The sequence below is a fragment of the Pseudomonas sp. GNP013 genome (genome assembly GCF_054343995.1).
Genome location: NZ_JBTGUT010000001.1, coordinates 1,774,007 through 2,235,379, shown reverse-complemented (window position 1 = coordinate 2,235,379; position 461,373 = coordinate 1,774,007). Strand labels below are relative to the sequence as shown.

The 461,373-nt window shown below is 61.7% G+C and carries 375 protein-coding genes, 1 tRNA gene, 12 pseudogenes and 1 riboswitch (2 of these 389 only partly in view); of the genes and pseudogenes, 177 read left to right on the top strand and 211 right to left on the bottom strand.

What is annotated here, in order from left to right; translation table 11 throughout:
• Both gorA and galU read right to left on the bottom strand, forming a co-directional pair.
• Positions 1–1,254: the 5' portion of a glutathione-disulfide reductase gene (gene gorA / locus ACXX81_RS09975; protein ID WP_458571601.1), read on the bottom strand. Its footprint begins 105 nt before the window's first position; only the first 1,254 of its 1,359 coding nucleotides appear in the window; its start codon is at positions 1,252–1,254; its stop codon lies off the left edge, out of view.
• A 107-nt stretch (positions 1,255–1,361) separates the two neighbouring features.
• On the bottom strand, positions 1,362–2,201 hold the full coding sequence (gene galU, locus ACXX81_RS09970) for a UTP--glucose-1-phosphate uridylyltransferase GalU (protein WP_003230743.1): 840 nt from the start codon (positions 2,199–2,201) through the stop codon (positions 1,362–1,364).
• Positions 2,202–2,442: 241 nt separating this feature from the next.
• Here galU and ACXX81_RS09965 point away from each other — a divergent pair, with 241 nt between their 5' ends.
• The 3 genes from ACXX81_RS09965 to ACXX81_RS09955 all read left to right on the top strand — a co-directional run bounded on the left by ACXX81_RS09965 (position 2,443) and on the right by ACXX81_RS09955 (position 4,372).
• Entirely contained in the window at positions 2,443–2,628 is a 186-nt protein-coding gene (locus tag ACXX81_RS09965; protein WP_209982057.1) for a hypothetical protein, read from the top strand.
• 106 nt (positions 2,629–2,734) lie between these two features.
• Positions 2,735–3,957 (top strand): IS3 family transposase gene (locus ACXX81_RS09960; protein ID WP_231423853.1). Its coding sequence is split into 2 segments (ribosomal slippage): positions 2,735–3,086 and positions 3,086–3,957, totalling 1,224 coding nucleotides; the frame shifts between segments, so codons are not numbered across the junction.
• A gap of 133 nt (positions 3,958–4,090) precedes the next feature.
• Complete coding sequence (locus ACXX81_RS09955; RefSeq protein ID WP_458571600.1) at positions 4,091–4,372, top strand: YgdI/YgdR family lipoprotein; 282 nt, start codon at positions 4,091–4,093, stop codon at positions 4,370–4,372.
• A gap of 22 nt (positions 4,373–4,394) precedes the next feature.
• On the opposite strand, the gene ACXX81_RS09950 is transcribed toward ACXX81_RS09955, so the two are convergent.
• Entirely contained in the window at positions 4,395–4,625 is a 231-nt protein-coding gene (locus tag ACXX81_RS09950; protein WP_209982060.1) for a hypothetical protein, read from the bottom strand.
• A gap of 91 nt (positions 4,626–4,716) precedes the next feature.
• Positions 4,717–5,067 (bottom strand): hypothetical protein, encoded by a 351-nt coding sequence (locus ACXX81_RS09945; protein ID WP_209982062.1) that lies wholly within the window; start codon positions 5,065–5,067, stop codon positions 4,717–4,719.
• Positions 5,068–5,279: 212 nt separating this feature from the next.
• Here ACXX81_RS09945 and ACXX81_RS09940 point away from each other — a divergent pair, with 212 nt between their 5' ends.
• The 11 genes from ACXX81_RS09940 to ACXX81_RS09890 all read left to right on the top strand — a co-directional run bounded on the left by ACXX81_RS09940 (position 5,280) and on the right by ACXX81_RS09890 (position 15,104).
• Positions 5,280–5,582, top strand: a complete 303-nt coding sequence (locus ACXX81_RS09940; RefSeq protein WP_003230751.1) for a DUF1883 domain-containing protein — start codon at positions 5,280–5,282, stop codon at positions 5,580–5,582.
• A 25-nt stretch (positions 5,583–5,607) separates the two neighbouring features.
• Positions 5,608–5,775, top strand: a complete 168-nt coding sequence (locus tag ACXX81_RS09935; RefSeq protein WP_458571599.1) for a hypothetical protein — start codon at positions 5,608–5,610, stop codon at positions 5,773–5,775.
• Positions 5,776–5,779: 4 nt separating this feature from the next.
• Entirely contained in the window at positions 5,780–6,445 is a 666-nt protein-coding gene (alkB, locus tag ACXX81_RS09930; RefSeq protein ID WP_209982066.1) for a DNA oxidative demethylase AlkB, read from the top strand.
• Between the two features lie 75 nt (positions 6,446–6,520).
• Complete coding sequence (gene ada / locus ACXX81_RS09925; RefSeq protein WP_458571598.1) at positions 6,521–7,552, top strand: bifunctional DNA-binding transcriptional regulator/O6-methylguanine-DNA methyltransferase Ada; 1,032 nt, start codon at positions 6,521–6,523, stop codon at positions 7,550–7,552.
• A gap of 70 nt (positions 7,553–7,622) precedes the next feature.
• Positions 7,623–8,681, top strand: a complete 1,059-nt coding sequence (locus ACXX81_RS09920; protein ID WP_231421306.1) for an NAD(P)H-dependent flavin oxidoreductase — start codon at positions 7,623–7,625, stop codon at positions 8,679–8,681.
• A 96-nt stretch (positions 8,682–8,777) separates the two neighbouring features.
• Positions 8,778–9,530, top strand: coding sequence for a molybdate ABC transporter substrate-binding protein (modA, locus tag ACXX81_RS09915; protein WP_458571597.1), 753 nt, complete (start codon positions 8,778–8,780; stop codon positions 9,528–9,530).
• Positions 9,531–10,211, top strand: a complete 681-nt coding sequence (gene modB, locus ACXX81_RS09910) for a molybdate ABC transporter permease subunit (RefSeq protein ID WP_458571596.1) — start codon at positions 9,531–9,533, stop codon at positions 10,209–10,211. It abuts the gene before it with no gap.
• 5 nt (positions 10,212–10,216) lie between these two features.
• Positions 10,217–11,296, top strand: a complete 1,080-nt coding sequence (gene modC / locus ACXX81_RS09905; RefSeq protein WP_458571595.1) for a molybdenum ABC transporter ATP-binding protein — start codon at positions 10,217–10,219, stop codon at positions 11,294–11,296.
• 73 nt (positions 11,297–11,369) lie between these two features.
• Positions 11,370–12,386 carry a DNA topoisomerase IB gene (locus ACXX81_RS09900; protein ID WP_458571594.1) on the top strand — a complete coding sequence of 339 codons (1,017 nt, stop codon included), beginning with the start codon at positions 11,370–11,372 and terminating at the stop codon, positions 12,384–12,386.
• 124 nt (positions 12,387–12,510) lie between these two features.
• Positions 12,511–14,145 carry an ABC-F family ATP-binding cassette domain-containing protein gene (locus ACXX81_RS09895; protein ID WP_458571593.1) on the top strand — a complete coding sequence of 545 codons (1,635 nt, stop codon included), beginning with the start codon at positions 12,511–12,513 and terminating at the stop codon, positions 14,143–14,145.
• Positions 14,146–14,399: 254 nt separating this feature from the next.
• Complete coding sequence (locus ACXX81_RS09890) at positions 14,400–15,104, top strand: YoaK family protein (RefSeq protein WP_322213618.1); 705 nt, start codon at positions 14,400–14,402, stop codon at positions 15,102–15,104.
• Between the two features lie 148 nt (positions 15,105–15,252).
• On the opposite strand, the gene ACXX81_RS09885 is transcribed toward ACXX81_RS09890, so the two are convergent.
• A complete protein-coding gene (locus ACXX81_RS09885; protein ID WP_209982084.1) occupies positions 15,253–15,606 on the bottom strand; it encodes a hypothetical protein in 354 nt (117 codons plus the stop codon).
• Between the two features lie 86 nt (positions 15,607–15,692).
• The gene (locus ACXX81_RS09880) at positions 15,693–15,908 is read right to left on the bottom strand and encodes a hypothetical protein (protein ID WP_209982087.1); all 216 of its coding nucleotides are present in this window, start codon (positions 15,906–15,908) and stop codon (positions 15,693–15,695) included.
• Between the two features lie 252 nt (positions 15,909–16,160).
• On the opposite strand from ACXX81_RS09880, the gene ACXX81_RS09875 reads away from it, so the two are divergent.
• The 5 genes from ACXX81_RS09875 (at position 16,161) to ACXX81_RS09855 (ending at position 19,440) form a co-directional block, all read left to right on the top strand.
• Positions 16,161–17,444: an arsenic transporter gene (locus tag ACXX81_RS09875; RefSeq protein ID WP_209982090.1), complete on the top strand. Its 1,284-nt coding sequence runs from the start codon at positions 16,161–16,163 to the stop codon at positions 17,442–17,444.
• 39 nt (positions 17,445–17,483) lie between these two features.
• Entirely contained in the window at positions 17,484–18,095 is a 612-nt protein-coding gene (locus tag ACXX81_RS09870; protein ID WP_209982092.1) for a LysE family transporter, read from the top strand.
• Positions 18,096–18,135: 40 nt separating this feature from the next.
• Positions 18,136–18,663, top strand: coding sequence for a DinB family protein (locus tag ACXX81_RS09865; RefSeq protein WP_458571592.1), 528 nt, complete (start codon positions 18,136–18,138; stop codon positions 18,661–18,663).
• 134 nt (positions 18,664–18,797) lie between these two features.
• Positions 18,798–18,884 (top strand) — tRNA-Leu (locus ACXX81_RS09860).
• A 109-nt stretch (positions 18,885–18,993) separates the two neighbouring features.
• Positions 18,994–19,440, top strand: coding sequence for an NUDIX hydrolase (locus ACXX81_RS09855; RefSeq protein WP_458571591.1), 447 nt, complete (start codon positions 18,994–18,996; stop codon positions 19,438–19,440).
• 198 nt (positions 19,441–19,638) lie between these two features.
• On the opposite strand, the gene ACXX81_RS09850 is transcribed toward ACXX81_RS09855, so the two are convergent.
• Together ACXX81_RS09850 and ACXX81_RS09845 are read right to left on the bottom strand one after the other, a co-directional pair.
• A complete protein-coding gene (locus ACXX81_RS09850; protein ID WP_169793821.1) occupies positions 19,639–19,797 on the bottom strand; it encodes a hypothetical protein in 159 nt (52 codons plus the stop codon).
• 441 nt (positions 19,798–20,238) lie between these two features.
• Entirely contained in the window at positions 20,239–20,604 is a 366-nt protein-coding gene (locus ACXX81_RS09845; RefSeq protein WP_231421315.1) for a histone-like nucleoid-structuring protein, MvaT/MvaU family, read from the bottom strand.
• 470 nt (positions 20,605–21,074) lie between these two features.
• Here ACXX81_RS09845 and ACXX81_RS09840 point away from each other — a divergent pair, with 470 nt between their 5' ends.
• The 9 genes and pseudogenes from ACXX81_RS09840 (at position 21,075) to ACXX81_RS09800 (ending at position 29,705) form a co-directional block, all read left to right on the top strand.
• Positions 21,075–22,283 (top strand): methyl-accepting chemotaxis protein, encoded by a 1,209-nt coding sequence (locus tag ACXX81_RS09840; protein ID WP_458571590.1) that lies wholly within the window; start codon positions 21,075–21,077, stop codon positions 22,281–22,283.
• Between the two features lie 10 nt (positions 22,284–22,293).
• On the top strand, positions 22,294–22,662 hold the full coding sequence (locus ACXX81_RS09835; RefSeq protein ID WP_024076566.1) for a response regulator: 369 nt from the start codon (positions 22,294–22,296) through the stop codon (positions 22,660–22,662).
• A 25-nt stretch (positions 22,663–22,687) separates the two neighbouring features.
• On the top strand, positions 22,688–22,975 hold the full coding sequence (locus ACXX81_RS09830; RefSeq protein ID WP_458571589.1) for an STAS domain-containing protein: 288 nt from the start codon (positions 22,688–22,690) through the stop codon (positions 22,973–22,975).
• 41 nt (positions 22,976–23,016) lie between these two features.
• The gene (locus ACXX81_RS09825) at positions 23,017–25,050 is read left to right on the top strand and encodes a chemotaxis protein CheA (protein WP_458571588.1); all 2,034 of its coding nucleotides are present in this window, start codon (positions 23,017–23,019) and stop codon (positions 25,048–25,050) included.
• 30 nt (positions 25,051–25,080) lie between these two features.
• Complete coding sequence (locus ACXX81_RS09820) at positions 25,081–26,736, top strand: methyl-accepting chemotaxis protein (RefSeq protein ID WP_458571587.1); 1,656 nt, start codon at positions 25,081–25,083, stop codon at positions 26,734–26,736.
• A 36-nt stretch (positions 26,737–26,772) separates the two neighbouring features.
• Positions 26,773–27,312 (top strand): chemotaxis protein CheW, encoded by a 540-nt coding sequence (locus ACXX81_RS09815; RefSeq protein ID WP_209982108.1) that lies wholly within the window; start codon positions 26,773–26,775, stop codon positions 27,310–27,312.
• A gap of 9 nt (positions 27,313–27,321) precedes the next feature.
• A complete protein-coding gene (locus ACXX81_RS09810; protein WP_209982110.1) occupies positions 27,322–28,131 on the top strand; it encodes a CheR family methyltransferase in 810 nt (269 codons plus the stop codon).
• Positions 28,128–28,660 (top strand): annotated as a pseudogene (gene cheD / locus ACXX81_RS09805) (chemoreceptor glutamine deamidase CheD). The gene ACXX81_RS09810 and the pseudogene cheD overlap by 4 nt, the downstream one beginning before the upstream one ends.
• Positions 28,623–29,705, top strand: coding sequence for a protein-glutamate methylesterase/protein-glutamine glutaminase (locus tag ACXX81_RS09800; protein WP_209982114.1), 1,083 nt, complete (start codon positions 28,623–28,625; stop codon positions 29,703–29,705). The pseudogene cheD and the gene ACXX81_RS09800 overlap by 38 nt, the downstream one beginning before the upstream one ends.
• Here the strand turns inward: ACXX81_RS09800 and ACXX81_RS09795 are convergent.
• From ACXX81_RS09795 to pstS, 6 genes are all read right to left on the bottom strand, one after another.
• Positions 29,694–30,242: a hypothetical protein gene (locus ACXX81_RS09795; RefSeq protein WP_209982115.1), complete on the bottom strand. Its 549-nt coding sequence runs from the start codon at positions 30,240–30,242 to the stop codon at positions 29,694–29,696. The genes ACXX81_RS09800 and ACXX81_RS09795 overlap by 12 nt on opposite strands.
• Positions 30,242–30,940, bottom strand: a complete 699-nt coding sequence (locus ACXX81_RS09790; RefSeq protein WP_209982118.1) for a hypothetical protein — start codon at positions 30,938–30,940, stop codon at positions 30,242–30,244. Before ACXX81_RS09790 ends, ACXX81_RS09795 begins: the two co-directional genes overlap by 1 nt.
• Before the next feature lie 97 nt (positions 30,941–31,037).
• On the bottom strand, positions 31,038–31,799 hold the full coding sequence (gene pstB / locus ACXX81_RS09785; RefSeq protein ID WP_057010279.1) for a phosphate ABC transporter ATP-binding protein PstB: 762 nt from the start codon (positions 31,797–31,799) through the stop codon (positions 31,038–31,040).
• A gap of 76 nt (positions 31,800–31,875) precedes the next feature.
• Positions 31,876–32,769 (bottom strand): phosphate ABC transporter permease PstA, encoded by an 894-nt coding sequence (gene pstA, locus ACXX81_RS09780; protein WP_057010278.1) that lies wholly within the window; start codon positions 32,767–32,769, stop codon positions 31,876–31,878.
• Positions 32,766–33,734, bottom strand: a complete 969-nt coding sequence (gene pstC, locus ACXX81_RS09775; RefSeq protein WP_209982120.1) for a phosphate ABC transporter permease subunit PstC — start codon at positions 33,732–33,734, stop codon at positions 32,766–32,768. The genes pstA and pstC overlap by 4 nt, the downstream gene beginning before the upstream one ends.
• Before the next feature lie 74 nt (positions 33,735–33,808).
• A complete protein-coding gene (gene pstS, locus ACXX81_RS09770; RefSeq protein WP_209982122.1) occupies positions 33,809–34,837 on the bottom strand; it encodes a phosphate ABC transporter substrate-binding protein PstS in 1,029 nt (342 codons plus the stop codon).
• 187 nt (positions 34,838–35,024) lie between these two features.
• On the opposite strand from pstS, the gene ppk2 reads away from it, so the two are divergent.
• Complete coding sequence (gene ppk2, locus ACXX81_RS09765; protein WP_209982124.1) at positions 35,025–35,942, top strand: polyphosphate kinase 2; 918 nt, start codon at positions 35,025–35,027, stop codon at positions 35,940–35,942.
• A gap of 69 nt (positions 35,943–36,011) precedes the next feature.
• On the opposite strand, the gene ACXX81_RS09760 is transcribed toward ppk2, so the two are convergent.
• Positions 36,012–37,865, bottom strand: coding sequence for an ABC transporter ATP-binding protein (locus tag ACXX81_RS09760; protein ID WP_458571586.1), 1,854 nt, complete (start codon positions 37,863–37,865; stop codon positions 36,012–36,014).
• Positions 37,866–37,949: 84 nt separating this feature from the next.
• Positions 37,950–38,678 (bottom strand): hypothetical protein, encoded by a 729-nt coding sequence (locus ACXX81_RS09755; RefSeq protein ID WP_231421322.1) that lies wholly within the window; start codon positions 38,676–38,678, stop codon positions 37,950–37,952.
• Between the two features lie 873 nt (positions 38,679–39,551).
• Here ACXX81_RS09755 and ACXX81_RS09750 point away from each other — a divergent pair.
• Positions 39,552–39,785 carry a glutathione S-transferase family protein gene (locus tag ACXX81_RS09750; protein WP_458571585.1) on the top strand — a complete coding sequence of 78 codons (234 nt, stop codon included), beginning with the start codon at positions 39,552–39,554 and terminating at the stop codon, positions 39,783–39,785.
• A 22-nt stretch (positions 39,786–39,807) separates the two neighbouring features.
• Here the strand turns inward: ACXX81_RS09750 and ACXX81_RS09745 are convergent, their stop codons facing one another.
• On the bottom strand, positions 39,808–39,930 hold the full coding sequence (locus ACXX81_RS09745) for a hypothetical protein (protein ID WP_003230191.1): 123 nt from the start codon (positions 39,928–39,930) through the stop codon (positions 39,808–39,810).
• A gap of 153 nt (positions 39,931–40,083) precedes the next feature.
• Between ACXX81_RS09745 and ligD the strand changes: the two genes are divergently transcribed.
• Entirely contained in the window at positions 40,084–43,452 is a 3,369-nt protein-coding gene (gene ligD, locus ACXX81_RS09740; RefSeq protein WP_458571584.1) for a DNA ligase D, read from the top strand.
• An 8-nt stretch (positions 43,453–43,460) separates the two neighbouring features.
• Positions 43,461–43,775 (top strand): annotated as a pseudogene (locus tag ACXX81_RS09735) (hypothetical protein).
• A gap of 28 nt (positions 43,776–43,803) precedes the next feature.
• Here ACXX81_RS09735 and treS (ACXX81_RS09730) read toward each other — a convergent pair.
• From treS (ACXX81_RS09730) to ACXX81_RS09720, 3 genes are all read right to left on the bottom strand, one after another.
• Positions 43,804–45,870: a maltose alpha-D-glucosyltransferase gene (treS, locus tag ACXX81_RS09730; RefSeq protein ID WP_458571583.1), complete on the bottom strand. Its 2,067-nt coding sequence runs from the start codon at positions 45,868–45,870 to the stop codon at positions 43,804–43,806.
• A 164-nt stretch (positions 45,871–46,034) separates the two neighbouring features.
• Complete coding sequence (locus ACXX81_RS09725) at positions 46,035–47,309, bottom strand: glucarate dehydratase family protein (RefSeq protein WP_458571582.1); 1,275 nt, start codon at positions 47,307–47,309, stop codon at positions 46,035–46,037.
• Positions 47,306–48,697 (bottom strand): MFS transporter, encoded by a 1,392-nt coding sequence (locus ACXX81_RS09720; RefSeq protein WP_458571581.1) that lies wholly within the window; start codon positions 48,695–48,697, stop codon positions 47,306–47,308. Before ACXX81_RS09720 ends, ACXX81_RS09725 begins: the two co-directional genes overlap by 4 nt.
• Positions 48,698–48,804: 107 nt before the next feature.
• On the opposite strand from ACXX81_RS09720, the gene ACXX81_RS09715 reads away from it, so the two are divergent.
• Positions 48,805–49,713 carry a LysR family transcriptional regulator gene (locus ACXX81_RS09715; RefSeq protein WP_003230182.1) on the top strand — a complete coding sequence of 303 codons (909 nt, stop codon included), beginning with the start codon at positions 48,805–48,807 and terminating at the stop codon, positions 49,711–49,713.
• Between the two features lie 6 nt (positions 49,714–49,719).
• Here the strand turns inward: ACXX81_RS09715 and ACXX81_RS09710 are convergent, their stop codons facing one another.
• The 3 genes from ACXX81_RS09710 to ACXX81_RS09700 form a co-directional block, all read right to left on the bottom strand.
• A complete protein-coding gene (locus ACXX81_RS09710; RefSeq protein WP_231421328.1) occupies positions 49,720–50,163 on the bottom strand; it encodes a hypothetical protein in 444 nt (147 codons plus the stop codon).
• A gap of 67 nt (positions 50,164–50,230) precedes the next feature.
• On the bottom strand, positions 50,231–51,514 hold the full coding sequence (locus ACXX81_RS09705; RefSeq protein ID WP_458571580.1) for an ATP-binding protein: 1,284 nt from the start codon (positions 51,512–51,514) through the stop codon (positions 50,231–50,233).
• Positions 51,511–52,194 carry a response regulator transcription factor gene (locus tag ACXX81_RS09700; RefSeq protein ID WP_231421330.1) on the bottom strand — a complete coding sequence of 228 codons (684 nt, stop codon included), beginning with the start codon at positions 52,192–52,194 and terminating at the stop codon, positions 51,511–51,513. The genes ACXX81_RS09705 and ACXX81_RS09700 overlap by 4 nt, the downstream gene beginning before the upstream one ends.
• A 154-nt stretch (positions 52,195–52,348) precedes the next feature.
• Between ACXX81_RS09700 and bamA the strand changes: the two genes are divergently transcribed.
• Entirely contained in the window at positions 52,349–54,715 is a 2,367-nt protein-coding gene (bamA, locus tag ACXX81_RS09695; RefSeq protein ID WP_458571579.1) for an outer membrane protein assembly factor BamA, read from the top strand.
• Positions 54,716–54,735: 20 nt separating this feature from the next.
• On the opposite strand, the gene ACXX81_RS09690 is transcribed toward bamA, so the two are convergent.
• Positions 54,736–55,500, bottom strand: coding sequence for a PAS domain-containing protein (locus tag ACXX81_RS09690; RefSeq protein WP_458571578.1), 765 nt, complete (start codon positions 55,498–55,500; stop codon positions 54,736–54,738).
• Between the two features lie 203 nt (positions 55,501–55,703).
• Between ACXX81_RS09690 and ACXX81_RS09685 the strand changes: the two genes are divergently transcribed.
• The 3 genes from ACXX81_RS09685 to ACXX81_RS09675 are packed head-to-tail and all read left to right on the top strand — an operon-like array spanning position 55,704 to position 58,874.
• Entirely contained in the window at positions 55,704–56,651 is a 948-nt protein-coding gene (locus ACXX81_RS09685; protein WP_322213637.1) for a 4-hydroxyproline epimerase, read from the top strand.
• 17 nt (positions 56,652–56,668) lie between these two features.
• On the top strand, positions 56,669–57,613 hold the full coding sequence (locus tag ACXX81_RS09680) for a dihydrodipicolinate synthase family protein (protein ID WP_458571577.1): 945 nt from the start codon (positions 56,669–56,671) through the stop codon (positions 57,611–57,613).
• Positions 57,614–57,626: 13 nt separating this feature from the next.
• Positions 57,627–58,874 carry an NAD(P)/FAD-dependent oxidoreductase gene (locus ACXX81_RS09675; protein WP_458571576.1) on the top strand — a complete coding sequence of 416 codons (1,248 nt, stop codon included), beginning with the start codon at positions 57,627–57,629 and terminating at the stop codon, positions 58,872–58,874.
• 687 nt (positions 58,875–59,561) lie between these two features.
• Here the strand turns inward: ACXX81_RS09675 and ACXX81_RS09670 are convergent.
• Together ACXX81_RS09670 and souR are read right to left on the bottom strand one after the other, a co-directional pair.
• Complete coding sequence (locus ACXX81_RS09670) at positions 59,562–60,485, bottom strand: ADP-ribosylglycohydrolase family protein (RefSeq protein ID WP_458571575.1); 924 nt, start codon at positions 60,483–60,485, stop codon at positions 59,562–59,564.
• 37 nt (positions 60,486–60,522) lie between these two features.
• Complete coding sequence (gene souR / locus ACXX81_RS09665) at positions 60,523–61,506, bottom strand: transcriptional regulator SouR (protein ID WP_322214571.1); 984 nt, start codon at positions 61,504–61,506, stop codon at positions 60,523–60,525.
• A 602-nt stretch (positions 61,507–62,108) separates the two neighbouring features.
• On the opposite strand from souR, the gene ACXX81_RS09660 reads away from it, so the two are divergent.
• From ACXX81_RS09660 to ACXX81_RS09640, 5 genes are all read left to right on the top strand, one after another.
• Entirely contained in the window at positions 62,109–63,449 is a 1,341-nt protein-coding gene (locus ACXX81_RS09660) for a sensor histidine kinase (RefSeq protein ID WP_231421334.1), read from the top strand.
• A complete protein-coding gene (locus ACXX81_RS09655; RefSeq protein ID WP_209982158.1) occupies positions 63,434–63,817 on the top strand; it encodes a response regulator in 384 nt (127 codons plus the stop codon). The genes ACXX81_RS09660 and ACXX81_RS09655 overlap by 16 nt, the downstream gene beginning before the upstream one ends.
• A 9-nt stretch (positions 63,818–63,826) precedes the next feature.
• The gene (locus ACXX81_RS09650; protein ID WP_458571574.1) at positions 63,827–65,074 is read left to right on the top strand and encodes a two-component system response regulator; all 1,248 of its coding nucleotides are present in this window, start codon (positions 63,827–63,829) and stop codon (positions 65,072–65,074) included.
• Positions 65,075–65,247: 173 nt separating this feature from the next.
• Positions 65,248–68,985: a DUF8038 domain-containing protein gene (locus ACXX81_RS09645; protein WP_458571573.1), complete on the top strand. Its 3,738-nt coding sequence runs from the start codon at positions 65,248–65,250 to the stop codon at positions 68,983–68,985.
• A 95-nt stretch (positions 68,986–69,080) separates the two neighbouring features.
• Positions 69,081–70,433, top strand: a complete 1,353-nt coding sequence (locus ACXX81_RS09640) for a cation:proton antiporter (RefSeq protein ID WP_209982165.1) — start codon at positions 69,081–69,083, stop codon at positions 70,431–70,433.
• Here ACXX81_RS09640 and ACXX81_RS09635 read toward each other — a convergent pair.
• From ACXX81_RS09635 to ACXX81_RS09625, 3 genes are all read right to left on the bottom strand, one after another.
• Positions 70,424–70,588: a hypothetical protein gene (locus ACXX81_RS09635; protein WP_209982167.1), complete on the bottom strand. Its 165-nt coding sequence runs from the start codon at positions 70,586–70,588 to the stop codon at positions 70,424–70,426. The two genes, ACXX81_RS09640 and ACXX81_RS09635, sit on opposite strands and share 10 nt — an antisense overlap.
• An 11-nt stretch (positions 70,589–70,599) precedes the next feature.
• Entirely contained in the window at positions 70,600–70,812 is a 213-nt protein-coding gene (locus tag ACXX81_RS09630) for a hypothetical protein (protein WP_209982169.1), read from the bottom strand.
• An 85-nt stretch (positions 70,813–70,897) separates the two neighbouring features.
• Positions 70,898–71,443 (bottom strand): hypothetical protein, encoded by a 546-nt coding sequence (locus tag ACXX81_RS09625; protein WP_209982171.1) that lies wholly within the window; start codon positions 71,441–71,443, stop codon positions 70,898–70,900.
• Between the two features lie 579 nt (positions 71,444–72,022).
• On the opposite strand from ACXX81_RS09625, the gene ACXX81_RS09620 reads away from it, so the two are divergent.
• Positions 72,023–73,432 (top strand): circularly permuted type 2 ATP-grasp protein, encoded by a 1,410-nt coding sequence (locus ACXX81_RS09620; RefSeq protein WP_209982173.1) that lies wholly within the window; start codon positions 72,023–72,025, stop codon positions 73,430–73,432.
• A 2-nt stretch (positions 73,433–73,434) separates the two neighbouring features.
• On the top strand, positions 73,435–74,385 hold the full coding sequence (locus ACXX81_RS09615) for an alpha-E domain-containing protein (RefSeq protein ID WP_209982174.1): 951 nt from the start codon (positions 73,435–73,437) through the stop codon (positions 74,383–74,385).
• 231 nt (positions 74,386–74,616) lie between these two features.
• On the opposite strand, the gene ACXX81_RS09610 is transcribed toward ACXX81_RS09615, so the two are convergent.
• Positions 74,617–76,884: an ATP-dependent DNA helicase gene (locus tag ACXX81_RS09610; RefSeq protein WP_458571572.1), complete on the bottom strand. Its 2,268-nt coding sequence runs from the start codon at positions 76,882–76,884 to the stop codon at positions 74,617–74,619.
• A complete protein-coding gene (locus tag ACXX81_RS09605; protein ID WP_458572574.1) occupies positions 76,881–78,530 on the bottom strand; it encodes a VRR-NUC domain-containing protein in 1,650 nt (549 codons plus the stop codon). Before ACXX81_RS09605 ends, ACXX81_RS09610 begins: the two co-directional genes overlap by 4 nt.
• Before the next feature lie 186 nt (positions 78,531–78,716).
• Between ACXX81_RS09605 and ACXX81_RS09600 the strand changes: the two genes are divergently transcribed.
• Positions 78,717–78,941: a YgdI/YgdR family lipoprotein gene (locus tag ACXX81_RS09600; RefSeq protein WP_057008775.1), complete on the top strand. Its 225-nt coding sequence runs from the start codon at positions 78,717–78,719 to the stop codon at positions 78,939–78,941.
• A 169-nt stretch (positions 78,942–79,110) separates the two neighbouring features.
• Here ACXX81_RS09600 and ACXX81_RS09595 read toward each other — a convergent pair whose 3' ends face one another.
• The 8 genes from ACXX81_RS09595 to ACXX81_RS09560 all read right to left on the bottom strand — a co-directional run bounded on the left by ACXX81_RS09595 (position 79,111) and on the right by ACXX81_RS09560 (position 93,111).
• Positions 79,111–80,535 (bottom strand): polyurethane esterase, encoded by a 1,425-nt coding sequence (locus ACXX81_RS09595; protein WP_458571571.1) that lies wholly within the window; start codon positions 80,533–80,535, stop codon positions 79,111–79,113.
• Between the two features lie 80 nt (positions 80,536–80,615).
• Complete coding sequence (locus ACXX81_RS09590; RefSeq protein WP_458571570.1) at positions 80,616–83,714, bottom strand: autotransporter domain-containing protein; 3,099 nt, start codon at positions 83,712–83,714, stop codon at positions 80,616–80,618.
• A gap of 68 nt (positions 83,715–83,782) precedes the next feature.
• Positions 83,783–86,740: an autotransporter serine peptidase EprS gene (gene eprS / locus ACXX81_RS09585; RefSeq protein WP_458571569.1), complete on the bottom strand. Its 2,958-nt coding sequence runs from the start codon at positions 86,738–86,740 to the stop codon at positions 83,783–83,785.
• 22 nt (positions 86,741–86,762) lie between these two features.
• On the bottom strand, positions 86,763–88,106 hold the full coding sequence (locus tag ACXX81_RS09580) for a TolC family outer membrane protein (protein WP_209982185.1): 1,344 nt from the start codon (positions 88,104–88,106) through the stop codon (positions 86,763–86,765).
• Positions 88,107–88,108: 2 nt separating this feature from the next.
• Positions 88,109–89,410, bottom strand: coding sequence for an HlyD family type I secretion periplasmic adaptor subunit (locus tag ACXX81_RS09575; protein WP_209982187.1), 1,302 nt, complete (start codon positions 89,408–89,410; stop codon positions 88,109–88,111).
• Positions 89,407–91,158 (bottom strand): type I secretion system permease/ATPase, encoded by a 1,752-nt coding sequence (locus ACXX81_RS09570; RefSeq protein WP_231421343.1) that lies wholly within the window; start codon positions 91,156–91,158, stop codon positions 89,407–89,409. Before ACXX81_RS09570 ends, ACXX81_RS09575 begins: the two co-directional genes overlap by 4 nt.
• Positions 91,159–91,259: 101 nt before the next feature.
• Entirely contained in the window at positions 91,260–91,628 is a 369-nt protein-coding gene (locus ACXX81_RS09565) for a protease inhibitor Inh/omp19 family protein (protein WP_209982192.1), read from the bottom strand.
• A gap of 49 nt (positions 91,629–91,677) precedes the next feature.
• Positions 91,678–93,111 (bottom strand): serralysin family metalloprotease, encoded by a 1,434-nt coding sequence (locus ACXX81_RS09560; RefSeq protein ID WP_209982194.1) that lies wholly within the window; start codon positions 93,109–93,111, stop codon positions 91,678–91,680.
• Between the two features lie 596 nt (positions 93,112–93,707).
• Between ACXX81_RS09560 and ACXX81_RS09555 the strand changes: the two genes are divergently transcribed.
• Positions 93,708–93,980: a DUF1652 domain-containing protein gene (locus ACXX81_RS09555; RefSeq protein WP_209982196.1), complete on the top strand. Its 273-nt coding sequence runs from the start codon at positions 93,708–93,710 to the stop codon at positions 93,978–93,980.
• Positions 93,981–94,087: 107 nt separating this feature from the next.
• Here ACXX81_RS09555 and ACXX81_RS09550 read toward each other — a convergent pair whose 3' ends face one another.
• Positions 94,088–96,535: a UvrD-helicase domain-containing protein gene (locus tag ACXX81_RS09550; RefSeq protein ID WP_458571568.1), complete on the bottom strand. Its 2,448-nt coding sequence runs from the start codon at positions 96,533–96,535 to the stop codon at positions 94,088–94,090.
• 219 nt (positions 96,536–96,754) lie between these two features.
• Between ACXX81_RS09550 and ACXX81_RS09545 the strand changes: the two genes are divergently transcribed.
• Positions 96,755–97,450 carry a pirin family protein gene (locus ACXX81_RS09545; protein WP_209982200.1) on the top strand — a complete coding sequence of 232 codons (696 nt, stop codon included), beginning with the start codon at positions 96,755–96,757 and terminating at the stop codon, positions 97,448–97,450.
• Positions 97,451–97,709: 259 nt separating this feature from the next.
• Here ACXX81_RS09545 and pgm read toward each other — a convergent pair whose 3' ends face one another.
• From pgm to ACXX81_RS09525, 4 genes are all read right to left on the bottom strand, one after another.
• Positions 97,710–99,353: a phosphoglucomutase (alpha-D-glucose-1,6-bisphosphate-dependent) gene (gene pgm, locus ACXX81_RS09540; RefSeq protein WP_458571567.1), complete on the bottom strand. Its 1,644-nt coding sequence runs from the start codon at positions 99,351–99,353 to the stop codon at positions 97,710–97,712.
• A 103-nt stretch (positions 99,354–99,456) separates the two neighbouring features.
• On the bottom strand, positions 99,457–100,863 hold the full coding sequence (locus tag ACXX81_RS09535) for an aminotransferase-like domain-containing protein (protein ID WP_458571566.1): 1,407 nt from the start codon (positions 100,861–100,863) through the stop codon (positions 99,457–99,459).
• Positions 100,860–102,293 (bottom strand): hypothetical protein, encoded by a 1,434-nt coding sequence (locus tag ACXX81_RS09530; RefSeq protein WP_209982206.1) that lies wholly within the window; start codon positions 102,291–102,293, stop codon positions 100,860–100,862. Before ACXX81_RS09530 ends, ACXX81_RS09535 begins: the two co-directional genes overlap by 4 nt.
• A 727-nt stretch (positions 102,294–103,020) precedes the next feature.
• Entirely contained in the window at positions 103,021–104,034 is a 1,014-nt protein-coding gene (locus tag ACXX81_RS09525) for a zinc-dependent alcohol dehydrogenase family protein (RefSeq protein WP_231421348.1), read from the bottom strand.
• A gap of 247 nt (positions 104,035–104,281) precedes the next feature.
• Between ACXX81_RS09525 and ACXX81_RS09520 the strand changes: the two genes are divergently transcribed.
• The 3 genes and pseudogenes from ACXX81_RS09520 to ACXX81_RS09510 all read left to right on the top strand — a co-directional run bounded on the left by ACXX81_RS09520 (position 104,282) and on the right by ACXX81_RS09510 (position 107,566).
• Positions 104,282–105,196 (top strand): LysR family transcriptional regulator, encoded by a 915-nt coding sequence (locus ACXX81_RS09520; protein WP_231421349.1) that lies wholly within the window; start codon positions 104,282–104,284, stop codon positions 105,194–105,196.
• Positions 105,197–105,637: 441 nt separating this feature from the next.
• A pseudogene (locus ACXX81_RS09515) lies at positions 105,638–106,660 on the top strand (methyl-accepting chemotaxis protein); the annotation flags it as partial.
• A gap of 33 nt (positions 106,661–106,693) precedes the next feature.
• Complete coding sequence (locus ACXX81_RS09510; RefSeq protein ID WP_458572573.1) at positions 106,694–107,566, top strand: methyl-accepting chemotaxis protein; 873 nt, start codon at positions 106,694–106,696, stop codon at positions 107,564–107,566.
• Positions 107,567–108,517: 951 nt separating this feature from the next.
• On the opposite strand, the gene ACXX81_RS09505 is transcribed toward ACXX81_RS09510, so the two are convergent.
• Positions 108,518–109,288 carry an ArsR/SmtB family transcription factor gene (locus ACXX81_RS09505; RefSeq protein ID WP_458571565.1) on the bottom strand — a complete coding sequence of 257 codons (771 nt, stop codon included), beginning with the start codon at positions 109,286–109,288 and terminating at the stop codon, positions 108,518–108,520.
• 74 nt (positions 109,289–109,362) lie between these two features.
• Between ACXX81_RS09505 and ACXX81_RS09500 the strand changes: the two genes are divergently transcribed.
• Complete coding sequence (locus ACXX81_RS09500) at positions 109,363–110,523, top strand: cytochrome P450 (protein ID WP_458571564.1); 1,161 nt, start codon at positions 109,363–109,365, stop codon at positions 110,521–110,523.
• A complete protein-coding gene (locus ACXX81_RS09495) occupies positions 110,520–110,864 on the top strand; it encodes an antibiotic biosynthesis monooxygenase family protein (RefSeq protein WP_024670766.1) in 345 nt (114 codons plus the stop codon). Before ACXX81_RS09500 ends, ACXX81_RS09495 begins: the two co-directional genes overlap by 4 nt.
• 27 nt (positions 110,865–110,891) lie before the next feature.
• Here ACXX81_RS09495 and tnpC read toward each other — a convergent pair whose 3' ends face one another.
• From tnpC to ACXX81_RS09470, 5 genes and pseudogenes are all read right to left on the bottom strand, one after another.
• Positions 110,892–112,427, bottom strand: coding sequence for an IS66 family transposase (gene tnpC / locus ACXX81_RS09490; protein WP_458571563.1), 1,536 nt, complete (start codon positions 112,425–112,427; stop codon positions 110,892–110,894).
• Positions 112,428–112,488: 61 nt separating this feature from the next.
• Entirely contained in the window at positions 112,489–112,824 is a 336-nt protein-coding gene (gene tnpB / locus ACXX81_RS09485) for an IS66 family insertion sequence element accessory protein TnpB (RefSeq protein ID WP_255871927.1), read from the bottom strand.
• Positions 112,821–113,153 (bottom strand): IS66-like element accessory protein TnpA, encoded by a 333-nt coding sequence (tnpA, locus tag ACXX81_RS09480; protein ID WP_217661320.1) that lies wholly within the window; start codon positions 113,151–113,153, stop codon positions 112,821–112,823. Before tnpA ends, tnpB begins: the two co-directional genes overlap by 4 nt.
• A gap of 411 nt (positions 113,154–113,564) precedes the next feature.
• Positions 113,565–114,131 carry a manganese efflux pump MntP gene (gene mntP, locus ACXX81_RS09475; RefSeq protein WP_458571562.1) on the bottom strand — a complete coding sequence of 189 codons (567 nt, stop codon included), beginning with the start codon at positions 114,129–114,131 and terminating at the stop codon, positions 113,565–113,567.
• Positions 114,132–114,136: 5 nt separating this feature from the next.
• A riboswitch (yybP-ykoY riboswitch) is annotated at positions 114,137–114,304 on the bottom strand.
• A gap of 320 nt (positions 114,305–114,624) precedes the next feature.
• Positions 114,625–115,251: pseudogene (locus ACXX81_RS09470) on the bottom strand (FAD-dependent oxidoreductase); the annotation flags it as partial.
• Between the two features lie 362 nt (positions 115,252–115,613).
• Here ACXX81_RS09470 and ACXX81_RS09465 point away from each other — a divergent pair.
• Complete coding sequence (locus tag ACXX81_RS09465) at positions 115,614–117,899, top strand: TonB-dependent receptor domain-containing protein (protein WP_458571561.1); 2,286 nt, start codon at positions 115,614–115,616, stop codon at positions 117,897–117,899.
• Positions 117,900–118,065: 166 nt separating this feature from the next.
• Here the strand turns inward: ACXX81_RS09465 and ACXX81_RS09460 are convergent, their stop codons facing one another.
• The 17 genes from ACXX81_RS09460 to ACXX81_RS09380 all read right to left on the bottom strand — a co-directional run bounded on the left by ACXX81_RS09460 (position 118,066) and on the right by ACXX81_RS09380 (position 136,548).
• The gene (locus tag ACXX81_RS09460; protein WP_458571560.1) at positions 118,066–119,190 is read right to left on the bottom strand and encodes an ROK family transcriptional regulator; all 1,125 of its coding nucleotides are present in this window, start codon (positions 119,188–119,190) and stop codon (positions 118,066–118,068) included.
• A 90-nt stretch (positions 119,191–119,280) separates the two neighbouring features.
• Positions 119,281–120,105 carry an HAD family hydrolase gene (locus ACXX81_RS09455; RefSeq protein ID WP_209982214.1) on the bottom strand — a complete coding sequence of 275 codons (825 nt, stop codon included), beginning with the start codon at positions 120,103–120,105 and terminating at the stop codon, positions 119,281–119,283.
• Positions 120,106–120,124: 19 nt separating this feature from the next.
• Positions 120,125–120,877, bottom strand: coding sequence for an inositol monophosphatase family protein (locus ACXX81_RS09450; RefSeq protein ID WP_458571559.1), 753 nt, complete (start codon positions 120,875–120,877; stop codon positions 120,125–120,127).
• 17 nt (positions 120,878–120,894) lie between these two features.
• A complete protein-coding gene (locus ACXX81_RS09445) occupies positions 120,895–121,656 on the bottom strand; it encodes a glycerophosphodiester phosphodiesterase family protein (protein WP_458571558.1) in 762 nt (253 codons plus the stop codon).
• Positions 121,653–122,774, bottom strand: coding sequence for an ABC transporter ATP-binding protein (locus ACXX81_RS09440; protein ID WP_322213694.1), 1,122 nt, complete (start codon positions 122,772–122,774; stop codon positions 121,653–121,655). Before ACXX81_RS09440 ends, ACXX81_RS09445 begins: the two co-directional genes overlap by 4 nt.
• Positions 122,771–123,664: an ABC transporter permease subunit gene (locus ACXX81_RS09435; protein WP_231421355.1), complete on the bottom strand. Its 894-nt coding sequence runs from the start codon at positions 123,662–123,664 to the stop codon at positions 122,771–122,773. Before ACXX81_RS09435 ends, ACXX81_RS09440 begins: the two co-directional genes overlap by 4 nt.
• Positions 123,657–124,553 carry a carbohydrate ABC transporter permease gene (locus ACXX81_RS09430; RefSeq protein WP_057006920.1) on the bottom strand — a complete coding sequence of 299 codons (897 nt, stop codon included), beginning with the start codon at positions 124,551–124,553 and terminating at the stop codon, positions 123,657–123,659. The genes ACXX81_RS09435 and ACXX81_RS09430 overlap by 8 nt, the downstream gene beginning before the upstream one ends.
• The gene (locus tag ACXX81_RS09425) at positions 124,550–125,857 is read right to left on the bottom strand and encodes an extracellular solute-binding protein (RefSeq protein WP_323571405.1); all 1,308 of its coding nucleotides are present in this window, start codon (positions 125,855–125,857) and stop codon (positions 124,550–124,552) included. Before ACXX81_RS09425 ends, ACXX81_RS09430 begins: the two co-directional genes overlap by 4 nt.
• Positions 125,858–125,923: 66 nt before the next feature.
• Complete coding sequence (locus ACXX81_RS09420) at positions 125,924–126,328, bottom strand: ExbD/TolR family protein (RefSeq protein ID WP_209982226.1); 405 nt, start codon at positions 126,326–126,328, stop codon at positions 125,924–125,926.
• Between the two features lies 1 nt (position 126,329).
• Positions 126,330–127,019: a MotA/TolQ/ExbB proton channel family protein gene (locus tag ACXX81_RS09415; RefSeq protein ID WP_322213696.1), complete on the bottom strand. Its 690-nt coding sequence runs from the start codon at positions 127,017–127,019 to the stop codon at positions 126,330–126,332.
• A gap of 9 nt (positions 127,020–127,028) precedes the next feature.
• Positions 127,029–127,823, bottom strand: a complete 795-nt coding sequence (locus ACXX81_RS09410; RefSeq protein ID WP_416195161.1) for an energy transducer TonB — start codon at positions 127,821–127,823, stop codon at positions 127,029–127,031.
• Positions 127,824–127,897: 74 nt separating this feature from the next.
• On the bottom strand, positions 127,898–128,902 hold the full coding sequence (locus ACXX81_RS09405) for a glycoside hydrolase family 68 protein (protein ID WP_322213698.1): 1,005 nt from the start codon (positions 128,900–128,902) through the stop codon (positions 127,898–127,900).
• Positions 128,903–129,677: 775 nt separating this feature from the next.
• Positions 129,678–131,285 carry a GMC family oxidoreductase gene (locus tag ACXX81_RS09400; RefSeq protein WP_209982233.1) on the bottom strand — a complete coding sequence of 536 codons (1,608 nt, stop codon included), beginning with the start codon at positions 131,283–131,285 and terminating at the stop codon, positions 129,678–129,680.
• Between the two features lie 67 nt (positions 131,286–131,352).
• On the bottom strand, positions 131,353–132,570 hold the full coding sequence (locus ACXX81_RS09395; RefSeq protein WP_209982235.1) for a mandelate racemase/muconate lactonizing enzyme family protein: 1,218 nt from the start codon (positions 132,568–132,570) through the stop codon (positions 131,353–131,355).
• Position 132,571: 1 nt separating this feature from the next.
• On the bottom strand, positions 132,572–133,891 hold the full coding sequence (locus ACXX81_RS09390; protein WP_322213700.1) for an MFS transporter: 1,320 nt from the start codon (positions 133,889–133,891) through the stop codon (positions 132,572–132,574).
• A gap of 156 nt (positions 133,892–134,047) precedes the next feature.
• On the bottom strand, positions 134,048–135,472 hold the full coding sequence (gene aldA / locus ACXX81_RS09385; RefSeq protein ID WP_322213701.1) for an aldehyde dehydrogenase: 1,425 nt from the start codon (positions 135,470–135,472) through the stop codon (positions 134,048–134,050).
• Between the two features lie 143 nt (positions 135,473–135,615).
• Positions 135,616–136,548 carry a LysR substrate-binding domain-containing protein gene (locus tag ACXX81_RS09380; RefSeq protein ID WP_322213702.1) on the bottom strand — a complete coding sequence of 311 codons (933 nt, stop codon included), beginning with the start codon at positions 136,546–136,548 and terminating at the stop codon, positions 135,616–135,618.
• A gap of 345 nt (positions 136,549–136,893) precedes the next feature.
• Here ACXX81_RS09380 and ACXX81_RS09375 point away from each other — a divergent pair, with 345 nt between their 5' ends.
• Positions 136,894–138,129: an MFS transporter gene (locus ACXX81_RS09375; RefSeq protein ID WP_322213703.1), complete on the top strand. Its 1,236-nt coding sequence runs from the start codon at positions 136,894–136,896 to the stop codon at positions 138,127–138,129.
• On the opposite strand, the gene ACXX81_RS09370 is transcribed toward ACXX81_RS09375, so the two are convergent.
• Positions 138,067–138,981 (bottom strand): LysR family transcriptional regulator, encoded by a 915-nt coding sequence (locus ACXX81_RS09370; RefSeq protein ID WP_322213704.1) that lies wholly within the window; start codon positions 138,979–138,981, stop codon positions 138,067–138,069. The two genes, ACXX81_RS09375 and ACXX81_RS09370, sit on opposite strands and share 63 nt — an antisense overlap.
• Before the next feature lie 116 nt (positions 138,982–139,097).
• On the opposite strand from ACXX81_RS09370, the gene ACXX81_RS09365 reads away from it, so the two are divergent.
• The 8 genes from ACXX81_RS09365 to ACXX81_RS09330 all read left to right on the top strand — a co-directional run bounded on the left by ACXX81_RS09365 (position 139,098) and on the right by ACXX81_RS09330 (position 149,242).
• Positions 139,098–139,979: a HalD/BesD family halogenase gene (locus ACXX81_RS09365; protein WP_209982248.1), complete on the top strand. Its 882-nt coding sequence runs from the start codon at positions 139,098–139,100 to the stop codon at positions 139,977–139,979.
• A 58-nt stretch (positions 139,980–140,037) separates the two neighbouring features.
• Positions 140,038–141,267, top strand: a complete 1,230-nt coding sequence (locus ACXX81_RS09360; protein ID WP_209982250.1) for a M24 family metallopeptidase — start codon at positions 140,038–140,040, stop codon at positions 141,265–141,267.
• A gap of 461 nt (positions 141,268–141,728) precedes the next feature.
• On the top strand, positions 141,729–143,363 hold the full coding sequence (locus ACXX81_RS09355) for an ABC transporter substrate-binding protein (RefSeq protein WP_322213705.1): 1,635 nt from the start codon (positions 141,729–141,731) through the stop codon (positions 143,361–143,363).
• Between the two features lie 75 nt (positions 143,364–143,438).
• Positions 143,439–144,392, top strand: a complete 954-nt coding sequence (locus tag ACXX81_RS09350; RefSeq protein WP_122462729.1) for an ABC transporter permease — start codon at positions 143,439–143,441, stop codon at positions 144,390–144,392.
• The gene (locus ACXX81_RS09345; protein WP_458571557.1) at positions 144,389–145,225 is read left to right on the top strand and encodes an ABC transporter permease; all 837 of its coding nucleotides are present in this window, start codon (positions 144,389–144,391) and stop codon (positions 145,223–145,225) included. Before ACXX81_RS09350 ends, ACXX81_RS09345 begins: the two co-directional genes overlap by 4 nt.
• Positions 145,226–145,227: 2 nt before the next feature.
• A complete protein-coding gene (locus tag ACXX81_RS09340; RefSeq protein ID WP_322213706.1) occupies positions 145,228–146,874 on the top strand; it encodes a dipeptide ABC transporter ATP-binding protein in 1,647 nt (548 codons plus the stop codon).
• Between the two features lie 160 nt (positions 146,875–147,034).
• The gene (locus ACXX81_RS09335; protein WP_245229211.1) at positions 147,035–148,141 is read left to right on the top strand and encodes a hypothetical protein; all 1,107 of its coding nucleotides are present in this window, start codon (positions 147,035–147,037) and stop codon (positions 148,139–148,141) included.
• A gap of 225 nt (positions 148,142–148,366) precedes the next feature.
• Positions 148,367–149,242 (top strand): LysR substrate-binding domain-containing protein, encoded by an 876-nt coding sequence (locus ACXX81_RS09330; RefSeq protein ID WP_458571556.1) that lies wholly within the window; start codon positions 148,367–148,369, stop codon positions 149,240–149,242.
• A 64-nt stretch (positions 149,243–149,306) separates the two neighbouring features.
• On the opposite strand, the gene ACXX81_RS09325 is transcribed toward ACXX81_RS09330, so the two are convergent.
• From ACXX81_RS09325 to fae, 4 genes are all read right to left on the bottom strand, one after another.
• Positions 149,307–150,671: an MFS transporter gene (locus tag ACXX81_RS09325; RefSeq protein ID WP_458571555.1), complete on the bottom strand. Its 1,365-nt coding sequence runs from the start codon at positions 150,669–150,671 to the stop codon at positions 149,307–149,309.
• A 98-nt stretch (positions 150,672–150,769) separates the two neighbouring features.
• Positions 150,770–152,203 (bottom strand): NAD-dependent succinate-semialdehyde dehydrogenase, encoded by a 1,434-nt coding sequence (locus ACXX81_RS09320; RefSeq protein WP_458571554.1) that lies wholly within the window; start codon positions 152,201–152,203, stop codon positions 150,770–150,772.
• Positions 152,200–153,234 (bottom strand): aldo/keto reductase, encoded by a 1,035-nt coding sequence (locus tag ACXX81_RS09315; RefSeq protein WP_209982266.1) that lies wholly within the window; start codon positions 153,232–153,234, stop codon positions 152,200–152,202. The genes ACXX81_RS09320 and ACXX81_RS09315 overlap by 4 nt, the downstream gene beginning before the upstream one ends.
• Before the next feature lie 10 nt (positions 153,235–153,244).
• Entirely contained in the window at positions 153,245–153,757 is a 513-nt protein-coding gene (fae, locus tag ACXX81_RS09310) for a formaldehyde-activating enzyme (protein WP_209982268.1), read from the bottom strand.
• A gap of 542 nt (positions 153,758–154,299) precedes the next feature.
• On the opposite strand from fae, the gene ACXX81_RS09305 reads away from it, so the two are divergent.
• Positions 154,300–155,403, top strand: a complete 1,104-nt coding sequence (locus tag ACXX81_RS09305; protein ID WP_209982270.1) for an endo-1,4-beta-xylanase — start codon at positions 154,300–154,302, stop codon at positions 155,401–155,403.
• A 42-nt stretch (positions 155,404–155,445) separates the two neighbouring features.
• On the opposite strand, the pseudogene ACXX81_RS09300 reads toward ACXX81_RS09305, so the two are convergent.
• Both ACXX81_RS09300 and ACXX81_RS09295 read right to left on the bottom strand, forming a co-directional pair.
• Positions 155,446–155,523: pseudogene (locus tag ACXX81_RS09300) on the bottom strand (NAD(P)-dependent alcohol dehydrogenase); the annotation flags it as partial.
• A 29-nt stretch (positions 155,524–155,552) separates the two neighbouring features.
• Complete coding sequence (locus ACXX81_RS09295; RefSeq protein ID WP_209982272.1) at positions 155,553–156,890, bottom strand: alginate export family protein; 1,338 nt, start codon at positions 156,888–156,890, stop codon at positions 155,553–155,555.
• 287 nt (positions 156,891–157,177) lie between these two features.
• Here ACXX81_RS09295 and ACXX81_RS09290 point away from each other — a divergent pair, with 287 nt between their 5' ends.
• The 13 genes from ACXX81_RS09290 to ACXX81_RS09230 all read left to right on the top strand — a co-directional run bounded on the left by ACXX81_RS09290 (position 157,178) and on the right by ACXX81_RS09230 (position 167,674).
• Positions 157,178–157,522: a DUF6152 family protein gene (locus tag ACXX81_RS09290; protein ID WP_231986813.1), complete on the top strand. Its 345-nt coding sequence runs from the start codon at positions 157,178–157,180 to the stop codon at positions 157,520–157,522.
• Between the two features lie 64 nt (positions 157,523–157,586).
• On the top strand, positions 157,587–158,369 hold the full coding sequence (locus ACXX81_RS09285; protein WP_209982274.1) for a hypothetical protein: 783 nt from the start codon (positions 157,587–157,589) through the stop codon (positions 158,367–158,369).
• 32 nt (positions 158,370–158,401) lie between these two features.
• Positions 158,402–159,892 (top strand): alpha/beta hydrolase domain-containing protein, encoded by a 1,491-nt coding sequence (locus tag ACXX81_RS09280; protein WP_209982276.1) that lies wholly within the window; start codon positions 158,402–158,404, stop codon positions 159,890–159,892.
• Between the two features lie 21 nt (positions 159,893–159,913).
• Positions 159,914–160,402 carry a DUF6644 family protein gene (locus ACXX81_RS09275; protein ID WP_209982279.1) on the top strand — a complete coding sequence of 163 codons (489 nt, stop codon included), beginning with the start codon at positions 159,914–159,916 and terminating at the stop codon, positions 160,400–160,402.
• Between the two features lie 32 nt (positions 160,403–160,434).
• On the top strand, positions 160,435–160,923 hold the full coding sequence (locus tag ACXX81_RS09270) for a DUF6644 family protein (RefSeq protein ID WP_209982281.1): 489 nt from the start codon (positions 160,435–160,437) through the stop codon (positions 160,921–160,923).
• Positions 160,923–161,624, top strand: a complete 702-nt coding sequence (locus tag ACXX81_RS09265; protein ID WP_209982283.1) for a DUF6162 family protein — start codon at positions 160,923–160,925, stop codon at positions 161,622–161,624. Before ACXX81_RS09270 ends, ACXX81_RS09265 begins: the two co-directional genes overlap by 1 nt.
• A complete protein-coding gene (locus tag ACXX81_RS09260) occupies positions 161,621–162,553 on the top strand; it encodes a metal ABC transporter solute-binding protein, Zn/Mn family (protein ID WP_209982285.1) in 933 nt (310 codons plus the stop codon). The genes ACXX81_RS09265 and ACXX81_RS09260 overlap by 4 nt, the downstream gene beginning before the upstream one ends.
• A gap of 23 nt (positions 162,554–162,576) precedes the next feature.
• Positions 162,577–163,257: a metal ABC transporter ATP-binding protein gene (locus tag ACXX81_RS09255; protein WP_245228984.1), complete on the top strand. Its 681-nt coding sequence runs from the start codon at positions 162,577–162,579 to the stop codon at positions 163,255–163,257.
• Positions 163,254–164,159 (top strand): metal ABC transporter permease, encoded by a 906-nt coding sequence (locus ACXX81_RS09250; protein ID WP_209982289.1) that lies wholly within the window; start codon positions 163,254–163,256, stop codon positions 164,157–164,159. The genes ACXX81_RS09255 and ACXX81_RS09250 overlap by 4 nt, the downstream gene beginning before the upstream one ends.
• Positions 164,156–165,151 (top strand): metal ABC transporter solute-binding protein, Zn/Mn family, encoded by a 996-nt coding sequence (locus tag ACXX81_RS09245; protein WP_322213711.1) that lies wholly within the window; start codon positions 164,156–164,158, stop codon positions 165,149–165,151. Before ACXX81_RS09250 ends, ACXX81_RS09245 begins: the two co-directional genes overlap by 4 nt.
• 28 nt (positions 165,152–165,179) lie before the next feature.
• Positions 165,180–165,503, top strand: a complete 324-nt coding sequence (locus ACXX81_RS09240) for a hypothetical protein (RefSeq protein ID WP_209982291.1) — start codon at positions 165,180–165,182, stop codon at positions 165,501–165,503.
• A gap of 8 nt (positions 165,504–165,511) precedes the next feature.
• Positions 165,512–166,336 carry a DUF4198 domain-containing protein gene (locus tag ACXX81_RS09235; protein WP_209982293.1) on the top strand — a complete coding sequence of 275 codons (825 nt, stop codon included), beginning with the start codon at positions 165,512–165,514 and terminating at the stop codon, positions 166,334–166,336.
• Positions 166,337–166,417: 81 nt separating this feature from the next.
• Positions 166,418–167,674 (top strand): helix-turn-helix domain-containing protein, encoded by a 1,257-nt coding sequence (locus ACXX81_RS09230; RefSeq protein ID WP_209982295.1) that lies wholly within the window; start codon positions 166,418–166,420, stop codon positions 167,672–167,674.
• Here ACXX81_RS09230 and ACXX81_RS09225 read toward each other — a convergent pair.
• The 3 genes from ACXX81_RS09225 to ACXX81_RS09215 all read right to left on the bottom strand — a co-directional run bounded on the left by ACXX81_RS09225 (position 167,671) and on the right by ACXX81_RS09215 (position 170,884).
• Complete coding sequence (locus ACXX81_RS09225; RefSeq protein ID WP_209982297.1) at positions 167,671–168,303, bottom strand: nitroreductase family protein; 633 nt, start codon at positions 168,301–168,303, stop codon at positions 167,671–167,673. The genes ACXX81_RS09230 and ACXX81_RS09225 overlap by 4 nt on opposite strands.
• Positions 168,304–168,365: 62 nt before the next feature.
• Complete coding sequence (locus ACXX81_RS09220) at positions 168,366–169,346, bottom strand: sterol desaturase family protein (RefSeq protein ID WP_209982298.1); 981 nt, start codon at positions 169,344–169,346, stop codon at positions 168,366–168,368.
• 458 nt (positions 169,347–169,804) lie between these two features.
• The gene (locus ACXX81_RS09215) at positions 169,805–170,884 is read right to left on the bottom strand and encodes a tartrate dehydrogenase (protein WP_231421361.1); all 1,080 of its coding nucleotides are present in this window, start codon (positions 170,882–170,884) and stop codon (positions 169,805–169,807) included.
• Between the two features lie 108 nt (positions 170,885–170,992).
• On the opposite strand from ACXX81_RS09215, the gene ACXX81_RS09210 reads away from it, so the two are divergent.
• On the top strand, positions 170,993–171,904 hold the full coding sequence (locus ACXX81_RS09210; RefSeq protein WP_458571553.1) for a LysR substrate-binding domain-containing protein: 912 nt from the start codon (positions 170,993–170,995) through the stop codon (positions 171,902–171,904).
• 41 nt (positions 171,905–171,945) lie between these two features.
• On the opposite strand, the gene ACXX81_RS09205 is transcribed toward ACXX81_RS09210, so the two are convergent.
• The 4 genes from ACXX81_RS09205 to ACXX81_RS09190 all read right to left on the bottom strand — a co-directional run bounded on the left by ACXX81_RS09205 (position 171,946) and on the right by ACXX81_RS09190 (position 175,592).
• Positions 171,946–172,830 (bottom strand): alpha/beta fold hydrolase, encoded by an 885-nt coding sequence (locus ACXX81_RS09205; protein WP_458571552.1) that lies wholly within the window; start codon positions 172,828–172,830, stop codon positions 171,946–171,948.
• Positions 172,831–172,858: 28 nt separating this feature from the next.
• Positions 172,859–173,803 carry a DMT family transporter gene (locus ACXX81_RS09200; RefSeq protein WP_458571551.1) on the bottom strand — a complete coding sequence of 315 codons (945 nt, stop codon included), beginning with the start codon at positions 173,801–173,803 and terminating at the stop codon, positions 172,859–172,861.
• 79 nt (positions 173,804–173,882) lie between these two features.
• Positions 173,883–174,611 carry a helix-turn-helix transcriptional regulator gene (locus ACXX81_RS09195; protein ID WP_458571550.1) on the bottom strand — a complete coding sequence of 243 codons (729 nt, stop codon included), beginning with the start codon at positions 174,609–174,611 and terminating at the stop codon, positions 173,883–173,885.
• A 78-nt stretch (positions 174,612–174,689) separates the two neighbouring features.
• On the bottom strand, positions 174,690–175,592 hold the full coding sequence (locus ACXX81_RS09190) for a LysR substrate-binding domain-containing protein (protein ID WP_458571549.1): 903 nt from the start codon (positions 175,590–175,592) through the stop codon (positions 174,690–174,692).
• A gap of 92 nt (positions 175,593–175,684) precedes the next feature.
• Between ACXX81_RS09190 and ACXX81_RS09185 the strand changes: the two genes are divergently transcribed.
• On the top strand, positions 175,685–176,674 hold the full coding sequence (locus ACXX81_RS09185; RefSeq protein WP_458571548.1) for a DMT family transporter: 990 nt from the start codon (positions 175,685–175,687) through the stop codon (positions 176,672–176,674).
• Here ACXX81_RS09185 and ACXX81_RS09180 read toward each other — a convergent pair.
• The 4 genes from ACXX81_RS09180 to ACXX81_RS09165 form a co-directional block, all read right to left on the bottom strand.
• Entirely contained in the window at positions 176,646–178,073 is a 1,428-nt protein-coding gene (locus ACXX81_RS09180) for an aldehyde dehydrogenase family protein (RefSeq protein WP_458571547.1), read from the bottom strand. The two genes, ACXX81_RS09185 and ACXX81_RS09180, sit on opposite strands and share 29 nt — an antisense overlap.
• Before the next feature lie 72 nt (positions 178,074–178,145).
• Positions 178,146–179,513 carry a glutamine synthetase family protein gene (locus tag ACXX81_RS09175; RefSeq protein ID WP_209982326.1) on the bottom strand — a complete coding sequence of 456 codons (1,368 nt, stop codon included), beginning with the start codon at positions 179,511–179,513 and terminating at the stop codon, positions 178,146–178,148.
• A 68-nt stretch (positions 179,514–179,581) separates the two neighbouring features.
• Entirely contained in the window at positions 179,582–180,976 is a 1,395-nt protein-coding gene (locus ACXX81_RS09170) for an aspartate aminotransferase family protein (protein ID WP_458571546.1), read from the bottom strand.
• An 86-nt stretch (positions 180,977–181,062) separates the two neighbouring features.
• Complete coding sequence (locus tag ACXX81_RS09165) at positions 181,063–181,848, bottom strand: SDR family NAD(P)-dependent oxidoreductase (protein ID WP_458571545.1); 786 nt, start codon at positions 181,846–181,848, stop codon at positions 181,063–181,065.
• A 95-nt stretch (positions 181,849–181,943) separates the two neighbouring features.
• Between ACXX81_RS09165 and ACXX81_RS09160 the strand changes: the two genes are divergently transcribed.
• Positions 181,944–182,849, top strand: coding sequence for a LysR family transcriptional regulator (locus ACXX81_RS09160; protein ID WP_209982333.1), 906 nt, complete (start codon positions 181,944–181,946; stop codon positions 182,847–182,849).
• Positions 182,850–182,979: 130 nt separating this feature from the next.
• Here the strand turns inward: ACXX81_RS09160 and ACXX81_RS09155 are convergent, their stop codons facing one another.
• The 7 genes from ACXX81_RS09155 to ACXX81_RS09125 all read right to left on the bottom strand — a co-directional run bounded on the left by ACXX81_RS09155 (position 182,980) and on the right by ACXX81_RS09125 (position 189,337).
• Entirely contained in the window at positions 182,980–183,738 is a 759-nt protein-coding gene (locus tag ACXX81_RS09155) for an SDR family NAD(P)-dependent oxidoreductase (protein WP_209982335.1), read from the bottom strand.
• 49 nt (positions 183,739–183,787) lie between these two features.
• Positions 183,788–185,398, bottom strand: a complete 1,611-nt coding sequence (locus tag ACXX81_RS09150; protein ID WP_458571544.1) for a gamma-glutamyltransferase family protein — start codon at positions 185,396–185,398, stop codon at positions 183,788–183,790.
• Between the two features lie 22 nt (positions 185,399–185,420).
• The gene (locus ACXX81_RS09145; RefSeq protein WP_053256191.1) at positions 185,421–186,200 is read right to left on the bottom strand and encodes an amino acid ABC transporter ATP-binding protein; all 780 of its coding nucleotides are present in this window, start codon (positions 186,198–186,200) and stop codon (positions 185,421–185,423) included.
• A 2-nt stretch (positions 186,201–186,202) separates the two neighbouring features.
• Positions 186,203–186,979: an amino acid ABC transporter permease gene (locus tag ACXX81_RS09140; RefSeq protein WP_003236553.1), complete on the bottom strand. Its 777-nt coding sequence runs from the start codon at positions 186,977–186,979 to the stop codon at positions 186,203–186,205.
• 12 nt (positions 186,980–186,991) lie between these two features.
• Positions 186,992–187,801, bottom strand: a complete 810-nt coding sequence (locus ACXX81_RS09135; protein WP_322213726.1) for an ABC transporter substrate-binding protein — start codon at positions 187,799–187,801, stop codon at positions 186,992–186,994.
• A gap of 76 nt (positions 187,802–187,877) precedes the next feature.
• Positions 187,878–188,546 carry a GntR family transcriptional regulator gene (locus ACXX81_RS09130; protein WP_231421373.1) on the bottom strand — a complete coding sequence of 223 codons (669 nt, stop codon included), beginning with the start codon at positions 188,544–188,546 and terminating at the stop codon, positions 187,878–187,880.
• 290 nt (positions 188,547–188,836) lie between these two features.
• Positions 188,837–189,337 (bottom strand): Lrp/AsnC family transcriptional regulator, encoded by a 501-nt coding sequence (locus ACXX81_RS09125; protein ID WP_209982344.1) that lies wholly within the window; start codon positions 189,335–189,337, stop codon positions 188,837–188,839.
• Positions 189,338–189,456: 119 nt separating this feature from the next.
• Here ACXX81_RS09125 and ACXX81_RS09120 point away from each other — a divergent pair, with 119 nt between their 5' ends.
• The 3 genes from ACXX81_RS09120 to ACXX81_RS09110 all read left to right on the top strand — a co-directional run bounded on the left by ACXX81_RS09120 (position 189,457) and on the right by ACXX81_RS09110 (position 193,160).
• Entirely contained in the window at positions 189,457–190,491 is a 1,035-nt protein-coding gene (locus ACXX81_RS09120; RefSeq protein WP_458571543.1) for a histone deacetylase family protein, read from the top strand.
• 48 nt (positions 190,492–190,539) lie between these two features.
• A complete protein-coding gene (ocd, locus tag ACXX81_RS09115; protein ID WP_209982347.1) occupies positions 190,540–191,592 on the top strand; it encodes an ornithine cyclodeaminase in 1,053 nt (350 codons plus the stop codon).
• A gap of 146 nt (positions 191,593–191,738) precedes the next feature.
• A complete protein-coding gene (locus ACXX81_RS09110; protein WP_231421375.1) occupies positions 191,739–193,160 on the top strand; it encodes an amino acid permease in 1,422 nt (473 codons plus the stop codon).
• Positions 193,161–193,162: 2 nt separating this feature from the next.
• On the opposite strand, the gene ACXX81_RS09105 is transcribed toward ACXX81_RS09110, so the two are convergent.
• From ACXX81_RS09105 to ACXX81_RS09095, 3 genes and pseudogenes are all read right to left on the bottom strand, one after another.
• Positions 193,163–194,725 (bottom strand): histidine kinase famiy protein, encoded by a 1,563-nt coding sequence (locus ACXX81_RS09105; RefSeq protein ID WP_458571542.1) that lies wholly within the window; start codon positions 194,723–194,725, stop codon positions 193,163–193,165.
• Between the two features lie 83 nt (positions 194,726–194,808).
• Positions 194,809–195,243 (bottom strand): annotated as a pseudogene (locus ACXX81_RS09100) (methyl-accepting chemotaxis protein); the annotation flags it as partial.
• Positions 195,244–195,345: 102 nt separating this feature from the next.
• A pseudogene (locus ACXX81_RS09095) lies at positions 195,346–196,032 on the bottom strand (PAS domain-containing protein); the annotation flags it as partial.
• A gap of 243 nt (positions 196,033–196,275) precedes the next feature.
• On the opposite strand from ACXX81_RS09095, the gene ACXX81_RS09090 reads away from it, so the two are divergent.
• Positions 196,276–196,722 (top strand): thiol-disulfide oxidoreductase DCC family protein, encoded by a 447-nt coding sequence (locus ACXX81_RS09090; RefSeq protein WP_209982358.1) that lies wholly within the window; start codon positions 196,276–196,278, stop codon positions 196,720–196,722.
• Here ACXX81_RS09090 and ACXX81_RS09085 read toward each other — a convergent pair.
• From ACXX81_RS09085 to ACXX81_RS09070, 4 genes are all read right to left on the bottom strand, one after another.
• Entirely contained in the window at positions 196,719–197,561 is an 843-nt protein-coding gene (locus tag ACXX81_RS09085) for an alpha/beta fold hydrolase (protein WP_322213729.1), read from the bottom strand. The two genes, ACXX81_RS09090 and ACXX81_RS09085, sit on opposite strands and share 4 nt — an antisense overlap.
• Positions 197,562–197,931: 370 nt before the next feature.
• Entirely contained in the window at positions 197,932–199,224 is a 1,293-nt protein-coding gene (locus tag ACXX81_RS09080; RefSeq protein ID WP_458571541.1) for an NAD(P)/FAD-dependent oxidoreductase, read from the bottom strand.
• Between the two features lie 58 nt (positions 199,225–199,282).
• Positions 199,283–199,705 carry a RidA family protein gene (locus tag ACXX81_RS09075; RefSeq protein ID WP_209982363.1) on the bottom strand — a complete coding sequence of 141 codons (423 nt, stop codon included), beginning with the start codon at positions 199,703–199,705 and terminating at the stop codon, positions 199,283–199,285.
• Between the two features lie 33 nt (positions 199,706–199,738).
• Positions 199,739–200,878: an ornithine cyclodeaminase family protein gene (locus tag ACXX81_RS09070; protein WP_458571540.1), complete on the bottom strand. Its 1,140-nt coding sequence runs from the start codon at positions 200,876–200,878 to the stop codon at positions 199,739–199,741.
• Between the two features lie 184 nt (positions 200,879–201,062).
• On the opposite strand from ACXX81_RS09070, the gene ACXX81_RS09065 reads away from it, so the two are divergent.
• Positions 201,063–201,890 (top strand): AraC family transcriptional regulator, encoded by an 828-nt coding sequence (locus tag ACXX81_RS09065; RefSeq protein WP_458571539.1) that lies wholly within the window; start codon positions 201,063–201,065, stop codon positions 201,888–201,890.
• A 131-nt stretch (positions 201,891–202,021) separates the two neighbouring features.
• A complete protein-coding gene (locus ACXX81_RS09060) occupies positions 202,022–202,930 on the top strand; it encodes an ABC transporter six-transmembrane domain-containing protein (protein ID WP_209982368.1) in 909 nt (302 codons plus the stop codon).
• A 346-nt stretch (positions 202,931–203,276) separates the two neighbouring features.
• Here ACXX81_RS09060 and ACXX81_RS09055 read toward each other — a convergent pair whose 3' ends face one another.
• The 9 genes from ACXX81_RS09055 to ACXX81_RS09015 form a co-directional block, all read right to left on the bottom strand.
• Positions 203,277–204,218: a helix-turn-helix domain-containing protein gene (locus ACXX81_RS09055; RefSeq protein WP_458571538.1), complete on the bottom strand. Its 942-nt coding sequence runs from the start codon at positions 204,216–204,218 to the stop codon at positions 203,277–203,279.
• 32 nt (positions 204,219–204,250) lie between these two features.
• A complete protein-coding gene (locus ACXX81_RS09050; protein WP_458571537.1) occupies positions 204,251–205,057 on the bottom strand; it encodes a 2-keto-4-pentenoate hydratase in 807 nt (268 codons plus the stop codon).
• Entirely contained in the window at positions 205,054–206,661 is a 1,608-nt protein-coding gene (locus ACXX81_RS09045) for a bifunctional 3-(3-hydroxy-phenyl)propionate/3-hydroxycinnamic acid hydroxylase (RefSeq protein ID WP_231421381.1), read from the bottom strand. The genes ACXX81_RS09050 and ACXX81_RS09045 overlap by 4 nt, the downstream gene beginning before the upstream one ends.
• Before the next feature lie 61 nt (positions 206,662–206,722).
• Positions 206,723–207,325, bottom strand: a complete 603-nt coding sequence (locus ACXX81_RS09040; RefSeq protein WP_209982377.1) for an amino acid synthesis family protein — start codon at positions 207,323–207,325, stop codon at positions 206,723–206,725.
• A gap of 15 nt (positions 207,326–207,340) precedes the next feature.
• Positions 207,341–207,799 carry a VOC family protein gene (locus ACXX81_RS09035; protein WP_057008841.1) on the bottom strand — a complete coding sequence of 153 codons (459 nt, stop codon included), beginning with the start codon at positions 207,797–207,799 and terminating at the stop codon, positions 207,341–207,343.
• An 11-nt stretch (positions 207,800–207,810) separates the two neighbouring features.
• Positions 207,811–208,851 (bottom strand): VPS10 domain-containing protein, encoded by a 1,041-nt coding sequence (locus ACXX81_RS09030; RefSeq protein ID WP_209982379.1) that lies wholly within the window; start codon positions 208,849–208,851, stop codon positions 207,811–207,813.
• 12 nt (positions 208,852–208,863) lie between these two features.
• The gene (locus ACXX81_RS09025) at positions 208,864–209,658 is read right to left on the bottom strand and encodes an SDR family NAD(P)-dependent oxidoreductase (RefSeq protein WP_209982381.1); all 795 of its coding nucleotides are present in this window, start codon (positions 209,656–209,658) and stop codon (positions 208,864–208,866) included.
• A 27-nt stretch (positions 209,659–209,685) separates the two neighbouring features.
• Positions 209,686–211,176: an aldehyde dehydrogenase family protein gene (locus tag ACXX81_RS09020; RefSeq protein ID WP_458571536.1), complete on the bottom strand. Its 1,491-nt coding sequence runs from the start codon at positions 211,174–211,176 to the stop codon at positions 209,686–209,688.
• An 11-nt stretch (positions 211,177–211,187) separates the two neighbouring features.
• Positions 211,188–212,729, bottom strand: coding sequence for an acetolactate synthase large subunit (locus ACXX81_RS09015; protein ID WP_458571535.1), 1,542 nt, complete (start codon positions 212,727–212,729; stop codon positions 211,188–211,190).
• Between the two features lie 219 nt (positions 212,730–212,948).
• On the opposite strand from ACXX81_RS09015, the gene ACXX81_RS09010 reads away from it, so the two are divergent.
• Positions 212,949–213,713, top strand: coding sequence for an IclR family transcriptional regulator (locus ACXX81_RS09010; RefSeq protein ID WP_209982388.1), 765 nt, complete (start codon positions 212,949–212,951; stop codon positions 213,711–213,713).
• A 10-nt stretch (positions 213,714–213,723) separates the two neighbouring features.
• On the opposite strand, the gene ACXX81_RS09005 is transcribed toward ACXX81_RS09010, so the two are convergent.
• The 3 genes from ACXX81_RS09005 to ACXX81_RS08995 form a co-directional block, all read right to left on the bottom strand.
• Positions 213,724–215,046, bottom strand: a complete 1,323-nt coding sequence (locus ACXX81_RS09005) for an alginate export family protein (RefSeq protein WP_231421386.1) — start codon at positions 215,044–215,046, stop codon at positions 213,724–213,726.
• An 18-nt stretch (positions 215,047–215,064) separates the two neighbouring features.
• Entirely contained in the window at positions 215,065–216,486 is a 1,422-nt protein-coding gene (locus ACXX81_RS09000) for an aldehyde dehydrogenase family protein (RefSeq protein ID WP_458571534.1), read from the bottom strand.
• Positions 216,487–216,568: 82 nt separating this feature from the next.
• Positions 216,569–218,017: an APC family permease gene (locus ACXX81_RS08995; RefSeq protein WP_057008849.1), complete on the bottom strand. Its 1,449-nt coding sequence runs from the start codon at positions 218,015–218,017 to the stop codon at positions 216,569–216,571.
• Between the two features lie 307 nt (positions 218,018–218,324).
• On the opposite strand from ACXX81_RS08995, the gene ACXX81_RS08990 reads away from it, so the two are divergent.
• The 3 genes and pseudogenes from ACXX81_RS08990 to ACXX81_RS08980 all read left to right on the top strand — a co-directional run bounded on the left by ACXX81_RS08990 (position 218,325) and on the right by ACXX81_RS08980 (position 221,998).
• Positions 218,325–219,767, top strand: coding sequence for an MFS transporter (locus ACXX81_RS08990; protein ID WP_458571533.1), 1,443 nt, complete (start codon positions 218,325–218,327; stop codon positions 219,765–219,767).
• 92 nt (positions 219,768–219,859) lie between these two features.
• Positions 219,860–221,140 (top strand): annotated as a pseudogene (locus ACXX81_RS08985) (methyl-accepting chemotaxis protein); the annotation flags it as partial.
• 102 nt (positions 221,141–221,242) lie between these two features.
• Positions 221,243–221,998: a methyl-accepting chemotaxis protein gene (locus tag ACXX81_RS08980; RefSeq protein WP_414896194.1), complete on the top strand. Its 756-nt coding sequence runs from the start codon at positions 221,243–221,245 to the stop codon at positions 221,996–221,998.
• A gap of 274 nt (positions 221,999–222,272) precedes the next feature.
• On the opposite strand, the gene ACXX81_RS08975 is transcribed toward ACXX81_RS08980, so the two are convergent.
• Positions 222,273–223,241: a helix-turn-helix domain-containing protein gene (locus ACXX81_RS08975; RefSeq protein ID WP_458572572.1), complete on the bottom strand. Its 969-nt coding sequence runs from the start codon at positions 223,239–223,241 to the stop codon at positions 222,273–222,275.
• Positions 223,242–223,450: 209 nt separating this feature from the next.
• On the opposite strand from ACXX81_RS08975, the gene ACXX81_RS08970 reads away from it, so the two are divergent.
• The 5 genes from ACXX81_RS08970 to ACXX81_RS08950 all read left to right on the top strand — a co-directional run bounded on the left by ACXX81_RS08970 (position 223,451) and on the right by ACXX81_RS08950 (position 230,271).
• On the top strand, positions 223,451–224,827 hold the full coding sequence (locus ACXX81_RS08970) for an aspartate aminotransferase family protein (protein ID WP_209982401.1): 1,377 nt from the start codon (positions 223,451–223,453) through the stop codon (positions 224,825–224,827).
• A 389-nt stretch (positions 224,828–225,216) separates the two neighbouring features.
• Positions 225,217–226,671 carry an aldehyde dehydrogenase family protein gene (locus ACXX81_RS08965; RefSeq protein WP_458571532.1) on the top strand — a complete coding sequence of 485 codons (1,455 nt, stop codon included), beginning with the start codon at positions 225,217–225,219 and terminating at the stop codon, positions 226,669–226,671.
• Between the two features lie 30 nt (positions 226,672–226,701).
• On the top strand, positions 226,702–227,256 hold the full coding sequence (locus ACXX81_RS08960; RefSeq protein ID WP_209982405.1) for a cytochrome b: 555 nt from the start codon (positions 226,702–226,704) through the stop codon (positions 227,254–227,256).
• Between the two features lie 483 nt (positions 227,257–227,739).
• A complete protein-coding gene (locus ACXX81_RS08955) occupies positions 227,740–228,120 on the top strand; it encodes a DUF2946 family protein (RefSeq protein ID WP_209982408.1) in 381 nt (126 codons plus the stop codon).
• A gap of 144 nt (positions 228,121–228,264) precedes the next feature.
• Entirely contained in the window at positions 228,265–230,271 is a 2,007-nt protein-coding gene (locus ACXX81_RS08950; RefSeq protein WP_209990381.1) for a TonB-dependent receptor, read from the top strand.
• A 193-nt stretch (positions 230,272–230,464) separates the two neighbouring features.
• Here the strand turns inward: ACXX81_RS08950 and ACXX81_RS08945 are convergent, their stop codons facing one another.
• Complete coding sequence (locus ACXX81_RS08945; protein ID WP_209982410.1) at positions 230,465–231,289, bottom strand: formyl transferase; 825 nt, start codon at positions 231,287–231,289, stop codon at positions 230,465–230,467.
• A gap of 202 nt (positions 231,290–231,491) precedes the next feature.
• Here ACXX81_RS08945 and ACXX81_RS08940 point away from each other — a divergent pair, with 202 nt between their 5' ends.
• Both ACXX81_RS08940 and ACXX81_RS08935 read left to right on the top strand, forming a co-directional pair.
• A complete protein-coding gene (locus ACXX81_RS08940) occupies positions 231,492–233,144 on the top strand; it encodes a cyclic peptide export ABC transporter (RefSeq protein WP_209982412.1) in 1,653 nt (550 codons plus the stop codon).
• A gap of 110 nt (positions 233,145–233,254) precedes the next feature.
• Complete coding sequence (locus ACXX81_RS08935; RefSeq protein ID WP_209982414.1) at positions 233,255–235,687, top strand: TonB-dependent siderophore receptor; 2,433 nt, start codon at positions 233,255–233,257, stop codon at positions 235,685–235,687.
• Between the two features lie 1,089 nt (positions 235,688–236,776).
• On the opposite strand, the gene ACXX81_RS08930 is transcribed toward ACXX81_RS08935, so the two are convergent.
• Together ACXX81_RS08930 and ACXX81_RS08925 are read right to left on the bottom strand one after the other, a co-directional pair.
• Positions 236,777–247,264, bottom strand: coding sequence for a non-ribosomal peptide synthetase (locus ACXX81_RS08930; protein ID WP_458571531.1), 10,488 nt, complete (start codon positions 247,262–247,264; stop codon positions 236,777–236,779).
• A 3-nt stretch (positions 247,265–247,267) separates the two neighbouring features.
• Positions 247,268–261,301: a non-ribosomal peptide synthase/polyketide synthase gene (locus tag ACXX81_RS08925; RefSeq protein WP_458571530.1), complete on the bottom strand. Its 14,034-nt coding sequence runs from the start codon at positions 261,299–261,301 to the stop codon at positions 247,268–247,270.
• A 253-nt stretch (positions 261,302–261,554) separates the two neighbouring features.
• On the opposite strand from ACXX81_RS08925, the gene ACXX81_RS08920 reads away from it, so the two are divergent.
• The 5 genes from ACXX81_RS08920 to ACXX81_RS08900 all read left to right on the top strand — a co-directional run bounded on the left by ACXX81_RS08920 (position 261,555) and on the right by ACXX81_RS08900 (position 266,991).
• Complete coding sequence (locus ACXX81_RS08920) at positions 261,555–261,761, top strand: type II toxin-antitoxin system HicA family toxin (RefSeq protein ID WP_186351039.1); 207 nt, start codon at positions 261,555–261,557, stop codon at positions 261,759–261,761.
• Entirely contained in the window at positions 261,758–262,123 is a 366-nt protein-coding gene (locus ACXX81_RS08915) for a type II toxin-antitoxin system HicB family antitoxin (protein WP_209982420.1), read from the top strand. The genes ACXX81_RS08920 and ACXX81_RS08915 overlap by 4 nt, the downstream gene beginning before the upstream one ends.
• Before the next feature lie 1,110 nt (positions 262,124–263,233).
• Positions 263,234–265,063 (top strand): 1-deoxy-D-xylulose-5-phosphate synthase, encoded by a 1,830-nt coding sequence (gene dxs, locus ACXX81_RS08910; RefSeq protein WP_322213755.1) that lies wholly within the window; start codon positions 263,234–263,236, stop codon positions 265,061–265,063.
• Complete coding sequence (gene ispH / locus ACXX81_RS08905) at positions 265,060–265,989, top strand: 4-hydroxy-3-methylbut-2-enyl diphosphate reductase (protein WP_458571529.1); 930 nt, start codon at positions 265,060–265,062, stop codon at positions 265,987–265,989. The genes dxs and ispH overlap by 4 nt, the downstream gene beginning before the upstream one ends.
• Before the next feature lie 30 nt (positions 265,990–266,019).
• Positions 266,020–266,991 (top strand): terpene synthase family protein, encoded by a 972-nt coding sequence (locus ACXX81_RS08900; RefSeq protein ID WP_209982426.1) that lies wholly within the window; start codon positions 266,020–266,022, stop codon positions 266,989–266,991.
• 21 nt (positions 266,992–267,012) lie between these two features.
• On the opposite strand, the gene ACXX81_RS08895 is transcribed toward ACXX81_RS08900, so the two are convergent.
• On the bottom strand, positions 267,013–268,368 hold the full coding sequence (locus ACXX81_RS08895; protein WP_209982429.1) for an MATE family efflux transporter: 1,356 nt from the start codon (positions 268,366–268,368) through the stop codon (positions 267,013–267,015).
• Positions 268,369–268,564: 196 nt separating this feature from the next.
• Here ACXX81_RS08895 and ACXX81_RS08890 point away from each other — a divergent pair.
• Together ACXX81_RS08890 and ACXX81_RS08885 are read left to right on the top strand one after the other, a co-directional pair.
• Positions 268,565–269,071: pseudogene (locus ACXX81_RS08890) on the top strand (MCP four helix bundle domain-containing protein); the annotation flags it as partial.
• A 75-nt stretch (positions 269,072–269,146) separates the two neighbouring features.
• Positions 269,147–270,211: a methyl-accepting chemotaxis protein gene (locus tag ACXX81_RS08885; RefSeq protein ID WP_442964107.1), complete on the top strand. Its 1,065-nt coding sequence runs from the start codon at positions 269,147–269,149 to the stop codon at positions 270,209–270,211.
• A gap of 346 nt (positions 270,212–270,557) precedes the next feature.
• Here the strand turns inward: ACXX81_RS08885 and ACXX81_RS08880 are convergent, their stop codons facing one another.
• On the bottom strand, positions 270,558–271,220 hold the full coding sequence (locus ACXX81_RS08880; RefSeq protein WP_458571528.1) for an isochorismatase family protein: 663 nt from the start codon (positions 271,218–271,220) through the stop codon (positions 270,558–270,560).
• A gap of 144 nt (positions 271,221–271,364) precedes the next feature.
• Between ACXX81_RS08880 and ACXX81_RS08875 the strand changes: the two genes are divergently transcribed.
• Positions 271,365–272,144: a TSUP family transporter gene (locus ACXX81_RS08875; protein WP_209982435.1), complete on the top strand. Its 780-nt coding sequence runs from the start codon at positions 271,365–271,367 to the stop codon at positions 272,142–272,144.
• On the opposite strand, the gene nudC is transcribed toward ACXX81_RS08875, so the two are convergent.
• Positions 272,112–272,945, bottom strand: a complete 834-nt coding sequence (gene nudC / locus ACXX81_RS08870; RefSeq protein WP_209982437.1) for an NAD(+) diphosphatase — start codon at positions 272,943–272,945, stop codon at positions 272,112–272,114. The genes ACXX81_RS08875 and nudC overlap by 33 nt on opposite strands.
• 5 nt (positions 272,946–272,950) lie before the next feature.
• Positions 272,951–273,763, bottom strand: coding sequence for a crotonase/enoyl-CoA hydratase family protein (locus ACXX81_RS08865; RefSeq protein ID WP_322213758.1), 813 nt, complete (start codon positions 273,761–273,763; stop codon positions 272,951–272,953).
• Positions 273,764–273,967: 204 nt separating this feature from the next.
• Between ACXX81_RS08865 and ACXX81_RS08860 the strand changes: the two genes are divergently transcribed.
• From ACXX81_RS08860 to ACXX81_RS08835, 6 genes are all read left to right on the top strand, one after another.
• A complete protein-coding gene (locus tag ACXX81_RS08860; protein ID WP_458571527.1) occupies positions 273,968–274,522 on the top strand; it encodes a UPF0149 family protein in 555 nt (184 codons plus the stop codon).
• Between the two features lie 90 nt (positions 274,523–274,612).
• The gene (locus ACXX81_RS08855) at positions 274,613–275,869 is read left to right on the top strand and encodes a 3-phosphoshikimate 1-carboxyvinyltransferase (RefSeq protein WP_458571526.1); all 1,257 of its coding nucleotides are present in this window, start codon (positions 274,613–274,615) and stop codon (positions 275,867–275,869) included.
• Between the two features lie 32 nt (positions 275,870–275,901).
• Positions 275,902–276,291 carry a hypothetical protein gene (locus tag ACXX81_RS08850; RefSeq protein ID WP_122458707.1) on the top strand — a complete coding sequence of 130 codons (390 nt, stop codon included), beginning with the start codon at positions 275,902–275,904 and terminating at the stop codon, positions 276,289–276,291.
• Positions 276,292–276,464: 173 nt separating this feature from the next.
• On the top strand, positions 276,465–277,706 hold the full coding sequence (gene mexE / locus ACXX81_RS08845) for a multidrug efflux RND transporter periplasmic adaptor subunit MexE (RefSeq protein WP_209982446.1): 1,242 nt from the start codon (positions 276,465–276,467) through the stop codon (positions 277,704–277,706).
• Between the two features lie 15 nt (positions 277,707–277,721).
• Positions 277,722–280,901, top strand: coding sequence for an efflux RND transporter permease subunit (locus ACXX81_RS08840; RefSeq protein ID WP_231423401.1), 3,180 nt, complete (start codon positions 277,722–277,724; stop codon positions 280,899–280,901).
• Entirely contained in the window at positions 280,898–282,313 is a 1,416-nt protein-coding gene (locus tag ACXX81_RS08835) for an efflux transporter outer membrane subunit (protein ID WP_209982450.1), read from the top strand. The genes ACXX81_RS08840 and ACXX81_RS08835 overlap by 4 nt, the downstream gene beginning before the upstream one ends.
• 153 nt (positions 282,314–282,466) lie before the next feature.
• On the opposite strand, the gene ACXX81_RS08830 is transcribed toward ACXX81_RS08835, so the two are convergent.
• A complete protein-coding gene (locus tag ACXX81_RS08830) occupies positions 282,467–283,486 on the bottom strand; it encodes an AraC family transcriptional regulator (RefSeq protein ID WP_458571525.1) in 1,020 nt (339 codons plus the stop codon).
• Between the two features lie 168 nt (positions 283,487–283,654).
• Between ACXX81_RS08830 and efeU the strand changes: the two genes are divergently transcribed.
• The 4 genes from efeU to efeO (ACXX81_RS08810) are packed head-to-tail and all read left to right on the top strand — an operon-like array spanning position 283,655 to position 287,866.
• Complete coding sequence (efeU, locus tag ACXX81_RS08825) at positions 283,655–284,500, top strand: iron uptake transporter permease EfeU (RefSeq protein ID WP_209982454.1); 846 nt, start codon at positions 283,655–283,657, stop codon at positions 284,498–284,500.
• A 10-nt stretch (positions 284,501–284,510) separates the two neighbouring features.
• Positions 284,511–285,713 (top strand): iron uptake system protein EfeO, encoded by a 1,203-nt coding sequence (gene efeO / locus ACXX81_RS08820; RefSeq protein WP_458571524.1) that lies wholly within the window; start codon positions 284,511–284,513, stop codon positions 285,711–285,713.
• Positions 285,714–285,726: 13 nt separating this feature from the next.
• Entirely contained in the window at positions 285,727–287,031 is a 1,305-nt protein-coding gene (gene efeB / locus ACXX81_RS08815) for an iron uptake transporter deferrochelatase/peroxidase subunit (RefSeq protein WP_458571523.1), read from the top strand.
• 16 nt (positions 287,032–287,047) lie between these two features.
• Complete coding sequence (gene efeO, locus ACXX81_RS08810; protein ID WP_209982460.1) at positions 287,048–287,866, top strand: iron uptake system protein EfeO; 819 nt, start codon at positions 287,048–287,050, stop codon at positions 287,864–287,866.
• A 63-nt stretch (positions 287,867–287,929) separates the two neighbouring features.
• Here efeO (ACXX81_RS08810) and ACXX81_RS08805 read toward each other — a convergent pair whose 3' ends face one another.
• Both ACXX81_RS08805 and pssA read right to left on the bottom strand, forming a co-directional pair.
• Complete coding sequence (locus ACXX81_RS08805) at positions 287,930–292,561, bottom strand: hypothetical protein (protein WP_458571522.1); 4,632 nt, start codon at positions 292,559–292,561, stop codon at positions 287,930–287,932.
• 379 nt (positions 292,562–292,940) lie between these two features.
• The gene (gene pssA / locus ACXX81_RS08800) at positions 292,941–294,284 is read right to left on the bottom strand and encodes a CDP-diacylglycerol--serine O-phosphatidyltransferase (RefSeq protein ID WP_458571521.1); all 1,344 of its coding nucleotides are present in this window, start codon (positions 294,282–294,284) and stop codon (positions 292,941–292,943) included.
• A gap of 150 nt (positions 294,285–294,434) precedes the next feature.
• Between pssA and ACXX81_RS08795 the strand changes: the two genes are divergently transcribed.
• Positions 294,435–294,914, top strand: coding sequence for a nuclear transport factor 2 family protein (locus ACXX81_RS08795; RefSeq protein WP_209982464.1), 480 nt, complete (start codon positions 294,435–294,437; stop codon positions 294,912–294,914).
• Positions 294,915–294,972: 58 nt separating this feature from the next.
• On the opposite strand, the gene ACXX81_RS08790 is transcribed toward ACXX81_RS08795, so the two are convergent.
• Together ACXX81_RS08790 and ACXX81_RS08785 are read right to left on the bottom strand one after the other, a co-directional pair.
• Positions 294,973–296,130: a PQQ-dependent sugar dehydrogenase gene (locus tag ACXX81_RS08790; protein ID WP_458571520.1), complete on the bottom strand. Its 1,158-nt coding sequence runs from the start codon at positions 296,128–296,130 to the stop codon at positions 294,973–294,975.
• A gap of 13 nt (positions 296,131–296,143) precedes the next feature.
• Positions 296,144–296,458: a hypothetical protein gene (locus tag ACXX81_RS08785; RefSeq protein WP_209982468.1), complete on the bottom strand. Its 315-nt coding sequence runs from the start codon at positions 296,456–296,458 to the stop codon at positions 296,144–296,146.
• Between the two features lie 183 nt (positions 296,459–296,641).
• Here ACXX81_RS08785 and ku point away from each other — a divergent pair, with 183 nt between their 5' ends.
• The gene (gene ku / locus ACXX81_RS08780; RefSeq protein WP_458571519.1) at positions 296,642–297,481 is read left to right on the top strand and encodes a non-homologous end joining protein Ku; all 840 of its coding nucleotides are present in this window, start codon (positions 296,642–296,644) and stop codon (positions 297,479–297,481) included.
• A 112-nt stretch (positions 297,482–297,593) separates the two neighbouring features.
• Here ku and lpxO read toward each other — a convergent pair whose 3' ends face one another.
• Together lpxO and ACXX81_RS08770 are read right to left on the bottom strand one after the other, a co-directional pair.
• Positions 297,594–298,493 (bottom strand): lipid A hydroxylase LpxO, encoded by a 900-nt coding sequence (lpxO, locus tag ACXX81_RS08775; protein ID WP_338477510.1) that lies wholly within the window; start codon positions 298,491–298,493, stop codon positions 297,594–297,596.
• A gap of 689 nt (positions 298,494–299,182) precedes the next feature.
• Positions 299,183–300,526 carry an LPS O-antigen chain length determinant protein WzzB gene (locus ACXX81_RS08770; RefSeq protein WP_231423391.1) on the bottom strand — a complete coding sequence of 448 codons (1,344 nt, stop codon included), beginning with the start codon at positions 300,524–300,526 and terminating at the stop codon, positions 299,183–299,185.
• A 272-nt stretch (positions 300,527–300,798) separates the two neighbouring features.
• On the opposite strand from ACXX81_RS08770, the gene ACXX81_RS08765 reads away from it, so the two are divergent.
• Positions 300,799–301,185 (top strand): TIGR03067 domain-containing protein, encoded by a 387-nt coding sequence (locus ACXX81_RS08765; RefSeq protein WP_231423389.1) that lies wholly within the window; start codon positions 300,799–300,801, stop codon positions 301,183–301,185.
• 137 nt (positions 301,186–301,322) lie between these two features.
• On the opposite strand, the gene ACXX81_RS08760 is transcribed toward ACXX81_RS08765, so the two are convergent.
• Complete coding sequence (locus ACXX81_RS08760; RefSeq protein WP_231423388.1) at positions 301,323–302,135, bottom strand: class I SAM-dependent methyltransferase; 813 nt, start codon at positions 302,133–302,135, stop codon at positions 301,323–301,325.
• Positions 302,136–302,283: 148 nt separating this feature from the next.
• Between ACXX81_RS08760 and ACXX81_RS08755 the strand changes: the two genes are divergently transcribed.
• The gene (locus ACXX81_RS08755; protein WP_231423410.1) at positions 302,284–303,525 is read left to right on the top strand and encodes an MFS transporter; all 1,242 of its coding nucleotides are present in this window, start codon (positions 302,284–302,286) and stop codon (positions 303,523–303,525) included.
• Positions 303,526–303,571: 46 nt separating this feature from the next.
• On the opposite strand, the gene ACXX81_RS08750 is transcribed toward ACXX81_RS08755, so the two are convergent.
• Positions 303,572–303,775: a hypothetical protein gene (locus ACXX81_RS08750; protein WP_458571518.1), complete on the bottom strand. Its 204-nt coding sequence runs from the start codon at positions 303,773–303,775 to the stop codon at positions 303,572–303,574.
• Between the two features lie 386 nt (positions 303,776–304,161).
• On the opposite strand from ACXX81_RS08750, the gene ACXX81_RS08745 reads away from it, so the two are divergent.
• Both ACXX81_RS08745 and ACXX81_RS08740 read left to right on the top strand, forming a co-directional pair.
• Positions 304,162–305,748 (top strand): ABC-F family ATPase, encoded by a 1,587-nt coding sequence (locus ACXX81_RS08745; protein ID WP_082638529.1) that lies wholly within the window; start codon positions 304,162–304,164, stop codon positions 305,746–305,748.
• Positions 305,749–306,069: 321 nt separating this feature from the next.
• A complete protein-coding gene (locus ACXX81_RS08740; RefSeq protein ID WP_209982482.1) occupies positions 306,070–307,242 on the top strand; it encodes an MFS transporter in 1,173 nt (390 codons plus the stop codon).
• Here ACXX81_RS08740 and ACXX81_RS08735 read toward each other — a convergent pair.
• Together ACXX81_RS08735 and ACXX81_RS08730 are read right to left on the bottom strand one after the other, a co-directional pair.
• Positions 307,236–308,273: an alpha/beta hydrolase family protein gene (locus tag ACXX81_RS08735; RefSeq protein WP_209982484.1), complete on the bottom strand. Its 1,038-nt coding sequence runs from the start codon at positions 308,271–308,273 to the stop codon at positions 307,236–307,238. The two genes, ACXX81_RS08740 and ACXX81_RS08735, sit on opposite strands and share 7 nt — an antisense overlap.
• A gap of 219 nt (positions 308,274–308,492) precedes the next feature.
• The gene (locus ACXX81_RS08730) at positions 308,493–309,104 is read right to left on the bottom strand and encodes an FMN-dependent NADH-azoreductase (protein WP_458571517.1); all 612 of its coding nucleotides are present in this window, start codon (positions 309,102–309,104) and stop codon (positions 308,493–308,495) included.
• A gap of 127 nt (positions 309,105–309,231) precedes the next feature.
• Between ACXX81_RS08730 and ACXX81_RS08725 the strand changes: the two genes are divergently transcribed.
• Positions 309,232–310,140 carry a LysR substrate-binding domain-containing protein gene (locus ACXX81_RS08725; RefSeq protein ID WP_231423386.1) on the top strand — a complete coding sequence of 303 codons (909 nt, stop codon included), beginning with the start codon at positions 309,232–309,234 and terminating at the stop codon, positions 310,138–310,140.
• On the top strand, positions 310,137–310,493 hold the full coding sequence (locus tag ACXX81_RS08720; protein WP_209982490.1) for an MmcQ/YjbR family DNA-binding protein: 357 nt from the start codon (positions 310,137–310,139) through the stop codon (positions 310,491–310,493). The genes ACXX81_RS08725 and ACXX81_RS08720 overlap by 4 nt, the downstream gene beginning before the upstream one ends.
• Here ACXX81_RS08720 and ACXX81_RS08715 read toward each other — a convergent pair.
• Both ACXX81_RS08715 and ACXX81_RS08710 read right to left on the bottom strand, forming a co-directional pair.
• The gene (locus ACXX81_RS08715; protein ID WP_209982492.1) at positions 310,482–310,865 is read right to left on the bottom strand and encodes a DUF1294 domain-containing protein; all 384 of its coding nucleotides are present in this window, start codon (positions 310,863–310,865) and stop codon (positions 310,482–310,484) included. The two genes, ACXX81_RS08720 and ACXX81_RS08715, sit on opposite strands and share 12 nt — an antisense overlap.
• Positions 310,862–311,692 (bottom strand): undecaprenyl-diphosphate phosphatase, encoded by an 831-nt coding sequence (locus ACXX81_RS08710; RefSeq protein WP_209982493.1) that lies wholly within the window; start codon positions 311,690–311,692, stop codon positions 310,862–310,864. The genes ACXX81_RS08715 and ACXX81_RS08710 overlap by 4 nt, the downstream gene beginning before the upstream one ends.
• Before the next feature lie 220 nt (positions 311,693–311,912).
• On the opposite strand from ACXX81_RS08710, the pseudogene ACXX81_RS08705 reads away from it, so the two are divergent.
• From ACXX81_RS08705 to ACXX81_RS08685, 5 genes and pseudogenes are all read left to right on the top strand, one after another.
• Positions 311,913–312,689: pseudogene (locus ACXX81_RS08705) on the top strand (cache domain-containing protein); the annotation flags it as partial.
• Between the two features lie 123 nt (positions 312,690–312,812).
• The gene (locus ACXX81_RS08700) at positions 312,813–313,547 is read left to right on the top strand and encodes a methyl-accepting chemotaxis protein (RefSeq protein WP_416195179.1); all 735 of its coding nucleotides are present in this window, start codon (positions 312,813–312,815) and stop codon (positions 313,545–313,547) included.
• A gap of 86 nt (positions 313,548–313,633) precedes the next feature.
• Entirely contained in the window at positions 313,634–314,197 is a 564-nt protein-coding gene (gene pnuC, locus ACXX81_RS08695) for a nicotinamide riboside transporter PnuC (RefSeq protein WP_209982497.1), read from the top strand.
• Positions 314,194–314,730, top strand: coding sequence for an AAA family ATPase (locus ACXX81_RS08690; protein WP_231423409.1), 537 nt, complete (start codon positions 314,194–314,196; stop codon positions 314,728–314,730). The genes pnuC and ACXX81_RS08690 overlap by 4 nt, the downstream gene beginning before the upstream one ends.
• Positions 314,731–314,815: 85 nt before the next feature.
• Positions 314,816–316,339, top strand: a complete 1,524-nt coding sequence (locus tag ACXX81_RS08685) for an FAD-dependent oxidoreductase (RefSeq protein WP_458571516.1) — start codon at positions 314,816–314,818, stop codon at positions 316,337–316,339.
• Positions 316,340–317,158: 819 nt separating this feature from the next.
• Here the strand turns inward: ACXX81_RS08685 and ggt are convergent.
• A complete protein-coding gene (gene ggt, locus ACXX81_RS08680) occupies positions 317,159–318,883 on the bottom strand; it encodes a gamma-glutamyltransferase (RefSeq protein WP_458571515.1) in 1,725 nt (574 codons plus the stop codon).
• A 168-nt stretch (positions 318,884–319,051) separates the two neighbouring features.
• Between ggt and ACXX81_RS08675 the strand changes: the two genes are divergently transcribed.
• Positions 319,052–320,191, top strand: coding sequence for a MalY/PatB family protein (locus ACXX81_RS08675; protein WP_458571514.1), 1,140 nt, complete (start codon positions 319,052–319,054; stop codon positions 320,189–320,191).
• A 61-nt stretch (positions 320,192–320,252) separates the two neighbouring features.
• On the opposite strand, the gene ACXX81_RS08670 is transcribed toward ACXX81_RS08675, so the two are convergent.
• Positions 320,253–320,468 (bottom strand): TOBE domain-containing protein, encoded by a 216-nt coding sequence (locus ACXX81_RS08670; RefSeq protein WP_003173733.1) that lies wholly within the window; start codon positions 320,466–320,468, stop codon positions 320,253–320,255.
• A 174-nt stretch (positions 320,469–320,642) separates the two neighbouring features.
• Between ACXX81_RS08670 and ACXX81_RS08665 the strand changes: the two are divergent.
• Positions 320,643–320,753: pseudogene (locus tag ACXX81_RS08665) on the top strand (ABC transporter ATP-binding protein); the annotation flags it as partial.
• Here ACXX81_RS08665 and ACXX81_RS08660 read toward each other — a convergent pair.
• Together ACXX81_RS08660 and ACXX81_RS08655 are read right to left on the bottom strand one after the other, a co-directional pair.
• On the bottom strand, positions 320,750–321,664 hold the full coding sequence (locus ACXX81_RS08660) for a FecR domain-containing protein (RefSeq protein ID WP_458571513.1): 915 nt from the start codon (positions 321,662–321,664) through the stop codon (positions 320,750–320,752). The pseudogene ACXX81_RS08665 and the gene ACXX81_RS08660 overlap by 4 nt on opposite strands.
• Positions 321,661–322,179: a sigma-70 family RNA polymerase sigma factor gene (locus ACXX81_RS08655; protein ID WP_458571512.1), complete on the bottom strand. Its 519-nt coding sequence runs from the start codon at positions 322,177–322,179 to the stop codon at positions 321,661–321,663. The genes ACXX81_RS08660 and ACXX81_RS08655 overlap by 4 nt, the downstream gene beginning before the upstream one ends.
• Positions 322,180–322,365: 186 nt before the next feature.
• Between ACXX81_RS08655 and ACXX81_RS08650 the strand changes: the two genes are divergently transcribed.
• A complete protein-coding gene (locus ACXX81_RS08650) occupies positions 322,366–322,746 on the top strand; it encodes a RidA family protein (protein WP_209982509.1) in 381 nt (126 codons plus the stop codon).
• On the opposite strand, the gene ACXX81_RS08645 is transcribed toward ACXX81_RS08650, so the two are convergent.
• Positions 322,734–323,360 (bottom strand): helix-turn-helix transcriptional regulator, encoded by a 627-nt coding sequence (locus ACXX81_RS08645; RefSeq protein ID WP_231423376.1) that lies wholly within the window; start codon positions 323,358–323,360, stop codon positions 322,734–322,736. The genes ACXX81_RS08650 and ACXX81_RS08645 overlap by 13 nt on opposite strands.
• Before the next feature lie 70 nt (positions 323,361–323,430).
• Here ACXX81_RS08645 and ACXX81_RS08640 point away from each other — a divergent pair, with 70 nt between their 5' ends.
• Entirely contained in the window at positions 323,431–324,534 is a 1,104-nt protein-coding gene (locus tag ACXX81_RS08640; protein WP_458571511.1) for an alanine racemase, read from the top strand.
• 95 nt (positions 324,535–324,629) lie between these two features.
• Here the strand turns inward: ACXX81_RS08640 and ACXX81_RS08635 are convergent, their stop codons facing one another.
• Positions 324,630–325,298: a GNAT family N-acetyltransferase gene (locus ACXX81_RS08635; protein WP_322213854.1), complete on the bottom strand. Its 669-nt coding sequence runs from the start codon at positions 325,296–325,298 to the stop codon at positions 324,630–324,632.
• Between the two features lie 173 nt (positions 325,299–325,471).
• Between ACXX81_RS08635 and ACXX81_RS08630 the strand changes: the two genes are divergently transcribed.
• A complete protein-coding gene (locus tag ACXX81_RS08630; protein ID WP_231423373.1) occupies positions 325,472–326,323 on the top strand; it encodes a CAP domain-containing protein in 852 nt (283 codons plus the stop codon).
• A gap of 171 nt (positions 326,324–326,494) precedes the next feature.
• Positions 326,495–328,684 (top strand): ATP-binding protein, encoded by a 2,190-nt coding sequence (locus tag ACXX81_RS08625; RefSeq protein ID WP_458571510.1) that lies wholly within the window; start codon positions 326,495–326,497, stop codon positions 328,682–328,684.
• Position 328,685: 1 nt separating this feature from the next.
• On the opposite strand, the gene ACXX81_RS08620 is transcribed toward ACXX81_RS08625, so the two are convergent.
• The 4 genes from ACXX81_RS08620 to ACXX81_RS08605 all read right to left on the bottom strand — a co-directional run bounded on the left by ACXX81_RS08620 (position 328,686) and on the right by ACXX81_RS08605 (position 337,567).
• Positions 328,686–329,852, bottom strand: coding sequence for a GGDEF domain-containing protein (locus ACXX81_RS08620; protein ID WP_458571509.1), 1,167 nt, complete (start codon positions 329,850–329,852; stop codon positions 328,686–328,688).
• Positions 329,853–329,904: 52 nt separating this feature from the next.
• Positions 329,905–332,142 (bottom strand): 1,4-alpha-glucan branching protein GlgB, encoded by a 2,238-nt coding sequence (gene glgB / locus ACXX81_RS08615; protein ID WP_209982523.1) that lies wholly within the window; start codon positions 332,140–332,142, stop codon positions 329,905–329,907.
• Positions 332,139–335,486 carry a maltose alpha-D-glucosyltransferase gene (gene treS / locus ACXX81_RS08610; protein WP_458571508.1) on the bottom strand — a complete coding sequence of 1,116 codons (3,348 nt, stop codon included), beginning with the start codon at positions 335,484–335,486 and terminating at the stop codon, positions 332,139–332,141. The genes glgB and treS (ACXX81_RS08610) overlap by 4 nt, the downstream gene beginning before the upstream one ends.
• 92 nt (positions 335,487–335,578) lie before the next feature.
• Entirely contained in the window at positions 335,579–337,567 is a 1,989-nt protein-coding gene (locus ACXX81_RS08605) for an alpha-1,4-glucan--maltose-1-phosphate maltosyltransferase (protein WP_209982526.1), read from the bottom strand.
• Between the two features lie 203 nt (positions 337,568–337,770).
• Here ACXX81_RS08605 and ACXX81_RS08600 point away from each other — a divergent pair, with 203 nt between their 5' ends.
• Positions 337,771–337,929: a hypothetical protein gene (locus ACXX81_RS08600; RefSeq protein WP_209982529.1), complete on the top strand. Its 159-nt coding sequence runs from the start codon at positions 337,771–337,773 to the stop codon at positions 337,927–337,929.
• Positions 337,930–338,134: 205 nt separating this feature from the next.
• Positions 338,135–338,767 (top strand): hypothetical protein, encoded by a 633-nt coding sequence (locus ACXX81_RS08595; RefSeq protein WP_231423367.1) that lies wholly within the window; start codon positions 338,135–338,137, stop codon positions 338,765–338,767.
• 31 nt (positions 338,768–338,798) lie between these two features.
• Here the strand turns inward: ACXX81_RS08595 and ACXX81_RS08590 are convergent, their stop codons facing one another.
• A complete protein-coding gene (locus ACXX81_RS08590) occupies positions 338,799–339,293 on the bottom strand; it encodes an MgtC/SapB family protein (protein ID WP_209982532.1) in 495 nt (164 codons plus the stop codon).
• A gap of 135 nt (positions 339,294–339,428) precedes the next feature.
• On the opposite strand from ACXX81_RS08590, the gene mapR reads away from it, so the two are divergent.
• Positions 339,429–340,838, top strand: a complete 1,410-nt coding sequence (mapR, locus tag ACXX81_RS08585; RefSeq protein ID WP_458571507.1) for a GntR family transcriptional regulator MpaR — start codon at positions 339,429–339,431, stop codon at positions 340,836–340,838.
• On the opposite strand, the gene ACXX81_RS08580 is transcribed toward mapR, so the two are convergent.
• Both ACXX81_RS08580 and ACXX81_RS08575 read right to left on the bottom strand, forming a co-directional pair.
• A complete protein-coding gene (locus ACXX81_RS08580) occupies positions 340,835–341,581 on the bottom strand; it encodes an SDR family oxidoreductase (protein ID WP_209982536.1) in 747 nt (248 codons plus the stop codon). The genes mapR and ACXX81_RS08580 overlap by 4 nt on opposite strands.
• A gap of 54 nt (positions 341,582–341,635) precedes the next feature.
• Positions 341,636–343,732: a putative bifunctional diguanylate cyclase/phosphodiesterase gene (locus ACXX81_RS08575; protein ID WP_458571506.1), complete on the bottom strand. Its 2,097-nt coding sequence runs from the start codon at positions 343,730–343,732 to the stop codon at positions 341,636–341,638.
• A 417-nt stretch (positions 343,733–344,149) separates the two neighbouring features.
• Between ACXX81_RS08575 and ACXX81_RS08570 the strand changes: the two genes are divergently transcribed.
• The 6 genes from ACXX81_RS08570 (at position 344,150) to ACXX81_RS08545 (ending at position 349,909) form a co-directional block, all read left to right on the top strand.
• Positions 344,150–345,400 (top strand): ribonucleotide-diphosphate reductase subunit beta, encoded by a 1,251-nt coding sequence (locus ACXX81_RS08570; RefSeq protein WP_458571505.1) that lies wholly within the window; start codon positions 344,150–344,152, stop codon positions 345,398–345,400.
• An 84-nt stretch (positions 345,401–345,484) separates the two neighbouring features.
• The gene (locus ACXX81_RS08565; protein ID WP_231423359.1) at positions 345,485–345,973 is read left to right on the top strand and encodes a DUF1289 domain-containing protein; all 489 of its coding nucleotides are present in this window, start codon (positions 345,485–345,487) and stop codon (positions 345,971–345,973) included.
• A gap of 63 nt (positions 345,974–346,036) precedes the next feature.
• Positions 346,037–346,957: a class I SAM-dependent methyltransferase gene (locus ACXX81_RS08560; RefSeq protein WP_209982544.1), complete on the top strand. Its 921-nt coding sequence runs from the start codon at positions 346,037–346,039 to the stop codon at positions 346,955–346,957.
• A gap of 150 nt (positions 346,958–347,107) precedes the next feature.
• On the top strand, positions 347,108–347,824 hold the full coding sequence (pcsA, locus tag ACXX81_RS08555) for a phosphatidylcholine synthase (RefSeq protein ID WP_003239175.1): 717 nt from the start codon (positions 347,108–347,110) through the stop codon (positions 347,822–347,824).
• A 104-nt stretch (positions 347,825–347,928) separates the two neighbouring features.
• Positions 347,929–348,747 (top strand): alpha/beta fold hydrolase, encoded by an 819-nt coding sequence (locus ACXX81_RS08550; protein ID WP_209982546.1) that lies wholly within the window; start codon positions 347,929–347,931, stop codon positions 348,745–348,747.
• Between the two features lie 163 nt (positions 348,748–348,910).
• A complete protein-coding gene (locus tag ACXX81_RS08545; protein ID WP_458571504.1) occupies positions 348,911–349,909 on the top strand; it encodes an NAD(P)H-quinone oxidoreductase in 999 nt (332 codons plus the stop codon).
• 322 nt (positions 349,910–350,231) lie between these two features.
• Here ACXX81_RS08545 and ACXX81_RS08540 read toward each other — a convergent pair whose 3' ends face one another.
• The 3 genes from ACXX81_RS08540 to ACXX81_RS08530 form a co-directional block, all read right to left on the bottom strand.
• Positions 350,232–351,356, bottom strand: coding sequence for an alkene reductase (locus tag ACXX81_RS08540; RefSeq protein ID WP_458571503.1), 1,125 nt, complete (start codon positions 351,354–351,356; stop codon positions 350,232–350,234).
• A gap of 77 nt (positions 351,357–351,433) precedes the next feature.
• On the bottom strand, positions 351,434–352,111 hold the full coding sequence (locus ACXX81_RS08535; protein ID WP_003239372.1) for a type 1 glutamine amidotransferase domain-containing protein: 678 nt from the start codon (positions 352,109–352,111) through the stop codon (positions 351,434–351,436).
• Entirely contained in the window at positions 352,108–352,737 is a 630-nt protein-coding gene (locus ACXX81_RS08530; RefSeq protein ID WP_209982552.1) for a TetR/AcrR family transcriptional regulator, read from the bottom strand. The genes ACXX81_RS08535 and ACXX81_RS08530 overlap by 4 nt, the downstream gene beginning before the upstream one ends.
• Before the next feature lie 171 nt (positions 352,738–352,908).
• On the opposite strand from ACXX81_RS08530, the gene ACXX81_RS08525 reads away from it, so the two are divergent.
• Complete coding sequence (locus ACXX81_RS08525; RefSeq protein ID WP_209982555.1) at positions 352,909–353,853, top strand: GlxA family transcriptional regulator; 945 nt, start codon at positions 352,909–352,911, stop codon at positions 353,851–353,853.
• On the opposite strand, the gene ACXX81_RS08520 is transcribed toward ACXX81_RS08525, so the two are convergent.
• On the bottom strand, positions 353,831–354,334 hold the full coding sequence (locus tag ACXX81_RS08520) for a GNAT family N-acetyltransferase (RefSeq protein WP_231423352.1): 504 nt from the start codon (positions 354,332–354,334) through the stop codon (positions 353,831–353,833). The two genes, ACXX81_RS08525 and ACXX81_RS08520, sit on opposite strands and share 23 nt — an antisense overlap.
• A 177-nt stretch (positions 354,335–354,511) precedes the next feature.
• Between ACXX81_RS08520 and ACXX81_RS08515 the strand changes: the two genes are divergently transcribed.
• On the top strand, positions 354,512–355,384 hold the full coding sequence (locus ACXX81_RS08515) for an undecaprenyl-diphosphate phosphatase (RefSeq protein WP_458571502.1): 873 nt from the start codon (positions 354,512–354,514) through the stop codon (positions 355,382–355,384).
• A 156-nt stretch (positions 355,385–355,540) separates the two neighbouring features.
• Here ACXX81_RS08515 and ACXX81_RS08510 read toward each other — a convergent pair whose 3' ends face one another.
• Entirely contained in the window at positions 355,541–356,128 is a 588-nt protein-coding gene (locus tag ACXX81_RS08510) for an NUDIX domain-containing protein (protein WP_209982561.1), read from the bottom strand.
• A 172-nt stretch (positions 356,129–356,300) separates the two neighbouring features.
• Here ACXX81_RS08510 and ACXX81_RS08505 point away from each other — a divergent pair, with 172 nt between their 5' ends.
• Positions 356,301–357,227 carry an alpha/beta hydrolase gene (locus tag ACXX81_RS08505; protein ID WP_231423349.1) on the top strand — a complete coding sequence of 309 codons (927 nt, stop codon included), beginning with the start codon at positions 356,301–356,303 and terminating at the stop codon, positions 357,225–357,227.
• A gap of 177 nt (positions 357,228–357,404) precedes the next feature.
• On the opposite strand, the gene ACXX81_RS08500 is transcribed toward ACXX81_RS08505, so the two are convergent.
• Positions 357,405–358,118 carry a DUF72 domain-containing protein gene (locus ACXX81_RS08500; RefSeq protein WP_322213867.1) on the bottom strand — a complete coding sequence of 238 codons (714 nt, stop codon included), beginning with the start codon at positions 358,116–358,118 and terminating at the stop codon, positions 357,405–357,407.
• Between the two features lie 72 nt (positions 358,119–358,190).
• Entirely contained in the window at positions 358,191–358,400 is a 210-nt protein-coding gene (locus ACXX81_RS08495; RefSeq protein ID WP_458571501.1) for a hypothetical protein, read from the bottom strand.
• A 194-nt stretch (positions 358,401–358,594) separates the two neighbouring features.
• Here ACXX81_RS08495 and ACXX81_RS08490 point away from each other — a divergent pair, with 194 nt between their 5' ends.
• Together ACXX81_RS08490 and ACXX81_RS08485 are read left to right on the top strand one after the other, a co-directional pair.
• Complete coding sequence (locus ACXX81_RS08490; RefSeq protein WP_458571500.1) at positions 358,595–359,098, top strand: DUF4142 domain-containing protein; 504 nt, start codon at positions 358,595–358,597, stop codon at positions 359,096–359,098.
• A 30-nt stretch (positions 359,099–359,128) separates the two neighbouring features.
• A complete protein-coding gene (locus ACXX81_RS08485; protein WP_458571499.1) occupies positions 359,129–359,689 on the top strand; it encodes a type 1 glutamine amidotransferase domain-containing protein in 561 nt (186 codons plus the stop codon).
• 60 nt (positions 359,690–359,749) lie between these two features.
• Here the strand turns inward: ACXX81_RS08485 and ACXX81_RS08480 are convergent, their stop codons facing one another.
• Positions 359,750–359,956, bottom strand: coding sequence for a PLDc N-terminal domain-containing protein (locus tag ACXX81_RS08480; RefSeq protein WP_209982573.1), 207 nt, complete (start codon positions 359,954–359,956; stop codon positions 359,750–359,752).
• Between the two features lie 303 nt (positions 359,957–360,259).
• Here ACXX81_RS08480 and ACXX81_RS08475 point away from each other — a divergent pair, with 303 nt between their 5' ends.
• The 5 genes from ACXX81_RS08475 to ACXX81_RS08455 all read left to right on the top strand — a co-directional run bounded on the left by ACXX81_RS08475 (position 360,260) and on the right by ACXX81_RS08455 (position 363,519).
• Positions 360,260–360,736, top strand: coding sequence for a PA2171 family ribosome-binding persister protein (locus tag ACXX81_RS08475; RefSeq protein ID WP_209982575.1), 477 nt, complete (start codon positions 360,260–360,262; stop codon positions 360,734–360,736).
• A 157-nt stretch (positions 360,737–360,893) separates the two neighbouring features.
• Positions 360,894–361,181 (top strand): hypothetical protein, encoded by a 288-nt coding sequence (locus ACXX81_RS08470; RefSeq protein WP_458571498.1) that lies wholly within the window; start codon positions 360,894–360,896, stop codon positions 361,179–361,181.
• Positions 361,182–361,483: 302 nt separating this feature from the next.
• Positions 361,484–362,089, top strand: a complete 606-nt coding sequence (locus ACXX81_RS08465) for an SCO family protein (protein ID WP_003239336.1) — start codon at positions 361,484–361,486, stop codon at positions 362,087–362,089.
• On the top strand, positions 362,089–362,565 hold the full coding sequence (locus ACXX81_RS08460) for a copper chaperone PCu(A)C (RefSeq protein WP_209982579.1): 477 nt from the start codon (positions 362,089–362,091) through the stop codon (positions 362,563–362,565). Before ACXX81_RS08465 ends, ACXX81_RS08460 begins: the two co-directional genes overlap by 1 nt.
• A 60-nt stretch (positions 362,566–362,625) precedes the next feature.
• Complete coding sequence (locus ACXX81_RS08455) at positions 362,626–363,519, top strand: AraC family ligand binding domain-containing protein (RefSeq protein WP_458571497.1); 894 nt, start codon at positions 362,626–362,628, stop codon at positions 363,517–363,519.
• On the opposite strand, the gene ACXX81_RS08450 is transcribed toward ACXX81_RS08455, so the two are convergent.
• Positions 363,461–364,048: a LysE family translocator gene (locus ACXX81_RS08450; RefSeq protein ID WP_209982583.1), complete on the bottom strand. Its 588-nt coding sequence runs from the start codon at positions 364,046–364,048 to the stop codon at positions 363,461–363,463. The genes ACXX81_RS08455 and ACXX81_RS08450 overlap by 59 nt on opposite strands.
• Before the next feature lie 421 nt (positions 364,049–364,469).
• On the opposite strand from ACXX81_RS08450, the gene ACXX81_RS08445 reads away from it, so the two are divergent.
• Both ACXX81_RS08445 and ACXX81_RS08440 read left to right on the top strand, forming a co-directional pair.
• The gene (locus ACXX81_RS08445; RefSeq protein WP_231423336.1) at positions 364,470–364,859 is read left to right on the top strand and encodes a helix-turn-helix domain-containing protein; all 390 of its coding nucleotides are present in this window, start codon (positions 364,470–364,472) and stop codon (positions 364,857–364,859) included.
• A gap of 58 nt (positions 364,860–364,917) precedes the next feature.
• Positions 364,918–367,674 carry an ATP-binding protein gene (locus ACXX81_RS08440; RefSeq protein WP_458571496.1) on the top strand — a complete coding sequence of 919 codons (2,757 nt, stop codon included), beginning with the start codon at positions 364,918–364,920 and terminating at the stop codon, positions 367,672–367,674.
• On the opposite strand, the gene ACXX81_RS08435 is transcribed toward ACXX81_RS08440, so the two are convergent.
• Both ACXX81_RS08435 and ACXX81_RS08430 read right to left on the bottom strand, forming a co-directional pair.
• On the bottom strand, positions 367,621–369,066 hold the full coding sequence (locus ACXX81_RS08435; RefSeq protein ID WP_458571495.1) for an ATP-binding protein: 1,446 nt from the start codon (positions 369,064–369,066) through the stop codon (positions 367,621–367,623). The two genes, ACXX81_RS08440 and ACXX81_RS08435, sit on opposite strands and share 54 nt — an antisense overlap.
• Positions 369,067–369,214: 148 nt before the next feature.
• Positions 369,215–370,165, bottom strand: coding sequence for a GlxA family transcriptional regulator (locus ACXX81_RS08430; protein WP_209982590.1), 951 nt, complete (start codon positions 370,163–370,165; stop codon positions 369,215–369,217).
• Positions 370,166–370,344: 179 nt separating this feature from the next.
• Here ACXX81_RS08430 and ACXX81_RS08425 point away from each other — a divergent pair, with 179 nt between their 5' ends.
• A complete protein-coding gene (locus ACXX81_RS08425; protein ID WP_458571494.1) occupies positions 370,345–371,067 on the top strand; it encodes a pirin family protein in 723 nt (240 codons plus the stop codon).
• A 44-nt stretch (positions 371,068–371,111) separates the two neighbouring features.
• On the opposite strand, the gene ACXX81_RS08420 is transcribed toward ACXX81_RS08425, so the two are convergent.
• From ACXX81_RS08420 to ACXX81_RS08410, 3 genes are all read right to left on the bottom strand, one after another.
• Positions 371,112–372,287: a sugar transporter gene (locus ACXX81_RS08420; protein ID WP_209982594.1), complete on the bottom strand. Its 1,176-nt coding sequence runs from the start codon at positions 372,285–372,287 to the stop codon at positions 371,112–371,114.
• A gap of 124 nt (positions 372,288–372,411) precedes the next feature.
• Positions 372,412–372,768: a type 1 fimbrial protein gene (locus ACXX81_RS08415; protein WP_209982596.1), complete on the bottom strand. Its 357-nt coding sequence runs from the start codon at positions 372,766–372,768 to the stop codon at positions 372,412–372,414.
• A gap of 85 nt (positions 372,769–372,853) precedes the next feature.
• The gene (locus tag ACXX81_RS08410; protein ID WP_209982598.1) at positions 372,854–373,852 is read right to left on the bottom strand and encodes a bile acid:sodium symporter family protein; all 999 of its coding nucleotides are present in this window, start codon (positions 373,850–373,852) and stop codon (positions 372,854–372,856) included.
• An 85-nt stretch (positions 373,853–373,937) separates the two neighbouring features.
• Between ACXX81_RS08410 and ACXX81_RS08405 the strand changes: the two genes are divergently transcribed.
• The gene (locus ACXX81_RS08405) at positions 373,938–374,726 is read left to right on the top strand and encodes an AraC family transcriptional regulator (protein ID WP_458571493.1); all 789 of its coding nucleotides are present in this window, start codon (positions 373,938–373,940) and stop codon (positions 374,724–374,726) included.
• Positions 374,727–375,526: 800 nt separating this feature from the next.
• Here the strand turns inward: ACXX81_RS08405 and ACXX81_RS08400 are convergent.
• Positions 375,527–376,528 (bottom strand): ABC transporter substrate-binding protein, encoded by a 1,002-nt coding sequence (locus tag ACXX81_RS08400; protein ID WP_458571492.1) that lies wholly within the window; start codon positions 376,526–376,528, stop codon positions 375,527–375,529.
• A gap of 166 nt (positions 376,529–376,694) precedes the next feature.
• Between ACXX81_RS08400 and ACXX81_RS08395 the strand changes: the two genes are divergently transcribed.
• Positions 376,695–377,123, top strand: coding sequence for a hypothetical protein (locus tag ACXX81_RS08395; protein ID WP_209982604.1), 429 nt, complete (start codon positions 376,695–376,697; stop codon positions 377,121–377,123).
• 50 nt (positions 377,124–377,173) lie between these two features.
• Here ACXX81_RS08395 and ACXX81_RS08390 read toward each other — a convergent pair whose 3' ends face one another.
• From ACXX81_RS08390 to ACXX81_RS08340, 11 genes are all read right to left on the bottom strand, one after another.
• The gene (locus ACXX81_RS08390) at positions 377,174–378,421 is read right to left on the bottom strand and encodes a zinc-dependent alcohol dehydrogenase (RefSeq protein WP_209982606.1); all 1,248 of its coding nucleotides are present in this window, start codon (positions 378,419–378,421) and stop codon (positions 377,174–377,176) included.
• 44 nt (positions 378,422–378,465) lie between these two features.
• Positions 378,466–379,410 carry a methyltransferase gene (locus ACXX81_RS08385; protein WP_458571491.1) on the bottom strand — a complete coding sequence of 315 codons (945 nt, stop codon included), beginning with the start codon at positions 379,408–379,410 and terminating at the stop codon, positions 378,466–378,468.
• Between the two features lie 12 nt (positions 379,411–379,422).
• On the bottom strand, positions 379,423–380,802 hold the full coding sequence (locus ACXX81_RS08380) for an iron-containing redox enzyme family protein (protein WP_458571490.1): 1,380 nt from the start codon (positions 380,800–380,802) through the stop codon (positions 379,423–379,425).
• Between the two features lie 209 nt (positions 380,803–381,011).
• On the bottom strand, positions 381,012–381,287 hold the full coding sequence (locus tag ACXX81_RS08375; RefSeq protein WP_209982612.1) for a type II toxin-antitoxin system RelE/ParE family toxin: 276 nt from the start codon (positions 381,285–381,287) through the stop codon (positions 381,012–381,014).
• On the bottom strand, positions 381,287–381,481 hold the full coding sequence (gene relB / locus ACXX81_RS08370; RefSeq protein WP_458571489.1) for a type II toxin-antitoxin system RelB family antitoxin: 195 nt from the start codon (positions 381,479–381,481) through the stop codon (positions 381,287–381,289). Before relB ends, ACXX81_RS08375 begins: the two co-directional genes overlap by 1 nt.
• A 115-nt stretch (positions 381,482–381,596) precedes the next feature.
• A complete protein-coding gene (locus ACXX81_RS08365; RefSeq protein ID WP_231423839.1) occupies positions 381,597–383,339 on the bottom strand; it encodes an ABC transporter substrate-binding protein in 1,743 nt (580 codons plus the stop codon).
• 32 nt (positions 383,340–383,371) lie between these two features.
• Positions 383,372–383,644 carry a DUF2160 domain-containing protein gene (locus ACXX81_RS08360; protein ID WP_003232363.1) on the bottom strand — a complete coding sequence of 91 codons (273 nt, stop codon included), beginning with the start codon at positions 383,642–383,644 and terminating at the stop codon, positions 383,372–383,374.
• Between the two features lie 10 nt (positions 383,645–383,654).
• Positions 383,655–384,455 (bottom strand): carbohydrate ABC transporter permease, encoded by an 801-nt coding sequence (locus tag ACXX81_RS08355; RefSeq protein ID WP_003232361.1) that lies wholly within the window; start codon positions 384,453–384,455, stop codon positions 383,655–383,657.
• Between the two features lie 10 nt (positions 384,456–384,465).
• Positions 384,466–385,332, bottom strand: a complete 867-nt coding sequence (locus ACXX81_RS08350) for a carbohydrate ABC transporter permease (RefSeq protein ID WP_017735078.1) — start codon at positions 385,330–385,332, stop codon at positions 384,466–384,468.
• Entirely contained in the window at positions 385,329–386,426 is a 1,098-nt protein-coding gene (locus ACXX81_RS08345; RefSeq protein WP_209982618.1) for an ABC transporter ATP-binding protein, read from the bottom strand. Before ACXX81_RS08345 ends, ACXX81_RS08350 begins: the two co-directional genes overlap by 4 nt.
• Positions 386,426–387,520 carry an ABC transporter ATP-binding protein gene (locus tag ACXX81_RS08340; protein WP_209982621.1) on the bottom strand — a complete coding sequence of 365 codons (1,095 nt, stop codon included), beginning with the start codon at positions 387,518–387,520 and terminating at the stop codon, positions 386,426–386,428. The genes ACXX81_RS08345 and ACXX81_RS08340 overlap by 1 nt, the downstream gene beginning before the upstream one ends.
• A gap of 336 nt (positions 387,521–387,856) precedes the next feature.
• Between ACXX81_RS08340 and ACXX81_RS08335 the strand changes: the two genes are divergently transcribed.
• Entirely contained in the window at positions 387,857–389,674 is a 1,818-nt protein-coding gene (locus tag ACXX81_RS08335) for a sigma-54-dependent Fis family transcriptional regulator (RefSeq protein ID WP_458571488.1), read from the top strand.
• Position 389,675: 1 nt separating this feature from the next.
• On the opposite strand, the gene ACXX81_RS08330 is transcribed toward ACXX81_RS08335, so the two are convergent.
• The 3 genes from ACXX81_RS08330 to ACXX81_RS08320 all read right to left on the bottom strand — a co-directional run bounded on the left by ACXX81_RS08330 (position 389,676) and on the right by ACXX81_RS08320 (position 393,005).
• Entirely contained in the window at positions 389,676–390,608 is a 933-nt protein-coding gene (locus ACXX81_RS08330; RefSeq protein WP_458571487.1) for a FecR family protein, read from the bottom strand.
• A complete protein-coding gene (locus ACXX81_RS08325) occupies positions 390,605–391,147 on the bottom strand; it encodes a sigma-70 family RNA polymerase sigma factor (protein ID WP_209982628.1) in 543 nt (180 codons plus the stop codon). Before ACXX81_RS08325 ends, ACXX81_RS08330 begins: the two co-directional genes overlap by 4 nt.
• A gap of 256 nt (positions 391,148–391,403) precedes the next feature.
• Entirely contained in the window at positions 391,404–393,005 is a 1,602-nt protein-coding gene (locus ACXX81_RS08320) for a L,D-transpeptidase family protein (RefSeq protein ID WP_458571486.1), read from the bottom strand.
• 42 nt (positions 393,006–393,047) lie between these two features.
• Here ACXX81_RS08320 and ACXX81_RS08315 point away from each other — a divergent pair, with 42 nt between their 5' ends.
• Entirely contained in the window at positions 393,048–393,761 is a 714-nt protein-coding gene (locus tag ACXX81_RS08315; RefSeq protein WP_209982631.1) for a murein L,D-transpeptidase catalytic domain family protein, read from the top strand.
• Between the two features lie 30 nt (positions 393,762–393,791).
• On the top strand, positions 393,792–394,538 hold the full coding sequence (locus tag ACXX81_RS08310; RefSeq protein ID WP_322213885.1) for a creatininase family protein: 747 nt from the start codon (positions 393,792–393,794) through the stop codon (positions 394,536–394,538).
• A gap of 912 nt (positions 394,539–395,450) precedes the next feature.
• Here the strand turns inward: ACXX81_RS08310 and ACXX81_RS08305 are convergent.
• Positions 395,451–395,783: a hypothetical protein gene (locus tag ACXX81_RS08305; RefSeq protein WP_322213886.1), complete on the bottom strand. Its 333-nt coding sequence runs from the start codon at positions 395,781–395,783 to the stop codon at positions 395,451–395,453.
• Positions 395,784–396,006: 223 nt separating this feature from the next.
• Between ACXX81_RS08305 and ACXX81_RS08300 the strand changes: the two genes are divergently transcribed.
• Positions 396,007–396,279 carry a hypothetical protein gene (locus ACXX81_RS08300; protein ID WP_209982637.1) on the top strand — a complete coding sequence of 91 codons (273 nt, stop codon included), beginning with the start codon at positions 396,007–396,009 and terminating at the stop codon, positions 396,277–396,279.
• Here ACXX81_RS08300 and yfcF read toward each other — a convergent pair.
• Entirely contained in the window at positions 396,242–396,886 is a 645-nt protein-coding gene (yfcF, locus tag ACXX81_RS08295) for a glutathione transferase (RefSeq protein ID WP_458571485.1), read from the bottom strand. The two genes, ACXX81_RS08300 and yfcF, sit on opposite strands and share 38 nt — an antisense overlap.
• A 161-nt stretch (positions 396,887–397,047) precedes the next feature.
• Between yfcF and ACXX81_RS08290 the strand changes: the two genes are divergently transcribed.
• Positions 397,048–398,202: an acetyltransferase domain-containing protein gene (locus tag ACXX81_RS08290; RefSeq protein WP_458571484.1), complete on the top strand. Its 1,155-nt coding sequence runs from the start codon at positions 397,048–397,050 to the stop codon at positions 398,200–398,202.
• 272 nt (positions 398,203–398,474) lie between these two features.
• Here the strand turns inward: ACXX81_RS08290 and metE are convergent, their stop codons facing one another.
• Positions 398,475–400,763 (bottom strand): 5-methyltetrahydropteroyltriglutamate--homocysteine S-methyltransferase, encoded by a 2,289-nt coding sequence (gene metE, locus ACXX81_RS08285; protein ID WP_458571483.1) that lies wholly within the window; start codon positions 400,761–400,763, stop codon positions 398,475–398,477.
• 97 nt (positions 400,764–400,860) lie between these two features.
• Complete coding sequence (locus ACXX81_RS08280) at positions 400,861–401,466, bottom strand: LysE family translocator (protein ID WP_458571482.1); 606 nt, start codon at positions 401,464–401,466, stop codon at positions 400,861–400,863.
• 132 nt (positions 401,467–401,598) lie between these two features.
• Here ACXX81_RS08280 and ACXX81_RS08275 point away from each other — a divergent pair, with 132 nt between their 5' ends.
• On the top strand, positions 401,599–403,251 hold the full coding sequence (locus tag ACXX81_RS08275) for a sensor domain-containing diguanylate cyclase (RefSeq protein WP_209982647.1): 1,653 nt from the start codon (positions 401,599–401,601) through the stop codon (positions 403,249–403,251).
• A 250-nt stretch (positions 403,252–403,501) separates the two neighbouring features.
• On the opposite strand, the gene ACXX81_RS08270 is transcribed toward ACXX81_RS08275, so the two are convergent.
• The 6 genes from ACXX81_RS08270 to ACXX81_RS08245 are packed head-to-tail and all read right to left on the bottom strand — an operon-like array spanning position 403,502 to position 408,988.
• Entirely contained in the window at positions 403,502–404,335 is an 834-nt protein-coding gene (locus tag ACXX81_RS08270) for a phosphodiesterase (protein ID WP_322213892.1), read from the bottom strand.
• 10 nt (positions 404,336–404,345) lie between these two features.
• Positions 404,346–405,377 (bottom strand): ABC transporter ATP-binding protein, encoded by a 1,032-nt coding sequence (locus ACXX81_RS08265; RefSeq protein ID WP_209982651.1) that lies wholly within the window; start codon positions 405,375–405,377, stop codon positions 404,346–404,348.
• Complete coding sequence (locus tag ACXX81_RS08260; protein WP_209982653.1) at positions 405,374–406,168, bottom strand: ABC transporter permease; 795 nt, start codon at positions 406,166–406,168, stop codon at positions 405,374–405,376. Before ACXX81_RS08260 ends, ACXX81_RS08265 begins: the two co-directional genes overlap by 4 nt.
• Positions 406,165–406,980 (bottom strand): ABC transporter permease, encoded by an 816-nt coding sequence (locus ACXX81_RS08255; protein ID WP_209982655.1) that lies wholly within the window; start codon positions 406,978–406,980, stop codon positions 406,165–406,167. Before ACXX81_RS08255 ends, ACXX81_RS08260 begins: the two co-directional genes overlap by 4 nt.
• On the bottom strand, positions 406,981–407,985 hold the full coding sequence (locus ACXX81_RS08250; protein ID WP_458571481.1) for an ABC transporter substrate-binding protein: 1,005 nt from the start codon (positions 407,983–407,985) through the stop codon (positions 406,981–406,983).
• Positions 407,969–408,988, bottom strand: coding sequence for a LacI family DNA-binding transcriptional regulator (locus ACXX81_RS08245; protein ID WP_209982659.1), 1,020 nt, complete (start codon positions 408,986–408,988; stop codon positions 407,969–407,971). Before ACXX81_RS08245 ends, ACXX81_RS08250 begins: the two co-directional genes overlap by 17 nt.
• A 275-nt stretch (positions 408,989–409,263) precedes the next feature.
• Here ACXX81_RS08245 and ACXX81_RS08240 point away from each other — a divergent pair, with 275 nt between their 5' ends.
• On the top strand, positions 409,264–410,361 hold the full coding sequence (locus ACXX81_RS08240; RefSeq protein WP_057007415.1) for a carboxynorspermidine decarboxylase: 1,098 nt from the start codon (positions 409,264–409,266) through the stop codon (positions 410,359–410,361).
• A gap of 28 nt (positions 410,362–410,389) precedes the next feature.
• On the top strand, positions 410,390–411,634 hold the full coding sequence (locus tag ACXX81_RS08235; protein ID WP_209982662.1) for a saccharopine dehydrogenase family protein: 1,245 nt from the start codon (positions 410,390–410,392) through the stop codon (positions 411,632–411,634).
• Between the two features lie 517 nt (positions 411,635–412,151).
• Here the strand turns inward: ACXX81_RS08235 and glsB are convergent.
• From glsB to ACXX81_RS08220, 3 genes are all read right to left on the bottom strand, one after another.
• Positions 412,152–413,060 carry a glutaminase B gene (gene glsB / locus ACXX81_RS08230; protein WP_209990390.1) on the bottom strand — a complete coding sequence of 303 codons (909 nt, stop codon included), beginning with the start codon at positions 413,058–413,060 and terminating at the stop codon, positions 412,152–412,154.
• A 90-nt stretch (positions 413,061–413,150) separates the two neighbouring features.
• Entirely contained in the window at positions 413,151–413,780 is a 630-nt protein-coding gene (locus ACXX81_RS08225; RefSeq protein WP_458571480.1) for a ribonuclease T2 family protein, read from the bottom strand.
• A 34-nt stretch (positions 413,781–413,814) separates the two neighbouring features.
• Positions 413,815–414,795: a Gfo/Idh/MocA family protein gene (locus ACXX81_RS08220; RefSeq protein WP_209982666.1), complete on the bottom strand. Its 981-nt coding sequence runs from the start codon at positions 414,793–414,795 to the stop codon at positions 413,815–413,817.
• 127 nt (positions 414,796–414,922) lie between these two features.
• Between ACXX81_RS08220 and ACXX81_RS08215 the strand changes: the two genes are divergently transcribed.
• Positions 414,923–415,285, top strand: a complete 363-nt coding sequence (locus tag ACXX81_RS08215; RefSeq protein ID WP_209982668.1) for an NUDIX hydrolase — start codon at positions 414,923–414,925, stop codon at positions 415,283–415,285.
• A 407-nt stretch (positions 415,286–415,692) separates the two neighbouring features.
• On the opposite strand, the gene ACXX81_RS08210 is transcribed toward ACXX81_RS08215, so the two are convergent.
• The 4 genes from ACXX81_RS08210 to ACXX81_RS08195 all read right to left on the bottom strand — a co-directional run bounded on the left by ACXX81_RS08210 (position 415,693) and on the right by ACXX81_RS08195 (position 421,389).
• Positions 415,693–416,022: a hypothetical protein gene (locus ACXX81_RS08210; RefSeq protein ID WP_057007420.1), complete on the bottom strand. Its 330-nt coding sequence runs from the start codon at positions 416,020–416,022 to the stop codon at positions 415,693–415,695.
• Positions 416,023–416,103: 81 nt separating this feature from the next.
• On the bottom strand, positions 416,104–418,596 hold the full coding sequence (locus tag ACXX81_RS08205) for a TonB-dependent siderophore receptor (protein WP_458571479.1): 2,493 nt from the start codon (positions 418,594–418,596) through the stop codon (positions 416,104–416,106).
• Between the two features lie 1,199 nt (positions 418,597–419,795).
• Entirely contained in the window at positions 419,796–420,806 is a 1,011-nt protein-coding gene (locus ACXX81_RS08200) for an ABC transporter substrate-binding protein (RefSeq protein ID WP_458571478.1), read from the bottom strand.
• A gap of 133 nt (positions 420,807–420,939) precedes the next feature.
• Complete coding sequence (locus ACXX81_RS08195) at positions 420,940–421,389, bottom strand: hypothetical protein (RefSeq protein ID WP_209990392.1); 450 nt, start codon at positions 421,387–421,389, stop codon at positions 420,940–420,942.
• A 403-nt stretch (positions 421,390–421,792) separates the two neighbouring features.
• On the opposite strand from ACXX81_RS08195, the gene ACXX81_RS08190 reads away from it, so the two are divergent.
• The 3 genes from ACXX81_RS08190 (at position 421,793) to ACXX81_RS08180 (ending at position 422,721) form a co-directional block, all read left to right on the top strand.
• Positions 421,793–422,068 carry a hypothetical protein gene (locus ACXX81_RS08190; protein ID WP_209982673.1) on the top strand — a complete coding sequence of 92 codons (276 nt, stop codon included), beginning with the start codon at positions 421,793–421,795 and terminating at the stop codon, positions 422,066–422,068.
• A gap of 109 nt (positions 422,069–422,177) precedes the next feature.
• Complete coding sequence (locus ACXX81_RS08185; protein WP_209982675.1) at positions 422,178–422,408, top strand: hypothetical protein; 231 nt, start codon at positions 422,178–422,180, stop codon at positions 422,406–422,408.
• A 70-nt stretch (positions 422,409–422,478) separates the two neighbouring features.
• Positions 422,479–422,721 carry a DUF2789 domain-containing protein gene (locus tag ACXX81_RS08180; RefSeq protein WP_209982677.1) on the top strand — a complete coding sequence of 81 codons (243 nt, stop codon included), beginning with the start codon at positions 422,479–422,481 and terminating at the stop codon, positions 422,719–422,721.
• A gap of 33 nt (positions 422,722–422,754) precedes the next feature.
• Here the strand turns inward: ACXX81_RS08180 and ACXX81_RS08175 are convergent, their stop codons facing one another.
• The 13 genes and pseudogenes from ACXX81_RS08175 to ACXX81_RS08115 form a co-directional block, all read right to left on the bottom strand.
• On the bottom strand, positions 422,755–423,981 hold the full coding sequence (locus tag ACXX81_RS08175; RefSeq protein WP_458572571.1) for a methyl-accepting chemotaxis protein: 1,227 nt from the start codon (positions 423,979–423,981) through the stop codon (positions 422,755–422,757).
• 541 nt (positions 423,982–424,522) lie between these two features.
• Positions 424,523–424,927, bottom strand: a complete 405-nt coding sequence (locus ACXX81_RS08170) for a TraR/DksA family transcriptional regulator (protein WP_003191666.1) — start codon at positions 424,925–424,927, stop codon at positions 424,523–424,525.
• A gap of 329 nt (positions 424,928–425,256) precedes the next feature.
• A complete protein-coding gene (locus ACXX81_RS08165; RefSeq protein WP_058411640.1) occupies positions 425,257–426,279 on the bottom strand; it encodes an ABC transporter permease in 1,023 nt (340 codons plus the stop codon).
• 25 nt (positions 426,280–426,304) lie between these two features.
• Positions 426,305–427,858 carry a sugar ABC transporter ATP-binding protein gene (locus tag ACXX81_RS08160; protein WP_209982679.1) on the bottom strand — a complete coding sequence of 518 codons (1,554 nt, stop codon included), beginning with the start codon at positions 427,856–427,858 and terminating at the stop codon, positions 426,305–426,307.
• Between the two features lie 63 nt (positions 427,859–427,921).
• Positions 427,922–428,857, bottom strand: a complete 936-nt coding sequence (locus ACXX81_RS08155; RefSeq protein ID WP_209982681.1) for a sugar ABC transporter substrate-binding protein — start codon at positions 428,855–428,857, stop codon at positions 427,922–427,924.
• Between the two features lie 49 nt (positions 428,858–428,906).
• Complete coding sequence (locus ACXX81_RS08150) at positions 428,907–429,083, bottom strand: hypothetical protein (RefSeq protein WP_209982683.1); 177 nt, start codon at positions 429,081–429,083, stop codon at positions 428,907–428,909.
• Positions 429,084–429,211: 128 nt separating this feature from the next.
• Entirely contained in the window at positions 429,212–430,240 is a 1,029-nt protein-coding gene (locus tag ACXX81_RS08145) for a Gfo/Idh/MocA family protein (protein WP_458571477.1), read from the bottom strand.
• Positions 430,241–430,330: 90 nt separating this feature from the next.
• On the bottom strand, positions 430,331–431,341 hold the full coding sequence (gene iolG, locus ACXX81_RS08140; protein WP_458571476.1) for a bifunctional inositol 2-dehydrogenase/D-chiro-inositol 1-dehydrogenase: 1,011 nt from the start codon (positions 431,339–431,341) through the stop codon (positions 430,331–430,333).
• 19 nt (positions 431,342–431,360) lie between these two features.
• A complete protein-coding gene (gene iolD, locus ACXX81_RS08135) occupies positions 431,361–433,292 on the bottom strand; it encodes a 3D-(3,5/4)-trihydroxycyclohexane-1,2-dione acylhydrolase (decyclizing) (protein ID WP_458571475.1) in 1,932 nt (643 codons plus the stop codon).
• Positions 433,293–433,332: 40 nt separating this feature from the next.
• Positions 433,333–433,641: pseudogene (locus ACXX81_RS08130) on the bottom strand (TIM barrel protein); the annotation flags it as partial.
• A gap of 71 nt (positions 433,642–433,712) precedes the next feature.
• The gene (gene iolB / locus ACXX81_RS08125) at positions 433,713–434,501 is read right to left on the bottom strand and encodes a 5-deoxy-glucuronate isomerase (RefSeq protein WP_209982690.1); all 789 of its coding nucleotides are present in this window, start codon (positions 434,499–434,501) and stop codon (positions 433,713–433,715) included.
• Positions 434,498–435,391, bottom strand: a complete 894-nt coding sequence (iolE, locus tag ACXX81_RS08120; protein WP_231422965.1) for a myo-inosose-2 dehydratase — start codon at positions 435,389–435,391, stop codon at positions 434,498–434,500. Before iolE ends, iolB begins: the two co-directional genes overlap by 4 nt.
• Before the next feature lie 84 nt (positions 435,392–435,475).
• Positions 435,476–437,413: a bifunctional 5-dehydro-2-deoxygluconokinase/5-dehydro-2-deoxyphosphogluconate aldolase gene (locus ACXX81_RS08115; RefSeq protein ID WP_458571474.1), complete on the bottom strand. Its 1,938-nt coding sequence runs from the start codon at positions 437,411–437,413 to the stop codon at positions 435,476–435,478.
• Positions 437,414–437,696: 283 nt separating this feature from the next.
• On the opposite strand from ACXX81_RS08115, the gene ACXX81_RS08110 reads away from it, so the two are divergent.
• The gene (locus ACXX81_RS08110) at positions 437,697–438,593 is read left to right on the top strand and encodes a MurR/RpiR family transcriptional regulator (protein WP_458571473.1); all 897 of its coding nucleotides are present in this window, start codon (positions 437,697–437,699) and stop codon (positions 438,591–438,593) included.
• Positions 438,594–438,815: 222 nt separating this feature from the next.
• Here the strand turns inward: ACXX81_RS08110 and ACXX81_RS08105 are convergent, their stop codons facing one another.
• Positions 438,816–439,721, bottom strand: a complete 906-nt coding sequence (locus ACXX81_RS08105) for a hypothetical protein (protein ID WP_458571472.1) — start codon at positions 439,719–439,721, stop codon at positions 438,816–438,818.
• A gap of 334 nt (positions 439,722–440,055) precedes the next feature.
• On the opposite strand from ACXX81_RS08105, the gene ACXX81_RS08100 reads away from it, so the two are divergent.
• Both ACXX81_RS08100 and ACXX81_RS08095 read left to right on the top strand, forming a co-directional pair.
• Entirely contained in the window at positions 440,056–440,739 is a 684-nt protein-coding gene (locus ACXX81_RS08100) for a response regulator transcription factor (protein WP_034096990.1), read from the top strand.
• Positions 440,717–442,108 (top strand): sensor histidine kinase, encoded by a 1,392-nt coding sequence (locus ACXX81_RS08095; protein WP_209982701.1) that lies wholly within the window; start codon positions 440,717–440,719, stop codon positions 442,106–442,108. Before ACXX81_RS08100 ends, ACXX81_RS08095 begins: the two co-directional genes overlap by 23 nt.
• Before the next feature lie 138 nt (positions 442,109–442,246).
• On the opposite strand, the gene ACXX81_RS08090 is transcribed toward ACXX81_RS08095, so the two are convergent.
• Together ACXX81_RS08090 and ACXX81_RS08085 are read right to left on the bottom strand one after the other, a co-directional pair.
• The gene (locus tag ACXX81_RS08090) at positions 442,247–442,663 is read right to left on the bottom strand and encodes an SRPBCC family protein (RefSeq protein ID WP_458571471.1); all 417 of its coding nucleotides are present in this window, start codon (positions 442,661–442,663) and stop codon (positions 442,247–442,249) included.
• A 157-nt stretch (positions 442,664–442,820) separates the two neighbouring features.
• Complete coding sequence (locus ACXX81_RS08085; RefSeq protein WP_458571470.1) at positions 442,821–447,077, bottom strand: leucine-rich repeat domain-containing protein; 4,257 nt, start codon at positions 447,075–447,077, stop codon at positions 442,821–442,823.
• Between the two features lie 221 nt (positions 447,078–447,298).
• Here ACXX81_RS08085 and ACXX81_RS08080 point away from each other — a divergent pair, with 221 nt between their 5' ends.
• On the top strand, positions 447,299–449,461 hold the full coding sequence (locus ACXX81_RS08080; RefSeq protein WP_458572570.1) for a TonB-dependent siderophore receptor: 2,163 nt from the start codon (positions 447,299–447,301) through the stop codon (positions 449,459–449,461).
• A gap of 603 nt (positions 449,462–450,064) precedes the next feature.
• Here ACXX81_RS08080 and sohB read toward each other — a convergent pair.
• Complete coding sequence (gene sohB / locus ACXX81_RS08075) at positions 450,065–451,090, bottom strand: protease SohB (protein ID WP_231422960.1); 1,026 nt, start codon at positions 451,088–451,090, stop codon at positions 450,065–450,067.
• 195 nt (positions 451,091–451,285) lie between these two features.
• Here sohB and ACXX81_RS08070 point away from each other — a divergent pair, with 195 nt between their 5' ends.
• Together ACXX81_RS08070 and ACXX81_RS08065 are read left to right on the top strand one after the other, a co-directional pair.
• The gene (locus ACXX81_RS08070) at positions 451,286–451,996 is read left to right on the top strand and encodes a histidine phosphatase family protein (protein WP_458571469.1); all 711 of its coding nucleotides are present in this window, start codon (positions 451,286–451,288) and stop codon (positions 451,994–451,996) included.
• A 56-nt stretch (positions 451,997–452,052) separates the two neighbouring features.
• A complete protein-coding gene (locus ACXX81_RS08065) occupies positions 452,053–452,367 on the top strand; it encodes an SCP2 sterol-binding domain-containing protein (protein ID WP_458571468.1) in 315 nt (104 codons plus the stop codon).
• Positions 452,368–452,398: 31 nt separating this feature from the next.
• Here the strand turns inward: ACXX81_RS08065 and ACXX81_RS08060 are convergent, their stop codons facing one another.
• On the bottom strand, positions 452,399–455,035 hold the full coding sequence (locus ACXX81_RS08060; protein WP_458571467.1) for an MGH1-like glycoside hydrolase domain-containing protein: 2,637 nt from the start codon (positions 455,033–455,035) through the stop codon (positions 452,399–452,401).
• A gap of 195 nt (positions 455,036–455,230) precedes the next feature.
• Between ACXX81_RS08060 and hglS the strand changes: the two genes are divergently transcribed.
• On the top strand, positions 455,231–456,604 hold the full coding sequence (gene hglS / locus ACXX81_RS08055; RefSeq protein ID WP_458571466.1) for a 2-oxoadipate dioxygenase/decarboxylase HglS: 1,374 nt from the start codon (positions 455,231–455,233) through the stop codon (positions 456,602–456,604).
• A gap of 30 nt (positions 456,605–456,634) precedes the next feature.
• On the opposite strand, the gene ACXX81_RS08050 is transcribed toward hglS, so the two are convergent.
• On the bottom strand, positions 456,635–456,859 hold the full coding sequence (locus ACXX81_RS08050; protein ID WP_209982719.1) for a DUF465 domain-containing protein: 225 nt from the start codon (positions 456,857–456,859) through the stop codon (positions 456,635–456,637).
• Between the two features lie 173 nt (positions 456,860–457,032).
• Between ACXX81_RS08050 and tkt the strand changes: the two genes are divergently transcribed.
• Positions 457,033–459,087, top strand: coding sequence for a transketolase (tkt, locus tag ACXX81_RS08045; protein ID WP_231422956.1), 2,055 nt, complete (start codon positions 457,033–457,035; stop codon positions 459,085–459,087).
• A gap of 204 nt (positions 459,088–459,291) precedes the next feature.
• Here tkt and uvrA read toward each other — a convergent pair whose 3' ends face one another.
• Positions 459,292–461,373, bottom strand: the 3' portion of a protein-coding gene (gene uvrA, locus ACXX81_RS08040) for an excinuclease ABC subunit UvrA (RefSeq protein WP_458571465.1). Its footprint extends 438 nt past the window's final position; only the last 2,082 of its 2,520 coding nucleotides appear in the window; its start codon lies beyond the right edge, outside the window — the gene reads right to left on this strand; its stop codon occupies positions 459,292–459,294.

Here is a 461,373-nt window from a genome sequence, read left to right as displayed (position 1 = left end):
GATCGCCAGGCCCTGCACGATTTCGCCGGCATCGGGGCCGACTATGTGGCAACCCAGCACCTTGTCGGTGTCGGCGTCGACCACCAGTTTCATCAGGGTCTTTTCCTGGCAATCGGTAAGCGTGAGCTTCATTGGCCGGAAGCGGCTTTCAAACACCTTCACGCTGTGGCCCTGCTCTTTCGCATCTTCTTCGGTCAGGCCAACGGTGCCGATGTTCGGCAAACTGAACACTGCCGTCGGAATCATCGCGTAATCCACCGGGCGATACTGCTCGGGCTTGAACAGGCGACGTGCCACCGCCATGCCTTCAGCCAGGGCCACCGGGGTCAGCTGCACACGACCGATCACATCGCCAATCGCCAGGATCGACGCTTCAGCGGTCTGGTACAGGTCATCCACTTCGACGAAGCCGCGCTTGTCCAGTTTGACGTCGGTATTTTCCAGGCCAAGGTTATCCAGCATCGGCCGGCGGCCCGTGGCGTAGAACACGCAATCGGCTTCCAGCACGCGACCATCCTTGAGCGTGGCCCTGAGGCTGCCATCGGCCTGCTTGTCGATACGCGCGATATCGGCATTGAACTGCAGGTCCAGGCCGCGCTTGGTCAGCTCTTCTTTCAGGTGGGTTCGCACCGAACCGTCGAAGCCGCGCAGAAACAGATCGCCGCGATACAGCAGCGATGTACTGGCGCCAAGGCCGTGGAAGATCCCGGCAAACTCGACCGCGATGTAGCCACCGCCCACCACCAATACGCGCTTGGGCAGCTCTTTGAGGAAGAAGGCTTCGTTGGAGCCAATTGCGTGTTCGCGCCCCGGAATCTCCGGAATCTGCGGCCAGCCACCGGTAGCGATCAGGATGTGTTTGGCGGTGAACCGCTCGCCATTGATTTCCACCTGATGAGAATCAACCAGTCGCGCATGTCCTTCGTGCAGGGTCACGCCACTGTCGACCAGCAGCTTGCGGTAGATGCCATTGAGGCGGTTGATCTCGCGATCCTTGTTGGCGATCAAGGTCGCCCAATCGAAGTTCGCTTCACCCAGGGACCAGCCAAAACCACTGGCCTGCTCGAAATCTTCGGCAAAATGTGCGCCGTACACCAACAGCTTTTTCGGCACGCAACCGACGTTGACGCAGGTACCGCCCAGGTAGCGGCTTTCGGCCACGGCCACTTTGGCACCAAAGCCTGCGGCAAAACGGGCCGCACGAACACCGCCGGAACCGGCGCCAATTACATACAGGTCAAAATCGTAGGCCATTTCATTCTCCTCGGCAGCACATCAGCATACCGACTTAGATGGGGCTGAAAAACGAAAAAGCCACCCGGGGGTGGCTTTCTCTTTAAACACAACGACACAGGCGTGAATCAGTAAGCTTTGCCCGTCTTGTAGAAGTGCTCGTAGCAGAAGTTGGTGGCTTCGATGTAGCCTTCGGCGCCGCCGCAGTCAAAACGCTGGCCCTTGAATTTGTAGGCAATCACGCAACCGTCTTTGGCTTGCTTGAGCAGGGCGTCGGTGATCTGGATTTCACCGCCCTTGCCTGGCTCGGTTTCTTCGATCAACTTGAAGATGTCCGGGGTCAGGATGTAACGACCGATGATCGCCAGGTTCGATGGCGCGTCTTCCGGCGCTGGCTTCTCGACCATGTCGCGGACGCGGATCAGGCCATCACCAATGTCGTCGCCGGCGATAACGCCGTACTTGTTGGTCTCGGCCGGGTTGACCTCCATCACAGCCACGATGGTGCAACGGTATTTCTGGTAAAGCTTGACCATCTGGGTCAGCACGCCGTCGCCTTCCAGGTTGACGCACAGGTCATCAGCCAGGACCACGGCGAACGGTTCGTCACCGATCAGTGGGCGGCCGGTGAGGATGGCATGGCCAAGGCCTTTCATCTGGGTTTGACGGGTGTAGGAGAACGAGCACTCGTCGAGCAGCTTGCGAATACCGACCAGGTATTTTTCCTTGTCGGTGCCCTTGATCTGGTTTTCCAGCTCGTAGCTGATGTCGAAGTGGTCTTCCAGCGCGCGCTTGCCGCGACCGGTGACGATGGAAATTTCATTCAGACCGGCATCCAGTGCCTCTTCGACGCCGTACTGGATCAGTGGCTTGTTTACCACCGGCAGCATCTCTTTGGGCATGGCCTTGGTCGCTGGCAAGAAGCGAGTGCCGTAACCGGCTGCTGGGAACAAGCATTTCTTGATCATATGAGTCCTTACAAAGGGCTGTGCGTACGGAATTCGGCGCAGTCTAATGACGCCGCAGTCACCTTACAATGGGTCCTGCTGGCGTTGCGATAGCAACATAGAGAAAAATTTTCTGCGTAAGTTCCGCATATCTTGTGACAAGTGCCCTCACCCACGCCATGGATATGCAATAACTTGGGCCGCAATGCAACGTTTGGCGCTATCATTGCGGCCTTGAATCACATCATGAGACGGTTAATAGATGTCAGAACCCAAAGGCGTAAATGGCTACCTGATCACCCAGCGAGCGGACGGCTGGCACTTGATCAACTTCCACGGTGACAGCGTCGCAGGCGTATTCGCCAGCGAGAGCATGGCCATTGCCGTTGCCGAAGTGTTCGTGGATGAGGCAGGCCATGCGTCCAGCAAGCGGCCCAAGGGCAAATAAGCCTTAAAGCCCTGCATAAAAAGCCCCGATAATCGGGGCTTTTTTGTGTTTGTTGTCCCGTCCTGAATAAGGTTTACACCTTCTGACCTTTCTTCAGGAGGACTCAATGGATACGGGAAAAAGGCGCAGCCAACGCGATTACACGCTAGCTTTTAAATTGTCGGTCGTAGACCAAGTCGAAAAAGGCGAGTTGAGTTATAAAGAGGCTCAACGGCGCTTTGGCATTCAGGGCCGGTCCACGGTACTGGTTTGGCTACGCAAGCATGGCCGACAGGACTGGAGCCAAGGCGCCTCAATCCGAGCGCCGCGGAGCAGGCCGATGACCGACCCCCACCTCCCGCTGACACCCGAGCAGCGGATTAAAGAGCTTGAAGAACAGTTGGCGCTGAGCAATCAAAGGGCCCAGTTCTTTGAAGCTGTCGTGAACGTCTTGAAAAATGATTACGGTGTGTCCATCGTAAAAAAGCGACCCGGCAAGTCCTCTCGCAAGGGCAAATCCAAGACCTGAGCATTACCAGGGCTTGCCTGTTCATGGGAATTTCGCGCCAAGCGTATTACAAACGTAACCGAGCCGTTGATGCGAGAGCTCACCAAGACCAGCAAGTAGTGGACTTTGTTCTGGAAAAGCGGCGTCGCCAGCCGAGGTTAGGCACGCGCAAGCTGCATTATCTGATGAGCACTGAGGCTGAAGTGCAGGTAATTGTTGGTCGAGACCGTCTTTTTTCCATCTTGCGCGAAGCGCGAGAGCTGGTTCCTCGAAAGCGTGCTTATCATAAAACTACGCATAGCCATCATCGGTTCCGCCGCCATCCCAACCTGCTCAAAGCAGGCCCGGAACAAGTTGTCGCTGGCAGGCCCGAGCAGGTTTGGGTTGCAGATATTACCTATCTGCCCACGCGGGAAAGTGTTGTTTACGTCAGCCTGATAACAGACGCGTACTCACGCAAGATCGTGGGTCATCATGTGCATGACAGCTTGCATACGGAGTCGGTGGTCAAAGCATTGCAGAAAGCTGTTAGCCAGCGAAAATCCAAGCAATCGCTGATCCATCACTCGGATCGCGGGGCCCAATACTGCTCCGACCTGTACCAGCAAATGCACGCCAAGCATGGGATCAAGTGCTCAATGACGGACGGCTACGATTGCTATCAGAACGCGATGGCAGAGCGGGTAAACGGGATTTTGAAAACTGAGTTTTTGCTGCACCGGCCCAAAGATTTGGCGGATGCCGTAAAAATGGTGGATGAGTCGGTGCTGATCTACAACGGGGAGCGGCCGCACTTATCCCTGAAATACAAAACGCCCGATGCGGTGCATCAGGCGTTTTGAGACTGAAACAGGTGTAAACCTATTTCAGGACTAGACATGTCTGTACCAAGATGGCAGATCGCTATAATCTTGCGCAAACGCCCCACGACAGTGTCAGCGCCCCCTCTATAACACCTTCGACGACGACCCCACCATGAACAAGATCCTGATACTGATTGCAGTACTGGCGCTGGCCGGTTGCACCACCACCTCTGACGTGGTCCTCAAAAATGGCGAACAAGGCCTGACCATCGATTGCTCAGGCGAAGTCAACTCCTGGGCCAGCTGTTACGAGAAGGCCGATGCCTCCTGCGCCGGCACCGGCTACCGCATCATCGGCACCGAAGGCACGCCTGCACTGAGCGAAGAAGACAAGACGCTCGGCAAGGATGTCGGCAATTTCAAGGGCCGCAGTGTAGTGGTCGTGTGCAAATAGGCGCTGCGCCCCTGCTGTACCCCTATAGTTGAATCTCGGCAAAGCGGATGCCCAGCCCTCGCAGCGTCTCGGTCAAATCATCCAGGCGCGCGAAGGACTCCACTTCATCCTGATCATCCACCAGGAAAAAACTGCGGCCGCCGCTTTTTTTGAAGAAGACGATCCATTCACCCAGATCGGCAGGGTTCTGGATAATGTGAGTGGCAGAAATCAGGCCCTCGGCCTGACAGCTTGTGACGTGTTCACGTTTCATGACGGCGTTCCAAAAACACACAAATGCCGCTTGGCCTCAAGGGTCGAGCGGCATTTTTATCGGATTCAAAAGGTTGGACCTGTTACAGCACTCAGCCGGAGATGCAATCTTCTCCGGCTTTCTTCACGTCACCCGGGCGGATCGGCACATTGGACATGCTCTCGTACAGCTTGATGCTACTGCCACTGGAACGGTCTTCAATCTCGAAAATCGCCGAAGGGTCAGACGAGAATTTCTGTGGCACGATCACCTGTACCCCGTTCTTGTGCGGCTCTATCTGCGATGGCCGACGCGTGCTGGACAACTTCTGCACAATGCACGCCGCATAATCCTGCGGTTTCTTTCCGGAAATCACCGCCAGCGTGGGCGGGGTCTGCTTGATGTCTGCAACCGAAGCACACCCGCCGATCGCCAACGCCAGAACCAACACACTCCACTTCATACAAAAACCTCCGATAAAGATCCTACGACAGCGGGCATGGGAATTTTCTCCCGCAAAAGTAGGACTTTTCTCTGATAGCGGGTAGATAAACTGTTTTAAATTGTCGAAGTCGTCGACGACGGCCCGATAATAAACGCGCTGGGGCTGATAAACTCCATCTTAACCTACGTATCGTTCTGATTTTTCAGAAAAAGCCCTTCTGGAGACACCTCATGAAATTCATCCACCAGCGTGAGCACCTCAATGAGGGAGACATTGTCGTCATCGAATGCTCGCAAACTTGTAATATCCGTCTGATGAGCGATGCGAATTTTCGCAGCTTCAAGAACGGCGGCCGCCACACTTACCACGGTGGCGCCTTCGATCAGTTCCCGGCCAAAATCACCGCGCCGAGCACCGGTTTCTGGAACATCACCCTGGACGTGGTCACCCGTCGCGCCATCAGCGTTACCCGCAAACCGGCGCTGTCCCACAAGATTCGCATCGTCCGCCGTACCAGCAGCAAGCTGAGCTGACCCGCGCACTGACAGGAATAAAGCTGTGACCACTACCACCAAATACGTCATCAAGTACAAGCTCAACGGCCAACGCCGCTTTGAGTTCGCCCAGCTTGAGTCCAAAAGCATTGAAAAAGCCAGGCAAGCGCTGGCGAAAATTCACCATGCCGGCGACGAAATCAGCGAAATCACCGTGAGCAAGGCGCTGTAAGCCCATGGCCGGCCCCACTGCCGATCTGTTTGCCGACGAGGCCTTGCAGCAACCGGCAAGCCGCGAGCAGATCGGCGAACAATCCTGGGTGCTCAGAGGCTTTGCCTTGCCATGGATTGATCGCCTGCTGCCCGAGCTGAGACGCGTACTGGCCCGCTCGCCCTTTCGCAGAATGGTCACACCCGGCGGCTTTACCATGTCGGCGGCGCTGAGCAGCTGTGGCGCATTGGGCTGGACCACCGACAGCAGCGGTTACCGCTACAGCCCGATTGATCCCCACAACCAACAGCCCTGGCCTGCCCTGCCCGATGCCTTGCGCCAACTGGCCGAGCAGGCGGCGGCGAGCGCAGGCTTCAGCGACTTCGCACCGGATGCCTGCCTGATCAACCGTTACGTGCCCGGCGCCAAAATGTCCTTGCACCAGGACAAGAACGAACGTCACTACCGTGCGCCGGTGGTGTCGGTGTCCCTCGGGCTGCCGGCGATCTTTCTGTTCGGCGGCCACGCGCGCAGTGACAAGCCGCAAAAAGTTTCCCTGTTCCATGGCGATGTGGTGGTCTGGGGCGGTGTCGATCGCTTGCGCTTTCATGGGGTGATGCCGATCAAGGACGGCGAGCACCCGGTCATGGGTGCGCAACGCATCAACCTCACCTTTCGTACTGCCGGCTGATTTGACCGCAAGCTTCAGAGTGCCACGGGCCATCCGTGCAGCTAATCTGCCGGTGAACCGTCAAGAGTCCAGGCCATGAACATTGAACAAGACCCACGCTGGGCCGCTGTCCTCGCCCGAGACCCCAAGGCCGACAACCTGTTTGTCTACGGCGTCAGAACCACCGGCGTCTATTGCCGGCCCAGCAGCAGCGCACGCCGGCCGCGCCCGGAGAACGTCGAGTTTTTTGACACACCTCAACAAGCCGAGGCGGCCGGTTATCGGCCGAATAAACGCACCGAAGGCGCCACCCAGCATGCCCGACGGGTAGCCGACGCGTGTCGCCAGATCGAACAGGCCGACACCGAACCCAGCCTTGAAACCCTGGCCCTGCAGGCCGGGTTGAGCCCCTTCCATTTTCACCGGGTGTTCAAATCGGTCACCGGCCTCACGCCCAAGGGCTATGCGCGCGCCGAACGCTCACGCAGAGTGCGCGCCAGCCTCACGCAGCAGGGCAGCGTCACGGACGCGCTGTACGATGCAGGCTTCAACTCCAACAGCCGCTTTTATGAGTCGGCCGGGCAAATGCTGGGCATGAAACCCAGTGAATACAAGGCCGGCGGCACCAACAGCGAAATCCGTTTTGCCGTGGGTGAATGCTCGCTGGGCGCGATTCTGGTAGCGCAAAGCCTGCGAGGCGTGTGCGCGATCCTGCTGGGCGACGATCCGAATGCGCTGGTGCAAGACCTTCAGGACAAGTTCCCCAAGGCCGAGCTGGTCGGCGCGGATCACGACTTCGAACAGCTGGTCGCTCAGGTCGTGGGCTTTATCGAAGCGCCTGGCCTGGGCCTGAACCTGCCGCTGGACCTGCGCGGCACGGCGTTTCAGGAACGGGTGTGGCAGGCCTTGCGCGATATTCCGCCGGGCAGCACCGCCAGTTATGCGCAGATCGCCCAACGCATCGGCGCGCCCACGTCATTCCGTGCGGTGGCGCAAGCCTGCGGGGCCAACAGCTTGGCGGTGGCGATTCCCTGTCACCGCGTGGTGCGCAGCAACGGCGATTTGAGTGGTTATCGCTGGGGCGTGGAGCGCAAGCGGCAGCTATTGGAACGAGAACGCGAGGGTTGAACGGACTGGCCGGATGAGCATGGCCCTGTTAAAACAGCGAACCGTCTTACTTACGCTGGAGCCCCATCCCATGAGCACCTGGCCAGACACCCGCATTCTCGACCTGCTGGGCATCGAAGTGCCCATTATCCAGGCGCCCATGGCCGGCGCCACCACCACCGCCATGGTCATCGCCGCCAACGAAGCCGGTGCGCTGGGCTCAATGCCTGCCGCGGCGCTGAGCATCGAGCAACTTCGTGAAGCGCTGACCACGATTCGTCAGGCAGGCAACCGGCCAATCAACGTCAATTTTTTCTGCCATCAACCGCCCGCGCCAGACGAAGCGCGGGATAACCACTGGAAAGCGTTGCTCGAACCCTACTACCGCGAACTCGGTGCCGACTTTGATGCGCCAACGCCCGTGTCCAACCGCGCACCGTTTAACGACGAAGCGTGTCGGGTGGTCGAAGCGTTTCGGCCCGAGGTGGTGAGCTTTCACTTTGGCTTGCCGGAAAAATCTCTGCTCGATCGGGTCAAAGATACCGGTGCCAAGGTGCTGTCGTCGGCCACCACCGTTGAGGAAGCCCTCTGGCTGGAGCAACATGGCTGCGACGCCATCATCGCCATGGGCATTGAGGCCGGCGGGCACCGTGGGATGTTTCTGAGTGACGACCTCGATAGCCAGATCGGCCTGTTTGCCTTGTTGCCGCAAGTTGTCGACGCCGTCAGCGTGCCGGTGATCGCCGCCGGTGGCATCGCTGACGCGCGCGGCATTGTCGCGGCCTTTGCCCTGGGCGCGTCAGCGGTGCAGATCGGCACGGCGTATCTGTTTACGCCGCAGGCCACCGTGACGGACTCCCACCACCATGCGCTGCGCCATGCCCAGGCCAGCGAGACTGCCCTCACCAACCTGTTCACGGGTCGCCCGGCGCGAGGCATCGTCAACCGGGTCATGCGTGAACTCGGCGCGATGAACCCCGCAGCACCTGCGTTTCCCAAGGCCGGCGGTGCCTTGATGCCGCTCAAGGCCAGGGACGAAGCGGGCTTCAGCAACTTGTGGGCCGGTCAGGCAGTGCGCCTGGGCAAAGACATTTCAACCTGCGCGCTGACCCGCGAGCTGGCCGAACAAGCCCTGGCAAAACTGCAGTAGGTACTTCGCGCTGTACCGACAATGGCCAGGCGCTATATATTTGCCTACACAGCGATTGCGCCATGACGCGCCGCCCACCCTCTAAGGAGCTGCAGCATGAAGATTCACGCCCCTCGCCTGGCCGTCCTGGTCGCGGCCCTCGCCTTCGGGTCAGCCCAGGCCGATGAAGTCCAGGTGGCCGTAGCCGCCAACTTCACCGCGCCGATCCAGGCGATTGCCGCCGACTTCGAGAAAGACACCGGCCACAAGCTGGTTGCGTCCTACGGGGCAACGGGGCAGTTCTACACCCAGATCAAGAACGGCGCGCCGTTCGACGTGTTCCTGAGCGCCGACGACACCACCGCACAAAAACTCGAAAACGAAGGCGACACGGTCAAGGGCTCGCGCTTCACCTACGCCGTGGGCACCCTCGCGCTGTGGTCGGCCAAGGACGGTTATGTGGACGCCAAGGGCGAGGTGCTCAAGGAAAATCAGTTCAGACACCTGTCCATCGCCAATCCAAAAGCTGCGCCTTACGGCCTGGCCGCCACCCAGGTGCTGGCCAAACAGGGCCTGACCGAGCAGGTCAAGGACAAGCTGGTTGAGGGCCAGAACATCACCCAAGCCTACCAGTTCGTGTCCACCGGCAACGCCGAACTGGGGTTTGTCGCCTTGTCGCAGATCTATAAGGACGGCAAGGTCACGCACGGTTCGGCTTGGATTGTTCCTGCTTCACTGCATGACCCGATCAAACAGGACGCCGTGATCCTCACCAGGGGCAAAGACAACGCCGCAGCCAAGGTCCTCGTTGACTACCTCAAGGGACCCAAAGCCGCAGCCGTCATCAAGTCCTACGGTTACGAGCTGTAAATGCCGCTGTCGAGCGCCGATTTTTCCGCGATCTGGTTGACCGTCAAACTGGCGTCACTCACCACCGCGATCCTGCTGTTGATCGGCACCCCGATTGCGCTGTGGCTGTCGCGCACCCGCTCGTGGTGGCGCGGGCCCATCGGTGCGGTTGTCGCCCTGCCGTTGGTGCTGCCGCCCACGGTAATCGGCTTTTACCTGCTGTTGACCATGGGCCCCCACGGCTACGTCGGCCAGTTCACCCAATGGCTTGGCCTGGGCACCCTCACCTTCAGTTTCGCCGGGCTGGTGATCGGCTCGGTCATCTATTCCATGCCCTTCGTGGTGCAGCCGTTGCAAAACGCGTTTTCTGCCATTGGCACGCGCCCACTGGAGGTCGCTGCCACCTTGCGCGCCACCCCCTGGGACACGTTTTTCACGGTGATCCTGCCCCTCGCACGCCCTGGATTCATCACCGCCTCTATCCTCGGTTTTGCCCACACCGTCGGGGAGTTCGGCGTGGTGCTGATGATCGGCGGCAATATCCCGGACAAGACCCGGGTGGTGTCGGTGCAGATCTACGATCATGTCGAAGCCATGGAATATGCCCAGGCTCATTGGCTGGCGGGCGCCATGGTGGTGTTTGCATTCGTCGTGCTGCTGGCGCTTTATTCCAGCCGTAAAACCCGCATGGGCTGGAGCTGATGTCGATGATCGAAGTACGTCTGCACAGGAAGTACCCAGGTTTTGCGCTGGATGTGGATTTGCACCTGCCCGGGCGCGGTGTGACGGCGCTGTACGGGCACTCCGGCTCCGGCAAGACCACTTGCCTGCGCTGCATCGCCGGGCTGGAGCGCGCCGAACACGGGTTTATCCAAGTCAACGACGAGGTCTGGCAGGACAGCCGCAACGGGCTGTTTGTGCCGCCGCATAAACGTGCGCTGGGCTACGTGTTTCAGGAAGCCAGCCTGTTTCCTCACCTGTCGGTGCGGGCCAATCTCGAATTCGGCCTCAAGCGCATCCCGCGCCAGGCGCGCCGTGTCGATATGGCCCAGGCCACCCAATTACTGGGCATCGGCCATCTGCTCGAGCGCAATCCCGAGCACCTGTCCGGCGGTGAACGTCAGCGCATCGGCATCGCCCGCGCCCTGCTCACCAGTCCCAGGCTGTTGCTGATGGACGAACCGCTGGCCGCCCTCGACAGCCAGCGCAAGGGCGAAATCCTGCCGTACCTGGAACGGTTGCACGACGAACTGGATATTCCGCTGCTCTACGTCAGCCACGCCCAGGATGAGGTCGCGCGCCTGGCCGATCACATCGTGGTGCTCAGCGACGGCAAGGCGCTGGCCAGCGGCCCGATCGGCGAAACCCTGGCGCGCCTGGACCTGCCTCTGGCGCGGGGCGACGATGCCGGCGTGGTGATCCACGGCACCGTCAGCGCCTATGACGCAGCCTACCAGTTGCTCACCCTGCAACTGCCCGACAGCGCCTCGCACATGCGCGTCGCCCACGCGCCGCTGGCACTGGGCCGGGCGCTGCGGGTGAAAGTGCAGGCGCGGGATGTGAGCCTGAGCCTGCAGGCCCAGGAGCACAGCAGCATCCTCAACCGCCTGCCGGTGACGGTCACCGAGGAAATCGCCGCAGACAACAGCGCCCACGTGCTGGTGCGCCTGGACGCCGGCGGCACACCGCTGCTGGCACGGATCACACGGTACTCCCGCGACCAGTTGCAACTGCACCCCGGGCAGGCGCTCTGGGCACAGATCAAGGCAGTCGCGGTGCTGGCGTAACCATTTGGCACGACCGCACATCGCTGCGGTCAATCAGACATACCGGCCTGATCTGTTGCCAAGGAAGTTGCCCATGCCCGATTCCGACCTGCCCCGCGACCTGCACTACGTCGATGACACCCAACCTGGCATCACCCGCAAGCAGTTGCGCGGCAAATTCCAGTATTTCGATATCAACGGCAAGCGCATCACCGCTGCCGACGAAATCAAACGCCTGAACGCCCTGGCCGTGCCGCCGGCGTACACCGATGTATGGATCTGCGCCAACCCGCGCGGCCACTTGCAAGCCACCGGCCGCGACGCGCGCGGGCGCAAGCAGTACCGCTATCACGCGCGCTGGCGCGAAGTGCGCGACACCGACAAGTACTCACGTCTGCAGGCTTTCGGCAAGGCCCTGCCCAAACTGCGCAAACAGTTGGAAGCGCAGTTGGCCGAGCCCGGTTTCACCCGTGAAAAGGTGCTCGCGACCGTGGTGATGTTGCTCGATGCCACCTTGATTCGCGTCGGCAATACCCAGTATGCGCGCGACAACAAATCCTACGGGCTGACGACGTTGCGCAACCGCCACGTCGACGTCAAGGGCAGCGAAATCCAGTTCCAGTTCCGTGGCAAAAGTGGCGTTGAGCACCAGATCAGCGTGAAGGACCGGCGCCTGGCTACCGTGGTCAAGCGCTGCATGGAATTACCGGGGCAAAACCTGTTCCAGTACCTGGACGAAGACGGTGAGCGCCATACCGTCAGCTCCCACGATGTGAACGCCTACCTGCACAGCCTCACTGGCGCGGACTTCACCGCCAAGGATTACCGCACCTGGGCCGGCACCGCCATGGCGTTGGCGGTGCTGCGCGAGCTGGAGTGGCAGCCCGAATCAGATGCCAAACGCCATGTGGTAACCATGGTCAAGGACGTGGCCAGGCAGTTGGGCAACACCCCGGCGGTGTGCCGCAAGTGCTACATCCACCCGGCAGTGCTCGAACATTTCAGCCTGGGCGAGCTGTCCAAACTGCCCCCGCCACGACTGCGCAAAGGGCTCAAGGCCGAAGAAGTGGCGTTGGCCATGTTCCTTGAACAACTGGCTGAGGCGAGCTAGGCTTCAGCTCCTTTATCGCTGACCGGACGACTGCCGACGTGAACAACTGAGCCTTTCAAAAATGTATCTGCAACAGGCCGCCTTACGTGCCTGTTGGCCTGTTCGACATTTTCTGGAGGTGCCTGTGACTCACGTCAAGCGGCTACCCGTGTTGGTTTCCCTGCAACACCTGTGTTTCCAGTTCGCCAACGGCGAAACCCTGCTGGAAGACCTTAACCTGACCATCGATCACACCCCGACCGGCATCGTCGGCCGTAATGGCTGCGGCAAAAGCCTGCTGGCCCGGCTGCTCGCCGGTGTGCTGACGCCGTCTTCGGGCAGCGTGAAAGGCTCTGCCAGCGTGAAGTACGTGCCGCAGACGGTGGAGATTCAAACAGGCGACACCGTCGCCCATCTCAGCGCAACGGCCCCTGTCCTGGCTGCGCTTGAGCGCATGGCTGCAGGCACCGCCGAGGGCGCCGATGTGGCGTTGATCGATGATCGCTGGGACCTGGCCGAGCGCTTGCGCGCTGCACTCGATGCCGCCGGTCTGCCTGACGTTGACGCGCAGACGCCGGCTGAACATCTGAGCGGCGGTCAGTTGGCGCGGGTGGCGATTATCGGCGCGCTGTTGGCGGCGCCACAATTGCTGATTCTCGATGAGCCGAGCAACCACCTCGACAGTGCCGGACGCGCCTGGCTGTTGCAGGTGCTGCACCTCTGGCGAGGGGGGCTGGTGGTGGTCAGTCATGATCGGCAGTTGCTCAATGCCATGGGCCGCATCATTGAGCTGTCACCCCTCGGGGCCCGGTTGTACGGCGGCAACTACGAGGACTATCGCCAACAGCGCGAGGCGCAGCAGCATGCGGCAGTCGCCGAACTGGCGCGCGCACGCCTTGAGCGCAGCCGCGAACGGCAGCGCCTGCAACACCAGAACGATGACCTGCAACGCCACGCCGCGCGCTCGCGCCAGCATGCGCAGAATGCCAACGTCGACCGGCTTACCCGGTCGCGCTGGAAAGGTGCCGCCACCGAAGTGGTCAGCAAGGTGCGCAGTGGGCAGCAGTCCCATAAGGGCCAACTCGATGCCCAGGTGCGCCAGGCCTGCCAACACGTGGCACACGAGACACCCACCCTGCTCGCCTTACCGGCCTCGACAGTGCCCAACGGTCGTCAGGTGATGAGCCTTGAGTGCGCGCAACTGCCGTGGCTTGATCCATTGGCAACCTCAACGTGGCTCACATTTAACCTGGCCGGGCCCGTGCGCATTGCCGTAAAGGGACCCAACGGCTGCGGCAAATCCACGTTGCTCAAGCTGCTGGCCGGTCACGTGCAGGCCGCCAGCGGGGTCTGTTCGGTGCATCTGCCGACGGCGTATATCGATCAGCATCTGGCGCTGCTGGATAACGGCCGTTCCGTGGTCGAACAGCTCAACCTGCTCGCCACGCCGCTGGCCGAAGCCGAACTGCGCACCCGCCTCGCGTTGCTGCAACTGGATGCGCTGCGTGTGACCCAACCGGCGGGGCAACTCAGCGGCGGCGAACGCCTGAAAGCCGCGATGGCGATCGCCCTGTGGCGCGGGACGCCGGCGCAATTGCTGCTGTTGGACGAGCCGACCAATCACCTGGACCTGGAGTCGGTCGTGGCGTTTGAGCAAGCCTTGAAGCACTTCACCGGGGCAATGGTGGTGATTTCCCATGACGACGCCTTCCTGCAGGCGATCCAGCCGACTCATCTGTTGATCTGGCAGGAAGAAGGTTGGCAACTGGTGCGCATCTGAGCCCAACACCGCCCTGTGGCGAGCAGGCTTGCCCTGCGTTGGGCTGCGCAGCAGCCCCATACCAGCTGCTGAGCGGTATCAGGTACACCGTGTTTTCCTTAATTGGGGGCGCTTCGCACCCCAACGCAGGGCAAGCCTGCTCGCCACAAGGGTGTGGTCGGCTGGGAGGGATCATGCCGGCCATCCATGCATTGCGCCGCCGTTCAAAGCGTTCTACGGTAATGGCCGATTAATCTCACCCAGGACCCGCGCGCATGCTGCCTTCATCCCGCAAACCGTACGCCAGCGCTGCGCTCGCCCATCGGCGACTCTGGCGCGGACGCGTGGGCCTGATGCTAGTGGCTGGGCTGTCGGTGCTGGCGGGGATGACCGATGCCATTGGTTTTATGGCCAGCGGCGATTTTGTGTCGTTCATGAGCGGTAATACCACGCGCCTGGCAGTGGCAATCAGCGCGGGTGACTTGGGTTTGACTGCGCGCCTGTTGCTGCTGGTCGCCACCTTTATTCTGGGTAACGCCCTGGGCGTGGTCGTCAGCCGACTGGGCAAACGCCGGGCACTGCCGTTGCTGCTGTGCATCGCCGCCCTGCTCTGCGCCGCCGCGCTCTGGCCGTTGGCCGATACGCTGCCCGCGCTGCTGGCAGCAATTGTGGCCATGGGCATGCTCAACGCGGCCGTCGAAGAAGTGAACGGACTGCCGGTGGGGCTCACCTATGTGACGGGGGCGCTCTCGCGATTTGGTCGTGGGCTGGGTCGCTGGGTGCTTGGGGAACGACGCAATGGCTGGCGCGTGCAATTGATCCCGTGGACGGGCATGTTTGTCGGTGCGGTGATCGGTGCGTTGCTGGAACAGCAGATGGGCATGCGCGCATTGTGGGTCAGCGGTGCGCTGGCGGGGGTGTTGGGGCTGGTGTCGCTGACGATTCCACGGCGCTGGCAGTTGAGTTTCATGCCCCGTTGAACAGACGTGAGCGCGAGGCCCGCTCGACGTTCAGGCCTCGACATCCCTGTACTGGTAAAGAGCCGTTACGCCGAGCGGGCGGCTGAATCATAGGCCAATGCCTCAGGGCTGTCCCGCAAGGCATTTCCGAAAATCGCTGAGGCACGGCTTACAGGCAGGTTGCCAATGCGGCCAGGCGACGCTTGGCAGGCATGCTGTCAGCAGCGGCGTAGTATTTCACGCTGGACCCTGCGCCCGCGCTCTGCACGTCCACAAAGTAATCGCCACCGGTGGTGTAGACCGTGAAACCGCCCGCCCCGACCGGCTCCTTGAAGCCGCCGGCGTCCACGCCGAACACGCTTTCATCCTGCCAGCCGTACTGGATGCATTCGGCAACCACCAGCGTGGCCTTGTCCGACGCCAGTGTCTTGTAAGGGCTGCCCGCGCGCGCCTCTTTCATCTTCGAACCGGCGCACCCCGTCAGGGCTGCCACTACCAATGCACCTAATACCACGTTGCGCATGCCATCGCTTCCTTGGAAAAAAAGCGACTCTATCACTGCAGCACTCTTTTTTCGCCTGATCGGGCCGTTGCCTGTGACGATCCTGCTCAAGCGAGCCTGACCGACGCCAGCTCCACCGAATCGCGCGCCACGCGCAAGTCGCAGGCGTCCTGATTAAGCCGGTGAATGGTGTTGAGCAGACGCTGACGCAGCACCTCATCGCCAAGCTGTTCGACGGCGCGCATCAGCTCGTACGCCGCCGTTTCGTTGTTATCGGCGACGGCATCGAGGGTCTTGCGCAGGTTGCGAGTGGCACGGGTCACGCGGATTTTTCCTTCTTCAGCAATGGGCAGGCACTGTAGGACATGGATGTTTCATTTTAATTTCAAACAGTTGTGGCCCATTCGCCGGTATTTGATCCAGATCAATCGCAACAAGTTTTTCCCGAAATATCTGGCAATATGCTGGCGGTTGACGGCGCTGGCGAACTTTATGTCGGCGAACTGATCCATGCTCTGCACGTCAGGCCGCCGCAGGCCTGCGCATTGGCTGTTGGTCCCCTGGAGCGTTCATACATGCTTGTCGCAATTGGCATTTTTATCTTCACCATCGTGCTGGTCATCTGGCAGCCCAAGGGCCTCGGGGTCGGCTGGAGCGCAACGATGGGCGCGATCCTGGCCCTGGCCTTCGGCGTGATCAGCCTGGCGGACATTCCGGTGGTGTGGCACATCATCTGGAATGCCACCGGCACCTTTGTCGCGTTGATCGTGATCAGCCTGCTGCTGGACGAGGCCGGGTTCTTCGCCTGGGCCGCGCTGCACGTGGCACGCTGGGGCCGTGGGCGCGGCCGGCGGTTGTTTGCCTACATGGTGCTGCTGGGTGCGCTGGTGTCGGCGCTGTTTGCCAACGATGGCGCGGCGTTGATCCTCACCCCCATCGTGATGTCGATGCTGCTGGCCCTGCGCTTTTCGCCAGCGGCGACCCTGGCGTTCGTGATGGGCGCCGGCTTTATCGCCGACACGGCGAGCCTGCCGCTGGTGGTGTCGAACCTGGTCAACATCGTCTCCGCCGACTACTTCAAGATCGGCTTCAATGAATATGCCGCCGTGATGGTGCCGGTGAACCTCGTCAGCGTGGCCGCAACCCTTGCGGTGCTGCTGTGGTTTTTCCGCCGCGACATCCCGCAGACCTATGACCCCGCCGACCTGGATGACCCGGCCAGCGCGATCCGTGACCGTGGCACGTTCCGCGCCGGCTGGTGGGTGCTGGGTATTCTTCTGGTCGGCTGTTTTGCCCTGGAACCGCTGGGCATTCCCATCAGTGCGATTTCCGCCGTGTGTGCGGTGCTCCTGCTGGTGATTGCCGCGAAGGGCCACACGATTTCCACGCGCAAGGTATTGAAGGACGCGCCGTGGCAGATCGTGATCTTTTCCCTGGGCATGTACCTGGTGGTCTACGGCCTGCGTAACGCCGGGTTGACCGACTACCTGGCGACCTGGCTCGACACCTTCGCCACCCACGGCGTGTGGGGCGCGGCCATGGGCACCGGCGTGCTCACGGCACTGCTGTCGTCGGTGATGAACAACCTGCCGACCGTGCTGATCGGTGCGTTGTCCATCGAGTCCAGCCATGCCGTGGGCGTGGTCAAGGACGCGATGATCTACGCCAACGTCATCGGCAGCGACCTCGGCCCGAAGATCACCCCCATCGGCAGCCTCGCCACCCTGCTGTGGCTGCATATCCTTGCGCGCAAAGGCATCACCATCAGTTGGGGCTACTACTTCAAGGTCGGCATCGTGCTGACCCTGCCGGTGCTGTTGATCACCCTCGCCGCCCTCGCCTTGCGCCTGAGTCTCTGACGGCTCTATGCTCTCGGCTTTTGTCAAAAGGACGTGGGCATGCTGTCGATCTTTGTATACGCACTGGTGTTCGGCTTCGTGTTTTGCCTCTCGCCCGGCGCTGTTCTGGCAGAAACCCTGCGCCGTGGCCTGCTCCACGGCTTCACCCCGGCACTGCTGGTGCAGGTCGGCTCGCTGGTGGGCGACGCGGTATGGGCCGTTATCGGCCTGACCGGCATCGCGCTGCTGATCCAGCACGATGCCGTCCGCGTACCGCTGACCGTGGTTTGCGCGCTGTACCTGGCCTGGCTCGGTGTGCGCAGCTTGATCGATGCCTGGCACCTGCCGGCAGCCGATGACGTCCCTGCCAGCTCCCGGCAAAATGCGCTGGCGGTGGGCGCGGCGATTTCCCTCGCCAACCCCAAGAACATCGTTTACTGGGGCGCCCTGGGCAGTGCGTTGTCCGGCATTGTCGGCGCCACACCCAGCCACGGGCAAACCCTGATGTTTTTTGCAGGCTTCATGGTCGCGTCGGTGCTGTCGTGCTTTCTGGTGGCGGGACTGGTGAACCTGCTGCGCCAGAACGCTTCGCCCACCTGGCAGCGCGTCAGCTACGCAGTGTGCGGGCTGGTGCTGATTTATCTGGCCGTGCTCGCGGCGCAGGGTATATGACGCGATGTATACCAATCGTTATCTGAATGGACGCTGACCCATGAACCGTATCGAACAGATTGCGCTGATGGCGAACTACAACCAGTGGATGAACCGCAAGGTCTACCACGCGGCCGCCCAACTGACCGATGAAGCCCTGCGCAGGGACCGCCAGGCGTTCTTTGCCTCGATCTTCGGCACCTTGAACCACCTGGCCCTGGGCGACATCGTCTGGCTCAAACGCTTTGCCACGCATCCGGCCGGGTTTTCGGCGCTGACCCCCTTGAATGCCCTCGCCACCCCCGCCAACCTGAAACAACTGGCATTCACCGACCTGCAGGAACTGACCGCCCTACGCGTGTGGATGGACCAGATGATCATCGACTGGGCTGCGACCTTGCACGACGACGACCTCGACCAGCAATTGAGCTACCACACCATGGCGGGTGACGCGGCCAGCAAGCCGTTCTTCAGCCTGCTGGTGCACTTTTTCAATCACCAGACTCACCACCGCGGCCAGGTGACGACGTTATTGAGCCAGGCCGGACAGGATGTGGGGGATACAGACCTGCTGGCGCTGATGGATTGAAGCGTCGGATTTTTCTGTAGATAACTGATCTACCAAGGTTTTTAGCCCGCGCAAAGGATCGATAAAAGCCCCCTTCGACCTTGCATCGAAACGCCCGGGACTATATATTCCCAACCCTGCTGCACCGCGCTACCGCCCGAATGGCGAAACTGGTAGACGCATGGGACTTAAAATCCCCCGCTCGTAAGGGCGTCCCGGTTCGATTCCGGGTTCGGGCACCATAGATATCAAAGGGCTTGCCAGGGAAACCTGAGCAGGCCCTTGTCTTTTTCGTTCCGTAATTTCTCTCCAATGGCGTTCTGCCGAACGAACACTCAGGTAGTTGCTCTCATGTCAGAACCGCGTATTCGAGCGCTTGCTCTATGTGTCTTTCACCATCACGGAAAAATACTGGTCAATCAGTTCCACGACGCTGTTGAAGCACGAACTCTCTTTCGACCCATTGGCGGGGGTATTGAGTTCGGCGAGAGAGGCGTCGATGCCATCGCCCGTGAAGTGAAGGAAGAGCTGGGGCTTTCGATCAGCGACGTCCGATTGATTGGCACGCTGGAAAGTATTTTTACCTACGCAGGCAAGCCAGGACACGAAATAGTCTTCGTCTACGATGCAAGGTTCGACGACGCAGAAGTCTATGAAAAACCCTGGCTGGAGGGCCATGAAAGCGATGGGGCAGCGTTTCAAGCCACATGGTGTTTTGGCTCAAGCTTCAATGCTGGATCTCAGTTAGTACCTGAGGGGCTCTCCGAGCTGCTCAAAAGAGCCTCGCTGTTAGGGTGAATGCAGAAGTAGAGCGCAGGCACACTGCTTCGATAACGATGCACGGCGTCGCGAATATTGATCCTGCAATACGCTTCAATACCAGCGATCTCAAAGGCCGCGTGGTGTCCCTCGCGACAATCTACAACTACAAATAGCTTATAAAAACGCGAAAGCCAGTCGCAGGCGACTGGCTCGAATGCAAGGGCTGCCAAGCACTTACGTTGAGCGGCCCTCGCTGCGGTTTTGTTGTTTTTTAACGCCTTTCCCGTTCTTTCGCTCGTATTGATGGTGGATAAACCACACGACCAGCACTACACCGGCCAGACCAAAAATAAACAGCAACAGCTCTATCGCGGGACCTTCATGTGAAAACATCTTTCGTTCCTCGTCCTGAAGTATCGCGCCGCAAAAACGGGCGCCTCCGAAATTGTTTGTAACAATTCATACATTTCCAGAGTAGACGCCAAAACTGTGCGTGACAACCCCGATGGCGCCAGAACCCTTGATCCAGACGTGTCAGTCGTCGAAAACCGTTGCTGCACCCGCATTGAAAAAAGTGCTGCAGTGCTCGTCTCAAGATGTTGCAAGCTCAGATGGGCAGCGACTCTATCGTCCACCTGCTGACGCTTCCGATGTTCAAGGAATACGCGCTGGTTTTCGGGATTTGGGTTTATAGCCTGCAGTTGCGCACTACTGGCTACTTTTCGAACACGTGATGGACAGACGTGTGTTATTGCGCGGAGCCCTGCCGACGCAATAATTAAAATTGAAGCCGAAAAAAAGGGGCCGTTGCGGGCCCCTTTGCACATTCGAGTATTACTTGCTCAGCCATGACTCGACAGTGTCGGCGCCATGTTCGGCTTTCCACTCTTTCAAGCCTTTGTGATTGCCACCCTTGGTTTCAATCGTCTCCCCCGTGTGCGGATTCTTGTAGACCTTTACCTGGCGGGCTTTGCGCGTGCCCGCCTTGGGCGCAGCCACCGGAGCACGTCGGCCGCTTTGCGGATCCAGCAGGTTGATCACATCCTTGAGGCTGTAGCTGTACTTGGCGAGCAAATCGCGAAGCTTGGTTTCGAATTCAATTTCTTTCTTAAGGCCGGCATCGCCTTTTAAGTTCTCCAGCGCTTGAAGTTGTTCAGCGAGATGTTTTTCGAGTTGGCGGAATTCGGCGAGCTTGGACATGGGCATTTCCTGGAGAGTGGATAATTGTGCGGCACATTCAAATGGACACTTGAATAAGGCAGAAGTATCAATCGAATGTAGCGCGCAACAACAGCGTTTATTTGCGGCGAGCTGACTTATTGTGGCGAGCAGGTTTGTTGTGGCGAGCGGGCTTATGGTGGCGAGCGGGCTTGCCCCGCGTTGGGGTGCGAAGCGCCCCCAATCGAGCAAAACGCGGTGTGCCTGATACGGCTCAGCGCCTCGCTTTGGGGCTGCTGCGCAGCCCAACGCAGGACAAGCCTGCTCGCCACAGGAAATCTGCGCTTAACTGAACGGCATTCCCGCTCGCCACGGTGCGATTTCGACACTGACCGGTCACACGAGGTTCATAAACCAGACGGAAGGCGCACGCCGACGTCTAAAGTTGTGACGCACCGCGCAGATAACCCCTATGTCGTTTACATCCGCAACACTGTTCAAGGATCGAACTCATGCCCCCGAGTCAACCCAGCCGTACTGCCCTTGCCGGTCATCCGCGTTTTCGTTGGTTCGCTTTCATCCCGGTCATCCCCGCTGTCATCTGGATACTGTCGCAGTCCACTGCCCCGGCCAACCTTGCGGCCTGCGCCGTGCTGGTGTTGATCGGCCTCGGCGCCTGCGCCTGGAGTGCCGGTGCCCAGCGCGACGCCGTGCAGCGCGCCGTCGCGCTGGCAGAGGATTCAGCGGCGCAGGCGGGCCTGCAGGGTGTGGATTCACGCACCCAGCTCGACGAGATCCTGCTCGGCGCCATGCCGATCTGGGCCAAACAGGTGGAAAGCTCGCGGCAGCAGACCGAAGACGCGATCGTGAGCCTGGCCAATCGGTTCACCGGGATTTCCACGCGTTTGCAGGACACCGTGCAGGCCTCGCAGCAGGCCGCCGGCGAGCTGGATGGGCAGGCCGCCGAGGGCGCGCTCAAAGAGCTGGCCAGCAGCGACAGCGAGCTGAGCCAGGTGATCGATTCGCTCAAGGCCACCCAAACCAGCCGTGACCAGACCCTGACCCAGGTGCGCAGCCTCACGGCCTATACCGGCGAGCTGCGCACCATGGCCGCCGATGTCGCGGCCATTGCCGCGCAGACCAACCTGCTGGCGCTCAACGCCGCCATCGAGGCCGCACGTGCCGGAGAAGCCGGTCGCGGCTTTGCGGTGGTGGCCGATGCGGTGCGCAGTCTGTCGAGCAAATCCAGCGAGACCGGCCAGCAGATGTCGGCCAAGGTCGACATCATCAACAACGCCATCACCCAACTGGTGCAGGCGGCATCCAGCAGCGCCGACCAGGACAGCCACTCCGTTGCCGCGTCCGAGCAGAGCATCCAGCAGGTGCTCGAGCGCTTCCAGAACATCACCGGGCGCCTGGCCGACTCCGCCGACCTGCTCAAGCAGGAAAGCTACGGCATTCGCGACGAGATGACCGAGGTGCTGGTCAACCTGCAGTTCCAGGACCGGGTCAGCCAGATCCTCAGCCACGTGCGTGACAACATGCACGCCCTGCACGAACACCTGTTGCAGGCCAGTCAGTCGCCGGACCAGGCGCTGGTCGTCGACGCGCGCCAATGGCTGGCGAGCATGGAGGCCACCTACGCCACCGACGAACAACGCCGCACCCACCATGGCGAAGCAGCCGCGTCACAGAATTCTCAAGACATCACCTTCTTTTAAGGAGCACACCATGGCGAAGAATGTATTAGTGGTCGACGACTCCAGCAGCGTGCGGCAAGTGGTCGGCATTGCCTTGAAAAGCGCCGGTTACGACGTGATCGAGGCCTGCGACGGCCGGGATGCGCTGGGCAAGCTCACCGGGCAGAAGGTCCACTTGATCATCAGTGACGTGAACATGCCAAACATGGACGGCATCACCTTCGTCAAGGAGGTCAAGAAGCTGGCCAACTACAAGTTCACGCCGATCATCATGCTGACCACCGAGTCCCAGGAATCGAAAAAGGCCGAAGGCCAGGCGGCGGGTGCCAAGGCCTGGGTGGTCAAGCCGTTCCAGCCGGCGCAGATGCTGGCGGCGGTGTCCAAACTGATCCTGCCCTGACCACTGGCGCCATGGAGGGCCTCCCATGCCGATTACCTGCGAAACCGTTGACGGCACCACCTGCGTGGGCATCGACGGTGAACTGACGATCTACACCGTGGCCGAGCTGGCCGCCGCGCTGATGCCGCAACTGGGCACGGCGCCGCGCCTGGCGCTTGACCTGTCCCAGGTCACCGAGATGGACGGCGCCGGCCTGCAATTGCTCGCGGTGATCCACCGCGAAGCCGAGCACCGCGGCACGGTCCTGAGCCTGGCCGGCCAGAGCCCGGCGGTCGAGCAAACCTTCACCTTGTGTGGCGGCGTCGCCTTCTAGCGCCCACCGCCCCGTTCAAAGCACGACAAAGGAGTGTCCAGGTGAGTATCAACCTCGATCAGGCACAACAGACGTTCATCGTCGAGGCACGCGAACTGTTGCAGGCCATGGAGCAATCCCTGCTGCAACTGGAAAGCGAGCCCGGCGATCAGGATGCCATCGGCGCGGTGTTCCGCGCCGCACACACCATCAAGGGCTCCGCCGGCCTGTTCGGCCTGGAGCCGATCGTGAGCTTTACCCACATCGTCGAAGACGTGCTCGACCGCCTGCGCGATGCCAGTGTGGCGGTGGACGCCGCGCTGATCGCAGTGCTGCTCAAGTCCGGCGATCACATGCTCGAGCTGATCGACGTGGTGGCCAGCCGAGGTGAAGCGCTGCAGGCACCTGCGCTGGAGCGCGAAGCGGTGCTGCGCCAGGCGCTGAGTGCCTATCAGGGCGCGGACCACGCGGTGGCCGGCGTGCCGATGACTGCCGTGGTCAACGACACCCAAGGCGACGTGCTGTGGCACATTTCCCTGCGTTTTGGCGTGGACGTGTTCCGCAACGGCATGGACCCGCTGTCCTTTCTGCGCTACCTCGACACCTTGGGCCAGATACTGCAGGTCACCACCCTGACCGACCGCCTTCCGCCCTTGGACAGCTGGGACGCAGAGAGCTGCTACCTGGGCTTTGAGATCGACCTGCGCTCGGCGGCCAGCCACGCCACGCTCAATGAAGTCTTCGACTTCGTGCGCGACGACTGTGAAGTGCACATCAGCGCCATCGACGACACGCCGTTTGAGGAACCACCCAGCGGCATCGAACTGGTGGCGCAATCGGAACACTTGACGCCGGCGCCCCAGCGTGTGGCGACGAGCAGCGAAGCAAAACCCCGCGACGGCAACTATGTAAGGGTCAACGCCGACAAACTCGACGAACTGATCAACCTGGTCGGCGAACTGGTGATCGCCAGCGCCGGCGCCAGCCTGCTGGCGCGCTCGTGCAACAACGACCCGTTGCAGGAGGCCACGTCCACCGTGTCCGGGCTGGTGGAAGAGATCCTCGATGGCGCCCTGCACCTGCGCATGATCCCCATTGGCGACACCTTCAACCGCTTTCGCCGCGTGGTGCGCGACGTCAGCCAGGAACTGGGCAAGGACATCGACCTGCTCATCAGCGGCGCGGAAACCGAACTGGACAAAACGGTGGTGGAAAAGATCGGCGACCCGCTGATGCACCTGCTGCGCAATGCCATGGACCACGGCATCGAAAATGCCGCAGCGCGGCACGCGGCGGGCAAACCGAGCAAGGGCCACCTGAGCCTGAATGCCTACCACGACTCCGGCAGCATCGTCATCGAAATCGCCGACGACGGCGCCGGGCTCAACCGCGAGCGCATCCTCGAAAAAGCCCAGGAGCGCGGGCTGGTCGCCAGCGGCGCGCAACTCACCGATCAGGAGATTTACAACCTGATCTTCGAGGCCGGGTTCTCCACCGCCGAGGCGGTCACCAACCTGTCCGGGCGCGGCGTGGGCATGGACGTGGTCAAGCGCAACATCACTTTGCTGCGCGGCACCGTCGATCTCGACAGTCGCCCCGGCCAGGGCACGGTGGTGCGTATTCGCCTGCCGCTGACCCTGGCGATCATCAACGGTTTTCTGGTCGGCATCGATCAGTCCACCTACGTGATTCCGCTGGACATGGTGCAGGAATGCATCGAGCTGGACGAACACCAGCGCCAGTCGAGCCGCGACCAGGGTTATCTGGACCTGCGCGGCGAGGTGTTGCCGCTGGTGGACCTGCGTGAGCACTTCAGCCACGAAGGCCCGCCGGCGCGGCGCCAGAATGTGGTGGTGGTGCGTTACGCCGAGCACAAGGCCGGGCTCGTGGTGGATGACCTGCTCGGCGAGTTCCAGACCGTGATCAAACCCCTGGGCAAGCTGTTTGGCGCACTGCGCGGCATCAGCGGCTCAACCATCCTGGGTAGCGGTGCGGTGGCGTTGATTCTGGACGTGCCCGCCCTGCTCAGCCAAATCGTACAACTGGAAGCCCGTACGGCCCAGGCGCCTCAGTCGCCCTTGGTCGTCGTCCGCTGATGTATTTGCAACTCCATGGAGGTTCCCCCGATGAAATGGTTCTACGATCTTAAAATTTCCACCAAGCTGATCAGCTCGTTCCTGGTGGTGCTGGCGCTGACGGCGGTGATGGGCGGGTTCGCCATCCTCCAGCTGGGCTCTGTCAACCAGGCGGCCCAGGACATCCGGGGTAACTGGATGCCGTCGATGCGCGCGGCGGCCGGCATGCGATTTTTCGCCGCCAACTATCGCTTGAAGGAAAACCGCAACATCAGCACCGAAGTGCTCGAGGAAAAAGCCCAGGCCGAACGCGAAGCCGTCGAGGCGCGCCAGCAATTCGAAACCCGGCTGGGTACCTACGAGCAATTGCTGTCCAACGAAGAAGATCGTCAACTGCTGGCCGGTGTGAAGAGTGCCTGGGCCGCTTACCTTGCGGCCAGCCAGCAGCTGTTCGAGCTGTCCCGGCAGAATCAGGAAGTCCAGGCCCGTGCCCTCCTGCGTGGCGAATCCAAGACGCACTTCGATGAACTGATCACCCGCCTGCAGAAAATGATCGAACTCAACGACGCCGGCGCCACGGTCGCCGGGGACCACGGCACTGCGCTGTACGAGAATGCACGTCTGTCGATCATCGTCGTGCTGGTCGTGGCGCTGCTGATTGGCCTGGGCCTGGCGCTGTTCATCGCGCGAATCATCTCGCGTCCGTTGCGCCAGGCAGCGGCCGCCGCCGAGCAACTGGCCGAGGGCAACCTCAACGCGCATATCGACAGCGGCGCCAAGGACGAAACCGGCATGGTGCTCAATGCCATGCGCAACATGGTCGGCAAACTGGCGCACATCATCGGCGAAGTGCGCAATGCCGCCGACAACCTCGCCAGTGCCTCGGAACAGGTCAGCGCCACCGCGCAATCGATGAGCCAGGCCACCAGCGAGCAGGCTGCCAGCGTCGAGGAAACCAGCGCGTCGGTGGAGCAGATGAGCGCCAGCATCAACCAGAACACCGAGAACGCCAAGGTCACCGACGGCATGGCCAGCAAGGCTGCCAAGGAAGCCACCGAAGGCGGTGAATCGGTGCAGCAGACCGTGGTGGCAATGAAGAAAATCGCCCAGCGCATCAGCATCATCGATGACATCGCCTACCAGACCAACCTGTTGGCCCTTAACGCGGCCATCGAAGCGGCCCGGGCCGGCGAGCATGGCAAGGGCTTCGCAGTGGTGGCCGCCGAGGTGCGCAAGCTGGCGGAACGCAGCCAGGTGGCCGCGCAGGAAATCGGCGAGTTGTCGTCCAGCAGCGTGGAGATGGCCGAAACCGCCGGCAAGCTGCTCGGCGAAATGGTGCCGTCGATCAACAAGACTTCCGACCTGGTGCAGGAAATCAGCGCCGCCTCCGAGGAGCAGGCTGCCGGTGTCGCACAGATCAACACGGCGATGACCCAGCTCAACCAGGTGACGCAGCAGAACGCCTCGAGCAGTGAGGAACTGGCCGCCACCGCCGAAGAAATGAGCAGCCAGGCCGAACAGCTGCAGCAGGCCATGAGCTTCTTCGTGCTCGATGCGTCGCCCAGGGCCACGGTGCACAGCAGCGCGGTGGACACCGGCAACAAGCCCAACCGCCAGCCGCCGCGTCCGGCTGCGCCGGCACCGCGCAAGGCATTTGCCTACAGCATGGCCAGCGCCCCCGACGAATCGGAATTCACCCGTTTCTGATCGCACGCGACGCTACGGGCTCACAGGGAGAATCACATGGGCGCAGTAACCCCTTCCCGTCATACCGCGGTTGCGGTCGACGAGGATGCGCAATACCTGACCTTCATGCTCGGCGGCGAGATGTTCGCCATCGGCATTCTGGGCATCAAGGAAATTATCGAATACGGCAGCTTGACGGTGGTGCCAATGATGCCCGCGTTCGTGCGTGGCGTGATCAACCTGCGTGGCGCCGTGGTGCCGGTGGTGGACCTGTCGGCGCGCTTTGGCCGGCAGAATTCGGCCATCACCCGGCGCTCCTGCGTGGTCATCATCGAAGCCCGTACCGAAGACGGTCAGCCCCAGGACATCGGGCTGCTGGTGGACACCGTGTCGGCGGTGCAGGAAATCCCGGCGGCGCAGATCGAGCCACCGCCCAGCTTCGGCGCGCGCATTCGCGCCGATTTCATCAGCGGCATGGCCAAGGTCGAAGGCAAGTTCGTGATCGTGCTGGAGGTGGACAAGGTGCTGTCCATCGACGAGATGTCCAGCCTCGCCGAGGCTGGCCAGGCGCCAGCACTCGATACCGACGCGCGTTGAGGCCCGGTCATGCCAGATACCTCGTCGCTTGATGACCGCGAGTTCGGTCAGTTCCAGTCCTGGCTGTACCGCGCGGCTGGCATCAATCTGTCGCCGGCAAAAAAGGCACTGGTGGCCGGACGCCTGTTCAAACGCCTCAAGCATTATGAGTTGGAGAGCTATGGGGAGTATTTCAAGCTGATCATGAGCGACCAGCGCAAGGGCGAACTGCAGGTCGCGCTGGATTTGCTCACCACCAACGAAACCTATTTTTTCCGCGAGCCCAAGCATTTCGATTTCCTGCGCCAGCAGGTGCTGCCCAAAGCGGCGCCGGGCAAGCTGTTTCGCGTGTGGAGCGCGGCCAGCTCCTCCGGTGAAGAGCCTTACAGCCTGGCGATGACCCTGGCCGAAGGCCTGGGCACCACGCCGTGGGAGGTGATCGGCTCGGACATCAGCACCCAGGTGCTGGCCAAGGCACGCAGCGGGCATTACGCCATGGAGCGCGCCGGCACCCTGCCCCAGCCGCTGTTGAGCAAATACTGCCTCAAGGGCATCGGACGCCAGGAGGGCACCTTCCTGATCGACAAGCGTTTGCGCAGCCGGGTCAATTTCGTGCAGGTCAACCTCAACGAGCCGCTGCCCGGCCTGGGCGAGTTCGACGTGATCTTCCTGCGCAACGTGATGATCTACTTCGATCAGCAGACCAAGAGCCAGGTGGTTGCGCGCCTGCTGCCGCTGCTCAGGCCCGGCGGGCATTTCATCATCAGCCACTCGGAAAGCCTCAACGGCGTCAACGACACGTTGAAGCTGGTGGCGCCGTCGATTTACTGCAAGCCATGAAAAAGCCCGCCGATGCGCCCGAAGTGGTGTTGGCGCCAGGCCAGGTGAGCTTTGCGACGCGGCCAATGCGCCTGCGCACCCTGCTCGGCTCCTGCGTGGCGTTCACCTTCTGGCACCCGCAACGGCGCATCGGCGGCATGTGCCATTTCATGCTGCCAGCGCGCTTGCGCAAGGGCCAGCCCCTGGACGGCAAGTACGGCGACGAGGCACTTGAGCTGCTGCTGCGCCACGCCCACGTCAACGGCACGCGGGCGCAGGACTATCAGGTCAAGCTGTTCGGCGGCGGCGAGATGTTCCCCGAACAGCAGCGCCGCCTGCCGGACCAGGACGTGGCCAGCCTTAATATCCGCGCGGCGCTGGCCCTGACCGAGCGCCATCACCTGCACCTGGCCGCACAGGACATGGGCAGCACCGGCTATCGCACGATTGTGTTCGACCTGTGGAACGGCAACGTCTGGGTCCGGCACCAACCAATGGGAACACTCCAATAAATGCCTACCAAAAAAATCAGCGTGCTGCTGGTCGATGACTCGGCCGTGGTGCGCCAGGTGCTGCTGGCGATCCTCAACGACACGCCGGACATCCATGTGATGGGCGCGGCGTCCGACCCGATTTTCGCCATGGACAAGCTCGCCCGCGAATGGCCGGACGTGATCGTGCTGGACGTGGAAATGCCGCGCATGGACGGCATCACGTTTCTGCGCAAAATCATGAGCGAGCGCCCGACGCCCGTGGTGATCTGCTCCTCGCTGACCCAGAAAGGCGCGGAAACCTCGTTGCAGGCGCTGTCGGCCGGCGCCGTGGAAATCATCACCAAGCCCACCACCGGGCTGAAGAACTTCCTGATCGACTCGGCCGCCGAACTGGTGGCGGCGATCCGCGCGGCGGCCAACTCCAACGTCAAGAACCTCGGCAAACGCGCCGTCAGGCCTGCCGCCGCGCCCGCCCCGGCCAGCAAGCTCAGCGCCGACGCGATCCTGCCCGCCGCCAACGGCCACGCCATGGCCCAGACCACCGAACGCATCGTCGCCATCGGCACCTCCACCGGCGGCACCCAGGCGCTTGAGGCCGTGCTGACGGCGTTGCCGAGGGTGTGCCCGGGGATGGTGATCGTGCAGCACATGCCGGAAAAATTCACCGCGTCCTTTGCCGAACGCCTCAACAGCGTGTGCCAGATCGAAGTGCGCGAGGCGCGCAACAACGACCGCATCCTGCCGGGCCTGGCGCTGATCGCCCCCGGTGGCAAGCACCTGATGGTCACTCGCAGCGGCGCCTACTACCACGCGCAGGTGATCGACGGCCCGCTGGTCAACCGCCATCGTCCGTCAGTGGATGTGCTGTTTCGCTCGGTGGCGCGTTTTGCCGGCAAGAACGCCACCGGCATCATCATGACCGGCATGGGCGACGACGGCGCACGGGGCTTGAAGGAAATGCTCGACGCCGGCGCCGCCACGGTGGCTCAGGACGAGGCCAGTTGCGTGGTGTTCGGCATGCCGAAGGAGGCGATCAAGCTCAATGCCGCGCAGCGCATCATGGCGCTGCAGGACATTCATCAGGCGATTTTATACAAGTGAGCGGGTGCGCTGGCGGGCGGGCCGCGGGCGTCTGATCAGTTGCTGCCAGACAAGCTGCCCCTGCACCAGGGCAGCGGCGTGCAGAACCTTGTGCGTCCAGCGGGCATCCTGCGGGTCAACCACGACCACGCGAAACCCGTGATCCTCCCCTTCGATGCGCACGCCCTCGGAATCATCGACGTGCAGGTCGATGTCGAACGCCGGCGGGTACTTCGACGGCGCGTTGGACAGGCCGTGTACCGTCAGGGCGCGATTATGCAGCACGCTGTTGACCACACCGTCGACGCGGATGCCGTAGAGCAACAGCCAGCGGCGGATGTAGGACGGCGTGCGGCCGGACGAGGTATAAACCCAGACACTGCAACCCTGGCGGCGCAACTCGCGGATCAGCGCGCGGGTGCCCACCCGCAGCGGCTCGCCCAGCCATCGATGCACGCAGGCCGGCAGCCGGCTGGTTTCCGCCGCGCAGTGATGCTGCTGGCAGGCCAGGGTGTCGTCGATATCGAAGGAAATACGCATGCGTGGAAAGGCGCGCATCAATGGCCTCCCTGATGCAGCGGCCGGGGGCCGTCGCCCAGGAAAAACTTGCCTGGGGCGGGTGCCTGATGTTCCAGAAAGGCCGCGTATTTCTTCTTGATCTTGGGCAATTCGTACAACGCCTTGACTCCATGTTTTGCAGAGTTGCGGATCACCGAGGACGGATTGAAATAGCCCTCGGCGTTCTCCAGCGTCAGGACGAAGGGTGGTAAACCTGCGCGCATGAGCAAATAGCTGACAATCAGCGAACCGCTGCGGTTGTTGCCTTCAATGAACAGCTGCGGCTTGCTGAGAATGCGTACATAGACGCCGGCCGCACGCTTCCAGACCGACTCGCTGCGATACGCACAGTACCAATTGAACAGGTCCTTGATCCCGCCTTCAACGTTGTTGAAGAAGTGTTCCTCAGTCGCTGCCAGGTGCTGCGCGTATTCCAGCCGGCGCGCCGGGTCTGTACCGCACAGTACCACGGCGTTGATCTCCAGCATCAGGTTCAGTTGGTGTAGATCGAACAGGTCGACGCCGCGTGCGACATAGTCGTCAATCAACGCGTAGCCTTCAAGCACATTGTGCAGCACTTCGTCAGTCAGGGGGTCGCGCGGCTCGGTGAAGTGCCGGCTTAGCTCGGCGAAGCGATCCTGCACTTCACGCAGTGCGCGCTCAATGGCCGGCAAATCCAGGCGATGCGTTACAGACATTGAAACTCCTTGGAAAACCGAGGCAGGAAAATCTACCGGATGCCCGCCAATTCCATTTGGCGTTTGCAGGTAGGCGGTGTCGATGAGGCGGTGATGCTCAGCTGAACTTGCCGCTGATGTAGTCTTCGGTCATTTGCTCACGGGGTGTGCCGAAGATCTGCGCAGTGGCGCCCATCTCCACCAGATAGCCGGTGCGCGTGCCCTGGGAAATGTCCACCGAGAAAAACGCGGTGGTGTCCGCAACACGGATTGCCTGCTGCATGTTGTGGGTCACCAGCGCGATGGTGTAGTCCTTCTTCAACTCGACCATCAGCTCTTCGACCCGGCGAGTGGCAATCGGGTCGAGGGCCGAGCACGGTTCGTCCAGCAACAGCACTTCAGGCTCGGTGGCGATGGCGCGCGCGATGCACAGCCGTTGCTGCTGGCCGCCGGAGAGCGACAGGCCGCTGACCTTGAGCTTGTCCTTGACCTCGTCCCACAGCGCTGCGCCCTGCAGCGCGTGCTTCACGCGGTCGCCCAGGTCGCCCTTGTAGCGGTTCAGGCGCAGGCCGAAGGCGACGTTGTCGAAGATGCTCATCGAGAACGGGTTCGGCTGCTGGAACACCATGCCGATGTAACGACGCACCACCACCGGGTCGACGCCCTTGCCGTACACGTCCTGGCCGAGAAAATGCACATGGCCCTCGAAGCGGAAGCCCTTGACCAGGTCGTTCATGCGGTTGAGGCTGCGCAGCACAGTGCTCTTGCCGCAGCCGGACGGCCCGATGAAGCCGGTGATCTTGTTTTTTTCGATCGGCACGTGGCTGTCACGCACCGCCATGAAGTTGCCGTAGAAAATCTTGTCCAGCTTGCAGTCCATGACCACAGGCGAGTCGGTCACAAACGGAGCAGCAATTTGCGCAGTTGATACGTTCAAAATTCAGGTGCTCCCGCTCTTAATACTTGGGTTTGCCGAAAATACGGCTCACGATATTCACCACCAGCACGATCATCACCAGCACCAGCGAGGCCGCCCAGGCGAGTTCGAGCTGGTTGTCGAACGGCATGCCGGAGAAGTTGTAGATCAGCACGGCCAACGAGGCTGTCGGGTTCATGACGGCGAGGTTGCCGTCGTGGTAGATCCAGTAGTTGCTGAACAGCGCGGTAAACAACAGGGGGGCGGTTTCGCCTGCGGCGCGCGCCACGGCCAGCATCACACCGGTGAGGATCGCCGGCATGCCGGTGGGCAGAACGATTTTCCAGATCACCTGGGAACGGGTGCAGCCCATGCCGTACGCGGCGTCCTTCATGATCTTGGGCACCATTCTCATCGACTCTTCGGCCGTCAGCACCACGATCGGCAACATCAGCACGGCCAGCGCCACGCCCCCTGCAGGAGCCGAGTAAGTGCCGGTGGTCATCACCACCAGGGCGTAGGCAAACACGCCGGCCAGGATCGACGGCAGGCCGGTGAGCATTTTCGCGGCAAAGCGCGCCGCGCTCGCCAGCTTGCTGTCGGGGCCCAGCTCGGCGAGGAACACCGCCGCGAGGATGCCGACCGGCACGGCGATGGCCGCCGCGATACCGACCATCACCAGGGTGCCGGCCATGGCGTTGCCGAAACCGCCGCCGGTCTCGAAACCGGTGGGCGGCAGCTCGGTGAACAGTTCAAGACTCAGGCGCGCCCCGCCCCGGGTAATCAGCATATACAGCACGGAGATCAGCGGTACGCTGGCCAGCAGCGCCCCCAGCCAGACCAGCGTGGTCAACACCAGGCTGCGCAGGGCGCGGCCTTCGAAGCGGCGCTGCAGGCTGGGCAGCGCGATGTCGGGCGTGGTGAGGTTGGTCATTGCTTGGTCCCCCGCTGGGCGTAAAGCATGAGCATCGAGCCCGCCACGTTGACCAGCAGCGTGATGAACATCAGCACCAGCGCTGCATACATCAACACCTCGATCTCGTTCGGCCCGGCTTCTGGAAAGTTCAGCGCCAGCAAGGCCGCCAGGGTATTGGCCGGGGCGAACAGCGACAGCGAAATATTGTTCGCGTTGCCGACCAGCATCGCCAGGGCCATGGTTTCACCCAGGGCGCGACCCAGGCCCAGCACCAGGGAGCCGAAGATACCGGTGGCCGCCGACGGCACCATCACCTTGAGAATCGCTTCCCAGTGGGTGGTGCCCATGCCGTAAGCCGCCTGTTTGGTTTTCATCGGCACGCCGGTGAGCGCGTCCTGGGACACGGCGGCAATGGTCGGCAGGATCATGATGGCCAGCACCAGCGCGGCCGGGAGCAAGCCGGGGCCGCTCAAGGACGTGCCGAAAAACGGGATCCAGCCAAGCTCCGTGTTCAACCACGCGGTCAGCGGCCGGATGGCCGGGATGACCACGTAGATGCCCCACAGGCCGTACACCACGCTGGGGATGGCCGCGAGCAGTTCAACGATGGTACGAAACACCGCAGCCAGCTTGGCCGGGAGGAAATCCTGGGTGAGAAAAATGGCCATGCTGACGCCGAACACGCCGGCGATCAGCAATGCGATAAAGGCGCTGTACAGCGTGCCCCAGATCGCCGGCAAAATGCCGTATTTGCCTTGATTGACATCCCAGACGCTGCCCAGCAGCACGTCAAAGCCGTGCTTTTCCATGCCGGGAAGCGCCTTGCGCCCTACTTCGAACACCAGCGCGAAAACCAGCGCCAGCACCAGCACCACGCCGATGCGTGCAAGCGCGCGGAAGGTGCGGTCAACCACAAAATCCTTGGTGGACGGTGGCTGACACGCAGAGTCCGGGTTAACCGGTACGACAAAAGGTGAGTTCATGGGTTGCTTCCGAAACAGGGAGGACGCGCTCCCGGCGAGGCGGAGTGCCTGCGCCGGGAGTGAGCTGGCAAGCCTTACTGGATGTTGGCTGAAGCTTTGCGAACCTGTTCAACCACCGAAGCCGGCAGCGGGATGTAGCCCATCGAATCAGCGATTTTCTGACCTTCGGTGAGGCTGTATTCAACCATTTCGCGCATGGCCTTGGCCTTGGCCGGGTTGCCGTTGTCCTTGCGGAAGATCATCCAGGTGTAGGACGTGATCGGGTAGGACTTGGCGCCATCCGGGTCCGGCAGCCAGGCCACCAGGCTTTCAGGCATTTTTACCGCTGCCAGTGCTTCTGCACCGCTTTCGGCGTTCGGCACCACGTAGTGGCCGGCCTTGTTCTGCAACTGGGCGAAGTCGACCTTGGCCAGTTTGGCGAAGCCGTATTCGATATAACCAATCGCGCCCGGGGTCTGGCGTACGGTGGCGGTCACGCCATCGTTCTTGGGCGACTTGATGAACTTGTCGGTGGCCGGCCAGTTGACGGTGTTGCCTTCACCCATCGCGTCCTTGAACGCAGGGTTGATGGCCGCCAGGTGCTTGGTGAACACCGCAGTGGTGCCGCTGGAGTCCGCACGCACCACCACGGTGATCGGCGTATCGCTGAGTTTCAGGTCCGGGTTGGCGGCAACGATCTTGGGATCGTTCCACTTGGTGATCTTGCCCAGGAAGATGTCGGAATACACATCGCGCGGCAGCTTCAGCCCTTTGGGGTTGCCCGGCAGGTTATAGGCCAGCACGATTTCGCCGGCGGTCATCGGCAGCAATTGCACACCTTCGGCGACCTTGGCGATGTCTTCGTCTTTCATGGCCGAGTCGCTGGCGGCGAAGTCCACGGTCTTGTTGAGGAAATCCTGTACGCCCGCCCCGCTCCCTTTGGACTGGTAGTCCACCGTCACGCCCGCGCTTTTCTTGCTGAAATCCTTGAACCAGGTGAGATAGATCGGCGCCGGGAAACTGGCACCGGAGCCGGTCAGGCGGATGCTTTCGGCAGCAAACACCGAAGTGGCACTTAGTGAGACCGCGACGGCGAGTGCAGCTGACTTCATCAAGCTTTTCATTCAAGGAACTCCGTGTTGTATTTTCGGGCTCCCGGGACTTTGCAGCAGCTTTGTTACGTTTTTATGAAAAATGAATGGCAGGCAGGTTTTTGTCCCGTTTTACAGCGTCAAACGCTTATTTACGTGTCATTACTTCGTAACAAGATGCGACTAACACTCGATCATCCTCCCCACGCGAGTGTCTCCCATGTCTGCAACAGACGACGCCCTGATCCAGCGCATCCGCCGTGAGCTGCTCGATCACAGTGACGAAGAGCTGGAACTGGAATTGACCGAAGACGGCCATGACCTCAATGCGCTGCTGGATGAGCACATGGAGGAAAGCCCCGAAAAGGCCGAACGCAGGGTTTATTTCAGCGAATTGTTCCGCCTGCAGGGCGAACTGGTGAAGCTGCAAAGCTGGGTGGTCAAGACCGGGGCCAAGGTGGTGATCCTGTTCGAAGGCCGCGATGCCGCCGGCAAGGGTGGGGTCATCAAGCGCATCACTCAGCGGCTCAACCCCAGGGTGTGCCGAGTCGCCGCCCTGCCCGCGCCGAACGACCGCGAACGCACGCAGTGGTACTTCCAGCGCTACGTCTCACACCTGCCGGCGGCGGGCGAAATCGTGCTGTTCGACCGCAGCTGGTACAACCGCGCCGGCGTCGAACAGGTCATGGGATTTTGCAACGAGGCGCAATACGAAGAGTTCTTTCGCACCGTGCCGGAGTTCGAACGCATGCTCGCGCGCTCCGGTATCCAGTTGATCAAATACTGGTTCTCGATTTCCGATCAGGAACAGCACCTGCGCTTTCTCAGCCGCATTCATGATCCGCTCAAACAATGGAAACTGAGCCCCATGGACCTGGAATCCCGTCGCCGCTGGGAGGCCTACACCAAGGCGAAGGAAATCATGCTGGAACGCACTCATATCCCCGAAGCGCCCTGGTGGGTGGTACAGGCGGACAACAAGAAGAAGGCCAGGCTCAACTGCATCCACCATTTGCTCAAGCAGATGCCCTATGAAGAAGTCGAGGTGCCGATGATCGAGCTGCCCGAACGCGTCAGGCAGGAGGATTACCTGCGCAGCCCCACGCCGCCGGAAATCGTCATCCCGCTGGTTTACTGACAGCGTTCGGGTGCCCGCCATTGCGTGATCCCGACTCGCCCGCAGCGAGTCGGCTTGCCCTTCCCGGCTTTAGTCCATTACCTCCGCCACGCCGCGATCCTCACCCAAAAAACCACCACTCTGGTGGTGCCACAACCGCGCATAGATGCCGTTCTTGGCGAGCAGTTCGGTGTGGGTGCCCTGTTCGAGAATGCGGCCGTCATCCATGACGATCAGTCGGTCCATGGCGGCAATCGTCGACAGTCGATGGGCGATGGCGATCACGGTCTTGCCCTGCATCATTTCATCGAGGCTTTCCTGGATGGCCACTTCGACTTCCGAGTCCAGCGCGCTGGTCGCCTCGTCAAGCAGCAGGATCGGCGCGTTCTTGAGCATTACCCGGGCAATCGCGACACGCTGGCGCTGGCCGCCGGACAACTTGATGCCACGCTCGCCAACGAGCGTGTCGTAGCCGGTGTGGCCCTGGCGGTCACTCAATCGGCTGATGAACTCATCGGCCTGGGCGTTGGCCGCTGCCATGCGGATTTGCGCGTCGCTCGCATCGGGACGACCGTAGGCGATGTTGTCGCGAATGGAGCGGTGCAACAGCGACGTATCCTGAGTGACCATGCCGATGGCGCTGCGCAGGCTGTCCTGGGTCACCTGCGCGATGTCTTGCCCGTCAATCCGGATCGTGCCGCTGTCGACGTCATAAAAGCGCAGCAGCAGGTTGATCAGCGTGGACTTGCCGGCGCCGGAGCGCCCGACCAGACCGATTTTTTCGCCCGGGCGAATGTCCAGGCTCAGGCCATCGAGCACCTGGCGCTCGCCGTTGTAGTTGAAACTGACGTTGTCGAAGGTGACGGCGCCACCGGAGGTGACCAGCTCACCCGCGTCCGGCGCGTCCTGCACCTTGGCGCCGCGAGTCAGGGTGCCCATGCCATCCTGCACGGTGCCGATGCTCTCGAACAGCGAGGTCATCTGCCACATGATCCAGTGGGACATGCCATTGATGCGCAACGCCATGGCGGTGATCGCGGCCACGGCGCCCGCGCCGATCTCGCCCTGGTGCCAGAGCCATAGCGCATAACCTCCAGCGGCCATGATCAAGGCCACCACCAGGGCCTGGTTGACGATCTCGAACTGGCTGACCAGGCGCATCTGGCGAAAGCCGGTCTGCTTGAAATCTTCCATGGCCGCGCGGGCAAAATGCGCTTCGCGGTTGGAATGGGAGAACAGCTTCACGGTGGTGATGTTGGTGTAGGCGTCGGAAATACGGCCGGTCATCGACGAGCGTGCGTTGGCCTGCTCCTGCCCCACTTTGCCCAGACGGGGCACGAAGTACAGCATGGCCAGCCCGAACAACAGGATCCAGGCAATAAACGGCAGCATCAGTTTGAGCGCGAAGCCGCCGGCCAGCGCGATGATCGCGATGAAGTACACACCGATGCCGGGCAGGATCTCGATCAGGGTGAACAGCACGTCGCGCACCGCCAGCGCCGTCTGCATCACCTTGGTGGTGACCCGCCCGGAAAACTCATCGGAAAAAAACGAAAGGCTTTGCCGCAGCATCAGCCGGTGGAAGTCCCAACGCAGCCGCAATGGCAGGTTGATCGCCAAAATCTGGTGCTGCACCATCGTGCGCAACGCCACCAGGCCGACACTCAACACCATCACGATGCCCATACCCCACAACACACGGCTTTCCTGCGCGGCCGCATCACCGCCGGTCTGCCAGGTCGACAGCAAGTCGACGACCTGACCCAGGAAGGAAAACAGCCAGGCTTCGTAAATCGACACCGCGGCGCTCAGCAGCGCAAACGCCAGGATGTAGCCACGCGCGCCGCGGGTGCAGGCCCACAAAAAGCGCGCCAGGCCCTCTGGCGGCGGAGGGACTTCGTCAGGGGGGAATGGGTCGAGTCTTCGTTCAAACGCACGAAGCATGGTGGTCTCCAAAGCAATCAAGTTGGAGGGGATTCTGCCAGTTAACGATTGCTTTGGGGGGATCAGTGTGCGGGCTCGCGGGGATCAGACCTGCACGCTGAACCGCTGCGCCGCGCGCCGCTCGTACATTGCATCCTCAGTCTCGGCCGTCGCCCGCTCGCCTCTGTAGGACAGCTGGGTGATAAAAAGCCGGTCCTTGGCCCCCTTCAAATCCGACGGGTCGAATTCCCTTAACAGCGGCGCCAGATCAATGGTCCTGGCGAAGTTTTCGTTGGTCAGGCTATAAAAGCCCAGCCCCGACTGCACCGAATCGGCGTCCACCGTATCGATGGAGGCGTTGCGGTAGGCCACGGCTGCGGTTTTCAAGGCAACGGATTGATTGAGCAGATCCGTCAGCCGCCGAGTATCCGAACTGCTGAGCTGACTGGCCTTATCGCGCACTTTCAGGCTGCCGTCCGCCTCCACGGTGAAGCCATACTCTTTCGCGGCCAGGTCGGGAGCGGTGACCGCCAGCGTCGACTCGAACACCTTGAAGGACGCCTTCAGCGTGCTCAGCGCCCCGGAGGCGACCTCAACGAGTCGAGGAAAGTCTGGCGATTGGGAGCGACCGATCCAGGTATCGAAAACCTCAGGAGGCTTCACCGTGGCATCTGCTGGTCCACTCGGACTGGGATGGTAGACGGCCGCCGGGGAGGCGTTCGCCAGCGCTTCTTTTGCAGCGTCTGTCAGTGGCTGCACCACGAGCGTCTGACCGGAAGGCATGAGGCTGGTGTTGGCTGGCGGGGTATAGGCAGCGCTAACGGGAAGAGTCATTTCATCAGTCCTTGATTGGTGGGGCTCATAGCGTTTATCGACAGCGATGGGCCAGGCTTTAGCGTCTGCTGACGTGAACCGGTTGCAAAAAACGCGAGGATGATGTCGACTTTGGTGTCGAACATCCGCCGCCAGGGCTTTTGTGGCGAGCGGGCTTGCCCCGCGTTGGGCTGCGCAGCAGCCCCGACAAAGATGAATGCGCTGTCTCAGGCACTCCGCGGTGACGGGTTTTGGGGCTGCTACGCAGCCCAACGCGGGGCAAGCCCGCTCGCCACAGGGGGCACTCGGTGGTTGTCTAAAAGGTGTGGATACTCAGGCCAGCGACGAAGTCTCGATAGCTGTGCAAGCTGCACCTTAATCGGTCCATGATTGGCGGGCTCATAGCTTTTTTTGGTGTCGACCATGGGTTACTCCTTTTGCGCAGAGAATGCTTTTGTGGCGAGCGGGCTTGCCCCGCGTTGGGCTGCGCAGCAGCCCCGACAAAGATGAATGCGCTGTCTCAGGCACTCCGCGGCGACGGGTTTTGGGGCTGCTGCGCAGCCCAACGCGGGGCAAGCCCGCTCGCCACAGGGGGCACTCGGTGGTTGTCTAAAAGGTGTGGATACTCAGGCCAGCGATGAAGTCTCGATAGCTGTGCAAGCTGCACCTTAATCGGTCCATGATTGGCGGGCTCATAGCTTTTTTTGGTGCCGACCATGGGTTACTCCTTTTTGCGCAGAGAATGCTTTTGTGGCGAGCGGGCTTGCCCCGCGTTGGGCTGCGCAGCAGCCCCAAAACCAGACGCTGAGCCGTATCAGGTACACCGCGTTTTGCTCGATGGGGGGCGCTTCGCACCCCAACGCGGGGCAAGCCCGCTCGCCACAAGGGGCACTCGTGATGGAGAGCTACCGGTTTATCGAGCAGCGCCTTGCAGCGCGCGCTGACGGCGCGGCTTACAACATTGTTCATCCAGTGCTGCTGGTTTTCTGGATGTGGGGGAAGTGGATCGATATAGACATGAGCCTGCATTTCCCCCACTGGACTCAACGTATTCAGTCAATTATCGAAAGGCCTGCCGTGCAACGGGCATTGGCCACCGAGGGTATCGATATCAATACCTTCGGATAAACACTGATAGCACACGCACAGGTCAGCAGGCCCCTGGCGGAATGCCGTCCTTGTTGAAGTCCTTCAAACGCTCACGCTCTTGTTCGGTTGAATGCGCGGGGGTCTGCTGTTCCTGTTCCGGTTGCTTCTTCTTTTCTTCAGTCATCGCGGTGTCCTCTGGGTGGTCTGTGTTTCGGCAGTCCAAGCCGCTGGCAGTTCAACCGGGATGCAGGTGCCGCGCCCGGCAACAAATTTAGAACTCGCTCCGTTCTTCAGCACTCGGATGAGAAAGCACCGAAAACATTGAAGGATCGAGGCTATGCAGAACCTCAGGATCGCCACATTCAACGTCAACGGCATCGGCGCGCGGTTGCCCAACCTGTTGCAGTGGCTGGAGAAAGAGCGGCCGGACATTGTCTGCCTGCAGGAACTCAAGGCTCAGGACAAAGCCTTCCCCGCTGCCGAGCTTGAGGCGGCAGGCTATGGTTGTCTGCACCATGGGCAGGCCGCGTGGAATGGCGTGGCGATTCTTGCCCGCGACTCCGAACCCCTGTTGATCCACAAAGGCTTGCCCGGCGCGGAAGACGACTCGCAGTCGCGCTACCTCGAAGCCGCCGTGCATGGCGTGGTGGTCGGTTGCCTCTACCTGCCCAACGGCAACCCGCAACCGGGGCCCAAGTTCGAGTACAAGCTCAAGTGGTTCGAGCACCTGATCAAGCATGCCCGCACGTTGCAATCGGGCGAACACCCGGTGGTGCTGGCCGGGGACTTCAATGTGGTGCCCACCGACGCCGATATTTACAGCACCCGTTCATGGCTCAAGGATGCCCTGCTGCAGCCGGAGAGTCGCGAGTGCTATCAACGGTTGCTGGACCAGGGCTGGATCGACTCGGTGCGTCACCTGTATCCCGAGGAGCGGGTCTATACGTTCTGGGATTACTTCCGGCAACACTGGCAGAAGAATTCCGGCCTGCGTATCGACCATCTCCTGCTCAACCCGGTACTCGCCCCGCATCTCAAAAACGCCGGTGTGGATGCCTGGGTGCGCGGCGAGGAACACGCCAGCGATCATGCGCCCACCTGGATCGAGCTGTCGTCGCGCAAAACGCGCGCTAAGAAAAAGCCGCAGGCGAACAAAGCCCTGGAGGAGTACCACCACAAACGTGATTTCGATGCGACCTCGGAACCCGCAGGCGGCACGTCCAGGGGCAGGACACGCACAGAGCCGAACGCCCTGCAGTTCTGCATTCAAAAGCATGACGCCAGCCGCCTGCACTACGATTTTCGCCTCGAACTCGACGGCACCCTCAAAAGCTGGGCCGTGCCCAAGGGGCCTTCTCTGGACCCGAAAAACAAGCGCCTGGCCGTGCACGTCGAAGACCACCCGCTGGACTATGCGACCTTTGAAGGCAGCATCCCCGAGGGCCATTACGGTGCTGGCGACGTCATCGTGTGGGACCGCGGCATCTGGAAACCGCTGTCGGATCCGGTGCAAGCCTACGCCAAAGGCCGCCTCAAATTCGAGCTGCAGGGCGAAAAGCTGGGGGGCGTGTGGAACCTGGTCAAGACGCATATGCCGGGCAAGCAGGAGCAATGGTTTCTGATCAAGCATCAGGACGAATTCGCCCGCGCCGACAGCGATTACGACGTGGTCGAAGCCGAGCCACACAGTGTGCTGAGCGAGCGCACCATCGTGCAGAAAAAGCGCAAGGCGGCGCAGGCCAAACCCGTCGACCAGGCCCCCGCCAAGCGCGCCAGGCCCACACGCGCAAAAAAGCTGGAGAATGCCCGGCCGGCGGCGCTGCCGCAAAGCCTTAAGCCTGAGCTGGCCACGCTGGTGGATTCCCCACCCGAGGGTGATTGGCGCTATGAAATCAAGTTCGACGGCTACCGCATCCTGGCCCGGGTGGAAGACGCCAAGGTGCAGTTATTCACGCGCAACGGCAACGACTGGACGCATAAGCTGCCGCGCCAGGCCGAGGCGATTGCCAGCCTGGGCCTCACATCTGCCTGGCTGGATGGCGAAGTGGTGGTTGCCAACGAACACGGCGTGCCGGATTTCCAGGCCTTGCAAAATGCGTTCGAGCAGGCGCGCAGCGGCAACATCGTTTACTACCTTTTCGACCTGCCCTTTCTCAACGGCATGGACCTGCGTGAGGTGCCGGTGGAGCAACGCCGAGGCGCCCTGGCCAAGGTGCTGGAACGCAGCGAAGGCGATCTGCTCAAGTATTCGGCGGACTTCGCTGAAACGCCCGAGGCACTGCTCAACAGCGCCTGCGACATGCACATGGAAGGTCTGATCGGCAAACGCGTGGGCAGCGCGTACCAGTCACGGCGCAGCGGCGACTGGATCAAACTCAAATGCAAGCGGCGCCAGGAGTTCGTCATCGTCGGTTATACCGAACCCAAGGGCTCGCGCAGCAAGTTCGGCGCGCTGTTGCTGGGGTTGCATGATGACGACAGCGGCGAACTGCGGTACGCGGGCAAGGTCGGTACCGGCTTCAACCAGGCCACACTGGCGACGATCTTCGCGCAACTGACCCCGCTTGAGGTCAAGAAACCTGCGGTGGTCAACCCGCCAACGGGGTTCGAGGCCAAGGGCGTGCACTGGCTCAAGCCCGCGCTGCTCGCGGAAGTGGCGTTCGCCGAAATCACCCAGGACGGCTTCGTCAGGCAGGCGGTGTTTCACGGGCTGCGCAACGACAAACCCGCCAGGTCGATTAGCGAAGAGCGCCCTGCCCTTGCCGTCAAACCTAAAACCGCCAGGAAGACCAAGGCGATGACCAAGACTGCATCCGACAAAAACGGCTCGACCACGCTCAGGCTCACCCATCCTCAACGCGTGATCGACTCCGGCAGCGGCGCGACCAAGCGTGACCTGGCGGACTATTACATCGGCGTCAGCGACTGGATCCTGCCGCAGTTGCGCAACCGGCCTGTCGCCCTTGTGCGTGCGCCGGATGGCATCGGTGGCGAGTTGTTTTTTCAGAAAAACGCAGAACACCTGGCGATTCCCGGCATCGAGATCATCGGCAAGCAAGAGACCGGTCACCCGGTGATGCTGATCAACAACATCGAGGCACTGGTCGGCGCGGTGCAGATGAACACCATCGAGCTGCATACCTGGAATGCAGTGTCCAAAAACCTGCAAAAACCCGACCGCTTCATTCTCGACCTGGACCCGGACCCGGCGCTGCCCTGGAAAAGCATGATCGAGGCCACCCAACTGACCTTGACGGTACTGGACGAACTGGGGCTCAAATCCTTTCTCAAGACCAGCGGCGGCAAGGGTATTCATATCGTCGTGCCGCTGACCCCGAAGGCGGACTGGGACGCGGTCAAAAGCTTCAGCCACGCGGTGGTCAAACATATCGCCAACCTGCTGCCGGACCGGTTCTCGGCGGTTTCCGGGCCAAAAAACCGGGTGGGGCGGATTTTCATCGACTACCTGCGCAATGGCCTGGGCGCCACCACCATCTGCGCCTATGCAGCGCGCAGCCGCGAGGGCTTGCCGGTGTCGGTGCCGATCTTCAAGGACGAGTTAAAAGACCTCAAGGGCGCCAACCAATGGACCGTGCGTAATCTGCATGAGCGCCTGGGCGAGCTGGACGCCGACCCGTGGGCCGATCTGCCTGGAATCCGGCAAACCATCACGGCCCAGATGCGTAAACGCATCGGCCTGAAGTGAGCACACAGGTGTATCCGAGCACACCGGACGGTCGCTACTTTGTGGTCAAGGGCACGTTGTGGCGGAGCAGCAACCCGTAGCTGCCTGACGACGTCAGGCAACAGCTGGTCAACCAATTGATGGCCGCACGGCGCGCGGTGAAGGCCGCCAATGCCTCGGGCGATCCCCATGAGCTGAAGGCCGCGAGGGCCACGGTTCACGAGGCCAAGGTCGCGCTCGGCGAACGCGGCCCGGTGTGGTGGGATGACGGAGCGCCGGACTTCAACCGGCACAAGGTCGGCAACACGCCCTATGCACCGTGGTATGCATCGCTGAATGCCTGAGGTGCCACCGGCCCCCCAGGCAACCTCATCACAGCATCGGTGTGCTGCTCACCACCCGCAACGCCAGCCCTTCATAGGCATCCAGCGTGATGGTGAACTCACCCTCGGCGGTCAAGTCACCCTCGACCCGCTCATTGATGATGTCCACCACCGGCCCCGGCGCAATATTGGGCAGGTGCAGGGTTTCCGTGATCGGCGTGGCGCCGAAGTTCAGCGCGGTGATCTGCGTGCCCTTGCCGGCCGGCAGTTCGTGGACCATCACCAGCAAGCCCGGGTGTTCGACGTCCGGCACCAGGATCTGGCGGCTCGCGGCCATATCATAGGCGCGGCGCACGCCGAGGATTTTTTGCAGTTGGGAGGCGAACGACTCCGGGTCCTGCAACTGGCTGTTCAAACTGCCGTACAGGGATTTGGAGCGCGGCATCTGCCCGGCCGACAGCTCGGCCTCTGGGTTCAGGTCCACCAGGTCGTAGGCGCCACGATGGATCCAGCGGGTGTCGCCGTCCTGCATCAGGTGGTCCACCTCATCGGCGGCCAACGGCAGCGCGCCCACCAGGTCCCAGCCGGACAACGCAAACACCCCGGGCTGCATGGCGTTGTACATCACCAGCAGCAAGTGGATTTGGCGGATCTGCTGGACATCGGCCGGCGTGATGGCGTCCAGGTCGCGGATGCCCAGCGCCGCCGTGATGATGCTGGCCGTGGTGCACGACACCCCATTGGTAACGAACTTGAGGTTGTACGGCGCATGCTCGCCGGTCAGGCGCTCATACATCTGCTCGCGGATGTGCTCGCGCAGGATGTTGCCGGGAAAGGTCTGGCCCTGATACAGGAAGCTGTCGTGGGCGTGCAGGGTCCAGAAGTGCACCAGTTCCAGGGTCAGTTCATCGTGGTTTTGCAGCGCGTGAATCAGCGAGCCCGGGTCGATGCCCAGGCTGTGCATCTGGCGCAGCATCAGGCGCAGGAATTCCGCATCGCCCATCAGCAAGGCGTGCTGGTAGGCCGGCCGGGTGATGAAGTCGTAGGAGAGGTCCGCCCCGCCGTGGGACATCGACGCGATGTCATCCACGGTGAGGTTCAATTCCTGGAAGCTGAAGCCGCCGGCCTTGCGAATCGCGCCGCCGAGCAACTGGTTGCCGGTGATCGACAGCGGATGGCTTTCCGACCAGGCGGTGCCGTCCAGCTTGCGCTCGACACCGAGGAAGCCGTTGGCATCCAGGCGCAGGATCTTCGCGCCCATCACGTCGATCGCGTGCAGGGCGTCGCCGATGATCATCTGCTGCGCGGCGAATGATGGGTCAAGCCAGTTGAGCGACGGCTGGCCTTCCTTGAAGTAATGCAGGTACACCCAGCGCCGGGGTTTGCCGTCGACGCCCAATACTACCGGCGTGGCGCTCCAGTCGGTTTCCTTCACACCGGGCTCGAAGAAGATCACCCGTTGCAGTTGGCCAACGATGTAGTGCTTGTCGCGCAGGGCATCCACCTGCAGCGGGCTGAGGTTTTGCGCATCACGCCCTTCGGCGACATCGGGCAGCAGGGGCCAGTCTTCTTCGCGGATTTCCACCATGTGGTAGAGCCCCGGATAATCCTCGTAGGCCATCTCGGCCAGGCGAAAATCCGCGCCCTTGCCGGTGTGCGACGGGATCACGTCGTCGATGATCACTGCGTTGTGCGCGGCGGCCATACGCGTCAGCGCCTGTAACTGCGCCTCGGTGCCCAGCTGCGGGTCGATGTCGAAGCTGATGCGGTCGAAGTTGCCATCGATAGTCGGCGTATGGCGGGTACCGGACAAACCACCGGACTTTTTCAGCGGGCCGTTGTGAATGCCCTGGATGCCGATTTTCGACAGCGCATGCCACAGCGCTTCATCGCCCAGAGCTTCCAGCACGGTGCCGTCTTCGCGGGTGACGATCGAGGCCGGGTACGCGGTGAACCACACCGACGACAAGGCGGAAGCATCACGCGGCCGCGTCTGCGCGTAAGGCTGCTGCCACAACCGGCCCTGCCCCGAATACAGCCGGGCGCGCTGGCGCGCCGCATGCAGCATCGATTGTTCTACCAGCCAGTTCACATGATCCTTGTCTGCCGCCGTCATAAGCCCACTACCTGTCTCGTGAAAGGTTATTCGTAAACATAGGAGGGGCAACGGCGCCTATTCGTTGCATCGCGATACCCAACACCCGGGATTCTGCGCACAGGCGCGCAAAAAAAAGCCCGGCGGCACCGTAACGGTGCGACCGGGCAAAGCAAGCGACCCTTTTAAAACCGTGGTTTCACGCTTGTCCACTCAGGCTGATAGCGCTGCATCTGTTTCACGTCGTCGCGCTGGCGAATGCCGCAACTCAAGTACTGGTCATGGAGCTTGCCCAGTTGATCGTGGTCCAGTTCGAGCCCCAGCCCAGGTGCGCGGGTGATTGTCACGCAGCCGTCGACAATCGGCACCTTGCCACCCTTGATCACCTCCTCGTCCGGTTCCTGCCACGGGTAATGGGTGTCGCAGGCGTAATCGAGATTGGGCACTGCAGCGGCAACATGGGCCATGGCCATCAGGCTGATGCCCAGGTGCGAGTTGGAGTGCATCGACACGCCCAGGCCAAAGGTGTCACACATTTTGGCCAGCACCTGGGTGTCGCGCAGCCCACCCCAATAGTGGTGGTCGGCCAGCACGATCTGCACGCTGTCTTGCGCTACGCTGCGGCGAAATTCGTCGAAGTCGGTGACCACCATATTGGTGGCCAGGGGCAGTCCGGTGCGGGCGTGCAGCTCGGCCATGCCGTCCAGGCCTGGCGTCGGGTCTTCGTAATATTGCAGGTCATCGCCGAGCAGTTGGGCCATACGCACCGAGGTTGCCAGGGACCAATTGCCATTCGGGTCGATGCGCAGCGGAACCCCCGGGAACGCCTCTTTCAGGGCCTTGATGCAGGCCACTTCGTGTTCGGGGTCCAGGGCGCCGGCCTTGAGCTTGATGCTTTTGAACCCATGGCTTTCAATCATTCGCCGCGCCTGGGCGACGATCTGTTGCGCGCTCAGCGCCTCGCCCCAACTGTCGGGCTTATAGGGCGAATCGACGTGCCGGGCGTATTTGAAAAACAGGTAGGCGCTGAAGGGGATGCGGTCGCGGATCGCCCCGCCGAGCAAGTCAACCAGCGGCACATTCAGCGCGTGGGCCTGCACGTCGAGGAAGGCCACTTCAAAAGCCGAGTAGGCATTGCTCACCGCCTTGCTGGCATGGGAGCCCGGCGCCAGCTCGGCGCCGGGCAGGCTGGTGGTCTTTTGCGCAGCCACGGTGGTCTGCACGATGGCGCGTAGCTGGTTGAGCTGGAACGGATCAAGGCCGATGAGCTGTGGCGCGACCTGCTGCTGAATCGCCAGCGCCGGTGCATCGCCATAGCTCTCACCCAGCCCGATATAGCCGGTGTCGCTCTCGATTTCGATGATCGAGCGCAACGCGAAGGGTTCATGAATACCGCTGGCGTTCAGCAGTGGTGGATCGCGGAAGGCAATCGGGGTGACGCTGACACGGATGATTTTCAAGAGATAGCTCCCTGTTGGCCTGAACGCAAGGTGTGATGAGAATCGCGAGGTTGGCTGACGACCGGTTCGACGGGTGCCGTGCTGGCGGGTACGCCGCTGCGTGGCGCAGTGCGGGCAAAAAACACCACCACTGCCGCTATCAGCGAGGTTGCCGCCAGGCCATACAGCCCGCCCTGGATGGAGCCGGTGGTCTGCTCGAGAAAGCCAAAGGTGGTCGGCGCGACGAATCCGCCCAGGTTGCCGACCGAGTTGATCAATGCGATCACCGCCGCAGCGATGCGTGCATCCAGGTAGCCCTGGGGAATCGGCCAGAACAACGCCGAGGCCGCCTTGAAACCAATCGCGGCAAAACAGATGGCGACAAATGCAAACACCGGCCCGCCCGTGGTGGACATGAACATGCCGAACGCGGCGATCACCAGCATCAGCGATACCCAGGCCTGCTGGTGTTTCCACTTGCTGGCCAGAGCAGCAAAGCCGTACATGGCGATGATGGAAATCAACCACGGAATCGAGTTGAAGAGGCCGACCTGAAAGTCGCCGAGGCTGCCCATCTGTTTGATCATGCTCGGCAGCCAGAAGGTCGCGCCGTAAATGGTCAGGGCAATGGAGAAGTAGATAAAGCAGAACAACGCGATCTGTTTATCGGCCAGCAATTTGAACATCGACGGCCGGCTGACCTGCGCCGCCTCACGCGCCAGTTGCTCAAGCGCAATGGCGCCGACCAGCGCCTGCTTTTCTTCGTCGCTGAGCCACGTGGCCTGACGAGGATGGGATTGCAGCCAGAACCACACAAACCCGCAGAGCACGATGGAGGCAAAACCTTCAATAAGAAACATCCACTGCCAGCCATGCAGGCTCAGGCCGCTCACACTCAGCAGCGCGCCTGACACCGGACCGGAAATCACCGAGGCGATGGCCGAACCGCTGAGGAAAATCGCCATGGCCTTGCCGCGCTCGCTGGCCGGCAACCACTGAGTAAAGTAATAAATGATGCCCGGGAAAAACCCGGCTTCGGCGGCGCCGAGGACAAAGCGCAGCACATAGAAACTGGTCTCGCCCTGCACAAAGGCCATGGCCATGGCGGCCGCGCCCCAGGTGAACATGATGCGCGTCAGCCAGGCACGGGCCCCGTAGCGCTGCAACAGCAGATTGGACGGTACTTCGAACAGCGCGTAGCCGATGAAGAACAAACCCGCGCCCAGGCCATAGGCCGCGGCGCCAATGCCCAGATCGGTTTCCAGATGGCTGCGCACAAAGCCGATATTGACCCGGTCGATGTAGTTGACGATGAACATCACCACAAACAGCGGCAGGACATGGCGCTTGACCTTGGCCGCCGCACGGGCGAGCACAGTTGGGTCGGGCGAACTCTGGACGGTATTCAAGGGCGACTCCCGTTGATTTATTTTTTTAGGGACGTCGGGATGATGGACGCTGGGTATTGATCCCGTCTAATCTAACTTGGCATTCGATTGATACCTGGATTAGATCAATGTTCGAACTGACTCAGTTGCGCTGCTTTACCACGGTGGCTACCGAACTCAATTTCCGGCGTGCTGCGGAGCGATTGAACATGACCCAGCCGCCGCTGAGCCGGCAGATCCAGTTGCTGGAACACCATTTGGGGGTGGAGCTGTTCACCCGAACCACCCGTAGCGTGACGCTCACCGCCGCAGGCCGGGCTTTTTTCGTCGAAGCGCAGAACCTGCTCGAGCGCGCCCAGCAAGCTGCCGTGACCGCACGGCGCTTTGCCGAAGGGGATATCGGCACAGTGAACATCAGTTTCGTGGGCAGCGCGGTGTATGAGTTTCTGCCCAAGGTCATCGCCGAAGCGCGGCTCAAGCAGCCCCATGTGCGCATTGATCTGGCCGAGATGAACACCTATCAACAGCACGAAGCCCTGCGCGCGCGCCGCATTGACCTGGGTATCGTGCGCGCGCCCCTGCTCGAACCCGGCTACGCCACCGAATGCCTGGTGCGCGAACCCTTCGTGCTGGCTGTGCATTGCAGGCATCCACTGGCCCAGGCCGAGCACGTCTCGGTGCAGGACCTGGATGCGCAGCCCTTCCTCATGTACGCCCACTCGGCCTATCCGCCATTCAACGAGCTGCTTACGGGCATGCTGCGCTCAGCCCGCGTGGCGCCGGAATACGTGCAATGGCTGGGTTCTTCCCTGACCATTCTGGCGCTGGTCAACGCCGGCATGGGCCTGGCCCTGGTGCCCCGTTGTGCCAGCAGTGTGGTGTTCAAGAACGTGGTCTTTCGCGAGATCGATCTTGGCGAAGGTGTGCAGAGCGAACTGCACCTTATCTGGCGCGAACACAATGACAATCCGGCGTTTGCCATGCTGCTCGAGGCTATTCGCAAGGCGGTGCATGGCGGTTGGGAAAGTGGTCATTGATCGTGCTCACGCAGCATAAATGACGGTTTGCGCAAGATCGGCCGACAGGGGTTGCCGGGTGAAGTAGATGTCGCCGTCATCGGTATGAATTTCGTAATCCACTTTGCGCGCCGAAGGCACTGCCGGGCCGGCATGCTTGATGATTTTGCGCACGCGCTGGAATTTCACCCCCAGGGTGCCGTTCTGGACAGGGCCGGTGAGCACGTTGACACTTTGAAACCAGCCATCGTCGCGTTTGCTGGCCAACAGCGCATTGGCCATCGCCTCAAACCGCTCCAGGCGGGTGAACCCCCACAGTGTCGGCGCTTCGATGGCTTCGCCTTGACCGGCCGCACCGGTAAACACGAATAGATTGATCGTCGGATTGTCTTCGCAGAAGAAGTCATAAGGCAGCAGCCCGTCGATCATTTTCCGCCCTGAAACAAACCCCTTTTTATGCACCTGAAACATCGCTGCCTCTACTCAATCAATGGCTTTGCCGAGCGCAGAGTCTAAAGAGGTGGCAGGTTCAGAGCCGTCAAGCGAGTGTAATTTCGCGTAAAGACCGCGCCCTCGGCAAACTGATTTCCACGGTCAATCCGCCCTCCTGCTCATTGCGCGCCACGATACTGCCCTGGTGCATTTCCAGGGCACTGTGGGCAATCGCAAAACCCAGGCCAAAGCCGACGCTGGTGTCGCCACCGCCGCGTTCGAACGGCTGAAAGATGCTCTGCAGCCGGGTCTCGTCAACCCCCGGCCCCTGATCGGTGATGCGTACCCACAGATACGCCCCATCGTCACTGAGCCGGGTAGATACCTGCACCGTAGTATTCGGCCGGGTATAGCGCACGGCGTTGCGTATCACGTTCTCGAAACAGCGGTACATCAGCTCGCCATTCACGCAGGCGATAAAAGGCGGCCCGCCCTGCAACTGCACCTGACAGCCTTTGATGTCCGCCTCGAATTGCGCATCCTCAACGATCATCGCCAGTAATTCGCTGATGTCGAACGGTTCGCGCTCGATGCTCTCGGGCCGCCCTTGCAGGCGCGCCAGCGTCAGCAACGCTTCGATCAGGGCATCCATGCGCTCGGACTCGCGCTCGATGCGCTCAAGCATGTCCACACGCTCGCTGTCCTGACGCAACAGCCCAATGGCCGCGCGCATGCGCGTCAGCGGTGAACGCAGCTCATGGGAAATATCGTGAAGCAATCTGTGCTGGGCTTGCACCAGCAACTTGAGCTGGTTGGCCATGCGGTCGCATTCGCCAGCCAGGTCGGCGATTTCGTCGCGACGCTTGCCCATCATCGGTTTGACGCGAACATCGAAACGCCCCTGGGCCACCTCGCCCATCGCACGACGCAAACTGGCCAGGGGCCACGCCAGGTAGTAGGCCAGAAACCCGCTGAACAGTGCGCTCATCAAGGTGCCGATGATCAGCGGCACCTGCAGGCCGGGGCCGCCGTGCTCATAGCTGATCGGGTGGGTGGAGCGCAGCGACAGAATGAGACCTTCCTTGCTGATCACCGTCTGCTCATAGGCTGGCGACAGCACTGCGGAGCCGGCCAGCAGTTGCCCGGCATTGTCATACACGCCGATTGCCTGATCGGGCGGACGTCGCCAGGTCGCCAGCAGCTCGGCTCCAGACTCAACGCCGAACTGGCGCAGCAGCGCGGCCTCGCTGGCCAGGATAACTTTCAAATTGGGGTCGTTCGGCTCGAACGTTTCCACCTCATGCACCCCGACCCCGGCAAAAAAGGTCAGGCTCGTCGCCAGCCAGAACGCCAGGAACAGCTTCCAGAACAGCCGGCTGGGTTTCATCATTCGGCAATCAACTGATAGCCAAGACCGCGTACGCTCTGGATCCATGCCTTGCCGTCGCTGCGCGGCCCCAGCTTCTGGCGAATGCTGCTGATGTGCACGTCGATACGCCGGTCATAGCGTTTGAGCGGCCCCCCCAGGGCATTGAGCGACAAATCGGTCTTGTTCACCACCTGACCCGCGCATTTGGCCAGTTCCTCCAGCAGGCTGAACTCGGTGCTGGTCACCCCCAGCTCACGGCCACGCCACCGGGCTTCGCGCTTGGCCGGCCACAACACCAGCTCTCCGGTGCGGATGACGTCTGCCGTCGGACGATCCGCCGGCTGCACCCGCCGCATGATGGCACGCAGACGCGCCACCAGCTCTCCGGGAGAGCTGGGCTTGGGCACGTAGTCGTCCGCGCCCAGCTCAAGGCCGGCAATACGGTCGATATTGTCGCCACGGGCGGTGAGCAGCACGATCGGCACCTGGCTGACGGCGCGGATACGCCGCAGCACCTCTATCCCGGACACCTGCGGCAACATCACGTCCAGCACCACGATGCTATAGCGGCCCGACAGCGCCTGCTCCTCACCCTCCTCGCCGGTCGGCACGGCGGTCGCGTCGAAACCTTCACGCGCCAGGTACTGCCTGAGCATTTCGGTGAGGTCTTCATCGTCATCAACCAACAGTACTGAAATCATCGCCAGCTCCCCGGTCAGGGTGCGCACATTATCGGTTTTCGCTGACCAGCGTCATGACGTCATTCCAACCTTTACCTAACTTGACACTGGGTTAACCGCACCATACCCACCGCGCTCTTATGCTTCCGCGTCGATGTGTTCTGGAAAGATTTTGATGATTTCTTCGCGCTTGCTCTGCACGGTTGCGCTATTGCTTGATATTTCATTGCTACAGGCCCAAACCCTGACGATTGCGGATATCCGTATCAACGGCCTGCAAAGGGTCTCGGCTGGCAGCGTTTTCGGTGCACTGCCACTAAACATAGGTGAGGAAGCGGACGCCCGCCAACTGGCGCAGGCCACCCGCGCGCTGTTCAAGACCGGATTGTTTCAGGACATCCAGCTGGCACGGGAAAACGATGTGCTGATCATCAATGTGGTGGAGCGCCCGACGGTTTCCAGCATCACGATTGAAGGTAACAAAGCCATCGCAACCGACGATCTGTTGAAAGGCATGAAACAGGCCGGGCTGGGCGAAGGCGAGATTTTCCAGCGTGCCACCCTCGAAGGCCTGCGCAACGAGCTGGCGCGCCAGTACGTTGCCCAGGGCCGCTACTCGGCTTCGGTCGATGCCCAGGTAATCACCCTGCCACGCAACCGGGTCGAGCTCAAAGTCACGATAGATGAAGGCGCCGTCGCCGCCATCAGCCATATCAACGTGGTCGGCAACACGGTATTCAGCGACGAAGAGCTCGCCGATCAATTCACCCTGAAAACCAGCAACTGGCTGTCGTTCTTCAGGAACGACGACAAATACGCCCGCGAGAAGCTCTCCGGCGACCTTGAACGGCTTCGCTCCTACTATCTGGACCGTGGCTATATCAACATGGATATCAGCTCGACGCAGGTCTCCCTCACGCCAGACAAAAAGCACGTCTACATTACCGTCAACATTCAGGAGGGCCGCCGCTACCGGGTGCGCGACGTCACACTCAGCGGTGACCTGAAAATCCCGGAAGACCAGATACAGTCACTGCTGCTGGTGCGCAAGGGCCAGGTATTTTCACGACAACTGATGACCACAACGGTTGAGCTGATCACACGCCGCCTCGGCAATGACGGCTACACATTCGCCAACGTCAATGGCGTACCCCAGGTGCACGAGGACGATCACACGGTGAGCCTGGTGTTTGCCATCGACCCCGGCAAGCGTGCCTACGTGAATCGCATCAATTTTCGCGGCAATACCAAGACCCAGGATCAGGTGCTGCGCCGCGAAATGCGCCAGATGGAAGGAGGATGGGCATCCACTTTCCTCATCGACCAGTCCAAGGTACGTCTTGAGCGCCTGGGCTTCTTCAAGGAGGTCAATGTCGAGACGCCGCCAGTGCCGGGCACCGATGACCAACTGGATGTGAACTACAGTGTGGAGGAGCAATCGTCCGGTTCCATCACCGCCAGTGTCGGGTTCGCCCAGAGCGCCGGGCTGATCCTGAGCGGGTCGATCAGCCAGCGCAACTTCCTCGGCAGCGGGAATTACGCCAGCCTGGGCTTGACCCGCTCCACCTACCAGAGCAAATACAACCTGGGCTTTACAGATCCGTACTTCACCAAGGACGGGGTCAGCCTGGGTTACAACGGTTTTTACAGCAAGACCGATTACAACAATTACTACGACAACGGACGCTCCTATTACGCGCTCAACAGTTTTGGCCTGGGCGCGAAAATCGGCTACCCGATCAGCGAAACTTCACGTTTGAGTTTCGGCCTTACGGCACAACGTGACAGTATCGAGCCGGGCACCTACAGCGCCGATGAAATCTATGAGTTCATTGGCCGAGAGGGCAAGGCGTTCACCAACTTCAAGGCTGAACTTGGCTGGTCGGAATCGACCCTGAACAAAGGCATCCTCGCCACACGCGGGCACTCGCAGAGCCTGAACATGACGGTGACAGTGCCCGGCAGCGACCTCAGCTTCTACAAGCTCGACTATACCGGCCAGACGTTCGTGCCGCTGAGCACTGACACCGCCCTGCGCCTGCATACCAAGCTCGGCTACGCCAATGGCTACGGTTCCACCGATGGCCTGCCCTTCTATGAAAACTACACCTCCGGCGGCGAAGGCTCAGTGCGCGGCTTCAAAAGCGGTACGCTAGGGCCCCGCAACACGCCCGCGACCGGAGCCTATTCCCGCCAGGGGCAGGCGTACTACACCGACCGTGACCGCGATGCGCTGGGCGGCAACGTCCTGATCACGGGCGGCATGGAATACCTGTTCCCCATACCCTTCGTCAAAGACACCAAATCCTTGCGCACCTCCGTGTTCTGGGACGTGGGCAGCGTCTACGCGGATAAATGCTATGTCAGCACCACCCAGGGATGCGGCACTATCGGGCTGGGTCAACTGGCCAGCTCGGTAGGTGTCGGCGTGACCTGGTACAGCCCGTTGGGCCCATTGAGCGTCAATCTGGCCTATCCGATTCGCACCCCTGAAAATGCAGATACACAGATATTCCAGTTCTCCCTGGGCCAGAGTTTCTGAGTGCACGCACACCTGAAATTTCACTCCGAGGCCTGTCGATACTGCCTCGGGGTGAAGCCGGTGGAGGATTTGAACTGGCGGGTAAATGCACTGTGATCGGTGTACCCACACTGCAACGCCACCTCGGTAATCGGCAGCTCGGAATGCAGCAACAGTCGATGAGCATGCTCCAGGCGCACCTTCTGGATCATCTGCCGGGGCGTAAGCTGGAACACGCGCTTGCAGTAGCGCTCCAACTGCGCCACGGAAATTCCGGCGATGCGCGTCAGTTCCACAAGGGTTACACGGCGGTGAAAATGTGCGCGAATGTATTCGTCGACCGCCGCCAACCGCTGGTAGGCCGGGTGGGATTCGCTCGCCGACTGCAGATCGACCGAAATACCCGCCAGGCCAATGATCTGGCCGACATCGTTGTACAGCGGCCATTTGTGAGTGAGGCACCAGCCGGGCTCGCGAGTGCCGTAGAGGTGCAATTCGAGCTGGTCTTCAAGCACAACGCCGGCTTGCAATACGCGCCGATCCTGCTCGGTATAGCCGGGGCCCAGTTGCGCGGGAAACACTTCTGCGCTGGTCTTGCCCAACAGCGGCTGCAGCTGCCTGAGGCCGCAACGCTGCACCAGCGTGCGGTTGGCGAGCACGTAGCGGGCATCGCTGTCCTTGATGAAGATCGTCGCAGTGGGGATCACATCCAGCAGCGGTAACAGTTGCGCCACGCCAGCCAGCAAGTGCTCGATGCTCTGGGGGCGACAGCCCTGGATAAGGTTCGCAAACGCGCTGTGCATCATGAATCTGACCGCCCCTTCATACGTCGAAGTCCAGCAGATTGCCCCATGCCTAAGGCGCTGTCGAGCACGGCCATTGTGCCGAAATCGTCATCCACAGTTGCGCAAAACATCAATCGGCATGCGGCCGACCCGTTCAGGCTAGGCCAGTCACAAGAAGACGCGGCCATGACTTCTTCCGGCAACGTGCACTGACGGAGCGCTCCATGAAACGATTGCATGTCATCGACTCCCACACCGGCGGCGAACCCACGCGCCTGGTCCTCAACGGCTTTCCTGCACTGGCCGGTACCACCATGGCCGCCCAGCTCGAAAACCTGCGCGCACACCACGATCAATGGCGCCGCGCCTGCCTGCTGGAGCCGCGCGGCAACGATGTGCTGGTGGGCGCGCTGTATTGCCAGCCGGTAACGCCAGGTGCCACCTGCGGGGTGATCTTCTTCAACAATGCCGGTTACCTCGGCATGTGCGGCCACGGCACGATCGGCCTGGTAGCCTCTTTGCATTTTCTCGGCCATATCGGCCCGGGCGACCACCTCATCGACACGCCGGTCGGGAGCGTAACCGCCACGCTGCACACCAACGGCGCCGTTACTCTGCGCAATGTGCCCGCCTGGCGCTACCGCAAACAGGTTGCGGTGCAGGTACCTGGCCATGGCGTGGTACATGGCGATATCGCCTGGGGCGGCAACTGGTTTTTCCTGGTCTCGGACCACGGCCAGGCGTTGCACATGAGCCATGTCGACGCGCTCAGCGACTACACCTGGACGCTGCTCAAGGCCCTCCAGGATCAGGGCATTCACGGGGCGGAAGGTGCGCTGATCGACCATGTCGAATTGTTCGCCGATGACGCCCAGGCTGACAGCCGCAACTTCGTCATGTGCCCAGGCAAAGCCTACGACCGCTCGCCCTGCGGCACCGGCACCAGCGCCAAGCTCGCCTGCCTGGCCGCCGACGGGAAACTCGCCGAAGGCGACATCTGGTTACAGGCCGGTATTACCGGCAGCCAATTCGAAGGCCGTTATGAATGGGATGGCGAACAGGTGCGGCCCTTCATCACCGGCCGCGCCTACGTGACCGCCGACAGCGTACTGCTGATCGACGAGCAGGACCCTTTTGCCTGGGGCATCTGCGCCCCGACCCTATTCGTCTGACACAAGGAGTTGCGACAATGACCCAGAACATCTTCAGCGGCTGCATCCCTGCCCTCATGACGCCCTGCACCCCCGCGCGCAAGCCCGACTTCGACGCGCTGGTCGCCAAAGGCCGCGAGCTGATCGATATCGGCATGAGCGCCGTGGTGTACTGCGGCTCGATGGGCGACTGGCCGCTGCTCACCGACGCCCAGCGTCAGGAAGGCGTGGCGCGCCTGGTGGCCGCGGGGGTGCCAACCATTGTCGGCACTGGCGCGGTGAACAGTCGTGAGGCCGTGGCCCATGCAGCGCATGCCGCCAAGGTCGGCGCCCAGGGCCTGATGGTGATTCCCCGCGTACTCTCCCGAGGCGGATCCGCTACCGCGCAAAAGGCCCACTTCGCAGCGATCCTCAATGCAGCGCCGAACCTGCCGGCGGTGATCTACAACAGCCCCTATTACGGTTTCGCAACGCGTGCCGAGCTGTTCTTCGAGCTACGCCGCCAGCACCCGAACCTGATCGGCTTCAAGGAATTCGGCGGCGCCGCCGACCTGCGCTACGCCGCCGAGAACATCACGTCCCAGGACGACGACGTGACCCTGATGGTCGGCGTCGACACCCAAGTGGTGCATGGCTTCGTCAATTGCAACGCCACCGGGGCCATCACCGGCGTCGGCAACGCGTTGCCACGGGAAGTGCTGCAACTGGTGGCGCTGAGCCAGAAGGCCGCCCTGGGCGACGCCAAGGCCGCTCGCCTGGCCCGCGAGCTGGAAACAGCGCTGGCGGTGCTGTCTTCCTTCGATGAAGGCTGCGACCTGGTGCTGTATTACAAGCACCTGATGGTGCTCAACGGGGACCAGGGTTACGCGCTGCACTTCAACGAGACCGATGAGCTCAGCGATGCCCAGCGGCGCTATGCCGAGCAGCAATACACATTGTTCCGCAACTGGTATGCCAATTGGACGGCCGAGGTGTTGGTGTAGGAGCGAACAGGCCATGTGCGATCACCCCCCGCCAGACATCACTGTCGTCGGCGCCGGCATCATCGGTGTTGCCTGTGCTCTGCAACTCTCGCGGCAAGGACGCCAGGTGCTGGTGATCGACGCGCAGGAACCGGGCATGGGCGCCTCGTACGGCAACGCCGGCCATCTTGCGACCGAGCAGGTATTTCCGATCGCCGACCTGGCGATCCTCAAACGCCTGCCCGCGATGCTGCTGGACCCCACGGGCCCGCTGCGCCTGGACTGGAAATACCTGCCCCGCGCCCTGCCCTGGTTCGCCCGGCTGCTGCTCAACCTGCGGCCGGACGCCTATCGACGCACAGTGGCAGGTCTTCGGGCCCTGAATGAAGGCAGCCTGGACGCCTGGCGCCGCCTGCTTGAGTCCATCGGACAGCCACAACTGCTGCGCAACGACGGCTCGTTGCTGGTATTCGAGCGAGCCGATTCGCGAAACGCCATCGATGCCTTGCAACAGCGCATGCAGCAACACAGCGTACCGGTGACCTTCTGGCCGGGCGATGCGGTCCGGGCGGGTGCGCCGCAGTTGAGTGAGCGCATCCAGGGCGGTTTGTTTTTTCCGGGCACCGGGCACTTTATCGATCCCTACACGGTGGTGCATGCTCTGGTTAATGCTGCCAAGGCCAACGGTGTACGTTTTATCCAGCGCAAGGTACTCGATGGACGGATTGAAGGCGATGGCGTCACGCTGGCGACCGACCAGGGAACCCTCACCGCACGGCAGGTCCTGATTGCCTGCGGCGCCCACTCCGCCAAACTGACGGAGGCCCTGACCGGCAAGAAAGTCCCGCTGGACACGGAACGCGGCTACCACCTGATGCTGCCCCACGAGCACGGCAGGCTGCCGTTGGCGGTCACCTCGCTGGAGCGCAAGTTCATCATGACCCCCATGAGCGGCGGCCTGCGCCTGGCCGGCACGGTGGAATTCGCCGGACTGGACCGCCCCGCCAACATGGAACGCGCATGGCAACTGTACCGTCTGAGCCAGGGCCTGTTCCGCAAAGACTTGAACCGCCACAACGCGACCCCCTGGATGGGGTTTCGGCCGTCCCTGCCGGACTCGCTGCCGATCATTGATCAAGTCTGTGGGGGCAAGGTGCTGCTCGCGTTCGGTCACCAGCATCTGGGGCTGACCCAGGCCGCGGTGACAGCACAGATGATTGGGCAAATGCTGTCTCATCAAAACGTCCCGCAATGGGCGTCGTATCGTCTTTCACGGTTCTGAGGGATTAAAAATCAGAATCAAATCCTGGAAGCGGGCCTTTCTGTGGCAAGCGGGCTTGCACTAATACCAGTCAGTTAAACGCAGCTCCCCTGTGGGAGCGGTGGGTCTTCAACATCAATGTTTGCTGGGCCGACGCCATCGGGAGCAAGCCCCCTCCCACATTTTTTACAGCGTTCGGCAGACCATTTCGGTCGGCTCTCAGGCCGCCGCGCTTTTGATCTTGATCTTAGGCGCCCCGTCAAACACGCTGGCCGAACGCAGGTTTTGGAGCGTGGGTAACCCGGCAGGACGCCGGGTTAGCCGCGCTGGGCCAAGGATGGCCCATCGCGGCGGCCCACGCTCCAAAGCCTGCGTTCGGGCACACCGAGCCTGGGCGAGGTGCCGAGTGTTGGGGCAGGAGCGTTTTGCTTACTTTTGCGCTTTTCAAAAGTGAGCCGCCGTCAGGGCGGAACCCTAAGTCGCCGTTACCGCACAAACCGATATGTACACCGAAAAGTCGCACCGCTCGTTGCTTCGAGCATCACGCTGGCTTAACTGAACGGCATTAGGGCAAGCCCAGCGTTGGGCTGCGCAGCAGCCCCAAAACCATACCCCGTGCAGTGTCAGGTACACCGCGTTTTCCTTGATTGGGGGCGCTTCGCACCCCAACGCGGGGCAAGCCCGCTCGCCACAGAGGCCTCGGCCTGCTTAAAAGTCTTTGAGTCTAGAGGCGGCAGCCCTGAACAATGCCTCGGCAATGTGTTGAATCTCATCGCGCATCCACAGTTTTTCCATCCATCCGGAAGGAATGCCTTGAACTCCGTAGTGAGCGCCGGCCAATTGCCCAACGATGGCAGCGGTTGTATCGGCGTCATCGCCCAGATTTGCTGCTTCGAGTACCGCGTCGGCGAAACAATGGGTGTGATGGAAGCACCAGAATGCAGCCTCCAGGGAAGCCACTGCATAACCGGAACCCACAATGTCGTTACTCGACTTCGCTTGATATTCACTGCCTGCAATAGCCGACACTTTCGGTGCCGACAGGGAGAGATTGGGAAACCGAAGCACATCAGCTTTAGCAGCCCCACTCAATGCATTACTGATCGCTTCAGCCAGTAACAGACAACACTCAATCGCCTCCTGCGCCGCATGGGTGGTGCGAGAGCTGTCTGCCGTGAATGCGCGGACCTGCTGACGATCAGGAAAGTAAAACAGGGCCACAGGCGCCAAGCGCATCATTGAGCCATTGCCTGCGGAATATGGGTCCGTAGAGCCTGCAAATGGATTGCCATTTTTCTGGAAATCAGCCAACGCTTGACGAACCGTCATCCCAATATCAAAACATTCGCCTGTGGCGCTCAAATCCCCATGCGTCCACCATTTAAGGTAACGCGCCATCTGATCTGCCGCGTCAAACCCTCCACTCTGCAACAAGCTCTGCGCCAGGCAGAGTGCCATCGATGTATCGTCCGTCCATTGGCCAGGTTTGAGCTTGAAAGGCCCTCCGCCGACCATATCAACCACGGGCGCGAATGAGCCTCGGGGCATGAATTCGACCGTCGTCCCAACTGCGTCGCCACAGGCCAAGCCGAGCAAACTGCCACGATAGCGATCCAAAAGTGTTATAGCCATGCGTACTCCCTGAGCTAATTCCTCAACGACACACACCTTACTTCACCAACCGCTTCTCCTTGGAGGGGCGATATCCGAAATACGCGCTGTAACACTTGCTGAAATGACTCGGCGATACAAACCCGCACGCCACCAGCACATCCACCTGTGACAACTCGGTGTGCTGCAACAAGCGTCGCGCCTCGGTGACGCGCAGTTCCATGTAATAGCGCTGCGGCGTGGTGCCCAATTGCTCCTTGAACAGCCGTTCGAGCTGACGCCGGGAACGCCCGGCGTAAACGGCCAGTTGGTCGAGTTCGAGGGGTTCCTCAAGGTTGGCGTCCATCAACTTGACCACTTCGCGCAGGGGCGCGCTGACGCAGACGTTTTCGGTCGGTTTGATGCGCCGATAGCGTGACTCCTCGAACGCCAGAATATCTTCGATACCTTCAACCAGCGCCTTGCCATGCAGGCTCTTGATCCAGTCCAGCGCCATATGGAAGGCGCCCGAAGGGCTGGAGGCGGTGAGCCGGTCGCGGTCGATCACGAAGGGTTCGCTGGTGACCTGGGCCGCCTTGGACACTTCCGCAAGTGCCGGCCGGTGCTCCGGGTGGATTGCGCAGCGATAACCCTGCAACAACCCGGCGCGTCCCAGAAACCAGGAGCCATTCCACAACCCGGCGAGACTGATGCCTTGTTCGGCGGCGCTGCGCAGCAGATGGGTGAAGTCTTCGCTGGCCTTGAGCTCGGTGCGAAAGCCGCCGCAGATCACCAGCAGGTCCAGGTCATGCAACGCCGCCGCATCAAGCACAGCGTCGGGGCGAATCACCAGGCCCAGGTCACTGATGACTTCGCCCTCACCCCAGCCGAAGGTGCGCGAGGCGAACAACTCGGGGCGCAGCAGGTTGGCGGTAACCAGGGTATCGAGGGTCTGGGTGAATGCCGGCAGGGAAAAGTGTTCAAGCAACAGAAAGCCGACGCGAGCGACCGAGGCCAACTGCCCGGGATTTTCGTTGAGGTAACGCAGGTTCTTGCCTTTCATGCCGCCGCTGAATTGACGTCTTTCCATCGCAGGGTTGGCCCACTTTTATTGTTGATTGCGTGGGCGCCATCTTAGGGGCAAATCGGCTGGCTGTCTCAACCGGTGGGTAAACAGTCACCTCTTGCAAGCCCTTGCCTCATTCGACAAATCGCAATCTGATACGGTTTTATATTCGCCAGCTGCCTCTGTACCGAAAACGCCTGCAGAGGGACAATGGCGCCAACCCGACATTTCTGTCGCCCAACTTCTCGGAGGCTTCATGACCAAGATGGCACTTTTTCTGTTCGGTTTTCTGGTACTGACCATTGGTATCGGCCTACTGGCGACGATATCGCCGGTCTAAGGTTCATCGACCTCTGCCCCATGCGTGTCTTCGCTGTGCAAAAGTACGGCGCACAAAGCAGCTCCCCAAGCGTCATTCCATTCGATTGAGGGCGAAAGATTTCCAGCAAAGCGCTTTCGGCCATCAAAACGCCATAATCTCTGCTATTGTCCAAAGACCTCATCTCCTCATCATCGCCCCCAGGCGATCTTCTGTGGAGCATGCTCTGCGACATCGGCGTTTTCGGTGTCGGCCCTCAATAGCATGGAACGCCCAAGCGATGGATACACCGCCACCCACACCGTCGCAATCGCGCGCCGAAAAGATCGTCGAATTCAAACGTCAGAAAACCCTGCTCAAGACCGGCGCGCTGCAGGATGCCATTTTCAACAGCGCGTATTTCTCCAGTATCGCCACCGATGAAAAAGGCGTGATCCAGATCTTCAACGTCGGTGCCGAACGCATGCTCGGCTATGCCGCCGCCGACGTGGTCAACCGCATCACCCCTGCCGACATCTCTGACCCGGCCGAGCTGATCACTCGCGCCGCCGCGCTCAGCCTGGAGCTCGACACACCCATCACACCAGGGTTCGAGGCGCTGGTGTTCAAGGCCTCGCGGGGTATCGAAGACATTTACGAGCTGACGTATATCCGCAAGGATGGCAGTCGCTTGTCAGCCATGGTCTCGGTGACAGCGTTACGCAACCGCAATGACATGATCATCGGCTACCTGTTGATCGGCACCGACAACACCGCGCGCAAGCAGGAAGAAGCCGAGCGCAAAGGCTTCGAACGCGCCCTCGAAGAAAAGAACCTGGAGCTGGAACACGCCAGCCACATGAAGTCCGAATTCCTCGCCACCATGTCCCATGAGTTGCGCACGCCGTTGAACGCGGTGATCGGCTTTTCCGAAGCCCTCAAGGATGGGCTGGTGGGCGACATGAGCGACACCCAGCGTGAATACATCGGCGACATTTTTACCAGCGGCCAGCACTTGCTGTCGCTGATCAATGACATTCTCGACCTGTCCAAAGTCGAGGCCGGGATGATGGACCTGGAGCTGGAAGCCGTTGAACTGTCGGGCTTGCTCGCCAACAGTCTGTTGATCGTGCGCGAAAAAGCCGCGCTGCAGCGTATCCAGTTGAAACTCGACAGCCCGGACGACTTCGGCTGGCTCGAGCTGGACCTGCGCAAGACCAAACAGATCGTCTACAACCTGCTGGCCAACGCGGTCAAATTCAGCGAGCACGGCAGCTCGGTGACCCTGGCCGTGCGCGAAGTCAGCCGCGATCAGGTCGGTCTGGTGCCCGGCGACTGGCCAGTGCACAACTTTGCGTTGCCGCCCGGCTCGCACACACAGTTTCTCGAACTGAGCGTCAGCGATACCGGCATCGGTATCGCGAGGGACGACATGGGCAAGCTGTTCAAGGCCTTCAGCCAGATCGACAGCAGCCTGGCGCGCAAATTCGAAGGCACAGGTCTTGGCCTGGCGATGGTCAAGCAGTTGACCGACCTGCATGGCGGCAGCGTCGCCGTGGCCAGCCGCGAAGGCCTCGGTGCGCGCTTTGTGGTGTGGCTGCCGCTGCACCGGACTCTGGAGGCCACATGGCCGCAATCCTGATCGTCGAAGACAACGAAGCCAACATGCGCCTGGCCCGTCTGCTGCTGGTGAATGCCGGCCACAGCGTGTTGTGGGCCGCCGACGCCGAAAGCGGCCTGACCATGGCGCGCGAGCTACAACCGGCGCTGATTCTGATGGACATTCAACTGCCTGGCATGGACGGCCTGGCGGCAACACGCTTGCTCAAGCAAGACCCACATACCGCGCACATCCCGGTGATCGCCCTCACCGCCATGGCCATGAAAGAGGACCGGGAAAAAACCCGCCTGGCCGGCTGCGACGCCTATGTGATCAAACCCCTGCGCTACAAGGAGCTGTACCAGGTGATCGACACCCTGCTGAACCCGTCCATTACACCTCTAGCATGAGTCCTCTCCATGGCCAGCTCACCTGCAACGCTGTTGATCGTTGATGACGACGCTCATATACGCAAACTCCTGGAAACCCTGCTGCACCACGAGGGCTACCTGACCCTGAGCGCCGCCAGCGGTGAAGAGGCCTTGCACCTGATAGCCAGCACCCCGCCCGACCTGGTGTTGCTGGACGTCATGATGCCCGGCATGGACGGCTACGAAGTGGCCAGCCAGCTCAAGGGCAATCCCGTCACCGCGAATATCCCGATCATCATGCTCTCGGCGCTCAGCGAATCCGAGGCACGGGTCAACGGCCTGCAAAGCGGTGCCGAGGAGTTCATCACCAAGCCGGTGGAGCGCCTGGAGCTGTGGCTGCGGGTGCGCAATCTGCTGCGACTGAAGGCCCACAGCGATCAGCTCAGACAGCACAATCTGATGCTCGAACAGCAGTTGCTGAAACACACCAGTCCAAACGCGCAGATGAACGTGCATGACCTGGCCCGCCAGGACCTGGAATACGCCCTGCGTGCAGCGGTTGAACGCAATGAGTTCGCCCTGCACTACCAGCCCAAGGTCGAGCTGGCCAACGGCGAAGTCTGTGCCCTGGAGGCCTTGCTGCGCTGGGATCGGCCTGGCTATGGCCCGGTCTCACCTGCCGTGTTTGTTCCTGTACTGGAAGACCTTGGCCTGATCGTGCCGGTGGGCCGCTGGGTGATCGAGCGCGTCTGCCAACAGATCGCCACGTGGCAGCTCAACGGCATAGGCGCGGTGGAGGTGTCGGTCAACGTGTCCGGCCATCAATTGATTGAGGGTGACCTGATCGCCGATATCGAGCGCACCCTGGTCACCACCGGAGTGGAGGCACACTGGCTGGAGGTGGAGCTCACCGAGAGCTCACTGATGGAAAACACCGAGCACACCATCGCCGCCCTGCAACGCTTGCGCGCCATGGGGGTGAAAATCTCCATCGACGACTTCGGCACGGGCTACTCAAGCCTGGCGTACCTGCGACGGTTTCCCATCGATACGTTGAAGATCGATATCGCGTTCATCCGTGAGGTCACCACCAACCCGCAGGATGCGGCAATCACGCGCACCATCATCGAACTGGCCCACAGCCTGAACCTGCGGGTGGTCGCCGAGGGCGTCGAGACCCAGGCGCAGTTGACGTTCCTGAAAGAGGCCGGCTGCGACCAGATTCAGGGGTATCTGTTCAGCCGACCGTTGCCGGTGGAGACGCTGGAGCGGTTATTGCTGGATAGAATGAAGTAAGCCTACGCAGCCCGATCAGGTGAGCGGCCTCGTCACAGGAATGAGCTCGCCTGAAACCACGCATGGCTGAATCGAAACACAATGTCATCTAATGCACGATAGCGCGAGGGAATCAATAACGTGACCGGGGCGACAGAAGGTTAGTAGCCTCTCAGCCCAAACAAGGCCTCTTCATGCAACGTGTCTCCACTCTCACCCCAGCGTTCAATCAGCCATTACCTGCCCTGCCAACCGCCTCCGGGCAACCACTTTCCAGACAACAGCGCGACGCCCAGGCGCCACCCGAACCTGGCACTTCCCGCGCCGACGGCGACCGCGAACTGGCCATGCAATACCGCAACGCGCTCCTTGTTGCCGCCCAAAGCAGCACCACGCCCACCATCAATCACGTGCCGCCCCACTCCACCTTCGGCCAGTGGTGGGGCCAACTACGTGACGCGTTCCAGTCCACCGATGTGCGCCAGTGGATTCAAGACCACGGTATCAACCGCAGCTCGATCACGCTCGACCCACAGACGGGCGAAATCGCCTTCATGGTCAAGGGAAAACCGCACAAGGCAGGGCAAGACGATGCCCATTGGCGCGCAGTCAGCGGGCCCATTATCGAAGCTGCGCGTTTACTCGAAGTGGGAACCGCCTTCAAGCCACCTGTCACCCAGGTCGATGAACCGGTTCCGTGGTGGATCGTCGGACGTTTTTATCAAGAGCCCAACGGGTCGACACCGTTCGAAAGGCGTCAACGCGCGCAGACCATCGAGCGCGATCAGAACTTCAGGCCACTCGACCCGAACACACGCCGAGCGTTGATCAGCGCGCGTAGTGAAGATGCACTCTTCGAGCAGAAAGCAGCGCTGGCCGATATCCATACCCGCCACGTTGCCGCCTCCACGCTGCAATACGTGGCGAACACCGTGAAAAATGGCATCGACTATCACGGGCAGATTGAAAACGAGTTAAAGAAGCACGTTTATCTCTCTGAACACGCCTCCTACTATCCGGATAGAACCGGCAAAACGAACCGGGTCAGCCTTGTGAAATTGCTCAAGGACCACGGCTGGGACATTCCAACGAATCACCAGCAGTTAGAGAACCTGGCGACCGCACTGGCAACGCCTGCCCTCACCTCACCCATCCATGGCAACCTGGGGGGCGCACTGGCCTGGCCCGAACCCCTTGAGCAGGACAGACAGCGTCAACTCAAGCAGGTTATCCACTCAGCTCGACTCGGCACTGTGAGGGTATTTCACGATGACACCGTTCTCACTCATTTGCTGCGCGACAGGCCTGTTTCCCCGCAAGAGCTGCGCGATCCGCGGCGGCTGCTCAATGACTTGCTCAGGTCCCCCAAGGGCAAGGCATTGGGCGAAGCGCTTCAAGCCTTTTTTGAGCAGCTCGCCATCAAGGGCAGCCCCAGCGACTGGCTGCTGGCAGCCCTGAACCTGGAGAGCAGCAGCAACATCGAAGGCGTGACGACTCACTCCCCGCAGCCCCATATCGAGGGCTTCCCACTGGTCACCGCGCAAAACGCCGACAAGACACCCTCAATCATCGTCAAGGAGCTGGCTGAATACCTGCTCGCCAACGGCAACGCCGAATCCGCCGAGACGGCAACCATCAGGGCTCACCTGCAACTGGCCAGACTAGCGCCACAGTTTCTGGTCAACGACATCCCCAAACAAGTGAAAGTAGGTGCTCATAGCTGGGTCAGCTTCACCACAGCGGTTGCCCGTATCGAAGCGAAAGCACCTGGAACAACGGCAGGGATGAGCTATGCGCAGATCATGCTGCATGCCAGCGCTGCGCCGATTAACGATCACGAGCGTCAGGTCGAGTACGCCGCCCAGCAAGACGCGATCAAGGACTGGGCTGTTGCAAATGGCTTGGGCTATCCGGTAACCGAAAGCGCGTTGACCGAAGTGTGTAACGCATTCAACAACCAGATTGGCGAACTGCGCGAAGCCGCAGAAACGCAAGTCCCGCAAATGCCGACAGCCAGCGCCCTTGCCTTGGAGCAATTGAAAAAAGCGCTGCCGGACATGGACCCGAAACTGTTCGAAGCGAAATGCATTGAGCTCGAACCCTCCAACAAGGACTTCCCAGGCCCTTACTCGATACTGGATCTGTTTATCGATGGCCGCTTCCTGCGACAAGCGCCGGATGGAAATTTAACGGTTGGGCTGTCTTGGCTGAAATTCATACCCGGGGTGATATCAATACCGATTGGCGACGACTTTACTCGCGGCACCTGGAACGCGTTGTCAAAAGGAATCGACATCAAGGCGGTACTGGCAAAAATCAAGGATTTGCCCTCCCCGCGACAGCTTTTCGAAACGGCATTTACCGATTACGCCAACGCGGTGAAGAAGACGACTGCGGCGCAAATAAAAACCCTGGTTTCAAACCTGCCACTGGAAGACCGGCAGAATCTTGAGTTTGGAAAAATAACCGTCCGTACGGAAATCGACTACTGGCGAAACGATCATCCCCTACCCGTTGAAAAAGGCACTGTACTGGTCGAAACCGTGCGCAACGGTACATCTGTTACTTATGCAATCAATCGACTGAAGGGCACCATCACCCAACTACCAGGCAAGGTCTACAAGGAGCGCCAGCCCACCGACAGTTGGCATCCTTCCAAAGGAAAAAGATACGACGTCATAACGCCCGGTGGTGAGTATCCCTACAGACTGACGGATGAAAAAAAAGGTGAACACGGCACACCCTACAGCTACGCCAGTGACAGAACCCGCTACCTTGCCGAGGCTGTCATCGCAGACATGGAACTGCCTGCGATAAAGCGCTACGCCAAAGGTGCGACAACCTTTGAAACGCAAGTGCCCACTTACCGCATCATCGAAGAGATTGCGCTCAACCTGATCCCGTTCCGGTCGGCGATCAAGCATTTCATCGAGGGCAAAACGCTCGAAGGTTTCGTTGACCTGGCGTTCGATATCTTTGGCTTCGCGGTCGGCCTTGGCGCCACGGCCAAGGTCACGAAAGCCCTGTCAGTTGGAGCCTCGGCACTGTCCAAAATCGCCCGTGCGGGCAAGATCCTCGGCCGTGCAGCGGTAGGCACGCTCAATCCTCTGAGCGGTCTGGATGACCTGGCCCGGGGGGCTATCAACCTCGCTCGCCGGGGCGTTTCCCGCGCGGAAAAGCTACTGGCAGGGTTGACGAAAGTTGACGTGGCCGCACTGGCGAAAAAACCCAATATCGCCCAAGGCACACTCAAGGGGGTCAATGGCGCAAGTGATGTCGGGGCACTGGCGAAATTGGACGAAGCGACCGGTCAATGGCATGCCATCAACCCAGCCACGCAAAAACCCTTCGGGCCGCCGCTAGAGAACTTTCAGGCCAAGGTGATTTCCAGCGGTGAACTCTGCGAAAACATGAAGACGTTGTATAAAAAACTGGATAAGAGCACCCAACTGGACATTTGTTATGCGACTGCGTTACGCGCCGCCCAGGCCGACAGAAAGATCACTGACACGGCGTTCAAGGTGATCGTTCCCGAAGTACTCAATGGCGGATCACAGACCTATAACCGCATGATGCAAATCCGTCCGGACACTCTGAAAAGCAGCTTTAATGCAGCCGACATTACCGAATCAGGCATCGTTACCTTTGTCAGCCGGCGCGGCTATAACAAGGACAAAATCGTGCACGCCGCCTATATTCAAAAAGCCCCCGACGGCCAATTGTACCTCTACCACTCCAACTCTCTGTCGCTGGACCACGCCTTAGGTGGCACCAGGCTGAAGCCTGCCACCGCAGGCACGGCTAACGTCTATACGTTGGGTCGGGAACAGCAGGCCGGCATTCAACGTTTCATGGATGACGGCGGCGGCTACGACATGGTGTTCACGCCTTCCAGCACCCTGGAGTCCAGCATCAGGCGTCGCGCCGCCTGAGCCTGCCTCATCCCTCAAAGTGAATGGAATCACTTTGAACCCGCACCCGGGCGCGGCCCTCCAACCTGCATACACCACGGCCCGGAACGCGCTCGATGACATTCATTCTATGGTTGGCCGTACTCGGCGCCGTATTGCTCACCCTCGCCCTCACCTCTTCCTACCTGCGCTGGATGCCGGTGACCACCTCGGCGGTGTGCCTGTTGCTGGGCGTCGCGATTGGTCCGCTGGGGGTTGACCTGTTGCACCTGGACATCAAGGGTTCCGCGCGCTGGATGGAACACCTGACCGAAGTCGCCGTGCTGTTTTCGCTGTTTGTCAGCGGCCTCAAGCTGCGCCTTCCGCTCAGCCATCGCCTCTGGCGCACTGCGTTCGGCATGGCCGGGCCGGTGATGCTGCTGACCATCCTCGGCACCTGCCTGGCGCTGCATTACCTGCTGCAATTGTCGTGGGGTGTGTCATTGCTGGTGGGGGCAATCCTGGCACCCACCGACCCGGTGCTGGCCGGCCTGGTACAGGTCAACAATGCCCAGGACTACGACGCGCTGCGCTTTGGCCTCTCGGGCGAGGCCGGTTTGAACGACGGCACGGCCTTCCCCTTCGTGATCTTCAGCCTGCTGTTCATGCAGCATGGCGGTTTCGACGGCGACTGGCTCGGCGGCTGGGTTCTGAAGAATCTGATCTGGGCAGTGCCAGCCGGGTTGCTGGTGGGTTACTGGATGGGCCGGGGCATCGGCCGCGTCACCTTGTGGCTGCGCATCACCCACGACGACAGCACCCTGTCGCCCAATGACTACCTGACCCTGGCGCTGATCGCACTGGCCTACGTGGTCGCCGAAGCGATCGGTGGCTACGGTTTTCTGTCGGTGTTCGCTGCCGGGCTCGGCCTGCGCCAAGCCGAACTCAAATCCACCGGCAACGCCAGGACACCCGCCGAGCACCTGGCACTGCCCGTGGTCGGTCACCTGGAAGTGGAGCCGGAGCGTGCCCTGCAAGGCGACGTCAGTGAACTGGCCGATACGCAGATTGCGGCAGGCGTGATGATGGGCGACATGCTCTCGTTCGGCAGCCTGGTGGAACGCTCGATGGAAGTGTTTCTGGTGACCGTCTTGGGCATCGTGCTGGTCAGCCATTGGGACTGGCGCGCGCTGTTGGTGGCGGCATTGCTGTTTTGCGTGATTCGCCCGGTCAGCGTATTCGCCATGCCCTGGGGCAGCCTGGTCGACCGCCAGCAACGCGGCCTGATGGGTTGGTTCGGGATTCGCGGCATCGGCAGCATCTACTACCTGTTCTACGCCCTCAACCATGGGCTGATCGGCACCAGCAGCGCCGTGGCGGTGAACCTTACCGTATCGGTGATTGCCCTGAGCATCGTCGTGCATGGCCTGAGTACCCAGCCAATGCTGGCATGGTATGAACGACGAGCCAGGGCGAAGGGTCAGTCCTGACGCTCAGTATTGCCGACGTCTGCCGCGTCATCCAGATCGTTGAGAGGCACAGTGGCATCCTCCTTGAGCGGCGCGGTGGCATCGTCCATCAACGAGCCCGGGTCTTCGTTGCCCGGATCGTTGGGGTCGTCTTCCAGGTCGAGTTCTTTTGACATGACGTTCTCCTCTAGCCGCCCTGAGTATCGATATCGGCATCGGTTTCAGGTTTGTGCTCGGGCTCGGGTTCGAAATCCGGGCTGAACTCGTTCTCCTTTGCCTTGGGGTCGCTGGCAGCCGCTGGATCCTTGGGCGCATTGACAGCGCTGCCTGGGGCCGGCTCGCCGCCATCGATGGCCGGGTCGTTACGGTTGCTGGTTTGCGGGTCGTCGCTGGTGTTCATGGGGCACCTCTTCGCAGGTCTGAGGGAAATCTGTACTGCGTAAAACTAAGGCGCCGCGCCGACGAGCGAAGTTCCTTCCGAGTGCTCAGCGGATCGGATTGTCGACCTGGATATAGAACGCATAAATGCCCAGCACCAACCAGAACACCATGAACAGCCAGGGTGCACGCATGGAGAACAACAGCGACTTGCGATAGCCCTTGTGGGAGGACTCCATTTCGGAAAACAGCGGCGACTCATCGTAGGCCATGCCCATCACCGGCTCGCTGCGCAGCAGTTCGCTCTGCTTATAGTGCCAGTGGTCGATGATTTCATACGCCGCGCGAATACCGGGCCAGGCATTCAGCGAACTCAAAATACCCAGCGCCACCAGGAACACCGGCACCACCAGGGTAAACAGCTTGCCCCACTCCGGATTGAGGTTGCCCATGCCGGAGACGAAGGCGATCACCAGGAATGACTGCGCGGTGAGGTAGGCATCGGTGCGGTTGGCGAGGATGGTGGTTTCGTACTGGATTTCTCGGCGGTAGAAGTCCAGCCGGTCCTTGGGCGAACCGAAGATCTTGGCGTTGTGCTCGCTGTGGTCGGTCAGGGCCGATTCCGGGGTATCGGGCGAGATGATGGTTGGCACGACGGTACTCCGCAGATTGTCGAATGCCAATTAGAAGAATCGAGCGTGGGCGAAGTTCAAGTTAGTTACGCACCATTAAAGAGCACTGCGCGAGCGATCTGAGGTGGAACGCCCTATCGTGGCGAACGGGGCACCGTGGCGAGCGGGCTTGCCCTAATGCCGTTCAGTTAAGGAAAATTTGTGGGCTTATTGTGGCGAGCGGGCTTGCCCCGCGTTGGGGTGCGAAGCGCCCCCAATCGAGCAAAACGCGGTGTCCCTGATACGGCTCAGCGCCTGGTTTTGGGGCTGCTGCGCAGCCCAACGCAGGACAAGCCTGCTCGCCACAGGGAATCTGCGCTTAAAGGGCGAGCCCGCTCGCCACAAGTAATCGGCGCCTGAAGGCCATTTCGGCACATGCATTGCTTAACCCTTTCATCTGCCCGTAAACAGGAGCAAGCGTTACCCCCCGACCCAGAGCCCCCCCACCAGAAAGAAAGGACCAGGCCTGTTGGCACCCTGCGCCACGGGCTCATATAAAAAATGCGTTTTTAAAAGCGGCAGTGCCACCCATGCACCCCTGGGCACTGACAAGGTATCGGAATGGCTCGATCTTTCTTTGACGAAATGAATGACGCGAACGGCGAGTGCCGTGCGCATTACCAGGATTTCTCGCGCTGGCTGGCCAATACGCCGCCGGAACTGCTGGCCCAGCGTCGCCGCGAGGCAGATTTGCTGTTTCACCGCGCCGGGATCACGTTCACCCTGTACGGCGATGAACAGGACACCGAGCGCCTGATCCCCTTCGACATCATCCCGCGCAGCATTCCCGCCAGCGAGTGGAGCGTGATCGAGCGCGGCTGTATCCAGCGCGTCAATGCACTGAACATGTTCCTCGCCGACATCTACCACGACCAGCGCATCATCAAGGCCGGCATCATTCCGGCGGAACAGGTGCTGGGCAACGAAGGCTATCAAAAGGCAATGGTCGGGCTGGACCTGCACCGCGGCATCTACTCGCACATCTCCGGCGTCGACCTGGTGCGCGACGGCGACGGCACCTACTACGTGCTCGAAGACAACCTGCGCACCCCCAGCGGCGTGAGCTACATGCTCGAAGACCGCAAGATGATGATGCGCCTGTTCCCCGAAGTGTTCGCCAGACAGCGCATCGCGCCGGTGGACCACTACCCCAACCTGCTGCTCAAGACCCTCAAGAGTTCCAGCCGCCTCGACAACCCGAATGTGGTGGTGCTGACCCCTGGCCGCTTCAACAGTGCGTTTTTCGAGCATGCCTTTCTGGCGCGGGAAATGGGCGTGGAACTGGTGGAAGGCGCCGACTTGTTCGTGCACGACCTCAAGGTATTCATGCGCACCACCGACGGGCCCAAGGCCGTCGACGTGATTTACCGCCGCATCGACGACGCGTTCCTCGACCCGCAGGCGTTCAACGCCGAATCCATGCTCGGCGTGCCCGGCCTGGTGGCCGCCTATTGCGCGGGCAACGTGGTGCTGGCCAACGCCATCGGTACCGGCGTGGCCGACGACAAGTCGATCTACCCCTACGTGCCGGCGATGATCAAGTTTTACCTGGACGAAGAACCGATCCTGCAGAACGTGCCGACCTTCCAGTGCCGCAAGCCTGATGAACTGTCCCACGTGCTGGCCAACCTCGGCGAGCTGGTGGTCAAGGAAACCCAGGGTTCCGGCGGCTACGGCATGCTGGTGGGCCCCGCGTCCACGGCCGCCGAGATCGAGGACTTCCGCCAACGCATCAAGGCGCGCCCCCATGCCTACATCGCCCAGCCGACCCTGAGCCTGTCCACCTGCCCCACGTTCGTCGAAAACGGCATTGCGCCCCGGCACATCGACTTGCGCCCCTTTGTCCTCTCGGGCAAGGAAACCCGTCTGGTGCCCGGTGGTCTCACGCGGGTGGCGCTGCGTGAAGGCTCGCTGATCGTCAACTCGTCGCAGGGCGGCGGAACCAAGGACACCTGGGTGGTGGAGGACTGAATATGCTGAGTAGAACCGCCGCAGATCTGTACTGGATGTCACGTTACCTGGAGCGCGCCGAAAACCTGGCACGCATGCTCGAAGTCAGTTACTCGTTGTCGCTGATGCCCCAGGCCGGGCGCAGTGACGGGCTGGACGAACTGGCCATGTCGCTGCTCAGCAGCGGCACCCTGGAAAATTACCTGGAGCGCCACCAGACCCTGGACGCCGAACGCATGCTGCACTTCTTCGCCCTCGACGAAGAAAACCCGGCCAGCATCTACAACTGCCTGCGCGCCGCACGCGGCAATGCCCACGCGGTACGCGGGCGCATCACCGCCGACATGTGGGAAAACCTCAACGCCACCTGGCTGGAAATGCGCAGCATCGCCGCCGGCGGCCTCGCACGACATGGCATCAGCCACTTCTGCGACTGGGTCAAGCAGCGCTCGCACCTGTTTCGCGGCGCCACCTCGGGCACCATCATGCGCAATGACGCCTACCGCTTCATCCGCCTGGGCACCTTTGTCGAACGCGCCGACAACACCCTGCGCCTGCTGGATGCGCGCTACGAGATGTTCGGCGAAGAGTCCGAAGAAGTCAGCGACCTGTCGGCACGCGGCTACTACCAGTGGAGCGCCCTGCTGCGCGCATTGTCGTCCTTCGAGGCGTATACCGAGCTGTACCCGAATGCCCTCAACGCGCGCTCGGTGTCCGAACTGCTGCTGTTGCGCAGCGACGTTCCACGCTCGTTGCACGCCTGTATCGAGGAACTGAGCCAGATCCTCGCTGACCTGCCCGGCAGCTACGGCCGCACCGCGCAACGCCTGGCGGCGGAGTTCGAGGCGCGGCTGCGCTACACCGGCATCGACGAGATTCTGGAGGACGGCCTGCATATGCGCTTGATCGAGTTCATCGACACCGTGCGCGAACTGGCCCGATCCATCCAAAGTTCCTACCTGGAAGTGGTCTGAAAGGGAGCCTGCGCAACGCTCTGTGGCAAGCGGGCTGTTGTGTCGAGCGGGCTTATTGTGGCGAGCGGGCTTGCCCCGCGTTGGGGTGCGCAGCGCCCCCAATCAAGCAAAACGCGGTGTACCTGATACGGCTCAGCGCCTGGCTTTGGGGCTGCTGCGCAGCCCAACGCAGGACAAGCCTGCTCGCCACAATAAGCCCACTCACCAGAGGAATGTGGCTGCCTGAAACCATCAGACCCCGTTGGCGTGCACGGCCCACCACCTGGGCAACAACTGCCGCACCCGCGCCTCGCCAAAGCGGTCGTCGATCAGCATCACCACGCCCCGGTCCTGCTGGCTGCGAATCACCCTGCCCGCCGCCTGCACCACCTTCTGAATGCCGGGATACAAATAGGTGTAGTCATACCCGGCGCCGAAGATCGCGCCCATGCGCAGCTTCATCTGCTCATTGACCGGGTTCAACTGGGGCAGGCCCAGTGTCGCCACAAACGCGCCGATCAAGCGCGCGCCGGGCAGGTCGATGCCTTCGCCGAATGCGCCGCCCAGCACGGCAAAGCCAATGCCCTGGCTGTGCTGCGTGAACTGGTCGAGAAACCCCTGGCGCTCGGCCTCGGCCATGCCGCGCGATTGCAGCCACAGGGCAATCTGCGGGTGCCGTTCGGCCATCAGTTGGGCGACCTGTTGCAGGTAATCGAAGCTTGAAAAAAACGCCAGATAGTTACCCGGTTGCGCGGTGAACTGCCGCGCAATCAACTCGACGATGGGTGCCAGCGACGCCTGGCGATGCACGAAGCGCGTGGAGATACGCTCGACAATGTGCACCTGCAACTGCTCCGCCTTGAACGGCGACTCGACATCCACCCAGGCCGTGTCCGCCGGCAGGCCCAACAGGTCGGCGTAGTAATGCCGTGGGCTCAGGGTCGCGGAAAACAGCACGCTGCTGCGCGCGGCGGTAAGCCTGGGGCCAATGAATTGGGCGGGCACCACATTGCGCAGGCACAAGGTTGAGCTGCTGCGCTTGCCGTTGAGCTGACGTTTGCTGATATCGAAGATGAAGTGTTCGTTGAACAGCTCCGCCACCTTGGCAAATTGCAGCGCCTCGAAATAGAAGGCCTGCAGGTCACCGCTGAGGGCCTCGGGACGCTCGTTGAAGTAGTCGCCCAGCGCGCCGACGCACAGGCTCAACGCCTGCAACAGTTTTTCCGGCCGAGCACCGTAGGCCTGATACGGCGCGACCTGGTCCTTGTGCAGCGCATTCCATTCACGGTTGAGGCGCTGCAAGGGTTTCTTCAAGGACTCCGGCGCCGTGTCGCGCAAGGTCTTGAGTGTGTACTGGTCGAGGCTCGCGCTGTACATCGCGCGCGCCCGTTCGACCAGGTTGTGGGCTTCGTCGACCAGCACGGCGGCCCGCCATTGGTTGAGCTGGGCCAGGCCGAACAACATGGCGGCAAAGTCGAAATAGTAGTTGTAGTCGGCGACGACCAGGTCGCTCCAGCGCGCCATTTCCTGGCTCAGGTAATAAGGGCACACGTCATGGGCCAGGGCCACTTCGCGCAGGCTGCGTTGATCGAGCAGGCGCACCCTGGACGCGGCGGCGCGGGCGGCGGGCAGGCGATCATAAAAGCCTTTGGCCAACGGGCACGATTCGCCGTGGCAGGCCTTGTCCAGGTGCTCGCAGGCCTTGTCTCGCGCCACCAGCTCCAGCACCCGCAGCGGTAACTCCGGGTGGCTGTCGTACAAGACCTGCGCGGCATCCAGAGCCAGCTTGCGCCCGGGCGTCTTGGCGGTAAGGAAGAACAGCGTGTCCAGTTGCTGGGGCCCCAGGGCCTTGAGCAGCGGGAAAATCGTGCCGACGGTCTTGCCGATGCCGGTCGGCGCCTGGGCCATCAGGCAGCGGCCGGTGCTCACTGCCTTGTACACCGTCTCGGCCAATACGCGCTGGCCGGGGCGAAACGCGGCATGGGGGAAGGCCAGGGTTTGCGCCGCCTGATTACGGGCTTCGCGGTGCTGCATTTGCAGGCGCGCCCAGTCGAGGAACAGCGCACAGTGCTGATTGAAGAACGCTTCGAGTTGCGCCGCCTGGAAGGGCTGGCTAAGCAGGGTCTCGCCCTCGCCGACGATATCGAAATACACCAGCGCCAGGTTGATCTCGCTCAGCCCGAGCTTCTGGCACATCAACCAGCCGTACACCTTGACCTGCGCCCAATGCAGCAGCCGGTGATTGGCAGGCTGGGCACCGAGGTCGCCACGGTAGGTCTTCACCTCTTCCAGGCGATTGCTGTCGGGGTCGTAGCCGTCCGCCCTGCCCCGCACCTTGAGCTGCTGGTACTCGCCCTCAAGGGCCACTTCGTGCTGGTAATGCGCGCTGCGCCGGGACGCCACCGTGCGATGGCCGATGATGCCTTCCTGGGCGCTGGGCGATGGGGTAAAACGCAGGTCGAGGTCGCCGACCTTGGCGGTGAACTCACACAGCGCCCGCACAGCCACGCTGTAGCTCAAGCGGGCTGCTCCGCCCAGCGCACGTAGCAGACGGTGACCGGCATCTGGTACTCGCCGCAGAATTCCAGCCAGCGCAATTGATTGTCCTGCAAGCGGTCGCCGGGGCCCTTGACCTCGATCATGCGGTAGGTCTTCTGCGCCGGCCAGAACTGGATCAGGTCCGGCATCCCGGCACGGTTGGCGCGAATATCCAGCAGCAGGCGTTCGAACCAGTAGCGCAGGTGCTCGGCGGGCAGGCAGGTCAGCGCCTGTTCGAGCAACTCGTCGCTGAGCAGGTTCCAGAACACGAACGGTGACTGGATGCCCCATTTCTCCACATAGCGCTGGCGGATACTGGTTTTGTAGCGCTCATCCTGCAATTGCTCGAAACACGCGGCGAACAGCGGCGCACGGCGCTGATGGAAGTCTTCGCTGTGCAAGTCCGCAGGCCCGCGCTGGAACGGGTGAAAAAACGACCCCGGCAGCGGCGCGAAAATCACCTCCCAACACAACAGGCCGAACAGTGAGTTGATCAGCCCGTTTTCCACGTAATGCACCGGTGCGTCAGGCTCACTGAGGTGCGCCTGCACGCAGTACTCCACCGACATCACCGGCGTCGGCACCGCCAGCGCCAGGTCCAGGCGCGTGACTGGCCGCGGCCGGGCCTTGGGCAGCGCCGGCTCGCCCAGCTTGCGGCGCAGGCGCGGCAGCACCCGCAGCAGGTGTTGCTGCTCGGCCGCGCTGTGCGGTGCCTGCTGCGCCAGACACGCCAGGGCCATGGCCTGGGCGTAGGCCTCCTGGCGTTCCAGCACGCGGATCAGCCGCGCGCGGGCGCCGGGGTGGCTGCATGCCCGGTAAATCTGCTCGGCCAGCGCCAGTTCGGCGCTGCGCTCGCACAGCTGGCCGATCTGCAACAGCAGCTTGGCGCGGCGCTTTTCCAGCCAGGGGTTGTCGGTTTTCAGCGTGGCAATCTGCTCCAGCACCTCATCCACGGCTTCGCCCGTCTCGAAAGCCTGCTGGCACTGGTGCAAAAACAAGTAGCCGTGCACGTCATCGCGGCTGCGCAGGCCCCGGGATTCAGTGCAGAAGGCAACTTTTTCATAGGTATGAATGCCCAGGTCGGCGAGCACGAACTCAGACCAGTCCTGGTGCAGGTTGCCGAAGAACATCAGGCGCAGGCGGTCGCACAACTGCATCACGGTGAGGCTGTAGAGCGTATCGGGCAGCGCCGGGCACCACTGGGCGAAACTGCGGCTGTCGGGGAACTGCGCGGCCAGCTGTTCCAGCCAGTCGGCCTTGTTGCCTCTGGGGTGTTCGATCCAGGGTTTGAACGCCGCGAGCAGTTCGCTTTTTTGCAGCACGCTGAACAGCACCTCAAACTCCAGCGGGCTCTGATCCTCCACCCAGCCCAGCCCGAGCAACGGCGCCGCCGCCGCATGGGGGCAACCGATCTCCAGATAATTGAGCTTACCCGCGCGAAAATGCACACCCTTGCGCATCACCATGCGCACCAATAACGCCTGGGACGGCTGCGGCAACCTGTCAAATTGCTGAATGAAATGCTCTTCGTCGGCGTCGAGCAAATCGGCATAGCGTTGCCCCAGCCAATGCAGCACTTGGCGGAAGTTGTGCAGGTAATACAGGGGATCGTCGAGGGGATTGGCCATGGCGCAAGCAATCAAATACTGGTTATGCATACAGAGTGCCGTTGCCCAGGTCTTGTTGCAATCGGTAATAGATAAATGGCGCACGCAACTTTTTGTATAAAAGTGATCAGATAGGGGAATCGATGGCGTACCATTTATGGCCCGCAGCCAGCAGCTGCGGGACTTTTCAGAGTGAAGGTAAGGGTTATGAACATGAAGAATTTGGGTCTGCCGCTGGTTGCACTCACTTTTCTGCTGCTGGCCGGTTGCGCCACGCAAACGGTCGTCACGCTGCAAAACGGCACGCAATACCTGACCAAGGACGCCCCCAACGCCAAGACGGCCGACGGCTTCTATGAGTTCACCGATATTGCCGGCAAGCGCATCCGCATCAAGGCCGATGACGTGGCCACGGTGCGCAAGGAAGACTAGCGTCTAAGCGATCCTGTGGGAGGGGGCTTGCTCCCGATAGCGGTGTATCAGTCAGCCCATCTGTTGCTGACCCGCCGCTATCGGGAGCAAGCCCCCTCCCACCTTTGGTCTTCATTGTTTCAAGCAGTGCGTTCAAAGCCCCTCACACCGTTTCGAACGCATTCAGTCCTTAGCTGATGACTATTCCCTCCCCCGACAAACTCGCCACCCCCACCAGCGTCACCGAATCCCCACCAAAGCTGAGCACCGTATCCGCGCCAACCACTCTGGCGTGATCGCGGTAATCCGTGCTGCCCTGCACGCCGCTGAACACCAGCGTGTCGGTAGGCTGATAGCCGATCACCCGGTCATGGCCGAACTGCCCGCTGAACAGAAAGGTGTTGTGCCCGCTGTGGTCGCGGAGGGTGTCGTTGCCTTTGCCCCCCTCGATAAAGTCGGCGCCCGTGCCGCCCTGGATAAGGTCATTGCCGTCGCTGCCAAGGATGAACGTGTTGCCCTTGTGCGGCTCGGCATTGCGGTTGAGGTCCTGCACCCAGGTGTTGGCCCGCGCCGGGTCCGACAGGTTGGCGACGATCACCGTGGCGTCGCGCGTCATCTGCTCGTAGAAGCCGGACTCCAGGATGCGTGTCATGCCGTCGCCATAACCGCTGGGCAAATGAGCGAACCAGGTGGGCAGGTTGGCGATGGAAAACGGCAGCACATTCCACAGCGTCGAGGCGTAGTGGTCATTGAAGTTGACGATATTGTCGGTGGTCGACTCATGGGGCTTATCGTGCACGCCCAGGGACGCGAAGTTGACCGATGAACCGTCCAGCGCACGGAACACCGGGTCGTTCTCAAAGCCGATATTGAGCACCTTGTCGCCGGCGCTCTGGGTCGGCGAAGCGTAGGCCACGTAGTGGGCGTCCTTGTAGAAACCTGACCATTTATTGCCACTCAGGTCGGCCATACTGTTGACCGCCAGCCCGCCCAGGCTGTGCCCGCTGACCAGCACGTCGTTACCGCTCAGGCCGTGGGCGCCGGCATAGTCAGCGACGTTCTTGAGCAAGCCGCCAAAGGCTTCGCCCGCGTAGTTTTTTGCATAATCCCTGGGGCCCAGCGCGGCCAGCAGGTCGCTGATCAGGTCGCCGATGGAGTCGCTGATCAGGTTTTCCCGTGGGCCGGAGGTGCCGCGAAAACCGATGCCGATTTCCAGCAATTTGCCGGCATCGTCGTACTTGCCCAGCACCTCGACCTGCGCCGTGGTGTAGCCGGCCTTTTCGCCAAAGAACGTGCCCCGGGCGTCGACCTTGCCGGCGTAGCCCAGGGCGGCGGCGCTGATCGGCGTCCAGCCGGCTTTTTGCACCGCGTCCAGCGCCGCTTTTTCCGAGTCCGGATTCCACGGGATACCCGGAATCACCCCCTGGGAATCAGTGCTGCCAAGCAAGGCGCCCACCAGCGTGGCGGGCAAGCCGAGGCCCAGCCCATTGTGCTGATAGCCCACGGCAAAGCCGTTGTCCAGGTTGTGATACGTGTACAGCGTGATCGCCATGGCATCGGCGAACAATGCTTTGGAGCCCTCGGTGCCGAGGTTTTTATAGTCAAAGATACCCATCGCTCGTGCCTCTCTTTTGTTGATGTTGTCGAGAAAGCCAATCGATCGTTCCCGCGTCGCGCGCGGGAACGCTTCATGCGTCAGAACGCCCAGTCGAGGCTCAACCCCACCCCGTGGACCTTCTCCTTGCTGGCCAACAGGCCGTTGTAGTCGAAGTTCACCCGCGCATCCTTGCTCAACGCCAGGCTCACCCGCGCGCCAACCAGTGCCGCATCACGCACCATCGGCGCACTCTGCACCGCAAACGACGGGCCGCCCGACGCAAACGCCAGGTGCTGCTCGGAATCGGTGCTGCCCAGGTTGTGCTGCCAGCCCAGGGTGCCGGACAGCTCCAGTTGCTGGTGGTCATTCACATTGAAGGTCTTCAACGCACGCAGGCCCAGGGTGCTCAGCACCAGGTCGCGGGTGTCGTCACGGCTTTTCAACGCGGCGGCATCGCCCTTCTCGGTAAAACCATCGCTGTCCAGGTGCACGTAGGCCAGGTTGGCGAAGGGTTCCAGCGCCAGCGCCGGCAGATTTACGCGGTAGGCTGCCTCGGTGAACACTTGCGTGCTGCGGGCATCGACCTTGGCTTTCTGCTTGCCGGCGACGTCGCCGTATTGCAGGTCGCGCTTCACGTCGGCGCGGTGCCAGCTGTAGGTCGCCCCGCCGCTCAGGCGCCAGGCACCGATCTCATGCCCGGCATAGGCACCGAAGTGGTAGCTGTCGACCGACGCGCGCGAATGGGTGTCGCTGCCCATGTTCAGTGAAGTGTCGCTGTAGCCCGCCACCAGGCCGATACGGGTGGACTCATCCAATGCCCCGTCAACCCCGGCGAGCATGCCGCCAATCGACGTGGTGTAGCCCGCCGTGTCGCTGCGGCTGTCGGTCTTGCCCCAGGCGCCGAGGGCCTTGATCCAGACGTTGCCGCGGCTGTCGACGGTGTCGCTGGAGGCACCCATTTCACCATTGCGCAAGCGCTCGCCCACGGCCTCGCGCACGTAGCGGCTGTCGTTGACCAGCGCGGTCTCCAGCGCCGGATAGATTTCCCCCGACAGTTGCTGGAACGCGCTGCGGGCCGACGCGGCTGTGGGCGCCAGCAGCAGGCTTTCGTACACCGCATTGCCCGCGCCCAACTGCTCGGCGGCTGCGGCCACGGCGCGCTGGTTATCGGTGACGCCCACGCTGGCAAAGCTGTTGGCGTTGCGCGCCACATCCAGTTGCACGCCGTTGGCGGCGTAGTTCAGGTTGCCGCCGATGAACACGTAGTCGGGCAGCACCGCCGCAAAACTGCCGTTGATGCCGCCGGCCGCTTGCAGGATGTTGTACTGGCGCCCGATCAGGCTTTGCGCCTGCGCCGTGCTGAGCAACGTCGGGCTGTTTTCCAGGGCCAGGGTCACGGTGCCGCCGTTGAGCGTGGCGGTGCCGCCGGCCACGATGCGGTCGCTGCGGGTGGGCGACAGTTCCACGGCGTAGGTGGAACCTGCGTCGAACGTCACATCCCCGGCCACGTTCAGCGTGCCGATGGAGTTGCCCGGCGCCACGGTGCCGCCGCTTTTGGCCAACAGTGAACCGATGCGCCCGGAGCCGCCGACCACGCCGCTCTGGCTGACGGTGACGTCCGAGGTCAGCGAGCCGTTGATTGCCAGCCGGCCCTGATTGACCAGGGTCGGGCCGCTGTAGGTGTTGGTGCCGCTCAGCACCAGGGTGCCGATGCCCAGCTTGGTCAGGCCGCCATGCCCGGCAATGTCATTGCTCCACACGTCCAGCCCGCAATGCACATCGGTGCACACCCGCTGCGTCGGTTTGCCGGCATCCACCACCGCGCCGATGCCCGGCAGGTCGGCGACGAACTGGCCGCTGCCGTAGGCACCGTCGATGCGGAACTCGGCCGGAATATCCTCGGCAGTCACCAGCATCCCCGGCCCGTTGATGGCCTTGCCCAGGTTGATCATGCCCCAGCCGTACAGCGAATCGATGCCCGGCGCGCCGAGGTCGGTGGCGGTGGTCTTGAGCAGCGTGGAGATCTGGTCGCCGCTCATGTACGGGAAACGCTCCATCAACACCGCCGCACTTCCCGCCACATGGGGCGCGGCCATGGAGGTGCCGTTGAAGTTGGCGTAGTCGGTGGTGAGGTTGTCCAGGTTGGTGCCGTTGATGACCGAGCTGAAGATCTTCGTACCGGGGGCCGACACGCAGAAACTCGCCGCATACCCGCAGCGCGAGGAAAAGGTGCTGATCACATAGGGCGTGGCGCTCGCGGTGTCCGGGTTCTGCTGCAAGGCGGCCACCGACAGCCAGTTGGGCGCAATCTCCGGGACGAAGTACGCCAGGCCCGAAATTGCATCCGGGTTGTTGCGGTTGTAGTCGTTGCCAGCGGCGAAGATGGTCAGCACGCCGCTGCGCGCGGCGTCGATTGCGCCCTGGTAGGCGCCGCCGGCAAGGGTGCCGAGGATCGGGCGGATGTTATTGAATTGGGCCTGTGCTTCATTCACGGTGAAATTGGGAAACGCCGGATCGCGGCCGCCCTTGGCATATGGGTCACCGATGCCGATGCCCCAACTGTTGTTGATGATGCGCGCGCCGCTGGCCACCAGGGCGTCCCAACCGGCCTTGTACACCGCGCCATCGTTGCCGAGGATGATGCCATCTTCGGGGCCGGGGTCGCCGTTCTCGGCGCTGATGATCTGCGCACCGTAGGCCACGCCGTGCATCGGCCCGCCATCGCGGTTGCCTGCGGCGATCCCGCCGACGTGGGTGCCGTGGTTGCCCAGCTTGCCGTTGGAACCCAGGGACGGCGTGCCGTCATAGCGAAACGCATCGCCGGCCTTTACCGGAATATAGGGGTCGGTGTACTGGCGGATGCCCTCGGTGACAATCGTCACCACTTTGCCGGGGCTGGCGAACTCCGGGTGCGCGGCGTACACCGGCTGGTCGAAGATGCCCAGTTTTACGCCCTTGCCGGTGTAGCCGGCGGCGTACGCGGTGTCGGCATGCACGGCGCCCAGGCCCCATTCGGCGTTGAACTCAGCGCTGCGCCAACTGGCGGCATCGCCCAGCTTGCCGGTTTCCACATAGGGGGCCGCGTGGGCGGTGCCCAGGCTGGCCAGGCAGCACAGCAATGCGCCACAGGGCGCGCTGCGCGGGTGGCGCAAAGCCTTGTCGATGGCGGTTGTTAACCCTGACTTGCGTGTGTTCACGGTGACCTTCCTTAGTTTTTTATTACGGATATAGAGATCCCTGTGGGAGGGGCTTGCTCCCTCCCACCTTAGAACTGCCAGTTCAGGCTCAGGCCTACGCCCTGGGTTTTTGCCCTGCCACCCAACTGCCCGTTGTAATCGAGATTGACCCGCGTCGCCTGGCTCAGCGCGAGGCTGGCCTGCACGCCCAGCAGCGCCGCATCGCGCAGCAACGGCGCGCTGCGCACGGCAAACGACGGGCCACCGGCCACAAACGCCAGATGTTCTTCGGATTCGACGGCGGTCAGGCTGTGTTGCCAGCCCAGCGCCCCGGACAGCGCGAGCTGCTGGTGATCGTTGAGCGCGAGGGTTTTCAGCGCGCGCAGCCCGAGGGTGCCCAGCACGGCGTCACGTCGATCACTGCCGCGTTCCAGCGCGGCTGCGTCGCCTTTTTCGTGGAACGAATCGCTGTCCAGATGCACGTAGGCCAGGTTGGCGAACGGTTCCAGTGCCAGCGGTTGCAGCTGCAGGCGATACGCCGCTTCGCTGAACAGTTGCGCACTGCGCGCGTCCAGGCTGGCCTTCTGCTTGCCGCTGACGTCGCCGTATTGCAGGTCGCGCTTCACATCGCCGCGGTGCCAGCTGTAGGCACCGCCGAGGCTCAGCCGCCAGTTGCCCAGCTCGCGCCCGGCATAGGCACCCACGTGGTAGCTGTCGACCGAGGCCGAGGCATGGCTGCCGCCCCGCATGTTCAGCGAGCTGTCGCTGTAGCCGGCCACCACGCCGACGCGGGTCTGCTCATCCAGCGCGCCGTCCACGCCCAACAGCAGGCCGCCGAGGGAGGTGGTGGCGCCTGCGGTTTCGCTGCGGTTGTCGCTCTTGCCCCAGGCGCCCAGGGCCTTGAGCCACAGGTTGCGCTCGCCGGCAATCGGCACATGGCGCAAGCGCTCACCCACGGCATCGCGCACCTGGCGGCTGTCGTTGATCAGCATGGCGCCCACTGCCGGGTAGATCTCGCCGGACAACTGCTGCAAGCCTTGTTGCGCGCCTGCCAGGGAGTCGGAACGCAGCACGCTTTCATACACCGGGTTGCCCGCGCCGAGCTGCTCGGCGGCCGTGGCCACGGCGCGCTGGTTGCGGTTGGCGGCGACGCTGGCGAAGGTGGCGTCATTGCGCGCCACGTTCAGTTGCACGCCCGTGGCGGCGTAATCGAGACGCCCGCCGAGGAACAGATAGTCGGGCAGCACCTGGCCAAACTGCCCCTGAATCCCGCCGGCCGCTTGCAGGATGGTGTATTGGCGGCCAATCAGGCTGTGTGCCTGCGCCGCGCTGAGCAGGGTTGGGCTGTTTTCCAGGGCCAGGGTCACGTTGCCACCGCCAAGGATCGCCCGGCCGCCGGCGACGATGCGGTCGCTGCTGCTGGGTGTCAGTTCCACTGCATAGGTGGAGCCCGCCGCCAGGTTGACGTCGCCCGCCACCTGCAAGGTGCCCACGGAATTGCCCGGCGCCACGCGCCCGCCGCTGTTCACCGACAGCGCGGCGATACGCCCGGAGCCGCCGAGGGTGCCGCTGTCGTTGACGGTGACCGCCGAGGTGAGCGAGCCATTGACCGCCAGCAGCCCGCCGTTAACGGTGGTTGCGCCGCGATAGGTGCTGTCGCCGCTGAGTACCAGCGTGCCCGCGCCGGACTTGATCAGGCTGCCTTCATACACCCGCCGCGCGGCGGCCTGGTCACGTGCCGTGCCCACCGCGTAATCGGTCTGGTCCTGCTGGCTGGCGTTCGCGCCGACGCCGTTTTGCCAGCCCTTATCGAGCAGGGTTTGCTGCCAGGCGGCCTGTTCGGCGCGGTCCTCGGCCTGGCGCTGGATCAGCGCCTGGTCGGAAATACCATTGCTCCACACATCGCCCTGCCCGGCCGCGAGGGTCACGTTCATCGCCCCGAGCAACTGCCCCGGCCCGTGCATCGCCCGGCCCAGGTCGGGCACCCCCCAACCCACCGTGGTGTTGGGCGCCTGGGTGAGCGAACCGTCGAGTTGGGTGGCGGTGGTCAGCAGCACCTGCAGGGCCTGCTCGTTGCTCATGTAGGGGTAGCGCTGCATCACCAGCGCGAGCGCGCCGGTGGCATGGGGCGCCGACATCGAGGTGCCGGATTTCACCCCGTAACCGCCACCGGGGACGGTGCTGTTGATCAGTGCACCGGGGGTGGAAATACACCAGTACTTGGCGACTCCGCATGTGTTGTACTTCTGGTTATTAGCGATATCCAGGCCCGAGACCGCCAGCCAGTGCCCTTCCAGTTCCGGCTGGAAGTACGGCAGCGCGGCCCGCACGCTGGCATTCGCGTAGCCGCTGTTGCCGGCGCTGAACACGTTGATTACCCCGGCTTTGGCCACATCCGCCGCCGCGTCCAGCCAGGTGCCACGGTTGTAGTGCTGGGCGTAGGCGGCGTGCAGGTCGCCGAGGGTCTGGTAGCTGACGTCCTTGGGCTGGCTGCCCCAGCTGTTGTTGATGGCGCGCACGCCGGCGTCCACCAGGGCGCTGTACACGGCCTTGAAGTACCTGGGGTCGGGCGTGGGGCCGAACAGAAAGCTGTCGTTGGCGTTGGTGTTGCCCACATAGACCTGCGCGTTGTAGGCCACGCCGTGCATGCCGACGCCATCACGGGCGGCGCCCATAGTGCCGGTGACGTGGGTGCCATGGGAATCGTTGTTGGGGTTGAGCGCGCCGGTGGTGCTGAAGGCGCTGCCGTCCAGGTAAGTGCCCGTGGCGGTGACCGCGTGAAAACGATCGGTGGAAGCCTCTGGATGACCGGCATCGAAGCCCGAATCCAGCGCGCCGATCTTCACCCCGCTGCCATTGATGCCGGCGGCGTAGGCTTCATCGGCCTTCATGCGGCCCAGGCCCCAGTCACTCTGGAACTCGGCGGAGCGCCAACTGGCGGGATTGCCCGGCTGGCCGGTCTCGGTGTATTGCGCCTGCGCCGCCACGGACAACAGCAGCAAGGAGCCTGCGGTAAAGGGTTTGAAACGCGACGAATCGGTGATCATCAGAACCATCCTGTGGGTGTTGTTATGGGCGTTGGTTCACAGGGCCGAAGGCCTCATCCACTTTCGCAAGGTCGGTGTCGCGCAGATTGCCCGCGTAGTAATGCAATTTGGTCCAGGCCATCAGGTAGTCGTAACGCGCCTGGGCCAGGTCGCGGCGGGTGCTGTAGAGCTGCTGCTCGGCGTTGAGCGCATCGAGGTTGACCCGCTCGCCGCCGAGGATGCTGTGTTTGGTCGAGACCACCAGCGCCTCGGCCGACGCCAGGGCCTTTTGATAGGCGCGCAGCTTGCTCACCCCCGACAAACACGCACTGAACTGGCGACGCAGTTCGATCAGAGTTTCGCGGGTCTTGCCTTCCAGCTCGTATTCGGCCTGCTCCATGGCACGGCTGGCCTGGCGGGTTGAGGCCGATACGCCGCCGCCGGCATACAGCGGCACGCTGATTTCGACGCCGATGGTGTTGGTGTCGTAGCGCTGGTTGTAGGTGTTGCCGCTGTCGGACTCCTGCTGGCGCGAGCTGGCATACGCGGTGACCTTGGGCAGATGCCCGGCGCGGTTGCGCTCCACCTCGTAGCGCGCCACTTCCAGGGACTGGCGCTGGGACGCGAGCGTGGGGTTGTTGCTCAGGGCCAGTGCGTGCCAGGTGTCGTAGTTGGCGGGCGTGAGGGTGAAGGCGCCGAAACGCTGGTTCAACGGCGCCAGATCATCGATGTTGACGCTCTGCACGCCAATCAGCGCGCCCAGCTCGCGCAGGGACGCGTCCTGTTCGTCCAGCGCCTGGATCTCTTCGGCGGTGGCCAGTTCGTAACGGGATTCGGCTTCAAGAATATCGGTGCGGGTGCCCTCGCCCTGCTGGAACAGGTGCTGGTTCTGCTGGAACTGCTGCTCGAAGGCTTTTTTCTTGGCACGGGCGATGTCGATCTGGTCCTGGGCAAACAGCGCCTGGGTGTAATAGCTCAGTACGCGCACCAACAGTGCCTGGCTCTTTTCGCGAAAGCTCTCGTCGGCAAACAGCGCCTGGGCCACGCCCTTGCGGTAGTTGGCATAGGCTTCGTAGTCGAACAGCGGCTGTTGCAGGCTGAAGGTGGAGCCGTAACTGTTGTAGTTGCGGTCGTCGCGATAACTGCCGCCACGGCCGTCCGGCAGATGGGCTTCGGAGTTGTTGCGGCCCTTGTTGTAGGTGTAGGACAGCCGTGGCAGCAGGCCGGCGCGGCCAATGGTGCGGTTTTCCAGGCCGGCGTCGCGCTCCTTGATCGCGCCGAGGAATACCGGATCGTTACGCAGCGCCTGCTCGTACACATCGAACGGGCCCATCGCGGCCTGGGCACTGGCGCAGCTCAACAGCAAGGCGAGGCATACGGGCTTCATGCTCATTCCTCGGTCAACGCGGAGCCGGCGCGATCCAGCAGCGGCTTGAACAGGTAGTTGAGCAACGAACGCTCGCCGGTGCGCACGAACATCTCGGCGGGCATGCCGGGCTTGATCACCAGGCCGTGGAGTTTTTCCAGCGCAGCCTCGCTGACGGTGGTGCGCAGCACGTAATACGGCGCGCCGGTCTTTTCATCGAGCATCTGGTCGGCGGAAATCAGGCTCACCTCCCCCGGTACGCGCGGGGTGCGGCTCTGGTTGAAGGCGGTGAACAGAATATCCACCGGCAGGTGGGTGCCGACCTTGTCCACCAGGTGCACCGGCAAGTGCCCTTCCACTTCCAGACGCGTGCCCTGGGGCACGATTTCCAGCAGGGTTTCGCCGGCCCGCACCACGGCGCCTTCGGTGTGCACGCCGAGGTTGACCGCGATGCCATCGGCCGGCGCGTTGATCTCGCTGTGTTGCAGGTCGAAACCGGCGGAGGTCAGTTGCTGTTCCAGGGTGAGGCTGCGCAATTGCGCATCGGCCAGTTGGCTGCGCACCTCCTTCTGGTATTCCTCGCTGTGCTGCTGCAGTTTGAGCCTGGATTCGAGGATGCCCTGCGCCACCCGGCCGCTTTCGCCGCTGTTCTGCGCCAGGTCCTGTTGCACCTGGGACAGCTGGCGCTGGTAGTCCATCAGCCGGTTGCGCGGGATGTAGCCGTTGTCGGCAAGCGGTTGCAGGTTGGCCAGTTGGTCGCGCAGGGACTGGGCCTGGGCGGTCAGGTCGGTGCGGGCGCGGCGCATGCCGTTCAACTGCGCACTGGCACCCTCGATATTGGCGCGAATGCCGGCCTGCTCACGGGCAAACGCTTCGCGGCGGCTGCTGAACAATTGGCGCTGGCCTTCCAGCACCAGGGCCAGCGCCGGGTCTGGGTCGGCGCTCAGATCAGCGGGAAAGGTGACCGCCGCTTGATTGTCGCGCTCGCTCTGCCAGCGTGCCACGCTGGCCCAGGCCATGCGGTACTGGGCCTGCAGCGACTGCACGTCGGCCTGGTTGCGGGTCTGGTCGAGCCGAAACAGCGGCTGGCCCTGTTTGACCGTCTCACCTTCGCGCACCAGGATCCGGCTGACCACACCGGGGCTGACGCTTTGTACCGCCTTACGCTTGCCGGACACCACCACGGTGCCCTGCACCGGAATGCCCTGATCGAGTGGCGCCAGGCTCGCCCAGAGGAAGAAACCGCCGGCACCGACCACGGTGAGCAGCCAGCCCATGCGAGTGAAGAAGCGGGCGTCGCGTTGTTCAAACGTCATACTGCTCATGCGCCTGGATTCCTTCCGGCTTGATACTGGCGGCTGAAACTGACGCCGGGTTTTTCCTTCGGCGCTTCCTGCTGGCCGGACAACGCGCGCAGCACGTCCTGGCTCGGCCCGAATGCCTGCAGGCGTCCTTCGTTGAGCACCAGCAGCTTGTCGGCCTGGGCCAAAACAGAAGAACGGTGCGTCACCAGAATCACGCTGCTGCCCTGGGCCTTCATTTGCACGATGGCGCTGGCGAGCGCCGCTTCACCGACGGTGTCGAGGTTGGAGTTGGGCTCATCCAGCACGATCAGCCGCGGCCCGCCGTACAGCGCGCGCGCCAGGGCGACCCGCTGTTTCTGGCCGCCGGACAGGCCACCGCCGTTATCGCCCAGCAATGTGTCGTAGCCCTGGGGCAGGCGCAGGATCAGCTCATGCACGCCGGCCTGTTGCGCCGCCTTCACCACCCACGCCGGGTCGGCTTGGCGAAAACGCGCGATGTTGTCGGCGATGCTGCCGCTGAACAGCTCGATGTCCTGAGGCAGGTAGCCGATGTGCGGGCCGAGGTCGTCACGGTCCCAGCGGTGAATGTCCGCGCCATCCAGACGCACCGTGCCGGCCAGGGTCGGCCACACGCCCACCAGCACCCGCGCCAGGGTGGACTTGCCGGAACCCGAGGCGCCAAGCACGCCCAGCACTTCACCGGCACCGAGGTTGAAGCTGACATGGTGCAGCGTCGCCAGGCGCAGCCCCGGCGGGCCGGCGCTGACGTCTTCGAAACTCACCTGGCCGTGGGGCGCCGGCAAGGCCATCTGCTCGCCCCCCGGCGGGAAGGCGCGCAGCAGCTCATCCAGGCGCTGATAGGCGAGCTTGGCCGAGCTCCATTGCTTCCACACCGCGATCAACTGGTCGATGGGGCTGAGCACACGGCCCATCAGGATGGAACCGGCGATCATCATCCCGGCGGTCATGTCGCCCTTGATCACCAGCAGCGCGCCCAGGCCCAGCACCAGCGATTGCAGGCACAGGCGCAGGGATTTGCTCAAAGAGGTGATCACCGAACCGGTGTCGCTGGCCTGGTTCTGCAGGCCGAGAAACTGCGAATGCACGGCAAACCAGCGGGTGCGCAACGCACCGAGCATGCCCATGGCCTGGATGGTCTCGGCATTGTGCAAGTGGCTGGTGGCCAGTTGGGTCGACTGCTGGGAGTAGCCACTGGCCTCGCCCAGCGGCTTTTTGGTCAGGTATTCGTTGAGGCAGGCCAGGCCGATCAGCAGCACCGCGCCGGCCGTGGCCAGCACCCCCAGCCACACGTTGAACAGGAAAATCACGAACAGGTAGATGGGAAACCACGGCGCATCGAAAAACGCGAACAATGCAGGCCCGGTGATGAATTGGCGGAGATGGGTCAGATCCCCCAGGGATTGCCCGGCATGGCCCTGGCCGCTGTGCAGGTTGCGCTCAAAGGCGGCCTTGTAGACGCGCAAGTTAAAGCGCCGCTCCAGATGACTGCCGATGCGGATCACGATAAAACTGCGAATGACTTCGAGCAGGCCAATAAACGCAAAGAAGCCGACCACCATCAGCGTCAACATCACCAGGGTGGTTTCATTCTGGGAGGACAGCACACGGTCGTAGACTTGCAGCATGTAAATCGATGGCACCAGCATCAACAGGTTAATCAAGGCGGTGAAACAACCGATACTGATCAAGATGCTTTTGTATTCACCCAGCGCCTTGAACAAGGGTGCAACGGTAGGGGGCCTGGCCATATCTTCTTATCTTCCTTGAAGCAAACTACGCGCACTAGTTGGCGCAACCCTTGATCAGGGCCGGTCAACTAATCAATCAAGTTATATGTTTATAACGGCAACTAAGGTTTTCGTTGCAATACCACAACACCGCCGGATCGAGTGCGGCCCTCGTACTCGCCTTCGTGTTGGCGATTCAAGTGGGTAATACCGCTGCCTTCGGCGTTCATCAGCCAGATTCCATCCGGGGTGGGTGACCAACTCAAGGGCTGGTCGCCCAGCCACTGCGCCACACACGCCACATCGCCGCCCAGGGCGTTGGCCTGCTCCAGTAATTCCAGGTTGCACACCTGATCCTGCTGTTTCAATTCCCAGTGCCCCGCCAACTGCGCGGGCGTGGGTAAAACCAGACTGCTCGCCATTGCGTGGGCTCCTGCCGACACGAACATCACCTGCACAACACAGGCGATCATTTTGGATAACCACTGCATCTTCACGCTCCCGCCTGCAAGCGCGGCGCCGAAGCGCCGCGCCCGTGCATCACGCCACGATGTCGCTGACGGCTGCCTGGCCAACGGTGGTGACGAGGAAATCCGCCACACCCTTGCCGGCAAAGTCGACGGCCAACGTGCCCAGGTTGGTGCCTGAGGCATAGGTCAGCACCGCGTCGCCGGCATGCCCGGAAAAGGCACTGACGAAGCTCAGGCCCGCGCCTTTGGTAATGCCGGACAGGTCGATCTTGTCTGCACCACTGGTGAAGTCGAAGATCTTGTCCGCAGCCCCGGGTCGGGAGTCGGAACTGGCGCCGAACACGAAGGTGTCATTGCCTGCACCGCCCCACAGCTGGTCTGCACCGCCACCGCCGTAGATGAGGTCGTTGCCGGCCCCGCCCTTGATCAGGTTGGCCGCATTGTTGCCGATGATAAGGTCGTTACCCGCCCCACCGAACGCGTTCTCGATGGTCACGCCCTTGGCAATGGACACATTGCCCACCAGGCCGCCGACGTCGGAGAACGAGGTTTCATTGAGGTTGATTTTCTGGTTCTGGGTAAACCCGGAGAAGTCCAGGGTATCGTTGCCACCACCGTCCCACACCGAGAACACCAGCTTGTCGGCGTTGGAGGTCGCGCTGAGGAAATCACGCCCGGTGTTGGAGTTGAAGCCGTAGGTAGTGTCGGTGGCGCGGGTGGCGAAGTTGGCACCGTAGAGCTTCTGGATCGCGGCAATGTCGTCGATCAGCGGGCCGGAGGCATAGGCTTCAACCCCGCCTTTGCTGAAGTTCTGATTGGTGTTGCTCTCGCTCCAGTAGCTCATCAGGCTGTAGCCACGCGTGTCCTGTCCGTAGGTCGCGTCTTTGTAGGACGGGTTGCCGTTCCCGGCGTTGTAGTCGCCAGGGTGCGCCAGGCCCAGGGTGTGGCCGATCTCGTGGGTCAGGGTCTGCCGTCCGTAATTGTTCAGGTCCGGCGTCTTGTTCTGCGTGTAGCTGTTGTTGGTCAGGTACCACGAGGTGCCGTCGTAGCCTGCGCCGGTGCCGGGCAGGTAGGCGAAGGCCGCTGCGCCGTCCTGGCCGCCGCTGTAGTTGCCGAAGGTCATGTGGCCGTCACCGCCGCTGGCCTTCTCGGTGAAGGTGACCTTGGCCACGTCCGCCCAGGATTGCATGGCGAGCGCTGCCTGTGCTTTCTGCTGGGCGCTGAACTGGCTGAAGCCCGAGATCCCGTGTTTATTCAGGGTGCTCGTGGTGGCCGAGGTCAGGAAGGTGTAGGTGAGGTCGATCTTGCCGTTGCCATCGGCGTCGCGGTACGCCGCGCCGTCCCGCAGCAGCTGGGTCGCTGCCTGGTCCACGGTGTAGGACGGTTTGCCATTGACCGTGAGGTTGCCGCCACGGTCATACAAGTGGCTGAAGCTATCGATTTGCGAGTAGGCGGTGCTGGCCTGAGCGGCAGATACAATAGCTTTGTCTTTTACTTTTGACATAAACGTACTTCCTTGTTTGCAAGTGCATCAGTCTTGGGTCGATAGGAACCTCGCGGGCGAGATCGTCCTATCACTCGCCTCTTTTGAAGGCGTAAGAAAACTGACACAACTTGAAATCTTTCGTCTACCTCTATTTCTGCAATCAAAATGTGATGGGCTTTGCAGGTTGGCAAGTCGTCGGCAATGTTTATTGGGGGCGGTGGTTGTTGTCCTACAAAATAACGGGCGCTGTTATTTAAATATTAAATAGCTGCAAGGGCATTCAACTTGCGTTGCGCAGTTGAATAATGGATCCAATTATTGTCACGGTGTCATTGGCAACATTAAAGAGCCACTACTTATTATTTGTCTTGAATATTGGCCCCTATTACCGGGACAAATAGCTTATCCCTTTGTTTGTGTCGGTTTTGAGGCGCGCAGCCGCCTTGAGACCTCGTCCGAGGCAAGCTTCATGACCCAGGTCAATGTAAAGGGAATGAACCGCCGAACGTAGCGAAAAATTTAACCTCACCTGGGCGAGCGGATGCTATTTTTAAGCTCCGGACGCCATGACCACAGACGGTTCTGGCCCCTGCCGCGAGCTAAAGGAAGTGCTCATGAACAAGGTGGGCAACATGAACAAAGTGACGTTCCCGAATGCCTGCCAGCTGATGCGCTGGCATTTTCATCCGACCGGCTTCGAGGGCAGCATGGACGCGCCCGGCAGCATGGTTGCGCGCCTGTTCGACCGCACGAGCGGCGAGACGCTGATTGCGATTGCCGGCATTCCCTGCACCTCGGTGATGAACGCTGCCGATGTGGAGCGCATCATCGAAGCAATTGAGGATGAACTGGCGTCGTTCGTGCCGCCGCAGTCTTTACGGGCCTGAACATGTGGGAGGGGGCTTGCTCCCGGTGGCGGTGTGTCAGTCAACTTATCAAGGCTGATACACCGCCATCGGGAGCAAGCCCCCTCCCACATTGACCAACTTTACTTTCAAATCCGCTGATCATCGAAAAACGCCTTTTTGCCATCTACCCGCTCGGATGCCCTTGGCACATTGACCGCTGCGCCTTCAGGCTTTTCCACATACCAATAGCAATGGCTGGAGGCCCGGGTAATGCCGACATACGCCAGGCGCAGCACTTCGTCTTTTTGCGCCGTGTCATAGGGCTCGCTGTCGCCAGCCTTGCCCAGGCCCGCCATGCGGTACACCTGGTTCTTGTACGGCGAGCTGGTGACGTGCTGGCAATCGCCCAATAGAAATACCGCATCCGCCTGCAGGCCCTTGGCGCTGTGGTATGTCAGCTGTTTCAATCTGCGCGCTGGCGCCGGCAGGCTCGAATCAGCATTAACTACGGCCTGAATATGTTCCTGAATCAATAGCTTATCGCTGCTTTTTCGATACAGCATCAATACCGAATCTCCCTGCTGATAGTGCGCCTGCAACTGCCGCCCCAAGGCAGCATCGTCGCGCGCCAGCACTTGAACGGGCACCAGTGCCTTGGGCACGCCGCTGGCTTTGGCCTTCTTGCCGGGAATTGCTGGCGCGGCGCGCACGATATGCTCGGCGGCATCGATGATGTGCTGATGGCTGCGGTAGTTCTCACCCAGCATCACGCGGGTGGTGCCAGGCGACGGGAACTCGGTGTTGAATTCCATGAAGTATTTGGGCGAACTGCCGCGCCAGCCATAGATCGACTGCCAGTCATCACCCACGCACAGCAACGAAGAACGCTGGGCACCGCGCCCCACGTGCATGGCTGGGCCACGGCTACGGATTTCACGCAGGCTGGCGCGAATCCACGAGACGATCTGCGGCGAGACGTCCTGGAATTCGTCGATCATCAGGTGCGACATCGGCCGCAGCAGCGGATCGCTGAGCAACGTGAGGTTTTCCGGCATGTTCTCGCCAAACAGCGAGAACATGCGGTTATAGGTCATGATCGGCGGCGATTGTTCGAGCAGATGCTCTTCCAGGGCTTTCCAGAAGATGCTCAGTGCCTCAAAGAACAAGCGGTCGGCATCGTCCCTGGCGAACGTCATCTGGCCGACGGCAGCAGGCACGTCCAGGCCGAGGTTCTCGATAAAGCCCGCCGCGGTGACGAAACAGTCCAGCAATGGTGCCGAGGCCAGCTCGCCCTTGACCTTGTAGTCAAAGCCGGGCCCAGCGGTAGCGTCGCCCGCCAGGCTGCTTATAAGACGCTTTGATGATTCATAACTGTCCAGCCATATCAAAGGCTTGCGACAGAAAGCTTGAAACAGGGTGCGCTTCACCGCCCACTCGGCGCGTACCGACAGCTTGGCGTTGGGGCGGCTGATCTGCGGGTTTTCCCGCGCATCGAAGCCCAGCACCACCCAGGCGTCCAGTTCGGGAAGATAGCCGTGACAATGGAAGGTGGCGCCGTTGATTTCAAACGTCTGGCGGCTGGGCTCGATGCCCTTGATCGGCCAGGCACCCGCGCGAAACCACAGGTCCTCGATCAGATCGCACAGCTCTTCATCGCGCTTGGCCGCCAGCTCTGTCACCGCGATGCGCTTCTGCACGTCCGGGTGGTCGCGCTCCAGCTCCTTGAGCTGCAGGCCATGGCGGGCCAGCGGCGCAATCAGCTCGCGAAACCGCGCATTGCGACTGTGCAGCCGGTGGTAGCAGGCGTTCATCTGCTGGCGCTGGGCGTCGTTGATGCGCAGGTCGAAGGGGTTGCTGTCAGCGTCATCGGAGCCGGCACTGAGGTTTTCGAACGCCTGCAGGCGCTCGAACCCCGGCAGGCTGCGCACCATCGGCAGAATGCGTGAGTGAAAGGTGCGCACCACGGCCTGAGCCTCTTTCAAGCTGAGGGGCTGGCCCCACAGCGCGAGGATGTCCATCAGCTTGTTGACGAAGTCCTTGCGCGACTCACGGGTGAAGGTCACCACCGTCATCGAACTGAGTTCAAAGCCCAGGTAATGGGTGAGCAGCAGGATGCGCAGCACCAGCGAGGTGGATTTGCCGGCACCGGCACCGGCAATCACCGAGGTGGACGGCGTATCGCTGAAGATCATCTTCCACTGCGCGGTGCTGGGCTGGGCATGGGCCGGCAACAGGCGCGCCACATCGGCCTTGATACGCTTTTTGATCTCGGCGGTGAGCGGCAGGCGCCAATCGTCGAACAGGCTGTCGTCCACGCCCGGCGCGCGGTGCTCATCCGGGCGGAAATCGCGAATCAGCAAAACTTGCCGGCCTTGCTCGATACCCTCGGCCATGCCCTCACGGTAGCCGTATTCCACGCCCGCTTCATGCCCGCTGCGAAAACCATCGGCCTGGCCGTGTAACCACGAAAACCGGTGCTGGGCACGCAGTCGTGTGAGGCCATGGCCAAACAGACGAGCGGCGAGGCGTTTGAACAAGGGCATTTCTGCCAGCGGAAGCAGATCAGGGGGCAAATCGGGCTTTTGCTGCGGCACGCGAACTCCAGCGAGGACGTTGATTCTGGCGAATGCGCCATGGTCGCCGGAATCGCTGCTCAGTGCCAGCCAATTGCTTTGCCGTCATGCAGTTAGGCGACGAAGTGAAAGTCAAAACCCCGTTAATCCATCTAATCGGCTGATAGGAATCAGGCAGTTTTTACGCTTTTTAACGATCAATGACTCAAGGATGATAGCGCCCATTCAGAGGAGACGATCATGCTAGAACTTCGACCTTTCACTTCCCTGGGCGGCGCTCACCACGGCTGGCTTGACGCCCATCATCACTTTTCGTTTGCCGAGTATCACGACCCCAAACGCATGCACTGGGGCAACCTGCGCGTATGGAACGACGACATCATCGCGCCGGGCAGCGGTTTTCCGCAGCACTCGCACCGGGACATGGAAATCATCACGTATGTGCGCGAAGGCGCCATCAGCCATGCCGATAACCTCGGCAACAAGGGCCGCACCGAAGCCGGTGACGTGCAGGTGATGAGTGCGGGCACCGGGATTGCCCACAGTGAATACAACCTGGAAGCCACGCCGACGAAGATTTTCCAGATCTGGATTATTCCCAATGAAGCCGGGCTGCCACCGTCGTGGGGCGCCAAGCCGTTTCCGCAGGACGGTCGTGAGGGCTTCGTGACCCTGGCCAGCGGCAAGAGCGGCGACAGCGAAAGCCTGCGCATACGCGCCGACGCCCGCCTGGTGGCCGCCAACCTGAAAGCCGGAGAAAGTGCCGAGTACCAACTGGACGGCGGACGCCGCGCCTATCTGGTGCCGGCCACGGGGGTAATTGAGGTCAATGGCGTGCGTGCGCAGGCGCGAGACGGTGTGGCGGTGGAAGATGAGCCAGTGTTACGGGTAACCGCGATTGAAGACAGCGAGATTGTGCTGGTTGACCTGGCCTGATTCACATGGAAGGCTCCGGCAAGTCTTCGACTTAGCGCTGTCGCGCAGCAAACTGGAGTCTCTGTGGCGAGCGGGCTTGCCCCGCGTCGGGGTGCGAAGCGCCCCCAATCAGCGAAAACGCGGAATACCTGATACTGCGCAGAGTCTGCTTTTGGGGCTGCTGCGCAGCCCAACGCGGGGCAAGCCCGCTCGCCACAACAAGCACGCTCGCCACAGGATGTAGAGAGGGCGTGCCCTCTCTGACATGGGTGTTGCGGGGTTATTGAGAAATAGCGCCATCAACCAGCACTTGCGCTTCCTCCACCAGCTGCTTGAGGTGATCTTCGCCGATAAAGCTCTCGGCGTAGATCTTGTAGATATCCTCGGTGCCTGATGGCCGCGCGGCGAACCAGCCGTTTTCGGTCATCACTTTCAAGCCGCCAATGGCCTGGTTGTTGCCCGGCGCGTGACTGAGAATCTGCTGGATGCTCTCCCCGGCCAATTGGGTGGACGTGACCTGCTCCGGCGACAACTTGCCCAGCAGGGCTTTCTGCGCCGGGGTGGCCTTGGCGTCGACGCGAATGGCAAACGGCTCGCCCAGCGCATCGGTGAGGCCACGGTAGATCTGGCTCGGGTCCTGGCCTTTGCGCGAAGTCATTTCGGCCGCCAGCAAAGCCGGGATCAGGCCGTCCTTGTCGGTGCTCCACACCTTGCCGTCCTTGCGCAGGAACGACGCACCGGCACTTTCTTCACCGCCAAAGCCCAGCGAGCCTTCGAACAGACCATCGGCAAACCACTTGAAGCCCACCGGCACTTCATACAGGCGACGGCCGATTTTCGCCGCCACCCGATCAATCAAGCCGCTGCTGACCACGGTCTTGCCCACGGCCGCATCGGCACGCCAGTGGGGACGGTTCTGGAACAGGTAGTCAATCGACACCGCCAGGTAATTGTTCGGTGCCAGCAACCCGCCGGACGGCGTCACGATGCCGTGGCGGTCGTGGTCCGGGTCGCAGGCGAACGCTACGTCAAAGCGTTCCTTGAGCCCGATCAGGCCTTGCATGGCGTAGCTGGAGGACGGGTCCATGCGGATCTGGCCGTCCCAGTCGACACTCATGAAGCGGAAAGTCGAATCGACTTCGGTGTTCACCACGTCCAGATTCAGCCGGTAATGCTCGGCAATCGCCGACCAGTAGCGCACCCCTGCTCCACCCAGCGGGTCGACGCCCAGGCGCAGGTCGGCGCTGCGGATGGCATCCATGTCGATCACATTGATAAGGTCCGCCACGTAGGTGTTGAGGTAGTCATGGCGGTGGGTGGTGTCTGCCTTAAGCGCCTGGGCGTGGGTAATACGCTTGACCCCGGCCAATTGGTTGGCCAGCAGCTCGTTGGCCTTGGCTTCGATCCACTTGGTGACGTGGGTATCGGCCGGCCCGCCATTGGGCGGGTTGTATTTGTAGCCGCCGCTCTGCGGTGGATTGTGGGACGGCGTGATGACGATGCCGTCCGCCAGGCCACTGGTACGGCCGCGGTTGTAGCAGATGATGGCGTGGGAAATCGCCGGCGTCGGGGTGTATTCATCGCCCTCGGCGAGCATCACGTGCACGCCATTGGCGGCAAGCACTTCCAGCGCGCTGGCGCCGGCCGGGGTCGACAGTGCGTGGGTATCCAGGCCGACAAACAACGGGCCGTTGATGCCCTGGGCTTCGCGGTACAGGCAGATCGCCTGGCTGATGGCGAGCACATGCCATTCGTTGAAGCTCAGCTCGAAGGAGCTGCCACGGTGCCCGGACGTACCAAAAGCCACGCGCTGGGTGGAGATCGCTGCATCAGGCTGGCCGGTGTAATAGGCCGTGACCAGTCGCGGGATATCCACCAGCAACTGAGCTGGCGCCGGTTTGCCCGCAAAAGGACTGATTGTCATGCATGAACCTCGAAAAGAAGACGTCGGAAAAAGGCAGTTTACTGGCACTTGGACTACTGCGCGACGGTATCGATCCTACCTCATGATGAGAAATTTCACGCAGCTAGCCCTGGTGTGCCTGGCGCAGTCCCTCGCCCAGCGCAGCCAGGGCTGTGTCCAGGTTGGGCAGACCATGGAACGTATGGCTCAGACGCAGGTGCTGATGGTGCAGGCCGCTGATACTGAACAGCTCACCGGGCGCGACGACGACGGCGCGGGCCAGCAGATACTGGAATACCTGGCGCATATCCACTGTCCTGGCTGACTCCAGCCAGAATGTCGCGCCGCCCACCGGCATGCGGTATGTCACCAGGCTTCCCAGATGCTGGTCAAGAAGCTCACTCATGGCGCTGGCCTGCTCGCATAATAATGCGCGCAAATTGCGCAGGTGCAGGTCAATGCGCCCGCTGTGATACAGCCGCGCAATCGCACGCTGACGGATCGCCGACAGCCGAAACGAGCGCAGCAGAAACTGGCGCTGCAATTGGCTGCTCATGTGCCGCGATAGCAGATAACCGTAGGACGCTTCCAGCCCGAGGATTTTCTCGAACGAGGAGAACACGATCAGCCGCTCGGGGTTGACCAGGTCACGCAATGCGGCCTGGGTCGGCACGAAACTCAATTCGCCGTACAGGTCGTTTTCCAGCAGCCAGCAACCGTAGTGGTCCAGCAGCTGCGCCAGTTCGAGGCGGTCCTGAGGTTGCACGGCCACCCCCGCCGGCAGGCTCACCGACGATGACATCAACAGCAGTTGCACGGACTCCTCGCGCAGTGCCCGTTCGAGCAACACCAGGTTCAGACGACCCGCGTGCAGCCAGGGCAATTCGATCACACGCACGCCGGCATCCTGCAGCAGGCGCAGGATCAACCAGTCACAGGGCGACTCGACCAGCACCGTGGAGCCGCGCAACCCCAGCACCTCGATGAGGATGGAGAGCACGCCGCGCAGGTCGGCCCCCACGTACACGTCATCCGCGTGCCAGCAGCGCGTGGGCGATGAGGTGTAGCGCGCCGCCAGCGCCGCGCGCAACTCCCACACGCCGCACGACTGGGAACTGTGCTGCGACTGACGGGGATACTGGCGCACCAGCTCGCGCTCCAGGCGCAGCAAGGTGTCGTCCAGATTCGCCAGCAAGGCCGGTTCATCACCGCTGAGCACCGCCATGGCCGGGCTGCGGGCCGCCACGTAAAGGCGTTCGAGCAAGTCGCCGCTGGCAAACGTCGCGGTGCTGTTGGCAAGGGGCCAGGCGTAATACCCCGATTTGGCCACCGAATACACGCGGCCCTCTTTCTCCAGCAGCGAATACGCATACTGAATGGTGGAGATCGAGACATTCAGGCGCTGGGACAGCTCGCGCAGCGACGGCAGCTTCACTCGCGTATCGGTACTCACCTCGTTGATCAGGTTGATCATGTAGCGATACACCGCCTGGTAAGCGAAGTCCGCTTGTCGCGCGCCACGCAGTGTCATCGAGCGGACAGCTGCCGAGCCATATCGTGACCGCTCAGGTTGCCTTCAAGGTCGTGCTCGCGCGCACTGCTACCGGGCAGCAGGGTCATTGGCCGCTGACGATACAGATGCTGGAGCAAGGGCAACGGCAACCCGCTGGCAACGGTCACCCACTGTTGCAGCATCTCGGCCGCCGGCTTGCCCTGCAGCACCTTGTGCAGTTCGGGCAGCGCCACGAGCATGCCTGGATGGCACTGGCGCAGGTAGCTTTCGAGCCGTTCGCCGTGATGGATAAACGGCGAAAACAGCAGGCAGATCAGCTGACTTTCATCCTGCCCGAAAAACTGCCGGGCGTAGTCGGTGGACGCGGCGCGCCCTTCACTGCTACCGGCCTGGGCCAGCAGTTCCGGCGGAATCTGCACATGATCGAGCTGCTCCTGCGCCAGCAGCAGGAACTCTTCAACACCTTCCCCATACGGCAATTCGCGCAGGCATTCGGCCTTCAGGCCGCGCAGGTGCGCCATCAACACGGGATTGGCAAACGCCGGATGGCTGAAATGAAACCCCAGGGGGTCTGGGGTATAGGCCATGAAATCGGTGAGCAAAGGTGCACTGGCAGGGTCTATGCCTTCAAGCAAGTCGGCAAAGCCGATATACGCCAGGGGACGGTACCCGCCGATGCTGATGTCAGCCCTGGGCTGATAGTGCTCGCCATACAGATCGCGATAGAAGTCTTCGCTCCATTGGTCCATTCGCGCAAACAGCCGGTCGAGGGACAGGGGCCTGGCTGCCCGGGCCTTGTCCGAACCGGCCTGAGCCGCCTTTTTCAGCCAGGCCAGCAGTTGGCTCTGTTTACGCCCGGAGTCGCCGCTGACCAGCACATGCACACCGCCGTCCCACGCGGTGACACGCTGGTAGAAATCCCCCAGGGCGAGGTAGGTATCGTTGCACAGCGTTGCACAGATATCGCCGCAGCTCAGGTGCCCGACCATCAACCGGTTGCGTTGCGCCGCTTCACAACCCTGGGTCGATACCGGGCGCTGATGATTGAATGGCAGCACCTCATGGTTTTCCACCATCAGCAGTTCCACGCGGTCATCGTCATGGAAAAACAGACGGCTGTAACCGTTGTGGATGGTATCGAGTGTGCGCTGGGTCATGCCGGCATGGCGCAGCGTGGCGACCCGCAGTTGGAACGTCGTCGGTGATCGCCCGGCGATGCTCAATTGCGCCGCGCGCAGCATCGCCAACGTGTAACTGCTGACCTCACCGCCGCCGTGGGCGACCAGCACCTTGTAGGCGCCGATATATTCCATGCCCCCGGCCGCCACGACAATACGCTGGATCAATAATTGAAGCGCCGTACGTTCCGCGCGACTGAAGTACCCGATCAATCGTTGCTGAACTTGCTGGTAAACATACGTCATGGCCTGTTCGTGAATAGCGCTCATCGCTCTACTACCTGAGTTGAAATATAAGTTTCAAACAACTACCAACGCGAGTTGCTTGATGTATTGAATTGCCAGGAACGTCGCTTTAGGTACCGTATTGACAGTGAATCAACACTAGCACCTTGCAAAAAATCGACATCGACTGTGCAGAGCGTCCACCCGGGCCTCCATGGCCTCGAGCGCCGACACACACGCCACCCACGCAGGGATTGACGACCTTCCTAGGAGTATTCAGACAATCTCCTACATTCCTTTAACCCCGAATTAAAAGATCCATCCGACAAATAAAATTTGTCAGGCAGTGTTCCATGAATGTCACTTGATCGAGCGTCAGCATAAAACTGTCTGCCCCCTGAGCCCGCCGCAAATGTTCCATTATTAACGGCAGCAGAAAATACCCGCTGCCGTATCAGTGCATCAATCATCACTCGGTCCTTGAGTTGAAAGTAAGAACACAATTATCAAGGCTGGAATAATGATTAACAGATACAGAAGCTGGCCGAAAACCAGTTCAGTTCAGGTTCAAGCACAAGGTGGATCACCCGGACACGACGACGCCGCGCTGGAATTCAGGGCGGCGTTCGGGGCAAAGGTATCGTTTACGGGACTGAGGGGCGATTACACGCAGTGGAAAACGCGCAGGGTAAGCCCTGTCAAATGGCGCTTTTGTCCCATACGCCAAGGGCAAGGAACAGCCGATTACGAATGTTCCTACACACGAAACAGCTTAAACTTGCAGCGCCACCCGCTCACGGCACGGGCATTCGTCCATATAACGGTGCGCTTCAACGAACTGGTCGAAGGCAAACACTGTGGTTTTCAGCGGCACCAGCACACGGTCAGCGGTCAACTGGTTGATATCACGTAATGCCCGCTGCATGGCGACCTGGTCCTGGATAATGCCCAGCTCCGGTTTGCCGGTGAAATTGCCGATGCAGTGCACAAAGAACTGAATGTTCTTCTGGAACGCCGCACAGGCCGGAAACGGTGTCTGATTGCCGCCCTGCAGGCCATAGAGCACCAGACTGCCGCGCGGGGCCAGCACGTCGCCAAGCAACGACATCTGCGGGCCGCCCAAGCCATCGAACACCACGTCGACGCCACGATTGTCGGTGAACTTGTTGATTTGCATCAGCAAGTCCTGCTCCTCGGTGACGATCACCTTTTCCGCCCCGAGGGACAGCAGGTAGTCACGCTCGGCGCTGTCCTTGGTCGCCGCAATCACCCGCACACCCAGCGCCTTGCCCAGTTGCACGAAAGACGGGCCGGCGCAGTGGCTGGCGTCGGTCACCAGGGCAAACTGGCCGGGTTTGACCCGTGCCAGGTCCATGTAAGCGAAGTAGGCGATCAACAGCGGCGTGTAATGCACGCTGGCTTCAATCGGGCTCAGCACATCCGGGTAACGGGTCAGGGCCGAACGGGGCAGGACGATCTGTTCGCCATACACCGGGTAATCATTGGGGCTCTCGGCCGGAAAACTGGCCACTTTATCGCCCACCGCCAGGTCATCCACGCCGTCGCCGAGGGCGACCACCACGCCGGCCATTTCATGACCAAGGCCGGACGGCAAACGTGCATGGGAGGACGCCAGGTTCTGGCGCCACAGGATGTCGTACCAGCTGATGCCAATCGCCTCGACACGCACCTGCACTTCGCCCGGTGCGGGCTGCGCGGCTGCATGCTCTTCGCATTTGAGCACCTCGGCCGGACCAAACTTGTGAAAACGGATCGTGCGGGACATCGCAAACCTCGTCAAAGTAACCTCTAATGCCATGAACTTTATCTGGGCTTTGCGGGTAAGGCCACCGGTCGCCATTAATAGTCGACATGCTTGTCATTGATTCCGCGACTAAGCTACAGACCTCAGCTTTCGTAGGAAAACTCAATTATCTTGTGCAGAGTATCAGCCTTTCCCCGTAAGATTCATGCCGGTCGTTGTTTACACATGGCCGCTCTCGTCAAGTTTGCAGACTCTTCCAGGACACAAGATGAACCGTAACGACCTGCGTCGTGTCGACCTTAACCTCTTGATCGTATTCGAAACCTTGATGCATGAGCGCAGCGTGACCCGCGCTGCCGAAAAACTGTTCCTCGGCCAGCCGGCCATCAGCGCCGCCCTGTCGCGCCTGCGCGGGCTGTTTGACGACCCGCTGTTCGTACGCACCGGCCGCAGCATGGAGCCCTCGGCCCGCGCGGTCGAGATCTTCGCCCTGCTCTCCCCGGCCCTGGACTCGATCTCCACCGCCGTCAGCCGCGCCGCCGAATTCAACCCGGCCACCAGCACCGCCGTGTTCCGTATCGGCCTGTCCGACGACGTCGAATTCGCCCTGCTGCCCCAACTGCTCAAACGCCTGCGCGCCGAAGCCCCCGGCATCGTGCTGGTGGTGCGCCGCGTCAACTACATCCTGATGCCAGGCCTGCTGGCCTCGGGCGAAATCTCCATCGGCGTCAGCTACACCGCCGACCTGCCCGCCAACGCCAAGCGCAAGGTCCTGCGCCGCAGCCTGCCCAAACTGCTGCGCGCCGACAGCGTGCCCGGCTCCCTGAGCCTGGACGACTTCTGCAGCCGCCCCCACGCACTGGTGTCGTTTGCCGGCGACCTGAGCGGTTTTATCGATGAAGAACTGGAAAAGCTCGGTCGCAAGCGCCATGTGGTGCTGGCCGTGCCGCAGTTCAACGGCCTGGGCACCTTGCTGGCGGGCACCGACATACTCGCCACCGTGCCCGACTACGCCGCCGAGGCCCTCACCTCGGCCGGCGGCTTGCGCGCCGAAGACCCACCGCTGCCGGTGCGCAGCTTTGAACTGCACATGGCGTGGCGCGGGTCACAGGATAATGATCCAGGGGAGCGGTGGTTGAGGTCGCGGATTCAGATGTTTTTCGGGGATCCTGACAGCCTGTAATGGAATTCCGTTAAATCCCATAAACCCTTTTTATAACAAAAACTTACTGGTCACTTAAGTCCATCGCAGTCTGTCTAAATCCAATGGATTCCACGACCCTTGGGGGCAAATTTCGGTTCCTTGAAAAGGATGCCCCCATCGATGCCCTCAGATAATGCAGTTGTTTTCAAACGAAAACACAGCGATGCCCTGAATAGCCCCGCATACAAACGGCCCTCATCATCTCAGCAGCCCACCACTGATTGTTGGCGCATCATGCGGCCGGGGATGCGGTTAGCTCTTTATTAAATAAATATTCATAAATGGCTGAAGGCCACAAATCACGGGGCTCCTGTGGCCTCCCTCATTAGCTTGCGAGCTAACTTTTGTCACGTTAACTATCAAGTTACCTGACTCAGCGCCGATTCACGGGCATTCCGAAAAATCAAAGGCACACCCGTAATGAGCGCAAAGTGGTTGGACAACTTGAAAGTCGGCAAGAAGCTCGGACTGGGCTTCGGTGCCATTTTGCTGGGCGTGCTGGCCGTCGCCGCAATCGGTTACTCCAGCACCAACCTGCTGATCGAGCGACTTGGCAAGAGTGGCAAGGTCTCCGAGATCAAGGCTGATGTCCTGAACGCCCGCATCGCCGCACAAGGCTACGCCACTGCACCGAGTGCTGCGGGCGTGCAAGCCTACAGCGGTGCGCTGGATACGCTGAGCCGCAGTGTCGGTGAGGGCATTGGTCTGCTAGCCGCGCCGAGTAATCTGGCTAAGCTGCGCTCCATCAAGGAGCAAGTCGGCGGCCTGAAGCAGACGTTCGATCAATTGGTCAGCATCAATCATAAAGTCGATGATGCCTTGAAACCCTTGATCAAGGTCTCGGACGACGTCAGTGCCACTTTCGAAAACCTGCTGGAAAAGACCATTGACGACACATTGCGTGCTCCGGATGAAACCGGCATAAAACAAGTCAAAATCGCTGGTGACTTGCGTAACGGAATGACCAACTTCCGGCTGGTGTTTCGCCGCTATCTGAGTGTCCCGTCAACCGATAACCGTCAAGCGACCTACAATTCGGCCGACGCGCTGATCGCGCAGGTATCGGCTGCTCGCAGCGAATTGCCAAACCAGGCGAACGCCGCTGTAGACACCGCGCTGAATGCGCTTAAGCAGTACAAGGTGCTGATGTCGTCGATCTCGGAAATGCTTCAGCAGGCCGATCAGGTTCGCGGCAATCTGCAACAGCAATCCGTCGCAATAGCTGTTGTGGCCGATGATGTGGCGGCACAGCAGATTATCAGCGCCCAAAAAGAAAAGAACAGCGCTGTCGTTCAGTTGTTGAGTGTCGCGCTGGTGGTCTTGCTGATTGGTATCGTTGCTGCGCTCCTTATCACCCGCCAGATAACCTTTCCATTGAACGATACGGTCATTGCCGCGCGCCGTATTGCTGATGGTGACCTGACCCGGGACACCAGCACGACCCGTCAGGACGAACTGGGCTTGTTACAGAACACCATGCAGCACATGACCGTTTCCCTGCGCGGCCTGATCGGGGGCATCGGCAACGGTGTCACGCAGATCGCTACAGCGGCCGAGCAGTTGTCTGCTGTCAGCGCGCAGACAAGTACAGGCGTCACCCTGCAAAAAAACGAAGTTGACCAGGTCGCCACCGCCATGAATGAAATGGCCTCGGCCGTACAGGAAGTAGCGCGGAACACCGAAGACGCTTCGCGGGCCGCCAAACAGGCAAGCGAACGTTCTGCGCACGGCAGTAATGTGGTGCAACATGCAGCAAGCGAAATTGGCCAACTGGCCGATGAAGTGAAGCATCTGGGCGAAGCCATGCAGCGCCTAACCGAAGACAGCAGCAAGATCGGCAACGTCATCGACGTGATCAAGGCTGTCGCCGAGCAGACCAACCTGCTCGCGCTCAACGCCGCCATCGAGGCCGCACGCGCCGGTGAGCAAGGTCGTGGTTTTGCTGTAGTGGCCGATGAAGTGCGCTCGCTGGCCCAACGTACCCAGAACTCCACAAGTGAAATCGAACTGCTGATCAACACTCTACAACAGCGCACGAGCGCAGCATCAGGTCTGATGGACGCAAGCCTGCAACGTACCGAGGGCACCGTAGTTCTGGCTCGTCAGGCTGAACAGGCATTGATTGATATCAATCAGTCCATCGGCACGATTGAACAGATGAGCCAGCAGATTTCCGCCGCTGCCGAACAACAGAGCGCAGTGACCGATGAAATCAACCGGAGCGTGCTCAGCGTGCGTGACATTGCTGAGCAGTCTGCATCCGCAACCGAGCAGAGCGTCGCATCGACTGCAGAACTGGCGCGCCTGGGCAGTGATTTGCAGAGCTTGGTTGCGCGTTTCAAAATTTAGGTATCCAGAGTCAGACGCCTCGTGAAGCGGTCACCAGGCGATCTGCCGCTTTTGCGCGCGCATGAACATCCAGCTGCCGGAACGCTTGCCCTTGCATCACTTAACACTGGCATGCACCGTCGGGCCTTTTGAGCCACCTCCCTTCCAACTATTTATTGCGAGTCGTTAGGTGCTTGATTTTTTATCAGGCGGATCTCTGGGAACCCGTGCACCATCAGCGCCAGGGGCGCCGTCGGCACCTGGTGTCCCGCCAGGGCCAGCCGCACCACCCTTGCCGCCAGAGCCTCCCTTGCCGGGTTGAGACCCGCTGCCTCCAGCACCACCGGCTCCACCCGCCCCGCCCTGGCCGCCGTTACTTCCTCCAGCGCCACCATTACCGCCCGATCCACCATTGCCCGCTAGTTGCAGTAGCGGTGGTGAACCGGTGATTACGTGAGTATTGAACTCTTGGGCAATAGGGGCTTTGCTTTGAGAAGCATAAACTAATGAGCACGCTGCGAACGCTACGCTTATAGCAATTACGCCGGTTACAATTTTCATTGTTGCTCTCCTATTAGACGGGCCAAAACACTGCCTGGATAAGTTAATGTCGCAACGCCACTCTTGGCATTATTGCAACAGGGGCGAGGTGGCCCGTATTTCAAGCTAGCGAAGAAATATTTTGTTGCAATGGTAAATCTGTCTGTTCGCTGAACATAAATCTATTCGTGGGCTCGAAGCGCTGATCCTTAACAGAGTCGACTACGGTTACCGCTGCGGACCTTTGGCAAGGCATTGATGAGCCATGCGCTTCGTGTATCTGGCACTTTCTCAGCGGTTGTATGTCAATCATGTATGAACGCCACGTTAGTACGTCATCAGTAAGCGTCCCGCTAATACACGTTGATTTTAGATATGGCACGCGAAGCAATGCCCGCTTCTTGATAGATGCTTAGCTGAAGGGATTAGTAATTATCGTGCCGGCAAAGCCGGCTCGGCGGGACGTGTCGCATTCCGCACTACTGATCTCTCTATCTCTTTGTTTTCCAGCATGATCCCGAATCGGCCAGACAGCTCCTTTCGGCCCTTGGATGTCAATGCGAGTGCCCGACTATCAAGGTCTTGGATAACCCACTTGCGGCTTATGACCGTCTGTAGAAAAGCCGCTCCGAGTGCTCCGGCAAGATGAGGGCGCCGCATGCTCCAGTCCAGGCAGGAGCACGCGAAACGACGCCGTTGTGCCCTTACTTTTTCTATCTCGATACCGAGATCGGTCATGGCTTTTTCGCCGCTCATCGTGAGCTGATACATAGGCTCCCCAGAAACCGGCACGGTTAACCAGCCTGACTCCATGAAATGGTCGTGCAGTTGTACAGCCAGTGTTCCCGCCATGTGGTCATAACAGGTACGCGCGAACTGCAATCGGGTTGGGGTCGTGGACACAGATCGTGTATCTGCGTTTTGGCTGATCACCATGAGGGCCTCAATAGCCTGGGCCACTTGCGCGTCAGCCAGACTGTAGTAGCGATGCCTGCTCTGCGTGTGCAACTTTACCAACCCGTCCTCTTTTAGTCTTGCCAAATGCGCGCTCGCCGTGGATGCACTCACGTCGGCGATGACGGCCATTTCGGTACTGGTACGGGCGTGGCCGTCCATCAGCGAACAAAGCATTTTCGTCCTCGCTGGTTCGGCAATAGCGCCGGCTACCCGAGAAATCGCGGTGTCATTGCTTAGAGCATCCATATTTCGTTCCTGAGCGAATCGTCACCATGGAGGATGTTCGATAGTAGTCGTTCTTTGTGAACAGGACTTCCGGAATGACGCCTTTTGAAGCAGCTACCCATACTGATCCCTACGTTTATTACTCAGGTCTCAGGCAACAAAACGGCCTGCTATTCGATGCAGACCTTCGTTTATGGATTGCAAGTAGTGCCAAAGCTGTCGAAGCCATTCTGGGGCATCCCGACTGTCGGGTGCGTCCGCTAAACGAGCCGATTCCTCCCGCGATTGCGCAAGGCGTGGCAGGGATGATTTTCGGTCGTTTGATGCGCATGAACGAGGGCCCGCATCACCTGTGCCCCAGGATGGCTATCGAACCTGCCTTGGCCTCTGTCGAGACAGATAGCATCGCAGACATCGTGTCACGTGTGGTCGAGACCCTCGATAACCCGGTTGAAAACCTAGATGAGTTGATGTTCACGTTACCGGTTTCCGTTATTGCCGCCTTGATAGGCCTTCCATCCAGCCGGCTACAGGAAGTAGCGAGGCTGACACGGGATTTTGTCGCCTGCCTGTCGCCGTTAAGCGACGAAATTCAACTCGGTGAAGCTAATTCCGGGGCCACTCGACTTAGTCAATTATTCAGCGCGCTGCTGAGTAACGACGATGAAAGTAGCCGCTTCTTAAGCCATATCTGGAGCGGATGCGAAGCCACCGCCTGGAGAGATCATGATGCATTGATCGCTAACCTGATCGGCCTGTTGTCACAGACCTGCGAAGCCACCGCAGGCCTGATCGGCAATACCCTTGTAGCGCTCCATCGTAACCCTGATCTGATTAAAGACATGCAACCTAAGCAGATGCTCGTTGCAGACTTGGTGGAAGAGGTAGCGCGCTACGACTCGCCCGTGCAAAACACCCGGCGATTCGTTGCGAAGCGATGCACTATCGGGAGCAGCGTCTTGGAGGCGGGTGATACCGTTCTAGTGTTGCTCGCTTCAGCCAATAGGGATCCCTACGCGAACCCAGATCCCGATAGACTCTTGGTCAAACGAACGCAACGACGAACCTTCAGCTTCGGCTCAGGAAGACATCAATGTCCAGGCCAGCAACTTGCATTGACTATCGCCTCTGAGGCGATTTTGGCATGGCTGCATCGACAACCAGCCTCATCTGCTCGTCCTTACCGGTGGAGTTATTTGCCCTCCCTTAATGGTCGCATCCCTCATTTCTATCGTGATCGGGAAACTCAGCAATGATCGCAGTTATCTTTGAAGCATGGCCTCATGAGGAGCAATACCAGCGGTATCTTGACCTTGCCGCTGAACTGAAACCATTGCTAGCAGAGCTGGATGGTTTCATCTCAGTTGAGCGTTTCCAAAGCCTAAGTGAACCAGGAAAGGTTCTCTCACTGTCATTTTGGCGTGACGAGGAAGCTATTAAGCGGTGGCGCGGCCTTGAGCTACATCGTTCGGCCCAATTAGCAGGCCGTAGGCAGGTTTTCGATGACTATCACCTGCGCATCGCCCAAGTAGTTCGAGATTATAGTCTTGAGGATCGTGATCAAGCGCCGAGCGATAGCAAACAAGCTCATCAATGAAAGAACTGCTTTGTGATCTTTTCCATTTCAACGGCTCCGTGGCAGAAGCCAGTTATGTGGCAGTAAATCTGCAATCTTACTTGCGCGCTGAGTTGGCAGACGCGTAAGTACATCCTTCAAATAGGCATACGGATCATGCCTGTTGAGCCGTGCAGACTGGATTAAACTCATGATCGCTGCCGCCCGTTTGCCGCTGCGTAGCGATCCTGCAAATAGCCAGTTCTTGCGTCCAAGAGCCCACGGTCGGATTTGGTTCTCGGCCCAATTGTTGTCAATGGGTACAGCCCCGTCATCAAGGTAGCGCGATAGCGCTGCCCATCGTTTCAAGCTGTAATCCAGGGCTCTGCTGATGGCCGAACCTTCAGGCACGAGATCGCGCTGGCCGATCATCCAGGCATGCAGCCTTTCCATCACCGGTACGGCTTTTTCTTGCCGTATTCGTTGCCGTGAATCTGGCTCCAGGTCGCGGACTTCACTCTCTATTTCGTAAAGCAATTGGATATAGCGAAGAGCTTGTTCGGCGAGCGTGCTTTTGTTCGTGGCATGCAGTTCGAAGAACTTGCGCCGCGCATGGGCCATGCAGCCGATCTCCGTCGCCCCGAGTACGAAGCTGGCCTTGTAGCCACCAAAATCATCGCAGACCAGATTGCCCTTCCAGCCTCGCAGGAAGTTGCGAGCGTGCTCACCGGCACGGCTAGGGCTGAAGTCGTAGACGACAGCCGATGTTTTGCTGAATTGGCTGGTAGCGTAGGCCCATACATATGAACGATGGGTTTTCTTCGAGCCTGGAGCGAGCATCTGCACGGGTGTTTCATCGGCGTGGATGACGTGCTGCTTGAGTACCACGTCGTGCAACGCATCAACCAGAGGCTGCAACTGCACGCCCGTCACACCTACCCATTGGGCCAATGTTGAACGTGGAATCGCCAAGCCGGCTCGGCCGAAAATCGACTCCTGGCGGTAAAGTGGAAGATGGTCGGCAAACTTGGCAATCATGACGTGCGCCAGAAGCCCAGCGGTCGGGATGCCCTTGTCGATGATCTGCGCCGGAACCGGCGCCTGAATCAGTGTTTCGCGGTCATCGCAGACCCATTTGCCACGGATGTGGCGTTCAACGGTAAATACGCCCGGCGTGTAGTCCAGTTTCTCGCTGACGTCTTCACCTATACGCTTGAGTGCGCAGCCGCATTGGCAGTGAGTATTGTCTGGTTCGTGATGGATCAATATGCGCGGAAACTCTGCCGGCAACGCCGTGCGCTTGGGCTTCTGCTTTTTCTCGGTCGCCGCTGGCACTGTCTGCAACGCCTGAAGCTCTGCTTCAATCGCCGCGATATCGGTATCGATCAGGTCATCTAGCAGGCTGGCCTGCTCAGGACTCATCTGCTCGCTACGCTTGGCAAACTTCAAACGCTTAAGTTGGGCAATCTCGTGGGTCAGTTTCTCGATGAGCGTTTGATCGCGGTTGATCTTCTTGCCCATGGTTTCGACCTGCGACAGCAACTGCGCTGCTAAGGCACGCAGCTGGTCGGGGGACATTTGGTCGAGATTAGGCGAAGAGGTCATGCTGCCGACTTTGCCAGAGCAGGCAGTTCGCGGCGATCAACCGATAGGCTAATGGCAGCCGTTAAAGCAGTGTGATCGAGCCGCCGGAACTCACTCGTTGCCATGGCAGGCCCAATACCAAGGCCTGGAGTTGCTCGGTGTCCAACTGCATTTCAGAGCCATGACGAACGCTTGGCCAGTGGAACCTACCCTGGTTCAACCGACGTGCAGCTAGCCAGATACCGAAACCATCATGCACCAGAACTTTCATGCGCGTGGCGCGGCGGTTGGCAAATAGATAAGCACAGTGCGGCTTCGCCGCACCGAACACCGCGATCACCCTGGCTAGCGCAGTTTCGGTGCCTGCGCGCATGTCCATCGGATCGGTGGCGAGCCAGATGGAGTCGATGCGAATCATCGCAGCAGGTCTCGAAGAAAGGTCGCGCAGGCCGCAGCATTTTCTGTTGGCCAGTTCACTTTGACAGTGCCACGCGAGTGCTGGATCTCAACGCAGATATTCGATGATGCCGCTTGCGAGTTTGCTCCTGCCAGCGGTAGGGGTAATGGAAGAAACGCAGGTTGCAGTGCCGTGTTTTTCTGCGTGTGTACCCGAATCCATTTGTGCACGAGGTTTGTGTTGAGCCTATGGCTGAGCGCGATGCTGGCAATCGAAGCGCCGGGCTGGGCACACTCTTGAATGACTTGGGTCTTGAAGGATTTGGAATAGGAACGGCGTGTTTGCTGCATGAAATACCCACTTAAAAGGCTAGAATTGGTGCCCACTTAAATTAAGTGCACACCATGTCTTGCCTTTGCGAGGACGGGTAGATGACTTGGCCGGACGCATACTCTACACCCAATGAATTCGCGACCATACGCTAGCGAGTATTCCGCCCCCTGCATGCCGAAAAGAATCTAAAAGAACCAGCCCGACCAATTCCTGAATATATAAATTGCCAGAAAAACAATCCAAGAAATCGCCAGAAGCACAGTGGCTGCAACCCATCGAAGACCCATTACTAAATCCTATTTTTGACTCTTCTTCACTATAAATTCAGCGAGAGCAAGCAAGACGAAAAACAACTTCACGCTGGTACAGAGAGGCCTTAAACCCGCCCTGTAAGGCCTTTATTTTCGGCGAGATAAGTCCAAACTAAATCATGCCACGGACAAATGTTCATAGAGGATAGTAGAGCCAACTAGCACCAACACCAACCCACCGATTATTTCAGCGCGCTTACCAACCATTGTTCCAAGTACACGACCCAACATCACGCCTGTGGTCACCATTACCGTGGTGGCAATGCCAATTGCCGACGCAGCAACCAGGATATTCACGTTGACGAAGGCAAGCCCGACTCCCACGGCTAACGCGTCAATGCTGGTGGCGAAAGCGGTAACGGCCAAAATGAGGAACGAGTGCTGGTTAGGTTTTTCTTCCTCTACATCTTCATGTTTTAGCCCGTTGTAGATCATATGCAGACCCAACGCCAACAGTAGGGTGAAAGCAATCCAGTGATCCCAGCTTTCAACGTATTTGGTGGCTACTTGACCAATGCCCCACCCTACTACAGGGGTTATAGCTTCAATCACACCAAAAATAAGACCCGTACGCAGAGCTTCACTTAAACGTGGCCTATGAAGACTAGCGCCTTTGCCTATAGCCGCAGCAAAAGCGTCCGTGGACATAGCCAAAGCAAGAAAAACGAGGGAAATTGGATTCACGGTTCACGTCCAGTCGGGCTTTGAGTCAACGACGCAACCACACGCCCGACTTTAGGCATGGATGCATCGTTGGTCTCGCCAACCGGAAGGTGTTCGTACCACGGCATGGTGCCGAGAATGTTGACACGAACGCTCTTAAACCGAAGTCAAGAGCAGGCTACTCCCCAACAAGGGACGCCAATATGGCCTCATGGTTGTCAAAAAAATGTTAAATTCCAAAGCTGTTTGGTTACATCTCGCTAGATTGCGCTGGAGAACTGGCCCTCGCGCGATCGGAGGCGGGCGGCAAGGCATGTCACTTTCCAGTTGGGTGGCAATGGGATGGTTTACTGGTTGCGCCCCGGTACTTGCTCACGCAGGAGTAATTGCAGGACGCGGGGTCAGCTCAGCCACCAGGCTAGCGTTGACGTCTTTCGCCAGCAGGCTCGCTCCCACAGTAATCGCGCGCAAAAAACCGGCCTGTGTTTCAGCCGGTTTTTTTATTCCAACCGTTTCAGAACGACGCGTCCTTCAACCCATCGAGGTACCGCTCGGCGTCCAGGGCCGCCATACAGCCGGCGCCGGCCGAGGTAATGGCCTGGCGGTAGACGTGGTCGGCCACGTCACCGGCGGCGAAGATGCCGTCGATGTTGGTGGCTGTCGCGTTGCCTTCACGGCCGCCCTGCACCACCAGGTAACCGTCCTTGGCGTCCAGCACGCCTTCGAACAGCGAGGTGTTCGGGGTGTGGCCGATGGCGATGAACACGCCGTCGACTTTCAACTCGTCGAAGCTGCCGTCGTTGTTCTTCAGGCGTGCACCGGTCACGCCCATGTTGTCGCCCAGGACTTCGTCCAGGGTGGCGTTGAGCTTGAGGATGATCTTGCCTTCAGCAACACGCGCGTGCAGCTTGTCGATCAGGATCTTCTCGGCGCGGAAGGTCTCGCGACGATGCACCAGGGTCACGGTGCTGGCGATGTTGGCCAGGTACAGCGCTTCTTCCACGGCGGTGTTGCCACCACCGACCACGGCGACCGGCTTGTTGCGATAGAAGAAACCGTCGCAGGTCGCGCAGGCGGACACGCCTTTGCCCATGAACGCTTCTTCCGATGGCGGGCCCAGGTAGGGAGCGCTGGCGCCGGTAATGTCATTCTTCGTCCAAGTTCTGCGCCAGAAAAACCGCCAGTTCAAGCGGACTTCGGCTATCGCCTACAAGTCATTCATTTCAATTCAGCCTAACCAACATAACGTCTGTTCAGCCGAGCCAATGCGCTCATCAGCCAACGTTATCCATTAGCCGGGCCTGATCGTTCGGGTTCGCAACGTTGGTAATAATTACTACACAATAAGTGTACTAATATGCCCTCCCAGCGGACATAGGGCTTCGCAGGATGCGTCAGGTTGCGCAGTAGACGCGATTGCTTGCCCTGCAGAACCGAGCAACGCCCGCAAACACCGCCCAAGGCAAACGCGTTGGTACTCCTATTTTCTGAGGAAGGCTGTCGATGAGGACAAAATACAATTCCTGCAAGCCAGTTCGCTTGCAGGTAGGCGTCAAACATTGGGTGCCCTTTTGTGCGCTTGGTCTTGTCAGTGCGATGGCTCAGGCGGCAGATACTCCTGACGCCTCCGCCTCGACAGCAACCACCACCCTGGGCACCGTGTCAGTGATTGGCCAGGGAGAAACGCGCCAGGTTCAGCGTGTCGATGAAACAACCGTTAAACGTTACTCCGCAGGCACCAACCCGCTGAAGACCTTGCAGAGCATGTCTGGCGTAAACTTCCAGTCCGGTGATCCTCTGGGCCGTGAAGAGGGCAGCCAGCGCATCAGCTTGCGCGGGTTTGATATGCATCACTTGGGCTACACGCTGGATGGGGTAACGCTGGGGAATATGAGCTTCGGCAACTTCAACGGGCTGAGCATTACGCGCGCCGTAATCCCGGAAAACGTGGGTTCGACCGTTGTCGCCGCAGGCATTGGTTCGTTGGGAACCGCCTCCAACAGCGATCTGGGCGGTACCATCCAGTTCACCACCTCCGACCCGGATAAAGAGTTCGGTGGCCGGTTGTCCCAGACCATGGGCAGCTACGACACCAGCCGCACCTACATGCGTGTCGACACCGGGGAGTACAACGGCCTGTCGGCGTATGTCTCGGGTGAGAAGTACGACGCCAACGCCTGGAAGGGCAATGACAACCCGCAGAAATCAGACGCGATCAACGCCAAGGTTCTGTATAAATTCGGCGACAACCGCATCAGCTTCTTCCACAGCAAGTCGGACCATGAAGAAGCCAACCTGATGTCGCTGTCCAAAAGCATGATCGACCGACTGGGCTACAACTACACCTATTACACGCCCGATTGGACCCGTGCGGTGAATGCCGCTAACGGTATCTTCAGTGGTGGCGTCAAAAGCGCCGCAGAGGGTGTCTACAACGCCAGCAGCTTGCGCTATGACGAACTGGATATCCTGAAGGGCAATTTCAGCCTCTCGGATAACCTGGTGCTGGATACCACCGTTTACCATCACCATAACTCTGGGTTTGGTAACTCGTATTATCCGTTCACCTACAATACCGGCACCTCAGTAATCCCCGCGAACGCATTGCGCAGTACCCAATACGGCATTGATCGAAACGGCTTTCAGACCTCCCTCACCGCGTTCCTGGGCCAGCATGAGGTCGAGGGTGGATTCTGGATCCAGTCCAACAAGAACAATGTCGGTCGCTATCTCTACGACACCACCGGACACGAGCCCCAGAACCATATCGTCACGACCAATGGTTATGGATTATCGGCCACCATATTCGATCAGTCTTACAACGACCTGACGCGTCAGTTCTACTTGCGTGATACGTACACGCTGCTGGACGACCGTTTAAAACTTGAATTCGGTGCCAAAAGCACAGTGACGACCACGACTGCTGAAGGAAAAGTCGGATACGCGAGCGGATCACTGGAAGCCAGCGATCACTTCCTTCCTCAGTTTGGTGCGACCTACAAGCTTAATGACGAAGATGAGGTGTTCGCCTCTTATTCGCAGAATATGGCTGCCTTCCCTTCCGGGGCCTACAGCCCATTCAGCAATACTCAGGCAGCGGTCGACGCACTCAACGGCTTCAAAGGCCTCAAGCCGGAAACCTCCACGACGATTGAAGCCGGTGTTCGGCGCACGTCCAAGCACTACATTGCCTCGGCCACCGTCTATAACACCCAGTTCGACAATCGCCTGATCGCTATCGCCAACTGCACCGGGATCTTCATCTGCGCCAATGGCGTGGCCAACGTAGGCTCGGTAACCAGCCGAGGTGCTGAGTTCGCCTTTGCTTTGATGCCTGATGAACATTGGCGTTGGTCCAACTCGCTTTCGTATAACCACAGCACCTACGATGACAACTACACCAGCAATGCGCAGACGGTGAATGTCAAAGGCAAAACGGTCGTCGATACCCCCAGGATCATGTACTCAAGCGGCCTGGACTGGAACTGGAACCGCTGGAGCGCGGGCCTGCAAGGTACTTACATGACCAAACGTTACTTTACCTACACCAATGACCAGAGCGTGCTTGGTTACTGGTTGGCCAACGCGAACATGGCGTATGACCTGGGAGCATTCGCGGGCCTGAAGGACACGTCCGTTGCATTGAACATGGTCAACTTGTTCGATAAACGCTACATCTCTACGCTGAATACCGATGGCAGTGCGGCCTCCGACCCGAATGGTGACCTGCAACTGTTGCAGGTGGGAACGCCGCGCAGCGCTTTCGTTACGCTCTCAACGCGTTTCTGATTCAGCAAGACGTTTGATGAAGCATGGGTTCACATAAATAACAGTGCAAAAAAGACCCCGTCGCCTTCAAGCGCCGGGGTCTTTTTTTGGTTGGTCAGTCCAGAATCACCACAGCCTTCACCGCCTGGAGCAATCAGCGGCCAAGCACCAGCCTATGCCTGGCTGGCTACAGGAAGAAACGCTCTTTCAAAGGGATCAATGCAGCACCAATGGCGGCGGCATCGCCGTTGCTTTCGGTGAGTAACAACTTGGGCCTGGGGGCGGGCGTTCCATAGCGCGGTGAGCCCCAGAAACTGACATTGTCGATCAGTCGACGCCCGAGTTCGGCAGGCACCTGCCCACCGAATACGATGGCCTGCGGATCGAACAATCCGGTGAGGGTATTGATCAAGCGATCCAGGCCCGGCCGCACATGCTCGACCCACTCTTCGACACCCGGCCAGTTGGCGTCGAACCGATTGCGCAGGTCTTCGATGGAATCAATCTGGATATCCTGCTTGTGCAACGCATCGATCAAGTAGCGCAGCGCCGGGCGGCGCTCGACTTCATCGTGGGTGTACAGCATGATTTCACCAGCATTGCCATGGCTGCCGAAGTACGGCTTGCCGTCAATGACGATGCCGGTACCGAAGCCATAGTTGAACGACAGGTAAATGAAGTTGTTCGCCCAGGCGCCGACGCCGATGAGACTTTCACCGATGGCCCCGGTGGTGGCGTTGTTCTTCAACCAGACCGGCATATCGAGGGCCTGCTCCAGGAGCGGACGCAAGTCGATCAGCGACCAGTCCTGAAGGGGTTCCGGTGCGTTCACTCGCCCTTCGTCGACAAAGTAGCCGGCAATCGCCACCCCGACACCCAGCAGATGATCGCGGCTCAGCGCGTTGCGCTGGAGCATGCGATCAATGACTTTGCTTAGCGCATCCAGGGTCGAATTCAAGCTCAGGGGTGGGGTACGCAACGTGACCTCTTCGAGGACATTGCACGCAAAATCGGCGATGCAGACGACCGCCGAATCAGTATTAATGGAGATGCCCAGTACATAAACCGCCTCGTTGGCGAGTTCCAGGCGCAAGCTGGGCTGACCGCGGCCGTTTTTGATGGCCTGACCCGTGCGGATGAAGCCCCGGCTGATCAGGTCTTCGATGATCCGGTGCACGGATTGCTGTGCGAGATCCATTTCCGCCGACACGGCGGCTCGGGTGATTCCTCCACTGCGCCGCAAGATATCGAGAATTTTGCGCTCGTTCAGACTGGGGTGGTAATCGCGCTTCAGGCGTTGTTCTGCGTCCATGAGTCAACTATGCAATAAGTAGATTTTCCGGTAGCAGAGCAGTCTAAAGCCTCTTCTGGCCGATGGGGTTGAATTCATAAAATTTTAACGTTACACCCTCGGGACGAGCGCAGAGGCGCCATTGCCTTGGGGGCGGGCCAGGGCAGGCACCCGCGCAGTGCATTTTGCGGCGTTGACGCTTTTATCCACAGCACTGCCAATCAGCACACACCGATCGAGCGGCAGTTCGAGCGATTGCGCCGCCGCCTCATATAAGGTCATTTCCGGCTTGCCGATAATGCGCGGGTTCCAGTCTTCAGGGGCCATGCACGCTTGCAGCGTAGACAGAAAGGCACCGATATCCAGGACTCGATTGCCATACCTGGTCGAATGAAGTGTCTCGGCGCTCGCCGCTACCAAACGGGCACCTTCGAGGAGTGAATCCAGCGCCGTATTGAGCTTGGTATAGGTGATGCGTACGTCGCTCAGCAAGATAACGAGGTCGGCATCCTTGCGAACCAGCTGCAAACCAATCGAGCGCGCGTAGCTTTTCATCCGATTGGAGCCCACGACCAGCACATCACCCACGTCCATCGCCAAGGCATCATGCAGAGAATGGGTGCCTGCCAGGATGATGCGGTGAGTCGGCAGCCTGACCCCCTCTGCCGCCAGTACGGCGGCAATTTCATAAGGGAACAGCGTCGAGTTGTTGGACACGAGCGAAACGCTGGACGCTACAGTTTGAAGGAATCTGATGACCGCAGCCTTGGGCTTTCCGTTGTTCGCCAAGCATCGGTCCCAGTCCAGGACAATGCCTTCGCAGGGGGACGCGCACTCTGCCGGATGCGGTGGGGCAGCCCAACGGTTTTCAGCGTGTTGGTACAAAGCCGCGTCGATCGTCTTGGCAAACGATCTGATGGTGGGGATAGCGTTCATGGCGTGTTTATTCTGATAGCTATGTCAGACAGGCTGACAAGACAGGGTGAGCTAGATCACAGAGCTCTTGGGTGCCCGCAACGATAGTGAGTCCGGCTGGCACGGCCAGGCCCTGGGTAGAAATCGCCAGGCCCGCTTCGCTGCACAGCAAACGGCCGGCAGCGACATCCCACAGGCTGGTGTAGCGCTCCACGTAGCCGCTTGTGCAACCCAGCGCCGCGAACCCCAGGCCGATGGTCGCGCATCGGTAACCCGCCACGCCCCAGCCGGCCTGGCGGAACTGCAACTCCAGCGCGCCGATGTGTTCTGGACGCCAGTGCAGGTTTTCGCCGATCGCCGCCACTTTCAGCCCCGCCCACTGAGCAAGTCTCTTAGCATGTATGCCGTTCTTTCTCAGCCCGTAACCTTTGCCGGCGCTCAGCGTGTAACCCAAAGCGGGATAGGCCACTACGCCCACCAGCGACTCGTCGCCCTCCACATAGGCAATGGAAATGCCCCACAAAGGCGAGCCGCTGACGAAGTTGGCGGTGCCGTCGATCGGGTCGATCACCCAGCCGCGCCCGTGCAGATCACCGCCCATCTCTTCGCCCAGGATCGCTTCGCCAGGGAACTCGAGGGTGAGTTGGGCGCGCAGATACTGCTCCACTTCCAGGTCGGCCGCTGAGACCAGATCTTGCGGACGCTTGACGGTGACCGCCAGCGAAGAGAGGTTCTGGAAGTGGCCCAGCGCAATCTTCGCAGCCCTGGCAGCCAGGCGTTCAGTCTCGTGCAACCGATGCTCCAGCTCCATCACATACCCGCCTGACGGGCGTTGATATCGAGCAAGTTGGGGTAATCGGTAATCACCGACTGGGCGCCCCGGCTTAACAGATAGCGTGCGCGATGTGGGTCATTGATCGTTGCCACCGCAAACTCGACTTCACTGTCACGCAGGCGGCTCAGATGGCATTCATTCAGAAAGGGGTCGACCACATGCAGAATCTGGCAGTCATATTCCGCCAGCAGCTTGGCCGGATCGGCCGGTGCGACCAGGCTGGCCAGGCACAGCGGAACCTCTTCCCACAGCGCTCGCGCCTTGCCGAGCGCACGGGTCGAAAAGCTCGAGACGAACAGCTTGTGATGGTCTCGCGGCCACTTCTGACGCAGTAAAGGGATGGCCGCTTCGGCGGTCTCCAGGTCATCACCGGTGGTCGGCTTGAGCTCGACCTGCAGGCCCAGCCCCAGACGAATGACGGTGTCGACCACTTCTTCAAAGGTGGGCACGGCAACGCCCGCGTAGGTGCTGGAGAACCATCGGCCAGCATCCAGCGATCGAATATGTTCGAGTGTGTTGAGGACCACCGCGCCCTGCCCGGAGGTGGTGCGATCCAGGGTGTCGTCATGGATCACCACCAGGGCGCCATCACGGGTGAGCTTGACATCGATCTCGACCCACTGCGCGCCCATCCGCGCCGCGAGTTCGATGGCCTCCAGCGTATTTTCCGGTGCGAAGGCACTCGCGCCACGATGCGCAATCAAATTGCTTTGAACGACGCGTGATTTAGCTTTCATAGCGAAACGTTATCCTGAACTAGGGATGAAGAGATGCGTTGCCCGGAGGCCCCATCGAACAGCAAGGCCTCGTCGGCTGGGAACCACAGGTTGAGGGTCGAGCCGACGGAGCACGGCTGCGAGTCGGATTGACTGACCAGTACCGGCTGCCCCGCAACCCGGCAATGAATGACACGATGGCTACCCAACTCCTCGACGGCGTGAACGGTGGCACTCACGCCGGGGCTGGCGACTTTCAGGTTCTCGGCCCGAATGCCCAGGAACAACGGGCCAGACGTCGCCATGGCGGCCTGTACCTTGAACGGCAGCACTTGGCCGTCGCCCAGGGTCAACACGCCTTCAGGGCTGCACATCACCTCGATAAGGTTCATCGGCGTCGAGCCAAAAAAACGCGCAACAACGATAGAGTGCGGACGTTTGTACAGCGCATGGGGCGTGTCGATCTGTTCGACACGGCCCTTGTTGAGCACAACGACCCGATCAGCCAGGGTCATTGCTTCGGTCTGGTCATGCGTCACGTAGAGCACGGTGGCGCCGGTGTCCTGATGTATGCGTCGCAACTCTGTGCGCATCTCCTGGCGAAGGCCGCTGTCGAGGTTGCACAGCGGTTCATCGAAGAGCAGCACCGGAGGCTTGCGCACCAGCGCTCGACCAATGGCTACGCGCTGACGCTGGCCACCGGACAACTGCCCGGGCTTTCTTCCCAGCAAGGCGTGCAGCCCCAGTGTGCTGGCGATCGCCTGGACCCGCGCTGAGCGCTCTTCCCGGCCGATCCCGGCGAGTTTGAGCCCATAGCCGATGTTGTCTTCGACGGTCATGTGCGGATACAGCGCGTAGTTTTGAAAGACCATGGCGCAATGGCGCTCGCTGGGCGGGCGCCGTGTAACGTCGACACCGCCGATATGGATGCTGCCCGCATCGGGGCTGTCCAGGCCAGCGACCAGACGCAACAATGTTGACTTGCCGCACCCCGATGGGCCGAGGATGACGCTGAACTCCCCGGCGGGGAATTCCACGTCCAGCGCATCGATGATGGCCGGGCCGTGCTTGGTGTAACGCCTGGACAGCCCACTGACACGAATGTTTGGCGCTGCGTTGTCGCATGTAGACCGAGTCATTTACCTACCCCTACAAGCCCCTTCACGAACCAGCGCTGCATCACAGCGATGACCACAATGGGTGGAATCAGACTGAGCAAAGTGGCGGCCATCAGCAGCGACCACTGCGGAAGTTGAGTGGCATCAGCGGGCGCAAAGTTGGCGGCCCCCAGTACCAGCGTGCGCATGTTGGTGCGATTGGTGGCCACCAAGGGCCACAGGTAGTCCTTCCACGCCGAAATGAACACCAGGGTGCCCAATGCGGCGAAATTGGTTTTCGACAGCGGCAGCAGAATGTCGACGAAAAATCGCCAGGGGCTGGCGCCATCCATGCGTGCGGCCTCTACCAGATCGGACGGCAGCGTCTGATAGAACTGTCGGAACAAAAAGGTGCCTGTCGCCGACGCGATCAGTGGCAGAGCGAGCCCGGGATAGGTGTCCAGCACGTTGATATGCGGCACAGGGATCGCCCCTATGCCCAGCAGGTCGAGCAGCGAGCGCAGTGGCCCCAGGAGGTCGCCCGCCACTGCGTAGGTCGGGATAATCCTGATCTCCAGCGGTAACAGCAGTGTGCCGAGGACCGCGACAAAGATCAGCGATTTGAACGGCGTCCTGAAGTACACCACTGCAAATGCGGTCAGTGCCGAGAGCGCCAATTTGCCGATCACCACCAGGCCCGTCACGATCAGGCTGTTGCCCATCAACGTGACCACATCGAGCTTGTGCAGGACCTCGCCAACGTTGACGAACAGTTGGTTGCCTGGCAGCCAAGGCATTCCGTGGGCAAGAATCTGTTCGTTGCTGACCGACGCTGCGCAAAGCGCCAGATACAACGGACCGAGCGCAAACAGCGCGCCCAGAAGCAGAAGGACGTAGGCCAGCGCCGTCGAGAGCGGGTGACGTTCAACCATGGTGTTCTCTCCGGCGATTGCGCCAAGACAGGTATCGATACTGAGTGACACTGAGCACGACGACCACCACCAGCATGAGCACCGACAGGGTCGACGAACCGGCCAGATCGATGCCGACAAAACCATCCTGATAGATCTTGAACGCCAGGATTTCAGTGGCATTGCCTGGCCCGCCGTGCGTCAGCCGGTCGACCAGGCCAAAGCTGTTGGACAGGCTGTCCAGCAACCCGACCACGAACACGAAAAACAGATAGGGCGCGACCATCGGCAATTGGATGTCACGCAACCGCTGCCATGGCGTCGCGCCATCAAGTGCCGCCGCCGCCAGGCAATCCTCTGGCACTGACTGCAGGCTCGCGACGATCATTACGATGTTGAAGGGCAACTGGCACCAGGCGTAGGCAAACACCAATAGCGTCATCGCCTGCCATCCTTTGGCAGACGGCGCCCAGGCTTCGGGGACCAGGTGATTGATCCACGCCAGCGGGCCGAAGATCGGATTGGCCAGCACTTGGAAGATAATTCCAAGGGTCGCCCCCGAGACCGCATAAGGCCAGATCAGCACATTGCCGAAAATCTTGTACCCGCGAACTTTCAGTTGCAGGCAGGCCGCCAGCGCCAGCGCCAGGCTCAATGCAAGCAGCGTGCTGCACAGGCTGAAGACCAGGGTTGTGCCCAGCGATGAGAGTACGCTTGGGTCGTGAAGGACCCTGACGTAGTTGGCGAGCCCCGCAAAGATTTCGCTGCCGCCAAACGGCTGCACGTAATGAAACGACCACCAGAACGCCTGCACGGTCGGCCAATAGAAGAACAGCAGAACCGCCAGCAATTGGGGCAATGCGAGGAACAAGGGCAAGAAGCGCTGGGAGAACTGCGCGTTGTGGCTCATGGATTGACGCCTTTATCCGTCTCGCGGGGGCCGTAGGTGTTCTCGAACACCCGCAGCAATGAGTCGCCCTTCCCCGCCGCTTGGTGCAACGCAACGTCCATGGGTTTCTGCCCGGCGAGTGCGCGCCATACCGCCTGTTGCCAGGCGAGCCGCAGCAAGGTGGTAAACCCCGGACGTACCTCAAACGCCGTTGTTCGGTCACCTCGTGTCATGGCGTTAAGACCCACCACGGTCGCACTGTTGGCAGGTAATTGCGCCAGGTACGCTGTGGCCGCGCCCTGCGTCACGGGCAAATAACCGGTTGCGTCGCTAAACAACGTTTGTATCGACACATCACGCAGAAACATCAAAAACTCGGCGACTGTCTGGTATTGCGCATCGCTCTGCCCGCGCAACACCCACAACGCCGCACCGCCCGGGAGCGAAGCCGCACGTTGCTGACCGGCGAACACCGGTAAAAGGTTGGCTTTCACGTCACTGGGATTAACGCTGTAGATCAGCTTGGACGCGCCGGTCGAACCCAGCAGCAGCGCGCAGTCCCCGGCGGTGAACGCCAACTCCTGACCGCCACTTCGGGTGGCGGCCTGATCGATCAGCAAGCCTTCAGCCATCCACTGCTCGACCTCTTCCATAAGGCGCAGGTGCAGGCCTTGGTCGAATGCCCAGTGCGTTGCGTCCTTACTCAGCAATGGCGCGCCCATGACCGCGCTGCTTTGTTCGAGCCAGACCCAGGGGCCTAAATCCGTCACTGCGGGGCATTTGCTGCCATGCGCCTTCAGGGCAACCAAGGCCGTGCCAAAGGCTTCCCAAGTCTCTGGGGCTTGAGTTATCCCGGCTGCCGCGAGCTGATCGGCGTGGCTGTAGAGCACTGCAGTGGACGTTGCAAATGGCTGTGCCCAGACGTTGCCGTCGGCATTGCTGTAGTAGGCGGCGACGGCGGGTAACAACGGATCGTCAGACACCTTGTGCTGTGATTGCAGGAACCCATCCAGGCCCAGAACTGCTCCGCTATTGAGCATTTCCGGCGTGGCGACATCATAGATTTCAACCAGCGCCGGGGCCTTGCCCGAGCGGTAGGCGGCCACGGTCTTTTGCAGGTTCTGCTCATAGGAGCCCTGAGCAATGCAACGCATCGGCAGCGACTGCGGGTGAGTCGAGTTGAAGCGCTCGCAAATGTCCTGGATCGCCGCCCCGGCCGCGCCCGAGTGGCCATACCAGAATTCGACATCAGCATCGGCGGCGTAGGCCTGGCCGGCACCCGCCACCCAAACGATGGCCGCCGATAAAAGTGATCTGAAACGCATTGTTTACACCGCTGAAGTGAGTACTGGTTAGCGTCAGTAAGGTGTGCGGCTCATGCAGCTTTCGCCTTACTGGCTTTGCGTAATCACCGACAGCCGAGTGATCTCTGCCTTCTGCACGAGCGCCAGCACCTGAGCAACGCGGCCGTACCCCGTCAGGGTGTCGGCACGTAACGTCAGCGAAACCTCGGGGTCCCTGGTTTTGAGGGCAACCAACGCTTGCTCCAACTCATCAAGCGGCTCTGCTTTGTCATCGATGAACACGCCGCCCGCCGCGTCGATACTGATCGCCACCGGCTTGCTATCGTCCAGCGCCTGCGTGGCGACGGTCTGGGGCAGATTCAGCGGGATCGCATTGTTCAACAATGGCGCCGTTACGATGAATACAACGAGCAGTACCAGCATCACATCGACCAAGGGCGTGATGTTGATATCGCTGATGGTGCTCTCGTCATTGCTCGTGGTGAAGGCCATTTCAGGCTGCTCCGCTCAGTTGGCGCTGGGTCTCGGTGGCGGGCCCGTCGCCGAGCTCAAAGCCATGACGTTGCGCGCGGTTCATGAGGTTAAGGGCGAAACTCTCGAGATCGGCAATCATCAATTTCAAGCGACGACCGAGGAAGTTGTAGGCCAATACCGCAGGCACGGCGACCGCAATACCGATGCCAGTGGCGATAAGCGCGTCGCCGATCGGGCCCGCGACGACAGCGATGCTGGCTGACTTGGCGGTGCTGATCGCTTGCAGCGCATGGATGATCCCAAACACGGTGCCGAACAACCCGATAAAGGGTGCAGTGCTGCCAATCGAGGCCAGCACGATCATTCCGTGTTCCATCAAATGGCGTTCGCCGTGAATCTGCTTCTGCAGGGAGCGTTCGAGCACTTCCTGACGGCTCCAGCCGTCGACCGGGCAAGGCCCTTCGCGGCCTTTGCTGAGCGCCAGGTGCGTGGCGTTGGCCAAACGCGCCAGTTGCCCCTGGTGCTCTTCTGCGGTCACGGAGGTCTTGAAGCTGGCGGTCGACCAGAAGCGTTCAGCGTACCGTTGGTTCTGGCGGCGCAGTTTTACCAGTTGAATCCATTTGGCAATCAGCACAGCCCAGGTGGCCAGCGAGAACAGCACCAAAATGCCCATGGATGCCTGGTGAATCAGAGTTGAATAATCGTTCATGGCAAAACCTCAACGAGATAGTTTGAACTCAAGCGGCACGGTGACCCAGCCATCAATGGCGGTATCGCCCCGTTTAGCGGGAATGAAAGTCCACTGGCGAACGGCGGCCAGTGCCGCCTCGTCCAGCGCAGGAGAACCGCTACTGGACGCGATCTCCACGGTGTCGGGTCGCCCATTGGGCATAACGTGCACGCGCAATTGGGCGGTACCTTCCTGGTGTCTGCGCGCCGCCGCCGGCGGATACGCAGGCGCCGGGTTATTCAGGTAGCCCGCTCGCCCCACCGGGCCGGTGACCGGCAACGACGCGGTGGGTTTGGGCGCGGGCGTTGCAGTGGCACTGGGCGTGACAGCTTTTGCGGGCGCATCACGTGACGGCGCAGGGGCGGCGACTTGCCTGGGCTCGGCAGGTTTGGGCGTTGCCTTGGCAACAGGCTTGGGCGTCGGACGCGGCTTCGCTATAGGCGGTGGTTCCACTGGAGGTGGCGGCGGGACAGGCGTCGGCTCTGGCTTAGGCGCCTGCACGGGCGCTGGAGGCGGCGGCGCAACCATCTGCATCGCAATGGCGAGGGGCTTGGTGGGCACCTCCAGTGGTTTGGACGGTCGATCGGTTTGCAACCAGACCAGCAGCGCGATGTGAGCGCCTACGGCCACCCCCACCCCAATCACATACACCTGCCATCTGACGGCGGGGCGGTTGGCGTCGGGTATCGGCAGCGTAGCAAATACCGCTGGCGACAACATTGCACCCGTGGCAGGCCTTCCCCGAAGCAACGGCGGGCGGCGCGATAAAAAATGCGAAAGCATGGCAATACCCATCTGTGAACAACGTGCGTAGCCGTTATTGGAGGCGGAGAACATATTACTACGCTTAATGTGTATTAATTATGACGTAGCGGCCGCTCCAGGTCTTCACGACCATGGGACAGGCGCAGGCGACCGTCATCCAGCACCGTGAGCGGCATCGGATCGGTGATTTCGCCGATGAATGAACCGGTTTCATCATGGTTACGAAAAGCCATTAGACAAAGGCTGCCCCGGCCATCGACCAGCAGCTTCCCTGCGTACAGGCTGCAATACGCGTCACCCTGCAGAAAATCCTCTTCCGGCAGGTGCCAGGGGCCCAGCGGGTGCTCGGCCATCAGGTAATGGATGCCGCCCTGCTTGCCTTTCATATGGCGTTCGGCGTGGACCGGGTCAATGTGGGTATGCGCAACGCAAAACACGCAATACCAACGTCCCTGGTATTCCATAGGCTGGGGCACCTCCATGTGCCCATAGCGTTTGGAGCGGAAGATCGGCGGACCTTGCTCCCAATGCCGAAGGTCAGGAGAGCGCGCGTGCCCGATGACTCCACGAGTATTGCGCTCACCCTGTGGCTCACGCGCGGTGAAAAACATGTGCCAGCCATCGCCCTTCGGATCGGGGAATACCCACGGATCACGGAAGGCCTGCTCATACCAAATGTTTAGATCCAGTGACTCGTAGTAGCGCAGATCGGCCTGTAAAAGCGGCGTTTCGGTGGGGCGGCGCCACACGATCAAGTCATCGGAACAAGCGACGCCGATACGCTGTACGCAACCGTCTTCGGCCTTGCTGGTGCCGGTATAGAACATCATCCAGTGCCCCGCTTGAGCGCGAACCACGCAGCCCGTCCAGGTGGTGTAATCGTCCCAACTGGGCGTGGCGGCTGGCCAAAGCGCGTCGGGCAGAATCTCCCAGTTTTTCAGATCCACAGACCGCGCATGTCCGATCCGCACATTCCAGTGGCGCAGGTTGGGATCGTCCAGGCTGCGAGGGGCAGATAAATAGAACAGATGTGTGTGGTCACCGTCCTGGACGAACCAGAAGTCCCACACCCAATGCTCAGCCAAAAATAACGCCATCAATCACTCCAAAAACATTACTACTCTTTATGAGTTATATTCTGGCGCAGTATTGTTTCGTTTTTGTTGCGGTGCGTTGGTCATTCGGCTTCCGCTTGAGATCACAAGCGCCACACTGGCAAATACGCAGACTCCCTTAACGGTTGAGATGAGCTTTGCAGCACGCATAGCCACAAACCAGAGGCCTAGTGGTGGTCAGCGCGCGAAAAGCTATGAGCGCTGTTGATGCTACGGTCATGGGAAAGTAGTGAGCAGTGGCACCGTGAAATGCAGATGTCGGCCAATAGCGGCTACGTGCCTATGCCGGTATGCAGGGGGAGTTGCGGTACGCGCGCTACATCGACTCCTGGCTCGGCCTGCAGGGGGCTGAAAGACGCGCGATCTTTCGTGCCAGCGGAAATGGTGGAACAATCTCGCACGGATCTTTAGAGCAAGCGCTTGGCCCACGACTGTTCTCGCTTTCGTAGGCGTAAAAACACTTAAAAATAAAAAAGGGTGGCAAGATAAAATATCGCAACCCCTTGAGTTATATGGTCGGGACGGAGTGATTCGAACACTCGACCCCTAGCCCCCACCTTCTTTTTCATCCTTCTTGAAAGCTTTCAAAATTTTGCTCTGGATTTTTCCAAGCGGGTATTTACTTGAGCTCCCGCGGTGTTCTGCTCCACGAGAATGCAGTAACGTCCATTAAGAGCCGGTGTTTTTGTGGGGGTAAACGTAGGGGATATCCGCTCTATAGCCAGCTCCAACGTTTTTCGAGCACTTTGGCAACGAATCAGGCGTCCTGCAAAATCAGGTCGGCGCCCTTCTCCGCCACCATCAGCACTGCGGCGTGGGTATTGCCGCTCGTCACATTGGGAAAAATCGACGCATCGACAATGCGTAGACCCTCGAGACCATGGACTTTAAGCCGTTTATCGACCACTGACGTCCGTACATCCGCCCCCATCGCGCACGAGCCGCACAGGTGATAGATCGAACCGCTGTTTTCGCGAAAGTACTGCAGCATCTGTTCATCGCTTTCGACCACCGGCCCCGGTAGGACTTCTGCAACCGTGATGCTTTTCAAGGCCGGCGCCTGCATGATTTTGCGCATCAGCCGACTGCCCTGGATCACTTCGTCGATGTCCTTTTGTGTGCTCAGGTAATTGGGATCGATCAGCGCAGCGTCTCGAGGGTTATTCGACTGGATCTCGATATGCCCACGACTCGTCGGCCGGCACGGGTTGAAACATAGCAGGAAGCCGGAATACGGCTCTGGCTTGAGGCTGGCCTTGTTGTTTTTCGGGATCTGGTACGACAGCGGATTGAAGTACAGTTGCAGGTTCGGGTTGGCCTGCGACTCGTCGCCACGGAAGAACCCACCGGCCTGGTTGACGCTCATTGCCAAGGCACCCTTGCGGGTCAGCAGGTATTTAAGGCCGAGCTTGAACTGCCCGAACAGCGAGCTGAGCTGGTCATTAAGCGTCGCAATGTTGGCCTTGTAGTAGTAGCTGACGCACAAGTGATCCTGAAGGTTCTGCCCCACTGCCGGCAGGTGTTTGACTAGCGGGATCTGGTGCCTGGCCAGCAACGCCTGATCGGCGACACCGGATAGTTGCAGAATCTTCGGTGTGTCAACGGCACCGGCGCAGAGGATCACCTCCTTGCGCGCCTGGAAGGTGCGAACCACGCCGTGTTGGGTCACGGAAATACCGCTGGCCCGCTGGTTCTCGAACAATACCCGATCCACCAGTGCGTAATGCTCGACCGTCAGATTCGGGCGACTGAGTGCGGGATGCAGATGCGCAAAACTACTGGAACTGCGCTGGCCGTCCTTGGTGTTGACATCGTAGATACCCGAGCCTTCGAAGTTCGGCCCGTTGAAGTCGTCACTCTGCGGGTAACCGAGTTCATCGCACCCCTTGAGGAATACATCGCAGATTGGATGGGTCTCTCCCTTCATCGGAGTGATGCTGATCGGGCCGCTGCCGCCGTGGTATTCGCTTTCGCCCAACGGGTGATTTTCCAGTTTGCGAAAATACGGCAACACGTCCTTAAAACCCCAGCCATCGTTTCCGTTGGCGGCCCAGTCGTCGAAGTCATGGGCCTGGCCACGGACGTAGACCATCGCATTGATCGAGCCGGAACCGCCCTGGACCTTGCCGCGCGGGGCATAAATTTCACGGTTGTTGAGCTGCTTTTGCGGCTGGCTGTAGTACATCCAGTTGAAGGTCGGGTTGTAATACATCTTGGCGAAGCCGACCGGGATCTTGAACCACAGCGAACTGTCCTTGCCGCCCGCTTCCAGCAGCAGCACCGTGTATTTGCCGCAGGCCGATAGCCGGTTGGCGAGGATGCAGCCGGCCGCGCCTGCGCCAGCGATGATGTAGTCGTATGTCATGCACGGTTACCGCGTAAGTCGTTATTGGAAAACACCCATTCCCGCAACTGAAAGACGGGAAATACCGTCAGCCTCTGGCCGGCGATGTGTCTTTGACGTCTGCCGGGGCCGGCGCCATTTGCAGGTGCAAACGCTCACCGGTATAGGGCGAATGCCTGCGCACCACGTCCATGTTCAGCTCCACCCCAAGGCCCGGCTCGGTGGACGGGATGATGTAGCCGTCCTCCCATTGCAGCGGCTTGGTCAGGACTTCGGCGTGGAAACCGCCCCAGGTCATGATGCTTTCCTGGATGAGGAAATTCGGGGTACAGGTTGCCAACTGGAAACTCGCCGCCGCGCCAATCGGCCCGTTATAAAGGTGCGGTGCGATCTGCGCGTAATAGGCCTCAGCCATACTCGCGATTTTTTTGGCCTCCAGTAGCCCGCCGCAGCGGGCGACGTTCATTTGTAGAATCGACGCACCGCCGGCCTGCAACAGCTTGAAGAATTCGTACTTGGTGGTCAGCCGCTCGCCCGTAGCAATCGGAATGGTGGTCTTGGCCGCGACTTGCGCCATCGCCTCCTCCTGCCCCGGTGGCACCGGCTCTTCAAACCACAACGGGTCGTACTTCTCCAGGCGCTTGGCCAGGCGAATCGCCGAGGACGGGACCATTTGCCCGTGGGTGCCGAACAGCAGGTCGCACTTGTCGCCCACCGCTTCGCGGATCTTTCGGCAGAAGGTTTCGCAGCGCTCCAGCACTTCCAGCGAAATCTGGTGCCCGGAGTACGCGGTGTACGGCCCGGCCGGGTCGAACTTCACGGCGGTGAAGCCTTTATTCATGTTTTCTATGGCGCATTCGGCAGCCAGGTCCGGGTCATCGTAGTCGTACTCACCCTGGCTGTTGACCGGGTACAGGTAGGTGTAGGAACGCAGACGCTCATTGACCTTGCCGCCAAGCAATTCATAGACCGGCTTGTTCGCCGCTTTGCCGATGATGTCCCAGCAGGCCATCTCCAGGCCGCTGACCACGCCCATCATGGTCAGGTCGGGACGCTGGGTGAAACCGCTCGAATAAGCCTGACGGAAAAAGCGCTCGATGTGATGCGGGTCGTGGTTGAGCAAGTAGCGTTCAAACACGTCTTCGATGATCGGCAGCATGGCTTTGGGGCCGAAGGTCGCAGCGTAGATTTCGCCGACACCTTCAATGCCACAATCGGTCTTGAGCTTGACGAACAGCCAATACATGCCGCCTATGTGCGGTGGCGGGACGGCAACGATATGGGTTTCAAGGGCGACGATTTTCATCTCAGGCACCTGTTTTATTCGAAGATTGACGATTGATACGCGCGCGCAAGGTCAGGGCCGCGAGGGTCCCGACCAGGCCGACGAAGGCGATGTAGCCGAAATACAGCTTGTAACCAAAGGCGCCGGGGAAGTGCTCGGTGAGGTAGCCATTGATCAATGGAATGAAGGCGTCCGGCAGGTAACCGACCACCGAGACAATGCCGATGGCCAGGCCGGTAATGCGCAGCGGAATGTTGCAGGTGTCCAGGATCGCCCAGTACAACCCGCGAATCGCATACGTCATCAGGCCGATGAAGATCACCGTACCGACCAGCAGGCCCATGCTGTTGAGCGCCGGGAATACGATCAGGCCGACCATCGCCAACGTCGCCAGAAATAGCGCTACGATCAGCACCGAAATGTTCGAGAACTTGTCACCGAGCCAGCCGCCACCGATACCGCCAATCGGGCGCATCCACAGCTTGATGGTGGTGATGGTGCCGGCCATGACGGCGGTCATGCCGCCGCCCTGCAAATAATCGGAGAAGCTGTAGGTCGCCCAGAAGATGTGGTAACCGCAGAACACGATGGCAGTCACCAACCACAGCTCCGGAATTTTCACCAGCGTCGTCAGGTCACTGAGCAGGTTGTACTTGCCCTTCTCCACTGGCGCGGTGTCCTCCATCGACTTCGGGTCCTTGATCAGCACCAGCACACAGCCGATGGCGATACAGGTGAAGGCGTAGAGGTAGACCACGTGCTTGAAACCTTCAGCGGCGGACTCGCCACGGGTTTCAGTGGCGAACGCGAACAGCCCCAGGGCGACCGTTGCGAGCAACGCCTCGACCAGACCGCGACCGCCGTCAAGGATGCCGAAGAACCGACCCTGTTCAGTCTGATGAGCAATCATCTTCACCCGCTTGAGCACCGAGGCCCAGAACGTCAGGCCGGTGGTCAGGCCCCAGCAACCGAAGATGATCATCAAACCGGCCATCGACGGTGCCGTGGAGTACCAAAGCCCCAAGGCTCCGGTGGCCACCAGCGAAAAGAAAATCAAAAACCGTGGCGCGATCCGGTCGGCCAACCAACCGCTCGGCAAATAGCTAAGCAGGAAAATCGTCCCTAGCATGGAGTACAGATAACCCAGCTCGCTGTGGTTGATCTGGAACACCTCAAGCATGGTGGTCTGGTAAACCTGCCGCAGGTACAGGATCGGGTAGATCGCCCCGGCGGCCAGCACCAGCAGCATTAACTGGACGTAGCGACTTCCCGTGTCACTGTGGCTTTTTGCACCCGCGCTCGAACCCTGAACAGCGGCAACAGTGGTTGCAGACTTGGACATCTGTGAGACCTCGGGCAGCCCGGTGGTCCGGGCGCCCCAATAATTGTTTTTATAGGTTTGGAGCAGTAGCAAGCGCAAAGCTACAAGCGGCAATTCAGAGCCGGCTGCCGTTCGCTTTTACTTGCCGCTTGACGCTTGGAACTTGTAGCTGCCGGTCTAGTACTTCATCACCACGAGTCGGGTCTGGGTGAATTCGAGCATGCCGTGCTTGCCGTCATCACCGCCCAGGCCCGAACGTTTCCATCCGGCGTGGAAGCCCTGGTAGGGGTCGGCCGGGGTCCGGTTGATGTACAACTCGCCGGCCTCGATGGTGTTGGCGACTTTCAGGGTGGTGCGATAGTTCTCGGTGTACAGCACCGACGACAGGCCGAACTGATGATCGTTGGCCATGGCCAGCGCTTCTTCGATGTCGCGGTACTTGAGCACGGGCAGCACCGGGCCGAAGATTTCTTCCTGGATGATTTCCATGTCCTGGCGACAGTTGCTTAAAAGCGTCGGCGGGTAGAAATGACCGTTGCCCTCAGGCATAAAACCGCCTGTTTCCAGTACCGCACCGTCGGCGACGGCACGCTCGACCATGGCGTGGATGTTTTGCCGCGAGCTTGCGTTGACCAATGGACCCATCAGGCTGGCGTCGGTGGCGCGGTCGCCAAACTTCACGGCGCTGATTTTGGCTTTGAGCAACGCGAGAAATTGTTCGTAGACACTCTCCTGCACATAAACCCGCTCCACCGCCGTGCACAACTGACCGCAGTGAGTAGTCTTGGACGCGACGATAGCGCTGGAGGCAGCTTCAAGGTCAGCGTCGGCTTCAATGATTGCCGGGGTTTTGCCGCCCAGTTCCAGGGACGGCTTGGCGATGTTGGCCTTGCAATAATCGAGCACGATGCGCCCGGCGTTGACGCTGCCGGTCAGGGTAATCAAGCCTACGGCTTTGTGGGTGCAGACCGTTGCGGCGGTGGCATGGTCCATGGTCAGTATGTTGACCACGCCGGCCGGTAAACCGGATTGCTGCACAGCCTTGGCGATTTCAAATGCCGAGGTCGGGGTGTTGTTACTTGGGCGCACCACCACGGTATTACCGGCAATAAGCGCCGGGGCGATTTTGCGCAGCAAGGTGTAGACCGGGTAGTTGAACGGAATCAGGCAGGCGACCACACCAATCGGCTCGCGGTGCAGAAAGAGGTTTTCGTTCGGGGTATCGCTGGGGATAATCTCGCCTTCGATCCGCCGCGCCCATTCGGCGTGGTAACGGGTGATTTGCGCGGCGTAACGGGCTTCGTTGCTGGCGTCGCTGACACTTTTGCCGGACTCGGCGGCCAAGGCGGCACCGATGCTCTCAGCGCAGGCCTCCAACGCGTCAGCGAATGAGCGCAAGTGCTCGGCGCGTTCGATGCTGGTGAGCTTGCCCCAGCGCTTCTGGGCGGCGGCGGCAGCCTCGACGGCGGCGGTGGCTTCAGCGCTGGTGGCGGCCGAGACCTGACCGACCAAGGCTTCGGTGGCCGGGTTGTAGACCGCAATCAGCGCATCGCTGGCAGGCTCAATGAAGTGACCGTTTACAAAGTTTCGCTCAAGTCGCATGTGCATCGCCCATCGTTGTTTTTATCCAGTTCCCGCAGTTTTGGCATCCTGAGGGGCTTGAACAAACGATTTATTGAGCGGGGTAACATTCAAAAAATGCAGGTTACGCGAGAAGTCATCAGATTTCCCATGAAGGTTGGGGGTTAACCGGCGGCGGTGGAGGGTTCGAGCTGCCTTTGCGCCAACCAGATTTCCTCCTGCAACCACTGGCTGAACACCTGCAATTGCGGCATCAAGGTCTGCTCCGGCCGAGTCACCAACCAGTAGGATTGATGCCCTTCCACATGCACGTTCAGTACTTGGGTCAACTGCCCGCTGGCCAGCTCCGGGGCAACCATGTTCCAGTCGGCAATGGTGATGCCCAAGCCGTCGGTGGCCGCACGAATCGCCAGGTCCAGCAGGTCGAATTCATAACCGCCCTGGGTATCCACGCCGCTGATTTTCGCCGCGTCGAGCCAGTGTTTCCAAGTCAGATAACGCTGGTCTTCCCTGGCCAACACATGCAGCAAGGTCAGGCGATTAAGGTCGATGCCGCGCTCGCTCCACTCCCGCGCATACAAGGACGGAGCACACACCGCAATGTGCCGTTCCTGGAGCAGCAGCGAGCTGTCCAGCCCATCCCATTCGCCATCGCCAAAGCGGATCGCGCAGTCCAGGGTGCTGGTTTCCGCCAGGCTGTCCTGCAAACGCGTGGTGATGCTCAGTTCCAATTCGGGGTGTTTCTCCCGCAGCCGTCCCAGGCGCGGCATCAGCCAGCGGCTGGTGAACGTTGGCGGTGCGTTGATGTGCAGGCGATTGGCGTGGGACTTCTGCTGGATGCTACGCACCGTCAGCTCGATTTTGTCGAAGGATTGATGCAGCGCCCGCAGCAAAACCCGGCCGGCGCTGGTCAGTTCAAGGTGGTGATGCCGACGTTCCAGCAGATTCTCGCCGAGCTGTTCTTCGAGCTGGCGCACCTGGCGGCTGACGGCACTTTGCGTGACGTTGAGCAGCTCCGCCGCCCGGGTAAAACTGCCGGTATTACCGGCCACTTCAAAGGCTTTGAGCGCATTGAGCGCGGGCATTTTGCGTTTCATGAACAGGACTCGCGCTGGGGCTGACGAGCCACAAGCATCCCACGGCTTGCGGGAAATTTCCTGAGTAACATGCATTTTTGTGTTGTGCGGGCCGATTGCCTTGCTCCCTCGCCACAGGTAATTGGCAATATTCAATGACGTCGGTTTCAGCCCTGCCACTGTCGCTGACGTATAAATAGCATGCGTATTTCGCAGCACACTCACGACTATTAAGCACTGGCTGTTTTATTTATATAGGCGCTAGTCTTATTCAACTAAATACCCACCTAAGTTAACGCACTTATCTAGGGCAGCTCTTTCACCTACGCCCCATTCCATAGCAATTAAACTGACCGAGCCAACCCCATGCCACTCAACACACGCTCACCCACAAGAAGTACTGTTTTATTGGCGCTTATCTTTACGGCGTGTAACGCCACCACCCACGGCTTCAGTATTTTCCTTTATTCGGCCTTATTACCCCAGATTCGCCAGGTGTTCGATCTGAGCTACAGCCAGGCCGCGTTCATCGCGGCGCTACTGCAACTGTTCTACATGGGCGCTTCGATTGTCAGTGGCATCGCCGCGGCGTGGATCAGCCCGCGTAATATGGTACGGCTGACGATGGCCTTGAGCCCGGCGCTGCTGGCCCTGGCGGTCGCCACCCCGTGGGTGCTGCCGTACGCATTATGCCTGGCACTGGTCTCGGCCTGCGCGGTGGCGAACTGGAATGCCATCGCCGCACTGGCCGGCGAAGTGATCCCCGCCTCCCACCGCAGCCGTGTACTGGGGCTGGCATCGTCGGGGGCGGCGTTTGCGATCGGCCTTAACGGTATGCTGATCGCTCTGTTGCAGGGCATCTCGCTGCGGCACTTCTGGCTGATTTGCGCCGGGCTGACACTGATGGTCACCCTACTGACCTTTTGGGTCCTGGCGCCGTTGGCGACAGGCCAGCGCATCAAGAAAAGCAGCGCGCCATCGCTGCGCCGGATACTCAGGCAATGGTTGAAGCTGTGCCTGGATTACCCGGTGGCGCTGCACATACTGCTGCTCAGCGCCTTTATTGGCGGGATCAGCGGCCCCTTCCTGAATTTTCTCTCGGCGTTTGCCAGCGAACGGCTGGGCGCCAACGCACAGATCACCGGCTCATTGTGGACACTGATCGGGATTGGCGGGGCAGTCGGCGGTTTGTTGTTGGGTTCGCTCGCCGATCGCTGGGGGGCATTAAGGGTGATGGCGTTGAGTATCAGCGCCTTCGGCCTGGCGATGCTCGCCCTGCTCTGGCAACCGAGCTTGAATCTGACCTGGCTGGCGGCCGGGCTGTTCGCGCTGTTCTATTTCCCTGTCTGGGGCTTGATGGCCGCCTACCTCAGCGCACGCTTGAGCCCCGTGCAGAGCCTGCAAGTGGTGAGTCTGAGCATGGTCGGTTATGGCTTGGGCAGCGCCACCGCAAACTGGCTGTGCGGCTGGCTGCTGCAGGCCACCGGGCAGTTTGGCCTGGTACACGGCTGGATCGTCTGCTGGGTCACCGCCAGCCTGTTATTGCTGAGGCTGATGGCTCGCCGTCAACGCTGTGAGCCGACGCTCGGCCAGCCACTCTGAACGGCCCAAGCGACGCGACAGAATATCCACCAAGGCCTCCACAGCCAACGCCTCGCACTGAGTAGAACGCCAGAACATCAACCGCGCGGGCTCAATCGGCGGAAAGCCCTGAGCCTCGTCCAGCACCTGCCAACCTGCCGGCACCAGGCGCCGCGCCGTAACACCGACCGACTGGCCCTGTTCAATGGCAATCCCAATACCACGCGGGCTCTGGCTGGTGTAAACCACATGCCACGCCCGCCCGGCCTCGGCCAGCGCCCGCACGGCGTTGGCTCGAAAGGCGCAGCCCTCGGCATACACTGCCAGCGGCACCGACGCCTGAGCACCGGCGCACCACCCCTCAGCCGCCACCCACACCAGCGGCTCATCACACAGGTATTCACCCGCTTGTAGATTGGCATGTTGCACGCCGAGCACCAGGTCCAATTCACCGCGTTGCAAACGACTGACCAGCGCCGTCGACATCTCGCAACAAATATCCGGCCGCACTTGGGGAAACTGCGCCTGAAAGTCGCGCAACACCTCGGCCAGGCAAAACTGGGCGTAGTCCTCGGGCATGCCGACGTGAACGCATACCTGCTCATCGGGCAGTTGCACGGCGTTGATCGCATCGGCATGCAGCTTGAGGATCTGCCGCGCATAGATCAGAAACGTCTCGCCACCCGGTGTCAGGCTCACCGAGCGACTGGTGCGCTGAACCAACGGCGTGCCGACGATCTCTTCCAGGCGCTGCAAATTCTGGCTGATGGTCGATTGGGTTTTGTGCAGGCGCTCGGCCGCCGCAGAAAATCCGTGGCACTCGATAATCGCAACAAACACTTTCAGTAAGCTTCCATCCAGTTCGCCTGACATAACTATCGCCCCTGCCGATGGATTCGATCACAACTTGTAATTTCCACTTCGCACCTCTTTAAGCAACTATCGATTCAACGCCAAACACTGTTAATTGATAGTTCCAGGAGACTTGCATGAGCCTTCAACTTGCCGACGCCGAAGTGGGCGATATCAGCGACATTATAAATACCGAGTTGTACCCCATACATGATTCGGGCCATGTCCGGTTGCAGGCGCTGATCGAACACGCTCGTGCCGAACTGGCCGAGGATGGTTGCTGCCTGCTGAAGAACTTCCTGCGGCCCGAGGCGCTGGAACAGGCGCGTGCCGAGGGTCAGGCGCTGTCGGGCAAAACTTTTTATTCGGTGCGCAAGGTCAACGCCTACTTCACCGAAGACGACCCCGCCCTGCCCCAGGATGATCCGCGCCGCACATTCATGGAGCGCACCAGCGGTTTTGTTACGCGAGACATGATTGCCCCGGACGCGATCATTCATCGCCTGTACGTCTCGCCGATGATGAAGCGATTTATAGGTGCCTGCCTCGACGAGCCGGAGATTTTCGAATACGCCGACCCGTTCGCCGGGCTGGTGATCAACGTGATGCCCGAAGGCACCGAGCAGCCCTGGCACTTCGATACCAACGAATTCATCGTCAGCATGATGACCCAGAAGCCCGAGGCCGGCGGCTTGTTCGAGTACGCGCCGATGATCCGCACGCGCACCCAGGAAAACCTTGGCGCCGTCGGCAATGTGGTGCGCGGCGACGACCGCAGCCGGGTGCAGGAACTGGAACTCAACCCAGGCGACTTGCAGATTTTCAAGGGCCGCTTTTCGGTGCACCGGGTCACTCGAGTCCAGGGCGCCACTGAACGTAATACAGCGATCTTCGCCTACTCCGAAAAGCCCGGAATCATCGGCCGCGCCCAGCGTACCAAGCAGCTTTACGGACGCCTGTCCGAAGCCCATCTGCAAGCCGAACGCAACCTGGTGCGCAGCGACCAGTTGCTCGACTGATCCCCCCAAAAAAATCCTAGAAAAAAACCAACCGTATTTGCCTTGCGAGGAACACCCCATGAGTCTGTCCGGCCCTAACCGCAACCCCGCCGACTGCGAACCGACCTACGCCGAGATCCAGCAGATCCAGCTCGACCGTTTGCAACGGGTGCGCAACGAACTGAAAAAACGCGACTACGCCGCGTGCGTGCTGTTCGACCCGACCCACATGCGCTACGCCACCGGTTCGCGCAACATGCAGGTGTACTCGGCGCGCAACCCGGCGCGTTACGCTTTCATCCCGGCAGAAGGCCCGGTGGTGGTCTTCGAATTCGGCGGCTGCCTGCACCTGGCCGAACAGCTCAACACCGTCGATGAAGTGCGCCCGGCCAAGGCCATCTCCTATTACTTCTGCGACAGCTTCCTGAATAACGTCACCGCCGAATGGGCCGCTGAAATCGGTGAATTGGTGCGCCAACACGGCGGCGGCAACAAACGCGTCGCCATCGAAAGCGCGACTTCAGCCGCTGCGTTCGAACTGCAAAAACTCGGCTACCAGATATTCGATGCCCAGGAACCGCTGGAGCGCGCGCGCTGCATCAAGGTGCCGAACGAGCTGAAGATGATCCGCGCCAGCCTGCGTGCCACCGAGGCCGGCGTGCGCTTGATGGAAAGCAAACTGGTGCCGGGCATCAGCGAAAACGAACTGTGGTCGCACTTGCACCAGCACGTGATCGCTACCGACGGCGACTACGTCGAAACCCGCCTGCTGTCCTCCGGACCGCGCACCAATCCGTGGTTCCAGGAATGCAGCACCCGGCCCATCGAAGCCGGTGACCTGGTAGCGCTGGACACCGATGTGGTTGGGCGTTTCGGTTACTACGCGGACTTTTCACGGACCTTCCTGTGCGGCGAGCAAGCCGCCACCGCCAAGCAACAGGAGTTGTACAAACTGGCCTACGAACAAGTGCAGACCAACATGGAAATGCTCAAGGCCGGCCGCAGCTTCAAGGAATACGCCGAGCTGGCCTGGAGAATCCCGGACAACTACAAGGCCAACCGCTATTTCGCCCTGGCCCACGGCGTTGGCATGACCGGTGAATACCCGTACGTGGTGCACCGCGAAGACATTGATGCACTGGGTTACGACGGGGTGTTCGAAGCCGGCATGACCATCTGCGTGGAGAGCTACATCGGCCATGATGCAGGCGGCGAAGGGGTCAAGCTCGAAGAGCAGATTTACATCCACGAAAACGGCATCGAGTTGCTCTCGGACTATCCGTTCGATGCGCGCCTGATGCCGCGCTGAGTTACCCCGGACGGTGCCGTAACCTCCTTCTTCGACATCGTCCGGTTTTCCCCTTGTTCCCACCCGGAACAAGGGGCGTTTGCGGCCACCGCGCAGTGTTTCGTACCCGCGCTTTCCTCCGTCCGGCCTGTCTAGCTCAAGCGGCAGCCTTCCTTACGGTCAGTAACATGCATTTATCGAACGTTTCAGCGTTGAATTTATCGTTTGTCGATCGTTGCGCAGATGACAAAACTGCGGGCATCTCTAATAAAAACAACATGAGAGCAGCCCTATGTCATACCCAGCCTCCGTCCTTCTGATCTCGTTGCGCCTTGCTCTACTGCCGGCTTCACGCCTGTCACGCCTGCGCCTTCGCGCTGCCGGCCACTGACAGCGTCGGTTCATCGAACCGACCGCGTCTGCCGCTCGCCCCATTTGCGGCCAGTCGAAAAACGCACTTTTGCACGTTATCGGAGAGGCATATGAAAGACTTAATGACACTGGACGGCGCCTTGCCGCATCCAGCGGTAAACGACCTGTGCACCCAAGTCAAAAGTGGCGCAATCAATCGTCGCCAATTCCTGCGCACCGCCGCGCTGCTGGGCATCACCGCCGCCAGCGCCAGCACCTTCCTCGGTTCCGCGCTGCTCGGTAATTCGGCCCACGCCGCTGACGCGGTAACGCCGCGCCAGGGTGGCAGCCTGCGGTTTGCCTGCGCCATCCAGGAAATCCAGGACCCGATGCTGATTACTTGGATCGAAGCCTCGAACCTGCTGCGCAACAGCCTCGAATTTCTGACCTGGGTCGATGCCGACAACATCACTCACCCGTACCTGGCCGAGAGCTGGAGCCCGTCCGACGACCTGAAAACCTGGACCTTCAACCTGCGCCAGGACGTGAAGTGGAGCAACGGCGACACCTTCAACGTCGAGGACGTGCAGCACAACATCGAACGCTGGATTGCCGCCGACTCCAAGTCGGTCAACCGCACCGCGTTCCAGGACATCACAGCTTTCGAAAAAGTCAGTGACTTCCAGTTCCGCCTGGTGCTCAAACGGCCGATGCTGGCGATCCCGGAAATGCTCAATGCCTTCACCTGCGCCATCGTGCACCGCAGCTTCAAGGCCGGTGACGACTGGGCGAAAAACCCGCTTGGCACCGGGCCGTTCAAACTGGTCTCGTTCGCGGTCAACAAGCAGGCGACCTTCGCCAAGCGTGCCGATTACTGGCGCAAACCGGCGAACCTCGAAGAGCTGCGCTACGTCGACATGGGCACCGACATTTCCACCCATCTCGCCGCGCTGCAGGCTGGGCAAGTGGATGTGTTGTACCGGGTAACGGTGGCCGAACTGGATCTGGCGAAACGCTTGCCGGGCGCGCAATTGCTCACCTGCAAGTCGGCACAAACCATCGTCATGCGCATGGCCTGCGACCAGAAACCGTTTGACGACCTGCGCATTCGCAAAGCCGTGGTGCTCTGCGCCGACAACGCGCAGATGCTGAAAATCGCCTATCGCGGCATGGGCACCCTGGGCGAAGACCATCATGTCGCGCCGTCCCACCCGGAGTATTTCCCGCTGCCCAAACGTGCGCGAGACGTGGCGGGTGCGAAGAAACTGCTCGCCGACGCCGGCCACCCGAACGGCATCGACATCGACCTGATCGTCGGCAACACCCAGGGCCGCTACGAACAGGACTGCGCGCAGATCCTCCAGCAGAACTGCGCCGAGGCCGGCATCCGCATCAACCTCAAAGTGATCCCAGCGACGCAATACTGGCCGATCTGGGACAAGGCCGCGTTCAGCCTCACCTACTGGGCACACCGCCCGCTTGGTGTGATGTCGCTGGAACTGGCCTACCGCAGCGGTGCAGCCTGGAATGAAAGCCACTACAGCGACCCGGCGTTCGACGCCGCGCTGGATAACGCCATGGGCATTATCGACCCCAAGCAAAGGGCCGTGGCCATGCAAAGCGTCGAGCAGATCCTGCAAGACGCCTGCGTCATGGTCCAGCCGTTCTGGGGCGACAAGTTCACCGCCGCGAGCAAGAAGGTCCAGGGCTTTCAGGTTCACCCGTCGGACTTCTACCCAATGGATCAAGTCTGGTTGAGCGCCTGATTCAAGCGCCCCGAACCAGCCCGCCCACTCAGTTGCGGCGGGCCGCCATCCCTTGATTAGCCGGAGCGTGCAAGCATGGCTGAATTTCTATTGCGCAAGTTATTGGCGCTGGCGGCAACGTTGCTGTCGGTGTCGGTGATCGTATTCCTGGCCCTGGAATTGAACATTGAGGACGTCGCAATCAACGTCCTCGGTCCCTACTCCGCTGCGGACCAACGCGCCGCATGGCTGGTGGAGCACGGTTACAACCAACCTTTCGTTTGGCGCTACCTGGTGTGGCTGAAGGATTTCCTCAGCGGCGACTGGGGCACTTCGGTGCACTTTCGTGAGCCGGTGATTGACCTGCTGCTGCCGAACCTCGCGCAAACCTTGACCCTTGCGGGTCTGGCGTTGGCGGTGATGGTGCCGGTGGCGTTGACCCTGGGCATTCTCGCGGGGATTCGCCAGGGCTCGGCGGTGGATCGACTGGTGTCGTTTCTGTCGATCGTCACCACCTCGATTCCAGACTTCGCCAGTGCGGTGTTTGTCTCGGCGATATTCGTGTTCTGGCTTAACTGGCTCCCGGGCGTGAGCAGCATGAGCGACGGCTTCAACCCGGTGGAACTGGCACTGCCACTGATGGTGCTGTGCCTGTTCGGCATCGGTTATCTGGCGCGGATCACGCGTGCCTCGATGGTCGAAGTGATGCAGGCGCCGTACATCCGCACTGCCCGCCTCAAAGGCGCGTCGACCTCACGCATCGTGTTGCGCCATGCGCTGCGTAACGTGCTGATCGCGCCAATCACCGTAATCATGTTGTACATCCCGTGGCTGCTGTCGAACGTGATCGTGGTCGAGGTGTTCTTCGCCTACAAAGGCTTCGGCTCGCTGCTCTACACCGCGTCGCTGAACCATGACGTCTACCTGATCGAAGCCTGCGCGATGATCAGCGGCATCGTCGTCGGCGCGACTAAAATTTTCTCGGACCTGGCCTACACCTGGCTCAACCCGCGCATTACCTTGCGCAGTCTTGGCGGAGGTGGGCAATGAATGTCCTCAACGCGTTCAAACATCCCCTGGCGTTGCTCGGTTTGTTGCTGGTCGGCGGCTGGGTGCTGATGGCGCTGTTCGCGCCGTGGCTGGCGCCTCATGACCCGCTGGAGAGTTTCACCCCACTGCTGACGCCGATGACTCCGGATGGCGACGGCCTGCGCTTCCTGCTGGGCACAGACATGATCGGCCGGGACATTCTCTCGCGCCTGATATGGGGCACGCGCACCGTACTGTTCTGGTCGATCTTGGCGACGCTGACCGCATTCGCCGTCGGCATCGCCATGGGCCTGTGCGCCGGCTACTTCAATGGTTGGGTCGATGCGCTGCTGTCCTATGTCGCCGACACCGTGCTGTCGTTTCCAATGCTGGTGTTGTACATCGTGATCATCATCGCCCTCGGCGCGTCGGCGCTTAACATCCTGATTGCGGTGACCTTCACCAGTGCCCCGGCGATCTTCCGGATCATGCGCGCGCTGACCATCGACATTCGTTCCCGGGACTACGTGCTCAGCGCCATCACCCAGGGCGAAGGATCGCTGCGGATCATGCTGGTGGAAATCCTGCCAAATTGCGGTGGCCCTTTGATCGTCGATTTCTGCCTGCGCATCGGCTACACCGCGATCATGATCGGCGCCCTTGGCTTTCTCGGCCTCGGCCTGCCACCGCCGACCCCTGACTGGGGCGGAATGATCAACGAAGGCCGCAGCATGGCCATCGCCTTCCCGCACTTGGTGATCTTCCCGTGCATTGCCATCTCCACCCTGATGCTGGGCCTGAGCCTGTTGGCGGACGGTCTGGACGAACACGCCCAGAAAGGCGCAAGGAGCTGAGCATGAGTCATAAACAAGTATTGAGAGTGGAAAACCTCTCCATCGAACTGCCCGCCGGCGCCGATCGTAGCCACGCCGTCAAGGGCATCAGCCTGGATGTACGCAAAGGCGAAATTCTCTGTGTTATCGGCGAGTCGGGCTCAGGAAAATCGGTACTCTCGGCCGCGATCATGGGCGATTACGCCAAAGGCCTGCGCCACACTGAAGGCGTGATTGATTTCCTCGGCGACGATATTTGCCGCATGGATGAAAATGCTCTGCGCAAGCTGCGCGGCAATCGCATTGCGATGATTTTCCAGGAGCCCATGGCGGCGCTGAATCCGGCGATTCGCATTGGTCAGCAGGTCGAGGAAATCTTCGACATTCACGCGCCGCAGATGCCCGCCACGGAGCGCCGCGAACGCATGCTCGCCCTGCTCGACTCGACTCAATTGCCCGACCCGCCACGGATTGCCAACAGCTTCCCGCATCAACTCTCGGGCGGCCAATGCCAACGGGTGGTAATTGCCATGGCGCTGGCGATGAACCCGGATTTGCTGATTGCCGACGAGCCGACGACGGCGCTGGATGTGACCACGCAAGCCCAAGTGCTGAAACTGGTTCGCGACCTGCGCGGTCGTGGTCAACACGGCATCCTGTTCATCACGCACGACTTCGGCGTGGTGGCAGAAATCGCTGACCGCATCGCGGTGATGGAGGGCGGTGTGCTGGTGGAAATCGGTGAGCGCGATCAAGTCCTGGATGCGCCAAGACACCCGTACACGCGCAAGTTGATTGCCGCTGTTCCGGCCCTGCACCCAGAGCTGCACGCACCGTGCGCCGACGGTGAGCTTGCGTTGCGCATCGAGCATCTGACCAAAACCTACAACGTCGGCGGCAGGTTGATCCCGGCGCTCAAGGATGTCTCGCTGCAACTGCCACGGGGCAAGACGCTGGCGATTGTGGGTGAGTCCGGCTCGGGCAAAAGTACCTTGGTGAAAGCGGCGATTCGGCTGGTGGAAAGCGACAGCGGCCACGTCTGGGTCGGTGATACGGATTTCCTCGCGTTGCGCGGTTCTGCGCTGGCGGCCAATCGACGGCGGATTCAGATGATTTTCCAAGACCCGTACGGCTCGCTCAATCCACGCCATCGGGTCGGCGACATCATCGCACGCGCGGCGCAATTGCGCGGGTTGTCGGCCAAGGATGCGTGGACCGAGGCCGGTGATCTGCTGGAACAGGTCGGGCTCAAGCGTGACGCCCTCAAGCGCAAGCCCCGACAGTTCTCCGGCGGTCAGCGCCAACGCATCGGCATTGCCCGGGCCTTGGCAATGCGCCCGGAAGTGCTGATCGCGGATGAAAGTGTCTCGGCGCTGGATGTCTCGGTGCAAAAACAGGTGCTGGAGCTGCTCGCCGAGCTGCAACAGCGCCTCAACCTGAGCATCTTGTTCATCACTCACGACCTGCGCGTGGCAGCGCAGATCAGTGACTACATCGCGGTGATGCGCCAGGGCGAAGTGGTGGAATACGGCACGGCCGAACAGGTGTTGTTGCGACCGCAAAACGCCTACACCCAGACCCTGCTCGCGGCGGCACCCGGTGCTTCGGCGATCCCGCAGGTGTCTGCCATCGAACCAACGCTGAGGCTGATTCGACCGCAAGCCAACTGAGTCAACAACCCTTTTCCCAGGTAGCAGCGTTCGCTGCTGCATGGGCTGCTGTTGCCAACGATAACTAAAAACCAGGAGTATCACTGTGCGCACAACTACCCAGATTGCGGTCCGCTCCATCGCCCTCATTCCGCTGCTCGGCGCCTTCGCAGCCCCGGCCATGGCGGTGCAGATCACCGACAACCTTGACCTCGGCGGCGCCATCCGGGCGCGCTGGGACTATGACCCGGACCGGGACATACAGAAGTTCGGCCTGGACACGGTGTTCCTCAGCGCCAAGTACAACTCCGACACCTGGATCGGCGAGGCCCAGTACCGCTTCTACGGGCGCTCCTATCCTTACCAGTACACCAAGAACTACGGCGATATCCAATTCGCCAAGTTCGCCTGGGTCGGCTACAAGTTCAATCCCGACCAGCAGGTGCAGGTGGGGCTGAATACCGTGCCGTTCGGGTTGCAGCCTTACTTCGGCAGCACCTTTTACGAAACCCTGGGCAACGTCATCGGCCTGGAAGATGTACAACAGGTCGGCGCCAAGTACATCCAGCAAAGTGGCGACTGGAATATCCAGGCCGGCTATTACCTGCGCCCGGCGTGGCAAGGCAAGGGCACGAGCAAAGGGGTGACGTATTCCAGCGTGGTGTCCGGGGCCGACAGCTACGTGGGCGACGGCAGCGACAACCAGGAGCGGAATACCGTGGTGCTGCGCGTGGCCAAAGCCCTGGACCTCGGCGCGTGGAAATCCGAAATTGGCATCTCGGGCCTGACCTCGACCCTGGAAAACAAGGACACCGATAACGATGGCCGCCGCAACGCGGTGGCCGTGCATTACCTCGGCAAGAACGGCCCATGGGGCGTGCAACTGCAAGCGGCGCGGCAACAGATGTCGCCGCGCAACCGTGGCAGCGATGAAGTGGTCACACTCGGCGGGTACGACGGCACCTACAACGTCGCCAGTCGAGGCAATTTGTACGTCGCCGACCTGAGCTATGACGTCGCCGGCAAATACCTGTTCGACCAGATAAGCGGTGTGAAGCTGTACGCCAACTACAGCGCCTTCGATAAATCCGCCGACGCGTTCAAGACCTCGCAACGGCTGATCCTCGGGACCTCGTTTTCCTTCAGCAAACTGTGGATCGCGACGGAATGGTTGTACGGCAAAAATGACCCGTACATTGGTGGCAGCAGTTACACCCAAAGCCTGGCGTCTGGTGGGAGTAACCAGTGGGAGAATCAGCTGTACATGAACATTGGGTACTACTTCTGATCCGGATTGTCCGGCGTTTCTGGAAGGCATCTTCGCGAGCAAGCCCGCTCCCACAGGTTTAGCGCATAACCTGTGGGAGCGGGCTTGCTCGCGAAGACTTTACCCAAACACCACTTGCATCAACCTCTCAGAAAGGAGTCAGATACGTCGTACAGAATATTCACCAAAAACAATAAACCTGCCCACGCACTACAGCGTCGAAGGCGGGTATGGAGTCACCCTTTAATGCGTCAACTGCCCTCGCTCAACATGCTGCGCGTCTTTGAAGAAGTCGCGCGGCATCGCAGTTTCAGCCAGGCGGCTTTGGGTCTGAACGTCACCCAAGGCGCGGTCAGCCGTCAGATCAAGCAGCTTGAAGATTATCTCGGCGTGGCGCTGTTTATCCGCACACCCCAAGGCCTGTCGCTGACCCAAACCGGCCTTGCCCTCTCCCCCCAATTGAGCGATGCCTTCGACCAAGTCGAACGTGCCCTTCAAGCGGTGAGTGTGCCGAACCTGCGCCAACGCCTACGCATCGTCGCACCACCCACCTGGGCCACGCGTTGGTTATCAGCGCATTTGCGCGCGTTCTGCCAGCGCTACCCGAACATCAGTCTCAGCGTGACCCACCAGAACGGCAACGACAGCCTCGCGGAGATCGACTGCCACATCCGCTTCGGCCTCGAAGCGGCCAACCATTGCAGCAGTCAGTTGCTGGTGATGGAGCGGCACATGGCAGTGGCCAGCCCGGAGTTGTTCGTCAATGGCCAGCCGCCGGATCTGCGGGAGTTTGCGCTATTGCACATCCTGCATGACGGCAAACGCTTGAAGGTGTGGGAGAATTGGTTGGCGGCGATGGGCCGCGAGGATGTCGATGCCGCGCAAGGGCTGGAGTTCAGCACGCTGGACCAGGTGATCCACACGGCACTGGCCGGTGGTGGGCTGGCGGTGATTGACCGACAGATGATTGAAAAGGAACTGGCGAGTGGCAGTCTGTTGCCGATCACTGCTGTGGAAGTGGTCGGGCCTTACGGGTATTGGCTGGATGTGGCGAATGAGAAACGGGGGCTGTCGAAAGTGCAGTTGTTTACGGATTGGTTGGGATTGGTCAGCAACCCCTGAAACACCGACATTTTCAAATGTGGGAGCGAGCAAGCCCGCTCCCACATTGGGTGTGTGGTGGGTTTTAGATTGGCGCTGCGATCTTTGTGGCAGCGGGTGCCACGCTCTCCATCGGACCCTGCGCCTTGCACGCCTGGCTCAGTGTCAGGGACTTGGTTTCCGGTGCCCAAGCCCAGGAAATGATCGCGCCCAGTGCGAGAATCGACGCCAGGATGCCCATGGTCGGGCTCAAGCCGATACCCGCCACACTCACCGGCAACAGGAACGTGCTGACCGCCGAGCCCAAGCGACTCACCGCCGTTGCCAGGCCAATCCCGCTGGCCCGCACTTCGGTCGGAAAGCTCTCGGCCGGGAACACGCCCACCAGATTGCTCACCGCCGACAACACCAGCGTGAACACGCCGAACACCAGCACCATCAGGAACGCCGCACTGCCCGGCAATGCCGCCAGCAGGAACAAGGCTACCGCCAGGATGATGAACGAATTGATCAGGAAGCCTCGGCGCGAGAACTTCACTGTGCACCAGATGCCGATCAATGCGCCGAGGATCAGCAGCATGTTGAGCATCAATTCGGTGCCGAAGCCCTCCGCCAGGCCCATCTTCTGCAGTATCGACGGCAGGAAGGTGTAGATAGCGAAGTACGGCATGACGATGCAGACGAAGAACAGGCAGTTGAACGCGGTGCGCTTACGGTATTCGCGGCTGAACAGCACTGCGTAGCCGGAACGGGTTTCGGTGGAGCGGGTTTCGTCGAGTTCGACGTTATCGCCCAGGTGTTTTTTGACAATCGCCCGTGCTTCGGCGATCCGTCCCTGGTTGACCAGCCAGCGCGGTGACTCGGGTGTGCCGATTCGCGCGATCAGGATGAGCGCCGCCGGGATTGCCGATGAAGCCAGCATCCAGCGCCAGGCGTCATCACCGAGGCTGAGCATCGCGGTGCCGACGAAGGTCGCGGCGACGTAGCCGAAAGTCCAGATGACGCTGAATGAGCCGAGCAACACGCCCCGGTGTTTTTTCGGCGAAAACTCCGCGAGCATCGCGTGGCCGACGCTGAAGTCGCCGCCCAGGCCAATGCCGATCAGCACCCGGCAGAGGAATAGCTGCATCGCAGTTTCAGCGTAAAACTGCATCACCGAAGCAACGGTGATCAGGACAAAACTGACCAGGAAGATTTTCTGCCGCCCGACCTTATCGGAAATCCAGCCGAAGAACAGGCTGCCGACAAACAGGCCAATCAGTGCCGAAGCGCCGATCAGGCCCTGCCAGAAGGCATCGAGCTGCATCTGCGGGCTGAGCAATGTGAAAGCAATACCGATCAGGCCCAGGATGTAGCCGTCGGTAAAATGTGCGCCGAAAGTGAGACCGGCAATTTTGATATGAAAGCGCCCGATGGGCAGGTCATCGATCTTTATCGATTGAGCGGACATGTTCGTCTCCAGTTGTTGTTATTGAAGGAGAAATGAAACCGATGGCGCTTGTACCTGTGGGAGCTGGCTTGCCCGCTCCCACAGGTTTGGATCTGGGGCTAGAGGCCGCCCATCAACAAGTATTTGATTTCCAGGTAGTCTTCCAGACCGTACTTGGAGCCTTCGCGCCCGAGGCCCGATTCCTTGATGCCGCCAAACGGCGCGACTTCCGTGGAGATGATGCCTTCGTTGATCCCGACCATGCCGGCTTCCAGGCCTTCGGCCATGCGCCAGACGCGACCGATGTCGCGGCTGTAGAAGTACGCCGACAATCCGTAGGGCGTGTCATTTGCCCGTTGCAATACGTCGGCTTCGTCCTTGAAGCGGAAGCACGCGGCTACGGGGCCGAAGGTTTCGTCCTGGGCGATCAGCATGTCGCTGGTGGCATCGGTGAGAATGGTCGGCTGGTAGAACGTGCCGCCAAGCGCATGCCGACGACCGCCGCACAACAGCGTGGCGCCCTTCTCCAAGGCGTCACTCACGTGCAACTCAACCTTGGCCAACGCCGCTGCGTTGATCAGCGGACCTTGCTCGGTTTCACCGTCCAGCGCACTGCCGACGCGCATCGCAGCGACCGCTTCGGCGAGTTTGCCGGTGAACGCTTCGTAAACACCGTCCTGGATGAAGAAACGGTTCACGCAGACGCAGGTCTGCCCGGTATTGCGGAATTTCGAGGCCATCGCGCCTTTCACGGCGGCGTCCAGATCAGCATCGTCAAACACAATGAACGGCGCGTTGCCGCCCAGTTCCAGCGAGACTTTTTTCAGCGTATCCGCCGCTTGGCGCATCAGTAGTTTGCCGGTCCGGGTAGAGCCAGTGAACGAAAGTTTGCGCACGATGCCGGAAGCTTGCAGTGCTCCGCCAATCGCCACGGCGTCACCGGAAACCACGTTGAACACCCCGGCCGGAATGCCCGCCTGCTCGGCCAACACCGCCAAGGCGAAGGCTGACAAAGGCGTCTCTTCCGACGGTTTGAGAATCATTGTGCAACCCGCCGCCAGCGCCGGACCGACCTTGCGCGTGACCATCGCCAGCGGGAAGTTCCAAGGGGTGATCGCTGCAACCACGCCGATGGCCTCCTTGACCACAATGATTCGCGCATCAGCCTTATGGCTCGGGATTACGTCGCCGTAAGCGCGCTTGGCTTCTTCGGCGAACCATTCCAGAAAGCTTGCGGCATAGACCACTTCGCCCATAGCTTCGGCGAGCGGTTTGCCCTGTTCGCGACTGAGCAAAGTGGCCAGATCTTTCTGGTTGCTCAGCATCAGTTCGCCCCAGCGCTTGAGGCGCTGACTGCGCTCTTTGGCAGTCAATTTTCGCCAGGCTGGCAAAGCACGGTTCGCCGCGGCGATGGCGAGGTTGGTTTCTTCGGCGCCGGCCTTTTGCACGTCGGCGATCACTTCGCCATTGGCCGGGTTCAACACCGGATAGGTCGCACCACCGCTCGACCATTGGCCGTCGATGAAATTTCCGTTACGAATCAGCGAGCTCATGCCACAGCCTCGGTCAGAGTAAAGCGTTCCAGCCCTGGGCGAGCCGAGCGCAGGATGCGTTTGCCGGCGGTGTAATCGTTGATCACGTCGCACGGGGTGTAGTTGCGTTCCAACTCATGCAGTTCTTCGGCGTCGAGCCTGGTTTCCAAGGCTGCCAAGGCACTGTCGAACTGCGCGGTGGTGTCGGCGCCGACCAGCATGCAATCGACGCCCGGATGATTGGCAACCCAGGCTTGAGCGATCTGCGCGTTCGAGACACCACGGGCGCGGGCCACGCGCTGTACCGAATGAGCGATCTCGAACGAGGCCTCGTCGCTGTACATCTGCTGAGTGAAGAAGTCGGTCTGGTTGCGGGTCGATTGCACATCGCCGGTCAACAAGCCGCGAGCCAGCGGGCTGAACACCGAAACGCCAAGACCCTGATCACGACAGAACGGAATCATCTCGCGCTCTTCTTCGCGGTAGGCGCAGTTCAGTTGCAGCTGCATGTTGATCGGCTTGACCCAGCCGTTGCGTTCGCAAGCCATGAGGATCTTCGCCAGCTGCCCGGTGAGCATGGTCGACACGCCGATGTAACGGGCCTTGCCTGAACGCACGATGTCATTCATGGCGCTCATGGTTTCTTCGACCGGGGTATTCACATCGAAGTAATGCAGCATGAACACATCGACGTAATCCATGTTCAAGCGCTTCAGCGAGGCGTCGATGCTGTCCATGATGTGCTTGCGCGAATGACCGCTGGCGTTGATGCCGTTGCGGGTGCCGTAGCCGACCTTGGTGGTGATCACCAGATCTTCGCGGCGAGCCAGACGCTTGACGATGCGCCCCACCACTTCCTCACCGACACCAGCGGAATAGAAATCCGCCAGGTCAATGAAGTTCACCCCGTTGTCGAGGGCATGGGCGACGATCGGCTCGCTTTGCTTTTCATCGAAGATCCACGGTTTCCAGTCCGGGGTGCCCATGTTCATGGTGCCCAGGCACAGGCGGGAGACTTGCAGGCCGGAGTTGCCCAAACGAATGTATTGCATGGCGCAGACCTCAGGCTTTTGGGGTGTAGAAGGGGTTGCTGATGTGAGCGACCACATCCGCCAGTTGCGCAGTTTCCGGTTTGCCGGTCAGGGCGGCGCGGATCGCGGTGCGGCAGGCGTTGTAGTTGTTCAGGTACACCGCATCAAGGTCATCACACGCCGGGTTGACCCAGTTGGCGGTGACGATGGCCCACTCATCTTCAGCTTCCGGCGGCAAAGTGCCATCCAACAAAGCTTCCAGAACAGCCTTGGCGATCGCAGCCTGGGACGCGCCCCAGGTGGCGTTGCCATGCAAGTCGCTGCTGATCGCAGCTTTATTGACGTAAAGCGTCATCGGCTTGACCGGAATGTTCGGCTGGGCGATCACCATGAACGGGCAATGCCCCTGGCTCGGCGACGCCAGGCTGTTGGCAAACGCCTGCCCTGCCGGACCGTTACGCGGGCCGATCAGAATGTTGATGTGCGCGGCGTTCACGCCTGGTCCTTCAAAACCTTCTCCGATGTACAGGTCGAGTTCTCTCATGAGTCATTACTCTTTTTGGATTTATTTTGGGTGATCAGAAGCGCACGCGGGTCTTGAAGATCGCGTGGCAAACATCGGGGTATGAAGAGCGCAACACGAGGCTGGCGAGGACGCGGCAGAGGGGCTTAGTCATGAATGCAAACGCTCTTTTTGTTATTGATGAGCTGTGTTTGCGACTTTTTAACATCGGGGGCCAGAGGGGCTGTAACCATTAAAAGTCATGGGGATATGAGTTCTCCTCATACCCAGCAAAATCCCGCGCGGAACTGGAAGACAAATTGTTCGCCAACCAGCCCTGCATAGTAGACCGCGATTTCGCATTTACCGTGTGCGTCAGGGGGCAAAATTGGGGCAATTTTCAACTCGGCCGACCTTGAATCACTGCGCTAGAGCCCAGTCAAAATGTTTTTCGGCGACCCTGACAGCCTGTAACAAAGCCCCACAAAGCCATTTTTTAACAAAAAGTCATGGGCACCTTCAGTACACTTCCACCTATCCATATCCAATGGAGTTCACGACTCCCACGCTCCGAGCGCCCACGCATGAAGCCATTCAATCGCCGACGCTTCCTCACTACGACGTTGCAGGCCATGGTCCTCGCGCCGCTTTTGCGTGTTCGCCCCGCGCTTGCCGACGACACCTTTCGGCCCTTACGCGCAGTCGCTGCGCAACACGGGCTGTCGTTCGGCTTCGCGGTAGATCCCGCCCTGCTCGATACCAACCCGTCGTATCGGGACGTCGTGGCCCGGCAAGCGGGCATCGTGGTGCCGGAAAACGCGTTGAAATGGGCCCAGGTCCATCCCGCCCCGGACCGCTACACCTTCGCCCCCGTGGACCTTATCCTCGCGTTTGCGCAGGCGAACCATCAGCGCATGCGCGGCCACACACTGTGCTGGCACCGCGCCCTGCCCGACTGGGTCACCCGCACGGTGACACCCGCCAACGCGAAGGAGGTACTGACGCAACACATTGCCGCGGTGGTCGGCCGCTACCGTGGCAGGATTGCCTCCTGGGATGTCGTCAACGAGGCCATTCAAGTTGACGACGGGCAGACAGGCGGGCTGCGCGACGCCTTTTGGTACCGGATGCTCGGTCCCGACTATATCGACCTGGCCTACGGGGCCGCGCACCGTGCCGATCCGGACGCCGCGCTCTGCTACAACGAATACGGACTGGAAAGCGACTCCCCCGCTGGCACGCGCAAGCGCGCCGCCGTGCTTGCCCTCCTGCGAACCCTGAAGCAGCGCGGCGTGCCGGTGCATGCGCTGGGCATTCAGTCCCATTTGCGCGCCGCGGACCCGCATGGCTTCGGCCCCGGGCTCGCCGCGTTCCTGCGGCAAGTGCATGACCTGGGCCTCAGCATCTACATCACCGAACTCGACGTCGACGACAGCCACGTGACGGGCGACGCGAATCAACGCGACGCCATCGTGGCCGGCACCTACAAGCGATACCTGGACCTCGTGCTCGGCACGGGCACGGTATCCGCCGTTTTGACCTGGGGTGTATGGGATACCGCGCACCGCACCGGTGCTACCCCTTCGATGGGACCACTGGCGCAGCGACCGCTGGTGTTCGGTCCGCAGGGCGTGATCAAACCCGCCAGCTGGGTCGTCGAGCATAGCCTGGCATGGCGGGCGAGCTAGGCCTCAGCCCCAATTTTGAAGGACGTGCCCACGCGGCGGGCGAGTGAGATTGCCGATCTGTGCGATACGTCCACCTGCCTTTGTTGCAGCAATCGATTGATTGATGCCGTCACCGCCTGCCCGGGGCCGCGACAGACCTCAATAACGAATCAGAACGTCGCCCACACAATGAACTGCATGTACGTGTTGGTTGATGCGTCGCCGCTCTGCCGGCCGCCGTTGCCCAGCCACTTCTGCGGTTTGTAGAAGCCCACCAGCGGCGAAAGCGTGATGTTATCCGTGACGGCCCAATCCACAAACAGATCGAGCTCCTGCGCAGCGAAATCCAGCTCATGACGGCGGGAAAGCTGGTGGTAGTCGAACGCCATCGCGTTAAGGGTCAATTTCTCGGTCGGTTTAACCGACAGGAGTATGTCGTTGATCTGCATGTTCGAGGTCACGGAACCCGCGTAATTAAGCCCTATTTCCCCCTGGAGCCGTTTGCGATAACCGCCCTGGAACAGGAAGTCCCAGCCTTCGGAGTAGCGCGAATAACGATAGCTGACAGTCGGTTGCCATGGGGTATCGACGAAGGTGTAACCCGCGTCGAAGAACATCGCTCGCTGTGAGCCCGACCGTTTTTCCTGGCGGGCCACCTCAAACGCAAAATCGGCGTTTTCGATCCCGGCATTGCCCTGCCCTCGGATGCTGTAGACGTTCATGCCCTTGCGCTCAAGCCGATCGGCGAAGGCGTATTTCTCGTCCACATCCAGGCCATGCACGTAGGTCGTACCGATCGAACCGATGGGGGTGGTGTAGTCGATAGTGCCCACTGCCAGTTCGGTCTTGGACTGCCCGGCGTTGTCGGATTTCAACCATATCACGCTGCCGTGCAGCCCTTCCTTGCCACCCAGTTTCAGCACCGCCGTGTTGCCAAACGCCAGGCGTTGGCCCAGGTAAAAGGCGCCCCCCCGGTTGAACCGGCCATCACGCACGCCCTCGATGGGGCTGAACGCGTTACCCGCGTCGAAGCCATCGTCGGTGATCAGAAAACCATCCACCGTGACAATCTGGCGCCCGAAAGAGAAATCCACGCCATCCTTGCCCAGGGCGGGTAGCAGGTCACCTGATTTCCAGCCGAGGAACGCGTCTTCCACAGCGGTTCGTCGCTCATCGCCCGCCGTCGTCGCCCCCATGTCTCCGTCACCCCACGACCCGCTGCTGAGCAGGCTGAAGCCGCCATAGACCGAGCCGGCAACCAGCTTATCCGTGGAGCCATTCAGGCCGTATTTGACGTAACCCTCCTGCCAATGCATGCCGCCGGATTTTTTCTGCGGATCGCCCAGGTAGTTATGGGTACTGCCAAACCAGCCAAATGCAGCGCCCAGGTCGGCATTCAAAACGGTTGCTCCGTTGTCTTCGTTGTACAGCGCGTAAGCGTGTGCCTGCGAGCCGACTGCACAGAGTGCAACCAGCGACAGTAACGGCGCGTAGGGGGGAATGCGCATAACGTCTCTCCTGTTTTTATTGTTGTGAGGCGAAACAGGAGTGTTCCGGCTTGGCTCGGCAATGCGGTAACCCAAATCAGCATGTACAAGGGGCAAGATCGCCCATCCGTCGTCGAGCGGTCCCCTCCCGCGCAAAAACGCCTCAGTGCCTTCATTGGTTGCCGTTTTGGGCTAAGGCTTCTGAGTGTGAGCGCCCTATGCTGGGCCCATAAGAACCATAAAAACCCGAGGCACCCGTCATGACCCTTTTGTCACCCTCCCCGCTGTTTCGTCAGGGGCTTTGCCTTTTGACCCTCATCGCCTGCAGTGCATTAGCGCCTGTTGCCAGTGCCCACCATTCCTTTGCGCTGTTCGACCAGACCCAGACGCTCACGATCAAAGGTGTGGTCGAGCGCTTCGCCTGGACCAACCCGCACATCACGATCTATGTCGACGTTCCCGGCCCACCGGCCCAGCGTTTCAAGATCGAGACCGGCAGCGTCAACGCGCTGCAACGCACGGGCTGGACAGCCAATTCGGTCAAGGCTGGCGAAACCGCCGAGGTGTCCTTCAAACCGCTGAAAAACGGTGAGCCGGGCGGGCTGCTGGTGGAGATCAAGATGGGTGACGTGGTGCTCTCGGGCGGCGGCTAAACGCGACACCTCCCGATTGCGACAACAACAGAACTGGGCAAACCAGCAACGCGGAGACACTTCAATGAAACCAGCACGAACCTGCAGCACAGCCATGCTCTTCCTGGGAATGGTCCTCGTGACTGTCGCCGGGATGAGCAGCGCCGCGACAGCGTCAAAACCGCAAACCGACAAGCACAGCGTGGCCACACGGCCCGACATCAGCGGCACCTGGGAAAGAACCCCGGACGACTGGTTCGGCGAGAACCCGGACGACCCGGTACACCCCGGCGGTCCAATGGATCTCAAGGCACCCTACGCCGCCGAATACGTTGAGCTCAAAAAGAAAGAAGCCGTGGCCAACGCCGCCGGAACGCCGATCGCCACCACCAGCTCCAAGTGCCTGCCCGAGGGCATGCCGACCATGATGGCAGCGCTCTTCCCGATCCAGATCATTCGCGACGACAAGCAGGTGATCATCCTCGGCGAGTATCTCCAGCAGGTGCGGCGGATTCTTTTGAACCAGCCCATGCCGCCGACAGATACTCTCGACCCGCTGTACCAGGGCCACTCGCGCGGACACTGGGAGGGCGACACGCTGGTGGTCGAGACGCAACGGGTGCGCACGGACGTACGCTTCTACGACGTCCCCCACGGGTCGGCGATGAAGATCACCGAACGCATCCGGCTGCGCGGGCCGGATCACCTGGAAAACCAGGTCCTGATCGAAGACCCGCAGGTACTCAACACCCCCTATCGCTTTACGTTCGAGTACAAGCGCTCCAACTACGCCATTCAAGAGTACGTGTGCGAGAACAACCAGATCGTGATCGACAGCGAGGGCAAGGCATCTCTGAGCCTTGAGTGAATCCGCCCATCCCCCCCTCTGGAGCGCTACGAATGGAACGCCTGACCCCTATCGGCATCAGCGTTGTGTTGTCGCTGCTTGTCGCGTCGAACACCTTCGCCGACGTGCCGCGCATGCCCACGGCTATCGCGGTGCCGCCTTCCGACAAAGCACCGCTGTCGTCGGCGACACGCCCGGGCACCGAATACAGCGACCTCAATCACTACGGCTACGTCGAGCAGGAGTACTACCTGCAAGGCGTCGCTCCGGCCATTACCGCCGCCGGCAAAACCCTGCTGGAAGCGCCTTACACCACGCGCATTCTGGTGCGCAAACCAGCGGACCCGGCGCGTTTCAATGGCACGGTGGTGATCGAGCCGTTCAGTTGGTTTGGCGAGCGCGGCGCGGGCTGGATCCTGACCCGCGACTATCTGCTGCGGCGCGGCTACGCGTATGTCGGGTACACGCTGAATGTAAACAAACCGGCGGTGGACCCCAAGTTCATCTCCGACACGCCGGCGGCCGAAGCCGAACAGATCGCCCAGTACGGGCGGATCGTGAACTTCGAGTTCATGCGCCGCTTCGACTTTGCACGCTACGCGCCGCTGGGCACCTACTACGACCCGGCACACTTCACACGTGGCGAAGCGCCCGATCCGTTTGCACCCCAATCCCAGGGCATCGGCGCGCAGCTGGCGTTGCTGCTTAAAACCAAGGGAGCACAAAGCCCGCTGGCCGGCCTCGACGTGCAGCGCGTCTATGTGAATAGCTGGGCCGTCACCGCACAGGTCTGGATGGACTATCTCGACCAGGGTCGTCACCAGCAGTGGCGCATGCCCGACGAAACGCCGCTGATCGACGCCTACATGACCGGCCGCATGGCCTACGGAGAAGTGGGCGGCGACGTGCTCAGAGTGCCCCGCCAGATGCCCGAAGGCGTGCCGTTCGTGACGGTGTTCAGCCAGTCCGAACTGATGCACGACGTGATCGAAGGCATCCCCCTGCCCCCGGACACTGACACGCCGCAACTGCGCTACTACGAAGTCACTGGCATGCCCCATCTGCGCCTGGCCGACCTGGGTACGGAGCACACCGAACAGCTCGCTGCCGACATCGGCAAGGGCGACGACCCGCGATGCCGGACGCTGTATGACGAACCGGTTGAAGGGGTGGTCTCGGCGCTGCTCGATGGCATGGACCAATGGGTACGTGACGGCAAACCGATGCCCAACGCACCTCGGGTGGTCCGTGACGGCAAGGCCGCTGCCCGTGCGCCCGCCACCGGCAACCTGCAAGGCGGCGTGCGCCCGCCGTGGATCCAGGTGCCCAGCGCCACCTACCTCACCGATCAAGAGACCGGCTGCGGATTGATCTACGACACCAAGGTGCCTTACTCGAAGGAAGTGCTCGGCCAGCGTTATGGAAACTTCAACCGCTACGCACAGAAATTCGAAGACGCCAAAGCCGTTTCGATCAAGGAAGGCTATTTGCTGCCGGAGGATGCGGCGGGCCTGCGTCCGATCGCAACCCCTCAAGATTTCTAACCCACTGCGGAAGAAAAGCCGATGTCATCTTCACTCATCATTGCCTGGATCTACGCGTCACCGTTGAGCACTGCGATCCGCGACATTCTGTGGGTGATCCCCACCGTGCAGAGCATTCATATCATCGCCATCACCGTGCTCTTCGGCTCGGCACTGATTTCCGACCTTCGCCTGGCGGGCGTGTTCGCCAGCGATGAGCCCTTGCGCGGCGTCGTACGCCGTTACTACCCGTGGATGCGCAATGCGCTGATCGTGCTGCTGTGTACCGGGCTGGTGATGATCATCGCCGAGCCCGACCGGGTGCTCGTCAACTCGACGTTCTGGCTGAAGATGGCCCTGGTGGTGACGGCGTTCAGCATGACCTGGTTGCTGCGCCGCCCGCTGATGCGCCCCGCCGGCCATGCAGGCAGCGACGACGCATCGCGTCCGGTCAAGGCACTTGCGTGGCTGTCGATCGGTTTGTGGTGCGTCGTGATCATTTGCGGTCGCTGGATCGCCTACACGATCTAAGCGTTTTCAACGAAAGCTCTCAGGTATTCGCCATGGATATTCAACCCCTGCTGCAAGCTGTCCAGGACACCCCTGTCGCGACGTTCATCCGCGAGTCAGGCTCGGCTTTTCCGATGCTCGAATCGGTGCATGTGATCGGCATTGCCATCGTCTACGGCACCATCGCCGTGGTGGATTTACGCCTGCTTGGCGTGACCGCCCACCGGCGCGGCGCGCTCAAGCTGATCCAGGATTTACTGCCCTACACCTGGGTCGCGTTCGTGACCTGTGTGATCACCGGCCTACTGATGTTCTGCGCCAATGGCACGACCTATGTGCAAAACACCGCGTTCCTTTTCAAAATGGGGCTGTTGATGCTGGCAGGCATCAACATGGCGGTGTTCCACCTGGGGGCCTTTCGCCGAATCGCCGAATGGGACACCCAACTGCCGCCTCCCCGTCAGGCGCGGGTCGCCGGCTTCAGCTCGTTGCTGTTGTGGGCGGGCGTGGTGTTCCTCGGCCGCTGGATTGCATTTCTCTGATGGCGCGTCCAGCCGCTGCAATCACGCGGGTGCGCCCACGTTCCAGCGGCTGGGAGTCGCTGGCCCTGGGGCTGGCGACCCTGGCCGTCATCGCCAGCGTGGCAGGCTACGTGCTGCTGCGCCCCGAACGCGTTGGCCCGCCCACCCCGTTGAGCTGGCAGGTACGTTCCTTCGATGGCCTGGGCGCGGTCGATCAGGCCATCCACAGCGCATTGCTACCGGCCGGTGAAGAAATCATCTGGAACAACAACGATACCGGCGGCTGGATCACCCTGGAGCGTGCCCAGGAATTGTTGCTGCCGCCCTTCTACCGGGATGCCTTCTGGAAGGCTAATGGTGAAGTGCACTGGCAATTGATTCTGCCCGGCACCCACCTGGCCCATAAGGGCGGCGACGACGATGCCACGGCGGCAGACCAGACCGTCAGCGAGATATCCAAAGCCACCCTGGGCCAGGGCGCGACGGTCTACTACGGCTCAGCCGGCCACGCGCCCGGCCAGAGCGCCTACCTGCTGATCATCGGGCATGCCCATGCCGGTGTGATGTGGGCCAACCAGGCGACGATCTGGGTGCACCGCGACCCAAACGCGCCCTACCCCGCCATCGTCAAACCCGAATCCCTGGTCGGCGAGGGTTGGCGCCAAGTCATCCCGTACGACGGCGCCAGCGAAATCGAACGCGTAAAAGGAACCCAGCCATGACTGTTGCCACGAAACACCGCGCCTTGTGGCGCCGTTGCATCGCGCTGTGGGTGCTGATACCCGCCATCGCGCTCGCCGCCCCGGCCTTGGCCTCGGCGAAGCCACTCAGAATCGGTATCACCCTGCATCCCTATTACAGCTTCGTGGCCAATATCGTGGGTGATCGGGCGCAAGTCATTGCGCTCATCCCGGCAGAGGCCAACCCGCACAATTACCAGCCGCAGCCCGATGACATCACCCGCGCAATGAATATCGATGTGCTGGTGGTCAACGGCATCGGCCACGATGAATGGGCCTTCCAGATCATCAAGGCCGCCGGCCGCACGCAAACGCTGCCGATTATCCAGGCCAATGCGACGGTGGCGCTGATTCCCATCGGCGGCGACCAGGAAGGCGTGAAGGTGGTCAACCCGCACACTTTTGTCTCCACCACGGCGGCGATACAACAGGTGTTCGAGATCGCTCGCCGGCTCGGTGAATTGGACCCGGACAACGCTGCGGCGTATCGAAAAAATGCGCTGGCGTATGCCGGCCGTATCCGCGAGCTGCGCGCAGGCTTCATGACGCGCTTCGCCGCACTGGACCTGTCCAGGTTCCGCTGCGCGACGACTCATGCTGGCTACGACTACATGATGCAGGAGTTCGGCCTGTTCGTAAGCGCCGTGATCGAGCCGCGCCACGGCGTCGCGCCGACGGCACGCCAATTGGCCAACACCATCGAGGCGATCAAGAAAGCCAACGTCAAGGTGCTGTTCGCCGAGAAGAACTTCTCCCTCGACCTGGCCAAACCCATCGAAGCCGCCACCGGCGTGAAGGTGTTCGCCCTGTCCCATATCACCGGTGATACCTACAGCGCGGACGAGTTCGAGGTGGCGATGCGCGAAAACCTCGAAACCCTGGCGCAAGCCGTTGAGTACACCCAGCAATGAACGCGCTGAAGGAGGAATACGCAATGCGCGGCCCCGCCATTGTGTTCGACAACGTCTCCCTGCGACTGGGCGGCACGCAGGTGCTCGATCAGGTGAACCTGCGCATCGAGGCCGGCGCCTTGCACTGCCTGGTAGGCCCCAACGGCGGCGGCAAGACCTCGCTGGTGCGTGCGCTGCTGGGCCAGATGCCGCACTCGGGGACGATCCGATTCGAAGGTGAACTCATCGCGCCCCTGGGGTATGTCCCCCAATTGCCGGACTTCGACCGCAATGTACCGATGACGGTCAACGATCTCATGGCCCTGTTGGGTCAGCGCCGGCCCGCCTTCCTGGGCGCAAGCCGCGCCGCCAGGGCAGCCAATGCCCAGGCCCTGGAACGTACCGGCATGGCGGGGATGGGTAACAAGCCTTTTGGCAGCTTGTCCGGCGGCCAGCGTCAGCGCGTGCTGCTGGCCCAGGCGATCAGCCCGATGCCGTGGCTGCTGATCCTCGATGAACCGACCGCAGGGATCGACGAGGCCGGTGTGCGCCTGGTGGAGGCACTGGTGACTGAACTGAACAACCGTGGGGTGACCATCCTGTGGATCAACCACGACCTCGAACAGGTCAAGCGTATCGCGCAGTCCGTGACCGTTATCAACCAACGGGTGCTGTTTCACGGCCCCGCCGAGCAGATCGACAGCCGACTGGAGGTCATTCGATGAATGCCTTGTATGACTTCATTCGCGACCACCTCCAGGCGCTCGCCGCGAGTCACGTGTTGCCGCAACCCTTCGAATACGAGTTTGTGATCAATGCGTTGATGTGCTCAGTGCTGATCGGTCCGTTGCTGGGGGTGTTGGGCTCGATGGTGATGATCAAACGGATGGCGTTCTTCAGCCAGTCCGTGGGCAATGCGGCGATGACCGGCGTGGCCATTGGCGTGCTGATCGGCGAGTCGTATACCTCGCCCTACTTTTCGATGTTCGGCTTCTGCCTGCTGTTCGCCCTGACGCTCAAGTACACCCAACACCGCACCACCCTGGCCAATGACACGCTGATCGGCGTATTCCTCTCCATCTCGCTGGCGGTCGGTGCCTCATTGCTGCTGTTCGTGTCAGCGAAAATCAACACGCATGTGATGGAGGGTGTGTTGTTCGGCTCGATCCTGGCCGTCGACCACACCGACATGAACGTACTGCTTGGCGTGACACTGATTTGCACGCTGATCGGCCTGCCCCTCTACAACGGCATGTTGCTCTCCAGCCTCAATCCAAGCCTGGCCCATGCGCGCGGCGTAAAGGTGCGCAGCGTCGAGTACCTGTTCGTGGTGCTGGTCACCCTGGTAACGGTCGCCTGCCTGAAGATCATCGGTGCCGTCCTGGTCGAGGCCCTGCTGCTGATACCGGCAGCAGCCGCCCGCAACATCAGCCATTCATTGCCTGGCCTGGTCACATGGGCCGTGCTGATTGCGACCTTTTCCTGCGTGGTTGGCATTCTGGCACCGATGCAGTTCCATATTCCCGTGCCCACGGGCGGCGCCATCGTGATCGTCGCGGCCCTGGTGTTTGCGTTCACAACCATCATCCGCGGCACCGCGCCGCAGTTCAGAGGGGCCAGCGTATGACACGGTTCAACCCATCCATTCGCCCCTGGCTGGTGCTGCTGGCATGGCTGCTGGGCAGCGCGCCGTCAGCCTTCGCGGACGTCAGCCAACAAAAAGTGCTGGTCGCCCTGCCGGCGGTGTATGCACTCACTTCGGCACTCGGCGAAGGCACACACCTCGAGGTCGTACGTGTTCCGCTGGACGCCGCCGTCCCCATGGAAAGCCAGGCCAACGCGCTGTCGCGCCTGGACCCCAGCGTGTTCCAGACGGCCGTCGCCGTGGTCGCCCTGCGCAGCCTGTGGCGCGCTGATCCGCTGTATGCGACGGCGCGGCGCCACACTCTGCGGATCGTCGAAATCGATGCTTCGCATTCATGGGACAACCTCAAGCCCGGTGTGGCCACCACCCGTGTGCCCGCCAATGATGTGCCCTGGGCTGACGTTCGCAACGCCGAAGGCCCCCCGTCGCCCTACGCCTGGCTGGGGCCCGTGAATGCCATGCGCATGTCGGCGCTGATTGCAGCTGACCTGGCGCGGCTGTCCCCGGACGACGCGCCACGGATCGCGCGCAACCTCGCCGCGCTCGACGGCCGCATCCGCCAACTGAAGGCCGACTACGGTGACAGCCTGCTGAAAGTGCCGGACCTGCGCGTCCTGTCGCTGGCCAGCGAGCCGGTCTACCTGCTCGGCGAGTTCGGCGTGTATGTAGACGGTTGGTTCGTACGCCAGGACATCGACTGGACTGACGCCGACCGCGCCGCCCTGACCCGCTACCTTCGCGAGCGTGATATCCGCGTGGTGGTCCACAAATGGGCGCCTGACGCCAGGATTGTACGAGCCATCGAGGACGGCGGCGCACGCCTGCTGATCCTGGATATCGGCAATCCGGGCATGCTCGCCAACAAGGCCAACAGCTACGAGGCGCTGTTGAGTTCCAACCTGGACGCCCTGCTGGCGGCTTTTGCGCCGGCCAGTCCCCCTGCGGCTGCCATTCAAGCAGCGGTCCCGCAGTGATTCATCTCGACCCTAGAGGCTGAACCTTATGAAAGCGCAAATGTTTGCCCACCCGATCCTGCTGACCAGTGCACTGCTGTCCTGCCAGGCCGCCCTGGCCCATGGCCCGGTTTTCGACTGCTATATCGAGCACGACGACTGGGTGAAGTGTGAAGCGGGCTATACCGACGGCAGTTCCGCTGTGGGTCGAAAAATCCATGTTCAGGACACGAGCAACAAGCTGTTGCTTGAAGGCACTGTCGGCAAGGACAACAGCTACACGTTCCAGGCCCCCGCCGGCGCGTACTCCGTTGAGTTTCTCGGCGGTGAAAACCATGGCGCCACCCTTCAGTCCTCCGACATTACACAGTGAAATCGACCATGCCGATCAAACGAAGACTGCTTCAAGCCCTTGCCGCCGCGACCTTCAGTTGCATGACCTGCGCTGCACAAGCTCACTTCCAGATGCTCTACCTCGACGAAACGGCGTTGCAACGTGCAGCCAATCTGGACTTCGCCATAGTGTTCACGCACCCGTTCTCCGGCGGCCCGACGATGAATATGGGTGAACCGCGCGCGTTCAATCTCATCAGCGCCCACGGCGGCGAAAAAACCGACCTGCGCCAATACCTCAAGCCTGTCCAGTGGCAGAGCCGCGACAATCAAGCGGCCGCCTATCGTGCATCGATTCCACGGGAGTTGGTGCGCTCACTGGGCGACCATATTTTCGTGCTTGAACCTGAGCCCTATCTGGAAAAGGAGGAAGACGTTTACATCCAGCAGTTCACCAAGCTCGTCGTCAACGTGGGTGGCGTCCCCGGTAACTGGTCAGAGCCCCAGGGGTTGCCGGTTGAGATCCAACCCCTCAACAAGCCCTACGCAAACTGGACGGGCGGCGTGTTCCGCGCAGTGGTCCTGGCTGACGGCAAGCCCGTTCCGTTCGCCGAGATAGAACTCGAATACATCAACCATTCTGTCGACATCAAAGACAACGCCTTCGGCAAGCAGGACTATGTCAAGGCCCCCCAAGCCTCATTCAAATCCCTGAGTACCTATTCGGACGCCCAGGGTGTGGTGACGATCGGCCTGCCACGTGCCGGCTGGTGGGGCATTGCAGCGCTCAACATCGGTGCGACCAAAACCTATAAAGGCAAACCCCTTTCCCAGGACGCGGTGCTGTGGGTGCAAGTCAGGGATATGAAATAACCTGATCGCCAACGTCATGCTGACCAAGGGCTGAAGAATATTGGCCTGCGTCAATGGCGACGGGCGCCGTGAGGATGTGAAATGGATAAGTTGCAGGACGTTGAAGAGGAGAATCGACTGGCGGCGCACGCTCAAAGAGTTTTAAAGAGTGGTGCGCTCGGTAAATCGCGGCAGATCATTCGTCTTTTCGAGTTTCTGCTCGAGCGATCACTGATGGCGACCCCAACGAAGGAGGTCGAGATTGCACTCGTTGTGTTTGGTCGCCCCACCAACGTGGATCTCGCGGCTGATGCCACGGTTCGAGTGCATATTCATCGGCTGAGAAAAAAACTCGAGGCTGCGCCCGTCGATGAGCGTGGCGAGCGTCTTGTCCTGCCGCGTGGCGAATACCGTCTGGTGGTCGCTGCTCCCGATGAGCAAGACAACCACTCCAACCCTGCGCGCCGACGTTTGCTTGATTGGCGGTATTTTGCCAGCGCGGCGCTTTTCCTTGCGTTCAACGCAATGTGCTGGCTCTGGCTGACCGGGAAACCACCCAATGACGCGCGCGTCGAGAGCATTCTCTGGAGTGGTCTGACGAAAAATACAGCTGAGCTATTGATCGTTTCCGGTGATTTTTACGTATTCGGTGAACAAGGCGCTGATGGCTCCATTCTTCGCATGGTCGCTGATTACACCATTGCTTCCAGCGAGGCTCTCAATAAGTACAAGCAGCAGATGCCTGGGGCCGGCCAGAGGTACGTCGACATGAATGCGCATCACTTGCCGAGTGGGCTCTCATCGGCTCTGGTTTCGGTGACGCCAATCGTGGCCGCAACGAGGCCTGGCAATTCAAGCCTGATCAAGGATGTGACAACATCACGCTTCACCAATGAGATGCTGAGCGATCACGATATTGTCTATGTCGGTTTGCTCGACACCCTCGGCGATCTGCATGAACCGTTCTTCGACCTTTCCGGTTTTTCGCTATCGGCCAGCGGCGATACCCTTGTGGACCGAGCGAGCGGCGATCAATTTCAATCCGATTGGGCCGAGCCATCCACTGAAAGAATCATGCGCCGTGATTACGCCTACCTTGCGAGCTTTCCGGGACCGGCAGGAAATCACATCGTCGTCGTGGCCGGCATTATGGATCCAGCCCTGATAGAAGCGGCGAAGATCGCATCGAACAGTGCCGAACTGAATCGCTTGAAGGCCCAGCTAGGTGATAGCGAGGCCTTCGAAGCACTGTACGAGGTGCGTACGTTTGGTCCGTCGAATCTATCGGCAGAATTACTGATCGCACGCCCGCTTGACGTCAGTCAGATGTGGCGTGCGAGAGACGGGAGTAGGCCCTAGGCAATCTCCACGAACATATGCGCCTTGTCGCGCCGGACTTTTTCGAGTGTTACCAGCCAATCGCTTTCGGTATCCCGGTACCCCAGGGCCAAAAGAACCGAACTGTTCAAGCCCTGTTCGCGAAGCTTCAGAAGCGCGTCCACCGCGCTGTTGTCGAACCCTTCCATGGGCGTGGCATCCACGCCAAGTTCAGCAGCCGCCAGCAGCGCAAATCCCAACGCGATGTAGCATTGTTTGGCGGCGTGAAAATACTGCTGTTCCTTGCTCATGCTGCCTAACGAGTCGAGCAGCGATAACCGGTAATCATCGGTGACACTGGCAGGCAGATTACGTATCGCGTTGCTGTATTCGAAAAAGTCGTTGACCCGCTCAGGCGTATATTCATCCCAGGCAGCAAAAACCAATAAATGGGACGATTGAGTAACTTGCTGTTGGTTGGCGCAGATCGGCTGCAACTGCGCCTTCAACTCAGGGTTAGTGATGATTAACACCTTGAAAGGCTGCATGCCCGAGCTGCTGGGGGCCAGACGTATGGCTTCCAGGATCGGATCGATCTTCTCTTGCGCCACCTTGTCGCCGTTGTAGCTTTTGGTTGCATAGCGCCAATGGAGCGTGTCTTTCAATGCCATGGTGATGTCCTTTAATGGAAATTGAGGTCTTGTCTTTTAGATTGCCAAGCGCTGCGCACCCTTCATGGGTTCGGACTCTCGCCTTCCTTCAAGTGACGCCAGAGGGTCTTGAAAGGATCGATATAGAACCCCTTCAGGGTTTTGTGTGGATTGTTGGCGCCATACTCTTCGTCGTTGCATCCCCAACGCCAGGTTTCACCCTTCTTGGGCAGGTACAGCGTGCCGAACATCCAATCCCAGAGTGTCAGTATGACCGCGTTATTCTTGTCCCAGTGATGGGGCTCCATACTATGGTGCAGGTTGTGCATGACGGGAGCCAAAATGATCCTGTTCAGCCAGCCATAGGAGATCGGCATATGGACGTGCGAAAAAACATCTATCACAAAGAAGGCGATATAGGCCGTTGTGGTGACTGCAGCGATCATGCCCGGATGAATTTGGCTTCCCGTTGCATACAGTACAACCCCGGTGAAGGCCCCGCCAAAAATCGCCGGAATGATATTCAGACCAAAGAACTCGATGGGGTGCTGTCGAAAAAGCGTCCAGGGCGTGAGCGTTTCAGCGGTGTGGTGAGGCTTGTGAAGATGCCAGAGCAGTGCATGGGTATGGCACCAACGGTGTACCCAGTACCCCACGAAGTCCACGCTGAGGAAATAGACCAGGAACTGAATTGAGACCATTAGCCAGGTCGCTGTGATCACGGGCTCCTGGGCGCCGAATTCAACGTTTAAATAAGCACCTGCGTTGTCAGCGATAGCGATGCCATTAATGGCGATGACACCGACAAGGGGAAAACCCAGCATAAGCAGGATAATGCCGTTCCACTTATCGACGCGCGATGAAGCGTGATCGTATTGCTCCCTGGGAAAGGCTGCATTGATTAGAGCGCGTAGGGTCAGGGGACCTTGCCACTTTCGCGAGAAGATGAACATCACCGCAATGACCGTTACGAAAAGAGGAAGCCCAAAGGCCCACAAGCTCATTATTTCAATTGTCGGCTCATAGAATGCGACAATTGATTCCCAGACGTTATGCATTGTCATCGTGAATTCCTCGCCATTTATTGTCTTGTTATTGTTTTGAGGCAATGGATAGCCTCTTGTTTTCTTTACTCTGCGTGAAGGCCCGGTCAGATGGCTTGCGTTAACCGGCTATGGGGATACTGCCTATGACTGGCGGCCATTGAGAAGTTGGGTAACGGTTAATTAACAGTACGCAAAAGGTTATTTTCGGAAAAACATCCGAAAAAACATCATTTAAATCATGGGGATATTTTCAGGGCTCATGCAGGCGGAGTTGCCTTCACGGCATCAGATATGACAGTTACCCGAGTGACGTTCAGGCAGTAACAGGAACGTTCGTCGTTATTCCAGGCAGGCTCGTTGATGTTCTACTGCGAGGGTCAAGAACATCACACCATGACATGCTTGTTGATGTTCAAACGGATCACGTTGTCCATCGAAAAGCCCAGCAGCAAGTGGGCACTGGGCTTTTCGGGTTTTCAGACCGCAGCAGCGATGGCCTTGCCCAGCGATTCGGTGTTGCCGGTGCCACCGATGTCGGCGGTCAGGGGCGCGTGCTCCGGGCCCATCGCAAGCACGGTTTCGATCGCTGTCAGCACGGCGGCGCCGGCTTCGGGATGGCCCAGGTGCTCGAGCATCATCGCACCGCACCAGATCTGCCCGATCGGGTTGGCGATACCCTTTCCGGCGATGTCGGGCGCCGAACCGTGCACCGGTTCGAACAGGCTCGGGAAGTTGCGTTCCGGGTTGATGTTGGCCGAGGGCGCGATGCCGATGGTGCCGGTGCAGGCCGGGCCCAGGTCGGAAAGGATGTCGCCGAACAGGTTGCTGGCCACCACCACGTCGAACCAGTCCGGGTGCAGGACAAAGTTCGCCGTAAGAATATCGATGTGGTACTTGTCGACGTTGACGTCCGGATATTTCTTGCCCATTTCCACGACGCGCTCATCCCAGTAGGGCATGGTGATCGCGATGCCATTGGATTTGGTGGCCGAGGTCAGGTGCTTCTTCGGACGGCTTTGCGCCAGGTCGTAGGCGAACTTGAGGATACGGTCGACGCCGACGCGGGTCATCACGGTTTCCTGCAGCACGATTTCGCGAGCGGTCCCGGGGAACATCTTGCCGCCGACGCTGGAGTACTCGCCTTCGGTGTTCTCGCGCACCACCCAGAAATCGATGTCGCCGGGCTTGCGGTTCGCCAGTGGCGCCTTCACGCCGGGCATCAGACGGCAGGGGCGCAGATTGACGTACTGGTCGAATTCACGCCGAAACTGCAGCAGCGAATCCCACAGGGAAATATGGTCAGGCACCACGTCCGGCCAGCCCACGGCACCGAAGTAGATCGCATCGTAGCCCTTGAGGGTGTCGAACCAGTCGTCCGGCATCATCTTGCCGTGCGCCAGGTAGTAATCGGCGCTGGCGAAGTCGAACCAGTCCCATTGCAGCTCGAGGTTGAAGCGGGCAGCCACCGCGTCAAGCACACGCACGCCTTCGGGCATCACTTCCTTGCCAATGCCGTCGCCGGGGATCACTGCAATTTTGTACTGGGTTTTGCTCATGGATTCGACTCCTGGGTTGATTGGGGCATGGATCTCAGTGTATGCAGTGTCCTGGGATTAATAATTAGCCTTGCTGGAAAGCCATTCTTAGTTTTCAGGAAAGAATCCATGAGCATGATCGATGACCTGAGTTTCTTTCAGCAGGTGGCTACGCGCGCCAGCCTGACGGAAGTGGCACGCCATCTGGGGCTATCGCTGCCTGCCGTGAGCAAACGGCTCAGCCACCTGGAGGCCAGGCTTGGGGTGCAGTTGCTGCAGCGCACCACGCGTCGATTGTCGCTGACCCCCGAAGGCGTGCTGTACCTGGAGGGAGGTCGGCCGATTCTGCGCCAGCTCGAGGAACTGGAGAGCGCGCTCAGCAGCCGCCAGCCCACCTTGCACGGCCGGTTGCGGATCAATGGCACGCTGGGTTTCGGCCGGCAGCACCTCGCCCCCGTGGTCTCGAGCTTCGCCCGGCTGCACCCGGAGCTCGAGATTTCTCTCGAGCTGACCAGCCAGCCACTGAGCATCCTGGACGATCAATTCGATATCGGCGTGTGCATGGGCGAGCCGCCGGACTCGCGGTTGATCGGCATTCGTCTGCTGGAGAATCCACGCATTCTCTGCGCGTCTGCGGGATACCTTGAAGCGATGCCAGAGCTGACGTGCGTGGCGGATCTGGCGCGGCATAACTGCATTGTTTTGCGCCAGTTCGGCAGCGACTATGCGATCTGGCGCTTCAGCAAGGATGGCCAGGATTACTCGCACAAAGTCAGCGGGACGCTGTCGAGCAATGATGGCGAGGTCGCGTTGAGTCTGGCGCTGGACGGCCATGGATTGATTCTGCGGTCGCGCTGGAATGTTCAGCAATATCTTGAAAGTGGTCGCCTGCAGGCGGTACTGACCGATCACCAGGCGCCGAAGGCTGATATTTTTGCGGTGTATCAGCATCGGCAGCATATCCCCCAGCGCATCTCGGTCTTCGCCCGCTACCTTGCGCAGGCGCTGGCGGAGCGTTTGCCGTTCGCCGCCCTCAAGTGAACAATGACGGGTGCGGCGTGTTGACCGATCAAGCCACACAGCTAAACGGGTGCAGCGAAAAAACCCAGCACTGCTTCGAGCAGCACGTCAGGCACTTCTTCGGCGATGTAATGGCCGCAAGGTAGCGCCTTGCCGCGAACATTCAGGGCGACCTTGCGCCACTCTTCCAGCGGGTCGAAACAGCGCCCCACTGTGCCCTCCTCGCCCCAGAGTACCAGCAGCGGCAGCGTCAGATGATTGCCCGCCAGGATATCGGCGCGGTCGTGCTCCAGATCGATACCGGCCGAAGCGCGGTAATCCTCACAAATGCCCCGCGCACTGCCCGGACGTTGCAGGCAGCGCAGGTACTCGCCAAACGCCTCGTCGGTGAAAGGCTTGAGGCCGGCGCTACGGGAGCCCATCACACTGCGCAGATAGAGCTCGGGGTCGGCTTCGATAAGCCCCTCCGGCAATGGCGCAGGCCGAATCAGGAAGAACCAGTGCCAGTAAGCGCGGGCGAAGGCTTCGTTCGTTTGCGCGTACATCGACAGGGTTGGCGCAATGTCCAGCAGCACCATCTGCTGCACCGCGTGCGGATGGTCGAGGACCAGGCGATGGGCCACGCGCGCACCGCGGTCATGGGCCAGCACCCTGAACTGCGCAAAGCCCAACGACTTCATCAACTCGACAGCATCGAGCGCCATTTCACGCTTGGAATAACTTGCATGCCCGGCGTCGGCTGGCGGCCTGTCGCTGTCGCCATAGCCGCGCAGATCAGCGGCGACTACAGTAAAAATGCCCGCCAGCTGCGCAGCCACCTTGTGCCAGATCACGTGGGTCTGCGGATGGCCGTGCAACAGCAGTAGCGCGGGGCCACTGCCGCCAATGCGGTAACTGATGTTCACGCCGTTTACCTGGCGTTGTGCTTTCTGGAATCCGGCAAACATGATTCGACTCCGTAAAGGTGAAGGCTAACTACATAGCCGCAGAATAACCCGGATTACGATGACAGTTCAGGCACCAGACGACACCGGTAACAAGCAGTGCAATCGCCGCTATTTCATAGGAGTCAGGCAACCGCTGCTCCCATAGAAACCCAAAAACCAGCGCCGCCAATGTCTCAATCACGAGCACTTGTCCGCTGAGTGCCAGCGGCAGAAGTCGGCTCGCCTGGTTCCAGCATGCGCCACCCACCACTGAAGACAAGACGGCTACGCCTCCTGCCACCAGCAAAAAATGCAGCCATTGGGCGCTGCCATGGGTTGCGGCCTGCAAGCCCAGAACAGGTGCCGCCAAAAGCAGCGACTGAGCACCCGTCATCACCCCTGTCAGCAGTGCCCAGTCATGCGAGGAGACGCTGGCGACCTGAACCAGCCGCCGAGCGTTGCTTACGGCATACCAACTCCACGTCACCAGAGCACCCACCGCGCATGAAATCCCGGCGATGGTTGCCAGCGTATCCGGCCTGTCGCCATTGATCAGTGCATGCCAACTGATGAGCATGACGCCACCCACCGCGCAGCACAGCGAAGGGACGAGCTTGTGCAGGGAAACGGCGTCGGCGTCATGACGACCTGCCAGGGTGACGATGACCGGGATGAGTCCGACAATCAGCGACGTTGTGGCGATGCCCACCAGCTGCACGCCGGTGCCCACCAGCGTGTAGTAGATGAGGTTCCCTATCAGGCTGAGCCAGAACAGTGATTTCCAGTCAGCCATGCTCAGATGGGCGCATACGCGCCGCCAGCGCGGCATCAGCAAAACCGCCGAGACCGCGCCATAACAAAGAAATCTCAGCACTGCGAATTCCAGGCCGCTTAGCCCCGGGGTCAGCTGGGGGCCAAGGAAAATCACGCCCCAGCACAACCCTGCGCACACGCCGTAAACAATGCCCTTGAGCAGTGACCGATCAGCAAACATTTCACCCGTACTCCATAGCCTGATGGATGAAGTCTGATGCAGCTGATTCGGCAAATATTGTCGGTAACTGTGCAGTCTTTTACCCAGGCTGTTTCTGCGCTTTGCGATAAGCAGCCGGCGTTATGGCGCTGATACGCTGCATGGTCCGGGTCATTGATGCCTGATCGGAAAAACCTGCCCGCAAGGCAATCTCGGCTATGGGTAACGAGGTTGCGCGCAGCCAGCGTTGAGCTTCCTGCAGGCGTAATTCAGTCAACCACGCTTGAGGGGTCATCTCGAACAATTGGCGAAACCGCTGGTGCAGTTTACTCAGGCTCATATTGGCGACTCGAGCCATGCTTTCGTTGCTCCAGTTCGCGCCAGGGTTGGCCTGAAGACGGACGATCAATTGCTTCATGGGGTCTGCAACGCGGGGAGCATCAGCGCCCAGGGACGAAAGAAGCAAAGGGCCCAGCTGTGAGGCCGCGAGGGACAGTTGCGCGTTTCCTATCAGCTCGGCGAACTCCATCAGCCGACGAGTCGCGGCAGGAATAGGCACATAGATGCTCCGAGCCAGACGCTCGATCTGCAGCGTTTCCAGGGTCGTCGGCGCGCAGTCCAGAACCAGAAAGCGGTTATCGGCGTGCGTATGCTGCGAGTGCACCGCGCCGGGTGTCACAAGTGCCGCCAGTGACTGATCGATGTAGCCACCGCGCCCCCCTACGTCGATTTCCATTCGGCCACGAATCGGCAGTACCAATTGAGCATGCTCGTGATGGTGGTGAGGGGCTTCCCGCTCGTAGCTGCGAACTTCAAGATTCAGAAACATTTGACGCTATCGCCCTTATCGAAAGTTCTTTCATGCACCAACGGTCGGCGTTTACCTGACCCATTTATTGCTTCGCAACTAGGTGCTCAACTGTTCCTGGAGCCATGCCAGTAGCGCCTGCGCTTCAATCCGTTCATCCCCGCCATTTTCTTTATAAACAGAAATGGCATGGGGCAGAGGCACATATTCTGCACAAGGTCGCACCAAAGCGCCCTCCTCAATAAGCTTTCCGGCAGTTCGACGCCATCCCAATGCGATGCCATGTCCCGCGACTGCCGCCTGAAGCATCAGCGGGTAGCTATCGAACACCGTACCAGGCACATGATTCGCGATCGACTTTCCAAACACCTGCAACCACTCTTCCCAGACCATAAAGTCCGGGGACGTAGAGCGATAGTGTAAAAGATGGTGCAGACAAAGCGCTTCAGGGCCAATCAACGTGCCTGTGGCAAGGTAGCGCGGACTGCACACGGGGAAGACTTCGTCAGCAGCCGTAAACGCCAGAGCATGCAAGCCGCTGGCGCGCCCGGTGCTTTGCAAGGCAACATCGAAGCGGTCGTTGAATTCGGCAATAGGCCGTGTTGAGGTCACTACTTGAACCTCGATTCCCGCCCGTTGATCCTGGAACGTGGAGAGGCGTGGCATCAGCCAGTAAAAGGCTTCACATAACTGGCAGAGTAAAACGACACGATTTTTGCGCTGTGATTCTCGAAGCGTAACAGCATGGTCGCTGATATTTCCCAGTGCCGCGCTCACCACGCTTCCCAACTGCCGCCCCTCCTCCGTCAAAAAGACCGCCCGATTACGCCGGACAAAGAGCTTCACGCCGAGATCTTCTTCAAGACCGCGGATTTGCCGGCTGACGGCGGCTTGGGTGATGTGCAACTCATCAGCGGCCCTCGAGAAGCTTTCCAGCCGGGCAGCCGCTTCAAAAGGCAGCAAACTGGTCAGCGCAGGCAATGTCTTCCTGAGGTTATTCATAATCAGTCGTTATGCATTCAGACCCGAGAACTCGTTTTTAACACACTGCGACAAAACGCAATATGGGCTGAACATCTGCCGGACCTCAGCTAATGATCACCGCTCGCACCACTATCATCACCGGCACGCTGCTCGCCGTTTTTGCGACGCTGGCCTGGGCTCTTAACTTCGTAGCGCCTTACGTCACTGGCGCCTACAGCATTTACGACCTTACGATCATCAGATTTCTGATCGCGGGTGCCTTGGGGTCGCTGGGGGTGATCCTGTGCCGTACTCAGCGGCGGTCTTTGCAACGTTCCCAGCAGTTGCTCGCCGCAGCGCTGGGCGCAATGGGGTATCTAGGGTACAGCAGCTGTATTGCAGCGGGCGTGATCTTCGGTGGCCCCGTACTGACGGCGGCGTGTGTCGGATTCGTGCCTGTTCTACTCGCCCTGCTCGGCAATGCAAAAGAGAAAACGGTGCAGTGGCACCGCCTTGCGTTACCCCTGACGTTCATGATGGTTGGGCTCTTCCTTGCAAATATCGGCAGCGTGAATCTGGCGCAGGCAGGCAGGTCGTCCTGGCTGACGGGATTATTTTTTTCTGTCCTGGCAGTGACCCTGTGGCTAGCCTTCAGTCTGCTGAATCAAAGCGCCATGGGAAAAATCCCCCATGCTGCAACGGGCATCTGGACCAGCTTGATGATGGCGGGTGCTGGCATGGGCACCGTGTTCCTGATACCCGTTGTACACATGCTGGGGCTCTTTAAACTCCCGAGTATGGGTTTCAGTATCACCTCGGCGGGACATCTTTATGCCTGGGCTCTGGTCATTGCGGTTATGTCTTCGGTGATCGGTGCCTGGGCTTGGAACGCGGCGACAAAACGGCTGCCGATGGTGCTTTCCGGTCAGTTGATTTCGCTGGAATCTTTGTTCGCCGCTGTCCTCGGCTTGCTCTTTATTGGGAGGTTCCCAACACCCATAGAGGCGACAGGGCTTATTGCCGTGGTCATAGGGGCAGCAATAGCGGTTCACAGCATTCTCGGCGCGAATGAAACCATTACCTCTTCAGTGGTCACTCGCGCCAACCGACCACGCCCTTGATTTCCAGGAAGTCGTGAATGCCCCACCCCGCGTACTCGCGGCCATTGCCGGATTGTTTGTAGCCACCAAACGGCGCGAACGTGTCCCAGCTTGGGTAGTTCAGGTACACCGAGCCGGCACGCATCTGTTTGGCCACGGCGCGGGCACGCTCGATATTACCGGACTGTATGTAGGCCGCCAGGCCGTAAACGGTATCGTTAGCCATTTCGATGGCCTGCGCTTCGCTGTCATAGGCAATGATCGACAGCACGGGGCCGAAGATTTCTTCGCGGGCAATGGTCATCTGCGCCGTCACGTCGCCGAACACGGTGGGTCGCACGTAGTAGCCCTTGTCCAGGCCTTCAGGACGGCCCAGGCCACCGCTCACCAGGGTGGCGCCCTCCTCGATGCCGATGGCGATCAGGCTCTGAATCTTGGCGAACTGTGCGTCGCTGATCACCGGACCGAGATTCGTGCCGGCATCCAGCGGGCTGCCGGTCACCAACTGCTCGGCGGTTGCCTTGGCAATTTCCAGAACACGGGCAAGCTGCGCTCGCGGTACCAGCATGCGTGTTGGCGCATTGCAGGATTGCCCGGAGTTAGCAAAGCAGCGCTGTACCCCCTTGGCCACCGCCACGTCAAAGTCCGCGTCTTCCAGCAGGATATTGGCCGATTTACCGCCCAACTCCTGAGCCACGCGTTTAACCGTATCGGCCGCCGCCTTGGCGACCAGAATGCCGGCGCGGGTGGAACCGGTGAACGAGACCATATCGACTTTCGGGTGGCTGGTCAGGTAATGGCCCACGTCCGCACCGGTGCCGTTAAGCAGGTTGAAGACCCCGGCAGGCACACCCGCTTCATGCATGATCTCGGCGAAGATGATACCGGTCAGCGGCGCGATTTCGCTGGGTTTGAGCACCACGGTGCAACCGGCGGCAATGGCGGGCGCGACCTTGCAGACGATCTGATTCAGCGGCCAGTTCCACGGCGTGATCAGGGCGCACACGCCGATGGCTTCACGCATCACCTGAGTGATGCCATGCACTTCGCTGAACGGGAAGGTCTCCAGGGCACTGATGGTCGATTCCAGGTGCGCGCGGCCACTCCAGACTTGCGAGTCACGGGCGAAATGCAGCGGCGCGCCCATCTCCTGGCTGACGGCCTTGGCCAGGTCTTCGTAGCGCAGGTTGTAGACCCGCAGAATTTCCTTGAGCAGTGCCAGACGTTCGCTGACGGGGGTTACAGAGAACGCGGGAAAGGCCCTGGCAGCAGCGTTGACCGCGCTGTCCACGTCCGCCGCGTTGCCCACCGCGATGCTGATGAAAGCTTGCTCGGTGGAGGGGTCGATCACCTCCAGCGTGTTGCCCGACTGGGTATCGACCCACTGGCCATCGATGTAGAACTTGAGCGCATTGTTCATGGTTTATCTCTGGATAACTCGGAAACAGGTGCCCTCAGCGCTCCGTTTCAGGACACGCTGACGGGCCAATTCTCATGCGTGAGTAAGGTACCAGCGCCAGTCCTGCTCGCCGACCTCGGCATTGAAGGTGCGGAACTCACGCCACTTGATCGCCAGGAACACCTTCAGGAATTCGGCACCCAGCGCCTCGCGTGCCCAGGTTGAACCCTGCAATGCCTGCAACGCAGTCAGCCAGTCGGTGGGTAAAAAATCGGTCGCCTGCTCATAGCCGTTGCCCACAATCGCCGCGCCAGGATCGCTCTGATGCGTGATGCCGTGGTGAATGCCCGCCAGTAACGCGGCAGCGGCGAGATAGGGGTTGGCATCGGCACCGCAAATGCGGTGTTCGATGTGCCGACTGATCGCGGGGCCGCCGGGCACGCGAAATGACACCGTACGATTGTTGACGCCCCAGCTTTTGGCCAGCGGCGCGTAACTGCCGGTCTGGAATCGGCGATAGGAGTTGGCATGAGGGCAAAATATCGCCAGCGCGTCGAACAAGGTTGCCATCATCCCGCCAATGGAGTGACGCAACAGCGGTGTGCCCTGGGGGTCTTCGCTCGCATACAGGTTGTTGCCCTGCTCGTCGGCCAGGCTGACGTGCAGGTGCAGACCGCTGCCGGCCTGATCGCTGAACGGCTTGGCCATGAAACACGCTTGCAGCCCGTGTTTGTTGGCCACACCCTTGACCAGGCGTTTGTAACGTACGCCTTCATCAATGGCCTGGAGTGCGTCGAAACGATGCTCCAGCGTCAACTCGAGCTGGCCCGGCGCATACTCGGAGATCGCCGTGCGCACCGGTAAACCCTGCAGCGCACAGGCTGCGTAGAGGTCATCAAGAAACGGTTGAACCTGTTCAAGTTCGTATACGCCATACACCTGCGGCGCGACCGGACGTACGCCATTGGTTTGCTGCGCCGGCTGCGGTCGCCCATTGACGTCGCGCTGTTGGTCCAGCAGGTAGAACTCCAACTCCACGGCCATGACCGGATGGAAGCCATCGGCTTTGAGCCGCTCGATGGTGTTCACCAGCACATGACGCGGGTCCGCCGGTGCGGCGGGAATACCTTGGGTCGGGTGCATGCTGACCTGCACTTGACCGGTGGGATGGGTGCGCCAGGGTTGCACGGTCAAGCTTCCCGGCAAGGGGTAGCTCCAGCAATCAGCGTCAGCGACATCCCAGACCAGGCCAGTGTCGTCCACGTCCTCACCCTGCACGGTCAGGGCAAGAATGGAACTTGGCAGCGGCCGCCCAGTGTCGTAGATCGCCAGCAGCTCATTACGATGCAACAGTTTGCCCCGTGGCACGCCATTCGCATCGATAAGGAACAACTCGATGCTCAGCACTTCAGGGTGTGCGGCGAGATAATCCTCGGCCTCTTTTCTATCAGCAAATTGCATGTCGAACCTCTTGGCGCTCATTCAAGCGCCCTGGCAGTATTTGAAAAAAACGGGGCGTCACCGTCCACTTAAGCGGAGGCGACCCGGGCTCCCGGCAGGGCAAGCAGCGTGGTCAGCGCGTTTTCCAACTCGCCGAGCAGCCTGTCGATATCCGCCTCACTGGTTTGCGGGCAGCACAGGGTCATGTTGTGAAAAGGCGTGATCAGGATGCCGCGATTGATCAAGTAGAGGTGCAGCGCCATTTGAAGGCTGTCATGAAAAGCCGCCTCGGCTTGCGCACCGGTCCTGGGCGAGGTGGCACAGAATTGAAACTCACAACGGGCGCCCAGCTCGGTGACAGACCAGTTCAGTTGATGGCGCTTGAACAACGCGCGAAATCCCTGCGCCAATCTTGAGGCGACAGACAGCATGTGCTGGTAGGCAGACTCCGTCATGACCTCTTCAAGGCTGGCGCGCATGCAACGCATCGCCAGCGAGTTGGCGGACAGCGTTGTTCCCATACCGCTGTGTCCATGACCGCCGCCCTCTGCGCTCGCCTGCACCTCGCGCATGGCCAGGGCAACTTCCTCGGTCATGCCAAACACCGCGCAAGGCACGCCCCCGGCGATGGGTTTACCCACCACGAAAAAGTCGGGTTCCAGCGCCCATTGGCGTGTGCATCCACCCAGGCCGGTGGAAATCGTGTGGGTCTCATCAATGACCAGCAGGCTGCCATATTGGCGGGTCAACTCGCGGCACTTTTGCATGAACCCAGGATCAGGCAGAACCATGCCGATGTTCGTCATCGCCGGCTCGCACATCAGCGCGCACACATCGCCCTGGGCTAACGCAGCCTCCAGTGCGGCGACATCGTTGAACGGGATGGATCGGCTGTATTGGCTCAAGTCATAGGCCTGGCCCACAAGCCCTGGACGGGGCACTGTCTTGCCGTCGCGGTAGCGCACCATCACGTCATCCACGGTGCCGTGGTAGCAGCCGTCGAACACCAGCAAGACGTTGCGTTTGGTAATCGCGCGCGCCCAGCGCAGCACATAACGGTTGGCGTCAGTCGCATTGGCCGTCACCTGCCAGTAAGGCAAATCGAATCGCTGAGCCAGCAACTCGCCGCAAACCACCGCGTCCTCGCCGGGCAGCATGGTGGTCAAGCCATTGTTCGCCTGCTCGGCGATGGCACGGGCAACAGGATCAGGTGAATGGCCGAACATCGTGCCGGTGTCGCCCAGGCAAAAGTCGATGTATTCATGATCGTCAACGTCGGTGAAGCGTGCGCCTTTGGCGCGCTGCACGAAGAGCGGCGAAGGCATCGACCAGTCGCTCATCCAGTGCATGGGCACACCGTTGAACAGATTCGCCCTGGCACGCTTGGCCAGCGCCATCGACGTTGGGTTGCTTTCTATGAAACGCTCACGCTCGGAGGCGGTAAAAACAGCAATCGCTGATTCATTGATTCCACTTTTCGACATGATTAAACACCCTGCGTTGATGACAAAAATCGGTTAAACGTCGTTGCCGCTCGGACAGGAACACTCAACTGTCCTCTTTCCTGACCTCAGGCTCGCGGAGCCTTGTTCTCGATCAGGCAGTTGCCGCCATCCACTACAATGACTTCACCGGTGATGTAACTGGATTCAGGCGACGCCAGAAATGCAACCGCCGCAGCTACTTCGCGAGGACTGCCTGCCCGGCCCATCGGGGTGAAGCGCCCCGCCTCGGCTTCAACGGGTGAGGTTGACCCCGTCGTGATCCAGCCAGGCGCAACGCTGTTGACGGTGATCCCTTGCCTGGCGACTTCAAGTGCAAGCCCCATGCTCATGCCCACCATCGCGGCCTTGGCGGCGCTATAAGCCGCCTCGCCCGGATTGCTGCAGCGGGTGCCTGTGATGGAGCTGATATTCACAATGCGCCCGTAATTTCGCGCCCTCATACCGGCCAGAACGGCTCGCGTCAGAAGAAAGGCCGTGGTCAGGTTTCTGCCCAGTGAAAGATTCCATTCCTGCAGTTCCATCGTTGCCAATTCCGAGAACACCTCGGGGCTTCCTTGCATGGCCATGCCGGCATTGTTCACCAGAATATCGACCCGTCCCCAAACGGACTCTGCCCAGAGGCTGAATTCACGCACCTGATTTTCATCGGTAAGATCAGTGGGCCGGCCTTCAACTTCAAACCCTTCAAGGCGCAGCTCTTTAACCCGATCCGCAATGCGCTTGCTGCTGGCAGTGATGATCAACTTCGCCCCGGATGCACCCAGCCTGCGAGCAATAGCCATGCCGATCCCGGATTCACTCCCGGCACCACTGACGAGTGCAACATGCCCTCTCAATTGCGTATCCAACATGGCGTGCCCCAGGTCTTTAATTTGAAAGAGAGTAGAAACTAGGCGAATAAATCTGATACATAAAGACAATCATCATCAGAAAATCTGACAACCCCATGGCGTTTACCAGTGAGTCACTTAAAATTTTCCTCTCGGTCATCGACAGCGGATCCTTTTCGGCGGCGGCGCGAAAATTAGGCCGGGTCCCCTCGGCCATCAACATGGCGGTGTCGCAGCTTGAAGCCGAGCTGGATTTGTTGCTTTTTGACCGATCAACTCGCAAAGCCATTCCTACGGCCGCCGCCAAAGCACTTGAGCCCCAGGCACGACAGGTCGCGAGCCAGATAAACCTGCTGGATGCGCATGCCCTCCAGCTGCATCAGGGGTTGGAGGAGCGCCTGGTCTTTGCGATGGCGCCGGAGTTGCAAACAGGCGTATGGAATCGTCCGCTCTCCATTATCGCCAGGGAGTTTCCCACGCTTGAAATCGAGATTCGCTCCGCGTCCCATCCGGAGGCCATGCGCATGCTCCATGAAGGGCGTGTGCAATTGGCACTTGGATTTGAACGACCAGGGCTTGACGAGCGGGAAACATTTCTTGAAGCGGGGAGCCAGTTGTTAGTAGCGGTTGCTGCTCCAGATCACCCTGCGGCCGCCGGCAAGAAAAGCCCCTTGAGTGAGGAGCAACTGGTCAACGTTCGGCAGATTATCGTCGCCACAGGAGGGCCTGCAGACTCTGACCCACGTGTCGTGCTGTCGCGGCGGATTTGGCACAGCGACAATTACCTGGCCACGCTGGACCTGGTGCAGCAAGGATTGGGTTGGGCCTATCTTCCAAAATCGCTGGTACACCCTCTCATCACGTCAGGCGCATTGACGGAGGTGGTGTTTGACTACATGCCGAGTCAGATGCGGCTATGGGTCGATATCATCTGGGTAAAAAACCGGCCCCTGGGACTGGGCGCGCTTCGTTACCTGAGCCTGATTCGCGAAATTACGCAGGGGGAGCCTCGTCGTATTTGATGAGTAAAAGTGCACATTGAGGCTTGCAACGACGCCCACTCGCAGTAAAAACAGGCACCGCCGACTCACCCATTCCGCCTTTCGACATGATCATAACCTCATGTCCAAGATAGGCATCAATGGGCCACTGTCAGTTTCCAGCGGAGACGCCGCAATCAATCGCCATGTCCGCGCCAGTGATGGATCGCGCACCGGGTTGGGACAGGAAAAACGCCAGCTCGGCAACCTCTTCCGGCTGGATAAATCGGGCGCGGGCACCTTGGGGGTACTTGTCCAACAGATCCTGATAGTAGGCCTGAGGGTCTCCCTGCCCATATTGAGTAGCTTGAAATTTGAGCATTGGGGTTTCGATATCACCTGGGGAAATAGCGTTGCAGCGCACGCCAAAGGGTGCCAGGTCCAATGCCAGGGTTTTTGTCAGCAGGGTCACGCCGCCCTTGCTTGCGCAATAAGCTGCGGCGTTTCGATTACCTTGCCGGCCGGCATCGCTTGAAATATTCAGGATGGAACCCTCTGATAATTTCAGATGGGGAATAGCGGCTGAACACATGAAGAACGTTGCCTTTAGGTTTACGTCCAGAACAAGGTCGAAATCCTCTTCGGTAAACGCTTCAACCGGACCTTCGCGCCATACTCCCGCAGCGTTGATCAATACATCCAGCCGGCCCATCGCCATAACGGCTGCATTAACGGCTGCAGCACACACAGCGGGTTGACGGATATCACCGCAAAAAATGCCTGACACCTGATATTCAACCTGTAAGTCTGCGAGCTTTTTCGCATCCAGATCTGTTGCGAAAACCTTGAAGTCTTCATTTAAAAAACGCTCAACCAGCGCGCGACCAACACCACCTGCTGCGCCAGTGATCAGTACACTTCGAGGGGCCATGGAACCTCCTGCCAAGATAGAATTTAAGAACGTGTGGGATGCGTCCAGCTCACCAGACCGCGATATGCGAATCCGCCCGTGGCTCAGTGCCGCCACACAACACGCCGGTGACCGGGTCACGCAGGATGATCTGCCCACGCCCGTAGTCGGTGAGGTCGCTGTCGGTCTGCACCTTGTGCCCGCGCCGCGCCAGCGCATTGACCAGGTCGCGCGAAGCTCCATGTTCGATGCCGACCTTCATGTCGCCCAGCCATTGCCAGCGCGGGGCGTCGAGGGCCGCCTGGGGGTTGAGGCCGAAGTCCACCAGGTTCATCACCATCTGCACATGGCCCTGGGGCTGCATGTAGCCGCCCATCACGCCGAACGGTCCAAGGGCCTCGCCGTCCTTGCTGAGAAAACCCGGGATGATGGTGTGGAAGGTTTTCTTGCCCGGTGCCAGGCAATTGGAATGGGACTCATCGAGGCTGAATTCCTGCCCGCGGTTCTGCAGGGCGATGCCGCTGTCGGGCAGCACCACGCCGGAGCCGAAGCCGTGGTAGTTGCTCTGGATGAACGAAACCATATTGCCTTCGGCGTCGGCGGTCGCCAGGTATACCGTGCCGCTGGCGTGGGGGTCGCCGGGTTTGGGCGGCTGGGCCTGCTCGCCGATCTCGCCACGGCGACGGCTGCTGTAGTCGTCGCTGAGCAGGTCGGCCACCGCCACGCGCATGTGCGCAGGGTCAGTGATGTAATGCAGGCCGTCGCTGTAGGCCAGCTTCATGGCTTCCAGCTGGCGATGCCAGGTTTGCTGGCTGTCGCGGTGATCGAAGTTGAAGCCTTCGAGGATTTTCAGCGCCATCAGTGCGACCAGGCCCTGGCCGCTCGGCGGGATTTCCCAAACATCCACGCCCCGGTAATTGATGTGGATCGGCTCCACCCACTGCGCGCGGTAATCCTTGAGGTCGCTGGCGCGCAGGTAGCCGCCGCTGGCGCGCGAATGCGCATCCAGGCGCTCGGCCAGAGCGCCGCGATACAGGCTTTCGCAGCCGGTGGCGGCGAGTTCTTCCAGGGTACGGGCCTGGGCCGGGTTGCGGAAAATCTCCCCCGCCTGGGGCGCGCGCCCGTCGATCAGGAAGGTGTCGAACCAGGCTTGCAGCACCTCATCGCGGTGCGGGCTGAATTCGTTCAAGGAGATCTGCCATTGATGGGCAACCACCGGAGACAGCGGGAAACCGTCGCGCGCCAAGCTGATGGCCGGCTGCAGCAAATCGGCAAACGGCAATTTACCGAAGCGTTTGGACAACTCGGCCCACGCCGACGGGCAACCGGGCACCGTCACCGAGGTCCAGCCGTACAGCGGCATCTGTTGATGCCCCGCCGCCTTGACCGCCTCGATACTCAAGGCGGCGGGCGCATGGCCGTTGCCGTTGAGGCCATGCAACTGGCCCTTGCACCACACCAGCGCAAAGGCATCGCCGCCCAGGCCACAACCGGTGGGCTCGACCACGGTCAGCGCGGCGGCGGTGGCGATGGCGGCATCGATGGCATTGCCGCCCTTTTGCATGATTTCGATGCCGGCCTGGGCCGCCAGCGGTTGCGAAGCGGCGACCATGCCCCGACGCGCGAACACGCTCTGGCGTTGCGAGGAATAAGGGTATTCGTGAGCGGAAAATTTCAACATGGCAAAGGCTCTTCAAAAAAGGTCATAACACGCGGCTGAGAAACGCCCGGGTCCGCGGATGGCTGGGGTGGCTGAAAATCTGTTCCGGCGGCCCTTGCTCGATCAATTCGCCCTGATCGAGCACCACCACGCGGTCGGCCACTTCACGGGCAAAGCCCATTTCATGGGTGACCACCACCATGGTCATGCCCTCCTCGGCCAGTTCCTTCATCACCTGCAGCACTTCGCCGACGGTTTCCGGGTCGAGGGCGCTGGTGGGTTCGTCGAACAGCATCGCCTGGGGTTTCATCGCCAGTGCACGGGCAATCGCCACCCGCTGCTGCTGGCCACCGGAGAGCATCGACGGATAGTGGCTGGCCTTGTCCGCCAGGCCGACCCGCGCCAGCAAGCCCCGGGCCTGCTCCAGCGCCTGGGCACGCGGCACACCCAGCACCTGGATCGGCGCTTCGATAATGTTTTCCAATGCAGTCATGTGCGGGAACAGGTTGAAGCGCTGGAACACCATGCCAATGTCGCGGCGCTGGCGGGCGATGTTGCGCTCCGAATCGCGCACCAGACTGCCATCAGCGCGTTCGCGATAGCCCATGGCGCGGCCGTTGACACGAATGCGCCCGCCCTGGATGTCTTCAAGCAGGTTGATGCAGCGGATAAAGGTGGTCTTGCCGGAGCCGGAGGCGCCGATCAGCACCACCACTTCGCCACGCCGTACCTGCAGGGAGATGCCCTTGAGGATCTGCAATTCGCCGAACGACTTCTGGATATCCTGTGCGTCAATGATCAGCTCTTCACTTTGGTGCGCCATGGTTAACGTCCCCTCAGCAGTTTAAGGGTGCTGCGACCGAACATGCGGCTGGCGGCCGGAGGTGGCGCCGAAGGTCGATCGGACTGGCCGAAACGGTTTTCCAGCCAGCGTTGGAAAAAGCCCCACAGGGTGGTCAACGTCAGGAAGTAAATCGCGACGACCAGGTACAACTCGAACACGCGAAACGTCGCCGAGGTCACCATCTGCGTGCTGAGCAACAGCTCCTGCACGCCGATCACACTGACCAGCGTGGTGTTCTTGAGCATCACATTGAACTCATTGCCCAGCGGCGGCACGATCACTCGAAACGCCTGGGGCAGCACGATGCGCCGCATCAGCTTGCCGAACCCCATGCCCAGGGAACGCCCGGCTTCGTACTGGCCCTTGTCCACCGCGCCGATGCCGGCGCGGATGATCTCGGCCATGTACGCGCCTTCATTCAGGCCCAGGGCGATGATCGCCGCCTGGATATTGCCGGGGATGATCAGCCCGAACAGCTCGATGTCCTCGAAGCGGAAGATCCCGCCCGCTGCCAGTGCGGTGTACAAAAACACGATCTGCACCAGCAACGGCGTGCCGCGCATCAGCCACACGTAAAGGCGTACCGGCAGGTGCAGCAACGGGTTCTTCGACAGGCGCAACAGCGCCGCCGCCAGGCCCAGCGCGCAGCCGAGCAGCATCGCCAGCACGCTGATCAGGCACGTCAGCCACAGCCCGGTGAGGTAGACCCCACTGGGTTGCAGCAGGTATTGCCAGAACACATCCCAATTGAAATTCATCGTGGTAGAACCTCAGTCCAGTGTGTCGCTGCTGACATGCCATTTGTTGAGCAATTGCACATAGCTGCCATCGCTGCGCATGTCGCTGATGATCTGCTGCACGGCGGCGGTCAGTTGCGGGTCGTCCTTGCGCATGCCCAGGCCGGTGAGGATGCGGCTGAATGCAGGCACCCCTTCCTGGAACAGCTCCGGGGCCATCGCGGCGTAGTAACCGGCGGTTTCCACGGTGGTGCCATAGGCGTCGACCTGGCTGATGCGCAGCGCCTGGAAGGCATCGGTGTCGGTGTTGTAGACCACCAGTTTCATCGGTGGCTTGCCGGCCTTGGCGAGGCTCTCGTTCTGGGTGTCGAGCAGGGTCTTGATGGTGGAACCGTTGAGCACCGCCACCTTGTGCGCAGACAGGTCATCCAGGGTCTTGATGCCTTTGGGGTTGCCCTTGGGCACTACCACCGCCTGGCTGGAGTACATGTAGTTGACGATGTCGATCACCTGGCGGCGCTCGGGTTTGTCGAACAACTGGTCGACGATCATGTCGCACTGCTGGGCAAGCAGCGCCGGCACCAGACCGGAAAACGGAATGACCCGCCATTGCACGGTTTTATTGCCCAGGCGCTTGGCGATTTCCAGGCCCAGGTCGACGGTGAGCCCGCGCGGTTTCTGGGATTCGTCGAAGGACACCAGGGGCGGTGAATCCATCCCCGAGCAGTAGGTGAGTTTGTCGACGCTTTTGAGGCGCTCAGGCACCTGGACTGCGGCGCAGGCCCATTGTGTGCAGAAACCCAGGGTTACAGCCACCAGCAAGGCGCGGTGTTGTTTATGCATGACCAGACACTCCACTTCGTTGAATAACGGGGCAGGAATCAACGTCTAAACCTGGACGGGTTCGGACCCGCCTCTCTTATTTTTCCAGTTGCAGAAATTGAATCAGCAGCGGCACGGTGCTTTCGATGTGTTCGCGCACCACGGCTTCGGCGCGGGCGGCGTCACCGGCGCGAATCGCGTCAAGGATCACCGCGTGTTCCTGACGCGCGCTGAGGGGTTTTTCGCTGTGCTGCAGCCACAAGCGCATGGGCGCTTCCACCAGCGAATACAACGCCGAAATCTGCTTGAGCAAGCGCGGCCGGCCGCTGAGCCCGCACAGGTATTCGTGAAAGGCGCGGTGGCGACGGACCCACGCGGCGCTCTCGTCGCGGTAGTCATCCATCTCGTCCAGCAGCCGCTCCAGAGCCGCCATCTGGCGCTCACCGATACGGCTGACCGCGACGCGCACCGCCAGGCCTTCAAGCGCGCTGCGCATCTCGAACACCTCGTGCAGCTCAGCGATATCCAGGCCACTGACAATGGCCCCGCGATTGGGCCGCAGCGTTACCAGGCCCTGGGCATCCAGGCGGCGGAATGCTTCGCGCACCGGCATGCGGCTCATGCCGATCTCGCCGGCGATATCCTCGGCAATCAGGCGGTCGCCCTTGCGGAAACGGCCGCCGCAGATGGCGTCGAGGAGGAAGTTGTAGGCTTCCTCTTCTGCAGTGAGAGGCTGGCGGTCAGCGTAAGCGGGAGCAAATTGCATGGGCAGCCTCTTTGTATTTTTGTATCCAATTATCCATGGATGCAATAAAGCATGGGCCGTGCCAACAACCTTGGTGCAGCGTTAAATGACTGATTCGAATGTGATCTTTGGTTTGTAGGCAGGAGAGCCGTCGCAGGAACATGGCGCCATGTGCTACCAAATGGCACAGCGGCGATCTATTTGTGTGCACGGAGGTAGCGGGTGTGCGCCGAGTGGGTCTTTGCGGGGCGCTTCCAGCAGATGCTGATGACGACGGACGTGGCGGGAAGGTTTACCGGAACATCCGATTTTCAATCCTTGCTCAATTTGGGTATGGCCATACGACTACCCGCCTTGATTTCACGCAACGCCAGACTCGACTGAATAGACGCGATACCGACCTGGCGCCGCAGCACCTGCTCGATAAAGTCGCTATAGCTATCCAGATCCTCGGCCAACACTTGAAGCACGTAGTCGGCATCTCCGGTGATCTTGTGGCAGGCCAATACCTCTGGCAACTGCGCAATCACTGCCTCGAAGGCGTCCGGAGCGTGATCGGCATGGGTGGAAAAGCGAATGTGCACGAATGCCATGATATCCAGCCCCAGCATTCTTCGATCAAGGGTTGCCTGATAACCCTTGATCACGCCCGCCTCTTCCATCCTCTTGCGCCGTCGCCAGCAAGGCGTGAGGCTCAATGAGAGCCGCTCACTGAGTTCGGCATTGGAAATGCTCGCGTCCTCCTGCAACAGTTCGAGAATGGCCAGATCGGTCTCGTCGAGGCTAATGCGTTTGGATATATTTTTCTTCATTACGCCATTACCGAGTTAAATCGCCCGATAAATATACAGAAGCACGAAAACAAAGCAAAGAACGCCCGTCCTGACCAGAACAGAATATTTGCACTGGCTCACATTAACGGATGCGCAGAATGTTTACAGTTTTCAGTGATTCCCACCGTCTGCACCACGGCACCGAGTTGAAGGATGGCGTGCTCAAGCCGTCGTTCGAGCAGCCCAGTCGGGCCGACACCGTTCACAACCGCGTCAAGCAAGTAGGCCTTGGCCAGATAGTCGGACCGCGCGTGTTTGACCGCGCGTGTTACGTCAACGCGCACAGCGAGCGCTACGTGAGCTTCCTGGAAAGCGCCTGGTCGCAATGGAGCGCCACAGGCCGCACCCATGATGCGCTGCCACTCGTATGGCCTGTACGTGACCTGGCCAACGATCAGGTACCCACGTTCATTGACGGCAAACTCGGCTTCTATGCAATGGATGCAGGCTCGCCGATCACTGCCACCACCTGGCAGGCGGTCAAGACCAGTGCCGATATCGCCCTCACGGGCCTGGCGCTTATCGATGAAGGCCACGACAGTGCCTTTGCCCTTTGTCGTCCGCCGGGCCATCACGCGGCGCGTGAATACATGGGGGGTTACTGCTACCTCAACAACGCGGCCATTGCTGCACAGCAGGCAATCACCCAGGGCGCCAAACGTGTTGCGGTACTTGACGTCGACTTTCATCACGGCAACGGCACGCAGAACATTTTTTACCAGCGCAGTGACGTGATGTTTGTCTCGCTGCACGGCGAGCCGGCCGTGTCCTATCCCTACTATTCGGGGTTCAGCGGTGAAGTCGGCGCCGGCCCCGGCGAAGGGTTCAACCTCAACTACCCGCTGCCGAAAAACACCGCCTGGGAAACCTACCGCGACGCCCTGCTGCATGCCTGCAGGAAACTTCAGCAATTTTCGCCGCAGGTATTGGTGATCTCACTGGGCGTCGACACCTTCAAGGACGACCCGATCAGTCACTTCCTGCTGGAAAGCGAGGATTTCATCGGGATCGGCGAGCTGATCGCGAGTGTTGGCTGCCCCACCCTCTTCGTGATGGAAGGCGGCTACATGGTCGATGAGATCGGCATCAACGCGGTGAATGTACTGCATGGCTTCGAGAGCAAACGCGCCTGAACACCCCTGCTTTACAACGTTTAACTGGATGGATTGGAGAATAAAAAAATGACGCTCTTCCTGGATGTCGATGATGCCGCACGCTTGTTCGCCAAGGTGGGTATCCGCCGGGCGATCCGTGAGATGGCCACCTACATCGAAGCAGACTATTTACGCTGGGCGCAGTTTGACAAGTCGCCGCGCACGGCCAATCACTCCGCAAACGGTGTGATCGAGTTGATGCCTACCGATGATGGCAAGCAGTATTCCTTCAAGTACGTGAACGGCCATCCGGACAATGGTCAGCAGCACCTGCTGACGGTGATGGCATTCGGTCTGCTGGCCGATGTCCACAGTGGCTATCCGACCCTGCTCAGCGAGCTGACCCTGACAACCGCAGTGCGCACCGCTGCAACCTCGGCATTGGTCGCGCGTACACTTGCCCGTCCAGGGGCCACCTCGATGGCGCTGATTGGCAATGGCGCTCAGAGCGAGTTTCAGGCACTTGCCTTCCATGAAATGCTGGGCATCAGCGAAATCCGCATCTTCGATATTGATCGCGATGCCTCACTCAAGCTGCTGCGCAACCTGGCGGCTTTCCCGACGATCAACGTGATTCACGCCGACTCCGTACAGGAAGCGGTCAAGGGCGCGCACATTGTCACCACCGTGACCGCCGACAAGGCCTACGCAACGATCCTGACGCCCGAGATGATCGAGCCCGGCATGCATATCAATGCCGTCGGCGGCGACTGCCCGGGCAAGACCGAACTGCACGCCGACATCCTGCGCAACGCCCGGGTCATCGTGGAATTCGAACCTCAAACGCGGATTGAAGGTGATATTCAGCAACTGGAGGCTGACTCGCCCGTCGTCGAGTTTTTCCGGATTGTGCAAGGCGACGTCCAGGGACGCGAGAGCGATGGGCAGGTGACGGTCTTCGATTCCGTGGGCTTTGCCCTCGAGGATTTCTCGTCGCTTCGCTACCTGCAGGCGATGGCGCACGAACATCAGGTCGGTCGGCACATCCACCTGGTACCCACGCCTGAAAATATAAAGAACCTGTTCCAGATGCTGGATCAGCAGCCGGCCAAAGCCGCCCATCTGCGCACGGCCAGTTGACCTGCGAGTGACGCCCCCGGCATTTGAACTGGGGCCGTCACTGTCCACATAAAACAACACCGTCACCCGTCATTGCCTCCTGACAATGGCGCTGGATATCCACTTTTCTGCCAAAACTCAAAAACATAAGATCAAGAGGTTTTGAAATGAAATCGAATTCATCAGAGCGGGCTGAGCAGCCTGCGCTGCAGCGCACGCTCAGCAATCGTCACATCCAGTTAATGGCCATGGGCGGCGCCATTGGCACGGGCTTGTTCATGGGCTCCGGAAAGATCATCGCCCTCTCCGGCACCTCGATCATCCTTATCTACATGATCATTGGCCTGTTCGTTTACTTCGTCATGCGTGCCATGGGCGAAATGCTGCTTTCCAACTTGAATTTCAAGACCTTTGCGGATTTCGCCGGCGCCTACCTGGGCCCCCGCGCCGCATTTTTTCTCGGCTGGTCGTATTGGCTGAGCTGGAGCGTTGCGGTGATCGGCGATGCCGTCGTGGTGGGAGGCTTTTTCCAGTACTGGTTCCCCCACCTGCCCGCCTGGATACCGGCTATCGGGATGCTCGCGACACTGTTCGCCCTGAACGTGCTGACGGTCAGACTTTTCGGTGAAGTCGAATTCTGGTTCGCGATCATCAAGATCATCGCCGTGGTGACGCTTATCGGCGTGAGCATCGTGCTGATTGCCAGCTCGTTCGTATCCCCCAGTGGCGTGACCGCGTCCCTCGGCCACCTGGTGGATAAGCAGGCTGCATTCCCTCATGGCGTGCTGGGTTTCTTTGCCGGCTTCCAGATGGCGATATTCTCCTTTGCCGGCACCGAACTGATCGGCACCGCTGCGGCAGAAACCCGGTCTCCGGAGCGGACCCTGCCCAAGGCAATCAACTCGATTCCGCTGCGAATCATTCTGTTCTACGTGTTGGCATTGGGCTGCATTATTGCCGTGACGTCCTGGCAACAGGTGTCACCTGTAAAAAGTCCTTTTGTCGAACTTTTCCTCGTCGCCGGCTTTCCCGCAGCAGCCGGCATCGTTAACTTCGTAGTCCTGACATCCGCCGCGTCATCGGCCAACAGTGGCGTATTCTCCTCCAGCCGTATGCTGTTCGGGCTGGCGAATCAGGACAACGCCCCGGGTATTTTTCGGCGACTGTCGGGCAACAGTGTGCCGCTGCTGAGCCTGGCCTTCACCACCCTGTTGATGCTGGCGGGTGTACTCGTGCTGTTCATCGTCCCGGAAGTCATGACGGCATTCACCATCGTTTCCACCGTGTCAGCGATTCTGGTGATCTTCACGTGGTCGACCATCCTCGCGTCCTACATTGCCTATCGCAAAAAGCATCCTGAGCTTCACGCCAAGTCGGCTTACAAGATGCCGGGCGGCGTGCCCATGGCAGGGTTCTCACTGGCTTTTCTGGGCTTCGTTCTGTGCCTGCTGGCATTGCGACCTGACACGCGCGTTGCCTTGATGGTCATGCCGGGGTGGTTCATATGGCTGGCAATTGCTTATCAGCTGACACGCAGCAGGAAGCCTGCTTGCTCGGGTGCTCAGGTGACGATAACCCGGGGCCTGTGACGCTAGTCGTCGAGCATCGTGCGGATTTTCCTCGGCAGGTCCTGCGGCTGATAGGGTTTGGGCAACAGCTCGAACTCATGCACCTGTATATCCGCGCGCTCCAGCGAATCTTTCGCATAGCCCGTGGTGAGCAATACGCGGGTATGCGGGTACAGCCGGGCGACCTCACGGGCCAGTGCCGCGCCGTTCATGGCGCCCGGCATGATCAGGTCACTGAACACCAGGTCATAGCGGACGTTCTCCAGCATCGCCAACGCCTGCTCGGCATGGGTCGCGGTCGCGGTCCGGTAACCGTAGTCAGTCAGTATGACCTGGACCAGCTCGGCCACTTCGGGTCGGTCCTCCACGATCAGGATGTGCTCAATGCCTCGCAACGAGGTGGTGTCAGACGGCGGCTGTTCGACCCAGGCCTGGCTGTCGTCGGCTGGAAAGTAGAGACGTATCGTCGTTCCGGCGCCCGGGGATGAGCGGATCCGCGCAGCTCCGCCCGATTGTTTGACGAACCCGTACACCATCGACAGCCCCAGTCCCGAGCCCTTGCCCTCCTCCTTGGTGGTAAAGAACGGCTCGATGATTTTTTCCTGTATGCCCGGCTCTATGCCGTTGCCATTGTCGGTCACCGACAGGCTGACGTATCGGCCCTCGGGCACCCCGTTTTCAGGCGACTCAACGTTGCAGGTCGTGAGGCTGATCGTCGGCTCGACGCACCCCTCCAGCGCATCCTGGGCGTTCGATAACAGGTGCTGCACCGCCAGCTCTGCCTGGGCAGGGTCGATGCGGCAGTTCCACAGGTTCGGCGCGAGGTCCATCTGCACATTGGCGTCATGCACGGCACGCCGCATGAAATCGGGCCGGGTGAGCAGGCAGTTCAGATTGATCACGCGACTGTCGAGCCGCTGTTTGCGCGAAAACGCCAGCAACTGTTGTGTCAATGTCTGTGCTTTTTCAGCCGCCGCCCTGGCACGACCGGCGCTGTTGAAGATGCGCTGCAGATCGCCGTCGGGGCGCTTCGCGCTTTGCTGGATCAAGTCGAGATAGCCGACCATTACCTGCAGCAGGTTGTTGAAATCGTGGGCGATGCCGCCGGTGAGTTGTCCCAGCGCTTCCATGTCCTGGGCGCCACGCAGGCGCTGCTCGGCATCGTGGCGGCGGCTCACGTCCAGCTGTGAAGCAAAGAAGTACACCAGTTGCCCCGCTTCGTTGAACAGCGGCGCGATGAAGATTTCATTCCAGAACGTCGAGCCGTCCTTACGGTAATTGAGCACCTCCACACAGACTTCATGGTGACGCTCGATCGCCCGCTGCGCGTGCGCAAGGGTGCTCTTGTCGGTTTCGGGGCCCTGCAGGAACCTGCAGTTGCGTCCGATGATTTCGTCCTGTTCAAAGCCGGTCAGGTTCACGAAGGCCTGGTTGGCAAAGATGATCGGATTGTCGGGCTGCGCGGGATCGGTCACGATCATCGCGCTGTGGCTGGCGTCCATGGCTGCCAAGAAGAGGTCTTTGCGGTGGGAGGACAGCGTCGCTACAGCGACACTGTCGACCACGGGCGTGTTCTTTCTAGCCAAGGTTCACCTCCGGGGCAGTGGTGCGTTTTCCATGGACCATGAAAACGCCGCGGAGTGCGACCCTGTGCGTGGCCGCTCGGCCGCTAGCCCACCTGCGTGGCAAACCTGCCCACGGCATCCACCACCCGCTTGGCGCCGTCCTGAATCTCGACAATCACCTGGCCCGCCTGCGTGGCCAGCTCCAGGCCCTGCTCGGCCTGGGATTTGCTGTTGGCCATTTCGGCAACCGTCTCATCCACCAGCTTCTGGTTCTGCAACACCACTGAGGCGATCTCTTCGGTGGCCGTGCTGGTGCGTCCGGCCAATTGGCGAACCTCATCGGCCACCACGGCAAAGCCTCGACCCTGCTCGCCCGCGCGCGCCGCTTCGATGGCCGCGTTCAACGCCAGCAGGTTGGTTTGCTGGGCGATGCTGCTGATGGTCTGGATGATCGAGCTGATCAACAGCGACTGCTTGCCAAGGGCTTCGACGCCGCCGGAAGCGGCCTGCATGTCTACCGAGACCTTACGCATGGTATGCATGGTGTCATTGACCACCACGGCGCCGCGCTGGGCCGTTACATCGGTCTGCCGGGAGATTTCAAAGGCAGTCTGGGCCGCTTCGCTGACCTGTTGTTCGCGGGCCACCTGGTCGGTGACCACCGTGGCGAACTTCACCACCTTGCACAGCGTGCCTTCGGTGTCATACACCGGGTTGTAGGTCGCTTCCAGCCAGACCGTCTGGCCGCGGCTGTCGATACGCTCAAAGCGGCCGCCGACAAATTCGCCCCTGTTCAAGGTGGCCCAGAAATCCTTGTACTGCTGCGACGCGGCGTCTTCCGGCTTGCAGAAAATACGGTGATGACTGCCTTTGGCCTGGCCCAGGTTGTAGCCCATCGCCTTGAGGAACTGTTCGTTGGCCATCAGCACATGCCCGGAGAGATCAAACTCGATCACCGCCGTCGAGCGCAGCAAGGCATCGATGAAAGAGGTGTTTTCCGAAGCTTTTTCCAGCCGGGAAGTGATGTTGGTCGCGTAGCACGTGACGTGGCTCAAACTGCCACTGGTATCGGTGATGGGCTGCCAATGGGCATGAATCCACACCAGCGAGCCGTCCGCATGCAGGTAGCGGTACTCGTCCGTGATCGACTTGCCGGCGGCAACGGCGGCGCGAAAGTGCTGATAGCACGGCAGCCTGGAAACGTACTGCGGAACGACATCAGTCATCGCCCGCCCCAGGAGCTGCTCCGGGGTGTAGCCCAGGGCATGGGCAAAGTTGTCGTTGCAGGCGGTGATTTTAAACGTCGGATCGATACTCAACGTCAGCATTTCATGGTTCAGGCCGTCGCGCAGTTGGCGCAGCTGGGCCAGCTCGGCAGACTGGGCATTGAGCTGTTGCTTGATTTTGGAGTTGAACATTGGGCAGCGCCTCTTGGGTCATACCCACGCTATCGGCAAGGTCGGCAGCATATTGAGGCCCCGTGCAAAAGCGGCTGATGGACTGTCGGCGCACGTTGCAAGTGCGATTCTTTGCGCCTATCGTGTCGAATAACCTATACAGAGCGATAAATCTTGTACAAGAAAACCCAATGGCCTCTGACCCTCTACTTTGATGGCGATTGCCCACTTTGTGCGCGAGAGATCAAGCTGCTCAGTGCCAGGGCAACGCCGGATCGCCTGCTGTTCGTTGACATCAGCGCTGAGGCATTCGACGCGACGCCCCTGGGGTTCACCGCAGCGGACATGGCCTCGTCACTGCACGCCAGGTTCGCCGATGGAACCTGGGTCACCGGCCTCGACGCGACGCTCTGGAGCTGGCGGGCAGCGGGCCTGGGCGCCTGGGCCGCACCGTTGTCCTGGCGCCTGACCCGGCCGCTGCTGAACATCGGCTATCGCCTGTTCTGCCGCTGGCGCCCGCACCTGGCCTGGCTGCCGCACCCTGACGGCAGCGCTCGCTGTGGCGCGGATGGCTGCGCCGTTCCCGGCGGCCGCGCGACCAGTGCGGAAAAAAAGACCTAGACGTCCAACAGGCTATCAAGGAACGCGATGACCAGCCGGTTGAATGTCTCGGCCTGATCGTCGTGCACATAGTGGCTGGCGTCCGCGACTTCGGCGGTGCGCACCATCGCGTTGCTGTCGCGCATGGCTTGCAGCGTCGCTGCCGGCAGGAAGTCCGAGCGCGCGCCGCGAATGAACAGCGTCGGGCAATCCAGGGCGCGCACCGCCGGCCACAGGTCGGTCGGCTCGATACTCAAGCGTGCCTCGGCGATGCCTTGCTGATCATGGCGCCAGGTGATCACGCCGGCGCTTTCTTTCATCGAGTGTGCCAGCCGCGAGGCCAGGCCCTGCTCCGACAGGCCGGGGCGTGAGGTCTGCCAGAACGCGCGGGCGGCGTCCCAATTGTCGAACTGCAGCGGGGTCTGGTTCATCTCGCGGCGGATGCGCGCGGCGCCGTCCCCCTGGCTGGAGGAGCCGGGGCCGATGTCTTCGATGATCAGGCCCGTCAGGCGGCCGGGGTTTTGTCGGGCGTATTCGAGGGCGTTGGCGCCGCCCAGGGAGTGGCCCAGCAGGATGAAGCGCTGCAGGCCGGCGTGGGCGACCAAGTCCTGCAGGTCGTCTACGTAGGACTGTGTGTGGTAGCTGGTGGGCGGTGCCCAGTCGCTCAGGCCGCGGCCGCGTTGGTCCAGGGCGTAGACGCAGTAGGTGGGGCCGAGCGCTTTTACCAGTGATTCCCAGGTTTGTGCGTAGGCGCGCAGGCCGTGGAGCAGGACCAGGGGGGTGCCGCTTGGATGGCCCCAGCGCAGGATGTGCAGGTTGAGGCCGGTGCGGTTGGTGAAGAAGCTGCTGGTTGGGGGCATTGGGTGGGTCCGCCGTGGGTTTAATGTGAGAGCTGGCTTGCCTGCGATAGCGGTCTGACGGTGTACATATGCGTTGTTGCGGTAACGGCTGATTACGGTTCCGCCCTTACGGCGGGTCACTTTGGAAAAGCCCCAAAGTAACCAAAGGGCTCTTGCCCCACCACTCGGCACCTCGCTCAGGCTCGGTGTGCCCGCACGCAGGCTTGAATCCGTGGGCCGCCGCAATGGGCCATCCATGGCCCAGTGCGGCTAACCCGGCGTCCTGCCGGGTTACCCACGGATTCAAGCCTGCGTTCGGCCAGCGTGGTTGATGGGGCGCCTGAGATCAAAATCAAAGGCAGGATCAAGAGCCGATCAACGGCTGGGTTGGTTAGAAACGGTCGAAGCGGTATGGGCTTGGGTCGATGATGGGGGGGTGGCCGCTGATGAGGTCGGCGGCCAGTTGGCCGGCGGCCGGTGAGGTGCCGAAGCCGTGGCCGGAGAAGCCGGTGGCGACGGTGAGGCCGGGGATTTTTTCGACGGGGCCGATGACCGGGTTGGAGTCCGGGGTGACGTCGATAGTGCCGGCCCAGGTCTGGGCGATTCGGGCTTGCTCGAACACCGGCCAGGCGGCTTTGAGGTTGTTCATCGCGTCGTTGTTCAGCCGTGGGTTGGCGGCCGGGTCCTGGGTACGCACGCGTTCGAACGGGCTGATGCTGTCGGCCGACCAGCGTCGCGACAGGGCCAGGTCGTTGAAGAAGTATTTGCCCAGGGACACGTTCAATACGCTGCGTTGCGCACGGAATTGGGGCATGTATTGCCGGGCCAGCAGCAGGTGGTCGAGGGTCAGGAACGCATCCAGCTTGCCGCGCTGGGTGATGATGAAGCCGCCGTCCTGGTGTTTGCGAAACGAAAAGTCCGGCGCGCCCACGGCAATTTCGGTGGGGCCTTGCATCGGATGGGTGCGCATCACCGAGCAGGTCAGGGCCAGGGTCGGCAATGACACGCCGAGGTTGCCCAAAAAGCGCCGCGACCACATGCCGCCGGCGAGCAATACCTGGTCGCAGCGGATTTCGCCCTTTTCAGTGACCACGCCGCTCACCTTGCCGGCCGACATCTGCAGCGTGCGCACTGCGCACTGCTCGATGATCACTACGCCCAGGGCCATCGCCGCCCTGGCGATCGCGCTGCTGGCCAGGGTCGGTTCGGCGCGGGCGTCGGACGCGGTGTAGATCCCGCCGGCCCACTCGCCCTGGCCACCCGGCACGCGTTGCGCGATTTCGCGATGACTGAGCAACTGCGAGTCCAGGGAAAGGTGCTCGACCGACTTGAGCCAGCCTTCATGCATGGCCATCTGCGCCTCGTTGCGGGCGACGAACATGATGCCTTCCTGGCGATAACCGACATCCGCGCCGACCCGTCCAGGCATTTGCGCCCACAGGCGGTCGGCGGCCAGCGCCAGCGGAATGTCATGGGCGTGACGGCTGGTCTTGCGTACCCAGCCCAGGTTGCGCGAGGACTGCTCGCCGGCGATACGGCCCTTTTCCAGGACCACCACCGGGATATTGCGCTCAGCCAGTGCCAGCGCGGCGGTCAAGCCAATGATCCCGCCGCCGATGATGACAACGCCGGTCGCGGAGGGGAATTCGGTGGACGTGTTCACGGGCGCAATAGTCGGGGCCATGATCGAGACTCGCAAAACAGGAAAGGTCGGCCGCGCGAATGCACGGCCGCGTAACGGATTACTGCGCCAGGCGAATCACTTCGACTTGAGCGTTGGAGGCGTTGCGGTAAGCCGTCACCTCCAGTTCCACCTTGTAGACCGTCGAGCCCAGCGGCGGGCAGGTCACGGTACTGGCCGGGTCGACGCCGCGAAACTTTTCGCCGATCAGCCCCATCACCGCCGGCACGTCCCTGGGGTCCTGGATGAACACCCGCGAGCACACCACATCGGCCAGGCTGGCATCGACTGCCTTCAAGGCCGACTCGATGTTGGCAAACACCTGGTGCGTCTGCTCCAGAACGTCTTCGGGGATCAGTTTGGTCTGCGGATTGCGGCCGGCGGTATTGGAGACGTAGATCCAGTTGTCCACCACCACCAGGCGCGAATAGCTGGCCTGGTCTTCAAACGGCGAACCAGTCTTGAGCTTGATGATTTTTGTCATGTCGAAGGTCTCTTCAGTTGGGTAAGGAGTGGTTCAGCGCAGCTCAGGGGTTTCCCACAGGTTCAGCTTCACGCCGATGCCCTGTTTGATCGCATTGCGGTACACCACCGTGCCCCACGCCACGTCCTCGACCGGCATGCCGCCGACCGACATGATGATGATCTCGTCATCGTTGCGACGGCCCTGGGCATCGCCGGCGACGATCTTGCCGATGTCTTCCAGCGCTTCGCGCTGCAGCGTGCCTTCGGCAATCATGTCCATGAACCGCACGCCAATCACCGGCACGCAGTGGTGCGCAGGCTTGGGCAGTTCGTCGAACCAGGCTTCGTAAAGGCCGGTGTTGTCCAGCACCTTGCGCACGTCGGCGCGCTCCATGCCCTCGTCCAGCGAGCAGGAGGCGGGCATTGCCATGAAGCATCCCGGCTTGACCCACTCGCGCTTCACCATTGGGTAGTTCGAGGGGTCGCCTGTCTCACCGGAGCTACAATAAGTAACAAGGTCGGAATCACGGACCACCTCTTCAAGGCTGTCGACCACATTAATCGTGGTGATCTGCGGATAGGTTTGCTTCACCCAGCCCAGAAAATCATTCAGGCTTTTCTCGCCACGACCCTTGATCTTCAAGGTGTCGATATGCGGGCAAACGGCGATGAACGCGGCGAGCGTGGTCTTGCCCATCACGCCCGGGCCGAGCAGGCCGACCACTTTGGAGTCCTTGCGGGCCAGGTGGCGCGCGCCGACGCCGGGGATCGCACCGGTGCGATACGCCGACAACAGGTTGGCGGACATGTGCGCCAAGGGGGCGCCGGTGTCAGGGTCATTGAGGGTGAACATCAGGATCGAGCGTGGCAGGCCTTTCTCGCGGTTGGCGATGTTGGAGCCGTACCATTTCACCCCTGCGGTGCAGAAGTTGCCGCCCAGGTAGGCCGGCATCGCCATCATGCGGCGGTCGGCGGTGGGTTTGGGCATGTTGGGGAACGGCGAATCCTTCGGGAAAATCACCATCGCGCCATGGGAATCGTTGTTCGGCCCGGCCATGCGGTAGTCCCCGCTGTACAGAAGGCCGAACATTTCCTCCATGGTATTCACACAAGCGAGCATGTCGGTCACGCCGGCGCGGATCATGTCCTGCTCGGACAAGTAGATGAAGTCTATTCTTGCAGTAGTGGCCATTATTATTCTCGACTCAAAGAGATACCGCTGCGGTAGGCGCTGCTCCCACGCTATCGAGGTCGAGTATCGGGCTGCGTGGGTCGGCGGTATTGTAAATTTCGGACATCACGGTTCGGCGCACAGCCAGGAGTTGGCGCGATAAGTGCGTGAATATTCCCGCCTATTTCCCTGGTAAGGTCCGGTCATGCTCAACCTGTGTTCACCGCCCATACGGCGGCACACCGCTTATGAACAACCGTGGTTCGTGCTCAACTCATCGCGGTATTCGGTAGTGCCTTGCGAACACCCGGCGATTTCGCATTTCTACGCCTTCGACGTCGCCCACTCGGCTGACCTGCTGGCGGTGCCGGATGGCTGCGTGGACATCGTGTTCGACTGCGACGCCACGCGCCCCAGCGTGAAGATCTGCGGTACGCCGCTGCAAGCCCAGCGGGTTGAACTGCTGCAGGGCCATCATTACTTTGGTGTACGCTTTGCGCCGGGGGTCATTCCAGGTTTCATCAATGTCATGGCCGAGGACCTGACCGAACAGGAATGGGACCTGCTGCAAGTGTCGGCATTTGCCCAGAGCATTTTCGAGAACATCGTCAATGCCCCGCTGCTGCAGGACCAGATCAAGCTGTTCAACGACTACCTGGCCCCGCGCCTGATGGGCCGCACCTCGAAGCTGACCGCCATCGTTATCCAGCAGGCGCTGGCCCATCGCGGCGACCTGCGCATCCAGCACCTGGAAGACCTCAGTGGCTACACCAGCCGCACGATTCATCGCCAGTTCAGCCAGGACACCGGCGTGTCGCCCAAGACTTTCTTCCGCATCATTCGCTGCCAGGCCGCCCTGGACACGCTGAACAACCAGCGCGACGTGTCGTTCTCGGACCTGGCGCTGGACCTGGGCTTTTCCGATCAATCGCACTTCCTGCGCGACTTCAAGAAGCTCGTCAGCACCACGCCCTGCGAGTACCAGCGCAAAATGCTGCAGAACGCCTACAACGAGCGCATCCGTTTCGCCTGAAACCCTGCCCTTCCCCGCTGCACGTTGTTTGCGGCCTCCATGCGTTCTCCATGATTCCTTCACTGACCCTGCACGCTTGCCAGGCATCATCGGCACCCGCTGAAATACCCAATGCGCTCCACAGGTGCCCCATGCCCTCCGTCACACCACCGATCCTTATCGTAGCCAGTGAAAAACTCGCCCAGCAATCCGCCAGCCAGACCCTCAAGGCCATTGCCCGGACCTACCCCGGCAAGTTGTTCGCCACCTTGTCGCTGGTCGCGCTGGAGAACGCATTGCTGTTGGCCTACCCGCTGTTCGCCGGCTTTGCGGTGGACTCGATCATCCGTGGCGATGCCGCCAGTGCGTTGCTGTATGCCGGCGTGGTGCTCGGGTTCTGGGTGGTGGGCGCGGCGCGCCGGGCACTGGACACGCGCACCTTCACGCGCATCTACGCAGACCTTGCCGTGCCGGTGATTCTCAACCAGCGCCTGCAACGCCACAGCACCTCCAAGGCGGCGGCGCGGGTAGTGCTGGCGCGGGACTTCGTGGATTTCTTCGAAAAGCATGTGCCGATCATCGCCACCGCGCTGGTCTCGATCATCGGCGCAGCCGGCATGCTGTTGGTGATCGAGCCGTGGGTCGGCCTGGCGTGCCTGGTGGCATTACTGCTGTGCCTCACGGTCATGCCCGGTTTTGCCCGACGCAACCAGCGTTTGCACGAGCGCCTGAACAATCGCCTGGAAAAGGAAATCGGCCTGGTCGAAGCCGTGGGTGAGCACACATTGCACCGTCACTACCACGTACTGTCGCGCCTGCGCATTCGGCTGTCGGACCGTGAAGCCGTGGCCTTCCTGTGCATCGGCGTAGTCTCGGCGCTGCTGTTCGTGGTCGCCATCAGCCAACTGGCGTTGGCGCCTGCGGTAAAAGCCGGGCATATCTACGCGGTGATGACCTACCTGTGGACCTTCGTCAGTTGCCTGGATGAGGCGCCGTCGATGATCGACCAACTGGCGCGCCTCAAGGACATCGGCAAGCGCGTGGACCCGGGACTGGCTTGAGCGCCTGACCAATAACTCAGGCCGAATCCGATCCAAATGTGGGAGGGGGCTTGCTCCCGATGGCGGCGGGTCAGGTGAATTTCTTTGGCTGACATCCCGCTATCGGGAGCAAGCCCCCTCCCACACTTGATCGGCTGTGTGTCAGTCGGCATTTTTTCAATAGCTATGGCGCAGCATTTCACGGTCAGCTACTGACACAGCACAGTCAAAATGTGGGAGGGGGCTTGCTCCCGATGGCGGCGGGTCAGTTGAGACTTCTTGGGCTGACACACTGCTATCGGGAGCAAGCCCCCTCCCACACTTGGACTGTAGTGCATCAGATCTGTACCGATGGCCGGGCAACACCTCAGCTCGAGGCCCGGCGCGTTTCCGAGGGCGACTCGCCAAACAGCTCGCGGTAATGCGTTGCGAAGTGGCTCAGGTGGAAAAAGCCCATGGCCACGGCAATCTCGCCGACGTTCTTCTCGCTCGCCGACGTCGCGATCAACTGCCGCCGTACTGCGTTGAGGCGCAGGTTGCGCAGGTACTCGACCGGGCGCATGTCGGTCACCGCCTGGAAACTGTTCTGCAGGGTGCGGCGGCTCACGCGCAGTTGCTCGCACAGATCCAGGATGCTCAACGGCGTATCGCCGCTGGCGATGATCAGCTCCTGGCTACGCCGGACCAGGTACGCGCTGACCGCGAAATTGCCGCGGCGGCCGCGCACTTCATCGCCGGCGTGGCTGAACAGATCGAGAAACGCCCCGAGCAGTTCATCTTCCAGCATCTTCTCCGAGGCCGGGCTGATGGCGTGCGCATGTTCCAGAAAGTGAAGAAACAGTGGGTGGATGCGCTGACGAATGCGCAGCAGTAACGCTTCATCCACGCTGAGCGCCGACACGCTGGTCAGACGCTTGAGCTGCTCGGCGGACAACTCGAACGCCGCCAGTTTGGCAAAGCGCACCGCATCGACGTTGAGCGAAAAAAAATGCGTGCCCTGGGGCGCATGCAGTACGAACTCCTCGGCATCGCGCAACAGCACCACACTCTGTGCGCTCACCTGTTGGCCCTGCACCACCGGCGGGCTGCCCAGCGACATCGCCGCGCACAGGCGGCCCTTGGGCGAGCGGCCATGCTGCACGACGCGCTTGTCGAGCACCTCCTGGAAAATCTGAAAACGATCCCCGGACAGCTGGCGCAGCTCGCTGTTCAGGCAGCCGCGGCCGAGCTGGTCGTAGACCTGCTGCCAGCCCTGGATAGAGCCGGCGTGCTGTTGGGAGTCATTGAAGGTGCGCACTTCGGCAAGCATAAGTGTCATTCCTCGGCGGCCTGAAGCGGGGCTCAGTCGTCCGTGACGGCAGCGGACGTTGGCGCAGGCGCGATGCCGGCGTGAAAATCCAAAGCCAGTTCCGTGCCAAGCATGTGCAAACGATACGCTCCCGGTTCTATCGCCAGCGGCGCCAGCAACGCACCGGACAACACCACCTGCCCGGCCTCCACCGGATGACCATCAGCCAACAGGCGTCGCACCAGCCAGCACAGGTTGAACAACGGGCTGTCCTCCCGCGCCTGGGTGTCGCCGCTGCCCAGCAAGATGCCCCCGTGCTCCAGCCGATAGGCCACGCAGGCATGCCGCGTCGCGTCGAACGGCACGCGCGCGCCCACACAGTAACGGCCTGCGGCGGCGTTATCGGCCAGAAATGCGCCAAGCCCGAACTGCCAGCCTTGCCAGCGGCAGTCGGCGATCTCGAACGCTGGCGCCACCTCGGCAATCGCCGCCAGAATCTGCGCATCGCTGTAGTCACCCGGCGCCAGCGTCTGCCCGAACACCAGGGCCAGTTCCACTTCCAGCTTGGGCTGGATCAGCCGCCCGCACGCCACCGCACTGCCCGGCGCCACCGCCATGGCCTGGGTAAGCGCGCCGTACACCGGCTCATCGAGGCCAAAGCGCGCCTGCGCGGAGCGGCCGGCAAACGCCACTTTCCAGCCGCTCAAGCGCTCGCCGCCTGCCGTGCGTTGTGCCAGGCTCTGGCGCAGCAGCGTGTAGCCTTGCTGCTTGTCGAGCGCCTCGGCCGGCAACGGCGCAATGGCCTGCACAGCGTGCGCGGCCTGCTGCAAGTGCGCGAGCACAGCGTTAACGCCGCTCATGACAGTTGCTCCGCCAGTTTGCGCAGTACGCCGTCGAGTCGCTCAGGCGTAGTGATGGCGGCGACAAAACGGTCCGGACGCACCACCACGATGCAATCACGCACCCTGGAGAACCATTCACCCAGGCGGTTATCCACGTCCTCCACACTCAGGGCGTCGCTGGCGGTCAACGGCTGGTTGCGTCCCACACCGCTGCGCGAACGATTGACCTGAATGAAACGCGTGCCCCACCCGGCCCAATACTCGGCCATGGCAGCGCTCAAGTGTTCACCCGGGTTCACCCGATACCCGAGCACCGCATAGCCATCGCCGAGCATTTCGTCGAGGCGTCGGCGCTGGCCCTGGGCATCTTCGATGGACGGCTGGATAAACAACTGGCCGACCAGGTCGTCCTCGCGCAACTCGGCGCGCTCGTGGTGGACCAGGCCTTTGGTGATGGTGGCCTTGGGTTTGAACTTGAACTCCAGCAAATGCGAACGCAGGTTGTCGACGCTGTTGACCGCCTGGAACAGCCAGTCGCGCACCCCGGCCATCAGCGGGTTGGTCAAGCCGAGGACGGCGCCCATGTTGTCGGCCAGGGCGACCAGTTCGGTCGCGTGGCCACGGCGCTCCTGATCGTAACTGCCAAGGATCGACGGTGCCGCGCGGCCCTGGATGATCGCCGCGAGTTTCCACGCCACATTGGCCACGTCGCGCAGGCCGGAGTTGAGGCCCTGCCCGGCCCAGGGCGGGGAGATATGCGCCGCATCGCCGACCAGCGCCACACGGCCTTCGACAAAGCGCGCCGCGACCCGCGAGTGGTGGGTGTAGGCGCGAATACGGATGATATCGAGGTCGTTGACCGCATCGCCGATGTGCCCGTGGATCAGCCGGCGAATGGTCGCCTCTTCGCACATCTTCGCCTCGTCCTCGCCCTCCATCAGCATGAATTCCCAGCGTCGCTGCTGGTAAGGCAGGTAGATGCACACGAAGGGCCGCTGCGGGTCGGCATGCAGTGCGGTGAACGGCGCATCGAGGGTATCGTTGGCGGTGTCGACCACCACCCATTTGCGCGGGTGGGTCAGCCCGAGCAGCTCGATGCCCAGTTGTTTGCGCACCGTGGAGCGCCCGCCGTCGGCACCGATCACGTAGTCGGCCTGCAACGCATAAACGTCGCCGTCGGCACCGCGCACCTGCAGGGTCACGCCCTCCCCGTCCTGGGCCAGCTTGAGCAGTTCGTGGCCCTGGCGCAGCTCGACGCCGGCGTGCCGGCCCAGGTGTTCACGCAGGGTGCCTTCGAGCAACTGCTGCATGAAGATGTTGCGCATCGGCCAGCCGTAATGCGCGGTACTCGGCTTGACCTCGGCAAAGCACACGCCGCGCGCGTTGTAATAGCGCAGCGGCACGTCGCAGATCATGTCGCGCACCGCCAGGTCGGCCATGCCGATGCCCTGCAACACGCGCAACGCTTCGTCGTCCATGCCCACGGCGCGGGGATACGGCAGGATGCCGTCGGCCAGTTCGAGGACCACGCAGTCGATGCCGTACACCCCCATGTAATGCGCCGCCGTGATCCCGTTGGGGCCACCGCCGACGATGACCACCTGGGTCTTCTCCTGCTTCATCGCTATTCACCGCTGTTCTTGTTGTGGTTGAGGTCCGCCAGCGCTCACGCCTGCGCCGTTATCAGTGCAGCCCGTCAAGGCCCTTGACGTCTTCGGCGCGCAGGCCGCCCAGCCGTGCATGCAGACGCCCACGGGTGGCGAAGGCCCAGATCACCACCAGCTCATCCGGCGAAGGTCCGTCGCCGAACGTTATGGAAAAACTGTCGTAGTGCGAACGCACGTACAGCGCGTCCTTGTGCGCCAGCGGCACGTCGATGGTCGAGCCCGGGCCACCGCGCTTGCCGGTGGACGGCACCCACGACTTGCCGCCGCCCAGCGCCACACGAATCGGGTCGGCCGCCGGGTTGGTCAGAAACGCGTTGCCGTGCTCGTACTCGCCGGCGCTGCCCACCAGGATAGCCTTGCCATAGCTTTCAATCCGGCGTGAACCGGCAAGTGCCAGGATGCGCCGGCCGAACTCTTCACCCAGCAGCGGCGATGGCTCGATCAATTGCGAAAGGTCTTCACTGTAGCGGCCAGCATAGGGGTTGGCGATCACGGCGGCCACGGCGTATTTGAACACCGGCTCGCCATCGGCCAGTTGGCCGGTTTCATTGGCCAGGGTTTCTTCGACGAAGCTGTACCATTTGCGAATGTGGTAGCTGGCGAAATTTGCGGTTTTCATCAGGTGAACCTCGGTTCAAATCGGGTCAAGGGGGTCAAGCGTGATATTGCGACTCGGCGCACCGGCGGCCTTGAAGCGGGCCTTGCCGCACGCATCGTCATGCTCGGTCTCGAGAAAGAATTCCATGCGATTGTCATCGGGGTCGTTGAAATACAGACCGTTGCCGATTTCATGATCGGTAATTTTCACCACCTCCACCCCCTTCTCCAGCAACATGCCGTAGAGCTGGCGCAAGGTGGTCATGTCACCGTCGATTTCCAATCCGTAGTGTTGCAGGCCCAGCCCGCCCTGATGGGCGCCGGGCTCTGCACGAATCAAGGCGATGTCGTGATGCTTGGTGCCAAACGCCATCATGACCCAGCTTTCGCCCCGGGCACTTTCGTGCATGCCCAGGATGTCGGCGTACCACCGTGCCGACACATCAGGATCACTCACAAATAGCGATAAGTGGGTCCGAAGGATTTTGACTTTCATCACCGGTTACCTCAGTTCTTCTTGACGATGGATTGATGCCCGGCCTTGATCTGCGCCACGGCAGGCGTCCACAGCACATCGGCGATCTCGCTGAACTCGCGCCAGTGCTTCTGCCAGCCGTCACCGCCGTTGTCGGACGTGAACAAGTGCCCGTACTTGGTGCCGGCGACGATCTGGCGCGGGTTGGCCGGGTTGAAGGCAATCGCCCAGACGCAGGAATTGGGCTGCTGCGGCAGCGGCAATACTTCCCAGCTGACGGCGGCATCGCGGGAGATCAGGACCTTGCTGGTGGTGCCCGGCGTACCGTCGGAAATGCTCAGGTACAGCGTGTCCTCGCTGCCCGGCGGCGCGTTCATGGCGCGCAGGTAGTACAGGCCGAAGGCTTCGCGGCCGACGATGCCGGTCCAGGTCAGGCCTTCATCGACGCTGCGGTACACCGCGTTGACGCACACCACCACGATGACCTTGTGGCCATGGTTGGGCAGTACCACGATGTTGTGGATGTCCGAGTTGAAGTCCCACAGCAGGCGGTCATCGATACGGGTCCAGCTGTCGCCGCCGTCGCGGGAGTGGAACAGGCCACCCTCCTCCAGGCCGAACCACACCTGGTTGCGGTCGGTGGGGTCATAGGCGAAGGCCAGCAGGCGCGGGCGACTGACGCCGTCGCAGAATTCCGGAATTTCCACCGGTGCGCGGTCCCAGCTCGCGCCGCCGTCCAGGGTGCGCCACAGCACGGCGCGCGAGGGCGCACCGGTGCCGACAAAAATCCGCTGGGCGTCCTGCGGGTCCACCGCCACCTTCCACACGGTCTGGCCATTGAACGGTGAATCGACCTGCTGCCAGCGCCCGCCGGTGTCATGGCTGACGCACAAGCCGATGTCGGTGCCGGCGTAGATCACCTCGGGCGTGCCGGGGTGCACGCTCAACGAGCGGGTGATCGCATCGAATTCCAGGTCCTGCCCCAGGCCCAGGCGGTGCCAGGTCTTGCCATCGTCGGCGCTGCGGATCACCGCCTGGCCGACGGTGGCGACTAAAAGGGTGCCGTTACTCATCGCATTTGCTCCTCAGATGAAGATGCCACGGGTCAGGCCGCCGTCGATGCCGATGGATTCACCGGTCACCGCGCCTGCCTTGGGAGACGCCAGGAAGCCGATCAGCCAGCCCATTTCAATCGGGGCCAGGGTGCGGCGAATCGGCGTCGCGTCGATGTAGCCTTGCTCGACCTGCTCCGGGGTCTTGCCCTGCTTGATCCCTTCGCGCTCGTACAGCTCGTGGATGTGCGGAGTGTCCACCACGCCCGGATGGATCAGGTTGACCGTGATGCCGAAGGCGCCCAACTGGTCGGACAGGGTCTTGGTCATGTGCGCGATGGCCAGGTTGCGCATGCCTGACAGCACCTTGCTGCTGCGTCCGGTGAGGCCGCCGATATTGATGATGCGTCCGAAACCGCCGGCCTTCATGTGCGGGGTCACCGCCTTGGCGCAGCGGAAGTAGCCGATCACCTTGGTGTTGAGGTCCGACAGCAGCTCGTCGTCGCCGGCGTGCTCGATGTCATTGCGCACCACGCCGGAGGGCGCCGCCGCGCCGTTGACGAGAATGTCGATACGGCCGAAGTGCTTGTGCGCCGCTTCGACCATGTCCGACACCGCCGACATCTGGTTGGTGTCGCAGTACAGCGGCAGTACTTCGTTGCCAGTCTGCGCGGTGATTTCTGCGGCGGCCTGTTCCAGGAACTCCATGCGCCGCGCGCAGATCACCACCTTGCAGCCTTCCTCGGAAAGAAACCGCGCGACTTCCTTGCCGATGCCCATGCCGCCGCCAGTGACGATTGCCACGCGGCCTTTCAATTCCAGATCCATTGCCATTTCCTCTTGTGATTATTCGGTTCAGGCCAGATCGACAAAGACGCTTTTGGTCTCGGTGTAGGCGTCGATCACGTTCTTGCCCATTTCCCGGCCCCAGCCGGATTGCTTGTAGCCGCCGAACGGCGAGGCCGGATCGACCACGTTCCAGCAATTGATCCACACCGAGCCGGCCTTGAGCTGCGCGGCTACGCGGTGCGCCGAGCGCAGGTCGCGGGTCCACAGGCCGGCGGCGAGGCCATAGGGCGAATCGTTGGCGCGCAGCACCAGCTCGTCGATCTCGCTCCAGCTCATCACCGTCAGCACCGGGCCGAAGATTTCTTCGCGGGCCACGCAGGCCCGCTCGGCGCGGTCAAGGAAGATGCTCGGCTCAATGAAGTGGCCGCGCTCAAGGTGAGCGGGACGACCGCCGCCGCAGATCAGCTCGGCGCCCTCTTCCTGGCCGCGCTGCAGGTAGCCCTTGACCGTGTTCAACTGCCGACCGGACACCAGCGGGCCCATGGTGCTGGCCGGGTCCAGGCCGTTGCCGAGCACATGGGCGGCGGCATGGCGCTGCAGTTCTTCAAGCACCTGGTCGAGCACGCTGGCGTGCACATACAGGCGTGAGCCGGCGGTGCACACCTGGCCCTGGTTGTAGAAAATGCCGTCGGCGGCACCCTTGGCGGCGCGCACGATGTCGGCGTCGGGCAGGATGATGTTCGGCGACTTGCCGCCCAGTTCCAGCGAAACCTTCTTCATGTTGCCGGTGGCCGCCTGGGCGATCAGCCGACCGACCTGGGTGGAGCCGGTGAAGGCGATCTTGTCCACGTCCGGGTGCTGCGCCAGCGGCGCGCCGGTGTCGGCACCCAGGCCGGTGATCAGGTTGACCACCCCCGCCGGAAAGCCTGCGGCCTCGATCAACTGCACCAGACGGATCGCCACCAGCGGCGTCTGCTCGGCAGGTTTGAGTATTGCTACACAGCCGGTGGCCAGCGCGGGGCCGAGCTTCCATACGCACATGGTCAGCGGGAAGTTCCACGGCACGATCAGTGCGCACACGCCCACGGGCTCGCGCAGGGTGTAATTGAGCATCGGCGCGCCACTGGCCGGCGATACCGGCAGCGTGCTGCCTTCGATCTTGGTCGGCCAGCCGGCGAAGTAGCGAATGATGTTCGCCGCGCTGGCCGCTTCGCCCCGCGCGTTGGCGATGGGCTTGCCGTTTTCCAGGGTGATCAGCTGCGCCAGTTCCTCGCGGTGCTGGTCCAGCAGGTCGGCCAGGTGCGACAGCAACAGGCCGCGCCGCGCAGGTGACCGCAAGGCCCAGGTGCCGGTAAAGGCAGCGCGGGCGGCCGCGACCGCTGCGTTCACATCACGCTCGTCGCCTTGGGCGACTTCGGTGAGGGTCTGCTCGGTGGCCGGGTTTTCCACGGCAAAGCGACGACCGCTGGCGGCGTCCTGCCAGCTGCCGCCGATGAACAGGCGACCGGGCTGGGCGAGGAACGTCTGGACGGCGGGTAACAAGTGGAACGTGTTCATGGTCGGCTCCTTCACAGCGCCATTTCGATCAGGCAAGGCCCGGCGTCGGCGGCGGCGTTGGCCAGCGCCCGTTGCAGTTCGGCATTGGTGTGCACGGTGCAGGACGGCACGCCGTAGCCGGTGGCCAGGGCCTTCCAGTCAATGCGCGGGCTGTCGAGCACGGTCAGCTTGAGTGCCTGCGGGTCGAGTTCGGTCATGCCGAAGCGGCGCAGTTCGTTCTGCAGGATCGCGTAGCGATGGTTGGCAGCGATCAGGATCACCACCGGCAGTTGCTCGCGGGCGATGCTCCACAGGGTCTGGATGGTGTACTGGGCGCTGCCGTCCGATTGCAGGCAGAACACCCGGTTGCCGCGCTCGGCCAGTGCAGCGCCGAACCCCACCGGAATGCCCTGGCCGATGGCGCCGCCGGTATTGGTCAACACGCGGTGGCGGGCAGCGCCGGCTGAGGCGGTGAAAAACGGATAGCCGCAGGTGCCGCCTTCCACCGAGACAATGCAGTCGTGGGGCAGCGCGGCAGCCAGCAGTTGCCCGACCGATTGCGCGCTCAATGCCGCCTCGCCCGGCGGCAGCTCGATGTGCTGCGGCGTGGGGACATAAGCCGGCGCATTCAGCGCGTCGGCCAGCACAGTCAGTGCACCGGCCACGTCATCGCCGACCTCGGCCAGCGACAGCAGGCGCTCGCGCTCGGCCAGCCGCGATGGAATGCCTTCGTAGCCAAAGTAACTGATGGGCTCCAGCACACCGGCGCACACCACCTTGTCGTACTGCTCGAGAATCTCGATGGCCACTTCCGGGAAGTACGGCAGGCGGTCCAGGTCGGGCAAGCCGCCGCCGCGATAGCTCAGGCGCGGGAAGGTCTCGGCGAACAGCCGCACGCTGGGCAGTTGTGCCAGGCGCCCCGCCGCTTCCAGGCCGGCCACCGACAGGCCCTGGTCGCCGACGATGAACACCAGCCGCTGGCCATCGCGCAGGGCCTGGGCCACCGCTTCGATGCGGTCGCCGGCAAAGCGTCGCACTGGCGCACGCAGCGGGCTGAACTGACCGTGATGGGTGACTGGATTGGATTGCAGATCCATCGGCAGGATCAGGCTGGCGATCTGGCCCTTGGCTTGCCAGGCAGCGCGCATGGCTTCCTGCAGGTCTTCACCGACACCGGAGGCGGTGCGCGAGGTGCGCACCCAGCTGGACACCGTGCCGGCCAGGGCCTGGATGTCGCTGGCCAGCGGCGGATCGTAATTGACGTGCCACGACGCGTGGTCGCCGATCACGTTGACGATAGGCGTATTGGCGCGCCGTGCGTTGTGCAGGTTGGCAATGCCGTTGGCGAAGCCCGGGCCCAAGTGCGTGAGGGTCATCGCCGGTTTGCCGGCGATGCGGCCATAGCCATCGGCGGCACCGGTGCACACCCCTTCGAACAGCGACAGCACAGGCTTCAGGGCAGGTGCACAGGCCATGGCCGCCACCAGCGGAATCTCGGTGGTGCCCGGGTTGGCAAAGCAGTACTCGATACCGCTTGCCGCTGCCGCATTCACTATCAGTTGCGCGCCATTCATTGTCTGCCCTCTCGGTTGAGCGTTTTCTTTGGTGAGATTTATCACACACAAAAACACACCAAACAAGCATTTTTTACTTTTTATCTCTTAATTTGAGATTTATGCAATAATAAACCCTTAAGTTATCTGTGGGAGTGCACCGTGGGATTTCCCACCTTGGATCCCTGGTGTTTTCGCCTATAGTGCTTACCCGCGAGCCATCCCTTCTCTAGGAACGAAATGAGCAGCCTGAGTAAATTGCTGAGTGTGCTGGACCTGTTCGGTCCGGCGACGTTGAAGATCGACCCGGAGACGATTGCCGAGCGCATGGGCCTGTCGCGCGCCACCGCGTATCGCTACGTCAAGGAGTTGTGCGAGGCCGGCCTGCTGACCCGCGTGGACGCCGGCCACTACGGCCTGGGGCCGCGCGTGATCGAGCTGGACTGGATGATGCGCCAGTACGACCCCATCCTCCTGGCGGGGCGCGAACTGATGCACGAACTGTCGGCGCAGACCGGCCTGGCCGTGTTCGCCAGCGTTTTCTACGACGGACGCATCATCAATACCTACATTGCCGAACCCACCGACACCTACCACTTCTCCTTCGGCCGTGGGCACCCGCTGCCGTTTTTTCGCGGTGCGCAATCCAAGGTGCTGATCGCCTTCCAGAAAGGCCGCCGCCTGCAACGCCTGTTCGAAGACCACCTGGCTGGCGACCCGGACAGCCCCTACGACTGGGCGAGCTTTGCCAAGGCCACGAAAAAGATCCGCAAGGACGGCTACTGCATGACCCACGATGAACTCAACCTGGGCCTGACCGGCATCGCCGCGCCGATCATCCAGCCGGATATCGACGAAGTGATCGGCAGCTTGTCGGCCGTGGGCAGCACCCAGAGCTTCAAGCTGCTGCGTCAGGAGACCGTGATTGAAATGGTGATGGACACCACACGGCGCATTGCCGACAACCTGCGCAACCCGTCGCCGTCAGGCGCGGCGGACGCCTGAGTCAGAGTCGTCAGAACGGCACGGCGACGGTCAGCTGGCTGTAAACGTTGGTGCCGTTGCCCCCGACCTGATTGCCGCCGGTAGTGGCGTCCTGCTTGGGCTTATAGAGGCCGATCAGCGGCGTGATGATCAGGTGCGGGTTGACGGCCCATTCGGCATACACATCCAGCTCGCGCGCATCGAGGTTCAGCGCGTTGCTTTTGCGTACGGTGTCGAAGTCGAAGTACAGCGCGCCCAGAGTCAGGTTTTCCAGGGGCGTGGCCTTGAGCGCCACATGCTGGATGCTGGTGTTGCTGTTGAACGGCCCCGTGTAGTTGCCGGCGACTTCCCCCTGCAGCCAGGTGCCGTAGCCGCCGCTCACGCCGGTGAACAGCGAATCCCATTTCTGCGAGTAGCGTGTGTAGCGGTAGCTGACCTTCGGCGTCCAGGCGACGTCGGCAAAGGTGTAGCCGGCTTCGCCGTACCAGGCTTTTTCGGGGCCGCTGTCCTTGTCCTGCCAGGCGTATTCGAACGCCAGGCTGACGTTGGGCAGGCCGGCATCGCCTTCGCCGCGCACGCTGTACACGTTCATGCCCTTGCGCTGGCGCTGCAGATCAGTGGCCCAGCGCTCGTTCACATCGATGCCGTGCACCCAGGTCAGGCCCAGGGTGCCGGGTTTGGCGGTGTAATCAAGGGTGCCGGCGGCCACTTCGGTTTCTGCCTGGGCGCGGTTGTCGGACTTGAGCCACAGCAGGCTGCCATGCAGGCCATCCTTGCCGCCCAGGCGCAGCAACGCGGTCTGATCGAAGGCATGCCGCGCGGCCAGGTAATACGCACCGCCACGGTTCATGCTGCCATTGGCCGGGCCCTTGCCCAGGTTGGGCCCGTCGTCGTTGACCAGAAAACCACTGCCAAGCTTGACCACCTGGCGCCCGCCGGAAAGGTCCACGCCGTCCTTGCCCAGGGCCGGGAACAGATCGCCGGAGCGCCAGCCCAGGTAAGCATCTTCGATCTTGGTGGTGCGCTCGGAGCCCAAGGTATTGCCGGCCGGATCGCCCTCGCCCCAGGTCGCCGAGCTGACCAGCGCGAAGGCGCCGTAGGCGGTGCCGTTGCCCGCCAGCGTCTGGTCGCCGCTAAGGCCGTATTTGATATAGCCTTCGCGCCAGCTCGAACCACCCGGCGTGCCGTCGTAGTTCTTGCGGCTGTTGAACAGGCCGAACACGGCGGTCATGTCGGCATTCAGGTGCCGGCTGTCGTCGCTGTACAGCTCATAGGCCTGGGCCTGGCTGATGGCGCAGAGCGTCAAGCCACAGGCGAGCGTGCCGCAGAGAAATGAAGCGGATGAATGACGCATGGTCGAAGCTCCTTGGGGTTATTCAGCAGCGCGTTTATTGACGAACAACAATTGCTGGCCGGTGAATTCCTGCAGTCCCTCAAGGCCGAACTCGACGCCGAAGCCGGACATCTTGCTGCCGCCGAACGGCGTGTTCGGCTGGATACGCGCATGGCAGTTGACCCACGCCACGCCGCTTTCCAGGCGGCTGGCCAGGGCCTGCGCCTGCTCGCTGTCCGGCCCCCAGACCGAGCCTCCAAGGCCCATGTCGCCAGCATTGGCGCGGCGCAGTACGTCTTCCACATCCTCATAAGCGATCAGCGGCAATACCGGGCCAAACTGCTCTTCGTCCACCAGACGATGGCCGTCGGTGACGTCCGCGACCAGCGTCGGCGGGTAAAAGAACCCTGGCCGGTCCAGCCGTGCGCCGCCGCACAACACCCGTGCACCCTGGGCGCGCGCATCGGCAACCAGCGCCTGCACCAACTCCAATTGATCGAGGTTCTGCACCGGGCCGAAATTAACGCCCGGCTCCAGGCCATCACCGACCACCTGGCGCTCGGCAATCTGCGTCAGCGCCTCGGCAAACGCCTGGTACTGGGACTGGTGGACGTACAGGCGCTTGAGCGCGGCGCAGGTCTGGCCCATGTTGAGGAAGGCGGCCTGAAAGATCTCTTCGGCCACCTCGTGCACGGGCGTGCCGGGCAATACGATTGCCGCGTCGTTGCCGCCCAGCTCCAGGGTCAGGCGCTTGAGGTTGACGGCGGCGCCGCGCATCACGCTCTGGCCGGTGGCGGTGGAACCGGTGAACACGATCTTCTGGATGCCCGGGTGCGCGGTGATCGCGCTGCCGAACCCCTGCTCGCCGGTCACGCAGTTGATCACGCCATGGGGCACGTGCCGCGCGATGATCTCCACCAGGCGCAGGGTGCTCAACGGCGTCAGGCTCGACGGCTTGCTGATCACGCAGTTGCCCGCGCGCAGCGCCGGCATGATGTGCCACACGGCAATCATGAACGGCCAGTTCCACGGCGTGATCGACGCCACCACGCCCAGCGGCTTGCGGTGCAGCTCGACGCGCTGGGTCGGGGTCTCTTCCACCAGTTCCACGGCGATTTCCTGCCCGGCGGCATAGCGCGTCCAGGCAGCGGCGCCCATGACCTCGGAAAACGCCAGTTCCAGCGGTTTGCCCTGTTCCATCACGATCAGCCGGGCGAGTGCGTCGGCGTCCTGTTCGATGTCATTGGCAATCGCGTTCAGATGCTCGCAACGCCGTTCATGGGCGCTGTGGCGCCAGGTCTTGAACGCGGCCTGGGCGGCGGCCACCGCCGCGTCCAGTTGGCCCAGCGAGCCGGCCGGGCATTGCGCGAAGGCGCTGCCGGTGGCCGGATTGATCACGTCGAACTGACCGTTTTCACCGGCAACCTGAACACCGTTGATGAGCATCTTGTAAGCGTGCATGTGCAATTTCCTTTAACGCAGATGAGCCCTGCCGGACACCGGCAGGCGATCAATTCACAGTGGGGATGGCGCGAGCGAGGCCTTAGAGCTTGTGGCTGCCCAAGGCCAGGAAGCGCTGCGGTGCTACCTTGCGCAGGCGCGCGGCGAGGTAAAGGCCGCCCAGCAGCGCAGCGGGAATCACCGCACACAGGCTGTAGGACAGGAGCTGGCTGGCACCGGTGAGCACATCGAAATGCGCCACCGCCAGCACCAGCACGCAGAGCAAAGCCACGCACGAAAACACCGGCAAAATGCGCCCGCGCAGCACATTGACCTTGAGCTCCGGATGCCGGTGGAAATACACGCAGATGGCCACCGAGGTGATCGCCATCAGCAGGATCACGCACAGGGTCGCCAGGTTGGAGAACCAGGCGAACAGTTGCAGGATCGGATCGGCGTCCATTGCGGCAAAGATCAGCACCACCACGGCGGCGATCAGGCTCTGCAAGGCCGAGCCCATGTGCGGGCTCTGGTGCACGCGGTGGGTGGTGCCCAACAGGCTGTGCAGCAGGCCGTCACGGCCGATGGCGTAGAAATAGCGCGCCGCCGCATTATGGAACGCCAGCAGCCCGGCATAGATGCTGACGATGAACAGCACACGGATGACCTGGGTCAGGTGCGGGCCGACAAAGTGGTCGGACATGCCGTAGATCAGGGTGGTCGGGTCCTGCATGGCTTGCAGCAGCGGCACGATCTTGTCGGCGCCCACGCCCACTATCATCGACCACACCGACAGCGTGTAGAACGCGCCGATCAGCAGCACCGAACAGTAGGTGGCAATCGGGATGGTGCGCTTGGGGTCTTTGGCTTCTTCGCCGTAGATGGTGGTGGCCTCGAAGCCGATGAAGGCGGCGAAGCAGAACAGCAGGCCGATGGACGGCGTACCGCTGGTGAAGTGCTGAGGGGTGAACGAGTCGAGATTGACACCGCTGTCACCGCCGGTCTTCAGAATGGCGAAATCGAGGATGAGGATTGCCAGGTACTCGGCGACCACCACCAGCGACAGCACCTTGGCCGACAGGTCGATCTTGCGATAGCCGAGAAACGCAATGCTGGCCATCGCCATCAGCGAATAGGACCACCAGGGCAACACCACCCCCGCGACACTCTCCATGGTGCCGCTGACCACACCGCCGAACATGCCATACAGCGCGATCTGCAGAATGTTGTAGGCAAACATCGCCAGCACCGCCGCCGAGCCGCCGGCCAGGCCACCCAGGCCACGGGAGGTGAACGCGTAGAAACCGCCGGCGTTGGTGACGTGGCGCGACATGGTGGTGTAGCCCACCGAAAACGCCAACAGCACCAGCAATGCCAGGATCAGCAAGGCCGGGGTGCCGGCACCGTTGCCCAGCATGATGCCGATGGGAAAGCCACCGGCGATGACGCTGAGCGGGCTTGCCGCCGAAATCACGAAGAAAATGATAAAGCCGACACCCAGGGCGCCACGCTTGAGCTCCGTGGAACTGTTGACCGGTAGAGATACGCTCATGTTGTTGACCTTATTGTATGAGGCAGTCGCTGTGGGGTGGCCCCGATCCAGGCGCAATCGGTGCCGGGTAGCGCTTTTATTGTTGAGGTTGCACGCTGGTTTCGATGCTATGCCCGCCTGTGAACACCTCGCTATCCCAAATCGGTAACATCGCGGGCTGCGCCCCAAAACAGGTCATGGCGCTGCACTCCCCGCCGATTCGGGATAACGCTGCGAGCCCTGCGCCGTGCATGCTAGGGTCAGCCCCCCCTTGCCTGCCTGAACCTGGAGTGACTCATGTCAGCCATTCAATTATCGAGCCCGGCCCATGTCGTCTAAGCGTCGCTGGTTGATCCTGGCGATTATTTCCAGCGCGTTGCTGCTGATCGTCATCGACATGACGGTGTTATACACCGCGCTGCCCACCCTGACCCGCGAGCTCGGCGCAAGCGCCTCGCAGAAGCTGTGGATCATCAATATCTACGCACTGATCGCCGCCGGCCTGCTGCTGGGCATGGGCACGCTGGGCGATCGCCTGGGGCACAAACGCCTGTTTATCGGCGGGCTGAGCGTGTTCGGGGTGTTCTCGCTGATTGCGGCCTTCTCGCCATCGGCCAACGTGTTGATCGGCGCCCGGGGTTTTCTGGCGGTCGGCGCGGCAATGATGATGCCTGCCACCCTGGCGCTGATCCGCTTGACGTTCAACGACGAACGCGAACAGGCCATGGCGTTTGGCATCTGGGCGTCAGTGGCCTCCGGTGGCGCAGCGCTGGGGCCGGTGGTCGGCGGCCTGCTGCTGGAACACTTCTGGTGGGGCTCGGTGTTTCTGATCAACGTGCCGATTGTGCTGGTGGCCTTACTGCTCGGGGTGACGCTGATTCCCGAGCATCCGGGCAATCCCCGGCGCCACTGGGACTGGCGGGGCTCGCTGCAGGTGATGGTCGGTTTGATCAGCATCGCCTATGCCGTCAAGGAGCTGGGCAAACGCTCGCCCTCCTTCGCCGCCATGCTGGTGGCGATACTGCTGGGTGCGTTGTTCCTGGCGATGTTCATCCGGCGCCAGCGCCGTGCCGCGCAGCCGATGCTTGAGCTGTCACTGTTCGCCGAGCCGCTGTTCAGAAATGCGGTGATTGCAGCGCTCGCTTCAGCCCTGGCGTTTATAGGCATGGAACTGGTGTTCAGCCAGCGCCTGCAATTGGTGCTGGGTATGTCGCCGCTGGGTTCCTTCGTTGCCGGGCCGCTGGCCGGCTATTACCTGTCGCGCCTGGGCAGCCGGCGCATGCTGTTCTGGACCCTGCTGCTGTCGGCCGCCGCGATGCTGGCGTATCTGTTGCTGTGCAACGCGGCAGTACCGCTGCAGATTGCCAGTCTCGCGCTGTTGGGCATGGCCATGGGCGCGGCCCTGACGGCGGCGTCCAGCACCATCATGCTCAGCGTGCCCAGCGACCAGGCCGGCATGGCTGCGTCCATCGAGGAAGTCTCGTTTGAACTGGGCGGTGCAGCCGGGGTGACACTGGCGGGCAGCCTGCTGTCGGCGATATATGCCTGGTCGACGAGCCTGACGATTCCACCCAGGCTCGGCCTGAACCCGTCGACGTTCGAGAGCCTGGACGATGCCCTGCTGGTCGCCGCAACACTGCCGAGCGACGACGCTGCGCTGCTGACGGGGCTGGCACGCGCAGCGTTCGATGCCGGTTTTATTGCCGTGCTGGCGGTGTTGACGGTCCTGTTGCTGGTGGCAGCGCTGCTGGTCAGGTTCAGTCGGCGCTGAATCGGCCGATGTAATGACATACCCAATAAGAAGTCAGTGGCCCAGGCCAACTGATAACCCACTGGCACGCTGTTCACTTGCGAGATCATCCCATGCTCGACGCGCTCTCCATCCGCATGAAAATCATCCTGCTGTCCGGCCTGTGCCTGCTGGGCGTGATCGGCCTGATCGTCGGCATGAACCTCTACCAGAGTAGCCAGAACAACCGCTTGATCAGCACCTCCAGCGGCAGGATGCTGACCGACAGCGGTGAAAACCTGCTGCAGGCCAAGGCCGCCGAGCAGGCAAGCAACCTGCAGCGGGCCTTCGGCAACAGCCTGCTGCTGATCACCGGCCTCGCCGACCAGACGACCCATTTGCGCAGCATGGCGATGCAGCGCGGGTTGCCGGCCGCAGCCTTGCGTGAGGAGCTGAACCGCGGCCTCAACATCACCTTCGAGCACAACCCCCAGGTGCTGGGACTGTGGCTGGTGTTCGAGCCGAATGCGCTGGGGGGCGAGGACAGCGAGTTCGTCAACGACGCCGCGCGCGCCTCCAACGAAACCGGACGCTTCGCCAGCGCGTGGAACCGCGGTGCCGGCCCGGCGGTGAACATCCTGATTCCCGAAACCGACTTGCAGAAAACCGAGCTGAGCATCAGTGGCGCCCCCTATAACAGTTGGTACACCTGCCCCCGCGACACGCGGCGCACCTGCCTGATGGCGCCCTACGCCGACACCCAGGCCGGCCAGGTGCAACTGATGACTACTCTGTCGATGCCGTTGATGGCCGACGGCAAGGTCATCGGCACCCTCGGCGTGGACCTTGCCCTCGGCGCGCTGCAAGCGGCCGCCGGCGAGGCCCAGCGCACGCTGTTCAACGGTGCGGGCAGCATGCTGATTGTCTCCGACAGCGGCGTGCTCGCCGCCTACAGCAAGGACGCTGGCCAGATCGGCAAACCAGTCACCGCCGCCCTGGGCGATGCGGGCAAGGCGCTGCTCGCGGCATTGGCGCAAAAACAACCGCAGGTGCTGGCCCAGGATGACTTGATCCGCGCGGTGTACCCGGTCGCGCCGATCCCGGACGCCGCGCCGTGGGGCGTGGTCATCGACCTGCCCAAACAGGTGTTGCTGGCCGACTCGGTGGCGCTGCAGGCGTTGCTCGACCAGACGCAGACCCGCGACACCCTCATCGCGTCGCTGGTGGCCATCGGCGCCGGGCTGCTGGGCCTGCTGCTGATCTGGCTCACCGCCTCCGGTGTGACGCGCCCGATCAACAGCGTCGCGCAGATGCTCAAGGCCATCGCCAGCGGCGACGGCGACCTGACCCAGCGCCTGGATTACCGCAAGAAAGACGAACTGGGCGAACTGGTGAGTTGGTTCAACCGCTTCCTCGACAAACTGCAACCGACCATCGCGCAGATCAAGCAGAGCATCACCGACGCGCGTGGCACCGCCGACCAGTCTTCCGACATCGCGCGGCAGACCAGCGAAGGCATGCAGGTGCAGTTTCGCGAGATCGACCAGTTGGCGACCGCGTCCAATGAGATGAGCGCCACCGCCCATGAAGTCGCCCACAGCGCGTCGAACGCGGCCCAGGCGGCACGCGGGGCTGACCAGGCGTCCAGGGACGGCATCACGCTGATCGAACGCAGCACCCGCGACATCACCGCCCTGGCCAGCGAGGTCAGCAAGGCCGTCACCGAGGTCGAAGCGCTGGCGGTCAACAGCGAGCAGATCGGCTCGGTGCTGGAGGTGATCCGCAGCATTGCCGAACAGACCAACCTGCTGGCCCTGAACGCCGCCATTGAAGCGGCACGCGCCGGGGAAAGCGGCCGTGGGTTTGCGGTGGTGGCCGATGAAGTGCGCAACCTGGCCAAACGTACCCAGGATTCGGTGGAGGAAATTCGCCTGGTGATCGAGCGCATCCAGAGCGGGACGCGGGGCGTGGTGACCACCATGCATGCCAGCCAGACGCTGGCCCAGGACAACGCCGGGCAGATCCATCAGGCCGTGCAGGCCCTGGGCAGGATCAGCGAAGCGGTGACGGTGATCAGTGACATGAACCTGCAGATCGCCAGCGCAGCGGAGGAACAGAGCGCGGTGGCCGAGGAGGTCAATCGCAACGTCGCGACCATTCGCGGCGTCACCGAAACCCTGACGGAACAGGCCGCCGAGTCAGCGCAGATCAGCAGCCAACTCAACGCCCGGGCCAATCAGCAGATGAAACTGATGGACCAGTTCCGCGTATAGCGACCGCTGTACCCATGAGGCATGGCTGTGGCGAGCGCGCTTGCCCTAATGCCGTTCAGTTAAGCGCAGATTCCCTGTGGCGAGCAGGCTTGTTGTGGCGAGCGGGCTTGCCCCGCGTTGGGCTGCGCAGCAGCCCTAAAGCCAGACGCTGAGCCGTATCAGGTACACCGCGTTTTGCTCGATTGGGGGCGCTTCGCACCCCAACGCGGGGCAAGCCCGCTCGCCACAACAAGCCCGCTCACCACAGGAATGGTGCTGTCTGAAACGTTGGGTGTTAAATCAACAAGCTATTTTGTGTTTGATGAGAGGCGGCACGTGAGGTGTGCGACGGCAGCTCGGCGAACAACGCGTGATATTCAGCGGCGAAATGGCTGAGGTGGTAGAACCCCCATTGCGCCGCCGCATCGCCAATGGAGAGCTGCGCGGCGGGCGTGGACATCAGGGTGCGGCGCACGCCGTTGAGCCTGATGGACCGCAAATAATTCAGCGGCGTGGTCTCGGCCACCGCGCGAAAGCTGTTCTGCACGGTGCGCCGGCTCACCTGCAGGCGTTCGCACAGGTCGGTGACGCTGGGCACGTCGAACTGCCCGGTGGTCGCCAGGCGATGGCATTTCTCGACGATAAAACTGCGCGTGGAGCTGGGCGAGCGCTGTTGCTTGTCGCAGGACGGATCGCTCATCAGTTGCACCAGCTCGTCGAGCAGGGCCTGCTCCAGCAGGCGCGCGTGCGAATCGCGCAGCTCTCCGGCCATGGCCTGGGCGAACAGCGCGAGCAATCGGCGCCGCGCGTCGGCGAAGCGCTGGGGGGAAACCCTGATCACCGGCTGACGCAGTAACAGATTGAGGTCACTGGCCGACGCCGTGTGCGCCAGCGCCTGCTCGAACAACTCGCGCTCGAAGGTGATGGACAGCAATTGCATGCCCATCGGCATATGGAACATGAACTCCTCGCCGCCGTGCAGGAAGAACAGGCTGCTGTCGTCGACCTCCCGCCCCTGCATCCGCACCGATCCCGGCACATTGATCGGCACCGCAAAGCACATCTTGTTGCGTGGCGCCACGCCGTGCTGCACCACGCGCTGGTTGATCTGCTCGAGGAAAACGTGGCACCCGGTGGTGGTCAACTGCATCAGCGAACTCTCGGCCGAACCGGCGGTGAGCTGGCTGTAGTCCTGGTGCCACTGCTGAATGTTGGCCGCGTGCACGTGCACATCGTGAAACTGGCTGACGCTTTGATTTCTCATCATGCGCGATATTCTCCGCAATTTTTTTATTTTAAAGCCAGCTTCGTGCCAGATAGTCTCACAAAGATCAAATATTGCAATATTTCAACATTATTTCGGGCTCACAAAAAACCGCTGCGCGGCGCGCCGATGTGCCGATTCGGGATACCCGCCCCGGGCAGGTCACGCCGATGATCGGTACACCTGAATAGACCTGCCAGAGACCCATCATGAGTGAAGCCCAGCTTGAAGCCCTCCACTTCTCCGATGCACCGCGCATCATTTCCGGCGCCCTGCCCGGCCCCAAAACCTGCGAGGCCCTGGCGTTGTCGGCGCGCACCGAGTCCATGGCGCGCGGCGGCGGACGCATGCCGATCGCCATGGACCGTGCTTTTGGCGCCACCTTCAAGGACCCGGACGGCAACACCTATATCGACCTCTCCGCCGGCGTCGGCGTGAGCAGCGTCGGCCGTTGCCACCCCAAAGTGGTGCAGGCGATCCGCGATCAATCCGAAGTGCTGATGCACGCCCTGGAAATCAACAGCACCCGGCGCACCGAACTGGCGGCCAAACTCTCCGAGATTGCGCCGGACGGTTTGCGTGGCGACTGCATCACCTTCTTCACCCAGAGCGGCAGCGATGCGCTGGAAGCAGCGATCAAGTTCGCCAAGCGCATTACCGGGCGCCACCAGATCATCGCCTTCCACGGCGGTTACCACGGCGTGTGGAACGCCTCGGGCTCGCTCACCACCGGCACCGCCTACCGCAAGGGCTTCGGCGCGCAGATGGGCGGTGTGATTCATGCGCCCTACCCCTACGCCTATCGCTTCCCGTTCGACACCACGCACAAGAGCGCCGAACAGATCGCCGGCGAGTACGTTGATTACTTGCTGAACACGCCCTACACCGCCGCCGATGACGTGGCGGCGGTGATCGTCGAGCCGGTGCAGGGCGAAGGCGGCTACGTGCCGCCGTCGCCGGAGTTCTTGCAGATTCTGCGCCAGGCGTGCGACCGCAGCGGCACGCTGTTGATCGTCGACGAGGTGCAGTCCGGCGCGGGGCGCACCGGCAAGATGTGGGCAGTGGAGCACTCGGGGGTCAAGCCCGACATGCTCACCTTTGGCAAGGGCATCGGCAGCGACCTGCCGATGGCGGGGTTGATCATGCGTTCGGATCTGGCGGCGCAGATTCCCGATGGGTCGATGCCCAATACCTTCGCGGCAAACTCGCTGTCGGCGGCGGTGGCGCTGACCAATATCGCGATTCTGCAGGACCCGGAGCTGGATCTGCTGGGGCGCGCGCATACGCTGGGGCTGGAGGCGCAGGAGTATATCCGTGGGTTTGGCAGCCGGTTTGTGGGTGAGGTGCGTGGGCGTGGGCTGATGATCGGGATTGAGTTGGTGGAGGATCCGCTGACCAGGGCGCCGCTGGCGCCGCAGAAGATTGGGGCGTTGATGGGGTTTCTGATGAGCCATGGGGTGTTGATGATTCCTTGTGGGCGGTACGGGAATGTGATGCGGGTGATGCCTTCGTTGACGATTACGCGGGGGTTGTTTTTCAGGGCCTTGGATGTGTTTCGGGAGGCTCTGGGGTCGCTTGAGGAGTGAGGTTTTGGACGTGACGCGGTTTGGGATGTGGGAGGGGGTTTGCTCCCGATAGCGGTTTGACTGGGTACATATCCGGTGCTGGGGTGACGGCTTGGATGGGTTCCGCCCTTACGGCGGGTCACTTTTGGAAAAGAGCCCCAAAAGTAACCAAAAGGGCTCTTGCCCCACCACTCGGCACCTCGCTCAGGCTCGGTGTGCCCGCACGCAGGCTTGAATCCGTGGGCCGCCGCAATGGGCCATCCATGGCCCAGTGCGGCTAACCCGGCGTCCTGCCGGGTTACCCACGGATTCAAGCCTGCGTGCGGCCAGCGTGGTTGACGGGGCGCTTGAGATCAAAATCAAAAGCAAATCAAGAGCAGATCAAAAACGAATTATTTATGGAGGCTGGTATGGGTCAGCGTTTGAATCACTTTATTAATGGCGTGGTCTCTGAGGCTTCAGAGGGTGGGCGGGTTGAGCTGGTCAATCCGGTGACGGAGCAGGTGTATGGCAGTTTTGCGCGGGGTACGGTCGAGGATGTGGATCGGGCGGTGAACGCGGCGTTTGAGCAGCTTGAGCGTGGCGAGTGGAGTCGGTTTGATGGGGCGCAGCGCGCTCGGGTGTTGTTGAAGCTGGCTGATCTGGTGGAGCGCGACAGTGAGTTGCTGGCGGATATGGACGCCGATGCTATCGGGCGTTCGCCGCTGGAGCCGCGTCGGATGGATTTGCCCAATGTGCTTGCCAATCTGCGCGCGGCGGCGGGTTGGGCCAATCAGTTGGAGGGGCGGACCATTCCCAGTGGCGGGTATTTCGGCACCAGAACCCTGTCGTACACCGTGCGTGAGCCGGTGGGTGTGGTCGGGGCCATTGTGCCGTGGAATTCGCCGCTGATGATCACCGTGTGGAAGCTCGCGGCGTTGCTGGCCGCAGGCTGCACGGTGGTGATCAAGCCCTCGGAAGAGACTCCGCAGTCGGCCCTGCACCTGGCGGCGCTGGCGCAGGAAGCGGGTTTTCCGGACGGGGTGATCAATGTGGTCACCGGCTACGGCAATGAGGTGGGTCGGGCGCTGTGTGAGCATCCGCACATCGCCAAGATCAGCTTCACCGGCAGCCCCGAAGCCGGGCGTGAGATCCAGCGCACCGCCGGGGTGCTGTTCAAGCATGTCGCCCTGGAACTGGGCGGCAAGAGCCCGCAGATCGTGTTTGACGATGCTTCCTTCGAGGACGCGCTGCGCGGCTGCAGCCTTGGCCTGTTCGCCAATCAGGGCCAGATTTGTGCGGCCGGGTCGCGCATTCTGGTGCAGCGCGGCATCGCCGATCGTTTCGCTGCGGCGCTTGCCGAGGCGGCGCGCGCAGTCAAGGTGGGCGACCCGCGTCAGCCCGGTGTGCAGATGGGGCCGGTCGCGAAGAAAGCGCAATGGGAGCGGGTCAATCGCTATATCCAGCTGGGCATCGACGAAGGCGCCACCCTGCTCGCCGGCGGTGTGTCGAGCCCGGAACAGGGCTGGTTCGTACGCCCGACCATTTTTGCCGACGCACGCAATGACATGGCGATTGCCCGCGACGAAATCTTCGGCCCGGTGGGCACACTCATCCCGTTCGACAACGAAGCGGATGCCGTCGCCCTGGCCAACGACTCCGCCTACGGCCTGGCGGCCACCGTGTGGACCGCCGACCTGGTGCGCGCCCATCGCGTGGCCGCAGCGGTGAAGGCCGGTGCGGTGGGCATCAACTGCTGGAGTCCGCTGGATGCCAACCTGCCCTGGGGCGGCGTCAAGACCAGCGGCATCGGCCGTGAAGGCGGGTTTGGCGGCGCGCTGGCCTATACCGAAGAGAAGGTCATCACGGTGTTGCTACCCCATTGAGCGCAGCCCTTTATCCATGGAGAGATGTCGATGAACACCGAAACGATTGACCGATATCCAACCTCTTTGCGCATGCTGCACTGGGTGCGCGCGGTGCTGATCGCCGGGCTGCTGTGGGCGGGCTGGCATATGACCGGGCTGGCCGATGAAGTGGCAAGCAAATATGAGCTGTATTACCCGTGGCACAAATCCTTCGGGGTGCTGGCGTTCATGCTGGTGCTGGTGCAGATCGTGTTGCGTTGGCGAACGCCGGTGCTGCCGTCACCGCCAGCGACGCTGGCGGCCCATGAGCGGTTTTTGTCACGGCTGGTGCAGCGCGCGATGTATGTGCTGATCGTGGTGGTGCCGTTGATGGGTTACTCGATGTCGAGCACTTACACGATGAGCGATGGGGTGTTTTTTTTCGGGGTGAATCTGCCGGAGTTGCTGGCGAAGAATGATGAGTGGTTTGTGGTGTTTCAGTGGTTGCACAAGGTGTGTGCCTATACGTTGCTTGGGTTGATTGTGGTGCATGTTCTGGGGGCGCTTAAGCATCGGTTTTTTGATAGGGATCCGCGTAATGATGTGTTGCGTCGGATGCTCTGAGGGGTTGTTGGGGGATGCGGCCAAATGTGGGAGGGGGCTTGCTCCCGATGGCGGTCTGACTGGGTATATATTATCCGTTGCTGCGGTAACGGCTGATTACGGTTCCGCCCTTACGGCGGGTCACTTTTGGAAAAGAGCCCCAAAAGTAACCAAAAGGGCTCTTGCCCCACCACTCGGCACCTCGCTCAGGCTCGGTGTGCCCGCACGCAGGCTTGAATCCGTGGGCCGCCGCGATGGGCCATCCTTGGCCCAGCGCGGCTAACCCGGCGTCCTGCCGGGTTACCCACGGATTCAAGCCTGCGTTCGGCCAGCGTGGTTGACGGGGCGCCTGAGATCAAGATCAACAGCCAGATCAAAAGCAGATCAAAAGCAGATCAAAAACGGAGCGGTGCTTCTGGCTGCGGCGAAATGGCGCATGCCTTGCGCTTTCACTTGGGCGGTTAACTGCGGCTAAATAGCGGCCCCTTTGTGTCGACTGCCTTGATGCCCATGTTTTCACGCATCAGTCCCTGGATTGCCTGCCTGGCCTTGCTGCTGAATATGCTGGCCATGCCGCTCAGCCGTACCATGCAGGCGCCGGATAGCGGGTTGATGCTGTGGGGTGGGTTCTGTTCGTCGCAGGCTCTGCCGCCGGGCTTTGACAAGCTGGTCGTGCCGTTGAAGTCGGCGCCTGCGTCCGGTGAGATGAAGCACGGTGACTGTTGCTGCGGGCATGCCGGTCTGGCGGCGTTGCCGTCCAGTCATTACCGCCATTTTCTGCCGCGTTATGCACCGGACAGTGTCCTTGATGATCCGCTGCTGCCTGCGCTGCATCCCAGGATTCGCTGGCCGAGCCTGAGTCCGCGCGCCTCCCCTGTGACCTGATTGCCCGATCTTCATGTTTCAGCCGCGCGATTGCGTGGCTGAACGTCCTTGACGTTTTTCAGGTTTCAGGAAGCGTGCCTTATGCCTGCTCCATTTACTCTGCCGCGCGCAAAGCGTGTGGCTGTGCCCTGCTCACTCTGGCCGATGCTCTCGGTGAGCCTGCTTGCCTTTTCTTCATTGGCCTCGGCGGACGAAAGCGCTGCCCTCACCCTTGGCGCTGTCGCGATCCAGGGCACCAGCGGTGAAAGTGGCCCGCTCGGCACGCGCGGCGTGCCCGGTTCGGTGGACATCCTCGGCGCCGATGTCGTGGAGAAAATGCCGGTCAACTACAGCTGGGAGCTGTTCAGCCGAGCGCCGGGGGTGATGCTTACCGAGTTCAACCAGGGCACCACCTCCGGCAAGATTTCGTTTCGCGGTTTCAACGGCGAAGGTGAAGTGAACGCGGTCAAGCTGCTGATCGACGGCATCCCCAGTAACAGCAACGACGGCAACATGCCCTTCATGGACATGATTTTCCCGCTGGAACTGGACAGCATCGAAGTGGTGCGCGGCACCAGCGATGCCCGTTACGGCCTGAACAACATCGCCGGTAACGTGAACATGCTCACCCGCACCGGCGGCGACTACACCCGTGCGCGCATCCGTTACGGCAGCGATGACACCCGTGAAACCCAGTTCGCCAAAGGCATCGAGAGCAGCAACTGGACGCAGAATTACTTTTTCGCCTACCAGAAAGCGGACGGCTATCGCGATCACGCCGAGGCGGACAAAGTCTCGCTGTCCGGCAAGTGGTTCTATACCCCGGACGACAATCGCTACCGCATCGGCCTGATCGCCCGCCATTACGAAACCGAGGCCGAGGAACCCGGTTATCTGAGTGCCGACGATGCGCACCAGCATCCCCGCATGAGCAATGTCTACAACGCCAGCGACAAAGGCACGCGGCGCATGAATCAGCTCAGCCTGCACCTTGATACCGAGCTGGCCGAGACGCTTTCGTGGTCGGCGAAAACCTACCTCAATACCTTCGATGATCGACGCTGGACCCAGTACTGGCGCACCAGCGCCCAGCAGGAACGTGACGCGTACGAAACCCAGTACGGCGCTCTCACTTCCCTGACCTGGCGCCCCGTCGTCAGCGGGCTGTACCACTTCGCCCTGGAAGGCGGCACGGATATCCAGCGTCAGCAGAACACCAGCGAGCGCTACCGCACCCTGGACCGCGCGCGCCAGGCGCAGACCCGGGATCAGCAGTTCGACTTCAACACCGTCGGTGCGTACGTGCAGGCCGAGATTCAACCGTTCGAATCGCTGAAGATCATCCCCGCGTACCGCGTCGACCGGATCCAGGGTGACTTCACCAATGCAATGACCGGCACGGACTACGCCATCAACGACTACGGGCTGATCAAGCAACCCAAGCTCAGCGTGGTGTATTCGCCCTGGAACGTGGCCAGCGTCTACGCCAATTGGGGCCGCACCTTCCAGGTGGGCACCGGGGCAGCCGCCTACAAGATCCCGCCGCGTGACACCGACCTTGCGCCCTCGATCAACGAGGGCTGGGAAACCGGTATCACGTTCACCCCTGCCGACTGGGTCGATGGGCGCATTGCCTACTGGCAACAGGAGGCCAGCGGCGAAGTCAGCCGCCGGCTCAACGACCCCAGCGGCGAGTCGGACAATGTCGGCCAGACCCGCCGCTGGGGCTACGACGCGCAGCTCAACCTGCACCCGAACGCGCGCACCGAGATCTGGCTGGCCTACGCCTGGCAGTACTCGAAAATCCTCCAGCCCAGCGCGACCCTACCGGGCAGCAAAGGCCGCGAGATCGACCACATCCCCCATCATTTGTACAACGCCGGCATTCGTTACCAGGCCACACCGGCCCTGCAACTCAGCGCGTGGATGAATGGGCAGACTCACTACTATCTGGAGCGGGAGAACACCCAGGGCACTTACGGCGGTTATGTGTTGATGAACCTTGGTGCCGTTTACCGGGTGACGGAGTCGGTCAGTGTTGATCTGCAGTTGAAGAACCTCACTAACCGTTACTACGAATATGCGTGGTATGACCCGGATGGGGCCAGGGCATCGCTGCATTCGCCGGGGGATGGGCGGACGCTGATGAGTGGGGTGACGTTGGACTTTTAGGGTTTGGTGTACCTCTGCGTTATTTCCATCAAAAGCAGACTGTGTTCTATCTGATCCATGGAGATCCAAATGTGGGAGGGGGCTTGCTCCCGATAGCGTTGTGTCAGCTACCAATAAGCTGACTGACACTCAGCCATCGGGAGCAAGCCCCCTCCCACATTTTTATAGCGTTCGGCAAAAAAATCGGTCGATTTTAAGCTCGAGCAAGCAACTCCAACCCCTCCTGCAACGCCGGAAACAAACTGTTATTAAAGTTGTTCCACCGCAGCTCAAGGATAGTGTCCTCAGGCGAAATCTGCGTCTTGAGCACGTCATGCAACACCTCCCCCGAGTCGATCCCGTTGTCCACGTAATGAAACGACGCCCCGGTGAGATAAAGCGGTTCACACGGCCTGGTTTCCCGGGTGGTCCAGTCCACCACCGCCTCGCCGCGCGCACCATACAGCGCATTCCAGGTCGCATAGGCCCCCCGACGCTCATACGGCGATTCAATACGGGTGATGCCCGGATGAATATTCATGATCCGCCGCGCAAACGGCGCGCCCGGACGCACCAGTTCATCGAGGATCACCAGCAGACCATCGAGCACCACGATATCGGCCTTCAATTCCACCAGCGTGTCATGCAGGCGACGCTCGAAGTCCTGCTTGCCGGCAATGTGTTCGGCGCTGCCCCGGGGTAAACGGCGGTAGGTGGACGGCACACTCAGCAGCAGGTCGTTGACCCGCTTGCCCTGCACCCGCAGGTCCGCCGGGTACAACCACTGGCGGCCCGGCTCGCAGGCAAAGCCATAATCGGCAACCAGCGCCTGATCCCGCGGGTTGTGTTCGTCATCGTCATACACCACGCCCACCAGGTCATAGGCCTGGCCCAGCGGTGTGTCGTTGAGCGCCCCCACCAGAAATTCCAGCACCGACGTCATGTAGCGCTCGTGGTCCTTGTAGGCCACCGGCTGCCCGGCCTTGTCGGCGGCGGCATTGCGCAGGGACCACACATACACCAGGTTTTTCTTTGTCATGTTTTCGCTCTCGCTGAAGGAACCGCGCACGGCGTCGCTACGCGTGCGCCTACAGAACAAGAACGAACCAGCCTGCGGGCAATTTATCAGCTGCGCCCTACCCCCCGGCACACCGGGCTAAATAGTCGCCCCGGCGCTTCGTTTGTCATGGGTAAGGGTCTGTGTGCCCAGCCCCCTCTTTTTGACTTTCCGGGAAGTATTTATGACCGATGCCAAACGCGGCGCCTTTAACGGCTTGCTCGCACTGATCAGGCCCTTTCGCACCATCGTGACGGTGTCCGTTGCGCTGGGCATGGTCGGCGGCCTCGCCATCACCCTGCTGCTGGCCACCATCAACAATGCCCTGCATTCGCCCGACGGCATGACCCAGGGCGTGGTCATGACCTTTGCCGCGCTGTGCGTGGTGGCACTGGTCAGCTCGATCATTTCCGACATCGGCACCAACTATGTGGGCCAACGCATCATCGCGGCGCTGCGCAAGGACCTGGGCGAGAAAGTCCTGTCAGCGCCCATCGGCCAGATCGAGCGCTACCGCTCGCACCGCCTGATCCCGGTGCTGACCCACGACGTCGACACCATCAGCGATTTCTCCTTCGCGTTCACCCCGCTGGCCATCGCCGCCACGGTCACCCTCGGCTGCCTGGGCTACCTGGCGTACCTGTCGGTGCCGATGTTCCTGATGATGGTGGTGGCGATTATCATCGGCAGCACCGTGCAATTCATTGCCGGCGGCAAGGGCATCCAGGGCTTTGACCTGGCTCGCGGGCATGAGGATGAGTTGCAGCGTTACTACAACGCCATCGCCTCGGGCGCCAAGGAACTGCGCATGCACCGTCCACGGCGCTACCGCATGAACACCCACCGCATCCAGGAAACCGCCGACCTGATCAGCGATATCCAGGTGCGGTCGGTGAATATCTACATTCTCGCCAAGACCTTCGGTTCGATGCTGTTCTTCGTGGTCATCGGCCTGGCCCTGGCGATGCAGGCGTACCGGCCCAACCCGGATCCAACCGTGATCACCGGTTTCGTGCTGGTGCTGCTGTACATGAAAGGCCCGCTGGAGCATTTGCTGGGCTACCTGCCGGTGGTGGGCAAGGCGAAGATTGCGTTCGGCCGTATCAGCGAGCTGTCGGAACGTTTCTCGTCGCCGGAGCCGCACCTGCTGATGGACGACAGCGAAGCACCGAAATCGCTGGTCCACAGCCTCGAACTCAAGGGCGTGAGCTACAGCCCGCCGGCGGTCGAAGGCAGCGAGCCGTTCCACCTGGGCCCGATCGACTTGAGCATCAAGCAAGGCGACATCGTATTCATCGTCGGCGAAAACGGCAGCGGCAAGACCACCCTGATCAAGCTGCTGCTGGGCCTGTACCCGCCCCAGGCCGGCGAAATCCGCCTCAATGGCGAAGCGGTGACCGCCACCGAACGCGACGATTATCGACAGTTGTTCACCACGGTGTTCTCCGACTACTACCTGTTCGACGACCTGGTGCAGGGCAGCGCCACCCAGTCGCTGGACAGCGCCAGCAAGTACCTGGAGCGCCTGGAAATCGCGCACAAGGTGAGCGTCAAGGACGGCGTATTCAGCACCACCGACCTCTCCACCGGCCAACGCAAACGCCTGGCGCTGGTGAACGCCTGGCTCGAAGAGCGTCCGGTGCTGGTGTTCGACGAATGGGCCGCCGACCAGGACCCGGCCTTTCGCCGCATCTTCTACACCGAGCTGCTGCCGGACCTCAAACGCCTGGGCAAAACCATCATCGTGATCAGCCACGACGACCGCTATTTCGACATCGCCGACCAGCTGGTGCGCCTGCGCGCTGGCCAGGTGGTGCACGAGATGGAACCGGCGTGAATTTTATTTTCCGGTTTCCCCAGGTAGGAACGTCTCACTAGTGGTAATGAGAACTAACCTCAATAAATACTTAGAATTGCCCACTTAAAAACATAGAAGAGAAAGCATCCATGCCAGCACGTCTCGGTCTCAGCCCCCTGAGCAAAGCGCTATCCATGCGCCGGGCCCTGAACATCAACCTTCTTCCGAGTGCCCTTCTGCTTGCGGTATCGCTGCCTATTGCAGGCTATGTACAGGCCCAGGAGGTCGAGTTGAATATTCCTGCACAGCCGCTGGGGAGCGCGCTGCAGGAATTCGGCCGGCAGACCAATGTGCAGGTGTTGTATAGCCCGGGGGATGTGCAGGGCAAGAACAGTAACGCGGTCAAAGGCAAGCTGGACCCGCAACTGGCAATTGGCACCCTGCTGGCAGGCACCTCGACCCGCCACAGCCTCAGCGGCAATTCGCTGACCGTCACCGCCGCGGGGGCCGCGACCGGTCTGGAGCTGAGCCCCACCCAGGTCACCGGCAACATGCTCGGCAACGTCACCGAAAACACCGGCTCCTATACGCCGGGCTCCATCGCGACCTCAACACGCCTGGTCCTGACGCCAAAGGAAACACCGCAGTCGGTAACCGTCGTCACCCGTCAACACATGGATGACTTCGGCCTGAACAACGTGGATGACGTGATGCGCCACACGCCGGGCATTACCGTTTCCGCCTTCGATACCGAGCGCAGCAACTACTACGCCCGGGGTTTCTCCATCAATAACTTCCAGTACGACGGGATTCCGTCCACCTCGCGCAACGTTGCCTACTCGGCAGGTAACACCCTGAGCGACATGGCGATCTACGACCGGGTCGAAGTGCTCAAGGGCGCCACCGGCCTGCTGACCGGTGCAGGTTCGCTGGGTGCAACCATCAACCTGGTGCGTAAAAAACCCACCGCCGACTTCCAGGGCCACGCCTCCCTGGGCGCCGGTTCCTGGGACAACTACCGCAGCGAGCTGGACGTCAGCGGGCCGCTGACCGAAACCGGCAATGTGCGTGGACGCGCCGTCGCCGCCTACCAGGACAAGCACTCGTTCATGGACCGCTATGAACGCAAGAGCCCGACCTACTACGGCATCATGGAGTTCGACCTGTCGCCCGATACCATGCTGACGGTCGGCGGCGACTATCAGGACAGCCTGCCCAAAGGCTCTTCGTGGTCGGGCAGCTTTCCGCTGATCGACGCCCAGGGCAATCGCAACAACGTGAAGCGCTCGTTCAACAACGCCGCCGACTGGAGCAGTTGGGAGCAGTACACCCGCACCGCCTTCGCCATGGTCGAGCACGACCTCGGTGGTGGCTGGGTCACCAAGCTGCAACTGGACCACAAGATCAACGGTTACCACGCGCTGATGGGTTCGATTCAGGGCGATACCCCGGCCCTGGACGGCACCTCGCAGCTCACCTCGGGCAAGTACACCGGTGAAACCGTCAGTGACTCGGGCGACCTGTACGTGAGCGGTCCATTCAGCCTGGGTGGCCGCGAGCATGAGCTGGTATTCGGAGGCTCCATCAGCGCCTCGGAGTGGAAGGGCAACGGCTACTGGAACCTTGCACCCAACCTGGTCGACTTCAACAACTGGCACGGTAACGCCCGCGAACCGGACTGGGGTCAGTCACAATCAAAAATCGACGACACCATACGCCAGACCGGCATGTACATGACCACCCGCCTGAACCTCGCCGACGACCTCAAGCTGTTGCTTGGCGGCCGCGTGGTCAACTACACGGTGACCGGCAATAACCCGACCTACCGGGAGTCGGGACGTTTTGTACCTTATGTCGGTGCGGTCTACGACCTAAACGATACCTACTCGGTCTACGCCAGCTATACCGATATTTTCATGCCGCAGGAAAGCTACAACCGCGACAGGAACGACAAACTGCTTGAGCCGGACGAAGGCCAGAACTGGGAGCTGGGCATCAAGGCAGACTTCCTGGATGGCCGTGTGAATGCCAGCGCCGCCTACTTCGAGATCCATGAAGACAACCGTTCCGTGTCGGACGACGACTACAACAACTTGAAGCCTACGCCGTCGAACTATGCGTTCAAGGGCACCCAGGCCGTGACCAAGGGTTACGAGCTGGAGATGTCCGGCGAAATCGCTCCGGGCTGGCAACTCCAGGGCGGTTATACCCACAAGATTGTGCGTGACGACAAGGACGTGAAAATTTCCACGTTCGAACCGGAAGATCAGGTCAGCCTCTACACCACGTACAAACTCAAGGGCAACCTGGACAAGTTGACCGTCGGCGGTGGCGCTCGCTGGCAGAGCGTTGGCTGGCAGGACATCTACAACAGCCCACGTGGCGGTTACGAGGAGTTCTCTCAGAAGGCTTACTGGCTGGTGGACGCGATGGCGCGTTATCAATTCACCAAAAACGTGTCGGCCACGTTGAACATCAACAACGTCTTCGACAAGTCCTACTACACCAACATCGGTTTCTATAACTCCGCCGCTTATGGCGAACCCCGTAACTTCATGCTCAGCACTCGCTGGGACTTCTAAGGCGCGTCAAATCACCGGATGACGGTGTGAATTAAAACGCCTCGGACCTTAAAGGCCCGGGGCGTTTTTGTGTGTGCCGCCACGCCCAACCTGCGACCTAGCGCTGTCACGCAGCAAACTGGAGCCTCTGTGGCGAGCGGGCTTGCCCCGCGTTGGGGTGCGAAGCGCCCCCAGTCGAGCAAAACGCGGTGTACCTGATACGGCTCAGCGCCTGGCTTTGGGGCTGCTGCGCAGCCCAACTCAGGACAAGCCTGCTCGCCACAGGGGATCTGCGCTTAACTGAACGGAGTTAGGGCGCGCTGCAACATCAGGCCGGAGCCTCTGTGGCGAGCGGGCTTGCCCCGCGTTGGGGTGCGAAGCGCCCCCAGTCGAGGAAAATGCGCTATACCTGACACCTCTCAGAGCCTGGTTTTAGGGCTGCTGCGCCGCCCGACGCAGGACAAGCCTGCTCGCCACAGGGGATCTGCGCTTAACTGAACGGAGTTAGGGCGCGCCCTGCAACATCAGGCCGGAGCCTCTGTGGCGAGCGGGCTTGCCCCGCGTTGGGGTGCGAAGCGCCCCCAATCGAGCAAAACGTGGTGTACCTGATACGGCTCAGCGCCTGGCTTTGGGGCTGCTGCGCAGCCCAACGCAGGACAAGCCTGCTCGCCACAGGGGATCTGCACTTAACTGAACGGAGTTAGGGCGCGCCCTGCAACATCAGGCCGGAGCCTCTGTGGCGAGCGGGCTTGCCCCGCGTTGGGGTGCGAAGCGCCCCCAATCAAGCAAAACGCGGTGTACCTGATACGGCTCAGCGCCTGGCTTTGGGGCTGCTGCGCAGCCCAACGCAGGACAAGCCTGCTCGCCACAGGGGATCTGCACTTAACTGAACGGAGTTAGGGCGCGCTGCAACATCAGGCCGGAGCCTCTGTGGCGAGCGGGCTTGCCCCGCGTTGGGGTGCGAAGCGCCCCCAGTCGAGCAAAACGCGGTGTACCTGATACAGCTCAGCGCCTGGCTTTGGGGCTGCTGCGCAGCCCAACGCAGGACAAGCCTGCTCGCCACAGGGGATCTGCGCTTAACTGAACGGAGTTAGGGCGCGCGCTGCAACATCAGGCCATCGCAGCGGCGAAGCTGCGAACGAATTCGGCGTTATCGATCAACCGATCATGGCTGGTTTCGATCAGCACCGAGCGTTCTATCGCTGATTGCCCGGTGACTTCCAGCATGCTTGCCTCAATCAACTGGCGATGCACCCCGGTACGACTCAAGGCCGCCCACCAGCAACTGATCGGTGCCTTGATTGCCTTGAAGTCGGCATCATGCAGGCGCTGGCCGAGAATGCGGTCAACTTCCCAGGAAATCTGCGCCTCGTGCCCACTGAGCAGCTCATCCTTGAGTTCACGGAAGCGCTCACCCAGGGTCTGCTCTGCCCAGCGGCTGAATTCGGCCCACTGCTCGCCCTCCTCGGCGCCTGCCTGTCGCAGTGCTGACCATTGAGCATGAATGTGCCGCGATGACTCGGGAAACATCACCTCCAGCAACTCCACGCGCCGATCATTGGCAGAAACTTCCCGCTCGTCGACCATGACCGCCGTCTCCCAAAACGGCTTGACCCACTGCGGCGGCGAGGCGTCGATCCAACCGACACATTCCACTTGCCGTCCCGCCTGCTCCAGGCCGTAGGCAACCTCCATCGCCAGGTTGCCCCCCAGAGACCAACCGGCCAAGCGAAATGGGCCCTCGGGCTGGGCCTTCAACAATTGCGCCGTGTAATCCTCAACCATCGCCGCCCAGGCAGGCACTTCGCTGCCCTTCTCGGCCAAGGCACGACACATCACTCCCATTACCGGCCGTTGCTCACGCAAGGCAAGGGCAATCGCCTTGTAGCAATGCACCGAACCGTAGCTGGGATGGAACAGGTACAACGGTGTTCCCTGAGTCTGGCTGTTGAGCTTCACGATCAACGACTGCCCGGCACTTCCCTCAAGGCATGCCGCCTGCCCTGCGACCGTCGGGTTGAGCATCAACTGACTGACCGACAGCTCCGCGCCGACCGCCTTGCGAATGCGCTCCTTGAGCATCAACACCAACAACGAATGACCACCCGACTCAAAGAAATTGTCTTCGATGCCAATCTGCTCGACCTCCAGAACCTCGCGCCACACCGCCACCAGCCTTTGCTCAAGCGGATTGCGCGCAGCCACGAAACGTCGCTCATGCACGCTGGCGTCCGGCGCGGGCAAGGCCTTGCGGTCCAGCTTGCCATTGGGGCTCAGCGGCATGCGCTCCAACAGCACCCACTGCGCAGGCACCATGTAGTCCGGCAGATGCGCCAGCAAGTGAGCGCCCAAGGCGTCACGCCACGCCTGAGTCGAGTCCTGCAGCACCAGATAACCTACGAGGTACTTTCCTTCATGCACCTGCACCGAGGCCTCGCGCACCTGTGGATGCTCGAGCAAGCGTGCCTCAATCTCACCCAGTTCGATGCGCAAACCACGCAGTTTTACCTGATGATCAAGACGCCCGATGTACTCGATCACGCCATCCATGCGCTGGCGCACCCGGTCGCCCGTGCGGTACAACCGCTCGCCAGGCTGGAACGGGCACGGCACGAAGCGTTCGGCGGTGAGGCCCGGGCGTCGATGATAACTGCGCGCCAGCCCGACGCCGCCCAGGTATAACTCACCGGCGACACCGGCGGCGACTGGCTGCAACTGCGCGTCCAACACGTGCGTGCGCAGATTGGCGATTGGCCGACCAATCGGCACGCTGTCGCGCTGCTCATCCACGCATGTCCAATGGGTCACATCGATGGCAGCTTCCGTCGGCCCATACAGATTGAACAGGCCAGCGTTCGGCAGTTTGGCGAACACCTGTTGCTGGGCGTCCACAGGCAACGCTTCGCCACTGCAGATGATGCGCTGCAAACCCTGACAACGGGCGGCCTGCGGATCCTGGAGGAATGCCTGCAGCATCGAAGGCACGAAATGCAGGGTGGTCACCTGTTGCCGATTGATCAGCTCCACCAGGCGTGACGGGTCGCGATGATCGCCAGGGGCGGCGACCACCAGTCGAGCGCCGGTCATCAAGGGCCAGAAAAACTCCCATACCGAAACGTCGAAGCTGAACGGTGTCTTTTGCAGCACCGTATCGTCGGCGTCGAGTGCGTACGCCTGCTGCATCCACAGCAAGCGGTTGGTCAACGCGCAGTGGCGGTTGCCCGCGCCCTTCGGCTGGCCGGTGGAGCCAGAGGTGTAAATGACGTAGGCAAGGTTTTCAGCATCCACGGCCACGTCAGGATTGGTATCGGCATAGGCGCTCAGCCAGCGATCACCCTGTTCCACCAGCAGGCAGCGCTCGGGATCACTGATCGGCAGGGCCTGCATCAGGTGCGCCTGGGTCAACAGCAGATGCACCTGGCTGTCCTCCAGCATGTAGGCCAGGCGGTCGCGCGGGTAGTCAGGGTCAAGCGGCACATAGGCGCCACCGGCCTTGAGCACGGCCAGAAGCGCCACCACCATTTCGATGGAACGCTCCATCGCCACACCCACCAGCACGTCCGGCCCTACACCCTGCTGTATCAGGCGGTGCGCCAGACGGTTGGCGCGAGCATTCATCTGCGCATAGCTCAGCGACTCTGCGGCAAACACCAAAGCCTGGGCATCCGGTGTACGGCTGACCTGCGCTTCGATCAACTGCTGCACGCTGTGCTGCAACGGATAATCCCGCGCCGTGTCGTTCCACTGTTCGAGCATCACCTGTTCTTCCACAGGCTCCAGCAGCGTCAACTGACTGACCCGCTGGTGTGGATCACCCAGCATGGCCTGCAACAGGTTCTGCCAATGACGCGCCATACGCTTGGGCGTGGCGGCGTCGAACAGGTCAGTGGCGTAAGTCAGGATGGCGCCCAACCCATCGCCGGTTTCCTGGGTGTCGAGGCTCAGGTCGAATTGCGCGGTCTGTGTCCCCCAATCCAGCCCTTCAATGGTCAGGTCCGGCAGTTGCTGGCCAGTGCTGGCCAGCCGTGCCTGGCTCTGGTGATTGAACATCACCTGGAACAGCGGGTTATGACTCAGGCTGCGTTCCGGCTGCAGCGCCTCCACCAGTTGCTCGAACGGCAGGTCCTGATGGCTCTGCGCATCCAGCGCCCGGCGCTTGGCCTGCTGCAACAATTGGGTGACCGTCAGTTGGGCATCGATGTCGCCCTTGAGCACCTGTGTATTGACGAAGAAACCCACCAGACGTTCGGTCTCAACTCGATTTCGGTTGGCGATCGGCACGCCGACACGAATGTCCTGCTGGCCGCTGTAACGGTGCAGCAAGCTCTGAAACGAGGCGAGCAAGACGATGAACAGCGTGACATTTTCGCGCTGGGCCAGGGCCTTGAGCCCCGCCACCAACGCCGGGTCAAGGCTGATCTCCAGGCTGGCGCCACGAAAGCTCTGTACCGCAGGGCGCGGCCGATCAATCGGCAGCTCCAGAACTGGTTGTTCGCCACCCAGCAACCCCTGCCAGTAAGCGAGTTGGCGATCACGCTCACCGGCGGCCATCCAGTCACGCTGCCACTGCGCATAGTCGGCGTACTGAATCGGCAACGCTGGCAGTTGCAGGTCCTCGCCCTCGCTGTAAGCGGCGTATAACTGCACCAGCTCATCCACCATCACTTGCATCGACCAGCCGTCGGACACGATGTGATGCTGCACCAGCACCAATACATGGTCGTCTTCGGCCAGGCGCAATAACGTCACGCGCAGCAACGGCCCCTGTTGCAGGTCGAAAGGTCGCGCAATCTCGGCCTCGACCAGACGTTGCAAATCAGCTTCAGTGGCCCGCGCCTGCACAATGTCCACTGCGCCCACTTCACGCACTACTTGCACGGCACGGCCTGCGTCCTGATACACCTGAGTGCGCAGACTTTCATGCCGGGCCACCAGTGTTGCGAAGCTGCGCTGCAACGCCAGCGGGTCCAGCCAGCCACGCAGACGCAATGTGCTGGGCACGTGGTAGGCGGCACTGTGCGGGTCCAATTGCCAGAGGAACCATTGACGTTCCTGGGCATACGAGAGCGCCAACGGCCGTTGACGACTGACCGGCAGGATCGGCGGCGCGCTCGCCAACGATGCGTGCGGGTCGCTCAACGCCTCGACGAATCCCTGCAGGCGCGGTTGCTCAAACAGGGTTCTGAGGAGCACCTCTGTGCCCAACAAATGACGCAGACGCGAGATCACCTGCATCGCCAGCAGCGAGTGGCCACCGGACTCGAAGAAATGATCGGCCAGGCCGACTTGCTCCACGCCCAACACCTCGGCCCAGATGGCCGCCACCTGCTGCTCCAGCTCACTCTGCGGCGCCACATACACCTGCTGCATCAGACTCACATCCGGCACGGGCAGGCCCTTGCGGTCGAGCTTGCCGTTGGGGGTCAGCGGCATACGCTCAAGGAACATCAGATGGGTGGGCACCATGTAGTCGGGCAAGCGGGTTTTCAGGGCGCTGCGCAAGGTTTCGCGCGCGCTCGATTGGGCGACGGCGTCCGTGAGCAGGGCCGTGTCCAGCGGCACCACGTAGGCCACCAGTTGTTTGCCGGTCGGGCCGTCCTGGGCCACCACCACGGTTTCGCCGACACTTGGCTGCTCACGCAGACGCGCTTCGATTTCGCCCAATTCGATACGAAAACCACGGATTTTAACCTGATGGTCAACCCGGCCCAGGTAGTCCACCACCCCGTCCGGGCGGCCTCGGGTCAGGTCGCCGCTGCGATAGACGCGGCTGCCGGGCTGGCCGAACGGGTCCGGCACAAAGCGTTCGGCGGTGAGTGCCGGGCGCTCCAGGTAACCGCGCGCCACGCCCTCGCCGCCCAGGTACAACTCACCGGCCACGCCGATGGGCTGTAGATTGAGTTGCGCGTCGAGCACGTAGCCGCTGCGATTGCCCAGCAGCGTGCCGATGGGTGCGTACACGGCGCCGCACGGATCGCCCCGGCGCGCTTTCCACAGCAAGGGGGTGACCACGGTCTCGGTGGGGCCGTAGCCATTGAACAGGTAGGTGGGCTTGAGTGCGCGCCAGGCCAGGTCATAGCTGGCCTGCGCCACGGCATCGCCGCCGAAGCAGTAGACCCGCACGGCCGGCGGGTTGCCGTCGCGTTCGGCGTGTTCGGCCAATTGTTGCAGGTACACCGGCGGGAACACCGCCATGGTCACGTGATGGCGGTGCATTTGCTGGTAGGTGTACTCAGGCAACCACAGGCTGTCGTCACGGATCAGCACGCTGGCGCCATTGATCAGCGGGTGCATCCAGCCCTCGTGGGAGCCATCGAAAGCAAACGACATGAAGTGCAGTTCGCAGTCGGCCGGGCCGGTTTCATAGCGCTCGCCGGTGGCGATGATGTGCGCCACCAGCGGGCCGTGCGCCACCGCGACGCCCTTGGGCATGCCGGTGGAGCCGGAGGTGTAGATCACGTAGGCGAGGTTGTCGCCGTGCAGTGCGACATCCGGTGCGGTGTGGTTGTCGTCGGACCAGGCGTGCAACTGGTCCACCGCCAGGGCTTGCAGTCCTTCGGGAATCGGCAAGCGCTGCTGCACCGCCGAGTGCGTCAGCAGTAACCGCGAACGGCTGTCCTGCAGCATGTACAGCAGACGATCACGCGGGTATTCGATGTCCAGCGGCACATACGCGCCGCCAGCCTTCATCACCGCGAGGAACGCCACCATGATCTCGGCGCTGCGCGGCATGGCAATCGCCACCCGCACTTCCGGGCCGACACCACGGGCGATCAGCGCCTGGGCCAGGCGGTTGGCACGGCGGTCGAGTTCACCATAGGTGAGCTGTTCGTCAGCGAACTTCACCGCCACCGCATGCGGTGTTTCCTGCGCACGGTCGGCGACCAGTTGATGCACCAGACGCCGGGACGAGAAGCCTGCGGCGCTGCGATCCCACAGTTCAAGGATCTGCTGCTGTTCGGCAGCGTCCAGCAGATTCAACTGGCCGAGGGCTTGCTGCGGGTTGGCGACCATGCCCTGCAGCACGTTCTGCCAGTGCCGGGCCATGCGGTGCACGGTGCCGGCGTCGAACAGGTCCCTGGCATAGCCGAGGGTGGCCCAGATGCCCTCGGCGGACTCCTGGATATCCAGGTCCAGATCGAAATGCGCGGTCTTGCTTTCCCACGCCAGGCCTTCCACCCACAGCGTCGGCAGTTGCTGCTGGACCTGGGCCTGGCCGACGTCGGTCTGGTGGTTGAACATCACCTGGAACAGCGGGTTATGGCTCAGGCTGCGTTCCGGTTGCAGCGCTTCCACCAGTTGCTCGAACGGCAGGTCCTGATGGGCTTGCGCCTCCAGCGCACGCTGGCGGGTCTGCTGCAACAGTTGCTCGACGCTCATCTGCCCGTGAAGGTCAGCCTTGAGCACCTGGGTGTTGACGAAGAAGCCGATCAGGCGCTCGGTCTCGCTGCGGTTGCGGTTGGCAATCGGCACGCCGACGCGGATTTCTTCCTGGCCACTGTAGCGATGCAGCAAGGTCTGGAAAGACGCCAACAGCAGCATGAACAGGGTCACGCCCTGCTGCCGGGCCAGGGCCTTGAGGCCCTCGGTCAGTTCGGGCGTCAGCTCGAACGCCAGCCGCGCGCCTTGATGGCTTTGCACCGCCGGGCGTGGGCGGTCGAACGGCAACTCCAGCACGCTCTGCTCGCCGCCGAGCATCTCACGCCAGTAGGCCAACTGACGCTCCTTCTCGCCCGCCTCCATCCAGTTGCGCTGCCACAGCGCATAGTCGGCGTACTGGATCGGCAACGCCGGCAACTGCACGTCCTCGCCCTGGCTGTAAGCGGCATAGAGCTGCACCAGTTCCTCGACCATCAGTTGCATCGACCAGCCATCGGAGACGATGTGATGCTGCACCAGCACCAGCACATGCTCATCGGCGGCCAGGCGCAGCAACGCCACACGCAGCAACGGGCCTTGCTGCAGGTCGAAGGGCTCGGCGATCAGCGCTTCGACGCGCGCCTGGAGTCGGGTTTCGTCGACCTCGGCCAGCGTAATAGGAAGCGCCAGATGAGACTCAATCACTTGAACCGTGCGGTCCGGGTCCTGGCGCAAGCGCGTGCGCAGGCTTTCGTGGCGGGCCAGCAGGGTGTCGAAACTGCGCTGCAAGGCCGCCGGGTCCAATTGCCCTTTCAGGCGCAAGGCGCTGGGGATATGGTACGCCGCGCTTGACGGCTCCAATTGCCACAGGAACCACTGGCGCTCCTGAGCGTAGGACAGCGGCAAGGGCTGTTCGCGCCCTGCCGGCAGCAACGGCGGCGCCTTAGAGAGCGTAGTGTCCGGGGTGTGCAAGGCGGCGACAAACGCGTCCAGCCGAGGGTGCTCGAACAGCGCCTTGAGCGGCACTTCCAGGCTGAGCGTGTGGCGAATCCGCGACACCACTTGCATCGCCAGCAGCGAATGCCCGCCCAGCTCGAAGAAGTGCTGATTCAGGCCCACACGCTCGGCGCCGAGAATAGCGGCCCAGATCGCCGCCACCTGCTGCTGCAGCGGCGTGACCGGCTCCAGCCAGTCCGGTTGCAACGCGCTCGCGTCGGGTTTGGGCAACGCCTGGCGGTCCAGCTTGCCGTTGGGGTTGAGCGGCATGCGGTCGAGGAAGATCAGGTGCGCCGGCACCATGTAATCGGGCAGGTGTTCGCGCAACGTTGCCATCAGCACCGCGCCGGCCTCGCCGCGCGCGGCTTCGTCCAGCGGTTGCGCGGGCACCAGATAGGCCAGCAGTTGATTGTCAGCCGCCAGCAGCAACGCTTCGCGCACACTCTGTTGGGCCAGCAGCAGGGTTTCGATCTCACCCAGTTCGATGCGAAAACCGCGCACCTTCACCTGATGGTCGACCCGCCCGACGTACTCGACAATCCCGTCGGCGCGGTAGCGCGCCAGGTCGCCGGTGCGGTAAAGGCGCGCGCCAGCGTCGCTGAACGGGTTGGCGACAAAGCGCTCGGCCGTCAGGGCTGGCCGCTTCAGATAGGCACTGGCCAGGCCCAGGGCGCCGGCAATGTAGAGTTCGCCCACGGCGCCGGGAGGCAGCAGGTTGAGGTCGCGGTCGAGCACGTACAGCCCGCGCCCGGGCAACGCACGGCCAATCGGGCTGGCGGTCACACCGTTGATGACGCCGGGGTCGGTGCAGTCCAGCACACTCGAGACCACCGTGGCCTCGGTGGGTCCGTAGGTATTGAGCAGGCGCACATGGCCCAGCCCCGCCCGTTGCCACAGCTGCGGGCCATCGAGCGGCATGGCTTCACCGCCGATATGGATCTGGCGCAACGCACCATAAGAGCGGGTGCCCGCTTGCAGGCAATCCTGCAGAAACAGTTTCCAATAGGCCGTGGGCAAATCGGCCAGGGTGATGCCCTGCTCGATGATCTGCCGGTACAACTGCGCGCCATCCCACAACTGCGGGCCACGCAAGACCACGGTGGCACCGAGGGTCAGCGCCGGGTAAAGCTGCTCGACAAAACCGTCGAAGTTCAGCGTGGCGAACTGCAACACGCGGTCCTGCGGCACCAGCCGTGAGTAATCGGCGGCAATGCCGGCGAATTCGCTCAAGGCCCCATGGCTGATGGCAACGCCCTTGGGTTTGCCGGTGGAGCCGGAGGTGTAGATCACATAGGCCAGGCGTTGCGGCTCGAAATCGGTCGCCGGGTTGTCAGCACAACTCACTGCCAACGGCGCCTCGATCAGGTCGATTTCCACGGCAGTTACCCGCTCGGGCAACGGCAGGCGCTCACGCAGGCCGGACTGGGTGAGCACGAGGCTCACACCGCTGTCCTCCAGCATGTGCAGCAGGCGTTCACGTGGATACTCGGGGTCCAAAGGCACGTAGGCCGCGCCGGTCTTGAGCACCGCCAGCAGGCTCACCACCATCGCAAAGGAACGCTCCACCGCGATGCCCACCAGCCCCTGCGGGCCGACGCCCCGGGCCATGAGCAAATGCGCCAGGCGGTTGGCCTGCTGGTTCAATTCGCCGTAGCTGAGGGCCTGGTCATCCAGGGCCAGGGCCTGGCGTTCAGGCTGGCGCTCGGCCTGGGCTTCGAACAACCGGTGCACCGCCTGCGCGGCAACGCCACAGGCCGGCGCATTCCAGTCTTCAAGCATCACGCGTCGCTGCGCCTCGTCCAGCATCGGTAACCGGGCAAGCACGCTGCGCGGGTTATCCACCACTGCCTGCAGCAGGGCCTGCCAGTGGTGCGCCAGGCGCTCGATGGTCGTGCCGTCGAACAGATCGGTGGCGTAGGTGAACGCCGCCCATAGCCCGTCGGCCGATTCGTGGGTGTCCAGGCTCAGGTCGAAATGGGTGGTCTGGCTGTCCCAGTCAAGCTGCGCCACACGCAGGCCCGGCAGCTGCCGGGTGTCCTGCCCGCCCTGGGCATCGGTCTGGTGGTTGAACATCACCTGGAACAGCGGGTTCTGACTCAGGCTGCGCTCGGGCTGCAACGCCACCACCAGTTGCTCGAACGGCAGGTCCTGATGGGCCTGGGCCTCCAGCGCGCGCGCCTTGGTCTGCTGGAGCAGTTGCGCAAAACTCATCTGGCCGTCGAGGTCGGCCTTGAGCACCTGGGTGTTGACGAAGAAGCCGATCAAGCGCTCGGTTTCAAGGCGGTTGCGGTTGGCCACCGGCACACCGACGCGGATATCCGACTGCCCACTGTAGCGATACAACAGGGTCTGGAAGGACGCGAGCAAGAGCATGAACGGCGTCACGCCCTCCTGCTGCGCCAGCCGCTTGAGGCCGGCGACCAGCGTGGTCGGCAGATGCACCTGCAAGCTGGCCCCGCGATGGCTTTGCTGCGCCGGGCGTGGACGGTCCAGTGGCAGCTCCAGCACCGGCTGCTCGCCTGCCAGCAGGTTCTGCCAATAGGACAACTGGCGCGCCTTTTCCCCGGCTTCCATCCAGCGACGCTGCCACAGGGCGTAGTCGGCGTACTGGATCGGCAGCTCGGGCAGTTGCGGCGTGTGCCCCTGACTGTAAGCGGCATACAGGTGCACGAGTTCTTCAACCATCAGTTGCATCGACCAGCCATCGGACACGATGTGGTGCTGCACCATCACCAGCACATGTTCATCATCGGCCAGTTGCAGCAGGCTCACGCGCAACAGCGGCGCCTGGTGCAGATCGAACGGCCGGGCCACCTGCGCTTGCACCTGCGCCATCAGCTGCGACTCGTCGACATGTGCCTGGCGGATCTCGACCCGCGCCTCGGGCAGCACGTGTTGCCACAGTTGCTCACCGTCTTCGACCAGTTGTGTGCGCAAGCTGTCGTGACGGGTCAGCAGCGTGTCGAAACTGCGCTGCAACGCCGCCAGGTCCAACTGCCCGTGCAGACGCAAGGCGCCGGGAATATGGTAGGCGGCGCTGTGCGGGTCGAGCTGCCAGAGAAACCACTGGCGTTCCTGAGCGAAGGACAACGGCAGGCTGTGGCCGTCCTCGCGGATCGAGGCAATCGGCAATTGCGCGAAGCTCATGCCACGGCTGTGCAGACGTTGGTAGAACTGCTGGCGCTGTTCCAGCGGCAGGCGAAGAAAGCGCGAAACCAGGTCGATGTTAGGGTTGGAAAGCATGGGTCAAATCGCCTCTAGTTCGCTCAAAAAGTCACGAAGGTCATCAAAATCTTCCACGGTACCGGCGCGCAAGGTGGCGGCGGCCTGCACGTAGGCCTGCAGCGATTCGGTCTGGAACAGCTCCATCAACGGCACCTCCAGGCCCAGTTCGGCCTGGACCCGCGAGGTGATCTGGATCGCCAGCAAGGAATGCCCGCCCACTGCAAAGAAGTTGTCGTTCAAACCCACCTGCGGCAGGTGCAGAATGTCGGCCCAGATGGCGGCGACCTGCTGTTCCAGTTCGCTGACCGGCGCCACGTAGCGCTGCTGCATCTGGCTGGCGTCCGGCACCGGCAGGGCCTTGCGGTCGAGCTTGCCGTTGGGGGTCAGCGGCATCTGCGCCAGAAACACCAGGTGCGCCGGCACCATGTAATCCGGCAGGCGCATCTTCAGGGCGCGGCGCAGGGTGTCGCGCCACTCGGCCTGGTCGGCCACAGCCTCTGCCGCCACCACGTAGGCCACCAGTTGCTTGCCGGTCGGGCCGTCCTGGGCGACCACCACGGTTTCACCGACGTTGTCCTGTTCGCGCAGGCGCGCTTCGATTTCGCCCAGTTCGATACGGAAACCGCGGACTTTCACCTGGTGGTCGACACGACCGAGGTAATCCACCACGCCATCGGGGCGCCCACGGGTCAGGTCGCCGCTGCGATAGACGCGGCTGCCCGGCGTGCCGAACGGGTCCGGCACAAAGCGTTCGGCGGTGAGTGCCGGACGCTCCAGGTAACCACGGGCCACGCCCTCGCCGCCCAGGTACAACTCACCGGCCACACCGATGGGTTGCAGGTTCAACTGCGCATCCAGCACATAGCCGCTGCGGTTGCCGAGCAAGGTGCCGATGGGGGCGTAGACGGCGCCGCACGGGTCGCCCTGGCGCGCCTTCCACAGCAAGGGGGTGACCACGGTTTCGGTGGGGCCATAGCCGTTGAACAGATAGGTGGGCTTGAGCGCGCGCCAGGCCAGGTCATAGCTGGCCTGCGCCACGGCGTCACCGCCGAAGCAATAAACCCGCACCGCCGGTGGGTTACCGTCGCGCTCGGCGTGCTCGGCCAGTTGCTGCAGGTACACCGGCGGGAACACCGCCATGGTCACGTGATGGCGGTGCATTTGCTGGTAGGTGTATTCGGGCAGCCACAGGCTGTCATCGCGGATCAGCACGCTGGCGCCGTTGATCAGCGGGTGCATCCAACCCTCATGGGAGCCGTCGAAGGCAAACGACATGAAGTGCAGTTCGCAATCGGCCGGGCCGGTTTCGTAGCGCTCGCCAGTGGCGATGATGTGCGCCACCAACGGGCCGTGGGACACCGCGACGCCCTTGGGCATGCCGGTGGAGCCGGAGGTGTAGATCACGTAGGCGAGGTTGTCGCCGTGCAGCGCGACAGCCGGTGGCGCATCGCTGTAACCGGCCCAGTCCTCGGTGCGGTCGATGGCCAGCGTCGCCAGCCCTTGCGGAATCGGCAGTTGCTGCAACGCGCAGGTATGCGTCAGCAGCAGCTGTGCGCGGCTGTCCTGCAGCATGTACAGCAGACGATCACGCGGGTACTCGATGTCCAGCGGCACATACACGCCGCCGGCCTTCATCACCGCGAGGAACGCCACCATGATCTCGGCGCTGCGCGGCATGGCAATCGCCACCCGCACTTCCGGGCCGACGCCCTGGGCGATCAAGGCATGGGCCAGGCGGTTGGCCTGGCGGTCGAGCTCGCCGTAGGTCAGGGTTTGCGCGTCGAACTTTACCGCCACCGCCTGCGGCGTTTCCCGCGCGCGGTCGGCGAACAGTTCATGCACCAGCCGCTCAGCCGAGAAGCCGGAGTCGGAGCGATTCCATAGCTGAAGAATCTGCTGTTGCTCCTCCGCATCCAGCAGGTTGAGCGCACCGATGCTCTGCTGCCGGTCGGCGACCATCGCCCGCAACAGGTTCTGCCAGTGGCCGGCCATGCGCTCGATGGTCGCCGGGGCGAACAGGTCGGTGGCGTAACTCAGGGACGCGCGCAACGTGTGCTGGCTTTCCTCCACGTCCAGCGCCAGATCAAACTGGGCAATGTCGTCGTCCCAGCTCAACACGTCGATATTCAAGTCGTCCAGGCGTTGCAAATGGCTGTCGACGGAGGTCTGGCGATGGTTGAACAACACCTGGAACAGCGGGCTCAGACTCAGGCTGCGCTCGGGCTGCAAGGCCTCCACCAGTTGCTCGAACGGCAGGTCCTGATGAGCCTGGGCCTCCAGCGCGCGCTGACGGGTTTGCTGCAACAGCTGCTCGACGCTCATCTGCCCGTGGATATCGGCCTTGAGTACCTGGGTGTTGACGAAAAAGCCGATCAGCCCTTCGGTTTCCAGGCGATTGCGGTTGGCAATCGGCACGCCGACGCGCACGTCTTCCTGGCCGCTGTAGCGGTGCAGCAAAGCCTGATAAGACGCCAGCAGCAACATCGGCAAGGTCACTTCACAGCGTTGGGCCAGGCTGCGTAAATCGGCCAACAGCGGCGCCGACAACTCGATGCCCAGGCGTGCGCCGCGATGGCTTTGCACGGCGGGGCGCAGGTAGTCGAACGGCAATTCCAGCACCGGTTGCGGGCCGCCCAACTGCTCGCGCCAGTACGCCAATTGACGCGCCTTCTCACCGGCCTGCATCCAGTTGCGTTGCCACACAGCGTAGTCGGCGTACTGGATTGGCAGTGCCGGCAACGCCGGCGTGCGGCCGTGGCTGAACGCGGCGTACATCTGCACCAGTTCCTCGACCATCAATTGCATCGACCAGCCATCGGAGACGATGTGGTGCTGCACCAGCACCAGCACATGCTCGTGGGCCGCCAGACGCAGCAGCCGGACCCGCAGCACGGGCCCGCGCAGCAGATCGAACGGCTGCCCGATGATCTGCGCAACGTCGGCTTTCAAGCGGGCTTCATCGCTGTCGCTCACCTCGACTTCGATCAGCCCCGATTCCTCGATGACCTGCACCGTCGCGCCACCTTCCTGGCGCACGTGCGTGCGCAGGCTTTCATGGCGCGCCAGCAAGGTGTCGACACTGCATTGCAGCGCGGCCAGGTCCAGCGGGCCGCGCAAACGCAGGGCGCTGGGAATATGGTACGCGGCGCTTTCGGGGTCCAGTTGCCAGAGGAACCACTGGCGTTCCTGGGCGTAGGACAATGGCAACGGCTGGCTGCGGTCAACCGGCACCAGCGGCGGTGCAACCACCGCCTCCTCGCCCAGTGCCCGCACGAAATCACCCAGCAACGGTTGTTCGAACAGGCGCTTGAGCGGCACTTCCAGCGCCAGCGCCTGGCGCACGCGGGACACCACGCGTGTGGCCAGTAACGAATGCCCGCCCAATTCGAAGAAGTGATCGTCGAGGCCGACCTGCGGCACGCCCAGGACGTCGGCCCAGATCGCCGCAACCTGTTGCTCGCGCGCGCTGACCGGCGGCACATGGCCTTTGCTCGGCAGCGCGGCGTCAACCCTGGGCAATGCCTTGCGATCGAGTTTGCCGTTGGGGGTCAGTGGCAGGCTGTCGAGAAATATCACCTGCGCGGGCACCATGTAGTCCGGCAAATGTTCACGCAGGGCGGCTTTATAGGACGCCTGGGGTTGCGGTTCGGCGGTCACCAGATACGCGATCAGGCGATCATTATCGGCCAGCACCACGGCCTCGCGCACATCGGCAAGCTCGCGCAGGCAGGCTTCGATTTCGCCCAGCTCGATACGGAAACCGCGCACTTTCACCTGATGGTCGACCCGACCGATATACGCCACCACGCCATCGGCGCGGTAGCGCGCCAGGTCGCCGGTGCGGTACAGGCGCTCGCCCGGCGCACCGTAGGGGTTGGGCACAAAACGCTCGGCCGTGAGTGCCGGCCGCGCGTGGTAACCGCGCGCCAGGCCGATGCCGCCGATCAGCAGTTCGCCTGCCGCACCGACCGGGCTTGGCGTCAGTCCGGCGTTGAGGATAAACAGCGTGGTATTGGCCACCGGCCTACCGACAAAAGGCTGCGCGGTGGTCAGGCGATGGGCCGCCGACCAGATGGTGGTTTCGGTGGGGCCATAGAGGTTCCACACCGGGCCTTGCAGATCGAGCATGCGCTGGGCCAGGTCGGCCGGCAGCGCTTCGCCGCCGCACAGGCGCTTGATACCGCTCAACAATCGGGCGCGCGGGCTTTCCAGCAGCATGCGCCAGCTGGACGGTGTGGCTTGCAGCACGGTGGCGGCCTGATCGCGGGCCAGGTCGATGATCGCTTCGGGGTCGAGCGCCATTTCCTGTCCGCTCAGCAGCACCGTCGCGCCCACGGTCAACGGCACATACAGTTCCAGCGCAAAGATGTCGAACGAGAAGGTGGTCAGCGACAGCATCCGTGCCTCGCGTCCGATCTCCAGGGTAGCGGCCATGCCGCTGGCAAAGCTGCACAGCGCCTGATGCGGCACCATCACGCCCTTGGGCCTGCCGGTGGAACCGGAGGTGTAGATCACGTAGGCCAGGTGCTGCGGCGCCACCTCGACCTGCGGGTTGTGCTCGGCACTCTCGGCAGCGTCAATCGTCAACACCTGCACGCCGTCGGGCAGCGGTAGGCGCCCAAGCAACTGCGACTGGGTCAACAGCACCCGGGCACGGCTGTCGTCGAGCATGAACGCCAGGCGATCGGCGGGGAACTGCGGATCCAGCGGCACATAGGCGCCACCGGCCTTGAGGACCGCCAGCAGGCCGACCACCATCGCAAGCGAGCGCTCGACATGCACGGCCACCAGCACGTCAGGGCCCACGCCCGCCGCGATCAGGCGATGGGCCAGGCCGTTGGCGCGGCGATTGAGTGCGCCGTAGCTCAAGGCGTCGCCGTTGAATTGCACGGCGGTCGCCTCCGGCTGCGCCAGCGCGTGCGCCTCGAACAGCTGGTGCACGCAGCGCTCGCGCGGGTAGTCGACCTGCGTGCGGTTCCAGTCTTCGAGCATTTGCCGGCACTGCGGCGCGCTGAGCAGGGTCAGCTCATCCAGCGCCTGCGACGCATCGCGTACCACCGCATGCAGCAGGGTGTGCCAGTGCTCGGCCATGCGCGCCACGGTCGCGGGCAGGAACAGGTCGGTGGCGTAGGTCAGCGAAGCCCACAGGCCATCGGCGGACTCTTCGGTTTCCAGGTTGAGGTCAAACTGGGTGGTGTGCGCCGCCCAGTCCACCGGCTGCAGGTCCAGCCCGGCCACTTGCAGCGGGGCCGTGCGCAGGGTGTCCTGATGATTGAACATCACCTGGAACAGCGGGTTATGGCTGAGGCTGCGCGCCGGTTGCAGCGCTTCCACCAACTGCTCGAACGGCAAGTCCTGATGGGCCTGGGCTTGCAGGGCGTGCTGCTTGACCTGAGCGAGCAACTGGTCGAAGGGCATCTGCCCGTGCAGGTTGGCCTGGAGCACCTGGGTGTTGACGAAAAAGCCGATCAGGCGCTCGGTTTCCAGGCGATTGCGGTTGGCAATCGGCACCCCGACGCGCACCTCGGACTGCCCGCTGTAGCGATGCAGCAAGGTCTGGAACGACGCCAGCAGCAGCATGAACAGGGTCACGTCCTGGCGCTGGGCGAGTGCCTTGAGTTCGGTCACCAGCGAGGCGTCCAGATGAATCTGCCGCCGCGCACCGCGATGGCTTTGCACCGCCGGGCGCGGGTGGTCCAGCGGCAGTTCCAGCAGCGCATGCTCGCTGCCCAGCCTTGCGCGCCAGTAATCGAGCTGGCGCTGCTGCTCGCCGGCGGCCATCCAATCGCGTTGCCACTGCGCATAGTCGGCGTACTGGATTGGCAACGCCGGCAGTGGCGCGTGGCCCTGATACAGCGCCACCAGTTCGTCCACCATCACTTGCATCGACCAGCCGTCGGAGATGATGTGATGCTGGGTGATCACCAGCACCTGGTGCCCAGCGTCGATTTCCAGCAGTTTCACCCGCATCAACGGACCGTTGCGCAGGTCGAAGGGACGCTGGATTTCCTGCACTACGGCCTGCTCGATGGCCAGGGCGTCGATGGCTTGGCGTTCGATCGGCAGGGCGAGGGACGCGTGAATCTTTTGCCAGGTACGCTCGCCCTCCTCCACAAAGGTCGTGCGCAACGGCTCGTGACGTTGAACCAGGCACTGCAGCGCGCGCTCGAGGGCCGCCGTATCCAGTTGACCGCGCAGGTGCAGCGCGGTGGGCACATGGTAGGCGGCGCTGGTGGGGTCCAGTTGCCAGAGGAACCACTGGCGCTCCTGGGCGAAAGACAGGGCCAGTGGTTGGTCTCGGCCAATGGCCGTCAGCGCCGGCGCCGTATCGGCCTGCAAGCCGGCGCAGGCCAGGGCGAAGGCTTGCAGGGTCGGCTGTTCGAACAGCGCGCGCAGCGGCACTTCCAGCGCCAGTTCATGGCGCACTCGCGAGACCACCTGGGTGGCGAGCAATGAATGGCCGCCGCGCTCGAAAAAGTGGTCATCAAGGCCCACCTGCTCAACCTGCAACACCCTCTGCCAGATCACCGCCAACTGTTGTTGCAGCGGGCTTTGCGGGACACGGTAAGCCTGCCGCGTCAGGTTCAGGTCCGGTGCCGGCAGTGCGCGGCGATCCAGCTTGCCGTTGATGTTGAGCGGCAAGGCGTCAAGGACCACCCATTGCGCGGGCACCATGTAGTCCGGCAATGACCGGCGCAGGGTCGCCGCCAGCGCCTGGGTGTCCAGGCTGTGGGCCTGGGCCGCGACGACGTAGGCCACCAGTTGTGCACCGGTCGCGCCCGGCAGGGCCAGCACGGCCGCCTCACGCACCTGCGGCAAGGCTTGCAGGCCGGCCTCGATTTCGCCCATCTCGATACGGAAACCGCGAATCTTCACTTGGTGGTCGATGCGCCCCACGTATTCCAGCGCACCGGCCTCGGTGTAACGGGCCAGGTCGCCGCTGCGGTAGAGCCGCGCGCCGGGGACGCTGGAAAACGGGTCCGGCAGGAAGCGTTCGGCGGTCAGCGCCGGACGCTCGAAATAGCCCTGGGCCAGGCCGGCGTGGGCACCGATGCACAATTCGCCGACGCCGTCGGTGGCCAGCAGCTCGAAACCGCTGTCGAGCACATACAGCGCACGGCCCGCAATCGCGCGGCCAATGGGCACGCCAAACGCGTCGCCAGCATCGGCCAATTGGCAGTCATGCACGCTGGACACCACCGTGGCCTCGGTCGGCCCGTAGGTATTGAGCAAGCGCACCGCGCCCAGCCCGGCCGCATGCCAGGCGCGCACGCCTTCCACGGCCATGGCTTCACCGCCCACGTGCACCTGACGCAGGTTGCCCAGGGAGCGCCGACTCTCAGCGCACTCCCTGGCGAGCAAATACCAGTAGGCGGCCGGCAAGTCAGCCAGGGTCACGCCCTGCTCGACGATTTCCCGGGCCAGTTGCCCGGCATCCCACAGTTCATCGCCGCGCATAATCAGCGCCGCGCCCGCACACAGCGGCGGGTAGCATTGCTCGACAAAGCCGTCGAAGCTGAACGTGGCAAATTGCAGCACACGGTCTTGTGTGGTCAGTTGGCTGTAGCTGTGGGCGCTGTCGCAGAACTGACCGAGGGCGGCGTGATCGATGGCCACGCCCTTGGGCTGGCCGGTGGAGCCGGAGGTGTAGATCACGTAGGCGAGGTCTGCGACCTGCGCGTGGTTGGGCGGATTGCTTGACGGATAATCGGCCAGTTCTTCACCGCCGGCGCTGAATGCCAGGCGCGTCAGTGCTGGGGGCAGCGGCAACTCGACCAGCAGCCCGGTTTCGCTGAGCAACAGGTCCAGGCGGCTGTCCGCCAGCATGTAGGCCAGACGGTCGGCCGGATAGCTCGGGTCCAGCGGTACATAGGCGGCGCCGCTTTTGAGCACGGCCAGCAGGCTGACAATCAGTTGCGGGCCGCGCCGCGACGCCAATCCCACTCGTTGCCCCGGACCTACGCCCAGCTCCAGCAAGCGGTGCGCCAGGCGGTTGGCCCGCGCATTGAGCGCGGCATAGTCCAGGCGCTCGCTGCCCGCCTGCACCGCCAGGGCGGCCGGCGTCGCCAGGGCCTGGGCGGCGATGCGCTGATGTACCCGCAGAGGGCGCGGGGCTGCATCGGGCTGTTGGCTGAGGGCGAGCACCTCGCGCTGCGCGCTGGCGTCCAGCAGTTGCAGGTTGCCCAGGCAGCTGTCGGCATCCGCCATCATTTGCGCCAGCAGATGCTGCAGGTTGGCGCTCAATCGCGCCACCTGCGCGGCACTGAAGCGCGCGCGGTCATAGCTGAATTCCAGACGCAGGCGCTCGCCCAGTTCGATGCCAAGGGTCAGCGGGTAGCTGGTGCGCTCGTGGCTGTGCAGTGCCCCGAAGGTCAGCCCGGCAGGCGCGCCCTGCTTGAGTGCTTCGGCGACCGGGAAGTTTTCGAACACCAGCAGCGTGTCGAACAGCGCTGCGCCCTGCTGGCCGGCCCAGCCCTGGATGGTGTAGAGCGGCACGTGTTCGTGGTCACGCAGGCTGAGGTTGAGCGCCTGCAACTCGCCCAGCCACGCGCCTGTCGACTGGGCCGGCGAGGCGGCGCTGATGATCGGCAGGGTGTTGATGAACAGGCCCAGTTGCTGCTCGATGCCCGGCAGCGGCGCGGACCGCCCGGCGACCGTGGCGCCAAACACCACGCAGTCCTGGCCGCTGTAGCGTTGCAGCAACAGGCTCCAGGCGCCCTGCAGCACGGTGTTGAGGGTCACTTTGTGCTGGCGCGCGAACGTGCCGAGGGCGGCGCTGAACTCACTGCCAAACGCCACCTGATGCTCGGCCATGCCCACGCCGTCTACCGGCGCACGCAGCGCATCGGCCAGCAGGGTCGGCGCCTGCACGGGGGCCAGGGCGGTTTTCCAGAACGCTTCGCCGGATGCCTGCTGTTGCAGCCAGCCGAGGTAATCGCGGAACTGCCCCAATGGCGCAGGCACCGCGTGGCCCGCGTAATGGGCGATGACTTCGCCGAGCAACTGGGCGTTGCTCCAGCCGTCCATCAGGATGTGGTGACTGGTGAAAACAAGGTGCCAGGCAACCCCGGCACCGCGCACCAGCAGCAGACGGAACAGCGGCGCGCGGTCGAGCGCGAAGCCCTGCTCGCGCTCGGCATCGGCCAGCGCATCGACGTCGGCGTCTGGGTCTTCAATCACCTGCAATTGCAGGTCGACCTGGCGCTGGATCAGTTGATGGGCACTGTCCAGGCCCAGCCAGTGGAAGCTGCTGCGCAGGATATCGTGACGGTCCAGCGCGGCCTGCCAGGCACGCCCGAACTTCAGCAGGTCCAGGCCTTCGATATCCAGGCGCAACTGGTTGATGTAGGCCTGCGCCTCGGGTTCGTAGAGGGTGTGGAACAGCATGCCCTGTTGCATCGGCGACAACGGGTACAGGTCGGCGATGGCCGGCCCCGGCACCGGCAGCGCATCCAGCTGCTGCTGGGTGAGGCGCGCCAGCGGGAAGTCCGACGGCGTGACTTGCCCGGCAGGCGTGGCACAGCAATGGGCGATCAGGGCCTTGAGTTCGACGGCGTATTCATCCGCCAGGCGCTGGATGGTTGCCGCGTCGAACATCTCGCGACTGAAGCCCCATTGCAACGCCAGTTCACCGCCGTACACCTGCCCTTCCACCGTCAACCAGTTGGCCAGCGGCGCCTCGGGGTCCTGGGCCAGGCCGCTGCCCTGGGTGGCCGGAACGAACAGCGCCGACTCATCGAACTGGCGATCGAACTGGCCCAGGTAGTTGAAGGTGATGCGCGGCGCGGCCAGATTCGACAAGGCAGCGCCAGCGTCGGGCGTGCCGAGGTAGCGCAACAAGCCGTAGCCGATGCCTTTATCGGGCACGGCGCGCAATTGCTCCTTGACCGCCTTGATCGCACCGGACAACTCACCGCCCGCCTCCAGCCGCAACGGAAACAGGCTGGTGAACCAGCCGACCGTGCGGCTCAGGTCGAGGCTGTCGAACAGGTCTTCGCGGCCATGGCCTTCCAGTTGAATCAACGCGGCCGGTTGCGCGCTCCAGCGGCTGATGACGCGCGCCAGTGCGGTCAGCAACAGGTCGTTGACCTGGGTGCGGTAGGCCGCCGGGGCGTGCTGCAGCAGTTGGCGCGTGTGCTCGGCGTCAAGGCGCACTTCGATCCTGCTGCCCAGACGGTTCTGCAGACCGCCCTCGGGGTGGTCGCAAGGCAGTTCGGTGTCGACGGTTTGCGCCTGCCAGTACGGCAGTTGCCCGTTGAGGGTCTGCGCGTGGTCGTGCAGATGCCGCGCCCAGTGCTGATAGGCGCTGGTCTTCGCCGGCAGCGCGGCATCATGGTAGGCCTGTTGCAGGTCGTCCAGCAGGATGCGCCAGGACACGCCGTCCACCACCAGGTGGTGGATCACCAGCAGCAAACGCTGGGTGCCATCGGCCATGTTCACCAGCGCTGCGCGCAGCAGCGGGCCTTGCGCCAGGTCGAGACTGCGCTGGGCGTCATCGCACAACGCGGCCAGTTCAGCATCGCTGTCGGCACGGGACTGCCACAGCGCCGCTTCGGCCACCGGTGCGGCGTGGCTTTGCGTCCAGCCTTCGGCCTGCGACACAAAGCGCAGGCGCAAGGCGTCGTGATGGTTGATCAATTGCGTCAGCGCTGCTTCAAGGCGAGCAGGCGCGAGGGTTTCGCGCGGGGTCAGCAGCAGGGACTGGTTCCAGTGATGACGCGCCGGGATCGCCTGGGCGAAAAAGTGCTGCTGCACCGGGGTCAGGCGCACCTCGCCTTGCACCGGTTGCTGGTCGATCAGGCTGACCTGCTCGACACTTGCCACCAGCGCCAGGCTGCGCACGTTCTGGTACTGGAACAGGTCGCGCGGACTGAGACGAATCCCCGCCTGACGTGCGCGACTGACGACCTGGATGGAGATGATCGAGTCGCCGCCCAGTTCGAAGAAGTTGTCTTCCAGGCCGACCTGCTCTACACCGAGCACATCGGCCCAGATCGTTGCCAGGGTCTTTTGCAGGGCATTTTCCGCTGGGACAAAGACTTGCTGCGGCGCGGCGTCCGGCGCAGGCAATGCCTTGCGGTCGAGCTTGCCATTGGCGGTCACCGGCAGTTTGCTCAGGTGCACGAAGTGGGTGGGCACCATGTACTCGGGCAGGCTGCCGAGCAGCCAGGTGTTGAGATCGGTTGGCGCTTCGCCTTCCGGCACCAGCCACGCCACCAGTTGTTTGCCGCCATGCACCAGCACCACGGCTTCACGCACCTGCGGGTGCTGCATGAGGCGGGTTTCGATTTCGCCCAGTTCGATGCGCAGGCCGCGCAGCTTGACCTGATGATCGAGGCGCCCAAGGTAGTCGATCACGCCATCGACACGCTGGCGCACGCGGTCACCGGTGCGGTACAGGCGCTCGCCTGCGGTGAACGGGCTGGGCACGAAACGCTCGGCCGTCAACGCCGGGCGCCGATGGTAGCTGCGCGCCAGGCCGATACCGCCCAGGTACAGCTCACCGGACACGCCGGCAGGCACCGGGTTGAGCTGCGCGTCGAGCACGTAGGTGGCGAGGTTGGCAATCGGACGGCCGATGGGCACGCTGTCGGCGCCCTCGTCGACGCAGGTCCAGTGGGTCACGTCGATGGCGGCTTCGGTGGGGCCGTAGAGGTTGTACAAGGCCGTCGCCGGCAGTCTGGCGAACACCTGCTGCTGCGCATCCAGCGCCAGGGCTTCGCCGCTGCACACGATGCGCTTGAGGCTGGCGCAGGCCTGCACGCCGGGCTCATGGATAAATGCCTGCAGCATCGACGGTACGAAATGCAGGGTGGTAATGGCGTGCCGGCCGATGGTCTCGATCAGCCGCGCCGGCTCGCGGTGTTCGCCGGGGGCGGCGACCACCAGGCGTGCGCCGGTCATCAACGGCCAGAAGAATTCCCACACCGAGACGTCGAAGCTGAATGGGGTTTTCTGCAGGACTGCGTCACTGGCGTCCAGCCGATAGGCCTGTTGCATCCAGCACAAGCGGTTGACCAGCGCGCGATGGCTGTTGCCGGCGCCCTTGGGCTTGCCGGTGGAACCGGAGGTGTAGATCACGTAGGCGAGGTTCAGCGCATCGACGTCGACCTGGGGCGCGTGCGGACTGAAGGCGTCGAACCCGCTCAGCGCAGGGTCGAGCACCATGACCTGCAGGCCGTCCGTTGGCAGCAACGTCAGCAAGGCGTCCTGAGTGAGCAGCAGCGCGACGCCGCTGTCTTCGATCATGTAGGCCAGGCGCTCGCGCGGGTACTCAGGGTCCAGCGGCACGTAGGCGCCACCAGCCTTGAGGACCGCCAGCAGGCCCACCACCATTTCGACGGAGCGCTCGACGCAGATGCCCACCAGCACGTCAGGGCCGACACCGCGCTCGCACAGGGCGTTGGCCAGTTGGTTGGCGCGGGTGTCGAGTTCGCTATAGGTCAAGGTGCTGGCGCCGAACACCAGCGCGGGGGCGTGCGGGGTGCGTTGCACCTGTTCGGCGATCAACCGATGCAGGGCGCGCTCGCCGGGGTAATGTTCGGCGGTCTGGTTCCAGGCCTGCACCAGCAGCGTTTGCTCGCTTTCGTCGAGCATCGGCAATTCGCCGACACGCTGTTCGCCGTCGCTGACCATGGCCTGCAACAGGCTGATCCAGTGCTGCGCCATGCGCTCGATGGTCGGCGCGTCGAACAGGTCGTTGGCGTAGGTCAGCGCGGCATGCAGGGTGCCGGACTTTTCCCAGGTGTCCAGGCTCAGGTCGAACTGGGTGGTGCGGCCCTGCCACTCCACCTCGGACAGCGCGAGACCCGAGGCGGTGCTCACCGAGGCAATATCGGCCACCACCGGCTGGTGGTTGTACATCACCTGGAACAACGGCGTGTGGCTGAGGCTGCGTTCCACCTTGAGCGCTTCCACCAGGCGCTCGAACGGCAGTTCCTGATGCGCCTGGGCGCCGAGCGCATGCTCTTTGATGCCCTGCAGCAGCTCGCCGATGCGCGTCTGCCCGGTCAGCTCGGTGCGCAGCACCTGGGTGTTGACGAAAAAGCCGATCAGCCCTTCGACCTCGCTGCGATTGCGGTTGGCAATCGGCACGCCGATGCGAATATCGCCCTGGCCCGTGTAGCGATGCAGCAGCACATTGAACGCACCGAGCAACAGCATGAACAGGGTTACGTTGTGTGCTTGCGCGCAGCGACGCAGTTGGGCGGCCAGCGCGGGGTCGATCGCGAAGTTATGGCGGGTGCCCCGGTAACTCGGCAGCGCCGGGCGCGGGCGATCGGTGGGCAACTCCAGCACCGGGTGTTCATCACCCAGGCGCGCCTGCCAGTAATCGAGCTGGCGGGCCTGCTCCCCGGCTTCCAGCCAGCGACGCTGCCACAGGGCGTAGTCGCTGTACTGGATCGGCAGCGCAGGCAGTTGCGGCTTCTCGTTGCGTTCATGAGCGTCGTAGAAACGGATGAACTCGTCGATCAACACGTTCATCGACCAGCCATCGGACACGATGTGGTGCAAGGTCAACAGCAGGACGTGCTCCCGAACGTCGAGCTTGAGCAGTTGCACGCGCAGCAGCGGGCCGGTTTCCAGGTTGAATGGCTGCAGCGATTGCGCAGTGGCCGCCGCAGCGACTGCCTGTTCGCGCGCAGCGGCGGGCAGATTGCTGATATCCGACTGTTCAATAATCAATGATGGCTCGACGGCGACCTGCTGCAGGCGCTCATCGGCCTGACGCTGGAACACCGTGCGCAGGGTTTCGTGGCGCGCGATCAGGCTGGCGAATGCCTGCTCCATCGCGGGCACACTCAGCGCGCCCTTGAGCCGCACCGCACCGGGCAGGTTGTAGGCGCCGCTGGCGGGGTCCAACTGCCAGAGAAACCACATGCGTTGCTGCGCGTAGGACAGCGCCTGGCGGTCCTGCGCCTCCACGCCTGCCGGGATCGGAAACCGGGAAAAATCCACCCCTTCCTTCTGCAACGCCTGCAGGAACAGCTGGCGTTTTTCCAGGGGCAACCCGATAAACCGGCGAGCAAGTTTCAAGGAGTCTTCAGCATTCATTTCAAAGGGTCCGGAGCAATAGGCAGGAAGCACAAAGGCACGTCGTCCCTATAAAACGAACCGCGAAGGGAAAAATTAGCGAGGAGGGAAAGGCGCGATGCGAGCTGTCACGAGGGGTTACATCAAATCCGGGAACGCACCAGTAACCCGAGCCAGCATTGACGTACATCCCTTTTTGCAACTAACTTTAGTTACAGGCAAGGAGCGCCGTGTCCAAAATGAAAAGCTGCTGGCCAAACTGCTCAACGAGCGCATGGCCTTTACCTGGCCCGAGCTCGTCACGCTGTTGCGTCGTCTCGGTTACACACAACTGGAAGGGGCAGGAAGCCGCGTCAAGTTCGACATCGGCGACCCGACGGCAATGATCACCTTGCACAAGCCTCACCCCGGCAACGAACTGAAGCATTACATTCGGCGTCAGATCATCGAACAATTGAAATCAGGAGACCTGATTCAGTGAACAACCAACTGAAACACAAAGGCTACATCGGCTCTATCGAAGCCAGCCTCGAAGACAACTGCCTGTTCGGCAAAGTGCTGTTCATCAAGGCATTGGTGAGCTACGAAGGCAAGACAGTCGCCGAGCTGGACACGGCGTTCCAGGAGGCGGTGGACGATTACCTCGCCACCTGCCAGGCGCTCGGGCAAACACCGGAAAAACCCTGCAAGGGCTCGTTCAATGTGCGGGTCGGGCACGACCTGCACCTGGCGGCTGCGCTTGAGGCCAACCGCAAGAAAGTCACCCTGAACGACCTCACCCGCCAGGCGTTGAATGAGCTTTTACAACATCAAGGTGCCGGTACCTGCACAGTGACCAGTTGACTCCATCGGTGCTGTTGGGTAACTCCATCCCTGTGGCGAGCGGGTTTGCCCTAATGCCAGTCAGTTAAGCGCAGATTCCCTGTGGCGAGCAGGCTTGTCCTGCGTTGGGCTGCGCAGCAGCCCCAAAACCAGACGCTGAGCCGTATCAGGTACACCGCGTTTTGCTTGATTGGGGGCGCTTCGCACCCCAACGCGGGGCAAGCCCGCTCGCCACAATAAGCCCACACATTTTCCTTAACTGAACGGCATTAGGGCTTGCCCCAATGCCGTTCAGTTAAGCGCCGCTCCCCTGTGGGAGCGGCGGTGCTACGATTCGACTTGCCCGCGAAAGCGGTGGGTCTTCAACATCAATGTTTGCTGGGCCGACGCCATCGGGAGCAAGCCCCCTCCCACATTTTGTACAGCGTTCGGCAGACCATTTCGGTCGGCTCTCAGGCCGCCGCGCTCTTGATCTTGATCTTAGGCGCCCCGTCAAACACGCTGGCCGAACGCAGGTTTGGTTAGCCGCGCTGGGCCAAGGATGGCCCATCGCGGCGGCCCACGCTCCAAAGCCTGCATGAGGGCACACCGAGCCTGGGCGAGGTGCCGAGTGTTGGGGGCAAGAGCGTTTTGCTTACTTTTGCGCTTTTCAAAAGTGAGCCGCCGTAAGGGCGGAACCCTAAGTCGTCGTTACCGCAGAAACGGATAGATACACCGAAAAATCGTCTTCGCGAGCAAGTCGAATCGTCGCTTGGGGGCTGCTGCGCAGCCCAACGCGGGGCAAGCCCTAATGCCAGTCAGTTAAGCGCAGATTCCCTGTGGCGAGCAGGCTTGTCCTGCGTTGGGCTGCGCAGCAGCCCCAAAACCAGACGCTGAGCCGTATCAGGTACACCGCGTTTTGCTTGATTGGGGGCGCTTCGCACCCCAACGCGGGGCAAGCCCGCTCGCCACAACAAGCTAGCCTTCGCGCGTATACAACCCATTGATCGCCTTGTGAATAACGTCAATTCGAAATCAAACTAAGGCCAACCCTTGTTTTCTGCCCTTGATTCACTAAGTTTACATTTCGTTTCCTCAATCCCATTTGGTCCGCAGTACCGTCCGATGGCATAGACACTTCGGAGTCATGCTATGAACCAACGCCTCGGCACTGTCGACAACCCTGCTGATCTGCGTGCCTTGCCCACGCAAGCGCTGGCCTCGTTCGCTGATGAACTGCGCAATTTCATCCTCAACAGCGTCAGCGCCACTGGCGGGCATCTGTCTGCGAACCTGGGCACTGTGGAACTGACCATCGCCCTGCATTACGTCTTCGATACCCCCGACGACCGGATTATCTGGGACGTGGGACACCAGGCGTATGCCCATAAAATCCTGACCGAGCGCCGTGCGCAGATGGGCACCATTCGCCAGTTTGGCGGGATTTCAGGCTTCCCCCGACGCAGTGAATCCCCTTACGACTGTTTTGGCACCGCCCACTCCAGCACCTCGATCTCGGCCGCGCTGGGCATGGCCATTGCCTCCCGCCATCACGCGCGCAAGAGGCATTGCGTCGCGGTGATCGGTGACGGCGCATTGAGTGGTGGCATGGCCTTTGAAGCCATGAACAACGCGGGGTTGTATCGGGACCTTCCCCTGCTGGTAATCCTGAACGACAACGCGCTGTCCATCTCGCCGTCGGTAGGCATGCTGCGCGAGCACTTGGACGCGTTGGCCGCCAGGCGCAGTGACGGCCCTTCGGCAAACCTGTTCGAGGCCATGGGTTTCACCTACACAGGCCCCATCGACGGGCATGACCTCGGGCAATTGCTCGACGTGCTCTACACCTTGAAAGACCGTCGCGGGCCCCAATTGCTGCATATCGTTACCGAAAAAGGCCACGGCTACCCGCCCGCCGCGGCCGACCCGGTGCTCTATCACGGGCCGGGGAAATTTGACCCCATCGTCGGTATTCGCTCGGCGGCCCCTGCTGCACCTACGTATACGCAGGTGTTCGGTCAATGGCTGGCTGATGAAGCCGAGCGCGACCCACGAGTGGTCGTGATTACCCCCGCCATGCGTGAAGGATCGGGCCTGGTGGAATTTGAGCGTCGATTTGCCGATCGCTACTTCGACGTTGGTATTGCCGAGCAGCATGCGCTGACGTTTGCCGCAGCATTGGCAGCCGAGGGCATGAAACCGGTGGTGGCCATCTATTCGACGTTCTTGCAGCGCGGCTACGATCAACTGATCCATGACATCGCCCTGCAGCAGTTGCCGGTGGTACTGGCCATCGACCGCGCCGGGATCGTCGGCGCCGATGGCGCAACCCATACGGGCGCATTCGATATTGCCTGCCTGCGCTGCATTCCCAACCTCATCTTGATGGCCCCCGCAGACGAAGACGAATGTCGACAGATGCTGCACACCGCACTGCAACAATCCGGACCCTGCGCGGTGCGTTACCCACGAGGGTCAGCAAACGCATCCAAACCGTGCTGCGAACCGAGGGAACTGCCGATTGGCAAAGGTGAGATTCGTCGCACCAGCACCCAGGCCCACGGGCAGCGCATCGCCGTCCTGGCATTTGGCTCAATGACGCAAAGGGCGCTGGAAGCGGCAACACTGGTCGATGTCACAGTGGCCAATATGCGGTTCATAAAACCGCTGGACGCCGAGCTGATCCTGTCGCTCACGCAGGCACATGACGCACTGGTGACCGTTGAAGAGGGCTGCATCATGGGCGGTGCCGGATCAGCCTGCCTGGAGTATCTGGCCGGCCTGAAACAACGCCCGCCGCTGCTGCAACTGGGCTTGCCCGACCATTTCATCGAACATGGAACACCTGACGAGCTATTAAGCCACTACAGCCTGGACGCAATCGGCATCGCCCGTTCAATACAGCAATTCGCCCGTGAGCAGCAGTTGGGTTCCCTGGCGCCCGACGCTATGTCGGCCTGCCAGGCGAGTGCACGAACATGAACATTTTCCTGGCTCAGCCACGGGGTTTCTGCGCCGGTGTGATACGCGCCATCGACACGGTCGAGCAGGCCCTGGAGCAACATGGCACCCCTGTCTACGTACGGCATGAAATCGTGCACAACCGCCATGTTGTTCGGACATTGCAGGATCACGGCGCCATTTTTGTCGAAGAGCTTGACCAGGTGCCGAGTGGTGCCGTGACCATTTTCAGTGCACACGGTGTGACGCGCGCTGTGGAGCAGGAGGCGTCGCAGCGCCATCTTCATGTGCTGGATGCCACCTGTCCGCTGGTGACCAAGGTGCACAACCATGGCCGCCAGTACGCCTCCATGGGTTATCGGCTGATTCTGATCGGCGAACCCGGACATCCTGAGGTCATCGGCATACTGGGCCAGATAGACGCCTCGATCACCCTGATCCAGACGGTCGATCAGGTCAACGCACTGGGATTTTCTCCCCGTACACCGCTCGCTTATCTCACCCAGACCACCTTGAGCGTCGACGACACGCGCAAGGTGGTCGACGCCCTGAAACGGCGCTACCCCGACATCGTGGGGCCGTCCAGCCGCGATATTTGCTATGCCGTGCAAAATCGCCAGCGAGCCGTACGCGAACTCTGCACACAAGTGGATGTGTTACTGATCGTCGGCAATGCCAACAGCGCCAACGCGATGACGTTGTGCACGTTGGCCAATGACAGCGGCACGCCCAGCTATCTGGTGGCCGACGGCAGCGAAGTGGATCCACGCTGGTTTACACCGCAGATGAGCGTTGGCATCAGTGCAGGCGCTTCAACCCCCGAGGCCTCGGTGCAGGATGTGATTGCAGCCCTGGCACGCATTGAACCGTTGCACATACACACCTTGCCCGGTCGCGAGGAGCACGCTCAGTTTCAACTGCCTCACGGGTTGATCGCCCGACAATAACCGTCACGCTATAACGCAGGAGCAGGCACGATGAATAACCTCCGTCTGGAGATACCGCCGCTGGAATGCCCTTCACCGACGCATATCGATGAAGCGCTTGGCAATCACGTCAACGACCTGTTACTGGCGTGGGTCAGTGAGGTGGGCATATTCGAGGGGCAGACGGACAAGGTACGCGCTTCCAATTTCGGGCGATTTGCGATGCTCTGCCACCCCGATACCGACGTACCGGACCGCCTGCTGCTGTCGGCAAAATGCATAGCGGCGCTGTTCGCGGTGGACGATCAGTATTGTGACGATGAACGCAGCGGCTCGGCTCCCAGGCTGCTGGGCCCGCGCCTGTCGCTGGCACTGGCGGCACTGGACAAGGCCTATCTGACCTCGCCGCACGATTTGTCATTGCAACGCGCGCTGAGCGCCGATCCGGTATTGCGCGGCCTGCAAGGTTATATGAGTCATCTGGCGCGCTACGGCTCCGAGCCCCAGATGGCTCGCGTTCGGCTGGAGACGATTGCCATGTTCGTCACCATGAACGCTGAAGCCTCATGGCGCATCGAACTCAGTCTGCCCTGCGTCTGGGAATACCTGGCGCAGCGACAGGTCAACAGTTTTCTACCCTGCATGGCGTTGATCGATATTGTGGGCGGCTATGAACTGGACGCCGCTGTATATTTCTCCGCGCCGGTGCGCGAAGTGGTCAATCTGGCGGCCAGTGCAACCATCATTGCCAATGACGTCTACTCCGCGCCCAAGGAAGCGCAGCCGCAAATAGGCGACTTCAACCTGCCATTATTGTTGGCTCACGAACAGCACTGTTCCTTGCAGGAAGGCCTGTGGCTGACCGCCGACATCCACAACAGCATCATGCATCAGTACCAAGCCCGGGAACGTGCACTGCTCGAACACGCCTCGCCATCCCTGCAACGCTTCCTGACCGGCGTAAAAGCCTGGCTGGCCGGCAATAACGAATGGCACCGCCACAGCGCGCGCTATCAGGTATGAGTCAGCCTGATTGCGCGCCTGTCAGATCAACCGCTTGATCTGCTTGTGGCGCCACACCAACCGGTAGTACGCGATCTGCAGGGCGAGCATCATCAGGTAGGTCACCGGAAACGCCATCCACACGCCTTCGAGGCCGAAGTGCGCATTGAGCAGGTACGCCACCGGCAGCTCGACGAACAGCACACAGACAATCGAGATCACCACCGGCATCAGCACCACGCCGCTGGCGCGCATGATGCCGCCGATCACGGCCTGGAAGCCGAACACCAGGATGCTCCACAGCATGATGTGCAACAGGTGTTCGGCATTGACCCGCGCGGTGTCGTCGGTGATGAACAACCCCAGCAACCAGTGTGACAGGCCGTAACCCAGCACGATCAGGCCGCCGGTCAGGCAGGTATTGATCAACAGCCCGGCGCGCAGGATCGGCCCGATGCGCTCCACACGCCCCGCGCCAATCGCCTGGGCGCCGAGGATCGAGGCGGTGATGGCAATCGACAGCGCCGGAAACTGCACATAGTTGACGATCTGCGTCACCGCGCCATAGGCCGCGGTGGCTTGGGAACCGTGGCCGTTGACCAGTGCCAGAATCACCAGCTCCGACAACGACAGCACCACCATCTGCAGCCCCGTCGGCAGGCCGATGCGCAGCACCTTGCCGAGGATCGCACGGTCCAGGCGTAACGCCGCGAGCAACTGGCGATCCGGCGCCATCACGTGCTTTTTATGGCGCAGGCGCAGGATCAAAAACAGCATGGCCAGGGTGTTGCCCACCAGCCCCGCATAGACTGCGCTCTGGATGCCCATGGGCGGCAGGCCGATCCAGCCGCGAATCAACGCGGGGGTCAGCAGCAGCCCCGTCAGGGTCGAGACCATCAGCGCCAGCAGTGGCGACACCGTGTCGCTGACCCCGCGCAGCAATTGGGTATAAAGGATGAACACCAGCAGCAGCGGCATGATCAACATCATTACCTGCGCGTAACCCACCGCATCGTCGAGCACGTCCAGCGGTGTACCCAGCGCCTGCAACGCCGGCCGCGCAAACAGGCTGCCCAGCACGGCCGCGATGAGCCCCACCAGCGCGCCGAGGGTCAGCGTGGCACCGGTGATGACCTTGACCATGCCCGTCTCGCCAGCCCCCCACGCCTGGCCGATCAATACCGAAGCGCCCGCCCCCAGGCCGATCACCAGGGCAATGAAAAAGAACACGATGGGAAACATTCCCGACACCGCCGCCAGCGCCTGGGTGCCGAGCATTTGCCCGACATAAATACCGTTTAACGTGCCGGAAAAGCTTTGCAGGAAGTTGGACAGCACCATCGGTGCGAGAAAGAACAGGTAGGTCTGCCACAGCGGGCGTTGCACAAGGTTTTGCATGAAAAAACGGTGCCTCGAAGAACTAACGCATCCACAAGTTATACCGTATGTGGATCCAATGTTCCCGCGCTTGATCAATTTGCTCAATGACAAGTGCGCGAATTACTGATTGGACGCGCCGGTTGCGGGTGAGTAGATTCCATGCCGGGAATAGCTATTAGCCATCATCTCTCATCCCTCTGGAATCGAGCCTCACATGAAAAAACCTGTCTCGCTGGCGATGCGTATCGGCCTGGGCTTTGCTTCCACCCTGTCACTGTTGGTGCTGATCACCGCCGTGGGTATCCAGCGCGTGGGCTTTATCGACAGCACGCTCAAGGACGTCGCCGAAAAAGCCGCCGTGGCCCAGCGCTACGCTATCAATTTTCGAGGCAGCGTGCACAACCGCGCCATCGCTATTCGCGATGCGGTACTGGTCACGGATGAGACCGCGCTCAATCGGCACCTGGCCGAGATCGACCAGCTCAAGCGAGACTATCAGGACGCCGCCCTGCCACTCGACCGCCTGTTCGGCAACGGCGGCGCCAGCGCCGAGGAAACCCGCCTGCTGAACGATATCAAGGCTATCGAGACGCAGACCCTGGCGTCTTCGGAGCGCGTCATCAGCCTGCGCCGCAATAACGACATCGCCGGCGCACAGGCGCTGTTGCTGGCCCAGAGTTCAGACCTCTATTCCGAGTGGCTCAAACGCGTCAACGCATTGATCGATTTTGAAGAGGCGCGGATCCGGCACCAGCTTGGCTCGGTGCAAACCGCAGCGAGCAACTTCGCGGTATTGATGCTGCTGGCCAGCGCCGTGGCGATTGTGTTGAGCGTACTGGTGTCGCTGCTGATCATCCGCAAGGTCAAGGCCACCCTCGGTGCCGAGCCGGAAGAAGTGGCCGAGGCGATCCGGCGCCTGGCTCAGGGTGACTTGAACCAGCGTATCGAGACGCGTCACCCCGACAGCGTAATGGGCATTCTCAAAAATGCCCTGATTCGCCTGGGCGACACCATCACCGAAGTGCGCGCATCGGCCCAGGCCTTGCGGGATTCATCGGTGACCCTGTTGTCTGCGGCTGGCGACAACCGCCAGCAGATCACCCTGCAAACCAGCGAAGCCCAGCATGTGGCCGCCGCCATTACGCAAATGGCCGCGTCGGTCAATGAGGTATCGGGCTACGCCTCGGCCGCCGCCAGGGCCACCCTGCAGGCCGATGCCGAAGTCAACAGCGGCCACCGTCTGGTGGGTGAAGTGAGCGTGGCGATTGAAGAACTGGCGGAAATTCTCGAACAGGCCACTACCCGCGTCAACCAGGTGTCCAGCGACAGCGAAAGCATCGAAACGGTGATTGAGGTGATCAACTCGATTGCCGCGCAGACCAACCTGCTCGCCCTGAACGCCGCGATTGAAGCCGCACGCGCCGGTGAACATGGCCGCGGCTTTGCGGTGGTGGCCGACGAAGTGCGCTCGCTTGCAACTCGCACTCAGGAGTCCACCCAGGAAATCCGCGACATGATCGGCAAACTGCAAAGCGGCACTCAGAGCGCCGCCGACATCATGCAGCGCAGCCGCGCCCTGGCCCAGACCACGGTCGGCCAGACCCGCGATTCGCAAGTGTCATTGGGCAAGATCAGCGAGGAAGTCGGCGCGATCAACACCATGAACGCGCAGATCGCCAGCGCCTCGGTGCAGCAGAGCGCCGCCGCCGAAGAGGTCGCGCAGAACGTCACGCGTATCCACAGTTCCACCGTGCAATCGGCAGTTGGCTCCGAAGTGGTGGAAAACGCCAACCAGGAACTGGCGGAACTGGCGGACAGGTTAAGCACCAAGGTAGCCTTTTTCAGCGTGGCGACCCGCTGACCGCCATAGATTTGCCACGGTTGGGCAGCGGGCTTTACTGCTGCCTGGCCCGACGGCTTTTGGCCTTGAGGTTGTCTGAAAACTTTTTGTACAGCGCTCTGACGAGCGTTCGTTGCGCGCAGTGAAATTTGACCACACAGACTGGCGTAATCGTTGCACCAGCGTGCAGGACGCTTGCGCGCGGACAATGGATGCTGTGGAGACCCTCCCTGAATACACTGGAAGCACTTCTTTACTCCTTACCTTACAAGAGCGCAAAAGGTAAAAAATCAATCCTGCACAAGAATGTAGGAGACGTTACCTTTTGCCGCAGGGCACTTCGCGTTATCTTTTTTTGGCCGTCTGATCAATCGTAGGCATCGGAACGTACGAGCGTCGCGGCCAGTTCTTCACGGGTCCGGCTGATGACGGCGCCTGCCGTGAGCAACTGATCGACGGCATCCAGGCCGCCCTCCGGCGTGATCGCGCGGCAGGCCGGCAGGTGCAGCACCACCGCCAGACCCGCCTTGAGCAGTTGCAGGGCGGTGATCTTGACGCAGTAGTCCAGAGCCAGGCCGCCGACGATAACCCGCTGCACGCTGTGAGCCTTGAGGTACTCGATGACGCCCGTGGAGAGCTTGTCATGCAGATCGTGGTAACAGGCACCGTAGGGATGCAGGTCGGGTTCGACGCCTTTCCAGACGAAGTAATCGTAGTCGTAGGGCGTGGGCAGTTCATCCAGCAGGGTGAAGCCCTCGGTGCCAGGCACACAGTGGTTGACCCAGGTGACATCGGCATGCGCCAGGCCCGTGGGCTGCAGCATTTCGCTGTGCCGAGAGACTACCCAGGGTGCGTGCGGGGTGTGCGCGTCCTTGCTGCCAATACGATGACCGGCAAGGCTGGCCATGTAGTTGAGCTCGGCGCCGATCTGGTCACCACCGGCCACCGGCAACTCTTTGGGGCACAGTGGCGTGAAGCTTTTCTGGGCGTCGACATCGAATGAGGCGATGGCGATTTTTGCGAGGGGCATGGCGGTTCTCCCGTGGCCAGGCAGGAAGTGTATAGAGGTCCGTTTTTTGATTACAGTTTTGCGATTGAACGCCTGACGGTCAGGTAAGATAGCGCCGTTTGTCACAGCCACCCCGTTGTGCCCGCCAACCCAAGTCGACTGCCCATGCCCTTCGAACTCAGCGTAGACCTCACCACCCTGGCCATCCTCGCCGTGGTTGCCTTTGTCGCCGGCTTTATCGACGCCATCGCCGGCGGTGGCGGCTTGCTCACCACGCCTGCCCTGCTCACGGCCGGCATGCCGCCGCACCTGGTGCTGGGCACCAATAAGCTCAGCTCGACCTTCGGCTCGGCCACCGCCAGTTTCACCTTCTACCGGCGCAAGCTGTTCCATCCGCGCCAGTGGGTGCACGCCATCGTCGGCACCCTGATTGGTGCACTGACCGGCGCCGTGGTCGCGCATTACCTGCCCGCCGAAACGCTGAACAAGATGCTCCCGGTGATTGTTTTCGCCTGTGGTGTGTATCTGCTGTTCGGCGGAACGCCCAAGGCGCCGCTGGATGCCGATGCGCCGATCAGGAAGAAATGGCAGGCCACCCAGGGCTTCGGCCTGGGTTTCTACGACGGCGTGGCCGGGCCCGGCACGGGCGCGTTCTGGACCGTCAGCACGATGCTGTTGCACCCCATCGACCTGGTGAAAGCCAGCGGCGTGGCGCGCAGCATGAACTTCGTCAGCAACGCGGCGGCGCTGACGGTGTTCATCATCAATGGGTCGGTGGACTGGATCGTCGGCCTGGCCATGGGCCTGTCGGTGATGTGCGGTGCATTCTTTGGCGCACGCAGCGCAATCAGCGGCGGCGCCAAATTCATTCGCCCGGTGTTCATCACCGTGGTGCTTGGTCTGACCGTACGCCTAGCCTGGCAACACTGGTTCAGCGTGGCCTAGGCGACGGGCCAGGTACAGGTCGATGAGATAGCGCGCAATCGAGCGCGACGCCGGCAACGGCGGCAACGCGTGGATATTGAACCACTGCGCGTCTTCTATCTCGTCGGCCTGGGGCACGATCTCGCCGCCGGCGTATTCGGCATGAAAGCCCAGCATCATCGAGTGGGGAAACGGCCAGCATTGGCTGCCCCTGTACTGAATGTTCTTCACCTCCACCTGCACTTCTTCACGCACCTCACGAATCAGGCACTCCTCGGCCGACTCGCCCGGCTCGGCAAACCCCGCCAGCGTGCTGTACACCCCCGTGACAAAGCGCGGTGAACGCGCCAGCAGAATCTCGTCGCCGCGGGTCACCAGCACGATCATGCTCGGCGAAATGCGCGGGTAACTGCGCAAATCGCAGGGCGGGCAGAACATCGCGCGCTCGCGCGGCACCTGGACCATGGGCTGACCGCAACTGCCGCAGAAACGGTGCTCACGCGCCCAGGTGCCGATTTGCGCCGCATAACCCAGCACCTTGTACAGGGTGTGATCGCCCTGCAGCATGAAGCCGCGCAGGCCCTGCCAACTGCAGCCTGGCACGTCGGCGGCACTGTTGAGCTCCAGCAGGTACACCGGCTCGCCATCGAGGTGGCCGATACCGTGCTCGGCGAACACCGACAGGTCCTGGCGCTTGAGCCATTCACGCGGAAACAGCGGGCCATTGGCGTCCTGTAAAAAGCCCTCGCGGCTGCGCGCAACGGCCCAGCCACCGGGAGTCTCGTTGTCCAGCAGCGTTGTGGTAATCCAGCCTGGAGTCATGTCGGTCAATCCACAAAGTCGGGTTTCTGTTTACTCATATGGGCCGCGATGGCCACGCGCAAATCGTTGGATTGCAACATAGCCGCGTTCCAGGTGGCAACGTATTCCAGACCGTCATTGACGCTGTGGTCCCGCATGTAGCTGAGCATGGCCTTGGTGCCAGTCACGGCAATTGGCGATTTGGCGGCAATCTCGCGGGCAATCTCCAGGACCCCGGCCAACAGGCTGGCGTGATCGGGGTACACACGGTTCACCAGGCCAATGCTGCGCGCCTCTTCGGCGCCGAACTGACGGCCGGTGTAGGCCAGTTCGCGCAGCATGCCGTCACCGACGATGCGCGGCAGGCGTTGCAGGGTGCCGACATCGGCGGCCATGCCAATGTCGACTTCCTTGATGGAGAATTGCGCATCCTCGGCGGCGTAACGCATGTCGCAGGCGCTGATCAGGTCGATGGCGCCGCCGATGCAGTAGCCCTGGATCGCCGCCAGCACCGGCTTGCGGCAGTTGTCGACCGCGTTGAACGAGGCTTGCAGCTCGAGGATCTTGCGCCGCAGCAGGCGTGCGTTACGCCCCACGTCCTTGCCCAGGTCATTGGCCACCTGGGCCAGCAGCATCAAGTCGATACCCGACGAGAAATGCTTGCCCGCACCGCTGAGTACCACGGCGCGCACGGCGTCGGTGTCTTCGACCCATTGAAAGATCTCGACGATTTCACGCCAGAATGCCGCGTTCATCGCGTTGATCTTTTCCGGGCGGTTGATCTGCACATGGGCAACGTTGCCGCTGAGTTCGACGACGAAGGCTTGGTATTCGGACATGGCAGTGATCCCTGACTGACGATTGATAAGGGCCAGACTATAACAAGGCTGCGCAAGGGCGCATCGGCCAAAAGCCGGACGCGCCCTTATCGGCGCCATGGGCACCGAGCCGCTGGGAAAATGCTGGATAAAACCCCGCGCACCCGCCATCCTTCGCGCTTTAAGCCGCCCGCTCGCGGCGCTCCATGCTCAAAGGACATGCCCATGCACAGCCACCCTCTCGCCCTGGCCGATTTCGAATTCATCGACGAAACCCTGCTCAAATACGGCGACGACCATTCGGTACTCAACCTGGCAGAACTCGATGGCTACTTCACCGCGCTGGTGTCGAGCCCGGCCCGGGTGGATGTCGGCGAGTGGTTCCCGGCGATCTGGGGCGGACACAACCCGGCCTGGGAAAGCGCGGACGAAGCCCAGGGTTTCCTCGAACTGTGCGTACGCCACATGAATACCCTGGCCGCCCAACTGGCTAACGATGCCCGGGGGTTCAAGGCCCGTTTCGATGACACCGAGCATCAGGGCCACACCCTGACCCTCGCCGAAGAGTGGTGCTTTGGCTACATCCGTGGCGCGGCCATCGCCCACTGGCCTGACCTGCCGCCCGAGCAGGCCGCGCACCTGGAAAAAATCGCCCAGTGCGCCGAGCAGGACAACTTCGAGCTGCCGGCCGACCTCGATGTACAGGCGCACCAGCAGCGCGTCAGCGAGATCGAACCGGCCGCGCGCGCCCTGCACGATTACTGGTTGGCCTTGCGCTAAGCCTCGACAAGCACCGCTGCTTTGGCCGATTATTCGAGTCCGCCCGTCGGCCACTCCGTGCCACCTTGCCCTGATCAGGAGCCTTGCACCTTGAGTTCGCAGAAAACCGTGACCGTTACCCCGCCCAATTTCCCCCTGAACGGCAAGGTCGCGCCCCCCGGCTCGAAATCCATCACCAACCGCGCCCTGTTGCTGGCCGCCCTGGCCACCGGCACCAGTCGCCTGAGCGGCGCACTGAAAAGCGATGACACCCGGCATATGTCGGTGGCCTTGCGCGAGATGGGTGTGACCATCGATGAGCCGGATGACACCACCTTTGTGGTGACCGGTTCCGGCAAGCTGCAACGGCCCCTGCAACCGCTATTTCTCGGCAATGCCGGCACGGCGATGCGCTTTCTCACCGCCGCCGTGGCCACCGTGCAAGGCAACGTCGTGCTGGACGGCGACGCTTATATGCAAAAACGCCCGATCGGCCCGCTGCTGACCGCCCTCGGGCAGAACGGCATTCAGGTCGACAGCCCCACCGGCTGCCCGCCGGTGACCGTACACGGCGTGGGCAAGGTGCAGGCCAAGCGCTTCGAGATCGACGGCGGCTTGTCCAGCCAGTACGTCTCGGCGCTGCTGATGCTGGCGGCGTGCGGCGAAGCACCGATTGAAGTGGCACTGACCGGCAAGGACATTGGCGCTCGTGGCTATGTGGACCTGACGCTGGACTGCATGCGCGCATTCGGCGCGCAGGTGGAGGTAGTCGACGACAGCACCTGGCGCGTCGCCGCGACCGGCTACCGTGCCCATGACTACCTGATCGAGCCGGATGCGTCCGCCGCCACCTACCTGTGGGCGGCTGAAGTGTTAACCGGCGGCCGTATCGATATCGGCGTGGCCGCGCAGGATTTCACCCAGCCGGACGCCAGGGCCCAGGCGGTGATCGCGCAGTTCCCGAACATGCCGGCCACCGTGGTGGGCTCGCAGATGCAGGACGCGATCCCGACCCTGGCGGTATTGGCCGCCTTCAACAACACCCCGGTACGCTTCACTGAACTGGCCAACCTGCGCGTGAAGGAATGTGACCGCGTGCAGGCCCTGCACGACGGCCTCAACGAAATCCGCCCGGGCCTGGCGACCATCGAGGGCGATGACTTGCTGGTAGCCGCCGACCCGGCGCTGGCCGGCACTTCCTGCAATGCGCTGATCGACACCCACGCCGACCACCGCATCGCCATGTGCTTTGCGCTGGCGGGGCTGAAGGTCGCGGGCATTCGCATCCAGGACCCGGACTGCGTGGCCAAGACCTATCCTGATTACTGGAAAGCCCTGGGCAGCCTGGGCGTTGCGCTGACCTATTAAGTCGGTGGCGCCGCAATGGGGAGGGAATGCACATGACAATTCGCCAACCCTGCCCACCCGGCGCCTGTATTTGCGCCCGTGAACAGCTGCTGCAGGCGCCGGGTGCGGACCTGCGGGTGCTTGGCCTGACGCGTCAGGAAGAAAAAAAGCTGCTTGCCCGGCTGGAAGATCTCAAGAGTCTGCAGGACCTGGAGCACATGCAGCAGCGCATGTATGAGCTGCTGGGGATTCGCGTGCATGTGGCGCCCGGGCATACCGAGGTCAGGAGCATGCGGGGAATTCAGATTGTCATCGATGAACTGCCGGGAATGTGCCGCAAGACACGGCAGGCGATTCCGGCGGCGATTCGCCGGGGCCTGGAGAAACGGCCGGAGATTGCTTATCGGTTGCTTGATGCTTATGACTTGTTTGGCCAGGGGTGATGAGACGGCATATCCATTGCTGAGGTAACGGATAGGTACCCAGGCCCAAGCCAGCATCCCCCCTCCTGCTTATATCATTCCGAATGATAGTCACCTTCGCCTCATTCGATTCGTGACATACCCCTACCCCGCGCATGATCCGCCCATCTCAAATACATTGGCGGATGCACCTCATGGAACAGTCACTCAAACACTTGCGCTTCCCCCTGGCGATATTGGCCGTGGTGGTGATGAGCGCCTGCGGCAAGACCCCCGATCAGGCCGCCGCCATGCCACCGGCGAAAGTCAGCGTGGCCAAGGTGCTGGAACAACCGGTCAACGAGTGGGACGAATTCACCGGCCGTCTCGAAGCCCCGGAAACTGTGCAGATTCGTCCTCGGGTCTCTGGCCAGATTGATCAAGTCGCTTTTACCGAAGGCGCTTTGGTCAAGAAAGGCGACCTGCTGTTTCAGATCGACCCGCGCCCGTTCCAGGCGCAAGTGCGCCAGCTTGAAGCCCAGTTGCAACAGACCAAGGCCGCCGCCAACCGCAGTGACAACGAAGCCCAGCGCGGTGACCGTCTGCGCCAGAGCAATGCGATTTCCGCCGAACTGGCCGACTCGCGCACCACCGCCGCCCAGGAAGCCCGCGCTGCGGTCGCCGGGATCCAGGCGCAGTTGGACCTGGCCAAACTGAACCTGAGCTTTACCCGCGTGACCTCGCCGATCAGCGGCCGGGTCAGCCGCGCGGAGATCACCGCCGGCAACCTGGTGACGGCCGATACCACCGCGCTGACCAGCGTGGTTTCCACCGACAAGGTGTATGCCTACTTCGACGCCGACGAGCGCGTGTACCTCAAGTACACCGAGCTGGCGCGCCAGGGCCGCCGTGGCGCGACCACCCCGGTGTACCTGGGCCTGTCCAATGAAGCCGGCAACCCGCACCTGGGCCAGATGAACTTCGTCGATAACCAGGTCAACCCGGCCACCGGCACCATTCGCGGGCGCGCCGTGTTCGATAACAGCAAGGGCGAATACACCCCTGGCCTGTATGCCCGCCTCAAGCTGGTGGGCAGCGGCACCTATTCTGCCGTGCTGATCAACGACGAGGCCGTGGGCACCGACCTTGGCAAGAAGTTCGTGCTGGTGATGGAAGGCGACAAGCCGGCCTATCGCGCCGTGGAGCTGGGGCCAAAGATCGAAGGCCTGCGCATCGTGCGCAGCGGCCTGGGCAAGGACGACACCATTGTGGTCAAAGGCCTGCAGCGCGTGCGCCCGGGTACGCCGGTTTCCCCGGAGACCATCCCGATGGCCAGCCAGGAAACCCTCGCCGCTCTCGCCCAACAACGACAAGCGCTTGAAGCCAGCAACCTCGAACAGGTGGCGCCGGAAAAAACCGCGCCCAAGCTCGCTGCTGTCGCGACTCCACGCGGTTAAGGGATACGACTCAAGATGAATTTTTCCAAGTTCTTCATTTCGCGGCCGATCTTCGCAGCGGTGCTGTCGCTGTTGATCCTGATCGCGGGTGCAATCTCGCTGTTTCAATTGCCGATCAGCGAATACCCGGAAGTGGTGCCACCCACCGTGGTGGTACGCGCCAACTTCCCCGGCGCCAACCCCAAGGTCATCGGCGAAACCGTGGCCGCGCCGCTGGAGCAGGCAATCACAGGCGTCGAGAACATGCTGTACATGTCCTCGCAATCCACCGCTGACGGCAAGCTGACCCTGACCATCACCTTCGCCCTGGGCACCGACCTGGACAACGCGCAGGTGCAGGTGCAAAACCGCGTGACGCGCACTCAGCCAAAACTGCCCGAGGAAGTGACACGCATCGGCATCACCGTGGACAAGGCCTCCCCGGACCTGACCATGGTGGTGCACGTTACTTCGCCCGATCAGCGCTACGACATGCTCTACCTGTCCAACTACGCGATCCTCAATATCAAGGACGAACTGGCCCGCCTCGGCGGCGTCGGCGACGTGCAGTTGTTCGGCATGGGCGACTACTCCCTGCGCGTATGGCTGGACCCGAACAAGACCGCCTCGCGCAACCTGACCGCCACCGATGTGGTGACGGCGATTCGCGAACAGAACCGCCAGGTAGCGGCCGGTGCCCTGGGCGCGCAGCCTGCGCCCAACGACACCAGCTTCCAGCTGTCGGTGAACACCCAGGGTCGTCTGGTCACTGAAGAAGAGTTCGAGAACATCGTGATCCGCGCCGGTGACAACGGCGAGATCACCCGTCTCAAGGACGTCGCACGGGTTGAGCTGGGCTCCAGCCAATACGCCCTGCGCTCGCTGATCGACAACCAGCCGGCCGTGGCGATCCCGATCTTCCAGCGCCCTGGCTCCAACGCCATCGACATCTCCAACGAAGTGCGCGCCAAGATGGCGGAGCTGAAGAAGAGCTTCCCCGAAGGCATGGATTACCGCATCGCCTACGACCCGACGGTGTTCGTGCGCGGCTCCATCGAAGCGGTGGTGCATACCCTGTTCGAAGCGTTGATCCTGGTTGTGCTGGTGGTGATCCTGTTCCTGCAGACCTGGCGCGCGTCGATCATTCCGCTGGTGGCGGTGCCGGTCTCGTTGATCGGGACCTTTGCGGTGATGCACCTGTTCGGCTTTTCGCTCAATGCGCTGTCGCTGTTCGGCCTGGTGTTGGCCATTGGTATCGTGGTGGACGACGCCATCGTGGTGGTGGAGAACGTCGAGCGCAATATCGAGTTGGGGCTGGACCCCTACCCGGCCACGGAAAAGGCCATGAGCGAAGTGACCGGCCCGATCATCGCCACGGCGCTGGTGCTGTGTGCAGTGTTTATTCCGGCGGCGTTCATCAGCGGCCTGACCGGGCAGTTCTACAAACAGTTCGCCCTGACCATTGCGATTTCCACGGTGATCTCGGCGTTCAACTCGCTGACCCTGTCCCCTGCCCTGGCCGCCGTGTTGCTGCGCAGCCATGACGCACCGAAGGACCGCTTCTCCAAAGTGCTCGACAAACTGTTCGGCGGCTGGCTGTTCCGTCCGTTCAACCGCTTCTTCGAGAAAGCCAGCCACGGTTACGTCGGCACCGTGCGCCGGGTGATTCGCGGCAGCGGTATCGCGTTGTTCCTGTACGCAGGGTTGATGGTGCTGACCTGGTTCGGCTTTGCCCACACCCCCACCGGTTTCGTGCCGGCCCAGGACAAGCAATACCTGGTGGCCTTCGCGCAATTGCCGGACGCCGCCAGCCTGGACCGTACTGAAGCGGTGATCAAACGCATGTCCGACATCGCCTTGAAGCAGCCGGGCGTGGAAAGTGCCATCGCCTTCCCGGGCCTGTCGATCAACGGTTTTACCAACAGCCCGAACAACGGCATCGTGTTCGTGACCTTGAAGCCGTTCGATGAGCGCAAGGACGCGAGCCTGTCCGCCGGTGCGATTGCCGGTGCCTTGAACGGCCAGTACGCCGGCATCCAGGAAGCCTATATGGCGATCTTCCCGCCGCCGCCGGTACAGGGCCTGGGCACCATCGGCGGCTTCCGCCTGCAGGTCGAAGACCGTGGCAACCTGGGCTACGACGAGCTGTACAAGGAAGTGCAGAACATCATCACCAAGAGCCGTGGCGTGCCGGAGCTGTTTGGTCTGTTCACCAGCTACACGGTCAACGTGCCCCAGGTCGATGCCGCCATCGACCGTGAGAAGGCCAAGACCCACGGCGTGGCGATCAGCGACATCTTCGACACCCTGCAGATCTACCTGGGCTCGTTGTACGCCAACGACTTCAACCGCTTTGGCCGCACCTACCAGGTCAACGTGCAGGCTGAACAGCAGTTCCGTCAGGACGAAGACCAGATCGGCCAGTTGAAAGTGCGCAACAACAAGGGCGAGATGATCCCGCTGGCGACCTTCATCAAGGTCAGCGACACCTCGGGGCCCGACCGCGTGATGCACTACAACGGCTTTATCACCGCAGAGATCAACGGCAACGCCGCACCGGGCTACAGCTCCGGCCAGGCTCAAGCGGCGATTGAAAAACTGTTGAAGGATGAACTGCCCAATGGCATGACGTACGAGTGGACCGACCTGACCTATCAGCAGATCCTCTCGGGCAACACCGCGCTGTTCGTATTCCCGCTCTGCGTGCTGCTGGCGTTCCTGGTGCTGGCCGCGCAGTACGAAAGCTGGAGCTTGCCACTGGCGGTGATCCTGATCGTGCCGATGACCCTGCTGTCGGCGATCACCGGGGTGATCATCTCGGGCAGCGACAACAACATCTTCACCCAGATCGGTCTGATCGTACTGGTGGGCCTGGCGTGCAAGAACGCGATTCTGATCGTCGAGTTCGCCAAGGACAAACAGGCCGAGGGCCTTGACCCGCTGGCTGCGGTGCTCGAAGCCTGCCGCCTGCGTCTGCGGCCGATCCTGATGACCTCGTTCGCCTTCATCATGGGTGTGGTGCCACTGGTGCTGTCCAGCGGTGCCGGTGCCGAGATGCGCCATGCCATGGGCGTGGCGGTGTTCTCCGGGATGATCGGGGTGACCTTCTTCGGCCTGTTGCTGACGCCGGTGTTCTACGTACTCATTCGTCGCTATGTGGAGCGCAGCCAGGCGCGCAAAGCGGCCAAGGCCTTGAAGCTGGAGACACAGCCATGAGCGTGAAACTATTCCTGCCGAGCCTGCTGGTACTGGCGCTCGCCGCCTGCGCCGTCGGCCCGGACTACAAAACCCAGACGCCGGAGGCGGCGAACATCACCGCCGCTGCAGACGCAAAGCAATACGATCACGCCAAGTTCGAAGGTATCTGGTGGCAGCAGTTCGAGGACCCGACCCTCAATCAGTTGGTGACTCAGTCGCTGCAAGGCAACCGTGACCTGCGCGTGGCGTTTGCCCGCCTGCGTGCGGCCCGGGCGATTCGTGATGACGCCAGCAATGACGCCATGCCGACCATCACCAGCCGCGCCAGCAGTGACTTGGCCAAGGGGCAGATCCCTGGCCAGACCACTCGGCGCGTCAACAGCGAACGTTATGACCTGGGGCTGGACATGGCCTGGGAGCTGGACCTGTTCGGCCGCATCCAGCGCAATCTGGAAGCCAGCGACGCCGACCAGCAGGCAGCCGAGGCCGACCTGTACCAGTTGCAAGTGAGCATGATTGCCGAACTGGTGGATGCCTACGGCCAGTTGCGCGGTGCGCAACTGCGCGAACGCATTGCCCTGGACAATCTGAAGAACCAGCAGGACTCACGCAGCATCACGGTGAGCCTGCGTGATGCCGGCGTGGGCGACCAGCTCGATGTGGAGCGCGCCGATGCACGCCTGGCCTCGGTGGAAGCCAGCGTGCCGCAGCTGCAGGCCGAACAGGTGCGCGAGCGCAACCGCATCGCCACCCTGCTCGGCCAGCGCCCGGACAAGCTCAGCGTCGACCTGAGCCCCAAAGACCTGCCGGCGATTGCCAAGGCGCTGCCGATCGGCGACCCGGGGCAACTGCTGCAACGGCGTCCGGACATCCTCAGCGCCGAACGCAAGCTGGCCGCCGCCACCGCCCGCATCGGCGTGGCCAAGGCCGATCTGTTCCCACGGGTCAGCCTCAGCGGCTTCCTCGGCTTCACCGCCGGGCGCGGTTCGCAGATCGGCTCATCGGCAGCCAATGCCTGGGCGCTCGGCCCAAGCATTACCTGGGCGGCGTTCGACCTGGGCAGCGTGCGTGCGCGCTTGCGCGGCGCGGACGCCGAGGCCGATGGCGCGCTGGCGACCTATGAGCAACAGGTGCTGCTGGCGTTGGAAGAATCGGAAAATGCTTTCAGTGATTACGGCAAACGCCAACAGCGGTTGCTGTCGTTGATCCGTCAGAGTGAGTCCAGCCGCGCCGCCGCCGACCTCGCGGCCATTCGTTATCGCGAAGGCACGGTGGACTTTTTGGTGTTGCTTGATGCCCAACGGGAACGTCTGGCCGCCGAAGACGCCCAGGCTCAGGCCGAAGTGGACCTGTATCGCGGGATTGTCGCGATCTACAAGGCGCTGGGCGGTGGCTGGCAGCCGGACACGGTTGTCGCTAGCAGCAAGTGATGTAAAGAGCTCCTTTGGTTGGTCGCATCCAGCCAATTTTAGCCCCGTGACCCATTCGGTCATGGGGCTTTTTTTTGGGTCTTGGGAAAGGAGCTACGTGGCAAATTCCTAAAAGAATGACGCTGTCAGCGACGTTCTGGTCCCACACTGGCACTACTTGCCAGGCATTATTTCGTTCAGGATCAAACTGCGATAATGGCCCGGATTTGATCCGGACCATTTGCGAAAGGCTTTATAAAACGAACTGGTGTCTGCAAATCCCAACCGCGCGGCAATCTCGGCAAAGCTGATCTGCGGTTCGGCCAACCATACGATGGCCAACTCTTTACGCACGTTGTCCTTGAGGCCCAGGTAGGTCTGCCCTTCTTCAGCCAGACGGCGTCGCAGGGTCGAGGCGGACACGCACAGCGACGCCGCGAGGCCGTCGGTTTTCGGCCAGGTGTCGGGCGGCAGTTGGCGCAGGTCGTGTTTGATGCGCGTGGCCAGGCTTTGCGGGTCGCGGTATTTGACCAGAATGTTGGCTGGCGCATGCGCCAGAAACCGCTGCAGCTCCTGCGGGCTGCGCTTGATCGGCAGGTCCAGGCAATCGGCGGAGAAGATCATGCGCGTGCGCGGCCGGTCGAAGCGCAAGTTGTCGGAGAACATCACCCGGTAATCGTCATAAAAGGCCGGTTGCGGACACCGCAGCTCAATGGCCAGGATCGGGATACGCCGGCCCGCCAGCCAACAGGCGACGCCGTGCACGATCATCCAATAGGTGAAATAGGTAAACGCGCGTTTAGGCGCGGGTTCGAGCAACACGATTTCGGCCAGGCTTTGTTGGCGCACCAGTTGAGCGGGCATCTGCTCCAGCATCAAGGACAGAAAACCCAGGCCGGTTTCCAGGCTCGCGCCCAGGTTCGGTTGCGCCATTGCGGCACGACACAGGAACGCCAGGCTGCCGGACTTGAGCTTGCGCGGGTCCATGCCGAAGAACTCATCGTCGCTGCGCCGTGCGAGCAAACGCCACAGGCGCGCATAGGCTGTGGCGGGAACGCGGGCGAGCGGCTGCTCCAGCAGCGCCGGGTCGATGCCGACCTTGCTCAGGGCCTCAAGCGTAGCGGCGCCCGGCGCGCAGCTCTGCAACAAAGCCTCGCGCACAAGGTGGACAGAGATGGTGTCTTTTTCCGACATGGGCTGCGGGGCAATCCGATCACACTGAAGATGGCGAGCATCATAAGGGCGCTTGCGCTTTGCCACCACCGTTCAGCCAGGGTTCAGCAAACGTCAAGTTTTCCTGTTTAGTAATGAGTATCATTATGTTACAACTTAGCACCCTACCTAATTACCCTGTGGTGCCGAATGCTTGTCCCCTTTCTCATCATGCTGCGCGAGGGCATTGAGGCCGCGTTGATCGTTGGCATCATCGCCAGTTACCTGCAGCAAACCGGCCGTGGCCAGTGGATGCCGGCGGTGTGGATCGGGGTGTTTCTCGCCGCTGCGTTGGCCTTGCTGGTGGGCGGTGGATTGGAACTGGTGAGTGCCGAGTTTCCGCAAAAGCAGCAGGAATTGTTCGAAGGCATTGTCGGACTGGTGGCCGTGGGCATCCTCAGCTCGATGGTGTTCTGGATGCGCAAGGTGGCCCGCTCGATCAAGCACTCGCTGCACGCCTCCCTCGATCACGCCCTGACCGGTTCCCGACACCAGGTCACGGCCTTGATCCTGATGGTGTTTTTCGCCGTGGCCCGCGAAGGCCTGGAAACCGTGTTTTTCCTGCTCGCGGTGTTCCAGCAGAGCGAAGGCCCTGGCGCGCCGATCGGTGCGCTGCTCGGCCTGATCCTGGCGATCATCGTCGGTTTCCTGATCTACAGCGGCAGCATGCGCCTGAACCTCGGCGCGTTCTTCCGCTGGACCGGCCTGTTTATCCTGGTGGTGGCCGCCGGCATCCTCGCCAACTCGGTGCAGGCCCTGCACGAAGCCGGTGTGTGGAACCACCTGCAAACCGTGCTGTTCGATTTCAGCAGCGCGCTGCCAATGGACAGCCCGCTGGGCTCGGTGCTAGCCGGGATGTTCGGCTACCAGGAAGCGCCGACCGTGAGCACCCTTGGCGCCTATCTGATTTACCTGGTGGTGGCACTGGTGATGTTTTTCCTGCCCGCATCGCCTGCTGCGCCTGTCGCCCAATCCTCTTCCGCTTCCAGTCAGTAAGGACCGTCTCTTGTCCAGCCCAACGCCTCAACCCGCCCCGCCGTCCCGCGCCCTGCGCTGGGCCGTGGCAGGCTCGGTGGTCGTGATGATCGCCGCCGGTGGTTTGTTCTATTACGCCTCGCAATTGGCCGCGAGCAAACGCCAGGCCAACCACAATGAAATCACCGTGACCCTCCACGGCCATGCCTGCGAGCCCAATGCGCTCACCGTGCCGGCCGGCCGCGCGAGCTTTCGCATCGTCAACCGTTCGGACCGCGCCGTGGAGTGGGAAATCCTCGATGGCGTGCTGGTGGTCGAGGAGCGCGAGAACATTGCGCCGGGCCTGAGCCAGGTGATCAACGCCAACCTGCTGCCCGGCGACTACGCGATCACCTGCGGGCTGCTGAGCAACCCGCGCGGCACCTTGCGGGTAACGCCGACTGCGCAGTCCGACGCCCAGGCCAAGGCCAAACCTTCGATGGTGGCTTTTATCGGACCGCTGTCGGAATTTCGCGTGTACCTGAGCGGCCAGGGCAGCGCGCTGGTCAAGACGACAACGGCGCTGCAACAAGCCATCGACGCCGGCGACCTGGCCCAAGCCCAGGCGCTGTATGTGCCGGCGCGTGAGGCCTACCAGCGCCTGGCGCCGGCTGCTCAGCGCCTGGCCGAACTGGACAACGCGATCAACGCGCGCGCCGATTACTTTGAAAAACGCGAGCAAGACCCGGCCTTCAGTGGCTTCCACCGCCTGGAATACAGCCTGTTCCAGCAGCGCAGCCTCGATGGCCTGGCGCCGATTGCGCAGCGCCTAGTGGCCGACGTCACCACGCTCAAGCAGCAGTTGCTGGCCCAGTCCCTGCCGCCGGAGCAACTGGTGAGCATTGTGGTGCGCAACCTCAACAGCCTGGCCGATGTACGCGCGGCCAGCGGTGAAGAGGAACGCTACAGCCATATCGACCTCAACGGGTTTGCCGCCAACCTCCAGGTCGCGCACAAAGTGGTGGAGCTGATGCGACCACTGCTGAGCAAGTCCGCCGCCGACCTGTTGCCCACTATCGACAGTGCCCTCGCCGCCTTCGACAGCGAACTCCAGGGATTCAAGGTGGATAACGGTTACGCCCGCTACGACAGCATCACCGTTGATCAGCGCAAGCAGATCGCCGACAAGGCCAAGGCACTGGCCGCCGCACTCGATGGAATCGACCCCGCCCTTGGCCTTTCCGGCCTGCAGTGAGACGAACGCATACATGAGTGATTCAGAGCAGTTTTCCGCACAACGCCGCCGTGTCCTGCTGGGCATGGCCGCCACCGGCGCTGCGATTGCCGGCAGCAGCCTGAGCTGCCCGGCGATGGCCGCCGCGGCCGAACAGGTCACCACTGCACCGCGCAGTGACAAGACCCAGGACCACCACGATTTTTTCGGCACGCACCAGAGCGGCATCGTTACCCCCCGCCCGGCCTGCGGCATGCTGGTGTCATTCGACGTATTGGCCAGCGACCGCGAAGACCTGGAGCGGCTGTTTCATACCCTCAACGAGCGCATCCGTTTTCTGATGACCGGCGGCACCGTGCCCCAGGTCGACCCGAAACTGCCGCCCACCGATTCCGGCATCCTTGGCCCGGTGGTCACGCCGGACAACCTGACCATCACCGTGTCGGTCGGCGAGTCGTTGTTTGATGAGCGCTTCGGCCTTGCAGCGGTCAAGCCCAAGCGGCTGAGCCGCATGGTCGGTTTCCCCAATGATGCGCTGGAGCCGGCGCAGTGCCACGGCGACCTGAGCCTGCAGTTCTGCTCCAACACGACCGACACCAATATCCATGCCCTGCGCGACATCGTGAAAAATCTGCCCGACCTGCTGCTGGTGCGCTGGAAACAGGAAGGCAGTGTGCCGCCCCAGGCACCGACCAAACCCGGCGAGCCGGCGCAGAGCGCGCGTAACTTCCTCGGCTTTCGCGATGGTTCGGCCAATCCGGATTCCAACAATGCCAAGACCATGGACCAGATCGTCTGGGTCCAGCCCGGCAGCGATGAACCGGCCTGGGCCGCCCATGGCAGCTACCAGGCGGTGCGCATCATTCGCAACTTCGTCGAACGCTGGGATCGCACGCCGTTGCAGGAACAGGAAAGCATCATCGGCCGCGTCAAACCCACCGGTGCACCCATGGGGGGCCACAGCGAATCCCAGGTGCCGGACTACAGCAAAGACCCGGAAGGCAAGCTGACCAAGCTCGATGCGCACATCCGCCTGGCCAACCCGCGCACGCCGCAGACCCAGGCCAACCTGATCCTGCGCCGGCCGTTCAACTACTCCAACGGTGTCAACAAGAACGGTCAGCTGGACATGGGGTTGCTGTTCATCTGCTACCAGGCCGACCTGGAGAAAGGCTTTATCAGCGTGCAGACCCGGCTCAATGGCGAGCCTCTGGAGGAGTACCTCAAGCCGGTGGGCGGCGGGTATTTCTTCACCTTGCCCGGCGTTACCGGGCCCAGGGACTTTATCGGGCGCACGCTGCTGGCGGCCACGCCCCCTCAAACCACTGCCAATACCTAAAAAACCGGAGCGTCCCATGAAGAAGTCGACTATTGCGTTGTCGTTGCTAATGACCCTCTCGCCGCTGAGCGCATTTGCCGCCACCGCGCCCCTGGACCTGGTCGGTCCGGTGTCGGACTACAAGATCTACGTCACCGAAGAGATCGCCGAGCTGGTCACCCAGACCCAGGCGTTCACCGCTGCGATCAACAAGGGCGACCTGGCCACGGCGAAAAAGCTCTACGCGCCGACCCGTGTGCACTACGAGTCCATCGAGCCGATTGCCGAACTGTTCAGCGACCTGGACGCGTCCATCGACTCACGTGTCGACGACCACGAAAAAGGTGTGACCGCCGAAGACTTCACCGGCTTTCACCGCATCGAATACGCGCTGTTCTCGCAGAACAGCACCCAGGGCCTGGAAGCGCTGACCGCCAAGCTCAACACCGATGTCAATGACCTGAAAACCCGCGTCGACGGCCTGACCTTCCCGCCGGAAAAAGTCGTCGGCGGCGCCGCCGCGCTGCTGGAAGAAGTCGCCGCGACCAAGATCTCCGGTGAGGAAGACCGCTACAGCCACACCGACCTCTACGACTTCCAGGGCAACATCGACGGTGCGAAGAAAATCGTTGACCTGTTCCGCGGCCAGATCGACAAACAGGACAAGGCGTTCCTGACCAAGGTCGACAAGAACTTCGCAACGGTGGACAAGATCCTCGCCAAATACAAAACCCCGGACGGTGGTTTCCAGACCTACGACAAGGTCAAGGAAAACGACCGCAAGGCCCTGGTGGGTCCGGTTAATACCCTGGCCGAAGACCTGTCGACCCTGCGGGGCAAGTTGGGTTTGAACTGATATGCCACTGAGTGTTCGGACCGCCTGTATGGGCGCCCGGACGCTTTTGGCGTGTTTGCCGGGCTACACATGGAAGTCAGATAACGGTGTTCCATCCGGCTTACCCGTTTGCGGGTTGAGCGCATACCAGACACCGTTGACCCTGGACGCTACGACGGCGACACCCTGACTGGTACCGGCCTGGCCTGATTGGCGAGGCGCTGGTGCCGAATCCAATCCACCGGCCAACCAATAAGCCCTCAATTTCTCTTCAATCGTGATCAGGTGGGGCGAGGCCTTGCCGAGCAACGATGCACTTGGCACCAGCCGCGATAGCTTGAACACGCCCTTGACGGCGGCTGCTGTCAACTGCGCGTAACCATCCGCCGGATTCATGACCCCGTTTGCCAATAATGCCGACTCCTTGATGAAGTTGAACGCCCTGTCGCTGAAGCTTGCAACCGGCTTTGTCCAGGCCTTACGCGGTGTCAGGGGCGAAACCGCACTTCCCAACCGGCGAAATGCGCTACCCAACGGGTTGGGCGTAAGCGCCTTGGCCGTACGCAACAACGACCGCACCTGGCCTCCGGCTCCAATAAGGACCCCGCCCACGTCCAATGTCAGGGCGAACAACCCACTGCCGATATTGCCGTCCGAAAACTCCTGATAAGCACCGAGAAAGGGGACGAGGCCCTTCAAAATAGCCTTGTCCCGGGCGAGCGCTTCGCGTTTTTTTTCCAGCGGCAAGGTACCTTCGGCCCTGAGCAGCATCTGCTCATCGCTTTCATACAAATTCTTGTCGGCAATCAGCGTCGCGATGCTGTGGGTCTTCGGCGATGCATACGTGTCAATCATGTCCGAGCTGGGTGCACCACCGGCCGATTTAACGCCGCCAATGGGCTCGCCAATGCGTTCAACGATAACCTTGGACGACACGTTCGGCCTGGGCGTAGCACCTTTCAAGTAAGCGTCCAGGTCCAGGTTAAGTTTGAATCCGCCCGTAAAGGCCTTTACGTAGATACCATTCAAACCTAACGGATTGGGTTTACCTTTAAGCACATCACCCTCTCTCAGTTGTTGAGGAAGGTCAGTGCGTTTGATGATTTCCCCATTGACAAACACCTCGAAATAACACACCTGCTTGCCCAGTTCGACCCTCATCAATGTACCTTGCCGACCTCTCGCGGCTTGCACATCGGCGTCGGTCTGCGTGGCGGGCGGCAGCCCGGTCTCGCCGCGCACGGTAAACACAGTGACGACGCTCTGCGGGTGGTCAAGCAGTTGACGGTCGGCCAGGGGGAGTTTGGCAAACATGAGTTTGAGCTGAGTGGCGTAGGCAGTCTTGAGGGTCGCGCTGTGCGCATCGACGGCTTGTTCAAGCAGCGGCTTCAACGCGGGAAGTCTACGAATTCGTTCATCGAGTTCTGCGCGCTTCTCGGCAGGCGCCTCAACGGCGAGGTTCGTCTGAAACGGAGTCGATCGATGCCTTGACAGCCTTTCAGGCATGTCATCCCTAAGTATCCATTTGCCTGGCATCAAGTCGCCGGTCATGTAGGTTTCGATGAGCGAACGTGCGCGAGGCTCGGAAATGGGCGTATTGCGTCGAGCATCGGAGTCGGCAAGCAGTACTTTCATCGTTTCCAGCTCGTTGCGCGTGATGCCCGGAAATACCTTGAGCAGTTCCCTGATGGCAATGGCCTTGCGCGCCGGTAGCTCTGCGACGGCGTTCAATGCGTCGTTGACCTCCCGGCGTTGTTTGAAAAAGGCTGCGGTGGCAGTTTTGAGCGCCGATTCGGGATGCTCTCCCGCCACAGCAGCAGGGATGACCCCATTGAGCACTGCCCAGTCGAGCAGGATCCTCATGGCCGGCAGCTGAATCAGGATAGCCTGCTCTTCGCTGGTGGCGGCCAGCGTGGTCAGATCGCTGATCTGCTGTTCGTTCATCATGCGGCTGGTGCCTGGGCCCTTCAGTTCTGCCATGGCAGCACCCAGCCGCAGCTCCATCCAGCCAGGCGTGCCAATTCTGATTTCCTTGGGCACGTCCATGATCAGCAATTCGGGCGCCACCTGCGCAAGGCCGACCTGTGCCACCAGTACCGCAAGTTTCGGGTCAAGGCCCCGCTCAAGCTGCAGATGTTTCTCAAGGTCGCGCCTTACTGCGTTGAAAGTGCGCCCCATGTTGCTCGGTTGGTAGAGTGCATAGCCCGCGATATAGCCGGGCCGGGGCGGTACGTTCACTCCTGCGTGCAAGGTGAGCGCAGCGAGCGCCAACTGTTGCCGCACGGCTTTGGGCACTGGTGACGCTTGCCATTTCAACATGTGGGCAAAGGCGTCACCGTCGTTGAGAACCTCGCGGCTGTTCAGAAATTTTTCCAGGCACTCCGCCGGGTTCTGTTGCAGCAGTTCCGGCGATGTCTCTTCAAGGTAGTCGAAAACCGGCGGACTCTGCCCACCCAGACGCCTGTCGGCCTCGGCCTTGAGGCTGGCTTTATCGCCTGCCGTCAATCTGCCAGGAGACCACGGTTCTTCCAAAAGGCCGGAGTAATTCCCCAACGGCGGCGCCGGCGGCAACGCACTGCGCAACCATCGCACCACATTGCGCGTCTCGCCAACCGTGCGCGGTGAGCCCAGGCCCTTATAGTCCAGGAGTTGGCGGACGTCGTATGACGGCACCGAATAAAGCGCATGTCCCCGGGCATGGCTCAGATCCATCAACTGGTGCAGCTCCAGTTCCAGCCCGCGATCCGCACTGATGACGCTTGTAAGATCCAGCCAACCCCCGTCCGGGAGCTGATGCTCGAATTTGCCTTCGGACAGCCGAAATGGCTGCCCCTCCCAGAAGAAGCCGGCTTTTTCCAGATGAGTGCGCAGCGCGGGCGATTCAGTCAATCGCTGAAGACTTGCCCGAACCCTATGATCACCCGCGACCAACGATGAGCTGGCGGATGGCTGCGCCGCATGTTCGGACCAGTCCCAAGGCGCATCGTCAGGCGCATTGCCGATCTTGCGCTCCAGGTAATCGCCCAGGTAGGCGCGCTCATCCAGGTCACCGATCGTTTGCCGCACGTGCTCCAGACGGCTGCCGAGGCTCTGGTACTGTCTAGCGGGCATCACCAGCGCGCCGGTTTGCAGCTGCGCCATCACCGGGTTTCGGCCTTCGTAAGCGTCAAGCTGCGGCAATCCATAAGCCTGCACGACGACCCCGACAGGCAGCCACGACTCCCCCTCTTTCAGGTAATACAGGCCCTCGTCCGCCGGGTCCAGCACCTCTGTGATCAAGCGCAGTTTCTCGCTGACCTGCCACCAGCCGGAATTGTCAGCGGTGCTGAAGGTCACGGCCGTGCGCACGCCGTCAAGGTTGGCATAGCCGCTGATGCTGTCCCGGTGAAACTCCAGCCCGTCCGTTTCCAACCCTTTGCTTTTGATCCACGCCTGCAGGTCGGGCTGGGCCAAGACCTGGCGGTAAATGTCCAGAGCAGGCGCCAGGGACGTATCGTCAGGGATCTTTACAAGTGCATAACCGGTTTGCATCGAGCTGAGCAGGTACTTGCCAAAACCCGCGTCCGCCCATGCACGATTCGGGTTCTCCGGCCGTGTAGACGGCAGGGTCCAGCGCGGTGGGGCTGGAGGAAGATTTTCGCTCAGTCCGCTGATGGCCGCGTAAACCTGCGCCAGTGTGCGGGGGGATCCCAGCCCGGAAAAAACCAGGTACTGACGCGCATCGTATAGAGGCTGCGAGTACACAGTATTGCCGATCGACTTGCACATTTCCTGCAACTGACCGAAGCGCTTGTCCAGGGTCTCTATAGCCTGTCTTTCTTGCGGACTGCCACCGACGCCGACCTTACTGATCTCGTCCTGCAGAAAACTGCCCAGGGGAAACCATTGGCTACGCCGGTCAAGTATTTGCAGATCGCCATCGACTATCCTGTAGACCTGGTCCACGCCGCCGAAGCCAACTTTTTCAATGAATGTCTTGAACGCGGGCAGCGCAAGCCATGCTGCAAAGTGCTCACGCGGTGCCTGGCTTTTTTGCGCCAGCGTGGACTCGGGCCGAACCACTGCCAGTCTGTCGCCAAGGCTGAGGGTATCGGTGTCAACGGCATCTTTAACCAACTGCAAGAGTTGAGTCGCGAGGCTTGATCGAGCATCAATATCGCTGATTTTCTGTAGCAGCTGCGCGTACTGCTGACGCCACAGACTGCGTTTATCGTCGGTTATCGCTGGCCAGCCAGCGGTCTTGAGCAGTTCACCAAGGGACGCTTTTTGCTGATCGCTGTGGGGCGGTTCCACACCGTAGAAATTGAAGACGGTATCCAAATCCACGAAGCGACCTTTCTGCGGCAGCAGTACCCCGGCGGAGTTGGGGGACAATTTGTCCGCTGCCTCAGTCAACCTGGCGCCGACCTCGTTCCATCCTGACCCGTCAGTGGCGGTGAATCTGCATTTGACCTGCTTGCCTTTGATCAACACAGTGCCTTCCACACCATCGCTGAACACGCGCACCGATGAGACATCCATGCCCATGGATTTTAACCAGGCCTGCACCTTTGGCTCCCGTGCGGCCTTGTTGAAGACATCAATGAAGGGCTGGATAGAGGCATTTCGAGGGAAGAGGTGGTCTTTGGACTTGCCGGTAATCAGCCACTCAATCAAGGATTGTTGTAACGTTTCATCAGCCTTTTGCGTAAACCCTGGGGTTCCGAATTCTTCCAAAGCCGCAGGGCCAGTATTTGCAGCGCGACTCTCGCGCTTGTGGCGAGCGGCGACAGGCTCAAACCGCGCCTGTCTCAGTTGCCCATCCTGTCCCCGTGGTGCGCCCGGAACCTCAGTCACCGTGCGACCGTCCCCAGGGCTTGATCCTGCCTGAGAATGGTCAGGTTCGTTTTCAGCTCGGCTGACTGTAGATACGAATGAAGATGGGGCAGAACCCACTGATGCAAGTGTCGACATTTCAAGTACTCTTCACGGTTGAACGCAAGAGTTCTCGTCCTTAAGAACCGTCAACAAAAAGCCTATGAGATAACCCATAGGCCGCATGTAGGAGAGTTCTCAATACACCCGATAAAGAAGTGTCACCCTGTGGGGTTGCCCGCTACAGGATGCGATAAAGCAACCGCTCGATCCGCACCCGGCTGACCCGGCGCAGGAACTTGCCGACCGCCGCCGGGTAATCCACCAGCGTCTGCAGATGCTGATAGCCATCGATACGCGTGGTATGGCGGAAAATCTGCGCCAGCTCCTGCGCGCGCGGCGCCAGCCATTGGCCTTGCGGGTCGTCGATCAGCAGGGCATTTTCCAGGTCGAGGCGAAATGCCCGTGGGTTGAGGTTATTACCGGTGAGCAAGGTGTAGCGCTCGTCCACCCACATGCCCTTGAGGTGGTAGCTATTGTCGCCGTGGTGCCACAGGTGCAGGTTCAACTGGCCGCTGTCGATCATCGGCTGATGGCGCTTGGCGAAACGGCGCAGGCTGATTTCATACAGGTACGGCAGCGCCGCAATCACTTTGAACGGCTCGCTGGGCGGGATGTAGAAGTCGTTGGCGGTCTTGTCGCCGACAATGATGTCGATCTTCACCCCACGCGCCAGGGCCCGGTTGATTTCGCGGGTCACCGGCAGCGGCAGGTTGAAGTACGGCGTGCAGATGGTCAGTTGCTGCTGGGCGCTGGCGATCAACTCGAGAATCACCCGGCTCAGGGGGTTGTTCTTGCCCACCCCCAATAGCGGGCAGACCGACAGGTGACCGTTGGGCAACTGCCCGGCCGTGGTGTCATACGCGGCGTGCTTGAGACGACTGCGCAGGTCGCCGATGTCGTTGCGCAGGCTGCGGGTGGTCGGCGGGTTCGGCAGGTCCAGGCGGTGCACGGCCCTGGAGGCGATCAGGCCGTGTTCCACCAGGTGCTGCATGGAGTCGGCCAGCGGCTGGCTGTGGATCAGGTGATAACGGTCGAAGCGGTACTTGTCGAACTTGTGCAGGTACACGTTATTCAGGCTGGCGCCGCTGTAGAGCACGCTGTCGTCGATCACGAAACCCTTGAGGTGCAGCACGCCGAACAGCTCGCGGGTCTGCACCGGCACGCCGTACACCGGCACTTCACTGGCATGCGACTGGGTCATCGCCTGATACCAGGCGCTGTTGCCCGGTTGCTTGCCGGCGCCGATCAGGCCGCGCTGGGCACGCAGCGAGTCGACCACCACCACGATCTCAAGCTCGGGCCGCGCAGCCTTGGCGGCGTGCAGCGCGTCGTAGATCTCCTGCCCGGCCTCGTCCTGCTGCAAGTACAGCGCGACGATGTAGATGCGTCGGGTGGCCTGGGGGATTTTTTCCAGCAGGCAGTGCCGAAAGGCCGCGGCGCCGGACAGCACCTCGATCGCTTCGGTGGACAGTGGAAAACCGCGCAGTTTGGGCAACAGGGAGCGTTTGAAGAACGACGGCATAAGGCTCGCAATGGGTCGAATCCGAAGAGGCCCCGAGCTTACACCATGAGACTGCCGAGGTCTCGAAAGCCGCGCTATCATCGTTGCCGTCAAACACCCGATAATCCGTCGCCGCAACCAGGGGCGACGTTCGATCCCGAGGAGTCGCCAATGTCATCCACGTCTGAAGCCCGCCCGCCGCTGCCGCCGTTTACCCGTGAGTCGGCCGTCGAAAAAGTCCGCCTGGCCGAAGACGGCTGGAACTCGCGCGACCCGCAGCGGGTATCCCTGGCCTACACCCTGGACACACAGTGGCGCAACCGCACCGAATTCGCCTGCAACCGTGAGGACGCCAGGCAGTTCCTTGCGCGTAAATGGGCCAAGGAACTCGACTACCGACTGATCAAGGAACTGTGGGCGTTCACCGATAACCGCATCGCCGTGCGTTATGCCTACGAATGGCACGACGATTCGGGCAACTGGTTCCGCTCCTACGGGAATGAGAACTGGGAATTCGATGACAACGGCCTGATGGCTAATCGGTTCGCCTGCATCAACGACCTGCCGATCAAGGAAAGCGAGCGCAAGTTCCATTGGCCGCTGGGCCGGCGTCCGGATGATCATCCGGGGCTGTCCGAGCTGGGCCTCTAGCGCTCTGTAAAGCGTGGAAGGGGCTGCACCCTTCCACCGTTGGATGTCATCGAATCCGTCAGTCCTCGTTCAAACCGACGCGATACAACACGCCATTGGCTTCATCGGTGAGCACATACAGGTAGCCGTCAGGCCCCTGGCGCACATCGCGGATGCGCGCTTTCAATTCCCCGAGCAGGCGCTCCTCATGCACCACCTTGTCGCCGTCGAACTGCAGGCGGATCAGCTCCTGGGTGGCCAGCGCGCCAATGAACACGTTGTGCTGCCACGGCTTGAAACGGTCGGCGTCGTAGAAGGCCATGCCGCTGATGCCTGGGGATTTTTCCCAGACATGGTGCGGCGCCACGGTACCCTCGACCGTCTTGCCCTTGGCCTCGGGGATCGGCGTCAGCGAATAATCGATACCGTGGGTTGCCAGCGGCCAGCCGTAGTTCTTGCCGCGCTCGATAATGTTGATTTCATCGCCGCCACGCGGACCGTGTTCGTTTTCCCAGATCGTGCCACTCCAGGGATTCAGTGCCAGGCCCTGCGGGTTGCGCTGGCCATAGGACCAGATCTCGGGACGCACGCCCGGCTGGCCGACGAACGGGTTATCGTCGGGTACCCGCCCGTCGGGGAAGATGCGCACCACCTTGCCCTGCAACTTGTCGAGGTCCTGGGCGGTGGGCCGGTCGTTGTTCTCGCCAAGGGTGACGAACAGATAACCGTCGCGGTCGAATGCCAGCCGCGAGCCGAAGTGATTGCCGGTGGACAGCTTGGGCTCCTGACGCAGGATCACCTTGAAGTCTTTCAACCCGCTCAAGTCGTCCGCCAGGCGCCCGCGCCCTACCGCAGTGCCGGCCGTGCCACCCTTGCCGCCGCCTTCGGCATAAGACAGGTACACCATGCGGTCCTGCTTGAAGTCCGGCGAGAGCACCACATCAAGCAAACCGCCCTGCCCCTTGGCCCAGACCTCGGGCACGCCGCTCAGCGGCGCCGAAAGCTTGCCCTCGGGGCTGACAAACCGCAGATGGCCGGGACGCTCGGTCACCAGGAAACCTTGCTTGTCCGGCAAGAAGGCCACTGCCCACGGGTGATCGAGGCCCTTGGCGACGGGCGTGACGGTGACACTGCCCTGCTCGCTGGGAAACTGTTGCTGATCGGCGGCGTGTACCGCCGCGACGGGAATAAAGGTGGTTGCGCACAGCGCAGCGAGCAGCGTTTTGCGTAAAGACATAAGACACGGTTCCTTAGCGACGATTGCCGTTGGCGTCATAGGTGGGGGCTTTGGTTTCGGTCGAAGGCCGGCTGGGCGCGGCCTCGCGCTGGGGGTAGCGGTTGCCGATGCCACGGTTTTCCAGGGTCGGCGCAGGCGTGGTGGGGCCGGTCTGATTGCCACGGATGGCCGGCGCGTTGGGCTGAGTGCCCTGCATGCTGTTGGGGTTGGCCCGGTGGATCGGCCCCTGATTGGCGTTGCTGTTGCCAGGCAGGTTCTGCGCCTGGGCCATGGAAACACACGTAAGGCCCAACGCGAGCGCTGCAAGGTGACGCACACAAGTGTTCATGACAAAGCCTCTCTGAGCGAGTGGTACCTGCTTTCGATAACACGCTACGCCCCGGGTTCGTATTTCGACACTAAATACTTCCTCATCAGGTGTAACACGATCTGTCCGCACATCCGCGTGGCGAAACTTTTACCGGACCCAGCGAGTCACCAGAAGACCGTCAATTCACAAGGAGCCGCACCCATGCCAAGGTCAATCTGGAAAGGCGCCATCAGTTTCGGCCTGGTCCACATCCCGGTGTCGCTGGTCTCGGCGACCTCTTCCCAAGGCGTCGACTTCGACTGGCTGGACAAGCGCAGCATGGACCCGGTGGGCTACAAGCGCATCAACAAGACCACCGGCAAGGAAGTCACCAAGGAAAATATCGTCAAGGGTGTGGCCTACGAGAAGGGCCGCTATGTGGTTTTGAGCGAAGAGGAAATCCGCTCGGCCCACCCCAAATCCACCCAGACCATCGAGATCATCGCGTTTGTCGCCAGCGACCAGATCCCTCTGCAGAATATCGACACCCCCTACTTCCTCGCGCCCGACAAACGCGGCGGCAAGGTCTACGCATTGCTGCGTGAAACCCTGAAGAAAACCGGCAAGGTCGCCCTGGCCAATGTGGTGTTGCACACCAAGCAGCACCTGGCAGCGCTGATGGCGCTCGATTCTGCGCTGGTGCTGGTGATGCTGCGCTGGCCTGCCGAGGTGCGCAGCCTGGACGAGCTGGAACTGGGCAGCGACGTGGTCAAGCCCACCCTGGCCAAGGGCGAACTGGACATGGCCAAGCGCTTGGTGGAAGACATGAGCGCGGACTGGAAGCCGGAGGAATACCGCGACAGCTTTCAGGAGAAGATCATGGCGCTGGTGGAGAAGAAGGCCAAGGCGGGCAAGATCGAAGATGTGGAGAGCGCTGAAGGCGTTGAAGAGCGCAAGTCCGCCGATGTGATCGACCTGACCGAGCTGCTCAAGCGCAGCCTGGCGGGCAAGCCTGCGGCAAAAAAACCAGCGGTGAAAAAATCCGCTAAGAACGCTTCCTGAGTCACTGTCCGTGGTCGTTCAGTTAAACCGACGCAATGCTCAAAGCGATGCAGATCAAATGTGGGAGCGGCGTTTAAGCCCGCTCGCCAAGGCGCCGAAGCCTGGCGCCACTTCAGATCAACAGGAAAACAGCCGCCAGCGCGGCGAATATCGCCCATTTTTCCAGGTAGTAGCGCGTACGGTTACGCTTTTTCAGCTCTTTACCGCGCAAGCGGATCTTGTACAGGCGCGTAAACGCGCGGTTCAGCGCGCCGGTCTTGTCGCCGGCATCATTGGGCGAACCCGCCGCCGCCATCACATTGCGACTGAACCAGCGATTGAATGCCGCCGCCCAGCGGTACTTCATCGGCCGCTCGATATCGCAGAACAGGATGATGCGGTTGTGCTGGGTGGTGTTTTGCGCGTAGTGAATGTAGGTCTCGTCGAACATTACCGGCTCGCCATCGCGCCAGTAATAACTCTCGCCATCTACATTGATGTAGCAGCCCGGGTCGTTGGGCGTATCCAGGCCCAAATGGTAGCGATAAGAGCCGGCGTAAGGGTCGCGATGGCGCACCAGCCTGGAGCCGGGCGGCAGCTCGGCAAACATCGCCGCCTTGATCGAACCGATACTCTGTACCAGTTCGGTGGTGCGCGGGCACAGCTTCATTGCCGACGGATGGCTGTCGCCGTACCACTTCAGGTAGAAGCGCTTCCAGCCGGACTTGAAGAATGAGTTGAAACCCACATCGTTGTACTGGTCCGACCGTTTGATCTCACCCGCACGCATCAGGTTCTGGCCTTCCTGGCGGATTTCCTCCCAGTGTTCCTGCAAAGGGCTCAAGTCCGGAAAGTCACTGGGCGACAGATATGGCCGGCTCGGCAGCCTGGAAAACAGATAGAGAAAGCAGTTGATCGGCGCCAGGAACGTGGAGTGGTCGCTCAATTGGCGGCCCAACTTGTGCCGCACCCGACCGCGCAGGTGGACATACGCAATGGAGACGACGTAGAGAACAACAATGATGAGTTTCAAGAGATTTCGTCACAAGTCAGTAGAGAACAGGCTGCTCCTGCGCGCCCACGACGGCCGAGGATTGGATAGCAGCACCTGATTTCACAATTCACAGACAGGCGATAATCGGCGGTTTGATGGCAAACCGCTTTACGGCCATTGGCCGTTATTTAGCCACACTTTGTAACCAAAGGTTAACCAAGAATTGTGAAAAACTGTCGACGAAGTGTGCATCGAAGAAGTGAGGCAAAGCAAAGCAAAAGCAGTGTGATATCCATCAGACAAATGGAGATCCACATGTGGGAGGGGGCTTGCTCCCGATGAGGGTGGATCAGCTACACATAAGCTGACTGACACTCAGCCATCGGGAGCAAGCCCCCTCCCACAGTTTGTACAGCGTACGACAGACAACCTCGGTCGGCTCTAAGGCCGCCGCGCTCTTGATCTTGATCTGAGGCGCCCCGTCAAACACGCTGGCCGAACGCAGGCGAGGTGCCGAGTGTTGGGGCAAGAGCCCTTTTGGTTACTTTTGGCTGGGCCGGCATTCCGGGCTCTTTTCCAAAAGTGACCCGCCGTAAGGGCGGAACCCTAAGTCGCCGTTACCGCACAAACCGATATGTACACCGAAAAGTCGCACCGCTCATTGGTTCGAGCATCACACTGGCTTAACTGAACGGCATTAGGGCCTGCCCCGCGGCAAGCCCTGCGTGTCACACCAACGGATCGTCGTCCTTGCGTTCACGACGGGCAAAGCGTCCATCCTCAAGCGACGAATAAGGCGCAGGTTGATTGCGCGAGCTGATCAGGTGACGGATCAGTGCAATCAGCATCCCGAGGACCAGACCTGCGATCAGGCTCACCGCCAGGATGATGGCTTTTTTCGGTTTGATCGGCGCCAGAGGCTCCTGGGCGCGGCGGTCAACCGTGACCAGCTTCAGGTTGCTCATGTCGATGTTCAAATTGCGCAAACGAGCGACCTCGGCACGCAATGGCTCGACGTCCTGCAGGAAAATGTCTTCGTTGCCACGCTTGCGCAGCACTTCGACCTCACGATTGGTTTCCAGCAGTTGCAATTCCTTACCAATCTGGGCGATCCGAGGATTGGTAAAGTCGTCACTGGTACGTTGCTGCAATGCCGTGCGCTCAGCCTCAAGGGCCTCGGTGCCGAGGAAGTACAGCGGAATCTGCTGGTTATTGACCTCGGTACGCATCACCTGGCTCGAACCGCTCCGCGTGGCGTCAGCCATGGAAGACGGTGTGGTCGGCGTCTTGATGCCCATGGACTTGGCAATCGAGATCGCCTCCGCCAGTTCGGCGAGGCGGTTGGTACGCTCCATTTTCATCTGTAGGCGCAGGGCGCTTAATTCATCCTGCAACCGGGCTCGCTTGAGGCGGTCATCCTCAAGGAGTTTGGCAATCTTCGATTCTTTCTCGGTGTCATAATTGGCACGCGCCGCGTCGATCTTGCCCTTCAGCTCGTTCAAGCGGTTGTTGACGATCACCTTGAGGTCGGCGCCCACCTGCTCACGCTCGGAGGCGATGGCATAGTCGACGAAGCCGTTGAGAATCGACACGCCGTCCACGTCCGAGGGGTATTGCAATTCGAGGCGGATGTAGCTGCTCAAAGAGTCGGATTTCTTGGGGTCCGGCAGGATCAGGTTGACCGAGTTACGGTTGAAGTCCTCGAAACTTTGCTCAAGGCTTTGCCCCGGCTTTTGAAAGGCGGTGAACAACTGCTCATGGGACCGAAAAAATCCAAGCCGCGCTTCATAGGAGTCCAGCTGTGCGCCGACTTTGGCCAGCGCATCCGCCGGCGGTAGTTTGTAAACCTCGGAGCGGTTCAGCGCGTCCAGCTCATTGATCGCGGCCGGGCGCAGTACACTGCTGACTTCGTAGGTTTTAGGCGCCAGAAACGCATAGCCTGCACCGAGCACGCCCGTCAGCAGCGCACAGCCCAATACCAGTTTTTTCTGTCGCCAAACAGCATGCAGCAATTCAAACAGGTCAATTTCATCCGACGCAGGATAATTACTGGACTGGGAAGTTCGATTCAAAATGTATGCACCTTAAAACCAATATCAAAGAGCTATCACGAAGACCTCGAATACCCAGCAGGGACAACGCCCTGACACCGATAACAAGGCTCGCCAATTCAGGTCTGACCACCGGGTCTAGAAGAAAAATCCCAAGCCGTCGTAGTTTCTTTCCGTCGTATTCACAATAGACGTTAGTAAAGACACACATGACGTAGGATTATTCTAATCACAAGCGTAGTAAAAAGATCGATAAATAGTTGCCGATAAAGGGAAAATTAAAAGGACCTTATATGCAGACCCTCACCGACCCGGATTACCAAGCCCTCCAGGGCACCTGGGAGCAGACGTCGCTCGAAGACAGCGGCGTGCTCAACCCTGCGGATGCCCACAGCGCCCCCGGTGCAATGACTACAATTGCCGCAGATCAGTTTGAAGTGGTCACCGTTGATGGCGAGGTCTTGCTGGCTGGGCGATTCACGCTGGACAGCAGCCAGCGCCCCAAAAGCATTACCTGGGTAGACGCCATCGGCGATGACGCCGGTAAGCCGCTACCCGCCAGCTATCGACTTGATGGCGACACATTCGTGTTTATCGCTGCGGATGCGGGCCAGCCGCGTCCTGCTTCATTCAGCACCGGACCAGGGCAAACCATGCGCACGTTCGTGCGCAGGTCCTGATCACCAGAGCATCCGAATTCACCACAGAATTTTCACGAAGCCTTCACTTTCCGACCTATAGGGTGAGGCCTACCTACTCCAGTGAATCACTTGGCCCGCCTCTCCTCGCGGGCTTTTTTTTGCCTGTGGGAAACACTTCAGGGCACACGCCTGGTGGCTGTCATCGTGAAACACAGCGGCAACTGCGCAGGCTGGTGCTGATACTGGTCGTAAAGTTCCTCGCGATTGGAGTGCGGATACTCCTGCAAATGACCGATCTGCAAGTGCGCAGCCACCGCCGCGCTGATCACGCTGCCCATGGTATGCACATACCAGTAGGATGTCGGCCCCTTCAAGTGCTGTGCACCCTCATAGACAATCGACTCCTGCAACACAAAGGGCTCGCGTTGAAAGTATGAACTGGCAGGCAGCATCGGGTTGGGCGCGCGCGGGTCGAACATCTCCAAAAACGGATGCGTTTCGTACACCACCAGCGTGCCGCCAGGTCTCAAGGTGCTCGCGACATGCCGCATGAACAGCGCCACATCCGGCATCCAGCCCAGTACACCAATGGTCACAAGAGCAATGTCGAAGCCTGCCTGCAAACGTTCGGGCAGTTGGTGGACATCGGATTCGATGAACTCGGGTTCATGAGGCGAGGCGCCAGCCAGTTCCCGCGCCTGCGCCAGGAATGCCGCAGATTGATCGATACCTACTACAGAACGCGCGCCCAAGCCGAATAATGACAGACTTTCGCGGCCGTTATTACAGCACAGTTGCACAACGTCCTTGCCCGCGACGCCAATGTCTTGCAGCACAGCCGTGAGGGTAGTATCAAGGCAGGAAAACCCGGGATTCGTCACCGCATCCATTAACGCCCGCCAGGTGTCGGTATTCTTATGCAGCTTGGCGGATGCATTCCAGGCGTCCTTATTGCTGGCAATTGCCTGTAGAGCTGATGGCATTTCCATGTGTCTCCAGATAACGAATACAACAGAAAATAAGCCAATCACCCGTAAGATGAAACCCTAAGCCTCGCGCGAAACTTATAGCAAGTGCCGCAGGTCATTAGCCCAACGAGTGTCCAGCCCCGTGGACGCCGCTCTCGAAGATCCTGCCGTGGCCCGACACTCCGACCTGCGCACTACCCTGTCCCTGGACAGCCTTAACTTCTTCCTGGCCGATGTGCGTGACGGCCTCGGGCCTTACCTGGCCATCTACCTGCTCGCAGTGCACAAGTGGGACCCGGCCAGTATCGGCGTGGTGATGACCCTGGCGGGCATCGCCGGGCTGCTGACCCAGGGCCCGGCGGGGGCGCTGCTCGATCGAACCCGCAGCAAACGCGCCGTCATCGCCATCGCCGCAATCCTGGTGACGGCCAGTTGCCTGATACTGCCGTTTGTCAGCAATTTCAGCCTGGTGGCACTGACCCAGGCCGCCAGCGCCGTGGCGGCTTCCGTATTTGCCCCGGCGATTTCAGCGATTTCCCTGGGGATTACCGGGCCCAAAGCCTTCACGAGGCGCACCGGGCGCAACGAAACCTTCAACCATGCAGGCAATGCCGTGGCCGCGCTATTGGCTGGCGGCCTGGCGTACCTGTTCGGGCCGGTGGTGGTGTTTTACCTGATGGCCTTCATGGCGGTCGCCAGTCTTGTGGCGGTCAGTTGCGTGCCCGCCGCGGCTATTGACCACGAAGTCGCACGTGGATTTGACCCTGCCCATCACACCGACGACGAGCAACCCTCCGGAGTGAAGGTGTTGCTGTCGAACCGCCCGCTTCTGCTGTTCGCCATTTGCTGTGCCCTGTTCCACCTGGCCAATGCTGCCATGCTGCCACTGGTCAGCCAGAAGCTCTCTCAGATCAACCTGCAGATGGCTACGCCGCTGACCTCGGCCTGCATCGTCGCTGCGCAGTTGGTGATGGTGCCGGTGGCCTGGCTGGTGGGCGCCAGGGCGGATGTGTGGGGGCGCAAACCTTTGCTGCTGGCCGGTTTCATTATTCTGCCGCTGCGTGGGGTGCTCTATACCCTGTCCGGTGACCCATACTGGCTGGTGACCGTGCAATTGCTGGACGGCATTGGTGCAGGCATTTTCGGCGCGCTGTTCCCGGTGATCGTCAAGGATCTGACCCAGGGGACCGGGCGCTTCAATGTCAGCCTGGGTGCGATCTCGACGGTGTTTGGGCTGGGAGCGGCACTGAGCAGTAGCCTGGCCGGTTTTGTGGTGCAACAGGCGGGCTACAACGCCGCGTTCCTGACCCTGGCCGGCGTCGCCGCCGTGGCACTGGCGCTGGTGTGGCTGGCCGTGCCTGAGACGTTGGCAAAAAAACCGACGTTTGCGGGGGTTGGAACGGTCGCTTGAATACGCGTGCAAGGTGGTGAGAGCCGGTCAGCTCTCACCCGCTGACTCACTCTGCGGTGCTGGCGAGGAATTCGCCGGCTTTGCGCACAAGCTTCCTCCACTCTCTCCCATCGATGAGGCCGTTGCTCTCCATATCATCGGCCGTCCTCAGCAATTTGAAATATTTGTCCTCAATATTCTGTTCGTTCACCACCTGGATGTAGATCTGTGCCCAGGTTCTTACCGCAGAGCGCCGCAGTGATCGTTGCATTTTTGCACCTGATTATGTCCGCGGACATAGAGCGCCGGCCTGAGAACATCGTTCAGCGGCGCCACTGCTGATCCGACGAACGGTGGCACCAGGCCATTATTGATGCTGCTACGCCCTTTCGGCGCAGTGGTTCAGAGCCGACTCACAGCGGTTGCGCCTGCAAACCGCCATACAACTGTCGTCACACCTATGCGACAATGCGCGCCATGTCTGGCATGAACCCCGCCTTCATCTCCCAGCAGCCCGGCCATCACGTCAGGCGCTGCTCTCGACTTATGCGCGTTGGATCAACAAGCTCGGACTGGAGCCAATGGAAAGGCTCCAGATGGCCCCGCCCTGGGTCCAACTCACATAAGCGCACCCCAAGCTATTGATAGGTAAAGTAATTGATCTCCACAGCTAACATCACCATGCAGTTCGGCGCCAAGCCGCTCTTCGAGAACGTCTCGGTCAAGTTCGGCGCCGGCAACCGGTATGGTCTGATCGGTGCCAACGGTTGCGGCAAGTCGACCTTCATGAAAATCCTCGGTGGCGACCTGGAGCCTTCCGGCGGCCAGGTCATGCTGGAGCCGAATGTGCGCCTGGGTAAACTGCGCCAGGATCAGTTCGCCTACGAAGAATTCAACGTGATCGACACCGTGATCATGGGCCACGAAGAGCTGTGGAAGGTCAAGGCCGAGCGCGACCGTATCTATTCGCTGCCGGAAATGAGCGAAGACGACGGTATGGCGGTGGCCGAGCTGGAAACCGAATTCGCCGAGATGGACGGCTACACCGCCGAATCCCGTGCCGGTGAACTGCTGCTGGGCCTGGGCATTCCCCTGGAACAGCACTTCGGCCCGATGAGCGAAGTGTCTCCTGGCTGGAAGCTGCGTGTATTGCTGGCCCAGGCGCTGTTCTCCGACCCGGAAGTGCTGCTGCTCGACGAACCGACCAACCACCTGGACATCAACACCATCCGCTGGCTGGAAAACATTCTGACCCAGCGCTCCAGCCTGATGATCATCATCTCTCACGACCGTCACTTCCTGAACAGCGTGTGCACCCACATGGCTGACCTGGACTACGGCGAGCTGCGCCTGTTCCCGGGCAACTACGACGAGTACATGACCGTGGCGACCCAGTCCCGCGAGCAACTGCTGTCGGACAACGCCAAGAAGAAAGCGCAGATCTCCGAGCTGCAATCCTTCGTCAGCCGCTTCTCGGCCAACGCCTCGAAGGCCAAGCAAGCCACCTCCCGTGCCAAGGCGATCGACAAGATCCAGCTGGCCGAGGTCAAGCCATCGAGCCGCGTGAGCCCGTTCATCCGTTTCGAACAGACCAAGAAGCTGCACCGCCAGGCCGTCATGGTCGATCGCATGGCCAAGGGCTTTGACGGCAAAACGCTGTTCAAGGACTTCAACTTCCAGGTTGAAGCCGGCGAACGCGTGGCAATCATCGGCCCGAACGGCATCGGCAAGACCACCCTGCTGCGCACGCTGGTGGGCGAGCTGACCCCGGACGCCGGCTCCGTCAAGTGGACCGACGCCGCTGAGCTGGGCTACTACGCCCAGGACCACGCCCACGACTTTGAAAACGACATGAGCCTGTTCGACTGGATGGGCCAGTGGACCCAGGGCGAGCAGGTTATCCGCGGCACCCTGGGCCGCATGCTGTTCTCCAACGATGAGATCCTCAAGTCGGTCAAGGTAATCTCCGGTGGTGAACAGGGTCGCATGCTGTTCGGCAAGCTGATCCTGCAAAAACCCAACGTGCTGATCATGGACGAACCGACCAACCACTTGGACATGGAATCCATCGAAGCGCTGAACCTGGCGCTGGAAAACTATCCGGGCACGTTGATTTTCGTCAGCCACGACCGCGAGTTCGTCTCGTCCCTGGCCACCCGCATCATTGAGCTGAGCGCCAGCGGCGTGATCGACTTCAGCGGTACCTACGACGACTACCTGCGCAGCCAGGGCGTGGTGTTCTAACTTGCCGTGATCGTCAGGCTCCATGTGCCTGACAGCCTCCCTGTGGCGAGCAGACTCCCTGTGGCTGACAGGCTCCCTGTGGCGAGCAGGCTTGCCCTGCGTTGGGCTGCGCAGCGGCCCCAATCAAAAACACCGCGTTCTGTCTGGCAGAATGCGGTGTCTGGTTTTAGGGCTGCTGCGCAGCCCAACGCAGGGCAAGCCTGCTCGCCACATTAAAAGCCCATCCAATGCGACAGGCTTCAGGCGAAGTAGTTAGCCTGCTTTCATTTCCCGCAAGCCCTTGCCATGATGCAGCCACCGCCCGCCCGCGAATGAGTTGCCATGTCCGCCGCCCCTTCCTCCCTGTCGATCACCCTGCAGATCGTCTCCATCGTCTTCTACACCTTCATCGCCTTTATCTGCATCGGCCTGCCGATTGCGGTGATCCCGGGCTATGTGCACGAGCAACTGGGCTTCAGCGCGGTGGTGGCCGGGTTCACCATTGCTGCGCAGTACCTGGCCACCCTGCTCAGCCGGCCCTTTGCCGGGCGAGTATCGGACAACGTGGGCACCAAACGCGCGATTGTGCTTGGCCTGACCGGCATTCTGCTCAGCGGCGTGCTGACGTTTTTTGCCACGCTGGCGCAGAGCCTGCCGACCCTGAGCCTGGGTATCCTGATTGCCTCACGGCTGCTGCTGGGCGTGGCCCAGGGCCTGATCGGGGTGGGCACCATCAGTTGGTGCATGGGCGCCGTCGGTGCCGAACACACCGCGCGCTCGATTTCCTGGAATGGCATTGCCTCCTACGGCGCCATTGCCATTGGCGCACCGTTGGGGGTGGTGATGGTTGCGCACTATGGCTACACGAGCCTGGGCCTGGCGCTGTCAGTGCTGGCGGCACTCGGGCTGGTGTTGATCCGCAATAAACCTTCGGTGCCGGTGGTGCGCGGCGAGCGGCTGCCCTTCCTGGCGGTTTTCGGGCGCATCGCGCCGTTTGGCGCCAGCCTGTGCCTCGCCTCGATTGGCTACGGCACGCTGACCACCTTCATTACGCTGTACTACCTTAATCGCGGCTGGGCCGGTGCGGCGTACTGCCTCACCGTATTTGGGGTGTGTTTTATCCTGTCGCGCCTGCTGTTCATTTCCGCCATCAGCCGTTTTGGCGGTTTTCGCGCCGCCATCGTCTGCATGTTCATCGAAACCCTGGGCCTGATTCTGTTATGGCTGGCACCAACGACCGGCGTGGCGTTGCTCGGTGCCGGGCTGACCGGTTTCGGGCTGTCGCTGGTGTATCCGGCGCTGGGCGTGGAGGCGATCAGGCAGGTCCCCAACAGCAGTCGCGGCGCGGGCCTGAGTGCGTATGCGGTGTTTTTTGACCTGGCGCTGGCGATTGCCGGCCCGCTGATGGGGGCCATCGCGCTGAACCTGGGTTACGGCTGGATCTTCTTCTGCGCGGCGTTGCTGTCGGTCAGCGCGCTGGGCGTGACCCTGTTGCTCAAGCGTCGCGCTTACTGATCCGCCGTCTGCAAACCGGCACGGCTGGACTGGCCCAGGGTGTGGCTGAAAAAGCGCCCGGCCTCGGAGATCAAGTCGCGGTGAATGCCCTCACGGTCAACCCCGTCGGCATCGGTGCACACCGCCGGCATGGCCGCCAGTTGATCGCTGTCGCACGGCGCCATGAACACAAAGTGCCCGGCGCCGGCCAACAGTTTGAAGTCCGGCGGCTCGGGCAATTTACGCGCGAGCGCGGCGGCGTTCTTGTCCACGGCCACCAGCTTGTCGCCGTCACCGCTGTAGAGCAGCACCGGCACATGCACATCCGCCAGGGTATGGCGACCGAACATCAGGCTCAGCGGCGCCATCAGCATCAGCGCGTGGATGCGTGCATCGGCATGCGGCTGCAAATCGTCACGGTCCACCACCAGTTCGCCTTTGGTGGTGCAGGCGTCATGGTCTTCGGGGCGTTCCTGGCAATAGCGGCGCAGGCGGTCGAAATCCGGCTTGGCCCCGGCGAGGATCAACGCGGTCTCGCCGCCCGCCGAATAGCCGATCACGCCCACCTGCTCGACGTTGACGAACGGCGCAAGCATCGGGTCGCCAAGGGTGGCAGTGATCGCTTCGGAAATCTGGATCGGCCGCCCGTACAGGTTGCTCACCGTGCCCAGCCGGCTGTGGTCCTTGTAGTTGTCGCCGGGGTGCAGCACCGCCACCACCACAAAACCCTTGCGCGCCAGCGAAGTGGCCAGATCATGCAGCGCCAGCGGCGTGCCGGTGTTGCCATGGGACAGCATCAGCATCGGGAAACGCCCGATGGCGACTTTGGAATCTTCCGTGGCGCCGACGGTGTAGGCCCCCACCTGCGTGGTGTGCTCCATGCCCGTGGAGGGGTAGAACGCGACGGCTTTCATCGGCTGTTGGTCCACCGGATCGAGAAAACTCATGCGATGGAAACCCACACTCCAATGGGGGAGCGACACCGGTGCGGCCTGCACTGAAATCAGGCCGCCGAGGAGGGAAAGAGCCATTACTGCACATAGACGCATCATGGGGATGTCCACCTGTGCCGCGTGAGAACCAACATCGAATGAGAAACCCGGGATCGTGAACCCTTGTCTGCCTACGATCTGCATAACCCGGGCCACATTGAAAGGACCGCGCGCAAACGAAAAAACTCCGTACTCCGCTCGCGTTCAGGCGATCAGAATACAGAGTTTAAGCGCCGTGCTTCAGATTGATACCGGAGCGCGGCGAATTTTACACAAGCCTTACGCAGCGGCGAACAGCTGCTCGTTGATCAACAGGTTAGCCTCGCTCATGGCCTTGCTGCGCACGTCATCGCCGTAGGCCAGGCCTTCGGCCCGCACCACTTCGATATCGGTGATGCCCAGAAAGCCGAACAGCAGCTTCAGGTAGCCTTCATGGGCAGCGCCCGACGCCTGGCCCGCATGCAGGCCACCGGCGGTGGAGACGATGATGACTTTCTTGTTGCCGCACAGGCCTTCAGGACCGGCTTCGCTGTAGCGGAACGTCTGGCCGGCCACCGCGATGCGGTCGATCCAGGCCTTCAACTGAGTCGGGATGGTGAAGTTGTACATCGGCGCACCCACCACCACGGCATCGGCGGCGAGGAATTCAGCCAGCGATACGGCACTCAGCTCGGCTTCGTGCTTCTGTGCGGCATCGCGCAGTTCTGCGGCGGTGCCCAGGGCGCCCAGGGTGGCGCCGGAGAAGTGGTTGATCGCGTCGCTGGCGAGGTCGCGGTACGTCACTTCCACACCCGGCTGTGCGGTCTGCCAGGCCTTGGCCACCTCGGCACTGAGCTGACGGGAAGCCGAGTTGTCACCGAGGATGCTGGAATCGATATGCAACAGTTTCATGGTGGATCTCCGTGAGTGGGATCGACAGTGGCGATCAGATGGTGGTGATGCTACGCATGAAACCAATAGTCGATAAGCCAGCTAAAATGCGATAGTTTGTCCCACTGACAGGACAATAGGCGCCCCTATGCAAGACCTCAACGACCTCTACTACTTCGCCAAAGTCGTCGAAGCCGGCGGCTTTGCGGCGGCCGGCCGGCTGCTGGGGATACCCAAGTCGCGGCTGTCGCGGCGCATCGCCGAGCTGGAAGAACGCCTGAGCGCACGCCTGCTGCAACGCACCACCCGGCAACTGACGCTGACCGCGGTGGGCGAGCGTTACCTGCGCCACTGCCAGGCGATGCTGCTGGAAGCGGAAATGGCCGACGAGGCCGTGGCCAGTATGTCCAGCGAACCCCGTGGCCGCCTGCGGGTGAGCTGCCCGGTGGGCATGGCCCAGCACATGATGTCGGAACTGGTGGCCGGATTTCTCGCGGCGTACCCGCTGGTGCAGCTGGACATGACCCTGGTCAACCGCCGCGTCGACCTGGTGGCCGAAGGCATCGACGTGGCCCTGCGCGTGCGCGAACTGGGCGATGAAGACCCGTTGCTGGTGACCAAGCGCCTGCGCCAGGCCCAGACCGTGCTGGTGGCCAGCCCGGGCTTCATGCGCGAGCGGCGGGTCAACAGCCTCGAAGACCTGAAACAGCTGCCGATCCTCGGCGCACTGGAGGCCGACCGCATGGTCCATCAGCGCATTCTCGACCCCCGAGGCAATGCCCACGATCTGGTGATGGAGGCGCGCCTGGGCATTGACGACTTTATCGTGCGCAAGGCCAGCGCCGTCATGGGCCTGGGCTTTACCGTGCTGCCGATGATGTATTGCGAAGAGGAGCTGGCCAGCGGGCGTCTGGTGCAACTGCTGCCGCAATGGTCATTGCCGGGCGGCTGGCTGCAGGCCGTGTACCCGCACAGGCGCGGCGTGCTGCCGGCCATTCGCGCGTGGATCGATTACCTGGAAGAAGGCTTCAAAGGCTGTGGAGACCGCTTGCTATGACGATGACCGAAGCGCAAGTTGCGCAGTTCTGCCTGAGCCTGCCCGGCGCGCGGGAAGACTACAAATGGGGCGGCGTGCGCGTATTTTCGATTGCCGGCAACAAGATGTTCGCCCTGCAGAACCTGCGCGGTGACTCGCTGGCGTTCAAGGTCGACAAGGCACTGTTCCTCGGTCACGTCGATCGCCCCGGTATCCACCCGGCGCCGTACCTGGCACGGGCGCAGTGGATCATCATGCACGTGCCCTACCCGCTCGGCGCGCAGGAACTGCGGGGTTTGTTGCAGCGCTCCCATCAGTTGGTGGTGAGCAAACTGCCCAGGCGCACTCAGCTCGGTTTATGGCTAGAGCACTGACAACAGCGTGCCGCCAAGGAACAACTGGTCAAGCCAGAACACCTGGTGCAGCAGCACAATCACCCAGAACAGCACCTGGTAAGACACCTTGCGCGTCTTGTGCCGGAACACCTGCTGGGCAATCAGCGCCCCAGGCCATCCGCCCGCCAGTTCCACAGCGTGCAGGATGTTTTCCGGGATGCGCCGGCCTTCGGACTGCGCCTTGCGCTTGTCGCTCCAGTACAAAAAGAACGCCATCACACTGACCACCGCGTAGGCGGCCAATGGCAGCAGGGTTTCGCCGCGCTGCCACACCAGCACCGAACCCAGCAGCGGCGCCGCGCACAACAGCGCGAAAATCAGCGCTTTAAGGCGTGGGTGCTGGATACTCATGCGTTGGCTGCCGACCAGTCGATCCAGCCGAACTGCCAGGTCGCCAGGATCAGCAGGCCGAAGCCGATGCGATACCAGGCAAACGCCGCGTAGCTGTGGTTGGCGATGAACTTGAGCAGGCCCTTGACCGCGATCATCGCGAAGATGAACGAGGTAACGAAGCCGATGGCGAACACCGGCAGATCGGCCGGCTGAAACAGGTCGCGGTACTTGTAGCCCGAGTACACCGCTGCGCCGACCATGGTCGGCATCGCCAGGAAGAACGAAAACTCGGTGGCGGTCTTGCGCGACAGGCCGAACAGCAGGCCGCCGATAATGGTCGAGCCGGAACGCGAAGTGCCCGGGATCATTGCCAGGCACTGGGCCAGACCCACCTTGAGCGCATCCTTCCAGGTGATCTCGTCGACGGTTTCGGCGTGCACCTGGTGTTCACGGCGTTCGGCCCACAGCATGATGATGCCGCCGACCACCAGCGCCGTGGCCACGGTAATCGGGTTGAACAGGTAGTGATGGATCAGGTCGGCGAAAATCACCCCGAGCACCACCGCCGGCAGGAACGCAATCAGCAGGTTGACGGTAAAACGCTGGGCATTGCGCTGGGTCGGCAGACCGGTGACCACGTCGAGGATCTTGCGCCGGAACGCCCACACCACTGCGAGAATGGCGCCGAGCTGGATGATGATGTTGAACGCCATCGCCCGTTCACCGCCGAAATTGAGCAGGTCGGCGACGATAATCTGGTGGCCGGTGCTGGAGATCGGCAGGAACTCTGTCAGCCCTTCCACAACGCCAAGAATCAATGCCTGAATGGCGGTCCAAAAATCCATACTTCCCCCAAAGGTCATGCGCGACGGCACGCCTCATTTCTATTTTTAAGTGGTTCATTGACGACACGACCCGGCGCAGACACGCACTGCAGGGCTGCAAAAAATCCGTGAAAAATCAGTCAGTACTCAGGTTTTGCGCTGACGGGCCGAAAGCCTATCAGACCCGCCGCAAATGTCGATGCAACACCCACAATTATAAAAAGCCCGGAGTGACAGGACGATGAACAGTTTGCGCACTATGTCGATCAGCCGCCGTCTGTGGCTGATCCTGATCGTCGCGGTACTGATGCTGCTGACCCTCGGCGTATTGATGCTCAAGCAGATCCACGACGACCTCTACCAGGCCAAGCGCCAGCAGACCCAGCACGTGGTGCAGACCGCCAGCGGCATCCTCACCTACTACCACACCCTCGAAACCAGCGGCGTGATGACCCGCGACGCCGCCCAGAAACAGGCCCTGAGCGCCGTGCGCGGCCTGCGTTACGACCATGACGACTACTTCTGGATCAACGACCTCACGCCCGTGATGATCATGCACGCGGCCAACCCCAAACTCGACGGCCAGAACCTCTCGGCGATCCGCGACCCGGACGGCTTTGCGGTGTTCAACGAGTTCGTGGGCCTGGCCAGGGCCAAGGGCGCCGGCATCGTCAATTACCGCTGGCCCAAGCCCGGCGCCGAAGCGCCGGTGCAGAAAACCTCGTACATCCAGCTGTTCGAACCCTGGGGCTGGATCATCGGCTCCGGGGTGTACGTGGACGACGTGCAGGCCGAGTTCAAGGGCCAGGTGTGGAAAGCCTCGCTGATCGGCCTGGGCATCGCGCTGGTGATGGCGCTGCTGGTGCTGTTGATCGCGCGCAGCATCGTGCAGCCGTTACAGGCGGCGGTGAATGCCATGGCCAACATCGCCAGCGGTGAAAGCGACCTGACCCGCAGCCTCGACACCCACGGGCGCGACGAAGTCACCCAGTTGTCCCGACACTTCAATAGCTTTACCGCCAAGCTGCGCCTGGTGGTGGGGCAATTGCAGACCTGCGCCAACGCTCTGGGCCACTCGTCCGTGGAGCTGGGCACCAACGCCAGTCAGGCCCATGACCGCAGCCAGCAGCAGTCGCAGCAGATGGAGTTGGTGGCCACCGCGATCAACGAAGTCACCTACGGCGTGCAGGACGTGGCGAAAAACGCCGAACACGCCGCCAGCGAGATGCGCGACGCCCAGTCCCAGGCGCAACAGGGCCAGGTCAATATCGACAGCAGCCTGCAGCAGATCGACCAGCTGTCCAGCACCATCAGCCAGGCCGTGGACGTGATTCGCACCCTCTCCAGCGAAAGCACGCAGATCGGCAGCGTGCTGGAGGTGATCCGCTCGATTGCCGACCAGACCAACCTGCTGGCGCTCAACGCCGCCATCGAAGCGGCACGCGCCGGCGAGCAAGGCCGTGGCTTTGCCGTGGTTGCCGATGAGGTGCGGCTGCTGGCACAGCGCACGCAGACATCCACCGCCGAAATCCAGGCCATGATCGAACGCCTGCAAGGCCACTCGGAAGCGGCGGTCAAGGTCATCAGCGACAGCCACAGCGCCTCGCAACTGACCATCGAGCAGGCCGGCCGGGCCGGCGCCAGCCTTACCGCCATCGGCCAGGCGCTGCACAACCTCAACGGCCTCAACGCGTCGATCGCCAGCGCGACCCTGCAGCAGGCGCAGGTGGTGGAAGACATCAATCAGAACGTCACGCAGGCAGCGGGGCTCTCCCAGAGCACCGCGCTGGCGGCCCAACAGTCCAGCGTAGCCAGTGCGCAGTTGCGCGGATTGAGTGAACAACTCGACAGCCTGCTGCGCCAATTCAGGATCTAGCGTCACCGTGTAGAGTGGCTGTGTTTTGTAGATCAGCGACCTCTGGGTACAATCACCGCCCTCTTCCACGCTCCCAAGGTACCGCCATGTCCGGGCTTGAATTGTTCGCCGCCGCCCTGGGGGTGATTGCTGTCTGGCTGACGGTCAAGCAGAACCCCTGGTGCTGGCCCATCGGCCTGGTGATGGTGCTGCTCTACACCTGGGTGTTCTACGACGTGAAACTCTATTCCGACATGCTGCTGCAAGTGGTCTACGCCGCGCTGCAAGTGTATGGCTGGTGGCAGTGGACCCGCGCCGGCGAAGTCAGGCAGGGCCGCCAGGTGACCAGCCTCAAGGCCCCGGCAATCCTCGTCAGCCTCGCGGTTGGCGCGCTTGGCAGCCTGCTGCTCGGCGCCGCCATGGCGCACTGGACCGATGCCGCGCAGCCCTGGCTGGACGCCGCCCTCACCGGCTTCAGCCTGGTGGCGCAGATGTGGATGGCGCAGAAACGCGTGCAATGCTGGCCACTGTGGATAGCGGTGGATGTGATCTTCGTCGGGCTGTTTCTCTATAAAGGCCTCTACCTCACGGCCGCGCTCTACGCGCTGTTCACCGTGATCGCTGTGCAAGGCTGGCGTGAATGGCGCGCCGACCCGGCGTTGCGCCCATGAAGGTGGTGGTATTGGCGGGCCCTGAGTCCAGCGGTAAAAGCTGGCTGGCTACGGAGTTGCATCGGCATTTTGGCGGGCTGATGGTGGGTGAATACGTGCGCCACTTTATCGATCACCACCAGCGCGACACTACCTTTGCCGACATACCGACCATCGCCCGTGGCCAACTGGCCTGGGAAGACGCGGCACGCGCGCAGCAGCCGCACCTGTTGATCCTCGACACCCACCTGCTGACCAACCAGCTGTGGAGCCTTACCCTGTTCGGCGACTGCCCCGCCTGGCTGGACGAAGAACTGCTGGCCCGTCACTACGACCTGCACCTGCTGCTGTCCCCCGAAGACGTCGACTGGACTGCCGACGGCCAGCGCTGTCAGCCGGCACTGGCGGACCGTCGCGCGTTTTTCCAGAGCAGCCTGGACTGGATCGAACGGCACCGCCAGCCCGCCCTGGTGATTCGCGGCCAATGGGCAGCACGCCGCGCCGAGGCATTCGCCGCCGTCCATCAATTGCTGGATCAGCCACCTCGCCCCTAGGCGCTGGTTGCTTCGCCTACCGACTATCGGGCCGACGCAGTCCGCCTGCCGCATCGCCAGTCAACCTTCTAAAGGAGACTGGCCCATGAACCTGCGTATCGTTGCCCGCCTGATCAATTTGCCCGAAAACCGTGCCGTCCGGGTGCAAACGGCGGCACACCCGCTGTTGCTGGTGCGTATTGGCGACCAGGTGCGTGCGTTCCAGGCCGATTGCCCCCACGCCGGCGCGCCATTGGAAGACGGCGTGATCTGCAACGGGCACCTGATCTGCCCCTGGCACAAAGCCGCCTTTGCCGTGGACAGCGGCGCCGTCATGGAACCGCCGGCACTGGTCGGACTCAGGCAATACCCGGTGCAGGTGCATGCCGGCGTGGTCAGCGTCGGCGACCAGCCCATTGCGGCTGAACCGCCGGCTCCACGCCTCGACGCGCGCTGCTTCGCAGTCATTGGCGCGGGCGCTGCGGGCACAGCGGCCGTGGCCACGCTGAGACGCGAAGGGTTCGCCGGACGCCTGCTGTGGATCGACCGCGAAGCGAATCCCGCCTACGACCGCACGGCCTTGAGCAAATTCGTGATCAGCGGGGAAATGGCCGCTGAAGACACCCCGCTGCTGCTGGAGGAACACAGCTTCGCCGACTTCGGCATTCACGGCGAGGTCAAACGCCTGGACGCCGCCGGCAAATGCATCGAACTGGTGGACGGGCGCCGCTTCGACTACGACGCTGCGCTGGTTGCCAGCGGCGGCGCAGCACAGCCTTTGGACATCCCTGGCGCGGTACTGAGTAACGTGTTCGTACTGCGTAGCCGCGACGACGCCGCGCGCATCGCCAACGCCGCGCAGTCAGGCGCATGCGCAGTGATAATCGGCGACAGTTTCATCGGTCTCGAAGCGGCCTCGGCGCTGCGCCAGCGCGGGCTGGTGGTGCAAGTAGTCAGTCGTCACGAGATACCGCTGGCGGCGCCGTTGGGCCGGCGTATCGGCGCGGCCCTGCGCCAACTGCACGAAGACAACGGGGTGATCTTCCACAGCAACACCGAGCCCGAGCGCTTCGACGGTCATGGCGCCGTCAGCACCGTGCTGCTCAAAAACGGCAAGCGACTGGCCGCCGACCTGGTGCTGATGGGCGTCGGCGTCAAGCCTGCCACCGCTTTCGTTCACGGCGTCAGGCATGCGGATGACGACTCACTGAGCGCCGACGCTCACCTGCAACTGGCACCGGGTTTGTGGGCCGCCGGCGACAATGTCACCTTCGCCTGGCAACAGCTGCCGGTGCGCATCGAACACTGGCGCCTGGCTCAGCAACTGGGCGTGCTGGCCGCGCGCAACATGCTCGGCGATACGCAGGCGTTCAGTGACGTGCCGTTCTTCTGGACTTACCACTTCGGCAAGACTTTCGAGGTGCTCGGGCGTGCGCAACACTGGAACCGCCTGCACCTGGAAGGCGACCTGCAACGCCACACCTTCATCGCCCTGCTCTGCCGCGACGATCAGGTCGAGGCGGTGATCGCCTGCCAGTATCAGCAGGCCATGGCGCGTCTTTCCCGGCGCATGCGGCAACCGCTGGGCAAGGCCGAAGCGCTTGAACTGATCCGTCAGACCCAGCACTGACCTGTGGGAGCGGGCTTGCCCTAATGCCGTTCAGTTAAGCGCAGATTCCCTGTGGCGAGCAGGCTTGTCCTGCGTTGGGCTGCGCAGCAGCCCCAAAACCAGACGCTGAGCCGTATCAGGTACACCGCGTTTTGCTTGATTGGGGGCGCTTCGCACCCCAACGCGGGGCAAGCCCTAATGCCGTTCAATTAAGCGCAGATTCCCTGTGGCGAGCAGGCTTGTCCTGCGTTGGGCTGCGCAGCAGCCCCAAAACCAGACGCTGAGCCATATCAGTTACACCGCGTTTTGCTTGATTGGGGGCGCTTCGCGCCCCAACGCGGGGCAAGCCCGCTCGCCACAATAAGCCCACAAGCGCAGATTCCCTGTGGCGAGCAGGCTTGTCCTGCGTTGGGCTGCGCAGCAGCCCCAAAACCAGACGCTGAGCCATATCAGGTACACCGCGTTTTGCTTGATTGGGGGCGCTTCGCACCCCAACGCGGGGCTTGCCCGCTCGCCACAATAAGCCCACAAGCGCAGATTCCCTGTGGCGAGCAGGCTTGTCCTGCGTTGGGCTGCGCAGCAGCCCCAAAACCAGACGCTGAGCCGTATCAGGTACACCGCGTTTTGCTCGATGGGGGGCGCTTCGCACCCCAACGCGGGGCAAGCCCGCTCGCCACAGAGGCTCCAGTTTGCTGCGCGACAGCGCTAAGTCGAAGACTTGGCGGAGCCTCCCACATTTGATCGTGTTTACACGCCCCTATTCCGGTCGGCTCTCAGGCCGCCGCGCTTTTGCTTTTGATCTGGAGCGCCCCGTCAAACACGCTGGCCAAGGGGCTCCCGTCAGTAACCCAGCGACAGCCCGGTATTGCGGCGCGGGTCATTGGCGCCATAGAAGCGGTTTTTCCCCACCGGCTTGCCATCCAGTGACGGCGCGCCCACCAGGATCGCGGCGAGGTGGTTGGCGTCCTGCGGGCCGGCAAACGTATGACCCCAGCTTTCAAGGATCTTGCGCGTGTCCGGGCTGACCGCGAAAGTCTCGAGGTTGGTGGCCGGCGGCATCCACTGCTGGTGGAAACGCGGCGCGTCCACGGCTTCCTGAATGTTCATCCTGTAGTCGATCACATTCAGGATCGTCAGCAAGGTCGCCGTGATAATGCGGCTGCCACCCGGCGTACCCACCACCATCACCGCCTTGCCATCTTTGGTCACGATGGTCGGGCTCATCGACGACAGCGGCGCCTTGCCAGGTGCAATGGCATTCGCTTCACCCTGCACCAGGCCGTACATGTTCGGTACACCCACCTTGACGGTGAAGTCGTCCATTTCATCGTTGAGAATCACCCCGGTAGTGCTGGCCATCACGCCGGCCCCGAACCAGTCGTTGAGGGTGTAGGTAACGGACACCGCATTGCCCCACTGATCAACGATGGAATAGTGGGTGGTGTTATTGCCTTCGTGGGGCGACACGCCTGGTTTGATCGCCTGGGAGTCTGCGGCCTTTTGCGGCTCGATGGCGGCACGCAGCTTGGCGGCGTAGTCCTTGTCCAGCAGGTGGGCGATAGGGTTTTTGACGAAATCCGGATCGCCCAGGTAGCTGTTGCGGTCCACGTACGCGTGGCGCATCGCTTCGATCTGGTAGTGCAGGCCCTGGGCCGAGTGATAGCCCAGCTCGGCCATCGGATAGCCTTCGAGGATGTTCATGATCTGGCAGATCACCACGCCACCCGAGCTTGGCGGCGGCGCCGAGACCACATGGTAGCCGCGGTAATCGCACTCGATGGGCGCCAGTTCGCGGGTTTTGTAATTGTCCAGATCGGCCTGGGTGATGATGCCCTTGCCGGCCTGGCTGGACGCCACCAGAGCCTTGGCCACCCAGCCCTTGTAGAAACCGTCGCTGCCCTTGGCGGAAATCTCCTTGAGGGTCCTGGCCAGGTCCTTCTGTACCAGCTTCTGCCCGACCTGCAGCGGTTGACCGTTGTGCAGGAAGATGCCGCGCAGGTCCTTGTCCTTTTCGAACTCGCCGGTGGCGGTGTGCAGCAGGTCGATATCACCCTGCTCCAGGGCAAAGCCGTTTTCCGCCAGGTTTATCGCCGGGGCGATCACCTGGGCGCGCTTGAGGGTGCCGTACTTGCTCAACGCCAGTTCCATGCCGGACACGGTGCCGGGCACGCCCACAGCCAGATGGCCTTTGGCGCTGAGGCCGTCAATGACGTTGCCGTCCTTGTCGAGGTACATGTTGGCGGTGGCCGCCAGCGGTGCTTTTTCGCGAAAATCGAGGAAGGTCCTGCGGCCGTCGGCCAGTTGCACGGTCATGAAGCCGCCGCCGCCGAGGTTGCCTGCGGCCGGGTACACCACCGCCAGCGCATAACCGACGGCCACGGCCGCGTCCACCGCGTTGCCGCCGGCCTTGAGTACATCCACGCCCACGTGTGTGGCCAGATGCTGGGCCGTGACCACCATGCCGTTTTCACCGCCGACCGGGGCCTGGGAGGCGGCCTGCACCGCGCTGACGGTGAAGACGAGGGCGGTAGCGATCAAGGTGCGGCTGAAGGGTTGGTAATTCATCCATGGATACTCGGCTGATTGAGATGCACCAAATTAGCCCTTCCCGGCGCCGATCCCCAGCGCGGTGGCGTTTTTAGTACAGAACCTGTCGGGGATAGAACCTGCGTGCTCGCGCCTGCGCTAGAATCGCCGCCATTGTTTGTCCGCCCCCCTGATACGAGCCCGCCCATGAGCTTTGATTTCGATACGATCCACTCCCGCCTCGGCACCGGCAGCACCAAGTGGAACCGCTACCCGCACGACGTTTTGCCGATGTGGATCGCCGACATGGACATCGCCGCACCACCGGCCGTGCTGCAAGCCCTGCACGCGCGGCTCGACCAGCAGGTGCTCGGCTACAGCGTGGCCGGCCCGGACGTGCGCGAGGCGATCATCGCCGACCTGTGGGTCAAGTACGCCTGGCGCGTCCAGCCTGAAGAGCTGCTGTTTTTGCCCGGCGTCGAGCCCGGCTTCAATATGGCGCTGCACGGCTTTGTGCAACCGGGCCAGCCGGTGGTGCTGCAAACCCCCAATTATCGGCCGATCCGCCTGGCGCCCGGCCACTGGAACCTGCCGCGCATCGAAGTGCCGTTCGTGCTGGTCGACGGCGAATACGTCACGCCCATGCCCGCCATGCGCGAGGCGCTGAAGGGTGCCGGCGCCCTGCTGCTGAGCAACCCGCACAACCCGATCGGCAAGGTGTTCCCCCGCGAAGAACTGCTGGCACTGGCCAACGCCTGCCTGGAAAACGGCGCGTTGATCATCTCCGATGAAATCCACGCCGAGCTGTGCTTCGACGGCCGCCGCCACATTCCCACCGCCAGCCTCAGCCCCGAGATTGCCCAGCGCACCATTACCCTGATGTCGGCCAGCAAGGCCTACAACGTGGCCGGTTTGAAGACCTGTTTCGCCGTGGTGCAGAACGCCCAGGTACGTGAACACTTCAACAACGCCCGTTGCGGCATGGTCGACAGCGTCAGCCCCCTGGGCCTGGAAGCCACCCGCGCCGCCTACAGCCAATGCGGCGAGTGGCTGGACGCACTCAAGCAGTACCTGCAAGCCAACCGCGACTACCTGCTGGACGCGGTGAACACGCGCTTGCCCGGCGTCAGGATGCACGCGCCACAAGGCACTTACCTGGCCTGGCTGGATTGCAGCGCCCTCGGCCTGGAAGACCCGCAGCGGTTCTTTCTGGAACAGGCCAGGGTAGGCTTGAGCGCCGGTATTGAGTTCGGCGATGACAGCCAGCAGTTCGTGCGGCTGAACTTCGGCTGCCCACGGTCGATGCTCGAGGAAGGCCTGCAGCGTATGGAACGGGCCTTGCGCTAAAACCCGTGAACCTCTGTGAGCTCCTGTTGCGGTGAGCGCCTGCATCAATGGGTGCAGGCCCTCACAATTTGGCGATGGACACTTCCGTCGATTTCACGAATGCAATCACTTCGCTGCCCACCTTCAATTCCAGGTCACGCACCGAACGGGTGGTGATCACTGACGTGACGATGCCGGACGCGGTCTGCACGTCGATTTCAGACACCACTTCGCCCAGCAGAATCTCTTTGATAACGCCCTTGAACTGGTTGCGCACGTTGATCGCTTTAATGGTCATGTCGGCTTTCCTGTTGGCTGTTGGGTCAATCCGCACGAATGCGCAGGCCCTCAAAATGCGCTATCAACCAATAAATCAAAAGGAATATATAACTCTTTATTTATTCGATATGGATATATAAGAACTGTTCGCCTGCCAACACCTGATCAACAAACTGCCTTGTTGTGCCCGCCGAGGCAGGAACTGGCGGTGCAGTTGCCACACCCCAGGGACCGCCGTGACCCGCTGCTGGCCCGGCTCAAGGCGCAGGCCCTGACCGAGTTGCAGCAGGCCCATGTGATCTAGACGGCGGTCAATGTCACCCAGAACCGCGTGCGTGCCTGCACCTCGAACCCCAGGGTTTGCGCCAGCAGGTTGAGGATACGGTCGGTATCTTCCAGGCGAAAACTGCCGGTGACCCGCAAGGCTTCCAGGCGCGGGTCCCAGCGCAGCACGCCTGGGCGGTAACGCTCAAGCTCACGCAGGAAGTCGCCCAAGGGCTGGTTCTGCGCGGTCAGCACACCGTCGCGCCAGTCCGGCTGCGTCACATCGAACGGGGCCGTGCGCCCCACGCCAACCGCACTCCACAGGGCCTGCTCACCCTTGTGCAACGTCGTCATCTGGCCCGTCAGGTCACGCACCTGCACCGCGCCCTGCAGCACCGACACCCGGCAACCACTCGCCAGTTGCCGCACACACACTTCGGCCTGGCTGACCCTCAACTGCCCGTAGCGCGTCTGCACCTGCAGGGCTGACGGCCCCGGCACCTTCAACGCCAGCTCGCCCTCGACGAGGGTGAGATGCCGCCGCGCCAGGTCCACATCCACCGCCGTGGCGGTATTGAGTTGCAGGCTGGCGCCCTCGGCCAGGGGCAGGCGCCTGCGTTCGCCGGTGGCGGTATGCAGGTCGGCGCGCCAGGCCTCGATGGGCAACTGTCGGCTGATCAGCCAGGCGGTCGGCACCAGCACCGCCACCCCCAGGGCGCGCTTGAGCACGGCGCGCCGACCTGGCTGCGCACGGTCGAGGCTGGCCAGCGCCAGCGCCTGCGGCAACTCGCTGAAACGCTGACGCAGGGACTGCGCTTTCTGCCAGGTCTGTTCATGTTGCGGATGGCTGTCGCGCCATTGCTGCAAGGCGGCATGATCACCCTCGGTGGCCGCGCCCGACTCCACCAACGCCAACCAGTGCGCCGCTGCCCGCGCGACCTCGCGACTCATTCGTCCACCAGCAGGCAATGCTCATAGGCCTGGGCCATGTAGCGCTTCACCGTGCGCTCAGACACCTGCAGCCGCTCGGCGATCTCGCGATAGCCCAGGCCCTCGAGCTGGCTCCACAGGAAGGCACGACGCACCGGCGCAGGCAGCCCGTCGAGCAGTTCGTCCAGGGCCTGCAGGGTTTCCAGCAGCAGCCAGCGCTGTTCGGGCGACGGTACGCAGGCTGGCGGCAAACTGGCCAGAGTATTCAGATACGCCTGTTCCAGGCTGCGCCGCTGATGAAAGTTGACCAGCAGCCGCTTGCCGACCGTCACCAGGTACGCGCGCGGCTCCTGCATCTGCGCAATCGGCTGCGCGCTGGCCAATACCCGCAGGAACGTATCCTGGCTCAGGTCCGCAGCATCCCAGGCATTGCCCAGGCGCCGCCGCAGCCAGCCTTCCAGCCAACTGCGATGATCACGATACAGGCTCGACAAGGTTGGTTCGGGGGCGTGCGTGGGGACAACGGCATCATTCATGGCAAACCACCTGCACGGCGCGATTGAGTCTCAAATGAGATTCATTCTATTTAATATCGTGCTGGCACACCACGATCTTTTAAACAGGTTGTTTAGAAATCGGCCTGGAAAAGTTGTCTTTACTATTTGTCTTGTTGTGGATATTTTATCCAAAAGCTCGATAACCACCTTGATCGGCGAGGCCCCATGAAGACTGTCCACACCCGAGACGCCGCTGCGCCCGCAGGTCATTATGCTCAGGCAGTGGGCCACAACGGCACGCTGTATATCTCCGGACAATTGCCGGTCAGCCCGGACGGCGGCCATAACTTCTCGGCGTCATTTGCCGAACAGGCGCAGATAGCGCTGGGCAATCTGCTGGCCATCTTGCACGCCAGCGGCGGCACCCCGGCGGATTTGCTCAAGGTCACGGTGTATGTCACTGGCATCGCGCATTGGCCGGAGTTCGACCGCCTCTACGCCGCCGCGCTGGGCGAGCATCGCCCTGCCCGCGCGGTGGTGCCGGTGCCGGAGTTGCACCATGGTTATCTGATCGAAATCGAAGCGGTGGCGCGCTATTTGGCGTAGGTGTAGACCGCCGCGCGCGACACGCCCAGGTGTGACGCGACCGTCTCCATGGCCCGGCGCACGTCCATGCAGCCCGAGTCCTTGAGCTCCTGCATCAGCACGCGGCGATCAGCAGCCTTGAGCGCGCGGGGGGTGGTGGCCAGGCGGGCGGCGAATTGATCGATGCGCGCACGGATGACATCTGCGCCGGAGGGGTCGAGGGATTCGCCCGGTGTGTCATCGCCGACGCTGCTGAACTGTTCGAGCATGCCCTGCAAGCCGCGGAACAGCGACAGGTCGACATTCATGCACAAGGCGGCGACGTACTGGCCGCTGGTGTCCTTGATGCCGATCGAGGTGCTTTTGACCTGACGCCCGTCGCGAAACTGGTTCTGGTAGTTGGCAATGACTTGCGGGTAATCGGGGTCGGCAATCCGCGCCAGCCCAAGCTCGGTGGCCGGGTCATCGGGCTGGCGCCCGGAGAGGTTGTTATGGATGGCCAGGATCGCGTGCTGTGGGTCGCGCAAGTCGTGCAGCACCACTTCGCAGAAGGGGCTGAAGGTCTTGCTCAAGCCTTCGGCAATCTGTTCGAGCTGGCTGATCAGGTGAGTGTGTTCGATAGAGAGGTTTTTCATGCAAGACAACATATCCAGTCCTGGACAGGCCGTCAATTTGGCCGCCGTCCCCTTTTGTGGAGCTGCAACCATGGACACCCCTGCCGCACTGCTCGACACGGTCAAACTGCAGCGCAATATCCAGCGCATGCAGCAGCGCGCCGACAGCCTGGGCGTGCACCTGCGCCCCCATGTCAAAACCCATAAATGCGCGCAAGTCGTGGCCGCGCAGCTGGCCGCCGGCGCTCGCGGCATCACCGTGTCGACGCTCAAGGAAGCCGAGTACTTTTTCGCGCTGGGCATCGAGGACATTCTCTACGCCGTGTGCATTGCCCCGCACAAACTGCCCCAGGCGCTGGCATTGTGGCGCCGTGGTTGCGCGCTGACGCTGATCACCGACAGCCTTGCCGGCGCCAGCGCCATCGTCGATTTCGGCAAAGAACACGGCGCGACCTTCGCGGTCATGATCGAGATCGACTGCGACGGCCACCGCTCCGGGGTCAAGCCGCAGGCCCCGCTCTTGCTGGAGATTGCCGCCGTGCTCGGCGACAGGCTCGCCGGGGTCATCACCCATGCCGGGGAAAGCTACGGCCTGGACACGCCCGACGCCTTGCAGGCCATCGCCGAACAGGAACGCGCCCGCTGCGTTGAGGCCGCCGAGCGCATTCGCGCCAGCGGTCAGCCCTGCCCCCAGGTCAGCGTCGGCTCCACGCCCACTGCGCTGTCGGCGGCGCACCTGGACGGCGTCACCGAACTGCGCGCCGGCGTGTACGCGTTTTTCGACCTGGTAATGCACAACATCGGCGTATGCCGCCTCGACGAACTGGCCTTGAGCGTGCTCACCACGGTCATCGGCCATCAGCCGGAAAAGGGCTGGATCATCACCGATGGCGGCTGGATGGCCATGAGCCGCGACCGTGGCACTCAATCCCAACAGCAGGATTTCGGCTATGGCCAGGTCTGTGATGAGCACGGCGAGCCCATCACCGGATTACTGCTGGGCAGCGCCAACCAGGAACATGGCGTAGCGCACTTCGCGCACCACGACCTCGACGTGGTCACCCGCTTTCCACTCGGCACACGCCTGCGCATCCTGCCCAACCACGCCTGCGCGACAGGCGCCCAGTTCGGCAGCTACAGCGCACTGCTGGAAAACGGCCAACGCCAGGACTGGCCCCGCCTGCGAGGCTGGTAGAACGACAATCCCATCAATCTGACTCGATGTTTGTGGAAGCTGGCTTGCCTTAATGCCAGTCAGTTAAGCCCGCTCCCACATTTGATCCAATCCCACTACCCCAAAAACAACCGAACCTTGTGCTCCAACTGATCCAAATGCCGGTCCCGCTGCTTCTCCGCATCCACCATCGCCCGCTTGCCATGCTTCTGAAGCAGATACGCATGAATCTGCCGCACCTCCAGCGAGCCATAGATGGACGCCACATCCAGCACCCCCATCAACCCATCCGTGCGGTAATCGCGGGTATTCATCACCACCTGCGTTCCGCGCCCGCCCAGCACCTGAAACCCCATGGCGGCAAACACCGCAACCTTCTCAACCGCACACCCCAGTTCCACGTGCGGATAACGCGCCAGCACCTCACCCATCATCGCGCGCGCCACGCCCTGGCGTCGGCAGCCGGCCTGCACGGCCATAAAGGCCACGCCGCAGGCCTCGGGGTCATTCTTCACCGGCAGGTACAGCAGAAAGCCGATGACCTTTTCCGGCTCGCTATCGTCGGTGGCCACGATCAACTCGACCGCAATGCCCTTCTCCCCCGACAAGGCCTCAAGGTACAGGTGCACCTCAAAACCGATGGCGTACTGATAGAGGTTGTAGAGCAGATTGCTCGGCGGCAACGCAACGCTGCTGATGTCGGTGAGGTTGTCCACCACCATCTGCAGAATCTGGCTGTTGACCGGCTCGGGGCACGGCGTGGTGTAGCGGGTAAGGCTGAACATGCACATTCCTGGGGCTTCGCTTCAAGACTGGCGCGATTGTACCCGTAGCCGCCCGGTCAGTGCCCGCACGCCGTGCGCAAACAACCGCTGACGCAAAAAAACAAAAAAGGCGTTGCACCAGACCGGGTTACATCGCGCATCATGGGCACTTTCAAGTTCAAGGGTTAACGTCCATGCGCGTTCTGTCATTGATGATGGGTCTCACGACGCTGGCCGCCAGTACGGTGTTCTGCGCCAGCGCGATGGCGAATGAAGAAAGTCAGCTGGTGCAACAGATCAACGAGTACCGCAGCCAGGTGCAGCGCTGCGGCGACCAGGGTTCCCAGGAACTGCCGCCGCTGGCCAGCGATACGCGGCTGGTGCTGCCGGCCAACAATGTCGGCGATCTGCAGCAGGCCCTGGCCCGCGCGGCCTACCCGATGGTGAATGTGCAGGCCATCAGCCTGTCCGGCCCCAGGGATGCCCAGGCGGCGATGAAGGCGGTGCGTGAGAGTTTCTGCCGGGTGGTGCTGGACCCGCAATTTGTCGATATTGGCGTGAGCAACAGTGGCCAGGACTGGCGCATCGTGCTCGCCCGTCCGCTGCTCACCAGCGGCCTGGGCGACTGGCAGACCGAAGGCCGGCAAGTGCTCAACCTGATCAACGCCGCGCGCGAACAGTCGCGCCAGTGCGGCACCCAGGCATTTGCCGCCACCACGCCACTGTCGTGGAACGACACCCTGGCCAGCGCCGCCAACAGCCATACACGCAACATGGCCAACGGCAACTTCTTCGATCACCTGGACCACGACGGGCGCACGCCTGGCGACCGCGCCGAACTGGCCGGGTATATCGCAAAAAACATCGGCGAAAACATCGCCGCTGGCCTGGATACGCCGCGCAAGGTGGTCGACGGCTGGCTCGCCAGCCCCGGCCATTGCGCCAACCTGATGAACCCGCAATTTCGCGAACTGGGCGCCGCTTATGCGATGGACCCGAAAAGCGACGCGGGCATTTACTGGACCGCCGTATTTGCCGCCCAGTGACCCTTGGGCGGCGGCCCAAAAAACCTGATGTTTCTCTATCCGATTGGATAGAGCATCAAAGTGCCACCTAGTAGACAATTGCGCTGAACTGGCGACGATCGTTCAGGTCTGTAACTGGCGACCTGACATTTCAGGCAATACTCGAACCGTGGCAGATAAGGTGTTGACCCGATGATGAATTGGCTTCAGGGCAGCAGCGGCATGGCTGAGCGGGTACGCCAGCATGACTGGGCCAGTACGCCGTTGGGGCCGCCTGATCAATGGCCGGACGTGCTCAAGACCACCGTCGCGCTGTGCTTTGCCTCCAGCTTTCCCCAGGCGATTATCTGGGGCCCCCGGCTGATCACGCTCTACAACGATGCGTTTGCGCCTATTCTCGGCAACAAGCCCGAGGCCCTGGGCCGGCCATTCAACGAGATCTGGCATGAAGTCTGGGACGATATCAGCCCCATCGTCGCCGACGCGTTCGAGGGGCATGCCACCTATATCGAAAACTTTCCCCTGGTGATTGAACGTGAAGCCATGCCGGAGCAGGCGTACTTCACGTTCTGCTACAGCCCGATCCGCGACCCCCAGGGCCGCGTGGTCGGCATGCTCGACACCGTGACTGAAACCACCCCCACGGTATTCCTCGCCCGCCGTCTGACGGTGCTCGAAGCCATCGGCCGCAGCGTCACCAGCGCAACCGATGCCCAGACGATCATGACGTCCACTACGCAGCTGCTGGCCGAACACCTGCAGGTGTCCATCTGCGCCTATGCCGACATGGATGCGGACGAAGACGGCTTCACCCTCCGTGGCGAATGGTCGGCGCAGGGTATGCCAAGTATCCTCGGCCGCTACCGCCTGGCTGACTTCGGTGAACGGGCCGTTACCTGCCTGCGCGCCGGCCAGCCGCTGGTGATCCGCAACAACCTGGAAGAACTGCCGCCCCACGAGTCCGTCAACTTCCAGGCCTTGGGCGTGACCGCCACCATCTGCATGCCGCTGATCAAGGATGGCCGACTCACTGCGTTGATGGCCGTACACGACAGGCAGGCGCGCTTCTGGTCGACCTATGACCTGGCCCTGCTGGTCGAAGTCACCGAACGCTCATGGGCCCATATCGAGCGCGTGCGCGCCGACGTCGCCGTGCGTGAAGGCCTGGCTGCCTACACCGAGCTGAACGCGACGCTGGAGCAGCGCGTGGAAGAACGCACCCTGGCGCTGGCCCAGGCCGAAGCCGCGCTGCGCCAATCGCAAAAGCTGGAGGCCATCGGCCAGTTGACCGGCGGCGTGGCCCACGACTTCAACAACCTGCTGACAATCATCCGCTCATCGGTGGATTTTCTGCGCCAGCCCGGCCTGTCGCAAGAGCGTCGCCAGCGCTACATGGGTGCGGTATCCGACACCGTGGAACGCGCCAGCAAGCTGACCAGCCAGTTACTCGCCTTTGCCCGGCGCCAACCGCTCAACCCGGAAGTCTTCGACGTGAGCCAGCGGGTGCGCAGCATCGGCGAGATGCTCGAAAGCGTCACCGGCGCACGCATTCATGTGCGCGTCGAGCTGCCTGACCAGCCCTGCTACGCGCGCATCGACCCCAGCCAGTTCGAAACGGCGCTGATCAACATCGCCCTCAACGCCCGCGATGCCATGGACGGCCAGGGCACGCTGAGCCTCAAGGTCGCCTGCGATCAGCCTCTGCCGCGCATCCGTGGGGAGGCCTCATCGAGCCAGCCGCACATCAGCCTGTCCCTGGCCGACACCGGCGCGGGTATTGCCGACGACAACTGCGAGCGCATCTTCGAGCCCTTCTTCACCACCAAGGCGGTGGGCAAAGGCACTGGCCTGGGGCTGTCGCAAGTGTTCGGCTTTGCCAAGCAGTCGGGCGGCAATATCGATGTGGCCAGCACGCCGGGCCAAGGCACGGTGTTTACCCTGTACCTGCCGCAGGTGGAAGGCGAAGCGCGAGCGCAGCCGCCTGCCGAAGAACAGCCGCTCACGCTGATTCAGAACAACGCCCTGCGCCATGTGCTGATCGTGGAGGACAACCTGGAGGTGGGCCGCTTCGCCAACCAGATCCTCCAGGACCTGGGCTATCAAACCACCTGGGCCACCGACGCTGAACAGGCACTGGCGCTGGTGGGCGCCGACGCCATGGTGTTCGACGCGATCTTCTCGGACGTGGTGATGCCGGGCATCACCGGCGTGGCCATGGCGAAGATGCTGCGCCAGCAGCGACCGGAGTTGCCGGTGGTACTCACCTCGGGTTACAGCGACGAGCTGGCGGACAGCGGCTACGAAGGCTTCGAATTCCTGCCCAAGCCCTACTCCGCCGACCAGGTCGCGCGGGTATTGGCCAGGGCCTTGGCCCAGGAATGAGCTATTCCGCCACGGCCACCTGATTGCGGCCCATGGCCTTGGCGCGGTACAGCGCCTTGTCGGCGGTGTTCATCAAACCGTGCAGGTCGAGGTCCTGGGCCTGGGTCGAGGCCAGGCCCAGGCTGGCGGTAAGGCCATGCACCGGCTCGGACGCCAGTCCCGCAACCGCCTTCACCAGTTGTTCGGCGATGGCCCGAGCGGTTTCCAGTGACGTGTTGGGCAACAGCACCGCAAATTCCTCGCCGCCCAGGCGGCCATACACATCGGCCTGGCGAAACGAAGTGCTGATCACCCCGCCGATCTGGCGCAACACCTGGTCGCCGGCCTGATGGCCGTAGGTGTCATTGATCGCTTTGAAGTGGTCCATGTCCATCATCAGTGCACACAACGGCTGCTGCTGATGACGGCATTGCGCGTACAGCACATGGGCATGTTCAAAAAACGCGCGGCGATTCATCAGGCCGGTGAGTTCGTCGGTCTGTGCGGCGCGCGTGGAGATGCTGTGGGCCCGCTCCATCTGGCGGGTCAGGCGGAAGGCTTTTTCCAGCGCATCGGACAACTTGCGCGTGGCGCTGACTACAAAGGAGGAGAACACCAGTACGGCGATGCCCACGCCCACCTGCATGGGCGACGGCTGCAGCAGCAGCCACAGTGTGCAAGGCAGCAACACCAGGCCGATGGACACCAGCGTCATGGAGCGGTACACCGAGTAACAGGACACTGCGCTTACCGACATGCCCACGGTAAAGAGCATGATCAGCACTTGTGACAGACGGTCGTCGGTGGGCATCAGCGCAAAGGCACCAGCGCCCCATACGGCGGCCGAGAGAATGAGGGTGATCCAGTAACGGTGCTCCCAGCGTTGCGGGGTGCGCTCGCTGTTGGGGCAACGGAACCAGTCGGTGAACATCTTGACCCGCAGCAGCGACGTCAGCGCCAGCGCCACCAGCCATATGAGCATGACGCGATGATCAAAACGGTCCCAACACAGCCAGCAGAGCATGACGGCAGCCATGTAGCTGCCGAAAATCGCGGAAAAGGATTGGCGAAAAAGCTGATGCAAACGGTCGGTTCGCACCTGCTCTTCGATAAAACCATCCTGGTCCTGCCCACGCCCTAGGCCATTCATGAAAGCTGCCCGCTCCGCCTGCCATGACAAAGGCGCCATTGTGGCACCCTGCCACTAGCCTGGACAACTGAATCCAGCACGGTAGAGCCTTTTAACTCAACTCAGGGCGCAAAATCAGTACGCCCAGCGGTGGCAGATTCAACGACAGCGACACCGGCTGCCCATGGCGTGCCTCATCGTGGGTGAAGACGCCACCGCCGTTGCCAAAATTGGAACCTGCGTAGGTGTCCGCATCACTGTTGATCACCTCGCTCCAGCGCCCGGCAAACGGCACGCCCACGGTGTAGCCCTCACGGGGCACCGGGGTAAAGTTGGCCACCACCAGCACCGGTTTGCCGTCCTTGCTCCAGCGCAGCCAGGCAAAAACGCTGTTGATGGCGTCGTCGCCGATCAGCCACTGGAAGCCCTGCGGCGCGTCGTCCTGCTCGTGCAGCGCCGGTTCCTCGCGGTACAGGCGGTTCAAATCGCCCACCAGTTTCTGCACGCCCCGGTGTTCCGGGTACTGCAGCAGGTACCAGTCCAGTTGCTGATCGTGATTCCACTCGCGCCACTGGCCGAACTCGCAACCCATGAACAGCAGTTTCTTGCCCGGGTGCATCCACATGAAACTCAGGTAGGCCCGCAGGTTGGCGAATTTCTGCCAGCGGTCGCCGGGCATCTTGTCGATCAGCGAGTGCTTGCCGTGCACCACTTCATCGTGAGAGATCGGCAAAATGAAGCGCTCGGACCAGGCATACACCAGGCCGAAGCTCAGCTCATTGTGATGATGGGCGCGGTAGACCGGGTCCTGCTGGATGTAATGCAGCGAATCGTGCATCCAGCCCATGTTCCACTTGTAATTGAAGCCCAGACCGCCCTGCTGGGTCGGCTGGCTGACGCCAGGCCAGGCCGTGGACTCTTCGGCAATCACCAGCGCGCCAGGCGCTTCGAGGGCGACCACGTCGTTCAAGTGGCGCAAAAAGTCGATGGCCTCGAGGTTTTCCCGCCCGCCGTGGCGGTTGGGCACCCATTCACCGGCCTTGCGCGAATAGTCGCGGTAGAGCATCGATGCCACCGCATCCACGCGCAGACCGTCGATGTGGAAATGCTTGAGCCAATGCAGCGCCGACGCCAGCATGAAGCCGTGCACTTCGGTGCGGCCCAGGTTATAGATCAGCGTGTCCCAGTCCTGATGAAAGCCTTCCAGCGGGTTGGCGTATTCGTACAGCGCGGTGCCGTCGAATTGCGCCAGGCCATGGGTGTCGGTCGGGAAATGCGCCGGTACCCAGTCGAGGATCACGCCGATATCGGCCTGGTGCAGGGCGTTGACGAAGTACGCAAAATCTTCCGGCGAGCCAAACCGCGCGCTCGGTGCAAACTGCGACAACGCCTGATAACCCCACGAACCGCCAAACGGGTGCTCCATAATCGGCATCAGCTCGATATGGGTGAAGCCCAATTCCTGCACATAAGGAATCAGGCGCTCGGCCAGTTCACGCCAGCCGTACTGGCGCGAAACCTCACCCGCCTCGTCCAGCTCACACTGCCAGGAGCCCACGTGCAGCTCGTAGATCGACAGCGGCGCCGAGGGTTTCTGCTTGTCGGGGCGCGCCTGCATCCAGTCGTGGTCCTGCCAATCCACCTGCAGCGGTGGCGCCACTTTGGACGCGGTGTCGGGCGGCAACTGAGTGGCCAGGGCCATGGGGTCGGCCTTGAGCGGCAGGATGCCGTGGGCGCCGAGAATCTCGTATTTGTAAGCCGCACCCGGCTGCAGGCGCGGGATAAAGAGTTCCCACACGCCCGACGGATGCCGCAGGCGCATCGGATGACGGCGACCGTCCCAGATATTGAAATCGCCCACCACCGACACGCGCCGGGCGTTTGGCGCCCACACGGCAAATCGCACGCCGTGCACGCCGTCGACACTGGTCACCTGGGCGCCCAGGCAACTGCCAAGGTCGCGGTGATTGCCTTCGGCAAACAGGTACAGGTCCATTTCACCGAGCAGCAGCTGGCTGAAGCTGTAGGGGTCTTCGGTGATCTGCTCACCGCCGGCCCACTGGATTTTCAACAGGTAATCCTGACGCGTGGCAAAGTGCCCGATGAACAGGCCCGGCACCTGAGTCGCCTCCAGGCTGCCGATCGATTCGCCGCCGTCGCGTGTCAATACCTGCACACTCAGGGCTTCGGGCAGGAACGCGCGGATGAATTGCCCGCCCTGCTCATCATCATGTGGGCCCAGAATCGAGAACGGGTCCGGGTGCTCGGCGCGCACCAGCGCTTCAACGTCTCTGGACGCCGGCATTGCAGTCAACTTGGGCTGCAGCGGTTCTTTATTGATATAACTCATGACGTCTCCCCACCGCGTGCAGTTTTCGATATAGGGGCAAGCCCGCTCAACAATGCGTGCAAGCCTTGTAATGGCACCGCCAACCAGGTCGGGCGATTTTCTGCTTCGTAAGCCACTTCGTACGCAGCTTTCTCCAGGCTGAACAGTGTCAGCGCGGCGTCCTGGCCCTTGGCGTCCTGCCAGTCATGCGCCAGTGTAGACGCAGCGGCCTCATAGGCCTGGATAAATGCCTGGCGCGCCTCCTTGAGGTAGCGATCGGTCACGCGTTTGCGCGCAAGGTCCGCTTCGGGGGAGTGATCCACCCCCTGCACGTTCAGCGCCATGGCGGCCGCGTAATCAAACGAACGCAACACACCGCTCACATCCTTGTAGGGGCTGTGCTTGCCGCGCCGCTCATGCAGCGGCCTTGCCGGCTCGCCCTCGAAGTCGATCAGGTAGGCATCGCCCTTCACCACCAGCACCTGGCCCAGGTGCAAGTCACCGTGCACGCGAATGCGCAGCCCGCCCAACGTGGCTTTCGCCAATGCCTGGACCTGGCTGCCGATGGCTTTTTTCTGCGCCAGTAGTTCACTGACCAGCGTCTGCTCAGCGGGGTTCAACTGATGTTGGTTGAGCTTGAGCAATTGCAGGGCGCGTTCGATCTGCGCGCCCACGTCTTTGGCCCAGGCCTGGGTGTCCTTGGTCGAGGTGGTTTCTGGCCTGAAGTCCTTGTTGTCAGTGGGCGCACCCAGCACGCCGTGCATTTCGCCCAGACGCTGGCCGAGCAGGCCGGCAAAGTCCGCCAGCTCGCCCAGAGCGTTGTAATGCTGCTCCTGATCGGACATGGCCTCGGCCAGTTCGTCGCGGATCGCTCGCTCCAGGTTGTTCTGGGTCCAGCTCCACGCATCGCCCTGGTTGCTCAGGTAACCCTGGGCGATCATCAGCAGGTTGTCCTCGCCCTCAGCGTCACGCCGAATCATCGACCCCATCAGCGGCGAGATATTCGGGTAGCCGGCCTCGGTGAGGTAAGCGCTCATTTCAAGCTCGGGGTGCACCCCGGCGCTGACTTTGCGGATCAGCTTGAGCACCAGGCGTTCACCCACCACCACCGAGCTGTTGGACTGCTCGGCAGAGAGGTAACGAACCGATACGTCGCTGCTCAGTTGCAGCGCGTCCAGGTGCGGGGTCGCTGCAAAGCGCAGGGCACCGTCGCTGCTGTCAAGCACGCTGCCGGCCTGCAGGGCCTGGATCACCGCACGAATGAAATGCTCGAGGCTGAACGCATCGGTTACCAAACCTACCTCGCGGGTGCGCCGCACGCGGGCCAGGGCCAATTGCTGGGGCAAGGCGCTGGTGAACTGGTCTTCGCGCAGCAAACCGAACGGCAACTGATAACGGCTCACCTGCCCGCCGCTGCTCACCTCGATTTCGCTGAGCAACACCGGATGTTCCGGGTCGCCAAACCGCACGCCGTAAGCGATGTGCACGCTGTCGATGGTGGCGTCCTTGCCGGCAAACCAGCGGCGCTTGGGCAGCCACAGCGGCAGTGAGTCGTGTTCGAGGGTGTTGCGGCAAGGTTCTTCGAGCAATTCTTCCATGCGTTTTTTCAGTACCAAAGTGGTGAAGTCGGGAATGCTCTGCGCCGGCTCGACATGCCAGCTGGGCATCTGATTCTCGGCGGCCAGCACAAACCAGTAGAAGCCGTACGGCGCCAGGGTCAGCAGGAAGTTGAGTTGGCCAATCGGTGGGAACGCGTTGCCGCCGAGCATCTCCACCGGGACCATGCCGGCGAATGCCGACAGGTCCAGCTCCGCCGCCTGGGCGCTGCGTGACACGTTGGCCACGCATAATATGATTTCCGTGCGCCCGTCCTCGCCGGTGAACTCGCGGGTATAGGCGAGGATGCGACGGTTGCTCGGCGAGAGCATTTTCAGGCTGCCGCGACCGAACGCCTTGGACTGCTTGCGCACTGCGAGCATGCGCCGCGTCCAGTTGAGCAGCGAGTGCGGGTCCTGGGCCTGGGTCTCGACGTTGACCGACTGGTAGCCGTATTGCGGGTCCATGATCGGCGGCAGCACCAGACTCGCCGGGTCGGCGCGGGAGAAGCCGCCATTACGGTCGATGGACCACTGCATGGGCGTACGCACACCGTCGCGGTCGCCCAGGTAGATGTTGTCGCCCATGCCGATTTCATCACCGTAATACAGGGTCGGCGTGCCGGGCATCGACAGCAGCAGGCTGTTGAGCAACTCGACGCGGCGGCGGTCGCGTTCCATCAAAGGCGCCAGGCGCCGACGAATACCCAGGTTGATACGCGCGCGGCGGTCGGCGGCGTAGTAGTTCCACAGGTAGTCGCGTTCCTTGTCGGTGACCATCTCCAGGGTCAGCTCGTCGTGGTTGCGCAGGAAAATTGCCCACTGGCAATTGGCCGGGATCTCCGGGGTCTGGCGCAAAATATCGGTGATCGGAAAGCGATCTTCCTGGGCCAGCGCCATGTACATGCGCGGCATCAGCGGGAAGTGAAAGGCCATGTGGCATTCGTCGCCGTCGTCGCCTTTTTTGTCACCAAAATACAGCTGTGTATCTTCAGGCCACTGGTTGGCTTCGGCCAGCAGCATGCGGTCGGGGTAATGCGCGTCGATCTCGGCGCGGATCTGCTTGAGCACGCCGTGGGTTTCCGGCAGGTTCTCGTTGTTGGTGCCATCGCGCTCGATCAGGTAGGGGATCGCGTCCAGACGCAGGCCGTCGATGCCCATGTCCAGCCAGTAGCGCATCACCGACAGCACGGCTTTCATGACTTGCGGGTTGTCAAAGTTGAGGTCCGGCTGGTGCGAATAGAAGCGGTGCCAGAAGTATTGACCGGCGACCGGGTCCCAGGTCCAGTTGGACTTTTCGGTGTCGAGGAAAATGATGCGGGTGCCGTCGTACTTCTGGTCGTCATCGGACCAGACATAGAAATCCCGCGCGGCCGAACCGGGCTTGGCCTTGCGCGCACGCTGGAACCAGGGGTGCTGGTCGGAGGTGTGGTTGATCACCAGCTCGGTGATGACCCGCAACCCGCGCTTGTGCGCCTCGGCAATGAAGCGCCGGGCATCGGCCATGGTTCCGTAGTCGCTGTGCACGCCACGGTATTCGGCAATGTCGTAACCGTCGTCGCGGCGTGGCGAGGGATAGAACGGCAACAGCCAGATGGTGTTGACGCCCAGATCGGCGATGTAATCAAGTTTGGCGATCAGCCCGGGAAAGTCGCCGATCCCGTCATTGTTGGAGTCGAAATAGGATTTGACGTGAACCTGGTAGATCACCGCGTCCTTGTACCAGAGCGGATCCTTGATGAACGTGGCTGCCTTGGGTTTCTTCGCCATTGGACACTCCTGAAAACTCGAAAAAACGGGCTGACGCAATCCGGTCAATGTGGGAGGGAGCAAGCTCCTTCCCACCTTTGACCTCGGCAGGCTTAAGACGCGGTAATGCGCCAGATCCCAAACGGCATCTGCGGATCGAGACGGGTCCACTGGCTCTTGCCGTACCAGGTCCAGCGATGGCCGTTCATCAGGTCCTCGCCCTGGGTCTGCGCATCGTCCGGCAGGCCCATTTCCCATAGCGGCAATTCGAAGTGGGCTTCCTGGGCGTTGAACGGATCAAGGTTGACCGCCACCAGGATGAAGTTGCTGCCATCTTCGCTGCGCTTGCCGAAATACAGGATGTTGTCGTTCCAGGCGTTGTAGAGCTTAAGCCCCAGGTGTGTCTGCAGGGCCGGGTTCTGGCGGCGGATGCGGTTGAGTTGGGCGATTTCGGCAATGATGTTGCCCGGCGCGGTGAAGTCGCGCGGGCGAATCTCGTACTTCTCCGAGTCCAGGTACTCTTCCTTGCCGGGCACGGGTGCCGCTTCGCACAACTCAAAGCCCGAATACATACCCCACAGGCCCGAGCCCATGGTGGCCAGCGCGGCACGGATCAGGAAGCCCGGACGGCCGGATTCGTGCAGAAAGCCAGGGTTGATGTCCGGCGTATTGACGAAGAAGTTCGGCCGATAGCACTCACGCCACGGCGACTGGTTGAGCTGGGTGAAATACTCGCTCAACTCGGCCTTGGTGTTGCGCCAGGTGAAGTAGGTGTAGCTCTGGGAATAGCCGACCTTGCCCAGGCGCGCCATCATCGCCGGCGTGGTAAAGGCTTCCGCAAGGAAGATCACCTCGGGGTATTTGGCGCGCACATCGCTGATCAGCCATTGCCAGAACGGCAACGGCTTGGTGTGCGGGTTGTCGACGCGAAAAGTCTTCACGCCCTCTTCCACCCAGCCCACCACAACGTCGCGCAGCTCTGTCCACAAGCCGGGAATGGCGTCGGCGGCGTAGAAATCGACGTTGACGATATCCTGGTACTTTTTCGGCGGGTTTTCCGCATATTTGATCGTGCCGTCCGGGCGCCAGTTGAACCAGCCCGGGTGCTGCTTGAGCCATGGGTGGTCCTGGGAGCACTGGATAGCGAAGTCGAGGGCGATTTCCAGGCCATGGTCGGCGGCGGCCTTCACCAGGCGGCGGAAATCATCACGGCTGCCCAGTTGCGGGTGAATCGCCTCGTGACCGCCGTCCTCGCTGCCGATGGCATACGGGCTGCCGGGGTCATCGGGGCCGGCATGCAGTGAATTGTTGGGCCCCTTGCGGTGGCTGCGGCCAATGGGATGGATGGGCGGAAAGTAGAGCACGTCGAAGCCCATGTCATGGATCATCGACAAACGAGAGTGCACATCGTTGAAGGTGCCATGGCGCGCCGGATCATCGGTGATCGAGCGCGGAAACAGCTCGTACCAGCTGGCGAACTGCGCACGTTCACGTTCCACATCAATCGGGTAGACGGTGCTGATGCTCAGATAGGCGCGGTGGTCGGCCTGGGTCATCAGGTGTGCACTGTCTTCGTGCAGGAACTGCGCAACCTGCTCGGTTTCCAGCAGGCCGGAGAGTTCGTGGTGCAGCAGCATCAGACGGTCGCGCAGCTCGTTGTCACTGCGCTCGGCAGCCTGCAGCACCAGGCTGCGGCCTTCCTGCAGCTCGAGGCTGACCGGTACACCGGCTTCGTGCTTCTTGCGCAGTTCATAGCAGAAACTGGCGAAGGTATCGATCCAGGCTTCGATGCAGAACTCATGCGGGCCTTGCTCGGTAACGGTAAACGCGCCCTCCCAGCCGTTGTTGCCAACATCGGCCATCACCACGCTGTGCCAGGTTTCTTCGTGCAACGGGCGCCAGCGAATCAATACAGCCAGCTTGTCGTGGCCGTCGGCAAACACCTTGCTGGTGACGTTCACGCGCTGGTTCACCACGGCTTTTACGGCAAATTCGCCGCCGTCGATCACGGGCGTGGTGTCTTCAATGGCGATCCTGGGCAGCAGCAAGGCCTGGGACAATGGTAATGCGCAGTTATCTGAAGCCAGTGTTTCAGCAGTCATCGAGCATCTTCCCCTTACGCCCTGTGGACGCTCTTTTGCTTGATCCGAATTCTGATACGGCGGCGCTCTCCCTGAGCGGAGCCGTCTTAGGTCCGAGCCTGTGTGCGAGAGAAAAGTTCAGGCGGATATGCCGCCACCGGGCGGGAATCAAATCCGCCACGCGGTTGTCCACCGCTGGAGCAAAGCACAAAGGAGGCCACACCATGACTATTCCGATTCCGGCTGAAACACCCGACCCCAATATTGACGACCCAACGTTACCGCCTGTTGAACCGCCGCCGGTTCCTGAACAGGAACCGCCGGAAAACCAGCCGCCACCGGTGCAGGAGCCGCCTGGAGGTGAACCGCCAGTGGTTCTTTGAGGCTTTCCACGCGGTGTTCCGCATTCGCTTGCGCAGACTACGCAACCGGGTTGCGCAAGCGGACCTTGATCGTGGCAATTTCCCACTCGATAAAAAGCTCTAGTCCTAACTGCAACGAACGTGCGGGTTCTCATACTGATTTTTCGCTCGCCTGAACGTCACGCATCAGGCAAGGCGTAATCCAATCTGTTTATGAGGAATCAGCATGACGACCATCAGCGCACCGCCGGCCTTTGCGTTCAACGCACCTCACACCGCCCCGACCAGCCCCCACCCGCTCAAGCAACCCGAGGTATCCACGCCTGCGCTCTACCTGGAGCGACACCTTGAGGATATAAGCGCCCGTGTGGACCGTAATACCATTGACCACATGATGCGTAACCTGGATTCGAAAGAGTCAAAGGATTACTTCGAGAAAATCGACGCATTGCTGACCCCGGACAACATCAAGCGCCTGGCAACCGGCCCCAAGGCGAAATCTCACATCAAGGCGCTTGCCCATATCGAAACCCGTTTTAATAGCGGCTCGATCGATAAGGTATCAACCCCCGTCGAGTGGAAGCATGTCGAGGACTATCGCAAAGCCGTGGAGGCAGAACTGTTCGAGTTGACGATCAGCATGCTTAAAGCCCCGTGGGAGAAGGGCTCTGATTTGGCGCGCGGTTTCTTCCATAATGAAATCGCCCCGCATATCCTGCATGGGATGCATGACCTTCAGTCCAAATGCACGCACCTCAGTGAAATAGCCAAGTTGGTGAAAAACATACTCGAGTCGTTGCAGGATGCGCACCTTACAGAGCGCGCGCAGGATTTGTCGCGAGGGTATGCGGTCAGGTGAAAGAACCGGACCCGTTGACCCGAATCGGTAGTCACTCGTCCTTCTCGAACGCGCGCACGATCCGCGGCATCACGCTGAACACCGCCAGGGCCAGCAAGGTACTCAACAATGCTGTGGATTCCCGGCCCAGGCCGGCCGCGACGCCAATCGCGGCGGTCATCCAAAGCCCTGCTGCGGTGGTCAGCCCTTTGACGTGGCCCGCGTCCTCATCCTTGCCCTTGATGATGGTGCCCGCGCCCAAAAAGCCGATGCCGGCGATCACGCCCTGCACCACGCGGCTCATGGCATCGGCCTGGTTACCGGACATCTGCGGCACCAGCACGAACAGCGCCGCGCCCAGCGCCACCAGCATGTGCGTGCGTATCCCGGCCGCCTTGCCCTTGCTCTCGCGCTCAAAACCGAGGATGCCGCCGAGAATGGCCGCCATCAACAGCCGCACGGTCATCTGGGTGACCTGTTTTGCATCGCCGATATCGGCGAATTCGGCCTGCAGGGTCAGCCACGCTTCTTGCCACCATGCGTCCATGGATGCGCTCCTTTGTGATTGTTGGTAAAAGATGGACAGCGGCGACCGCCAGTCAGTTGCCTGGAACGCCTGGACATCGGCGAGCCTGCTGCTACCTTCCGGTCCGATTACCCACTGAACCTGTTTTAAGGCCCGATGAAACGCTACGAAAAATTTGCCGATGCCATTGCAGAACTGATCCGCTCCGGCGTGCTCGGGCCTGGTCAGCGTGTGCCTTCCGTGCGCTACGCCAGCCAGACCTACGGCGTCAGCCCCTCCACGGTGTTCCAGGCTTATTACCTGCTCGAGCGCCGTGGCCTGATCCGCGCGCGGCCGCGCTCGGGTTATTTCGTCAACACCCATGCGCCCAGCCCGCTGGCCGAGCCGATGCCGAGCGAGCCGGTGCGCGACTCCACCGAGGTGGATGTGAGTGAGCTGGTGTTTTCGGTGCTTGACTCCATCAAAGACCCCAATACGGTGCCGTTCGGCTCAGCCTTTCCCAGCCCGCTGCTGTTCCCGTTGCCGCGCCTGGCCCGTTCCCTGGCCCGCGCCGCTCGCGAAATGGACCCGCGCCTGGTGGTCAACGACATGTCGCCGGGCAACCCGCAACTGCGCCGGCAAATCGCGCTGCGCTACAGCGTCGGCGGGCTGGTGGTGCCGATGGAAGAACTGCTGATCACCAACGGCGCCCTGGAAGCGCTCAACCTGTGCCTGCAGGCCGTGACCGAGCCGGGCGATCTGGTTGCCATCGAAGCGCCAGCGTTCTACGCCTGCCTGCAAGTACTCGAGCGGCTGAAGCTCAAGGCCGTGGAAATTCCCGTGCACCCGCGCGATGGCATCGACCTGGACGCCCTCGCCCAAGCCCTGGCGCGCTACCCGATCAAGGCCTGCTGGACCATGACCAGCTTTCAGAACCCCATGGGCGCCACCTTGCCGCAGGCCAAAAAGCAGGCGTTGGTGGAACTGCTGCGCAGCCACCAGGTGCCGTTGATCGAAGACGATGTGTACGCCGAGTTGTATTACGGGCAACACGCGCCGAAACCGGCCAAGGCCTTCGACACCGACGGGCTGGTGATGCATTGCGGCTCGTTTGCCAAGAGCCTGGCGCCGGGTTATCGGGTGGGCTGGGTCGCGGCCGGGCGCTATGCGCAGAAGGTCGAGCGTCTCAAGCTGATGACCTCATTGTGCCCGTCGATGCCGGCCCAGGCTGCCATCGCCGATTACCTGCAACACGGCGGTTATGACCGCCACCTGCGCAGACTGCGCTATGCCCTGGAAGAACAGCAACACGCCATGCTGGCCGCCATTGCCCGCCACTTTCCGGCACAGACCCGCGTCAGCCAGCCCACCGGCGGCTATTTCCTGTGGCTGGAACTGCCGGAGCAGACCGACTCGCTGAAACTCTTCCAACGGGCCCTGGCCCAAGGCATCAGCCTGGCGCCTGGGCCGATCTTCTCGGCGACCCGGCGCTTTCGCCACTGTATCCGCTTGAATTACGGCAGCCCCTGGACCGCGGCGTCCGAGACAGCGATGCAGACCCTGGGGCGGCTTGTGCAGTCGCTCTAGCGGCCGCCGCCCAGGTCGATAAAGGTGCCGGTGGCATACGAAGCCTTGTCCGACAGCAACCAGATAATCGCCTCGGCCACTTCATCCGGCCGCCCGCCACGGGCCATGGGAATGCCGGGCTCGAGCTTGCTGACGCGGTCCGGGTCGCCGCTCAGGGCGTGGAAGTCGGTGAAGATGTAGCCGGGGCGCACCGCGTTGACCCGGATACCCTCGCCCGCCACTTCCCGGGACAGGCCCAGGGTGAAGGTGTCGAGCGCGCCCTTGGAGGCGGCGTAGTCGACATACTCGCCGGGCGACCCCAGACGCGCCGCTACCGACGACACATTGACGATACTGCCGCCCTGCCCGCCATGGCGTGGCGACATGCGCAGCAGCGCCTGTTTGGCGCAGAGGATCGGCCCCAACACGTTGGTCTTGAGGACCTTGAGGATGCGGAACTCGGACATGTCCTCCACCCGCGACTTGTGCCCCACGGTGCCGGCGTTGTTCACCAGCGCGGTGACACGGCCCAGCTCGGCGTCGACCCGGCTGAACAGCGCGATCACTTCATCTTCGATACTGACATCGGCGCGCACCGCAATCGCCTCGGCGCCCAGGGCGCGCACCTGTTCCAGCACCGCCTGGGCGGCGGTTTCGTCAGACTGGTAATTGATGCAGATGCGATAGCCTTCGCGGGCGGCGAGCAAGGCCGTCTCGGCGCCGATTCCGCGGCTGCCTCCGGTAATGATGACGACTTTGTCCATGCCAGCGATCTCCTGAAATACCCTGATGTTTGCGGTTGGATCCAAGAGTAACCGTCACGCCCGGTATTTGTCAGGCTCGAGGAATGCTTGCGCGCGCTGGATATCGGCCATGAAGCCTGCCGCCGGTAACGGATGGCCGAGCAGGTAGCCTTGCAGCGCGTTGCAGCCCAGCCGCGTGAGGAAATGCTGCTGCGCATCGGTCTCCACGCCTTCGGCGACAATCCGCAGGCCCAACGCCTGGCCCAGTGCAACGATGGCGGACACAATGGCGGCGTCGTCGCTGTCGTGCTCCAGGTCGCGTACAAAACCGCGGTCGATCTTCAGTTCGTTGGCTGGCAGGCGCTTGAGGTACATGAGACTCGAGTAGCCGGTGCCGAAATCGTCGATGGACAAGTCGACGCCCATCTCCGAGAGCTGCTGCAATACTGTCATGCTCGCATCGGCGTCGCTCATGGCCGTGGTCTCGGTGATTTCCAGGGTCAGGCTGTTGGCCGGCAACTGGTGACGTGCCAGCGCGGCGGCAACGCTCTTGACCAGCCCGGCATGACCGAACTGCAACGCCGACAGATTGACCGCGATGCGCCAGTCTTCATAGCCCTGGGCGTACCACATGCGCATCTGGCGGCAGGCTTCATTGAGCACCCACTCGCCGATCGGGATGATCAGACCGGTCTTTTCCGCCAGTTCGATAAAACTGACGGGCAGCAGCAGGCCCTGTTGCGGGTGCTCCCAACGCAGCAGCGCCTCGGCGCCGACCGGCATGCCACTGACCGCGTCGAACTTGGGCTGGTAATACAGTTGAAATTGCTCGAGCTCCAGGGCGTTGCGCAGGTCCTGCAACAGTTGCAGTTGCTTGCGCGCGTTGGTGTTCATCGAGGCTTCAAAGAAGCTGTAGCCGTTCTTGCCCAGGCCCTTGGCGTGATACATGGCGGCGTCGGCGTTCATCAACAGTTCCTGAGGGCTGTTGCCATTGCCCGGAAACAGGGCGATGCCGACGCTGGCGGAAATTTTCAGGTCATGCTCGGCCACCTGGAATGCGCGATTGATCAACACCACCTGGCGCTCGGCCAGGCCCAACGCGTCGGCCGGCTGCGTCAGTTGCACCAGCAGCACGAACTCATCGCCGCCGATACGCGCCAGGGTGTCCTGGCTGCGCAGGTCCTCGCGCAGGCGCTGGCCGACGTCGCGCAGCAGCAGGTCGCCCAAGTGATGGCCAAAGGCATCGTTGACCGGCTTGAAACCGTCCAGGTCAATGAACATCAGCGCAAAGCAACCGCCCTGCTCCCTTACCGCCTGCATCGCCTGCGCAATGCGGTCGGCGAGCAAGGTCCGGTTGGGCAGCCCGGTGAGCGTGTCATGCAGGGCCAGGTGGGTCAGTTCCTGGTTGGCCAGGGCCAGGGAATGGGCGAGCACGGCGGTACGCGCCTGCAGACGGGCGTCCAGCAGCGAGGTGAGCAGCGCAATGAGCAGCACCGCCAGCGACGTGACCAACACCAGATTGTCCAGGCCCCTGCCGCTCAGGCCGGTCAAGGCTGCGCCACAGAAACTGTCGTCGGCAAACCGCGCCGCGGCCATGCCGGTGTAGTGCATGCCGACAATCGCGATGCCCATCACCATGGCCGCACCGCCTCGCGCCAGCCGCACATAAGGGGTATTGCGCCGCAGGTTGAACGCAATCCACAACGCCGCGCCGGACGCTATCACCGCGATCAGCAGCGAGGCACCCAACAGCGTGGGGTCGTAATCGATACCGGGCGTCATGCGCATGGCAGCCATGCCGGTGTAGTGCATGCTGGCAATACCGGCGCCCATAATCAGCGCGCCGAATGCCAATTGCCAGACGGGCAGACGCGGCTGGCTGACCAGCCATAACGCAAAGCCGCTGGACAGCACGGCGATCAACAGCGACAGCGCGGTAATGCCCACATCGAAGCCCAGAGCAAACGGCAGGCGCAGGGCCAGCATTCCGATAAAATGCATCGACCATACGCCCACCCCCATTGCCAACGCACCGCCGGCAATCCACAGATAAATGGCGCTGCCCCTGGCCGTGGCAATCCGCCCCGTGAGGTCAAGGGCGGTGTAGGACGCAAGGATGGCAACACACAGGGAAATGGCGATAAGGGCGGGTGAATAACTACCGATCAGCATGGGACTTCTCGCGGGCACTGGTTTGACACGACCGTACCAAGTGGCAAAGCGGCGGATTGTAGCGAGAATAATTCTTGAACAGGCGATTAATTATCAAATCGCCACTATCGGTTTTTTGACGTCAATTGCGCGGCTTTTGCGAAGCACAGCCGGCTCCATCTGATCCACGCAAAACCCACTGTTGGAGCGGGCTTGCTCGCGAAAGCGGTGGATCAGTCACAGACAAAGTGACTGGGACCGCGCATTCACGAGCAAGCCCGCTGCCACATTTCCCAATCCGCGCAGCTCATTGACCAGCCGTGTTACACACCATATAGTGTGCCCACTAACAGGCCAGACCACTACATAGTGTGCAGCATCGGTATTTCTCGACCACACTCTGTGCAGTATTTCAAGCGATCAGGAAGGAATATTTCAATGCTGAGTTGGGATGAAGTCGACAACGAGGACACTGGCGAAGCCGTCATCAGGGGCGCCAACGCCGGCCATGCCAGTGAAGCCAACATGGACCGTCTCGACGGTGCCGGCGCCGCAGCCGCCCTTGAAGCGCGCAACGTGACCGCCAACGACTCGGCGGCGATCATCCGCGCCAAGGCAGCGCTGGACAAACTCGACGTCGCCGAAGGCCTCGCCGAACTCGAAGGCTCCGCTGCCCGCGTCGCCGTCGACGAAAAGCGCATGATCAACTGCCGCGCCGACCTCAACCAGCTCGTGCCTTTCAAATACGACTGGGCCTGGCAAAAGTACCTCGACGGCTGCGCCAACCACTGGATGCCGCAAGAGGTCAACATGACCGCCGACATCGCCCTGTGGAAAAACCCCGAAGGCCTTACCGACGACGAACGCCGCATCGTCATGCGCAACCTCGGCTTCTTCTCCACCGCCGACTCGCTGGTCGCCAACAACCTGGTGCTGGCCGTGTACCGCCTGATCACCAACCCGGAATGCCGCCAGTACATCCTGCGCCAGGCCTTCGAAGAAGCGATCCACACCCACGCCTACCAATACTGCATCGAATCCCTGGCCATGGATGAAGGCGAGATCTTCAACATGTACCACGAGATTCCATCGGTCGCTAAAAAAGCAGCCTGGGGTCTCAAGTACACCCGCTCGATCTCCGATCCGAAGTTCGAAACCGGCACCGTCGACACCGACAAAGAGCTGCTGCGCAACCTGGTCGCCTACTACTGCGTATTGGAAGGCATCTTCTTCTACTGCGGCTTCACCCAGATCCTCTCCATGGGCCGCCGCAACAAAATGACCGGCGTGGCCGAGCAGTTCCAGTACATCCTGCGCGATGAGTCGATGCACCTGAACTTCGGTATCGACGTGATCAACCAGATCAAAATCGAAAACCCGCACCTGTGGGATGCCGAGATGAAGGAAGAAGCGACCCAGATGATTCTGCAGGGGACGCAACTGGAGATTGAATACGCGCGGGATACCATGCCGCGTGGGGTGCTGGGGATGAATGCGGCGATGATGGAGGATTACCTGAAGTTTATTGCTAATCGTCGGTTGTCGCAGATTGGGTTGAAGGAAGAGTACCCAGGCACGACCAACCCGTTCCCGTGGATGAGCGAGATTATGGATTTGAAGAAAGAGAAAAACTTCTTCGAAACCCGCGTGATCGAGTACCAGACCGGCGGCGCGCTGAGCTGGGACTGAATCAACATAGCGCCGGAAAAATGTGGGAGGGGTATGCTCCCTCCCACATGAGCCTGTGTTCTTTAAACGTGTGTACACCCTTTTATGCCCAATCAAACCATCAAAACCCCCTGCGTAGGCCTGTGTTCCACCGTTTACGGTGACCTGGTGTGCCGGGGCTGCAAGCGCTATCACCACGAAGTCATCCAGTGGAATGGCTACAACGCCGATGAAAAACAGGCGGTGTGGCTGCGCCTTGAGCAACTGCTGGTGCAGGTGATGACCAGCAAGCTTGAAGTGTTCGACCCCCAGCGCCTGCGCCAGCAGCTGGAAGACCGCAAGATTCGCTATGTGCCGCACCAGTCGCCGTATTGCTGGGCCTATCAGTTGATTGCCCGGGGCGCGCGGGTGATTTCACGTTTGGACGCCTATGGCCTGGCGTTGTTGCCGGAGTTTCGCGAACGCAGCCTCAGCGAGCTGCGCGATGCGATCGACCGCGAGTTTTTCCTGCTATCGGAGGCCCATTACGAGCGCTACATCGCGCCGGGGTTTCTGCAGGAGGCATTCGGGCCGGCACTGATCGCCAGCACCTGAACCGCCCCACTCCCCTCGTCATTGTGTTTAAAATGCGGCCCGCTCAAACACCGACGCTCACCGATGACCCCAGACGCACTCGCCACCCTGCACGCCCATTTGCTGACCGCCCTGGCCGACGCGCCCGCTGAAACCCGGCGCCTGTTCCACGGCCGTGGCCGCTGCTGGCCGGGGCTTGAGCAGTTGACGGTGGACTGGCTGCAAGGCGTGGTGCTGGTGGCGCTGTTCAAGCAGACCGAGCAGCTGGACGCCTTGAAACAGCAACTGTTGCAGATCGACTGGGCAACCCTGGGTGTGCGCGCCGTCGCCCTGCAACACCGCTACCTGCCGCAAAGCACCACCGAGTGGCTGGTGGGCGAGCCCATCGACGAGTTGACCATCACCGAAGGCGGCCTGCGCTACCTGATCGACCTCGGTAAAAAGCAGAACAGCGGCCTGTTCCTCGACATGCGCTATGGGCGCAACTGGGTGCGCGAACAGGCCCGGGATCAACGGGTGCTCAACCTGTTTGCCTACACCTGCGGGTTTTCGGTGGCGGCTATCGAAGGCGGCGCGGCCCATGTGGTCAACCTGGACATGGCCCGTGGCGCCCTGAGCCGAGGTCGCGACAACCATCGCCTGAACGGTCACGACTTGGGCAAGGTCACCTTTCTGGGCCACGACCTGTTCAAATCCTGGGCCAAGGTCACTCACAGCGGCCCGTACGACCTGGTGATCATCGACCCGCCGTCCTTCCAGAAAGGCAGCTTCCTGCTGACCAAGGACTACCAGCGCGTGCTGCGCCGCCTGCCGGATTTGCTCACGGCGCAGGGTACGGTGCTGGCCTGCATGAACGATCCAGCGTTTGGCGAAGACTTCCTGATCGACGGCGTCACCCGCGAAGCACCGGGCCTGCGCTTTGTAGAACGCCTGGAAAACCCGCCGGAATTCCCCGATATCGACCCACAGAGCGGGTTGAAGGCCCTGGTGTTTCGCCAAGGCTGATGCCGAAACGTCCTACGCTTGCTAACCTAAGCGGTAGATCGGGGTGGTGAACCTTATCCCCCCATTCCCGGTCGATACCTGCATTCCCCCGGCCAGACTCGACGGCGTCACGTTGTCGGCTGCCCTGTTACACCTTTTGGAGAAACGCCCGTGATCTCGACCCTGCATGTAGCCAGACTCAAAGCCTGGGGCGCCCATGGCTTTACCGCCACCGGCGTGGTCCTGGCCTTCCTGGCCACCCTGGCGCTCCTGGAAAACTCGCCCAAGGCCTGCCTGCTGTGGCTGGGTCTGGCGCTGGTGGTGGACGGCGTCGACGGCTCTCTGGCGCGCAAACTCAACGTCAGCACGGTATTGCCCAGCTTTGACGGCTCGGTGCTGGACCTGGTCATCGACTACCTCACCTACGTGTTCATTCCCGCGCTGTTTATCTATCGCTACATCGACCTGCCGGAATTTACCCACCTGTTCACCGTGTCGGTGATCCTGGTGTCGTCGCTGTTCTGCTTCTGCAACGTCAACATGAAGAGCAAGGACAACTACTTCGTCGGCTTCCCGGCCGCCTGGAACGTGGTCGCGTTGTGCGTCTACATCATCCAGCCGGACGCCTGGGTGACCCTGACCACCGTGATCGGCCTGGCCCTGCTGACCGTCACCCCGATGAAGTTCCTGCACCCGTTCCGCGTGAAGCGCTTCATGCCGATCAACATTGCGGTCACCACTATCTGGCTGCTGTGCAGTTTCCTGATGGTCGTGGACCACCCCAACACCAACCCGTGGACGTTCGGGCTGTGGTCGCTGATGTCGGCGTACTTTCTCGGGATCTGCGTGTGGCGCACCGGGCTTGAGTGGCTCGAAGCGCGGCGTTGAGCCGTTATTGCGCAACGAAGCACGCCCGTACAAGCCCGGTGCCGGATTTAACGCAATAGTGATGCAGTTTTTCACTCTGGCTTTAATGCACAAGGGAGTTTCAGATGAGCGCATTCGTTGCCAAAGACGGCACCCGGATCTACTTCAAGGACTGGGGCAGCGGCAAGCCCGTGTTGTTCAGCCACGGCTGGCCACTGGATGCCGACATGTGGGAATACCAGATGGAGTACCTGAGCAGCCGTGGCTACCGCACGATTGCCTTTGACCGTCGCGGCTTCGGGCGCTCCGACCAGCCCTGGACCGGCAATGACTACGACACCTTCGCCGACGATATCGCCCAACTGATCGAGCACCTGGACCTTGCGGACGTGACCCTGGTCGGCTTCTCCATGGGTGGCGGCGACGTGGCGCGCTACATCGCGCGCCATGGCAACGCCCGGGTCGCAGGCCTGGTGCTGCTGGGTGCGGTGACGCCGATCTTCGGCCAGCAGCCGGACTATCCAACAGGCGTGCCGGCTGAGGTGTTCGACGGTATCAAGGCCGGCCTGCTGAAGGACCGTGCGCAATTTATCAGCGACTTCAGCAGCGCATTCTTCGGGATCAACAAGGGCCAGCAGGTTTCCCAGGGCGTGCTGGCGCAAACCCTGCAGATCGCCCTGCTGGCGTCGCTCAAGTCCACCGTCGACTGCGTCACTGCGTTCGCGCAAACCGACTTCCGCCCGGACATGGCGACAATCGAGGTGCCGACCCTGGTGATCCATGGCGACGGCGACCAGATCGTGCCGTTCGAAACCACCGGCAAAGTGGCGGCGCAGATGATCAAGGGTGCTGAATTGAAGGTGTACAAGGACGCCCCCCACGGGTTTGCCGCGACCCATACCCAGCAGCTCAATGAAGACCTGTTGGCGTTTCTGCAGCGCTGATCAACCGTTTGCACGCAACGCACAGCCACTGTGGGAGCCTCTCTCCCACAGTGGCCTGCGGATCCCTGGCTGACGCGCACTGCCCGTTGCTGGACAATGGTTGGAATCAACCGCCGCAGGCTGCGGTCCCAGTACACACGCTCACTGCAACAGGTATCCCTCCATGACACTGCCCCACACCATGACCCTGATTGAAATCACCGAATTCGGCGGACCTGACGTGCTCAAGCCACGCCAGGAAGCCGTGCCGACCCCAGGCCCGGGTGACCTCCTGATTCGCGTGCACGCCGCCGGCGTCAACCGCCCCGACGCCTTGCAACGCGCCGGCAAATACCCGATGAAACCCGGCATGAGCCCGATCCCGGGCCTGGAAGTGGCCGGTGAAGTGGTGGCGCTGGGCGACGGTGTCACCCAATACAGCGTGGGCGACCGGGTATGCGCCCTGACCAACGGCGGCGGTTACGCACAGTTCTGCACGGTGCCGGCTGGCCAGGCGTTGCCGATCCCCGAGGGCATGGACTGGATTCAGGCCGCAGCCGTCCCGGAAACCTTCTTTACCGTCTGGGCCAACCTGTTCGGCCTGGGCAATGCCCACACCGGCGAACGCGTGCTGATCCATGGCGGCACCAGCGGCATCGGCACTACCGCGCTGATGCTGTGCCGCGAGTTCGGCATCCAGGCCTTCGCCACCGCCGGCAGTGCCGACAAGTGCGCGGCCATCGCCAAACTGGGCGCCGAACCGATCAATTACCGCGAGCAGGACTTCGCCGACGTGATCGCCAAGAAAACCGATAATCAGGGCGTGGACGTGATTCTCGACATCATGGGCGCCTCCTACCTCAACAATAACCTCAAGGCCCTGGGCATGGACGGCCACCTGGTGATGCTGGGCTTCCTCGGCGGCGGCAAGGCCAACGACGTCGACCTGCTGACCATCCTCAGCAAGCGCGCAGTGATCACCGGCTCGCTGCTGCGGGCACGCACCGCCGATGAAAAGGCCGCGATTGCCGACCAGCTGCGCGAATACGTGTGGCCGGTGCTGGCGCAAGGACGCTGCCTGCCGATCATCGACCAGGTGTTCGACTACACCCAGGCCGACCAGGCCCATGCCCGCATGGAAGGTGGCGACCACATCGGCAAGATCGTGCTGCGAGTGATTTAAAACCAGTAAGGAAATCCCGCTGCCTCTGTGGGAGCGGGCTCAGTGGAGAGCGGGCTCCTGTGGCATGCCGTTCAGTTAAGCGCAGATTCCCTGTGGCGAGCAGGCTTGTCCTGCGTTGGGGGGCGCAGCAGCACCAAAACCAGGCGCTGAGCCGTATCAGGTACACCGCGTTTTGCTTGATTGGGGGCGCTTCGCACCCCAACGCGGGGCAAGCCCGCTCGCCACAGGAGCCCGCTCGCCACAGGAGCCCGCTCGACACAGGAGCCCGCTCGCCACAGGGGCGTGTGATTATCTGGGATGGATCACAGCACAGTGAGTTGTGCTACTCGGCGTACGTCGGGTAATCCACATAGCCCAATTCAGAACCGCCATACATCCCTTCAGCACGCAACGGGTTCAACGGCCAATCGTTGAACAATCGCTGCGGCAGGTCCGGGTTGGCGATGAATGGCCGGCCGAATGCAATCAGGTCCGCCAGCCCCGCTTCGACCAACCGCGCGCCACGCTCGGCGGTGTAGCGGCCAGCGTAGATGATGCGGCCGCTGAACGCACTGCGCACGGCCTGGCGGAAGGTGTCGGGCAGGTCGGGGGCGTTGTCCCAGTCGGCTTCGGCAATGGACACGTAAGCGATACCCGACTGCTCCAGCACTTTGATCGCTTCGATATAGGTGTGGTGCGGGTCTTCTTCCACCAGGCCGATGTAGACACGGTCCTGATCGGTGCCGCTGAACAGCGGTGAAAAACGCACGCCCAGCCGCTCGGGCCCGACCACCTGGCTCACCGCCTCGACCACCTCGCGCAGGAACCGCAGGCGATTGTCCAGCGAGCCGCCGTACTGGTCATCGCGCTGGTTGGAATGTGCCGAGATGAACTGGTTGACCAGGTAACCATTGGCCGAGTGAATCTCCACCCCATCGAAGCCCGCGTCCAGCGCATTGCGGGCGGCCTGGGCGTACTGTCCGACCAACTCGTCGATCTCCAGCAGGTTCAACGCGCGCGGCACCGGTGGCTGCACCAGGTCGCCGGTCCCCGGGCCGGTGGCGATAAACGCCTTGGCCTGCTGCGCCTGAATCGCCGACGGCGCCACCGGCGCCGCACCCTCGGGCTGCAAGGCATTGTGGGACACCCGGCCGACGTGCCACAGCTGGGCAAAAATCACCCCGCCCTCGGCGTGTACGGCGTTGGTGACCTTGCGCCATCCTTCGATTTGCGCAGGGCTGTAGATGCCCGGCGTCCAGGCATAACCCTGGCCACGGGGTTCGATCTGCGTGCCTTCGCTGACCATGAAACCGGCGGTGGCGCGCTGACGGTAATACTCGGCCATCAAGTCAGTGGCGATATCACCCGGCTGGGCACTGCGCTGGCGGGTCAGCGGCGGTAATACCACGCGGTTGTTCAAGAGATGATGGCCCAGCTTTACCGGGGTGCTTAAAACGTTGGCAGTCATTGCGATATTCCAAATTCGGGACGAACGAAAACGTTGGCGACTCGTGCGAGTCGCCAGCGATAAAACGGTTAATTGAATTAAGCGGTGAGGTTGAGCAGGGCCTGGGCCACTTCGCTCGAACTGCCGGGGTTCTGCCCGGTAACCAGGAGGCCGTCGACAATCACGAAGGACTGCCAGTCAGCGCCCTTCTCATACTTGCCGCCCAGCTTCTTGAACTCGTCCTCGACCAGGAACGGCACCACGTCGGTCAATTGCACCGCCGCTTCTTCGGAGTTGGAGAAGCCGGTCACGCGGCGACCCTTGATCAACGGCTCGCCATTGACCGCCTTGACGTGACGCAGAGCACCCGGCGCATGGCAGACGAAACCGATAGGCTTGCCGGCACGCTCGAACGCTTCGATCAGCGCAATCGAGGTGGGCGACTCGGCCAGGTCCCACAGCGGTCCGTGGCCACCTGGGTAGAACACGGTGTCGAAATGGTCCGCGTTGAGTGTGTCCAGCTTCACGGTGTTGGCCAGCGCCTGTTGCGCGGCAGGGTCGGCGGCGAAGCGGCGGGTCTGCTCGGTCTGGGCGTCCGGTTGATCACTGACCGGGTCCAGTGGCGGCTGGCCACCGGCCGGAGATGCCAGCACGACCTCAACGCCGGCGTCCTTGAACACGTAATACGGGGCTGCAAACTCTTCGAGCCAGAAGCCGGTCTTGCGGCCGGTGTCGCCAAGCTGGTCGTGAGAGGTGAGTACCATTAATACTTTCATTTTCCAGTGCCTCGATCGATGTGGATGTCAGGGTGTGCAGGGCTGCCCAACAACTGCTGGGTCAGCGACAGCGCTTCGGCAAACGGCTCGGCGCTGCGGGTGATCTTGCTCATGACGCTGGTTCCCAGCCACAGCGCATACAGGCGCCGGGCCAGGCCTTCGGGGGATTGCTCGATAGTCAGCGAACCCTCTTCGACCCCGCCGCGTATCCCCTCGGCGAGTACTTCGATGGTGCGCGAAGTGCCACGTTGCAGGGCCAGGCGCATCGGCTCTGAAAGGTCTGACACCTCGGCACCGAGTTTGACAGCCAGGCATTTGCCGGAATCGGTGCAGCCGGTCTGGTTGTCGATCCAGGCCTGCCAGTAGCGCATCAACATGTTGTGCCGGGACAGGTCGGGCTGGCTGAACAACTGCTGCATGCCGTGCACGTAGTTGTCGAAGTAGGTGTCGAGCAACACCACACCGAATGCGTCCTTGGAGTTGAAGTAGTGATAAAACGAACCTTTGGGCACCGCAGCGGCCTGCAGTATTTCGTTCAGGCCCACCGCAGAAAATCCCCTGGCGCCGATCAGCGGCTGCGCGCTGTCGAGAATCACTTGCCGGGCACTTCTGCTGTCGTTGCTCATGCTTGCCTCCCTCCGATTAGACCAGTCGTCTAGTTCGTGAAGCCATGGTAGGCAGCGTGGCAGAACCTCACAATGTCAGATCCGCAAGGATTTCGGACATGGGTCGAAGTCGGTTGCCGTTTACCCGGCGCCCGCCGACAATTCACTCCCCGCGCCCCTTGGAGAATAACGATGCACAGCGTTGCGCTGATGGTTTACCCGAACTTCCAGTCCTTGAGCCTCAGCCTGGGCTCGGTGTTCGAGTGCGCGAACCTGCTGCGCGGCGAGCCGGCCTATGCGTTTCATCTGGTGTCGGAGAGCGGCGGCGCGGTGATGACGTCCCAGGGCTTTTCGGTAAACACCTCGCCCCTTCGGCCAGAGGGTTATGACACGTTGATCGTCAGCGGCTACCTGGAGTTTCGCCTGCCGGAAGCGAACCTGCTGGAGCTGGTCAAGGCCGCGTCCGCGCAGTCACGCCGGGTGGCGTCGCTGTGCATGGGGATTTTCGTGCTGGCCGAAGCCGGGTTGCTGGAGGGCAAGCGCACCACCACCCACTGGATTCACGCGCCAGCGTTTCGCAAACGCTATCCGCACATCCGCCTGGAAGAAGACAAGCTGTTTGTGGTGGACGGCCAGGTATGGACCGGCGCCGGCATGAGCGCCGGGGTCGACCTGGCCCTGGCCATGGTGGAGAACGACCTGGGCAGCGACCTCGCCCGGCGCATCGCGCGCAAGCTGGTGATCGCCCAGCGCCGCGGCAGCGAGCAATCGCAGTTGTCGGCCCTGCTGGAGCTGGACCCAAAGTCCGACCGCGTGCAACTGGCCCTGGCGTACGCCCGCGAGAACCTCACCCATGACCTGTCGGTGGACGCCCTGGCCGAGGTCGCCCGGCTCAGCCCGCGCCAGTTCAGCCGGGTATTTCGCGAAGAAACCGGGCAGACGCCGGCCAAGGCCATCGAATCACTGCGGGTGGAAGCCGCGCGGGCGATGATGGAAACCAGCCGGCACCCGGTTGAGGTGGTGGCCCGCGAAACCGGATTCGGCGACCGCGAGCGCATGCGCCAGGCGTTTCTGCGGGCGTTCGGGCAACCGCCTCAAGCGATGCAGCAGGCCTTCAATGCAGCGCCGCCCGCGTAATCAGGTAAGTCACCAGGTGCGGGTCATCGTCCAGCTCAAGGGTCTGCACCGGGCGCGGCAGGTAATCGAGCACCGTGCGCCAGAACGCCTGTGACACTTCATCCTGGTCATAAAAGCGCACCAGCCAGTTGGCCTCGCCGCTGCACAGCACCTGGGTGGCGATGGCGCGGCCGATGCCCCTGCGGCGGTAGCGCTTGAGGATGAACAGGTCGGCCAGCTCCAGGGCATCCAGGCCCAACTCGCTGCCTTCTATCAGCATGAAACCGGCAATGCAGCCATCCACCAGCAGCAGGTTGGCGCTCCATTGCGGGTCTTGCCAGTAGCGGGACAGGTGTTCGTCATGGATATAGAAACGGCCATCCGCTTCGACATCCTCCTGCTCCCAGTCCGAGGACTCGTAGGCATAGTACTGGTACAGATTGCGGATCAACTCGGCTTCTTCGGGGCCGGTCTGGATCAATTCGACGGTGGTTTCAGGCATGGGGCTCTCAGTGAAATAACGCAGGGCGCCATTGTTCACAAAACCTCGCATCAAGCCAATGCCGAGTGAATCCTTTCTGTTGGCTGAACGGAATGCAGATAGCGAGGGCGCCGGCCACCATCCTGAAACATTTGGAATAAACTTCGCCGATTCCCGCGCTTCTCAAGGACATGCCTCGTGACCAACGTTTGTACCGCCGGCCTGGATGTCGGCTTTGCCTCCCTGGATTACCTGCAGATTTTCTTTTTGGGCGTGATTCAGGGCATCACCGAACTGCTGCCGGTGTCGTCCACCGCCCACATGCGCGTGGTCCCCGCCCTGCTCGGCTGGCAGGATCCGGGCTCGGCGTTTTCGGCGGCCATGCAATTGGCGGCGCTGGCGGCCGTGGTCAGTTACTTCTGGCGCGACGTGCGCCAAGTCACCACCGGCAGCATCGACGCGGTGCGCCGGGGCAACTACAACGACCGCTGGTTCAAGCTGGCGGTGGCGATTGTGCTGGCGACCATCCCGATCTGCATTGCCGGGCTGGTGCTGTCTTCGACCCTGAATGCGTGCAACTCGCCGTTGCGCGGGCTGATGGTGATCGGTTTTTCCTGCGTGGTGATGGCGGTATTGATGGCGGTGGCCGAGCTGCGCGCCCGGCATACCCGTGACGTCAGCCAGATGCGCCTGCGTGATGCGCTGATTGTAGGGGTTGCACAGATTGGCGCGCTGATTCCCGGGGTATCGCGCTCGGGCTCCACGCTGACGGCGGCGCTGTTTCTCAACTTCAAGCGCGAGGAAGCCGCACGTTTCTCCTTCCTGCTGGGCCTGCCCGCCATCGCCCTGGCCGGGTTGAAAGAGCTGTGGGTGTTGCTGCACGCCGACCTGCCCGCGCACGCCTGGCCGCACCTGCTGTTCGGGCTGGTGGTGGCGAGCATTTCGGCATTTTTTGCGATCTGGGGGCTGATGAAGTTTCTGGAGCGCTTTTCAACCTGGCCATTTGTGGTCTACCGGGCGCTGCTGGGCGTGTTTTTAATTGTGGCGGTCAGTACCGGCCTGTTGAGCTGAGTCGCCTTGCACTGAAAAACCTTTAAAGCCTGCGACATTCAACGCTCAGTCCGCCAGCCTCAAGTAGCTGGCTCTCGATCACTACTGGCAGGCAACGCTGAATACTGAAGCCCTAGCGGACGGTGTGGGAGCTTGCTCCCACATTCGGGTGTTGGATTACCAACCCTCCTTCAACATGCGCAGCTCCAGATGCTGCAACAGCATGATGGTCTTGCCATCGACAATCTCGCCACTGTGCACCATCGCCAGCGCCTGCTCGAAGCCCAGCTCCAGCACCTCGATGTCTTCGCCCTCTTCTTCCAGGCCGCCGCCCGCGCCGACTTGATCGGCCGGCTGATATTCGCCAAGGAAAAAGTGAATGCGCTCGGTGACCGAACCCGGGCTCATGAACGCCGCGTAGATTTTCTCCACATGGCCGACGCGGTAGCCGGTCTCCTCTTCGGCTTCCAGGCGGATGCGTTCTTCGGGGCTGGCGTTGTCCAGCAAACCGGCGGCAGCTTCTATCAGAAAACCTGGGTAATCATTGACGAAGGTGGGCATGCGAAACTGGCGCACCAGCAGCACGCTGCGCTGCTCGCGGTTGTACAGCAGGATGGTCGCGCCGTTGCCGCGGTCGTACACCTCACGGGTCTGGGCTTGCCAGCTGCCGTCCCGGCGGCGCAGGTCGAACGTGTATTTTTTCAGCAGATACCAATTGTCCGAGAGGGTTTCTTCGGCAGTGATCCGTACGGGGCTGTTGTCCATGGTCGGGCCTTAGTGCGTGGGAGGTGGAGCATGTCGCGGCTGTCTTGCCAGCGTCAAGTTGAAGCAGCTTGCAACACCTTGCAAGCAACCGGTCGCTACGGCTGTCGCATTAATCCCTGCCGTTGCAGGCCATCTGGTAAAACCCGTGCTTCATCTGATTTCAGGAATGTTCATGCCTTCACGTTTATTGTCCCGCCTGGGCCTGCGCTGGTTTGCGCTGCTGTGCATGACTCTGCTGATCGTCGGCCTGCCGGTGGGGTGCGCCGTGCTGCAACACAAGGAGCGCGAGTTGGTGTTCCGCATCGAACCGGGCACCGCCGGCTGGTACAGCGGTTTACCCAAAACCGTGCAGGAATTCGAGCTCAAGCCTGCCAGTTTCAAGGCGGGACAGAATATCCATGGCTGGTGGTATCCGGCAGACCGTCAGGACGCACCCTCGATCCTTTACCTGCACGGCGTGCGCTGGAACCTGACCGGCCAGCTGTTTCGCATCGAACAGTTGCACGCCCTGGGTTACTCGGTGCTGGCCATCGACTACCGCGGCTTCGGCCAGAGCCACGGCGACCTGCCCTCGGAAACCAGCGTCTACGAAGACGCGCGCATCGCCTGGGAGCGCTTCCAGGTGCTGCAACCGGACCCTGGCAAGCGGCTGATCTACGGGCATTCCCTGGGCGGCGCGGTGGCCATCGACCTGGCGGCGCAACTGGGCAGACAATCCCCTCTGCCCGTGCGCGGTCTGGTGATCGAATCCACCTTTACCTCGCTGGCGGATGTTGCCACGGCCGTGGCCAACACCTCGCTGCCGGTGCGCTGGTTGCTCTCGCAGAAATTCGATTCGATCGACAAGATTGCCGACATTCATATGCCGCTACTGGTGGTGCACGGCCTGGATGACCGCTATGTACCGCCGCGTTTCAGCGAGCAACTGTTTGACGCCGCGCGCGAGCCCAAGCGGCTGTTGCTGGTACCCGGCGCCAGCCACAACAACAGCCTGAGCCTGGCCGGGCGCAATTATCGCGAGGCATTGGATACCTTGATGCGAACCGAGATGCCGGCACAGGTGGTCACACCGTCCACAGGGCGCGGCGGCGACTCCTGATTGCGCTTTTCGGCACTGGCTTCGCGCTTGCGTGTCAAGCGCCAACCCTGCCCATGCTGGCCCGCGCCCGAAGTTGATCAAATAATAACCTGAGCTTAAATCGCCAAGCCTGCCGGGCCTTCGCAAAGTTATCCACAGAGATACCCACGGTTTTCGTGGACAACTCTTTTTATATTTTTACGGTTTTTTTTCCAGCAGACACAGCGCATCGGCCACGGCATGGCCACTTGCGGTGTTATCGAAGATGCACCAGGTGGGCACGCCGGCGGCAGTGGATTGGCGCAACGCTTGCGCCTGGAGCGCAACGCGCTCGGGGCCATAGGCACTGTGATAGATCCGCGGCGAACCATGCAGGCGCCAATAGCGCACGCCCTGCCAGGCGTCGACAGCATCAATGACCACCGGGTCAGCGGTCACCCAACCGATCTGGTACGCCTGCAACAACGCCCCGGCCGCCGCCCAACTGGCATGCCGCGGCTCCAGCACCACATCGCCGGCAAAGCGTCGTCGCAGTGCCTCGAAAAAATCGCCGGCCACTTCGGTCTCGTAGCTCAGCGACGGCGGCAACTGCACCAGCAGGCAGCCAAGTTTCTCGCCCAGGTGCAGGCATTGTGCGAAAAATTCATCGAGTGCCGTTTCGCATCGCTGCAGGCGCAACTCATGGGTAATGTGCTTGGGCACCTTCACCGAGAAGCGAAATGCCGACGGCACCGATTGCGCCCAGCGCTCATAGGTGTTGGGCAGGTGCGGTCGGTAAAACGAACTGTTGATCTCTACTGCGTTGAAACGCGACGCATAGCGCTGCAAGTGGCTGCCCTCGTCGGCAAACGCCGGCCAGTGCTCACGCGGCAGACTCCAGCCCGCGCAGCCCACAAACAGCGCTCCGGTCAAAACAGCACCATCACGTCATCGGCTGGCTCAGGCTCGATGCCCGGTTCAGACGCCGTGAGGGCGCTGGCCATTTCAGTGACCCTTGGCGAGCTGTTCATTGATCGCATCGGTCTGGCGCTCGAGGTCCTTGATCTCGGTAGGCGTCAGCACTTTATCGACGGTTTCGGTCTTCGCGTTCGGGCGCTCCAGGGTCTTCCCTTTGGCGGGGCCGGCCGTGCCTTTTTGCGCGTCTTCAGAGCTGATCGGGTCCGGGGTTTTATCGGCGGTGGTGTGGTCGGTCATGGTGAACAGTTCCTGGCAATTGAAGGCCGCCAAATCGGCGGGTGCTTATGCAGCAGAGCCCATCGAAATTCGATGGTTCAAGAAAATTGCCAGTGCCGACCGTTGGGAAAATCGCTGTAAAAAAATTTAAACCTTTTGCCCAGGCACCGGTTCAACAAACAGGTACGGCATCACCCCACTCAAGGAGATTCACCATGACTAATTTGCTGATGAAACAAATGGGCCTGACCTTTGTGCTGGTTGCAGGCTCGATATCCGCCGCGATGGCCGCCACGTCCAATGACTTTGTCGACCATGCCGCGCAAGGGGGTATCACCGAAGTCGAGGCCGGCAAACTCGCGCTGGAAAAAAGCAGCTCGGCTGACGTGAAGACCTTCGCCCAGCACATGGTTACCGACCACACCAAGGCCAATCAGGAACTGATGGCCCTGGCGAAAAAACTCGACATCGAAGTACCGGATGACGCAGCGCTGACCGACAAGGCCAAGAAAGCCATCCTGGAAATGCGTGATGAATCGTTCGACAAGGCCTACGCCAACAACCAGGTAGACGCCCATGAAACAACCGTCGAACTGTTCAGGAAAGAAGCCGCTTCCTCGGACAACGCCGAGCTGAAAGCCTTCGCCACCAAGACCCTGCCAACCCTTGAAGCCCACCTGAAAATGGCCAAGGAGCTGCAAGCCAAGCACGCCCATTAATTCATAACTGACTCAAGGAGACACCTGATCATGAGTACGCAACTCAACGGCAAGAAGATCCTTGTCATCACCTCCAACACCGGTATCGAGCGCGACGAATTGCTCAAGCCGCTGCAAGCCCTGCGCGGTTACGGCGCTACGGTTACTCACGGCTCCAGCAAAGGCGGCACCACGCAGACCTTTGTCGGCGACACCGAGAAAGACCAGAGCGTGGAATCCGATGTGCAGCTGTCGGATGTGGCCAGCAGCGATTTCGATGCACTGGTCATCCCTGGCGGCACCGTCAATGCCGACACACTGCGTCAGGACCGGGCCGCACTGCGCCTGATCAACGATTTTGCCAAGAGCGGCAAGACCATCGCGGCGATCTGCCACGGCCCCTGGGCGCTGATCGATGCCGGCGTGATCGAAGGCAAGACGCTGACCTCGTACAAAAGTGTCCGTATCGACCTGGAAAACGCCGGTGCTGCCGGCTGGGTCGATGCCGAGGTCAAGCAGTGCAAGGCCAATGGCTGGACCTTGATTACCTCGCGTACACCGGATGACTTGCCGGCGTTCAACGAGGCGATTGCCACGGCACTCGCAGGCTGATTGCCCGGTACAACGTAAACAGGCGCCATTCGGCGCCTGTTTTATTCAATCCTCAGCACTTCAGCTTTTGCGATGATCTGCCATCTCACGCTTGGGACCGAACATTGCCCATGCAATCAGTCCAAGCAACGGCACAAAGATCAGGATGATCAGCCACAACCCCTTCGTCTCCCAGCCGCCCGTGCTGCGCAGCACCACATTGATTGCCCACAATTCTGCGAGCAGCAGAATCACCGCCAATATGATCCAGATATATTCCAATTGCATGATTCACCTCCTGAGGTCTATGCATTAGGTCAAGCAGATCGCCCAAGGGTTCCATTGAATTCTTGCGAGCGGCGCTCGCGCCTGCGTGCGCTGCACGCTCATGAAGCGCTGCCGGTGCAGGCGTTGTGCAATCCCCCAGTGATGCAACCATGCAAGGTGCACGACGGCGCCGCGTTGGATTCAAAATAAATTGTTGATTCCTATAGGTTTTATTTTTAAAGCAAGCTGGTACGCCTGATGCAACCCTTCTACGGACGAGGCGCGCATTTCGACGCGCCCGAACGTTATCCGTGAGGTTCGACCATGAATGCCATTGACCTTCTCAAAGCCGACCACGAACGCGTCAAAGCCCTACTGACCCAATTGAGCGAGTCCACCGAACGCGGCGTAAAAAAACGCACCGAGTTGCTGGCCAAACTGGAAATGGAGATCAGTCTGCACACCAAGCTGGAGGAGGAAATCCTCTACCCGGCCTTTAGAAAAGCCGGCGGCAAAGAGCAGGACATCATGTACCACGAAGCCAAGGAAGAGCACCGCACCGTCGACTCACTGGTGCTGCCTGACCTCAAGCAGACCGAGCCCTCCACCACCGAGTTCTCCGGTCGCGTAAAAGTGGTCAAGGAACTGCTGGAGCACCACATCGAGGAAGAGGAAAGCGAGATGTTCCCCCAGGCTAAAAAACTGCTGGGCAAGGAAATACTCGAAGAACTCGGCGCCGAGATGGAAGCCATGAAAGCGGCCTACAAGAAAACCATGGGCACCAAGCCGATGGCGGCCTGATGCGCAATCGCCGCTTGAAGTCGAAGGGTTTCACACTACGCTCTCCATGTAGGTGTTCCCAATCAGGCGACAGCATTGTTTGATCTGGTTGAAATACGATCCGGGCGCTGCATTGGCAGCGTTCGGGTTTCAGTCAATGGATCGAGGGGATTACGTCATGAAGACCATCACATCCCGTAACCTGTTTCTGGTCATGGCCTTGTCAGCTGCCCTGGCAACCCCGGCATACGCTGCGTTTGGCGATGATGTCGGACCGGCGGCGACCCCGCTGAACGGCGGTTCTGCCCTGCCACCGGGCTCCGGGCATGGCAGCCGCTCTGACCACGACAAGAAAAAAACCACCCGCGTAAAAACACAGAAGCCTCACGCTACGCAGACCCACACACCCAAATCTTCCGAGCGTTCGCAATCGCCTGACGACGAGAAACCTCGTCCGGCTGATTGAACAGGCAAAATGGTTCCAGATGTTGCCGCACCACGTGCAGCCCAAGCCTGCGCGGGATAATTCTGCCCGTGTGATTTTCCTGTCACACAACGCGCAGGCGCGGTGTAGTGGGCGCGCCCGCGCCGCTGACATCTAAAAAATCACTCGCGCACACTGCACCTGTGGCAGAACGTCGCAGATTACGCCGGCTGGCCAGGGTTGATAGACTGGGCGTCCTCCACGCTTGTTCTTTCAATGCCTGCTGCTCAAAGCCTGATGTGTCCATTCGGCGCAGGGCGGGCGTTACACAGGATGCACCGTTGATGAGTACGTTATTCACCCGCCGCACAGTGCTGACCGGCATGGGCCTGCTGGGCCTGGGCCTGCTCAGTGGCTGTGACAGCAGCCCCAGGCTGAACTTCAAGTACGGCAAGGACCTGAGCGACAAGATCATGGGCCGTACCTTCAAGCTCAAGAACACCGAGGGTGAGACCGTCACCCTCAGCTCCTACCGTGGCCTGATGCCGGTGGTGTTCTTCGGCTTCACCCAATGCCCGGCCGTGTGCCCGACCACCCTGGCCCGCGCCGCCCAGGCCAAAAAGCTGATGGGCCGCGACGGCGAGATCATGCAGGTGATCTTCATCACCCTTGACCCTGAACGTGACACGCCGGAAATCCTCGACAGATACGTCAAGGCGTTCGACCCCAGCTTCGAAGCGCTGTACGGCACCCCGGAAGAAATCGCCGTGGCGGCCAAGGAGTTCGGGATCTTTTATGAAAAGATTCCCGCCGGCGATACCTATACCCTGTCCCACACCGCCACCAGCTTTGTATTCGATACCCGTGGCAACCTGCGCCTTGGGCTGCAGGCGTCCCTTACCGCTAAAGAGTGCGCAGAAGACCTGCTCACCGTCATGGAGGTCTGCTAATGACTGCCGTTCAACACCTCAAACGCCTGACCGCGGGCCTGGCCCTGCTCGGCCTCGCCGCCCACGCCAGTGCCCAGGTCCAGGTGACCGATGCGTGGGTGCGCGCCACCGTGCCCGGCCAGCCGTCCAGCGGCGCCTTCATGACCCTCACGGCGGACAGCGACAGCACGCTGGTGAGCGTGGCGACGCCAGTGGCCAGGGACGTGCAGATCCATGAAATGAGCATGAAGGATGACGTGATGCGCATGGGCCCGGTGGATTCGGTCGCGCTGCCGGCAGGCAAGGCGGTCAAGCTCGACCCCAACGGTTACCACGTGATGCTGATGGGCCTCACCGGGCAGATCAAGGAAGGCGAGCAGGTGCCGCTGACCGTCACGGTGGAATCGGCCAAGGGCGAGAAACAAGTGATCCAGCTGCAGGCCCCGGTGCGCGGGCTCGATGGCATGGAGCACATGGACCACAGCAAGATGCATTGATCGCCCGGTGGCTGACCGATACCGGACGTGTCGCCACCGCCCAACGATGGAGCCGCCGCCATGATGCTCACGCCCTCTGATGCCCCTACGCAGGCGCCGCGCTTCTGGCGCGATGCGCGCCTGCCATTCATCGAAGCGCGGACCATCGCCGACGGGCGCAAGGTGACGTACGCCCGCCACGCCCACGAACACTTCTCCATCGGCGCGATCATCACCGGGCGCAGCTATTACCACCATGGCGCGCAGACCTTCCAGATCAGCGCCGGCACCGTGGTGTTGATGAACCCCGGTGATGTGCATGCCTGCAACCCCATCGACAACACACCGTGGTCCTACCACATGCTCTACCTCGATACGCCGTGGTTGACCGACCTGCAATATCAATTGGGCTTCAGCACGGATCACGGTTATCGCCCTTTCAGCACGCCCTATTCACGCGACGCCGTGCTCTACAACGGCTTGCTCGCACTCTACCGTCTGCTGGTGGATGAACAGGCCGAACTCCTGCAAAAACAGAGCGCGCTGGTGAGCTACTTCACCGAGGTGCAGCAACGCCTGAACCCTTCGCGGGCGCCGCTGCGCGAGGCCAATCACAAGCTGGAACGCGCCGCCGATTACATCCGCGCGCACTGCACCGACACCTTGAAGCTGGAGGACATTTGCCTGGCGGCCGAGCTCTCGCCTTCGTACCTGATCCGCGCGTTCAAGCAGTATTGCGGGCTGACGCCGCATGCGTTCCTGGTGAACCAACGCATCCAGTTTGCCCGCAGCCAATTGCGCAATGGCGAGTTGATCGCCGACGTGGCCCTGGCTGCCGGCTTTGCCGATCAGGCGCATTTCCAGCGCGCCTTCAAACAGCACTTCGCGGCCACGCCCGGGCAATACCGCGACGTGCTCAAGTCATCAGCAAATAACCCACACTGGCCACCAGCAACGCGGCCATCACGCGGTTGAACACGCGCACGCCGCGCGGGTTGGCCAGGTAGCGGCGCAAAAAGGTGCCGGCATAGGCCCAGCACGCCACCGACAGGTAGCAGATCACCAGATAGATCGCCGCAAACAGCCATACTTGCGCGGCATCGCCATCCGCCACGAACAACCCCATGCCTGCAACGCAAGCGAGCCAGGCTTTCGGGTTGAGCCACTGCATCACCGCGCCGTAGAGCATCGACGGCGCGCTGGCGCGGCCATCGGCGTCGAGCCGGCCGTCATCCGTCGCGAGTTTCCACGCCATATACAGCAGGAACGCCACGCCGCCCCATTGGATCACCTGAGTCAGCAATGGCCAGCGCACCAGCACCTCATGCAGCCCCAGACCGATCAGCACCAACAGCACGGTAAAACCGCTGGCCGCACCGAGCACATGCTTCTGGCTGGCGGCAAAACCAAAGCGCGCCCCGGAGCTGAGGGCGACCACGTTCACAGGGCCTGGCGTGATGGAAGTGGCCAGGGCGAAGGCAGCCATGGAAATGATCAGGCTCATTGCGGTTCCTTTTTGTGAGCGAAGGTGGAGACAGCTCACGGTAAGGCGCTCAGCGGCTGCGGTATTGAACAAAATGCCCCTGCTGAAAAATTGCCCGAGCCCCACCAACATTCCAACGGTGGGAGGGGGCTTGCGCCCGATGGCGGTGTACCAGCCAAAGATATACCGACTGATTCACCGCTATCGGGAGCAAGCCCCCTCCCACATTGCGGTTCATGGTGGTATCCAAACGATTGGCAAGGACTCAGGTAACCATGCAACACGGGCTTTGCATTGCACATCTTTGCTGTGCTTTGCAGCCACGCACCTGGCGAAATTAACAACGATTAACTCGCCAGCCAGGTGACCGGGCACCATCATCAAGCGCGTCTACACTGCATCCATTCACCGGGAACGCTCCCATCGAAAACGGATATTCGTCATGGCCCGACTTGAGTATTGCGCCCCCCGTGCGCCCACCGCCGGCGGCTTGTGCCCGCGACGCGAGCGTATCGCCAAACAGCTGATCCTCGCCCACCTTGGCGAAAGCCTGGCGATTGCCGACCTGGCCCAGGCCTGCGCGCTGTCACGCAGCCATTTTTCCCGCGCGTTCAAATGCACCACCGGGCTCTCGCCCCAGGAATGGATCCGTCGGCAACGCATCCAGCGCGCCAAGGAGCTGATCACCGGGTCGTCCTTGAGCCTCACGCAAATCAGCCTGGAATGCGGTTTTTGCGATCAGGCGCACTTCAGCCACATCTTCACCCGCAGCGAAGGCGTCAACCCCATGACCTGGCGAAATCACCACTCGCGCCCGGTCATCGCCGCCTAGTGGTCGGTGCGGGCCTGGACTATGCTGAGCGTCTCCGTCTCCCCGAGCATGGCCGTCCATGAACGACCTCAGCGACCCGGCCGTGCACTTCGGCCCCTATCAGGTTCACCCGCGCCAGCGCCGGGTGCTCGAGGCAGGCCGGCCGTTGCGCCTGGGCCGGCGTGCGGTGGACATTCTGCTGGTGCTGCTGGAGCACGCAGGCGATGTGGTGAGCAAGCAGGCATTGATCGCGCGGGTCTGGCCCACCAGCGTGGTGGAGGACGGCAACCTGCGTGTGCACATGGCGGCGCTGCGCAAGGCTCTGGGCGACGGCCAGGCCGGGCAGCGCTATATCGTGACGGTGGCCCAGCGCGGCTACAGTTTTGTCGCGCCCCTGAGCATCGAGCCCATGACCTTGCCCCATGACGGCCCACGCCCGTGCCACAACCTGCCGCTGCGCCGCACCCGCATGATCGGGCGCCAGGCGCTGATCGACACACTGGTGCAGCAACTGCCCCGGCAGCGCTTTATCACCCTGACCGGCGCCGGCGGCATCGGCAAGACCACCGTGGCGCTGCGGGTGGCGGAGCTGCTGATTGGGCACTACCGCGACGGCATTCGCCTGCTGGACCTTGCGCCGCTGAGCGCGCCGTCGATGATCCTGCCCAACCTCGCCACCCTGCTCGACCTCACCCCCAGCGCCGATGAGCCGCTGCCGAGCATTGCCCGCAGCCTGCACGAACGCCAGTTGCTGCTGGTGATCGACAACTGCGAGCACCTGCTCGATGACATCGCCCTGATCAGCGAAACCCTGCTACGCCAAGCGCCTGGGCTGCACATCCTCGCCACCAGCCGCGAAGCCCTGCGCGCCGAAGGCGAACAGGTGCAACGCCTCGAGCCGCTGGCCTGCCCGCCCGCCACCGGCAACCGCGCCCAGGCCCTGGGTTACCCGGCCATGCAGTTGCTGATCGAGCGCGCCATCGCCCATCAGGACAGCTTCACCTTGAGCGAGGCCGAACTGCCGCTGGCGATTGAGATCTGCCGGCGCCTGGACGGCATTCCCCTGGCGATCGAACTGGTCGCGGCGCAGGTCGAGCGCTTCGGTCTGCCGGGCCTGCTGGTGCAGCTGCAAGACACCTTCCGCCTGCTGACCCATGGCCGGCGCAGCGCCCTGCCCCGCCAGCAAACCCTGCGGGCCACGCTCGACTGGAGCTTCGACCTGCTCAACGGCGGCGAACAGAGCTGCCTGCGCCGTCTGGCCGTGTTTCGCGGAGGTTTCAGCCTGGCCAGTGCGGTGGCGGTGATCGCCGGAGCGCAGCAGGTGCCGGCCGATGTGCTCGGTTCAATCACGCAACTGGTCGCCAAGTCCCTGCTGAACGTGGAGCCCGGCGACGACGAAGTGGTGTATCGCCTGCTGGACATCACCCGCACCTACGCCCTGGAAAAACTCACCCTGGCGGCTGAACTCGACGCCACCCACGAACGCCATGCCGCGCGCTGCCTGGTGCTGATGGAGCAGGCCCGCGACGACTGGGAACTGACCGCAACCCAGGCCTGGATCGACCGCTACGCGCCGCTGCGCGAAGACATCCGCGCCGCCCTCGATTGGGGCCTGGGCGATGCCGGCGCGCACGTACTGGGGATTCGCCTGACGGTCAGCGCCATGCCGCTGTGGCAGGAGCTGTCACTGCTGCGCGAACAGGCGCTGTACGTGGGCAAGGCACTGGCCCTGCTGCAGCGGGCCAAGGTGCCGTGCACGCAACTGGCGATGCAACTGCAACTGGCGCTGGGCAGCCTGTCCTACCACGCCATGGGCGGCGCGCCGCAGACCATCGACGCCTTCGTCAGCGCCCGTCGGCTGGCCGAAACCCGCGGGGACATTGCCGGTCAGTTGCGCGCGGTGTCCGGGCATATGGCGGTGAGCCTGTGCGCCGGTCGCTACCGTGAAGCCCTGAGCATGAGCACTCAGTTCGATCGCCTCGACCCGCGCAGCGACCCGCTGCTGGACTTGAGCGCCCAACGCCTGCGCGTGCTGGCGCAGCATTACGCAGGCAACCAGGCGCTGGCCCGACACAACGCCGAGCAGGTGATCCAACGCATGGCCCAGAGCGGCCATCTCAATCGCTTTACCCACTCTTTTGGCGTGCAATACGACCAGAGCGTCGCCTCGCTCACCGTGCTGGCGCGGGTGCTGTGGTTGCAAGGTTTGCCCGAGCAGGCGTGGCGCACCGCCAGCCAGGCCCTGGAACTGGCGCTGCAGATCAACCATGGCACCACCCTCTGCTACACCCTGGCGCTGGCCGGCGTGGTGATTGCCCGCTACAACGGCGATGAAGCGTCAGCGCAGTCGTTGCAGGCGCTATTGGAGCAGCAGGCGCACAAGCATTCGGCGCAGTTGTTCCAGACCTGGGCGCAGCTGTATGCGCAGCACCTGTCGATCGACGCCATGCAAGGCCTGGACCTGGTCAAGGACATCCTGATCACCCTGGGCGTGGGGCACGTGGATGATGCCTGGTTCGAACGCGTGCGCAGCGGCGATGGCGGCTGGTGCGCACCGGAGATTTTGCGCGTACGCGCCCAGGCGTTGCCCGACAGCGCCGCCGCCGAGGCGTTGCTGCGCGACGCCCTGGGCCTGGCGCACCAGCAAGGCGCCCTGGCCTGGGAGTTGCGCTGCGCAACCTCACTGGCGCGGCTATGGCAGCGCCAGGGTCAGCGGCACGCTGCGCACCAGTTGCTGAGTTCGGTCTACGCGCGCTTCACCGAAGGCTTCGCCACCCGCGACCTAATGCGCGTGCGCCGCCTGCTCGACGAGTTGCAGGACAAACGGCTGGCCTGAAAACGGCCCCAGGTAGTGCCCATAGTGCTGCTGCAAACGCGCCACCTGCTGCGGGTCACGTAACTGCGCCAGGGCGTAGCTGCGCACGCAGTTGAGCAAGCGATAACGCGACGGGCCAGGGCCCGGTTCCACCTGCAACAACGAGGTGTCGACCAGCCGCGCGAGCAGGTAAGGCAGGTCCGCGTGAGCAAGCTCGGTGCCGGCGATTCGCTCGGTCAATGCAGGCAAGGTCAGCGCCATCCGGAACACCCCCAACTGCAGGAACAACCAGCGTTCGGGCACGCTCAAGCGCTCGTAGCTCCACTCCAGCGCGGCGGTCAGGGACTGATGCCGTGCGACCGCCGTGCGGCGGCCACGGGCCAGCAGTTGCAGGCCATTACGCAACTGCGCCTGCACGCCCTGCACACCCAGCGCATGGACCTGGGCGGCAGCCAGCTCCAGGGCCAGGGGAATCCCGTCCAGCCGCCTGCAGATATCGTGCAGCGCCGGCAAGTCCTGCGCACGCAAGACAAAGCCCTGCTGGGCGGCCTGCACCCGAGCGACAAACAGCTGCACCGCCGGGCACGCCATGGCCTGTTCAACAGGGCCGCCGGCTGAGGGCAGCGCCAGAGCCGGCACGCGCTGCAGCCATTCGTCCGGCAACTGCAAGGCTTCGCGGCTGCTCAACAGCACCGTTACCTGGGGCGCCTGTTCCAGCAGACAGCGCACCAGGTGGCGGCAGGCACCGAGCAGCAGGTCAGCGCCATCGAGCACCAGCAACAGCTGGCGCGCGGTCAATTGGCGGCACAGTTCGCCGACGGTGTCACAGGACACCAGCTGCAACGCGCTGCACAGATGGCGCAGCATCGACTGCGGCGTCGCAACCGTGGCCAGGTCCACCCACCACACACCCTCGCGGTAACGCGGCAGTACGCGTTCGGCCAGCGCCAGCGCCAGGGTGCTCTTGCCGATACCGGCGCACCCGGTGAGGGTCATCACGCGTTGCCCGCACAAGCGTCGCCCCAGGGCACCCAACAGCTCGGCGCGGCCGATCACCGGGCTGAGCCGGGCTGCGAGGTTATGGCGCGCGATTGTGGGGGGATCGACGGCTTGCAGCGGCGCGACAAAGCAGTAGCCGCGCTGCGGGTCATTGACGATGCAGCGCTGCCCATCCAGCGCCCGACGCAGTGCCGCGATGTGCACGCGCAGGTTGTTTTCCTCCACCACGCTGCTCGGCCACACGCGGGCAATCAACGTCTCCTTGCCGACAAACCGGCCACGCGCCTCCAGCAGCACCACCAGGATATCCAGCGCCCGACCGCCCAACGGCACCGGCCAGCCGGCCTTGCTGACCAGGCGCTGTTGCGGGTGAAAGGTGTAAGGACCGAAACTCAGTGTCGGGGCATTGTTCATCTGTGCACAGCGCTGGAACACCCGACCTTGGGCGTCTGCGCATCCTTTTCCAGGGGCCTGGCGTTATCTTGCCAGTTGGCCGCAACGGGACAATCCCGGCACGGGGAACCAGACGGACATTGGTGTGCCTGAGACGGACAATCGCGCCTTAACTGAACTGTTGACGGTACTGGGTGGGGTTCAGACCGAGTTTTTCGCTGAACAGAAAGCGCATATGCCGCACGCTGCCAAAGCCTGCGTGGAAGGCCACGGTCTTGAGCGGCAGGTCGGTGGTTTCCAGCAGGTGCCGGGCGCGGTCGATGCGCGCGCCCTGCAGGAACGCCATGGGTGTCATCTGCACTTCCCTGGCAAACAGCCGCGCAAAATGCCGCGCGCTCATGCCGGCCAGCGCCGCCATCGAGTCGATGCTGAACGGCTGGTCCAACTGCGCGAGCACCTGGTTCTGCACGCGGGTGATTACGGTTTCGTGGGGGGCCACTGCGGCGGTCATCGGGCTGAACTGGGCCTGGCCGCCCTGGCGTTTCATCACCACCAGCAGCACCTTGGCCACGTCCACCGCAACCTGCTTGCCATGGTCCTGGGCCACCACCGACAGCGCGAGGTCGATGCCGGCGGTGACCCCACCCGAGGTGATCAGGCGGCCGTCCTGCAGGTAGATGTGGTCGGTCTCGACAGTGGCCTTGGGAAAGCCCTTGATCAATCGCTCGGTGTAGTGCCAATGGGTCGTGACCCGACGACCGTCGAGCAGCCCGGCGTGCCCCAGCACAAAGGCACCGGTGCAGATCGAGCCATAGCGTGTGGCCCGTGGTGCGGCGGCCTTGAGCCAGGGCAACAGCGCGGGATGGCATTCGTTGTAGGCACCGGGGCCGCCGGGCACCAGCAGCAGGTCGTAGGCGGCGTCGGACTGGTGCAGCAGCAGGTCGGGCTGCACCTTCACACCGTTGGAGGCGATCACCTGGCCCGCATCGATGCCGAGGGTGACGATCCGGTAATGGTCCGCCGCCGGCAGGTAGCGGTTGGCAATCGAAAACACTTCGAGCGGGCCGGCCATGTCGAGCAGCAGGAAGTCCGGAAACAGCACCATGGCCACGGTTTTCATAGCGTCAATATCCATCACGAGGGAAAGCGGCGGCCATTATGGCATGGCTTTTACTGTCAACTCTGGGGAGACGGTTATTCAGCTTTCATCGTCTTAATGAATACCTGCGTAACCATTAACCTTCTTCTCAACGCCAGCGCCCTGCCTGTTGCAGCCCGCGCTCACTTGAGGACACCACCATGCTGACCCTTCGCAACGCTTCTGAACGCGGCGCCGCCAATCACGGTTGGTTGAAGTCGTTTCACACCTTCTCCTTCGCCAGCTACTGGAACCCTGCCGAACAGGGCTTTTCCGACCTGCTGGTGATCAACGATGACCGCGTCGCTGCCGGCAAGGGCTTCGGCCAGCACCCGCACCGCGACATGGAGATTTTCTCCTATGTGCTCGAAGGCGCTCTGGAACACAAGGACACCCTGGGCACCGGCTCGGTGATCCGTCCCGGCGATGTGCAACTGATGAGCGCCGGCAGCGGCGTGGCCCACAGCGAGTTCAACCACAGCCAGCGCCAGGGCGTGCACTTCCTGCAAATCTGGATCGTGCCGAACGTGTCCGGCGCCGAACCGCGCTATCAGCAGGAACACTTCAGCGAGACGCAGAAACGCGGGCGGTTGCAATTGATCATTTCGCCGGATGGCGCCAACGGCTCGCTGCATGTACGCCAGGACGCGCGGGTGTATGCCGGCCTGTTCAACGGCGACGAAACCGCGACCCTGGACGTGGCGACCGACCGCCATCTGTATATCCACGTGGCGCGCGGCAGCGTCGAGGTCAACGGCCAACGCTTGCATGAAGGCGACGGCGCCCGGGTGCGTGACGAGCGGCAGATCCATCTGAGCCAGGGCGAGGACGCCGAAGTGCTGGTGTTCGACCTGCGCCCCCATGAACTGCCGCAAATGCCATGATCTTCCCTGGCATCAGGCAGCCCCCTGTGGGGGTAGCCTGAGGGTTAGATACCCTGCCCAAACCGCCGAATGGCCAGGCAATACCCCACCAACGCGACCGCCGCCAGCAACCCGCCCGCCGCGCCGATCCAGGCGAAGCCGAAGTGGCTGCCGACCCAGCTGCCCATGAGGGCGCCGCCGCCGATGCCGATGTTGTAGATGCCGGAGAACATCGCCATGGCCACGTCCGTGGCGTCGGGTGCAAGCACCAGCACCTTGGACTGCATGGCGAGGCCAAAACCCATGATCGCCATGCCCCAGAAAATGCTCAGCAGCACCAGGTAGGACTCGGCGCCGCTCAGCGGCAGCATCAGGGCCAGGCATGCGGCGAGAATGAACACCGCACCGACCACGAACAGATGGGGATTGAAACGATGCACCAGGCTGAACAGCAGCGAGCCGATGATGCCCGCGCCGCCGAATACCAGCAGGATCAGGGTGACCGCGCTGCCGCTCATGCCGGCCACGCCTTCGACGAAGGGTTCGATGTAGCTGTAGGCGGTGAATTGCGCCGTCACCGTCAACGCGGTGAGCACGTAGAGCGCCACCAGCGCCGGGCGTTTGAACAGCAGCGGCAGGCTGCGCAGCGAACCGGAGTTCTGGCTCGGCAGCAACGGCAAGGTGCGCGCCAGCCAGAACACCAGCGCCGCGGCGAAGGCGCCGATCACCAGGAAGGTGGTGCGCCAGCCCATGGCTTCACCGAGCAGGCGGCCCAGAGGAATGCCCAATACCATCGCCAGTGACGTACCGGTGGCGAGCAGGCCGAGGGCCTGCACCTGCTTGCCCTCCGGCGCCAGGCGTACCGCCAGCGAGGCGGTGATCGACCAGAACAGGGCATGGGACAGCGCAATGCCGACGCGACTGACCATCAACAGGCCAAAGCTGGTAGCGACGCTGGAGAGGATATGGCTGGCGATAAACATGCCGAACAACACGATCAGCAATTTGCGCCGCTCGATGTTGCGCGTCAGCAGCATCACCGGCAGCGAGGTCAGGGAAACGATCCAGGCATAGATGGTGAGCATCAGACCGACGTTGGCAATCGGCATGTCGAAGCTGGCGCCGATGGCGCTGAGCAGGCCGACCGGCACGAATTCAGTGGTGTTGAACACAAACGCGGCCAGCGCGAGGGCGATGACCGGCTGCCAGTTGGGCTGGGGTGTTGCGGCTGAAAGGCTCATGGAACGGCGAGGTACTCTGAAGAGGGTCAAAACGGCCACGCAGAACCTGCGTGACCGCCGAGCATTCTATAGGTTTCTCGCCGGCGCTGTGGGCGCCGGGCCTGCCCAGCTGTCGGGCAAGGGCTCAGGGCGACGTCAGGGTAATTAAATAGTTGCCCGATTCGAGCGGCTTGCCGGTGGCGTCGACCAGCTGGTAGCGCTGGTCAAAATAGCGCCCGTCACGGCTCTGCGACACCAGCTGTGCGCGGGCCGCGCCGCCGCCCGTGGCCATGTTGCGCGCCTCCAGGCGGCTGCTGCGACTGTCAGCGATGCAACCGCTCAATTCCATCACTGCGCCACTGCGCGCAGTTGTCGCGCACCCGGCCTCGACGATGCTGCCCCTGAACTCGATCACCCCGTGGCCGGCCGACTGCGCCGCGCTGCACACACCTGCGGCCACACACAACAGGCCCGCCACTACCGAAACGCTCTTGATCTTCATGCTGACTTCCTTCCTGGGCTCTTGAGAAGTAAGTCGTCTGACGCGGCGTTAACTTGAGCTTATTCGTCGGTGCCTATGACCTGGATCAAGGATCCACCTGCGCCATCAGCTCCGGAATGCTTTCCGGCCGATTCGCATAGCGCTGCGCCAAGCCCGCGCACACCATCAACTGGATCTGGTGAAACAGCATCAGCGGCAGGATCAGCACCCCCATGCTCGCCCCGGCAAACAGCACCTGCGCCATCGGCACGCCGGTGGCCAGGCTTTTCTTCGAGCCGCAGAACAAAATGGTGATGCGGTCCTCCTGATTGAAGCCCAACAGCTTGCCCAACAGGGTCGACGCCACCAGCACCAGGGCGAGCAGTACGCAGCAGGCCAGCACCAGCCCGCCCAGTTCCCACAGCGGAATCTGATACCAGATACCTTCGTTGACCGCTTCGCTGAACGCGCCGTAGACCACCAGCAGGATCGAACCCTGGTCGACAAACTTGAGCCAGGATTTATTGCGCCCGACCCAGTCGCCGATCCAGCGGCGGGCAATCTGCCCGGCGATAAACGGCAGCAACAGCTGCACGCTGATTTTCAGGATCGCATCCACCGTGGAGCCGCCGTCACCGTGCACGTTGAGCAGCAGCGTCACCAGCAGCGGCGTGAGGAAGATGCCGAACAGACTGGACGCCGCCGCGCTGCAGATCGCCGCCGGAATATTGCCGCGTGCCAGGGAGGTGAAGGCAATCGCCGACTGCACCGTGGCCGGCAACGCGCACAGGTAGAGCATGCCCATGTACAGGTCTTTACCGATCAGCGGCGACAGCACCGGCTTGAGCGCCAGCCCCAGCAGTGGAAACAGCACGAAGGTCAGGCTGAACACCAGCAAGTGCAGGCGCCAATGGCCGGCACCGGCGACGATGGCCGTGCGCGACAGCTTGGCGCCGTGCAGAAAAAACAGCAGCGCAATCGCCAGGTTGGTCACCCAGCCGAAGGCCACCGCCGCCTGGCCGTTGACCGGCAACAGGGAGGCGAGGATCACCGTGGCGATCAGGGTCAGGGTGAAATTGTCGGGGAGAAAACGTGGACGGGTCATAAGCAAATCTTCCAGGGGTTGCCAAGCGCACCGTGGCGACTCTAACGTAACGGCCTGTTACCGACTAACGCCAATGAGCCAGTAAATGCCGCCTAAAGGACACGAAAAGACCGTTCGGCGCAGTGTGCCCGGGCTTTCCAGCCTGCCGCGTCCGGTGTACGGGCGCACCGAATCCCTGCCCAATCGCGCCCTCACACGCCGGCACAGCCACCCGTGGGTGCAATTGTCGTACGCGATTTCCGGGGTATTGGAGATTCAGACCAGCGCCGGACGCTTCGTCGCTCCGCCTCAGCGCGCGGTGTGGATCCCGGCGGGCATGCCGCACCGGGTGTACAGCGCGCCGCACACCGAGATGCGCAGCTTGTACCTCGATTGCAGCGTGACCACCTGGGCGGTCGAGCGCTGCCATGTGCTGGAGGTGAGCAGCCTGTTGCGCGAGCTGATTCGCAGCTTCAGCGCGTTGCCGGTGGCCTACGCCGAGGACGGGCCGCAGGGGCGTCTGGCCCAGGTGCTGCTGGATCAGTTGGCGGCAGCGCCGCAGGTGGACTTGATGCTGCCCCTGCCCCACGACCCGCGCTTGCGCCAGATCTACCGCAGCCTGAGCCTGCATCCGGAACAGCAGACGACCCTGAGTGAGTGGAGCCGCAAACTGGCGGTGAGTGAGAAGACGCTCAGCCGGTTGTTTTTGGGGGATACCGGGTTGACCTTTCGTGCCTGGCGTCAGCGCTTGCGGTTGCTCAGTGCACTGCCCGCGCTGGAACAGGGTGAGCGGGTGACGGATGTGGCGTTGGGGTGTGGGTATGAATCGACGTCGGCGTTTATTAATGCGTTTCGGCAGCAGTTTGGGGGGACGCCTGGGGAGTTTTTTCGCTAGCCGACTGGGTACATATCCGTTAGTTGGGTAACGGCGGGTATGGGTTCCGCCCTTACGGCGGGTCACTTTTGGAAAAGAGCCCCAAAAGTAACCAAAAGGGCTCTTGCCCCACCACTCGGCACCTCGCTAATGCTCGGTGTGCCCGCACGCAGGCTTGAATCCGTGGGCCGCCGCGATGGGCCATCCTTGGCCCAGCGCGGCTAACCCGGCGTCCTGCCGGGTTACCCACGGATTCAAGCCTGCGTGCGGCCAGCGTGGTTAACGGGGCGCTTGAGATCAAGATCAAAAGCCAAAGCAGAGCCAGAGCCAGAGCAAAGCAGATCAAAAGCAGTGTGATATCCAACAGACAAATGGAGATCAACTGTGGGAGGGGGCTTGCTCCCGATAGCAGTGGGTCAGCTACCAATAAGCTGACTGACACTCAGCCATCGGGAGCAAGCCCCCTCCCACATTTTGAACAGCGTTCGGCAGACAATTCCGGTCGGCTCTAAGGCCGCCGCGCTTTTGCTTTTGATCTGTGGCGCCCCGTCAAACACGCTGGCCGAACGCAGGCTTTGGAGCGTGGGTAACCCGGCAGGACGCCGGGTTAGCCGCGCTGGGCCAAGGATGGCCCATCGCGGCGGCCCACGCTCCAAAGCCGGAGTGAGGGCACACCGAGCCTAAGCGAGGTGCCGAGTGTTGGGGCAAGAGCCCTTTTGGTTACTTTTGGGGCTCTTTTCCAAAAGTGACCCGCTGTAAAAGCGGAACCCTAAGTAGCCGTTACCGCAGCAACGGATATGCACCCAAGCCCCCCATCAGAATCAACCCCCCTCCCCCCCATAAGCCTCTTCAAAAAAGTAATCCTTCCAACTCCCCGCCTTGTTCTTCAACACCCCCAACGCCTGCAATTTCTCGGCATAGATATAGGTCCGCTGCGGCACGATAGTGAAATCAATCTCCGGGTCCTGCACGATTTTCTCCACCAGTTCCAGCGGCAACTTCGACTGTTCTATCCGGATATAAGCCTTGGCCGCCGCCGGCTTGTCAGCCTTGATAATCTGCTCGGCCTCAGCCAGCGCTGCATAAAACGCCTTGTAGGTTTTGGGATTCTCATCGTGAAATTTCTGCGTCGTGTAAAGCACGTTGAACGTAGCCGGACCGCCCAGAATGTCGTAAGAACTGAGCACCTTGTGCACCTTGGGATTCAACAACTCCTGATACTGGAACGGCGGGCTGGAGAAGTGCGCATTGATCTCCGAGCCCCCGGCAATCAGCGCCGCCGTGGCGTCGGGGTGGGCCAGGCTGATGGAGATCTCATCGAACTTCTTGTAGTTGGCATCACCGAACTGCCGGGCCGTCTCGATCTGCAGGGTGCGCGACTGGAAACCCACGCCGGCGGCGGGCACGGCGATGCGGTCTTTCTCGGTGAAGTCCTTGAGGGTCTTCACCTCGGGATTGTTGCTGAGCAGGTAGTTGGGCATCGAGCCCAGGGAGGCGATGGCCTTGACGTTCTGTTTGCCTTTGGTACGGTCCCACAGGGTGAGCATCGGCGGGACACCCGCCGAGACCACGTCCAGCGCGCCGGCGAGCAGCGATTCGTTCATGGCGGTGGCGCCGGAAATGCTGTTCCATTCCACCTGGATATCCAGGCCCTGTTCCTTGCCGTGCTTTTCGATCAGGTGCTGGTCGCGCACGACGTCGAGGATCAGGTAGCCAATACCGAACTGCTGGGCGATGCTGATTTTGCCTTCGGCGTGCGCGCCAACGCTGAGCAGGGCGCTCGCGACGGCCAGCAGGGTCAGGGAAGAACGCTTGAAAGTCATGAGGGGTCTGCCGCGTCGTCGTAAAGGTGACTGAGGGTAGCGACGATTTTTAAGACTGGAAAAGAATATCGGGATCTATTGTTATGCAAATAATCCCCAAACCAACGCTCGGCTGTTATTGTGCCGCGCTTTGAGATACTGCCGCCGACCTGCGAGGAAATCGACGTTGAACACTGACGAAAAAATGACTGGGGACCTGTTCGAGGTGGATAAGCGCCTGTCACTCAAGAACGTGGTGGACTTCAACGCCTACCTGCGCAGCGCGTTCGGCGATGGCCCGTGCACCTGCGTGCGCTGCGTTGCCGGCGGCGGTGACGAGCGCGACTATGCGTTCCAGCACACCTTCAGCTTTGACGCGAAACCCACCCACCGCCGCTTCGCCTCGACGGCAGGCAGTGATGTGCTGATGGCATTGAAGAAGGCGTGGTTGTCCTACACCAAGGCCGAGTTGCCGCTCAGCGGTGTGCTGGAGCTGGACACGGTGAAGGCGTTTGTCGAGCCGCAACTGCACAAACGCGTGGCACCGCTTTTTCTGGCCAGCGGGCTGGTCAAGGACGTTGAAGGCGAACTGCACCTTCAGCCTCAAGCGGCCTGAAACCAGCCTTTAAAGATGAGGGAGGGCGCAATCCCCCTCCCCCATTCAGACTAAAAACCCGGCACGCCCTGCACACGAAACTCCGGTGTCAGCTCTTCCTCCAGCGGCTCCACCAGTGGCCGATCATCGATCCCCGGCATCAGGATCACCTTGCGGCAATTCTCCTCGCCCTTGTCAAACAATTCGTACCCGCGCGCGGCCTGCTCCAGCGACAGCCGATGGGTAACGATCGCCTCGGGATTCAGGTGCCCCAGCTCAATGTGTTCAAGCAGCTCAGGCAAAAAGCGCTGCACATGGGTCTGGCCCATCTTGAACGTAAGGCCCTTGTCGAACGCATCGCCAAACATGAAGCCATGGATAAACCCGGCATACACCCCCGCCACGCTGACCACGCCACCACGGCGCACGGCCGCAATGCACTGGCGCAACGCCTTGCCGCTGCTGCCTTCGATCTTGAGCGTGGTGAGGATGGTTTCGGTGGTGCTGCCCTTGGCCTCGAACCCCACCGCGTCCACCACGCCGTCGACGCCGCGCATGCCGGCGGTTTGACGGATGATGGTGTCGGCAGGATCGTCGTCTTCCTCGAAGTTGATCGGGATCACGCCGTACATTTTCTGCGCGTAGGCCAGTCGGTACGGGTGGTCATCGACCATGAATATCTGCTCGGCGCCCAGCATCTGCGCGCAGGCCGCACTGAGCAGGCCCACCGGGCCCGCGCCGTAGATCGCCACGCTGGAGCCCTTGCCGATACCCGCATTGGTCACGGCCTGCCAGGCGGTGGGCAAGATGTCCGAGAGGAACAGCACCTTCTCGTCCGACAGGGTGCCGGGCACCTTGAACGGTCCGGTGTTGGCCTTGGGCACCCGCACCAGTTCGGCCTGCCCGCCCGGCACACCGCCATACAGGCGGCTGTAGCCAAACAACGCGGCGCCCGGTGGAATCGCCTTTTTGTTGAGGATCGCTCCACGGCCATCGTTGGTGGTTTCGCAGGCGGCAAATTGCTGCAACTGGCAGAAGAAACAATCGCCACAGGCAATCACGAAGGGGATCACCACACGGTCGCCGCGTTGCACTGCCGTGACTGCCGGGCCGGTTTCTTCGACGATGCCCATGAATTCATGGCCGAAAATATCGCCGTGTTCCACCGTGGGGATCTTGCCCCGGTACAGGTGCAGGTCGGAGCCGCAGATGGCGGTGGCCGTGACGCGCAGGATGATGTCGTCGGGTTGTTCAATGATGGGATCGGGGACCGTGTCCACCTGCACCTTATGGGCGCCTTGATAGGTCATGGCTCGCATGGGTTGCTCTCCTTTGAGTTGACTGCATCTGAATTAACCGCCCATCACCGCAAGCGGGTCACGGTGAGGGCGACCACGGCGATCCGCTCCACGCGTTCATAGCCCGGTTTATCGAGTTCTTCGCCGAACACATCGGGGTCCAGTTCGCGGTAGGTCCAGCCGAACGCATCGTTGCCCAGCAATGGCCGCGCGGCTTCCAGGAATGGGTCGATGCCGGCCACCATCGCCACGCCGGTGTAGAGCACCAGGCTGCCACCCAGGGACAGGCGTTGCAGCGCCTGCTCAAGGATGCGCAGCGACAACTGTTCGCCCAGCGCACCGCCGCCGTGGCGATAGGCGCGCTGGCCGTCGTCGTTCATGTAGGGCGGGTTGGCGACGATCAGGTCGAACGTGCCCTCCACGCTTGCCAGGATATCGCTCTGGTAGACGCTGACATTATTCAGCCCGGCCAGCTCGGCATTCACCGCTGTCATTCGCAGGGCCTGGGGATTGATGTCCACCGCCAGCACCTCGGCGGCGTGCCGTGCCTGGGCGATCACCAACGCACCGACACCGGCGCCGCAGCCAATGTCCACCGCCCGCCGCAGCGGCTCGAAGCGTTGCTGCAGATGGGCGTCGATTACCTGAGCGAATCGGTAGCTGTCGGGGCCGAAGAACACCGCGTCGGCCTCGGTGGTAGGAAACGGCGAATGGGCAAACAGCAGCTCACCCAGGCTCGACCAGCGCACCGTGCTGCGCCACAGGGCGTCGTGCTTTTCGATCACTCCGGCCTGGCATAGCTCGTCGCGAAACGCGTCGGGCATCAGGTCGCTGTCGAACGGCATCGACCAGCCGAACACATCGCGCAGGTTCATCGCCAGCGGCGTGGCCAGGCGTTTGAACACACGTTCGTGGGTCAGAGGCGTCGGTGTGATGAAGCGATAGCCGCTTTCCTTCAGACCACGACCCAGGTTGAGCAAGGCGCGATCGGCAAGTTGTTGTGCAGACATAAGCAGGCTTCCTCAGCGCAGGCGCGCACGTAGCTGGATAAAGCGGCGAGTGGCATACAGGCCCACCGGCAGGCCGTGGCGTCGCGCGGTCATCCACGGGATCAGGGTGTTGATCTGCTGCTCGTCGGGCAGCTGCCACAGCGACTCCACCAGGGCCTGGGTGTCCGGGTCTGCCGGGCGATGCTGTTCGCGGGAAAAGCGGCTGCCGCGCCCCGGCCGCACCGGTGTCACCCGCTGCGGGCTGACCCAACTGCCGGCAATCCAATCGTGCAGGACTTGTTTTTCATAACCGCTGAAAGCCCCGAACATCGCCGCGCCGGCGCCTTCGATCAGCTGCCAGAAGCGGCTTTCGGCCGGGTCCTGGTTGCGCTTGATCCAGCCCTTGTCCTGCAGCGCGGTGAGGAAGTCGCCGATCTGACCCGGCTTGGCCAGCCACTGGTTGACGGTCTTGCCCTCGAAGCGGCAGTAGTCCGAATGCATGTGCTGACCGAAGCTGCGCTTGCGCTCCAGCATGGCCACCACCTCATCCTGCAGGTTGAAGCCTTCGATCACGGCGGTGGTGCCCGCGCCGAGGTCGTTGAGGCGATAGCCCTGAGCCACGCGCCGGTAGAATTCGTCCCTGCCCTCGCCCAGCGGCAACAGGCTCAACACCGACTGCGCCGCCTTGCAGGCATGGCCGCTGCCGGCGTTGTCGATGGTGACGTGCAGGGTGAAGTAATACGGGTCGATGCCCAGTTCGCTCAGTTCATAGGAGGTGATCAACAGGTGCAGAGGCAACTGCTCGTAGCCCAGGTTATAACCGATGATTTCCGGCAGAAACTGCTCGGCACTCAGCCCCAGGGCCAATTGCAGGGCACCTTGCAGGTAGTGCTCGTCTTCGACCCCGGCTTCGCTGTCGGCATCGTGGTCGCTGAGCAATTTACGGTAGATCACCACATGGTTCTGCGCGGCTTCGCCGTCGCCCAATTCTTCCAGGTAGGTGGTGAGCAGGCCGTCGAAGCGCTGGTCCTGCCAGTAGCGCAGCAGCCCGTAGAGCCAGGCGCCATCGACGTATTTGGTCGGCGCCACGCGCTGCAGCACGTAGAGCGCATGAGCCCTGTTCTGAAAATAACGGCGTGGTCGGCCCTGCTGGCGCTGTTCAAGGTATTCGGCGTATTGCTCGGCCACGGCGGTGCAGCGTTGCTCCACCCAGGCGGGCAGTTGCTCAGGGGTATCGGGCAGTTCGTTGGCGGCGTGTTGCACCTGCGCCAGCTGGCTGTGCAAAAATTCATGGGCCAGCTCGCGGGCATTGGGCGCTTCGTTGTAAAGCTGTTGGTACACCCGCTGATAGTGGCCGTGGTTTGAGTGATGAACAGAGGCCGGCTGGCCCGACAGCGCCGTTAACAGGGTCATGATGGCAGTTCCCGCAAAGTCCGATGCAATCTGGCCTTCAACCGTGAAGACCCCAAACGGGCGCGCGTTAGCAGGCGCCTCTAAAGTGCAGAGCGTCGGGCAGTGCGGAAAATTCAATCGGGGTTGGGACGGCGGGGATCAGTGGTCTATGGGTGCAAGGCAGCACCGACAGCTGATGGCGGCTGATGGCGGCTGATGTGCCGAGAGGCTCAAGGGTATTTCTGACGTGAATGCAGGACGTTGACTATTTCAATCCGCTCAAGCGTTACTCGATAAACAAGAACGTAATTGGGATGTACCACGACCTCTCGAGTCCCCGGCACGCGTCCGCCGGGATAAAGGTAAGGATGCTCAGTGAGTGGTAGAGGAGCCACTTCAAGACGGGCTTTTAAACGTCTTGCCGCATCAGGATTTTCAGCAGCAATGAAAGTGACGATATCGATCAGATCGGCAATGGCCTCATCGAGCCAAACAAGCGCCAGCATCAGGCTTTTGACCACTGCTTGCGTTCTGCCTCCAGAATGATCGCTTCAACCCGCGCCATCACTTCGTCATGAGGAACGCCACTGCCAGGATTGGCCAGACTCTTTTCGACCTTTGCCCGAAACCACAGATCATGGCTGCTTGCCTGCTCTTCGGTCTCAAACTCGGAAACGATTGGGGAAAGCGGAACACCCATGACATGACCTCCTGTATGAATGCTCAGCAGTCTAGTAGCAACCTCCTGTCTTGTCTCTGGCCTCCGGATGAAATGCAGGCCTGCTTTTAACAGCAAGCCTGCATCCCCGGCATGGTTATTTGCGCGCCGCCTCCCACTGCTTGAGCAGGTCGTTGTAGCTCACGGTTTCGCCTTTGGGTTTTTCGTTGGCCAGTTTCGGCTTGGGCGCGCCCGGTTGGTCGAACCAGTATTGCGCATCACGCTCAGGGTTCATTTTCGGACCGCACACCGGTTGCACCTTGGAGCGTTCCAGGCGGGTCATGATCGCGTCCTGTTCCCTGGCCAGGTTGTCCAGTGCCTGTTGCGGGGTTTTCTCGCCGCTGGCGGCGGCGGCGATGTTGCTCCACCACAGTTGCGCCAGGCGTGGGTAGTCCGGCACGTTGGTGCCGGTCGGCGACCATTCGGTGCGCGCCGGGCTGCGGTAAAACTCCACCAGGCCACCGAGTTTGGGCGCCATGTCGGTCATGGCCTGTGAGTTGATGTCCGACTCACGAATCGGCGTCAGGCCGACGATGGTTTTCTTCAGCGAGACAGTTTTCGAGGTCACGAACTGCGCGTAGAGCCAGGCCGCGAGTTTCTGTTTCTCCGGCGTCGACTTGAGGAAGGTCCAGGAGCCTACGTCCTGATAGCCCTTCTTCATGCCCTTTTCCCAGTAAGGCCCTACAGGCGACGGCGCCATGCGCCATTTCGGCGTGCCGTCGGCATTCACTACCGGCAGACCCGGTTTGACCATGTCGGCGGTAAACGCGGTGTACCAGAAGATCTGCTGCGCGATGTTGCCTTGGGACGGCACCGGGCCGGATTCGGAGAAGGTCATGCCCGCCGCTTCCGGAGGCGCGTAGGCTTTCATCCAGTCGACGTATTTCTGCGTGGCGAACACGGCGGCCGGGCCGTTGGTGTCGCCGCCCCGGGTGACGCTGGAGCCCACCGGGTGGCAGTCCTCCACGCGAATGCCCCACTCGTCCACCGGCAAGCCGTTGGGCAGCCCCTTGTCGCCGCCGCCGGCCATGGAGAACCAGGCATCGGTAAAGCGCCAGCCCAGTGACGGGTCTTTCTTGCCGTAATCCATGTGCCCGTAGATGCGCTTGCCGTCGATTTCCTTGACGTCTTCGCTGAAGAACTTGGCGATGTCCTCGTAGGCCGACCAGTTCACCGGCACGCCGAGGTCGTAGCCGTATTTTTCCTTGAACTTGGCTTTCAGCTCAGGCCGCTCGAACCAGTCGGCGCGGAACCAGTAAAGGTTGGCGAACTGCTGGTCGGGCAACTGATACAGCTTGCCGTCCGGTGCGGTGGTGAAGGACAGGCCGATGAAGTCCTTGAGGTCCAGGGTCGGCGAGGTGAAGTCCTTGCCTTCGTTGGCCATCAGGTCGGTGATCGATTCGGTCTTGCCGTAGCGAAAGTGCGTACCGATCAAGTCGGAATCGTTGACCCAGCCGTCATAGATATTCTTGTCGGACTGCATCTGGGTCTGCAGCTTTTCCACCACGTCGCCTTCCTGCAGCAGGTCGTGGGTCAGCTTGATGCCGGTGATTTCGCTGAAGGCCTTGGCCAGTACCTTGGACTCATACTCGTGGGTGGTGAGGGTTTCCGACACCACGTTGATCTTCATCCCACGGAACGGTTCGGCGGCCTTGATAAACCACTTCAATTCCTCCAACTGCTGTTCGGCCGTGAGGGTGGACGGTTTGAACTCGCTGCCGATCCATTTTTTCGCGGCGTCTTCGTACGCATCGGCCCAGGCCGACGCGCTCAAACCGCTGAGGGCCAGTACGGCAGCCAATGAAATGCTATGTCGCAGCTTATTGTTGTTATTCAACATAGAGACCTCCTGGTTGTTTATTCACAAGGGCACTAGCCCCAACGCATCACACTCAACAGCCATACCAGGGAGAGCGCGGACGCCACCCAGATGCTCCAGTCGGTAACGCCGATCACCAGTAAATGCAGGTAGGCGCTGCCGAGAAGACCGATAAACAAACGATCACCACGGGTGGTGCTGATCGGCAGAAACCCGCGCCGGGGGATGCTCGGCGAGCGCAGTTCCCAGGTGGTCATGCCCGCCAGAATCAGCGCGATGCCGCCAAAGAACAGTGCAGTAGGGGTGGTCCAGGCCATCCATTCCATCATCGACTCCTCAGACCCGGCCCAGGGCAAAGCCCTTGGCCACGTGGTTGCGAACAAACCAGATCACCAGCATGCCCGGCAGGATGGTCAACACGCCCGCTGCCGCCAATACGCCCCAGTCGATGCCCGACGCCGACACCGTGCGCGTCATAACCGCCGCAATCGGCTTGGCATTGACCGAGGTGAGCGTGCGCGCCAGCAGCAGTTCGACCCAGGAAAACATGAAGCAGAAAAACGCCGTGACGCCGATGCCGGAGCCGATCAGCGGGATAAAGATCTTCACAAAGAACTTGGGGAACGAGTAGCCGTCGATGTAAGCGGTTTCGTCGATTTCCTTGGGCACCCCGGACATGAAGCCCTCCAGGATCCACACCGCCAGCGGCACGTTGAACAGGCAGTGCGCCAGCGCCACCGCGATATGCGTGTCGAACAGGCCAATGGAGGAATACAGCTGGAAAAACGGCAGCAGAAACACCGCCGGTGGCGCCATGCGGTTGGTCAGCAGCCAGAAGAACAGGTGCTTGTCGCCGAGGAACCGGTAGCGTGAAAACGCGTACGCCGCCGGCAGCGCCACACTCAGGGAGATCACCGTGTTCAAACTCACGTAATACAGCGAGTTGAGGTAGCCGGTGTACCAGCTCGGGTCGGTGAAGATCACCTTGTAGTTGGCCAGGGTGAAGTCCTGCGGAAACAACGTCAGCCCGCCGAGGATTTCGGTGTTGCTCTTGAAGGACATGTTCAACAGCCAGTAGATCGGCACCAGCAGGAACAGGATGTAGATCAGCAACGGGATTAGCTTGCGTTTGCTCATGTTGGCGGCCTCAGCGGTTGGCGTCGGAGTGGGTCATGGCGGTGTAGAACAGCCAGGACACCAACAGGATGATCAGGAAGTACACCAGGGAAAACGCCGCCGCCGGGCCCAGGTCGAATTGGCCGACGGCCATCTGGGTCAGGGTCTGACTGAGGAAAGTGGTGGCGTTACCCGGCCCGCCGCCCGTCAACACGAAGGGCTCGGTGTAGATCATGAAGCTGTCCATGAAGCGCAGCATCACCGCGATCAGCAGCACGCTTTTCATCTTGGGCAGTTGGATGTGTCGGAACACCGCCCATGCCGACGCGCGATCGATCCGCGCCGCCTGGTAATACACATCCGGAATCGCGCGCAGGCCGGAGTAGCACAGCAGCGCCACCAGCGAGGTCCAGTGCCACACGTCCATCACCAGCACGGTGACCCAGGCGTCCGCCGTATTCGCCGCATAGTTGTAGCTGATGCCCAGGGCGTTGAGGCTGTAGCCGAGCAGGCCGATATCGGCGCGGCCGAAGATCTGCCAGATGGTGCCCACCACGTTCCACGGGATCAGCAAGGGAATCGCCAGAATGATCAACACCAGTGACGACCAGCGCCCCTTGGTCGGCATCGTCAGGGCGATGGCGATGCCCAGCGGGATTTCGATCAGCAGCACGCAGGCCGAATAGATGAACTGGCGCAGCAGCGAGTCGTGCAGGCGCGGGTCGAGCAGCACCTGTTTGTACCAGTCGGCGCCGACAAAATAGCGGCTGGACTGGTCGAAAATATCCTGCACCGAGTAATTGACCACGGTCATCATCGGGATCACCGCACTGAATGCCACCAGCAGGAACACCGGTAACACCAGCCACCAAGCCTTGTTGTTCTGCACCTTGTTCATGGCAGCACCTCCAGCAGGTAATCGTCGGCGTACAGCATCAGCCACTGCGCGGGAAAACTGATCGACACCGTGCCTTCGGGCACCGGTTTGTCTTCGGCCAGGCGCACCTTGAGCACCGCGCCGTCGAGCTTGAGGGTGATGATCTTGTAGGTGCCCAGGTCTTCCAGGTGCGTGACGTCGGCCTGCAGGGCGTCAGGGTTGTACTCGTCCCACACGTGGATGAATTCCGGGCGAATGCCCACCTGCAACTTCGTGTAGGGCGCAGTGGCGAGGCGCTGTTGCAGCGCCTCGGACAACGGCAAATGCGTACCGGCAAAGCGCACACCGCCCGCCTCGGCCTGCACCTCGATCAGGTTCATGCCGGGGCTGCCGATGAAGTAGCCGACAAAGGTGTGGCTGGGCCGCTCGAACAAGTCCCGTGGCGTACCAAACTGCACGATCTGCCCGCCGTACATCACCGCGATCTTGTCGGCGAAGGTCGAGGCCTCCAACTGGTCGTGGGTGACGTAGACCATGGTGATGTTGAACTGCTCATGAATCTGCTTGAGCTTGCGCCGCAGTTTCCACTTCAGGTGCGGGTCGATCACCGTCAACGGTTCGTCAAACAGGATCGCCGACACGTCGTCGCGCACCAGGCCACGGCCCATCGAGACCTTCTGTTTTTCGTCGGCGGTGAGGTTGCGTGCCTTCTTGCTCAGCAGGTTTTGCAGGTCGAGGACTTCGGCAATTTCCGCCACCTTGCTGTGAACCTTCGCCTCAGCCATGCCCTGGTTGCGCAGGGGGAAAGCCAGGTTGTCGAACACGGTCATGGTGTCGTACACCACCGGGAACTGGAACACCTGGGCGATGTTGCGTTTCTCCGGGGTGAGGTCGTTGACCACCTTGCCGTCGAACAGCACCTGGCCTTCGGACGGGCTGAGCAGGCCGGAGATGATATTGAGCAAGGTCGACTTGCCGCAGCCCGATGGCCCGAGCAAGGCATAGGCGCCGCCCTGCTCCCAGACGTGGTTCATGGCGCGAATCGCATAGTCCTCGGGACCGACGGGCGCTGCGCTGTAGCTGTGCGCCAGGTTCTGCAAATGGATCTCGGCCATCAGGCAACCCTCGCGACACGGCGCCCGGGCGCCTGGACCAGGCGGCCCTCGGCATCGAACACAAACAGTTTATGGGTGGGGATATACACGCGGATCGGCGCGTCGACGTCGTATTCGTGCACCCCCGGCAAATGCAGCACCAGCAGGAAGTGCTCGCTGCGCACGTGCAGGAAGGTTTCCGAGCCGCTGATCTCGGCGACTTCCACCGTGACCGCCAGCTCCAGGTCGTCGTCGTTGCTCGGCACCAGGCTGATATGGCTGGGGCGCACACCGAAGCGGAATTCGCCTTCGCCGATGGGGCGCAGGTCGACGTTGAGCGGGAAGTGCACGAAGTTGGCGAAGCTCACTTCATTGCCGCTGATACGTCCGGGCATCAGGTTGATCGGCGGTTCGGAGAACAGTTCGGCGGCGAGTACGCTGTGCGGCTGGTGATAGACCTCGGCGGCCTTGCCGCTCTGGATCACCCGGCCTTCGTGCAGGATGGTGGTGGTGCCGCCCAGGGCCAGGGCTTCGTTGGGCTCGGTGGTGGCATAGATAGCGATGGTGTGGCGCGCCGCGAACAGCTCGCGCATTTCCTGACGCAGCTCTTCGCGCAGTTTGTAGTCCAGGTTCACCAGCGGCTCGTCGAACAGAATCAGCTCGGCGTCCTTGACCAGCGCGCGGGCCATGGCCGTGCGTTGCTGCTGGCCACCGGACAACTCCAGCGGGTGGCGCTTGAGGAACTTCTCGATGCGCAGCATGCGCGCGGTTTCCAGCACCTTGCTCTGGATCACGTCGTCCGCCACACCGGCCTGGCGCAGCGGCGAGGCGATGTTTTCGAACACGGTCATGGTTGGGTAGTTGATGAACTGCTGGTACACCATCGACACGTTGCGCAGGCGTACCGGCGTGTTCGTGACATCCACGCCGTGCATCAGGATGCGGCCGCTGTCGGGCTTGTCCAGCCCGGCCATCAGGCGCATCAGGCTGGTCTTGCCGGACAGGGTGCGGCCGAGCAAAACGTTGAAGGAACCGGCTTCGAAACGCAGGTTGGCGTCGTCGATCCAGGTGTGGCCTTCTACGACGCGGGAGACATGTTCCAGGGTCAATGACATGACACGACCTTTTTATTATTGGAATGAATCTGGCCACTCGTCAGAGCGAGTTTCGTGCCAATAACGGCAGGTGGTTGATCCGTAAGGAAATGGGGGGAACGGGGCGTTCAGGCTTGAACAATCGGGCTGAACAACTGAACAGTTCGGGGGTTGACAATGAACAGTGCTGAACAACACTTTATGGGCAATGAAGCTCAAATATGGCAGGGGCAGTGTGTCAGCTACCAATAAGCTGGCTGACCCACCGTCATCGGGAGCAAACCCCCTCCCACATTGGCCTGATGACAACCCTTAGATTGTGCAAGCCCAATAACAATAAAAACAGCAGGTCGCCCCATGGCCGAACCCTTGTCCCACGACACCCTTATCCAGGAATCCTGGCGCCGTTGCCGCGCCTTTGGCCTGGACCACCAGAGCACGCCCAGCTTTGATCAACTGCCCGCCGAGGGCATCAGCCAATTGCTGGAAAGCCAGCATTCCCTGGTGCAGACCACCCATCAGGAAGTGCTGCCCTACTACGAGAACATCCTCAGCAATTCCAACTGCCTGATCATGCTGGCCGACAATCAGGGCCAGGTGCTGACGTCGTGGGGCACCCAGCGCTTCATCGAGCCCAAACTGGCTCGCGGCTTCAGCGCCGGCGCCAGCTGGATGGAGCGTTCCAGCGGCACCAACGCCATCGGCACCGCGCTGGCCTGTGCCCAGGCGGTGCACATCGAACACGATGAACACTTTCTCAAGGCCAACCGCTTCATGACCGGCTCCGCGGCGCCGATCTTCGACGCCCAGCGCGAGATCATCGCGGTGCTGGACGTCTCGAGCGACAGCTACCTGCCGCCCTCCCACACCCTGGGCATGGTCAAGATGATGAGCCAGACCGTGGAAAACCGTCTGATCCTCAACCTGTTTCGCGGCGAGCACTTTCAGTTGACCTTCAACACCGGCCTGAGCAACCTCGACAGCCAATGGGCCGGCCTGCTGATCTTCGATGAAAGCGGCCAGGTGCTCTCGGCCAACCGCCGCGCCGATAACCTGCTGGGCATCAGCCTGTCGCGGATGATGATCGACAGCCTGTTCAAGGTGTCGTTGCTGGAGTTGCTCAATCAGCCCGAGGGCCTGCCGTTTTCGCTGCAAGCGGCGGGACGCAACCGCTTCCAGTGTTTACTCAAGCGCCCCAAACAGACACCGGTGCAGGCGCGCGTGTTTACCCAGCCGGCGGTGCCCAAGCCCGCTCCGATTGGCCTCAACACCCTGCATTTTGGCGATGTACGCGTGGAAAAAGCGGTACGCCAGGCCCAGCGCCTGCTGGAGAAGGACATCCCGCTGCTGATTCACGGCGAGACCGGAGTGGGCAAGGAAGTGTTCGTCAAGGCCCTGCACCAGGCCAGTTCCCGCAGCCGGCAGGCGTTTATCGCGGTGAACTGTGCGGCGATTCCCGCTGAGCTGGTGGAGTCGGAGCTGTTTGGCTATGAGAAAGGTGCGTTCACCGGCGCCAGCCAGAAAGGCAGCATCGGCCTGATTCGCAAGGCCGACAAAGGCACGTTGTTTCTCGACGAAATCGGCGACATGCCGCTGCCGACCCAGGCCCGCCTGCTGCGTGTGTTGCAGGAGCGCTGCGTACAGCCGGTGGGCAGCAGCGAGCTGTTCCCGGTGGACCTGCGCATTATCTCGGCGACCAACCGTGCGCTGCGCGAGCGGGTACAGGCCGGACGTTTTCGTGAGGATTTGTACTACCGCATCGGCGGCCTGACCCTGGAGCTGCCGGCGCTGCGCGAACGTACCGACAAGCGCGCGTTGTTCCAGCAACTGTGGCAGCAGCATCGCGAGCCGGGCCAATGGGCCGGGCTGAGCGCCGACGTGCTGGCGCTGTTCGAGCGCCACCCGTGGCCGGGCAACCTGCGCCAGGTGAGCAGCGTGTTGCAGGTGGCATTGGCCATGGCCGAGGAACAGCCGATTCGCGCCGAGCACCTGCCGGATGATTTTTTTGTGGATTTGAACAGGGAGGCGCCGCAGCCCGTCGTCGCGGGCATGGGCGACGACGCGGACCTGAACCAGCGCCTGAAGGCCGCCGGCGGCAATATTTCCCACTTGGCGCGGGAACTCGGGGTGAGCCGCAATACCCTCTACAAACGCCTGCGCCGTAACGAGCGCTGAGCTAGCGCGGCGTCACCACCACCAGCAGGTCGGTGAACGTCTGCACCTGGATCGGCAGGTTATCCGCCAACGCTGCGAGCGCGGCAGTCGTGTCATCGAGCTTGAACACACCGGAGACGCGCAGATCACCCAGGGCCTGGGGATCGAACCGCACCAGGCCATGGCGATAGCTGGCCAGGGTTTGCAGCACGTCGCTCAGTGGCTGGTCATTGACCTTGAGCAGGCCACGGGTCCAGGCATCCGGGTCGCTGCCGGGGGTGGCTTGTGCGGGCGTGGCGTGGCCGTGATCAAGAATGGCACGCTCGCCCGCCATGACCTTGACGCCCTCCTCGGCCGCGCCTTTGACCGCCACGCTGGACTCGATCACAGTCACCACCGTGGTGCCGTCCGCCGCCCGCTTGACCAGGTAGCGAGTGCCCAGCGCGGTGGCGCTGCCTTGGTCGGTGCGCACCACGAACGGCCGTTGCGCATCCTTGGCCACGTCCACCCACAGCTCCCCTTGCAGCAGTTCGAGCACCCGTTGATGGCCGTCAAATTTCACGTCCACCGCCGAGTTGCTGTTGAGCTGCAACTGGCTGCCGTCTTCCAGCACGATCTGGCGACGCTCGCCGACGGCGGTGCGCTGGTCGGCCATCCACACCGGCGCACGCTCCACACCCAGCCAGCCGCACAGCAACATCCCCAGCACGCCCACCACCTGGGCGCCGCGAGCGCGCCGGGGGGCAAATGCACGATTGAGGGCGACACGCGCCGGCTGCGCAGGCAGAGGGTCGAAGCTGCCCCACAACGACCGCATGCGTTCGATGGCCACCGCATGGCGTGGGTCGGCCTGGCACCAACGGTTGAACGCCTGGCGCTCGGCGTCGGTGACGTCTGCGTCGTGCAGGCGCGTCAGCCAGTTGGCCGCTTGCTGGATGATCTGTTCGGAACTCACGACAGCGGCTCCGCCCCATGCAGGCTGTGGTAGCAGTGCACCAGCGCGGTGGAGATGTAGTTTTTAACGGTGCTGGCGGACACGTGCAGGCGTTCGGCGATCTCGTGGTAGGTCAGCCCGTCGAGACGGCTCAGCAAAAAAGCTTCGCGGGTGTTGGCAGGCAGCCCGGCGAGCATCTCGGCAATCCGCTCAAGGGCTTGCAGGGCCACATGAATCGCCGCCGGGTCAGGCATGCCGGCGTCTTCGCACTGAATGACCAGCGCCTCCATATAGGCTCTTTCGATACGCCGACGCCGCGCGCCATCGATCAACAGCCGACCCGCCGTGGTCGCGAGAAAGGCGCGGGGCTCCTTGATCGCCTGCGGCTCGGCCAGCATCAGGACGCGGATGAACGCATCGTGAGCGAGGTCCGCCGCATGCTGCGAACAGCCCAGTTTGCGGCGCAACCAACCGTGCAACCAGCCATGATGCTCGCGGTACAGTGCCGTGAGTGTCTGCTGGCGGACAGAGTCGCCCAACGCGGCCGGAATCTCATGCATGCGCAAAAATTTCTCAAATGGGAAATGTTACCAATTGCGCGAACAATGCCAGCAAAACGGTGTGGGAGCAAGGCTCTCGATGGGCCATTCGCGTAAGGAAGCCGGTCGCAAGCCGCAGTGCCAGTCAGTTGAGCGCAGATCCCCTGTGGGAGGGGGCTTGTCCCGATGGCTGAGTGTCAGTCAGCTTATGTTTAGCTGACCCACTGCTATCGGGAGCAAGCCCCCTCCCACATTTAGTACCGGGTACCTGTGCCCCCTACAACACACTCCCCATCGCCTTCATCAACACCAGATCCCGCCCATAAATATCCGGCGCATACACCACCCCACCCTGACGATCCACCTCCACCGTCCAGTACCCCAGCAACACCGGCACCGGCGTCGCCAGTCTGAACTCATGGGTCACCCCCGTCGCCAACAGCTCATCGGTGCGCGCACGCTCGGCCGGACTCACCAGCAAATCGCGCAGCAGCAGCGGCTGCTCGACCCGCACACACCCCGAGCTGAACGCACGCGGGCCCTTGGTGAACAGCGGCTGGCTCGGCGTGTCGTGCAGGTACACCGAATACGGGTTGGGAAAACGCATCACGATCTTGCCCAGCGGGTTATGCGGCCCGGCCTGCTGACGCAGCAGGATGTTGCCCGGCCGCGCCCAGTCGATCTGCTCGGGCGCCAGCGGGCGGCCTTCCGGGTCGAGCACTTGCAGGTTCTGCTGACGCAGGTATTCGGGGTTCAGGCGGATGGCCGGGAGTTTGTCCTCGCGCATGATCGTGGGCGGGATGGTCCAGGTGGGATTGAGGGTGAGCCGCGTGATACGTGACTTGAGCAGCGGCGTCTGGCGTTCGGCGCGGCCGACCTGCAGGCGCGTCTGCCACACCGGGATGCCGCTCTGGTACACGCTCAATTGCGCCGCCGCAACGTTGACCAGCACCCCTTCGGGCTCCAGGTCCTGGGCCAGCCAGCGAAAACGCTCAAGATTGATGCGCAACTGTTCGCGGCGCATCGCCGGGCTGATGTTCAACTCGGCCACGGTACCGGCGCCGATCACGCCATCGGACTGCAGCGAATGGCTGAGCTGGAACGCCTTGACCGCATTGACCAGTTCCGCGCGGTATTGCCTGGCGCTGCCCCTGGGTTCGCTGGCCAGGTAGCCACCGTGGTACAAGCGTCGCGCCAGTTCGGGCACGCGCGGGTCTTCCATGCCGGGGCGCAGCAGTGCGCCGCTGGCGACCGCGTCCCACTGCGGCAATGGCTGCCGGCGCACGCTGGAATAGACATTGCGCAGGCTGCGGTAGAGATCGGCGCTGGGCCGTGCCTGGTCGAACGCCTGCGCCATGTCCTGCAGGCCGGTGGCGGCAAATGCCAGCACTTCGAGCGTGGGATCGACGGTCGGCGGTTGGGCATGCCACAGCGGTTCGAAACGCGATTGCTGCAGGCGCCCGTAATGCAGGTCCAGCAGGGCTTGCAGGTAGTGACGGCTGGTGTCGATATCGCTGCACAGCACGTTGCTCGCGGCATCGGCAGTGGGCAGGCGGTAGTGATCGGGGTCCAGGCCGTCGTCGGCGAGCAGCTGCAACTGGGTGTTCAAGCCTTGCCGACGTTCATCGGCGGTCCACAGTGGCGTATCACCTTGCTGCTGGTAAAACGCTTGCAGGCGCGTAAGGGCGGCGGCGTCCACTTGCGCGGCGAAGCCTGGGCAGACGCCGGGCAATTGCGCGAGGGCTTGTTGCACGGGGGCCAGCTCCACCGGGGCGGGCTCGACAACCGGTAATGCCTCCAGCGGCAGCTCGTCGGCTGTCGCGACCAGTGGTGCAACGATCAGGCAAAGGCTCAAGTAACATGCGTGTTTTTTGAACAATGACTTTGCTCCAATCCTACAGCGGGGGGGTATGTACTGTAGATGCTGACTTTTATATGTCGCCTCGGTTTCATGACGGTGACCATGGGCACTTTGAGCACTGTCGCGCTCGCCGCCAATGGCAACCCTCCCACGTTGTATAGCAGCCTGGCGCGCTCGGCTCCAGAACTCAATCCCACGGTATTGAAAAGCGCCCTGAGCGCGGTGCAATGCGCGGTCAACAACGGCGAGGAACGCTCCGAACGCCTGGCCGTGATCGACTACTCCCAGCCTTCTACCGCCCGTCGGCTGTGGATTTTCGACCTGCGCAAACGCACCCTGGTGCTGCGCGATCTGGTGGCCCACGGCGCCAACTCCGGGGAAAATTTCGCCACGCAGTTTTCCAACCTCGAAGGCAGCCACCAATCCAGCCTGGGCCTGTTCCGCACCCAGGAAAGCTACCTGGGCACCCATGGCTACTCGCTGCGCATGGACGGCCTGGAGCCGGGCTTCAATGACCTGGCCCGCGACCGCGCCCTGGTGATTCACGCCGCCGACTACGTCAGCCCGCTGTGGAGCAAGCGCGAAGGCCGTATCGGCCGCAGCCAGGGCTGCCCGGCGGTGCGTCCGCAGGTGGCGCGCCAGGTGGTCGACAAACTCAAGGATGGGCAGTTCATGTTCTCCTGGTATCCCGACCAGCGCTGGTTGAAGTCCTCGACGTACCTCAATTGCAAGCCCCAACAGGTGGCAACCAGTCGTACAATCCGTGGCGGTTAGCCTGTCCCCACCGAGATAAGAGAGCGTCCCATGCTTCTACACACGTCCACCTGGATCGAGATCGGCCAGTTTCTTGAACGCAGCCGCACGGTGGTCATCCCCATCGGTTCCAACGAGCAGCACGGCCCTACCGGCCTCTTGGGCACCGACTGGATGTGCCCGGAAATCATCGCCCATGAAGCACAAAAGCACGCCGATATGCTGATCGGTCCCACGTTCAATATCGGCATGGCCCAGCATCACCTGGGGTTCCCCGGCACTATCTCACTGCGCCCTTCCACTTTTATCGCCGCCATCGGCGACTGGGTGCGCTCACTGGCCGGGCATGGTTTCGAGAAGATCCTGTTTCTCAACGGCCACGGCGGCAACATCGCGACGATTGAAGCGGCGTTTTCCGAACTGTATGCCGAGGCCAGCTTCGCCCGTCGCCCGGCGGGGTTTGCCCTCAAACTGGTGAACTGGTGGGACCTGGAAGGCGTTACCGACCTGGCCCACCGTCAATTTCCAGTGGGCCATGGCAGCCATGCCACGCCTTCGGAGATTGCCGTGACGCAGTGGGCGTATCCGGAGTCGATCAAGTCCGCCGACTATTCGCCGCAGATCGCCAACACCGGGCCGATCCGCGAAGCACTGGACTTCCGCGCCCGCTTCCCCGACGGTCGGATGGGCTCGGACCCGGCCCTGGCGACGGTGGAGAAAGGCGGTGAACTGGTGGCATTGGCGGCCCGGGGGCTGGTCAAGACCGTGAACAGTTTCAGCAACGAAGCACGTATTTAATCTAGCGCAGCACACTGGAGCCTCTGTGAAGAGCAGGCTTGTTGTGGCGAGCGGGCTTGCCCTAATGCCAGTCAGTTAAGCGCCGCTCCCCTGTGGCGAGCAGGCTTGTCCTGCGTTGGGCTGCGCAGCAGCCCCAAAACCAGACGCTGAGCCGTATCAGGTACACCGCGTTTTACTTGATTGGGGGCGCTTCGCACCCCAACGCGGGGCAAGCCCGCTCGCCACAATAAGCCCACACATTTTCCTTAACTGAACGGCATTAGGGCTTGCCCCAATGCCGTTCAGTTAAGCGCCGCTCCCCTGTGGGAGCGGCGGTGCTACGATTCGACTTGCCCGCGAAAGCGGTGGGTCTTCAACATCAATGTTTGCTGGGCCGACGCCATCGGGAGCAAGCCCCCTCCCACATTTTGTACAGCGTTCGGCAGACCATTTCGGTCGGCTCTCAGGCCGCCACGCTTTTGCTTTTGATCTGGAAGCGCCCCGTCAAACACGCTGGCCGAACGCAGGTTTTGGAGCGTGGGCGAGGTGCCGAGTGTTGGGGCAAGAGCGTTTTGCTTACTTTTGCGCTTTTCAAAAGTGAGCCGCCGTAAGGGCGGAACCCTAAGTCGTCGTTACCGCAGAAACGGATAGGTACACCGAAAAATCGTCTTCGCGAGCAAGTCGAATCGTCGCTTGGGGGCTGCTGCGCAGCCCAACGCGGGGCAAGCCCTAATGCCGTTCAGTTAAGCGCAGATTCCCTGTGGCGAGCAGGCTTGTCCTGCGTTGGGCTGCGCAGCAGCCCCAAAGCCAGACGCTGAGCCGTATCAGGTACACCGCGTTTTGCTTGATTGAGGGCGCTTCGCACCCCAACGCGGGGCAAGCCCGCTCGCCACAGGATGCGTTCGCCTATGACTGTGCGGGCAAACCCGAACGTTATTGGCACGCCTTCGCCGCCAGCTCAAGCCGCGACGGCTTGATCGCCGAAACCACCGGCTTGCGCTCATACAACGAGACCTTGGTGCCGTCCTGGGACTTGTACACCTCCAGCACATCGTCGGCAGCAATCTTGCTGCTCAACAACACCGTGGCGTGACGCGAGTTCTGCGTCACGGTGGCGGTGATGCCGTGTTTCTCAAGCTCAGGCAACAGGCACTGCACGTAGGCTTGCGGGGGCTTGGCCGTTTGCAGCGTGAGGGACGGAGCGTTAGGGGCGGAAATACAGCCGCCCAGCGCCAACGCCATGACCGGTACGAAAAAAGAGCGCATACACCTTCCTGCATCGATAAAAGAAAAATCCACTGCAATCCGCGCGCAGAGTCTACGCCAGCAACGCGTGCCAGCAAATGGCCCGTACGCTGATCACCGGCGGTCGCCGGAGTGGATCACGCGCTGATTGTCCCTGTTCCCTGAAAAAACAGAACTTGCGATGCATGATGGTGACTATTATCTGAACCGATAATGCACCGCCTATAACGATAAGGACCACGCCATGAAGCCCCACCAGAAGACCTTCGACCGCATCCGCGAAGCCGTATTGCCTGAGTTTCGCGAGCGGATCGCCGACTACCTGGTCGAGTATGAAAACGTGCTTCAGAACGCCGCCGCCGATGCGCAACACGTGCACGCCAGCGCCCAGCAGTTGCGGGGCTACCTGCGCGGCCTGAACACCACGCGGGTGCTGGGCATGGCGGACTGGGAAGACCTGGACCGGCGGGTCGCGCACATCATTGAACGCCCTGCGGCCCAGGGCGTTGCAGATTGACCCATGCCTGCACCGAGGGCCGCTGCCACTGACGCTGCGCATACGCCACCAGTTCGCCGGGCACGCGGTCACCATTGAGGATCAGGCGGTTGAGCATCACGGCCAGGTCGACGTCGGCAATCGACCACTCACCGAACAGGTTCTCCGGGTGCCCCGCCAGCAGCCCCTGCGCCGCGCTGATCAGCTTGCGCGCGGCCGCTTCGGCCAGCGGCGACAACGGCGGCAGGGTCTGACCGCAAAACACCACCAGCGTCGACCGTTCCTGACGAATGGGTAGCAAGTCGCTGCGTAACCAGGCCTGCACCTGCCGCGCCCTCGCCCGCTGCTGCAGATCGGATGGGTACACGGTTATTGCAGGATAAGCCGCGTCCAGGTATTCGCAGATCGCCGACGATTCAGACAGTGCAAAGTCGCCCTCAACCAGCGTCGGCACACGCTGGGTCAGGGACAGCCGGGCAAAGTCCGCCGCCTGGTTTTGCGCCGCGTCCAGGTCCAGGGTGACGGTGTCGAAGGCCAGGCCTTTTTCCCGCAGGGTGACGAACACCGACATGGCGTAAGGGCTGGTGAACAGCGAGTCGACATACAGACGCAGCGGACCTTGGTGCATGGGCGTTCTCCTTCAGGTGAGTCGCCACGCTACGAGATGTACCGCGATAAAGACAATGCAGGGTTTTTATGGGGGCATTCCAGGCGGGAATAGCACGCCAACGCTCAGCCATAATGTTATAGGATAACGACCTCTTCCCGCCCAGCCCTGCGATCCTGCCCATGACTGACGCTGTTCCCCTACGCCAACGCCTCCTCTCCATCGACGCCCTGCGCGGCCTGGTGATGCTGTTCATGTTGCTCGACCATGTGCGCGAGACGTTCCTGATGCACCGCCAGGTCGGCGACCCCATGAGCATCGACAGCACCGAGCCTGCGCTGTTTGTGAGCCGTACCCTGGCCCATTTATGCGCGCCGGTGTTTGTATTGCTCACCGGTTTATCGGCCTGGCTTTACGGCCAGAAATACCAGGGCACTCGCGATGTGTCGGCGTTTCTGTTCAAGCGCGGGCTGTTTCTGGTGGTGCTGGAGTTCACCCTGGTCAGCTTTGCGTGGACCTTCCAGTTGCCGCCCAGCGTGATCTATCTGCAGGTGATCTGGGCAATCGGCCTCAGCATGATCGCCCTCGCCGCGCTGGTATGGTTGCCGCGACCGCTGCTGATCACCCTGGCACTGCTGATCATTGGCGGGCACAACCTGCTCGACGGCGTGCACTTCGCGCAAGGGTCGGCGCTGCAACATGCCTGGTCCATCCTGCACGAACGCAGTTGGATCGACATAAGCGACAGCCTGCGGCTGCGCGTCACTTATCCGGTATTGCCGTGGATCGGCGTGATTGCCCTGGGTTACGGGCTGGGGCCGTGGTTTGCCACAGGTATGCAACCGGCGTTGCGTCAACGTTATCTGCTGCTGGGCGGCGTTGGCGCGTTGGTGGGGTTCGTGCTGTTGCGGGCCTTCAACGGGTATGGCGAAAAGCCGTGGCACACCTATGACACTGGCGTGCAGACGTTGATGAGTTTTTTCAACATGACCAAGTACCCGCCTTCGCTGCTGTTTCTGGCATTGACCCTGGGGATCGGTTTGCTGCTGTTGCTGGCGTTTGAACGCGCCGGGCACAAGCGCTGGATCGGCGTGCTGGCCGTGTTTGGTTCGGCGCCGATGTTCTTCTACCTGCTGCACCTTTACGTGCTGAAAGTGCTGTATATCGCCTGCGTCGCCCTGTTCGGCCTCAACCACGGCACCTACTTCGGTTTCGACAGCGTTGGCGCAATCTGGCTCGTCGCCCTGCTGCTGCCGTTGGCGCTGTATCTGCCGGTGCGCTGGTTTGCCGGTCTCAAGGCACGCCGTCGCGATCTGGGCTGGCTTAAATACTTCTGACACACAGGGCAGGCTCAGCGAGCGGGCTTTTAGTGGCGAGCAGGCTTGTCCTGCGTTGGGCTGCGCAGCAGCCCCAAAACCAGTCTCCGCGCAGTATCAGGTATACCGAGGGTTTCTTGATTGGGGGCGCTTCGCACCCCAACGCGGGGCAAGCCCGCTCGCCACAATAAGCCAGCTCGTCACAACAGACCGGCTCGTCACAGAGGCCGAGGGTTGCTGCGCGACAGCGCCAAGTCGCCGATTTAACGGGGGCTCCCACACTTTTTACCGCGTTACGCCAGTTCGGCACGCAGTTGCCGGGCGGCCGTCACCATGTGAATCAACGCCGCTTCCGTCTCCGGCCATGCCCGCGTTTTCAGCCCGCAATCGGGGTTGACCCACAGGCGCTCAGCCGGAATGCGTTTGGCGGCCTTGCGCAGCAGGTTGGCCATTTCCGAGGCATCCGGCACCCGCGGTGAGTGAATGTCGTAGACGCCCGGGCCGATGTCATTCGGGTAAGCGAACACTTCGAACGCCTCCAACAACTCCATGTCCGAACGCGAGGTTTCGAGGGTGATCACGTCCGCATCCATCGCCGCGATGGACTCGATCACATCATTGAACTCGCTGTAGCACATGTGGGTGTGGATCTGGGTTTCATCCCGCACACCCGAGGCGCACAGGCGGAACACTTCAGTGGCCCAGTCCAGGTAGCCCTGCCACTGCGCCCGGCGCAGCGGCAAGCCTTCGCGAAAGGCCGCTTCGTCGATCTGCACGATCCTGATGCCGGCGGCTTCCAGGTCGAGCACTTCGTCACGGATCGCCAGCGCCAATTGGCGGGCCTGCACTTCGCGGCTCACGTCTTCGCGCGGGAACGACCACATCAGCATGGTCACCGGGCCGGTCAGCATGCCCTTCATGACCTTGCGGGTCAGGCCCTGGGCGTAGCGGATCCACTCCACCGTCATCGCCTTCGGGCGGCTCAGGTCGCCGACGATCAGCGCCGGTTTCACGCAGCGCGAACCATAGCTCTGCACCCAGCCAAAACGGGTGAACGCGTAGCCGTCCAGTTGCTCGGCGAAATACTCGACCATGTCGTTACGCTCGGCCTCGCCGTGTACCAGCACGTCCAGGCCGAGGTGTTCCTGCACTTCAACGGCGTGCTTGATCTCGCTGTGCATCGCGTCAACGTAGTCGGCTTCGCTCAACCGGCCCGCCTTGTACGACTGTCGCGCCAAACGGATCGAGGCGGTTTGCGGGAACGAACCGATGGTGGTGGTCGGGAACAGCGGCAGGTTGAGACCGGCGCGTTGTTTCTCGATACGTTGGGCAAACGGCGACGGACGCTGACTGTGCTCGGCGGTTATCGCCGCCACGCGGGCCTGGACGGCCGGTTTGTGGATACGCGGCGACGCGGCACGGCTGGTCTGCACCGCGCGGCTTTCAGCCAGCGCCGCCAGTACGTTCGGCGCTTCAGGCGCGTTGACGGCCTGGGCCAACACCGCCACCTCCGCACATTTCTGCACGGCAAATGCCAGCCAGCTGTTCAGCTCGGCATCCAGCTGGTCTTCGCGACTCAGGTCGACCGGGCAGTGCAGCAGCGAGCAGGACGGCGCCACCCACAAGCGCTCACCCAAACGTTCATGGGCGTGCTGCAAGGTGGCCAGGGCCTGTTCAAGGTCGCTGCGCCACACGTTACGGCCGTTGACGATGCCCAGGGACAGCACTTTATAACCCGGCACGCGGTCAAGAATGGTCGGGTATTGCTCCGGCGCACGCACCAGGTCGATGTGCAGGCCGTCGACCGGCAGGTTCGCGGCCAGGCCAAGATTCTCTTCCAGGCCGCCGAAATAGGTGGCGAGCAGTTTTTTCAGCGGGTCGCGCTGGATCAGGTTATAGGCGCGCTCAAAGGCATTCTTCCACGCCTGCGGCAGGTCGAGCACCAGGATCGGTTCGTCGATCTGCACCCACTCAACGCCCAGGTCCGCCAGGCGTTGAAAAATCTGCCCGTACAACGGCAGCAGGCGATCCAGCAAGTCGAGCTTGTCGAAGTCGGCGCCCTTGGCCTTGCCCAGCCACAGGTAGGTCAGCGGGCCGATCACCACCGGTTTGACGGTGTGCCCCAGCTCGCGCGCTTCCTGCACTTCTTCGAACAGCTGCTCCCAACCCAGCTGGAATTGCTGATCCGCGCTGAACTCGGGTACCAGGTAGTGATAGTTGGTATCGAACCATTTGGTCATTTCCTGGGCGTGGGCGCCGCCGCAGCACGCGTCGCTGACGCCCCGGGCCATGCCGAACAGGGTGTTCAGCGTGGCCTTGCCGTCCGCCGGGCGGAAGCGCTCGGGGATCACGCCGAACATCAGCGAGTGGGTCAGTACCTGGTCATACCAGGCGAAATCGCCGGCAGGCAGCAGGTCGATTCCGGCGTCTTTCTGCAGTGCCCAGTGCGCCTTGCGCAGGTCACGGCCAACGGCGCGCAGGCCGGCTTCGTCGAGCTCACCCTTCCAGAACGCTTCCTGCGCTTTTTTCAATTCACGATCGCGTCCAATGCGTGGAAACCCGAGGGAATGAGCGACTGCCATGACGTGCAACTCCAATGTCGATAAAGATGGCAGCCATTGTCGACAGACTTTGAGAGTGAAACAAACTCATTAAATTGCAGACCGTCACAAGTTTTACTCATGTTGCATTCAGGTGCAGATAGAACCCGTGGAGCATGAACCCGGCACTGGCCGCCAGCGCCAACCCCATGCAGCGGTTGAACCAGGTAAACGCCGCCGCCCCGCTGATGCGCCGTCCCAGCAGTGCACCGAGCAACGCGTAGACCCAGGGCGCGCCCACGGCGCCCAATCCCAGCAAGGCCGACACGCCAAAGATGGAGGCGCCGGTGATATGCGCCGCCGGCAGCATCACGCTGGTGATCGGCAACACCGCCACAATGCCCTTGGGGTTGAGCAGTTGGATCACCAGCCCGTTGCAGAAGGTGAGCGCCTTGATCGGCGCGGTTGAATCCTCTTCAACCACCGTACGCGCGGTGAACACCTGGTACGCGAGGTACAGCGTGTAGGCGCCGCCGATCAACGAGATATAGGGCAGCGCCGCCTGGGAAACGATCGCTTCACCGGTGTAGCCAAACAGCACGAACATCAGCAGCATGGCGCAGCCCACGCCCAGGTAGAAACCGCTGGATCGACGCAGTTTGCCGGTGAGCCCGGCGTTCAGGCCCATCAGGTTGACGGGCCCCGGGCTGTACATGACGCTGAAGGCGTAGAGAAAAATGTCCATGGCAGACCTGCAAGAGAAGGAGTGCGGCGAGTCTATCCAGGCGCATGTCGCTCAATCTTGTACGTTTGTGGTAGGTGATCGGGCATTCATTACGCGTACTATGCTGCCAAACAAATACTCAAATGAGCCCCCATGATCAAAGCCAGCCTGCGTAGTCACCTGACCCTGTGGTTTGCCGGTCTGTCATTGCTCACCTTGTTGAGCGTGGGCTTCTACGTAGGCCATATCGCCACCGAGCAGATGAAGCAGGCCAGCGGCAATGCGCTGCTGAGCACGGCGCGCTCCACGGCGGCGCTGCTGGCCGTGCAGTTGCGCGAGCGTCAGCTGGAAGTCTCGCTGCTGAGCCGGGCGCCGTTGTTTCGCCGCGGCGATCTGGATCAGCCGGATATCCTCACCTTGATGGAACTGCGCACCCGCTCGCGCGCCGAGTACGCATGGATGGGCGTGGCCGACGCAGACGGCCGCGTGCGCCAGGCGGCGAACGGGCTGCTGGTGGGCCAGTCGGTCGGCCAGCGCCCCTGGTTCCAGGCCGGCATGCGCGGTGAATACACCGGTGATCCCCACGAGGCCGTGATGCTGGCCAAGCTGCTGCCGGGCTCGGGCAATGGCGAACCGTTGCGCTTCATCGATTTCGCCGCGCCGCTGCTTAATGCCCAGGGCGAGACCATTGGTGTGCTGGGCGCCCACGCGCACTGGCGCTGGATCACGCAGATCGTCGATTCGGCCGTGATGCAAAAAGATGCGTTTCCCGAGATCGAAGCGCTGATCGTCGATTTCGACGGCAAGGTGCTGTATCCCGAACTGCTCGCCGGTGAACAGATGGCCACAGACAAACTGAACACCGCGTCCGGCTGGTCCACGGGCAAGGGCTATGTCACCGCATCGGTCGCGGTTCCCAGCCCGTCCAACGCCAAAGTGACCTGGTACATCATGCTGCGCCAACCCCTGGACGTCGCGCTGCAACCGGCGCGCACGCTGCTCTACAAACTGCTGCTGCTCGGCGTGCTCGCCGCGCTGGTGTTTGTGCTGGCGGCTTATTACCTGGCCGCCTCCCTCAGCCGCCCCATCGAGCGCCTGGCCAGGTCCGCCAAACTCGTGCAGGACCAGCAGCCCGGCGCCATCTTCCCGCAGGATCACGCGGTAGTGGAGATCGCTCAACTGGGCCGTTCACTCACCGGCATGACCCAATCGCTGCTGGCCAAAGAGCGTCAGTTGCAGGAGGCCAATGCCTCTCTCGAGGCGACTGTTGCGCAACGCACCGCCGACCTCACCCAGGCCAATGCCGAACTGCTCAAGCTCGCCACCCACGATGCACTGACCGGCGTGTACAACCGCCGCCGCTTCGATGAAAAACTGGCTGAAAGCAGCCTGCTGTTCCAACGCACCGGGCGTACCTTTGCCCTGCTGCTGATCGATGCCGACCACTTCAAGCAGGTCAACGACACTTACGGCCATGCCGTGGGCGATGACGTGCTGCGCCAACTCGCCCTACTGATCAAGAGCACCACCCGCGTCACGGACTTTGTTGCACGTTACGGCGGCGAGGAATTTGCGGTGTTGCTGCCGACGGTCGAAGCCCCCGACAGCCCCGACGTGGTGGCCGAGAATATCCGCGCGGCGATTGCCGAAGCGATGTTTGAAGGGGTTGGGCAGGTCACAGTGAGCATCGGCGTGAGCGTCGCCGAACCGTCAGACCGCGATACCCGCGCCCTGCTGACCCGCGCCGATCTGCAGTTGTATGAAGCAAAGGCCGCAGGCCGTAATCGGGTCGCCCCCGTCAAATAATCTGCCCCGCACGCCATTTCAGACAATCACCCCTGTGGCGAGCGGGCTTGCCCCGCGTTGGGGTGCGAAGCGCCCCCAATCAAGCAAAACGCGGTGTACCTGATTACGGCTCAGTGTCTGGTTTTGGGGCTGCTGCGCAGCCCAACGCAGGACAAGCCTGCTCGCCACAGGGAATCTGCGCTTAACTGAACGGCATTAGGGCAAGCCCGCTCGCCACAACAAGCCCGCTTGCCAAAGGGGTTTTGAATGCTCAGTCAATCAATCCCTGGGCGTCATAAAACGGATACGGCCCCGGGTACTCCCCGAACACGCCGTTGTGGCTGACCAACCCCTGCTGCGCCTCCCAGCGATGCAACAGATACCCCGCCGGTTCCAGGTTGAAATGTGCCGGGGCCGCGTCCTGCAGATCCAGCACAATCTGATGGGACGTGCCGGGGCATACGCAACTGAGGCTGCCACCGAAACGCCGCTGCATGGGCCGGTGCAGGTGACCGCACAACAGGCGTTCCACCTGCGGATGGCGGGCGATCACTTGCTCAAGCGCAGCGGCATTGATAAAGGGCTCACGGTCCATATGGCCGATGCCGCTGATGAACGGCGGGTGGTGCAGGATCAGCAGCGTCGGCGCATCCGGGCGCAGCGCCAGTTGGGCGTCGAGCCACTGCAACTGGCTATCGAGCAACTGCCCGCCGTGGCTGCCGGGGATGGTCGAGTCCAGGCCGATCAGGCGCAGCGGATGGTCATCCACCACCCAGTCCAGGGGTGCCTGCGCCGACCGTGGCAAGTAGGCGTGGTCGGCAAACGCATCCAGCAACGGCCCGCGTGTGTCGTGATTACCGGGCACGAGGTAGCAAGGCATGTGCAGGCGCGCGAGTTCCGGGTGCAGCACCGCGTACTCATCGGCGCGGCCGAAGTCCACCAGGTCGCCGCTGATCACCACGATATCGGGGCGCGGGTGGCTGGCGTTCAGGTGGTCGACGGCACGGCGCAGCGCGCCCAGGGTATCCACTACGCCATAGGTCAGGCGCTGACCGGCCTTGAGGTGCAGGTCGCTGATTTGCGCAACCAGAAATGGACTGTTCACAGGCAAACTCTCACGCATTGAGGGTAAACAACATGTTCGGCGTGATCGCCAGGGCAATCGGCGCGCCGACGGCATGCAATTGGTTGTCGCTGCTGTCCACCAGCAACGGCTGCGCGCCGCCCACATCCACCAGCAGACGGCTTTGCGCGCCCTGGAAAAACTGCGCCAGCAGGTGCCCGTGCAAGTGCCCCTCGCCATCCATCACACGCAAGTGCTCGGGACGGCAATAGACAGTTGCGGGCACGTCGGCCACTTGCCACGGCAATTCGCCGCCGCACACCTTCAGGCCCCGGGGCGATTGCGCGATCACCTGGAACGCATTCAGGTTGCCCACAAAGCCTGCGACGAACGCATTCGCCGGCTGCTGATAAATCTCGCGCGGGCTCGCCAGTTGGGCCACGCGGCCCTGCTCCATTACCAGAATGCGATCGCCCAAGGCCATGGCTTCGCCCTGGTCGTGGGTGACAAATACAGAGGTGATGCCCAAGCCGCGCAGCAGCAGATCCAGCTCGCTGCGCAGGCGCTCACGCAGCTGGGCATCGAGGGCGGCCAGCGGCTCGTCAAGCAACAGCACCTTGGGACGCGGCGCCAGGGCACGGGCCAGGGCGACGCGTTGGCGCTGCCCGCCCGACAGTTCATGAATGCTGCGCCGGCCGTGATTGTGCAGCCCCACCAATTCCAGCAACTCATCACAGCGCTTGTTGCGCTCCAGCGCAGGCACGCCGCGAATCTTCAGGCCGTAGACGATATTGCCGGCCACATCCAGGTTGGGAAACAGCGCGTAGTTCTGAAACACCATGCCCACATCGCGACGTTCGATGGGCAGGCGGGTGACGTCCTGGTCGCCAAAGAACACCTGCCCCACATCCGGCCGTTCCAGGCCTGCAATCAAGCGCAGGGTCGTGGTTTTACCGCAGCCGGACGGGCCGAGAATGGCCAGGGTTTCACCGCCTTCGACGGTCAGATCAAGGTTGTGCACGGCCACGGTGCCGTCGGCGAACGCCTTGCGACAGCCCTTGAGGCGAATAGTGATAGCGGTCATCGACGCTCTCCACGAGACAAACGGGCACTGATGGCCTGCAACGCGATCAGCAGCGGCACGATCATCAGCAAAAAGATAAGGGTGTAGGCGCTGGCGATTTCCAGGCGCGCCGAGGCGTAGCTGTCGGCCAGGCCCACGGGCAGGGTCTTGGTCATCGGCGTGTGCAGCATCCAGGTCAGGTTGAACTCACCCAGTGAAAGGGTCACCACCATCAGCACACCGGCGAGAATCCCCGCCCGGCAGTTGGGCACCACCACGCTGAAAAAGCGCTTGATCGGCCCTGCCCCCAGGCTTGCGGCGGCCTCTTCCAGCACCGGCAAGTGCTGGCGCTGCATCACCGCCATCACCGGGCGCACCAGAAACGGCAAGGTGAACAGCACATGGCCGACGAGGATGAACAGCCAACTGCTGCGGAACGCGCCGAACTGGCCATAGGTGAGCAATAACGCCAACGCGCTGGCCAGGCCCGGCATTGCCACTGGCAGCACCATCAATTCCTCGAAGGCACGGCTGAAGCGGTTGTTCATGCGCACCAGCGCGTAGGCCGCCGGCACGCCGACCACGCACACGCACACCGCACAGGCCAGCGCCAGTTGCAGCGACAGCCACACCGTGGGCGAATAGGCCTGCCACACCTGGATCAACCAGTCGAAGGTCAAACCGCTGGACAGCCCGACAAAGAAATTGCGCGTCAGCCCCGCCATTAACGACAACAGCACCGGCACCAGCATGAAGGCGCACACCAGCAGGGTGAACAGCAGTTGCAGCACAAATAACGATGAGCGTTTCACAGAACCGTCCCCGCGTTTTTCACCAGGCGCCGGGTCAGCAGCAACACGGCCCAGGTCACCGCTCCCAGCACCACCGACAAGGCAGCGGCGACGGCGAAGTTGGCGTAGTTGGTGAACACGTTATAGATCGCCACCGGCGTGACGTTCAGGCGCGTGCCCAGGGTAAAGGCGGTACCGAAGGCGCCCATGGAAGTGGCAAAGCAGATCGCGCCACATGAGGCCAGCGCCGGTGCCAGGCCAGGGATGATCACATCGCACACCACCCGCCAGTGCCCTGCCCCCAGCGAATGCGCGGCTTCCTCCAGGCTGCGGTCGAGGCTTTCGCATGCCGCCATCACGGTGAGAATCACCCGTGGAATCGAGAAGTACAGGTAGCCGACAAACAGCCCCGCCAACGAGTAGGCAAAGATCCAGCGTTCACCGGCCAGTTGCAGCCCCAGCGCCGCAAACAGGCCCTGGCGCCCGGCCAGCAGGATCACCAGAAAGCCCACCACCACGCCGGGAAATGCCAGCGGAAAGGTCAGCAGCGCCACCAGCGCCGAGCGCCCGAAAAACTGCTGGCGTGCCAGAAACACACCGCTGATGCCGCCGATCACCAACGCCGTCAGCGTGACGAACACGGCCAGCGCACAGGTCTGCGCCAGGCTGCCCAGGTATTGCGCGCTGCTCAGCACCTGCCAGTAACCGCTGCCGAGGCTGTCGCGGCGTTGGGCCCCGAGCAGTATCAAGTGCGCCAGCGGCAACAGCCAGAACGCCAGCAGTAGCGCAAAGGCCGGGGCCAGCGCCCACGCGGCGCGTGGGGTCGAGGCCACTTACTTGACCTCGTTGAGGTAACGGGCGGCGAAGGCTTCCTGCACAGCGGCCATTTTCTGGTAGTCCACCACACCGGCGCGGGCGTAGTCGCTGTCGGGCAGGAACTGCGCGGCCACCTCGGCCGGCATCTGCACCGGACGCACCGGGCGCAGGTAGGCCTTGGCCCACAACGCCTGGCCCGCATCGGACAGCACGAAGTCGAGCACCTTTTCCCCGTTGGCGCGGTGCGGCGCATTCGCCACCAGGCTCATCACGTAGGGCACGCTGATGCTGCCCTCTTTGGGGATCACGAAGGCGACGTTGGCGTTGTCCTTGTAGCGGGCGCGGTAGGCGTTGAAGTCGTAGTCCACCAGGATCGGCAACTCACCGGACAACACCCGCGCATAGGCGGTCTGCTTGGGCACGATGGGGGCGTTTTTCGCCAGCTTCTGGAAGTAGTCGATGGCCGGGGCGAAGTTGTCGAGGTCGCCGCCCATGGCACGGTTGATGGCGACCGCCGAGGCGTAACCGACAAACGCACTGGACGGGTCCAGGTAGCCGACCATGCCTTTGTATTCGGGCTTGAGCAGGTCGGCCCAGCTTTGCGGCACGGGCAGACCGCCAAGGGCGTCGACGTTGACCATGATGCCCAGGGTGCCGGAGTGGATCGCGAACCACTGCCCGGACGGGTCTTTGAGGCCTGCGGGAATCTGCTCCCAGCCTTTGGGTTTGTAGCCCTCGACCACGCCGGCCTTTTGCGCCTGCAGGCCGAAGGTCACGCCGTAATAGACCACGTCGGCGACCGGTGCGGCTTTTTCGGCGACCAACTGCGCCAGGGACTGACCGGAGTTCTTGTTGTCCAGCGGCACCTGCACACCGGTTTGCGCGGCAATCGCCTTGAGCTGGGTGCCCCAGTCGGCCCAGTCCGGCGGGCAGTTGTAGCAGATCGCGGTGTCGGCGGCCTGGGCCAGGCTGGCCATGCCGCACAGCAGCACGGCGGCGAGGGTTTTACGGAGTGTGCGCATCAGGGTCGTCCTCATGGGGTTGAGTGCTTTCGCCCGGCCGGATATGGCAAGGCAGACAATGGGAAATCGGCGCGTTGCCGGCGATCTGCGCCAGCAACTGGTCAATCACGGTGCTGGCGAGCAGCGCAATGGGCTGCACCACGCTGCACAACGTGGGGTGCAGTTGGGTACCGAGGGTGATGCCGTCAAAGCCCATCACCGAAAGTTGCTCGGGCACGTTCCAGGCGTTGCGGCGCAGCTCGGCGATCAGGCTGATGGCGAGGAAATCGTTGGAGCACAGCAACGCTGTCGGCGCGTCGGCACCGGTCAGGAATGGCTCGATGGCGGCGAATTCGGCCTGGGTGTGCGCGGGCATTTCGATCACCGGGCGGCTGTTGAGGCCCCAGGCCTTCATCGCATCGCAGTAGCCGGCATGGCGCAGACGCGCACGGTCGGACTGCAACGCGGGGCCGGCGACCATGCTGATGCGCCGGTGCCCCGCGTCCAGCAGGTAACGGGTGGCCAGGGCCATGCCGGCGCGATTGTCCACCGACACGGCGCTGTAATGCGGGTTGCTGGGCTGGTGGTACGCCAGCACGAACGGCGTCTGCTCGCTGGCCAGGCTGTTGAGCACGCTGTTGCTCTCGGCATCGGTGACGGTCAGCACCAGCCCGTCCACGCGCTGGCGCAACAACTCTTCCACCACGATGCTCTCGCGTTCGCTGCTGTAGTCGGTGGTCGCCAGCAATAGGCTGTAGCCGCGCAAGCGCGCCGCGCGCTCCATGGCCTGGAACTGTTCAGCGAACACCGGGTTGAGCAGGTTGGGCACCACCACGCCGATCAGTTGTGTGGTTTGCAGGCGCAGTTGACGGCCCAGCAGGTTGGGTCGAAACCCCAGCTCGCGGGCGGCGGCGAACACCTGTTCACGGGTGGCCGGACGCACCTGGCCGGGGGAGGCAAAGGTGCGCGCGGCAGTGGCACGGGACACGCCGGCCAGACGCGCAACGTCTTTCAGATCAGGCATGGTCACTCGCTTGAGATCGATCTCATTGGCGAGGACAGTAACGGGGAAATATGGCAGGACGGTGGTGAAGAGATGACGGTTTGATGTCAGTGAACCAGCGCCTTCGCGAGCAAACCCACTCCCACACTGGCTCGATGTATGCCCATGGATGGTCATAATCGCCGGGTATCGTCAAAAACCGGCGCGGCAAAATCCGCTCGCTAACCTTTCGATCCTGACCAAGTGCGGGCACAATGCGTGTCCTTTTTTGGCAGGCACCGCCGCAGGCTCTGAAAATGATCAAAACGCCGTATTACCTCATCGATAAACAGAAGCTTCTGGTCAACATGCAGAAGATTGCTTACGTGCGCGAACAGTCCGGCGCCAAGGCTCTGCTGGCACTCAAGTGCTTTGCCACCTGGTCGGTGTTCGACCTGATGCAGCAATACATGGACGGCACCACCTCGTCGTCGCTGTACGAGTTGAAGCTCGGCCGCCAGAAGTTCGAAGGCGAGGCGCACGCCTACAGCGTGGCCTGGGCCGACGATGAAATCGAAGAGATGCTGGAAAACTGCGACAAGATCATCTTCAACTCCATCAGCCAGTTGCAGCGCTTTGCCGCACGCAGCGAAGGCAAGACCCGCGGCCTGCGCGTGAACCCGCAGGTGAGCAGCTCCGACTACCTGCTGGCCGACCCGGCGCGTCCGTTCAGCCGCCTGGGCGAGTGGGACCCGGTGAAGATCGACGGCGTGATCGAGCAGATCTCCGGCTTCATGTTCCACAACAATTGCGAGAACGGCGACTTCAGCCTGTTCGACAAGATGCTCGGTACCATCGAAGAACGCTTCGGCGCGCTGCTGCACAAGGTCAAGTGGGTCAGCCTCGGCGGCGGCATCCACTTCACCGGTGAAGGCTATGCACTCGACGCATTCTGCGCGCGGCTCAAGGCGTTCTCCGAGAAGTACGGCGTGCAGGTCTACCTGGAACCCGGCGAAGCGGCGATCACCAACAGTGCTTCCCTGGAAGTCACCGTGCTCGACACCCTCTACAACGGCAAGCACCTCGCCGTGGTCGACAGCTCCATCGAAGCCCACCTGCTGGACCTGCTGATCTACCGCCTCAACGCCAAGCTGGCGCCGAGCGAGGGTGAACACACCTATATGGTGTGCGGCAAATCCTGCCTGGCCGGGGACATCTTCGGCGAGTATCAATTTGATCGTCCGCTGGCCATCGGCGATCGGCTGTCGTTCATCGACACCGCAGGCTACACCATGGTCAAGAAAAACTGGTTCAACGGCCTGAAAATGCCGTCCATCGTAGTGAAACAACTCGACGGTACAGTCGAAGTGGTTCGTGAATTTGGTTACGACGACTACCTGTCCAGCCTTTCGTAAGCTGGCGGATATAGGAGAAATAAAGCAATTGAAAAAGAACGTTCTTATCATTGGTGCAGGAGGTGTCGCCAAGGTGGTGGCCCACAAGTGCGCGCAGCACAACGACGAACTCGGTCGTATTGCTATCGCGTCGCGCAACATCTCCAAATGCCAGGCCATCATCGACAGCGTCAAGGCCAAGGGTAGCCTCAAGGTTCCCGCCGACATCCAGGCCTTCGCGCTGAACGCTCTGGACGTGGAAGCGACCAAAGCCCTGATCCGCGAGACCGAATCGCAGATCGTCATCAACGTGGGCTCCGCGTTCCTCAACATGTCGGTACTGCGTGCCTGCATCGACACGGGCGTTGCCTACCTCGACACCGCCATTCACGAAGAGCCGGGCAAGGTCTGCGAGACCCCGCCGTGGTACGGCAACTACGAATGGAACCACCTGGAAGAGTGCAAACAGAAGAACATCACCGCCATCCTTGGCGTGGGCTTCGACCCGGGTGTCGTCAACGCGTATGCCGCGCTGGCGCAGCAACAGCATTTCGACCGCATTGATTCGATCGACATTCTCGACGTCAATGCCGGCAGCCATGGCAAATATTTCGCCACCAACTTCGACCCGGAAATCAACTTCCGCGAATTCACCGGGCAGGTGTGGAGCTGGCAGAACAGCCAGTGGACCAGCAACACCATGTTCGAAGTCAAACGCACCGACGACCTGCCGGTGGTCGGTTCGCAGAACCTCTACCTCACCGGCCACGATGAAGTGCACTCACTGTCGAAAAACCTCGACGTGCCCAACGTGCGTTTCTGGATGAGTTTTGGCGAGCACTACATCAACGTGTTCACCGTCCTGAAAAACCTCGGCCTGCTGTCCGAAAAGCCGGTCAAAACCGCCGAAGGCCTGGAAGTGGTGCCGTTGAAAGTGGTCAAGGCCGTGCTGCCCGACCCCTCTTCGCTGGCCCCCGGCTACACCGGCAAAACCTGCATCGGCGACCTGGTCAAAGGCACCAGGAACGGCCAGCCGCGCGAGATGTTCATCTACAACGTGGCGTGCCATGAAGAAGCCTTCGCCGAGACCGACAGCCAGGGCATCTCCTACACCGCCGGCGTACCACCGGTCGCCGCTGCGCTGCTGGTTGCCCGTGGCGAGTGGGACGTGAAGCACATGGCCAACGTCGAGGAACTGCCGGCCGAGCCGTTCCTCAAAGCGCTGGACGTGATGGGCTTGCCGACGCGGATCAAGGACGAGAACGGCGACCGTGCGTGGGATGCGATTGCCTGATCAGGTGATGGTTGACCGAACAAAAAAATGCGCCCCGAGGGGCGCATTTTTTGTTGGGGCGATACACACCTCAAACACAATGAAGATCAAAGGTGGGAGCAGGCTTGCCTGCGATATCTATTCAAGATTGCGCGCCAATGGTCATGTCCCCCAGGAACAGCGCCTGGCCATTCCTGTGGCGAGCAGGCTTGTCCTTGATTGGGGGCGCTACGCCCCCCCAACGCGGGGCAAGCCCTAATGCCGTTCAGTTAAGGAAAATGTGTGGGCTTATTGTGGCGAGCGGGCTTGCCCCGCGTTGGGGTGCGAAGCGCCCCCCATCGAGCAAAACGCGGTGTACCTGATACGGCTCAGCGCCTGGCTTTGGGGCTGCTGCGCAGCCCAACGCAGGACAAGCCTGCTCGCCACAGGGAATCTGCGCTTAACTGAACGGCATTAGGGCAAGCCCGCTCGCCACAGAAACTCCAGTTTGCTGCGCGACAGCGCTAGGTCGAAGACTTGGCCGAGCCTCACACACTAATCAAAACACTGACCAGCCAATCCGCTCACTCAGCAACTCCAGCGCCTTCATCCCCGCCAGCGAGTTCCCGGCGGCGTTCAACTCCGGCGACCACACGCACACCGTGAATTGCCCCGGCACCACCGCGACGATCCCGCCGCCGACCCCGCTCTTGCCCGGCAACCCGACGCGATAGGCAAAATTGCCCGCCTCGTCGTACAGGCCGCTGGTGGCCATGATCGAGTTGACCTGTTTGGTCTGGCGCGCGGTGAGGATCTGTTCGCCGCTATGGGCACTCACGCCTTCGTTGGCCAGGAAGCTGAAGGCCTTGGCCAGGTCCAGGCAGCTCATCTGCAAGGCGCAATAGTTGAAGTAGCTGTGCAACACCGCGTCGACGTCGTTGTGGAAGTTGCCGAAGGATTTCATCAGATAGGCCATGGCCGCGTTGCGTGCACCATGCTGCGCTTCGGAGTCGGCGACGATGCTGTTGACCAGGATCTGTGGGTTGCCTGACAGGCGCCGGACGAAGTCGCGCATCGACAGGATCGGCACGGCGAAGCGTGACTGGTTGATGTCGCAGATCACCAGGGCGCCGGCGTTGATAAATGGGTTGCGCGGGCGACCGCGCTCGAACTCCAGCTGCACCATGGAGTTGAACGGTTGCCCCGAAGGCTCGTGGCCCAGGCGCTCCCAAATGGTTTCGCCGCCGTGGTCGATGGCCTGCACCAGGCTGAAGACCTTGGAAATGCTTTGCACCGAGAACAACGTGTCGGCGTCCCCCGCGCAGTAGGCCGCGCCGTCGTTGCCGTACACGGCGATGCCTAGCTGGTTGGCGGGCACATCGGCCAGCGCGGGGATGTAGTCGGCGACTTTGCCCTGGCCGATCAGTGGACGAACTTCGTCGAGAATCGCGTCCAGCAGCGCCTGCATGTCTTGTCCTGTCATCGTGCCTTGCATCGTGGATAAGCGGGGCGCGGAGGATACCGCAAAGCTGCGGATCAGGCAGGTGCCGCGCTCAGATTAACGCTGCACCGGAATGCGGATATCGCCGCTGCGGCACTGCGTCTTCACGCTTGTGGGGCAACCGGCAAAGCGCAGTTCCTTGCTCAGGCACACGCGCACTTCGGACAACACCTTGCCCTTGCAGATCACCGCCACGCTGTGATTGCCCATGGACGGGTTGCTCTGGCGAAACAGCGCTTCGATTTCAGCGGCCTGCAGATAATTGGGCACGTCGAACGGTTGCAGTTGTTGCGGAATCTGCACGGAGGCCAGCGCAGCATCCGTCGCATTGAGGTAACGCGTGGCGTCCAGGCCGCTGCAGGTGCCGTGTTTGCTCCACTCATGCTTGAGCAATGCCTGCGTGGGGAATATCAACGCGCCCTTGGCCAGCTCGGCGTTCGACAGCCGCGACCGTGGATCACACGCCGACGGCCAGCCACCCTTCGCGTATTGCGGCCAAAGCCCGTGCAGCACGAAGCCATATCCCTTGCCCGAGCACTGTTCGTTACCCGGGTGCGTGAGGCAGAACGTCGGCGACCACGACAACGACAACACATAAAAATCAAAATCCCCGGCCGGCCTCTGCTCGCGTGGCGCTGCGGTCACACTTGCGGCCAGGACCAGCCATACGGCCACCCAGTATTTCATTTTTTGCTCCTTGAAAAGACTGATCCTGGCACGGCTATCCGGGATGATTGGGGTTACGTTGTAGCACCTTGTCGAGGATGCGATCGGTTTTCAGCGCTTCGATGGCCTGGGACGGATGCTCGGCCTCGCCACGGATGTGCGCGTTCATCGCCAGCACGTGATGCCACTGGATGTGTGCATGGCACGGCACTTCCAGCACCTCGTGGGTCTGCCCTTCAAGGCGCAGGGGCTGGTCTTCGAACACGGAAAATGTAATGCGACCCAGGCTGCCGATCAACTCGACCTTGTCTTCACGGCGGTCTGCGACGAAATTCCAGCAGCCCATGCCCAGGGCACCGTTGGCGAAGGTCCAGCACGCCGTCACCGCGTCTTCAGCGGCATAGTGCCCGGCTTGCCGTGCGGTAAAGCCGGACACCTCGACAATGTCCCCGGCCAGGTACTGGAACAGATCGAAACCATGGCTGGCCAGGTCGGCGAAATAGCCGCCGCCGGCAATGGCCGGGTCGGTGCGCCAGTTGGCGGCGCTGGCGTCATTGGCGGCCGGCGGTTTGCACAGGGTCCAGGTCAGGTGGCGCAGTTCGCCAATGCGGCCCTGTTGCAGCCAGTCGCGTACCTGCTGAAAGCGTGGCAGCGAGCGCCGGTAATAGGACACGAACAGGTGCAGCCCGGCGCGCTCGAAAGTGCGCTGCATCAAGGCGCTTTGTTCGGCATTCAGCGACATGGGTTTCTCGACGCAGCAATGCTTGCCGGACGCCGCCACCATCAGGCTGTAGTCGAGGTGGCTGTCGGGGGGCGTGGCGATGTAGACCGCGTCCACTTCGGGGTCGTCGATCAGCGCCTGGGCGTCAGTGTAATAGCGTGCAATGCCATGGCGCGTCGCATAATCGCGCACGGCCTCCGCGCGACGCCCCATCACGGCCACCAGGGCAGAACCTGGCGCTTTATAGAAAGCGGGTCCACTCTTCAACTCAGTGACACTGCCACAGCCGATCATGCCCCAACGTACGGTGTTCATCGGTTTTCCTCGTCCTTTTCGTTCAAGCGGGCAGTATCCACATACATATCCCGGCACGCCATAACCACTTAGCATGACAATTGCATTACACTTTTATGACATTCATTTGCTGCGGGGGGCACAGACGATGAAAATCAGAGCCACGGTCATTTGCGAACACGAGGGACATATCCTTTTCGTGCGCAAGGCCAGATCCAAATGGGCGTTGCCGGGTGGCAAGGTCGAACGCGACGAGCGCCCGGTGGGTGCGGCAGAGCGCGAGCTGGAAGAAGAAACCGGGTTGAGCGTGGACGGGCTGCTGTACCTGCAGGAGCTCAAGGCACGCGATACGCTGCACCATGTGTTCGAGGCCTCGGTGGTCAATATCGACGAGGCGCGCCCGCGCAACGAGATTGTCGACTGTCGCTGGCATGCCTATGGGGAAGTCGATCAGCTCGATACCACCGATGCCACTCGGCATATCGTTAAATCGTTTGTACGGCGTTTGTAACCTGCAGTTTGCGTTATCTGTGACCCTGCTCGCTCAGTGTGCGGCAGTTTGTACTCAGTCTCACGCCCCGGACAGAGGCCACACTGGCAACCCTTTCCATCTGTGAACACAGCAACCAACGCTCGACGGCCGCCTGTCGCTGCCGATCCACCTTGGCGTTGTACTGCACGAAGCAAACACCCAGCAGCACCGCGACACCCAGCACTGCGGCGGCAAAATAGCCAAAGCTATCGGACGATGATGGTTGCGGCGCAGTCAGGAGTGACGGGCGCCCTGCTCTTTCCGGCGTTCGCATACAGGCCTCCAGGGTGAAGTGCGCGATTGTATGCAAATGCAGACAGAGCATCTGTCGTGGATTTGTAAGCGCTGCGGCGGATAACCCCGGGTGCCCTCAGCGCCTCAGCCCCTCACTTGCGCGCGACCCGGTAGCGCAGGCATTCCTGATAGAAGCTTTGGCGAATCGCCTCGGGCTTGAGCCGTGATCGACTGTCGTAGGTTTGCTCGGTGATACCCATGGCCATCATGTGCATCCACGGCTTGTTGAACTTGATGGTCTGGATCTTCTGCCGAGCGGCATACAGCGACACGCCCGACAGCTTGAGCTCCTGGGCCCTGGCCGCCGTGCCGGCGCCCCAACTGCACATGTATTTGTCACCTTCGCGCAGCTCCCGTGCCTGCACGGCAGCCGCGCCGCCGGCCAGAGAGCAGGCGAACAGCATGATTCCAACAGTGCGCATGTGCTTCCTCACCTAACCACCTGAAAATAAAAGCGATTCTGGCGAGGATTTTGTTACATGGGGGCCATCAGATTGCCTTATTTACCACTGATAAGTGGCGCTTGCCTGCACGGTGCGCTGTGAGCCGTACCAGCACCACGAATACGACAGGCACGACGCGACGTATTCCTTGTTCGCAAGGTTGGAGGCGTTCACGGCCAGGCGCAGGTTGTCCCTGGGGTTGGCGATGTTAGGAATATCGTAGTGCGCCGCCGCATCGAACAAGGTGTAACCCGGCACCTTCAGGGTGTTGGCGGTATCACCCCATGAGGAGCCGACATAGCGCGCACCGGCTCCCACGCCAAAGCCTTTCAACTGGCCGTCGTGAAAGGTGTAGTCCGCCCACGCCGATGCCGTGTGACGTGGCAGACCGTAAGTCGTGGTGCCTTTGACCGGAACCGCCGGGCCGATGCCGATATCGGTGATCGGCGCGTACTGCGCGGTGCTGTTGGACTGGCTGGCGCGGTTGTCCAGATAGGCATAGGCGGCGGTTATATCCAGGTTGTCGTTGAGGCTGGCTTTGCCTTCCAGTTCAAAGCCACGGGATTGCTGTTCGCCATCCTGGATCGAACAGCGGCCGTTACCGCACATATGGGACGGGTCCGGATCAAGGGTCGGAACGTTACGCTGGCGCAGGTCGAAAATGGCTGCGGTGATAAAGCTGTTGCTGCCCGGCGGCTGGTACTTGATGCCGATTTCATACTGCGTGCCTTCGGTCGGCTTGAACACCGAACCGCCGTAGCCGGTGCCCGACTGCAGATTGAACGACTCCGCGTAACTGGCATACGGCGCCAGGCCGTTATCGAACAGATACACCAGACCGACTCGACCAGTGAACGCATGGCTGTCCAGTGAGGACTTGCTCTTGGCGCCGTTGCTCAGCGCCTTGGTGGTGCTGTCGGTGCTGGCCCAGTCATAGCGACCGCCGAGCAGCAGCACCCATTTGTCCCACTTCATTTGCTCTTGCAGGTACACCCCGGTCTGTTCACTGCGCGACGTGGCGTCGGTGCCGAAGGCAGGTGTGGCCACGGGCGCGCCGTAGACCGGATCGAAGATATCCAGGTTCGGTCCCTTGCCGTAGCCCGCCTTGGTGTCGGTGCTGGTGTTCTGGTAATCCAGGCCCGTGAGGAAGGTGTGCTGCAACGGCCCGGTATCGAATTTGGCCTGCAACTGGTTATCGACGGTGTAGGCGTCCATGTCCACATCCGTGGCGATGGTCGAGCGCGTGGCCGTGCGGTAATCAGCCTGCAAGTTGCTGTTATAGATGCTGCGGTAGACGCCTTCGGCACGCAGGTAACGGGCGTTTTGGCGCACGGTCCAGACATCGTTGAAATGATGCTCGAACGCATAACCGAGGGAGTAGTACGCGCGGTCACTCTTCTCGAAATTCTTCTCGCCATCATAGAAGTCCACATCAATCCTGCGCCCGGTCGGGCTGTGCAGCACCGAGCCCCAGGCCGGCACCGACCCGTAGGACGCGCCCTTCGGGTCCTTCTGAAAATGCCCCAGCAAAGTGAGCGAAGTGGCGTCATCCGGGCGCCAGGTGAAGGCGCCGGACAGCGATTGGCGACGGGTTTCGGTGTGTTCCACCTGGCCGTCGGCGTCATCGAAAAGTCCGGCAACGCGGTAGGCATATACCCCCTGATCGTCAATCGGCCCGCTCAGGTCGAAGGTGGTGCGTTTTTTGTTGAAGGTGCCGTACTCCACGCCCACTTCATGGAACGGCGTATCCAGCGGGCGTTTGGTGACCATGTTGATCACCCCGCTCGGCGTGCCCTGGCCGTACAGCACCGACGCCGGGCCGCGCAGCACTTCGACGCGCTCCAGGTCGAACGCGTCCTTTTGCGGCAAGGCGTCGCGGCTTGACGGCACGCGCAAGCCGTCCAGGTAGGTGGCCGGGGCGAAGCCACGGATGGTGAGCTGGTCGAGACGCGAAGCGGTGGCGCCGCGGGTTTCCGGAACCACGGCGGCGCTGTAGCGCAGGATCTGATTGAGGCTTTCGGCGTTCTGCGCGCGCATCTGGTCCTTGGTGACCACGGAGATCGACTGCGGGGTTTCGATCAGCGCCGTGTCAGTCTTGGTGCCTGACAGGCTGCGGCTGGCCACATAGCCGGCCACCGGCCCGGTGGGGCTTTCGGTCTGGTAGGCCGCGCTGATAGTAGTGGCCTGCAACTCCGTGGCGCCGCCGCTATCCGGGACGGCTTCGAGCCGGTAACGGTCGGCGCCCATCTTCAGCGCCTGCAAACCGCTGCCGGCGAGCAACCGGGCCAGCGCCGCATCCGTCTCGTACTGCCCGCCGAGGCCACTGCTGCGCTTGCCTCGGGTCAGGCTCGCATCAAAGGCCAGCACCAGCCCTGCCTGCTCGGCCAGGCTATTGAGCGCCTGACTCAAATCACCGGCCGGAACCTGGAAGCGGCGCAAGGCGCTGCTGCTGTCTTCGGCAAAGACGGGCTGGACCGCCAGCAACGGCGCGGCGGCAAAGGCGATCGCCACTGACAGGGCCAGTGGATGCAAGGGACGGGCAAGGCGCGACATGGAAAATCCTGCGTAATGAAGGTTCTATTAACCATGACGGCCAGGTCGCAACATCGGGCAAGGATGAGAGCGGTTTTTATTTGGGCGGGTGCTTTGCAAGCAGACGGGTTGGTGATTCTATAATCCTAATTGAACTCGAGGGACCTATGCCTAAAGAACACGAATTCGTTGATCTAAAAGCTGCAAAGATCCATCTCTATCCAACAAATAACTGAGCAGGCTTGAATTCTAAACCGCTAACAAACGTCTATCTCCAAACACTACGGCGAATTAAAATACACATTCAACTTGGCAAACCTCGCCCACCCACCCTATTGAAAACCCATCAACTCCAAGACTCAAATCGTCCTCGCAATATCACCATGACTATCGCGCCAAACCTATTGCAAATCGCAACAGTGGTCCGGAAAGAAATACAACACAACCCGCAGATACACCAGCCAAGGCAATGTCAATAAACTCTATAGCAACCAGAAAGATCTCCAGCGCCGAAAGTTTGAACGCTGCCGTGGTCTGGTGGCGAATTCGCGGCTGAGCTGTGCGATGCACCGGTATTGCACCAGGGCTGCTTCGCAGCCCAACGCGGGGCAAGCCATAATGCCAGTCAGTTAAGCGAAGCGCCCCTGTGGGAGCGGCGGTGCTACGATTCGACTTGCCCGCGAAAGCGGTGGGTCTTCAACATCAATGTTTGCTGGGCCGACGCCATCGGGAGCAAGCCCCCTCCCACATTTTGTACAGCGTTCGCAAACCATTCCGGTCGGCTCTCAGGCCGCCGCGCTTTTGCTTTTGATCTGGAAGCGCCCCGTCAAACACGCTGGCCGAACGCAGGTTTTGGAGCGTGGGTAACCCGGCAGGACGCCGGGTTAGCCGCGCTGGGCCAGGGATGGCCCATCGCGGCGGCCCACGCTCCAAAGCCTGCGTTCGGGCACACCGAGCCTGGGCGAGGTGCCGAGTGTTGGGGCAAGAGCGTTTTGCTTACTTTTGCGCTTTTCAAAAGTGAGCCGCCGTAAGGGCGGAACCCTAAGCCGCCGTTACCGAAAAAACCGATAGGTACACCGAAAAGTCGCACCGCTCGTTGCTTCGAGCATCACGCTGGCTTAACTGAACGGCATTAGGGCAAGCCCGCTCACCACACAAGCTCGACCTCCATGGTTGTGCAGTTGCCTGGCAAGGCCCATGCACCGTGAACAGCAAAACAGCTACTCCTTCAAACCAGCCTCAACCTTCTGCGCGACCTCCGCCGTCAACCAGGCTTTCCACACCTCAGGATGTTCCTTGAGAAACGCCTGGGCCACTTGCCTTGGTGCTGTGTGATTTTCGCTCATGGTTGCCAGGGCCTTGTTCAGTGGATCGATGGGGAACTGGACCTTGGTGAAGAACTCGGCGATCTGCGGATGTTGCTGCTGGAATGGCGTGGATACGCCGATGCTCAGCTTGGACGCCAGCGACCGAGTGGGACGAGGGTTGGGATTGTCAGCGTCGGTGAGGGTCTTCCAGGCGTCAGCGTCAAACGGTGGTTCTTCCAGCTGAATCAGTTTGTAGCGACCCATTAATGGAGTCGGCGACCAGTAGTAGAACAGTACCGGCTTGCCTCGGCGGATCGATGAGGCTATCTCGGCGTCCAGTGCTGCACCCGAGCCGCTGCGGAAGTTCACGTAGCTGTCGTTCAGGCCATAGGCCTTGAGCTTCTGCTTGTTGACCACTTCGGACGTCCAGCCAATGGGGCTGTTGAGAAAGCGGCCCTTGCCGGGCGATTCCGGGTCCTTGAATACGTCCTTGTAGCGCGCCAGGTCCTGCACGGTCTTCAGGTCCGGCGCCAGCGGCTTGAGGCCTTTGGACGGGTCACCCTTGACCACGTATTCCGGCACCCACCAGCCTTCGGTAGCGCCCTTGACCGTATCGCCCAGGCCCACCACTTTGCCTTCGGCTTCAGCCTTGATCCACACCGGGCTGCGGCCGGCCCATTCTTCGCCGATCACCTGGATATCGTTTTTCGCCAGGGCGGTTTCCAGGGTGATGGTGGTGCCGGGCAAGGTGTCGGTGGGCAGGTCATAGCCCTTTTCGACGATAAAACGCAGCACTTCGGTGATCAGGCTGCCGCTTTCCCAATTCAGGTCGGCAAAATGCACAGGGGCCTGCGCCGCCGACACCGGCAACGACAGACTCAATGTCGTCACAGCCGCAGCCAACAGGGTTCTCAATCCTTTCATGCCTTCCCACCTCGCCTCTGTGCAGCCACTGACGGACGGCTTGCTGCCTATGCGCGAAGCCTCTGAATAGTTAAGTCAGCTCAACTGTAGTAGAGGTTCCGCAAAGAGAAAGGAATCAAAGAGCCCGCTGTGTTTACTCGCTGGCCTTGAAGGTCACCAGCTCACCCTTGCGCCACTTGGCGGCTTTGCCGGTGACGGCCTTGAGGGTCTTGGTCAAGCCTTCCTGCAACTGTTCATGGGCGGCGAATACCAGCATCACGCTGTGGCCTTCCTTGAACACGATGCCTTGGCCTTCGGCTGACGAAACAAAGGCGTAATCGCCCAGGCCGTACACCGTCAACTTGATATCGCGAAACTTCAATTCGAACTTGCCGCCTTCACGACTGGGCAACACGGCAGCGCGAAAATGGTCGCCCACCTTCAGTTCCAGACGCGGCTTGTCGTCGACGACCAGGGCCGCCTCGGTGTCGATTTCGGCAATGTAGATGCCTTCCGGCGTCTGTTCAGTGATGTAAACAAACCGCGATTGAAACTGCTTGACCAACTTTGCGCGCAAATCACCCAGCACGAACAACGCGTGCATATCCAGATTACTGACTGCCAAGGAAACGCCCCCACATTGAAATAGTGCCGCCCGCCGGAGCAGGCAGCACAAAAAACGGCCCTAAGGCACGATCACATAGTCGTTAAAAAACTGAAGAAGACCCTGCTGCGCCTTAAGACTAGTACAGGCGCGCACGATGGACCTTGTGCAAGGTCATCCGGCGTCACAGCAAATCACAGGTTCAACGGCCAGAGAATACGGGCCGCGCTACTTCAGAGAATAACCCGGTCCAGTGCGCACAATTCCCACGCACCCTACAAAACAAAACATTTGAGCATGGAACCAGACGGGTTGCCGGCGACAATACTAAAACAGCACCGCCGTTCAAAACCACTCGAAACGCTGCCGATGAGTGCACAGGATCAATCAAAAGGAGCTGACCATGCAACCACGCCTACACGATGCTACGTCTTCCCGTACCTGTTCATCTGCGCAGGACGGGCGCCAATACTACTGCCTGCCTGACCCCGAGGGGTACTCCAATTCCGTTCTTTACCAAGTTCTACCGGCCGGACGTAACTTCTTCCATATTCTGGAAGTGACCAGCGGCAGAATTCGCGGCTTTCGCAGTCACCACGGCAAGGCCTGCGAACTGGCCCGGCAACTGGAAGCCAGCCTGTACGCCCTTCACGGGACGAGCGGTTCGTCACACCGATGACTTTACTGCGCCACCACCCTTCAACAACTGCCATACTGCCGCGTCCATTGAAGTTTGCCCATGTGGGTGCGGTTTCAGCAGTGCAGTTACCTTGAAGGGAAGGCAATACGTGACGGAATTTGATATTGGCGAGTTTTTCATCCACGGCGATGCACGGGAAATAGAGGGTGAGTTTCAGGCGGTGATCGTGATGCGCGCCAAACCACCGCTGACCACCGTCACCACACATCAGGTGGAAAAAGACCGTTGGTTCAAGACATTCGAGACAGCTGCGGTTGCTGGCCGCGAGTCAGCCCAGGCGCTCAAGGCCGCTGTGGATTCAGGCGCCCTGACCTCCTGAGAATCGGATCGAACTCTGGCGCGCCACAGGTCTCCCATGCATACGATGGTCAGCCCGCATGGAGAAACCGATGGACACTACTACCCCGACGCTGGAAACCCTGTTCGATCAACTGGGCCTGGATTCGAGCCAGGCAGGGATCGAGCGCTTCACCGCAGAACACCGCCTGCCCAATGACGTAAAGCTGATCGATGCGCCGTTCTGGAGTGAGCAGCAGGCGAGCTTCCTCAAGGAACAATTGCATGTTGACGCCGAATGGGCGCCGGCCGTGGATGATCTGAATGCGTTGCTGCATGAATCCCCGGAAGCTTGACTCATCCCATAGCCAGATGACCGTGGCGGCGAACTAAACCTTGGCCGCCTCGGGTTTATAGCCCAGGCGCAGGCCACCCCAATGCCGGCCCTTGACGCTGATCGGCACCGACAGGTCGTGCATCAATTCACCCGTATCGCGGGTATAGGTTTGCAATAACACCGCCTGCTGGTGGCTGCCGCAGCGGATGCCGGTGCGGTCCTCGAACTTGCGCTTGGTGCGATTTTGCACCGCGTCCACCTGGGTATCTCCCGTCAACGCCTGTGAAAATGCCTGGTTATGCGTCGGCACGTAGCCCTGCGGCGTGCAGGCAATCGCAAACACCAGCCCCTCGTGGCGCGGCAGCAACGCTTCCTGTATCGCCGGCAGCACCTTGTCGGTGTACCCGTCAAAACGCGTGTGATATTTACTCGGGCTGGTATTGGGTATCAACGTATAGCTGCGGTCGAACAGGTCATCCAGGCTGATTCGGCCCTGCTGCACATCCGCCTCGAACTGTTCGGCGATACGGTTGGCCCCCTCGCGGGCCAGGTCGTAGACACGCTGGTGATAGTCATCCAGACCGACCTCGGCCAAACGCTCGCTGATGGTCTCCGCCTGCCCTTCCATCTGCACCGCGGCGTCGGCCAACTGGCGCGTCTGCTGGTCGCTCACCGTGAGGTCACTGCGCATCTGCTCCACCGCATGGAACAGGCTGTCGAGCTGCGCGCGATTGGTGTCGCTGCCCTGGGCGATTTCGTTGACTTGCCCTTCCACATCCGCCGCCAGGCTGGCGATGGTCTCCAACTGTTCGCCCGCTTCCTCCACCTGCGCGACGCCGGTGTTCAAATCCGCCGACAGTTGGCGAATCTGCTCCACCACCTGGGCCGTGCGCTGCTGGATATCCGCCACCATCACGCCGACTTCGTCGGTGGCCTTGGCGGTACGCCCGGCCAGCCCCCGCACTTCATCGGCTACCACCGCAAATCCGCGTCCGTGCTCGCCGGCCCGTGCTGCTTCAATGGCGGCGTTCAAGGCCAGCAGGTTGGTCTGGCTGGCGATGGACTGGATTACCAGGGTCACACGCTGGATTTCTTCGCTGCGCTGGCTCAACGCTTCGATCAGCTCACGGCTGGCATTGGCGCGCTGGCTGAGCTGGTGCATACGCGTGATGGACTGGGCCAGCACCTCGCGGCCCTCGCTGCTGCGCTGATGGGCCTGGCTGGCCGCGCCAAGGGCCTGGCGGCTGAGCTGGGCGGTCACCTGTTCGGTGCCGATCATCACTTCAGCGCTGCTGACGATCTGTTTGGCCGCACTCAGCTGGGATTGCAGGCGCGCCGCCAGTTGCTTGACCGAATAGGCCACGCCTGCGGCTGACAATGCGTTATGGCTGGTGGTATGGGAAAGGTCGCGCGTCAACTCGCCGATTGCATCGACGGTATTGATCGAGGTCACGGCAGGCGTGCGGGTTTTCAAGCGCGGCAGCCAGATCACCAGCAAGGCCAGTGGCAGGCACACGTACAGCGGCAGGCCGGCAAATGCCAGGCCCAGCAGCACCAGCACCATGGCGGCGCTCTGCATAAGCGGCATCAGCCAGACGGGCAGCCTGCTCACCGCTTGCGGTGGCATTGCCATGCCTATCAGAGATCCATCTCCAGCCATCGTCGTTACCCCACTGCTTGTCGTTGTTGTGCCTGCATTAGACGCCACTATCGGGCCATTATCCATGGGCCTTTAGTGGGGGGCTTGCAGCACATCAACAGAGGAGGTGTAACGGGATTGCCCTGGGGGGCCGCAGGCACGGCGCCCCAGCTTCACCGCATCAGGCCTGGCGCTGATGCTTGTCGATCTGCTCGTGGCGCTCTTGGGCCTCGATGCAGTATTTGGTGGTAGGGCTGATCAGCAGGCGCTTGAGGCCGATAGGCTCGCCGCTGTCGTCACACCAGCCAAAGGAATCTTCCTTGATACGCTCCAGGGCGCGCTCCAACTGCGGCAGCATGCGCTGGTCGCGGTCGATGGCATTGACCAGCCAGGTGCGCTCTTCTTCAACGGAGGCGGCGTCGGCCGGGTCGGCCGGGGTGTCCAGGCTTTCAATGGCGATACGGTTCTGCTCAATGCGCTCGTGGTGCTCGACTTTCATGTCCTGCAGCAACTTCTCGAAAAAAGCGTGCTGTTCGGCATTCATGTAGTCATCCGCCGGCATGGCCAGCAACTTTTCCTTTGTCATTGATTTCTCTATAAAAAATACGTGCATTAAGGCGAATAAGGGAGCGTTCCGGTCGACCTCTGCTGGTCTCGGAAAGGCGCCATCCATTCCAAGCGCCACCCGGCACTCAATTTAAGAGGGGCGGCAGTCTAAGGCCGACTTGAGGGCGCAGCAACTGAAATGACAGGCATTTTTTCCCGATTAACCCCCAAAGGCACCAGGACGGGCTTGGCGAATGGTTATCGGAGTGCGTTTATAGCAGGAAAGTTCGTAAAGCGGCTATAAGCCGCATGCTGCAAGCGACAAGCTGCAAGGCGCTCCACTTCAGCCTGCAGCTTGCAACCTGTCGTTCAGCGCTTGAGCTTGCGTTTGTTGCGATACTGGTCAATCACCACCGCCACCACAATGATCAGCCCCTTGATGATGTCCTGGATATACGCATCCACCCCCACGAAGGTGAACCCGCTGGCCATCACCCCGAGGATCAGCGCGCCTATCACCGTGCCGGTGATGCGCCCTACCCCGCCCGCAAGGCTGGTGCCGCCGATCACCGCAGCGGCAATGGCGTCCAGTTCATAGGACATGCCCATGCCCGCCTGGCCGGTGGCGGCACGTGCCGAGGCGACCACACCGGCCAGGCCCGCGAGGAGGCCGGCGATGCTGTAGACGATGATCAGGTGGCGCTTGACGTTGATGCCCGACGTGCGCGCGGCCTGCATGTTGCCGCCGATGGCGTAGGTGTACTTGCCGTACTTGGTGTAGCGCAGGGCGATGTGGAAGATCACCGCCACCACCAGAAAGATGATCACCGGCATGGCGCCATGGCCGATGGCGGTGTAGGAATCCGACAGCATGCTCACCGGCTGTCCTTCGGTGTAGTAGCGCGCCAGGCCACGGGCCGAAACCATCATGCCCAGCGTCGCAATAAATGGCGGAATGCCGGTCACCGCAATGATGCTGCCGTTGATCGCGCCGGCCAGCAGCCCCACACCGAGCCCCATCGCCACCGGGATCCACACCGGCAGGTCGGTGAGCGATGGAAACACCGCGCGGGAAAAGTCCGAGGTCTGCGCCAGGCTGGCGGCAATCATTGCCGACAGCGCCAGCACCGAGCCCGACGACAGGTCGATGCCGGTGGTGATGATCACCTGGGTCACCCCGATAGCCAGCAAACCAATGATCGACACCTGCAATATCATCAGCACCAGGCGCTGGGAGTTCATCAAAAAGCTCTGGTCCCGCACGATCCAGCCGAACAGCTCAAACACCAGGCCGATGCCGATCAACACCAGAAAAATGCTCAGTTCGGTGGGCAAGCGCCGACGCTGCTTGACCGGCGCCGTAGCCGGCTTGTTGTCCGTTATTGCGTTCATAGCCAATCACCTTCTTATTCTGTAATCAGTCGACTGTGGTCATACCCGACGCCAGTTGCATGACTTTTTCCTGGGTCGCCTCGCTGCGATCCAGCGTGCCCATCAGGTCGCCTTCGTGCATCACCATCACCCGGTCGCTCATGCCGAGCACCTCGGGCAGTTCCGACGAAATCATGATCACCGCCATGCCTTCGCTGGCGAGGAACGAGATCAGGCGATAGATCTCGGCCTTGGCGCCCACGTCGATACCACGGGTCGGTTCATCCAGGATCAGCAAGCGTGGATGGGTCATCAGCCAGCGCGCCAGCAAAGCCTTCTGCTGATTACCGCCGGACAGGGTGTCGATGCACTGCTCCAGCGACGGGGTTTTGACCCGCAGCTTCTTGCACATGTCTTCGCACAGCGCGCGCAAGGCTTTCTGCTGGATAAAACCGTTGTCCGAATAGTGCGGCAGTACGGCCATTTCCATGTTTTCCAGCACCGACAGGCACGGGAACAGACCGCTGAGCTTGCGATCCTCGGTCAACAGCGCAAAGCCCTTCTCGATGGCCATGTGCGGGTCGCTGATGCGCACCGGCGTGCCGTCCAGGGTGATCTGCCCGCTGGTGCTGGGGGTGATGCCGAAAATGGCTTCGGCCACATTGGTGCGGCCCGAGCCCATGAGCCCGGCGATACCGAGGATCTCACCGGCGTGCAGGTCAAACGACACGCCTTTGAATACGCCGTCCAGCGTCAGGTCGCGCACCGACAGCAGCAAGTCGCCAATCGGCGTCTCGCGCACCGGGAACAGCTGGCTAAGCTCACGGCCCACCATCATCGAGATCAGGCTGTCGCTGTTCATGCTGTCGGCGCGCTGCAAACCGATGTAGCGGCCGTCACGAAATACCGCCACTTCATCGGCGATGGCGAACACTTCGTTCATCTTGTGGGTGATGTAGACAATGCCTTTGCCCTGGGACTTGAGGTCGGCAATGATCGAAAACAGGTGGGCGACTTCCTTCTCGGTAATCGCCGAGGTCGGTTCATCCATGATCAGGATGTCGGAGTCGTAGGACACTGCCTTGGCAATCTCGACCATCTGCCGCTCGGCGATGCTCAGGTTGCCGACCTGCTCCTCGGGGTCCAGGTTGATGCGCAGCCGCGCCAGTAACTCGGCGGTGCAGCGGTGCATTTCGCGGTGGTTGACCATGTGCAGGCTGTTGAGCTGCTCACGGCCGATCCAGATATTCTCGGCGATGCTCATGTGCGGCATCAGGTTGAGTTCCTGATGGATCATCGCGATGCCCGCCTTCTGCGCGGCCAGCGGCGTTTCAAACACGATCGGCTGGCCGCGCAGACGGATTTCGCCGGCGTCGGGCTGGTAGATGCCGGCGATGATTTTCATCAACGTCGACTTGCCGGCACCGTTCTCGCCCATCAGCGCCAGCACCGAGCCCGGGCGTACGCGCAATTGCACATCGTCCAGGGCCACGACGCCGGGAAAGCCTTTGCTGATGTTGACGATTTCCAGCAGGTAGGGTTCGTCCAGCGCCAGTGGCTGGATACCAGGGGGCTGCGAGGCAGTCGCTTGAGCGAGCATGGGGAGTACTCCATCGGCAGGACGGCCGTGACCGCCCTGCCGCTTATTGTTGTTATGTCACTGCTATTTGAAGTCGTTGACGTTGTCCGGCGTGATCAGCTTGAACGGGATAATCACGTTCTGCTCGACGGGCTCCTGCTTCGCCATCTTGCGCGCTGCTTCCACCGAGCCCACTGCCTGCCCCTTGGCGTCCTGGAACGCCGAGGCGGCCATGTCACCCTTGGTGATCGCGTTCAGCCCGTCCGGGGTTCCGTCGACGCCGGCAATCAGCACTGTGCCGGGTTTGGTGCCTGCAGATTTCAACGCCATGGACGCGCCGATGGCCATCTCATCGTTGTTGGCCAGCACTGCGTTGAACTCGCGGCCCTGGGTCAGCCAGTCGTTGACCAGGGTCATGCCCTTGTCACGCAGCCAGATACCGGTCTGTTCCTGCTCGATCTTGATGTCGGGGTACTTGGCCAGCACCTCTTTCACGCCCTTGGTGCGGTTGGTCGTGGAGTTGTTCGCAAGATCCCCCAGCAGGATCACGATTTTGCCCTTGCCACCGAGTTTTTCGGCGATGTATTGCATTTGCAGCTTGCCGGCCTCGACGTCATCGGAGGTCACGGCCACCACGCCCTTGGGCAGGTCTTTCTGGTCCGGGCGGCGGTTGACGAACACCAGCGGGATGCCCGCTTTGGTGGCTGCGCTGATGATGTTTTTGGTCGATGCGGTGTCCACCGGGTTGACGATGATCGCGTCGACCTTCTGGCTGATGAAATTCTCGACCTGGCTCAGCTGCTTCACCACGTCGGCGCGGGCGTCTTCGAATTGCAGCTGCACACCGTCACCCTTGGGATAGGACTTGGCCTGCTTGTCCATGTCTTCGCGCAGGTAGGTAAGGAAGGTGTCATCGAAGGCGGACATGCTCACGCCCACCTTGATATCGGCGGCAGCGGCCATACCGCTGGCCAGCCACAGGGACAAGGCCAGCGCGGTAAAACGGATCGGGGTCTTCATGAACGGTCTGTCTCCACATTTATTGTTGGTTTTCTGGACGTTGCGTTAATCAGGACTCGGCGGGCAGTCGAACCACCGGCGCGCCGGGAATGCAGCACACCAGCGCGCCGTGGTTTTCGACGCACAGCACATTGAGAAAGGAGAAGTAGAAAGGCCGGGCGCGGGGCAGGCCGCGTGGCGTGTGAGAAAGGCGTAAAACTCGCAGTACGGCGTTGAAGATTTTCATCTGACGGTACCTGGTTGTTTTTGATCTTGTTTTTGTTGAGTCGCCGGAATCAGGTCCGGAACGTACTTTATGCAACCTGCAAAAGACTTTATTGGAAAATAATTTCTATATCAACCTATTTTAGAATTTTATTCCATTTTCGTTGAAACCACTTGCTGACGCTCCGCACTCAGGCGTGCGGCGTCCAATATACGGGTGGTTTCCAGCGCGTCATAGGCGTTTACCGGCAAGGGCCCCTGCCCTTTCACAGCACGCTGCAACTGGCTGTAGAAGTGCGTCCAGCAGCCTTTTTCGGTGGGCACCCGTTCGCGCTGCTCGCCTTGTTCAAACCAGCCCCAGCGGCGATGCTCTTCCGCCCCCCAATGCTCGCCTTCGGTTTTCGGCGACTTGCCGGCCATCAGTGCCGCTTCCTGGCCGTCCAGGCCTTCCACGGTGTAGCACCCGAGGGTGCCGCTCACGCGAAAACGCGAAGCCGGGCTGTTTTGCAGACCATTGCCCCGCAAGTGCGAAATGACGCCGTTGGCATGGGTCAGCGACACGAAGAAACCATGGTCAACGCTGGGGTGTTCGGCGGTGTAATGCAATTGCGCAAATACCTGGTCCACCGGGCCGAACAGTTGCAGCGCCTGGTCCACCAGATGGCTGCCGAGGTCACGTAGCCAGCCGCCGCCACTGGCATTGCCGACGCCCTGCGGACTGTAGCGCTCCACACAGGATTCAAAGCGCGTAATGGTGCCCAGTGCGCCGGCGTCAATCAGCTTGCGCACGGTCAGGTAATCGGAGTCCCAACGGCGGTTCTGGTAGACGCTCAGCAAGACGTCATGCCGCTCGGCGGCCGTGATCAGCGCCTGGGCCTGTTCGGCGTTGCTGGCGAAGGGTTTGTCACTGACCACCGCCACGCCGTGCTCGATGGCTTCCAGCACCAGGGCCGGGCGGCCTTTGAGCGTGGTGGAGATAACCAGCGCATCAACGCCGGCTTCGACGATCTGGCCGATGGCGTCGAATGCCGGGATACCCGGGTGATCGGTTGCCAGTTGCTCGCGGCGTTCGATTGATCGTGTGACCACGCCCACAAACGTCGCGCCCGGCAATGTTGCAATCAGCGGCGCATGAAAAAAACGCCCTCCGTGGCCGTAGCCGACAAGTCCGATTCGCATAACGCGTGTTCCTTTATTGAGAGGCAAGGCCAATCCAGGGGGGAGCAAGCGAACTTCCTCCCACCTGTTTGATCGCGCATCTGCAGAGGTTCAGTTATAAAAACCCGGACGCTGCGGCAGGCTGACTTTCACAATCTGCTCGCTGTTTTGCGCCTCGATGCACGCGTCCGCCGCCACGGCCGCTGCAAAGCCGTCCCACGCCGACGGCCCGCCGACCTGGCCGGCGCGCACGCTGTCGATAAACGCCTGCAATTCGACGTCATAGGCGCCGACAAAACGGTCTTTCCAGTCCATCAAAATGGCGTTGGACAGCTTCGCCTCACTGCGCAATTGCACCTGGGACGGTTCCGGCAATTTGGCGATACCGGTCTCCCCCACCACTTCGCACTGGATGTCGTAGCCGTACTGGCAGTTCACAAACACCTCCACGTCAATGCGCGTGCCTTTGGCGGTCTCCAGCAGCACGATCTGTGGATCGCGCAGATGGGCCAGGGCCTTGCTGCTCTTGCGCGGGAACACCACTTGCACCGAGACGTAGTCGTCGTCGAGCAGCCAGCGCAGCACATCCAGCTCGTGGATCAACGTGTCGGTAATTGCCATGTCAGTCTTGTAGTTGTCGCCCACCCTGGGGTTGCGATGCGCGCAGTGCAGCATCAAGGGCTCGCCAATCTGGCCGCTGTCGATCACCGCCTTGAGGGCTCGATAACCAGCGTCGTAGGGGCGCATGAAGCCCACTTGCACCAGACGCTTGCCGTGGGCCACTTCGGCATCGACGATCGCCCGGCAACCTTCGGCCGTCACGGCCAGGGGTTTTTCGCAGAACACCGGCTTGCCGGCAGCGATGGCGGCGAGCACAAACGCCTGGTGGCTCGGCCCCCAGGACGTCACCAGAACCGCCTCGACCTGCGGCGAATGGATCAGCGCATGGCCGTCCGGGTACACCTCGGCATCCAGCTGCAACTCGGCAACCACACGGGCGGCCTGTTCAAGGTTGATGTCCGTCACCGCCACGACCTGGCTGTTGAGCAACGTCTGGCTGCACCGACGAATATGGTCTCGGCCAATGGCGCCCGTGCCGATCACTCCAAGCTTCAAAGACATGCAAACACTCCTCTTGTTGTTAGTACTGCCTGGCCTTGGCCAACTGTTCATTGAGTTTTGCGGCGGCTGCACGGGTGCGCTCGCTGGTGGACACCTGCGCCACCCCCACCCGCCACCACGACAGGTAGCCGTGGACCATGGTCTTGGGCAGCACCTTGATATCGATCAGGGTCGAGACGCTTTGCGTGCGCGCATCAGCCAGGGCCGCTCGCAGCTGTTCCACGTTGCTGACCTTGTAGGTCTTGCAGCCATAGGCCGCCGCGCTCATGGCGAAATCAACCGGCACCAGGCCGCCGTCGAGCTTGCCGGTCTCGGGGTTGCGGTAGCGGAATTCGGTGCCAAAGCTGTCCATGCCGTTGCCGATCTGCAGGTTGTTGATGCAACCGAAGGCCATGTTGTCCAGCAGCACCACGTTAATCTTGCGCCGCTCCTGGATCGAGGTGGCCAGTTCCGAATGCAGCATCATGTAGGAGCCGTCGCCAACCAGCGCATACACCTCCTTCTGCGGTTCGGCGAGCTTCACGCCGAGGGCCGCATTGATCTCGTAGCCCATGCACGAATAACCGTATTCGACGTGGTAGGTGTTGACGCCCTTGCTGCGCCAGGCCCGCTGCAAATCACCCGGCAGGCTGCCGGCGGCGGCGACGATAATGGCGTCGTCGGCCAGGCTTTCATTAAGCACGCCAAGAACGCGGCTCTGGGTGAGGCAGGAGCCGGTGAGCTCGATGAATTCGCGCAGTACCGCGCGGTCCAGCGGGTCGTCGACCTCGGGCACGAAATCATCGCCGTGGTACTGCACGTTGTGCACGCGATCCAGCTCGGCCTCCAGTTGCGCCTTCGCGTCGCTCACCTGTTCGCCCCAGCCCGCGCGGTAGTCGCCGAGCGCATCGGCCAGTGCTTCGAGGGCCACCCTGGCGTCCGCCAGCACCTGCACACCGTCCAGCTTCAACGCGTCGCACGGGCTGATATTGAGGTTCAGAAACCTCACCTCGGGGTGTTTGAACAGAGACTTGGACGACGTGGTGAAGTCGCTATAACGGGTGCCGACGCCAATGATCAGGTCCGCCTCCGGCGCCAGCAGGTTGGCCGCCAGGCAGCCGGTTTCGCCGATACCGCCCACATTGAGCGCATGGCTGGACAGCACGGCGCTCTTGCCCGCCTGGGTCTCGGCGAAGGGAATGTCAAAACGCTCGGCAAAGGCTTGCAGCGCCGCATTCGCGCCGGCGTACTTCACCCCGCCGCCACAGATGATCAGCGGCTTGCGCTTGCCCCGGAACACCGCCAATGCATCGCCGATCATCGCGGCAGTGGGCGCACGACGCTCGATGCGGTGCACGCGCTTTTGCAGGAAATAATCCGGATAATCCCAGGCTTCAGCCTGCACGTCCTGCGGCAATGCCAGAGTCACGGCGCCGGTTTCAGCGGGGTCGGTCAGCACGCGCATGGCGTGGATCGCGGCGCTCATCAACTGCTCGGGACGGTTGATGCGGTCCCAGTATTTGCTCACCGAGCGGAACGCATCGTTGGTGCTGATGCTCAGGTCGTGGAACTGCTCGATCTGCTGCAACACCGGGTCGGGCTGGCGGCTGGCGTAGACATCGCCGGGCAACAGCAGCAACGGAATACGGTTGGCGGTGGCGGTCGCCGCAGCGGTGAGCATATTCGCCGCACCCGGGCCGACGGACGCGGTGCACGCATAGATTTTGCGGCGCAGGTGCTGCTTGGCGAACCCGATGGCGGCATGGGCCATGCCCTGCTCGTTGCGGCCTTGATGCACCACCAGGTCGCCGCTGTCCTGCTCGAGCGCCTGGCCCAGGCCCAGCACATTGCCGTGGCCGAAAATAGTGAATACCCCGGCGACGAATTTGCTCTGTACGCCATCGACTTCGATGTACTGGTTATCCAGAAATTTCACCAGGGCCTGGGCCATGGTCAATCGGGTGGTGGTCATCACTTGCACCTTGTGTCAATTCAGATCCATTGGGGCTCGGTTATGCCCGGGACTTTTGCAACAGGGTCATGCCTGCTCCCAACGCCTGCTGAATATCCGCCATCCAATGCACGCTTTCGGCAAATGGTTCGAACGACAGATAGCCCCTGTAGCCGCTGCCGAGCAAGCTGTCGATCTGCGCCGCATTGCCGAGGATATCGCCCTCGCCCACCCGTACGCGGTGGCCGTCGCGGATCGAATTGAGCGGCGCATCGGCATCTTCCACGCCGCAGATATGCACCAGCCCGGTGAGTGGCGCGAAGAACGCCTGCTCGCCGGCCAGGTGATGGTGGAAGGTGTCATGCACCAGGTGCGGCGCAACCATGCGGTTGAGGGCGAAACGTAACGGCGATTTCATTGTTGTTCCCCGTCCAAAACAGCTTAAAGGTCCAGCAGCCAACTGTGCTGCGGGTCATTGTGGAAATGCCAGGCGCGCTTGGGCCCGGCCATCACGTTCAGGTAATAGGACTCGTAGCCGTACGGCACGCTGACCGGGTGATACCCCTTGGGCACCACCACCAGGTCGCTGTTTTCCACAGCCATGGCCTGATCGATGCTGCGATCGTCGGTGTAGACACGCTGGAACACGTAGCCCTGGGGCGGGTTGATCTGGTGGTAGTAGGTCTCTTCCAGAAAGCTCTGGTGCGGCAGGTCATCGGTGTCGTGCTTGTGCGGCGGGTAGCTCGACGAGTGCCCGGACGGCGTGCGCACCTCTACCACCAGCAGCGAGTGGGCCGGCTCGCTGTCGGGCAGGATATCGCACACATAACGGGTGTTGGCGCCCTTGCCGCGCACGCTGCGTTTGCAGTCTTCGGGGCGGATCAGGCGCGGCTCGAAACCTGCGGCGCCGGGGGCGGCGCACACGGCGATTTGTACATCGCTCAAGGCGGTCACCTGGGCATCGGTGCCCGGCGGCAGGTAGGCGGCAAACGGCGATTTGTCCTCGAACACCGAGTGGCGATCACCGAGGTTCTGCCAGTCGAAACCTTCGCCTTGAATAGTCACCCGGCCACTGAGCAGCACCAGGCACAGCTCTTTGTCGCCGGCGCTGACCGGCAGGGTTTCGCCCAGGCTCAGGCGGTATGCACTGAAGCCCACGTACGCCAGGCGCCCTTCTTCCAGGGCGACCATGGTGTGTCCGCGTTTGCTGCTTTTAACCAACAGGCTCATGGTTGGGTCCTCTCATCGAGCAGCGCGCGCAAGGTGTCATAGCCTTTTTTCGCATAGACATAGCTGGGCGCCACGGCAGGGTCCTGCTCGGCTTCCACCACCAGCCAGCCCTCGTATCGGGCCGCCAGCAATACATCGAGCAGTTCGGCAAAGTTGATGTCGCCATCGCCAGGCACGGTGAAGGTGCCGTTGACGATGCAGTCGGGGAAGCTCCACATCTGGTTGCGTGCCAGTTGCACCACCGGCTTGCGCACGTCCTTGAAATGCACGTGGCAAACGCGGTCGATGTGTTTGCGCAGCACTTCAAGCGGTTCGCCGCCGCCCATGTAGCAATGGCCCGAATCGAACAGCAGGCCGACTTCGGGACCGGTGCGCTGCATCAACTGGTCGATGTCCTGCGGGGACTCGACGTAGGCGCCCATATGGTGGTGGTAGGCCAGGCGCACGCCCTGGGACAGGGTAAAGCGCGCCAGCTCCGTGAGCTTGTCGGCGTAGTCCTGCCAGGCCTGTTCGCTGTGAAAACGCGGGCGTTCGATCAGGCGAATGCGCGAACCCTGGATGGAATCGGCAACTTCGCCATACACCAGTACCTTGGCACCGTTGTGTTTGAGCAATTGAACGTGGCCGCCAATCGCCTCGATTTCTTCGGCCACCGAGCGGCGCGCCAGACGGCTGGAGTACCAGCCGGAGACCAGCGCCAGCTCATAGGGGCGCAGCACATCGGCGACGCCCTGGGCGTCTTTGGGGAACTTGCCGTTGAGTTCAAACCCTTCGTAGCCGATGGCCTGGCCTTCGCTCAGCGCGGTGCTCAGCGGCGTTTCACCGCCCAGGGCCGGCAGGTCGTCGTTGCTCCAGGAGATCGGGTTGATGCCAATTCGGATTGCGGGCATGGCTGCACCTTTTATTGTTTTCAGGTATCACTGAGATCTGCTTTATGTGGGAGGGGGCTCGCCTCCTCCCACAGTGGATCGCGTTTAATGTCGAGCGCTGCGCCAGGCGTTGATGAGCTGTTCAAAGGTCTTCTGCACTTGCTCAACCAGCAGGTCGTCATCGATCTCCCCCGCCATCCACGCGCGGCTTGGCTCCTGGAAGATCGTGCGGCCCACCGCAAAACCCCGGCAGGTGGTGCTGTGGCTGGCGTGTTGAAAGCCCTCCGCCAGGCATTCAGCGGACGCATTCAGGCCCAGCAATACCACGCCACGGCAATACGGGTCGCGCTCAAGGATCAGCTCATCGAGCTTTGTCCACGCCTCGGCCGACTGCGCCTCGATCTTCCACCACGCCGGGTAGATGCCCAGGTTGTACAACCGTTTGAGGCTGCGGTAGAGCACATCCGGGTGCGGCGACGGGTGATCCTTGGGCGGGATGACTTCCAGCAGCAGTTCATGGCCGCTGACCAGCGATGCGTCGTACACCGCCCTGAGTTGCGCTTCCTGTTCCAGGCGCAGCAGAGGCTCGTCATCCGGGTGAAACTGCACCAGGCACTTGATGATCTGTTCGTGGGGCCAGGCGATCAGGTTGCTGCCAATCGAGCGACCGTGTTCAAACGCCAGCGGCCGTGAGTTCTGCACTTCCACCGGGCGCGCAATCCACCAGCCGCGACCGCTGGCAGCGTTGAGCGCGTCCTGGCCGAAACGCTGGTCGGCCAGCAGGCCCACATCGGCCTCGACGCCCTGCTCGCGCAGCTTGTGCTCCACGCGTTCGATGGCCTGGATAAACAGCCGCTTGATGTCGCTGATGCGGGTCAGGTCCTGGCCACCTTTTTGCGCAAGCTCCACCAGTTGCCAGCGATGGTCAAAGGCAAACACAAACAGCTGCTTCCAGGTTTTGCGCGGCACCGTGACCCGGTGCAGGCGTTGCAGGGTTTCGTCCTGATCCGGCCGGGTGATGGGCACCGGGCTGCTGAACAGGTAATCCAGTTCGGCGCGCGTTGGCATCGCCGGGGCACAGGCGTGACGCGACACCACCAGGCCACCACAGGCGTTGGCCAGCTGGCTGCAACGCTCGTCACTGGCGTCATTGATCCAGCCACTTAAAAAGCCCGACATGAACGCATCGCCGGCCCCCAGCACATTGAGCACTTCCACGCGCACACCGGGGTAAATCGCGCCGTCTTCCAGGCGGGCCGGGATCGCGCCGTGGATCACCGTGCAGCCTTGCGGGCCCAGTTTGACCACCAGCGTCGCCGGGGTCAGCTCGCGCACCGTGCGCAGCGCGGTAAGCAGGTCTTCACTGCCGCCGGCGATGAGGAATTCTTCTTCGGTGCCGACGATCAGGTCGAAACGCGGGAGGATGGTCTGCACGTGCTGGCTGACATTTTGGTCGGCCACAAAGCGCGTCTCGCCGTCGGCCTTGCCCGCCAGACCCCACAGCACCGGACGGTAGTCGATGTCCAGCACGCACCTGACGTTGTGCCGGGCCGCGTAATCCAGCGCCTGGATGCTGGCCTTGTACACGCTGTCGGTGGAGAAATGCGTGCCGGTGATCAGCAGCGCCTTGCTGGAAGCGATAAAGGCCTCGTCGATGTCCTCGGCGCGCAGGGCCATGTCGGCGCAGTTTTCGCGATAGAACACCAGGGGGAAGGTTTCGCGGTCCTTGAGCCCGAGCAGCACCAGCGCGGTGAGGCGTTCCGGGTCGACCTTGATACCGCTCACATCGCAACCTTCGCGGCTCAGGGACTCCACCAGAAAACGGCCCATATGGTCGTCACCGACGCGGCTGAGCATCGCCGACTTGAGCCCCAGGCGTGCAGTGCCGAACGCGATATTGGCGGATGACCCGCCGAGGTATTTGGCGAAACTGGTGACGTCCTCAAGCCGCGCCCCCACTTGCTGCGCATAGAGGTCGACGCCCAGGCGCCCGAGGCAAATCAGATCCAATTGACGCCCACTGGCAAAACGAGTCTGGCCCATGCTGGCTCCTGTTATTTTTATCAGCCTGCGTTGTGCCGCCGTGGCGACGGCAAACGCTCTTGGTGGGAGCAGACTAGAACGTCCGGCGACACCGATCAATATTTATTCCATAATTATTTTTATTGGAATATTTTTTCCAATAAGCCAGCATAGCTTCACGCCAGCCGCAGTGCATCGTTTCAGCAGCCCCGCCGGCCGTGATGCCGAGGTATTTTTTTGCGCCTACCCTGTAGACTGGCGCCACCGCCCAGCGCACCAGACCGACACGCCAGAAGGATTGCCCATGTCCGAGACCCCTTCACAAGACGCTCTCGCCAGCGCCCCGCTCAATGCCGAACGTTTGTTGCAGCTGATCACCGATGAATACGAGAGCCTGCCTCGCCAGCTCAAGCGCATCGCCAGCTACATGAGCCAGCAGAGCGACCGGATCATGGTCGACCGCATCAGCGACATTGCCCGCGAATGTGAAGTGCACCCTTCGGCCATCGTGCGTTTTTCGCAGCGCTTCGGCTTCAGCGGGTTCAGTGAGATGCAGACGCTGTTTCGCGAGGCGTATACGCACAAGACCACGCCCGTGCAGAACTACCAGCAGCGCATTCGCAGCATGATCGCCAACAAGTCGCAGAAGGCCAGCGGCGGCGACCTGGCGCGTGAGTGCGTGAATGCCACGTTATCGGGCATCGAGCGGCTGGGGCTGGAGCTGGATGACGTGGCGTTCGACAAGGCCGTGGACCTGGTGGTCAACGCCGACAACATCTATGTGGTGGGCGTGCGCCGTTCGTTTGCGGTGGCCGACTACCTGGTCTACAACCTGCAGCACACCAATAAACGCATCCACCTGGTCTCGGGCCTGGGCGGCAGCTACCGCGAGCAGATGCGCAGCGTGCGCGCCAATGACCTGGTGATCGCCATCAGCTTTACGCCCTACGGCAAAGAGACCCAGCACTGCCTGCGCATCGCCCAGCACCATCAGGCCAGGACGCTGATCATTACCGACAGCAACCTCTCGCCCCTGGCCAAGCGCGCGAATGCGGTGCTGCTGGTCAACGAGGGATCATCCTTTGCGTTCCGCTCATTGAGCGCAACATTGTGCCTGTGCCAGGCCTTGTTCATCGCCGTGGCTTACCGCCTCGAATTGAAAGTGGACGAGATTCACGAGCAAGTGGGTTTCGACGACTGACCTGACACCCTGCAAAACAAAATGTGGGAGGGGGCTTGCTCCCGATAGCGTGTGTCAGTGCTGAACAGGCCAGCTGACATACCGCTATCGGGAGCAAGCCCCCTCCCACATCGGGATGGAGTCTGGCTCGGATCAGTGCATGAAGATCGCGATCAGAATGATCAACGGGATTGGCACGCCAAGGAACCACAGAAGTAATGAGCGCATGATGTTCTTCCTTATTTAACGAACGTAGTTTTCGGTTTCGACGTACACCACCGCATCGCGACGGCGACCGCCGAAGGTGGCAGCGAAGCTGGCGAAGAACGCACCGATCAACAGCGACACGAAAGTCCACAGCGAGGCGTACGCGGCCACTTTCGCGGCCGTGTCGGCAGCTTGCTTGGCTTTGAGCTTGGCGTCTTCGATGGCTTTGCGGGCGTCGCCATACACCTTGTCGATACGCGCTTCGGCATCGGCCTGGCTGAGGTTGGTGCGCTGGCTGATCAGTTGAGCCAGGTAGGTACGGTCTTCCGCTGCCAACTGGCCGTCGTTGCTCAGGGTACGGGCGAAGATGCGACCGACCACGGCATGGGCTGCGTCATCGCTGACCGCTGCAGGGCGATCATCACGGAACAGGCTGTCGACGTAGTAGCCGAAGTCGCCGCTGTGGGCGCCCTTGGCCATGCTGCCGGCGGCCTGGGTCATGCCGCTTGCCGCACCCGACGCCACGCTGGCACCGGCTTTGACGCCACCGCCGACGACGCTGCTCACCGAGCCGACGACCAATACGGCCGTGATCAGGGTCGCCACGGCCCAGGCCAGGAAGCCGTGGGCGGTGTCGCGAAAGTACACCTCATCGCCATGCATGTTGGCCCACTTCACGCGCAAGCGACCGGCGATGTAACCGCCCAGGCCCGATGCGACGATCTGGGTGAAAGCCAGCCAGATAATGGTGGAAATGCCAAGGCCCTTGGCACTCATGCCGCTGTCGGCCCACGGCGATACCGCCGAGAAACCCAGGCCGAAGCCCAGCAGTACGAGGATCAGGGACAGTGCAGCCGCCGCAGCGGCGCCAGCAAAAATCGCCCCCCAGGAAACCCCGGAGCGCGCGCTCGATTCTTGAAGCGTGGTGGATGATGTGATCATTGTTGTTGTGCTCCCGGCAGGAAAAAAAGTGTTACAAGTCTCAAAAGGGACAGTGCAGGCCGCGTGCCAGCCCCCTCTAAAAATAAAATCTATATATTTCAATAACTTAACTAAATTGAACTTACACAATCCATGCAAGTTGCAATAAACCCGGGTTTCGAGCGGGCGTAATGCAATCCCCCCAGCCACACACAACGGCCTGTGAGAAGGGGCTTGTTCCCCCAGATGATTTTCCTGTCAGTTTTATGGAGATGACGTTTTATTTAGGAAACGTTCAGTTACTTATTGGCAAAATATGCGTACTTCTAGTGTGAATCGCTCACCAGGTACTCCTATGACCCGTATTTTGACCATCGAGGATGACGCCGTAACGGCCCGCGAGATCGTCGCCGAGCTGAGTAGCCATGGACTGGAGGTGGACTGGGTGGACAATGGCCGCGAAGGCCTGGTCCGCGCCGTGAGTGGTGATTACGATCTGATCACCCTCGACCGAATGTTGCCGGAACTGGATGGCCTGGCCATCGTTACCACCTTGCGCACCATCGGCGTCTCCACGCCGATCCTGATGATCAGCGCCCTCTCCGACGTCGACGAGCGTGTGCGCGGCCTGCGCGCCGGCGGTGACGATTACCTGACCAAACCCTTCGCCTCCGATGAAATGGCCGCGCGCGTCGAAGTGCTGCTGCGCCGCAAAAGCACGGTCAAGGAGTTCGAAACCGCATTGCGCGTGGCGGACCTGGAACTGAACCTGATCAGCCGCGAAGCCAGTCGCGCCGATCAGCCGCTGACCCTGCTGCCCACCGAATACAAATTGCTCGAATTCCTGATGCGCAACACCGGGCAGATCCTCTCGCGAATGATGATCTTCGAGGAAGTCTGGGGCTATCACTTCGACCCCGGCACCAACCTGATCGACGTGCACATCGGGCGCCTGCGCAAGAAGATCGATCCCCCGGGCCTCACGCCGCTGATCCGCACGGTACGGGGCTCGGGTTATGTCATTGCTGAACCCCTCTAAGGGCTGGCGCTCCTCCAGCAGCCGCCTGCTGGCGCTGTACAGTTCGCTGTTCGTGGCCTGGAGCTGCATCCTCATGGGGGTGCTGTATTACGAGGTCTCGGGTTACCTGAGCGACCTGTCGCGCCATTCGCTGCTGCAGCGCCAGCACCTGTTCCAGCGCTTCGACGGTGAAGAACTGGTGGAAGCGCTGACCACCAGCATGACCTTCGACATGAAGGGCGTAGACGCCTATGGCCTGTTCGACGAGGCCTTCCGCCCGTTGAGCGGGCCGATCCGCGCGGTGCCACCGGACCTGCCCCTGGACGGCAAGATCCACACGCTGGTCAATTGCGTCGAATCCGACGATCCCAAGTTGCCCAAGGACAGCTGCGATGCCGTCGCCACCCACACCGACGACGGCCGCTGGCTGGTGCTGGTGCGCGCCAACGGTTCGCTGTTCGGCGTCACGCGGATCATCTGGCACGCCCTGTTGTGGGCGCTGTCGCTGACCATCATCCCCGGGATCGCCGGCTGGCATCTGCTGCGCCGCCGCCCGCTGCGGCGCATTCGCGGGATTCAGGCGAGCGCCGAGGCCATCGTCGCCGGCGACCTCACCCATCGCCTGCCGCTGTCCGACCGGCGTGATGAGCTGGACATGCTCGCGGCCATCGTCAACGCCATGCTCGACCGCATCGAGAAACTGATGAATGAGGTCAAGGGCGTGTGCGACAACATCGCCCACGACCTGCGCACCCCGCTGACGCGCCTGCGCGCGCAGTTGTACCGCATCAAGCAGCAAGCCGAGGAAGACTCGGTGCACGCGGTGAAACTCGACGATGCAATTGCCGAAACCGACACGCTGATGGCGCGCTTTCGTGGGCTGTTGCGCATCTCGGAGCTGGAAGATCACCAGCGCCGCTCGGGCTTTCTGGTGATGGACCCGCTGCCGCTGCTGCGCGAGCTGCATGACTTCTACCTGCCCCTGGCCGAAGAAGGCGAATTGCAACTGGTATTGGACGTGCCGGCGTCTTTGCCGCCAATCAGCGGTGACCGCGCACTGCTGTTCGAAGCCCTGTCCAACTTGCTGAGCAACTCGATCAAGTTCACCCCGCCGGGCGGCGAAGTGATTTTGCGCGCGGTCAATAACGCCGGCAGCACCCGCATTGAAGTGCATGACTCCGGGCCTGGCATTCCGCTGGCCGAGCGCGATGCGGTGTTCCAGCGCTTTTACCGGGTGGACGAAGGCGATCAGCAAGGCGGGTTCGGGTTGGGCTTGTCGATTGTGGCGGCGATCATCAACCTGCATGGCTTCAAGCTGGACGTGGGCAGCAGCGCACGCGGCGGCGCCAGGCTGGCACTGGAGTGCCGGCAACAACTGATGCCCAAATAACCCGGACACTGCAAAAAAACGGTGGGAGGGGGCTTGCTCCCGATGGCGGTGGTTCAGTCAGCATGGCTGTAGCTGATACACCGCTATCGGGAGCAAGCCCCCTCCCACAGTTGGATGTGCACTGTCTGTCGGATCTGATCAGGCCGGGTAGTTGGCGCGCAGCGCAGCAAGCCCATCGCGGTACACACCAGTGAACAACGCCTCGGCAGCCGCCTCGGTGGTGCCCGCTGCCGGTGTGAATACGCCGGACCAGGTCACCTTTGCCGACGTTTCGCTCAGCGCCTCAACCTGCACCGTCGCCAGGTAAGCACTCACCGGAAACGGCGATTGCTCGATGGTGTAGCTGTAGGTGCGCGCCACGTTGTCAAAGGTTTGCAGGCGCTCCACGATCACGGCGCCATCGGTAGTTTGCAGGTGACGCACGCGTCCGCCCTCACCCGGCTCGCTGCTGGCGATGAACGCCAGCCAGTCCGGCAGGCTGTTGAAACCGCCCATCAATTGCCAGACCTGATCGGCCGAAGCGGGGATTTCAATCACGCAAGATGCTGTTGCCACGGTAAATACTCCAGAAAATAAATCAGCATTCAAATCCTTGTCCTGTCGAACCACGCCGCTGCACCAGAGGTAGCAGACGACATGATTCCAGGGGGTGCTCAGTGAGTGTTTGAAACACTGCCCGGCTTATCGTTCAACCGCATCGGCCAACTATCGGTTATTCCAACCTCGGGTATTTAGGCGCTGGATACCTAAGTTCTCCCCGCAGAACGGAGTCGAACTCAATCACGGCCTCCTCAAGCCTTCTCAACAGTTGCGCGGGACTGATGACCTGCGCCAAACGGTTGGCGATCGATCGCAGGTACACACGAAGCATCTCGTCCGCATCCACGATCCGCTTGATGAATAACCACAGCCGTTTGCGCAGGCCTTCATAACCTGCCTGATATTCCGCCGTGCCGGAGAGCTTGGCGAATCGCGACAAGATGCTTGTAGCTCCCGGGTCCGCCACGAGTTCCTGAGCCGCCACTCTTCGCCATAGCGTTGTTCTGGCGGCCGCTTCCGACTCGGGCAAGCCCCTGAGCCAGTCAACGGGTTGGTTCAAAAGCGGGGCGTTATTGTTGACCCATAATTCGACACCTGTTTCACGCTCAAACGAGAGTAAACGTTGGAACGTGTTCAAATCGTTGAAGGGATTTCCATTCAGGTCCAGCCCCTGCCTCAAGTCAACTGTCCTGGGAATAGAGGTGAAATTGTTATCCTCCAGCCCCAGAAATTCCAAAGACTGATGTTCAAACAACTCCTCGGGAACAGTCGTCAACCCCGTGCGATTCAGAGTGAGGCGGCGCAGTTTGGTCAAAGTGGCGATCGATGGAGGCGTCCCAAGATTATTACCGCTCAAATCAAGTGACTCCAGCGCCGTCATCTGACTGAAAAACGCACTCTCCTCCGGCGGCATGCTCAGCCCGTTACTGGTCAGTTTCAGTTGCCTCAGACGGGGAAACTTTACAAGTTCCGCGGGCAAGCCGGAGCGGATCACGTTTTGAATCTCGAGAATTTCAAGACGCGGGAAGCAGCGGGAATAGATCTCCAAATACTCAGGAATCATTCCCTCCGGTTCACTGATGGCAACCACGGAATTGAACTGCAGATTCTCGCTGCGCATATAGGTGAAAAGGTCCACTAGCGGGCGATTGCCCGACACGGTGAAATCCGCGTCAAGCTTGAAGCCGATCATCCGACCGTTGCGATAGACCTTTTGCGATTGCGCGCCACGCCATGTGTACAACCGACGCAGCTCCTCAAACCATTCGGGTGGCGTTTCAGGATCAAGTTTACTCTGATCAATTATCCACTCGATCTTGTCTTCCTCATCGATCGGCGCGTCTGGCAACTCGTCATCAGAATCAATCGAGAGGCCATCCTGGTAAGCCTCGTTTTCCTTTTGGAAATATTCATCCTCCAGAATGCTCCACTGGTACTCGGAGATGTAGCTCAGGTTTTCCTGGGTATCCACAATTCGCTGTAGCTCGGCTTGCGCATCATCGACCCAATCGAAACATTCCATGAATTCGCTGACTTGCAGATCCGTGAAGCCGGGAATGTAGGTGTCCACCAGCATTCTATCGGTCCGCAGGGCTGCCGCTCGCCCTCCAGCCCCCCCCCGTAAGCTACCTTCTTCCGGCTCGAAAAACGGCGTTCGCAATTGCTGTCGACGCAGCACCGTTTCAAATTCGCGCCGGTTTAAAAGGTTGAGCCGTAGCTTGAACTTGAAGTTGTCGAGTGAGCGCTGCACGCCCAGCTTGAGAAACTCCGCATCCGTCAGGCTGGCTACAAGCGCATCGCCAAAGTCGTCCGTGATATAGCCAGGCGTCGGCGTTGAGTCCGGGCATCGGTAGCGGTTTGTTGCCCTGATGATGATGCGTTGTTTTGGCAGGGAGGGCGCTCCGATCCTGTCCACTACCACACCGGAGGCCGACCCTTCGCGCACCGTTATCGGCACGTTCCAACCGGGCATGCGCCGAGCGCTGTGCAGCAGCAGCGTGTCACTGTCCACGTTACGGATGCTATCGAGATAAGCCCCCTCATAGGCACGAACCAGGCGCAACTCGTGTTCGTAAGCCGAGACTTGAGGTTCCAGACGCTGAAACAACGCCTTGGTCTCTGCCAGGGTCAACGTGCTGTCAGGGCTGATGTGTTCGTCGAGCAACATCTGATCGCGCACTGACAAAGGCAGTGACGGGTATTCATGCGCGAGGGCCTTTTGCAGGTCACTCTGCGGTTTGGTGAGGACGTTGTAATGCTCTTCAAACATCGACAACCGCTGATCATGCGCGATCCCCCTGGCCTTGAGGTGTATCAATCGGGCTCTGACGTAAGTGGGAGGATATGGCTCCCCTGGCTCAAGTAGATCGCCCAATAACTGACGTGTTTCTTCCGGGCCCAAACGTCTTGCCAGGTCTTTGAATAACGAGCCGCCTTTGGGATGAATAACCAACACATCTTCTTCAGCCGTGATTGCGGCGGTTTCCCAGATGACCTTGTTACCATCGACCAGCCGCAAGCCGACGCCGCGGGGCCAGGAACTGTCTGACGTCAACCAGCGGGCCAGGTGCAAATCCCCCAGAGGCGACTGAACACTGCCCAGCTGCGTAATGTAGTCTTCCACTCGCTGAGCGGTCTTGAAACGCAGCAACGTATCGGCAAACAACCCTTTGGGCCTGGCGCCCGTGATCAGTTGCTGGCGCAATTGCTCATCTGAAACGCCGCTGACCCGGCGGATCAATTCCAGCCTGTCATCCGAAATCCCTTCCACCTCGCGCCCGAAACCGCGCATCAACTGAGGACGAGTCCACTGTGCGACGGGCACATTCTCCGCGCCTGGCGGGATGAAGATTTCAGCAGCAACGACGTGAGGCGACGATGGGGTAACGATGGGCTCGGAGGGAGGTTGAATGCTTGCGCCCCCCTCATCGAGCACAGGCGGCCTGGGCCGCGGTGTTGGCTTTGACGCCGGGCCGGCCAGCGCTACGCCGGTCTTGATCAACAGCGGCAGCGCATTGAGCAAGCCAAAGACCGTTCGGGTCACGCCTTCATTGATTTTATCCCGGCTCTCGCCTTCCACCACTTCAGACACCCCCTGCGCGGCGTCGATCAACCCGGCCAGACCCAGCAAGCCTTCACCACCGGGAAAGAAAATAGCCAGCGCGCCCCATCGGTTTATCCAGCCGATCACCGGATTGATCACGGCCGCCAGATTGTCGCGATTGACATCGGCATCGTCGCGAATGGCTTCCTCGGCAGTGGCCAGGCTTGTCTGCTTGAATACCTTGACCAATTCAGCAAACGGATCAACTGAATTCGCAACGGTATCCAGCAGGATGTAATCGTCCGGGTTCCAATACCCGTCATTGTTGAAGAAGCCCGATTCGCGAGTAAGGTGATGCTGCTTCGGATACTGGGCCATGGCCTGCAATGCTGTCAGCACACCCGCGTGAAAGGTGCCGTCGCTGCGGTCGTCTTTTTCGAAATGCTCGCAGAGGGCCACTCTTTTCTCTCGGTGTTTGCCTTGCTCTACGATCCAGGCGCGCAATGCCTTCATGTTTGCGAACTGATGAAGCGGCGACGAATTGCCTGGTACATAGAGCAGCACCACACCGCTGCGACGATGACGCACTACCCAAAGATCCCGCGCCGTGTAGCGATAGATCATCAGGCGGGAAACTTCTACATGCGCCATTGGAAAGGTGCGTTGCTCCAACTGAACACTGCTGATGCCAGAGAACTCAACAGCGTCTTCTCCAAGTCCCGCCACTGAAAGAGCCAACTGCAATCCGGCAAGGGTCAGGCTCGATTCAAGATTTTGCAAAAAGGCAGCCATGACGAATGCTGTCTTCATTGAGGTGCGCAACGCGTAAGGCTCGCTCCCCATGATCGTGGCATCCGATGGCAAGTTGCTATACAGGTACTCTTGATACAACTCTTTGTAATCGAGCGTCCACACCCATTTTTTAAACTCGGCCGCAGTGATCGCAAGTTGCGTGGAAGGCCCGTAGGTCTGCGGGTCGGTGCGGCGGTAGATACCCTCGTAAACCTTATGATTACCGCTGCCCTGAAAAGCGAACTCGTCGACATTCGCAACCAGCTTTATCTCTGGCCCTACGGCTGGTGGCGTGTACAGGCCGAAAGCCGTTTCTGCAAAACGGTTATCGCCCACCGCCTGGTAGTCGCTCAACAGGCCCTGCACCAGTGACTGCTGGACGCGGATCTGCCCCTGATACACACCGTTGATGGGCGGGTGGCCGTGGTAGTCATAGTCCAGCGTCACCAACTGGGTGGTGACAGGGTCGAGGTCTTCGCCCCACTTGAGGCGTATCTGTGTGGCACCGTGTTCAGCGGGTGTGAAGATCAGGCTGTCTTTCAGGGCAAGATTCAGTGAGCCGAGCCGGTTGGTTGTCGAAATGCAGGATGTCATGCAGTCAAATCCATTTGTGATTGAAGAATCGTCGACTCTAGGTTCGTTGACTTGATTGAACGATCAGAGAATGGAGGTTCGCGTCGAGCCCATTACTGACGCCTTCTGTAGGTCAAGCGGTGCCCACGAGGCCTGAGCCAACGCTCAATCTTGTAATATCCCGCCGTTATGCCTAGCTTATGCGCCCCCCGCCCAACGCTTTAAGGCCCTGCCCCATGGTTATGGTTATGCGTCTTCGTCCCGTCATCACTTCACCTTTTGCCCTCGGTCTGTTGCTCAGCAGCGGCATGGGCAGCAGCCAGGCGGCTGAAATCGAACTGCCGGCGCTACAGGTCCAGGGCGAGGAAGCCTCCGGCTACCGCACCGAGAGCGCGTCGGTCGGCGGGTTCAACGAAGCGCCGTTACTCGACACACCGGCCTCGATCACGGTCATCAACGCCACGCTGATCAAGGACCAGCAGGCCCGCCTGCTCAGTGAAGTGCTGCGCAACGACGCCTCGGTGGGCGACAGCTATGCGCCGATCGGCTACTACGAAAACTTCGTGGTGCGCGGCTTCTCGCTGAATGCGGCGAGCAGCTACAAGATCAACGGGCGCACCATCACTGGCGAGCAGAACGTTGCGCTGGAGAACAAGCAGCAGGTGGAAGTGCTCAAGGGCCTGGCCGGGCTGCAAAGCGGGATTTCCGAACCCGCCGGCGTCATCAACTATGTGACCAAGCGCCCGGAAGAGGTGCGTTCGGTCACCGTCTCCACCGATGATCGCGGCAGCGGCTATGTGGCCACGGATGTGGGCGGCTGGTTCGGCAGCGAGCAGCAATTCGGCCTGCGTGCCAACGTGGCCCATGAAGACCTCAATACCTATGTGGAGCACGCCGATGGCCGGCGCGATTTCGTGTCCCTGGCCTTTGACTGGAACCTCAGCCCAGACGCCGTGTTGCAACTGGACGCGGAATACCAGAACAAGCAACAGCGCTCGGTGCCGGGCTATCAATTGCTGGGCGGCACTGAAGTGCCCCACGGCGCATCGCCGAAAAAACTGCTGGGGCACCAGAGCGGTTCCAGGCAGGTGGGCATCGACTCGCTGAACCTCAACGGCAAGTTCGAGTACCGCTTCAGCGACCAATGGAAAGGCAGCCTCAGTGCAGCCCGCAGCCAGGTGGTGATCGACGACTACAGCGCGTTTGCCTGGGGCTGCTACGGTTCGGCCAGTTGCAGCGGCTCGAGCACGCCCAACTACTTCAGCCCCGAAGGCAATTACGACGTCTACGACTTCCGCAGCCCGGATGACACGCGCCGCGACGATGAAGTGCAAGCAACCATGACCGGCCTGTTCGACACCGCCGGCATCGGTCATGAGCTGACCTTCGGCAGCAGCGCCTTTCGCCGGGTGGTCGACAAACGCATGCCAGTCAACGAGCTGATTGGCACCGCCACTGTCGACGAGGACGTGCCGACCTTCACCGCCACCGACAAGCCGCTCAACGACAGTCATCGGGCCCTCGACAGCCGCCAGTACGGCGTGTTCGTCACCGACCGCATGCGCCTGAGCGAACAATGGCAAACCGTCGTCGGCGGCCGTGAAGTACGCCTGGATGAGCGCGCCTTCGACAGCGACGGCAACCCGGCACGGCATACCCAACAGTCTGTGTTCCTGCCCCAGGCGGCGTTGATCTACAAGCCGGTGCAGGCTGTTTCGCTGTACACCAGCTACAGCAAGGGCCTGTCCCTGGGCGGCACCGCGCCGTGGTTTGCGAGCAATCCCGATACCACCCAGGCACCGACCACATCACGGCAGATCGAAGCCGGGGTGAAATACGACTGGCGCCGCATCAGCTTCGCCGCCGCCGTGTTCCAGACGCGCCAGGCCTATCAATATGCCAAGCCCGACGGCACCGGCAAATTCACTTACGTACAACAGGGCGAGCAGAAAAACACAGGCCTGGAGCTCTCGGCCAACGGCTGGGCCACCGAGCGCCTGCAGATCGCAACCAGCGTGGCGGCGATTCGTGCGCGGGTGAGCGGCAGCGGCACGCCGGGTTATGAAGATCATCAGGCAATCAACGTGCCCACGCTGCGCGCCAGTGTGTATGGAGATTACGCGTTGCCGTGGGTGAACGGTCTGGCGGTGCTGGGCGGCGTGCACTACAGCGCCAAAAAGTACGCCAATCGCACCGGCAATGCAGCGGTGGGGGATTATGCGGTGGTCAATGTCGGCAGCCGCTACACCACCCGGCTCGATGGCTATGAAACGGTGTTTCGCCTGAGCGTCGACAACCTGTTCGACAAGCGATACTGGCGCGACGCGGGCGAGTACATGGGCGATGACTACCTGTTCCAGGGCGCACCGTTGACGGCCCGCTTGAGTGCATCGGTCAACTTCTGATTCAGGTATGCATGCAGATCCAACTGTGGGAGAACGCCTGGTTTTAAAGCCTGAAATGTCAGACAGCCACATCACTGTGGCGAGCGGGATTGCCCTAAGGCCAGTCAGTTAAGCGCAGATCCCTTGTGGAAGCGGCGGTGCGACGATTCGACTTGCCCGCGAAAGCGGTGGGTCTTCAACATCAATGTTTGCTGGGCCGACGCCATCGGGAGCAAGCCCCCTCCCACATTTTGTACAGCGTTCGCAAACCATTCCGGTCGGCGCTCAGGCCGCCGCGCTTTTGCTTTTGATCTGGAAGCGCCCCGTCAAACACGCTGGCCGAACGCAGGTTTTGGAGCGTGGGTAACCCGGCAGGACGCCGGGTTAGCCGCGCTGGGCCAAGGATGGCCCATCGCGGCGGCCCACGCTCCAAAGCCTGCGTTCGGGCACACCGAGCCTGGGCGAGGTGCCGAGTGTTGGGGCAAGAGCCCTTTGGTTACTTTGGGGCTTTCCAAAGTGACCCGCCGTCAGGGCGGAACCCTAAGTCGCCGTTACCGCAGAAACGAATATGCGCACCGAAAAATCATCTTCGCAGGCAAGCCGCTAGTCACAGAAACTACAGTCTTACCAGAACCGCTGTTGGGTCAGGCGGCTCCACCACGTCAGCAGCACCCGGTCCACTGAACCGCTGGCCGCCAGGCCCACACGTTCCTGCAGGCTCTTGCGCTCGGCGTAGTGCAGGTGGAACACCTCGGCCGTCTTGGCCTTGGTGGCCAGGTATTCGTCGCTGGTCTGCAGCGCGTCCACCAGTTGCTTGTCCAGCGCCGCCACGCCCAGCCACACCTCTCCGGTGGCAACGTCATCGATTGACAGCTGCGGGCGGTAACGCGAGACGAAGTTCTTGAACAGTTGGTGGGTGATATCCAGGTCTTCCTGAAACTTCTCCCGGCCTTTCTCGGTGTTTTCGCCGAACACCGTGAGGGTGCGCTTGTATTCACCGGCGGTCAGCACTTCAAAGTCGATGTCGTGCTTTTTAAGCAGGCGGTTGACGTTGGGTAACTGCGCGACCACACCGATGGAGCCGAGGATGGCAAACGGCGCGCTGATGATCTTCTCGCCAATGCACGCCATCATGTAGCCGCCGCTGGCCGCGATCTTGTCGATGCACACGGTCAACGGCACGCCCGCCTGGCGAATGCGCGCCAGTTGCGACGAGGCCAGGCCGTAGCTGTGCACCATGCCGCCGCCGCTTTCCAGGCGCAGCACCACTTCGTCCTCGGGCGTGGCCAGGCTCAGCAACGCGGTGATTTCATGGCGCAGGCTCTCGGTGGCCGAGGCCTTGATATCGCCATCGAAATCCAGCACGAACACCCGGGGCCGGGCCTCTGGCTTCTTTTTGCTGTTCTTCTTTTCGGTTTTGCTTTCGGACTTGCGCAGGGCCTTGAGCTGGTCCTTGTCAAGCAGGGACGACTCCAGGCGCTCACGCAACCCCTTGTAGAAATCATTGAGCTTGCTGACCTGCAACTGGCCGGCGGACTTGCGACGTCCTTTACTGCGCAGCGCCGCGAAGCTGATCAGGACGACCAGAATCGCGACCACCAGGGTGACAGTTTTTGCGAGAAAGCTCGCGTATTCAGCCAGAAAATCCATGGTTCTCCTTACAAGTGCAGTGCGCCAGGCGCGGATGGCCCCAGCATACCGGCGGCACTGCCTGCAAACCAGTGCCCAAACCGCCAGCAGCCGCCCTCCAACTACCTTTTAAAACAAGCGTATGTTTTTCCATTGACAGCTTCCGGGCATCCCCATAACCTCGTCGGACGTTTCAACGTACCCAGGAAAACGGACGTGGGCAGCATCTATCTGATTCGGCATGGCCAGGCCTCTTTCGGGGCAGACGACTATGACGTCCTGTCGCCCATCGGTGTGGAACAGGCGCAGGTGCTCGGTCGTCATCTCGCCGACCTGGGGCTTGCCTTCGACCGCTGCATCGCCGGTGACCTGCGCCGCCAACAGCACACTGCCACCGCCACCTTCGAATCCTTCAGCGCCCTCGGCTTGCCGGTCCCGCCCGTGGAAACCGACAGCGCATTCAATGAATTCGACGCCGAAGCGGTGATCCGCGCGCTGCTCCCCGAGCTGTTGAGCGAAGAACCCGACGCCCTCGACATCCTGCGCAACGCCGCGCAAAACCGCCGCGAGTTCCAGCGCATCTTTGCGCTGATCATCGACCGCTGGCTGGCCGGCACTTACGACCCGCCGGGGCTGGAAAGCTGGCTGGGGTTCGTCGAGCGCGTACAGGGCGGTCTGCAGCGTCTGCTGGATAAGGCCGACGACGCCGACAAGATCGCCGTGTTCACCTCCGGCGGCACCATCACCGCCCTGCTCCACCTGATCACCCGAATGCCTGCCGCGCAGGCCTTCGAGCTGAACTGGCACATTGTTAACACCTCGCTCAACCAGCTGAAATTCCGCGGTCGCGAGGTGGCCCTGGCTTCCTTCAACAGTCATGCGCACTTGCAACTGTTGAAGGCGCCGCAGCTCATCACGTTCCGATGAACTGCGGCCCACCGTGACCCCAAGGTCACTGGACTCTACCCTAAAGGATCGAAACCATGACTGACGTAGCCAAAGCCGTAGCAGCAATGAAAGCCAAATTCAACCCAAGCGCCGCCGAAGGTCTGGACCTGGTGTTCGGTTTCCGTATCGATGACACCAAGAACTTCTCGCTGGTGGTCAAGGACGAGACCTGCGAACTGCTGGAAGGCGAAAACCCGGACGCCCAGGTCACGCTGGTGATGGACAGCGAAACCCTGGAAGGCATCGTCGACGGCTCCACCGACGGCATGCAGGCGTTCATGGGCGGCAAGCTGCGCACCGAAGGCGACATGATGCTGGCCATGAAGCTGAGCGAATTGTTCCCGTCCTGAGTACCCGTGGGAGGGGCTCGCCCCTCCCATATCAGTTTTTCGGTTGCAGCAACAACGCCACCAACGCGCTCCACCCCGTCTGATGCGACGCCCCCAGGCCTCGCCCCGTTTCTCCATGGAAATACTCATGGAACAGCACCAGGTCGCGACTCGCCGGGTCCGCCTCCAGCTGCGCATACCCCGCCATCGAAGGCCGCAGGCCGTTTTCATCCCTTAGAACCAATCGCGTCAAGCGCTGACTCAAGCTGTCGGCGACCTCCCCCATCGACGCCAGATAACCACTCCCCGTGGGGTACTCCACCGAAAAATTATCCGCGTAGTAACGATGAAACTCGCGCAGCGACTCGATCAGCATGTAGTTCACCGGCATCCACACCGGCCCGCGCCAATTGGAATTACCGCCGTACAGGCGTGAATCGGATTCGCCGGGCTGATAGCGCGCGCTCAGGCTGTCGCCATTCATCTGCAGCGCCAGCGGCTGCTCGGCGAAGGCTTTGGACAAGGAGCGCACGCCGAACGCCGAGAGAAACTCATCGTCATCCAGCATGCGCCGCAGCAGGTCCTTGGTGCGCTCGCCGCGCAACAACGCCAGCAACAGGCGATTGCCCTGCCCCGGTTCATTCCAGCGCGACACCAGCCTGGCCAGATCAGGCCGGTGATGTATAAAGCCCAACAGCCGTTCGCGCAACCCCGCCAGGCCTTCATGCTCGCGCTGCTCCAGCACCAGCACGGCGAACAGCGGCATCAGGCCGACAATCGAGCGCAGGCGCACCGGCTCGCTGTGGCCATCGGGGCGGTGCAGCACGTCGTAGAAAAACAGGTCCTGCTCATCCCACAGGCCTTCGGCGCTGTCGTCGACGCGGTTGATGGCGCCGGCGATATACAGGAAGTGCTCGAAGAACTTCACCGCAATGTCGACGTACACCGCATTGCGCCTGGCCAGTTCCAGGCCGATGCGCATCAGGTCCAGCGCATAGGCTGCCACCCACGCGGTGCCATCGGCCTGATCCAGTTGATAACCCGGTGGCAACGTCGCCGAGCGGTCGAACAAGGCAATGTTGTCCAGGCCCAGAAACCCGCCCTGAAACAGGTTGCGCCCCTCGGCATCCTTGCGGTTGACCCACCAGGAAAAATTCAGCAGCAGCTTGTGGAAAATCCGCTCGAGAAAATCCATATCGCCGACGCCCGTGAGCGCCTTGTCCTGCTGATACACGCGCCAGCTGGCCCAGGCATGCACCGGCGGGTTGGCATCGTCGAAACGCCACTCATAGGCCGGCAACTGGCCATTGGGGTGCATGAAGCGGTCCTTCACCAACAGCAGCAGTTGTTGCTTGGCATAGCCCGGGTCGATCAGGGCAAACGCCACCGCCTGGAAGCCCTGATCCCAGGACGCGTACCACGGGTATTCCCAGGTGTCAGGCATTGAGAGGATGTCGAAGTTGGACAAGTGCCGCCAATGGGTATTGCGAATGTGCAAGCGCTCGGGCGGCGGCGCCGGTTGGGCCGGGTCGCCGTCGAGCCACTGGTTCACATCGAAATAATAGAGCTGCTTGGACCACAGCAGGCCGGCCAGGGCCTGACGCTGCACATTGCGTGCGTCTTCATCGACGAGGCCCTGTTGCAGGGCGGCGTAGAAGTCATCGGTTTCCTCGCGGCGCTGGTCGAACAGCTTGCGCGCATTGACCTCAGGCGCGCCCACCGGCGCAAAGCGCAGGTAGACCGTTTTGCTTTCCAGCCCCGCCAGCTCCAGGATGAAACGCGCGGCGACCTTGGTGCCCGCGTCACGCCGAATGGCGGCCTGCACACCGTCCACCACGTAATCGTTGATGCCATCCTTGAACGGCCCGGGCGCGGCTTGCCCGTCAAGCCTGGGGTAGTTGGTTTCGTTCTCGCAGAACAGCCATTCCACGCCGTCCTGGCCCCAGGCGCCGAGCTGGTAATCGGGCAATTCATGATGACGCGCGAGCACGCGCTCACCGTCGAGTTTCAATTGCGGCTTGGCGGCGTCAGCGGTCCAGCTCCAGTCGTTGCGCGCCCACACCTGGGGCAGCACCTGCAGGCGCGTCGGCTGCTCGGCGCGGTTGTGCACGGTGACGCGCATACAAATATCGTCCGGCTGATGCTTGGCGTACTCGACGCTGACGTCGCAATAGCGGTTGTCTGCAAACACGCCGGTGTCGAGGATTTCATACTCGGCATCACCCAGCCCGCGTCGCGCGTTTTCGCTGATCAGGTCGGCATAGGGAAACGCTGCATGGGGGTATTTGTAGAGCATGCGCATATAGGCATGGCTCGGCACACCGTCGACGAAAAAGTACAGCTCCTTGACGTCCTCACCGTGGTTGCCCTCGGCGTTGTTCAGGCCGAACAGGCGCTCCTTGAGGATCACATCGCGCTCGTTCCACAGCGCCAGGCCCAGGCACCAGCGCTGCGCCTTGTCACTGAAACCGGCCAGGCCATCCTCGCCCCAGCGATAGGCGCGGCTGCGCGCATGTTCATGGGGGAAGTAGCGCCAGGCATCGCCGTCGGCGCTGTAGTCTTCGCGCACCGTGCCCCATTGGCGCTCACTCAAATACGGCCCCCACGCGCGCCAATCCTCGGCATCCTCGGTCGCCAGGCGCTGGCCTTCAACCGTTTCACGTAGTCGGGTATTGGGTGTGGCCGTCATGGAGTCCTCCGTCGCCTGCCTGATAGACGCAGTGTAGAGCCCAACCGCGCGCGGATGCACATGAAGACTTGGAAGACGCCTTTCATTCATTTGCAGAATGAAGTCCTGAGGATTCTTCGTTTGCACGCGCACCCCGCGCCCAACAAAATCCCGTGAACGGCCACGCTCATCGCCACTGCCATCAGGAATTTTTCTATGTCCAGCACCGCCCACGTCAGCCCCGACGACATTCGCAAAGGTTTCTCCAGGGCCATGTCCGACATGTACCGCGATGAAGTGCCGCTTTATGGCGCGCTGCTGGAGCTGGTGGCCGAGACCAACCGCCGCGTACTCGACAGCGACCCGGGCCTGGCGCAACAGCTGCAACGCACTGGCGAACGCCAGCGTCTGGACCTGGAACGCCACGGTGCCATTCGCGTGGGCACGGCTGCCGAACTGGCAACCCTGCGCCGCTTGTTCGCGGTGATGGGCATGCAGCCGGTGGGCTATTACGACCTGACCCCGGCCGGGGTGCCGGTGCATTCCACGGCGTTTCGTGCGATGCATGAAAGCGCGTTGCAAACCAGCCCGTTCCGCGTATTCACCTCGCTGCTGCGCCTGGAACTGATCGAAAACCCCGAGCTGCGCGCCTTCGCCGAAACCGCCCTGGCCAAACGCTCGATCTTCACCCCGGGCGCTTTGGCGCTGATCGAACACGCCGAGCAACACGGCGGCCTCAACGCCGCGCAGGCCGATGAATTCATCCGCCAGGCCCTGGAGACTTTTCGCTGGCACCACACTGCTACCGTCACCGGCGCGCAGTACCGGCAATTGAGTGACCAGCACCGCCTGATCGCCGATGTGGTGGCCTTCAAGGGCCCGCACATCAATCACCTGACCCCGCGCACCCTGGACATCGACCAGGTGCAGGCCGCGATGCCCGGCAAAGGCATCACGCCCAAGGCGGTGATCGAAGGACCGCCGCGCCGCCGCTGCCCGATCCTGCTGCGCCAGACCAGCTTCAAGGCGCTGGACGAACCCATCGCCTTCACCGATGCCCACGGCAGCCACAGCGCGCGCTTCGGCGAAATCGAACAACGCGGCGTCGCCCTCACCCCCAAGGGCCGCGCGCTGTACGACCAACTGCTGAACGCCGCGCGCGAGGAACTGGGTGCCTTTCCCAACGAGGCCAACGCCGGGCGCTACACGCAGTTGATGGCACAGCACTTCCAGGCGTTCCCCGACGATCATGGGCTGATGCGTGAACAGGGCCTGGCCTATTTTCGTTATTTCGCCACCGAGCAGGGCCTGGCAGCACGCGGCCAGGCCGACCGGCCGCACACGCTGGAGGCACTTTTGCGCGCCGGCCATGTGGCGATTGAACCGTTGGTGTATGAGGATTTTCTGCCGGTGAGTGCGGCGGGGATTTTCCAGTCGAATTTGGGGGATGCGGCGCAGAGTCACTATGCGGCGAACTCGAACCAGGCCGAGTTCGAGCAGGCGCTGGGGTGCAGGACAATCGATGAATTGCAGTTGTATGCACAGACGCAGCAGCGTTCCATCGACGCCTGCACCCAGGCATTGCTGTAGGAGCAAGCGTGCTCCTACAGCCGTTGGCATTCAGCTCAGGCGGCCGCTGATCTCGTCCTTGATCAACAGGCGTTTCTTCTTGAGCTTCTCTACATCCTCATCGTTGGCACTGGCTTTTTCCGCCTCCAGCACGTCCTTGTCGGCGGCGTCATAGCGAGTGAGCAGCGCGTCCAGCCGTTTATCGTTCGCCCTGTGTTTGTGAACGTCGTCCTTGCTCATCCCCAGGTCCTGATACAGGTCGTGTTTAACTGGCATGGCCTACCTCCTCACGTTGATCAATGGCTTACGCCTTTGAAACTAGCCCATTCCTGACGCGCTTGTCATGTTTCAAGCCCATCGGTTCCGTTCGTCGCGGCGCGAAGGATGGGATCAAACCTTTGCGCTGAGCTGCCCTCCACTGTAGATCGCCACCCAAGGGAGACCGGTTCATGAATCACGCTGCCACCGCTGTCGACACCCAATGCATCAACACCCTCCGCACCCTGGCCATGGACGCCGTGCAGAAGGCCAACTCCGGCCATCCGGGCACGCCCATGGGCCTGGCGCCGGTGGGGTATACGCTGTGGAGTCGATTCCTGCGCTATCACCCCGAGCACCCGGACTGGCCCAACCGCGACCGCTTTGTGCTGTCGGTGGGCCATGCGTCGATGCTGCTGTATTCGCTGCTGCACCTGGCCGGTGTGGTCGAGATCGACGCCCACGGCAAGCGCAGCGGCCAGCCGGCAATCAGCCTGGACGATATCAAGCAGTTCCGGCAGATGAGTTCCAAAACCCCAGGGCACCCCGAGTACCGCATGACCACTGGCGTGGAGACCACCACCGGCCCGCTCGGCCAGGGCTGCGCCAACAGCGTCGGCATGGCGATGGCCGAGCGCTGGCTGGCCAAGCGCTTCAACCGCGACGGTCAGGTGCTGTTCGATTACAACGTCTACACCCTGTGCGGCGACGGCGACATGATGGAAGGCATCAGCAGCGAAGCCGCGTCGATGGCCGGCCACTTGAAGCTGGATAACCTGTGCTGGATCTACGACAACAACACCATCAGCATCGAAGGCCACACGGAACTGGCGTTCAGCGAAGACGTGATCAAACGCTTCCAGGCCTATGGCTGGCACACCCTGCACGTCACCGATGCCAATGATTTGCAGGCATTGAGCGACGCATTGACCACCTTCCAGGCCAACACCGGCGCGCCGACCCTTATTGTGGTGGACAGCGTGATCGGCTACGGCTCGCCGCACAAACACAACACCGCAGCGGCCCACGGCGAGCCGTTGGGTGACGACGAAATTCGCCTGACCAAGGCGGCCTACGGCTGGCCGGAAGATTCCAGCTTCCTGGTGCCCGAAGTCGCGCGCACGGTATTGCGTGACGCGCTGCATGAGCGTGCCGAGCCTTTGTTTGCGCAGTGGAACCAGACCCTGTCGCGCCTCGACCCGCAACTGGCCGATGAACTGCAGCGCATGCGCGCCGGCGAAATGCCCGCGCAGTGGCAGGCGCAACTGCCCGACTATGCGGCCGACGCCAAGGGCGTGGCCAGCCGCGCCGCCGGTGGCGAGGTGCTGAACGCCTTCGCCCAGCAGATTCCCTGGCTGCTCGGCGGTTCGGCGGATTTGTCGCCTTCGACCAAGACCAACCTCACCTTCGACGGCGCCGGGCGTTTCAGCGCCGATGACTATAGCGGGCGCAACCTGCACTTCGGCATCCGCGAACACGCCATGGGCGCGATTGCCAACGGTATGGCGCTGTCCTACCTGCGGCCGTACACCTCGACCTTCCTGGTGTTCAGCGACTACATGAAACCGCCGATCCGCCTGGCGGCGATCATGGAACTGCCGGTGGTGTTCGTGTTTACCCATGACTCGATCGGCGTGGGCGAAGACGGCCCCACTCACCAGCCCATCGAGCACCTGACCCAACTGCGCGCCACACCGGGACTGCTGACCCTGCGCCCGGGCGATGCAAATGAAACCCTGGAAGTGTGGAAAGTGGCGCTGGCGCAAACCCATCGGCCCAGTTGTGTGGTGCTCTCGCGCCAGCCGCTGCCGACCCTGGACCGTACGAAGTACGCAGCCGCCAGCGGCGCGGCCAAGGGTGCCTATGTGCTGGCGGGTGCCGAGCAACCTCAAGTGCTGCTGTTGGCGACGGGCAGTGAAGTGAGCCTGGCGGTGGCGGCGTATGAACAGCTCAAGGGTGAAGGGATTGCCGCGCAGGTCGTCTCGATGCCCAGCTGGGAACTGTTCGAAGACCAGGACCAGGCCTACCGCGACAGCGTCTTGCCGCCCGCGGTGAAAGCCCGCGTGGTGGTGGAACAGGCCGGCCCGCTGGGCTGGGACCGCTATGTCGGGCAGACCGGCGCCAAAGTGGTGATGAACAGCTTCGGCGCCTCGGCCCCACTGGCCAAACTGCAGGAGAAGTTCGGCTTCACCGTGGAAAATGTGGTCAAGCAGGCCAAACAGCAAATCCAGCTGAATCAACACTGATCCACCTGTGGGAGGGGCTTGCTCCCGATGGCGGTGTCACAGTCAACATCTGCATTGACTGACCCACCGCTATCGGGAGCAAGCCCCCTCCCACATTGGCCGAAGGTGGCCGCACAGGTTCGGGATCACCTGAGATTTACTCAAGAAGCCCAAACACACATCCAACTGACCCAACACCCTCTCACAAGTGACCTTCCCTGGTTGTTAGACCCGCTCGCGCGCCAGAAACGGCGCGGTGCGGCTTTTCTTGCTCCTGGCGACCTTTTGCGGCGTGCCACAGGCAACCACGGTGCCGCCCTCATCGCCGGCCCCCGGCCCGATGTCGATCACCCAGTCGCTCTGGGCCACTACGCGCATTTCATGCTCCACCACAACCACCGTGTGCCCTGCGTCCACCAGTTGATTGAGCTGGCTGAGCAAGCGGTCGACGTCGCGGGGATGCAATCCGGTGGTCGGCTCGTCGAGCACATACAAGGTCGCGCCCCGGGCATTGCGTTGCAGCTCGGTGGCGAGCTTGATGCGTTGCGCTTCGCCACCGGACAGCTCGGTCGCCGGCTGACCCAGGCGCAAGTAGCCCAAACCGATATCGCGCAGCACCTGCAGTGAACGCAGCACAGCAGGTTGCTCGGCGAACACCTCGACCGCCTGTTCCACCGTCAGCCCCAGCACCTGGGCGATGCTCAGGCCTTGCCATTTGATCGCCAGGGTCTCGGGGTTGTAGCGCGCACCGTGACAGGTCGGGCATGGCGCGTACACGCTGGGCATGAACAGCAACTCAACGCTGACAAACCCTTCACCCTCGCACTGCGGGCAACGGCCCTTGGCGACGTTGAACGAGAACTGTCCCGCGTCATAACCGTGCTTCGTGGCCGCCGGCGTGGCGGCAAACAGTTTGCGCACGTTGTCGAACAGCCCGGTGTAGGTCGCCAGATTGGAACGCGGCGTACGGCCGATGGGTTTCTGGTCCACCTGCACCAGCCGACGGATATGCTCGAGCCCGGAGCGGATGTGCCCGCCGCTGGTTTGCGGGGCGTCGTCCTCCAGACTGGGATCTTCGTCATTGACCACCCGGCTGCCGAGGCCACTGCCCACCAGGTCCAGCAGCGCCTGGCTGACCAGGCTGGATTTGCCCGAGCCGGAAATACCGGTCACCGCCGTGAAACAGCCCAACGGGAAATCCACCTTCACGTCATTGAGGTTGTTGCGCGTCACCCCTTCCAGCTGCAACCACTGGGCGGGCTCACGGCGCGTCGAGGGCAACGCCTGCCCTTCGGCAAACAGGTACGCGCGGGTCTGCGAAGCCTGCACGTGCGCCAGCCCGGCCGGCGGGCCGCTGTACAGCACTTGCCCGCCGTGTTCGCCGGCGGCCGGGCCCACGTCGATCAGCCAGTCGGCGCGGCGCATGGTTTCCAGGTCATGCTCCACCACGAACAGCGAATTGCCGGCGGCTTTCAGGCGCTCGAGCGCGGTGAACAGCGCCTCGCCATCGGCCGGGTGCAGGCCCGCCGAGGGCTCGTCCAGCACATAGATCACGCCGAACAACTGCGAGCCCAATTGCGTGGCCAGGCGCAAACGCTGCAACTCGCCGGACGACAGTGTCGGCGTGCTGCGCTCCAGGGACAGGTAACCCAGGCCCAGGTCGATCAAGGTGCTGACCCGTTCGAGCAGGTCCTGGGCGATGCGTTGCGCGGCCAGGCGTTTCTCCACCGACAGCTTCATGCGGTCCTGCCCTGCCGCCACCGGGCGCAACAGTTCGGCCAGTTGCGAAAGAGACAGCTGCGACAACTCGCCGATATCCACCCCGGCAAATTTCACCGACAGCGCGGCACGCGTCAGGCGCTTGCCCTCGCACAGCGGGCAGGCGCTGCCTTGCATGAACTGCGACACGCGCTTTTTCATCAGCGCGCTTTGGGTGTGGCTGAAGGTGTGCAGGATATAGCGCCGCGCACCGCTGAATGTGCCCTGGTAACTCGGCTCCAGCTTGCGCTTCAACGCGTCGCGGGTCTGCGCCGGGGTGAAGCCGGCGTACACCGGCACCGTCGGGGTTTCTTCGGTGAAGAGGATCCAGTCACGCTGCTTTTTCGGCAGGTCGCGCCAGGGGATATCGACGTCATAGCCCAGGGTCACGAGGATGTCGCGCAGGTTCTGGCCCTGCCACGCCAACGGCCAGGCGGCCACCGCACGCTGGCGGATCGTCAATGAGGGATCGGGCACCATCAGCGCCTCGGTCACCTCATACACGCGGCCCAGGCCATGGCACTCCGGGCAGGCGCCCTGGGGCAGGTT

Excerpts from the sequence above, each read along its gene's own strand:
- galU (WP_003230743.1), bottom strand. The coding sequence starts at position 2,201 with ATGATCAAGAAATGCTTGTTCCCAGCAGCCGGTTACGGCACTCGCTTC.
- ACXX81_RS09965 (WP_209982057.1), top strand. The coding sequence starts at position 2,443 with ATGTCAGAACCCAAAGGCGTAAATGGCTACCTGATCACCCAGCGAGCG.
- ACXX81_RS09955 (WP_458571600.1), top strand. The coding sequence starts at position 4,091 with ATGAACAAGATCCTGATACTGATTGCAGTACTGGCGCTGGCCGGTTGC.
- ACXX81_RS09950 (WP_209982060.1), bottom strand. The coding sequence starts at position 4,625 with ATGAAACGTGAACACGTCACAAGCTGTCAGGCCGAGGGCCTGATTTCT.
- ACXX81_RS09945 (WP_209982062.1), bottom strand. The coding sequence starts at position 5,067 with ATGAAGTGGAGTGTGTTGGTTCTGGCGTTGGCGATCGGCGGGTGTGCT.
- ACXX81_RS09940 (WP_003230751.1), top strand. The coding sequence starts at position 5,280 with ATGAAATTCATCCACCAGCGTGAGCACCTCAATGAGGGAGACATTGTC.
- alkB (WP_209982066.1), top strand. The coding sequence starts at position 5,780 with ATGGCCGGCCCCACTGCCGATCTGTTTGCCGACGAGGCCTTGCAGCAA.
- ada (WP_458571598.1), top strand. The coding sequence starts at position 6,521 with ATGAACATTGAACAAGACCCACGCTGGGCCGCTGTCCTCGCCCGAGAC.
- ACXX81_RS09920 (WP_231421306.1), top strand. The coding sequence starts at position 7,623 with ATGAGCACCTGGCCAGACACCCGCATTCTCGACCTGCTGGGCATCGAA.
- modA (WP_458571597.1), top strand. The coding sequence starts at position 8,778 with ATGAAGATTCACGCCCCTCGCCTGGCCGTCCTGGTCGCGGCCCTCGCC.
- modB (WP_458571596.1), top strand. The coding sequence starts at position 9,531 with ATGCCGCTGTCGAGCGCCGATTTTTCCGCGATCTGGTTGACCGTCAAA.
- modC (WP_458571595.1), top strand. The coding sequence starts at position 10,217 with ATGATCGAAGTACGTCTGCACAGGAAGTACCCAGGTTTTGCGCTGGAT.
- ACXX81_RS09900 (WP_458571594.1), top strand. The coding sequence starts at position 11,370 with ATGCCCGATTCCGACCTGCCCCGCGACCTGCACTACGTCGATGACACC.
- ACXX81_RS09890 (WP_322213618.1), top strand. The coding sequence starts at position 14,400 with ATGCTGCCTTCATCCCGCAAACCGTACGCCAGCGCTGCGCTCGCCCAT.
- ACXX81_RS09885 (WP_209982084.1), bottom strand. The coding sequence starts at position 15,606 with ATGCGCAACGTGGTATTAGGTGCATTGGTAGTGGCAGCCCTGACGGGG.
- ACXX81_RS09875 (WP_209982090.1), top strand. The coding sequence starts at position 16,161 with ATGCTTGTCGCAATTGGCATTTTTATCTTCACCATCGTGCTGGTCATC.
- ACXX81_RS09870 (WP_209982092.1), top strand. The coding sequence starts at position 17,484 with ATGCTGTCGATCTTTGTATACGCACTGGTGTTCGGCTTCGTGTTTTGC.
- ACXX81_RS09865 (WP_458571592.1), top strand. The coding sequence starts at position 18,136 with ATGAACCGTATCGAACAGATTGCGCTGATGGCGAACTACAACCAGTGG.
- ACXX81_RS09855 (WP_458571591.1), top strand. The coding sequence starts at position 18,994 with ATGTCAGAACCGCGTATTCGAGCGCTTGCTCTATGTGTCTTTCACCAT.
- ACXX81_RS09850 (WP_169793821.1), bottom strand. The coding sequence starts at position 19,797 with ATGTTTTCACATGAAGGTCCCGCGATAGAGCTGTTGCTGTTTATTTTT.
- ACXX81_RS09845 (WP_231421315.1), bottom strand. The coding sequence starts at position 20,604 with ATGTCCAAGCTCGCCGAATTCCGCCAACTCGAAAAACATCTCGCTGAA.
- ACXX81_RS09840 (WP_458571590.1), top strand. The coding sequence starts at position 21,075 with ATGCCCCCGAGTCAACCCAGCCGTACTGCCCTTGCCGGTCATCCGCGT.
- ACXX81_RS09835 (WP_024076566.1), top strand. The coding sequence starts at position 22,294 with ATGGCGAAGAATGTATTAGTGGTCGACGACTCCAGCAGCGTGCGGCAA.
- ACXX81_RS09830 (WP_458571589.1), top strand. The coding sequence starts at position 22,688 with ATGCCGATTACCTGCGAAACCGTTGACGGCACCACCTGCGTGGGCATC.
- ACXX81_RS09820 (WP_458571587.1), top strand. The coding sequence starts at position 25,081 with ATGAAATGGTTCTACGATCTTAAAATTTCCACCAAGCTGATCAGCTCG.
- ACXX81_RS09815 (WP_209982108.1), top strand. The coding sequence starts at position 26,773 with ATGGGCGCAGTAACCCCTTCCCGTCATACCGCGGTTGCGGTCGACGAG.
- ACXX81_RS09810 (WP_209982110.1), top strand. The coding sequence starts at position 27,322 with ATGCCAGATACCTCGTCGCTTGATGACCGCGAGTTCGGTCAGTTCCAG.
- ACXX81_RS09800 (WP_209982114.1), top strand. The coding sequence starts at position 28,623 with ATGCCTACCAAAAAAATCAGCGTGCTGCTGGTCGATGACTCGGCCGTG.
- ACXX81_RS09795 (WP_209982115.1), bottom strand. The coding sequence starts at position 30,242 with ATGCGCGCCTTTCCACGCATGCGTATTTCCTTCGATATCGACGACACC.
- ACXX81_RS09790 (WP_209982118.1), bottom strand. The coding sequence starts at position 30,940 with ATGTCTGTAACGCATCGCCTGGATTTGCCGGCCATTGAGCGCGCACTG.
- pstB (WP_057010279.1), bottom strand. The coding sequence starts at position 31,799 with ATGGACTGCAAGCTGGACAAGATTTTCTACGGCAACTTCATGGCGGTG.
- pstA (WP_057010278.1), bottom strand. The coding sequence starts at position 32,769 with ATGACCAACCTCACCACGCCCGACATCGCGCTGCCCAGCCTGCAGCGC.
- pstC (WP_209982120.1), bottom strand. The coding sequence starts at position 33,734 with ATGAACTCACCTTTTGTCGTACCGGTTAACCCGGACTCTGCGTGTCAG.
- pstS (WP_209982122.1), bottom strand. The coding sequence starts at position 34,837 with ATGAAAAGCTTGATGAAGTCAGCTGCACTCGCCGTCGCGGTCTCACTA.
- ppk2 (WP_209982124.1), top strand. The coding sequence starts at position 35,025 with ATGTCTGCAACAGACGACGCCCTGATCCAGCGCATCCGCCGTGAGCTG.
- ACXX81_RS09760 (WP_458571586.1), bottom strand. The coding sequence starts at position 37,865 with ATGCTTCGTGCGTTTGAACGAAGACTCGACCCATTCCCCCCTGACGAA.
- ACXX81_RS09755 (WP_231421322.1), bottom strand. The coding sequence starts at position 38,678 with ATGACTCTTCCCGTTAGCGCTGCCTATACCCCGCCAGCCAACACCAGC.
- ACXX81_RS09745 (WP_003230191.1), bottom strand. The coding sequence starts at position 39,930 with ATGACTGAAGAAAAGAAGAAGCAACCGGAACAGGAACAGCAGACCCCC.
- ligD (WP_458571584.1), top strand. The coding sequence starts at position 40,084 with ATGCAGAACCTCAGGATCGCCACATTCAACGTCAACGGCATCGGCGCG.
- treS (WP_458571583.1), bottom strand. The coding sequence starts at position 45,870 with ATGACGGCGGCAGACAAGGATCATGTGAACTGGCTGGTAGAACAATCG.
- ACXX81_RS09715 (WP_003230182.1), top strand. The coding sequence starts at position 48,805 with ATGTTCGAACTGACTCAGTTGCGCTGCTTTACCACGGTGGCTACCGAA.
- ACXX81_RS09710 (WP_231421328.1), bottom strand. The coding sequence starts at position 50,163 with ATGTTTCAGGTGCATAAAAAGGGGTTTGTTTCAGGGCGGAAAATGATC.
- ACXX81_RS09705 (WP_458571580.1), bottom strand. The coding sequence starts at position 51,514 with ATGATGAAACCCAGCCGGCTGTTCTGGAAGCTGTTCCTGGCGTTCTGG.
- ACXX81_RS09700 (WP_231421330.1), bottom strand. The coding sequence starts at position 52,194 with ATGATTTCAGTACTGTTGGTTGATGACGATGAAGACCTCACCGAAATG.
- bamA (WP_458571579.1), top strand. The coding sequence starts at position 52,349 with ATGATTTCTTCGCGCTTGCTCTGCACGGTTGCGCTATTGCTTGATATT.
- ACXX81_RS09690 (WP_458571578.1), bottom strand. The coding sequence starts at position 55,500 with ATGATGCACAGCGCGTTTGCGAACCTTATCCAGGGCTGTCGCCCCCAG.
- ACXX81_RS09685 (WP_322213637.1), top strand. The coding sequence starts at position 55,704 with ATGAAACGATTGCATGTCATCGACTCCCACACCGGCGGCGAACCCACG.
- ACXX81_RS09680 (WP_458571577.1), top strand. The coding sequence starts at position 56,669 with ATGACCCAGAACATCTTCAGCGGCTGCATCCCTGCCCTCATGACGCCC.
- ACXX81_RS09675 (WP_458571576.1), top strand. The coding sequence starts at position 57,627 with ATGTGCGATCACCCCCCGCCAGACATCACTGTCGTCGGCGCCGGCATC.
- ACXX81_RS09670 (WP_458571575.1), bottom strand. The coding sequence starts at position 60,485 with ATGGCTATAACACTTTTGGATCGCTATCGTGGCAGTTTGCTCGGCTTG.
- souR (WP_322214571.1), bottom strand. The coding sequence starts at position 61,506 with ATGAAAGGCAAGAACCTGCGTTACCTCAACGAAAATCCCGGGCAGTTG.
- ACXX81_RS09660 (WP_231421334.1), top strand. The coding sequence starts at position 62,109 with ATGGATACACCGCCACCCACACCGTCGCAATCGCGCGCCGAAAAGATC.
- ACXX81_RS09655 (WP_209982158.1), top strand. The coding sequence starts at position 63,434 with ATGGCCGCAATCCTGATCGTCGAAGACAACGAAGCCAACATGCGCCTG.
- ACXX81_RS09650 (WP_458571574.1), top strand. The coding sequence starts at position 63,827 with ATGGCCAGCTCACCTGCAACGCTGTTGATCGTTGATGACGACGCTCAT.
- ACXX81_RS09645 (WP_458571573.1), top strand. The coding sequence starts at position 65,248 with ATGCAACGTGTCTCCACTCTCACCCCAGCGTTCAATCAGCCATTACCT.
- ACXX81_RS09640 (WP_209982165.1), top strand. The coding sequence starts at position 69,081 with ATGACATTCATTCTATGGTTGGCCGTACTCGGCGCCGTATTGCTCACC.
- ACXX81_RS09635 (WP_209982167.1), bottom strand. The coding sequence starts at position 70,588 with ATGTCAAAAGAACTCGACCTGGAAGACGACCCCAACGATCCGGGCAAC.
- ACXX81_RS09630 (WP_209982169.1), bottom strand. The coding sequence starts at position 70,812 with ATGAACACCAGCGACGACCCGCAAACCAGCAACCGTAACGACCCGGCC.
- ACXX81_RS09620 (WP_209982173.1), top strand. The coding sequence starts at position 72,023 with ATGGCTCGATCTTTCTTTGACGAAATGAATGACGCGAACGGCGAGTGC.
- ACXX81_RS09615 (WP_209982174.1), top strand. The coding sequence starts at position 73,435 with ATGCTGAGTAGAACCGCCGCAGATCTGTACTGGATGTCACGTTACCTG.
- ACXX81_RS09605 (WP_458572574.1), bottom strand. The coding sequence starts at position 78,530 with ATGGCCAATCCCCTCGACGATCCCCTGTATTACCTGCACAACTTCCGC.
- ACXX81_RS09600 (WP_057008775.1), top strand. The coding sequence starts at position 78,717 with ATGAACATGAAGAATTTGGGTCTGCCGCTGGTTGCACTCACTTTTCTG.
- ACXX81_RS09595 (WP_458571571.1), bottom strand. The coding sequence starts at position 80,535 with ATGGGTATCTTTGACTATAAAAACCTCGGCACCGAGGGCTCCAAAGCA.
- eprS (WP_458571569.1), bottom strand. The coding sequence starts at position 86,740 with ATGATCACCGATTCGTCGCGTTTCAAACCCTTTACCGCAGGCTCCTTG.
- ACXX81_RS09580 (WP_209982185.1), bottom strand. The coding sequence starts at position 88,106 with ATGAAGCCCGTATGCCTCGCCTTGCTGTTGAGCTGCGCCAGTGCCCAG.
- ACXX81_RS09575 (WP_209982187.1), bottom strand. The coding sequence starts at position 89,410 with ATGAGCAGTATGACGTTTGAACAACGCGACGCCCGCTTCTTCACTCGC.
- ACXX81_RS09570 (WP_231421343.1), bottom strand. The coding sequence starts at position 91,158 with ATGGCCAGGCCCCCTACCGTTGCACCCTTGTTCAAGGCGCTGGGTGAA.
- ACXX81_RS09565 (WP_209982192.1), bottom strand. The coding sequence starts at position 91,628 with ATGCAGTGGTTATCCAAAATGATCGCCTGTGTTGTGCAGGTGATGTTC.
- ACXX81_RS09560 (WP_209982194.1), bottom strand. The coding sequence starts at position 93,111 with ATGTCAAAAGTAAAAGACAAAGCTATTGTATCTGCCGCTCAGGCCAGC.
- ACXX81_RS09555 (WP_209982196.1), top strand. The coding sequence starts at position 93,708 with ATGAACAAGGTGGGCAACATGAACAAAGTGACGTTCCCGAATGCCTGC.
- ACXX81_RS09545 (WP_209982200.1), top strand. The coding sequence starts at position 96,755 with ATGCTAGAACTTCGACCTTTCACTTCCCTGGGCGGCGCTCACCACGGC.
- pgm (WP_458571567.1), bottom strand. The coding sequence starts at position 99,353 with ATGACAATCAGTCCTTTTGCGGGCAAACCGGCGCCAGCTCAGTTGCTG.
- ACXX81_RS09535 (WP_458571566.1), bottom strand. The coding sequence starts at position 100,863 with ATGACACTGCGTGGCGCGCGACAAGCGGACTTCGCTTACCAGGCGGTG.
- ACXX81_RS09530 (WP_209982206.1), bottom strand. The coding sequence starts at position 102,293 with ATGAGCGCTATTCACGAACAGGCCATGACGTATGTTTACCAGCAAGTT.
- ACXX81_RS09525 (WP_231421348.1), bottom strand. The coding sequence starts at position 104,034 with ATGTCCCGCACGATCCGTTTTCACAAGTTTGGTCCGGCCGAGGTGCTC.
- ACXX81_RS09520 (WP_231421349.1), top strand. The coding sequence starts at position 104,282 with ATGAACCGTAACGACCTGCGTCGTGTCGACCTTAACCTCTTGATCGTA.
- ACXX81_RS09510 (WP_458572573.1), top strand. The coding sequence starts at position 106,694 with ATGCAGCACATGACCGTTTCCCTGCGCGGCCTGATCGGGGGCATCGGC.
- ACXX81_RS09505 (WP_458571565.1), bottom strand. The coding sequence starts at position 109,288 with ATGGATGCTCTAAGCAATGACACCGCGATTTCTCGGGTAGCCGGCGCT.
- ACXX81_RS09500 (WP_458571564.1), top strand. The coding sequence starts at position 109,363 with ATGACGCCTTTTGAAGCAGCTACCCATACTGATCCCTACGTTTATTAC.
- ACXX81_RS09495 (WP_024670766.1), top strand. The coding sequence starts at position 110,520 with ATGATCGCAGTTATCTTTGAAGCATGGCCTCATGAGGAGCAATACCAG.
- tnpC (WP_458571563.1), bottom strand. The coding sequence starts at position 112,427 with ATGACCTCTTCGCCTAATCTCGACCAAATGTCCCCCGACCAGCTGCGT.
- tnpB (WP_255871927.1), bottom strand. The coding sequence starts at position 112,824 with ATGATTCGCATCGACTCCATCTGGCTCGCCACCGATCCGATGGACATG.
- tnpA (WP_217661320.1), bottom strand. The coding sequence starts at position 113,153 with ATGCAGCAAACACGCCGTTCCTATTCCAAATCCTTCAAGACCCAAGTC.
- ACXX81_RS09465 (WP_458571561.1), top strand. The coding sequence starts at position 115,614 with ATGAGGACAAAATACAATTCCTGCAAGCCAGTTCGCTTGCAGGTAGGC.
- ACXX81_RS09460 (WP_458571560.1), bottom strand. The coding sequence starts at position 119,190 with ATGGACGCAGAACAACGCCTGAAGCGCGATTACCACCCCAGTCTGAAC.
- ACXX81_RS09455 (WP_209982214.1), bottom strand. The coding sequence starts at position 120,105 with ATGAACGCTATCCCCACCATCAGATCGTTTGCCAAGACGATCGACGCG.
- ACXX81_RS09445 (WP_458571558.1), bottom strand. The coding sequence starts at position 121,656 with ATGAAAGCTAAATCACGCGTCGTTCAAAGCAATTTGATTGCGCATCGT.
- ACXX81_RS09440 (WP_322213694.1), bottom strand. The coding sequence starts at position 122,774 with ATGACTCGGTCTACATGCGACAACGCAGCGCCAAACATTCGTGTCAGT.
- ACXX81_RS09435 (WP_231421355.1), bottom strand. The coding sequence starts at position 123,664 with ATGGTTGAACGTCACCCGCTCTCGACGGCGCTGGCCTACGTCCTTCTG.
- ACXX81_RS09430 (WP_057006920.1), bottom strand. The coding sequence starts at position 124,553 with ATGAGCCACAACGCGCAGTTCTCCCAGCGCTTCTTGCCCTTGTTCCTC.
- ACXX81_RS09425 (WP_323571405.1), bottom strand. The coding sequence starts at position 125,857 with ATGCGTTTCAGATCACTTTTATCGGCGGCCATCGTTTGGGTGGCGGGT.
- ACXX81_RS09420 (WP_209982226.1), bottom strand. The coding sequence starts at position 126,328 with ATGGCCTTCACCACGAGCAATGACGAGAGCACCATCAGCGATATCAAC.
- ACXX81_RS09415 (WP_322213696.1), bottom strand. The coding sequence starts at position 127,019 with ATGAACGATTATTCAACTCTGATTCACCAGGCATCCATGGGCATTTTG.
- ACXX81_RS09410 (WP_416195161.1), bottom strand. The coding sequence starts at position 127,823 with ATGCTTTCGCATTTTTTATCGCGCCGCCCGCCGTTGCTTCGGGGAAGG.
- ACXX81_RS09405 (WP_322213698.1), bottom strand. The coding sequence starts at position 128,902 with ATGGCGTTATTTTTGGCTGAGCATTGGGTGTGGGACTTCTGGTTCGTC.
- ACXX81_RS09400 (WP_209982233.1), bottom strand. The coding sequence starts at position 131,285 with ATGACATACGACTACATCATCGCTGGCGCAGGCGCGGCCGGCTGCATC.
- ACXX81_RS09395 (WP_209982235.1), bottom strand. The coding sequence starts at position 132,570 with ATGAAAATCGTCGCCCTTGAAACCCATATCGTTGCCGTCCCGCCACCG.
- ACXX81_RS09390 (WP_322213700.1), bottom strand. The coding sequence starts at position 133,891 with ATGTCCAAGTCTGCAACCACTGTTGCCGCTGTTCAGGGTTCGAGCGCG.
- aldA (WP_322213701.1), bottom strand. The coding sequence starts at position 135,472 with ATGCGACTTGAGCGAAACTTTGTAAACGGTCACTTCATTGAGCCTGCC.
- ACXX81_RS09380 (WP_322213702.1), bottom strand. The coding sequence starts at position 136,548 with ATGAAACGCAAAATGCCCGCGCTCAATGCGCTCAAAGCCTTTGAAGTG.
- ACXX81_RS09375 (WP_322213703.1), top strand. The coding sequence starts at position 136,894 with ATGCCACTCAACACACGCTCACCCACAAGAAGTACTGTTTTATTGGCG.
- ACXX81_RS09370 (WP_322213704.1), bottom strand. The coding sequence starts at position 138,981 with ATGTCAGGCGAACTGGATGGAAGCTTACTGAAAGTGTTTGTTGCGATT.
- ACXX81_RS09365 (WP_209982248.1), top strand. The coding sequence starts at position 139,098 with ATGAGCCTTCAACTTGCCGACGCCGAAGTGGGCGATATCAGCGACATT.
- ACXX81_RS09360 (WP_209982250.1), top strand. The coding sequence starts at position 140,038 with ATGAGTCTGTCCGGCCCTAACCGCAACCCCGCCGACTGCGAACCGACC.
- ACXX81_RS09355 (WP_322213705.1), top strand. The coding sequence starts at position 141,729 with ATGAAAGACTTAATGACACTGGACGGCGCCTTGCCGCATCCAGCGGTA.
- ACXX81_RS09350 (WP_122462729.1), top strand. The coding sequence starts at position 143,439 with ATGGCTGAATTTCTATTGCGCAAGTTATTGGCGCTGGCGGCAACGTTG.
- ACXX81_RS09345 (WP_458571557.1), top strand. The coding sequence starts at position 144,389 with ATGAATGTCCTCAACGCGTTCAAACATCCCCTGGCGTTGCTCGGTTTG.
- ACXX81_RS09340 (WP_322213706.1), top strand. The coding sequence starts at position 145,228 with ATGAGTCATAAACAAGTATTGAGAGTGGAAAACCTCTCCATCGAACTG.
- ACXX81_RS09335 (WP_245229211.1), top strand. The coding sequence starts at position 147,035 with ATGGCGGTGCAGATCACCGACAACCTTGACCTCGGCGGCGCCATCCGG.
- ACXX81_RS09330 (WP_458571556.1), top strand. The coding sequence starts at position 148,367 with ATGCGTCAACTGCCCTCGCTCAACATGCTGCGCGTCTTTGAAGAAGTC.
- ACXX81_RS09325 (WP_458571555.1), bottom strand. The coding sequence starts at position 150,671 with ATGTCCGCTCAATCGATAAAGATCGATGACCTGCCCATCGGGCGCTTT.
- ACXX81_RS09320 (WP_458571554.1), bottom strand. The coding sequence starts at position 152,203 with ATGAGCTCGCTGATTCGTAACGGAAATTTCATCGACGGCCAATGGTCG.
- ACXX81_RS09315 (WP_209982266.1), bottom strand. The coding sequence starts at position 153,234 with ATGCAATACATTCGTTTGGGCAACTCCGGCCTGCAAGTCTCCCGCCTG.
- fae (WP_209982268.1), bottom strand. The coding sequence starts at position 153,757 with ATGAGAGAACTCGACCTGTACATCGGAGAAGGTTTTGAAGGACCAGGC.
- ACXX81_RS09305 (WP_209982270.1), top strand. The coding sequence starts at position 154,300 with ATGAAGCCATTCAATCGCCGACGCTTCCTCACTACGACGTTGCAGGCC.
- ACXX81_RS09295 (WP_209982272.1), bottom strand. The coding sequence starts at position 156,890 with ATGCGCATTCCCCCCTACGCGCCGTTACTGTCGCTGGTTGCACTCTGT.
- ACXX81_RS09285 (WP_209982274.1), top strand. The coding sequence starts at position 157,587 with ATGAAACCAGCACGAACCTGCAGCACAGCCATGCTCTTCCTGGGAATG.
- ACXX81_RS09280 (WP_209982276.1), top strand. The coding sequence starts at position 158,402 with ATGGAACGCCTGACCCCTATCGGCATCAGCGTTGTGTTGTCGCTGCTT.
- ACXX81_RS09275 (WP_209982279.1), top strand. The coding sequence starts at position 159,914 with ATGTCATCTTCACTCATCATTGCCTGGATCTACGCGTCACCGTTGAGC.
- ACXX81_RS09270 (WP_209982281.1), top strand. The coding sequence starts at position 160,435 with ATGGATATTCAACCCCTGCTGCAAGCTGTCCAGGACACCCCTGTCGCG.
- ACXX81_RS09265 (WP_209982283.1), top strand. The coding sequence starts at position 160,923 with ATGGCGCGTCCAGCCGCTGCAATCACGCGGGTGCGCCCACGTTCCAGC.
- ACXX81_RS09260 (WP_209982285.1), top strand. The coding sequence starts at position 161,621 with ATGACTGTTGCCACGAAACACCGCGCCTTGTGGCGCCGTTGCATCGCG.
- ACXX81_RS09255 (WP_245228984.1), top strand. The coding sequence starts at position 162,577 with ATGCGCGGCCCCGCCATTGTGTTCGACAACGTCTCCCTGCGACTGGGC.
- ACXX81_RS09250 (WP_209982289.1), top strand. The coding sequence starts at position 163,254 with ATGAATGCCTTGTATGACTTCATTCGCGACCACCTCCAGGCGCTCGCC.
- ACXX81_RS09245 (WP_322213711.1), top strand. The coding sequence starts at position 164,156 with ATGACACGGTTCAACCCATCCATTCGCCCCTGGCTGGTGCTGCTGGCA.
- ACXX81_RS09240 (WP_209982291.1), top strand. The coding sequence starts at position 165,180 with ATGAAAGCGCAAATGTTTGCCCACCCGATCCTGCTGACCAGTGCACTG.
- ACXX81_RS09235 (WP_209982293.1), top strand. The coding sequence starts at position 165,512 with ATGCCGATCAAACGAAGACTGCTTCAAGCCCTTGCCGCCGCGACCTTC.
- ACXX81_RS09230 (WP_209982295.1), top strand. The coding sequence starts at position 166,418 with ATGGATAAGTTGCAGGACGTTGAAGAGGAGAATCGACTGGCGGCGCAC.
- ACXX81_RS09225 (WP_209982297.1), bottom strand. The coding sequence starts at position 168,303 with ATGGCATTGAAAGACACGCTCCATTGGCGCTATGCAACCAAAAGCTAC.
- ACXX81_RS09220 (WP_209982298.1), bottom strand. The coding sequence starts at position 169,346 with ATGACAATGCATAACGTCTGGGAATCAATTGTCGCATTCTATGAGCCG.
- ACXX81_RS09215 (WP_231421361.1), bottom strand. The coding sequence starts at position 170,884 with ATGAGCAAAACCCAGTACAAAATTGCAGTGATCCCCGGCGACGGCATT.
- ACXX81_RS09210 (WP_458571553.1), top strand. The coding sequence starts at position 170,993 with ATGAGCATGATCGATGACCTGAGTTTCTTTCAGCAGGTGGCTACGCGC.
- ACXX81_RS09205 (WP_458571552.1), bottom strand. The coding sequence starts at position 172,830 with ATGTTTGCCGGATTCCAGAAAGCACAACGCCAGGTAAACGGCGTGAAC.
- ACXX81_RS09200 (WP_458571551.1), bottom strand. The coding sequence starts at position 173,803 with ATGTTTGCTGATCGGTCACTGCTCAAGGGCATTGTTTACGGCGTGTGC.
- ACXX81_RS09195 (WP_458571550.1), bottom strand. The coding sequence starts at position 174,611 with ATGTTTCTGAATCTTGAAGTTCGCAGCTACGAGCGGGAAGCCCCTCAC.
- ACXX81_RS09190 (WP_458571549.1), bottom strand. The coding sequence starts at position 175,592 with ATGAATAACCTCAGGAAGACATTGCCTGCGCTGACCAGTTTGCTGCCT.
- ACXX81_RS09185 (WP_458571548.1), top strand. The coding sequence starts at position 175,685 with ATGATCACCGCTCGCACCACTATCATCACCGGCACGCTGCTCGCCGTT.
- ACXX81_RS09180 (WP_458571547.1), bottom strand. The coding sequence starts at position 178,073 with ATGAACAATGCGCTCAAGTTCTACATCGATGGCCAGTGGGTCGATACC.
- ACXX81_RS09175 (WP_209982326.1), bottom strand. The coding sequence starts at position 179,513 with ATGCAATTTGCTGATAGAAAAGAGGCCGAGGATTATCTCGCCGCACAC.
- ACXX81_RS09170 (WP_458571546.1), bottom strand. The coding sequence starts at position 180,976 with ATGTCGAAAAGTGGAATCAATGAATCAGCGATTGCTGTTTTTACCGCC.
- ACXX81_RS09165 (WP_458571545.1), bottom strand. The coding sequence starts at position 181,848 with ATGTTGGATACGCAATTGAGAGGGCATGTTGCACTCGTCAGTGGTGCC.
- ACXX81_RS09160 (WP_209982333.1), top strand. The coding sequence starts at position 181,944 with ATGGCGTTTACCAGTGAGTCACTTAAAATTTTCCTCTCGGTCATCGAC.
- ACXX81_RS09155 (WP_209982335.1), bottom strand. The coding sequence starts at position 183,738 with ATGGCCCCTCGAAGTGTACTGATCACTGGCGCAGCAGGTGGTGTTGGT.
- ACXX81_RS09150 (WP_458571544.1), bottom strand. The coding sequence starts at position 185,398 with ATGTTGAAATTTTCCGCTCACGAATACCCTTATTCCTCGCAACGCCAG.
- ACXX81_RS09145 (WP_053256191.1), bottom strand. The coding sequence starts at position 186,200 with ATGGCGCACCAAAGTGAAGAGCTGATCATTGACGCACAGGATATCCAG.
- ACXX81_RS09140 (WP_003236553.1), bottom strand. The coding sequence starts at position 186,979 with ATGAATTTCAATTGGGATGTGTTCTGGCAATACCTGCTGCAACCCAGT.
- ACXX81_RS09135 (WP_322213726.1), bottom strand. The coding sequence starts at position 187,801 with ATGCATAAACAACACCGCGCCTTGCTGGTGGCTGTAACCCTGGGTTTC.
- ACXX81_RS09130 (WP_231421373.1), bottom strand. The coding sequence starts at position 188,546 with ATGCAATTTGCTCCCGCTTACGCTGACCGCCAGCCTCTCACTGCAGAA.
- ACXX81_RS09125 (WP_209982344.1), bottom strand. The coding sequence starts at position 189,337 with ATGAAGAAAAATATATCCAAACGCATTAGCCTCGACGAGACCGATCTG.
- ACXX81_RS09120 (WP_458571543.1), top strand. The coding sequence starts at position 189,457 with ATGTTTACAGTTTTCAGTGATTCCCACCGTCTGCACCACGGCACCGAG.
- ocd (WP_209982347.1), top strand. The coding sequence starts at position 190,540 with ATGACGCTCTTCCTGGATGTCGATGATGCCGCACGCTTGTTCGCCAAG.
- ACXX81_RS09110 (WP_231421375.1), top strand. The coding sequence starts at position 191,739 with ATGAAATCGAATTCATCAGAGCGGGCTGAGCAGCCTGCGCTGCAGCGC.
- ACXX81_RS09085 (WP_322213729.1), bottom strand. The coding sequence starts at position 197,561 with ATGCCCCCAACCAGCAGCTTCTTCACCAACCGCACCGGCCTCAACCTG.
- ACXX81_RS09080 (WP_458571541.1), bottom strand. The coding sequence starts at position 199,224 with ATGGCCCCGACTATTGCGCCCGTGAACACGTCCACCGAATTCCCCTCC.
- ACXX81_RS09075 (WP_209982363.1), bottom strand. The coding sequence starts at position 199,705 with ATGACAAAAATCATCAAGCTCAAGACTGGTTCGCCGTTTGAAGACCAG.
- ACXX81_RS09070 (WP_458571540.1), bottom strand. The coding sequence starts at position 200,878 with ATGGCCACTACTGCAAGAATAGACTTCATCTACTTGTCCGAGCAGGAC.
- ACXX81_RS09065 (WP_458571539.1), top strand. The coding sequence starts at position 201,063 with ATGCTCAACCTGTGTTCACCGCCCATACGGCGGCACACCGCTTATGAA.
- ACXX81_RS09060 (WP_209982368.1), top strand. The coding sequence starts at position 202,022 with ATGCCCTCCGTCACACCACCGATCCTTATCGTAGCCAGTGAAAAACTC.
- ACXX81_RS09055 (WP_458571538.1), bottom strand. The coding sequence starts at position 204,218 with ATGCTTGCCGAAGTGCGCACCTTCAATGACTCCCAACAGCACGCCGGC.
- ACXX81_RS09050 (WP_458571537.1), bottom strand. The coding sequence starts at position 205,057 with ATGAGCGGCGTTAACGCTGTGCTCGCGCACTTGCAGCAGGCCGCGCAC.
- ACXX81_RS09045 (WP_231421381.1), bottom strand. The coding sequence starts at position 206,661 with ATGAAGCAGGAGAAGACCCAGGTGGTCATCGTCGGCGGTGGCCCCAAC.
- ACXX81_RS09040 (WP_209982377.1), bottom strand. The coding sequence starts at position 207,325 with ATGAAAACCGCAAATTTCGCCAGCTACCACATTCGCAAATGGTACAGC.
- ACXX81_RS09035 (WP_057008841.1), bottom strand. The coding sequence starts at position 207,799 with ATGAAAGTCAAAATCCTTCGGACCCACTTATCGCTATTTGTGAGTGAT.
- ACXX81_RS09030 (WP_209982379.1), bottom strand. The coding sequence starts at position 208,851 with ATGAGTAACGGCACCCTTTTAGTCGCCACCGTCGGCCAGGCGGTGATC.
- ACXX81_RS09025 (WP_209982381.1), bottom strand. The coding sequence starts at position 209,658 with ATGGATCTGGAATTGAAAGGCCGCGTGGCAATCGTCACTGGCGGCGGC.
- ACXX81_RS09020 (WP_458571536.1), bottom strand. The coding sequence starts at position 211,176 with ATGAACACGTTCCACTTGTTACCCGCCGTCCAGACGTTCCTCGCCCAG.
- ACXX81_RS09015 (WP_458571535.1), bottom strand. The coding sequence starts at position 212,729 with ATGAATGGCGCGCAACTGATAGTGAATGCGGCAGCGGCAAGCGGTATC.
- ACXX81_RS09010 (WP_209982388.1), top strand. The coding sequence starts at position 212,949 with ATGAGCAGCCTGAGTAAATTGCTGAGTGTGCTGGACCTGTTCGGTCCG.
- ACXX81_RS09005 (WP_231421386.1), bottom strand. The coding sequence starts at position 215,046 with ATGCGTCATTCATCCGCTTCATTTCTCTGCGGCACGCTCGCCTGTGGC.
- ACXX81_RS09000 (WP_458571534.1), bottom strand. The coding sequence starts at position 216,486 with ATGCACGCTTACAAGATGCTCATCAACGGTGTTCAGGTTGCCGGTGAA.
- ACXX81_RS08995 (WP_057008849.1), bottom strand. The coding sequence starts at position 218,017 with ATGAGCGTATCTCTACCGGTCAACAGTTCCACGGAGCTCAAGCGTGGC.
- ACXX81_RS08990 (WP_458571533.1), top strand. The coding sequence starts at position 218,325 with ATGTCGTCTAAGCGTCGCTGGTTGATCCTGGCGATTATTTCCAGCGCG.
- ACXX81_RS08980 (WP_414896194.1), top strand. The coding sequence starts at position 221,243 with ATGCAGGTGCAGTTTCGCGAGATCGACCAGTTGGCGACCGCGTCCAAT.
- ACXX81_RS08975 (WP_458572572.1), bottom strand. The coding sequence starts at position 223,241 with ATGAGAAATCAAAGCGTCAGCCAGTTTCACGATGTGCACGTGCACGCG.
- ACXX81_RS08970 (WP_209982401.1), top strand. The coding sequence starts at position 223,451 with ATGAGTGAAGCCCAGCTTGAAGCCCTCCACTTCTCCGATGCACCGCGC.
- ACXX81_RS08965 (WP_458571532.1), top strand. The coding sequence starts at position 225,217 with ATGGGTCAGCGTTTGAATCACTTTATTAATGGCGTGGTCTCTGAGGCT.
- ACXX81_RS08960 (WP_209982405.1), top strand. The coding sequence starts at position 226,702 with ATGAACACCGAAACGATTGACCGATATCCAACCTCTTTGCGCATGCTG.
- ACXX81_RS08955 (WP_209982408.1), top strand. The coding sequence starts at position 227,740 with ATGCCCATGTTTTCACGCATCAGTCCCTGGATTGCCTGCCTGGCCTTG.
- ACXX81_RS08950 (WP_209990381.1), top strand. The coding sequence starts at position 228,265 with ATGCTCTCGGTGAGCCTGCTTGCCTTTTCTTCATTGGCCTCGGCGGAC.
- ACXX81_RS08945 (WP_209982410.1), bottom strand. The coding sequence starts at position 231,289 with ATGACAAAGAAAAACCTGGTGTATGTGTGGTCCCTGCGCAATGCCGCC.
- ACXX81_RS08940 (WP_209982412.1), top strand. The coding sequence starts at position 231,492 with ATGACCGATGCCAAACGCGGCGCCTTTAACGGCTTGCTCGCACTGATC.
- ACXX81_RS08935 (WP_209982414.1), top strand. The coding sequence starts at position 233,255 with ATGCCAGCACGTCTCGGTCTCAGCCCCCTGAGCAAAGCGCTATCCATG.
- ACXX81_RS08930 (WP_458571531.1), bottom strand. The coding sequence starts at position 247,264 with ATGCTTTCCAACCCTAACATCGACCTGGTTTCGCGCTTTCTTCGCCTG.
- ACXX81_RS08925 (WP_458571530.1), bottom strand. The coding sequence starts at position 261,301 with ATGAATGCTGAAGACTCCTTGAAACTTGCTCGCCGGTTTATCGGGTTG.
- ACXX81_RS08920 (WP_186351039.1), top strand. The coding sequence starts at position 261,555 with ATGGCCTTTACCTGGCCCGAGCTCGTCACGCTGTTGCGTCGTCTCGGT.
- dxs (WP_322213755.1), top strand. The coding sequence starts at position 263,234 with ATGAACCAACGCCTCGGCACTGTCGACAACCCTGCTGATCTGCGTGCC.
- ispH (WP_458571529.1), top strand. The coding sequence starts at position 265,060 with ATGAACATTTTCCTGGCTCAGCCACGGGGTTTCTGCGCCGGTGTGATA.
- ACXX81_RS08900 (WP_209982426.1), top strand. The coding sequence starts at position 266,020 with ATGAATAACCTCCGTCTGGAGATACCGCCGCTGGAATGCCCTTCACCG.
- ACXX81_RS08895 (WP_209982429.1), bottom strand. The coding sequence starts at position 268,368 with ATGCAAAACCTTGTGCAACGCCCGCTGTGGCAGACCTACCTGTTCTTT.
- ACXX81_RS08885 (WP_442964107.1), top strand. The coding sequence starts at position 269,147 with ATGCTGCTGGCCAGCGCCGTGGCGATTGTGTTGAGCGTACTGGTGTCG.
- ACXX81_RS08880 (WP_458571528.1), bottom strand. The coding sequence starts at position 271,220 with ATGCCCCTCGCAAAAATCGCCATCGCCTCATTCGATGTCGACGCCCAG.
- ACXX81_RS08875 (WP_209982435.1), top strand. The coding sequence starts at position 271,365 with ATGCCCTTCGAACTCAGCGTAGACCTCACCACCCTGGCCATCCTCGCC.
- nudC (WP_209982437.1), bottom strand. The coding sequence starts at position 272,945 with ATGACTCCAGGCTGGATTACCACAACGCTGCTGGACAACGAGACTCCC.
- ACXX81_RS08865 (WP_322213758.1), bottom strand. The coding sequence starts at position 273,763 with ATGTCCGAATACCAAGCCTTCGTCGTCGAACTCAGCGGCAACGTTGCC.
- ACXX81_RS08860 (WP_458571527.1), top strand. The coding sequence starts at position 273,968 with ATGCACAGCCACCCTCTCGCCCTGGCCGATTTCGAATTCATCGACGAA.
- ACXX81_RS08850 (WP_122458707.1), top strand. The coding sequence starts at position 275,902 with ATGACAATTCGCCAACCCTGCCCACCCGGCGCCTGTATTTGCGCCCGT.
- mexE (WP_209982446.1), top strand. The coding sequence starts at position 276,465 with ATGGAACAGTCACTCAAACACTTGCGCTTCCCCCTGGCGATATTGGCC.
- ACXX81_RS08840 (WP_231423401.1), top strand. The coding sequence starts at position 277,722 with ATGAATTTTTCCAAGTTCTTCATTTCGCGGCCGATCTTCGCAGCGGTG.
- ACXX81_RS08835 (WP_209982450.1), top strand. The coding sequence starts at position 280,898 with ATGAGCGTGAAACTATTCCTGCCGAGCCTGCTGGTACTGGCGCTCGCC.
- ACXX81_RS08830 (WP_458571525.1), bottom strand. The coding sequence starts at position 283,486 with ATGTCGGAAAAAGACACCATCTCTGTCCACCTTGTGCGCGAGGCTTTG.
- efeU (WP_209982454.1), top strand. The coding sequence starts at position 283,655 with ATGCTTGTCCCCTTTCTCATCATGCTGCGCGAGGGCATTGAGGCCGCG.
- efeB (WP_458571523.1), top strand. The coding sequence starts at position 285,727 with ATGAGTGATTCAGAGCAGTTTTCCGCACAACGCCGCCGTGTCCTGCTG.
- efeO (WP_209982460.1), top strand. The coding sequence starts at position 287,048 with ATGAAGAAGTCGACTATTGCGTTGTCGTTGCTAATGACCCTCTCGCCG.
- pssA (WP_458571521.1), bottom strand. The coding sequence starts at position 294,284 with ATGCCGTCGTTCTTCAAACGCTCCCTGTTGCCCAAACTGCGCGGTTTT.
- ACXX81_RS08795 (WP_209982464.1), top strand. The coding sequence starts at position 294,435 with ATGTCATCCACGTCTGAAGCCCGCCCGCCGCTGCCGCCGTTTACCCGT.
- ACXX81_RS08790 (WP_458571520.1), bottom strand. The coding sequence starts at position 296,130 with ATGTCTTTACGCAAAACGCTGCTCGCTGCGCTGTGCGCAACCACCTTT.
- ACXX81_RS08785 (WP_209982468.1), bottom strand. The coding sequence starts at position 296,458 with ATGAACACTTGTGTGCGTCACCTTGCAGCGCTCGCGTTGGGCCTTACG.
- ku (WP_458571519.1), top strand. The coding sequence starts at position 296,642 with ATGCCAAGGTCAATCTGGAAAGGCGCCATCAGTTTCGGCCTGGTCCAC.
- ACXX81_RS08765 (WP_231423389.1), top strand. The coding sequence starts at position 300,799 with ATGCAGACCCTCACCGACCCGGATTACCAAGCCCTCCAGGGCACCTGG.
- ACXX81_RS08760 (WP_231423388.1), bottom strand. The coding sequence starts at position 302,135 with ATGGAAATGCCATCAGCTCTACAGGCAATTGCCAGCAATAAGGACGCC.
- ACXX81_RS08750 (WP_458571518.1), bottom strand. The coding sequence starts at position 303,775 with ATGCAACGATCACTGCGGCGCTCTGCGGTAAGAACCTGGGCACAGATC.
- ACXX81_RS08740 (WP_209982482.1), top strand. The coding sequence starts at position 306,070 with ATGTCCGCCGCCCCTTCCTCCCTGTCGATCACCCTGCAGATCGTCTCC.
- ACXX81_RS08735 (WP_209982484.1), bottom strand. The coding sequence starts at position 308,273 with ATGATGCGTCTATGTGCAGTAATGGCTCTTTCCCTCCTCGGCGGCCTG.
- ACXX81_RS08730 (WP_458571517.1), bottom strand. The coding sequence starts at position 309,104 with ATGAAACTGTTGCATATCGATTCCAGCATCCTCGGTGACAACTCGGCT.
- ACXX81_RS08725 (WP_231423386.1), top strand. The coding sequence starts at position 309,232 with ATGCAAGACCTCAACGACCTCTACTACTTCGCCAAAGTCGTCGAAGCC.
- ACXX81_RS08720 (WP_209982490.1), top strand. The coding sequence starts at position 310,137 with ATGACGATGACCGAAGCGCAAGTTGCGCAGTTCTGCCTGAGCCTGCCC.
- ACXX81_RS08715 (WP_209982492.1), bottom strand. The coding sequence starts at position 310,865 with ATGAGTATCCAGCACCCACGCCTTAAAGCGCTGATTTTCGCGCTGTTG.
- ACXX81_RS08710 (WP_209982493.1), bottom strand. The coding sequence starts at position 311,692 with ATGGATTTTTGGACCGCCATTCAGGCATTGATTCTTGGCGTTGTGGAA.
- ACXX81_RS08700 (WP_416195179.1), top strand. The coding sequence starts at position 312,813 with ATGGAGTTGGTGGCCACCGCGATCAACGAAGTCACCTACGGCGTGCAG.
- pnuC (WP_209982497.1), top strand. The coding sequence starts at position 313,634 with ATGTCCGGGCTTGAATTGTTCGCCGCCGCCCTGGGGGTGATTGCTGTC.
- ACXX81_RS08690 (WP_231423409.1), top strand. The coding sequence starts at position 314,194 with ATGAAGGTGGTGGTATTGGCGGGCCCTGAGTCCAGCGGTAAAAGCTGG.
- ACXX81_RS08685 (WP_458571516.1), top strand. The coding sequence starts at position 314,816 with ATGAACCTGCGTATCGTTGCCCGCCTGATCAATTTGCCCGAAAACCGT.
- ggt (WP_458571515.1), bottom strand. The coding sequence starts at position 318,883 with ATGAATTACCAACCCTTCAGCCGCACCTTGATCGCTACCGCCCTCGTC.
- ACXX81_RS08675 (WP_458571514.1), top strand. The coding sequence starts at position 319,052 with ATGAGCTTTGATTTCGATACGATCCACTCCCGCCTCGGCACCGGCAGC.
- ACXX81_RS08670 (WP_003173733.1), bottom strand. The coding sequence starts at position 320,468 with ATGACCATTAAAGCGATCAACGTGCGCAACCAGTTCAAGGGCGTTATC.
- ACXX81_RS08660 (WP_458571513.1), bottom strand. The coding sequence starts at position 321,664 with ATGAGTCGCGAGGTCGCGCGGGCAGCGGCGCACTGGTTGGCGTTGGTG.
- ACXX81_RS08655 (WP_458571512.1), bottom strand. The coding sequence starts at position 322,179 with ATGAATGATGCCGTTGTCCCCACGCACGCCCCCGAACCAACCTTGTCG.
- ACXX81_RS08650 (WP_209982509.1), top strand. The coding sequence starts at position 322,366 with ATGAAGACTGTCCACACCCGAGACGCCGCTGCGCCCGCAGGTCATTAT.
- ACXX81_RS08645 (WP_231423376.1), bottom strand. The coding sequence starts at position 323,360 with ATGAAAAACCTCTCTATCGAACACACTCACCTGATCAGCCAGCTCGAA.
- ACXX81_RS08640 (WP_458571511.1), top strand. The coding sequence starts at position 323,431 with ATGGACACCCCTGCCGCACTGCTCGACACGGTCAAACTGCAGCGCAAT.
- ACXX81_RS08635 (WP_322213854.1), bottom strand. The coding sequence starts at position 325,298 with ATGTTCAGCCTTACCCGCTACACCACGCCGTGCCCCGAGCCGGTCAAC.
- ACXX81_RS08630 (WP_231423373.1), top strand. The coding sequence starts at position 325,472 with ATGCGCGTTCTGTCATTGATGATGGGTCTCACGACGCTGGCCGCCAGT.
- ACXX81_RS08625 (WP_458571510.1), top strand. The coding sequence starts at position 326,495 with ATGATGAATTGGCTTCAGGGCAGCAGCGGCATGGCTGAGCGGGTACGC.
- ACXX81_RS08620 (WP_458571509.1), bottom strand. The coding sequence starts at position 329,852 with ATGGCGCCTTTGTCATGGCAGGCGGAGCGGGCAGCTTTCATGAATGGC.
- glgB (WP_209982523.1), bottom strand. The coding sequence starts at position 332,142 with ATGAGTTATATCAATAAAGAACCGCTGCAGCCCAAGTTGACTGCAATG.
- treS (WP_458571508.1), bottom strand. The coding sequence starts at position 335,486 with ATGGCGAAGAAACCCAAGGCAGCCACGTTCATCAAGGATCCGCTCTGG.
- ACXX81_RS08605 (WP_209982526.1), bottom strand. The coding sequence starts at position 337,567 with ATGACTGCTGAAACACTGGCTTCAGATAACTGCGCATTACCATTGTCC.
- ACXX81_RS08600 (WP_209982529.1), top strand. The coding sequence starts at position 337,771 with ATGACTATTCCGATTCCGGCTGAAACACCCGACCCCAATATTGACGAC.
- ACXX81_RS08595 (WP_231423367.1), top strand. The coding sequence starts at position 338,135 with ATGACGACCATCAGCGCACCGCCGGCCTTTGCGTTCAACGCACCTCAC.
- ACXX81_RS08590 (WP_209982532.1), bottom strand. The coding sequence starts at position 339,293 with ATGGACGCATGGTGGCAAGAAGCGTGGCTGACCCTGCAGGCCGAATTC.
- mapR (WP_458571507.1), top strand. The coding sequence starts at position 339,429 with ATGAAACGCTACGAAAAATTTGCCGATGCCATTGCAGAACTGATCCGC.
- ACXX81_RS08580 (WP_209982536.1), bottom strand. The coding sequence starts at position 341,581 with ATGGACAAAGTCGTCATCATTACCGGAGGCAGCCGCGGAATCGGCGCC.
- ACXX81_RS08575 (WP_458571506.1), bottom strand. The coding sequence starts at position 343,732 with ATGCTGATCGGTAGTTATTCACCCGCCCTTATCGCCATTTCCCTGTGT.
- ACXX81_RS08570 (WP_458571505.1), top strand. The coding sequence starts at position 344,150 with ATGCTGAGTTGGGATGAAGTCGACAACGAGGACACTGGCGAAGCCGTC.
- ACXX81_RS08565 (WP_231423359.1), top strand. The coding sequence starts at position 345,485 with ATGCCCAATCAAACCATCAAAACCCCCTGCGTAGGCCTGTGTTCCACC.
- ACXX81_RS08560 (WP_209982544.1), top strand. The coding sequence starts at position 346,037 with ATGACCCCAGACGCACTCGCCACCCTGCACGCCCATTTGCTGACCGCC.
- ACXX81_RS08550 (WP_209982546.1), top strand. The coding sequence starts at position 347,929 with ATGAGCGCATTCGTTGCCAAAGACGGCACCCGGATCTACTTCAAGGAC.
- ACXX81_RS08545 (WP_458571504.1), top strand. The coding sequence starts at position 348,911 with ATGACACTGCCCCACACCATGACCCTGATTGAAATCACCGAATTCGGC.
- ACXX81_RS08540 (WP_458571503.1), bottom strand. The coding sequence starts at position 351,356 with ATGACTGCCAACGTTTTAAGCACCCCGGTAAAGCTGGGCCATCATCTC.
- ACXX81_RS08535 (WP_003239372.1), bottom strand. The coding sequence starts at position 352,111 with ATGAAAGTATTAATGGTACTCACCTCTCACGACCAGCTTGGCGACACC.
- ACXX81_RS08530 (WP_209982552.1), bottom strand. The coding sequence starts at position 352,737 with ATGAGCAACGACAGCAGAAGTGCCCGGCAAGTGATTCTCGACAGCGCG.
- ACXX81_RS08525 (WP_209982555.1), top strand. The coding sequence starts at position 352,909 with ATGCACAGCGTTGCGCTGATGGTTTACCCGAACTTCCAGTCCTTGAGC.
- ACXX81_RS08520 (WP_231423352.1), bottom strand. The coding sequence starts at position 354,334 with ATGCCTGAAACCACCGTCGAATTGATCCAGACCGGCCCCGAAGAAGCC.
- ACXX81_RS08510 (WP_209982561.1), bottom strand. The coding sequence starts at position 356,128 with ATGGACAACAGCCCCGTACGGATCACTGCCGAAGAAACCCTCTCGGAC.
- ACXX81_RS08505 (WP_231423349.1), top strand. The coding sequence starts at position 356,301 with ATGCCTTCACGTTTATTGTCCCGCCTGGGCCTGCGCTGGTTTGCGCTG.
- ACXX81_RS08495 (WP_458571501.1), bottom strand. The coding sequence starts at position 358,400 with ATGACCGACCACACCACCGCCGATAAAACCCCGGACCCGATCAGCTCT.
- ACXX81_RS08490 (WP_458571500.1), top strand. The coding sequence starts at position 358,595 with ATGACTAATTTGCTGATGAAACAAATGGGCCTGACCTTTGTGCTGGTT.
- ACXX81_RS08485 (WP_458571499.1), top strand. The coding sequence starts at position 359,129 with ATGAGTACGCAACTCAACGGCAAGAAGATCCTTGTCATCACCTCCAAC.
- ACXX81_RS08480 (WP_209982573.1), bottom strand. The coding sequence starts at position 359,956 with ATGCAATTGGAATATATCTGGATCATATTGGCGGTGATTCTGCTGCTC.
- ACXX81_RS08475 (WP_209982575.1), top strand. The coding sequence starts at position 360,260 with ATGAATGCCATTGACCTTCTCAAAGCCGACCACGAACGCGTCAAAGCC.
- ACXX81_RS08470 (WP_458571498.1), top strand. The coding sequence starts at position 360,894 with ATGAAGACCATCACATCCCGTAACCTGTTTCTGGTCATGGCCTTGTCA.
- ACXX81_RS08465 (WP_003239336.1), top strand. The coding sequence starts at position 361,484 with ATGAGTACGTTATTCACCCGCCGCACAGTGCTGACCGGCATGGGCCTG.
- ACXX81_RS08460 (WP_209982579.1), top strand. The coding sequence starts at position 362,089 with ATGACTGCCGTTCAACACCTCAAACGCCTGACCGCGGGCCTGGCCCTG.
- ACXX81_RS08455 (WP_458571497.1), top strand. The coding sequence starts at position 362,626 with ATGATGCTCACGCCCTCTGATGCCCCTACGCAGGCGCCGCGCTTCTGG.
- ACXX81_RS08450 (WP_209982583.1), bottom strand. The coding sequence starts at position 364,048 with ATGAGCCTGATCATTTCCATGGCTGCCTTCGCCCTGGCCACTTCCATC.
- ACXX81_RS08445 (WP_231423336.1), top strand. The coding sequence starts at position 364,470 with ATGGCCCGACTTGAGTATTGCGCCCCCCGTGCGCCCACCGCCGGCGGC.
- ACXX81_RS08440 (WP_458571496.1), top strand. The coding sequence starts at position 364,918 with ATGAACGACCTCAGCGACCCGGCCGTGCACTTCGGCCCCTATCAGGTT.
- ACXX81_RS08435 (WP_458571495.1), bottom strand. The coding sequence starts at position 369,066 with ATGAACAATGCCCCGACACTGAGTTTCGGTCCTTACACCTTTCACCCG.
- ACXX81_RS08430 (WP_209982590.1), bottom strand. The coding sequence starts at position 370,165 with ATGAAAACCGTGGCCATGGTGCTGTTTCCGGACTTCCTGCTGCTCGAC.
- ACXX81_RS08425 (WP_458571494.1), top strand. The coding sequence starts at position 370,345 with ATGCTGACCCTTCGCAACGCTTCTGAACGCGGCGCCGCCAATCACGGT.
- ACXX81_RS08420 (WP_209982594.1), bottom strand. The coding sequence starts at position 372,287 with ATGAGCCTTTCAGCCGCAACACCCCAGCCCAACTGGCAGCCGGTCATC.
- ACXX81_RS08415 (WP_209982596.1), bottom strand. The coding sequence starts at position 372,768 with ATGAAGATCAAGAGCGTTTCGGTAGTGGCGGGCCTGTTGTGTGTGGCC.
- ACXX81_RS08410 (WP_209982598.1), bottom strand. The coding sequence starts at position 373,852 with ATGACCCGTCCACGTTTTCTCCCCGACAATTTCACCCTGACCCTGATC.
- ACXX81_RS08405 (WP_458571493.1), top strand. The coding sequence starts at position 373,938 with ATGCCGCCTAAAGGACACGAAAAGACCGTTCGGCGCAGTGTGCCCGGG.
- ACXX81_RS08400 (WP_458571492.1), bottom strand. The coding sequence starts at position 376,528 with ATGACTTTCAAGCGTTCTTCCCTGACCCTGCTGGCCGTCGCGAGCGCC.
- ACXX81_RS08390 (WP_209982606.1), bottom strand. The coding sequence starts at position 378,421 with ATGCGAGCCATGACCTATCAAGGCGCCCATAAGGTGCAGGTGGACACG.
- ACXX81_RS08385 (WP_458571491.1), bottom strand. The coding sequence starts at position 379,410 with ATGTCTGCACAACAACTTGCCGATCGCGCCTTGCTCAACCTGGGTCGT.
- ACXX81_RS08380 (WP_458571490.1), bottom strand. The coding sequence starts at position 380,802 with ATGACCCTGTTAACGGCGCTGTCGGGCCAGCCGGCCTCTGTTCATCAC.
- ACXX81_RS08375 (WP_209982612.1), bottom strand. The coding sequence starts at position 381,287 with ATGCTGGCGCTTGTTTGGCTCGATGAGGCCATTGCCGATCTGATCGAT.
- relB (WP_458571489.1), bottom strand. The coding sequence starts at position 381,481 with ATGGGTGTTCCGCTTTCCCCAATCGTTTCCGAGTTTGAGACCGAAGAG.
- ACXX81_RS08365 (WP_231423839.1), bottom strand. The coding sequence starts at position 383,339 with ATGTTGAATAACAACAATAAGCTGCGACATAGCATTTCATTGGCTGCC.
- ACXX81_RS08360 (WP_003232363.1), bottom strand. The coding sequence starts at position 383,644 with ATGGAATGGATGGCCTGGACCACCCCTACTGCACTGTTCTTTGGCGGC.
- ACXX81_RS08355 (WP_003232361.1), bottom strand. The coding sequence starts at position 384,455 with ATGAGCAAACGCAAGCTAATCCCGTTGCTGATCTACATCCTGTTCCTG.
- ACXX81_RS08350 (WP_017735078.1), bottom strand. The coding sequence starts at position 385,332 with ATGAACAAGGTGCAGAACAACAAGGCTTGGTGGCTGGTGTTACCGGTG.
- ACXX81_RS08345 (WP_209982618.1), bottom strand. The coding sequence starts at position 386,426 with ATGGCCGAGATCCATTTGCAGAACCTGGCGCACAGCTACAGCGCAGCG.
- ACXX81_RS08340 (WP_209982621.1), bottom strand. The coding sequence starts at position 387,520 with ATGTCATTGACCCTGGAACATGTCTCCCGCGTCGTAGAAGGCCACACC.
- ACXX81_RS08335 (WP_458571488.1), top strand. The coding sequence starts at position 387,857 with ATGGCCGAACCCTTGTCCCACGACACCCTTATCCAGGAATCCTGGCGC.
- ACXX81_RS08325 (WP_209982628.1), bottom strand. The coding sequence starts at position 391,147 with ATGCATGAGATTCCGGCCGCGTTGGGCGACTCTGTCCGCCAGCAGACA.
- ACXX81_RS08315 (WP_209982631.1), top strand. The coding sequence starts at position 393,048 with ATGCTGACTTTTATATGTCGCCTCGGTTTCATGACGGTGACCATGGGC.
- ACXX81_RS08310 (WP_322213885.1), top strand. The coding sequence starts at position 393,792 with ATGCTTCTACACACGTCCACCTGGATCGAGATCGGCCAGTTTCTTGAA.
- ACXX81_RS08305 (WP_322213886.1), bottom strand. The coding sequence starts at position 395,783 with ATGCGCTCTTTTTTCGTACCGGTCATGGCGTTGGCGCTGGGCGGCTGT.
- ACXX81_RS08300 (WP_209982637.1), top strand. The coding sequence starts at position 396,007 with ATGAAGCCCCACCAGAAGACCTTCGACCGCATCCGCGAAGCCGTATTG.
- yfcF (WP_458571485.1), bottom strand. The coding sequence starts at position 396,886 with ATGCACCAAGGTCCGCTGCGTCTGTATGTCGACTCGCTGTTCACCAGC.
- ACXX81_RS08290 (WP_458571484.1), top strand. The coding sequence starts at position 397,048 with ATGACTGACGCTGTTCCCCTACGCCAACGCCTCCTCTCCATCGACGCC.
- metE (WP_458571483.1), bottom strand. The coding sequence starts at position 400,763 with ATGGCAGTCGCTCATTCCCTCGGGTTTCCACGCATTGGACGCGATCGT.
- ACXX81_RS08280 (WP_458571482.1), bottom strand. The coding sequence starts at position 401,466 with ATGGACATTTTTCTCTACGCCTTCAGCGTCATGTACAGCCCGGGGCCC.
- ACXX81_RS08275 (WP_209982647.1), top strand. The coding sequence starts at position 401,599 with ATGATCAAAGCCAGCCTGCGTAGTCACCTGACCCTGTGGTTTGCCGGT.
- ACXX81_RS08265 (WP_209982651.1), bottom strand. The coding sequence starts at position 405,377 with ATGACCGCTATCACTATTCGCCTCAAGGGCTGTCGCAAGGCGTTCGCC.
- ACXX81_RS08250 (WP_458571481.1), bottom strand. The coding sequence starts at position 407,985 with ATGCGCACACTCCGTAAAACCCTCGCCGCCGTGCTGCTGTGCGGCATG.
- ACXX81_RS08245 (WP_209982659.1), bottom strand. The coding sequence starts at position 408,988 with ATGCCTGATCTGAAAGACGTTGCGCGTCTGGCCGGCGTGTCCCGTGCC.
- ACXX81_RS08240 (WP_057007415.1), top strand. The coding sequence starts at position 409,264 with ATGATCAAAACGCCGTATTACCTCATCGATAAACAGAAGCTTCTGGTC.
- glsB (WP_209990390.1), bottom strand. The coding sequence starts at position 413,060 with ATGCAGGCGCTGCTGGACGCGATTCTCGACGAAGTTCGTCCACTGATC.
- ACXX81_RS08225 (WP_458571480.1), bottom strand. The coding sequence starts at position 413,780 with ATGAAATACTGGGTGGCCGTATGGCTGGTCCTGGCCGCAAGTGTGACC.
- ACXX81_RS08220 (WP_209982666.1), bottom strand. The coding sequence starts at position 414,795 with ATGAACACCGTACGTTGGGGCATGATCGGCTGTGGCAGTGTCACTGAG.
- ACXX81_RS08215 (WP_209982668.1), top strand. The coding sequence starts at position 414,923 with ATGAAAATCAGAGCCACGGTCATTTGCGAACACGAGGGACATATCCTT.
- ACXX81_RS08210 (WP_057007420.1), bottom strand. The coding sequence starts at position 416,022 with ATGCGCACTGTTGGAATCATGCTGTTCGCCTGCTCTCTGGCCGGCGGC.
- ACXX81_RS08205 (WP_458571479.1), bottom strand. The coding sequence starts at position 418,596 with ATGTCGCGCCTTGCCCGTCCCTTGCATCCACTGGCCCTGTCAGTGGCG.
- ACXX81_RS08200 (WP_458571478.1), bottom strand. The coding sequence starts at position 420,806 with ATGAAAGGATTGAGAACCCTGTTGGCTGCGGCTGTGACGACATTGAGT.
- ACXX81_RS08195 (WP_209990392.1), bottom strand. The coding sequence starts at position 421,389 with ATGCACGCGTTGTTCGTGCTGGGTGATTTGCGCGCAAAGTTGGTCAAG.
- ACXX81_RS08190 (WP_209982673.1), top strand. The coding sequence starts at position 421,793 with ATGCAACCACGCCTACACGATGCTACGTCTTCCCGTACCTGTTCATCT.
- ACXX81_RS08180 (WP_209982677.1), top strand. The coding sequence starts at position 422,479 with ATGGACACTACTACCCCGACGCTGGAAACCCTGTTCGATCAACTGGGC.
- ACXX81_RS08175 (WP_458572571.1), bottom strand. The coding sequence starts at position 423,981 with ATGATCGGCACCGAACAGGTGACCGCCCAGCTCAGCCGCCAGGCCCTT.
- ACXX81_RS08170 (WP_003191666.1), bottom strand. The coding sequence starts at position 424,927 with ATGACAAAGGAAAAGTTGCTGGCCATGCCGGCGGATGACTACATGAAT.
- ACXX81_RS08165 (WP_058411640.1), bottom strand. The coding sequence starts at position 426,279 with ATGAACGCAATAACGGACAACAAGCCGGCTACGGCGCCGGTCAAGCAG.
- ACXX81_RS08160 (WP_209982679.1), bottom strand. The coding sequence starts at position 427,858 with ATGCTCGCTCAAGCGACTGCCTCGCAGCCCCCTGGTATCCAGCCACTG.
- ACXX81_RS08155 (WP_209982681.1), bottom strand. The coding sequence starts at position 428,857 with ATGAAGACCCCGATCCGTTTTACCGCGCTGGCCTTGTCCCTGTGGCTG.
- ACXX81_RS08150 (WP_209982683.1), bottom strand. The coding sequence starts at position 429,083 with ATGAAAATCTTCAACGCCGTACTGCGAGTTTTACGCCTTTCTCACACG.
- ACXX81_RS08145 (WP_458571477.1), bottom strand. The coding sequence starts at position 430,240 with ATGCGAATCGGACTTGTCGGCTACGGCCACGGAGGGCGTTTTTTTCAT.
- iolG (WP_458571476.1), bottom strand. The coding sequence starts at position 431,341 with ATGTCTTTGAAGCTTGGAGTGATCGGCACGGGCGCCATTGGCCGAGAC.
- iolD (WP_458571475.1), bottom strand. The coding sequence starts at position 433,292 with ATGACCACCACCCGATTGACCATGGCCCAGGCCCTGGTGAAATTTCTG.
- iolB (WP_209982690.1), bottom strand. The coding sequence starts at position 434,501 with ATGAGCCTGTTGGTTAAAAGCAGCAAACGCGGACACACCATGGTCGCC.
- iolE (WP_231422965.1), bottom strand. The coding sequence starts at position 435,391 with ATGCCCGCAATCCGAATTGGCATCAACCCGATCTCCTGGAGCAACGAC.
- ACXX81_RS08115 (WP_458571474.1), bottom strand. The coding sequence starts at position 437,413 with ATGGGCCAGACTCGTTTTGCCAGTGGGCGTCAATTGGATCTGATTTGC.
- ACXX81_RS08110 (WP_458571473.1), top strand. The coding sequence starts at position 437,697 with ATGTCCGAGACCCCTTCACAAGACGCTCTCGCCAGCGCCCCGCTCAAT.
- ACXX81_RS08105 (WP_458571472.1), bottom strand. The coding sequence starts at position 439,721 with ATGATCACATCATCCACCACGCTTCAAGAATCGAGCGCGCGCTCCGGG.
- ACXX81_RS08100 (WP_034096990.1), top strand. The coding sequence starts at position 440,056 with ATGACCCGTATTTTGACCATCGAGGATGACGCCGTAACGGCCCGCGAG.
- ACXX81_RS08095 (WP_209982701.1), top strand. The coding sequence starts at position 440,717 with ATGTCATTGCTGAACCCCTCTAAGGGCTGGCGCTCCTCCAGCAGCCGC.
- ACXX81_RS08085 (WP_458571470.1), bottom strand. The coding sequence starts at position 447,077 with ATGACATCCTGCATTTCGACAACCAACCGGCTCGGCTCACTGAATCTT.
- ACXX81_RS08080 (WP_458572570.1), top strand. The coding sequence starts at position 447,299 with ATGGTTATGCGTCTTCGTCCCGTCATCACTTCACCTTTTGCCCTCGGT.
- sohB (WP_231422960.1), bottom strand. The coding sequence starts at position 451,090 with ATGGATTTTCTGGCTGAATACGCGAGCTTTCTCGCAAAAACTGTCACC.
- ACXX81_RS08065 (WP_458571468.1), top strand. The coding sequence starts at position 452,053 with ATGACTGACGTAGCCAAAGCCGTAGCAGCAATGAAAGCCAAATTCAAC.
- ACXX81_RS08060 (WP_458571467.1), bottom strand. The coding sequence starts at position 455,035 with ATGACGGCCACACCCAATACCCGACTACGTGAAACGGTTGAAGGCCAG.
- hglS (WP_458571466.1), top strand. The coding sequence starts at position 455,231 with ATGTCCAGCACCGCCCACGTCAGCCCCGACGACATTCGCAAAGGTTTC.
- ACXX81_RS08050 (WP_209982719.1), bottom strand. The coding sequence starts at position 456,859 with ATGCCAGTTAAACACGACCTGTATCAGGACCTGGGGATGAGCAAGGAC.
- tkt (WP_231422956.1), top strand. The coding sequence starts at position 457,033 with ATGAATCACGCTGCCACCGCTGTCGACACCCAATGCATCAACACCCTC.